This window comes from Pseudarthrobacter sp. TE9888, from assembly GCF_056279345.1.
Genome location: NZ_JBWBRD010000002.1, coordinates 3,854,444 through 4,300,705, shown reverse-complemented (window position 1 = coordinate 4,300,705; position 446,262 = coordinate 3,854,444). Strand labels below are relative to the sequence as shown.

Annotated in this window: 405 protein-coding genes, 12 tRNA genes, 2 other RNA genes, 5 pseudogenes and 3 riboswitches (1 of these 427 running past the window's edge); of the genes and pseudogenes, 245 read left to right on the top strand and 179 right to left on the bottom strand. The window is 66.1% G+C overall.

All coding sequences use genetic code 11. The annotated features are described in order from the left end of the window. From ACZ9J7_RS20480 to hemL, 3 genes and pseudogenes are all read left to right on the top strand, one after another. Nucleotides 1-336, top strand: a pseudogene (locus ACZ9J7_RS20480) (porphobilinogen synthase); the annotation flags it as partial. Beyond that, the gene (locus ACZ9J7_RS20475; RefSeq protein WP_476211782.1) at nucleotides 333-1,406 is read left to right on the top strand and encodes an LLM class flavin-dependent oxidoreductase; all 1,074 of its coding nucleotides are present in this window, start codon (nucleotides 333-335) and stop codon (nucleotides 1,404-1,406) included. The pseudogene ACZ9J7_RS20480 and the gene ACZ9J7_RS20475, both read left to right, overlap by 4 nt. A gap of 61 nt (nucleotides 1,407-1,467) precedes the next feature. Beyond that, on the top strand, nucleotides 1,468-2,799 hold the full coding sequence (gene hemL / locus ACZ9J7_RS20470) for a glutamate-1-semialdehyde 2,1-aminomutase (RefSeq protein WP_476211781.1): 1,332 nt from the start codon (nucleotides 1,468-1,470) through the stop codon (nucleotides 2,797-2,799). 74 nt (nucleotides 2,800-2,873) lie between these two features. Here hemL and ACZ9J7_RS20465 read toward each other — a convergent pair whose 3' ends face one another. The 4 genes from ACZ9J7_RS20465 to ACZ9J7_RS20450 all read right to left on the bottom strand — a co-directional run bounded on the left by ACZ9J7_RS20465 (nucleotide 2,874) and on the right by ACZ9J7_RS20450 (nucleotide 6,374). Beyond that, a complete protein-coding gene (locus ACZ9J7_RS20465; protein WP_476211780.1) occupies nucleotides 2,874-3,611 on the bottom strand; it encodes an amino acid ABC transporter ATP-binding protein in 738 nt (245 codons plus the stop codon). Then, a complete protein-coding gene (locus ACZ9J7_RS20460; RefSeq protein WP_141159927.1) occupies nucleotides 3,608-4,372 on the bottom strand; it encodes an amino acid ABC transporter permease in 765 nt (254 codons plus the stop codon). Before ACZ9J7_RS20460 ends, ACZ9J7_RS20465 begins: the two co-directional genes overlap by 4 nt. Before the next feature lie 12 nt (nucleotides 4,373-4,384). After that, complete coding sequence (locus ACZ9J7_RS20455; RefSeq protein WP_476211779.1) at nucleotides 4,385-5,335, bottom strand: ABC transporter substrate-binding protein; 951 nt, start codon at nucleotides 5,333-5,335, stop codon at nucleotides 4,385-4,387. Nucleotides 5,336-5,663: 328 nt separating this feature from the next. Continuing rightward, nucleotides 5,664-6,374: an exonuclease domain-containing protein gene (locus tag ACZ9J7_RS20450; RefSeq protein WP_476211778.1), complete on the bottom strand. Its 711-nt coding sequence runs from the start codon at nucleotides 6,372-6,374 to the stop codon at nucleotides 5,664-5,666. 63 nt (nucleotides 6,375-6,437) lie between these two features. Here ACZ9J7_RS20450 and ACZ9J7_RS20445 point away from each other — a divergent pair, with 63 nt between their 5' ends. Genes ACZ9J7_RS20445 through ACZ9J7_RS20435 form a run of 3 tightly spaced genes read left to right on the top strand, consistent with a single transcriptional unit; the run spans nucleotide 6,438 to nucleotide 13,677 of the window. Beyond that, nucleotides 6,438-6,854, top strand: a complete 417-nt coding sequence (locus tag ACZ9J7_RS20445; RefSeq protein ID WP_476211777.1) for an MGMT family protein — start codon at nucleotides 6,438-6,440, stop codon at nucleotides 6,852-6,854. Further along, nucleotides 6,851-10,177, top strand: coding sequence for an ATP-dependent helicase (locus ACZ9J7_RS20440; protein WP_476211776.1), 3,327 nt, complete (start codon nucleotides 6,851-6,853; stop codon nucleotides 10,175-10,177). Before ACZ9J7_RS20445 ends, ACZ9J7_RS20440 begins: the two co-directional genes overlap by 4 nt. Beyond that, nucleotides 10,174-13,677: a UvrD-helicase domain-containing protein gene (locus tag ACZ9J7_RS20435; protein ID WP_476211775.1), complete on the top strand. Its 3,504-nt coding sequence runs from the start codon at nucleotides 10,174-10,176 to the stop codon at nucleotides 13,675-13,677. The genes ACZ9J7_RS20440 and ACZ9J7_RS20435 overlap by 4 nt, the downstream gene beginning before the upstream one ends. 50 nt (nucleotides 13,678-13,727) lie before the next feature. On the opposite strand, the gene ACZ9J7_RS20430 is transcribed toward ACZ9J7_RS20435, so the two are convergent. After that, the gene (locus ACZ9J7_RS20430; protein ID WP_476211774.1) at nucleotides 13,728-14,999 is read right to left on the bottom strand and encodes a macrolide 2'-phosphotransferase; all 1,272 of its coding nucleotides are present in this window, start codon (nucleotides 14,997-14,999) and stop codon (nucleotides 13,728-13,730) included. Nucleotides 15,000-15,142: 143 nt separating this feature from the next. Between ACZ9J7_RS20430 and nudC the strand changes: the two genes are divergently transcribed. The 3 genes from nudC to ACZ9J7_RS20415 are packed head-to-tail and all read left to right on the top strand — an operon-like array spanning nucleotide 15,143 to nucleotide 18,967. Further along, nucleotides 15,143-16,165, top strand: a complete 1,023-nt coding sequence (nudC, locus tag ACZ9J7_RS20425; RefSeq protein ID WP_476211773.1) for an NAD(+) diphosphatase — start codon at nucleotides 15,143-15,145, stop codon at nucleotides 16,163-16,165. Between the two features lie 55 nt (nucleotides 16,166-16,220). Next, the gene (locus ACZ9J7_RS20420; RefSeq protein ID WP_476211772.1) at nucleotides 16,221-18,356 is read left to right on the top strand and encodes an ATP-dependent helicase; all 2,136 of its coding nucleotides are present in this window, start codon (nucleotides 16,221-16,223) and stop codon (nucleotides 18,354-18,356) included. Beyond that, a complete protein-coding gene (locus ACZ9J7_RS20415) occupies nucleotides 18,353-18,967 on the top strand; it encodes a M48 metallopeptidase family protein (RefSeq protein ID WP_476211771.1) in 615 nt (204 codons plus the stop codon). The genes ACZ9J7_RS20420 and ACZ9J7_RS20415 overlap by 4 nt, the downstream gene beginning before the upstream one ends. 80 nt (nucleotides 18,968-19,047) lie before the next feature. On the opposite strand, the gene ACZ9J7_RS20410 is transcribed toward ACZ9J7_RS20415, so the two are convergent. Beyond that, on the bottom strand, nucleotides 19,048-20,529 hold the full coding sequence (locus ACZ9J7_RS20410) for a zinc-dependent metalloprotease (RefSeq protein WP_476211770.1): 1,482 nt from the start codon (nucleotides 20,527-20,529) through the stop codon (nucleotides 19,048-19,050). A 136-nt stretch (nucleotides 20,530-20,665) separates the two neighbouring features. On the opposite strand from ACZ9J7_RS20410, the gene ACZ9J7_RS20405 reads away from it, so the two are divergent. The 5 genes from ACZ9J7_RS20405 (at nucleotide 20,666) to ACZ9J7_RS20385 (ending at nucleotide 26,481) form a co-directional block, all read left to right on the top strand. After that, nucleotides 20,666-21,832, top strand: a complete 1,167-nt coding sequence (locus ACZ9J7_RS20405; protein ID WP_476211769.1) for a YlbL family protein — start codon at nucleotides 20,666-20,668, stop codon at nucleotides 21,830-21,832. A 162-nt stretch (nucleotides 21,833-21,994) separates the two neighbouring features. Beyond that, nucleotides 21,995-24,994, top strand: coding sequence for a UPF0182 family membrane protein (locus ACZ9J7_RS20400; protein WP_476211768.1), 3,000 nt, complete (start codon nucleotides 21,995-21,997; stop codon nucleotides 24,992-24,994). A 118-nt stretch (nucleotides 24,995-25,112) separates the two neighbouring features. After that, a tRNA-Met gene (locus ACZ9J7_RS20395) sits at nucleotides 25,113-25,186 on the top strand. 148 nt (nucleotides 25,187-25,334) lie between these two features. Continuing rightward, a tRNA-Met gene (locus tag ACZ9J7_RS20390) sits at nucleotides 25,335-25,408 on the top strand. A 140-nt stretch (nucleotides 25,409-25,548) separates the two neighbouring features. Continuing rightward, a complete protein-coding gene (locus ACZ9J7_RS20385; protein ID WP_476211767.1) occupies nucleotides 25,549-26,481 on the top strand; it encodes a cytochrome b/b6 domain-containing protein in 933 nt (310 codons plus the stop codon). Nucleotides 26,482-26,505: 24 nt separating this feature from the next. Here the strand turns inward: ACZ9J7_RS20385 and ACZ9J7_RS20380 are convergent, their stop codons facing one another. The 3 genes from ACZ9J7_RS20380 to ACZ9J7_RS20370 all read right to left on the bottom strand — a co-directional run bounded on the left by ACZ9J7_RS20380 (nucleotide 26,506) and on the right by ACZ9J7_RS20370 (nucleotide 30,975). Next, the gene (locus tag ACZ9J7_RS20380; protein ID WP_476211766.1) at nucleotides 26,506-27,933 is read right to left on the bottom strand and encodes a cryptochrome/photolyase family protein; all 1,428 of its coding nucleotides are present in this window, start codon (nucleotides 27,931-27,933) and stop codon (nucleotides 26,506-26,508) included. Nucleotides 27,934-28,021: 88 nt separating this feature from the next. Continuing rightward, the gene (locus ACZ9J7_RS20375) at nucleotides 28,022-28,810 is read right to left on the bottom strand and encodes a PspA/IM30 family protein (protein WP_476211765.1); all 789 of its coding nucleotides are present in this window, start codon (nucleotides 28,808-28,810) and stop codon (nucleotides 28,022-28,024) included. A 107-nt stretch (nucleotides 28,811-28,917) separates the two neighbouring features. Continuing rightward, entirely contained in the window at nucleotides 28,918-30,975 is a 2,058-nt protein-coding gene (locus ACZ9J7_RS20370) for a TPM domain-containing protein (RefSeq protein WP_476211764.1), read from the bottom strand. A 271-nt stretch (nucleotides 30,976-31,246) separates the two neighbouring features. On the opposite strand from ACZ9J7_RS20370, the gene ACZ9J7_RS20365 reads away from it, so the two are divergent. The 4 genes from ACZ9J7_RS20365 to ACZ9J7_RS20350 all read left to right on the top strand — a co-directional run bounded on the left by ACZ9J7_RS20365 (nucleotide 31,247) and on the right by ACZ9J7_RS20350 (nucleotide 35,685). Continuing rightward, nucleotides 31,247-32,911, top strand: coding sequence for a S1C family serine protease (locus tag ACZ9J7_RS20365; RefSeq protein WP_476211763.1), 1,665 nt, complete (start codon nucleotides 31,247-31,249; stop codon nucleotides 32,909-32,911). Nucleotides 32,912-33,148: 237 nt separating this feature from the next. Next, on the top strand, nucleotides 33,149-33,940 hold the full coding sequence (locus ACZ9J7_RS20360) for an electron transfer flavoprotein subunit beta/FixA family protein (RefSeq protein WP_476211762.1): 792 nt from the start codon (nucleotides 33,149-33,151) through the stop codon (nucleotides 33,938-33,940). Between the two features lie 13 nt (nucleotides 33,941-33,953). Beyond that, complete coding sequence (locus ACZ9J7_RS20355; protein ID WP_476211761.1) at nucleotides 33,954-34,901, top strand: electron transfer flavoprotein subunit alpha/FixB family protein; 948 nt, start codon at nucleotides 33,954-33,956, stop codon at nucleotides 34,899-34,901. Between the two features lie 4 nt (nucleotides 34,902-34,905). Then, nucleotides 34,906-35,685 (top strand): PIG-L deacetylase family protein, encoded by a 780-nt coding sequence (locus tag ACZ9J7_RS20350; protein WP_476211760.1) that lies wholly within the window; start codon nucleotides 34,906-34,908, stop codon nucleotides 35,683-35,685. Between the two features lie 66 nt (nucleotides 35,686-35,751). On the opposite strand, the gene ACZ9J7_RS20345 is transcribed toward ACZ9J7_RS20350, so the two are convergent. From ACZ9J7_RS20345 to ACZ9J7_RS20330, 4 genes are all read right to left on the bottom strand, one after another. Beyond that, complete coding sequence (locus ACZ9J7_RS20345; protein ID WP_476211759.1) at nucleotides 35,752-36,612, bottom strand: anti-sigma factor; 861 nt, start codon at nucleotides 36,610-36,612, stop codon at nucleotides 35,752-35,754. A gap of 10 nt (nucleotides 36,613-36,622) precedes the next feature. Beyond that, complete coding sequence (locus tag ACZ9J7_RS20340) at nucleotides 36,623-37,231, bottom strand: sigma-70 family RNA polymerase sigma factor (RefSeq protein WP_347887263.1); 609 nt, start codon at nucleotides 37,229-37,231, stop codon at nucleotides 36,623-36,625. Nucleotides 37,232-37,448: 217 nt separating this feature from the next. Further along, nucleotides 37,449-37,916 (bottom strand): tRNA (cytidine(34)-2'-O)-methyltransferase, encoded by a 468-nt coding sequence (locus ACZ9J7_RS20335; protein WP_476211758.1) that lies wholly within the window; start codon nucleotides 37,914-37,916, stop codon nucleotides 37,449-37,451. Nucleotides 37,917-37,939: 23 nt separating this feature from the next. Then, on the bottom strand, nucleotides 37,940-38,881 hold the full coding sequence (locus ACZ9J7_RS20330; protein ID WP_476211757.1) for a J domain-containing protein: 942 nt from the start codon (nucleotides 38,879-38,881) through the stop codon (nucleotides 37,940-37,942). 196 nt (nucleotides 38,882-39,077) lie between these two features. On the opposite strand from ACZ9J7_RS20330, the gene ACZ9J7_RS20325 reads away from it, so the two are divergent. After that, the gene (locus ACZ9J7_RS20325) at nucleotides 39,078-39,773 is read left to right on the top strand and encodes a hypothetical protein (RefSeq protein WP_476211756.1); all 696 of its coding nucleotides are present in this window, start codon (nucleotides 39,078-39,080) and stop codon (nucleotides 39,771-39,773) included. A gap of 107 nt (nucleotides 39,774-39,880) precedes the next feature. Here the strand turns inward: ACZ9J7_RS20325 and ACZ9J7_RS20320 are convergent, their stop codons facing one another. Then, a complete protein-coding gene (locus ACZ9J7_RS20320) occupies nucleotides 39,881-40,303 on the bottom strand; it encodes a hypothetical protein (protein WP_476211755.1) in 423 nt (140 codons plus the stop codon). A gap of 88 nt (nucleotides 40,304-40,391) precedes the next feature. Between ACZ9J7_RS20320 and ACZ9J7_RS20315 the strand changes: the two genes are divergently transcribed. The 9 genes from ACZ9J7_RS20315 to ACZ9J7_RS20275 all read left to right on the top strand — a co-directional run bounded on the left by ACZ9J7_RS20315 (nucleotide 40,392) and on the right by ACZ9J7_RS20275 (nucleotide 51,031). After that, on the top strand, nucleotides 40,392-41,051 hold the full coding sequence (locus ACZ9J7_RS20315; RefSeq protein WP_476211754.1) for a helix-turn-helix transcriptional regulator: 660 nt from the start codon (nucleotides 40,392-40,394) through the stop codon (nucleotides 41,049-41,051). A gap of 47 nt (nucleotides 41,052-41,098) precedes the next feature. After that, on the top strand, nucleotides 41,099-42,328 hold the full coding sequence (locus ACZ9J7_RS20310; RefSeq protein WP_476211753.1) for a cysteine desulfurase family protein: 1,230 nt from the start codon (nucleotides 41,099-41,101) through the stop codon (nucleotides 42,326-42,328). A gap of 132 nt (nucleotides 42,329-42,460) precedes the next feature. After that, entirely contained in the window at nucleotides 42,461-43,594 is a 1,134-nt protein-coding gene (gene mnmA, locus ACZ9J7_RS20305) for a tRNA 2-thiouridine(34) synthase MnmA (protein ID WP_476211752.1), read from the top strand. Between the two features lie 253 nt (nucleotides 43,595-43,847). Continuing rightward, the gene (locus ACZ9J7_RS20300; protein WP_476211751.1) at nucleotides 43,848-45,488 is read left to right on the top strand and encodes an ABC transporter substrate-binding protein; all 1,641 of its coding nucleotides are present in this window, start codon (nucleotides 43,848-43,850) and stop codon (nucleotides 45,486-45,488) included. Nucleotides 45,489-45,616: 128 nt separating this feature from the next. Continuing rightward, nucleotides 45,617-46,708 carry an ABC transporter permease gene (locus tag ACZ9J7_RS20295; protein WP_476211750.1) on the top strand — a complete coding sequence of 364 codons (1,092 nt, stop codon included), beginning with the start codon at nucleotides 45,617-45,619 and terminating at the stop codon, nucleotides 46,706-46,708. 2 nt (nucleotides 46,709-46,710) lie between these two features. Beyond that, nucleotides 46,711-47,730: an ABC transporter permease gene (locus ACZ9J7_RS20290; protein WP_476211749.1), complete on the top strand. Its 1,020-nt coding sequence runs from the start codon at nucleotides 46,711-46,713 to the stop codon at nucleotides 47,728-47,730. After that, entirely contained in the window at nucleotides 47,727-49,442 is a 1,716-nt protein-coding gene (locus ACZ9J7_RS20285; protein ID WP_476211748.1) for an ABC transporter ATP-binding protein, read from the top strand. Before ACZ9J7_RS20290 ends, ACZ9J7_RS20285 begins: the two co-directional genes overlap by 4 nt. Before the next feature lie 99 nt (nucleotides 49,443-49,541). Then, the gene (locus tag ACZ9J7_RS20280; RefSeq protein ID WP_476211747.1) at nucleotides 49,542-49,949 is read left to right on the top strand and encodes a chorismate mutase; all 408 of its coding nucleotides are present in this window, start codon (nucleotides 49,542-49,544) and stop codon (nucleotides 49,947-49,949) included. Between the two features lie 89 nt (nucleotides 49,950-50,038). After that, nucleotides 50,039-51,031 (top strand): uroporphyrinogen decarboxylase/cobalamine-independent methonine synthase family protein, encoded by a 993-nt coding sequence (locus ACZ9J7_RS20275; protein ID WP_476211912.1) that lies wholly within the window; start codon nucleotides 50,039-50,041, stop codon nucleotides 51,029-51,031. On the opposite strand, the gene ACZ9J7_RS20270 is transcribed toward ACZ9J7_RS20275, so the two are convergent. The 6 genes from ACZ9J7_RS20270 to ACZ9J7_RS20245 are packed head-to-tail and all read right to left on the bottom strand — an operon-like array spanning nucleotide 51,032 to nucleotide 56,955. Beyond that, a complete protein-coding gene (locus ACZ9J7_RS20270) occupies nucleotides 51,032-51,745 on the bottom strand; it encodes a DUF4166 domain-containing protein (RefSeq protein ID WP_476211746.1) in 714 nt (237 codons plus the stop codon). 46 nt (nucleotides 51,746-51,791) lie between these two features. Next, nucleotides 51,792-53,084, bottom strand: coding sequence for a DUF58 domain-containing protein (locus ACZ9J7_RS20265; protein ID WP_476211745.1), 1,293 nt, complete (start codon nucleotides 53,082-53,084; stop codon nucleotides 51,792-51,794). After that, nucleotides 53,084-54,097, bottom strand: a complete 1,014-nt coding sequence (locus tag ACZ9J7_RS20260) for an AAA family ATPase (RefSeq protein ID WP_476211744.1) — start codon at nucleotides 54,095-54,097, stop codon at nucleotides 53,084-53,086. Before ACZ9J7_RS20260 ends, ACZ9J7_RS20265 begins: the two co-directional genes overlap by 1 nt. After that, on the bottom strand, nucleotides 54,094-55,314 hold the full coding sequence (locus ACZ9J7_RS20255) for a DUF4350 domain-containing protein (RefSeq protein ID WP_476211743.1): 1,221 nt from the start codon (nucleotides 55,312-55,314) through the stop codon (nucleotides 54,094-54,096). The genes ACZ9J7_RS20260 and ACZ9J7_RS20255 overlap by 4 nt, the downstream gene beginning before the upstream one ends. Beyond that, complete coding sequence (locus tag ACZ9J7_RS20250) at nucleotides 55,311-55,943, bottom strand: DUF4129 domain-containing protein (protein ID WP_476211742.1); 633 nt, start codon at nucleotides 55,941-55,943, stop codon at nucleotides 55,311-55,313. The genes ACZ9J7_RS20255 and ACZ9J7_RS20250 overlap by 4 nt, the downstream gene beginning before the upstream one ends. Continuing rightward, nucleotides 55,933-56,955: a DUF7847 domain-containing protein gene (locus tag ACZ9J7_RS20245; protein WP_476211741.1), complete on the bottom strand. Its 1,023-nt coding sequence runs from the start codon at nucleotides 56,953-56,955 to the stop codon at nucleotides 55,933-55,935. Before ACZ9J7_RS20245 ends, ACZ9J7_RS20250 begins: the two co-directional genes overlap by 11 nt. 631 nt (nucleotides 56,956-57,586) lie before the next feature. Between ACZ9J7_RS20245 and mtrA the strand changes: the two genes are divergently transcribed. The 7 genes from mtrA to secA all read left to right on the top strand — a co-directional run bounded on the left by mtrA (nucleotide 57,587) and on the right by secA (nucleotide 67,854). Further along, nucleotides 57,587-58,261: an MtrAB system response regulator MtrA gene (gene mtrA / locus ACZ9J7_RS20240; RefSeq protein ID WP_476211740.1), complete on the top strand. Its 675-nt coding sequence runs from the start codon at nucleotides 57,587-57,589 to the stop codon at nucleotides 58,259-58,261. Further along, nucleotides 58,233-60,122 (top strand): MtrAB system histidine kinase MtrB, encoded by a 1,890-nt coding sequence (mtrB, locus tag ACZ9J7_RS20235; protein WP_476211739.1) that lies wholly within the window; start codon nucleotides 58,233-58,235, stop codon nucleotides 60,120-60,122. The genes mtrA and mtrB overlap by 29 nt, the downstream gene beginning before the upstream one ends. Then, on the top strand, nucleotides 60,119-61,834 hold the full coding sequence (locus tag ACZ9J7_RS20230) for an LpqB family beta-propeller domain-containing protein (protein ID WP_476211738.1): 1,716 nt from the start codon (nucleotides 60,119-60,121) through the stop codon (nucleotides 61,832-61,834). The genes mtrB and ACZ9J7_RS20230 overlap by 4 nt, the downstream gene beginning before the upstream one ends. Before the next feature lie 183 nt (nucleotides 61,835-62,017). After that, the gene (locus tag ACZ9J7_RS20225) at nucleotides 62,018-62,902 is read left to right on the top strand and encodes a ComF family protein (protein WP_476211737.1); all 885 of its coding nucleotides are present in this window, start codon (nucleotides 62,018-62,020) and stop codon (nucleotides 62,900-62,902) included. 144 nt (nucleotides 62,903-63,046) lie between these two features. After that, entirely contained in the window at nucleotides 63,047-63,772 is a 726-nt protein-coding gene (gene hpf / locus ACZ9J7_RS20220; protein ID WP_387556967.1) for a ribosome hibernation-promoting factor, HPF/YfiA family, read from the top strand. A 29-nt stretch (nucleotides 63,773-63,801) separates the two neighbouring features. Then, on the top strand, nucleotides 63,802-65,013 hold the full coding sequence (locus ACZ9J7_RS20215; RefSeq protein WP_476211736.1) for a winged helix-turn-helix domain-containing protein: 1,212 nt from the start codon (nucleotides 63,802-63,804) through the stop codon (nucleotides 65,011-65,013). A gap of 99 nt (nucleotides 65,014-65,112) precedes the next feature. Next, nucleotides 65,113-67,854, top strand: a complete 2,742-nt coding sequence (gene secA / locus ACZ9J7_RS20210) for a preprotein translocase subunit SecA (RefSeq protein WP_476211735.1) — start codon at nucleotides 65,113-65,115, stop codon at nucleotides 67,852-67,854. A gap of 114 nt (nucleotides 67,855-67,968) precedes the next feature. Here the strand turns inward: secA and ACZ9J7_RS20205 are convergent, their stop codons facing one another. Beyond that, complete coding sequence (locus ACZ9J7_RS20205; RefSeq protein ID WP_476211734.1) at nucleotides 67,969-68,475, bottom strand: Rv3235 family protein; 507 nt, start codon at nucleotides 68,473-68,475, stop codon at nucleotides 67,969-67,971. Between the two features lie 154 nt (nucleotides 68,476-68,629). Further along, nucleotides 68,630-69,514 carry a LysM peptidoglycan-binding domain-containing protein gene (locus ACZ9J7_RS20200; protein WP_476211733.1) on the bottom strand — a complete coding sequence of 295 codons (885 nt, stop codon included), beginning with the start codon at nucleotides 69,512-69,514 and terminating at the stop codon, nucleotides 68,630-68,632. A 138-nt stretch (nucleotides 69,515-69,652) separates the two neighbouring features. Here ACZ9J7_RS20200 and ACZ9J7_RS20195 point away from each other — a divergent pair, with 138 nt between their 5' ends. Next, nucleotides 69,653-70,216, top strand: coding sequence for a hypothetical protein (locus ACZ9J7_RS20195; RefSeq protein WP_476211732.1), 564 nt, complete (start codon nucleotides 69,653-69,655; stop codon nucleotides 70,214-70,216). A 5-nt stretch (nucleotides 70,217-70,221) separates the two neighbouring features. Here ACZ9J7_RS20195 and ACZ9J7_RS20190 read toward each other — a convergent pair whose 3' ends face one another. Continuing rightward, complete coding sequence (locus ACZ9J7_RS20190) at nucleotides 70,222-70,437, bottom strand: helix-turn-helix domain-containing protein (RefSeq protein ID WP_018768505.1); 216 nt, start codon at nucleotides 70,435-70,437, stop codon at nucleotides 70,222-70,224. A 151-nt stretch (nucleotides 70,438-70,588) separates the two neighbouring features. Here ACZ9J7_RS20190 and ACZ9J7_RS20185 point away from each other — a divergent pair, with 151 nt between their 5' ends. Genes ACZ9J7_RS20185 through ACZ9J7_RS20170 form a run of 4 tightly spaced genes read left to right on the top strand, consistent with a single transcriptional unit; the run spans nucleotide 70,589 to nucleotide 78,934 of the window. Then, the gene (locus tag ACZ9J7_RS20185; RefSeq protein ID WP_476211731.1) at nucleotides 70,589-71,230 is read left to right on the top strand and encodes a hypothetical protein; all 642 of its coding nucleotides are present in this window, start codon (nucleotides 70,589-70,591) and stop codon (nucleotides 71,228-71,230) included. Beyond that, nucleotides 71,227-72,531 carry a CpaE/TadZ family protein gene (locus ACZ9J7_RS20180; RefSeq protein WP_476211730.1) on the top strand — a complete coding sequence of 435 codons (1,305 nt, stop codon included), beginning with the start codon at nucleotides 71,227-71,229 and terminating at the stop codon, nucleotides 72,529-72,531. The genes ACZ9J7_RS20185 and ACZ9J7_RS20180 overlap by 4 nt, the downstream gene beginning before the upstream one ends. A gap of 55 nt (nucleotides 72,532-72,586) precedes the next feature. After that, the gene (locus tag ACZ9J7_RS20175) at nucleotides 72,587-77,440 is read left to right on the top strand and encodes an NAD-glutamate dehydrogenase (RefSeq protein ID WP_476211729.1); all 4,854 of its coding nucleotides are present in this window, start codon (nucleotides 72,587-72,589) and stop codon (nucleotides 77,438-77,440) included. A 27-nt stretch (nucleotides 77,441-77,467) separates the two neighbouring features. Beyond that, nucleotides 77,468-78,934, top strand: a complete 1,467-nt coding sequence (locus tag ACZ9J7_RS20170) for a sensor histidine kinase (protein ID WP_476211728.1) — start codon at nucleotides 77,468-77,470, stop codon at nucleotides 78,932-78,934. 144 nt (nucleotides 78,935-79,078) lie between these two features. On the opposite strand, the gene ACZ9J7_RS20165 is transcribed toward ACZ9J7_RS20170, so the two are convergent. Beyond that, nucleotides 79,079-79,327: a WhiB family transcriptional regulator gene (locus tag ACZ9J7_RS20165; RefSeq protein ID WP_003804966.1), complete on the bottom strand. Its 249-nt coding sequence runs from the start codon at nucleotides 79,325-79,327 to the stop codon at nucleotides 79,079-79,081. Between the two features lie 229 nt (nucleotides 79,328-79,556). On the opposite strand from ACZ9J7_RS20165, the gene ACZ9J7_RS20160 reads away from it, so the two are divergent. Then, nucleotides 79,557-80,039, top strand: coding sequence for a hypothetical protein (locus ACZ9J7_RS20160; protein WP_476211727.1), 483 nt, complete (start codon nucleotides 79,557-79,559; stop codon nucleotides 80,037-80,039). Between the two features lie 61 nt (nucleotides 80,040-80,100). On the opposite strand, the gene ACZ9J7_RS20155 is transcribed toward ACZ9J7_RS20160, so the two are convergent. Continuing rightward, complete coding sequence (locus ACZ9J7_RS20155; protein ID WP_476211726.1) at nucleotides 80,101-84,195, bottom strand: FtsK/SpoIIIE domain-containing protein; 4,095 nt, start codon at nucleotides 84,193-84,195, stop codon at nucleotides 80,101-80,103. Nucleotides 84,196-84,353: 158 nt separating this feature from the next. Between ACZ9J7_RS20155 and ACZ9J7_RS20150 the strand changes: the two genes are divergently transcribed. The 7 genes from ACZ9J7_RS20150 (at nucleotide 84,354) to ACZ9J7_RS20120 (ending at nucleotide 93,709) form a co-directional block, all read left to right on the top strand. Then, the gene (locus ACZ9J7_RS20150; protein WP_476211725.1) at nucleotides 84,354-84,938 is read left to right on the top strand and encodes an acyltransferase; all 585 of its coding nucleotides are present in this window, start codon (nucleotides 84,354-84,356) and stop codon (nucleotides 84,936-84,938) included. 123 nt (nucleotides 84,939-85,061) lie between these two features. Continuing rightward, nucleotides 85,062-86,249 (top strand): UDP-galactopyranose mutase, encoded by a 1,188-nt coding sequence (glf, locus tag ACZ9J7_RS20145; RefSeq protein WP_476211724.1) that lies wholly within the window; start codon nucleotides 85,062-85,064, stop codon nucleotides 86,247-86,249. Further along, the gene (locus tag ACZ9J7_RS20140; RefSeq protein ID WP_476211723.1) at nucleotides 86,246-88,270 is read left to right on the top strand and encodes a glycosyltransferase; all 2,025 of its coding nucleotides are present in this window, start codon (nucleotides 86,246-86,248) and stop codon (nucleotides 88,268-88,270) included. The genes glf and ACZ9J7_RS20140 overlap by 4 nt, the downstream gene beginning before the upstream one ends. Then, nucleotides 88,267-89,148, top strand: a complete 882-nt coding sequence (locus tag ACZ9J7_RS20135; RefSeq protein ID WP_476211722.1) for an ABC transporter permease — start codon at nucleotides 88,267-88,269, stop codon at nucleotides 89,146-89,148. Before ACZ9J7_RS20140 ends, ACZ9J7_RS20135 begins: the two co-directional genes overlap by 4 nt. Next, nucleotides 89,149-89,874 carry an ABC transporter ATP-binding protein gene (locus ACZ9J7_RS20130; RefSeq protein ID WP_476211721.1) on the top strand — a complete coding sequence of 242 codons (726 nt, stop codon included), beginning with the start codon at nucleotides 89,149-89,151 and terminating at the stop codon, nucleotides 89,872-89,874. 112 nt (nucleotides 89,875-89,986) lie between these two features. Continuing rightward, entirely contained in the window at nucleotides 89,987-92,005 is a 2,019-nt protein-coding gene (locus tag ACZ9J7_RS20125) for a DUF6541 family protein (RefSeq protein ID WP_476211720.1), read from the top strand. A gap of 369 nt (nucleotides 92,006-92,374) precedes the next feature. After that, nucleotides 92,375-93,709, top strand: a complete 1,335-nt coding sequence (locus tag ACZ9J7_RS20120; RefSeq protein WP_476211719.1) for a hypothetical protein — start codon at nucleotides 92,375-92,377, stop codon at nucleotides 93,707-93,709. Nucleotides 93,710-93,820: 111 nt separating this feature from the next. Here the strand turns inward: ACZ9J7_RS20120 and ACZ9J7_RS20115 are convergent, their stop codons facing one another. Continuing rightward, nucleotides 93,821-95,053 carry a lipopolysaccharide biosynthesis protein gene (locus ACZ9J7_RS20115; RefSeq protein ID WP_476211718.1) on the bottom strand — a complete coding sequence of 411 codons (1,233 nt, stop codon included), beginning with the start codon at nucleotides 95,051-95,053 and terminating at the stop codon, nucleotides 93,821-93,823. A 152-nt stretch (nucleotides 95,054-95,205) separates the two neighbouring features. On the opposite strand from ACZ9J7_RS20115, the pseudogene ACZ9J7_RS20110 reads away from it, so the two are divergent. Beyond that, nucleotides 95,206-95,526 (top strand): annotated as a pseudogene (locus ACZ9J7_RS20110) (glycosyltransferase); the annotation flags it as partial. A 98-nt stretch (nucleotides 95,527-95,624) separates the two neighbouring features. Here the strand turns inward: ACZ9J7_RS20110 and ACZ9J7_RS20105 are convergent. Continuing rightward, nucleotides 95,625-95,870: a glycosyltransferase gene (locus ACZ9J7_RS20105; protein ID WP_476211911.1), complete on the bottom strand. Its 246-nt coding sequence runs from the start codon at nucleotides 95,868-95,870 to the stop codon at nucleotides 95,625-95,627. 12 nt (nucleotides 95,871-95,882) lie between these two features. On the opposite strand from ACZ9J7_RS20105, the pseudogene ACZ9J7_RS20100 reads away from it, so the two are divergent. Further along, a pseudogene (locus ACZ9J7_RS20100) lies at nucleotides 95,883-96,755 on the top strand (glycosyltransferase); the annotation flags it as partial. Here ACZ9J7_RS20100 and ACZ9J7_RS20095 read toward each other — a convergent pair. The 3 genes from ACZ9J7_RS20095 to ACZ9J7_RS20085 are packed head-to-tail and all read right to left on the bottom strand — an operon-like array spanning nucleotide 96,752 to nucleotide 99,434. After that, on the bottom strand, nucleotides 96,752-97,795 hold the full coding sequence (locus tag ACZ9J7_RS20095) for a glycosyltransferase (RefSeq protein WP_476211717.1): 1,044 nt from the start codon (nucleotides 97,793-97,795) through the stop codon (nucleotides 96,752-96,754). The pseudogene ACZ9J7_RS20100 and the gene ACZ9J7_RS20095 overlap by 4 nt on opposite strands. Then, nucleotides 97,792-98,535: a glycosyltransferase gene (locus ACZ9J7_RS20090; protein ID WP_476211716.1), complete on the bottom strand. Its 744-nt coding sequence runs from the start codon at nucleotides 98,533-98,535 to the stop codon at nucleotides 97,792-97,794. The genes ACZ9J7_RS20095 and ACZ9J7_RS20090 overlap by 4 nt, the downstream gene beginning before the upstream one ends. Beyond that, a complete protein-coding gene (locus tag ACZ9J7_RS20085; protein WP_476211910.1) occupies nucleotides 98,532-99,434 on the bottom strand; it encodes a glycosyltransferase in 903 nt (300 codons plus the stop codon). Before ACZ9J7_RS20085 ends, ACZ9J7_RS20090 begins: the two co-directional genes overlap by 4 nt. 264 nt (nucleotides 99,435-99,698) lie before the next feature. Between ACZ9J7_RS20085 and ACZ9J7_RS20080 the strand changes: the two genes are divergently transcribed. Next, the gene (locus tag ACZ9J7_RS20080; RefSeq protein WP_476211715.1) at nucleotides 99,699-100,580 is read left to right on the top strand and encodes a glycosyltransferase family 2 protein; all 882 of its coding nucleotides are present in this window, start codon (nucleotides 99,699-99,701) and stop codon (nucleotides 100,578-100,580) included. A 57-nt stretch (nucleotides 100,581-100,637) separates the two neighbouring features. Here ACZ9J7_RS20080 and ACZ9J7_RS20075 read toward each other — a convergent pair whose 3' ends face one another. The 4 genes from ACZ9J7_RS20075 to rfbB are packed head-to-tail and all read right to left on the bottom strand — an operon-like array spanning nucleotide 100,638 to nucleotide 104,211. Continuing rightward, entirely contained in the window at nucleotides 100,638-101,048 is a 411-nt protein-coding gene (locus tag ACZ9J7_RS20075; protein ID WP_476211714.1) for a DUF2304 domain-containing protein, read from the bottom strand. A gap of 8 nt (nucleotides 101,049-101,056) precedes the next feature. Beyond that, nucleotides 101,057-101,788 carry a glycosyltransferase family 2 protein gene (locus ACZ9J7_RS20070; RefSeq protein WP_476211713.1) on the bottom strand — a complete coding sequence of 244 codons (732 nt, stop codon included), beginning with the start codon at nucleotides 101,786-101,788 and terminating at the stop codon, nucleotides 101,057-101,059. Then, nucleotides 101,785-103,209 (bottom strand): sugar nucleotide-binding protein, encoded by a 1,425-nt coding sequence (locus ACZ9J7_RS20065; protein ID WP_476211712.1) that lies wholly within the window; start codon nucleotides 103,207-103,209, stop codon nucleotides 101,785-101,787. The genes ACZ9J7_RS20070 and ACZ9J7_RS20065 overlap by 4 nt, the downstream gene beginning before the upstream one ends. Before the next feature lie 3 nt (nucleotides 103,210-103,212). Continuing rightward, nucleotides 103,213-104,211: a dTDP-glucose 4,6-dehydratase gene (rfbB, locus tag ACZ9J7_RS20060; RefSeq protein ID WP_476211711.1), complete on the bottom strand. Its 999-nt coding sequence runs from the start codon at nucleotides 104,209-104,211 to the stop codon at nucleotides 103,213-103,215. Nucleotides 104,212-104,266: 55 nt separating this feature from the next. Here rfbB and rfbA point away from each other — a divergent pair. Continuing rightward, nucleotides 104,267-105,134 (top strand): annotated as a pseudogene (gene rfbA / locus ACZ9J7_RS20055) (glucose-1-phosphate thymidylyltransferase RfbA). Between the two features lie 60 nt (nucleotides 105,135-105,194). Here the strand turns inward: rfbA and ACZ9J7_RS20050 are convergent. Further along, nucleotides 105,195-107,345, bottom strand: coding sequence for a lysozyme (locus tag ACZ9J7_RS20050; RefSeq protein ID WP_476211710.1), 2,151 nt, complete (start codon nucleotides 107,343-107,345; stop codon nucleotides 105,195-105,197). On the opposite strand from ACZ9J7_RS20050, the gene ACZ9J7_RS20045 reads away from it, so the two are divergent. The 9 genes from ACZ9J7_RS20045 to prfB all read left to right on the top strand — a co-directional run bounded on the left by ACZ9J7_RS20045 (nucleotide 107,266) and on the right by prfB (nucleotide 113,979). Continuing rightward, nucleotides 107,266-107,637, top strand: coding sequence for a hypothetical protein (locus ACZ9J7_RS20045; protein ID WP_476211917.1), 372 nt, complete (start codon nucleotides 107,266-107,268; stop codon nucleotides 107,635-107,637). The genes ACZ9J7_RS20050 and ACZ9J7_RS20045 overlap by 80 nt on opposite strands. 347 nt (nucleotides 107,638-107,984) lie before the next feature. Further along, on the top strand, nucleotides 107,985-109,208 hold the full coding sequence (locus tag ACZ9J7_RS20040) for a CpaF family protein (RefSeq protein WP_476211709.1): 1,224 nt from the start codon (nucleotides 107,985-107,987) through the stop codon (nucleotides 109,206-109,208). Continuing rightward, on the top strand, nucleotides 109,205-110,062 hold the full coding sequence (locus ACZ9J7_RS20035; protein ID WP_476211708.1) for a type II secretion system F family protein: 858 nt from the start codon (nucleotides 109,205-109,207) through the stop codon (nucleotides 110,060-110,062). The genes ACZ9J7_RS20040 and ACZ9J7_RS20035 overlap by 4 nt, the downstream gene beginning before the upstream one ends. A 23-nt stretch (nucleotides 110,063-110,085) precedes the next feature. Then, a complete protein-coding gene (locus ACZ9J7_RS20030) occupies nucleotides 110,086-111,000 on the top strand; it encodes a type II secretion system F family protein (RefSeq protein ID WP_476211909.1) in 915 nt (304 codons plus the stop codon). Nucleotides 111,001-111,076: 76 nt separating this feature from the next. Beyond that, nucleotides 111,077-111,373 (top strand): hypothetical protein, encoded by a 297-nt coding sequence (locus ACZ9J7_RS20025; protein WP_476211707.1) that lies wholly within the window; start codon nucleotides 111,077-111,079, stop codon nucleotides 111,371-111,373. A gap of 3 nt (nucleotides 111,374-111,376) precedes the next feature. Further along, on the top strand, nucleotides 111,377-111,793 hold the full coding sequence (locus tag ACZ9J7_RS20020) for a TadE family protein (RefSeq protein ID WP_476211706.1): 417 nt from the start codon (nucleotides 111,377-111,379) through the stop codon (nucleotides 111,791-111,793). 100 nt (nucleotides 111,794-111,893) lie between these two features. Further along, complete coding sequence (locus ACZ9J7_RS20015) at nucleotides 111,894-112,367, top strand: hypothetical protein (protein ID WP_476211705.1); 474 nt, start codon at nucleotides 111,894-111,896, stop codon at nucleotides 112,365-112,367. Further along, the gene (locus ACZ9J7_RS20010; RefSeq protein ID WP_476211704.1) at nucleotides 112,364-112,810 is read left to right on the top strand and encodes a Tad domain-containing protein; all 447 of its coding nucleotides are present in this window, start codon (nucleotides 112,364-112,366) and stop codon (nucleotides 112,808-112,810) included. The genes ACZ9J7_RS20015 and ACZ9J7_RS20010 overlap by 4 nt, the downstream gene beginning before the upstream one ends. Before the next feature lie 47 nt (nucleotides 112,811-112,857). Beyond that, the gene (gene prfB / locus ACZ9J7_RS20005) at nucleotides 112,858-113,979 is read left to right on the top strand and encodes a peptide chain release factor 2 (protein WP_476211703.1); all 1,122 of its coding nucleotides are present in this window, start codon (nucleotides 112,858-112,860) and stop codon (nucleotides 113,977-113,979) included. A 110-nt stretch (nucleotides 113,980-114,089) separates the two neighbouring features. Here prfB and ACZ9J7_RS20000 read toward each other — a convergent pair whose 3' ends face one another. Then, complete coding sequence (locus tag ACZ9J7_RS20000) at nucleotides 114,090-114,833, bottom strand: polyprenol monophosphomannose synthase (protein WP_476211702.1); 744 nt, start codon at nucleotides 114,831-114,833, stop codon at nucleotides 114,090-114,092. A 290-nt stretch (nucleotides 114,834-115,123) separates the two neighbouring features. Here ACZ9J7_RS20000 and ftsE point away from each other — a divergent pair, with 290 nt between their 5' ends. From ftsE to ssrA, 5 genes are all read left to right on the top strand, one after another. Next, complete coding sequence (gene ftsE, locus ACZ9J7_RS19995) at nucleotides 115,124-115,912, top strand: cell division ATP-binding protein FtsE (protein WP_476211701.1); 789 nt, start codon at nucleotides 115,124-115,126, stop codon at nucleotides 115,910-115,912. Next, nucleotides 115,909-116,823, top strand: a complete 915-nt coding sequence (gene ftsX, locus ACZ9J7_RS19990; RefSeq protein WP_476211700.1) for a permease-like cell division protein FtsX — start codon at nucleotides 115,909-115,911, stop codon at nucleotides 116,821-116,823. The genes ftsE and ftsX overlap by 4 nt, the downstream gene beginning before the upstream one ends. Nucleotides 116,824-116,850: 27 nt before the next feature. Further along, on the top strand, nucleotides 116,851-118,281 hold the full coding sequence (locus tag ACZ9J7_RS19985) for a peptidoglycan DD-metalloendopeptidase family protein (RefSeq protein ID WP_476211699.1): 1,431 nt from the start codon (nucleotides 116,851-116,853) through the stop codon (nucleotides 118,279-118,281). Nucleotides 118,282-118,363: 82 nt separating this feature from the next. After that, a complete protein-coding gene (gene smpB, locus ACZ9J7_RS19980; protein ID WP_141160006.1) occupies nucleotides 118,364-118,837 on the top strand; it encodes an SsrA-binding protein SmpB in 474 nt (157 codons plus the stop codon). Between the two features lie 73 nt (nucleotides 118,838-118,910). Further along, nucleotides 118,911-119,279, top strand: a transfer-messenger RNA (tmRNA) gene (gene ssrA, locus ACZ9J7_RS19975). Between the two features lie 113 nt (nucleotides 119,280-119,392). Here the strand turns inward: ssrA and ACZ9J7_RS19970 are convergent. Continuing rightward, nucleotides 119,393-121,537 carry an acyltransferase family protein gene (locus tag ACZ9J7_RS19970; protein WP_476211698.1) on the bottom strand — a complete coding sequence of 715 codons (2,145 nt, stop codon included), beginning with the start codon at nucleotides 121,535-121,537 and terminating at the stop codon, nucleotides 119,393-119,395. 259 nt (nucleotides 121,538-121,796) lie between these two features. On the opposite strand from ACZ9J7_RS19970, the gene ACZ9J7_RS19965 reads away from it, so the two are divergent. Genes ACZ9J7_RS19965 through ACZ9J7_RS19955 form a run of 3 tightly spaced genes read left to right on the top strand, consistent with a single transcriptional unit; the run spans nucleotide 121,797 to nucleotide 126,528 of the window. Then, nucleotides 121,797-122,261, top strand: a complete 465-nt coding sequence (locus tag ACZ9J7_RS19965; RefSeq protein WP_476211697.1) for a pyridoxamine 5'-phosphate oxidase family protein — start codon at nucleotides 121,797-121,799, stop codon at nucleotides 122,259-122,261. 56 nt (nucleotides 122,262-122,317) lie between these two features. Beyond that, the gene (locus ACZ9J7_RS19960; protein ID WP_476211696.1) at nucleotides 122,318-125,506 is read left to right on the top strand and encodes an HAD-IA family hydrolase; all 3,189 of its coding nucleotides are present in this window, start codon (nucleotides 122,318-122,320) and stop codon (nucleotides 125,504-125,506) included. Continuing rightward, nucleotides 125,503-126,528, top strand: a complete 1,026-nt coding sequence (locus tag ACZ9J7_RS19955) for an ATP-dependent 6-phosphofructokinase (protein ID WP_476211695.1) — start codon at nucleotides 125,503-125,505, stop codon at nucleotides 126,526-126,528. The genes ACZ9J7_RS19960 and ACZ9J7_RS19955 overlap by 4 nt, the downstream gene beginning before the upstream one ends. Here the strand turns inward: ACZ9J7_RS19955 and ACZ9J7_RS19950 are convergent. The 3 genes from ACZ9J7_RS19950 to ACZ9J7_RS19940 all read right to left on the bottom strand — a co-directional run bounded on the left by ACZ9J7_RS19950 (nucleotide 126,525) and on the right by ACZ9J7_RS19940 (nucleotide 128,603). Next, complete coding sequence (locus ACZ9J7_RS19950) at nucleotides 126,525-127,541, bottom strand: zinc-dependent alcohol dehydrogenase family protein (protein ID WP_476211908.1); 1,017 nt, start codon at nucleotides 127,539-127,541, stop codon at nucleotides 126,525-126,527. The two genes, ACZ9J7_RS19955 and ACZ9J7_RS19950, sit on opposite strands and share 4 nt — an antisense overlap. A gap of 47 nt (nucleotides 127,542-127,588) precedes the next feature. Continuing rightward, nucleotides 127,589-128,059 (bottom strand): pyridoxamine 5'-phosphate oxidase family protein, encoded by a 471-nt coding sequence (locus ACZ9J7_RS19945; protein ID WP_476211694.1) that lies wholly within the window; start codon nucleotides 128,057-128,059, stop codon nucleotides 127,589-127,591. A 79-nt stretch (nucleotides 128,060-128,138) separates the two neighbouring features. After that, entirely contained in the window at nucleotides 128,139-128,603 is a 465-nt protein-coding gene (locus ACZ9J7_RS19940; protein ID WP_476211693.1) for a pyridoxamine 5'-phosphate oxidase family protein, read from the bottom strand. Between the two features lie 162 nt (nucleotides 128,604-128,765). On the opposite strand from ACZ9J7_RS19940, the gene ACZ9J7_RS19935 reads away from it, so the two are divergent. Beyond that, the gene (locus ACZ9J7_RS19935) at nucleotides 128,766-129,749 is read left to right on the top strand and encodes a S1C family serine protease (RefSeq protein ID WP_476211692.1); all 984 of its coding nucleotides are present in this window, start codon (nucleotides 128,766-128,768) and stop codon (nucleotides 129,747-129,749) included. A 44-nt stretch (nucleotides 129,750-129,793) separates the two neighbouring features. Here the strand turns inward: ACZ9J7_RS19935 and ACZ9J7_RS19930 are convergent, their stop codons facing one another. The 8 genes from ACZ9J7_RS19930 to ACZ9J7_RS19895 all read right to left on the bottom strand — a co-directional run bounded on the left by ACZ9J7_RS19930 (nucleotide 129,794) and on the right by ACZ9J7_RS19895 (nucleotide 137,440). After that, the gene (locus ACZ9J7_RS19930; RefSeq protein WP_476211691.1) at nucleotides 129,794-130,171 is read right to left on the bottom strand and encodes a hypothetical protein; all 378 of its coding nucleotides are present in this window, start codon (nucleotides 130,169-130,171) and stop codon (nucleotides 129,794-129,796) included. 47 nt (nucleotides 130,172-130,218) lie between these two features. Next, complete coding sequence (locus ACZ9J7_RS19925; protein ID WP_476211690.1) at nucleotides 130,219-130,929, bottom strand: metal-dependent transcriptional regulator; 711 nt, start codon at nucleotides 130,927-130,929, stop codon at nucleotides 130,219-130,221. A 49-nt stretch (nucleotides 130,930-130,978) separates the two neighbouring features. Beyond that, complete coding sequence (locus tag ACZ9J7_RS19920; RefSeq protein ID WP_476211689.1) at nucleotides 130,979-131,737, bottom strand: class I SAM-dependent methyltransferase; 759 nt, start codon at nucleotides 131,735-131,737, stop codon at nucleotides 130,979-130,981. Between the two features lie 85 nt (nucleotides 131,738-131,822). Then, nucleotides 131,823-133,241 (bottom strand): aminotransferase class V-fold PLP-dependent enzyme, encoded by a 1,419-nt coding sequence (locus ACZ9J7_RS19915; protein WP_476211688.1) that lies wholly within the window; start codon nucleotides 133,239-133,241, stop codon nucleotides 131,823-131,825. A gap of 36 nt (nucleotides 133,242-133,277) precedes the next feature. Beyond that, a riboswitch (SAM riboswitch) is annotated at nucleotides 133,278-133,391 on the bottom strand. 152 nt (nucleotides 133,392-133,543) lie between these two features. Continuing rightward, nucleotides 133,544-134,356, bottom strand: a complete 813-nt coding sequence (hisN, locus tag ACZ9J7_RS19910) for a histidinol-phosphatase (RefSeq protein WP_476211687.1) — start codon at nucleotides 134,354-134,356, stop codon at nucleotides 133,544-133,546. Between the two features lie 44 nt (nucleotides 134,357-134,400). Further along, entirely contained in the window at nucleotides 134,401-135,516 is a 1,116-nt protein-coding gene (gene rsgA, locus ACZ9J7_RS19905; protein WP_476211686.1) for a ribosome small subunit-dependent GTPase A, read from the bottom strand. After that, complete coding sequence (aroA, locus tag ACZ9J7_RS19900) at nucleotides 135,500-136,885, bottom strand: 3-phosphoshikimate 1-carboxyvinyltransferase (RefSeq protein ID WP_476211685.1); 1,386 nt, start codon at nucleotides 136,883-136,885, stop codon at nucleotides 135,500-135,502. The genes rsgA and aroA overlap by 17 nt, the downstream gene beginning before the upstream one ends. A 6-nt stretch (nucleotides 136,886-136,891) precedes the next feature. Then, a complete protein-coding gene (locus tag ACZ9J7_RS19895) occupies nucleotides 136,892-137,440 on the bottom strand; it encodes a DoxX family protein (RefSeq protein WP_476211684.1) in 549 nt (182 codons plus the stop codon). A 237-nt stretch (nucleotides 137,441-137,677) separates the two neighbouring features. On the opposite strand from ACZ9J7_RS19895, the gene ACZ9J7_RS19890 reads away from it, so the two are divergent. Then, a complete protein-coding gene (locus tag ACZ9J7_RS19890) occupies nucleotides 137,678-138,490 on the top strand; it encodes a sigma-70 family RNA polymerase sigma factor (protein WP_476211907.1) in 813 nt (270 codons plus the stop codon). Beyond that, nucleotides 138,487-138,747, top strand: coding sequence for a mycothiol system anti-sigma-R factor (gene rsrA / locus ACZ9J7_RS19885; RefSeq protein WP_141160023.1), 261 nt, complete (start codon nucleotides 138,487-138,489; stop codon nucleotides 138,745-138,747). The genes ACZ9J7_RS19890 and rsrA overlap by 4 nt, the downstream gene beginning before the upstream one ends. 100 nt (nucleotides 138,748-138,847) lie before the next feature. Here rsrA and ACZ9J7_RS19880 read toward each other — a convergent pair whose 3' ends face one another. The 4 genes from ACZ9J7_RS19880 to ACZ9J7_RS19865 form a co-directional block, all read right to left on the bottom strand. Further along, on the bottom strand, nucleotides 138,848-138,922 hold the full coding sequence (locus ACZ9J7_RS19880) for a 50S ribosomal protein bL37 (protein ID WP_369299106.1): 75 nt from the start codon (nucleotides 138,920-138,922) through the stop codon (nucleotides 138,848-138,850). A gap of 162 nt (nucleotides 138,923-139,084) precedes the next feature. After that, nucleotides 139,085-139,918 (bottom strand): DUF4097 family beta strand repeat-containing protein, encoded by an 834-nt coding sequence (locus tag ACZ9J7_RS19875; RefSeq protein ID WP_476211683.1) that lies wholly within the window; start codon nucleotides 139,916-139,918, stop codon nucleotides 139,085-139,087. Between the two features lie 85 nt (nucleotides 139,919-140,003). Further along, complete coding sequence (locus ACZ9J7_RS19870; RefSeq protein WP_141160025.1) at nucleotides 140,004-140,603, bottom strand: GDSL-type esterase/lipase family protein; 600 nt, start codon at nucleotides 140,601-140,603, stop codon at nucleotides 140,004-140,006. 154 nt (nucleotides 140,604-140,757) lie between these two features. Then, nucleotides 140,758-144,573 carry a multifunctional oxoglutarate decarboxylase/oxoglutarate dehydrogenase thiamine pyrophosphate-binding subunit/dihydrolipoyllysine-residue succinyltransferase subunit gene (locus ACZ9J7_RS19865; RefSeq protein ID WP_476211682.1) on the bottom strand — a complete coding sequence of 1,272 codons (3,816 nt, stop codon included), beginning with the start codon at nucleotides 144,571-144,573 and terminating at the stop codon, nucleotides 140,758-140,760. A gap of 545 nt (nucleotides 144,574-145,118) precedes the next feature. Between ACZ9J7_RS19865 and ACZ9J7_RS19860 the strand changes: the two genes are divergently transcribed. The 5 genes from ACZ9J7_RS19860 (at nucleotide 145,119) to ACZ9J7_RS19840 (ending at nucleotide 150,351) form a co-directional block, all read left to right on the top strand. Then, nucleotides 145,119-146,453 (top strand): hemolysin family protein, encoded by a 1,335-nt coding sequence (locus tag ACZ9J7_RS19860; protein ID WP_476211681.1) that lies wholly within the window; start codon nucleotides 145,119-145,121, stop codon nucleotides 146,451-146,453. Then, nucleotides 146,450-147,520, top strand: a complete 1,071-nt coding sequence (locus tag ACZ9J7_RS19855; RefSeq protein WP_476211680.1) for a hemolysin family protein — start codon at nucleotides 146,450-146,452, stop codon at nucleotides 147,518-147,520. The genes ACZ9J7_RS19860 and ACZ9J7_RS19855 overlap by 4 nt, the downstream gene beginning before the upstream one ends. Before the next feature lie 145 nt (nucleotides 147,521-147,665). Continuing rightward, nucleotides 147,666-148,652, top strand: a complete 987-nt coding sequence (locus ACZ9J7_RS19850; RefSeq protein ID WP_476211679.1) for a metal ABC transporter solute-binding protein, Zn/Mn family — start codon at nucleotides 147,666-147,668, stop codon at nucleotides 148,650-148,652. Further along, nucleotides 148,649-149,467 carry a metal ABC transporter ATP-binding protein gene (locus tag ACZ9J7_RS19845; RefSeq protein ID WP_476211678.1) on the top strand — a complete coding sequence of 273 codons (819 nt, stop codon included), beginning with the start codon at nucleotides 148,649-148,651 and terminating at the stop codon, nucleotides 149,465-149,467. The genes ACZ9J7_RS19850 and ACZ9J7_RS19845 overlap by 4 nt, the downstream gene beginning before the upstream one ends. Then, complete coding sequence (locus ACZ9J7_RS19840) at nucleotides 149,467-150,351, top strand: metal ABC transporter permease (RefSeq protein WP_476211677.1); 885 nt, start codon at nucleotides 149,467-149,469, stop codon at nucleotides 150,349-150,351. Before ACZ9J7_RS19845 ends, ACZ9J7_RS19840 begins: the two co-directional genes overlap by 1 nt. Here ACZ9J7_RS19840 and ACZ9J7_RS19835 read toward each other — a convergent pair. Next, complete coding sequence (locus ACZ9J7_RS19835; protein ID WP_476211676.1) at nucleotides 150,329-150,790, bottom strand: Fur family transcriptional regulator; 462 nt, start codon at nucleotides 150,788-150,790, stop codon at nucleotides 150,329-150,331. The genes ACZ9J7_RS19840 and ACZ9J7_RS19835 overlap by 23 nt on opposite strands. A 90-nt stretch (nucleotides 150,791-150,880) precedes the next feature. Between ACZ9J7_RS19835 and ACZ9J7_RS19830 the strand changes: the two genes are divergently transcribed. Further along, nucleotides 150,881-151,537, top strand: a complete 657-nt coding sequence (locus ACZ9J7_RS19830; RefSeq protein WP_476211675.1) for an MBL fold metallo-hydrolase — start codon at nucleotides 150,881-150,883, stop codon at nucleotides 151,535-151,537. Here the strand turns inward: ACZ9J7_RS19830 and ACZ9J7_RS19825 are convergent. Continuing rightward, the gene (locus ACZ9J7_RS19825; protein ID WP_476211674.1) at nucleotides 151,534-152,637 is read right to left on the bottom strand and encodes a PLP-dependent cysteine synthase family protein; all 1,104 of its coding nucleotides are present in this window, start codon (nucleotides 152,635-152,637) and stop codon (nucleotides 151,534-151,536) included. The genes ACZ9J7_RS19830 and ACZ9J7_RS19825 overlap by 4 nt on opposite strands. 93 nt (nucleotides 152,638-152,730) lie before the next feature. On the opposite strand from ACZ9J7_RS19825, the gene ACZ9J7_RS19820 reads away from it, so the two are divergent. Genes ACZ9J7_RS19820 through ACZ9J7_RS19810 form a run of 3 tightly spaced genes read left to right on the top strand, consistent with a single transcriptional unit; the run spans nucleotide 152,731 to nucleotide 155,194 of the window. Next, a complete protein-coding gene (locus tag ACZ9J7_RS19820) occupies nucleotides 152,731-153,624 on the top strand; it encodes a sulfurtransferase (RefSeq protein WP_476211673.1) in 894 nt (297 codons plus the stop codon). Next, complete coding sequence (locus ACZ9J7_RS19815) at nucleotides 153,621-154,769, top strand: NAD(P)-dependent alcohol dehydrogenase (protein ID WP_476211672.1); 1,149 nt, start codon at nucleotides 153,621-153,623, stop codon at nucleotides 154,767-154,769. Before ACZ9J7_RS19820 ends, ACZ9J7_RS19815 begins: the two co-directional genes overlap by 4 nt. Continuing rightward, nucleotides 154,766-155,194 (top strand): HIT family protein, encoded by a 429-nt coding sequence (locus ACZ9J7_RS19810; RefSeq protein ID WP_476211671.1) that lies wholly within the window; start codon nucleotides 154,766-154,768, stop codon nucleotides 155,192-155,194. Before ACZ9J7_RS19815 ends, ACZ9J7_RS19810 begins: the two co-directional genes overlap by 4 nt. Nucleotides 155,195-155,265: 71 nt before the next feature. Here the strand turns inward: ACZ9J7_RS19810 and hrpA are convergent, their stop codons facing one another. From hrpA to ACZ9J7_RS19795, 3 genes are all read right to left on the bottom strand, one after another. After that, nucleotides 155,266-159,246: an ATP-dependent RNA helicase HrpA gene (gene hrpA, locus ACZ9J7_RS19805; RefSeq protein WP_476211670.1), complete on the bottom strand. Its 3,981-nt coding sequence runs from the start codon at nucleotides 159,244-159,246 to the stop codon at nucleotides 155,266-155,268. 62 nt (nucleotides 159,247-159,308) lie between these two features. Beyond that, complete coding sequence (locus ACZ9J7_RS19800; RefSeq protein WP_476211669.1) at nucleotides 159,309-159,644, bottom strand: protealysin inhibitor emfourin; 336 nt, start codon at nucleotides 159,642-159,644, stop codon at nucleotides 159,309-159,311. A 61-nt stretch (nucleotides 159,645-159,705) separates the two neighbouring features. After that, nucleotides 159,706-160,758 carry a M4 family metallopeptidase gene (locus ACZ9J7_RS19795; protein ID WP_476211668.1) on the bottom strand — a complete coding sequence of 351 codons (1,053 nt, stop codon included), beginning with the start codon at nucleotides 160,756-160,758 and terminating at the stop codon, nucleotides 159,706-159,708. A 127-nt stretch (nucleotides 160,759-160,885) separates the two neighbouring features. Here ACZ9J7_RS19795 and ACZ9J7_RS19790 point away from each other — a divergent pair, with 127 nt between their 5' ends. After that, entirely contained in the window at nucleotides 160,886-161,836 is a 951-nt protein-coding gene (locus tag ACZ9J7_RS19790) for a cation diffusion facilitator family transporter (protein WP_476211667.1), read from the top strand. A gap of 90 nt (nucleotides 161,837-161,926) precedes the next feature. On the opposite strand, the gene ACZ9J7_RS19785 is transcribed toward ACZ9J7_RS19790, so the two are convergent. The 4 genes from ACZ9J7_RS19785 to ACZ9J7_RS19770 all read right to left on the bottom strand — a co-directional run bounded on the left by ACZ9J7_RS19785 (nucleotide 161,927) and on the right by ACZ9J7_RS19770 (nucleotide 164,994). Continuing rightward, nucleotides 161,927-161,999 (bottom strand) — tRNA-Arg (locus ACZ9J7_RS19785). Between the two features lie 113 nt (nucleotides 162,000-162,112). Beyond that, the gene (locus tag ACZ9J7_RS19780; RefSeq protein ID WP_476211666.1) at nucleotides 162,113-163,669 is read right to left on the bottom strand and encodes a ferredoxin--NADP reductase; all 1,557 of its coding nucleotides are present in this window, start codon (nucleotides 163,667-163,669) and stop codon (nucleotides 162,113-162,115) included. Then, on the bottom strand, nucleotides 163,666-164,538 hold the full coding sequence (locus ACZ9J7_RS19775) for an FAD:protein FMN transferase (RefSeq protein WP_476211665.1): 873 nt from the start codon (nucleotides 164,536-164,538) through the stop codon (nucleotides 163,666-163,668). Before ACZ9J7_RS19775 ends, ACZ9J7_RS19780 begins: the two co-directional genes overlap by 4 nt. A gap of 3 nt (nucleotides 164,539-164,541) precedes the next feature. After that, nucleotides 164,542-164,994 (bottom strand): FMN-binding protein, encoded by a 453-nt coding sequence (locus ACZ9J7_RS19770; RefSeq protein ID WP_476211664.1) that lies wholly within the window; start codon nucleotides 164,992-164,994, stop codon nucleotides 164,542-164,544. A gap of 276 nt (nucleotides 164,995-165,270) precedes the next feature. Between ACZ9J7_RS19770 and argS the strand changes: the two genes are divergently transcribed. The 10 genes from argS to ACZ9J7_RS19720 all read left to right on the top strand — a co-directional run bounded on the left by argS (nucleotide 165,271) and on the right by ACZ9J7_RS19720 (nucleotide 178,021). Next, nucleotides 165,271-166,935, top strand: a complete 1,665-nt coding sequence (argS, locus tag ACZ9J7_RS19765; RefSeq protein ID WP_476211663.1) for an arginine--tRNA ligase — start codon at nucleotides 165,271-165,273, stop codon at nucleotides 166,933-166,935. Nucleotides 166,936-166,940: 5 nt separating this feature from the next. Beyond that, nucleotides 166,941-168,419 carry a diaminopimelate decarboxylase gene (gene lysA / locus ACZ9J7_RS19760; protein ID WP_476211662.1) on the top strand — a complete coding sequence of 493 codons (1,479 nt, stop codon included), beginning with the start codon at nucleotides 166,941-166,943 and terminating at the stop codon, nucleotides 168,417-168,419. After that, nucleotides 168,420-169,736, top strand: coding sequence for a homoserine dehydrogenase (locus ACZ9J7_RS19755; RefSeq protein ID WP_476211661.1), 1,317 nt, complete (start codon nucleotides 168,420-168,422; stop codon nucleotides 169,734-169,736). Further along, nucleotides 169,737-170,843, top strand: a complete 1,107-nt coding sequence (gene thrC / locus ACZ9J7_RS19750; protein ID WP_224026471.1) for a threonine synthase — start codon at nucleotides 169,737-169,739, stop codon at nucleotides 170,841-170,843. A gap of 2 nt (nucleotides 170,844-170,845) precedes the next feature. Continuing rightward, nucleotides 170,846-171,820, top strand: coding sequence for a homoserine kinase (gene thrB, locus ACZ9J7_RS19745; protein ID WP_476211660.1), 975 nt, complete (start codon nucleotides 170,846-170,848; stop codon nucleotides 171,818-171,820). Between the two features lie 293 nt (nucleotides 171,821-172,113). Then, the gene (gene rho / locus ACZ9J7_RS19740; RefSeq protein ID WP_476211659.1) at nucleotides 172,114-174,252 is read left to right on the top strand and encodes a transcription termination factor Rho; all 2,139 of its coding nucleotides are present in this window, start codon (nucleotides 172,114-172,116) and stop codon (nucleotides 174,250-174,252) included. A 233-nt stretch (nucleotides 174,253-174,485) separates the two neighbouring features. Further along, nucleotides 174,486-175,559: a peptide chain release factor 1 gene (gene prfA / locus ACZ9J7_RS19735; protein ID WP_159631638.1), complete on the top strand. Its 1,074-nt coding sequence runs from the start codon at nucleotides 174,486-174,488 to the stop codon at nucleotides 175,557-175,559. A 10-nt stretch (nucleotides 175,560-175,569) separates the two neighbouring features. Next, complete coding sequence (gene prmC, locus ACZ9J7_RS19730; protein WP_476211658.1) at nucleotides 175,570-176,451, top strand: peptide chain release factor N(5)-glutamine methyltransferase; 882 nt, start codon at nucleotides 175,570-175,572, stop codon at nucleotides 176,449-176,451. Then, nucleotides 176,448-177,254: an L-threonylcarbamoyladenylate synthase gene (locus ACZ9J7_RS19725; protein WP_476211657.1), complete on the top strand. Its 807-nt coding sequence runs from the start codon at nucleotides 176,448-176,450 to the stop codon at nucleotides 177,252-177,254. The genes prmC and ACZ9J7_RS19725 overlap by 4 nt, the downstream gene beginning before the upstream one ends. Next, complete coding sequence (locus ACZ9J7_RS19720; RefSeq protein ID WP_476211656.1) at nucleotides 177,254-178,021, top strand: WecB/TagA/CpsF family glycosyltransferase; 768 nt, start codon at nucleotides 177,254-177,256, stop codon at nucleotides 178,019-178,021. Before ACZ9J7_RS19725 ends, ACZ9J7_RS19720 begins: the two co-directional genes overlap by 1 nt. 33 nt (nucleotides 178,022-178,054) lie before the next feature. Here the strand turns inward: ACZ9J7_RS19720 and ACZ9J7_RS19715 are convergent, their stop codons facing one another. Further along, on the bottom strand, nucleotides 178,055-178,951 hold the full coding sequence (locus tag ACZ9J7_RS19715) for a glycosyltransferase (RefSeq protein WP_476211655.1): 897 nt from the start codon (nucleotides 178,949-178,951) through the stop codon (nucleotides 178,055-178,057). A 289-nt stretch (nucleotides 178,952-179,240) separates the two neighbouring features. Here ACZ9J7_RS19715 and ACZ9J7_RS19710 point away from each other — a divergent pair, with 289 nt between their 5' ends. The 14 genes from ACZ9J7_RS19710 (at nucleotide 179,241) to ACZ9J7_RS19645 (ending at nucleotide 192,797) form a co-directional block, all read left to right on the top strand. Then, a complete protein-coding gene (locus ACZ9J7_RS19710) occupies nucleotides 179,241-180,353 on the top strand; it encodes an MraY family glycosyltransferase (RefSeq protein ID WP_476211654.1) in 1,113 nt (370 codons plus the stop codon). Between the two features lie 111 nt (nucleotides 180,354-180,464). After that, on the top strand, nucleotides 180,465-180,947 hold the full coding sequence (locus tag ACZ9J7_RS19705) for a hypothetical protein (protein WP_476211653.1): 483 nt from the start codon (nucleotides 180,465-180,467) through the stop codon (nucleotides 180,945-180,947). After that, nucleotides 180,940-181,278: an AtpZ/AtpI family protein gene (locus ACZ9J7_RS19700; protein ID WP_476211652.1), complete on the top strand. Its 339-nt coding sequence runs from the start codon at nucleotides 180,940-180,942 to the stop codon at nucleotides 181,276-181,278. Before ACZ9J7_RS19705 ends, ACZ9J7_RS19700 begins: the two co-directional genes overlap by 8 nt. Before the next feature lie 81 nt (nucleotides 181,279-181,359). Further along, on the top strand, nucleotides 181,360-182,160 hold the full coding sequence (gene atpB / locus ACZ9J7_RS19695) for a F0F1 ATP synthase subunit A (RefSeq protein WP_141160056.1): 801 nt from the start codon (nucleotides 181,360-181,362) through the stop codon (nucleotides 182,158-182,160). 110 nt (nucleotides 182,161-182,270) lie between these two features. Next, a complete protein-coding gene (gene atpE, locus ACZ9J7_RS19690) occupies nucleotides 182,271-182,489 on the top strand; it encodes an ATP synthase F0 subunit C (protein ID WP_003804776.1) in 219 nt (72 codons plus the stop codon). Nucleotides 182,490-182,543: 54 nt separating this feature from the next. Next, nucleotides 182,544-183,095, top strand: coding sequence for a F0F1 ATP synthase subunit B (locus ACZ9J7_RS19685; RefSeq protein WP_141160057.1), 552 nt, complete (start codon nucleotides 182,544-182,546; stop codon nucleotides 183,093-183,095). Beyond that, on the top strand, nucleotides 183,095-183,922 hold the full coding sequence (locus ACZ9J7_RS19680; protein ID WP_476211651.1) for a F0F1 ATP synthase subunit delta: 828 nt from the start codon (nucleotides 183,095-183,097) through the stop codon (nucleotides 183,920-183,922). The genes ACZ9J7_RS19685 and ACZ9J7_RS19680 overlap by 1 nt, the downstream gene beginning before the upstream one ends. Before the next feature lie 78 nt (nucleotides 183,923-184,000). After that, a complete protein-coding gene (gene atpA / locus ACZ9J7_RS19675) occupies nucleotides 184,001-185,638 on the top strand; it encodes a F0F1 ATP synthase subunit alpha (protein ID WP_476211650.1) in 1,638 nt (545 codons plus the stop codon). A 72-nt stretch (nucleotides 185,639-185,710) separates the two neighbouring features. After that, entirely contained in the window at nucleotides 185,711-186,601 is an 891-nt protein-coding gene (locus tag ACZ9J7_RS19670; RefSeq protein WP_159631649.1) for a F0F1 ATP synthase subunit gamma, read from the top strand. An 82-nt stretch (nucleotides 186,602-186,683) separates the two neighbouring features. After that, nucleotides 186,684-188,138, top strand: coding sequence for a F0F1 ATP synthase subunit beta (atpD, locus tag ACZ9J7_RS19665; RefSeq protein WP_476211649.1), 1,455 nt, complete (start codon nucleotides 186,684-186,686; stop codon nucleotides 188,136-188,138). 1 nt (nucleotide 188,139) lies between these two features. Beyond that, complete coding sequence (locus ACZ9J7_RS19660) at nucleotides 188,140-188,424, top strand: F0F1 ATP synthase subunit epsilon (RefSeq protein WP_018760117.1); 285 nt, start codon at nucleotides 188,140-188,142, stop codon at nucleotides 188,422-188,424. 10 nt (nucleotides 188,425-188,434) lie between these two features. Further along, nucleotides 188,435-188,866 (top strand): DUF2550 domain-containing protein, encoded by a 432-nt coding sequence (locus ACZ9J7_RS19655; RefSeq protein WP_141160061.1) that lies wholly within the window; start codon nucleotides 188,435-188,437, stop codon nucleotides 188,864-188,866. A gap of 5 nt (nucleotides 188,867-188,871) precedes the next feature. Next, the gene (locus ACZ9J7_RS19650) at nucleotides 188,872-190,200 is read left to right on the top strand and encodes an alpha/beta hydrolase (protein WP_476211648.1); all 1,329 of its coding nucleotides are present in this window, start codon (nucleotides 188,872-188,874) and stop codon (nucleotides 190,198-190,200) included. A gap of 23 nt (nucleotides 190,201-190,223) precedes the next feature. Beyond that, nucleotides 190,224-192,797 carry a bifunctional lysylphosphatidylglycerol flippase/synthetase MprF gene (locus ACZ9J7_RS19645; protein ID WP_476211906.1) on the top strand — a complete coding sequence of 858 codons (2,574 nt, stop codon included), beginning with the start codon at nucleotides 190,224-190,226 and terminating at the stop codon, nucleotides 192,795-192,797. Between the two features lie 148 nt (nucleotides 192,798-192,945). On the opposite strand, the gene ACZ9J7_RS19640 is transcribed toward ACZ9J7_RS19645, so the two are convergent. Together ACZ9J7_RS19640 and nucS are read right to left on the bottom strand one after the other, a co-directional pair. Continuing rightward, nucleotides 192,946-193,149: a cold-shock protein gene (locus ACZ9J7_RS19640; protein ID WP_011692441.1), complete on the bottom strand. Its 204-nt coding sequence runs from the start codon at nucleotides 193,147-193,149 to the stop codon at nucleotides 192,946-192,948. A gap of 306 nt (nucleotides 193,150-193,455) precedes the next feature. Beyond that, on the bottom strand, nucleotides 193,456-194,151 hold the full coding sequence (gene nucS / locus ACZ9J7_RS19635; RefSeq protein WP_476211647.1) for an endonuclease NucS: 696 nt from the start codon (nucleotides 194,149-194,151) through the stop codon (nucleotides 193,456-193,458). 116 nt (nucleotides 194,152-194,267) lie between these two features. Between nucS and ACZ9J7_RS19630 the strand changes: the two genes are divergently transcribed. Beyond that, a complete protein-coding gene (locus ACZ9J7_RS19630; protein ID WP_141181823.1) occupies nucleotides 194,268-194,621 on the top strand; it encodes an ATP/GTP-binding protein in 354 nt (117 codons plus the stop codon). Between the two features lie 45 nt (nucleotides 194,622-194,666). Next, complete coding sequence (locus tag ACZ9J7_RS19625; protein WP_476211646.1) at nucleotides 194,667-195,464, top strand: alpha/beta hydrolase; 798 nt, start codon at nucleotides 194,667-194,669, stop codon at nucleotides 195,462-195,464. A gap of 10 nt (nucleotides 195,465-195,474) precedes the next feature. On the opposite strand, the gene ACZ9J7_RS19620 is transcribed toward ACZ9J7_RS19625, so the two are convergent. After that, entirely contained in the window at nucleotides 195,475-196,788 is a 1,314-nt protein-coding gene (locus ACZ9J7_RS19620; RefSeq protein WP_476211645.1) for an AI-2E family transporter, read from the bottom strand. Nucleotides 196,789-197,022: 234 nt separating this feature from the next. Here ACZ9J7_RS19620 and ACZ9J7_RS19615 point away from each other — a divergent pair, with 234 nt between their 5' ends. Genes ACZ9J7_RS19615 through ACZ9J7_RS19600 form a run of 4 tightly spaced genes read left to right on the top strand, consistent with a single transcriptional unit; the run spans nucleotide 197,023 to nucleotide 201,154 of the window. Next, complete coding sequence (locus ACZ9J7_RS19615) at nucleotides 197,023-198,693, top strand: DUF8094 domain-containing protein (RefSeq protein ID WP_476211905.1); 1,671 nt, start codon at nucleotides 197,023-197,025, stop codon at nucleotides 198,691-198,693. Nucleotides 198,694-198,744: 51 nt separating this feature from the next. After that, entirely contained in the window at nucleotides 198,745-199,749 is a 1,005-nt protein-coding gene (locus tag ACZ9J7_RS19610; protein ID WP_476211644.1) for a co-chaperone YbbN, read from the top strand. After that, nucleotides 199,749-200,846, top strand: a complete 1,098-nt coding sequence (locus tag ACZ9J7_RS19605) for an NADH:flavin oxidoreductase/NADH oxidase (RefSeq protein WP_476211643.1) — start codon at nucleotides 199,749-199,751, stop codon at nucleotides 200,844-200,846. Before ACZ9J7_RS19610 ends, ACZ9J7_RS19605 begins: the two co-directional genes overlap by 1 nt. A 29-nt stretch (nucleotides 200,847-200,875) precedes the next feature. Continuing rightward, nucleotides 200,876-201,154: a DUF3253 domain-containing protein gene (locus ACZ9J7_RS19600; RefSeq protein WP_476211642.1), complete on the top strand. Its 279-nt coding sequence runs from the start codon at nucleotides 200,876-200,878 to the stop codon at nucleotides 201,152-201,154. A 10-nt stretch (nucleotides 201,155-201,164) separates the two neighbouring features. Here the strand turns inward: ACZ9J7_RS19600 and ACZ9J7_RS19595 are convergent, their stop codons facing one another. Beyond that, complete coding sequence (locus ACZ9J7_RS19595) at nucleotides 201,165-203,042, bottom strand: Na+/H+ antiporter (protein ID WP_476211641.1); 1,878 nt, start codon at nucleotides 203,040-203,042, stop codon at nucleotides 201,165-201,167. Between the two features lie 51 nt (nucleotides 203,043-203,093). Here ACZ9J7_RS19595 and ACZ9J7_RS19590 point away from each other — a divergent pair, with 51 nt between their 5' ends. The 5 genes from ACZ9J7_RS19590 (at nucleotide 203,094) to ACZ9J7_RS19570 (ending at nucleotide 208,470) form a co-directional block, all read left to right on the top strand. Continuing rightward, entirely contained in the window at nucleotides 203,094-203,888 is a 795-nt protein-coding gene (locus ACZ9J7_RS19590) for an ABC transporter ATP-binding protein (RefSeq protein ID WP_476211640.1), read from the top strand. Continuing rightward, nucleotides 203,870-205,441 (top strand): transporter, encoded by a 1,572-nt coding sequence (locus ACZ9J7_RS19585; protein WP_476211639.1) that lies wholly within the window; start codon nucleotides 203,870-203,872, stop codon nucleotides 205,439-205,441. Before ACZ9J7_RS19590 ends, ACZ9J7_RS19585 begins: the two co-directional genes overlap by 19 nt. Before the next feature lie 21 nt (nucleotides 205,442-205,462). Continuing rightward, nucleotides 205,463-206,242, top strand: a complete 780-nt coding sequence (gene nagB / locus ACZ9J7_RS19580) for a glucosamine-6-phosphate deaminase (protein ID WP_476211638.1) — start codon at nucleotides 205,463-205,465, stop codon at nucleotides 206,240-206,242. A gap of 108 nt (nucleotides 206,243-206,350) precedes the next feature. Then, nucleotides 206,351-206,689: a DUF3039 domain-containing protein gene (locus ACZ9J7_RS19575; protein ID WP_476211637.1), complete on the top strand. Its 339-nt coding sequence runs from the start codon at nucleotides 206,351-206,353 to the stop codon at nucleotides 206,687-206,689. Then, the gene (locus ACZ9J7_RS19570) at nucleotides 206,689-208,470 is read left to right on the top strand and encodes a DEAD/DEAH box helicase (protein ID WP_476211636.1); all 1,782 of its coding nucleotides are present in this window, start codon (nucleotides 206,689-206,691) and stop codon (nucleotides 208,468-208,470) included. The genes ACZ9J7_RS19575 and ACZ9J7_RS19570 overlap by 1 nt, the downstream gene beginning before the upstream one ends. 4 nt (nucleotides 208,471-208,474) lie before the next feature. Here ACZ9J7_RS19570 and ACZ9J7_RS19565 read toward each other — a convergent pair whose 3' ends face one another. Continuing rightward, nucleotides 208,475-209,107, bottom strand: coding sequence for an isochorismatase family protein (locus tag ACZ9J7_RS19565; protein WP_476211635.1), 633 nt, complete (start codon nucleotides 209,105-209,107; stop codon nucleotides 208,475-208,477). After that, a complete protein-coding gene (locus ACZ9J7_RS19560) occupies nucleotides 209,107-210,435 on the bottom strand; it encodes a nicotinate phosphoribosyltransferase (RefSeq protein WP_476211634.1) in 1,329 nt (442 codons plus the stop codon). The genes ACZ9J7_RS19565 and ACZ9J7_RS19560 overlap by 1 nt, the downstream gene beginning before the upstream one ends. Before the next feature lie 38 nt (nucleotides 210,436-210,473). On the opposite strand from ACZ9J7_RS19560, the gene clpS reads away from it, so the two are divergent. The 6 genes from clpS (at nucleotide 210,474) to rdgB (ending at nucleotide 214,815) form a co-directional block, all read left to right on the top strand. Further along, nucleotides 210,474-210,857, top strand: a complete 384-nt coding sequence (gene clpS / locus ACZ9J7_RS19555; RefSeq protein ID WP_476211633.1) for an ATP-dependent Clp protease adapter ClpS — start codon at nucleotides 210,474-210,476, stop codon at nucleotides 210,855-210,857. After that, nucleotides 210,850-211,416: a DUF2017 domain-containing protein gene (locus ACZ9J7_RS19550; RefSeq protein WP_476211632.1), complete on the top strand. Its 567-nt coding sequence runs from the start codon at nucleotides 210,850-210,852 to the stop codon at nucleotides 211,414-211,416. The genes clpS and ACZ9J7_RS19550 overlap by 8 nt, the downstream gene beginning before the upstream one ends. Nucleotides 211,417-211,520: 104 nt before the next feature. Next, on the top strand, nucleotides 211,521-212,549 hold the full coding sequence (gene murI / locus ACZ9J7_RS19545; RefSeq protein WP_476211631.1) for a glutamate racemase: 1,029 nt from the start codon (nucleotides 211,521-211,523) through the stop codon (nucleotides 212,547-212,549). Continuing rightward, entirely contained in the window at nucleotides 212,546-213,343 is a 798-nt protein-coding gene (locus ACZ9J7_RS19540; protein ID WP_476211630.1) for an MBL fold metallo-hydrolase, read from the top strand. The genes murI and ACZ9J7_RS19540 overlap by 4 nt, the downstream gene beginning before the upstream one ends. 69 nt (nucleotides 213,344-213,412) lie before the next feature. Next, nucleotides 213,413-214,171: a ribonuclease PH gene (gene rph / locus ACZ9J7_RS19535; RefSeq protein ID WP_141181812.1), complete on the top strand. Its 759-nt coding sequence runs from the start codon at nucleotides 213,413-213,415 to the stop codon at nucleotides 214,169-214,171. Further along, nucleotides 214,168-214,815: an RdgB/HAM1 family non-canonical purine NTP pyrophosphatase gene (gene rdgB, locus ACZ9J7_RS19530; protein ID WP_476211629.1), complete on the top strand. Its 648-nt coding sequence runs from the start codon at nucleotides 214,168-214,170 to the stop codon at nucleotides 214,813-214,815. Before rph ends, rdgB begins: the two co-directional genes overlap by 4 nt. 83 nt (nucleotides 214,816-214,898) lie before the next feature. Here rdgB and ACZ9J7_RS19525 read toward each other — a convergent pair whose 3' ends face one another. Continuing rightward, nucleotides 214,899-215,693 carry a VTT domain-containing protein gene (locus tag ACZ9J7_RS19525; RefSeq protein WP_476211628.1) on the bottom strand — a complete coding sequence of 265 codons (795 nt, stop codon included), beginning with the start codon at nucleotides 215,691-215,693 and terminating at the stop codon, nucleotides 214,899-214,901. An 82-nt stretch (nucleotides 215,694-215,775) separates the two neighbouring features. On the opposite strand from ACZ9J7_RS19525, the gene ACZ9J7_RS19520 reads away from it, so the two are divergent. Then, nucleotides 215,776-216,825: a 3'-5' exonuclease gene (locus ACZ9J7_RS19520; protein WP_476211627.1), complete on the top strand. Its 1,050-nt coding sequence runs from the start codon at nucleotides 215,776-215,778 to the stop codon at nucleotides 216,823-216,825. A 79-nt stretch (nucleotides 216,826-216,904) separates the two neighbouring features. After that, entirely contained in the window at nucleotides 216,905-217,384 is a 480-nt protein-coding gene (locus ACZ9J7_RS19515; RefSeq protein ID WP_476211626.1) for a DUF4395 domain-containing protein, read from the top strand. On the opposite strand, the gene ACZ9J7_RS19510 is transcribed toward ACZ9J7_RS19515, so the two are convergent. After that, the gene (locus ACZ9J7_RS19510; RefSeq protein ID WP_476211625.1) at nucleotides 217,365-218,450 is read right to left on the bottom strand and encodes an ADP-ribosylglycohydrolase family protein; all 1,086 of its coding nucleotides are present in this window, start codon (nucleotides 218,448-218,450) and stop codon (nucleotides 217,365-217,367) included. The two genes, ACZ9J7_RS19515 and ACZ9J7_RS19510, sit on opposite strands and share 20 nt — an antisense overlap. Nucleotides 218,451-218,651: 201 nt before the next feature. Between ACZ9J7_RS19510 and ACZ9J7_RS19505 the strand changes: the two genes are divergently transcribed. The 4 genes from ACZ9J7_RS19505 (at nucleotide 218,652) to ACZ9J7_RS19490 (ending at nucleotide 225,313) form a co-directional block, all read left to right on the top strand. Continuing rightward, a complete protein-coding gene (locus tag ACZ9J7_RS19505; RefSeq protein WP_476211624.1) occupies nucleotides 218,652-219,575 on the top strand; it encodes an MIP/aquaporin family protein in 924 nt (307 codons plus the stop codon). A 56-nt stretch (nucleotides 219,576-219,631) separates the two neighbouring features. Then, nucleotides 219,632-220,810: an exonuclease SbcCD subunit D gene (locus ACZ9J7_RS19500; RefSeq protein ID WP_476211623.1), complete on the top strand. Its 1,179-nt coding sequence runs from the start codon at nucleotides 219,632-219,634 to the stop codon at nucleotides 220,808-220,810. Continuing rightward, nucleotides 220,807-223,893 carry an AAA family ATPase gene (locus tag ACZ9J7_RS19495; protein WP_476211622.1) on the top strand — a complete coding sequence of 1,029 codons (3,087 nt, stop codon included), beginning with the start codon at nucleotides 220,807-220,809 and terminating at the stop codon, nucleotides 223,891-223,893. The genes ACZ9J7_RS19500 and ACZ9J7_RS19495 overlap by 4 nt, the downstream gene beginning before the upstream one ends. Nucleotides 223,894-223,987: 94 nt before the next feature. Beyond that, on the top strand, nucleotides 223,988-225,313 hold the full coding sequence (locus ACZ9J7_RS19490) for an MFS transporter (RefSeq protein ID WP_476211621.1): 1,326 nt from the start codon (nucleotides 223,988-223,990) through the stop codon (nucleotides 225,311-225,313). Nucleotides 225,314-225,341: 28 nt separating this feature from the next. Here the strand turns inward: ACZ9J7_RS19490 and ACZ9J7_RS19485 are convergent, their stop codons facing one another. Beyond that, nucleotides 225,342-226,076 (bottom strand): IclR family transcriptional regulator, encoded by a 735-nt coding sequence (locus ACZ9J7_RS19485; protein ID WP_476211620.1) that lies wholly within the window; start codon nucleotides 226,074-226,076, stop codon nucleotides 225,342-225,344. Between the two features lie 221 nt (nucleotides 226,077-226,297). On the opposite strand from ACZ9J7_RS19485, the gene ACZ9J7_RS19480 reads away from it, so the two are divergent. Then, nucleotides 226,298-227,632, top strand: a complete 1,335-nt coding sequence (locus tag ACZ9J7_RS19480; protein ID WP_476211619.1) for an MFS transporter — start codon at nucleotides 226,298-226,300, stop codon at nucleotides 227,630-227,632. A 343-nt stretch (nucleotides 227,633-227,975) separates the two neighbouring features. Further along, nucleotides 227,976-228,449: a hypothetical protein gene (locus ACZ9J7_RS19475; RefSeq protein ID WP_476211618.1), complete on the top strand. Its 474-nt coding sequence runs from the start codon at nucleotides 227,976-227,978 to the stop codon at nucleotides 228,447-228,449. 38 nt (nucleotides 228,450-228,487) lie between these two features. Here ACZ9J7_RS19475 and ACZ9J7_RS19470 read toward each other — a convergent pair whose 3' ends face one another. After that, nucleotides 228,488-229,315 carry an alpha/beta fold hydrolase gene (locus ACZ9J7_RS19470; protein ID WP_476211617.1) on the bottom strand — a complete coding sequence of 276 codons (828 nt, stop codon included), beginning with the start codon at nucleotides 229,313-229,315 and terminating at the stop codon, nucleotides 228,488-228,490. Nucleotides 229,316-229,396: 81 nt separating this feature from the next. Continuing rightward, entirely contained in the window at nucleotides 229,397-230,794 is a 1,398-nt protein-coding gene (locus tag ACZ9J7_RS19465; protein WP_476211616.1) for an amino acid permease, read from the bottom strand. 297 nt (nucleotides 230,795-231,091) lie between these two features. Between ACZ9J7_RS19465 and ACZ9J7_RS19460 the strand changes: the two genes are divergently transcribed. Genes ACZ9J7_RS19460 through ACZ9J7_RS19440 form a run of 5 tightly spaced genes read left to right on the top strand, consistent with a single transcriptional unit; the run spans nucleotide 231,092 to nucleotide 237,016 of the window. Continuing rightward, nucleotides 231,092-231,802 (top strand): NUDIX hydrolase, encoded by a 711-nt coding sequence (locus tag ACZ9J7_RS19460; RefSeq protein WP_476211615.1) that lies wholly within the window; start codon nucleotides 231,092-231,094, stop codon nucleotides 231,800-231,802. Then, on the top strand, nucleotides 231,799-233,103 hold the full coding sequence (nadA, locus tag ACZ9J7_RS19455; protein WP_476211614.1) for a quinolinate synthase NadA: 1,305 nt from the start codon (nucleotides 231,799-231,801) through the stop codon (nucleotides 233,101-233,103). The genes ACZ9J7_RS19460 and nadA overlap by 4 nt, the downstream gene beginning before the upstream one ends. After that, the gene (locus tag ACZ9J7_RS19450; RefSeq protein ID WP_476211613.1) at nucleotides 233,103-234,932 is read left to right on the top strand and encodes an L-aspartate oxidase; all 1,830 of its coding nucleotides are present in this window, start codon (nucleotides 233,103-233,105) and stop codon (nucleotides 234,930-234,932) included. The genes nadA and ACZ9J7_RS19450 overlap by 1 nt, the downstream gene beginning before the upstream one ends. After that, on the top strand, nucleotides 234,925-235,842 hold the full coding sequence (gene nadC / locus ACZ9J7_RS19445; RefSeq protein ID WP_476211612.1) for a carboxylating nicotinate-nucleotide diphosphorylase: 918 nt from the start codon (nucleotides 234,925-234,927) through the stop codon (nucleotides 235,840-235,842). Before ACZ9J7_RS19450 ends, nadC begins: the two co-directional genes overlap by 8 nt. Before the next feature lie 7 nt (nucleotides 235,843-235,849). Next, complete coding sequence (locus ACZ9J7_RS19440; RefSeq protein ID WP_476211611.1) at nucleotides 235,850-237,016, top strand: cysteine desulfurase family protein; 1,167 nt, start codon at nucleotides 235,850-235,852, stop codon at nucleotides 237,014-237,016. A 35-nt stretch (nucleotides 237,017-237,051) separates the two neighbouring features. Here the strand turns inward: ACZ9J7_RS19440 and ACZ9J7_RS19435 are convergent, their stop codons facing one another. Together ACZ9J7_RS19435 and ACZ9J7_RS19430 are read right to left on the bottom strand one after the other, a co-directional pair. After that, nucleotides 237,052-237,540, bottom strand: a complete 489-nt coding sequence (locus tag ACZ9J7_RS19435) for a GtrA family protein (RefSeq protein ID WP_476211610.1) — start codon at nucleotides 237,538-237,540, stop codon at nucleotides 237,052-237,054. Between the two features lie 25 nt (nucleotides 237,541-237,565). Further along, nucleotides 237,566-238,228 (bottom strand): DUF1684 domain-containing protein, encoded by a 663-nt coding sequence (locus ACZ9J7_RS19430; protein WP_476211609.1) that lies wholly within the window; start codon nucleotides 238,226-238,228, stop codon nucleotides 237,566-237,568. Between the two features lie 171 nt (nucleotides 238,229-238,399). Between ACZ9J7_RS19430 and ACZ9J7_RS19425 the strand changes: the two genes are divergently transcribed. Together ACZ9J7_RS19425 and ACZ9J7_RS19420 are read left to right on the top strand one after the other, a co-directional pair. Beyond that, complete coding sequence (locus tag ACZ9J7_RS19425) at nucleotides 238,400-239,206, top strand: hypothetical protein (RefSeq protein ID WP_476211608.1); 807 nt, start codon at nucleotides 238,400-238,402, stop codon at nucleotides 239,204-239,206. A 72-nt stretch (nucleotides 239,207-239,278) separates the two neighbouring features. Further along, nucleotides 239,279-240,085 carry a transglutaminase-like domain-containing protein gene (locus ACZ9J7_RS19420; RefSeq protein ID WP_476211607.1) on the top strand — a complete coding sequence of 269 codons (807 nt, stop codon included), beginning with the start codon at nucleotides 239,279-239,281 and terminating at the stop codon, nucleotides 240,083-240,085. Here the strand turns inward: ACZ9J7_RS19420 and ACZ9J7_RS19415 are convergent. The 8 genes from ACZ9J7_RS19415 to bcp form a co-directional block, all read right to left on the bottom strand. Next, nucleotides 240,082-240,543 carry a MarR family winged helix-turn-helix transcriptional regulator gene (locus tag ACZ9J7_RS19415; protein ID WP_476211606.1) on the bottom strand — a complete coding sequence of 154 codons (462 nt, stop codon included), beginning with the start codon at nucleotides 240,541-240,543 and terminating at the stop codon, nucleotides 240,082-240,084. The two genes, ACZ9J7_RS19420 and ACZ9J7_RS19415, sit on opposite strands and share 4 nt — an antisense overlap. Continuing rightward, nucleotides 240,543-241,652 (bottom strand): LLM class flavin-dependent oxidoreductase, encoded by a 1,110-nt coding sequence (locus ACZ9J7_RS19410; protein WP_476211605.1) that lies wholly within the window; start codon nucleotides 241,650-241,652, stop codon nucleotides 240,543-240,545. Before ACZ9J7_RS19410 ends, ACZ9J7_RS19415 begins: the two co-directional genes overlap by 1 nt. Nucleotides 241,653-241,833: 181 nt before the next feature. Further along, nucleotides 241,834-245,067 (bottom strand): efflux RND transporter permease subunit, encoded by a 3,234-nt coding sequence (locus tag ACZ9J7_RS19405; protein WP_476211604.1) that lies wholly within the window; start codon nucleotides 245,065-245,067, stop codon nucleotides 241,834-241,836. A 69-nt stretch (nucleotides 245,068-245,136) separates the two neighbouring features. Beyond that, nucleotides 245,137-246,639, bottom strand: coding sequence for a malate:quinone oxidoreductase (locus ACZ9J7_RS19400; protein ID WP_476211603.1), 1,503 nt, complete (start codon nucleotides 246,637-246,639; stop codon nucleotides 245,137-245,139). Nucleotides 246,640-246,718: 79 nt separating this feature from the next. Then, a complete protein-coding gene (locus ACZ9J7_RS19395) occupies nucleotides 246,719-248,386 on the bottom strand; it encodes an ABC transporter substrate-binding protein (protein WP_476211602.1) in 1,668 nt (555 codons plus the stop codon). A 163-nt stretch (nucleotides 248,387-248,549) separates the two neighbouring features. Further along, nucleotides 248,550-249,254 (bottom strand): fasciclin domain-containing protein, encoded by a 705-nt coding sequence (locus tag ACZ9J7_RS19390; protein WP_476211601.1) that lies wholly within the window; start codon nucleotides 249,252-249,254, stop codon nucleotides 248,550-248,552. A 233-nt stretch (nucleotides 249,255-249,487) separates the two neighbouring features. Next, nucleotides 249,488-249,569, bottom strand: a tRNA-Leu gene (locus ACZ9J7_RS19385). Between the two features lie 97 nt (nucleotides 249,570-249,666). Further along, entirely contained in the window at nucleotides 249,667-250,140 is a 474-nt protein-coding gene (gene bcp, locus ACZ9J7_RS19380) for a thioredoxin-dependent thiol peroxidase (RefSeq protein WP_476211600.1), read from the bottom strand. Nucleotides 250,141-250,236: 96 nt separating this feature from the next. Between bcp and ACZ9J7_RS19375 the strand changes: the two genes are divergently transcribed. Next, entirely contained in the window at nucleotides 250,237-250,695 is a 459-nt protein-coding gene (locus ACZ9J7_RS19375; protein WP_476211904.1) for a MarR family winged helix-turn-helix transcriptional regulator, read from the top strand. A 221-nt stretch (nucleotides 250,696-250,916) separates the two neighbouring features. Here the strand turns inward: ACZ9J7_RS19375 and ACZ9J7_RS19370 are convergent. The 3 genes from ACZ9J7_RS19370 to ACZ9J7_RS19360 all read right to left on the bottom strand — a co-directional run bounded on the left by ACZ9J7_RS19370 (nucleotide 250,917) and on the right by ACZ9J7_RS19360 (nucleotide 253,369). Next, nucleotides 250,917-250,992 (bottom strand) — tRNA-Lys (locus tag ACZ9J7_RS19370). Between the two features lie 114 nt (nucleotides 250,993-251,106). Continuing rightward, nucleotides 251,107-252,219 (bottom strand): PQQ-dependent sugar dehydrogenase, encoded by a 1,113-nt coding sequence (locus ACZ9J7_RS19365; RefSeq protein ID WP_476211903.1) that lies wholly within the window; start codon nucleotides 252,217-252,219, stop codon nucleotides 251,107-251,109. Between the two features lie 40 nt (nucleotides 252,220-252,259). Further along, the gene (locus tag ACZ9J7_RS19360) at nucleotides 252,260-253,369 is read right to left on the bottom strand and encodes a sunset domain-containing protein (protein ID WP_476211599.1); all 1,110 of its coding nucleotides are present in this window, start codon (nucleotides 253,367-253,369) and stop codon (nucleotides 252,260-252,262) included. Between the two features lie 260 nt (nucleotides 253,370-253,629). Between ACZ9J7_RS19360 and ilvD the strand changes: the two genes are divergently transcribed. The 10 genes from ilvD to ACZ9J7_RS19310 all read left to right on the top strand — a co-directional run bounded on the left by ilvD (nucleotide 253,630) and on the right by ACZ9J7_RS19310 (nucleotide 268,688). Continuing rightward, nucleotides 253,630-255,348: a dihydroxy-acid dehydratase gene (ilvD, locus tag ACZ9J7_RS19355; RefSeq protein ID WP_476211598.1), complete on the top strand. Its 1,719-nt coding sequence runs from the start codon at nucleotides 253,630-253,632 to the stop codon at nucleotides 255,346-255,348. A gap of 372 nt (nucleotides 255,349-255,720) precedes the next feature. Beyond that, nucleotides 255,721-257,628: an acetolactate synthase large subunit gene (locus tag ACZ9J7_RS19350; RefSeq protein WP_476211597.1), complete on the top strand. Its 1,908-nt coding sequence runs from the start codon at nucleotides 255,721-255,723 to the stop codon at nucleotides 257,626-257,628. Nucleotides 257,629-257,630: 2 nt separating this feature from the next. Further along, the gene (gene ilvN / locus ACZ9J7_RS19345; protein WP_141160110.1) at nucleotides 257,631-258,143 is read left to right on the top strand and encodes an acetolactate synthase small subunit; all 513 of its coding nucleotides are present in this window, start codon (nucleotides 257,631-257,633) and stop codon (nucleotides 258,141-258,143) included. A gap of 84 nt (nucleotides 258,144-258,227) precedes the next feature. Beyond that, nucleotides 258,228-259,253, top strand: a complete 1,026-nt coding sequence (ilvC, locus tag ACZ9J7_RS19340) for a ketol-acid reductoisomerase (RefSeq protein ID WP_141160111.1) — start codon at nucleotides 258,228-258,230, stop codon at nucleotides 259,251-259,253. Nucleotides 259,254-259,377: 124 nt separating this feature from the next. Then, a complete protein-coding gene (serA, locus tag ACZ9J7_RS19335) occupies nucleotides 259,378-260,967 on the top strand; it encodes a phosphoglycerate dehydrogenase (protein ID WP_476211596.1) in 1,590 nt (529 codons plus the stop codon). A 216-nt stretch (nucleotides 260,968-261,183) separates the two neighbouring features. After that, on the top strand, nucleotides 261,184-263,982 hold the full coding sequence (locus ACZ9J7_RS19330) for an ABC transporter permease (protein WP_476211595.1): 2,799 nt from the start codon (nucleotides 261,184-261,186) through the stop codon (nucleotides 263,980-263,982). Continuing rightward, complete coding sequence (locus ACZ9J7_RS19325) at nucleotides 263,979-264,734, top strand: ABC transporter ATP-binding protein (protein WP_141160114.1); 756 nt, start codon at nucleotides 263,979-263,981, stop codon at nucleotides 264,732-264,734. The genes ACZ9J7_RS19330 and ACZ9J7_RS19325 overlap by 4 nt, the downstream gene beginning before the upstream one ends. A 36-nt stretch (nucleotides 264,735-264,770) precedes the next feature. Continuing rightward, nucleotides 264,771-266,327 (top strand): methionine--tRNA ligase, encoded by a 1,557-nt coding sequence (gene metG, locus ACZ9J7_RS19320; protein ID WP_476211594.1) that lies wholly within the window; start codon nucleotides 264,771-264,773, stop codon nucleotides 266,325-266,327. A gap of 92 nt (nucleotides 266,328-266,419) precedes the next feature. Continuing rightward, nucleotides 266,420-267,472, top strand: a complete 1,053-nt coding sequence (locus ACZ9J7_RS19315) for a 3-isopropylmalate dehydrogenase (RefSeq protein ID WP_476211593.1) — start codon at nucleotides 266,420-266,422, stop codon at nucleotides 267,470-267,472. Nucleotides 267,473-267,575: 103 nt separating this feature from the next. Beyond that, nucleotides 267,576-268,688, top strand: a complete 1,113-nt coding sequence (locus ACZ9J7_RS19310; protein WP_476211592.1) for a branched-chain amino acid aminotransferase — start codon at nucleotides 267,576-267,578, stop codon at nucleotides 268,686-268,688. An 82-nt stretch (nucleotides 268,689-268,770) separates the two neighbouring features. Here ACZ9J7_RS19310 and ACZ9J7_RS19305 read toward each other — a convergent pair whose 3' ends face one another. After that, nucleotides 268,771-269,364: a hypothetical protein gene (locus tag ACZ9J7_RS19305; RefSeq protein ID WP_476211591.1), complete on the bottom strand. Its 594-nt coding sequence runs from the start codon at nucleotides 269,362-269,364 to the stop codon at nucleotides 268,771-268,773. Nucleotides 269,365-269,498: 134 nt separating this feature from the next. Here ACZ9J7_RS19305 and ACZ9J7_RS19300 point away from each other — a divergent pair, with 134 nt between their 5' ends. From ACZ9J7_RS19300 to ACZ9J7_RS19285, 4 genes are read left to right on the top strand one after another with little or no spacing between them, the layout of a single operon-like run. Further along, nucleotides 269,499-270,326 carry an MBL fold metallo-hydrolase gene (locus ACZ9J7_RS19300; RefSeq protein WP_476211590.1) on the top strand — a complete coding sequence of 276 codons (828 nt, stop codon included), beginning with the start codon at nucleotides 269,499-269,501 and terminating at the stop codon, nucleotides 270,324-270,326. Between the two features lie 5 nt (nucleotides 270,327-270,331). Further along, nucleotides 270,332-271,108 (top strand): fumarylacetoacetate hydrolase family protein, encoded by a 777-nt coding sequence (locus tag ACZ9J7_RS19295; RefSeq protein WP_056335278.1) that lies wholly within the window; start codon nucleotides 270,332-270,334, stop codon nucleotides 271,106-271,108. Nucleotides 271,109-271,165: 57 nt separating this feature from the next. Beyond that, entirely contained in the window at nucleotides 271,166-272,680 is a 1,515-nt protein-coding gene (gene gltX, locus ACZ9J7_RS19290; protein ID WP_476211589.1) for a glutamate--tRNA ligase, read from the top strand. After that, a complete protein-coding gene (locus ACZ9J7_RS19285; protein ID WP_476211588.1) occupies nucleotides 272,680-273,417 on the top strand; it encodes an HAD family hydrolase in 738 nt (245 codons plus the stop codon). Before gltX ends, ACZ9J7_RS19285 begins: the two co-directional genes overlap by 1 nt. A gap of 67 nt (nucleotides 273,418-273,484) precedes the next feature. Here the strand turns inward: ACZ9J7_RS19285 and ACZ9J7_RS19280 are convergent, their stop codons facing one another. Beyond that, nucleotides 273,485-275,050: a hypothetical protein gene (locus tag ACZ9J7_RS19280; protein WP_476211587.1), complete on the bottom strand. Its 1,566-nt coding sequence runs from the start codon at nucleotides 275,048-275,050 to the stop codon at nucleotides 273,485-273,487. Nucleotides 275,051-275,352: 302 nt separating this feature from the next. Between ACZ9J7_RS19280 and ACZ9J7_RS19275 the strand changes: the two genes are divergently transcribed. The 4 genes and pseudogenes from ACZ9J7_RS19275 to ACZ9J7_RS19260 all read left to right on the top strand — a co-directional run bounded on the left by ACZ9J7_RS19275 (nucleotide 275,353) and on the right by ACZ9J7_RS19260 (nucleotide 279,264). Further along, a tRNA-Gln gene (locus ACZ9J7_RS19275) sits at nucleotides 275,353-275,424 on the top strand. 128 nt (nucleotides 275,425-275,552) lie between these two features. Further along, nucleotides 275,553-275,628 (top strand) — tRNA-Glu (locus tag ACZ9J7_RS19270). A gap of 252 nt (nucleotides 275,629-275,880) precedes the next feature. Further along, nucleotides 275,881-277,651: pseudogene (locus ACZ9J7_RS19265) on the top strand (dynamin family protein). Beyond that, nucleotides 277,648-279,264, top strand: a complete 1,617-nt coding sequence (locus ACZ9J7_RS19260; protein ID WP_476211586.1) for a GTPase — start codon at nucleotides 277,648-277,650, stop codon at nucleotides 279,262-279,264. Before ACZ9J7_RS19265 ends, ACZ9J7_RS19260 begins: the two are co-directional and overlap by 4 nt. Before the next feature lie 16 nt (nucleotides 279,265-279,280). On the opposite strand, the gene ACZ9J7_RS19255 is transcribed toward ACZ9J7_RS19260, so the two are convergent. Then, complete coding sequence (locus ACZ9J7_RS19255) at nucleotides 279,281-279,826, bottom strand: DUF1697 domain-containing protein (protein WP_476211585.1); 546 nt, start codon at nucleotides 279,824-279,826, stop codon at nucleotides 279,281-279,283. Between the two features lie 43 nt (nucleotides 279,827-279,869). After that, nucleotides 279,870-280,589, bottom strand: a complete 720-nt coding sequence (locus ACZ9J7_RS19250) for an IclR family transcriptional regulator (RefSeq protein ID WP_009356552.1) — start codon at nucleotides 280,587-280,589, stop codon at nucleotides 279,870-279,872. Between the two features lie 113 nt (nucleotides 280,590-280,702). Between ACZ9J7_RS19250 and leuC the strand changes: the two genes are divergently transcribed. The 6 genes from leuC to ACZ9J7_RS19220 all read left to right on the top strand — a co-directional run bounded on the left by leuC (nucleotide 280,703) and on the right by ACZ9J7_RS19220 (nucleotide 287,216). Further along, nucleotides 280,703-282,157: a 3-isopropylmalate dehydratase large subunit gene (gene leuC, locus ACZ9J7_RS19245; protein ID WP_476211584.1), complete on the top strand. Its 1,455-nt coding sequence runs from the start codon at nucleotides 280,703-280,705 to the stop codon at nucleotides 282,155-282,157. 9 nt (nucleotides 282,158-282,166) lie between these two features. Further along, nucleotides 282,167-282,769 (top strand): 3-isopropylmalate dehydratase small subunit, encoded by a 603-nt coding sequence (gene leuD, locus ACZ9J7_RS19240; protein ID WP_387556543.1) that lies wholly within the window; start codon nucleotides 282,167-282,169, stop codon nucleotides 282,767-282,769. Nucleotides 282,770-282,916: 147 nt separating this feature from the next. Further along, nucleotides 282,917-284,242: a UDP-N-acetylglucosamine 1-carboxyvinyltransferase gene (gene murA / locus ACZ9J7_RS19235; protein ID WP_026265620.1), complete on the top strand. Its 1,326-nt coding sequence runs from the start codon at nucleotides 282,917-282,919 to the stop codon at nucleotides 284,240-284,242. A gap of 9 nt (nucleotides 284,243-284,251) precedes the next feature. Further along, nucleotides 284,252-285,022 carry a lysophospholipid acyltransferase family protein gene (locus tag ACZ9J7_RS19230; RefSeq protein WP_476211583.1) on the top strand — a complete coding sequence of 257 codons (771 nt, stop codon included), beginning with the start codon at nucleotides 284,252-284,254 and terminating at the stop codon, nucleotides 285,020-285,022. Continuing rightward, entirely contained in the window at nucleotides 285,019-286,068 is a 1,050-nt protein-coding gene (locus ACZ9J7_RS19225) for an NAD(P)H-dependent glycerol-3-phosphate dehydrogenase (RefSeq protein ID WP_476211582.1), read from the top strand. The genes ACZ9J7_RS19230 and ACZ9J7_RS19225 overlap by 4 nt, the downstream gene beginning before the upstream one ends. A 2-nt stretch (nucleotides 286,069-286,070) precedes the next feature. Continuing rightward, nucleotides 286,071-287,216, top strand: a complete 1,146-nt coding sequence (locus tag ACZ9J7_RS19220) for a D-alanine--D-alanine ligase family protein (RefSeq protein ID WP_141160133.1) — start codon at nucleotides 286,071-286,073, stop codon at nucleotides 287,214-287,216. A 235-nt stretch (nucleotides 287,217-287,451) separates the two neighbouring features. Here the strand turns inward: ACZ9J7_RS19220 and ACZ9J7_RS19215 are convergent, their stop codons facing one another. Then, a complete protein-coding gene (locus ACZ9J7_RS19215; RefSeq protein ID WP_476211581.1) occupies nucleotides 287,452-287,955 on the bottom strand; it encodes a DUF3515 domain-containing protein in 504 nt (167 codons plus the stop codon). Between the two features lie 66 nt (nucleotides 287,956-288,021). On the opposite strand from ACZ9J7_RS19215, the gene thiL reads away from it, so the two are divergent. From thiL to rsmD, 4 genes are read left to right on the top strand one after another with little or no spacing between them, the layout of a single operon-like run. Then, complete coding sequence (thiL, locus tag ACZ9J7_RS19210) at nucleotides 288,022-289,068, top strand: thiamine-phosphate kinase (protein WP_476211580.1); 1,047 nt, start codon at nucleotides 288,022-288,024, stop codon at nucleotides 289,066-289,068. A 22-nt stretch (nucleotides 289,069-289,090) separates the two neighbouring features. Continuing rightward, nucleotides 289,091-290,077: a DAK2 domain-containing protein gene (locus ACZ9J7_RS19205; RefSeq protein ID WP_476211902.1), complete on the top strand. Its 987-nt coding sequence runs from the start codon at nucleotides 289,091-289,093 to the stop codon at nucleotides 290,075-290,077. Then, nucleotides 290,067-292,337: an ATP-dependent DNA helicase RecG gene (locus ACZ9J7_RS19200; protein WP_476211579.1), complete on the top strand. Its 2,271-nt coding sequence runs from the start codon at nucleotides 290,067-290,069 to the stop codon at nucleotides 292,335-292,337. The genes ACZ9J7_RS19205 and ACZ9J7_RS19200 overlap by 11 nt, the downstream gene beginning before the upstream one ends. Before the next feature lie 39 nt (nucleotides 292,338-292,376). Continuing rightward, on the top strand, nucleotides 292,377-293,021 hold the full coding sequence (gene rsmD, locus ACZ9J7_RS19195; RefSeq protein ID WP_476211578.1) for a 16S rRNA (guanine(966)-N(2))-methyltransferase RsmD: 645 nt from the start codon (nucleotides 292,377-292,379) through the stop codon (nucleotides 293,019-293,021). Here rsmD and ACZ9J7_RS19190 read toward each other — a convergent pair. Both ACZ9J7_RS19190 and ACZ9J7_RS19185 read right to left on the bottom strand, forming a co-directional pair. Beyond that, nucleotides 293,018-293,812, bottom strand: coding sequence for a spermidine synthase (locus tag ACZ9J7_RS19190; RefSeq protein WP_476211577.1), 795 nt, complete (start codon nucleotides 293,810-293,812; stop codon nucleotides 293,018-293,020). The genes rsmD and ACZ9J7_RS19190 overlap by 4 nt on opposite strands. Further along, nucleotides 293,812-295,041 carry an aminotransferase class I/II-fold pyridoxal phosphate-dependent enzyme gene (locus ACZ9J7_RS19185; RefSeq protein WP_476211576.1) on the bottom strand — a complete coding sequence of 410 codons (1,230 nt, stop codon included), beginning with the start codon at nucleotides 295,039-295,041 and terminating at the stop codon, nucleotides 293,812-293,814. Before ACZ9J7_RS19185 ends, ACZ9J7_RS19190 begins: the two co-directional genes overlap by 1 nt. A gap of 43 nt (nucleotides 295,042-295,084) precedes the next feature. Here ACZ9J7_RS19185 and coaD point away from each other — a divergent pair, with 43 nt between their 5' ends. The 5 genes from coaD to mutM all read left to right on the top strand — a co-directional run bounded on the left by coaD (nucleotide 295,085) and on the right by mutM (nucleotide 298,193). Further along, a complete protein-coding gene (gene coaD, locus ACZ9J7_RS19180) occupies nucleotides 295,085-295,585 on the top strand; it encodes a pantetheine-phosphate adenylyltransferase (RefSeq protein WP_476211575.1) in 501 nt (166 codons plus the stop codon). A gap of 122 nt (nucleotides 295,586-295,707) precedes the next feature. Continuing rightward, nucleotides 295,708-296,232, top strand: a complete 525-nt coding sequence (locus ACZ9J7_RS19175) for a YceD family protein (RefSeq protein WP_476211901.1) — start codon at nucleotides 295,708-295,710, stop codon at nucleotides 296,230-296,232. Nucleotides 296,233-296,268: 36 nt separating this feature from the next. Further along, the gene (gene rpmF / locus ACZ9J7_RS19170; RefSeq protein ID WP_009356569.1) at nucleotides 296,269-296,472 is read left to right on the top strand and encodes a 50S ribosomal protein L32; all 204 of its coding nucleotides are present in this window, start codon (nucleotides 296,269-296,271) and stop codon (nucleotides 296,470-296,472) included. A gap of 20 nt (nucleotides 296,473-296,492) precedes the next feature. After that, on the top strand, nucleotides 296,493-297,221 hold the full coding sequence (gene rnc / locus ACZ9J7_RS19165) for a ribonuclease III (protein ID WP_476211574.1): 729 nt from the start codon (nucleotides 296,493-296,495) through the stop codon (nucleotides 297,219-297,221). Between the two features lie 6 nt (nucleotides 297,222-297,227). After that, nucleotides 297,228-298,193, top strand: a complete 966-nt coding sequence (gene mutM / locus ACZ9J7_RS19160) for a bifunctional DNA-formamidopyrimidine glycosylase/DNA-(apurinic or apyrimidinic site) lyase (RefSeq protein ID WP_476211573.1) — start codon at nucleotides 297,228-297,230, stop codon at nucleotides 298,191-298,193. A gap of 33 nt (nucleotides 298,194-298,226) precedes the next feature. Here the strand turns inward: mutM and ACZ9J7_RS19155 are convergent, their stop codons facing one another. Genes ACZ9J7_RS19155 through ACZ9J7_RS19145 form a run of 3 tightly spaced genes read right to left on the bottom strand, consistent with a single transcriptional unit; the run spans nucleotide 298,227 to nucleotide 302,907 of the window. Then, nucleotides 298,227-299,198, bottom strand: coding sequence for an NAD-dependent epimerase/dehydratase family protein (locus tag ACZ9J7_RS19155; RefSeq protein WP_476211572.1), 972 nt, complete (start codon nucleotides 299,196-299,198; stop codon nucleotides 298,227-298,229). Then, nucleotides 299,195-301,861, bottom strand: coding sequence for an alpha/beta fold hydrolase (locus tag ACZ9J7_RS19150; RefSeq protein WP_476211571.1), 2,667 nt, complete (start codon nucleotides 301,859-301,861; stop codon nucleotides 299,195-299,197). Before ACZ9J7_RS19150 ends, ACZ9J7_RS19155 begins: the two co-directional genes overlap by 4 nt. Continuing rightward, nucleotides 301,855-302,907: a 3-oxoacyl-ACP synthase III gene (locus tag ACZ9J7_RS19145; RefSeq protein ID WP_476211900.1), complete on the bottom strand. Its 1,053-nt coding sequence runs from the start codon at nucleotides 302,905-302,907 to the stop codon at nucleotides 301,855-301,857. Before ACZ9J7_RS19145 ends, ACZ9J7_RS19150 begins: the two co-directional genes overlap by 7 nt. Nucleotides 302,908-303,106: 199 nt before the next feature. Here ACZ9J7_RS19145 and smc point away from each other — a divergent pair, with 199 nt between their 5' ends. Continuing rightward, nucleotides 303,107-306,694, top strand: coding sequence for a chromosome segregation protein SMC (gene smc / locus ACZ9J7_RS19140; RefSeq protein ID WP_476211570.1), 3,588 nt, complete (start codon nucleotides 303,107-303,109; stop codon nucleotides 306,692-306,694). A gap of 62 nt (nucleotides 306,695-306,756) precedes the next feature. Beyond that, nucleotides 306,757-307,962 (top strand): signal recognition particle-docking protein FtsY, encoded by a 1,206-nt coding sequence (gene ftsY, locus ACZ9J7_RS19135; RefSeq protein ID WP_476211569.1) that lies wholly within the window; start codon nucleotides 306,757-306,759, stop codon nucleotides 307,960-307,962. A gap of 9 nt (nucleotides 307,963-307,971) precedes the next feature. Here ftsY and ACZ9J7_RS19130 read toward each other — a convergent pair whose 3' ends face one another. Then, nucleotides 307,972-309,213, bottom strand: a complete 1,242-nt coding sequence (locus ACZ9J7_RS19130; protein ID WP_476211568.1) for an MFS transporter — start codon at nucleotides 309,211-309,213, stop codon at nucleotides 307,972-307,974. A 226-nt stretch (nucleotides 309,214-309,439) separates the two neighbouring features. Between ACZ9J7_RS19130 and ACZ9J7_RS19125 the strand changes: the two genes are divergently transcribed. Both ACZ9J7_RS19125 and ACZ9J7_RS19120 read left to right on the top strand, forming a co-directional pair. Beyond that, a complete protein-coding gene (locus ACZ9J7_RS19125) occupies nucleotides 309,440-310,792 on the top strand; it encodes an ammonium transporter (RefSeq protein WP_476211567.1) in 1,353 nt (450 codons plus the stop codon). After that, entirely contained in the window at nucleotides 310,789-311,127 is a 339-nt protein-coding gene (locus ACZ9J7_RS19120; RefSeq protein WP_159631736.1) for a P-II family nitrogen regulator, read from the top strand. The genes ACZ9J7_RS19125 and ACZ9J7_RS19120 overlap by 4 nt, the downstream gene beginning before the upstream one ends. A gap of 94 nt (nucleotides 311,128-311,221) precedes the next feature. Here ACZ9J7_RS19120 and ACZ9J7_RS19115 read toward each other — a convergent pair whose 3' ends face one another. Further along, nucleotides 311,222-312,622, bottom strand: coding sequence for a glucose-6-phosphate dehydrogenase (locus tag ACZ9J7_RS19115; protein WP_476211566.1), 1,401 nt, complete (start codon nucleotides 312,620-312,622; stop codon nucleotides 311,222-311,224). Between the two features lie 84 nt (nucleotides 312,623-312,706). Between ACZ9J7_RS19115 and ffh the strand changes: the two genes are divergently transcribed. Beyond that, the gene (gene ffh, locus ACZ9J7_RS19110) at nucleotides 312,707-314,290 is read left to right on the top strand and encodes a signal recognition particle protein (RefSeq protein ID WP_476211565.1); all 1,584 of its coding nucleotides are present in this window, start codon (nucleotides 312,707-312,709) and stop codon (nucleotides 314,288-314,290) included. Nucleotides 314,291-314,393: 103 nt separating this feature from the next. Continuing rightward, nucleotides 314,394-315,128 carry an alpha/beta hydrolase gene (locus ACZ9J7_RS19105; RefSeq protein WP_476211564.1) on the top strand — a complete coding sequence of 245 codons (735 nt, stop codon included), beginning with the start codon at nucleotides 314,394-314,396 and terminating at the stop codon, nucleotides 315,126-315,128. Here the strand turns inward: ACZ9J7_RS19105 and thiC are convergent. Continuing rightward, the gene (gene thiC / locus ACZ9J7_RS19100; protein ID WP_476211563.1) at nucleotides 315,125-316,951 is read right to left on the bottom strand and encodes a phosphomethylpyrimidine synthase ThiC; all 1,827 of its coding nucleotides are present in this window, start codon (nucleotides 316,949-316,951) and stop codon (nucleotides 315,125-315,127) included. The two genes, ACZ9J7_RS19105 and thiC, sit on opposite strands and share 4 nt — an antisense overlap. Next, nucleotides 316,947-317,054: riboswitch (TPP riboswitch) on the bottom strand. Its footprint overlaps the gene before it by 5 nt. Nucleotides 317,055-317,131: 77 nt before the next feature. Between thiC and ACZ9J7_RS19095 the strand changes: the two genes are divergently transcribed. From ACZ9J7_RS19095 to ACZ9J7_RS19015, 17 genes are all read left to right on the top strand, one after another. Continuing rightward, nucleotides 317,132-318,214, top strand: coding sequence for an amidohydrolase family protein (locus tag ACZ9J7_RS19095; RefSeq protein ID WP_476211562.1), 1,083 nt, complete (start codon nucleotides 317,132-317,134; stop codon nucleotides 318,212-318,214). A gap of 98 nt (nucleotides 318,215-318,312) precedes the next feature. Further along, complete coding sequence (locus ACZ9J7_RS19090; RefSeq protein ID WP_476211561.1) at nucleotides 318,313-319,188, top strand: VOC family protein; 876 nt, start codon at nucleotides 318,313-318,315, stop codon at nucleotides 319,186-319,188. 141 nt (nucleotides 319,189-319,329) lie between these two features. Continuing rightward, on the top strand, nucleotides 319,330-319,776 hold the full coding sequence (locus ACZ9J7_RS19085; RefSeq protein WP_476211560.1) for a hypothetical protein: 447 nt from the start codon (nucleotides 319,330-319,332) through the stop codon (nucleotides 319,774-319,776). Between the two features lie 218 nt (nucleotides 319,777-319,994). Then, on the top strand, nucleotides 319,995-320,417 hold the full coding sequence (rpsP, locus tag ACZ9J7_RS19080; protein WP_018768286.1) for a 30S ribosomal protein S16: 423 nt from the start codon (nucleotides 319,995-319,997) through the stop codon (nucleotides 320,415-320,417). 1 nt (nucleotide 320,418) lies between these two features. Beyond that, on the top strand, nucleotides 320,419-320,661 hold the full coding sequence (locus ACZ9J7_RS19075; protein ID WP_013601399.1) for an RNA-binding protein: 243 nt from the start codon (nucleotides 320,419-320,421) through the stop codon (nucleotides 320,659-320,661). A gap of 115 nt (nucleotides 320,662-320,776) precedes the next feature. Beyond that, nucleotides 320,777-321,322, top strand: coding sequence for a ribosome maturation factor RimM (gene rimM / locus ACZ9J7_RS19070; protein WP_476211559.1), 546 nt, complete (start codon nucleotides 320,777-320,779; stop codon nucleotides 321,320-321,322). After that, the gene (gene trmD / locus ACZ9J7_RS19065; RefSeq protein ID WP_476211558.1) at nucleotides 321,323-322,135 is read left to right on the top strand and encodes a tRNA (guanosine(37)-N1)-methyltransferase TrmD; all 813 of its coding nucleotides are present in this window, start codon (nucleotides 321,323-321,325) and stop codon (nucleotides 322,133-322,135) included. It begins immediately after the preceding gene. Nucleotides 322,136-322,369: 234 nt separating this feature from the next. Then, the gene (gene rplS, locus ACZ9J7_RS19060) at nucleotides 322,370-322,729 is read left to right on the top strand and encodes a 50S ribosomal protein L19 (protein WP_476211557.1); all 360 of its coding nucleotides are present in this window, start codon (nucleotides 322,370-322,372) and stop codon (nucleotides 322,727-322,729) included. An 82-nt stretch (nucleotides 322,730-322,811) separates the two neighbouring features. Next, on the top strand, nucleotides 322,812-323,489 hold the full coding sequence (gene lepB / locus ACZ9J7_RS19055) for a signal peptidase I (RefSeq protein ID WP_476211556.1): 678 nt from the start codon (nucleotides 322,812-322,814) through the stop codon (nucleotides 323,487-323,489). Further along, nucleotides 323,490-324,320 carry a signal peptidase I gene (gene lepB / locus ACZ9J7_RS19050; protein ID WP_476211555.1) on the top strand — a complete coding sequence of 277 codons (831 nt, stop codon included), beginning with the start codon at nucleotides 323,490-323,492 and terminating at the stop codon, nucleotides 324,318-324,320. 2 nt (nucleotides 324,321-324,322) lie between these two features. Next, nucleotides 324,323-325,108: a ribonuclease HII gene (locus tag ACZ9J7_RS19045; RefSeq protein ID WP_476211554.1), complete on the top strand. Its 786-nt coding sequence runs from the start codon at nucleotides 324,323-324,325 to the stop codon at nucleotides 325,106-325,108. A 47-nt stretch (nucleotides 325,109-325,155) separates the two neighbouring features. Next, nucleotides 325,156-325,482, top strand: coding sequence for a DUF2469 domain-containing protein (locus tag ACZ9J7_RS19040; RefSeq protein WP_056335405.1), 327 nt, complete (start codon nucleotides 325,156-325,158; stop codon nucleotides 325,480-325,482). 108 nt (nucleotides 325,483-325,590) lie between these two features. Further along, entirely contained in the window at nucleotides 325,591-325,947 is a 357-nt protein-coding gene (locus ACZ9J7_RS19035; protein ID WP_476211553.1) for a YraN family protein, read from the top strand. Further along, the gene (locus ACZ9J7_RS19030) at nucleotides 325,947-327,491 is read left to right on the top strand and encodes a YifB family Mg chelatase-like AAA ATPase (RefSeq protein ID WP_476211552.1); all 1,545 of its coding nucleotides are present in this window, start codon (nucleotides 325,947-325,949) and stop codon (nucleotides 327,489-327,491) included. The genes ACZ9J7_RS19035 and ACZ9J7_RS19030 overlap by 1 nt, the downstream gene beginning before the upstream one ends. 74 nt (nucleotides 327,492-327,565) lie before the next feature. Continuing rightward, nucleotides 327,566-328,744, top strand: coding sequence for a DNA-processing protein DprA (dprA, locus tag ACZ9J7_RS19025; RefSeq protein WP_476211899.1), 1,179 nt, complete (start codon nucleotides 327,566-327,568; stop codon nucleotides 328,742-328,744). A 46-nt stretch (nucleotides 328,745-328,790) separates the two neighbouring features. Then, complete coding sequence (locus ACZ9J7_RS19020) at nucleotides 328,791-329,717, top strand: tyrosine recombinase XerC (RefSeq protein ID WP_476211551.1); 927 nt, start codon at nucleotides 328,791-328,793, stop codon at nucleotides 329,715-329,717. Nucleotides 329,718-329,957: 240 nt separating this feature from the next. Next, on the top strand, nucleotides 329,958-330,461 hold the full coding sequence (locus tag ACZ9J7_RS19015; protein WP_159631751.1) for a DUF3145 domain-containing protein: 504 nt from the start codon (nucleotides 329,958-329,960) through the stop codon (nucleotides 330,459-330,461). A 119-nt stretch (nucleotides 330,462-330,580) separates the two neighbouring features. Here ACZ9J7_RS19015 and fabF read toward each other — a convergent pair whose 3' ends face one another. The 6 genes from fabF to aceE form a co-directional block, all read right to left on the bottom strand. After that, a complete protein-coding gene (gene fabF / locus ACZ9J7_RS19010; RefSeq protein ID WP_476211550.1) occupies nucleotides 330,581-331,816 on the bottom strand; it encodes a beta-ketoacyl-ACP synthase II in 1,236 nt (411 codons plus the stop codon). 175 nt (nucleotides 331,817-331,991) lie between these two features. Further along, the gene (locus ACZ9J7_RS19005) at nucleotides 331,992-332,237 is read right to left on the bottom strand and encodes an acyl carrier protein (RefSeq protein ID WP_009359314.1); all 246 of its coding nucleotides are present in this window, start codon (nucleotides 332,235-332,237) and stop codon (nucleotides 331,992-331,994) included. A gap of 77 nt (nucleotides 332,238-332,314) precedes the next feature. Then, nucleotides 332,315-333,376, bottom strand: coding sequence for a beta-ketoacyl-ACP synthase III (locus ACZ9J7_RS19000; protein WP_476211549.1), 1,062 nt, complete (start codon nucleotides 333,374-333,376; stop codon nucleotides 332,315-332,317). Beyond that, nucleotides 333,373-334,302 carry an ACP S-malonyltransferase gene (locus ACZ9J7_RS18995; RefSeq protein ID WP_476211548.1) on the bottom strand — a complete coding sequence of 310 codons (930 nt, stop codon included), beginning with the start codon at nucleotides 334,300-334,302 and terminating at the stop codon, nucleotides 333,373-333,375. The genes ACZ9J7_RS19000 and ACZ9J7_RS18995 overlap by 4 nt, the downstream gene beginning before the upstream one ends. A gap of 88 nt (nucleotides 334,303-334,390) precedes the next feature. Further along, complete coding sequence (locus ACZ9J7_RS18990; RefSeq protein ID WP_224026387.1) at nucleotides 334,391-335,635, bottom strand: PucR family transcriptional regulator; 1,245 nt, start codon at nucleotides 335,633-335,635, stop codon at nucleotides 334,391-334,393. 185 nt (nucleotides 335,636-335,820) lie between these two features. Continuing rightward, complete coding sequence (gene aceE, locus ACZ9J7_RS18985) at nucleotides 335,821-338,562, bottom strand: pyruvate dehydrogenase (acetyl-transferring), homodimeric type (RefSeq protein WP_476211547.1); 2,742 nt, start codon at nucleotides 338,560-338,562, stop codon at nucleotides 335,821-335,823. Between the two features lie 426 nt (nucleotides 338,563-338,988). Here aceE and ACZ9J7_RS18980 point away from each other — a divergent pair, with 426 nt between their 5' ends. From ACZ9J7_RS18980 to ACZ9J7_RS18960, 5 genes are all read left to right on the top strand, one after another. Next, on the top strand, nucleotides 338,989-339,408 hold the full coding sequence (locus tag ACZ9J7_RS18980; RefSeq protein WP_141160169.1) for a DUF3052 domain-containing protein: 420 nt from the start codon (nucleotides 338,989-338,991) through the stop codon (nucleotides 339,406-339,408). Continuing rightward, nucleotides 339,405-339,899 carry a peroxiredoxin gene (locus tag ACZ9J7_RS18975; protein ID WP_476211546.1) on the top strand — a complete coding sequence of 165 codons (495 nt, stop codon included), beginning with the start codon at nucleotides 339,405-339,407 and terminating at the stop codon, nucleotides 339,897-339,899. Before ACZ9J7_RS18980 ends, ACZ9J7_RS18975 begins: the two co-directional genes overlap by 4 nt. Before the next feature lie 6 nt (nucleotides 339,900-339,905). Continuing rightward, the gene (locus tag ACZ9J7_RS18970; RefSeq protein ID WP_476211545.1) at nucleotides 339,906-340,826 is read left to right on the top strand and encodes an NAD-dependent protein deacetylase; all 921 of its coding nucleotides are present in this window, start codon (nucleotides 339,906-339,908) and stop codon (nucleotides 340,824-340,826) included. Between the two features lie 97 nt (nucleotides 340,827-340,923). Next, nucleotides 340,924-340,999, top strand: a tRNA-Val gene (locus ACZ9J7_RS18965). A 100-nt stretch (nucleotides 341,000-341,099) separates the two neighbouring features. After that, nucleotides 341,100-341,390 carry a hypothetical protein gene (locus tag ACZ9J7_RS18960; protein WP_476211544.1) on the top strand — a complete coding sequence of 97 codons (291 nt, stop codon included), beginning with the start codon at nucleotides 341,100-341,102 and terminating at the stop codon, nucleotides 341,388-341,390. Between the two features lie 156 nt (nucleotides 341,391-341,546). Here the strand turns inward: ACZ9J7_RS18960 and ACZ9J7_RS18955 are convergent, their stop codons facing one another. Continuing rightward, complete coding sequence (locus ACZ9J7_RS18955; RefSeq protein ID WP_476211543.1) at nucleotides 341,547-342,272, bottom strand: FadR/GntR family transcriptional regulator; 726 nt, start codon at nucleotides 342,270-342,272, stop codon at nucleotides 341,547-341,549. A 198-nt stretch (nucleotides 342,273-342,470) separates the two neighbouring features. Between ACZ9J7_RS18955 and gndA the strand changes: the two genes are divergently transcribed. Further along, nucleotides 342,471-343,907, top strand: coding sequence for an NADP-dependent phosphogluconate dehydrogenase (gene gndA / locus ACZ9J7_RS18950; RefSeq protein ID WP_175317561.1), 1,437 nt, complete (start codon nucleotides 342,471-342,473; stop codon nucleotides 343,905-343,907). Between the two features lie 137 nt (nucleotides 343,908-344,044). Next, entirely contained in the window at nucleotides 344,045-344,878 is an 834-nt protein-coding gene (locus tag ACZ9J7_RS18945) for an oxidoreductase (protein ID WP_476211542.1), read from the top strand. 31 nt (nucleotides 344,879-344,909) lie between these two features. On the opposite strand, the gene epsC is transcribed toward ACZ9J7_RS18945, so the two are convergent. The 3 genes from epsC to msrA form a co-directional block, all read right to left on the bottom strand. Next, entirely contained in the window at nucleotides 344,910-345,494 is a 585-nt protein-coding gene (gene epsC / locus ACZ9J7_RS18940) for a serine O-acetyltransferase EpsC (RefSeq protein WP_387564935.1), read from the bottom strand. Nucleotides 345,495-345,533: 39 nt separating this feature from the next. Next, a complete protein-coding gene (cysK, locus tag ACZ9J7_RS18935; RefSeq protein WP_476211541.1) occupies nucleotides 345,534-346,469 on the bottom strand; it encodes a cysteine synthase A in 936 nt (311 codons plus the stop codon). A 65-nt stretch (nucleotides 346,470-346,534) separates the two neighbouring features. Beyond that, entirely contained in the window at nucleotides 346,535-347,059 is a 525-nt protein-coding gene (msrA, locus tag ACZ9J7_RS18930) for a peptide-methionine (S)-S-oxide reductase MsrA (RefSeq protein ID WP_476211540.1), read from the bottom strand. A gap of 98 nt (nucleotides 347,060-347,157) precedes the next feature. On the opposite strand from msrA, the gene ACZ9J7_RS18925 reads away from it, so the two are divergent. Continuing rightward, nucleotides 347,158-348,081 (top strand): Nif3-like dinuclear metal center hexameric protein, encoded by a 924-nt coding sequence (locus ACZ9J7_RS18925; protein ID WP_476211539.1) that lies wholly within the window; start codon nucleotides 347,158-347,160, stop codon nucleotides 348,079-348,081. 60 nt (nucleotides 348,082-348,141) lie between these two features. Next, nucleotides 348,142-348,879, top strand: coding sequence for a zinc ribbon domain-containing protein (locus ACZ9J7_RS18920; RefSeq protein WP_476211538.1), 738 nt, complete (start codon nucleotides 348,142-348,144; stop codon nucleotides 348,877-348,879). Between the two features lie 27 nt (nucleotides 348,880-348,906). On the opposite strand, the gene ACZ9J7_RS18915 is transcribed toward ACZ9J7_RS18920, so the two are convergent. Next, nucleotides 348,907-349,671 carry a YaaA family protein gene (locus ACZ9J7_RS18915; RefSeq protein WP_476211537.1) on the bottom strand — a complete coding sequence of 255 codons (765 nt, stop codon included), beginning with the start codon at nucleotides 349,669-349,671 and terminating at the stop codon, nucleotides 348,907-348,909. Nucleotides 349,672-349,728: 57 nt separating this feature from the next. Between ACZ9J7_RS18915 and rnpB the strand changes: the two genes are divergently transcribed. The 5 genes from rnpB to ACZ9J7_RS18890 all read left to right on the top strand — a co-directional run bounded on the left by rnpB (nucleotide 349,729) and on the right by ACZ9J7_RS18890 (nucleotide 353,635). Further along, nucleotides 349,729-350,116: RNase P RNA component class A (rnpB, locus tag ACZ9J7_RS18910), an RNA gene on the top strand. Nucleotides 350,117-350,160: 44 nt separating this feature from the next. Further along, on the top strand, nucleotides 350,161-350,583 hold the full coding sequence (locus tag ACZ9J7_RS18905; protein ID WP_476211536.1) for a TspO/MBR family protein: 423 nt from the start codon (nucleotides 350,161-350,163) through the stop codon (nucleotides 350,581-350,583). Between the two features lie 376 nt (nucleotides 350,584-350,959). Further along, complete coding sequence (locus ACZ9J7_RS18900; protein WP_476211535.1) at nucleotides 350,960-352,438, top strand: glyceraldehyde-3-phosphate dehydrogenase; 1,479 nt, start codon at nucleotides 350,960-350,962, stop codon at nucleotides 352,436-352,438. Nucleotides 352,439-352,503: 65 nt separating this feature from the next. After that, nucleotides 352,504-352,713: a hypothetical protein gene (locus ACZ9J7_RS18895; RefSeq protein ID WP_476211534.1), complete on the top strand. Its 210-nt coding sequence runs from the start codon at nucleotides 352,504-352,506 to the stop codon at nucleotides 352,711-352,713. 124 nt (nucleotides 352,714-352,837) lie between these two features. After that, complete coding sequence (locus ACZ9J7_RS18890; protein WP_476211533.1) at nucleotides 352,838-353,635, top strand: HNH endonuclease family protein; 798 nt, start codon at nucleotides 352,838-352,840, stop codon at nucleotides 353,633-353,635. A gap of 21 nt (nucleotides 353,636-353,656) precedes the next feature. Here ACZ9J7_RS18890 and def read toward each other — a convergent pair whose 3' ends face one another. The 3 genes from def to orn form a co-directional block, all read right to left on the bottom strand. Beyond that, on the bottom strand, nucleotides 353,657-354,229 hold the full coding sequence (gene def / locus ACZ9J7_RS18885; RefSeq protein ID WP_476211532.1) for a peptide deformylase: 573 nt from the start codon (nucleotides 354,227-354,229) through the stop codon (nucleotides 353,657-353,659). Between the two features lie 130 nt (nucleotides 354,230-354,359). Next, nucleotides 354,360-354,432: transfer RNA gene (locus ACZ9J7_RS18880), tRNA-His, on the bottom strand. Between the two features lie 129 nt (nucleotides 354,433-354,561). Continuing rightward, complete coding sequence (gene orn, locus ACZ9J7_RS18875) at nucleotides 354,562-355,191, bottom strand: oligoribonuclease (protein WP_476211531.1); 630 nt, start codon at nucleotides 355,189-355,191, stop codon at nucleotides 354,562-354,564. Nucleotides 355,192-355,345: 154 nt separating this feature from the next. Here orn and mptB point away from each other — a divergent pair, with 154 nt between their 5' ends. Next, the gene (mptB, locus tag ACZ9J7_RS18870; RefSeq protein WP_476211530.1) at nucleotides 355,346-356,902 is read left to right on the top strand and encodes a polyprenol phosphomannose-dependent alpha 1,6 mannosyltransferase MptB; all 1,557 of its coding nucleotides are present in this window, start codon (nucleotides 355,346-355,348) and stop codon (nucleotides 356,900-356,902) included. Nucleotides 356,903-356,908: 6 nt separating this feature from the next. Here mptB and ACZ9J7_RS18865 read toward each other — a convergent pair whose 3' ends face one another. Then, complete coding sequence (locus tag ACZ9J7_RS18865) at nucleotides 356,909-357,616, bottom strand: DNA alkylation repair protein (protein WP_476211529.1); 708 nt, start codon at nucleotides 357,614-357,616, stop codon at nucleotides 356,909-356,911. Between the two features lie 79 nt (nucleotides 357,617-357,695). Between ACZ9J7_RS18865 and ACZ9J7_RS18860 the strand changes: the two genes are divergently transcribed. Next, nucleotides 357,696-358,598 (top strand): aldose 1-epimerase family protein, encoded by a 903-nt coding sequence (locus ACZ9J7_RS18860; RefSeq protein WP_476211528.1) that lies wholly within the window; start codon nucleotides 357,696-357,698, stop codon nucleotides 358,596-358,598. On the opposite strand, the gene ACZ9J7_RS18855 is transcribed toward ACZ9J7_RS18860, so the two are convergent. Next, a complete protein-coding gene (locus tag ACZ9J7_RS18855) occupies nucleotides 358,595-359,362 on the bottom strand; it encodes an alpha/beta hydrolase (RefSeq protein WP_476211527.1) in 768 nt (255 codons plus the stop codon). The two genes, ACZ9J7_RS18860 and ACZ9J7_RS18855, sit on opposite strands and share 4 nt — an antisense overlap. Next, nucleotides 359,362-360,444 (bottom strand): LacI family DNA-binding transcriptional regulator, encoded by a 1,083-nt coding sequence (locus ACZ9J7_RS18850; RefSeq protein WP_476211526.1) that lies wholly within the window; start codon nucleotides 360,442-360,444, stop codon nucleotides 359,362-359,364. The genes ACZ9J7_RS18855 and ACZ9J7_RS18850 overlap by 1 nt, the downstream gene beginning before the upstream one ends. A 167-nt stretch (nucleotides 360,445-360,611) precedes the next feature. Between ACZ9J7_RS18850 and ACZ9J7_RS18845 the strand changes: the two genes are divergently transcribed. Genes ACZ9J7_RS18845 through ACZ9J7_RS18835 form a run of 3 tightly spaced genes read left to right on the top strand, consistent with a single transcriptional unit; the run spans nucleotide 360,612 to nucleotide 363,831 of the window. Next, nucleotides 360,612-361,781, top strand: a complete 1,170-nt coding sequence (locus ACZ9J7_RS18845) for a Gfo/Idh/MocA family protein (RefSeq protein ID WP_476211525.1) — start codon at nucleotides 360,612-360,614, stop codon at nucleotides 361,779-361,781. Continuing rightward, entirely contained in the window at nucleotides 361,781-362,995 is a 1,215-nt protein-coding gene (locus ACZ9J7_RS18840) for a dihydrodipicolinate synthase family protein (RefSeq protein WP_476211524.1), read from the top strand. Before ACZ9J7_RS18845 ends, ACZ9J7_RS18840 begins: the two co-directional genes overlap by 1 nt. Further along, nucleotides 362,992-363,831: a sugar phosphate isomerase/epimerase family protein gene (locus ACZ9J7_RS18835; protein ID WP_476211523.1), complete on the top strand. Its 840-nt coding sequence runs from the start codon at nucleotides 362,992-362,994 to the stop codon at nucleotides 363,829-363,831. Before ACZ9J7_RS18840 ends, ACZ9J7_RS18835 begins: the two co-directional genes overlap by 4 nt. A 102-nt stretch (nucleotides 363,832-363,933) precedes the next feature. Here ACZ9J7_RS18835 and xylB read toward each other — a convergent pair whose 3' ends face one another. Together xylB and xylA are read right to left on the bottom strand one after the other, a co-directional pair. Then, nucleotides 363,934-365,352, bottom strand: a complete 1,419-nt coding sequence (gene xylB, locus ACZ9J7_RS18830) for a xylulokinase (RefSeq protein ID WP_476211522.1) — start codon at nucleotides 365,350-365,352, stop codon at nucleotides 363,934-363,936. A 3-nt stretch (nucleotides 365,353-365,355) separates the two neighbouring features. Then, entirely contained in the window at nucleotides 365,356-366,543 is a 1,188-nt protein-coding gene (gene xylA / locus ACZ9J7_RS18825) for a xylose isomerase (RefSeq protein WP_476211521.1), read from the bottom strand. Nucleotides 366,544-366,689: 146 nt separating this feature from the next. On the opposite strand from xylA, the gene ACZ9J7_RS18820 reads away from it, so the two are divergent. The 3 genes from ACZ9J7_RS18820 (at nucleotide 366,690) to ACZ9J7_RS18810 (ending at nucleotide 370,060) form a co-directional block, all read left to right on the top strand. Further along, nucleotides 366,690-367,916 carry an ROK family protein gene (locus ACZ9J7_RS18820; RefSeq protein WP_476211520.1) on the top strand — a complete coding sequence of 409 codons (1,227 nt, stop codon included), beginning with the start codon at nucleotides 366,690-366,692 and terminating at the stop codon, nucleotides 367,914-367,916. A 182-nt stretch (nucleotides 367,917-368,098) separates the two neighbouring features. Then, nucleotides 368,099-368,407, top strand: coding sequence for a hypothetical protein (locus tag ACZ9J7_RS18815; protein ID WP_476211519.1), 309 nt, complete (start codon nucleotides 368,099-368,101; stop codon nucleotides 368,405-368,407). Nucleotides 368,408-369,169: 762 nt separating this feature from the next. Beyond that, a complete protein-coding gene (locus ACZ9J7_RS18810; RefSeq protein WP_476211518.1) occupies nucleotides 369,170-370,060 on the top strand; it encodes a tyrosine-type recombinase/integrase in 891 nt (296 codons plus the stop codon). Nucleotides 370,061-370,110: 50 nt separating this feature from the next. Here the strand turns inward: ACZ9J7_RS18810 and ACZ9J7_RS18805 are convergent. Then, nucleotides 370,111-370,183, bottom strand: a tRNA-Arg gene (locus tag ACZ9J7_RS18805). Nucleotides 370,184-370,287: 104 nt separating this feature from the next. Between ACZ9J7_RS18805 and ACZ9J7_RS18800 the strand changes: the two genes are divergently transcribed. After that, nucleotides 370,288-370,584 carry a hypothetical protein gene (locus ACZ9J7_RS18800; RefSeq protein WP_476211517.1) on the top strand — a complete coding sequence of 99 codons (297 nt, stop codon included), beginning with the start codon at nucleotides 370,288-370,290 and terminating at the stop codon, nucleotides 370,582-370,584. A gap of 55 nt (nucleotides 370,585-370,639) precedes the next feature. Here ACZ9J7_RS18800 and ACZ9J7_RS18795 read toward each other — a convergent pair whose 3' ends face one another. After that, nucleotides 370,640-371,560, bottom strand: coding sequence for a tyrosine-type recombinase/integrase (locus ACZ9J7_RS18795; protein ID WP_476211516.1), 921 nt, complete (start codon nucleotides 371,558-371,560; stop codon nucleotides 370,640-370,642). A gap of 280 nt (nucleotides 371,561-371,840) precedes the next feature. Between ACZ9J7_RS18795 and ACZ9J7_RS18790 the strand changes: the two genes are divergently transcribed. Then, nucleotides 371,841-372,068, top strand: coding sequence for a hypothetical protein (locus ACZ9J7_RS18790; RefSeq protein WP_476211515.1), 228 nt, complete (start codon nucleotides 371,841-371,843; stop codon nucleotides 372,066-372,068). On the opposite strand, the gene ACZ9J7_RS18785 is transcribed toward ACZ9J7_RS18790, so the two are convergent. The 49 genes from ACZ9J7_RS18785 to ACZ9J7_RS18545 all read right to left on the bottom strand — a co-directional run bounded on the left by ACZ9J7_RS18785 (nucleotide 372,055) and on the right by ACZ9J7_RS18545 (nucleotide 406,223). Continuing rightward, nucleotides 372,055-373,398, bottom strand: a complete 1,344-nt coding sequence (locus ACZ9J7_RS18785; protein ID WP_476211514.1) for an O-antigen polymerase — start codon at nucleotides 373,396-373,398, stop codon at nucleotides 372,055-372,057. The genes ACZ9J7_RS18790 and ACZ9J7_RS18785 overlap by 14 nt on opposite strands. Nucleotides 373,399-373,465: 67 nt before the next feature. Further along, the gene (locus ACZ9J7_RS18780; RefSeq protein WP_476211513.1) at nucleotides 373,466-374,728 is read right to left on the bottom strand and encodes a hypothetical protein; all 1,263 of its coding nucleotides are present in this window, start codon (nucleotides 374,726-374,728) and stop codon (nucleotides 373,466-373,468) included. An 8-nt stretch (nucleotides 374,729-374,736) separates the two neighbouring features. Further along, nucleotides 374,737-375,096: a hypothetical protein gene (locus ACZ9J7_RS18775; protein ID WP_476211512.1), complete on the bottom strand. Its 360-nt coding sequence runs from the start codon at nucleotides 375,094-375,096 to the stop codon at nucleotides 374,737-374,739. Nucleotides 375,097-375,100: 4 nt separating this feature from the next. Next, the gene (locus tag ACZ9J7_RS18770; protein ID WP_476211511.1) at nucleotides 375,101-376,090 is read right to left on the bottom strand and encodes a hypothetical protein; all 990 of its coding nucleotides are present in this window, start codon (nucleotides 376,088-376,090) and stop codon (nucleotides 375,101-375,103) included. Then, the gene (locus ACZ9J7_RS18765; protein ID WP_476211510.1) at nucleotides 376,091-377,188 is read right to left on the bottom strand and encodes a hypothetical protein; all 1,098 of its coding nucleotides are present in this window, start codon (nucleotides 377,186-377,188) and stop codon (nucleotides 376,091-376,093) included. Between the two features lie 9 nt (nucleotides 377,189-377,197). Then, nucleotides 377,198-377,626, bottom strand: coding sequence for a hypothetical protein (locus ACZ9J7_RS18760; RefSeq protein ID WP_476211509.1), 429 nt, complete (start codon nucleotides 377,624-377,626; stop codon nucleotides 377,198-377,200). After that, complete coding sequence (locus ACZ9J7_RS18755; protein ID WP_476211508.1) at nucleotides 377,623-378,591, bottom strand: hypothetical protein; 969 nt, start codon at nucleotides 378,589-378,591, stop codon at nucleotides 377,623-377,625. Before ACZ9J7_RS18755 ends, ACZ9J7_RS18760 begins: the two co-directional genes overlap by 4 nt. Continuing rightward, a complete protein-coding gene (locus tag ACZ9J7_RS18750) occupies nucleotides 378,584-378,967 on the bottom strand; it encodes a putative phage holin (protein WP_476211507.1) in 384 nt (127 codons plus the stop codon). Before ACZ9J7_RS18750 ends, ACZ9J7_RS18755 begins: the two co-directional genes overlap by 8 nt. Further along, nucleotides 378,964-379,179, bottom strand: coding sequence for a DUF7620 family protein (locus ACZ9J7_RS18745; RefSeq protein ID WP_476211506.1), 216 nt, complete (start codon nucleotides 379,177-379,179; stop codon nucleotides 378,964-378,966). Before ACZ9J7_RS18745 ends, ACZ9J7_RS18750 begins: the two co-directional genes overlap by 4 nt. Then, nucleotides 379,176-379,469 (bottom strand): hypothetical protein, encoded by a 294-nt coding sequence (locus ACZ9J7_RS18740; protein WP_476211505.1) that lies wholly within the window; start codon nucleotides 379,467-379,469, stop codon nucleotides 379,176-379,178. The genes ACZ9J7_RS18745 and ACZ9J7_RS18740 overlap by 4 nt, the downstream gene beginning before the upstream one ends. Beyond that, complete coding sequence (locus tag ACZ9J7_RS18735; RefSeq protein WP_476211504.1) at nucleotides 379,469-380,509, bottom strand: hypothetical protein; 1,041 nt, start codon at nucleotides 380,507-380,509, stop codon at nucleotides 379,469-379,471. Before ACZ9J7_RS18735 ends, ACZ9J7_RS18740 begins: the two co-directional genes overlap by 1 nt. A gap of 9 nt (nucleotides 380,510-380,518) precedes the next feature. Continuing rightward, nucleotides 380,519-381,421 carry a phage distal tail protein gene (locus tag ACZ9J7_RS18730; protein ID WP_476211503.1) on the bottom strand — a complete coding sequence of 301 codons (903 nt, stop codon included), beginning with the start codon at nucleotides 381,419-381,421 and terminating at the stop codon, nucleotides 380,519-380,521. A 9-nt stretch (nucleotides 381,422-381,430) separates the two neighbouring features. Beyond that, a complete protein-coding gene (locus ACZ9J7_RS18725; protein WP_476211502.1) occupies nucleotides 381,431-384,547 on the bottom strand; it encodes a tape measure protein in 3,117 nt (1,038 codons plus the stop codon). 9 nt (nucleotides 384,548-384,556) lie between these two features. Beyond that, nucleotides 384,557-384,823: a hypothetical protein gene (locus tag ACZ9J7_RS18720; protein ID WP_476211501.1), complete on the bottom strand. Its 267-nt coding sequence runs from the start codon at nucleotides 384,821-384,823 to the stop codon at nucleotides 384,557-384,559. Between the two features lie 122 nt (nucleotides 384,824-384,945). After that, nucleotides 384,946-385,239 carry a hypothetical protein gene (locus tag ACZ9J7_RS18715; protein WP_476211500.1) on the bottom strand — a complete coding sequence of 98 codons (294 nt, stop codon included), beginning with the start codon at nucleotides 385,237-385,239 and terminating at the stop codon, nucleotides 384,946-384,948. Nucleotides 385,240-385,340: 101 nt separating this feature from the next. Next, on the bottom strand, nucleotides 385,341-385,919 hold the full coding sequence (locus ACZ9J7_RS18710; RefSeq protein ID WP_476211499.1) for a phage tail tube protein: 579 nt from the start codon (nucleotides 385,917-385,919) through the stop codon (nucleotides 385,341-385,343). A 48-nt stretch (nucleotides 385,920-385,967) separates the two neighbouring features. Then, nucleotides 385,968-386,348 carry a hypothetical protein gene (locus tag ACZ9J7_RS18705; RefSeq protein WP_476211498.1) on the bottom strand — a complete coding sequence of 127 codons (381 nt, stop codon included), beginning with the start codon at nucleotides 386,346-386,348 and terminating at the stop codon, nucleotides 385,968-385,970. Continuing rightward, nucleotides 386,341-386,592, bottom strand: coding sequence for a hypothetical protein (locus ACZ9J7_RS18700; protein WP_476211497.1), 252 nt, complete (start codon nucleotides 386,590-386,592; stop codon nucleotides 386,341-386,343). The genes ACZ9J7_RS18705 and ACZ9J7_RS18700 overlap by 8 nt, the downstream gene beginning before the upstream one ends. After that, nucleotides 386,564-386,749, bottom strand: coding sequence for a hypothetical protein (locus tag ACZ9J7_RS18695; protein ID WP_476211496.1), 186 nt, complete (start codon nucleotides 386,747-386,749; stop codon nucleotides 386,564-386,566). The genes ACZ9J7_RS18700 and ACZ9J7_RS18695 overlap by 29 nt, the downstream gene beginning before the upstream one ends. Next, nucleotides 386,749-387,096, bottom strand: coding sequence for a hypothetical protein (locus ACZ9J7_RS18690; RefSeq protein WP_476211495.1), 348 nt, complete (start codon nucleotides 387,094-387,096; stop codon nucleotides 386,749-386,751). Before ACZ9J7_RS18690 ends, ACZ9J7_RS18695 begins: the two co-directional genes overlap by 1 nt. Beyond that, a complete protein-coding gene (locus tag ACZ9J7_RS18685; RefSeq protein WP_476211494.1) occupies nucleotides 387,096-387,701 on the bottom strand; it encodes a hypothetical protein in 606 nt (201 codons plus the stop codon). Before ACZ9J7_RS18685 ends, ACZ9J7_RS18690 begins: the two co-directional genes overlap by 1 nt. 5 nt (nucleotides 387,702-387,706) lie before the next feature. Then, on the bottom strand, nucleotides 387,707-388,051 hold the full coding sequence (locus ACZ9J7_RS18680; RefSeq protein WP_476211493.1) for a hypothetical protein: 345 nt from the start codon (nucleotides 388,049-388,051) through the stop codon (nucleotides 387,707-387,709). A 93-nt stretch (nucleotides 388,052-388,144) separates the two neighbouring features. Continuing rightward, a complete protein-coding gene (locus ACZ9J7_RS18675; protein WP_476211492.1) occupies nucleotides 388,145-389,377 on the bottom strand; it encodes a phage major capsid protein in 1,233 nt (410 codons plus the stop codon). A 17-nt stretch (nucleotides 389,378-389,394) separates the two neighbouring features. Beyond that, nucleotides 389,395-390,399 (bottom strand): hypothetical protein, encoded by a 1,005-nt coding sequence (locus tag ACZ9J7_RS18670; RefSeq protein WP_476211491.1) that lies wholly within the window; start codon nucleotides 390,397-390,399, stop codon nucleotides 389,395-389,397. Beyond that, a complete protein-coding gene (locus ACZ9J7_RS18665; RefSeq protein ID WP_476211490.1) occupies nucleotides 390,396-392,336 on the bottom strand; it encodes a phage portal protein in 1,941 nt (646 codons plus the stop codon). Before ACZ9J7_RS18665 ends, ACZ9J7_RS18670 begins: the two co-directional genes overlap by 4 nt. Nucleotides 392,337-392,347: 11 nt before the next feature. Beyond that, on the bottom strand, nucleotides 392,348-392,572 hold the full coding sequence (locus ACZ9J7_RS18660; protein ID WP_168223150.1) for a hypothetical protein: 225 nt from the start codon (nucleotides 392,570-392,572) through the stop codon (nucleotides 392,348-392,350). Nucleotides 392,573-392,587: 15 nt separating this feature from the next. Continuing rightward, nucleotides 392,588-394,186: a hypothetical protein gene (locus ACZ9J7_RS18655; RefSeq protein ID WP_476211489.1), complete on the bottom strand. Its 1,599-nt coding sequence runs from the start codon at nucleotides 394,184-394,186 to the stop codon at nucleotides 392,588-392,590. A 3-nt stretch (nucleotides 394,187-394,189) separates the two neighbouring features. Then, entirely contained in the window at nucleotides 394,190-394,711 is a 522-nt protein-coding gene (locus tag ACZ9J7_RS18650; RefSeq protein WP_476211488.1) for a transposase, read from the bottom strand. A 13-nt stretch (nucleotides 394,712-394,724) separates the two neighbouring features. Beyond that, a complete protein-coding gene (locus ACZ9J7_RS18645; protein WP_476211487.1) occupies nucleotides 394,725-395,063 on the bottom strand; it encodes a hypothetical protein in 339 nt (112 codons plus the stop codon). A 3-nt stretch (nucleotides 395,064-395,066) separates the two neighbouring features. Then, complete coding sequence (locus ACZ9J7_RS18640; protein ID WP_476211486.1) at nucleotides 395,067-395,441, bottom strand: hypothetical protein; 375 nt, start codon at nucleotides 395,439-395,441, stop codon at nucleotides 395,067-395,069. A 59-nt stretch (nucleotides 395,442-395,500) separates the two neighbouring features. Beyond that, nucleotides 395,501-395,863: a type II toxin-antitoxin system VapB family antitoxin gene (locus ACZ9J7_RS18635; RefSeq protein WP_476211485.1), complete on the bottom strand. Its 363-nt coding sequence runs from the start codon at nucleotides 395,861-395,863 to the stop codon at nucleotides 395,501-395,503. Nucleotides 395,864-395,867: 4 nt separating this feature from the next. Continuing rightward, nucleotides 395,868-396,149, bottom strand: a complete 282-nt coding sequence (locus ACZ9J7_RS18630) for an HNH endonuclease (RefSeq protein WP_476211484.1) — start codon at nucleotides 396,147-396,149, stop codon at nucleotides 395,868-395,870. A gap of 113 nt (nucleotides 396,150-396,262) precedes the next feature. Beyond that, a complete protein-coding gene (locus ACZ9J7_RS18625) occupies nucleotides 396,263-396,592 on the bottom strand; it encodes a hypothetical protein (protein WP_476211483.1) in 330 nt (109 codons plus the stop codon). Next, nucleotides 396,589-396,864 (bottom strand): hypothetical protein, encoded by a 276-nt coding sequence (locus tag ACZ9J7_RS18620; RefSeq protein ID WP_476211482.1) that lies wholly within the window; start codon nucleotides 396,862-396,864, stop codon nucleotides 396,589-396,591. The genes ACZ9J7_RS18625 and ACZ9J7_RS18620 overlap by 4 nt, the downstream gene beginning before the upstream one ends. Then, complete coding sequence (locus ACZ9J7_RS18615; RefSeq protein WP_476211481.1) at nucleotides 396,864-397,676, bottom strand: hypothetical protein; 813 nt, start codon at nucleotides 397,674-397,676, stop codon at nucleotides 396,864-396,866. The genes ACZ9J7_RS18620 and ACZ9J7_RS18615 overlap by 1 nt, the downstream gene beginning before the upstream one ends. After that, nucleotides 397,673-397,972 carry a VRR-NUC domain-containing protein gene (locus ACZ9J7_RS18610; protein WP_476211480.1) on the bottom strand — a complete coding sequence of 100 codons (300 nt, stop codon included), beginning with the start codon at nucleotides 397,970-397,972 and terminating at the stop codon, nucleotides 397,673-397,675. The genes ACZ9J7_RS18615 and ACZ9J7_RS18610 overlap by 4 nt, the downstream gene beginning before the upstream one ends. 35 nt (nucleotides 397,973-398,007) lie before the next feature. After that, nucleotides 398,008-399,009: an HNH endonuclease gene (locus tag ACZ9J7_RS18605; RefSeq protein WP_476211479.1), complete on the bottom strand. Its 1,002-nt coding sequence runs from the start codon at nucleotides 399,007-399,009 to the stop codon at nucleotides 398,008-398,010. Beyond that, entirely contained in the window at nucleotides 399,010-399,297 is a 288-nt protein-coding gene (locus ACZ9J7_RS18600) for a DUF4326 domain-containing protein (RefSeq protein ID WP_476211898.1), read from the bottom strand. A gap of 138 nt (nucleotides 399,298-399,435) precedes the next feature. Next, the gene (locus tag ACZ9J7_RS18595) at nucleotides 399,436-400,194 is read right to left on the bottom strand and encodes a hypothetical protein (RefSeq protein WP_476211478.1); all 759 of its coding nucleotides are present in this window, start codon (nucleotides 400,192-400,194) and stop codon (nucleotides 399,436-399,438) included. After that, a complete protein-coding gene (locus ACZ9J7_RS18590; RefSeq protein ID WP_476211477.1) occupies nucleotides 400,191-401,060 on the bottom strand; it encodes a hypothetical protein in 870 nt (289 codons plus the stop codon). The genes ACZ9J7_RS18595 and ACZ9J7_RS18590 overlap by 4 nt, the downstream gene beginning before the upstream one ends. A gap of 109 nt (nucleotides 401,061-401,169) precedes the next feature. Continuing rightward, the gene (locus ACZ9J7_RS18585) at nucleotides 401,170-401,589 is read right to left on the bottom strand and encodes a beta-sandwich lipoprotein (protein WP_476211476.1); all 420 of its coding nucleotides are present in this window, start codon (nucleotides 401,587-401,589) and stop codon (nucleotides 401,170-401,172) included. A 153-nt stretch (nucleotides 401,590-401,742) separates the two neighbouring features. After that, nucleotides 401,743-402,579, bottom strand: coding sequence for a hypothetical protein (locus ACZ9J7_RS18580; RefSeq protein ID WP_476211475.1), 837 nt, complete (start codon nucleotides 402,577-402,579; stop codon nucleotides 401,743-401,745). Nucleotides 402,580-402,712: 133 nt separating this feature from the next. Beyond that, on the bottom strand, nucleotides 402,713-403,102 hold the full coding sequence (locus tag ACZ9J7_RS18575; RefSeq protein WP_476211474.1) for a hypothetical protein: 390 nt from the start codon (nucleotides 403,100-403,102) through the stop codon (nucleotides 402,713-402,715). Further along, on the bottom strand, nucleotides 403,095-404,456 hold the full coding sequence (locus ACZ9J7_RS18570; protein WP_476211473.1) for a ParB/RepB/Spo0J family partition protein: 1,362 nt from the start codon (nucleotides 404,454-404,456) through the stop codon (nucleotides 403,095-403,097). The genes ACZ9J7_RS18575 and ACZ9J7_RS18570 overlap by 8 nt, the downstream gene beginning before the upstream one ends. Continuing rightward, nucleotides 404,453-404,839, bottom strand: coding sequence for a hypothetical protein (locus ACZ9J7_RS18565; protein WP_476211472.1), 387 nt, complete (start codon nucleotides 404,837-404,839; stop codon nucleotides 404,453-404,455). The genes ACZ9J7_RS18570 and ACZ9J7_RS18565 overlap by 4 nt, the downstream gene beginning before the upstream one ends. After that, the gene (locus ACZ9J7_RS18560) at nucleotides 404,836-405,039 is read right to left on the bottom strand and encodes a hypothetical protein (RefSeq protein WP_476211471.1); all 204 of its coding nucleotides are present in this window, start codon (nucleotides 405,037-405,039) and stop codon (nucleotides 404,836-404,838) included. The genes ACZ9J7_RS18565 and ACZ9J7_RS18560 overlap by 4 nt, the downstream gene beginning before the upstream one ends. Next, the gene (locus ACZ9J7_RS18555) at nucleotides 405,036-405,320 is read right to left on the bottom strand and encodes a hypothetical protein (RefSeq protein WP_476211470.1); all 285 of its coding nucleotides are present in this window, start codon (nucleotides 405,318-405,320) and stop codon (nucleotides 405,036-405,038) included. The genes ACZ9J7_RS18560 and ACZ9J7_RS18555 overlap by 4 nt, the downstream gene beginning before the upstream one ends. Continuing rightward, on the bottom strand, nucleotides 405,317-405,880 hold the full coding sequence (locus tag ACZ9J7_RS18550) for a hypothetical protein (protein WP_476211469.1): 564 nt from the start codon (nucleotides 405,878-405,880) through the stop codon (nucleotides 405,317-405,319). Before ACZ9J7_RS18550 ends, ACZ9J7_RS18555 begins: the two co-directional genes overlap by 4 nt. Nucleotides 405,881-406,007: 127 nt before the next feature. Next, a complete protein-coding gene (locus ACZ9J7_RS18545) occupies nucleotides 406,008-406,223 on the bottom strand; it encodes a MerR family DNA-binding transcriptional regulator (RefSeq protein WP_476211468.1) in 216 nt (71 codons plus the stop codon). A gap of 109 nt (nucleotides 406,224-406,332) precedes the next feature. Here ACZ9J7_RS18545 and ACZ9J7_RS18540 point away from each other — a divergent pair, with 109 nt between their 5' ends. The 4 genes from ACZ9J7_RS18540 to ettA all read left to right on the top strand — a co-directional run bounded on the left by ACZ9J7_RS18540 (nucleotide 406,333) and on the right by ettA (nucleotide 409,942). Continuing rightward, nucleotides 406,333-406,656 carry a helix-turn-helix domain-containing protein gene (locus tag ACZ9J7_RS18540; protein ID WP_476211467.1) on the top strand — a complete coding sequence of 108 codons (324 nt, stop codon included), beginning with the start codon at nucleotides 406,333-406,335 and terminating at the stop codon, nucleotides 406,654-406,656. Between the two features lie 242 nt (nucleotides 406,657-406,898). Beyond that, entirely contained in the window at nucleotides 406,899-407,450 is a 552-nt protein-coding gene (locus ACZ9J7_RS18535) for a single-stranded DNA-binding protein (RefSeq protein ID WP_476211466.1), read from the top strand. A 406-nt stretch (nucleotides 407,451-407,856) separates the two neighbouring features. Continuing rightward, nucleotides 407,857-408,198, top strand: coding sequence for a DUF6993 domain-containing protein (locus tag ACZ9J7_RS18530; protein ID WP_476211465.1), 342 nt, complete (start codon nucleotides 407,857-407,859; stop codon nucleotides 408,196-408,198). A gap of 61 nt (nucleotides 408,199-408,259) precedes the next feature. Next, nucleotides 408,260-409,942, top strand: coding sequence for an energy-dependent translational throttle protein EttA (gene ettA, locus ACZ9J7_RS18525; RefSeq protein WP_141181731.1), 1,683 nt, complete (start codon nucleotides 408,260-408,262; stop codon nucleotides 409,940-409,942). Nucleotides 409,943-410,068: 126 nt separating this feature from the next. Here ettA and ACZ9J7_RS18520 read toward each other — a convergent pair whose 3' ends face one another. Further along, nucleotides 410,069-410,989, bottom strand: a complete 921-nt coding sequence (locus tag ACZ9J7_RS18520; protein WP_476211463.1) for an acyl-CoA thioesterase — start codon at nucleotides 410,987-410,989, stop codon at nucleotides 410,069-410,071. A 64-nt stretch (nucleotides 410,990-411,053) separates the two neighbouring features. Here ACZ9J7_RS18520 and ACZ9J7_RS18515 point away from each other — a divergent pair, with 64 nt between their 5' ends. Beyond that, a complete protein-coding gene (locus ACZ9J7_RS18515; RefSeq protein ID WP_476211461.1) occupies nucleotides 411,054-411,713 on the top strand; it encodes a DUF8185 domain-containing protein in 660 nt (219 codons plus the stop codon). 60 nt (nucleotides 411,714-411,773) lie between these two features. On the opposite strand, the gene ACZ9J7_RS18510 is transcribed toward ACZ9J7_RS18515, so the two are convergent. Together ACZ9J7_RS18510 and ACZ9J7_RS18505 are read right to left on the bottom strand one after the other, a co-directional pair. After that, nucleotides 411,774-412,232, bottom strand: a complete 459-nt coding sequence (locus ACZ9J7_RS18510) for a globin (protein WP_387564988.1) — start codon at nucleotides 412,230-412,232, stop codon at nucleotides 411,774-411,776. Between the two features lies 1 nt (nucleotide 412,233). After that, nucleotides 412,234-412,917 carry a mechanosensitive ion channel family protein gene (locus ACZ9J7_RS18505; protein ID WP_476211458.1) on the bottom strand — a complete coding sequence of 228 codons (684 nt, stop codon included), beginning with the start codon at nucleotides 412,915-412,917 and terminating at the stop codon, nucleotides 412,234-412,236. A gap of 66 nt (nucleotides 412,918-412,983) precedes the next feature. Here ACZ9J7_RS18505 and ACZ9J7_RS18500 point away from each other — a divergent pair, with 66 nt between their 5' ends. After that, a complete protein-coding gene (locus tag ACZ9J7_RS18500; protein WP_476211456.1) occupies nucleotides 412,984-413,979 on the top strand; it encodes an NAD-dependent epimerase/dehydratase family protein in 996 nt (331 codons plus the stop codon). Here ACZ9J7_RS18500 and ACZ9J7_RS18495 read toward each other — a convergent pair. Then, nucleotides 413,976-414,449: an OsmC family protein gene (locus tag ACZ9J7_RS18495; RefSeq protein WP_476211454.1), complete on the bottom strand. Its 474-nt coding sequence runs from the start codon at nucleotides 414,447-414,449 to the stop codon at nucleotides 413,976-413,978. The two genes, ACZ9J7_RS18500 and ACZ9J7_RS18495, sit on opposite strands and share 4 nt — an antisense overlap. Further along, nucleotides 414,446-417,019 carry an aminopeptidase N gene (gene pepN / locus ACZ9J7_RS18490; protein ID WP_476211452.1) on the bottom strand — a complete coding sequence of 858 codons (2,574 nt, stop codon included), beginning with the start codon at nucleotides 417,017-417,019 and terminating at the stop codon, nucleotides 414,446-414,448. The genes ACZ9J7_RS18495 and pepN overlap by 4 nt, the downstream gene beginning before the upstream one ends. A gap of 162 nt (nucleotides 417,020-417,181) precedes the next feature. Between pepN and ACZ9J7_RS18485 the strand changes: the two genes are divergently transcribed. The 3 genes from ACZ9J7_RS18485 (at nucleotide 417,182) to ACZ9J7_RS18475 (ending at nucleotide 419,732) form a co-directional block, all read left to right on the top strand. Continuing rightward, entirely contained in the window at nucleotides 417,182-418,195 is a 1,014-nt protein-coding gene (locus ACZ9J7_RS18485) for a hypothetical protein (protein ID WP_476211450.1), read from the top strand. 83 nt (nucleotides 418,196-418,278) lie between these two features. After that, the gene (locus ACZ9J7_RS18480; protein WP_476211449.1) at nucleotides 418,279-418,773 is read left to right on the top strand and encodes a ribose-5-phosphate isomerase; all 495 of its coding nucleotides are present in this window, start codon (nucleotides 418,279-418,281) and stop codon (nucleotides 418,771-418,773) included. After that, nucleotides 418,773-419,732 carry an Fpg/Nei family DNA glycosylase gene (locus tag ACZ9J7_RS18475; RefSeq protein ID WP_476211447.1) on the top strand — a complete coding sequence of 320 codons (960 nt, stop codon included), beginning with the start codon at nucleotides 418,773-418,775 and terminating at the stop codon, nucleotides 419,730-419,732. Before ACZ9J7_RS18480 ends, ACZ9J7_RS18475 begins: the two co-directional genes overlap by 1 nt. Before the next feature lie 44 nt (nucleotides 419,733-419,776). Here the strand turns inward: ACZ9J7_RS18475 and ACZ9J7_RS18470 are convergent. Then, nucleotides 419,777-419,850 (bottom strand) — tRNA-Gly (locus tag ACZ9J7_RS18470). 131 nt (nucleotides 419,851-419,981) lie between these two features. Here ACZ9J7_RS18470 and ACZ9J7_RS18465 point away from each other — a divergent pair. From ACZ9J7_RS18465 to ACZ9J7_RS18440, 6 genes are all read left to right on the top strand, one after another. Continuing rightward, nucleotides 419,982-420,056, top strand: a tRNA-Pro gene (locus tag ACZ9J7_RS18465). A 78-nt stretch (nucleotides 420,057-420,134) separates the two neighbouring features. Beyond that, nucleotides 420,135-421,526, top strand: coding sequence for a trigger factor (tig, locus tag ACZ9J7_RS18460; RefSeq protein ID WP_476211446.1), 1,392 nt, complete (start codon nucleotides 420,135-420,137; stop codon nucleotides 421,524-421,526). A gap of 233 nt (nucleotides 421,527-421,759) precedes the next feature. Then, nucleotides 421,760-422,383, top strand: a complete 624-nt coding sequence (locus ACZ9J7_RS18455; protein ID WP_018761581.1) for an ATP-dependent Clp protease proteolytic subunit — start codon at nucleotides 421,760-421,762, stop codon at nucleotides 422,381-422,383. Between the two features lie 38 nt (nucleotides 422,384-422,421). After that, nucleotides 422,422-423,081 (top strand): ATP-dependent Clp protease proteolytic subunit, encoded by a 660-nt coding sequence (locus ACZ9J7_RS18450; protein ID WP_307426312.1) that lies wholly within the window; start codon nucleotides 422,422-422,424, stop codon nucleotides 423,079-423,081. Nucleotides 423,082-423,256: 175 nt separating this feature from the next. Beyond that, a complete protein-coding gene (gene clpX / locus ACZ9J7_RS18445; RefSeq protein WP_224026309.1) occupies nucleotides 423,257-424,537 on the top strand; it encodes an ATP-dependent Clp protease ATP-binding subunit ClpX in 1,281 nt (426 codons plus the stop codon). Between the two features lie 14 nt (nucleotides 424,538-424,551). Beyond that, a complete protein-coding gene (locus tag ACZ9J7_RS18440) occupies nucleotides 424,552-425,166 on the top strand; it encodes a mycothiol-dependent nitroreductase Rv2466c family protein (RefSeq protein WP_476211443.1) in 615 nt (204 codons plus the stop codon). Nucleotides 425,167-425,511: 345 nt separating this feature from the next. On the opposite strand, the gene valS is transcribed toward ACZ9J7_RS18440, so the two are convergent. Then, nucleotides 425,512-428,133, bottom strand: coding sequence for a valine--tRNA ligase (gene valS / locus ACZ9J7_RS18435; RefSeq protein WP_476211442.1), 2,622 nt, complete (start codon nucleotides 428,131-428,133; stop codon nucleotides 425,512-425,514). 80 nt (nucleotides 428,134-428,213) lie between these two features. Between valS and ACZ9J7_RS18430 the strand changes: the two genes are divergently transcribed. Both ACZ9J7_RS18430 and ACZ9J7_RS18425 read left to right on the top strand, forming a co-directional pair. Further along, nucleotides 428,214-428,585, top strand: coding sequence for a DUF488 domain-containing protein (locus ACZ9J7_RS18430; protein WP_476211440.1), 372 nt, complete (start codon nucleotides 428,214-428,216; stop codon nucleotides 428,583-428,585). Between the two features lie 18 nt (nucleotides 428,586-428,603). Next, on the top strand, nucleotides 428,604-429,362 hold the full coding sequence (locus tag ACZ9J7_RS18425) for an SDR family oxidoreductase (RefSeq protein WP_476211438.1): 759 nt from the start codon (nucleotides 428,604-428,606) through the stop codon (nucleotides 429,360-429,362). On the opposite strand, the gene ACZ9J7_RS18420 is transcribed toward ACZ9J7_RS18425, so the two are convergent. Next, nucleotides 429,359-430,366, bottom strand: coding sequence for an endonuclease/exonuclease/phosphatase family protein (locus ACZ9J7_RS18420; protein WP_476211437.1), 1,008 nt, complete (start codon nucleotides 430,364-430,366; stop codon nucleotides 429,359-429,361). The two genes, ACZ9J7_RS18425 and ACZ9J7_RS18420, sit on opposite strands and share 4 nt — an antisense overlap. Before the next feature lie 66 nt (nucleotides 430,367-430,432). Then, the gene (locus ACZ9J7_RS18415) at nucleotides 430,433-431,512 is read right to left on the bottom strand and encodes an endonuclease/exonuclease/phosphatase family protein (RefSeq protein ID WP_476211435.1); all 1,080 of its coding nucleotides are present in this window, start codon (nucleotides 431,510-431,512) and stop codon (nucleotides 430,433-430,435) included. A gap of 468 nt (nucleotides 431,513-431,980) precedes the next feature. On the opposite strand from ACZ9J7_RS18415, the gene ileS reads away from it, so the two are divergent. The 4 genes from ileS to ndk are packed head-to-tail and all read left to right on the top strand — an operon-like array spanning nucleotide 431,981 to nucleotide 437,595. Continuing rightward, on the top strand, nucleotides 431,981-435,298 hold the full coding sequence (gene ileS / locus ACZ9J7_RS18410; RefSeq protein WP_476211433.1) for an isoleucine--tRNA ligase: 3,318 nt from the start codon (nucleotides 431,981-431,983) through the stop codon (nucleotides 435,296-435,298). Between the two features lie 3 nt (nucleotides 435,299-435,301). Further along, the gene (locus tag ACZ9J7_RS18405; RefSeq protein WP_476211431.1) at nucleotides 435,302-436,660 is read left to right on the top strand and encodes a bifunctional folylpolyglutamate synthase/dihydrofolate synthase; all 1,359 of its coding nucleotides are present in this window, start codon (nucleotides 435,302-435,304) and stop codon (nucleotides 436,658-436,660) included. Nucleotides 436,661-436,662: 2 nt separating this feature from the next. Continuing rightward, complete coding sequence (locus ACZ9J7_RS18400) at nucleotides 436,663-437,127, top strand: DUF4233 domain-containing protein (RefSeq protein ID WP_476211429.1); 465 nt, start codon at nucleotides 436,663-436,665, stop codon at nucleotides 437,125-437,127. 51 nt (nucleotides 437,128-437,178) lie between these two features. Further along, nucleotides 437,179-437,595 (top strand): nucleoside-diphosphate kinase, encoded by a 417-nt coding sequence (gene ndk, locus ACZ9J7_RS18395; RefSeq protein ID WP_387565024.1) that lies wholly within the window; start codon nucleotides 437,179-437,181, stop codon nucleotides 437,593-437,595. Between the two features lie 98 nt (nucleotides 437,596-437,693). On the opposite strand, the gene ACZ9J7_RS18390 is transcribed toward ndk, so the two are convergent. After that, entirely contained in the window at nucleotides 437,694-438,362 is a 669-nt protein-coding gene (locus ACZ9J7_RS18390; RefSeq protein WP_476211426.1) for a vitamin K epoxide reductase family protein, read from the bottom strand. Nucleotides 438,363-438,800: 438 nt separating this feature from the next. Here ACZ9J7_RS18390 and ACZ9J7_RS18385 point away from each other — a divergent pair, with 438 nt between their 5' ends. From ACZ9J7_RS18385 to obgE, 5 genes are all read left to right on the top strand, one after another. Beyond that, nucleotides 438,801-442,226 carry an Rne/Rng family ribonuclease gene (locus ACZ9J7_RS18385; protein ID WP_476211425.1) on the top strand — a complete coding sequence of 1,142 codons (3,426 nt, stop codon included), beginning with the start codon at nucleotides 438,801-438,803 and terminating at the stop codon, nucleotides 442,224-442,226. A gap of 159 nt (nucleotides 442,227-442,385) precedes the next feature. Further along, a riboswitch (TPP riboswitch) is annotated at nucleotides 442,386-442,483 on the top strand. Between the two features lie 7 nt (nucleotides 442,484-442,490). After that, a complete protein-coding gene (gene thiD / locus ACZ9J7_RS18380) occupies nucleotides 442,491-444,011 on the top strand; it encodes a bifunctional hydroxymethylpyrimidine kinase/phosphomethylpyrimidine kinase (RefSeq protein ID WP_476211897.1) in 1,521 nt (506 codons plus the stop codon). 262 nt (nucleotides 444,012-444,273) lie between these two features. After that, nucleotides 444,274-444,582, top strand: a complete 309-nt coding sequence (gene rplU, locus ACZ9J7_RS18375; RefSeq protein ID WP_003803420.1) for a 50S ribosomal protein L21 — start codon at nucleotides 444,274-444,276, stop codon at nucleotides 444,580-444,582. A 61-nt stretch (nucleotides 444,583-444,643) separates the two neighbouring features. After that, nucleotides 444,644-444,907: a 50S ribosomal protein L27 gene (gene rpmA / locus ACZ9J7_RS18370; RefSeq protein WP_009372867.1), complete on the top strand. Its 264-nt coding sequence runs from the start codon at nucleotides 444,644-444,646 to the stop codon at nucleotides 444,905-444,907. Nucleotides 444,908-445,024: 117 nt separating this feature from the next. After that, a protein-coding gene (gene obgE, locus ACZ9J7_RS18365; protein WP_476211416.1) for a GTPase ObgE crosses the window boundary here: on the top strand, nucleotides 445,025-446,262 show its 5' portion. It continues 352 nt past the right edge of the window; the window shows 1,238 of its 1,590 coding nt (coding positions 1-1,238); it begins with the start codon at nucleotides 445,025-445,027; the stop codon falls past the right edge of the window.

The window sequence follows — 446,262 nt, the reverse complement described above, 5'->3', positions numbered from 1 at the left end:
GACCGGCGAACCTACCAGATGGATGCCGGGAACCGCACCGAAGCGCTGCGCGAGGTGGAGCTGGACCTGGACGAGGGCGCCGACATCATCATGGTCAAGCCGGCCATGAGCTACCTGGACATCGTGGCCGATGTTGCCGCCATGAGCCCGGTGCCCGTGTCCGCCTACCAGATTTCCGGCGAGTACGCGATGATCGAGGCCGCCGCTGCCAACGGGTGGATCGATCGCCGTGCCGCCATCACCGAATCCGTACTGGGCATCCGGCGCGCAGGAGCCCACACCGTGCTCACATACTGGGCCACCGAACTTGCCGGCTGGCTGAAGGAAACCCGGTGACCGACCTGTCCGCCGCTCCCACCGCGCCCGTGGGGGAGGACCGCATCCTCCTTGGCCTGAACACCTTCGGCGACATCGGCGCGGACCCGGCCGGCAATCCGCAGCCGCATGCCCAGGTCCTGCGCCAGCTGCTGGAACAGGCGGAACTGGCGGACGCCGTCGGCCTCCATGCCTTCGGCGTGGGGGAGCACCACCGCAAGGACTACGCCGTGTCCGCGCCGGAGGTCTTCCTGGCCGCCGCTGCGGCGCGCACGTCCCGCATCCGGCTGGGTTCCGCGGTGACGGTGCTGAGCTCGGACGATCCCATCAGGGTGTTCCAGCGCTTTGCCACCGTGGACGCCATCTCCAACGGCCGGGCCGAAGTGATGCTCGGGCGCGGATCGTTCATCGAGTCCTTCCCGCTGTTCGGGCTGGACCTGGCGGATTATGAAGTCCTGTTCGAGGAGAAACTCGAGCTGTTCGACAAAGTCCGGGCGCAGCAGCCCGTGCACTGGGAGGGCCGGACGCGTCCCGCCCTGCATGGACTGAGCGTCTACCCGCCCCTGGAGCACCACCTGCTGCCCACCTGGATCGGTGTGGGCGGTACCCCGGAATCAGTCCTCCGGTGTGCCCAATACGGGTATCCCATCATCTTCGCGATCATCGGCGGCCAGCCGCGGGGCTTCCGGCCACTGGCCGACCTCTACCGCGAGGCGATGGGCAAGTACGGGCACCCGATGCAGCAGATGGCCACCCACTCGCCCGGCCATGTTGCCGACACGGACGAACAGGCCCGGGAAGAGCTCTATCCCCACTGGCTGGCACTGCGGAACAGGCTCGGTGCCGAGCGCGGCTGGGGTCCGGCCGGCCGCGGTGAGTTTGATGCACTCTGTTCCACAGAAGGCGCGCTCTATGTCGGATCACCGGAGACGGTGGCCCAAAAAATCGTCCGGCTGAAGCGGAACCTGGGGGTTGACCGCTTTGACCTCAAATACAGCAACGGCCCGCTGCCGCACGCAGCCATGATGCGCTCGATCGAACTGATGGGCACGGCGGTGGCGCCCCGCGTGGCAGAGCTGCTCGCCGGCTGACCTGCCAACCCGGCCCCTGCGGCTTACTTGAGCTTTCCGGCTTACTGAGAGAATAGGAACCATGACTTCCAGCAATCCTCGCAATGAGGCACTCTTCGACCGCGCCCGCCAGCTGATGCCGGGCGGCGTCAACTCGCCGGTGCGGGCCTTTGGCTCCGTGGGCGGGACCCCGCGCTTCATGGTCTCCGCCAAGGGACCGTACCTGACGGATGCCGACGGCAAGGAATACGTGGACCTGGTCTGCTCCTGGGGACCTGCCCTGCTCGGACACGCCCACCCGGCCGTGCTGGACGCCGTACATGCGGCCGTTGACCGGGGACTCTCCTTTGGCGCCTCCACGCCGGACGAGGCAAACCTGGCGGAGATCGTCCAGGAGCGCGTCCCCGCCGTCGAACGCCTCCGCATGGTGTCCACCGGAACCGAAGCCACCATGACCGCTGTCCGGCTGGCCCGCGGGTTCACCGGCCGCAACCTGATCATCAAGTTCGCCGGCTGCTACCACGGCCACCTCGACGGGCTCCTGGCCGCGGCGGGCTCCGGGCTGGCAACCCTTGCCCTGCCCGGTTCCGCCGGTGTCACGGAAGCAACCGCGGCGGAGACGCTGGTGCTGCCCTACAACGACCTCGCCGCCGTCCAGGAAGCCTTCGCCCTCCACGGCCCCAACATCGCCGCCGTCATCACCGAAGCGGCGCCGGCGAACATGGGCGTCGTGACCCCCGGCGAGGGATTCAACCGCGGACTTTCGCAGATCACGCGGGAACACGGCGCGCTCCTCATCGTCGATGAGGTCCTGACCGGATTCCGCACCGGCTACTCCGGCTACTGGGGCCTTACCGGCGGTGCGCCGGATGCCGAGGATCCATGGACTCCTGACCTGCTCACCTTTGGCAAGGTCATCGGCGGCGGGATGCCGACGGCGGCCCTCGGCGGACGTGCCGACGTCATGGACTACCTGGCGCCCACCGGCCCCGTGTACCAAGCCGGCACGCTGTCCGGGAACCCGGTGGCTATGGCTGCCGGCGTGGCGACCCTGACCCACGCGACCCGCGACGTCTACTCCTTCATTGACGTCCGGTCCCTGGAACTGTCCTCCGCCCTCTCCAACGCGCTGGACGGCGCAGGGGTGGACCACTCCATCCAGTTCGCCGGGAACCTCTTCTCGGTGGCCTTCGGAACCTCGGCCAACGGCGTCCACAACTACGCCGACGCGCAGGCGCAGGAAGCCTTCCGCTATGCGCCGTTCTTCCACTCCATGCTGGAGTCCGGGGTCTACCTGCCGCCGTCGGTCTTCGAGGCCTGGTTCCTGTCCGCCGCGCACGACGACGACGCCATGAACCGGATCTACGACGCACTGCCTGCCGCGGCGAAGGCAGCCGCGGCCGCCCAGGGCTAGCGCCGCCGTCGTCCCTTAACAAAGAAATCCCCGGCCGCAGCCTGCAGCCGGGGATTTCTTTGTTGCCATGGGCGTTACAGGACGTCCGAGAGGAAGCCCTTGAGCCGGTCGGTCCGTGGTTCGGTGAACAGCTGCTCGGGCGGCCCGGACTCCACGACAACGCCGGCGTCCATGAACGTCACCACGTCCGAGACGTTGCGGGAGAAACCCATCTCGTGGGTGACCACCACCATGGTCATCCCGCCCTTGGCGAGGTCCGTCATCAGTGCAAGCACGCCCTTGACCAGTTCAGGGTCCAGCGCGGACGTGGCCTCGTCGAAGAACATCACCTCGGGTTTCATGGCCAGCGCACGGGCGATTGCCACCCGCTGCTGCTGGCCGCCGGAGAGGTTGGCCGGGCGGGACTCCGCCTTGTGCTTCAGGCCCACCAGGTCCAGTTGCTCCAAGGCTTCGGCGCGGGCCTGGTCCTTGGGCAGCTTGCGCAGCTTCTGCAGGGCCAGCGAGACGTTTTCCACCACGGTCTTGTGCGGGAACAGGTTGAACTGTTGGAACACCATGCCGATCCGCCGGCGGAGCTCATCGGGATTGTCCTTCAGCACTGAACGGCCGTCCAGCAGGATGTCCCCCTGGTCGGGTTCGATCAGCCGGTTCATGACCCGCAGCAGGGTGGACTTGCCTGAACCTGACGGACCAATGACCGACGCCGTGGTGCCCTGGGGAACGTGCAGGTCGATGCCCCGCAGGACGTGGTTGCTGCCGAAGGAAAGGTGGATGTTCTTGGCGCTCAGTGTTCCGGATGCGAACTCGCTCATGCCTGGGCTCCCTTTCCGACGACGGCTGCGGCCTCGTCCGGTTCTTTCTTTTCGGGCCGGCCGGTGCGCAGGCGCCGGTCGATCCAGTTCACGAAGTGGGTCAGCGGAACGGTCAAGGCGAGGTAGAACACCGCTGCAGCGACGTAGGGCGACAAGTTGCCGCTGGTGGACGCCGCGTCCTTGCCGATCTGGAAGATCTCGCGTTCGCTGGCCAGCAGCCCGAGCATGAAGACCAGGGAGGACTCCTTGATCAGGGCGATGAACTGGTTGACCAAGGCCGGAAGCACCCGCCGGACGCCCTGGGGTACGACTACCAGGCGCATGGCCGGGCCGTAACCGAAGCCCAGGGCACGGGTGGCCTCGAGTTGGCCCTTGTCCACGCTCTGGATGCCGGAGCGGAAGATCTCGCCGATGTAGGCGGCCGACATCAGGGACAGCGCGGCAATTGCCATGGGGTACGGGCTGGTGGATCCGGTCCACTGCCGGACAATCGGCCCGAACCCGAGTCCAATCACCAGGATGGTGAGGATAGGCGGCAGACCGCGGAGCACATCGGTGTAGATGCGGGCGACCCAGCGGGCCCCGGCGTTCCGGGAGATCCCCATCAGGGCAAGCAGCATGCCAAGTACTGTTCCGATGACGCCGGACGAAACAGCCAAAACGAGCGTATTCGGAAGCCCGACGGCGAACATTTTGGGCAGGACGGCGCCGATTGCCTTCCAGTCAAGGAACGTATCGGAGAGCAGTTTGAGGATATCCATGGAACGTCCGGGTTACTTCGCGGGAACCTGGACGGCTTTGCTGCCCGGCTTCCAGCCCTGCGGGGTCTGCTCCTTGGCGGTGGGCCGGTCCGTGTACCACTGGGCGGTGAGCTTGGTCCAGGTACCGTCAGCAATAACGGCATCCAGGCCCGCGTTCAGGGCATCAATCAGCGGCTTGTTGTCCTTGTTCACTGCATACGCGGTGAAGTTCTGGGTGTTCACAACCTTTTCGGCGATCTTGGTGTTGTCGCCGTCCTTGACCTGGCCGGTGGCCTGCTGGGAGGGTGCCACCCAAGCGTCCACCTGGCCGGACTTCACGTTGGCGTACACCGTGTTGTAATCCGGGAACCGGACCGGCTCGAGGCCGAGGGTGTTGGTGACGTAGTCGTCCTGCACGGTGCCCTGGACCACGCCGATGCGCACGCCGTCCTTGAGGTCGGCGAAGCCGTTGACCTTGGAATCGGTCTTGGTGACGACGGCCATGTAGCCGAAGTCGTAGCCGTTGGTGAAACCTACCGTCTCACGGCGCTTGTCCGTGGTGGAGATGGAGGAGGACCCGACGTCGAACTGCTTGTTGGCCACCTGGGAGAGCAGGGCGGAGAAGTCGGTGGAGGCGAACTCAACCTTGAGGCCCAGCTTGTCGCCGATGGCGCGCAGCAGTTCGTTGTCGTAGCCGGTGAACTTGCCGGAGGGATCGATGAAGATGTTGGGCGGGGCATCGGAGAGGGTGCCCACGCGCAGGGTGCCTTCGGTGATGAGGCCCAGCTTGGTCTTGTCGATCTTGTCGATCGGCGTGACGTCTGCCGTGGTGTACTTGTCCAGCGTCTGCTGGTCGCTGCCCTTCAGGGCGTCGGTGGGGGTGCCGCTGGGCTGGGAAGATCCGCCACCGCAGGCTGCGAGGGAAACCGCGAGGGCCAGTGCAACGGGAGCGGTAGTGAGCCACTTCATCGCTTTGATTTTCATCAGGTTGTCACTTTCATATGAGGCATACGTCGACCGGGCCGCAAGGCAGCGCTGTGGCGCCTGGCACCTGCCCGGCGCTGGTCCAGCAGTCCGGGGCAGGGGTGACCGCAAAACTTTATTGTCTCACCTGGGTGAATACCGCAAGTTGGATGAAGAACGCGGGGCATTTAGCCAGCTTTTCCGAAGATGATTCCGCGCAAGGAGCGCAGTGGCAACCAGCTGGAGGGTACTTCGGGTCCGTGGGCGAAGGATGCCCCTGCAGTGTCCCCGCGTTTGTTAACCCGCCGTGACTGTGACATGCCTCCCAAAAAAGAGCACGGGTGTCAGTCTAGAAGCCACCCGTGATGGCGTCCTGCGGAGGAAGCACCGGCCAGTCCCCCTCAATGACGGCGGCCGGCTTCGTCTTGCGGAGGTACTCCTGGAAGTCGGCCGCCTGGCTCACCGCCCAATCCACCTGCAGCTGGTGCAGCTGGCTGGCCGGCATCATCAGCTTGGGGAACTTGCCCGCCATCGCGTCCAGCACCCTGAGGGTAGCCAGGGCATCGGCCGCGGAGGTGTGGGCATTGTCCAGGACCACACCGTACTCCTCGCACAATGCCGTCAATGTCCGCTTGCCCTTCCGGTAGCGGTCAACCTGCTTGTTCATGATGTACGGATCCAGGACCGGGAAGCGGGACAGCTGGGGGATCCCGTACCGTGCGGACTCGGCAGCAAGGACCGTGAAGTCGTAGCTGGCGTTGAAAGCGATGACCGGAGTCCCGGAGTCGAACAGCTCCTGCAGCACTGCAGCGACCTCCCGTGTGACCTCATGGGCGGGGCGCCCTTCACGCCTGGCCTGTTCGGTGGTGATCCCATGGACGTCACTTGCCTCTGCCGGAATCTCTACCCCCGGATCGGCCAGCCACTCATGCTCCTTGATGACCTCGCCCTGGTGGTCCACCACGGTGATCGATGCCGTGACGATTCTCGCTGCGCGGGAATTACGGCCCGTGGTTTCCAGATCGAAGGCTGCGCGGGGGAGGTTGTTCCAGGAACTCATGCTTCAACGCTAAGGGGGCCCACCGACAATTCCGTGGAGCGCCACTGCGGCTAGATTGGATCAATGCGGAATGAGTACGTCCAAGCTGTCCTGGCCGTCGTGAGGCTGGTGCCGGCAGGGGCGGCCGTATCCTACGGTGACGTTGCCGAGCTCCTGGGCTCGGGCGGACCGCGCCAGGTCGGGTCCGTGATGAGCCATCACGGCGGTGGTGCCCCGTGGTGGCGGGTCCTGAAGGCCAGCGGCCACGCGCCCCCGGGGCACGAAGCCGAGGCCTTGCTCCTCTACCTCGAAGAAGGCACTCCACTGGTGGGCGACCATGATTCCTTCCTCCGAACCGGCGAGGGGCGGTGGCGGGTGGACCTGGCCGCCGCCCGCTGGGCACCGACCGACAGTGATTTTGACAATATCGATGCAGTTGCAGAGGACCTGGAGCGTCGGCTCCACAGGTTGTCGGTACCTGATGATGGAATGGTTTTGTGACCGTAACAATCCCTTTGACCGGACCCTGGGACCCGCACCGGCAGGAGCCGGAGGCAGGCCGGGAGCCTGGGTTCCCCGCTCCTGGAAGCACCGACGGAGGGGCCCTGCCGGCCTCTCCCGCGCTTCGGCTTCTGCCGCCACGGCGGATGCAGTCCGGGTTGCTTCGGCTTACACCGGACCAGCAGGCAGCGGTCGACGTTACCCAGGGATCCGGACCGGTCCTGGTTCCGGGCGCGCCGGGCACGGGTAAGACCACCGTGCTCGTTGAAGCCGCTGTACAGCGGGTCTTCCGCGACGGGGTCGACCCCGAACGCATGCTGATCCTGGCGCCCACCCGCCTTGCTGCCGATTTCCTGCGGGACAGTTTCACTGCCCGGCTGGACCGGAGCCTGAGCACCACGCCGGCCCGGACCTGGGCCTCGTACGCATTCGACCTGATCCGCCGTGCCAAGGCTGAAGGCGTCATACCCCTGCCCAGGCCGCCCCGCCTGCTGTCAGGTCCGGAGCAGGACCTCATCATCAAGGAACTCCTCGAGGGCCACCGGCTGCCGGGCCTGGAACTGCCGTGGCCCAGCGATCTTGACGGTGCCCTTGATACCAGGGGCTTCCGCCAAGAGGTGCGGCAACTCTTTGACCGCATTATCGAGTCTGGCCGCACGGCTGAAGACCTTGCTCAGTTGGCGGATGCCTGCGGCCGGCCGGACTGGAAAGCCGCGGCCGCACTTTATGCCGAATACCGGGACGTTCTTGACCTGCGGATGCCGGAGGCCTTCGACCCCGCCGGAATCATCACAGCAGCCCGGCAGATCTTCCAGGACGCGCCGGAATTCCTGGCTGCCGAACGCGCCAGGCTGCAGGTGGTCCTGGTGGACGATGTCCAGGAAGCAAACCCCGCCATCTTCGAGTTGCTGGCCGATATTGCGGCAGGCAAGGACTGCTACGTGACGGCGTCGCCGGACACGGTGGTCCAGGGATTCAGGGGAGCCCGGCCGGATCTTGTGGCTGAACTGCCCCGGCTGCTGGCCACGCAGGACACCATCCTTGAGCGTCCGCTGGGGTACGCGCACGGACTTTCGCCCGCGGTGGCGGAGGCCTGGCGCAGCGTCGCCGGCCGCATTTCGCAGCGGGCCGGGGGCCAGCTGGCGCGCCGGCTCACGCAGCCCGCACCGGCCGGCCACCCCGGCAGCGTGGAAGCCCACCTGGTTCCTACACCGGTGCACGAGCTGCGGTACGTCGCCCAGCGGATCCTGGACCAGCACATAAACCGCAACCGTGACCTGGCAGACATGGCTGTCATTGTGCGCAATGGCGGCCAGGTCAGCGAACTGCAGCGCTACCTGTCCGGCCAGGGGATTCCCGTCCGGGTGCCCGTGGCGGAATCCGCGGTCCGCGACGAAGTAGCCGTACGCCCGCTCCTGGACGCCTTTGCCATTGCGCTGGACCCGGAGCTCCTGACACCCGAAGCGGCAGTAGCCCTGCTTACATCACGGATCGGCGGCGCAACCTCCATCGAACTGCGCAGGCTCCGGCAATCACTGCGGCGCGAGGAACTGCTGGGCGGCGGGGGCCGCGCCAGTGATGCGCTGCTGGTCCAGGCCCTGCTTGAGCCGGGCGCGCTGGGCGCGTTGGGAATCGAAGGGCGCGCTGCACGGCGCACGGCGCGGATGATCCACGCGGGGCGGGAGGCGGCCGGACTGCCGGGTGCCAACGCCGAGTCGGTACTGTGGGCTCTTTGGGACTCGACCGGGCTTTCGGCTGCCTGGACACAGACGGCCTTGTCGGGTGGTCCGCACGGGGCACGGGCTGACCGCGACCTCGACGCCATGATGGCTCTTTTCCATACGGCCGAACGCTACGTGGACCAGATGCCCGGCGCCGGCCCCGAACAGTTCCTCGAGTACCTCCTGAACCAGGAGCTTCCCATGGATACCCTCGCCGCCCGCGCGCAGCTTGAGGACGCTGTGGAGCTGATGACGCCGGCCAGTGCGGCGGGCCGGGAATGGCCCGTGGTGATCATTGCGGGCCTGCAGGAAGGGGTGTGGCCCAACACGAGGCTCCGCGGTGAGCTGCTCGGCAGCACACTGTATGCGGATGCTGTTGAGCACAGCCCGGAGTATGCCCTTCAGCGTGACCCCCTGAGCCGTTTGCGGGATATCCGCTATGACGAGTTGCGCAGTTTTTCCACGGCCGTGTCCAGGGCACGCGAACTGCTGGTCTGCACCGCGGTCTCGTCAGAGGACCACCAGCCGTCGTCATTCCTGGACTTTGTTGCACCGCTGGGACCGGACGAAGGCGGCCGGGCTTTCACCCAAGTGGAACGGCCCATGACGCTGCGGGCCCTGGTTGCCGAGCTCCGGCAGCATGCCCAGCTCGACGCCGGGACGCCGCAGGCCGCGGAAGCGGCGAGGGTCCTGGCCCAGCTCGCCGCGGCTGAACCCCCCGTGGCCGGAGCGCACCCCGACAGCTGGTGGGGCCTCGCCCCGCTGACCTCCGCGGAGGCGGTGGTCCCGCCCGGGGGAACAGTGTCCGTATCCCCGTCAAAGGTTGAGACGGTGCAGAAGTCGCCGTTGGACTGGTTCGTCCAGGCAGCCGGAGGGGAGGCTGCCACCGACTTCGCCCGGAGCCTGGGGACCCTGGTGCACGCAATCGCCCAGGACATGCCGGACGCCGCCGGATCCGAGTACGTCGCTGAACTGGTGCGGCGGTGGCCGGCGCTCGGCATGAAGGACAACTGGGAGGGGCGCCTGGACTTCCAGCGCGCCGAAGCCATGGTGCGGAAGTTGGCCCACTATGTGCTCTCCATGAGGGGCGAGGGCCGCAGCCTGCTGGGCGTCGAACAGGACTTTGAAGTGGCCCTGGGCGCCGTGGCGGTGGATGACGCTGCACCGCGGGAAGCGGTACTGCGGGGCCAGGTGGACCGGTTGGAAATCGATGGCGAAGGACGGCTGGTGGTGGTTGACCTCAAGACCGGAAAAAGGCAGCCCGGCAAGGACGAACTGTCCCACCACCCGCAGCTGGGCGCCTACCAGGCAGCTGTCCTTGCCGGCGGGTTCGCTGCCTCCGGGGGCGGGCAGGGACTGTCCGGCGGCGCCGTGCTGGCGCAGCTTGGGACCGGGGCGAAGAACCCCGCCATCCAGCAGCAGGAACCACTCAACCCTGAGGAGAACTGGGCCATGGACGTGGTCAAGGAGGCCGCCGCCGTCATGGGCGGAAGTGAATTCATCGCGCGCCACGACCCCGCCAAAGGCAGTCACGGCGGCCACGGCTGCCGGCTCCCCGAGGTTTGCCCGCTGTGCGTGCGGGGACGGCAGGTGACCGAATGAGCGGGGGGGCGGCTGCCGCGCTCGCCGCTCCGGCCGTGCGCTTCAGCCCCGAGGAACTCTCCTCGCTGCTGGGTGAGAAGAACACCCCCACGCCTGAGCAATCCGCCATCATTTCGTCCCCCTTGGCGCCGCGGCTGGTCATTGCCGGCGCCGGCTCCGGGAAAACCGCCACCATGGCGGACCGGGTGGTGTGGCTTGTGGCCAACGGCTGGGTCACCCCCGAGGAAGTCCTGGGCGTGACCTTCACCCGCAAGGCAGCCGGGGAACTCGCCAGCCGGATCCGGTCAAAGCTCCTGGCGCTGCAACGCATTGCTGCCAGGGACAGCGCCCATGAAATCTTTCCGGCGGGCCTGCTCAGCAGCGAGGCCCTGGAGCCAAAGGTGTCCACCTACCACTCCTTTGCCAGCGGCGTCGTGTCCGACTACGGGCTGCGGCTTGGCGTCGAGCGGGACGTTGTGCTGCTCGGCGGTGCGCAGGCCTGGCAGCTGGCCAGCGAAGTGGTTGAAGCGTACGACGGCGAATACCAGCACTTCCGGGCCGCTAAATCCACCCTGGTGAAGGCCGTGATCCAGCTGGCCGGGGAATGCGCAGAGCACCTCCAGGAACCCGAAAATGTGGAGGCGTGGCTGATGGCACGCCTGTCCGAGTTCGAATCCCTGCCCTACCTGGCCGATAAGAAGAAGAACACGCCAAAGGCAGCACTCGACCTTGGCGGAATGCTGCGGACCAGGGCAAGCGTTGCCGACATGGTGGGCCGATACGCTGCGGCCAAACGGGCGCGCGGGGCGCTCGATTTCGGCGACCTGGTGGCACTTGCCGCCAAGGTGGCGCAGGATGTGCCGCTGGCGGCCCAGATGGAGCGTCAACGGTACAAGGTGGTTCTCCTCGACGAGTTCCAGGACACGTCGTATGCCCAGCTGGTGCTCTTTTCCCGGCTGTTCGGCGGTGGCCACGCCGTGACGGCGGTCGGAGACCCCAACCAGTCCATTTACGGGTTTCGGGGTGCCTCGGCAGGGCAGTTGTTCCACTTCGTTCGCGAGTTCCCGATGCGCACCGGAGCGGCGGAGGAAGAAGGCGGCTGGGCGCCCGCCCCAACTTCATACCTGACCACGGCCTGGCGTAATGGCCGTTCCATCCTTGCAGCAGCCAACGTCATGTCCCAGTCATTGGGCCGGGCGGCGGCCTCCAGCGGACCGGCCGGGAGCAGGACACCCGCTGCCGAAGTTCCTCCACTGCGTCCGAGTCCCCATGCAGTGGACGGAACTGTGGTGCTGGGGCGTTTCGCCAGCGATGTTGAAGAAGCTGCTGCGCTGGCGGACGACGTCCTGAGGTACCGGCGGACTGACTTCGAGCTGAATCCCGATGGCACGGCCGAACCCCCGGCGCTTGCCGTGCTGTGCCGCAGGCGCGCCCAGATGGAGCCGGTCCGGCGCCAGTTCGAAGCCAGGGGGATCCCCTACGAAATCGTGGGCCTCGGGGGGCTCCTGGACACCCCGGAGATCGTGGACCTGGTCGCCACCCTGCGCGTCCTTGCCGATCCCGGCCGCTCCGATGCCCTCATGCGGCTGATAGCAGGAGCCCGGTGGCGCATCGGCCCGGCCGACCTCATGGCCTTGCGCGACTGGTCGAGCCAGCACGCACGGAGCCGGGGAAGGGCCCCGGGGTTCGAGGCCGATGGCCAGGACGCCGGCGCCGACGACGCGGATGCCCCGGTCCTCGAAGGGGACCTGACCGACGCCGCCAGCCTGGTGGAGGCACTTGATTTCCTGCCGCGGGAAGGGTGGACCTCATCGAATGGCCGCACCCTCAGCACGGGGGCCCGCAGCAGGCTGGCGAAATTGTCGCTCGAGTTGAGGCAACTCCGCGGCTACCTTGGGGACGACCTCACGACGCTCCTGGGGGAGGTGGAACGGGCCATGCTGCTGGATATCGAAGTGGCGGCGCGGCCCGGAATCAGCATCCACCAGGCGCGCCGCAACCTCGATGCTTTCCAGGATGCGGCCGCCGGCTTCCTCCGCACCTCCCAGCGGGTGGACATCCTGGCCTTCCTGTCCTGGCTCGAGGCGGCGTCGGCGGAAGAAAACGGGCTGGAGGCACCGGCCAGCGACGTAAACCGCGAAGCGGTCCAGTTGCTGACGGTGCACGCTTCCAAAGGTCTTGAGTGGGACGTTGTGTTTGTCCCGGGCATGAACGCGGGGGCGTTTCCCAGCGACCGGGACTCGCGCTGGAGCAGCGGATCTGCTGCGCTGCCGTGGCCCCTCCGCGGCGACCGAGCGGACCTGCCGCAGTGGGACCTCGACCAGCCGGACCAGAAAGGCTGGCTGGATGCCGAGAAGGAGTACAAGGCCGGCGTCCAGGCCCACGGGGAATCGGAGGAACGCCGGCTGGCTTACGTTGCCTACACCAGGGCCAAGCATGTCCTGTGGGTGTCCAGTGCCGCATGGGTCGGATCGCGGGCCGGACGCGCCGAAATGTCTCCGTTCCTCGCGGAGCTGGAAGCCCTGGCACAACCGGCTGATGGCGGCCCATCAAGCGCAGTGGTCCACAAGCTGTCGCTCGACGAGGCCGCTTTGCCGCTCCAGAGCCCGCTGACGCTGGAAACTGAAGAAGCCAGCTGGCCCTACGATCCCCTGGAGGGACCCGTGGACCCACGGACCGGTGAGCGCCTGCGGTTGGCCCGCGGGCGCAGGACAGCCATGGAATCGGCGGCCCAGCGGGTGCTCGGAATACTCGGCACCGATGATATTCCGGCCGACCCGAGCGGGGGGACAGCACGGGGAAACAGTCCAGGGACGGACGGCAGTCCAATGCCCGGACTTACCGGGGCAGCGGCGGGTTGGGCCCGCGAAGCTGCGCTGCTGCTGGAGCGCAGGGCAAGGAGGTCGCGCGGCCATGACGTGCACTTGCCCACCCACATCTCAGCTTCCACACTGGTTGACCTCGGAGACGACCCCCAGGCGGTCCTGGGCAGGCTGCGCCGTCCGGTACCACGCGAACCCGGCATGTCGGCCCGGAAGGGCACGGCTTTCCACGCCTGGGTAGAGGAATACTTCGGCCTGGCCGGGATGCTGGACCTCGGTGAAGCGCCGGGCTCGGACGACCACATCGACGCTGCCTACGACCTCGACCAGATGGTGGCCACCTTCAAGGCTTCCCCCTGGGCTGACCGGGCACCGGCCTTCGTGGAGGTCCCCGTGGAAACCAGGGTGGGGGAAGTGGTGGTGCGCGGCCGGGTTGACGCCGTGTTCCAGGACGCTGACGGGTGCTGGGACCTGGTGGACTGGAAGACCGGACGCCGGCCGTCCGCAGCGCAGCTGAAAATCCGGTCGGTACAGCTGGCGGTCTACCGGCTCGCGTGGGCACGCCTCAAGGATGTCCCGCTGGAAGAAGTGCGGGCCGCATTCTTCTACGTCGCCGACAACGCCGTGGTGCGCCCGCACGACCTTGGGACGGCGGCCGAGCTGGAAGGAATCGTCGCCGCTGCGCTTGCCAAACCGTGAGGCCGGCCGCGCGGGCACCCTGGTGGTGCCGGCGTGGCCGGCCGCTCCGGTCAGCGCCGGTTGGCGTTGATGACCGAGATGGCGGCCGTGGACGTGTCGTCCGGATCCTTGATTTCGCCTGGCCGGGATTCCTCGCCGCCGACCGCCGCCGGGGGTGGCTCCACGGGGATGGGGGTCACGAGCACGGCGGGCTGTGCCACCATGGCAGGCGGCGTCTGCGGACCGGGTTTGTCCTTTGATGCAGGTTCGGCGGGTACCGCGGCGACGGTCACCGCAGGGCTGACAGCAGAGCTGCCGCCGGGGGATGCGGGGGCGGTTGCCCCGGTTCCTGGCTGCGCCGGTGCGGGCACGGCGCTCCCGGCGGGGATGTCCTTGGCGGGGAGCGGTTCGACGCTGATCGGCTGGCCGCCGAATTCGGCGATGTCGCCGGCAAGGCTCTCCAGCATATCTTCGGCTTCGCGGACCATGTCCTGGTCCCCGGCGGCCAGGCCCTTGACCAAGTACTGTGCCAGGGCAAACTCGGCGGACAGGGCGGCCCGGCGCAGCAGATGCTGGTCGGGGACGTCGCGGCGGCTGGACGTGTAGGACTTCAGGACAGCGTCAACGAAGTCCTGTTCGTTGGAGGCCACCAGCCACGCGAAGTCGTCTGCCGGGTCGCCGATGCGAAGGTCGGTCCAGCCGGTTACTGCGGTAACCCGTCCCGACTCGACCAGCAGGTTGTCTTCGTGCAGGTCGCCGTGGACCACGCACGGGTTGAACCGCCACAGGGACACGTCTTCCATGGCATGTTCCCAGCGGCGCAGCAGTGCGGCCGGGATCTTGCCCGTGGTTGCTGCCTGGTCCAGTTCGTTCAGCCTCCGTTGGCGGAACTCGTTGGGGGTGTAGCTGGGCAGGTCGGCGTTGCTGACCAGGGACCGGGGGAGGTCGTGGACCGCAGCCAGCGCGGAACCGATTTCGCGGGCGAGGCCGGCCGGTCCGGACGTCAGTTCCTCGACGCTTCGTGTGCTCCCGGACAGGTGTGAGTATACGAAGGTGGTGAGGCTTCCCAGCCGGACGCTGCCAGCCACGGTGGGCATCAGGAACGGCAGTTCCGCCCGGACGGCGGGGGCGAAGGCGCGGAGCACCAGGAACTCCGTTTCCAGCCGTGCGCTGGCTTCGGCATGCCGCGGTGACCGGACCCGCCAGCGCTTGCCTTCCGAATCAAGGAGCAGGGCCGAGTCGAAGTCCGCGGGGTCATCCGGCGCGGAGCTAACAGCTGTCGGGGTCAGTCCAGGGACTGCCGCGGTTGCAATCGCCGCCAGTTCAATCGGTTTTCTTCTCACCGTTCCACGGTAGATTGCGCGCCGTCCCAGACGGCGGTCCGGCCGCGGCGAGTCTCCAGATAGCTGGAATTAGGGGGGACCCGCAGTTCGAAGGCGCCCCGCCCTGAATGTGAAATGTCGGTGGCAGTCAGTACGGTGGAAGCATGAGCCACACGGAGTCCGCCCTACCCGTCCACCAGGCTGTGCCGGCACCGCTGCCGGCGAACCACCTCGTGGACACCCTGCTCCCGGTGAGGCCGGCACTGGTGGACCGTGGGTCTGCCGCACGCATCAGGCCCGGGATGATCGATGACCTGCTGGCGGGGACGGACGCGGTGGCAGCAGTACTTTCAGGGCGCCAGGGATTGGTGCGTGGCAGCAACCTGGTCCTGGTCAAGGCCAGGGAACTCCTCGACCGGCTCCAGGAGGCAGGATCAGCGCCGGAACTGGTGGTCTACCTCGGATCCGCCCTGCCTGCCGCGGACATCCCGGCCGGGACCGAACTGCTGCTGTTCGTCCTGCCTGCACCTCCGGAGCCCGGCACCGCCGGCATTCCCGCGGATGCCTCCTGGGCAGGATTCAGGGAGGTCGCCGGGGGGCTGACCACCACTTCCACAGCCTTGTTCGTCGAAGCCAGCGCCATTGCCAACTGGCACGCAGCCCATACGCATTGTCCCCGCTGCGGTACGCCCACGGATGTTGAAGCCGGCGGCTGGGTACGCCGGTGCCCGGCGGATAATTCTGAACACTATCCCCGCACTGATCCCGCCATCATCGTCACCGTCGTCGGCCCGGACGGCAGGCTGCTGCTTGGCGGCGGCGGGCCCGTGGATGCAAGGAACTACTCCACGCTGGCCGGGTTCGTGGAGCCGGGGGAGTCCCTGGAGGAAGCCGTGGTCCGCGAGATCCAGGAAGAGGTAGGCGTCCGGGTCACGGGCTGCCAGTATCTTGGCTCCCAGTCGTGGCCGTTCCCGGCCTCCCTTATGCTTGGATTTACCGCCGTCACCGAGGACGCCCAGGCAACGCCCGACGGCGTGGAGGTCACCAGGGCCCGCTGGTTCAGCCGCGAGGAGCTTCAGGAAGCGGTGCTTAGTGGCGAGATCACGATTTCCAGCAGGCTTTCCATTGCCCGCTCGCTGATTGAGCACTGGTACGGCGGCCGGATCCAGGACCTGGCCGGCGCCTAAGTTATTCCATCCACCAGACTCCAGCACGCGGTAGTCGAGAAATAAAGCAGCAGAAGTGACTACAGAACATTTTGACGGAGCAGCCTCCCTGGAGGACCGGATCCTTGGCGGGCTTGATGCGGAACAGCGTGAGGTGGCCAGTACGCTGAGCGGCCCGTTGTGCGTGCTGGCCGGCGCGGGGACCGGAAAGACCCGTGCCATCACCCACCGCATTGCCTATGGCGTGCATTCCGGCGTCTACAGCCCGCAGCGCCTGCTCGCAGTGACGTTCACCGCCCGGGCGGCGGCGGAGATGCGCAGCCGCCTGCGCGATCTCGGTGCCGGAAACGTGCAGGCCCGCACCTTCCACGCCGCGGCGCTGCGGCAGCTGCAGTTCTTCTGGCCCCAGGCCGTCGGCGGCACCCTGCCGAACTTGCTGGACCACAAAGCCCAGCTGCTTGCCGAGGCCGCCCGGCGGCTCCGGCTCAGCACGGACCGGGCTTCAATCCGGGATCTTGCCTCCGAGATCGAATGGGCCAAAGTCTCCATGTTGACCCCGGCCAATTACCTCGAAAACGCCCAGGGGAGGGGCGCACCCGGAGGATTCGACCTCACCGCCGTGGCCCGCGTTTTCCAGTCGTATGAGGACGTCAAGACGGACCGCAACGTGATCGACTTCGAGGACGTCCTGCTGATCACGGTGGGCATTCTGCAGGAGGACGAGAAGGTCGCCGCCACGGTCCGGGAACAGTACCGCCACTTCGTGGTGGATGAGTACCAGGACGTTTCCCCGCTCCAGCAGCGGCTCCTGGAGCTCTGGCTGGGCGGCCGTGACGAACTATGCGTGGTGGGTGATGCGAGCCAGACCATCTACTCCTTCACCGGCGCATCGCCCAGGCACCTACTGGACTTCAAAGCACGTTATCCGCAGGCCAACGTGGTCAAGCTCGTCCGGGACTACCGTTCCACCCCGCAGGTGGTGAAACTGGCCAACGACCTGCTGGCCGGACGGCGCAGTGGCGGGCCCACCGCCGACGCCGCCTGGGCAGCCCCCCTTCAGCTCGTGGCGCAGCGCCCGGCCGGCCCGGTGCCCCAGTTCACCGAATGCACGGATGACGAGGCAGAGGCCGCCACGGTGGCCCAGAAGATCAAGGCACTGCTCGACGCCGGGACACCGGCGAGCGAGGTAGCTGTCCTTTTCCGCACCAACGGACAGTCCGAGGCCTACGAACAGGCGCTGGCAGCGGCAGGAATCGGCTACCAGCTCCGGGGCGGCGAACGCTTTTTCGCCCGCAAGGAGGTCCGGGATGCCATCCTCCAGCTCCGGGCAGCCACCCGGGCTGTTTCTGAAACCGACGCGCCGGAACCCCTGGGCCAGCTGGTCCGGGACATCGTCTCTTCCCTGGGCTACACGGATTCCGCTCCGCACAGCGGCGGGGCCCTGCGCGAGCGGTGGGAATCCCTCGCGGCCCTGGTGGCGCTCGCCGACGAACTCGTCCAAAACCGCGGGCCCCAGTTCGGCCTGGCGGACTTCGTCAACGAACTCCAGGAACGCTCCCTGGCCCAGCACGCGCCGACAGTCCAGGGCGTTACCCTTGCCTCCCTCCACGCAGCCAAGGGCCTGGAATGGGACGCGGTCTTCCTGGTGGGGCTCAGCGAAGGCCTGATGCCGATTTCCTTTGCCGATTCACCCGAATCCGTGGATGAGGAACGGCGCCTGCTCTATGTCGGCATCACCCGCGCCCGGGAGCACCTCTACCTCTCCTGGAGCACGGCAAGGACTCCCGGCGGCCGCGCCAACCGGAAGCCGTCCCGGTTCCTGGACGGACTGCGGCCTGACTCGGTGGCCAGTTCAAGCGTCCGCGGAAAAGGTGCCCCGCCCCGCCGGAAGGCTGCCGCACCCGCTGTGTGCCGGGTATGCGGCACCATGCTCGCCACCGGGGCCGAGCGCAAGGTGGGCCGCTGCAATGCGTGTCCGCCCAGCTATGAAGAACAGACGTTCGACGCCCTGCGGAACTGGCGCCGCGACGTCGCCCAATCCGCAGACGTCCCCGCGTTCGTCGTCTTCACCGATGCCACCCTCACGGCGATTGCCGAGGCCCGGCCAGCTTCCCTGGAGGAACTGGCCGGCCTGGCAGGCGTCGGGCCGTCCAAGCTGGAAAAGTACGGGGAAGACGTCCTCCGGGTCCTCGCCGAAAGTTCTGTCCTGTGAGTGCTGCCGCCGGTCCCGGAACACGCCACGGTACCCCGCTGACCACCTCCGACGGTTCCCCCGTCGAGGTACGGCGCTCCGCCAGGCGGACGCGGACCGTTGCAGCCTTTTGGGAGGACGGAACTGCGGTAGTCGCCATCCCGGCCCGCTTCACAGCTGCCCAGGAGCGGGAGTGGGTGCAGCGCATGCTCGCGAAGCTGCACAGGCAGGGGGTGCGGCGCGCTGCTGCCGGGCGCCGCCGGCCCGCGGGCGATGACGCTCTTGCCGCCCACGCCGCACGGCTGTCGGCACAGTACCTCGGCGGCCGGCCGGTTCCCACCTCCGTGCGCTGGGTCAGCAACCAGAACTCCCGGTGGGGCTCCGCCACGCCGGCTGACGGAACCATCCGGCTGTCGGACAAACTGCGGCCCATGCCACAGTGGGTCATCGACTACGTGCTGCTGCACGAACTGGCGCACCTCCTGGTGGCCTCCCACAATGCCGCATTCTGGAAGCTGCTGGAGGCATACCCCGAAACCGGCCGGGCCAAAGCGTTCCTGGAGGGTGTTTCGTTTGCCACGGCCCTGGGCCTGGACAAGGACGGGACAGCCGGCAGCGGGGACGCCGACTAGCCTCCATCCCGGTCAACACCGGACGTGGAAACGCCCCGGCGGGCCAGGACATCCTGGCCCGCCGGGGCGCTCATCTGCTGTTACGTATCAGCTTTGGGGTGGCCGGGTTCGCCGTCGTCGTCCGTCCCGCCGGCATCCCCGGCATCCTTGGCAGCATCCCCGGCATCCTTGGCAGCGTCCCCGGTGTCCGGGCCGCCCCCTTCTTCAGCGGAGGTACCGTCAAACCCGCCACTGAGCAGTTTCTGCAGGGCGTCGTCGACTTCGCTGTCGCTGGCTTCGGCGAGCTTGCGGCGTGAGCTGAAGCCCTTGGGGTCGTCAAGGTCCTCGGCGGTGGGCAGCAGGTCGGGGTGGTGCCAGATGGCGTCCCGGCCCTCGATGCCGCGTTCATCCTTCAGCGTGGCCCACAAGGTGGCGGCATCGCGCAGCCTCCTTGGCCGCAGCTCCAGCCCCACCAGGGAAGCGAAGGCGTGCTCCGCCGGGCCACCGGTTGCCCGGCGGCGCCGCACGGTTTCGCGCAGCGCACCGGCCGACGGCAGCACCTTTTCGGTGGCCGCCGCAGTCAGTTCGTCCACCCAGCCCTCCACCAGGGCCAGCGCTGTCTCAAGTTTCTCCAGCGCCTGTTCCTGCGCGGGTGTCCGCTGGGGCATGAAGACACCCTGGGAGAGGGCTTCCTGGATGCCCTCGGGGTTGCTTGGATCAAGATCGCGGGCCAGCTCCTCGATGCGCGAGGTGTCGATGTGGATGCCGCGGGCGTACGCCTCGATGGCGCCCAGCAGGTGTCCGCGCAGCCAGGGCACCTGCACGAAGAGCCGGGCGTGGGCCGCTTCCCGGACAGCCAGGAACAGCCGGATGTCGTTCTCCGGCAGGGACAGTCCCTCCCCGAAGGCCGCAACGTTTGCCGGCAGCAGCGCCATCTCCAGGTCCGCCAGCGGGACGCCGATATCGGTGGAGCTGACCACGTCCTTGGACAGGGCGCCAATGGCCTGGCCCAGCTGCATGCCGAAGATCGCGCCGCCCATGTTCTGCAGCATCGAGGAGGCGCCGCCCATCATGGACTTCATCTCCTCCGGCATCTGCTCCGTCATGGCGGAGGAGAGGGCGTTGGCGATGCTGTTGGCCACGGGTTCGGTCAGCCGTTTCCAGGTGCCAAGGGTGGCCTCCACCCACTCCGCGCGCGACCAGGCTTTGCCGATCAGGCCGGTGGCGGGCAGGTCGGTGACCGGGTCCAGCCACAGTTCGGCAAGGCGCAGGGCCTCGTCCACCTCCCGGGACTGCTGCGCCGAAACCGACGGATCGGAGCTCCCGGCCGCCACGCGCCGGGCGTTGTCGTGGGCCAGCGTCCAGTTCACGGGGCCCTCTGACGGGGCGCTCATCATGGCCTGCACCTGGGAGAACATCTGGGCCAGCAGGTTGGGGTCGTCCGGCAGGCCGGCAGCCTTGGCCAGCTCGGAGGGGTCGAAATTTTCCATCCCCTTGCCGCCCATCAGGTTCTGCAGCATTTCGGTCAACGGATCCTGGGGGGTGTCGTCGCCGTTGGACGGATTGAGTGGGTTGGAGGTCATGGTCCCGCCGATCGATGGTGTGACTGTTGATCAACCTTCACGGTACCCCGGTGGGGGTCCGCTGTCTGCCGCCCGCCGCCGTCGTTCGCTCTAGGCAAAGCACCCCCGGCGTGCCTTCACCGCGTACTGTTGGTGGGTGACTACAACCCGTGGCGGCCACCCCTCCGAGGACCACGTTCCAGACCTTTCCCCGTTCTCCAGCGCCGGCCCAGCAGGTGCAGGGCACAGCCCCGGGGAGGACGACGGCGGCCGGCCCCGCAGGCGGCTGTCCACCATGATGGTTGCCGGGCTGGCTGCGTTGGGGCTGGGAATAGCGGTGGGCACGCTTCCGGTGCCGTACGTCATCGAATCGCCCGGGCCCACCTACAACACGCTGGGGCAAAGCCAGGGGCACCCCGTGATCAACATCAGCGGCCACGAAACGTATCCCGCAGCCGGGAACCTGGACCTGACAACGGTGTATGTCGATGGTGGCCCCACCGGCTCGGTAAACATCCTCAACGCTTTTTCCGCATGGCTGGACAGTTCCAAAGCCGTCTACCCGGTGGAACTGATCTATCCCACGGGAACCACCAAGGAGGAGGCACAGGAGCAGAGCGCCGTGGCCATGGCCACGTCCCAGGAGAACGCCGTGGCCTCCGCCCTGAACGAACTCAAGATTCCGTTCGGCCAGCAGCTGCAGGCCGCCGGGCTGTCCAAGGACTCCGCATCAGCGGGAAAGATCCAGCAAGGGGACATCCTCAAGTCCATCAACGGCAAGGACATCACCTCCCTCGCCGTCATCCAGGATGAACTGGCTGCGGGCAAGGGAGCCCCGGCCGCGGTGACGGTGGAACGCGCCGGCCAGCCTGTCGCCCTCGAGGTGACGCCCAAGGACAACGGCCAGGGCCGCTTCATTCTCGGCGTCATGCTGAAGTACTTGTTCAGCTTCCCGTTCCAGGTGCAGATCTCGCTGGACAAGGTGGGAGGCCCCAGCGCCGGCATGATGTTCTCGCTGGGGATCATCGATACGGTTACGCCGGGCGACCTCACCGGCGGGAAGCACATCGCCGGCACCGGCACCATCTCGCCGGACGGAACGGTAGGCCCCATTGGCGGCATCGGGCAAAAGATGCGGGGTGCGCGGTCCTCCGGTGCCACCCTGTTCCTGGCGCCCGCCAGCAACTGCGATGAGGTCGCCGGCCACATCCCGGCCGGCCTCCAGGTGGTGCGCGTGGAGAACCTCGGGGAGGCGCGGCACGCCGTGGAAGTGGCCGCGAGCGGGCAGGACACATCCGCCCTCCCGGCATGCACGGGCAAATAGGCCGCCTGCGCCATGCATAGACTGGGCCCAAACAGTTTCGACAGGAACTAAGCTTTACCGCCACTCGTGGCACTGATGACGGACGAAACCAGCCGTTTGACCGGTACCGTACGTCGCTCGCACGCTTCGAATGTCTCGACGACCAGCTATGAGGTACCCAGTTTGTCCCGTCCCGCCAACACCACGTCCACAGGAAGGCCCCCATCGCGACGGGGAGCCCTGACGCCCACCCTGATCGTCGTCGCCCTGGTGGTAGTGGGCTTCATTTTCTTCGCCAACGTCTGGACCGACGTCCTCTGGTACCGGCAACTGGGCTTCATCCAGGTTTTCATCACCGAAAACCTCGCCAAGATCGCCGCCTTTGTGGCCGGCTTCGCCATCATGTTCGCCGCGGTGTTCTTCTCCATCCGCATCGCCTACAACGCCCGGCCCGTCTACGCCCCGGACTCTGAGGTCCGGGACAACCTCAACCGGTACCAGGCCCAGCTGGAGCCGGTCCGCAGGATCGTAATGGTGGGCCTGCCGGTCCTCTTCGGACTCTTTGCGGGCAGCGCAGCCGCCAGCCAATGGCAGAAGGTCCTGCTCTTCTTCAACCAGGTCGGCTTCGGCCAGACCGATCCGCAGTTCAAAATGGACATCAGCTTCTACCTGATGACCCTGCCCTTCCTCGGCTTCGTCACCGGGTTCCTGATCAGCGTGGTGGTGATCGCAGGCATCGCCGGAATCCTCACGCACTACCTCTACGGCAGCATCCGGCTGATGGAGCGCGGCGTGTTCACCAGCCGCGCGGCCCAGATCCACATCGCTGTTACCGGTGCCGCGTTCCTGGTGCTCCTCGGCGTCAACTTCTGGCTGGACCGCTATTCTTCCGTGCAGAGCAACGGCGGCCGCTGGGCCGGCGCCCTCTACACCGATGTCAACGCCGTCATCCCCACCAAGGCCATCCTCGCCGTCGCGGCCGCCCTGGTAGCCATCCTCTTCATCGTTGCCGCCGTCATCGGCCGCTGGCGCCTGCCGGTGATCGGTACGGCCATGCTGATCATCACCTCTATCCTGGCCGGCGGTGTCTATCCGTGGGTCATCCAGCAGTTCCAGGTCCGGCCATCAGAGCAGACGCTGGAAAGCCAGTACATCCAGCGCAACATCGACAACACCCGCAAGGCCTACGGCCTGGACAGCATCCAGGAAACCCGGTACGACGCCACCAACACCGCCAACACCGGTGCGCTCGCGCCGGACGCGCAGACCACGGCCAACATCCGGCTCCTGGACCCGAACCTGATTTCCGACGCGTTCGCGCAGCTGGAACAGTACCGCCCGTACTACCAGTTCCCCAAGGCCCTGAACGTGGACCGCTACGAGGTGGACGGGAAGATCCAGGACACCGTGATCGCGGTGCGGGAACTGAACCCCACGAACGTGGCCACCAACCAGCAGGGCTGGCTGAACCAGCACGTGGTCTACACCCACGGGTACGGGGTAGTGGCGGCCAAGGGCAACAAGTTCACCGTTGACGGCAAACCCGAATTCCTCCAGTCCGGCATTCCCTCCACGGGCGTGCTGGGCAACGACACCACCTATGAACCGCGGATCTACTTCGGCGAGTCGTCTCCCGAGTATTCAATCGTGGGCGCGCCCGACGGCGCCACGCCGCGCGAGCAGGACCGCCCCTCCGGCAAGGAAGGGGAGGGCGAGACCCAGTACACGTTCAAGGGCAACGGCGGCCCGAACGTTGGCTCGTTCTTCAACAAGATCCTTTACGCCATCAAGTTCCAGTCTTCGGACCTGCTGCTCTCCGATGGCGTGAACGCGGATTCGCAGATCCTCTACGACCGGAGCCCGCGGGAGCGGGTCCAGAAGGTGGCCCCGTACCTGACAGTTGACGGCGGCGCCTACCCGGCGCTGGTGGACGGCCGCGTGAAGTGGATCGTCGACGGCTACACCACCAGCCAGTACTTCCCCTACTCGCAGCAGAAGCAGTTGTCGGATGCCACCGCCGATTCGCAGACCAGCTCCGGCCGCGCCGTGGCCCTGCCCAACAGCACGGTGAACTACATCCGCAACTCGGTCAAGGCCACTGTGGACGCCTACGACGGCTCGGTCACCCTCTACGCCTGGGACGACACGGACCCGGTCCTCAAGGCATGGCAGAAGGTCTTCCCGTCGTCGCTGAAGCCGTACTCGGAGATGTCCGGCGCGCTGATGAGCCACGTCCGTTACCCGGAGGACCTGTTCAAGGTCCAGCGGGAGCTGCTGGGGCAGTACCACGTCACGGATCCCACCAGCTTCTACAAGAACAACGACGTCTGGAGCACGCCGGCTGACCCCACCGTGTCCACCGACGTCAAGCAGCCGCCGTTCTACATGTCGCTGCAGATGCCGGACCAGCAAAAGCCGGCGTTCCAGCTGACGTCGTCCTTCATCCCGCAGATCGTGAACGGTAATGCCCGCAACGTCCTGTACGGGTTCCTCGCCGCGGATTCGGATGCAGGCAACCAGGCCGGTGTGAAGGCTGACGGCTATGGAAAGCTGCGGCTGCTCCAGATCCCGCCGGAAACACAGGTGCCCGGCCCGGGACAGGCACAAAACAAGTTCAACTCCGACCCCACCGTTTCCCAGGCCCTTAACCTGCTGCGGCAGGGTGCGTCCGACGTGCTGAACGGCAACCTGCTCACCCTGCCGGTGGGCGGCGGCATCCTCTACGTCCAGCCGGTCTACCTCAAGTCGACCGGTGAGACGTCATACCCCACCCTGCAGCGCGTGCTGGTGGCCTTCGGTGACAAGGTGGGCTTTGCGCCGACCCTCGACGCGGCCCTCAAGCAGCTCTTCGGCGGTGATTCGGGAGCAGCCGCGGGAGACTCCGCCAACAACGGGCAAACACCGGCCGGCCCGTCAGCCCCTGCAACCCCTGCGGAGGCGGATGCCAAGGCCCAGCTGAAGGCGGCGCTGGACGAGGCGAACTCCGCTATCCAGGCAGGCCAGACGGCACTGGCCGCGGGTGACTTCGCCGCATACGGCGACGCGCAGAAGAAGGTTTCCGCTGCGCTGAAGAAGGCCATGGATGCCGAGGCCAAGATCCCGGCCACCGCTCCGGAGGCCAGCCCGGCTCCCTCGCCTTCCGGGTCGCCTTCTGCTTCGCCGTCCCCGTCGGCAGGGCAGTAGTACGACGACGGCCCCACGGCACCCGGTCCGGCAGGACCGGGTGCCGTGTTGGCGTGTTGGACGTCACGCCGCCACGATTTGGCCTGCGGTTCACCTCCCGGTAAAGTAGATTCTGCGACGCGGGGTGGAGCAGTTCGGTAGCTCGCTGGGCTCATAACCCAGAGGTCACAGGTTCAAATCCTGTCCCCGCAACTGAGGAAAGGCCCGGACATTGGAAACAATGTCCGGGCCTTTTGCTTTCCCGCTGCAGGGGTGTTCCCCTGACTGCGGTCGGCGGGGCTGTGGTTTGCGGGACTGTGGTCGGAGCCGCCGCCAAAGTAGGGTAGTGTTGATCAAGCGACGCGGGGTGGAGCAGTTCGGTAGCTCGCTGGGCTCATAACCCAGAGGTCACAGGTTCAAATCCTGTCCCCGCAACTTATGAAGGCCCCAGCCGGCAGTTACGCCGGCCGGGGCCTTTCCTTTTCCTTGGAAACGGCCAGTTCCTAGTATTCTCTTTCGAAGGGTCCCGCGATCTGCGGGCAGCCCCCAGTCATTCCTGAGAGGTATGTTGTTCGATGGCCACACCCACGAAGAAGCCCGGCTCCGCGACGGGTAAGCGGTCCCGGCTTTACTGGATGGTTCCCGCCGTCCTCGTGGCGCTGGTCCTGGTGGTCCTGGCCGCCAGGCTGATCGTGGGGCTGCCGGCGGTGGCATCCTTCCTCGCCGACTACCCGGGCCAATCCCAGCTGCCGGACAACGCGCCCGTAGGCTTCCCGGCCTGGCTGGCGTGGCAGCACTTCCTCAACGCGTTCTTCCTGCTCCTGATCATCCGTACCGGGTGGCAGGTGCGGACCACCACACGCCCCAGCGGTCACTGGACCCGGAACAACAAGGGCCTGATCCGCACCAGGAACGCTCCGACCAAGATCACCTTGGAGCTGTGGTTCCACCTCACCCTGGATGCGCTCTGGATCCTTAACGGACTCGTGTTCGCCGTCCTGCTGTTCGCCAGCGGCCAGTGGATGCGCATCGTCCCCACCAGCTGGGATGTCTTCCCCAACGCTTTGTCAGCCGCGCTGCAGTACGCGTCGCTGGACTGGCCCACCGAGGACGGCTGGATCAATTACAACGCGCTGCAGCTGCTCGCCTACTTCGTGACCGTCTTCATCGCGGCGCCGCTGGCGTTCATCACGGGACTGCGGATGTCCGGAGCGTGGCCTAAAAAGGCAGCCGGGCTCAACAAGGCATTCCCCATCGAATGGGCCCGCGCCGTCCACCTCCCGGTGATGATCTACTTCGTGGCGTTCATCGTGGTGCACGTCTTCCTGGTGCTGACCACCGGTGCGCTGCGGAACCTGAACCACATGTACGGGGGAAGCGACGACGGCGGCTGGTTCGGTTTCTGGGTCTTTGCCGCCTCCGTGGCGGTCATGGTCGCGGCCTGGTTCCTGGCCCGGCCAATCTTCCTGCGGCCCATCGCCTCCCTGATGGGCAAAGTCAGCCGCTGACGCGGATCCGCGCCAGCGGCCCGGTCAGGCGTTCTTGATCTTCTGGTAGGCGTCCAGGGCCCGTTCCCGGGATTCCGGCAGGTCCACCAGCGGCTGGGGGTAGCCGTGGGTGTCTGCTGTCCACGGTTCGTGGATTTCCTTGCCTTTGAGTTCCCGGAGTTCGGGGATGAAGGCCCGCAGGTACCGGCCGTCGGCGTCGAACTTCTTGCTTTGGGTCACCGGGTTGAAGATCCGGTAGTACGGTGAGGCGTCCGCGCCCGAGCCCGCCACCCACTGCCAGTTGGCGGGGTTGTTCGCGGCGTCGGCGTCCACTAGGGTGTCCCAGAACCATTCCTCCCCGACCCTCCAATCGGTCAGGAGGTTTTTGACCAGAAAGGATGCGGCAGCCATTCGCACCCGGTTGTGCATCCAGCCTGTCTGCCACAGTTGCCGCATGCCGGCGTCCACCAGCGGGTAGCCGGTGTTTCCCTGCTGCCACGCGGCGAGCTCCTGCCGGTTGGGGGAGGCCCACTGGAAGTTGTCGAAGGCAGGCCGGAAGTTCCGGGTTGCCAGGTCGGGGTTGTGGTACAGCAGGTGCCAGTTGAATTCCCGCCAGCCCAGTTCGGCCCGGTAAGTACCGACGTCGGTGGGGACCTTGTGTGGATGCCGGCGGCGGATCTCCCGCCACACGCGGAACGGGCTCACCTCACCGAAGCGCAGGTGTGGTGACAGCCGGCTGGTGCCCTCGGTTCCGGGCAGGTTCCGGCCTGTGCCGTATTCCTCGATGGGACCGTCAAGGAAGTCCTCAAGCCGCTCCAGGGCCCCTTTTTCGCCGGGTAGCCAGGTGGCGGCCAGCCCGGCGCTCCAATCGGGTTTGGCGGGCAGGAGCTGCCAGCTGCTGAGCGTGTCACTGCCGGGCAGGCCCTTCCCGGAGGGCGCGGGACCGGGCAGCCCGTCGGGTTCGTCGTGGGGGTCACGGATGTCCTGGGATGCCAGGCACGCCCGCCAGAAGGGCGAATAGACCTTGTACGGCCCGCCTGCCCCCGTCTTCACTGTCCAGGGCTCGAAGAGGAGGTTCGCCTGGTAGCTGGCGGCCTCGATCCCGTTCCCGGCCGCCCAGTCCTTGAGCCCGGCGTCGACAGTCCGTTCGGGTTGTCCGTAACGGCGGTTCCAGAAGAGGTGGCTTGCCTTCGTCCGGACGGCGAGGTCCTTGACGACGTCCGCGGCCGGACCACGTCGGAGGACCAGCCGGGATCCCTTGCTTTCCAGGTCGGCGGCCAGTGCGGCCAGGGAGTGGTGCAGCCACCAGCGGGCAGCCCCGCCAAGGGGCCGCACGCCGTCGGATTCCTCGTCAAGGATGTAGGCCACCGTCAGCGGTGCACCCCGGCGGGCGGCCTCTGCCAGGGCCGGGTTGTCGTCCAGCCGCAGGTCGTCGCGCAGCCAGACCAGGGATGTGCGATCGGAAGAAGTCATGGCACCACGCTACACACCGCGGACGCACCAATGGCCGGGACCACGTCCCGGCCATTGGTGCTATCCAGCCGCAGCCCTGCTCCGATCCTTAAAGCTTGTCGAAGTCGGCTTCGTCGACGGTGGATTCGGACGAGGCGGGGCTCCCGGCGCCAAGGGCTCCCTTGGAGTTTCCGGCCTTAAGGGCCGCCAGCCGGGCTTCGATTTCCGTCTGCTCGCCCAGGTCCTCAAGCTGGTTGAACTGGGCGTCCAGGCTGGAGGCTGCCAGCTCCTGCTGCCCGCGGACCTTGGCTTCCTCGCGGCGGATCTTTTCTTCGAAGCGGCCAACCTCGCTGGTGGGATCCATGATGTCGATGCTCTTAATGGCGTCATGGACCTGGGACTGCGCCGCTGCAGTCTTGGACCTGGCAACGAGCTCGTTGCGCTTGCTGGTCAGCTGGTTGAGCTTGTTCTTCATCTGCTCAAGGCCGGTCTTCAGCTTGTCCACCACCTCCCGCTGGGAGGCGATGCTGGGCTCGGCACCCTTGGCTTCGCTTTCGGCCGCCATCTGGCGCTGCAGCGCAACCTTGGCCAGGTTGTCGAACTTCTCGGCGTCGGCGACGTCGCCGGCCGCACGGAATTCGTCTGCCTTGCGCGAGGCGGCAAGCGCCTTGTTTCCCCAGTCGTGGGCGTTCTTGACGTCCTCGTTGTAGTCGTCTTCCAGCATCCGGAGGTTGCCGATGGTCTGCGCCACGGCGGACTCGGCTTCCGCGATGTTGTTGGTGTAGTCGCGGACCATCTGGTCCAGCATCTTCTGCGGATCTTCGGCGTTGTCCAGCAAGGAGTTGATGTTCGCCTTTGCCAGCTGCGCGATCCGGCCGAAAATGGACTGCTTAACCATGGTGTTTGCCTTTCGTCCTGCTCTGTGTTGACCACTGGAACCGGTGCACAGTGGTGTCCTGCGTCTGTCCGCCCGCCGGGATCTTCCGGCGTGACCGGCGGAAGTCTCTAGAAACTGCCGGAGTCGCCGCCGCCGAAGTCGCCGCCGCCGAATCCACCGGAGTCTCCGCCCCAGCCGCCACCGCCGCCGCCGTCACCCCAGCCGCCGCCTCCGCCGCCGCCCCAGCCTCCGTGGCCCCCGTTGAGGATGGAGTTGATCAGGATGCCGCCCAGGATGGCGCCTCCCAGTCCGCCCCCGCCTCCGCCGCCGAACATGCCGCCGCGGCCGAAGCCCTGATTGGCGTACCCGTCGAAGTGGTCCACATCGGCCTGCGCCAGCTGTGCGGCCTGCGCTGCCAGGGCATGCGCCTGCTGCGCGTAGGTGAGTGCGGTCACCGGATCGGTGCGGGAGATGGACAGCGCATAGTCGAGGTTCCGCTGGGACTCGGCCAGCCGGGTGCGCGCCTCGGTGCCCACGCCGCCGCGCCGGGCGGTGATGTAGTCGGAGGTGGCGCTGATCTGGGCCTGTGCCGACATGATGGTCTGCTGAAGGGATGCCTGCGCACGCCGCGCCTGGTCCTGCTGGTCGCGGATCCCCGTAAGGGCCTGGTCCAGGGACTGGTGGGCGGTTTCGACCCGCTGCAGGGTTGCGATGGGGTCGATCCGTCCGCCCTGGATCTCGGTCTTCACCTGGGCCAGTGCGGCCTCCACCGCGGCTACCGGACCCGCCAGCTCCGGATGGGCTCCGGACTGGATGATGGCCTTTGCCTGGGCCAGGTCCTGGGACGTGTCCACGACGGCCGCTTCGATTCCGTTCCTTGCTTCATCAAGGTTGGCGGCCACTTTGGAGATCGCTTCCACCAGGACGTTGGTTTGGTGCAGGCTTTCCTCGGCCGCGCGGACGGCCACTGCGGCCAGGCTTCCTTCGCCTTCACCGAGCTTCTGCTGGGCCGTTTCGGAAGCGTTCTGCACGAAGGCCAGCCGTTCCTTGGCCTGCACGATGTTGTCCGAAACCTGAGCCAGCGCGCTGTCGGCATACTTGGCGCGCATTTCCTGCAGGGAGTTCTCGGCGCTGGAGATCCTGCCGTCGGCCTCACGGGCCCCGGCGTTGACGGCTGCAAGTGCCTGGGGCGCGTTCTTCTCCAGCTCGCGCAGGGAATCGAAGTCGGCCTTCTGCTCCTGCAGGGATTCGAGGGCGGCCTCGGAGCGGCGGATGATCTCGCCCAGCCAGGTCCGTTGCTGCTCCTCCGTATCCGGAATGTGGTCATCGAGCTGCTGCTGCAGCTTGAAGGACTCCGTCATGTGGGCTTTGGCTTCGTCCAACGCCTTGGTGAAGTTTCCGACGGCGGAATCCCCGTACTGCGCCTGGGCAAAGCCGAGTTCCTGCTCGCTGGACTTGATGGCGTCATCCGCTTCGATCAGCAGGGAACCGCTCTTGCGGCGCAGCTCCTCGACGCTGAGCGATGCCAGCGGGTCCAGCTCGGCGCCCTGCGGGCCGTAGCTTCCGCTGGATGCCGCCTGGGCTGCGGCCTTCTTCCGGCGGTTGCGGTAGTACAGGTAGGCGCCGCCACCGGCGACCACCACGCCTGCACCCACCAGGATGCCGGCGCCGGCACCACTGCCCGAGGAGACACTGCCGCTGCCCCCGCCGGCGGCGTCGCCAACGGCGGAAGCGGTGTCAATGGCAGCCTGGGCGAAGTCCCTCTTGCCTCCGGCGAGGTTGGCCACCACTGCATTCTGGGTGATATTGCTGCGCTTGGAGTAGATGGCGCTGGCGGAGTTGGGGGAGAAATAGTACTTGCCCTGGTCGGTCGCGATGGCAAGGATGACGTCCGCCTTGCCCATGCCCTTGGCAGTGGCCACAGCCTGGCTCCAGGCCGTGGGGTCAGAAGGGTTCTCGAACGACTTCACCGTGACAACGTAAAGGTTGTACTTGTGGTCCTTCAGCAGCTTCTGGATGGCATCCTGGACCTCACCCTTCCGGCTGCCGAGCACATTGGCATTGTCAACGATGTTGGTTCCGGAAGGAATGGTTACCGGGTCTTCGGCCCAGGCAGCACCGGCGGGAACCGCCAGCAGCCCGGCAAGGCCGATCACGGCAAGGAAACGTTTGAACTTTGACCGCATGTGCAACCCTTCAGCACGCCTGACACCGATTCGGGACGAATCAGTCGTCGAATCCAGCAGCGCCCCCACGCTTGGTGTGAAGCCGCAGGTCGCTGTGGCAATTCATCTTGATTCTATGGTGCACCCCACAGCCCGTCCATGCGGCCGAATATGCCGCCAGCGAAACGGTGCGCGGGTCCGCCCGGCGTTCAGGAAGCTCTCAGCAAACATCCGAGCTTGTTCCAGCGGGACGGGTCATAGTTAATGGCAGACGAGGATGAAAGGAAGTCCCATGACTGAGAATCAAACCCCAGGACCGGTCCCGGAGGACAACCAGGGGAACAGCCGGGCCCCTTGGCAGCAGCAGGTCCCGCAGCAGCCCGGAAACCGCCCGGCCAACACTCAGTATGGGAGCAACGGCGCTGCCGGCGACGGCCAGGACCGCGGCTACGGCGCCGGTGACCAGCAGTACGGCCAGGCGGCCGGGCCTAACGGCGCGGCACTCCGGAACAACGCCGCACCCCAGGACAACACGGAACGGCTCGACCGTCCGGAGGCGCACGGCAACCATACCCAGGAGCTGCCCGGAGCCCCACGGCCCGTCTACCCGCAGCGGCAGCCTTTCTACGGCCAGTCCGGACAGTACGGCCAGCAGCAGCACCAGAACGGCCAGCCGATGCATGCGGCGGGCCATGGCACGCAGAACGGAAGTGTCGGCCTGGCGCCCAACCCCCAGGATGCGCCGCGCCGGAAGGCCAGCTTTGGCGTAGGTACCCTCGTGGCAAGCATCCTCGCAGCGGGCCTCGTGGGTGGCGGCGTGGCAACGGTGGGCTCCGGTGAACTGTTCGGACACACCGGCTCCAGCGCCTCAACCGTGGGCAGCAGCAACCAGCCCGGTACGGTCATCGTCAACAACAAGGACGACGTGAACGCCATTACGGCAGCTGCCGTGAAGGCCTCACCCAGCGTCGTCACCATCAGCGCCACGAGCGGCAGCTCAGGGGGCACCGGTTCGGGCATTGTCCTGGACGACCAGGGGCACATCCTGACCAACACGCACGTGGTGACCCTCGACGGCCAGACCGCGAACGCCACCCTGGAAATCCGTACCAGCGACGGGAAGGTCCTGCCCGCGAAGCTGGTGGGCACCGACCCGCTGTCCGACCTCGCCGTGATCAAGGTGGACGACACCTCAGGCCTCACCCCAGCCACCCTGGGTGACTCCTCCAAGCTCAACGTGGGTGATACGGCCATCGCCATCGGGTCCCCGCTGGGCCTGACAGGTACGGTCACGGACGGCATCGTCTCCACCCTGAACCGCACCATCAGCGTCGCTTCGTCGGCGGCCCCGCAGGGCGGCGACAACAGCCAGGGCGGTGACCAGGGCTTCCAGTTTGCCCCTCCGGGCGGCGGCCAGAGCCAGCAAAGCTCCGGCCAGGGATCCATCGCCATCAACGTGATCCAGACTGATGCGGCCATCAACCCCGGTAACTCCGGCGGCGCGCTGGTGAACAGCAAGGGCGAGATCATCGGCGTGAACGTGGCCATCGCCTCCGCAGGGTCCGGCACGTCAACGTCCCAAAGCGGCAATATCGGCGTCGGGTTCAGCATCCCCATCAACAACGCCAAGCGGGTGGCCCAGGAAATCATTGACACGGGCAAGGCCTCCCACGGCCAGCTGGGCGTCAGCGTCAAGGCCAAGTCGTCCTCCGGCGCAAACTCCGAGTTCTCGGTGGGGGCCGACGTCGCCACAGTGGACGGCAGCTCACCGGCCGGGAAGGCCGGCATCAAAGCCGGTGACGTGATCACCAAGTTCAACGACCTCACCATCGGCGAGCCCAACCAGCTGACCGCGGCCGTCCGCGAACAGCCGGCGGGATCCAAGGTGAAGATCACCGTGCAGCGCGGCGGAAGCGAGCAGACCTTCGATGTCACGCTGGGTGCGGCCGCCAGCTAAGGCAGGTCAACACCAACGCAAGCCATGACGACGGCGGCGTCCCCACCAAAGGGGGCGCCGCCGTCGTTCCTGCACCCATGCAGAATGCCTGACACAGGCGTTAACGGAAGGGGGCGCGGGAAGCCGCCGATATGGTTAGCTAGGGTTTACCCGCCTGCCGGGCATATCGCGGCCAAGTCCCACCCGGCTGGCTGTCCACAAGCATGGAAGGCTGCTGCAGAAACAGTGGAAGAGACATTGAAGATCGTAGTCCTGGTCAAACATGTACCGGACGCCCAGTTCGACCGCCACCTCAACGGGGAGGGGAACACCGCGGACCGCGACGAAAGCATTCTTTCCGAGCTTGACGAGTACGCGCTCGAGGCCGCACTCCAGCTCACCGAAGCGCGGGGCGGAAGCAAGGCGGGCAACCAGGTCATCGCCCTCAGCATGGGCCCTGCCGGAGCTGTCAACGCGGTCAAGAAGTCCCTGCAGATGGGTGCCACCGAGGGCGTGCACCTCACGGACGATGCCCTGGCCGGCTCGGATGCCGCAGCCACCTCGCTGGCGCTCGCCGCCGCCGTCCGCCACCTGGGCGGGGTGGACCTGGTCCTCACCGGCATGGCCTCCACCGACGGGGAGACCTCGCTGGTGCCGGCGCAGCTGGCCGAGCGGCTGGGGCTTCCGCAGGTGACGTTCGCTTCCACGCTGGAGGTCGACGGCGGCCGGCTGGTTGCCCGCCGCGATGCAGACACCACATCGGAAACGGTGGAGGCGCCGCTGCCCGCCGTCGTATCCGTCACGGACCAGATCAACGAACCCCGGTACCCCAACTTCAAGGGCATTATCGCCGCCAAGCGCAAGAGCATCAGCACGCTGTCCCTGGCCGACATCGGCGTGGACCCCGCCCAGGTGGGTTTCGCCGGTTCCTGGACCACCGTGGCCAGCGCGGAACAGCGGCCGCCCAGGACCGCGGGCACCATCATCACCGACGAAGGCGACGCCGGCATCAAGCTGGTTGACTTCCTGGCCGCCCAGAAGCTGCTCTAAGAGGGACAACGACATGGCAAATGTACTTGTATTCATCGACCACCCCGGCGCCTCGCTCAAGAAGAGCAGCCTCGAACTGCTGACCCTGGCTCGTTCCCTGGGCGGGAGCACCGTGGCGCTCAACGGAGACCTGTCCGAGGGCGCCGCCGCCACGTTCGCCGAGTACGGGGTGGAGGCTATCCTGCGCCCGGCAACGGACAACCTGGACGACTTCCTGGTGGCGCCCAAAGCCGCCTACCTGGCCGCCGCGGCCGAAAGCACCGGCGCCGGCATTGTGCTGCTTGACAACTCACCGGAAGGCAAGGAGATTGCGGCACGGCTGGGCATCCGCCTGAACGCCGGCGTCATCACCGACGTCGTCGCCGTGGACCCGGACGGCACCGCACACAAGTCGGTCCTGGCCGGCTCCTACACCACCGCCTGCAAGGCCACGACGCCCGTGTCCGTGCTGACCCTCAAAGCCAACAACGTCACCCCGGAACCGGCTCCCGCAGCCACCAGCCCGGAAACCGCAACCGTGGAGGTCCCGGCAGTAGCCGCTGCCGCCCGCATCACCGCCCGCGAGCAGAAAGTGGCCAGCGGCCGTCCCGACCTCACCGATGCCCGCATCGTGGTGGCCGGCGGGCGCGGCATGGACGGCGACTTCGGTCCCGTCGAGGAACTGGCTGATGCCTTGGGAGCTGCGGTGGGTGCATCGCGTGCGGCCACGGATGCCGGCTGGATCAGCCACGACGCCCAGGTGGGACAGACCGGCAAGACCGTCTCCCCGCAGCTGTACATCTCGGCAGGCATCTCCGGTGCCATCCAGCAGAAGGCCGGCATGCAGACCTCCAAGGTCATCGTTGCGATCAACAAGGATGCCGAATCCCCGGTCTTCGAGATCGCCGATTTCGGGATCATCGGCGACGTGTTCGATGTCCTCCCGCAGGCCACCGCCGAGATCAAGAAGCGAAAAGGCTGACTCGTTGACTGCCTCCTCCAAGCAGGCACAGAGCCCGTTCAACCCGGATATCCACCGGGTTGGGCGGGTGCTCTGTTTTGCGGCCCACCCTGACGACATCGACTTCGGCGCTGCGGGTACCGTCGCCGCGTGGACGGCGGCCGGCGTGCAGGTGAGCTACTGCATCATGACCGACGGCGACGCCGGCGGCTTCGATCCGGCCCACCGCGCGGACATCATCGCCATGCGCGATGCCGAGCAGCGTCGGGCCGCGGAACTGGTGGGCGTCACCGACATCCACTACCTCCACCAGCGGGACGGGTACCTCGAACCGTCGCACGAGGTGATGAAAGGAGTGGTGCAGCTGATCCGCGAAATCCGTCCCGACGTCGTCCTTGCCATGCACCCGGAACGGAACTGGGAACGGATCCAAAAAAGCCATCCTGACCACCTGGCCGTGGGGGAGGCGGTAACCCGCGCGGTGTACCCTGCCCTCGAAAACCCCTTTGCCTACCCTGAACTGGCAGAAGCAGGCCTGGAAGCGTACAAGCTGCCGTGGCTGTGGCTCTACGCCGGCCCCGGGGAACGGGAAAACCACTTCGTCGACGTCACCGGCCAGGTGGAAGCCAAGCTCGCCGCCATCCACGTCCATGTCAGCCAGCACCCGGACGTGGAGGCCATGGAGGCCACCGTCCGCAGGGGCATGCACCTGAACGCCGCGAGGGCCGGCTTTCCAGAAGGGCGCAGCGCGGAGGCGTTCCATGTGGTGGCAATCAACGGGCCCGGCACCATCGCGGGCTTCTAAACCACACGAAAAGTGCCCCGCTCCTTTGATGAAAAGGAGCGGGGCACTTTTGCGTTGATGAAGGTGCTACGCGCCCAGCGGGGCCGCCGCCACCGTGGGCAGTGTGGGTGCCTTGGATCCGCCTGCAGGCTCGACAGTGATGCCCAGTGATGCCGCCGAGTGGATGCCCTGGACCACGGCAGGCTTGGACAGCGCCTGCTCGTCCATCAGGCCCTGCGACACCGGAGCGGAGCCGTCCTTGGGTATCAGCCACATCTGGTAGACCTTGCCGGCAGGAGGAGCGGGTACACCGCTCATCTTCACCACTGCTGCGTCTTCGGACGCTGAGATCAGGAGGGTTGCCTTGCCGCCGCCCACCACGTTCACGGAGGCCTCCCGCAGGTCGTTGGCCCTGGCCACCTGGTTGACGGGATCGTTCTGGTCGGCCATGTACGCGCCCACGCCTACGCCGCCCAGGGCGATGGCTGCGGCCGCTGCCACGCCCACCAGCCACCGGCGCGTGCCGGACCCGCCCCGGCGCTGCTCCCGGCGCTTCCGGGCCTGCGCCAGCTCATCGAGCGGCCGCTGCTGCGGAGCCGGGGCGGCGCCTGCGGCCGGCGCCTGCGCGTCTCCGCCGGAGAGTCCGTCCTGGCCCGGCAATTGGGCCGGGAGCTGGGCGATGATCCGCTGGAAAAGGTCCGACGGCGGGTCCTCCTCCGCACGGAAAGTGCGGACCAGTGCCTCACGGGACTGCCGGACACGCTCAAGGAAGTCCCGGCGTTCGGTCTCCGGGGCGGTGGCGATATAGCTGTCTATGGCCTGGCGTTCCTGCTCCGTCACCGCATCGAGGGCATAGAGCTCAGCGAGGTCCACTGTGCGCCCGGACGCAAGATCCATGGCCACGGTGTCACCGAAGGCACGCGAACGGCCATCACGGGTTTCATCCATTCCACTCAACTCAACTCACCCCCAGACAGGTCTTCAAACGGATCAGTCCATCGCGGATGCGGGACTTGATGGTGGGAACTGCGGCATTGAGCCGTTCGGCGACTTCCCGGTAGGTGAGGCCGCCGTAGTACGCCAGGCGCACCGACTCCTGCTGTGTTTCGGTCAGCGTTCCCAGGCAGCGGACCACGGCCTCGGCCTCCAGCCGGCTGCCCACTTCGTCGGACACGGTGTCGTGGTCGATTTCCTGCGTGCTGGCACCGTACCTGGCTTCCCTGTCCGTGGCGGACTGCGACGACCTGACCTTGTCCACGGCCCGGCGGTGGGCGATGGTCATCAGCCAGGACAGGGGGCTCCCCGCCTGGGGATCGAACTTCGCAGCGTTTTGCCAGACCTGCAGGAATACCTCCTGGGTGGTGTCTTCACTGAGCTCAGGATCGATCAGGACGCGGCGCGCCATGCCGAAGACCCTGCGGGACGTGAGCTGGTAGAACTCGGCGAAAGCCGCCTGGTCCCCGCGGGCAATCCCTGCCAAAAGGGCCGAGAGGCGTTGGCTGAGGTCTGCCGGTGGGTCGGTCACCGCGGCGGAGCCTTCGGAGTTCGGCGCGTTGGGAGTTTCCATTACGTCCAAGCATAAGTCTCCGGGCGACGGATCATCAGCAGTGCCGTGCCGGATACGGTTGTTCGGCCTGGAACGTGCCTCCAGTAGGGTCACCTGCCGCTCCTTGGTCCGCTGGAATGTCTTCAAAAGTCATTCGGCGCCGCATGGAGGGTGGATGGGGCGGCCGGTAAGTTTTTCATTCCAGCCCGGCCGTGGGACTCCGGCCCCGAACGGAGTCCTAGATTTTGGCGCCCGCGAAGCCCTGCTGGCGCCAGGCCTCGTAGACCGCAATCGACGCGGCATTGGCGAGGTTGAGGGAGCGGAGGGCCGGCAGCATGGGCAGTCGCACCGTGGCGGTTACGTGCGGATCCGTTTTCAGCTCCGCCGGCAGGCCCACCGATTCGCGCCCGAACATCAGGACGTCTCCCGGACGGTAGGCAATTTCCGTGTAGCTGGTGGTGCCGTCCGACGTGAACGCGTAGACGCGTTCGGGCTGCAGGTGCTGCCACGCGTCCTCGATGCCCTTGTGGACGGTGACGACGGCGAGGTCATGGTAGTCGAGGCCGGCCCGGCGCAGCTTGGCGTCGGAGAAGTCAAAACCCAAGGGTTCCACCAGGTGCAGTTCGGCGCCGGTAATGGCGCCCAGACGGATGGCGTTGCCAGTATTGCCGGGGATTTCTGGTTCATGGAAAAGGATGCGGAACACCTCCCTATCCTAGCCACCCGGCCTCAGTGCATGCCGCGCAGCAGCCTGGCCAGAACCGGGATGTTTACGGTATTGGGGGCCGGCCCGGACGCCAGGAATTCCTTCAGGCCGCGCACCATGCCTGCCGCGTTGACGATCTGGACGGTCTCCAGCGCTCCGCCGGGGCGGCGGTGATGGTCGATAACCGGTTCGTGGAGGTTGCCGTCGGGGCTGTGCACCACCGTCCAGCCAGTGACGTTGAGCTCGGGAAAAATGTCCTGCATGGCCCAGACCACCCGGGCAAGCTGCGGGGGTGCGACCGCGCGGCCACCGTGGTTGAGGGTCCGGCCGTCCCAGGCGTAGGCGCCCCTGGGCAGGAGCATCGAGTTCACCAGGGCCAGCCGGTAGCCGGCAAGGATGGCATGGTCGATGTGGCTGTTGTCCGCCGGTGACTGCAGCCCGTTGATCAGCCGTGCCGCAGGGATGGCCGGAAGCACCTGCCGTGTCAGCAGCTGCACGGTGCGCATTTCCCTCTGGATACGGGCCTCCGCGCCGAAGATGCCCCGCTTCCGGGGCATCCCGTGCACCTGCTGCCGCGCTTGGGCCAGGGGGATGAGTGGAACGTCGCTTCCTTCGTAGGGCGGAACGTAGACGGGCGGGTCTCCCGCCGTATTCCGGCCATTGTCCGGCCTGCGGACCGTGGCGGACGCCCGGCTGCCGGCCGCCGGCGCATCAAAGTGGGCGCCGGCATCGGACGAGCCCTCGCGCGCCGTGCCCGCGCCATAGGAACGGTCGTAGGCCTTCCTGCGCTGCGGGTCGATCAGGGTCTCATAGGCAGCGGTTACACGGCGGAAGGTTGCGGCATCACCCCCGTGGTCCGGGTGCGCCGTCCTGGCCGCGCGCCGGTAGGCCACCTTGATCTCCTTCTCGGTGGCGGTGACGGCCACCCGAAGGACCTGGTAGTGGGAGCTGCTGCTCTCAGTCAAGCAATCTTCCTTCTCTTGGTGCCCGGCTTTCCGGTTCCCGGCCGGAAAGCGGAGTGCCCGCCCAGTCTAGCCAGCGTGGACGGTGCGCCTGCGGTGACAACGAACAGGCCGGGCGTGCGGGTTCCCGGGAGGGCTGAGTCTAGACTCGTGCCTGCGCGGTGCGAACACGGGCCGCAGGGGATGTAACGGAGTGGAGATGGACATGCCGACGACGGCGGAGCGGGCCGGCAGGGGATGGCGTGGGGGAGTGCCCCTTGCCATTGGCTGCGTGGGGGCCTTGCTTCTGGGCGGGTGCAGCGTGGATGTCCGGGATCCCTCCGTCATCCCAGCTCCGGCCAGTACCCCCGTCCTGGCCACTCCCACCATCACACCGGGCCATGATGCCGCCGCGGTGGCAGCGCGCGACATGCCTTTCGCTGCCGGCGGCGACCTGGCACCCGGGACGGCCGTGGGGATTTCCGATGACCTCAAAGGCGCACCCGGGTGGAGGATGGTGAAGGACAACGTGGCCGGCGGCAGCCAATACGCCAAGGCCGATGGCTGCATGGTTGCCGCCCGGACCAGCACAGGCCAGGCCGCGCTGGTGCGTGGAGATGACAGGGAGTCCACAGTGGCCCTGTTCCAGTACCTCGATGCGGGCATCCAGCCTTCCTACCTCAAGACGTCAACCTTGAAGTGGGGCGGCACGCCGGAGGCTCCCGGCCGGAGCGTGGAAGTACTGGCGCTGGAGCAGGCCGTTCCCGGTGGACGCTCCACGGAGGTGCTGGCACGCCTATTTGGTACTGCCGGTTCATCGGCCTACTTATCCGTATCCTGTCCGGACGCGGCAACCCTCGACGCTGCCCGCCAGGACGTCGTCCGCTACCTGCCGTTGGTTCCTCCGGCCGCGTGAGCCGCGCCAGGTCCTGAAACAGAAAACCGCCGGCGGCTGGAGGGCTCAGCTGCCGGCGGCGGTTCCATGGGGCTGCGGTGTCCGCTCGCCTGGCGATGCTGCCGGAATCACGCGGCGGTCCGGACCGCCCCCACTGACAGCCGGTTCAAAGCCAGGGCGCCGACCAGCAAGCCGAAATCACGCAGGGCAACGTCGTAGAAACTTCCCAGCAGGAGCAGGTTGACGATGATTCCTGCCAGCCATGCGGCCACGATCAACGAGCCGTACTTGGGGCGCACCGCCACTGCCACGCCTGCGATGACTTCCACTACTCCCACGATGTACATGAAGGCCTGCGGCTGCAGCGGAACGATGGCCGTGGCCTGGGGTGCCAGGTACATGGTCCAGTGCGTGAGGATGTTGGTGAATTTGTCCAGGCCGAAGAGGATCGGCGCGACGGTGAACACGGTTCGCAGCAGCAGGAACGCCTGCCGTGCCGGCGGCATTGTCGCTGGCGCATGCTGGGCCCGCATTGCGGATGCTGATTTCATGGTGCTCTCCTTCTAAAAGTAGGTATGCCAATTTTAGAAACTCTCAGGTCTATAATCAAGAGATCTTGACTTTGGAATTGGAGGTGCCATGTACCGGCTTCCCTGGGCAGACAGGATTGCGGCCGTTGCGTCGCTGACCGATGCCAAGAGGCTGCAGCTTTTCGAGCTGGTCGCCGCTTCGCCGCGTCCTGTGGGGCGCGACGAAGTGGCTGAAGCTGCGGGCATGGCGCGCAGCACCGTCTCCTTCCATCTGGACAGGCTGGTCCAGGACGGCCTGTTGGCCGTGGAATTCCACAAGCCCGCGGGCAGGACGGGACCGGGTTCGGGACGTCCCGCCAAGATGTACCGGCCGGTTGGAAGTGAAGTGGGAGCCTCTGTGCCGGACCGGAACTACGACCTTGCCGGGGAGTTGATGGCTGCAGCCATTGAGGGTGCGCAGGCACAAGGCCTGGCGGTGGGGGAGTCGTTGCGCGCCGTCGCGTTCCGAAAAGGCCGGGAACTGGCAGAAGGTTCCACCGGCCTGGAGGAGTTCCTGGCGGAAGCGGGCTACCAGCCCGAGCCGGACGGGGAGGGAGGATACCTGCTGCCGAACTGCCCCTTCCATCGGCTCTCACGGGCCCACGCGGCAGTGGTATGCGACATGAACGGCGCCTTCCTGCGCGGTGCGGCGGTGGGCTGCGGGGGTACCGAGGAGCGTGTTGTCCCAGTGGCAGGGCACTGCTGCGCGCGGATCACCGGCGCGGGCTGACCGCTCCACGCCGGAGGAACCCCAATCGGCCGCGATAGAATCGGAGGATGCCCGCCTACCTCGACCACGCCGCAACCACGCCCCTTTCGGCGGCCGCGCTCGCCGCTTTGACGCGTGAGCTGGCGCGGACCGGCAACCCGTCGTCGCTGCACGGCTCCGGACGCCGGGCGCGCCGTGCCGTCGAGGACGCCAGAGAGGCCATCGCGGCCGCGGCCGGCGCCCATCCCTCGGAGGTCATCTTCACTTCCGGAGGCACCGAGGCGGACAACCTCGCCGTGAAGGGCATGTACTGGTCCCGGGTGGCAGAAGAGCCAGGGCGACGCCGCATCCTCTGCTCCGCCGTCGAACATCACGCAGTCCTGGACACAGTGGAATGGCTCGAGCGCCACGAAGGCGCCGAAGTGGCATGGCTGCCGGTGGACAGCGAGGGCGTTGTGGACCTCGAGGTCCTCGAGAAGGAACTCTCCCGCGACCCCGGCACCGTGGCGCTGGTGACCGTCATGTGGGCCAACAACGAGGTGGGCACCATCCAGCCGATCGGGCGCATCGTGGAACTGGCGCACGCCGCCGGCGTGCCGGTTCATTCCGATGCGGTCCAGGCGTTCGGTTCGGTGCCGCTGCACTTCAGGGATTCGGGCCTGGATGCCATGTCCATTTCCGGGCACAAGATCGGCGGTCCGGTGGGGGTCGGCGCGCTCCTGCTGGGGCGGGCCGTCGAACTGACACCGGTGCAGCACGGCGGCGGCCAGGAGCGCGACGTCCGCTCCGGCACGCTCGACACCGCTTCCATCGCCGCTTTCGCTGCCGCCGCGGAGGCCGTCGGAGCCGCGTTGCCCGCTGAAGCGACGCGGATCGCCGCCCTGCGTGACCGGCTGGTCGACGGTGTCCGCGAACAGGTCCCGGAGGCGGTTCTTCGCGGGGCCTCCGGCGACCATCGGCTTCCGGGCAATGCGCACTTCACCTTCCCGGGCTGCGAAGGGGACTCGCTGCTGTTCCTCCTCGACCTGGCCGGCATCGAATCGTCCACGGGCTCGGCCTGCACGGCCGGGGTGCCCCGCCCGTCGCATGTGCTGCTGGCCATGGGCCTGGACGAGGAGACGGCCCGCGGTGCCCAGCGGTTCAGCCTCGGTCACGCTTCCACGGAGGCCGACGTCGACGCCCTCCTTGCAGCGCTCCCGGAAGCATACGCACGGGCACGCCAGGCCGGTATGGCCGGGCATGAATCCTCGATCCAGACCGCGGGAACCCAGGCGCGGCAGGCCCTCCGCGGCGCCTGAAGGCCCGTGGCTGCGAACGCCGCCACCAGCTGATTTGCCTGCCGCCGTAGAATGGATAGGCGAAGATCGTTTCCGCCGCCGATGCGTCCAGCACGGCCCCGGACAGCAAGCATCCCCCGACAGAAAGCCAGCATGCGAGTACTAGCAGCCATGAGCGGCGGAGTGGACTCCGCTGTTGCCGCCGCCCGCGCGGTGGAAGCCGGGCACGACGTCGTCGGCGTCCACCTGGCCCTTTCGCGAATGCCGGGCACCCTGCGCACGGGCAGCCGCGGCTGCTGCACCATCGAGGACTCCCGGGATGCCTGGCGGGCCTGCGATGTGCTGGGCATTCCCTACTACGTATGGGACTTCTCCGAGCGCTTCAAGGAAGACGTCGTCCAGGACTTCATTGACGAATACGCCGCCGGCCGGACCCCGAACCCCTGCATGCGCTGCAATGAACGGATTAAGTTCGCCGCCCTGCTGGAGAAGGCCATTGCCCTGGGGTTCGACGCCGTCTGCACCGGCCACTACGCCAAGGTCATCGAGGACGCCCAGGGCAACCGGGAACTGCACCGTGCGGCCGACTGGGCCAAGGACCAGAGTTATGTCCTGGGAGTACTGACGCACGAACAGCTCAAGCACTCCATGTTCCCGCTGGCGGACACCCCGTCAAAGGCCGAGGTGCGGGCAGAGGCGGAGCGGCGGGGCCTCTCCGTTGCCAACAAGCCGGACAGCCACGATATCTGTTTCATTCCCGACGGCGACACCGCCGGCTGGCTTGCCGAAAAGATCGAGATGACCACCGGCGACATTGTGGATGAGACCGGCGCCAAGGTGGGGGAGCACCCCGGGGCCAACGCCTTCACTGTCGGCCAGCGGCGCGGGCTCAAGCTCGGAACCCCGGCTGCAGACGGCAAGCCCCGCTTCGTCCTGGAAATCCGGCCGAAGGAAAACAAAGTGGTGGTGGGTCCGGAGGCGTTGCTGGCCATCGATGAGATCCGCGGCATCAAGGTTTCCTGGGCCGGGCTTCCCATCGCCGAGGTGGAGTCCGGAGCCGAATTCGATTGCTACGCGCAGGTGCGGGCGCATGGGGATCCGGTCCCGGCCACGGCTTGGATGGAACCCAATGCGGCCGGCGAGGCCGGCACCGGGCTGGTTGTCCGGTTGGTGACCCCGCTGCGCGGCGTGGCGCCGGGCCAGACGGTAGTGCTGTACCAGGGCAGCCGTGTGCTGGGCCAGGCCACCATCGACGTCGCCCGGTCCCTGCAGCGGGCAACGCCCTAACCCAACCCTTTTCAGCACCACCCCGAGCCGACCGGGGTGGTGCTTTTGTCATGCCCGGGTTTCCTGCCTCGTCGGGGTCTGTTGCACCCTGCCGGGTAACTTTTAAGAAAATTTTGTGTTGGAACTCACAGAAACGGCAGTCCTGAGGGCTGACTCTCTGATTCAATCTAGGAATCAGCACTGCACGCCGGCGTCTGGGGCTACCAACCTGTGACCGCGGGCGTGCGCGTACTCATCGGAAAGAAGTTCACAGATGATCAAGAGCACAACGGCCCTGCACCGCGCCATCGCGCTGGCAGGCATCTCCGCCCTGGCCCTGACAGCCTGCACCGGGCCATCGGGCGGCGGCGGCGGTGGCACGGCCAGCGGCGGCAGCGGCGGCGGTGCCATCACCTTCGGAACGACGGACAAGGTCGTCACCCTCGACCCCGCCGGTTCCTACGACGCAGGCTCCTTCCTGGTCATGAACCAGGTCTACCCGTTCCTGATGAACTCCAAGCCCGGTTCTGCCGAGGTCAGCCCGGACATTGCGGAGTCGGCGTCCTTCACCGCGCCCACCGAATTTACGGTGAAGCTCAAGCCCAACCTGAAGTTTGCCAACGGCCACGCGCTGACCGCCTCGGACGTGAAGTTCTCCTACGACCGGGTACTCAAGATCAATGATCCCAACGGGCCCGCGTCACTGCTCTCCAACCTCAAGTCTGTTGACGCCAAGGATGACACCACGGTGGTCTTCAACCTCAAGGCGGGCAACGACCAGGTGTTCCCGAGCGTCCTGGGCACCAACACCGGGCCCATCATCGACGAGGAAGTCTTCCCGGCCGACAAGGTGATGAGCGACGAGGACATCGTTGCTGCCAAGCCCTTCGCCGGGCCCTACACCATTGATTCGTACAAGAAGAACGAACTGGTCAGCCTCAAGGCGAACGCGGATTACAGCGGATTGCTGGGCAAGCCGGCCAATGACAGTGCGGTCATCAAGTACTACGCCGACTCCAACAACCTCAAGCTGGATGTCCAGGGCGGCAACATCGACGTTGCCGGCCGCAGCCTGACGGCAACGGACGCGGCAGACCTGGACAAGGATTCCAAGGTCAAGGTCTACAAGGGCCCGGGCGGCGAATTGCGCTACATCGTCTTCAACTTCGACACCATGCCTTTCGGAGCCAAGACTCCCGAAGCCAACCCGGCGAAGGCACTCGCCGTCCGCCAGGCCATGGCTGACATTGTGGACCGCCAGGCCATCTCCGACCAGGTCTACAAGGGCACCTATGTCCCGGCGTACTCCGTTGTCCCCGATGGCCTGCCCGGCGCAACCCAGCCGATGAAGGACCTGTACGGCGACGGCAGCGGCAAGCCCAGCCTGGACAAGGCCAAGAAGGCCCTGTCCGATGCCGGTGTTACCGGCCCGGTGAACATCAAGCTGCAGTACAACCCGGACCACTACGGCAAGTCCTCCGGTGACGAGTACGCCATGGTCAAGGAACAGCTGGAGAAATCGGGCCTGTTCACGGTCGACCTGCAGTCCACCGAATGGGTGACCTACTCCAAGGCCCGGACCGCTGACGCCTACCCCGTATACCAGCTGGGCTGGTTCCCGGACTACTCGGATGCGGACAACTACCTCACGCCGTTCTTCATCCCGGGCAACTTCCTGAAGAACCACTACGAGAACCCCACTGTCACGGACCTCGTGCAGAAGCAGCTCACCACCCCGGACAAGACTGAACGGCAGAAGCTGATTGGTGACGTCCAGACGGCTGTTGCCAAGGACCTCTCGACGTTGCCGCTGCTCCAGGGCTCGCAGCTGCTGGTGGCAGGGAAGGACGTCAAGGGTGTCGAGAAGACGCTTGATCCGTCCTTCAAGACCCGCCTTGGCGTCCTGTCCAAGTAAGCACTCCACCCCCCATCGGGCTCTGACGGCCCAGAGGCGGGACGCCGCAACGGCGTCCCGCCTTTCGCCCGTCACCAGCCAGCACCGAGGGGAATGCTGGCTCCCGGTCACCACGAATCCAGGTACCGATGACAACTTTGATTGACGCGCCACCCAGTGACGCCGACGCTCTCCTTCCATCCAAGAAAAAGCAGTCAGGCGGTGGACTGGGCCAGTACATCCTGGTCCGCTTCCTGCTGATCTTCCCCACCATCCTCATTCTCGTCACCATGGTGTTCTTCCTCATGCGGATCACCGGAGACCCCATCACGGCCGCCATGGGCGGCCGGCTCCCTCCGGACCAACTGCAGGAACGCATCCATGCCGCCGGCTACGACCGGCCCCTGCTGGTGCAGTACTTTGAGTACCTGGGCCAACTGGTCACCGGGAACTTCGGCACCACCCTCTCGGACAACCGCAAAGTGACCGAGATGCTGACCACCTACGGCTCGGCAACTCTTGAGCTGGCCATCAACGCCCTCATCGTCGCGCTGGTCGTTGGGATTCCGCTGGGCATGGTTGCGGCCCACCTCCGTGACAAATTGCCGGACGCGGTGCTCCGGATCCTGGCCATCCTGTTCTACGCCACCCCCGTCTTCTTCGCCGGCATGCTGCTCAAGCTCGTGTTTTCCGTATGGCTGGGCTGGCTTCCGGTCGCCGGCCGCGCCGGCACCAGGACCGAGCTGTCCCTCACCGCGCTCGGGGCCCCCACCGGGATCTACTGGCTGGACGCCCTCCGCAGCGGCAACATGGCCGCGTTCGGCGACGTCATGTCCCACGCGGTCCTCCCGGCCGTAGCGCTGGGATTCCTGACCGCCGGCGTCTTCCTGCGCCTGGTCCGGACCAACGTCATCGGCACGCTCGGAAAGGACTACGTGGAAGCCGGCCGCTCACGCGGCGTCAGCGAGTTCCGGCTGGTCACCAAGCACGCCTACAAGCCCGCCCTCATCCCGATCATCACGGTCATGGGCCTGCAGATCGCTGTCCTCCTCGGCGGAGCAGTGCTGACGGAGACCACCTTCGAATGGAAAGGCCTTGGTTTCCAGCTGGCCAACTACCTCACGGCGCGCGACTTTGTCGCCGTCCAGGGCATTGTGGTGCTGCTGGCCGTCATCGTTGCCGTCACCAACTTCATCGTGGACATCATCGCCGCGCTGATCGACCCCCGCGTGAGGTACTAGGAATGTCCACCAACACAACTCTCGAACCGGTCACCAACCCGCGGGCGAGCCTGTTCCGGCGGCTGCCGGTTGTTTCGCACTTCAACAAAAGCGTCGGGCTGCAACGCTTCATGCTGGTGGTGGGCCTCGTCCTCACCGGCATCTTCCTGGTTACCGCGCTGGCCGCGCCCCTGCTGGCACCCTACGGATTCGCGCAGCTGTCGGACGCCGACGGCAGCTTCCCCACCCAACAGGCTCCCGGCGGCAAGCACCTCCTGGGTACCACGGTCGGCGGCTACGACGTCCTCTCCCGGGTCATCTGGGGAACCCAGACGGCTCTCCTGGTCATCATCGTGGCTGTTGTGCTCTCCATTTTCGCCGGTGTCATCCTTGGCCTGGTGAGCGGTTACATCGGGGGATGGCTTGACCGCGTCCTGGTGGTCGTGGCGGACGCCATCTATGCCTTCCCGTCACTGCTGGTTGCCATCGTCATGGCCATCGTGATCAGCGGCGGGCAGTCCAGCCTGTTCGGCGGCATCCTGGCTGCCGCCATCTCCATCACCGTGGTGTTCATCCCGCAGTACTTCAGGGTGATCCGCGCCGAGACCATCCGGCTCAAGGCTGAACCCTTCGTCGAATCCGCCAAGGTGGTGGGCGCATCGAATATCCGCATCATGACGCGCCACATCTACCGCAACGCCACCCGTACGCTGCCGCTGATCTTCACCCTCAACGCCTCCGAAGCCATCCTGACCCTGGCCGGGCTGGGCTTCCTGGGCTTCGGCATCGAACCCAGCTCGGCAGCGGAATGGGGCTTCGACCTGAACAAGGCGCTCGCCGACACTACGTCCGGCATCTGGTGGACAGGGCTGTTCCCGGGCCTGGCCATCGTCTGGACAGTCCTCGGGCTGACACTGGTGGGCGAAAGCATCAACGACCTCAACGATCCGCGGCTCCGCGGCCGCAAGCGGTCAGGCCGCAAGGATGACGGTGGTCCCTCCGCTGCGCAGGCGGCAATTGAACTGGAAGTGAGAGCACAATGACCGTCAACAGTGATCCCTTGCCGGGCCGGCAGGACCCGGAACGGAAGACAGTCCTCGATATCGATCACCTGAAGGTCACGTTCGCTACCGACGGCGGCGATGTATACGCCGTCAAGGATGTCAGCCTCGACGTCAAAGCGGGCGAGGTCGTTGCCATCGTGGGGGAATCCGGTTCCGGAAAGACCGTCACCGCCAAGACCATCCTGGGCCTGCTTCCGGAAACGGCGGTGAGCTCCGGCGCCGTGCTGATCAACGGCGCCAACGTCATCAGCCTCAGCCCCGGCCGGCTGCGCCAGATCCGCGGCCGGGACGTAGCCATGGTGTTCCAGGAACCATCCACCGCCCTGAACCCCGTGTTCACCGTGGGATGGCAGATCGCCGAGGGCATCCGCGCCCACGCCAACGCCAACGGCGGGGGACGGGTATCGGCGAAGGAAGCCAAGGCCCGTGCCATTGAGGCGTTGGGCAAAGTCGGTATCCCGGACCCCGGGCACCGCGTCAATTACTACCCGCACCAGTTTTCCGGTGGCCAGAAGCAGCGCGTGGTGATCGCCGCAGCCCTGGCTTTGAACCCGGGACTCATTGTGGCCGATGAACCCACCACCGCCCTGGATGTCACCGTGCAGGCGGAAATCCTGGAACTCCTCCGGGACCTGCGGGACAAGTACGGCACATCCATCGTGCTGATCACGCACAACATGGGCGTGGTGGCGGACCTGGCGGACCGCGTGGTGGTGATGTACCAGGGCGACATCGTGGAGGAAGCCACCGCGAAGACGCTTTTTGCTGAACCAAAGCAGGACTACACCCGGAACCTCCTTGCCGCAGTGCCGCACCTGGGCCGGAATTCGGCGTCGGAAGGCCTCACCGAGCGGCGCTACCAGGATGAGGAAGTGTTGGTTGCTGCCGACAACCTGGTGATCGAGTATCCCGGGCGGCTCGGGACGCCGGCCTTCAAAGCCGTGGACGGCGTCAGCTTCACCCTGTCCAGGGGTGAGGTCTTTGGCTTGGTCGGGGAATCGGGGTCCGGGAAGACGACGATCGGCCGTGCCATCGCCGGGCTCAACCGGACCACCGGTGGAAGCCTCAAGGTGCTCGGCTACGAGATGCTGAACCTCCGGGAGCGCACGTTCAAGCCGCTGCGCAAGGATATCGGTTTCGTATTCCAGGACCCGGCGGCTTCCTTCAACCCCCAACTGACCATCGGGGACTGCATCGCTGAGCCCATGCTCATCCACACCAGGCCTAGCGAGGCCCAGGCGCGCAAGCGCGTCGGTGAGTTGCTGGAATCTGTCCAGTTGCCGGCGTCGTACGCGGGACGCTACCCCCACGAACTCTCCGGCGGCCAGCGGCAGCGGGCATCGCTGGCGCGTGCCCTGAGCCTGAACCCGCGCCTGCTGATCGCTGATGAGCCGACGTCGGCCCTGGACGTATCGGTCCAGGCGAAGGTCCTGGAGCTGTTCCGGGACATCCAGGAGGAGTTTGGCTTTGGCTGCCTGTTCATCAGCCACGACCTGGCAGTGGTGGACATCCTGTCATCCTGGGTCGGCGTCCTGTACAAGGGCAAGCTGGTGGAACAGGGGATCGGCAGCCAGGTCATGGGCAACCCGCAACATGACTACACGCGGCGGCTGATCGCCTCCCTGCCCGTGCCTGACCCGGCTGAACAGGCCAAACGGCGCGAGGAACACCGGGCACTCCTGGGCATCTGACCCCGGGTTTGCCACAGCATGAAGCGCCGGTACCGGCTGACGGCCGGCACCGGCGCTTCACACCCGCGGCGGCTCCCTCCACTCCCATAGACTGGAGCCATGACGCAGCACACCCCCAGCTCTCCTGGCGCCGACGATTTTGATCCCTCCGCCAGCTCGCTTGCAGGCCACGTGGACGAATCGGTGATGGCTGAACTGCTGTCCATCCGCTCCAGCATTGACAACATTGATGCCACCTTGGTCTACCTTCTCGCGGAGCGCTTCAAGGCCACGCAAAAGGTGGGCTTCCTGAAAGCGACCCACCGGCTCCCCGCCGGTGACCCCGGACGTGAAGCGGCCCAGATTGCCCGGTTGCGCCGGCTTGCCGAGGACGCCCACCTTGACCCGGCGTTCGCGGAGAAGTTCCTCAACTTCATCATCGGTGAGGTGATCCGCCACCACGAGGCGATCGCAGAGGACCATCAGGCCTCGTCCGGCCAGCGGCCGCAGACCTCCGCGCTGGCGTGAGCCGGGAACAGCACGAACCAGGGGGCAGCCGGGGTCCGGCCGCGCCCCTTCAGGAAGAAGCTACTGCCAGGGAAGTCACCGCCACCGGCCTGGGCCCGTGGCCGGGTGACGACCCGCTCGAAGCCGCCCGCATCATCCGCGGTGAGCTTGGCAGCCCGCACCTTCCCTTCCTGGCCGAACTGCCGGACCGCGGTGTCGGGTCCGACGCCCTGGGCCGCACAGCCTCCCTCCTGGAAGAACTCGCTGTGGATGTCCAGCCGCACGGCTGGCGGCTCGTGGACCGCCCGGGCAAGGACATGCGCCGGGCAGCATCGGCATTGTCCACCGACCTGAACGTCCTGGCCGACGTCGCCGGCGCCGAAGACGTATCGCCAGCTGAACTAAAGGTTCAGCTGGTGGGGCCGCTGAGCCTTGCCGCCGGCCTGTACCTGCACAACGGCGAACGCGCACTGCTGGACTACGGCGCCCGCCGGGATCTGGCAGCGTCGCTGGCAGCCGGAGTCGGCAGTTACCTTACCCGTGTGGCAGCGGCCGTTCCCGGCGCCCGGCTGGTGGTGCAGGTGGACGAACCTGCCATTGCCGCCGTGCTGGCCGGCACAATCCCCACGGCCAGCGGTTACCGTACCCTCCGGGCAGTTGCAGCATCGGAAGTACGTGAGTCATGGCGCCTTGTCCTGGACGCGCTGCGCGCGGCAGGCGCCACTGGAGTTGTGGTGTCGTTCCCTGAAATCGAAGCTCCGATCGAGCTGGCGCTCACATCCGGGGCCGACGGCGTCGCGTTGCCGCTGAAGGCCCTGACTAACCGCCAGTGGGAACAGGTGGCAGGAGCGGTTGAAGCCGGCAAGCAATTCTGGGCCGGCGCCCTGGATGTGGCCGCTGTCGGGGCGCTGCCCAAGGTTGGCGATGTCGTGGAGGCCATCTGGCGACCGTGGCGGCAGCTGGGACTGCCACCGTCACTGCTGGCCGCAGTCCGGGTAACGCCTTCGGCAGGGCTGGCCGCAAAGACACCTGCACAAGCCACTGCCGTCCTGGGCAGGCTCACCCAGGTGGCGGACGGCCTGAACCAGCGGGCGCTGGGGTAGCTAGATCCTGTTCTCCCAGCGGTCCGGCTGGGCGTAGCGGGGGAGGAAGCTTTGGGCGGAGCTGCCGCCGGCATAGGGTCGCAGACGGTAGTCGAAGGCCCCGGCGTACACCAGGACCAAGCCGATCTGCGGCTGGATGACCTTGACCTGGATGCGGTGCCGCCCGTTACTGCCCTCGGCCGGATCCCACCACTGCTCGGCGTAGGCCTTGGCGTCCAGCGCAGCCGGAAGCGGCACCCGAAGCGGGCCTGCGAACAACCTCGACGCCTCCGAGACGCCACGCAGTCTGCCTCCGGCCGTGACGCTCAGGTTCAGGTCCGTAACCAGCCGCCGGTAGCGTCCCACGTAGTCCACCAGCTGGGGGCTGCCGCCCCGGTTGGTGACGCTTGTCGTGTCATGGAAAAGCCTGGTGCGACCCGGAAACCGGATTTCGCGGCGCGCTGTGAGGCTGGGCCGGCCGAACGGATCCTGGTGGGCGTGGTTTTCGATCCGGAACGGGATGTTCTCACCATATTCAGGGAAAAAGGCTTCCTCGCCCCCAGCCAGCCCCAGCAAAGGGCGCAGCCACCGCTGGCGGCACCCCACGACGTCGAACGTTCCTTCCCCTACCCCGTACTGCCCGGAACCCGGGGCCAGCGAGAAGTACTCCTGCAGCTCGGGCTGCAGCCGGGAAAACTCCGGACCCAGGGCCTGCCGGTAAATGGGGACGCTCATGACGTGGACCTCCTGTTGCATCCGGTGGCGCTGTCTGCCTCCGGTTTCACAATCTACCGGCAGCCTTGAGCCGGATGTACATGTCCGCAAGCCGGGACGGCAGGTCATGGGGCTCCGCATCCACCACCTCGACGCCGTAGCGGCGCAGTTCCGCGGTAACCGCCGCGCGCTGCAGGAGTGCGCGCTCGGCGGCAGCCGCCCGGAACACACCGGTGGCGTCGCTGCGTTCCCGGAGCATGGTCCCCAGCTGGGGGTCGCGGACGGCAGCCACCACCACTGCGTGCCGCCCCGCCAGCCGCTCCGCCACAGGCAGCAGCCCTTCTTCGGGTGCTCCGCTGTCCAGCGAGGTCAGCAGTACCACCAGGGACCGGTGCGCGGAGACGGCGCGGACCTGCGCCGGCACCGCCGGCCAGTCCATCTCGATCAACTCGGCTTCCAGGGGCGCCATGGCCTGGACCAGCCGGCCCAGGATGTTGCCCTGGCCCGCAGAACCTGCACGCGCCCGGGTCCTGCGGTCAAAGGCCAGGAAATCCACCCGGTCGCCGCCACGTTCGGCAAGGACGCCCAGGAGGAGCGCAGCCTCGATCCCGGTGTCCAGCCGCGTTTCGTCGGCGATCCTCGCCGCGGACGTGCGGGAGGTATCCAGGACCATAACCACCCGCCGGTCCCGTTCCGGACGCCACGTGCGGACCACCACGGAGGAACGCCGTGCCGTGGCCCGCCAGTCGATGGACCGCACGTCATCGCCACGGACGTAGTCGCGCAGGGAGTCGAACTCGGTGCCGGCTCCTCGGATCTGGACGGCGGCCTTTCCATCGAGTTCGCGCAGCTTCCGCAGCTTCGAGGGCAGGTGCCGGCGCGAATGGAAGGGCGGCAGTACCCGCACCGAGCCGGGGCAGTCGATGGTCCGCTGTCGGGCTGCCAGGCCGAGCGGACCATAGGACCGTATTGTCACGTGTGGTGCCTTGAGGTCTCCGCGCCGGGCCGGGCGGAGCCTGACAGCGAACCGCCTGCTTTCGCCGGCCGGGACGTCGATGTCCTGGACCGGGTCCTGCGCCCCGGCGGAAGGTTGCCACCCGTCCTTTAACGAGCCCCGGAGCCGGCGGGTACCTCCGTTGTGGAGCGTGAGGGATGCCTCCACCGCGTTGTTGAGGGTGACGTTCTGCGGCTCCGCACGTACCGCAGCCATCCGCCTGGGGGACCCGGCAAACAGCAGGTCGGTACCCAGCATGGCAACGAGCACGCCGGTCGTGGTGAGAATGGCCGGCCATCCCGGGAACAGCAGCACCGGCACCAGGCCCAGCAGCACCACCGCCACGAAGCGCCCCGAGACGGCCATCAGCGGGGAACGGGGACGGAGGCCAGGATGCTGCCCAGGACGTCGTCCACCCTGACTCCGTCCATCTGGGCTTCGGGCTGTAAGGCCACCCGGTGCCGCAGGCAGGGCAGGGCCAGTGCCTTGACGTCGTCCGGGGTGACGAACGGACGGCCCGAGAGCCAGGCCCAGGACCTGGAGGTGTTGAGCAGGGCAGTGGCGCCGCGCGGTGAGACCCCAAGCTGGAAGGAGGGGGCGGCCCTGGTGGCACGCACCAGGTCCACGATGTAGCCGATGATTTCCGGCTCCACCGCTACCCGGGCCACTGCATCCCGTGCCCGGTCCAGGTCTTCCACGCCCGCCACCGCCCGGACGCCGGCTGCTGCCAGGTCCCGGGGATCGAATCCGGCGGCATGGCGTCGGATTACCTCGATCTCCTCACCGCGCCCGGGCAGGGGCATGGTGAGTTTCAGCAGGAACCGGTCCAGCTGTGCCTCGGGGAGGGGATAGGTGCCCTCGTATTCCACCGGGTTCTGTGTGGCTGCCACCAGGAACGGTGCCGGCAGCCGCCTGGACAGCCCGTCCACGGAGACCTGCCGCTCTTCCATGGCTTCCAGGAGCGAAGCCTGGGTCTTCGGCGGTGTCCTGTTGATCTCGTCCGCCAGCAGGAGGTTGGTGAAGACCGGTCCTTCCCGGAAGCTGAAGTCGGACGTGCGGGAGTCGTAAACCAGCGAGCCGGTGACGTCGCCCGGCATGAGGTCGGGAGTGAATTGCACCCGCTTGGTATCCAGGCTCAAGGCGGAGGAAAGGGCCCGGACCAGCAGGGTCTTGGCTACACCCGGTACCCCCTCAAGCAGCACGTGGCCCTGCGAAAGCAGGGCAATCAGCAGGCCAGTGACGGTGGCATCCTGTCCCACCACTGCCTTTGCCACCTCGCGCCGGACAGCAAGCAACGCCTGCCGGGCGCCGTCGTCGTCCGCAGGGCTGTTGGGGCCCACGGGGTTGAGGATTCCCGGGCCACTGCTTTGTTCACTCATCGGGTCATGACCTCTTTCTCCAGTTTGTCCAGGGCCTGGGACCAGGCCACCAGCCGGGCTTCAGTTGTGGGGTGTTCGTTAATCAACGTGCGGACGCCGGCGGGATCCGTGCCAAGCAGCCGGGCCGCCGCCGCAATCGTTTCCTCGGCCGTGGCGCCCGGGCCAAGGCGCAGTTTCCCGGCGAGCCGCACCAGCAGGCCGGCCCGCAGGTTGTCCCGGGCCTGCCCGACCGCACGCGAGTCCTGGTAGAGCCGTGCCCGTCCCTCTGCCGTCTCAACAGCCTTGACCACCACCGGCAACGGCTCGAACACCAGCGGACCATGCCGGCGTCCCCGCCACATGATGGCGGCGAGCGCCACCACCAGCAGCCAGGGTCCCAGGAAACGGGCCCAGCCCGGTGCGAGGTCGTCGAGGGTTTTCCCGGCTCCGTCCGCCGTTGCGTCTTCGATCGACGGCAGGTACCAGACGAGGTCCCGCGAGGCGCCGAGTGTCCGGACCGCCAGAGCGGCGTTTCCCAGCTCGTCCAGTTTGTCGTTCCCCAGGACAGCCGTGCTGCCCAGGACGGCCAACCGTCCATCCGCGCTGACGGCAAGCATCCCGGCGGTGCCCGCCGCGCGGTAACAGGTGGTGCCGCCGTCGTAGACAAATCCTCCCCGGCCTGTCACCTGTCCCGCTGCCTCGGCGTCAGGCTGGGCGCAGCCAGGGTCGAGGACTGGAGAGGCGTCGGGGACGACGCCGGCCTGGTGGATGCCGCTGTCGAGGGCGGAAAGGGTTTCCAGCCTGGGGGCCACCACCACCACGCGGCCGGCAGCGGCCACCAGGCTGGCCAGCTGCTGTGCGTCCAGGACGCCATACCGGTCGTAAAGGAGGAGGGTGGCGGAGGAACTGGAGCGCAGGTCATCCAGCGCGGCGTCGAACCGGGCGGGGGTATCGACCGAGACTCCGTGCCGTCCCAGGATTTCGCCCAGTGCTCTGGCGCCTTCCGGCCCTGCGTTGTGGACGGAGAGGCGGAGCGTGTCACCCTTGGGGGCGAGCTGCGTGCCGATGACCAGGGCGAGCGCAATTGCCACAACGGCCGCGGCTGCGGCGATGGCCCGGTGCCGCCGTAGCCAGGCCGGGAACCTTCCGGCGCGGAGGCTTCCACCCCCCGTGCGAGCGTCGGGGGACTGCCGTGTTTCCTGCGCCGGCCCGGCTCCGGTGGTCGTCGGCCCGCTCACTGCCGCGGCACCATGCCCGCGGCGGGCTTCGCGGCGTCCAGGGCGGCATCGAGGGTCACCATGTCCTGGTAGTCGGCGCTGTCCGCTGTGCGGCTCCCGTAACGGATGCCATCGAAAGTAGCCGCCGCCCGGGCAAGGCGCCCGGCTTCACCGGCGAACGGCACTGACAAGGCGTTCGCGGCCTCATCGGCGGTCCTGCCAGGCTGCGGATCAAGAATGGTCCGGTTCTCGGCGCTGCGCACCACCGCCCGGAAACGGTCGACGACGGCGTCCCCCCACCGTCCGGCTGCGGCTGCGGTTTCAGCGCGGTTCCGGTAGTCCGCGGCGGTCAAAACGGTTTCCCTTTCGAAGACGTCCCTGGCCTGCCGGACCCGGGCGTTCAACCGGGGACGGGCAAGGATGACCGCAGCTGCAATAATCGCGGCAATGACGAGGGCAATGACCGGGCTGGGTACCGGAGCAGCGTCGCCCGGGGAGCCGTCCAGGGACTGCAGCCAGTCCAGGAAGTTCCGCCAGAGGCTGTCCAGCCAGGACGGGGCAGCCTCACGGTATTCAGGTTTGGCCAATTCTTCTGCCGCCCACCGCCGTGCCTCGTCGGCACCGGGCAGCACCGGCGGTTCAGCGGCCATAAGGCCATGCTCCCGGCGCCGTTCCGTATCCGGGGTAGGGGTAGGGGTCCGCGGCGACGGCCTTCCGGCCCGGGATGCCGTCAGGATCGGCGCCGGTCTCCATGTCCCGCAGCAGCGCGATATCCAACCCGTCCTTGCGCATGCGCAGGTCCATGTAGAGCAATGCCATCACGGACGTCTGGAACGCATAACCCACCGCGCCCACCAACGCACCGACCACCGCGGTAATGATGCTGACGGCTACGGTCAGCGTTGCGTCCTGTCCGCTGCCGCCATGGGGCGAGACCACGCCGGACAGCACGGTGGGCAGCAGGCTTGCCGGGATCAGCACCACCTGGGTGATGACAGCAACCAGGATGCCCACCACCAGGGTGATGCCCAGGATGCGCCACCAGTTTGCCCGGGTGAGGGCCCACGAGCGCCTAAGACCGTCAAGGGCCCCGATTTCTTCGATGACGACGGCGGCAGGGGCCACCATGAGCTTGATCGCCACCCAGAGGAACACCGCGCCGAAACCGAACATCAGCGGGATGACCAGCAGGGCCGCCGCACCCCGGACGTTCGAGAACAGGAGAACGATGATGGCGAAGAACAGCGCCGTGGCAGCCAGCGCCGCCGCCACCAGGACCGCCGCGAGCCTGGCCAATGCTCCAATCCGCGGACGCACCAGCGACAGCATGCGCCGGAAGCCGGTGGGACGGTTCAGGACGGACCGGGCCACAGGGACCACCATGGCACCCTGGAGGACCACTGACATGAACACGGAAAGGATGGACAGCACGGCAAAGGTCACCATCAGCCCAATCCCCAACGACGCGACGTCGCGGCTGCTGGCCGTTTCCGCCCAGGCCTCAATGGACCCGGACGACGTTGCGAGCAGTCCAGTGAGCACCGCGGCGAGGATGGCTGACAGGGATTGTGCCAGGAGGCCCGCGCCGAGCATCGCCTTGGCGTTGCGCCGGAGTGACTGGAACGAGCCGTCCAGGATTTCCCCGAACATCAGCGGGCGCAAGGGAATGATGCCCGGTTTAGGCGGGGCCGCATACCGCGGTTGCCCGTAAGGGCCGGCTCCAAAAGGGCCGGCCGGGCCGGGCGGCTGGTTATACGGGGAGCCCGTGTAGGGCTGGCCACCGTAGGAAGGTCCGCTGTAGGGCTGCCCGGCATAGGGCGCTCCGGGATAGGTCCCTGCCGGACGTGAGGGTTCCCCGTTCGGGTACTGCGCGCTCTGCGGCCACTGCGCCGGCTGCGTCGGCTGCTGCCACGTTCCATTCCCGTCCCACCCGGGTGCCGGCAAGCCTTGCCGCTGGGGATTGCCTGGCTGTCCTGCCGGAGGCGCCCACGGCTGCTCCCAGGCAGGCCGCCCAGGACTGCCGGCGCCTGCACCGGAGGGGCCGCCGTCGCCATCGCTGTGGTCCTTGCCCGGCTCTTCCGGCGGGTTCCCGTGACCCGGCTCGTGTGGTGACACTGATTTCCTCCCCCATATCAGTCCGCCTGCCCCACGGGCCGCGCACCGGAAAAGCGCGCACCCGCCGTGCTGGGCATGACCCCAAGACTATAGTTCCGGCGTCGGGCGGCCTAGTGTCCCGCCATGCCGGGAGGCCGCTCAACACGACAAACCCATCCCGATAAGGGAATATATAGCTATGAAGGCACGCATTCTGGTGGTAGATGATGACGAAGCGCTGGCCGAGATGATTGGAATTGTCCTCCGTAATGACGGCTTCGAGCCGGTCTTTTGCGCCGACGGCGCCCAGGCACTCGACGTTTTCCGCTCATCGCGGCCCGACCTTGTCCTGCTCGACCTCATGCTTCCCGGCATGGACGGTATCGAGGTATGCCGGCAGATTCGCGGCGAGTCAGACGTCCCCATCGTCATGCTGACCGCCAAGTCCGATACCTCCGACGTCGTTCGCGGACTGGAATCCGGTGCCGATGACTACGTGCCCAAGCCGTTCAAGCCCGCCGAACTGGTGGCACGCGTGCGCGCCCGCCTCCGCCCCGGCGACCAGAAGGCCCCCGAAACGCTGAAGATCGCGGACATCACCATCGACGTCGCCGGCCACACCGTCAGCAGGGGCAGCGAGCGCATTTCCCTGACCCCCCTGGAGTTCGACCTGCTGGTGGCGCTCGCCCGCAAGCCGTGGCAGGTCTTCACCCGGGAACTGCTGCTGGAGCAGGTCTGGGGCTACCGCCACGCCGCCGATACCCGCCTGGTCAACGTCCATGTCCAGCGCCTGCGGTCCAAGGTCGAACAGGACCCGGAGGCCCCGGAAGTTGTATTGACGGTGCGTGGTGTCGGCTACAAAGCAGGGGTCTGACCCCGCCGCCCAGGACGGGACTTCCCCGGCCGGCGAACCGCACGACGCGCCTGGGCCCGGCAGCACACCGGCACCGGGTCTTCGGCATGTGGTGTTCCGTGCCCGGATCTGGCAGCGCCGCGCGCTCATCGTGGCGCTGCGCGTGGCACGGCTGGTCGGCACCGGTGTCCGCAGGTTCCTTCCGGGGCTGAGGTACCTCGGCCGGGCGCTGCAGCAGCGCTGGCGCCGGTCCCTGCAGTTCCGAACCGTCCTCACCACCCTGATGCTGGCCGTCACATCGTTTGCCGTCGTCGGGGCATACCTGTCCAACCAGATCGCCAACAACCTCTTCCAGGAGCGGCTGACGCAGGCCGAATCCGAGACACGCTACAACGTCAAGCAGGTGCAGGAAACGTTCGACGGCGCCCAGGTCACCGACCAGTCCAGCGTCATCACCCTGGTTTCCGACACCCTCAGCGCCGTGGAAGGGCGCGGTTCGGTCATCCAGCGGCGCTATGTCTTCGAAGCGATGCCCAACCAGACAAAACCCCGTAACCGCTGGGTCGAGTCCCGCGCGTCCGACCAACTAACGGTCAGCGTCATCCCTCCGGAGCTGCGCAAGGCTGTCCAGGAATCGGGCAAGGACCAGTACTGGGCGTCCACCGTCATCCCGGTGGGGACCGAAGACCGGCCGGGCATCGCCGTCGGAAACAAGGTCACCTTCAACGGCACCGTCTACGAGCTGTACCTTATCTACGACCTCAACACCGCGCAGCAAACACTGAATGAGATCCAAAGCGTCCTCTGGGCCGGCGGTGCGGTACTGGTCCTCCTGATCGGCGCCGTGGCCTGGTATGTCACGCGCAACGTGGTCAGCCCGGTAAGCCACGCTGCCATGGTTTCCGAAAAGCTCGCCGCCGGCCAACTGCAGGAGCGCATGGTGGTAAAGGGCGAGGACGAAGTGGCCCGCCTTGGGGCCTCCTTCAACCACATGGCGGCCAGCCTGCAGGAGCAAATCACCCAGCTGGCCACGCTCTCGCAGATGCAGCAGCGCTTTGTATCGGACGTTTCGCACGAGCTGAGGACGCCCCTGACCACGGTCCGGATGGCTGCGGAAGTGCTCTATGACGCCCGTGACGATTTCGATCCGATCAACAAACGGTCCGCCGAGCTGCTTTACAACCAAGTGGAGCGGTTCCAGTCGCTCCTTTCGGACCTGCTCGAAATCAGCCGGTTCGATGCAGGCGTAGCAGTCCTCGATGCCGAACCTGAGGACCTCCTCCAGGTCATTGCCCACGTCATCGAAGGGGCCGCCCCGGTGGCTGCGGAATACGGCTCGGAAATCCTCTTTACGGCACCCAAAGACGCCGTCATCGTGGAAATGGACGCCCGCCGGATCGACCGCATCCTGCGCAACCTCATCTTGAACGCCGTGGAGCACGGCGAGGGCAGGCCGGTGACCGTCACCGTTGCGGTGAATGAAACGGCTGTAGGGGTTGCCGTCAGGGACCACGGCATCGGGATGGACCAGGCCCAGGCCGCCCGCGTCTTCGACAGGTTCTGGCGCGCCGATCCTGCCCGCGCCCGCACCACGGGAGGCAGCGGGCTGGGGCTCTCCATCGCCATGGAGGACACCAAGCTGCACCACGGCTGGCTGCAGGCGTGGGGGAGGAAGGGCGACGGCGCCAACTTCCGGCTGACCCTGCCGTTGCGCCAGGACGGTGCGATTACCGAGTCGCCTGTCCAGCTGGAACCGAAGGACGCCACCATACCCGGGGCGCCGGGAACCATCCCTGCGGAACAGGACTACAAGAACATGCTGCTGCTGCAGACAGGTGCGGCCGCGCCTGCTCCGGTCCAGCCCCCGGAGGAGACACCATGAGGGCCGGCATCCGCCATACCAGGTACCCGGCGGCACTGCTCGCGCTGCTGATGGTCCTCCTGGCGGGTTGCGCACGGATTCCCACCTCGGGGCCGGTGGGAAAGAGCAGCGAAAGCAGCGCCGGCAACGTCAGTGCCCCCGTCTTCCTGCCCGCAGCTCCGCAGCCCGGCGCGTCACCCGAGACCATCATCGACTACTTCTACCGGGCCGGCAGCGGCTACGAGGACGACTACGCGGTGGCGCGGCAGTACCTGACACAGGCATCGGCCGTGTCCTGGAAACCGGACAAACGCGCACTCGTCTACCGCGAGGCGCGCGTTGTCCCCACGGACACCGAGAACGTCTTCAACTATGAGCTCGATGTCTCCTACACCGTGGACGCTGACGGCATCGCCACCCAATCGCCGCCGGGCACCGTGGAACGTATTCCCGTGACCGTGACCCAGGTGGACGGCGAGTGGCGCATCTCTGCAATTCCTGACGGGACCGCCATCGCCGAGGAAACGTTCAAAGTCATCTACGGGGCGTATCCCATCTACTTCTACGACCCCACCTTTACCTACGCCATCCCGGACGTCCGCTGGTTCTTGAAAAACAAGACCGTCAAAGCGATGACCAGCGCGCTGCTGTCCGGTCCGGCGCCCTACCTGCGCGGCGCCGTCGCCAGCGCGTTCCCTTCTGGCATCAAGCTGGCCCGTGAATCCGTTCCGGTGGTCTCCGGGGCCGCGCAGGTGGACCTGACCGCCAAGGAGCTGACGGAATCCTCGGCGGAGGACCGGCTGCGCATGCAGATGCAGCTGACCTTGACCTTCCGCAGCCAGCCGGATGTGGTCAATGTTGAACTGCGCGCCAACCAGGACCTGGTGCGCGTGGAGGACAACGGATCGGTCCTTCCTCCGGTGCTGGACAGGACCGTGCCGTCGCGCCAGATCGCCATCAGTGGCAACGAGCTGGTGCGTTATGAGAACAACCGGGTTTCACCGTTGCCCGACATGCAGCCGGTCTCGGCCCTCAACCCGCGCTATCCGGCAGAATCTCCGGTGTCGCAGACGGCAGCCTTCCTCAACGACGGCCGCACCACGCTTTACAGCATTAGCCCGGGGCAACCTGCGCGTGCCCTGACCACACGCGCGACCCTCAGCAGGCCGTCCTTCAGCGTCAGCGACTGGGTGTGGACGGCGGGCCCCGGGGGTTCCGGCGCCACCGAAGTCGTGGCGTTCCACCCCACCGGCGTGGCCGAAGGGGCGCCTGTCCCGTCGGTGACGCTGGCGCCGTCGTGGCTTGCCGGCCGGACGGTGAAGGAATTCCGCATCTCGCGCGACGGCGTGCGCGCCCTGGTCATCTCTGAACAGAACGGGAAATCCAAGGTGCAGGTGACGGGTGTGATCCGCGCCGGTGACGGCACGCCGCGCGAACTGACGGCTCCGATCACCCTGGCCAGCGCCGGCGATCCCGACCAGGGGGTTTGGGTGAATGGCACCACTGTTGTCGTCATGAAGGGGGCAGCCGGGGCCAACGTCACGCCGGAACTTCTCTCGCTCGCCTCCGGGCAGCCGCAGCAGCTTGCTCCCTGGCCCGGGCTGGTTGCCATCAGCGCCGGGAACGGTGCGGACGATATCTATGTCCAGTCCGGAGAGGGGATCTTCCAGCGGCTGGGCAACGGTTGGTCGCCGCAGATCAAGGGCCCAATCGATCCCGCTTTTCCGGGCTGAGGCCGGCTTCCAAGCCCTTGCTTTCCACGCCGTACCCGTTCCGGCGTGCCGGCGCTGGCGGACTTGTCCACATAGCTGCGCAGGGGCCAGGACCGCCGGGCGTACCTGATGCATGGTGGAAGAGTGAACGGCAAATCAGGCGGAGGCGGCACAACGGGGCCAGGCCCCCGGGATACCCGGAGGATGGACCCGGACCTTCATCCGCCACCTCCGTTCCCGGCCCTGCACCGGGACGAGCACGCGGCCGTCCTCCTGCGCCTTGCGGACTGGCTGTCCGGCGCAGCAGCGGATCTCCTGGCCTTGGGGGTGCCGGTTGACTGTGTTTGCTGCGGTGCGGAGGACCGCACGCTCTGCGCATCCTGCGGCAGCCGCATCCGCCGGCTGGCCCGGAGCCCCTTCCGGGCTGAAAGCGGGGCACCCGCTTTGATGGACGTCGACGGGACCATCATGCTGCCGGTGGTTGCCGCGGGTGTGTACCGGGACGAACTGGCCCAGGGCCTGCTGTCTTTCAAACGGCACGGCCAGCACCAGCTTCGCAGGAGTCTGGGCAGGGCACTTGCGGCGGCGGTCAGCGCTGCAGCCCGGGGCCGCAGCGGGATCCTGCTGGTTCCGGTCCCCACCGGCACCGCCGCCTACCTCAACCGGGGCTTCAGTCCGGTCCACCTGCTCCTGAAAGAAGCGGCACGGCAGTTGCCGGGGCTCGAAATTGCGGATGTCCTGGCCAGGAAGCCAGGACCCGGCCTCCTGTTCCCCGGCCGTATGGGCGGCCAAAAAGGACTGGGCAGGGGAGCCCGCGCGCAACGGGTCAGAGGTTCCATGCGGGTCCCTCCGGGAAGCCGCCAAAGGGTCCAGGGGCGTCCCTGCATCATCATCGATGACGTCCTGACAACCGGCGCCACCATCGGCGAAGCAGCCCGTGCCCTGCATGTCGCCGGCGCCCAGGTGAGGGGCGCCGTCGTGCTTGCGGCGACACGCCCGACCGATGCCTCCGGCCCCGCCGCTCCGGCCCCCGCACCGCACGGGAGGAGCCATGACTTAGAAAAAAATAAACCGGGAAAGGATGAATAACAGGTGGCTATGAACTAACGTCGGTGGTGGGTACCAAGAACAGAATGTACCTTTCGATGGCGGCTCGGAGAGGGGCTCGACTGTCAGACAGCCCGGCCCAAGGAAGCGCCGCCGTCGTGTCACCGAAGTCATTTGGAGGGCACCATGGAGTTTATGATCAGCGGACGAAATCTGACCGTTTCAGACCGGTTCCGCGAGTACGCCGGGGAAAAGATCGCGAAGATCGAATCGCTTGGCGACAAGATCCAGCGGGTCGATACGAAAGTCTCCAAGGAGACCAATGCCCGGCAGACCGGCGACCAGTTGACCGTCGAGGTGACAGTCCTGGGCCGGGGCCCTGTAATCCGCGCCGAAGCGAGCGCCGCAGACAAATTTGCCGCCTTTGACCTCGCCTACAACAAATTGCTTGAACGGCTCCGCCGCGCAAAGGACCGCAAAAAGGTCCACCATGGCCGCCACACCCCCAAGGCTGTCCGTGAAGCCACCGCTTCCCTCGAACCCGCCAGCGCACACGAGCCGCTGTACCTTGAGGCCAACCGCTGGAGCGAATCCGCGCAGGCAGCCGAGGAAAAGTCCCCCTACGATGTCGAGAACGACATCCCGGCCGGGAATTCGCCGGTGCTGATCCGGCGCAAGGTCTTTCCCGCTGCATCCATGACGCTTGACGACGCCGTGGACAACATGGAGCTTGTGGGCCACGACTTCTATCTCTTCGTCGATAAGGCCACCAACACGCCGTCGGTCGTGTACCGCCGCCGCGGCTGGACCTACGGCGTCATCACCCTGGACCACGAATGCGAACCAGGGGACACAGTGGTCGAAGAAAAGGTCCTTGCCTACCGCTCGGACGACGCCCCCGCCAACGCTTAAGGTGGCATCAACCACCAGAGAGGACTGAATTGCCGGCATCGCTGAGCCTGGACCAGGCACGGCGGATCGCACTGGCAGCGCAGGGACTCCACAGAGGACGGCCCACCGGCCCCGTGACAGCACGGACGGTGGGCCGCACCTTTGCCCGTCTCCAGCTCGTCCAGATCGATTCCGTCAACGTCCTGGTCCGCAGCCACTTCCTGCCCTTCTATTCACGCCTTGGCAACTACGACCGGGACATCCTGCAACGCATGTCCGGCAGCCAACCGCGGCGGATGCTTGAGTATTGGGCCCACGAAGCAAGCTTCATCCGGCCCGAGCACTACGGGGACCTCCTTCTATGGCAGAAACGCGCTTGGGTAGGCGCCTCCCGCATGGACCCCGTGCTCCGCGACGACGTGGCGGCCAGGATTCTGGCGGTGCTCGCCCGGTCCCGGCCCATGACGGCGTCGGAACTGACGTCACGGATCGGGCATGTCGAGGATAGGCAGGCAGAGAACTGGGGATGGAACTGGAACGCCGTGAAGCGTGTCCTCGAGCACCTCTTCGAAGAAGGACTGGTGTCCGCCGCTTCCAGGACCGCCCAGTTCGAACGCCGGTACACGCTGACCTCCAAGGTGCTTCCACACCAGGCGTCCTCGGCATCGGAGGGTGACCCCGTGGCCGCACTCCGCCGCCTGACCGAGGCGGCAGCCCAGGCCCAAGGGATCGGCAGCATTCGCTGCTTCGCCGATTACTTCCGGACCCCGGTCAAGGCAACGGCCCTGGCCGTTGAGCATCTTGTGGAGCGCGGCAGGCTCGAACCCGTTACTGTGGCCGGCTGGCGACGGACGGTGTTCCGGCACGTGGATTCGGTGCTGCCGCGGCAGGCCACCGGGCGTGCGCTGCTGAGCCCGTTCGATTCCCTGGTCTTTGAGCGGCGGCGCCTGTTCGAACTTTTTGGATTCCATTACCGGATCGAGATCTACACCCCGAAGCCCAAACGGCGCTACGGCTACTACGTGCTCCCTTTCCTGCTGCGCGACCGGATGGTGGCACGGGTGGATCTCAAAGCGGAGCGGGCCACAGGGCGGCTTCTGGTGAGGTCCGCCTTCGCCGAGCCGGACGCACCCCCGGACACCGCCGTCGAACTCGCGGCTGAGCTGGCCCTCATGGCCCAATGGCTTGGCCTGCCCCACGCCGAAGTGGAGCCGGTTGGGGACCTGTCCGCCGCCCTGGCCCATGAGGTGGCACGGCTGTAGGGAGGATCCGCTCTCAGGGAAAAGGGGCACCGGCCGCGTGTCTCTCCCGTAGACTGAACACGCCAGAATTCGGCGGCATCAGACTGGGAGCATCTTCACGTGGCATCACTTATCGAAAAAATTCTCCGCACGGGTGACAAGAAAACACTCCGGCAGCTGAGGAACTATGCCGATTCCATCAACGCCCTCGAAGACTCGTTCAAGACCTTTACCGACGCGGAACTGCGGGAAGAAACGGACCGCCTCCGTGCACGCCACCAGGACGGCGAAAAGCTCGACGACCTGCTTCCGGAAGCGTTCGCCGCTGTCCGTGAAGCGTCATCCCGCACCCTGGGCATGCGCCACTTCGACGTCCAGCTGATGGGTGGCGCCGCCCTGCACCTCGGCAATATCGCCGAAATGAAGACCGGTGAAGGCAAGACCCTGGTGGCGACCGCTCCCGCCTACCTGAATGCCCTCACCGGCAAGGGCGTCCACGTGGTCACAGTCAACGACTACCTCGCCGAATACCAGTCCGAGCTCATGGGCCGCGTCTACCGCTTCCTTGGCCTGACCAGCGGCGTTATTCTCGCCAACCAGGACCCGGCTGTCCGCCGCCAGCAGTACGCAGCCGACATCACTTACGGAACCAACAATGAGTTCGGGTTCGACTACCTGCGCGACAATATGGCCTGGGACCGGACCGAGCTTGTCCAGCGCGGCCACAACTTTGCCATCGTGGACGAAGTCGACTCCATCCTCATCGACGAGGCACGTACGCCGTTGATCATCTCCGGCCCGGCGCAGGGGGACACCAACCGCTGGTACAGCGAATTCGCCAAGGTCGTGCTCCGGCTGCAGGCGGACAAGGACTACGAGGTCGACGAAAAGAAGCGCACGGTGGGCGTGCTGGAAACCGGCATCGAGAAGGTCGAAGACTACCTCGGCATCTCCAACCTGTACGAGTCGGCAAACACGCCCCTGATTGGGTTCCTGAACAACGCCATCAAGGCCAAGGAACTGTTCAAGCGCGATAAGGACTACGTCATCCTGGACGGCGAAGTGCTGATCGTTGACGAGCACACCGGCCGCATCCTGGCAGGCCGGCGCTACAACGAAGGCATGCACCAGGCGATCGAGGCCAAGGAAGGCGTCGAGATCAAGGCGGAGAACCAGACCCTCGCCACCGTGACGCTGCAGAACTACTTCCGCATGTACGGCAAGCTTTCCGGCATGACCGGTACCGCCGAGACTGAGGCGGCCGAGTTCATGAGCACCTACAAGCTCGGCGTCGTAGCCATTCCCACCAACAGGGACATGCAGCGGATCGACCAGCCGGACCTCGTCTTCAAGAACGAAGTTGTGAAGTTCGACGCCGTGGTGCGCGATATCGCCGAACGCCACGAACAGGGCCAGCCCGTCCTCGTGGGCACCACCAGCGTGGAGAAGAGCGAGTACCTGTCCAAGCTGCTCGCCAAGGAAGGCATCCGCCACGAGGTCCTGAACGCCAAGAACCATGCCCGTGAAGCTGCCATCGTCGCCCAGGCGGGACGCAAGGGCGCTGTTACCGTGGCCACCAACATGGCAGGCCGCGGTACCGACATCATGCTGGGCGGCAACGCCGAATTCACAGCCGTCGCCGAACTTGCCAAGCGCGGGCTTGATCCGGAGGAGAACTCAGAAGAGTACGAGGCCGCGTGGCCCGCCGCGCTCGAAGCAGCCAAGCAGTCCGTCAAAGACGAACACGAGGAAGTCCTGGACCTCGGGGGACTCTACGTCCTGGGCACCGAGCGCCACGAATCACGCCGCATCGACAACCAGCTCCGCGGCCGCTCCGGACGCCAGGGCGACCCCGGCGAGTCCCGCTTCTACCTGTCGCTGACCGATGACCTCATGCGGCTCTTCAACTCCGGCGCCGCGGAACGGCTGATGAACAGCTCCGTGCCGGACGACGTTGCGCTCGAATCGAAGCTCGTATCGCGGGCCATCGCCTCCGCCCAGGGACAAGTGGAGGGGCGGAACGCCGAGCAGCGCAAGAACGTCCTGAAATACGACGACGTCCTCAACCGCCAGCGCGAAGCCATCTACAGCGACCGCCGCCGCATCCTTGAGGGCGATGACCTGCACGAGAAGGTTCAGTTCTTTATCGAGGACACCATCACGGCCCTGATCGACGCCGCCACCGCAGAAGGGAACGGGGACGACTGGGACTTCCACCAGCTGTGGACCAACCTCAAAACGCTCTACCCTGTCAGCGTTACCGCTGAAGACATCATCGAAGAAGCCGGCGGCAAGTCCAGGGTCACGGTGGAACTGCTGAAGGAGGAGATCCTCTCCGACGCGCGGCTGGTGTACCAGTCCCGCGAGGAGGTCATCGGCCCGGAAAGCATGCGCGAGCTCGAACGCCGTGTGGTCCTGTCCGTCATTGGCCGCAAATGGCAGGAACACCTCTACGAGATGGATTACCTCAAGGAGGGCATCGGCCTGCGCGCCATGGCGCAGCGTGATCCCCTGGTGGAGTACCAGCGCGAGGGTTTCGCCATGTTCCAAAGCATGATGGAAGCCATTCGGGAGGAAAGCGTGGGCTTCCTGTACAACCTTGAGGTGGAAGTGACGCCGGCACAGGATGTTGTGGTTCCGGACGCCGCCGGTGGCCACACAGAGCACGTGGACCCGCAGGTTCACGCGGCCGGCCTCGAGGCCCCCGAAAAGCCGGCGCAGCTTCAGTACACGGCTCCGAGTGAGAGCGGCGGCACGCAGACCCGGGTGGAAACCCGCGCGGGAAGCGGACGCTCCGGCAACCCTGCCAAAGCGGCTGCACAGGACGCAGCCAAGCGCCCCGCGAAGAAAAAGAAGAAGTAGCGGCACCGTCGCAAAACCGCCGACGGCGTTGGTAAACAGGGCAGGGGCCGCAGGGCCCCTGCCCTGTTTGCTTGTCGGACAGCGCCTATATTTCGCGCTGCCTTTTCCGAAGTGTCATCCGATAACGAGTTCAACGACCCGCCAAACCTGCTTGCTGCGCTCAAGGCGGACGGCAACGGCGCGCGCCCGGACGTCATCCACCACGACGGCACTTGCCTCGTAAATCCCCTCGGCGACCTCGCAAACCCGTACTGACCGGACAGTGGAATTCCGGTGGAGACGGGCCAGCGCGGGATTTCCCGTCCTCGTAAGTTCCCTCCTGATCAGTGCGGCCCGGTGCTGCAGCGATGCGAGGCACCGTGGATCGAGGCGCCGCGCCAACTGGTGGATAGGGCGGACCCCGGCCAGGACTTCCATGGACGCCTGGATCGTCCCCCTGGTGATGGCTCTGACTTCCGCCGCCTCGCTGACGGGCCGCAATGAGGGAGAGTTCGCACCGTGGGGCGGCCCCGCGGGCGCTGCCGCGCCTGTCCCCGACGCGGGTTTAACCAGGCCCGATCCTCCGTTGACGGTGTTGGCGGCCATCTCCTGGACGGCCCGTACCGGTGTCACTGCGGTCATTTGATTTCCCCTTGCTTCAATTAGCTGATGGTTTGAGCGGCAGTACTGGCGTTGGCCGGCTCGGCCGGCCAGGCAGGTACGACTTGAGGGCAGAGTGCTGGGACTTCCCGGGTCCTGCCGGAGGCGGGGCGGGCGCGAACGGGGCCGGTGGAGGCTAGGGGGCTGCGGGCGCCTGAAGGATCTGGCCCGGAAGCAGGACATCCGGGCTGCCGCCAATCAAGGCCCGGTTTGCTGCATACCACCGCGGCCACTCAAGTGCTATGTCCACATCCGATGCCCCGGGACCCAACTGGGCTGCCACGATGGACCACAGGGTGTCCCCGGCGAGCACCGTAACTCCGTCCGGCGGGGTGTTCGTTCCATAGCCCTCCGGCTCCGGCCCCGCCACCGTCCTGCTTGGGGGTGTGGCGAGCAGGCCAGGTTCCACGACAGGGGAAGCGGGCTGCCACCCCGGGGTAAGCGTGGCGGGTGGCATCCCGGCAGTTGGCTGCCATTGTGGCGAGGCGCTTTCCATAACGGTCCTTGGGCTCTCCGTGCTGGCCTGTTGGGACGGGGGCGACGTCCCGGGCCGGCCGTTCCGGCCCGGCGCCGGAACACCTTGGTCGGGTGCAGGGGTGGAGGCAGCCGCGGAGGATTGCCCGTATGTTGGTGTCCACTCCGGCCCCGGCCCAGGGGTGGCCGCCTGTGCTGCGGCCCCTGCCATCAGTTGTATCGAGAGGGCTGCTACCAGTGCCCTCCGCATGAAGGCGGGAGAGAACTTCCGGGCGGCGGCTGCGGCCCTATGCCGCCCCAACCGTTCCAGCAGGAGGGAGGTTCCGGCACACGCCATCGAGAATGCCCACCACAGCAAGAGCCCAATGCCGGCAACGGCCGCGGCCGCAGCCAGGAGGAATTCAACGGATGCCTCCTGCGCGCTGCCTGTCGAAACCCGCCATTGTGCCAGCAGCCCTGCCCCCAGGACGCTGAGCAGGAAGCCGAGCATCAGCAGGGCCACCACCATGGCGGCGTCCTGCGGCCACGTCCAGTTAGATCGACCCATTTCTCCACCTTTAAAGTTATTTGATGTACTTTGATGCTGTTTGGTCCAGTTTGGCCCTTCTGGGAAGTGTTTGTCCAGACGTTGGAATGAAAAGAATGCGCGTTGACTGGCGGCGGCGGAGCATCCTACGCTGACGGGATGCGCTGGGATGCCCTCTTCAATGACATGGAAAGCCAGCTCGCGGAGGCTGACCGGCTGGCGCTGGACGGTGAGGTCAGCGAGCGGACACGGGCCGAGATGGTTGGCCTGCGGCTCGAAGACAGGCTGCGGGCGGTTATTGGCTGCAGGGTCGGGGTCCATCTGCTCTCCGGCGAGTCTGCGGTGGGCGAACTGACCCATGTCGGGGCGGATGCCCTGGTCCTGGATGAAGACCGGCATCAGGTGCTGGTTCCCTACGCCGCTGCAGCGCGTTACGTGGGTCTCGGCAGGCATATCCGCCCGGAGAACTCAGCCGTCCGCCGGGCGATTGGACTGGCGCATTCCCTGCGGGCGCTGGCACGCGACCGGGCAGAGGTAACTGTGACACTTGACGGTGGGGCCGGACGGCTGACTGGAGTTATCGACCGGGTTGGCGGGGACTACATCGACCTGGCCGTGGTCAGCCCGGGGGAGGCCCGGAGGACCCACAGCGTGGTGCAGGTGTCAGCCATACCTTTCACGGCCCTGGCGATGATCAGGTCACCTAAAGCTGGCTCCGTGTAGCGGAGTCACACCGACTTCGAGCGTGACTCCTGGATCATCCGGCTGGCCTCGGCATACCGTTCCTCGATGTACTGCTCCAGCATCTTTTCTTCGACGCGCCACTGTCCGCGGCCGCCCACCTGGATGGCCTTCAACTCACCGCTGCGGACCAACGCGTAAGCGGCGGGGGAGTTGATCTGGAGCTGCTCAGCGACATCCGCGAGCGTGAGGAACCTGGGCATGGATCCATTTTGCCATCATCTGGCATCATTTGTGCCTGTTTTCCACAGATGGTCATTATTTAGGTAAATGACTTTTGTTCCCCGGCCCTGGCGGTAACAATGAGGAGTCCGGCCAGAGCGGGCAGGTCCATATACCTAGGGGGAGAGCGGTATGGTTCCAGATTCAAGCGCCACTGCACCACGGTTGAAGCGCCCATCCTGGAAGGATCCCCGGCTGCTGGTGGGCGTTCTTCTGGTCCTGGTGTCCATCGCAGGCGTTACCTTCCTGGTGGGGAGTGCCGACCGCACCACCGAGGTCTTCGCTGCACGGGACGGCATTGCTGTGGGCGAGCGACTGACGCTGGAGAACGTGATCCGCGCCAAGGTGCGCCTGGGCGATACCGAACAGCACTACATCACCGCAGCCGACGGCCTGCCACAGGATGTTGTCGCCGTGCAGCGGATCGGCAAGGACCAGTTGGTCCCCAAGGCAAGCGTCGGCAGTGCGGACAGGCTGGACCGAAAGCCCGTTGCCCTCAACATCACGCAGACTTTGCCGTCGCAGGCAACTGCCGGTGCCAGGGTTGACGTCTGGGTGGCGCAACCTGATGCCAAGAACGGATTCAGCGAGCCGAAGCTCATCCTTCCCGGAGCCGAAATTGCTGAGGTTACCACTGGTTCAACTGCCCTCGGCTCGTCCAAGACGACGGTGCTGATGGTCCTGGTGGAGGATAAGCAAATGCCGGCACTCCTGGGTGCCCAGGCCAATGACGCGAAGATATCCGTTGTGTGGAATCCGGGCGGCGCCCGATGAGCATCCCGGTGGTCACCGTTGGCCAGCGCCAGGAAAATCTGGTGGGCGGCCTCGAAAGGCTCCACGGACCCGTCACGGTGGTTCGGAGGTGTACGGAACTTCCCGAGCTTCTTGCCGCCTGCCAAAGCGGACTGGCACGGGCTGCCGTGGTTGCCGAGGGGTCCGAAGGCCTGACAGCTTCCCTCGTCGACCGCCTTGGTGCTGTCGGAGTGGCGGTCATTGCGCTGACGGACGATGCCGACGAGGCAGCCCGGCTCCGGAAGATTGGCGTGGCATCGACGCTGACAGGCGTGGAGGCCGCGGAGCTTTCGGACCGGATCGCCGACGCCGTCGCCCAGCTGACCGGTATGGCCCGGCCCGCCAATGTGAGTGGGGCCGCTGACACCGGGGCGGCCCTGGCTACGGACCCGGTGCAGCCCGATGCCGAGGCGGAGGCCCACCCCTCCGGCGAGCTGATCGTTGTATGGGGTCCTGCCGGGTCACCCGGCCGCACTACGATCGCAGTGAATATTGCCGGGGAGATGGCCGCCGATGGCCGGGACGTGCTGCTGGTCGACGCCGATACCTACGGGGCCAGCATCGCGGCGGTACTGGGCCTCCTGGATGAGTCAGCCGGACTTGCCCAGGCGTGCCGGCTTGCAGACCAAGGCCTGCTGGACTCAGACGCCCTGCGGAAGGTGGCCGCCACCGTTTCCACGGCGTCCGGAACGTTCCGGGTGCTGACGGGCATCACCCGGGCCGATCGTTGGACGGAACTGAGGGCCACTGCCCTGGCGCTCGTCCTTGAACGGGCCCGGCAGATCGCGGAAGTTGTGGTGGTCGACACCGGCTTTTGCCTTGAGGCCGATGAAGAACTTAGCTTCGACACCATGGCGCCGCGGCGGAATGCGGCCACCCTGTGCCCGCTGGAACTGGCTGACTGCGTATACGCGATCGGCGCTGCTGATCCCGTAGGCGTACCACGGATGGTGCGTGCCCTCGCGGAACTGGAGGGCGCCGTGCCGCAGGCGTCGCCGACTGTCGTGATGAACAAGGTGCGGTCCTCCTCCGTGGGGAGGGCGCCGGAGCGCCAGTTGCGGGAAGCCTGGGAACGCTACGGCCCGGCTTCGGAGCTCAAGGCTTTCCTGCCCCACGATCCCGCCGCCGCCGACGCCGCGCTCCTTGCGGGGTCCCTGCTGCTGGAGGCCTCTCCGGACTCGGCGCTGCGGCGTGCAATCCGCGAGCTCGTTTGTGCACCCGACCAGCGAAAATCGAGATCCTCTGTATTTTCTTCCACACCACGGCGCAGGGCAAAGGACTAGGCTCGCCATAAGAGCTGCAAGGGTGCAGCGAATATCTCTAATGGAGGCGTTGTCGATGTCGTCTGGATCCAGTGTGGAGGACCAGCCCCTGTCCATTGAAGGCTTTGAAGGCTTCATGGGGGACTACTACCAGCACCTGGCTGAGGAAGATGCCCGAAGCTACCCCCAGAATGTCCTGGAGGCGCGTGCCGCCGAGCACCGACGGGCGGCATCCGTCCGGCAGCCCGGGCAGGCAAATGTATCGATCATCGACGAGGAAGACAGCAGCGTTATCTTTGTCGTCACCGATGACATGCCGTTCCTTGTTGACTCCGTCAACGCCGAGCTTGTCCGCCAGCATGCCGCCATCAGGCTGGTAGTCCACCCGCTCTTCGTGGCCACGAGGAACCGGGAAAGCGGCGAACTGGTCAAGGTCAACAGGGTTCCCGCGCACTTGGGGATTTCAAGTGGTGACACAGCGGCCATGCCTAACCTCTCCCATCTCATCGCGCAGGGCGAAAATGCCTCCCACATGGAGTCATGGATCGCCGTCGAAATCCACCGCGTCTCCGACGAAGCCAAGGCCGCACTGCTCGCAGGCTTGACCCGCGTCCTGAACGACGTCAGGGCGGCCGTCGAGGACTGGCCCAGGATGCGCCAGAAAGCGCTGGAAATCGCCGAAAGCCTGGACCGGGTTGCCAACTCCGCCCAGATTGCCGAACTCCGGCAGGCCAAGGACCTGCTGCGGTGGCTCGACGACGGGAACTTCACGTTCCTTGGCTACCGCGAATACGACCTGCTCAACGTTGACGGCGAAGATGTCCTCGAACTGCGCGAGGACAGCGGCCTCGGCCTGCTCCGGGCATCCGCGGATTCGCCCCACATCCAGCACCTCACCGACACCGGCCGCAAAAAGGCCCGGGAGAAGCGCGCCCTCGTCATCACCAAGGCCAACTCGCGGTCCACCGTTCACCGGTCCGCCTACCTTGATTACATTGGCATCAAGAGCTTCGACGCCGCGGGCAACGTGAACGGTGAACGCCGCTTCATCGGGCTCTTCGCCACCAGTGCCTACGCGGGTTCCGTCCGCGACATTCCCATCGTCAGGGAAAAGGTGGACGCGGTGCTGCAGAACGCAGGGTTCCCCCCGGACTCGCATTCCGGCAAGGACCTCCTGGGAATCCTGGAAACGTACCCGCGCGACGAACTCTTCCAGATCGAAATCCCCGATCTCGCCGCGACCGCCTTTGGAATCCAGAAACTGCAGGAACGCCGGCGCACCCGGCTGTTCCTGAGGCCCGATATCTACGGCCGTTTCATGTCTGCCGTGGTCTACCTGCCCCGGGACAGGTACACCACCAACGTCAGGCTCCGCATCGAACAGGAACTGCGGGAGACCTTCCAGGCAGTCTCGATCGACTATGAAGCCCGCATGACCGAATCGGCACTCGCGCGGCTGTTCTTCCGGATCCGGCTGCCCAAGGATGCCGACGTAAGCCACGTCAACAGCGACGAGCTGGAGAAGCGGCTGGTCCGGGCAGCGAGGTCGTGGAGTGAAGGCATCGCGGAGGTCCTGCGCGAGGGCCGCGACGCGGCAGAGGCCAAGGAACTCGCGGCGACCTGGGCGGAGGCGTTCCCGGCCAGCTACCGGGTTGACTATGAAGTTGAGGATGCCCTCGAAGACATCGCGCGGTTCGAAAAGTACGGGGCCGCTGCAGAGCGCAGCGCCGGCGCGCGGCAGGACCGTCCCGGCGTGCACGTGTACCTTCCCGAAGGTGCAGGGGCAACACTGGAGGAGGACGCGAGGGTCAAGCTCTACATGTTGGAGCCCAAGAGCCTGAGCCAGATCCTGCCGTTCTTCCACAACCTCGGCCTCGAGGTCCTGGACGAGCGCCCCTTTGAAATCGAAACAGCAGACCATCGGGACTTCTTCCTCTACGACCTGGGCCTGAAGTACCCGGCGGGAGTCGATCCGCTGACTACTGGCGGCTTTCTTGCCGACTCCTTCGGCGCGGCTGTCACCGGTGCTGCGGAATCGGACAACTTCGACCGCCTGGTGCTGCGGGAAGGGCTGCATTGGCGGCAGATCACGGTCCTGCGGGCCTACGCGCGCTACATGCGCCAAATGGGCAACAGCAGCTCTTTCGGTTTCATGGCGGACACGCTCCTTGCCAATCCCGATGTCACAAGGGGGCTGACCGCGCTCTTCGCCGCCCGCTTCGACCCCTCCATCGGTGAGAGCGAACGCGCTGAGGCGCAGGCATCCGTACGGCAGGAACTGGCAGCGTCCATCGAAAAGGTGGCCACCCTTGATGCCGACCGCGTGCTGCGCACCTTCGTGAACCTCATCGAGGCAACCCTGAGGACCAATTTCTACCAGGACAAGCCGCACCTGAGCTTCAAGCTGGATCCGGCCCGGATCGAAGGCCTGCCGTTCCCCCGGCCCATGTTCGAAATCTGGGTTTACGCACCTCGGGTCGAGGGTGTGCACCTTCGCTTCGGCAAGGTGGCCCGCGGCGGGCTCCGTTGGTCCGACCGGCGGGAGGACTTCCGCACCGAGGTCCTGGGCCTGGTCAAGGCACAGACTGTCAAGAACGCCGTCATCGTACCGACAGGGGCCAAGGGCGGCTTCTTCGCCAAGCAGCTCCCGGATCCTTCCACGGACAGGGCGGCGTGGATGGCGGAAGGCGTTGAAAGTTACAAGACATTCATCCGCGGGCTGCTCGACCTCACCGACAACCTCCTCACTGAAGGCGACGGCGAGCGGCTTGTGCCGCCGTCGAACGTTGTCCGCCATGACGACGACGACTCCTACCTGGTGGTGGCGGCAGACAAGGGAACGGCTACGTTCTCTGACATCGCCAACGGGCTGTCCGCAGAATACGGCTTCTGGCTGGGGGATGCGTTCGCCTCTGGCGGTTCCGTGGGATACGACCACAAGGCCATGGGCATCACCGCCCGCGGTGCTTGGGAATCGGTCAAGCGCCACTTCAGCGAGCTGGACCTGGACACCCAGACCGAACCCTTCACCGTGGTTGGTGTGGGGGACATGTCCGGCGACGTGTTCGGCAACGGGATGCTGCTGTCCCGGCACATCCGCCTGCTGGCGGCCTTTGACCACCGCCACATCTTCCTGGACCCCAACCCCGACGAGGAATCCTCGTTTGCGGAGCGGCAGAGGCTGTTCGACCTGCCCAGGTCCTCCTGGGACGACTACGACAAGTCGCTGATCAGTGAAGGCGGCGGTGTCTTCGCCCGCCAGGCCAAGTCCATTCCCGTGTCGCCGCAGGTCCGGGCCGCACTGGGGCTGCCAGCGGAAACCGCTGAGCTCAGCCCGCCCGAGCTGCTGCGTGCCATCCTGCTGGCGCCGGCCGATCTGCTCTACAACGGCGGGATCGGGACCTATGTCAAGGCGTCGGCCGAGTCCAACGCCTCCGTGGGCGACAAAGCCAACGATGCCATCCGGGTCAACGGCCGCGACCTGCGGGTCAAGGTAGTGGGCGAAGGCGGGAACCTGGGTATGACCCAGCGCGGCCGGATTGAGGCAGCCCTCCAGGGCGTCATCCTTAATACCGACGCCATCGACAACTCCGCTGGCGTGGACTGCTCCGACCATGAGGTCAACATCAAGATCTTCGTTGACCGGATGGTCGCCGCCGGCAAGCTGCCGGCCGGGGAACGCGCAGAGTTCCTCGCTGCCATGACCGATGAAGTGGGACGCCTGGTCCTCGAAGACAACATCGACCAGAACATCCTGCTCCTGAACGACCGGACCCGCGTGGCGGAATGGAGCCCGAGCTACGAGCGGCTCATGGACTGGCTGGAGAAAAGTGCCGACCTGAAGCGCGATTTGGAGGCGCTGCCCAGCACGGAGACCCTGCGGGAACGGCTGCAGCAGGGCCAGGGGCTGACCTCTCCGGAGCTGTCGGTGCTGGCCGCCTACGCGAAGATCGAGTTGGCATCGGCCCTGAGGGAGAGCGACCTTGCCGAGGACCCCTGGTTCCGGGATACCCTGCGTTCCTACTTCCCGCACCAGCTCCGTGAGCGTTTCGACGCCGAGCTGGATACCCATCCGCTGCGGCGCGAAATCATCGCCACGGTGGTGGCCAACGACATGATCAACCTCGGCGGCATCACCTTCGCATTCCGGGTCATGGAGGAAACGTCCGCCAGCGAAGTAGCCGTTGCCAAGGCATTCGTGGCGCTTCGTGAGGTGTACGAGCTCGATGCCATGGTGGCGGAACTTAACAGCCTGCCGGCGTCCTTCCCAACGGAGCACTGGAGCACTGTGCACCTGGACATCCGCCGGCTCCTTGACCGGGCAGTCCGCTGGCTCCTGAGCCAGGAAAGTGTCTCGCGGCCCATTGCCGAGGTTGTGGCGGAGTTCAAGCCGCTGATGGATCCCATGCGCGCCCGGCTCCTGGACTACCTCCGAGGGGACGACCGCGATCGGGTTGCGGCATGGCTGGCCAAGGGCCGCGAGTGGGAACTCCCGGAAGGCCTTGCGCTGCGCTGGGCCGAGCTGTTCGAGAGCTTTGTGCTGTTGGACATCGCCAAGATCGCCCGCTCCCGGAAGGACCGGGTTGAGGACATTGCGGCGGTGTACTACACCGTATTCAACCGGTTCCATGCGGACTCACTCCTTGAACGGATCAGCAGCCTCCCCCGGCAGGACCGGTGGCAGGCGCTGGCGCGGGCAGCCTTGCGCGATGACCTGTACTCGACGGTGTCGGATATGACGACGGCGGTGCTGGACGCCACGTCCACGGCCGAGTCGCCGGACGCGCGGCTCAAGGACTGGGAGGCACAAAACTCCGAGCAGTTGGGCCGGGCAAAGAGCATGTTCGACGAGGTGAACGCGCTCGAGGCCGACGACATGGCCTCGCTGTCGGTAGCATTGAGGCTCTTGAGGTCAATCGTCCGGCGCTAGGAATTCGGCGCCGCAACTGGAGGTGCAGTGGCAATCTTTACGGACCCCATCAGGGAACACGCTGATTTCGGGCCTGGCGATGCCGAGTGGCTGCACCTCCTGGTGGGGGACTGGCAGATGGTCGCGGACCTTGCGTTCGCCGACCTGGCGCTCTGGTTCCCCCACCCGGAGCTTGGCTACATTGCCCTGGCACATGTGCGTCCTTCCACCACCCACACGGCATTCCACAGCGACTTCGTGGGTGAGGGCATCCGCTCCGACCTGCAGCCGCTCGTGGACAAGGCCTGGAACAGCAGGGCCATCGAGCGTTCCAGCGAGACAAACTGGAACAGTGAGATGGCCCTGCGGGTCGAGGCCGTGCCCATGGTGCGCAACGGCAGGACGCTCGCCGTGGTGACCACCCACATGGACCTCTCCAGTTCACGGATGCCGTCGAGGCTGGAACTGACCTACCGGCAGTGCGCCTACGATCTCCTGCGGATGGGCACGCTGGGTCTGTGGCCCGACTTTGCCTCGCCCACAGGATCCCGCCGCGGCGCCCCCCGGGTGGGGGACGGGCTGATCAGGCTGGATGCCGACGGCGTGGTGCAGTATGCGAGTCCGAACGGCGTTTCAGCCTTCCGGCGGTTGGGTGACGGGGAGTCCCTGGAAGGTCGTTCGCTCGCGGAAGTCACCGCTGGCCTGCTCAAGGACCGCCGCCTGGTCGATGAGACCCTGCCGCTGGTCGTTACCGGCCGCATGCCCTGGCGCAGCGAGATTGAGTCGAGGGGAGTAAGCCTGTCCCTGCGGGCCATTCCGCTCCGCGACGAGCAGCAGCGGTTCGGCGCTCTGGTCCTCTGCCGCGATGTCTCCGAGCTGCGCCGCCGTGAAATGGAACTGGTGACCAAGGACGCCACCATCCGCGAAATCCACCATCGGGTCAAGAACAACCTGCAGACCGTGGCCGCGCTGCTGCGGATGCAGTCCCGGCGCATGGTGAGCGACGAAGCGAAACAAGGCCTGGAGCAGGCGATGCGCCGGGTGGCCACCATTGCGCTGGTCCATGAGACCCTGTCCCAGGGGCTGACGCAGAGCGTCGATTTCGACGAACTGATCGGACGCCAGTTCCGGCTGTCCGCTGAGGTGGCCTCCCCCTCTCAGCAGGTCAGGACGGAACGCTCCGGCAGCTTCGGGGAACTCCCCAGCGACCTTGCTACTCCCCTTGCCCTGGTCATCAACGAACTGGTGACCAATGCTGTGGAGCACGGCCTGGAAGGGAGGGCCGGCACAGTATGGCTCGTAGCCGACCGATCCGAAGGGGAAGACGGTGAGGAGCTGACTGTGACCATTGCCGACGACGGCGTGGGGCTCCCGCAGACCCCGCACGTGGAGGGCCTGGGCCTGCAGATCGTCCGGACCCTCGTCACCAGTGAGCTGGGCGGCACGATTGCGTGGGAGCGCCGTGAGGGCGGCGGCACCGAGGTCAAGATCCGGCTGAGCCTGGCCGGCAATTAGGAGCCCAAAGTCCGGCCGGCTTGGCCGCGGCGGGGGAGTGAAATTGACGGAGGCCCCGGGACGATCCATCTCTGGATTGTCCCGGGGCCTCTGTGCGTCGGTTACATTCTCCCGCCGGACGACGCGATGCCGGTGTTGGGGCTTCTAGGAGGCGCGGCGTGCGCGGGCAGCGCGGCGCTTGAGGGCGCGGCGCTCATCTTCGCTCATGCCGCCCCAGACGCCGGCGTCCTGACCGGACTCGAGGGCCCACTGGAGGCAGGTGTCGACTACGGGGCACCGGCGGCAGACGCTTTTGGCTTCCTCGATCTGCAGCAGGGCCGGTCCTGTGTTCCCTACGGGAAAGAACAATTCCGGGTCCTTGTCGAGGCACGCTGCGCGGTTACGCCAATCCATGCTGATCAGTAGCTCCATTTCTGGGAAGTGCCTTTGTGAAATTATTCACTAGTGGCTACAAAGGAAAAGGGCCCTCTGGGCCCCCTTGGTCATCTGCATCAAGCCTGTCATGTTAACGCTGTGTAAACAAGGGGTAATAACGCCTGATATCCCTTGAAACCTGAGCGATGCATCACAGTGGCGGCTCCGGCCCTCACCAGTGTCCGACTATGTCCGGTAGGGTGCCAGTGTGTCAAGACCCCCGGTAAACCCAGCAGGTACTCCGTCCCCCTCCAGCGATCCGGGCAGCCCCGGCGGGGCTGGTTGGCGGCGCGGTCGAGTCCCGGGCGCTGCGACGGTGGTGGCGGCCATTGCTGGTGCTGAGGCGACGGCTCTTCTTGTGGCGGCGGGCTGGTATGCCTATGAACTTTTCAGTGGAAGCCCGGTGCTGTCCTTTTGGGGAGCTGTCTTTACCCTGGGCCTCCTGCTCGCTTTCTCGGCCTGGCTTTACGCGGTTGCAGTGTTCCTCTACCGCGGGTACCGGTGGACCAGGGCGGCCGCGCTGGTGGCCCAGTTGTTCGTCCTCACTATTGGCGTGCCCACGGTGACCAGCGGTCTGGTCCTGGCCGGGATGGCGATGCTGGTTCCCGCCGCCATTGCCATCGTCCTCCTGTTCACCAATAAGGTTGTCAGCCACGCGTCCCGCACAGGCAGTGCGCCACCAACGCCCTGATCCCGGGCACGCCGTCGTCGCTGCAGCAACGGGCCTCGTCGAGGCCAACGCACGAACGAGATCACTCGTCGGTTCCGGCCCAGGCCACCTGGAACGGGACTGCGCGGCCGCCGGAGATCAAGACGGCCCGCCCCGGCGGGGCATTGGATTCGACATCGAACCGGACGCCGAAGAGGTCGCCATCGGCCATGGAACGCGGGCCAAGCAACAGGCCGACGCCGGAAGCCCGGGCGGTCATCATCAGCGGGACGCGCTGGCAAAGCATGGGACTGTAGGCGGCAGACACCACCAGGGAATGGCCCAAGGAATGCAGGTGATCCAGATCCCTTAGCGCCGGAGGCGGAAGTTGGTCGGCATCGTCAACCAGCAGTGTTGTTTCCCGCAGCAAGGACCCATCTTCGGCCTGCCGGAGGATCCCGGCCCAAAACTCTTCTGCGGAGTGCGGTGGCCCTTGATGCGCGCACCACGGTTGGGATGGGTTAAGCGCCTGCAGTGCGCGCAGTGTGTTGCTCTTACCGCTTCCCGGGCTGCCAAGGACCGCCACTACCGCGTTGCCCGGGACCCGGAAGAACGCGGCGGCGACCTCGTCGCCGGCCACCCCCAGCAACTTATCGCGCTGCACCGCATGTATTGGAGTGTTACCCCTCCCGCGGTCGCTGGCGGAGGGTGACCGACCTGCCGGGATCTGATCTGATGGCGGCTGCGCCACCGCCGGTAGTGCCATCGCTCCGACCTGCCGGACCGTGATGAGCGCAGGGAGAGGCTCAACCCGGAGGGGAGGTACCCGGGAAGCCGGATACTCCGGGCCACCGTCGTCCCGCCGCCCCGGGGCAGCACTCCGATAGAACTGGCAGATTGCCGGACCGCCGCCTGAGACCGGCCCGAAGGCAACAGCCCGTCCCTCGGCTGAGGGCAACGAGGACATCCGGGGCCACATGGCGCGGCCCTCCTCGGTGGAACCGGCTGGGAAGTAGAAGCGGTTAGGTACGGCGCCGAAGAATCTGGACGTGACAAGTTCCCGCTCCCCGGAGAGCAGAACCGTGAGTCCTGCCTTGGCGCCGTCGCGGACAAGATCGTGCACCAAGTCTTCAGCCCAGGCCAGCGGCCCAGAACGGAAAGCCGACACCCAGGATCCCCAGCTCGAAACGACCAGGACAATACGCACCTGCCCGGGAGCTGGATGGCTCCTCCGCCGGCCCAGCTCCCCGGCCAACCGCTCAAGAATCCGCACCCCTCGCCGCAGGTCATCCAGTCCGGCCCGGGCGCCCATCCGTCCTGCGCCCGCCAGCTCGAGGAAACTTCCTGCAGCGTCCAGGACGTAGAAGTGGGCTTCCTCGGCTCTGGTGATCAGCTTGTGGACGGCGAGTTCCTGTGCTGCCTGCGAGCCGGACACGGGGCTGCCGACAAAAGCTGCGTGGCCGTGGTGGGCGGGATCCCACACCAGGGGTTCTACCCGTTGCTTCTCCGGCCTGTCCGTCAGGCCGAGGCAAACCCCGGCGGCGCCGTCCACGGGTTCCGGGGCCCCCAGGCCGGGGACACCAGGGCTTGCTGACGGGTGGGAAGCAGGTTCTTCCAGATCCTCCGGCAGGGCAGGGGCAACAAACCTCCTCGGGGGCGCCTTGCCCTCCTGGCTGCAGAGGTTCCGCACCATTGCCACCAGGGGTTCCACTGCCTGCGCCGGAGTGGGCGCAGTAGCTGGTGTGTTGGCTGTCCCGGCCACTTGGCAGGCCAGGAAGTCCGTTGTCCTGTGCACGGAAATGACACCCGGACCTTGGACCGGTGCCGCTGGGGCCAGGGATGCCCCCTGGAACTCCTCGGCGGCCTCCGTTCCACGGACAAGGAAAGCCCGGCCGGGAGCGTCAACACTGATCCCGGCCGCACTCCCGCAATTGACGATATCCACCGACTCCATCTCGGATTGCACGCGAAGAGCGATGCTTGTGGTCACGTTCGCGCGGATATCCGCTGTTAGCGCGCCCTGCGGCCGCTGGGTTGCCATGATCAAATGGATGCCCAGGGAGCGCCCAATGGACGCTATCCTCAACAACTCACGGAGTACCTCCGGCAGGTCATCAACCAGCACCCTGAACTCGTCGATGACGATGACCAGGTGCGGGAGGGCAAAATCCTCCGCCGTGCTGGTGGATCGGTACGTGGTTATGTCCGCGACGTTGGCATCCGCAAGGCACTTCTCCCGGAGGCGCAGCTCGGCGCGCAACGAGGTCAGCGTTCGTTCCATGTCGGAGCCGGCCAGGTCGGTCTGGAGGCCCACGCAGTGGAAGAGGCCACTGAGCGGACCGAGTCCTGAACCGCCCTTGAAATCGATGAAGAAGAAGTTGACCCGCTCGGGCGGATAGCTCAGAGCGAGTGCCAGGGTGAGGCTCCGGAGCAGCTCCGACTTCCCAGAGCCAGTGGTGCCCGCCACCAAGAGGTGGGGCCCGTCGTACTGCAAATCAACGGTCCTGGTTCCGGATGCGCAGATGCCCAGCGGTATGGCCAGTCCATCCTTGTGCAGGCTTGACTGCCAGCGGTCAGCGGTGGCAGTGGGCGTCAAGGGCAGCACTTCGCCAAGGCCGCAGGCAGCGGGAACGGACCCCGGCCGGTCGTTGTCCTGCCTCCATGCGACCGCCAAGCGCCGGCAAAAATCAGTGAAGACAGCCTCCGGGACCAGATCGGGAACAAAGGTGGTCTCGCGGAGATCCTGGGCCAGGACAGAGTTGCGTTCGGAGAGGACGACGTCCGAAGTTGAGGACGTCCCGTCCAGGGCCTGGAACTGCAGCACTTGCCATCCCCGCCGGACCGCGGCGTCCCGTACTGACAGGTCAGCGGCTCCGGCCGGGCATTCCCCCTGGATAAGCAGGACACCGCGCTCGCAGCCGTGGGGATGCCCTTTGTTTACGACACCGAGGGCTGCGTGTGGCGTTGCGGCCAGGGTCACCCGGGGCAGGTAGCGGGCGGAGAGGGGAAGGCTTTCCGGCTTCCCGTGGACGAGAACGTGCGTCCCCGCTGCACGCGGATACCCCGCCAGTTGCATCAGGACGGACCGCATTGCGCCGTCGGTGGCGGACCGCGGACCGCTCACGGCGGTGAACTGGCAGTCCGGGTCTAGGACGACCGGAACCATGCCCGCCTTCGGCGCAACCCAGCCGGCACCTTGCCCTTCAACCCTGACATTGGCTGCCTGGTCGGCCTGTCCCAGCCGCAACCACACGCCGCCGGCCCCCGGGCCGGACGTCCCATCAGCCGGCTGTGCGGCCAAGGCGACGAGGGAAAGGGGAGGGGCGCTCCGCAGCCGGCGTTCCCTGTCTTCCGTAACGGCGGCCTTCGTGGCAGCGGAAAGCTCCCTTTTCTCCCGCCTGCCGGTGACAGCAGGAACCAGGACAGACACTACGGACGCCGCGGAAAAGGCGAGGAACATCCACATTCCAGTAAACACGGCCAGCAGCACCCCGATGGCCAGGGGGAGGACCGCAGCCAGGACCAGGGCTGTCCGATTGCCGGCGTATGCACGGCCATGTACGACGATGGGCTCTGTCACAGACGATCCGGCGTCAGCCAGAGCCCGGCCAGGCGGTTCTGCAAATACGAGCGAAAGGTTTGACTGCCCGCACCTGATGCTTGACTCCGTGGATATGACCCTGGTCCGGATCCTTTCACCATCGACATAGGTGCCGTTGGCACTGTCCAGGTCCATCAACAGGATGTCGGTGTCTGTGACCACGACCCGTGCGTGCTCACGCGACAGTTCCGGGTCCGGGATGGCTATCCGCGTTCCGCTTCTGCCGATACTGTAGCTGCCGCGCCGTAATGGAACGACCGTGCCCGCTGCTGGTCCGCTGTCGACGGCAAGCACCAGGGGAGGCGCCGTCCCGGGAGCCGGCCGGCGGGTCCGCCCATCCGGAACGGAAGTGCCGCCGTCGACAAGGACCGCTGCCTCTACAAGGGGTGCCACTCCGAGGACCAGGGAACGCAGGTCCTGTCCCTGCACGGTTACGATGCCCGCATGGAATTTCCGGACCAATTGTTCGTGAATTACGGAGCCTGCCGTGCCGGCCGGAGCGCTGATTGAGAGTTCCGCAGGTGCCTGGCCCCGCGATGATCCGGGGCCGTCCACCAGTGTGCAGTTGAGCATCATGGGCTGGGATCCTTCGTACATGTACCCACACGCTAGACATGGGATGCAGTCACCGTCAGAAGCTTTAATGCTTATGTGGATAAACGTGCGGTTTCGGTGGTCCGCTGACCGGGACCGGCCGGTTAGGATCACTACACCCTGGACCTTGCTTGCGGTCCGGCAGCAGCGAAGGAGTCCCTTTGAACACGATTGCTGACAGCGCGGACATCGATGACGGTGCCCACATAGGCCGCGGCAGCAAGGTGTGGCATCTTGCCCAGATCAGGGAAGCGGCGCGGCTGGGGGAGAACTGCGTTATAGGCCGCGGCGCCTACATAGGCCCGGGAGTGATCCTGGGGGAGAACTGCAAGGTGCAAAATTATGCGTTGGTGTACGAGCCTGCAGTCTTGGAAGCCGGGGTTTTCATTGGCCCGGCAGTAGTGCTGACCAATGATGTCTTTCCCCGCGCGGTGACCCCGGAGGGGGCCCTGAAGACGGAGAATGACTGGGACAAAGTGGGCGTGACCATCAGGCGGGGAGCCGCGATCGGCGCCCGGGCCGTCTGTGTAGCACCCCTGACCATTGGCGCGTGGGCGATGGTGGCGGCGGGCGCCGTCGTCACCAAAGACGTGCCGGACTTTGCCCTCGTAGCGGGTGTTCCCGCACGCCGGATTGGATGGGTGGGAAAGGCAGGCCAACCGCTCCAACGCGAGGATGACCGGTGGGTTTGCCCGGCAACGGGGGACGCATTCTTCGAGAGCGGGGGAGTGCTGCGGGCCGCGTGATGCGGCTTGTGTGCCGGGTCACAGCGCGCGCACTGATTCGACGGGCCCTCCAGTCCCTCGGGTAGGCTAGAGCAGCAGACAATGCGCACCCTTGCGCTGCCCGCATTCGAACCAGGAGATTTTGTGACTGCTGACCTCGTCATCGTAGGGTCCGGCTTTTTTGGCCTGACAATCGCAGAACAGGCCGCCACTGAGCTCGGCCTGAAGGTCGTCGTCATCGACCGCCGCCACCACATCGGCGGCAACGCGTACAGCGAAAAGGAAGAGCAGACCGGGATTGAGATCCACCGGTACGGCGCCCACCTGTTCCACACCTCCAACGAACGTGTGTGGGAGTACGTCAACAGGTTCACTACCTTCACTGACTACGTGCACAAGGTCTACGGCGTGCACAAGGGCGAGGTCTATTCCCTGCCCATTAACCTCGCCACCATCAACCAGTTCTTCCGGGCCAACCTCACGCCCGGGCAGGCCAGGGACCTCATCCAGGAGCAGGCCGGCGAACTGGCGGGAACCGACCCCCAGAACCTGAACGACAAGGGCATCCAGTTGATCGGCCGCCCGCTGTACGAGGCGTTCATCAAGCACTACACCGGCAAGCAGTGGCAGACGGATCCCAAGGACCTGCCGGCTGGCATCATCTCCCGGCTTCCCGTGCGATACAACTACGACAACAGGTACTTCAACGACAAGTACGAGGGCCTGCCCACCAACGGTTACACCGCCTGGATCGAAAAGATGGCTGAGCACCCCAACATCGAGGTGCGGCTCAATACCGACTTCTTCGATGAGTCGCATGAGTACAGCAAGAACAAGGTCGTCGGCGACATTCCCGTTGTCTACACGGGTCCGGTTGACCGGTACTTCGACTACGCCGAGGGTGACCTGTCCTGGCGAACCATCGACTTCGAGGAAGAAGTCCTTGAGGTGGGGGACTTCCAGGGTACTTCGGTGGTGAACTACAACGACGACGACGTCTCCTACACGCGCATTATCGAACCGCGCCATTTCCACCCCGAGCGCGATTACCAGACGGACAAGACAGTCATCATGCGCGAGTTCTCGCGGTTCGCGGAAAAGGGCGACGAGCCCTATTACCCCGTGAACACCTCCGCTGACAGGGAGCGCCTGCTCAAGTACCGCGATCTTGCGGCAGCCGAGAAGGACGTCCTCTTCGGCGGCCGGCTGGGCACCTACAAGTACCTGGACATGCACATGGCCATCGGAGCCGCGCTGAGCATGTTCGACAACAAAATCAGGCCGCACTTCGAAAGCGGCGTACAGCTTGAAAGCGGGGGAGTCGACGCATGAGCGTCCCTACCGACAACAAGACCAAGAATTCCGTGAAGACGGATTCTGCGCAGGGCCGGCAAGCATGGCAAACGCTTCAGCGCGTGATCCTGCCGAGCGCCACCCAGATGGATACCGTGCCCCTCTACATGGACATGGGAACTGCCACCGGCATCCAGCTGCCCACTGCAGGCGACCGGGACGGGAAAGCGACCAAAGCCCGGACCATCAGCAGCCCCACCAAGGAAGCCCACGTGGAAGATTTCCTTTCACGTCATTCCACGTCTGTCCGTTCGGGTGAAAGGGTGTCCTTCGGCACCTACTTCAATGCTTTCCCGGCAAGCTACTGGCGGCGGTGGACCACCGTAGACAAAGTCCGGCTGCAGGTTCGCACCCAGGGCACCGGCTCGGTCATCGTGTACAAGTCGAACGCACGAGGGTCCCTCCAGCGGGTAGACACCCGCCGGGTCGAGGGCACCGCCGAGAGCACCTTCGAACTTTCGCTCGCCCCCTTCGGCGACGGCGGGTGGTATTGGTTTGATTTGCTCGCGGGCACAGAGCCGCTGATCATGCTCGACGCCGAATGGCAGGGTGCCGCAGTTGAGGCGCAGCCGGGTTCGGTCACGCTGCAGATCACCACCCTGAACAAAACGGACTTTTGCCTGAACAACCTGCGGCTGCTCGCAGAAAGCGAGGACGCCCTCGCACACGTTCAGGAGATCCTGATAGTGGATCAGGGCACGCAGAAACTTGCCGACGCGGACGGCTTCGAAGAAGTCAAGCGGTCCCTCAGCGGCAAGCTGCGCATCATCAACCAGTCCAACCTCGGCGGGTCCGGCGGCTTTGCCCGCGGTATGTTCGAAGCTGTTGAGAACGGGAGCGATTACGCCTTGCTCATGGACGATGACGTGGTTGTCGAACCGGAGAGCATTATCCGCCTGCTGACTTTCGCGGACCGGTGCAAGACTCCCACGCTCGTGGGCGGCCACATGTTCGACCTTTACAACCGTACTGTCCTGCACACCTTCGGTGAAGTCGTGAACCCCTACAGGTTCCAGCCGTCCCTGCCCAGCGAAGACATGATCCTGGGCCACGACTTCTTGTCCTCCAACCTGCGCCAGACGCCCTGGCTGCACCGGCGTTGCGATGTCGATTACAACGGCTGGTGGATGTGCCTAATCCCCACTCAAGTGATCCGTGAGATCGGGTTGTCACTTCCCCTGTTCATCAAGTGGGACGACTCGGAATACGGGCTGCGGGCCAAAGCCGCAGGTTACCCGACCGTGTCCTTGCCCGGCTCAGCTGTCTGGCACGTTTCGTGGATCGACAAGGACGACCTTGTGGGCTGGCAGGCCTACTTCCACGCCCGGAACAGGGTCGTGGCTGCGCTCCTGCACAGCCCCTACGAGTTCGGCGGCCGGGTCATCAAAGAGTCGCAGTACGCCGACGTTAAGCACCTGGTCTCGATGCAGTACGCCACGGCCCAGGGCCGGCAGTGGGCTTTGGAGGATGTGCTGAAGGGACCGGATGCCCTGCCCGGGCTTCTGTCGGCCAAACTGCCCCAGATCCGCGAGATGATGGCCGCGCACTCCGACGCGGTCTTCCGGCCGGACCCCGAGGACTTCCCCGCGCCGAAGATGGACAAACCGCCGCGCCGTGGACACGGCCCGTCGCAGCCCGGAAAGCTCTCACTCCTTCCATGGGCCGCGAAGACCGTTGTCCGGCAGTTGGCAAGCCCTGTTAAGGGCACCAGCGCAGAACGGCCACAGACGACGATCGCGCACCAGGACAACCGGTGGTGGCGGATGGCCCAGTACGACAGTGCCGTGGTGTCCAACGCCGAAGGCACTGGGGCCTCCTGGTACCGCCGTGATCCCAAGCAGCTGAGGAAGATGCTGGCCGACAGCGCCAAGCTCCACTCGGCCCTGCTAAAGGAGTGGCCTGCCCTCAGCAAGCAATACAAAGCCGCCGTTTCAGACCTGACTTCCATGGAGTCGTGGAGGAAGACGTTCGAGCAGCACACCCAGAACGAGATCAAGTGAGCGCTGTTGCATCCGGTGAACTAACTACTCCCGGGCTGGGAGGCGGGCTGCGGGACATCAGGCAGTCCGGCTTCCTGCTCAAGCTGTTGGTCAGGAAAGAGCTCAAGGTTCGTTACCGGGGCTCCGTGCTGGGCCTTCTCTGGTCTTACGTGAAGCCTGGCGTGCAGTTCATAGTCTTCTATGTGGCCCTGGGGGTCTTCCTCGGCCTGGAGCGGAGCGCGCGGAACCCGGAAGGCTTGGCGAACTACGCGGTCTACCTGTTTTCCGGCATCGTCCTGATCAACTTTTTCACGGAGGCGCTGGGCAACGCGGCACGGTCGATCGTGAACAACGGAAATCTCATCAAGAAGATCTATCTTCCGCGCGAGCTCTTTCCCGTTGCGTCCGTCTGGGTATCGGCCGTGCACTTCTTTCCCCAGCTGGTGGTCCTGGTCATCGGGTGCGTGCTCGCCGGGTGGCATCCCAACCTTGTCCAACTGCTGGCTTCAGTTGCGGGATTTGTCATCGTTGCCCTGCTCGCTACCGGTCTAGGCCTCCTTTTCGGGGCGGCCAACGTCTACTTCCGGGACTCCGAGAACCTGGTGGACATGCTCCTCATGATTGCAACGTGGGCATCCCCGGTTATGTACGCATGGTCAATGGTCCAGGAGAAGCTTGGCGCAGGGTGGTTCGCCATCTACCAGGCCAACCCGATCACCATCGGGGTGGAACTCTTCCACTATGCGTTCTGGTTTCCCACAACAGACGGATCCGTCGCCATGCCCCCGAATCTCTTCAGTCTTTGGCTGTTTGTTGGGCTGGGCGTGGCCTTGGCCGTTCTCGTACTCGGTCAATTCACTTTCCGGCGGCTCGAGGGCCGTTTCGCGCAGGAGCTCTAAGTGGTCAAGGCAATCGAAGTCACTGACATCAGCAAGCAGTTTGTCCTTCGCCACACGCGGTCCATCAAGGAGGCCGTTGTCTGGCTCGTAAAGGGGCGCAAGGGTGACCTGTCCGAGAAGTTCCACGCCCTGAAAAACGTTTCCGTTGACATCGAGGCAGGGGAAACTGTTGCCCTCCTGGGCCTGAACGGTTCCGGCAAGTCCACCCTGCTCAAGCACATTTCCGGAGTCATGCTCCCCGACACCGGATCGGTGAAAACAAGGGGCCGGGTCGCCGGGCTCATCGAAGTAGGCGCAGGCTTCCACCCAGACCTGTCGGGCCGCGACAACGTGTTCCTCAACGGTGCCATCCTGGGAATGACGGAGCAGCAGATCAAGGACAGATTCGACGATATTGTCGAATTCTCCGAGATAGGCCAGTTCATCGATACGGAAGTGAAGTTCTACTCGTCCGGGATGTACCTCCGGCTGGCGTTTTCGGTGGCCGTGCATACGGACCCCGAAGTCTTCCTGATCGATGAAATCCTTGCGGTAGGCGATGAGCCTTTCCAGCGGAAATGTATCGACAAGATCCAGGATTTGGCGCGGGACGGCAAAACCCTCGTGGTGGTGAGCCACGACCTTGACCTTGTCTCCAGGATCTGCAGGCGCGGTGTTCTCCTTAAGCATGGAGAGCTGATCTTCGACGGACCGATCCACGAGGCCGTCGGCCTGTTGCGCAAGTAGCCCAAGTAACTTTCTTTCACGGACACCCGGCTGGGCCGTCTGTGATGTTTTCAGCAGTCAGGTGCAGGCTCGTGCACTGCACCTGCGCTCACGGTAGCCGTATGGAGGACTTTTGTCTTGGTTTGATGCAACACCTCAACTTCTCCTCGCGGTGGCCCTGATCTTCATTCCGGGACTTGTCGTCGGCCTTGCAGCGCGGCTTGGCTTGCCCCGGGCGGTTGCGGTGGCGCCGGGGATAAGTGTCTCGGTCATCGCCGTGGCCGCCATTGCCTCACCTTTCGCCGGTGTCGCCTGGTCACTGCTGCCGGTCGTTGCGGTAACCATCGGAATGGCCGTGGTGGCTCTTGCTGCGTCCGTTTTGCTCTCCAGGCGGAAGGGGACGGCAGTAACGGACCACGGGGCCGAACCGCGCCAGTGGATGGCGGCCTCCCTGGCGGCAACACTCTTGGCGGCCGTCCTGGTCGGGCGCCGGCTCGTGAACGCCATCGGATCGCCCGAGTCGTTCTCGCAGACCTTCGACAACGTTTTCCACCTCAACGCTGTCCGGTTCATTCTCGACACTGGTTCCGGCTCGTCCCTCACACTCAACGCCATGACAGGTGCGGGCTCCTATCCTGCCGCATGGCACGACCTCGTGTCACTACTTGTCAGTGTCGGTGGTGGGGAAATCACGTCCTCCGTCAATGCCGTCAATATCGCAGTTGCCGCCTTGGTGTGGCCAATAGGGTGCATCTACCTTGCTCAAACACTATGGGGACGCCGTCCGGCGGTGAGCATCACCGCAGGCATCTTGTCAGCTGCCTTTGGTGCTTTCCCCATTTCACTCCTCGATTTCGGAGTTCTCTACCCGAACTTCCTGGCCCTGGCACTCCTGCCACTGGTTGTGGCAGTGGGGCTGGACGCACTTGGCCTGTCCGCCGTCTCACACGGTTCCAGGATCATTAGCCTGCTTGTGTTGCTCGCGGTCCTTCCTGGGATGGCCCTTGCCCACCCCAGCGCTGCCATGGCCTGGCTGGCCCTGATGCTGCCTCCCGCCATTTACGTGTATATCCGCGTTTGCGCGGACACGATCAGGTCCAGGACAGGACGGAGACGCGTTGTAGCTTCGGCCACCCTCGGACTGGCCTTCATTGCCGCCGTCGTACTGATCCGCCTTTTATGGGACCTGGTACGTCCGCCGGCCGAGGCCGCCTTCTGGCCGCCAGTGGAGACGACGGGGCAGGCTATCGGCGAACTGATTGGCAGTTCGGGGATCGGACGTCCCGTTGCGTGGGCGGTCATGGCACTGACGCTCCTTGGCACCTATGTGATCATCCGTTCCAAGCGACAACTGTGGTTACTGGGAATGTACTTGGTCGCAGGGGCACTCTTCGTTGTGGTCAGTTCTTTCCCCGCTGACGACTTCCGGCTGTCTCTCACCGGTATCTGGTATAACGATCCGCCGCGCCTCGCGGCACTCCTGCCCTTGGTGACAATTCCGCTTGCCTGCAGGGGCGCCGTCGAAGTATGGACATGGGTCTCCTCCGCTCTCGTGGCGGGTGCCGCCCACCTGAACAGTGGGAAGCCCTCCCGGCCGGCCGAGCGGGCTTCTAGGAGCCCAATGCTTGGGCCTGCGGGTCTCGTTGCGGCGGCGGGGATCATCATGATCGTCGCCATGACAGCAGCCACTCAACGCGGAAACGTAGCCCAGGCGCAGGCATCCATGGCAGGGTCTTACCGGTTGGCAGAGAATTCTCCGCTGATATCGAGTGACGAGATAGCCCTTATCAAGCGACTGCCCGGAGAAGTGCCCAAGGACGCCCTAATGGTTGGCAATCCCTGGAACGGCAGCTCCCTCGCCTATGCCTTTGCTGACCGCAAGCTGGTCCAACTGCATATCCTGAGCGCTGTTCCCCAGGGTGCGGTCCCGTTGCTCAATGGTCCTCTTCCCGCCAAGGACGACCCGACAGTCTGCCCGGCCGTAGAGAACCTCAAAATCGAGTACATCCTCGACTTCGGGCATCGCGAGGTGCACGGCCGGGACAGCGGTTACAAAGGACTGGATGCGCTCATAGCCGCAGGTATGGCAACGCTGGAAGATTCTCAGGGGGAAGCGAAGCTCTACAGGCTCGATCTGTGTCCCGCTCCGTAAGCCTTCCGGCCGACGATCAGGAATCTTGGGAGATATCTCAGCCTAAACTGCTGTCGACTTTCAGACGGAAGTTGGTAATCGAAGAGTGTGTCTGCTTGTAACTAGCGGTGCGGATACTATCTCTTAGAGGTGGGCCCCCACTCCGCCAGGATCCACGTGTCGGTGACGGCCCAGGCAGGCCTGACAATGAAGACCTCCAGCTCCGATTTGTATGCAGAAAGCAAGGGGTCGGCCGCAGACCCGTTCGCCGAAATAATTTTGGTACGCAGCTTAAAGTCTTGAGTAACCGCGGGCCGGGAGTCCGAGAGGTTGTGGGCGCACTATTGGGGATAATGAGAAAGGTTGGCGCGCAAGTTGACAGGAACCGCAATGCGTGGGCAGATCTATGAAGCGCACGATCCGCTCGAAGGTAAAGGCCGTTGGCGCCGCCCCGCTGGCTGGGCACTGCAGATACTGATTGTCTTTATGGGTGCACTAATTGCCTTTGTTAGGCTGCCGCGGGAGGCGCAGCGAAGTATCTGGGCCGAGGATGGTGGGATATTCATAAATGATGCCATAAATGGCGGCGGTTGGGCTGGAATATTTTCACCATATGAGGGCTACTTGCATATTATCCCCCGCCTGGCTGCAAACTTGGTTGTCAGTTCTGTTTCCGTCGATGACTACGCTCTTGCGATGAATTTTGCCAGCTGCCTGGCCGTGTCTCTTGTGGCATTGCTTGTCTTTTATCTATCTGAACAATTTACCGCGAGTAAGTTAGTGAGGCTTTCCTGGGCAACTATTGCCATTTTGGTTGCACCCGGTCCCCTGGAGACCCTGGCAAATTTTGCAAATTTCCACTGGTATCTTCTTTGGCTTGCACCGTGGTTGCTCTTGAGGTCTGCAACGAATCGCGCGGAAGGAATATTCTTATTTATTGTTTCACTTCTTGTCTCCCTCACTGAGATACTGTCGCTCATGTTTGTTCCGCTCTTCCTTTATGGATTCCGGAATAAATCAAAGTGGTTTGCAAGGGCTGGTCTTCTCCTGGGTCTCATATGTCAGGCCTATACGGCCCTTACTTTCCCGCGTTCCCCTTCCTCAGGATACCCGGTCAATTTGCTCTCGATTCTGGAGGGATGGTTTCTCAACAGCAGTAGTGCGCTTGTATATGGCGATTCTGCCAGTATTGCGAATCATATTCGCGCATATGGTGCCCTCCCGAGTGTTTTCGCGGCCATACCATTTTTCTTGATATTCGTCTTTATCATCTGGAAAGGGACGTCGGCGCATCGGGTCTTGGCGATCGTCCTGGTGGCGGCGTCAGTGGGCACGTGGACTGCTACGCAGGCGGTAAACCCCCAGCCGTTTTTTGACTATGCCGCGTTCACTGGCGCTGACTGGGATAGGTTCTTCCTGTCCCGCTACAGCACTGCGCCCTCCATGTTCTTGCTGGCCCTCCTGCCCTTGGCCGCTGCGGTTACACCGGCCTTTTCAAAGGCAGCGTCTGCACTTCTCGGAGGTTTTCTAGTCTTACAGTTGCTCTTTTTCTATCCGACAGTTGTTTCCCGGACGGACGGGCCCGTGTGGAGCGAAGGGGTTAAGGCCGGACGGGATGCTTGCCGATCAGATTCGGACCTCGACGCGTTCGGCGTTCAGATCGCTCCGAAGGGTTGGCTGGCAGACAAGGTGTATGTCAACTGCAGGGCACTCCGAGGAAAGTAGTTCGAGCATTCGAGGGTCGTAACATTCGAGGCTACCGGGGTCTTGCGGAATGGTCCGCTGGACACGGGATTAGGAGATGCCGGTCCTGGTTCTGGGACGATAATTCCAGTTTTACGCTCGGCGGCTCACGGTAACCGCGGGGGAGCGAAGGTGACGGCGTAGTACTCGGGCCTGGAAGGCAGCCACGGCCGCCTCGGAAACAGCCATACCCCAAACGACGCCCGTTACACCCAGATACACTGCCCCCAAGATGATCATGGGGACGCCAAGCAGAGCTCCAACCAGTGTTGAGTTAGCCAACTCCCGGGCCTTCCCAATAGGCACCAAGCAGGCCAGTCCGATAACCTGGGAGACTGCCACGGCGGCAAAACTAACACCCACAGGAATACTCAGGTTGTAGCCGAAGTTATTCGGACCCGGAACAAGGAGCTGGGCAGCCCACGGCCCCGCCACCGCGAGAAGTGAACCGCCAATAATCCCCAGAACTGGTGCCAGTTGTGAGGCCCGCTTGATTCTGTGGAGTGTGGAAACGGGCCCTCCGTCTGGAATCCAGCCTTGGACGAACTGTAAAACAGGGGAGAATGCCGTGACTGCAAAGCGAAAGAGCCGATCGGCTATTGCATAGCTCGCCAACTGTGCGGGAATCAGGGCATTCACTACCAGCATGGGTAGATTGACGTAGAAGCTACCTGTGGCAGCTGTTATCACCCCATGCCTTTGCTGCGCCATTTGGTTGATTGAATTGCGGAGGGAAAAGTTGGGCTCGAGATTCCCAGCGCCCCCGCGAAGTACGACAGTTGCACTGATAACTACGGCGAAGAGGTTGAAGACTAATTGCGTGATAACCAGCGAAGTCAGGTCTGTAGTCACGGTCAGAATCCCCACGCCCACCACTGTGCCGAGCAACTGGGGGAGGGCATCGAAGAGGAATAGCCTCATTGGTCTGCCCTCGCCGACAAAATACCAGGAAGCCCCAACAAATGGCATCAGGTAGGCGGCCGAAGCGACAGAGACAAAGAGGGCTTCACGTGGCCTAAGTACGGCCAGGACAATCATCATGAGCGGAGCTGCCACCAAGAGCAGGTACGACCGGGTGATCAGAGAATCCAGGAAGAGTTGTGGCCGGTCCTTGCCGCTCAAAGAGGCGACCAACCCCGGACCGATCGTTCCCCAGCCGAAGGCGACAATTACGCCGAACAGCGTTGCGAGTGTTTGCACAAGAACTTGGACAGCCCAGGCGTCCGCGCCGACCACTCTCGTGATGACAGGGATAGCGAGGAGCCCAACAACGGTTCCTGCGCCTACCGTGAGGGCAAATGTGCCCACGCGAAACAGGGCAGCCATAATAGCCTTCACGAAGTCCAGCCCAACCTTTCATCCCGGCTTATGAGCGCCAAAGCCTCAAGCTTAGAGCAGGAATCTGGCTATGGCTCAGCGGCCCCACACAGTTCCACTAAGCTGGATGGGTAACTTTCACCGCATAGTCAGGATCGTTCATGTCCGTAGCAGCCGTAGTCGTGTCCTACAACAGACTGGACTACCTAAAAAGGTGCTTATCGGCCTTGGAACAGCAGACTCGTCCGCTGGACGAGATCATCGTTGTTGAGAATGGATCCAGCGACGGCAGCGCTGACTACGTACGCAGCAACCACCCTGGCATCACACTTTTTGAGACGGGCGCCAACCTTGGTGGGGCAGGGGGGTTCGCTTGGGGGATAGAGCTGGCATTGGACCACGGGCATAGCCTCGCTTGGTTGATGGATGACGACGCCGAGCCCCACAGGGACGCATTGGCTCCGTTGGTCCGGGCAATGGAAAGCGACCCGCGTCCAAGCTTTGCCGCGCCGCTGGTGGAAGACACCAATGGGGCAATAGTTGTGGGAAACTTGCCCACCATATCTACGGATGCAGCCGCTCAGGTCGCTGCCCAGAAACTCGGGGGCATCGCCCTTGCCCATACGACGTTTGTTGGCGTTTTGGTGGACCTGGAACTATCGGCCGCGATGCCACTTCCGTATGCCGACTTTTTCATATGGTTCGACGAGTCAGCGCTGCCGTCGCTGGATCCATTCTCAACAACGATGATCTCGTCCAGCGGACGAGTCTGCTGTTCCAAGGCCGATAAGCACCTTTTTAGGTAGTCCAGTCTGTTGTAGGACACGACTACCTAAAAAGGTGCTTATCGGCCTTGGAACAGCAGACTCGTCCGCTGGACGAGATCATCGTTGTTGAGAATGGATCCAGCGACGGCAGCGCTGACTACGTACGCAGCAACCACCCTGGCATCACACTTTTTGAGACGGGCGCCAACCTTGGTGGGGCAGGGGGGTTCGCTTGGGGGATAGAGCTGGCATTGGACCACGGGCATAGCCTCGCTTGGTTGATGGATGACGACGCCGAGCCCCACAGGGACGCATTGGCTCCGTTGGTCCGGGCAATGGAAAGCGACCCGCGTCCAAGCTTTGCCGCGCCGCTGGTGGAAGACACCAATGGGGCAATAGTTGTGGGAAACTTGCCCACCATATCTACGGATGCAGCCGCTCAGGTCGCTGCCCAGAAACTCGGGGGCATCGCCCTTGCCCATACGACGTTTGTTGGCGTTTTGGTGGACCTGGAACTATCGGCCGCGATGCCACTTCCGTATGCCGACTTTTTCATATGGTTCGACGACGTCGAATATACCAAGCGGCTAGCCCAGTCTTCGTTCGGCGTCCATATTGTCGACGCTCGTATGAAGCACCCCAACAACGCGGGCGTAAAGGATATGGGCTGGCGGCTCTATTACTATCTTCGTAATCAGTTGTGGCTGACACGACTCAACCCGCGGCCATGGTCTCTGACAGCAAGGCCGGTCTTCAGGCTTGCAGAACTGGTTTTGTTGGCCCTTCAGCAGTTTCGGGTGGCCAAAAACAAGCGCATGTGGGCTTCAAACACGGTCAGGGGCCTGGTCGAAGGAATGTTCCGACTTCCTGCCGTGGTGCAGCCAGGGGAGTTGCTTAGCACCCTGACACCCGAAAAGCGCGAGCAGCTCAGGATCAGGCGCTAAGGTGCCGCTTTCTTCAACACCACGCCCAACAGGATCTCCAGCGCTCTGATGGGGGAAACGTTACCGTTTCGCACGCCGGCAGCTACGAGGCTGACAAGGGGGACGGATTTAGGGCGGGCATAAACACCGAGGCTTCTTTCCAGGTCCGCATTCATTTTGACGCCTGGTCCCGCTGCATCCATTCGTGCAAGCAGCGTCCGCGCCATGAGCGTCCGCCAGCCGAGCCCGGTCTTGTAGATAATGCTGCAGATACTTCTTGGTGAGGTGCTTCCTTCGTAGCGTTTCACAAAGCGAAGGGTGTTGCGGATAGATGTGGGAAGGCTTTGCTGCGATTCACCCACCACGTTGCTGCCGTGCTGGATGTAATCCTGCAGCACCACGTCCTGGATGCTGACGCCCCCGAAGGCGAGTGCGCAGAGTCCGATCCAATGGTCGTGGTACTGGGAGGGCGCAGCGAGCGACGGAAAGGGAAGGGCCACCTCAAGGAGTTCCCGGCGGAACACGCATAAGGACCCGGTGACCTGGTTGTTGGCAATGAAGTCAGCAGCCCCAACATTTCGTCTGCCGGTGACGGTACCGCCTATGGAGCTATGGCCGGCAGCGGAGGCCTCCGGTGTCACAACGCGCGCCTGGCCGGTAACCAGCGCGGCCTGATCCAGATGCGGGAGCAGGGTTTCAAGCTTTTCCGGGTACCAGAAATCGTCCTGATCGCTCAAGGCAACCCATTGGGCTGCTTCCGGGACCGCTTGGAGGGCGCGCTCGAAATTGTGGTGGAAACCAAGCCGGCTTTCGTATCCGAGGACATGGAACCGGGCATCATCCCCGCAGGCACGCCGCACCATGGCCTCAACCGCTGCGTAGTCGCCGTCCACGGAGATGAGACAGACAAAGTCCTTGTGAGTCTGCTCCTGGATGGACTTGAGCTGACGGGCGAACATCGGTTCGTCCGGCTGGTAGGCGGCCAGTGCCACTGCCCCGAAGGTGCCCTCGTGGCGGTCCGGAGACATGGCGGCCGCACCTGGCTGCTGTGCGGAGGTCACGTGCTGCGTATCCTTCTGCCCAGGGCGACAAGGAAGGCCCGAAGGAGCATGAGCCGCGCCCGAAGGATGACTGCGGTGGGCCGCCTGGACTTGGGCGTCGTGTTCTCGTCGTGTAGGCGCCGGGCAACTGTGGGCGCTTCAACGTGCACCATGTCCCGGCCCAAGTTGGCGACGATGGCGATCCACTGATCATGGGTCTCGGTCAGGAACGCCGGAAAAGGGAGTAACTGCTTCTTTGCGGCAGCCCGAAAGGCCATGGTGCAGCCGTAATACGGCCGCACTCCGATCCAGGTGGTGATGAGGTTCGTCAGCCACCGGCCGCTGTCCGATTCCTTGAGCTGAATCTTGTGGTACCTGTTGGCTGGGCCGCCAAAGACCGTAAAGTTGCTCGCTGCATAGTTCTTGGCCTGAAGCGCGGAGACGAGGGTTTCCACGCGTTCGGGGAGCCATACGTCGTCTTGGTCGGACAGCATGATGTACTCGCCCCTGCTTGCTGCTATCGCCTCCTCGAAGCTGGCGACGTAGCCCTTGTTCTCACGGCGGGGCATCAGGACGATGCGGGGGTCGTCCATGTGGCGGAGCACATCGACCGTGCCGTCGGTGGATGCGTCGTCAACGACGATAAGTTCGTCCCCGGGAGACAGCTGCGCCAGAATGGATCCCACTTGTTCCGCCACATAGTCTTGACCGTTGTAGGTCGCCATGCAGACCGAAACCCTGACTGGTGCGGGGGCGTTCATGCGCTGATCTTCCGCTGAAACGCAGCGTCGATCTTGCCCAGCCGTCCGAGCCATCCGTCCCTGCATCCGCGGAGGAATGCCCGGTATTGTCCTTTGCGGTTTTCCCCGTAAATCAGCCTGAAGACGTCGCTTTCCACTTGGAAGCGGAGCCTGCGGAGCAACCATACAGGGAACCTTGCACCGTACTGCCGCCAGAGGTAGATACTGTTCCTCGTCATGTAGTAAACGCGAAATGGGGCGTGCGAGTGCACGTGGCGCTTGATGCCCAGCAGCGTGACGTGCCAGCCGAACAGCATCATGGGTTGCGCCTGTCCCAAGGCGTGCGTCATATTGCAGCCCTTGCCGACCAACGTGGCCAAGCCGTGCGACCTGACCCGGAGATTGAACTCCGAATCCACGCAATCGATAAATAGTCTCTCGTCAAGCATCCCGACTGTCTTGAAAGTGGAAACAGGTATGACGGCACCGGACTGGAGGGGATCGAACGCTTCGGGAAACCGTGCGCTCTTAGCGAGTAACGGTACGTTGAGGCCGTTATGGGACCGTGCACTGACCAACCCCGCGTGGATGCCGTTGGACTCGGCTTCCGCATGAGTGGCGAGGGCCGCTGCCACATATCCGGTATCCAGAGCTGAATCCTGGTCAAGGGTCACGATGAAGTCGGGGGACCACGCCTCAAAGGCAGCTTCGATCCCGGCGTTCAGTGCTGCTGCAATTCCGACATTCCCGGGCATCCGCAGAACAGTACAACCGAGGTCTTCCAACTCCCGCAGCACACTGTCATTCCGGTCAAGGTCGGATCCGTCATCGACCACGACTGTATGGAGGACTTGCTCATTGAGGTCCTTCACCCTGCCGGGAAGGTCCTGGGGAGGGTGGAAGGCTGAAATAACAGCCACCACACGCGGGTCACTCCGCTGCGTCACGTCTTATCGTTCCTTTTCGCTCAACCAATAGACCGTTCCTATGAGTTAGGGAACTGTCAGACAGCAGGCTCCAGTCTATCGCCGGTGCGGAGAGGCCTCCATTAGCTGGCTTTGGCCAGCTGAACGTATCGCCGAAAGTAGCGCTACAGGGGGACACGGTAGCATTGTCGAGGTGCTCATCTCCGGGCAGACAGTTCGAAACGCTCTGTATCTTCAAGAAAAGGACCTACCTGGCACATGGCCATTGATGTATTGCTTCCCTATTACGGCGACGTCGACCTGATGAAACTTGCGGCACAGAGCGTCATGAGCCAGCAGTTCGAGGATTGGCGTCTCATCGTGGTCGACGACGGGTACCCGAGCCCGGAACCCCAGCGCTGGTTCGAATCCCTGACGGACCCCAGAGTTTCGTACCAGAAGAACGAACAAAACCTCGGCGCCAATGGCAATTACCGGAAAGCACTTGAACTTGCCGAGGCCCCCATTGTGGTCGTCATGGGTGCCGACGACATCATGCTGCCCAACTATCTCGACGTCGTCCGCCGGGCGTTCGAGGCCTACCCCGAAGCAAACGTCGTGCAGCCGGGAGTGCAGGTCATAGATGAACAAGGGCGCGCCTGCTCACCGCTGGTGGACATCGTCAAGAAGGTCTACGCGCCGTCGACCAAGGAGACGCTGCTGCTGCAGGGCGAAAGGATGGCCACGAGCCTGGTCCGCGCGGATTGGGCCTACTTCCCGTCCCTGGCGTGGCGTACCGACGTCATCCGCCGCATCGGGTTCACCGAAGGCCTGCACGTTGTGCAGGACCTTGCCCTGCTGCTCGACATCGCAGCCGAGGGCGGTTCCATGGTGGTGGATCCGACCCTGTCCTTCCTCTACCGCCGGCACTCGGCGTCCGACTCATCCGTGAAAGCCCTTGACGGACGCCGGTTCGACGAAGAGCGTGCATTCTTTGAGGGCCAAGCCCGGCGCTTCCGGGAACTTGGATGGACTGCGGCCGCCCGCGCCGCTGCATTCCACACCACCTCGCGGCTGAACGCAGCTACGTTGGTGGCCCGCTCACTGGCTATCGGAAAAACGGACTCGCTGCCGCGGCTGCTGAAGCACGTCGTTTCCTAGCAGGCTACAACAACACCAAGGGGGCTTCCGGCCTAAGCCGGAAGCCCCCTTGGTGTTTTAAAGATTCGTTTCGGGCGGTTTCCCCGCGCCGCGAACATCGCTGCCGTGTCCTGGTTCGTCCCCCGTCCCGCGCGTCTCCAGTTCCTGCACCTTGAGGCGGAGAATCCCCACTTCCTCAGCGAGGACTCGAATTTCGTCTTCTGCTTGGGACTGCTCGAAGGACAGATGGAGGCAGACCAGGACGAGCAGCAGAAGCGCCATGGCAAATAGCAGGTTGGAAGGTACCCGTACGCCGAGTACTCCACTGGCCCAGAACAGCAACTGCGGGAAGGCAACGAGGACCAGCACTCCGATGCCAATGATGATCCACAGCACGGCATACTTTTCCCGCAGGTGGCGCCGGCGAAGCATCTCGAAGATGATCAGCAAGATGGCCAGCACAAAAATGAAGCCAACGAGGGTGGCCATAAGAACTCCTAGTTGGACGACGGTTCAATTCGCTTGCGCGTCAAGGCGAAGAGGAGGGCGAATGCTGATCGACCAAGGTAGATGGCGGCCTTGACCGGGTCGTGGCTTGGAGTGCCTCCTTGGCGTTCGCGCATCGAGACACCCACCTGCCGCACGGTGCATCCCGAACGGATGGCGACGACCAATGAGTCAATCGTGTCACCCAAGTACTCTGCGGGGTAATGATCCACGTACTGCCGGATTGCCTTGGAATTGGCTGCCCGAAAACCGGATGTCACGTCGGTGAGCCGGGTACCGGCAATCCGGGAGATGGTCCACGCCAGCACGTTCATGGCCCACTTGCGAGGCCCCCGGACCGTGTAGTTGCCTTTGTCCGCAAAGCGGGCACCAATGACGATGTCGGCGTCCCGCAAACCGTCAAGGACAGCTTTAATATCACGTGGATCGTGCTGGCCATCGGAATCAACCTGGATGACCTGCGTGTAGCCGTGGGTCTTGGCATACTTAAATCCGGTCCGCATGGCCCCGCCCACCCCCATGTTGAAAGGGAGCTGTACAACCAGCGCTCCTGCGTCCCGGGCCATCTGTGCCGTATTGTCGCGTGAGCCGTCATCCACCACCAGGACGTCACAGGCGGGTCCGAATTCGAACACTTCCCGGATGGTGTTGCCGATGGCCTCTGATTCGTTCCATGCCGGCATGATCACCAAGGTGCGGTGCGCTTGGTCTGCGGAAGTCATGCTTTATCGATTTCCGCCTTCAGGTATGTTGCCAGCCGCTCGCCGGCGTCCGCTACGTCGAAGCCCGTTGCGCGTGCCTTAGCCAGATTAAGGGTGCTCAGAAGCGGCCGGGGAGCGGCTGCTTTGCCCTTGAAGTACTCGGCGGTCGTGATGCCTGTGACATCACCGCGGGCTGCTCCCGAATGCTCGTAGACGTCTGCGGCAATATCCGCCCAACTCTTCGCGGGCCCGTCATTGCTGAAGTTGTACGTTCCGTAGTCGGCGCGCCCCTCAAGCAGGTGCCTGATGAAGGCTGCAATGTCTTCGGTGAAACTCAGTCTGCCCATTTGGTCGTTAACGACCGAGGGCTTGACGCCGTTGCGGGCCAGTTTGGCCATGGTGCGGACAAAGTTGTTGCCTTCACCGATAACCCAGCTGGTCCGGACGATGTAATGGCGCGGAACAACACTGACCACCGCGTCCCCGGCTGCCTTGGTTTGACCATAGACGCCCAGGGGAGTGAGTGGTTCGTCCTCGTCGTGGTCTTCGCGGCTTCCGTCGAAGACATAGTCCGAGGAGACGTGCACCAAGGTGAGGTCATGCTCGGCGGCGGTGCGGGCCAGGTTGGCTACCGCGGTGACGTTGATGGCCCACGCCGCAGCCCGGCCTTCCTCGGATTCGGCAGCGTCCACGGCGGTGTATGCAGCGGCGTTGACGATGGTGGAGTAGTTCTTCCAGTTCCGGTTCGCGAAGGTGTCCGCGTTGGTGAGGTCAAACTCACCGCGCCCGGCGAACTCAACGGTAGTGTCGCCGTCGTACTGTGCGCGCAGTGCCTTGCCCAACTGCCCATCCGCGCCGACCACCAGAATCTTCTTCGCCGGCATCGGCGCGACGTCGGCCATCCGGGGGTGGGCCCTGTCCTTGTCGGAAAGTTCGGCCCGGTCGAGCGGGATCGGCCACTTGATGGCAGCTGTCTCGTCGGCAAGGTTCAGGAAGGTGTATTGTCCCTGGGCATCGGCGGACCAGTGGTCGTTCACGAGGTAGGTGTACGCCGTGTTGTCTTCCAGGGTTTGGAAGGCGTTGCCGACGCCGCGCGGGATGAAAATGGCCTGGCTGGCGTCAAGTTCAGCCGTGAACACGGCGCCAAACGAGGGCCCTTCACGAAGATCGACCCAGGCTCCAAAGATGCGGCCCGTGGCCACCGAGATGAACTTGTCCCACGGCTCGGCGTGGATACCGCGGGTGGTTCCCGCCTTCTCGTTGTAGGAAATGTTGTTCTGGACGGGCCGGAAATCCGGCAGCCCGAGGGCCACCATTTTTTCCCGCTGCCAGTTCTCCTTGAACCAGCCCCGGTTGTCGCCGTGGACCGGAAGGTCATAGAGGACGACGCCGGGAATGGGAGTTTCGTGGCCGGCAAGCTTTTTTGAGAACTCCAGAGACATGGACTACTGGCCCTGTTCCTTGTACTTGGCTTCAGTGGCAGCTTTTTGTGGGCGCCACCATTGTTCGTTGTTTCGGTACCAGGCGATGGTGTCTTCGATGCCGGCGTCGAAGTTGGAGAACTGTGGCTCCCAGCCGAGTTCGTTGCGGAGCTTGGTGGAGTCGATGGCGTACCGGAGGTCGTGGCCTGGACGGTCCACCACATGGTCGTACGCGTCGGGGGACTGGCCCATGTGCTTGAGGATCAATTCGACGACGTCTTTGTTGTTCTTCTCGCCGTCGGCACCGATCAGGTAGGTCTCACCGATGGTTCCCTTGGCGATGATGGCCAGGACTGCGGAGGAGTGGTCGTTGGCGTGGATCCAGTCGCGGACGTTCTCGCCCTTGCCGTACAGCTTGGGTCGGATTCCGTCGATCACGTTGGTGATCTGCCGGGGAATGAACTTTTCCACGTGCTGGTACGGCCCGTAGTTGTTCGAGCAGTTGCTGATGGTGGCCTGCAGCCCGAATGAGCGCACCCAGGCACGGACCAGCAGGTCGGAGCCAGCTTTCGTGGAGGAGTACGGGCTGGAGGGGTTGTAGGGGGTCTGCTCGGTGAACCGCTCGGGATCGTCCAGTTCCAGGTCGCCGTAGACCTCGTCGGTGGAGATGTGGTGGAAGCGCTTGTTGTGCTTGCGTGCAGCCTCGATCAGCGTGTAAGTGCCGATAATGTTGGTGTCCAGGAAGGGGCGGGGGTCATGCAGCGAGTTGTCGTTGTGCGACTCGGCAGCGTAGTGGACAACGACGTCGGCGTCGGCGACCAGCCCGTCCACGATGCCGGCATCGGCAATGTCGCCCTGAACGAAGCTGAAGCGGTCCTCCGGAAGGCTGCGCAGCGACTCGAGGTTCCCCGCGTAGGTCAGCTTGTCCAGAACAGTGACATGATCTTCAGTGTTTTCGATAACGTAGTGGACAAAGTTTGAGCCGATAAAGCCGGCTCCGCCGGTCACGAGAAGTCGCTGCATAATTCCCTAGACTACCGGATTTGCTGCTGCCCTTAGCGAAGGGAAAGATGGGGGCATGCGCGGAATAATACTTGCCGGCGGAACCGGCTCCAGGCTTCATCCCATCACACTGGGTGTCAGCAAGCAGTTGGTACCGGTTTACGACAAGCCAATGATCTACTACCCGCTTTCGACGTTGATCCTTGCGGGTATCCGGGACATCCTCATCATCACCACGCCTCACGACGCGGAGCAGTTTGAACGCCTGCTGGGAGACGGTTCCCGTTTTGGCGTCTCCATCACCTACAAGCAGCAGCCTTCGCCGGATGGGTTGGCCCAGGCGTTCGTACTCGGTGCCGACCACATTGGCGACGACAGCGTTGCATTGGTGCTGGGCGACAATATCTTCTACGGGCAGGGCATGGGAACCCAGTTGCGCCGGTTCAAGACCATCGACGGCGGCGCTGTCTTTGGGTACTGGGTCAAGGATCCTTCCGCCTACGGTGTGGTTGAGTTCGACGACAACGGCAAAGCGCTCTCACTGGAGGAGAAGCCGGCGGCTCCTAAGAGTCATTACGCCGTTTCCCGGGCTCTATTTCTATGACAATGATGTAGTTGATATTGCCAAGAATTTGAAGCCTTCTGCCCGCGGGGAGCTGGAAATCACCGACGTCAACCGGGTTTACCTTGAGGCTGAAAAGCTCCAGGTGGAGATACTGCCGCGCGGAACTGCTTGGCTTGATACCGGCACTTTCAATGACCTGAACGACGCATCAAATTTCATTCGGACCGTCGAGAACCGGCAGGGCCTGAAGATCGGTGCCCCGGAAGAGATCTCCTGGCGCCTCGGTTTCCTGACCGACGACGAGCTCCGGGAACGGGCCGAGCCCTTGGTCAAGAGCGGCTATGGGGCCTACCTTCTGGAGCTCCTCGCTGAAAAGTAGTCTCAGGGCCTGGGCACGAATAAGGGGGTGAAGCCAGTGTCTTCACCCCCTTACTCGTGCCTAATAAGTCAAGGTGCGGCATCCCAGCTGGGCGTTGTAAGAGGCGAAAATTGAGACCGCCACGCCGTACGAGCAGACGCGGTATTGTCCTCGGGCCGTGACGGGAACCGATGTGGCATACCCGTGGTCTCCGGAAGTCTGCAGCGCACTATTGACGTCCGGGCGTTTCAGATTCGCCGTGAATGGATAACCCTTTGTGCTGCCGTCCGGAAACGTTATGTACACGTGGACAGGATTTGAAACGGCTGGCAGAGCCGGGTCCAAGGTCCATCCCTGGGTGACGACGGCAGCCTGCCCATTGGTGATCTGGACACTGGCGCTGTCCAAAAAGCCTATGGTCGCAGGAGTGGAAGTAACCGAGATGTTTTTGCAGCCCAACAGGGAAGGACCAGCGGCTACCGGCGCCACACCATTGGCTCGTACGCAGACAGAGTAGTTGCCGGTGGAAGTGATGGCTAGTGCAGCTTGAAAACCGTGGTCACCAACGGTGCCCAAAGCGGCGTTGACGTCAGGCCTCTTGGCATTGGCTGTAATGGTCACCGGCGCTGGGTTTGTTACTGCCACCCCGTCCTTGGCAGAAATGTAGACGCTCACGGGAATGCTCGTCGCAGGCACAGTAGGGTCCAGGGCCCAGCCAGAGACCTGCAGCGCGGCGCCAGTCGGTGCCAAACTGAGCGTCAGTGAATCGTAATTGCCCATAGGGGCAGGGTTCGCTCCAATATCTACTTTTTGGCACCCCAACGGAACATTTGCGTTCTGCCCAATTGCGTAGGTACAAGCAGTGTAGGTGCCGGATGCTGTTACAGGGATCTGATAATCAAAACCGTGGTTCGAGCCCAACCCGGTGGCCGCCTGAACGTCCGGACGCGACGTATTCGCGGTCATGCGATATCCAGTAGTTGTTCCGTTCGGGGCGGTTACATAGGTGTCGGCAAAAGAAGAAGCTCCTGGATTCGCTTGATCCACCGCCCAACCCCGTAGCTGCAGGCTGACGTTGTCGACACTGCGTACTTGCCCAATGCTGTCAAAGCTGCCCGTAGGCGTCCCGATTCCAGTGGCAGTTACGCTTTTGCACCCTAGGGGCGTGTTGCCATAGGTTCCGATGGAGTAGGCGCAGGCTGTGTAAGTTCCCGACCGGGTAATTGGGATGGTGCCGTCGAAGCCATGGGACGAACCGTAGCCGAGGGCTTGGTTCACATCAGGCCGGGATGAATTTGCCACCCAAGGGTAGCCCGTGACTGTGCCGTCAGGCGCTGTCACATAGACGTGTGTCTGGTTGGCAACAGCAGTATGCGCAAGGTCGACAGACCATCCGCGGGCACGGAGGGCGTATTGGGTACCACTGCCGCCGACGGACAGGTCATCAAAGCTGCCCGTTGGGAGTGCCGCTCCCGCGAAGCGCTGGAGCGATGCGTAGTCGCCGTTCCACACGTTTGAGTCACCAGCAAGGGGACCGGTACTGCTGTACTGCCAGATGCTGTAGGTGCTCCAGCTTGCGGGCACCGCGCCGGCGTTATCGCTGGGCGAGCCGGGGTACGCGGCTACCCACAACGGATAGTCGCCAAAGTCAGTCGGCGTGCCGAGGCACTGGTTCCACCAGCTCGTATTGGTGTAAATAACCGGCAGGCGGCCCGTGAGGGACAACATGGTGTTGCCAAAGTCCCGAACCCAGGAAGCCAGTTGGCTTCCGGACATGTCGTAGCAGGTATTGCCGAAGTAGAAACCGTTGATGGTTTTGCCTGCATAGGGATTGAACTCGAAATCCAGGACAGGCGGCATGGTGTAGCCGTCTGCTGACCAACCGCCTCCGTTACTAACGAAATAGCGTGCCTGGTCCGCGCCTGAGGACCAATTGGGAATGGCGAAGTGGTACGCGCCCCGGATCATGCCTACGTTTCGTGCGCCCTGGTACTGGGAGCCGAACAGATCATTGGTGAAGTAGTTGCCTTCCGAAGCCTTCACGTAGGCGAATCTGGCGCCCATGTTCCATTGCTGCTGCCAGTCCACGTTCGTCTGGTGTCCGCTGACGTCAAGTCCCTGAACGCCAAACGACGGCGTCCATGTGCCTTGGGTGGACAGCGATTCAGCGCTGAGCTTCCTGGTGGGGTCTGAACTGTTCGATGCCGTGACCCTCGCCGAGCGCTGGCCCATCTCCGCTCCACCGGGACCGATCGCCTGGGCCATGGTCTGCGGCGAGGGAGTGGGCGCCGGTGAGGTTGCAGGAAGCGGTGACGTTGCAGGCAGCGGGGCGGACGCCGCGGAAGTGGCCGGCGCCGGCGCCGGTGTTGCCGACACGCTTGGAACTGGAGTCGAGGTAGTCGAAGGCGTTGGTGCCGGGCTGACTTCCGCTGCGGTGGCCGGGCCCGCCATGCCGGGCCCGGCGAGCAACGAGACGGCCAATAGTACGGTCCCGAGGGACTTCATGACTGGGCGACGGGACTGAGACAGGTTCCGCTTCATATAGGCTCCGGAGACAATGCGGCGCTCCCCCAAGCGCCTCTTTGGATACTGCTCAGGTGATTTCCCCCAGGAAGGCACCTGATAGTGCTATTTCGATAAATAACGCGCTCACCATAGCACCCGTGTTACAGGCGTAACCAGTGATTCTGGTGTTACTTATGTGAATCCTGTGGTCACCTGGATGGAATCCTGAGCCGTTCCGGCGACAATCTTGAGGTACCTCAGATATCCACATGCGCGCATAATGACTTGTTGCCGCCGGGGAAGCTCCTTAGGCTGTAGCCCAGTTGCACTGCCTCCACCGGGGGCGGCAGTTGTATGGGGGAACATATGGACGCGCTGGGAATTGTCGAGGACGAAGTCCGCGAACTTATCCGCCGCCGCGGGCTGGACCCGCTAAGGCAGGCCAACGAGGTCCGGCGGTTGGTTGAAGCAGCGGTAACGGACTATGACGAACGGGCCCTGATGGGGCCTTTGCCGCCCATTGGCCCTCTCGATGCAGCCCGCCGGTTTCTCTTCGATGCTGTTGCAGGTTTTGGTGTGCTTCAACCACTGCTGGATGACATTTCGATCGAGGAAATCTGGCTCAACGCGCCCAACGAAATCTATGTTGCGCGCAATGGCGAGTCTGAGCTGACGTCGCTGAGTCTCACGGAGCAGCAGGTGCGCGACCTTGTGGAACGTATGCTCAAGAGCTCCGGCAGGAGGCTCGACATGTCCTCTCCGTTCGTCGATGCCGCGCTGCCGGACGGTTCGAGGCTGCACGTGGTTATCCCCGATGTCACCCGCCGCCACTGGGCAGTGAACATCCGCAAGTTCGTAGTGAAAGCCAGCCGCCTGGAACATCTCGTGGAGTTGGGGACGCTGACGCCGCAGGCAGCACGCTTTCTCGGCGCGGCGGTGTCCAGCGGCCTCAACATCCTGGTGTCGGGGGCAACCCAGGCCGGCAAAACCACCATGCTGAATTGTTTGGCCGCCAGCATCGGAAGCCGCGAACGTGTCATCACCGTCGAGGAAATCTTCGAACTGCAGTTTCCCCTCCGGGACGTGGTGGGGCTCCAGTGCCGTCAACCGAACCTCGAGGGTGAGGGAGAAATTCCGCTCCGCCGCCTGGTGAAGGAAGCACTTCGGATGCGTCCGGACCGGTTGGTTGTGGGGGAGGTGCGCGAAGCGGAGAGCCTGGACATGCTTATCGCCCTGAACTCCGGCCTTCCGGGAATGTGTACGGTGCACGCGAATTCGGCTCATGACGCAGTTACCAAGATCTGCACCCTTCCGCTGTTGGCGGGAGAGAACATCTCAAGTGCGTTCGTTGTGCCAACAGTCGCTTCGTGCATCGATCTGGTAGTTCACTGCAGCAGGAGCGCTGACGGACGCCGGCAAGTTACCCAGATCCTGTCGTTGGGCCGCCGGGTGGAGAACGGCATCATCGAGTCGTCCTTGGTGTTTGGTTTGGAAAATGGCGTTCTGCAGCCACGTGCCAATGCCATGCCTTCGGCGGAGAAATTCTCAAGGGCGGGCTACGACGTCGCCGCACTGCTGGACCCGCGATGATCTCGGCGTTGGTGGGAACCGTGGCCGGGGTTGGGCTCTTCCTGATCTGGTGGTCCTGCTGGGAAATGCCGGACCGCGGAAACAGGCAGCGGAACCCGGGACGCCTGGCTGACCTCCTGGCTGCCGCTGGGGTAGATAAAGTGTCCGTGCGCAGTCTGGCCGGGACTTGTCTCGGGCTTGGAATTTTCGTCGCCCTTGTCTTTTACGCGGTCAGCCGTTCCTGGCCGATCGCCGGATGCTTTGGACTCTTCGGCATGTGGCTGCCCATCACCATCCTGCGATGGCGCGCAAGGAAGAGGACAGCGATGCTCCGTCAACTGTGGCCCGACGTCGTCGATCACCTCCGTTCCGCGATCCGCGCAGGGCTGCCCTTGCCCGAGGCCCTGATCCAGCTGGGAGAGAAGGGGCCAGAGGAGTTGCGGCCCATCTTCCGCGAATTTGGTGCCGACTACCGCGCCGGCGGCCAGTTTGATGGGTCCCTGAGCAAGCTGAAAAAGCGGCTGGCCGACCCCGTGGCTGACCGTATTATCGAAGCGCTGCGGCTCACACGGGAAGTGGGCGGCTCCGACCTGGGAAAGCTCTTGGGAACACTGGCCGAGTTCCTGCGGGAAAGCGCCCGGACCCGCAGTGAGCTCGAGGCGCGGCAATCCTGGACGATTTACGCTGCCCGGCTCGCGGTCGCCGCACCGTGGATCGTGATGATCCTGCTCGCCACCAGACCGGAAGCCATCCAGGCCTACAACACGCCGACGGGGGCCGCAGTGCTGGTCGGGGGCCTGGTGGTCTCGCTGGTTTGCTACACAGCCATGTTGAGGATCGGCGCCTTGCCGCGGGATGAAAGGGTGCTCCGGTGATCTTCCTTTCCCCCGCGGCTGTGATGTGCGGAATGGGGCTCGGCCTCGGATTATGGTTGGTGATCTTTCGGTCACCTCCGATGCGCCCCATGACGCTGTCTGACCGGATTGAATCCCAGCTGAAGTCACAGAACCTGGAGTCGCGACTTCTCCGCGCCGGCGAGCAGAACCTGACACCGTTTGGACCGCTTGAACGCATCCTCCGTCCCGTATTCCGGGATTGGTTATCCGCGCTCGGAAGGCTCAACCCTTCGCCAGGCGCCACAGCCCGGCGCCTGGCGCAGGCGGGAATCAATAAAGCACCCATCGACTTCCGCGCGGAGCAGTTGCTATGGGCGGCCGCCGGCTTCGTTTTGTCCCTGACTATCATCATCGTTGGTGCCGCAGCGGGCAGGTTCAGCCCCCTCCTCGCGGCTGTCGTGATCATCGGCAGCGCCGGAGCGGGGTTTGTGCTGCGGGACTACTGGCTCGGCGTCCAGGTCCGCAGGCGGGAAACACGAATGATGGCAGAATTTCCCAGCTTGGCGGAACTGATGGCCCTGGCGGTGGGAGCAGGGGAGAGCGCGGCCGGCGCTTTGGACCGGGTCTGCAGGAGTGCCAAGGGTGAACTGTCCAAGGAATTCTCGAAAATCCTTGCTGAGACAAGGGCCGGCAAACCCCTCGTCCTGGCGTTGCAGGAGTTCTCAGCGCAAACCGACTTGGCGCCGCTGGTCAGGTTCGTCGAGGGAATCGTCGTGGCGGTGGAACGAGGGACACCCCTCGCGGACGTGCTCCGCGCCCAAGCGCAGGACGTACGAGATTCAGCGAAGCGCGACCTCATGGAAGCTGCAGGTAAGAAGGAGATTGCCATGATGGTCCCGCTTGTATTCGGGGTACTTCCCTTGACCGTGGTATTTGCCGTTTTCCCCGGTCTCGCAGCGATCAACCTCGGATTCTGATGAAGCGGAAAAGCTCCTCGACCGCACCCAGCAACAGCTGCACGCCCCATCAACGAAACAGGAATAGGACGCAACGATGAAAACCATGGGAATCCGCTTCGGGATGCTGCTTCTTGGCCTCGCGGCTATGCTGCAACTTCAGATGATCCGGACGGTAAGTCCGCATCGGCTACAGGCCGGAAAGTTCGACGGCGGACGGCTTGGCCCCCAGGAACCCCCGGCAAGCCTTGGCGACAGCACTGAACGCGGGGACGTACCAGGCTGGGTAATGATCACCCTTATGTCCGCGGTGCTGGTGGCAGCCCTTCTGGCGCTCGCGGGTCCCGCCCTGGAAGCCATGTTCAACCAGGCGATGGACAAGGTAGGAAACTGAACCATGGGGAGGTCCGCTCCCCGGCCGCAGGAGCAGCACGGTCTTGCCCGGGCAGCCGAGCAGGGTTCAGCCGTTGTGGACTTTGTCCTGGTGGGTGGGCTGCTGACGATGTTCTTCCTGGCGATACTCCAACTGACCCTGGTCCTGCACGTCAGAAACACACTCATCGACGCCGCCGCATCCGGGGCGAGATACGGGACCCTCGCAGACCGCAACGGCAAGGATGCTGAAGAACGTACACGCGGGCTCATCAGCATGGCCCTCAACCAGGGCTTCGCGGAGCAGGTCAGTACCAAGGAAGTGAATTTCCAAGGGATGCGCACCCTGGAGGTCACAGTCCGGGCTCCAATGCCTGTCATTGGTCTTATCGGACCCAGGGACGTGCTGGAGGTGAAGGGGCATGCTGCTGTCCAGCCCTGAACCACCCGGCTTCAACAGAACGCTCCGTTCAAACCCGGTACCGCACTCCGCGCCGCGGCCCCGTTTACGGAGCCGCCTTGCCGAAGCACTTTGCCGGGATATGCCGGAGGACATCATCCAGGGCCCGGATCCTGCGCGCAGTGCGGAACGACCTCAGCATGGCCCGGACCGTGAGCAGGGAAGCGCGGTGGTCGAGTTTACGTTCCTTGCATTCCTGCTGATGGTCCCGCTGGTGTATTTCGTCATAACCGTCGGGCAGATCCAGGGAGGATCCTTCGCCGTCGTGGGCGCCGCGGACCAGGCAGCCAAGGTCTACGTAGCCCAACCCGATGCCGGCAGTGCCCAGGCTGCTGCGGAGCAGGCGGTGGCACTGGCACTCTCCGATTTCGGCCACCAGGCGGGGCGGGCAACTATGAGCACCCTCTGCAGCCCGGCCGACTGCCAGGCCGCGGGCAGCACTGTAACGGTGACCGTCAACCTCAGCGTGCCCCTGCCTTTCATGCCTTTTGCCGACGGGTTGTCCGCCACCGAGGTGCAGGCTTCTTCTTCCCAGCTCGTGGGGCGATACCGATGAACCGCCCGGAGCCAGGCCAGGATGGCCAGTTGATGGTCATGATCCTCGGCTACGTGCTCCTCGCGCTTCTGGTGGCGACGGTGGTCATCGGCATTTCCTCCGTTTATCTGGAGCACAAACGCCTGCTGTCCCTGGCGGACGGGGCCTCGCTTGCCGCTGCCGACAGCTACAACCTCGGCGAAGTCTCAACGCAGGGCGGCAGCCCCTCTGCTGTCCTCAACCCGTCACGCGTCCGGAACGTGGCAGCAGACTTTGTTGCAAGGAGCCCCGCTTCGCAGCGTTTCTCCAGCCTTGCGGTCACCGGGGCGACGGGAACGCCGGACGGGTCCACCGCCGTCGTTGTCCTCACGGCCGCCGTCCACCCGCCAGTGGTGAACTTCCTCATTCCTGACGGGATTCCCATTGAGGCAACGTCAACGGCCCGCTCGAGGTTGACCCGGTAGGACGCCGGGACAGGCAGGATTCGGCAATAGCGTAGGCTTAAACCACCATGGCCAATATTGATTTTTCCGCTGAAATCCGTGCGCTGCGCGCCACCTACGAGTCCATCGAACGCGTCACCGACGTGGAGGCGCTAAAGGAAGACATCGCCGAACTCAGCGAGCGGGCAGGGGAGCCGGACCTGTGGGACGACCCCGCAGCGGCGCAGAAGATCACCTCCCGTCTCTCCCACCGACAGTCCGAGCTGGAACGCCTCACCAACCTGGCCTCGCGTATCGACGATCTCGAAGTCCTGGTGGAACTGGGCCAGGACGAGGACGACGCCGCCTCGATGGGGGAGGCCGCGGCCGAACTTGAGTCCATCAAAAAGGCACTCAAGGACCTGGAAGTGGTCACCCTGCTGTCCGGCGAGTACGACGAACGCGAAGCCGTGGTTTCCATCCGGGCCGGCGCAGGCGGTGTGGATGCCGCAGACTTTGCCGAAATGCTCATGCGGATGTACCTGCGTTGGGCTGAGCGGCACGGGTACCCCACCACTGTCATGGACACCTCCTACGCCGAGGAAGCCGGACTGAAGTCGGCCACTTTCGAGGTTAAGGCTCCGTATGCCTACGGCACGCTCAGCGTGGAAGCCGGCACCCACCGCCTTGTCAGGATCAGCCCGTTCGACAACCAGGGTCGCCGGCAGACGTCATTCGCGGCCGTTGAAGTCATCCCGCTGATTGAGCAGACGGATTCCATCGAGATCCCGGACAACGAAATCCGCGTGGATGTCTTCCGTTCATCCGGTCCTGGCGGCCAGTCGGTCAACACCACTGACTCGGCGGTCCGCCTCACCCACATCCCCACCGGCACCGTGGTCTCCATGCAGAACGAGAAATCGCAGCTGCAGAACCGCGCAGCTGCCATGCGCGTGCTGCAGTCCCGCCTCCTGCTGCTGAAGAAGGAACAGGAGGACGCAGAAAAGAAGGCGCTGGCCGGCGACGTCAAGGCCTCTTGGGGCGACCAGATGCGCTCCTATGTCCTGAACCCGTACCAAATGGTGAAGGACCTGCGCACCGAACACGAGGTGGGCAACACGTCAGCGGTGTTCGACGGCGAGATTGACGATTTCATCGACGCGGGCATCCGCTGGCGCACGGATAACCGTAACGCCGGCAGCAATAACTGATTACGCTCGCGCTCATGAAAACAAAGCGCCCGAGCCCGAAGAGAACCGCCCCGGCATCGAGATGCCGGGGCGGTTCTCTTCAGCCACCTGAAGATTACAGTCGCAGGACCCTATTTCCTGTCCGAGGAGCCACGCCGCAGTAAGGTGTTCCAGCGTGCTGCGAGTCCCCATTTGGTGACGTTGATCATGGCCTCGACCACGATGTTGCCGCTCATCTTGGATGCGCCCAGTTCCCGTTCAACGAAGGTGATGGGGCGTTCCTCGATGCGGAGGCCAAGTTTGGCGACGCGCCAGGCCAGGTCCACCTGGAAGCCGTAGCCCACAGAGTCCACCTGGTCCAGGTTGAGCTTTTCCAGGGTGGTCCTGCGGAACGCGCGGTATCCGCCGGTCACATCCCGGATCGGCAGAGCCAGCATCAACCGGGCATAAGTGCTGCCTACCCGGGAGATTGCCTGGCGGTACAGCGGCCAGTTGACCACGCTGCCGCCGGGAACCCAGCGCGACCCCATGGCCAGGTCTGCGCCCTGTTCCACGGCCTCAAGGAGCTGGGGAAGCTGTTCGGGCTGGTGGGAGCCGTCTGCGTCCATTTCCACCAGGACGTCGTAGCCGGCATCCAGGCCCCACTTGAAACCGGCGATGTACGCGGCGCCCAGGCCTTCCTTGCCCTTGCGGTGCAGGACGTGGACCTGGGAGTCTTCGGCAGCGAAGCCGTCGGCGAGCTGGCCGGTGCCGTCAGGGCTGTTGTCATCGACCACCAGGACGTCCGACGCCGGGACGGCCTTCCGCAGGCGCTGGAGCGTCTTGGGCAGCGATTCCAGTTCGTTGTAGGTGGGAATGATCGTAAGGACGCGCACAGAGGGCCTTTCCTGCAGGGGATAATGAGTGCACCTCGAGCAAACTGACTGCGTGCGGGCACACCAATCCATTGTAGAGAGCGATTACGAGTCGCCGATCGCGCCACCCTTCCTTGAGGGCCGTCGGGTGATGCGGCGACACGCCCCCGAAAGCCCGCCCAACCGCCGCTGATTCTGCGTATAGTCAAGGGGCCGGGGCCCTACTTTCCCCAAACGAAAAACCCGTGCACCGGCTGCAGAACTGGGCTGCATCAGACGGATGAGCCATGCCCTGCAGGGTACTTAGGGCCATGATCCGATTCGAAAATGTCACCAAGGTTTACGACCAGAAAGCCCGACCGGCACTGGATTCCATTGACCTTGAGATCGACCGCGGCGAATTCGCCTTCCTCGTTGGCGCCTCAGGGTCCGGCAAATCCACTTTCCTCCGGCTGGTGTTGAAGGAAGACCGCGCCACCTCCGGTGCGGTGTACGTCGCCGGCCAAAACGTCGCCAAAATTTCCAGCTGGCGGGTTCCGCGCCTCCGCCGCGGCATCGGCGTCGTCTTCCAGGACTTCCGCCTCCTGCCGCAGAAGAACGTGTTCGCCAACGTCGCGTTCGCCATGCAGGTCATCGGCAAGAGCCGCAGCGTGATCCGCGATACAGTCCCCGAGGTCCTTAAGACAGTCGGGCTCGAAGGCAAGGAACACCGCATGCCGCACGAGCTGTCCGGCGGCGAGCAGCAGCGCGTTGCCATTGCGCGCGCCGTGGTCAACCGGCCCGGCATCCTCCTCGCAGACGAGCCGACGGGAAACCTCGATCCCACCACCTCCATGGGAATCATGGGCGTTCTGGACAAGATCAACCAGAATGGAACCACCGTGGTGATGGCCACCCACGACGACGACATCGTCAACGAAATGCGCAAGCGCGTGGTGGAACTCAAGAACGGCGTGGTGATCCGCGACGAAGCCAAGGCCCTTTACACCTCGATGATTCCCGTCGTCGGCCAGTCCCGGCGCCTGAAGGACGCCAGCGGCAGGGAAGCTCCCGACGGCGGCCTGCCGGGCAACGGCGCTGAAGGCGAGGCCCAGCGGTGAGGCTCGCATTCATTCTTTCCGAGATTGGCAGCGGCCTGCGCCGGAACCTTTCCATGGTGGTATCGGTCATCCTGGTGACCTTCGTGTCCCTCACGTTCGTGGGTGCGGCGGGCATGCTGCAAATGCAGATCAACCAGATGAAGGGCTACTGGTACGACAAGGTCCAGGTGGCCATCTTCCTCTGCAGCGACGGGTCCACTGCGCCTGGCTGCGCTTCCGGGCCTGTGACCCCCGAACAGCAGCAGGGCCTGAACGCACTCCTGGAATCCCCGGCTGTGGCGCAGTACATCAACGACTTCCAGTTCGAGTCCAAGGATGAGGCCTACAAACACTTCAAGGACCAGTTCTCCAATTCGCCCATCGTGGATTCCGTGACCCCGGACCAGCTGCCGGCTTCGTTCCGGATCAACATGAAGGACCCGGAGAAGTACCAAATCATCAGCGAGACGTTCTCCTCACAGCCCGGCGTGGAGACGGTCATCGACCAGAGACAGCTGCTGGAACGTCTGTTCTCGGTGATGAACGGGGCATCCCTGGTGGCAGTGGGCATCGCCGGAGTCATGATCGTCTGCGCGATCCTGCTTATCGCCACCACGATCAGGCTCTCCGCCTTCAGCAGGCGGCGGGAGACCGGCATCATGCGGCTTGTGGGTGCATCCAAGACTGTAATCCAGCTGCCGTTCATCCTCGAAGGCGTCATTGCGGCGGTTATCGGCGCGGCCCTGGCTTCGGGCACCCTGTGGGCCGTAGCGCAGTTCTTCCTGGGCGACTACATGTCCCGCCAATACCCGGATACGGCCTTCATTTCGTCCGGCCAGACCCTCATCCTCGCACCGGCGCTGCTGGTCCTTGGCGCATCCTTGGCAGGAATTTCGTCCCTCTTGACCCTTCGTAGATATTTGCGCGTTTAGGCTGTGCACACCGACCAAGGAATGCCCATGAACGATACTGATCAAACCGCGCCCATGGCCCGGCGAAGCCGGGGACGGTCCGCTGCCCGCCGTTTGGGGCTCGTCAGCGGCGTGCTCACCGTCATCCTTTCCGCAGGCATAGCCGTGGCCACCCCCGTGGCGTTCGCAGACGACCTCGAAGACCGGAAGGCCGCGCTCGAAGCCGAAGCAGCCCGCGTCCAGGCGTCCCTTGAGTTTGTCGATTCCCGAATCGCAAAGGCCGCCGGCGACCTGGTGATCTACCAGGGCCAGCTCCCGGGGGCACAGCAAGCACTGCTTGACGCCCAGGGCCGAGTGGCCAGCGCAGTCAAAGAATCGGAAGCACTCGCTGCACGCGTCGACATGGCGCAGCAAAACAAAGCCAAGATCACCCAGCAGCTGGAAACCGACAAACAGAAGATTGCGGATACCAAGAAGCTGATCGGCCAGATCGCGACCCAAGCCTACAAATCCGGCGGCGTCCCCTCCAACCTGTCGCTCTTTTTCGGGTCGAACGGCGGGGGCAGCCTCACCGACACCATGGACTTGGCGGACCAGGCCATGCGCAGCCAGAACGCCGCCATGGACAAGCTGAGCCAGCAGAACGCGACCAACGTGAACTCGGAGGCCCGGCTTCAAGCTGTGGAAGCGGAAATCAAGGACCTCAAGGCCAAAGCTGACGCCGCGCTTGAACGGGAGAAGGCTGCACGCGACGAGGCAGCCGCCAAAAAGGCCCAGGTAGACCAGCTGATTGCCGACACCACCCGCCTCGACGCTGAACTCCAGGCCGCCAAACCCGGAATCCAGGCGCAACTGGCGGGCGTCCAGGCCAACCAGAACCAAGTGGCCAACGAAATTGCCGAACGCGACCGCAAGGCCCGCGAGGCATGGGAAGCGGAACAGCGCCGGCAGGCAGCCGCCGCTGCTGCCGCCGCTGCCGCCGCAGCGGCGGCAGCGAACCGCCCGGCCCCGCCCGTCCAACCGTACGTCCCGCCGGCAGCCGGTTCGCCATCGGCCTTCGGACTTCGCCATCCCTTCGACGGCAGCATCCCCATCACCTCCGGCTTTGGATACCGGACCACTCCGCCGGGAACAATCGACTTCTACGGCACGGGCGGGTACATGCACACCGGCATCGACTTCGGCGCAGCCTGCGGCACGCCCGTGTACGCGGCGGCCGCCGGGGAAGTCTTCAGCTCAGGGTGGAACTCCGCCGACGGCGGTGGGTGGCGTGTCAAGATCGATCACGGCATGGTGCAGGGCAACACCCTCACCACCATCTACTACCACAACTCCAGCATCGTGGTCTCGAACGGCCAAAGGGTCTCGCAGGGGCAGCTCATCGCCTACTCGGGCAGTACCGGTAACTCCACGGGCTGCCACGCCCACTTCGAGACGTGGCTCAACGGCCAGGCCGTCGACCCCATGGGGCTGCTGTAGGCGGCAACCGCCTGCCGTAGACTGGTATAGCTCCCGGCGCCATTGGCCCGGACCGTCCAACCTGAACCTGAGGAGTTTTCCCGTGCCGAAAGAAAGTGGCCGCAAGGTGGTGGCCACCAACCGCAAGGCCCGGCATGACTATCACGTGCTGGACACCTACGAGGCCGGCATCGCGCTGATGGGCACCGAAGTGAAGTCCCTGCGCGAGGGGCACGCCTCCATGGTGGACGGATTCTGCACCTTTTATAACGACGAACTGTGGATGGAAGCGATCCACATCCCCGAATATAACCAGGGCAGCTGGACCAACCATGCCGCCCGGCGGCGCCGCAAGCTGCTGCTGCACCGCGAGGAACTTATCAAGATCTCCCGCAAAGTCCAGGAGGCCGGGTACACGGTGGTTCCGCTGCAGCTCTACTTCGTCGACGGCCGGGCCAAGGTGGAAATCGCCGTCGCCCGGGGCAAGCGGGAGTACGACAAGCGGCAGACCCTGCGCGAGCAGCAGGACAACCGTGAGGCGCAGCGCGAGATGCGGGAGCGCAACCGGCGCCGCTAGGAATTATTCCGGGCGGGTATGCGTTAGTATGGGTAGTCCGGCAGGCTTGCCAGCCGGTTTGGTAACAAAATACGGGGATGATCGGTTTCGACGATGTTAGTCGCGACAGGTGAAGCGGGCCGAGGATGCAGATTTATCTCGTAAACGCTGTCTGCAAACCAATAAGTGCCAATTCTAAGCGCACTGACTTCGCTCTTGCTGCCTAAGCAGTAAGACAGTCCGTCAGCCCGAGGTTGCTATCGCCCCGGATCCTGGCGTCATTTAGATAGCCACTGCTGTTTGCTCCCGTCATCGGAGCAAACGGGACTTTTAGGTGACTGGGCCCGGATCAGCCAGCTGTTTGCAGCATGGCTGGGGCCGAGAAATTCCGACGCAAACTGCGCCCGGAGAAGCCCTGACAACACGACATCGGACGGGGGTTCAATTCCCCCCATCTCCACCCCTGTGGTGACTTGAGACATCCTTCACGGATGGGCCGAGTCATCGAAAAACACCCCGGTCCTCGGACCGGGGTGTTTTTTATTTCCTGCCGTGTGGCCGGGACGAGGGGGAGGACTATTGTGTGGCCTCGTTGAATCTTTGTGCCAGGACGGGCACCAAGGACCGGATGTAGCTCCTCGCAGCATGATCGTAGTCGTAATAGATTTGGAGGCCGCCTACCACGGCATAGCAGGTCCGGTCGTCGCAGAACTGGTCAGAAAGATCAAGCACCTTTACATTCGGCTTGTTCATGCCCTTGCCTGCGGCGGCAATGGGATCGTGCGCAAGTGCTTCTGCCCGCGTATTCGCGCAATTCACAGGCTGTTGCTGGTTGAGTGCAACGCAGTCGGGGCTGCTGCGGTGCAGTGTCAGTGGAGGATCCCGGAAAATGTAGACCCGGGCGCCCGCCGCCGTCCACTCCAGCAATCGTTTGGACACGGCGTCGTTGTATTGATTCACCTGCGGCCGGCCGGTTCCGTCGTCGATCGTTTCAGCTGCCCCGAAGGACGACGCGAAAACCATGTCAGGCTTTTCACTGGCGATCCGTTCCGTGACCTGTCGGCTCCACTCCAAACACCGTTGCTGCGAGGCCTGATCCGCGGCTGTCCCCATGAATGCGGTCCGCTTCACATCGACGAACGGACAACCGCCCAACAGTGATTCCTTCAGCTTCCACTTATGCAGCCGGGCAAGCTCGTACAGGGCGGTCTTCCATTGCTCTGCATGCGAGTCGCCAACAAGCCAGACAGTAGCTTCTGCCTGGGACCCTCCGGTGAAGTCGCAATTGGTCAGTGTCTGTCTGTCCCCCACGACGATAGGGTTCGCAGGTTGCTGGCATTCCGGTGCGTTGAACCATGGTGCTTCGTTTGGCCCCACATTGGCGACTTGGGCAGCGCCGAAGGGGTCTGGGCAATTACTGCGTGGATCAAGGCTCCTTGCCCCGTAGCAGGGGCCGCCGGAAAGTTCCTGAAGCTTCGCTGCTTCGGCTTCCTGTGCCTTGCCGAAGCCAAGCAAGAGACCACCGCACAATGCCCAGACGACTGCCATCGCCACAGCCGTGTAGCCAATCACGCGGAGCGGTTTGGCCGAGGAGAGGAGTTTGGTGCGGCCCGGGTCCTCAACTAGCTTCTTTGATCCGTATGCCAGCCCGATTGCCATTACCAGGACGACGAGCTTGTTCGCCGTCCACAGCGAGTGCCCCAGGACACCCGGAACCAACACGATCAAAGGCCAGTGCCACAGGTAAAGAGAATAAGAAACGTCGCCCAGCAACTGCACGGGCCTGACCGAAAGTATCTGGTTTGGGGACCAAAGGGGACTGTTGGGTCCCGCCGCGATCACCAGCAGAGTCCCCGTGACTGGAATGATCGCAGCAAAGCCCGGAAAGAAGGTCTGCTCGTTGAAAGAGAGGGCGGCCAAGGCTATCAAGCCGTAACCGAGCCACTGTGCGGCGCCTGAGAAAGCCAAGTGCAGGCTCGGCAGTTTCAGCCGCAGGACGCCCAACGCGTGGGCACCACCGATTGCCACCAAAGCCCCTGCCCCGAACTCCCATACGCGTGCAGGCGTTACGAAATATGCCGCGCTCTTGTTGGTGTAGGTAATCCAGACACAGAAAGACAAAGCCAGGGCGCTGATGACGGCGACACCCAGTGCGAGGAATGCCTGGCGACGAAGCCGTAAGCGTCCTGCGGCCAGGAACAGCCCGACCAACAGCAGCGGCCAGAGCAGATAGAACTGCTCCTCAACGGACAGGGACCAGTAGTGTTGCACCGTTGAAGCGAGCTCGTTGTGTGCGGAGTAGTCCACGGACTTTGCAGCCAGAACCCAGTTTTCAAAATAGGAAACGGATGCGGCGGTTTCGTGGGCTATGGAGACCCAGCGCGAGAAAGGCAGCAGAGCCCATGCAGCCAGCAGCGAGACGACGGCCACTAGGGTTGCGGCCGGCAGCAACCTCTTGATCCGCCGCGAATAGAACTTCCCAAGTTCTATCCGGTTCGTTCGCTCGAGTTCCCCGAGCAGGTGCTTGGTGATGAGGTACCCCGAGATCACGAAGAAGACATCAACTCCGACGTAGCCGCCGGGAAGTCTCAATGGCCACAGGTGATTGAGCACGACGAGTCCAACGGCCAGCGCACGCAGCGCCTGAATGTCCTTACGGGTGGCGTTGACCGCAGCTGTCCGCCGCAGGTCCGCCCGGGATAGCAAGACCTGTCCAGCCACTCGTACTCCTCATGAATCTTCAATTTACGAACAGACCGCCGTCGTGATGGCCTTCCCGGCTTCCGGGGGCTGTGCTTTTCCGACTCAGGTTGTGGCGCCGCGTGGGAAAACTACCGCGATAACCCGGAAATTACACCGTTGCACTTTATCACCGGCCCATGTCCGCGGATGATTCGTGAGCGGTGCCGCGCGCTCCACGAATGCCGGCCGGGCCTAAGTACTCTAGCGGGGCGGGCGGTTCCGGCTTTATCGTCATGGCATGCACAACGACCCGGCGCAACTGCCCACTGAAGTCCTGGACGCCGCAACGTGCTGGGACCTCCTCCACGGTGTGTCCGTCGGCCACCTGGCGGTGCTGGTGGACGGATACCCGGAAGTTTTCCCCATCAACTACAAAGTGGACCAGGAGTCAGTTGTCTTCCGCACCGGGGAAGGAACCAAGCTGCGGGCCGCCGGGGGACCACTCGCCGTCGCGCTCGAAGCAGACGGCCACGACGACTCCAAAGCCTGGAGCGTGCTGGTCAAAGGCAAGGCAGTCATCCTGGAGCCCACCCAGGAGCTCCTGCGGGGAGCCGCCCTTACGCTGTTTCCCTGGCAGGCCGGTGAAAAGGACCATTTGGTCCGCATTGTCCCCACCTCCGTCAGTGGCCGGCGCTTCGCCATCACGCCGCCACTGACATGGTGGAACCATGTCGGAGACGCCGCAGCCAAGGACACAGCGTAAGCGCCGGGGCCCATCGGCCCTTTCCTGAACGCCTGGTTGCTGGTAGCACTTGACCTATGATTGCGTCGCCCACCGCCGCTGCTGCTGCCAAGCCACCCTTTGACGCCGTCATTTTCGATCTGGACGGGGTGGTCACCAACACGGCGTTGGTCCACCAGGCGGCGTGGAAGGACGCGTTCGCCCGGATCCTGGAGGACCCGAGGATTCCGCCGGGCGCGGACCGTGCGCCGCTCAGCAGGGCCGACTACCTCACCTATATCGACGGCATGCCGCGTGAGGAAGGAGTGGTGCGGTTCCTGGCTGCCAGGGGAGTGCCCCTGGAGAAGGGGGAGGAAACAGATGACGCTGGAGCCTGGACCGGATTCGGCCTGGGCCGGTGGAAAAATGAGCTGTTCCTGGAACACCTCCGGCGCGACGGCGTCCAAAGCTACCCCGGAACCCTGCAACTGCTGCACCGGCTCACCGAGGCTGCGGTGCCCATGGCCGTGGTTACCTCAAGCCGGAACGCGGCATTGGTCCTGGAAACAGCGGGCATCCAGGATCTCTTCACCGTCGTCATGGACGGGACGACGGCGGCCGGGCTGGGGCTGCAGGGTAAGCCGGCCCCTGATGTTTTCCTGGCTGCCGCAGCTGGGCTTGGCGTCACTCCGCCACACGCGGTGGTGATTGAGGATTCCGCCGCCGGTGTCGAGGCCGGCCGGCGTGGCGGTTTTGGGCTGGTGGTGGGAATAGACCGGGCCGGGAACCGCCGGCAGCTTGAAGCCGCGGGCGCGGACACTGTCCTCAACGACGTGGGGGAGCTTGACCTGGGCCAGGTGATCGGCAATGCGTGGCACCTGGTGTTCGAGGGTTTTGACGCCTGGCACGAGGGACACCGGGAAGCCTTGACCACGCTTGGCAACGGGTACCTGGGCATCCGTGGAGCGGCCCCCGAGGGCGGCCCGTACAGCTACGCAGGCATGTACCTCGCCGGTATCTACAACCGGGTCAGGGCGAAGTCCGCCGACGAGATGCTGTTGGAAGAACACATGGTCAACGCGCCCAACTGCCTTCCGCTCGACCTGCGCCTGGCCGGGCAGGAATGGTGGTCTGCGGGCGGGCTGTCCGTCGTGCGCGAGCGCAGGGTCCTTGACCTCAAAAGGGCGGTGCTGGAGCGAAGGCTGTTGCTGGAGGGCGCTGACGGGCGGCGCCTGGAGGTGGTGCAGACCCGGTTCGCATCCATGGCGGAGCCCCACCTGCTGGTCCTGCAGACGGCGATCACCGCATTGGGCTGGAGCGGCTTGGTGGAGGTCCGCAGCGGAATCGACGCCGGAGTCCGCAACGCGAACCTCCCTGAACGTGCCCAAGGCTCCGACGTCCACTTGGCCGACAAGACGGCCCCGCAGGATCCGGACCGTGCCGTGCCCCCTGACGGAACCTCCGTCGTCGAGGTTGAAACCACCCAAAGCCTCATCCGCATCGCGGCGGCCTACCGGACGCAGGTGTCCCCGGCAGCCCACGGAATTACCGAAGGCGTGAGCGGCGCCTTCCATTTCCAAAACCTGGCGGTCCCCCTCGAAGCCGGCACTACGGCGCGGATCACTAAATCAGTGGCGGTGGTGACGTCCCGCGACCGCGCCATCTCCTCGCCCGAGACTGGGGCCCGTGCGGTGCTCGAGCGCGCGGCCGGGGATTTCGATGCGCTGCTCGCCGCCCACGAGGAAGCCTGGCGGCGCGAGCTCCGTCCGTTCCTGGTGGAAATTGACGCCCCGGTGCCTGTGCGCATGGTCCTCAACCTGCATATCTTCCATCTGCTGCAGACGTTGACCCACCACACGGCCGAATTGGATGCCGGCGTGACTGCACGCGGACTCCATGGCGAGGGCTACCGCGGCCACGTCTTTTGGGATGAGCTGTTTGTCCTCCCGGTACTCACCTCACGGACTCCGGATATTGCCCGCTCGGCACTCGACTACCGGTGGCGCAGGCTGCCCGCGGCCCGGCAGGCCGCATCAGCTAAGGGGCTGGCAGGGGCAGAGTTCCCTTGGCAAAGCGGCAGCGACGGGACCGAGGAAACCCCCAAATGGCTGTTCAACGACCGGTCCGGCAGGTGGGTGAAGGACCATTCGCACCTCCAGGTCCACTCCGGCCTGGCCGTCGCCTTCAACGCATGGCAGTACTGCCAGGCCACCGGGGACAAGATCTGGCTCCTGCAGAAGGGTGCTGAGCTGGTGATCGAAGTGGCCCGCTTCTTCCGCTCCCTGGCGGAGTACGACGAGAAGGGCGGCAGGTACCACGTGCGGGGTGTAGTGGGACCGGATGAATACCACACGGGCTACCCGGGCCGCGACAAACCGGGCCTGGACGACAACGCCTACACGAACGTCATGGCCGCCTGGGTTTGCTCGCAGGCAGCATGCATCCTCTCATTCCTGCACGGCAGCGAGCGTGCCGGACTCATGGAACGCCTTGGTGTCTCCGACGACGAAGCAGCCGGGTGGGCGCACATGGGGACCGCGATGTACGTTCCTTTCCACAGCGACGGCGTCATCAGCCAGTTTGCCGGCTACGGGGAGTTGCAGGAACTCGACTGGGAACATTACCGGGACACGTACGGCGACATTGAACGGTTGGACCTGATCCTTGAGGCCGAAGATGACGCCACCAACCGCTATAAGCTGGCGAAGCAGGCGGATGTCCTGATGCTCCCGTACCTCCTGGGACATGAGGGGCTGATCGCCGCACTCCGGCGGCTGCAGTACGGCTTCACCCAGGAGCAGCTCAACCAGACCATCGAGTATTACCTGGCCCGGACGGCCCACGGCTCCACGCTGAGCCGGGTCGCGCACGCATCTGTCCTGGCGGGCCTGGACGCGGACCGGGCATGGGACAGCTTCCGGGAAGCGCTCGACGCCGACCTCGACGATACGCAGCACGGCACCACGCGCACGGGCATCCATTTGGGCGCCATGGGCGGCACGATCGACGTGGTGCAGCGCAGCTTCGCCGGGTTGCGGTTCAGCGGGGACACTATCCTGTTCGCTCCCAACCTGCCGACGGGACTTCGCGCCGTTGCCTTTGAGGTCCTGTACCGTGGGCACCGTCTTCGGGTCAACCTCAAGGACGGGCACATGAGCATCGCCTCCGCGTCCGGTGATGCCGGTCCCATCACGGTGCGCGTTTCCGGCACGGACGTGGTCCTTCCGCCCGGCCAGACCCGGTACTTTCCCCTGCCCCAACGGAGTCCGGGGGTGGCGGCATCATGAAGCGGCTGGGAATCCTCACCAGCGGAGGAGACTGCCCCGGCGTCAACGCGGTCATCCGGGGAGCCGTGCTGGGCGGAGACGTGGCGCACGGGTACGAATTCCTGGGGTTCCGCGACGGGTGGCGTGGTGTCCTGGAGCAGGACGCCGTACCTTTGCCCCGAACCAGCGTCCGCGGTATCTCCCGCCTCGGCGGCACCATCCTGGGCACCTCCAGGACCAACCCGCTGGTGGGGAAGGGGATCGACGGTGTCCGTGCCTCCTTCCGCCGGAACGGCCTTGACGGCCTGATCGCCATCGGGGGAGAGGGGACCCTCGCGGCAGCCCGGGAATTGTGCGGGCAAGGCATCAACGTGGTGGGTGTGCCAAAGACCATCGACAACGATCTCGGCGCCACGGATTACACATTCGGTTTTGATTCGGCGGTCCAGACCGCCACCGAGGCCATAGACCGCCTGCGGACCACCGGGGAGTCGCACCACCGGTGCATGGTCGCCGAAGTCATGGGCCGCAATGCGGGGTGGATTGCGCTCCATGCGGGGATGGCTTCCGGCGCGCACGCCATCCTGGTCCCCGAGCATCCTGTGTCGCTGGACCAGGTCTGTTCGTGGGTAGTCTCGGCCCGCGACCGTGGGAGGGCCCCCCTTGTGGTGGTGGCGGAGGCCTTCGCGCCCGAGGGACATCCGGCCCCCTACGCTCCCCGCGGACTGGACACCTTCGGGCGGCCACGCCTGGGCGGCATCGGTCTGCTGCTCGAGGGGGAACTGCAGCTGAGGACCGGCATCGAAACCCGGGCCACGGTCCTGGGCCACATCCAGCGCGGTGGTGAACCCACAGCTTTCGACCGGGTCCTCGCCACCAGGCTGGGCCTTGCCGCCGTCGAGTCCGCAGCGGCAGGAAGGTGGGGCACCATGGTGTCGCTCCGCGGCACCGAGATTGTCAACGTTGGCCTGGATGAAGCGCTGGGGACGCTGAAAGTAGTGCCGGAGTCACGGTACCAGGAGGCCGCGGTCTTGTTCGGTTAGCTGTCGTCCTCCGGCCGGATCCGCAGGACGGCCGAACCAGTGATCCGGTCGGCGGCCAGGTCTTCCAGTGCCTTGTCAGCGGCCTCGAACGGGTAGGCGGTGGTGGTGAGGGCCAGTGAGAGCTTTGCTGCCAGGCTGAGGAATTCACGCCCGTCAGCCCTGGTGTTGGCGGTGACGCTGCGCACCTGGCGTTCGTAGAAGAGTTCCCTGCCGTAATCCAGGGCCGGGATTTCGCTCAGGTGGATCCCCGCAATGGCCAAAGTCCCGCCACGGTCCAGCGCACGCAGCGCGACCGGGACCAGGCTGCCCACCGGGGCAAATAGGATGGCGGAGTCGAGTGGTACCGGCGGCGTATCGTCGGCGTCCCCTGCGTACACAGCTCCCAGCTCCAGTGCGAGCGCCCGTGCGCCATCGGACCGCGTCATCACGAACACGGAGGCACCCTGTTTGACGGCAAGCTGGGCGGTGATGTGCGCGGAGCTGCCAAAACCATAGATGCCCAGGCGGCCGCCAACGGGCAGGGCCGCGCGCTTCAGGGCCCGGTATCCGATGATTCCCGAGCACAGCAGCGGCGCGGCCTGTTCGTCGGTGAAGACAGCCGGCACCGGGTAGGCGAAATCCTCCGCGACAACCAGTTGTTCGGCATAGCCTCCATCCCTGTCCCAGCCCGTGAACACCGGTGACGTGCACAGATTCTCGTCGCCGCGGCGGCAGTAGCCACAGCTGCCACAAACTCCGCCCAGCCAGGCAACGCCAACCCTGTCGCCTGCCGTGAAACGGGAACAGTCCGGTCCGGTTTCGACGACGGTTCCGACAGCTTCGTGCCCCGGGACCACGTGGGGGCGCCGCGGGGAGAGGTCACCTTCGGCGAGATGGAGGTCAGTGCGGCACACACCGCAAACGGTCACGTCCACCAGTATCTCGTGGGCCGCCGGCCTGGGAGCTGCACGGATCCCCTGGACCAAGGGGCGGCTGGACATGGGGCCCGGCTCGCCTACCCACCATGCCCGCACTGAATCCTCCGCCTGGAACCTGGGCTCCTGCACCGGCCGCTCAGGGCCTACTCGAGCCCCGCCCGGGTTGCCTCGTCCAGCGGTGCCTGCCACAGCAGCGGGGCGTTCATCGTGAAGCGCCTGCCGGTCACCGACTCCGGTGTGATGCGGATGAAGTGCTCCTGGCCCACGCCCTGCCAGGGAAACAAGGCGCGCCGGATGTCATCCAGGTCGGGTCCGGTGGGCGTTGTCTCGGCAGCCTTGCCCTTAACGACGACGCTCCAGGCAAGCCCGAACTGGGAGCTGACGGCGTCTGCTTCCAGGGCCACCGTGGCATCCGACTGGATGGCCTGCTGCTTGGTACCGGCCCCGGTGCGGAAAACCAGCGTGTCACCATCAACCTTGAAGTTGACGGGAAACACATCGGGGTGGCCGTCGGCGATGACGGCGAGCCGTCCCACCCCGGTTTGGCCCAGGAGGTCCCAGCACTCTTCAGGATCGAGGATTTCCGGCACGGGTACGTTAGATTTGTCAGTCATAGGGCACAGCGTAGGCAACTCTTCGGCATCGGAAAAGGGCACAAAGGCCCGCCAGGAACGGGAGGGGACTCCGCCTGGCCTAGAGCCAGTCCGCGGAGAAGTCCACCGGCGGCCACCACCGTGTCCGGGACCTGACAGCGAAACGGCGTCCGGTGAGGTCCGTGGGGGTCAGTGCCACCAGGTGGTCCTTGATCCCGGGCTCCCACGGCTCGCGGTCGGCATCGGCGTCCGGGAGCGTCATCCGGGTCTCATCGAATGCTTCCGGCCTGCCCTTGGCCACCACGCTCCAGACTTCCGTGGCGTAAGGGTTCAGTCCGTCCACCTCGAGTGCCGCGACTGCTCCGCTGAGCAGTGCCCGCAGCTTGGTGCCGGGGGCGGTACGAAACACCAGCGACTCTCCGGCAACGGAAAAGTTGACCGGAAAGATCTCGGGAACATCGCCATTGATGACTGCCAGCCGGCCGATGTATGAGGACCGAAGGTACCGCCAGCATTCATCGGGATTCAGCAGTTCTGTTCGAGACCCACCAGCGGAATCAGTCATGCTACCGATCCTAGGGCCTGGAGTGCGGGTGTGCACGGATGGGGCGTTCACCCAAGGCGTAGCCGGGACGGGACTGGAACCACGCCGCCCACCGTTGATTCCCGTAAGGGCCCCAGAGGGCACGGAACAGCCGGAAGCGGCACTCAAAGCCGGAGGTGCGTCATGGACCAGGCGCAGGTACCAATGCCAGCGGACAACGACGATGTGCTGGACTCATACTCACAGACAGTGATGCGGGTGGCAGCCGCCGTGACGCCCCACGTGGCAGCAATCGAGATGACGGCGCAGCGCCGCAATGGCCGGGCCCGGGTGGGCGCCGGTTCCGCCGTCCTCTTTACGGAGGACGGTTACCTCCTCACCAATTCACACGTGGTGGCGGGCACCCGGCACGGCTTTGCGGTCTTCGGTGACGGCAGCAGGATGGAGCTGGAACTCGTTGGCGCGGACCCCTTGTCCGACCTTGCGGTGGTGCACGGTTCGCGGCCGCGGATCCGGCCCGCGGAGTTCGGCGCGGCGGAATCCCTGCGGGTTGGCCAGCTGGTGGTCGCCGTGGGCAACCCGCTGGGCCTGGCCGGCTCGGTGACCGCGGGCGTGGTCAGCGGGCTGGGCAGGGCCATTCCGGTCTGGTCGGGTGGTAACCGGCGGGTCATCGAGGATGTCATCCAGACCGACGCGGCACTGAACCCCGGAAACTCCGGCGGTGCCTTGGCGGACACCCACGCCAGGATCGTGGGCATCAACACGGCCGTGGCGGGAGCCGGCCTGGGACTGGCAATACCGATCAACGCGACCACGCGCAGGATCATCTCGGCGCTTTTGTCAGACGGAAGGGTGCGCCGCGCGTACCTGGGCCTGGTGAGCACGCCGATGCAGCTCGGATCCAGCGCCGTGATCCGCACCGGACTGCGCGAAGGTCTCCGCGTCGTTGAGGTGCTGCCCGGTTCGCCCGCAGACAAGGCAGGCCTGTCGGCAGGGGACGTCATCGTCACAGCCGGCGGCCGCCCGGTCAGCAACGCCGAAAGCCTGCAGCGTCTGCTGTTCGCCGATGCCATCGGCCAGCCGCTCGACCTGGCCGTGCTGCGTGATGGCACAGAACGCCACCTGACGGCGGTGCCGGAGGAAATGACGGCCAACGGCGCTGGATAAGGGTCGACGGCGGCCCGGCACCGTAGGCGGGCACGTCCGGATGGCTAGGGGCTGACCTGAGGTGCTTCCACGTCGGCGATGCCTACGAAACGCGTCCCCACGCCGTCGTACTCGCTGCGAACGCAGCCCGGACGCACGGCGGGAACCTCGGACGGCGCGTGGTGCCCGCACACCACGTAGGTGAAGTCCGGCCACCACTTCTTGGGCCGGGCCGCCTCCTCGTACCCGCACACGGCGCACTCCAGGTGCACCCAAACAGGCCGTTTGCCGGTGCGGTTGGCCCGTGACTGCACCAGCCAGGGCGGGGGATTGTCCAGGAGGTTACGGAGCTCGGCCTCGGACATCCACTTCGGCAGGCCATGGCGCTGCGCCATCTCAAGGGGAACATCCAGGGTTATTGCTGCGTCGCGTCTGCTGATCATCACCTTCCACGATACGGGAGGCGGCCAAATCGACGGTGAGGGGTGGCCTAGCTTCCCAGGATGCAGCCCGGGTGCGGTGTTTCGGCGGAGACCCACAACGCGGAGGCGATCTCATCTGCAAGGTCGAAGTCGCGGGTGCCGCCGGGACCGGCGATGCGCACCATCAATGCACCACCGAACGGGCGCCGTCCCAAAACCTCGACCTCGGCGTCGAGATCGATGTCCTGCGCAGCGAGATACCGCAGGAGCTCCGGATTGTCATCGCTGATGCGGGTGATTTTGCCGCTGTGCCCCTGATCCAGCCCGGCAAGGAGGTGGGCGCTGGGCATCAGCACCTGGCCGTCCGCGGTGGGAATGGGATCGCCGTGCGGGTCCCGTTCCGGGTTTCCGAGCTTGGCGGCGACGCGTTCGATGAACGTGTCCGAGACCGCGTGCTCCAGCTGTTCGGCTTCATCGTGGACCTCGTCCCAGCTGTAGCCAAGACGCTGGACGAGGTAGGTCTCGATGAGCCGGTGGCGCCGGACCATGGACAGGGCCAGGCGCAGGCCGGACTCGGTCAGGGTGACGGCACTGTAGGGCTTGTGGTCCACCAGCCCCTGGTCCTTCAGTTTGCGGACCATCTCCGACACGGAGGAGTTCGCCACGCCCAGCCGCTGTGCGAGCTGGGAGGAAGTGATGGGCTTGTCCTGCCATTCGGTGAATGAATAGATGACCTTGACGTAGTCCTCGATCGAGGAGGAGGGCGCGCTGGTCTTCACAGGTCCAAGCCTACCGGTTTGGCTGGTCGGGCAGGGTGCGTTGACCGGGTCAGGCCTTGGTGGCGCGCCAGGCCAGTGTCAGGTAGGGGAGGTCGAGTTCCTGCCCCGGAGCGTGGGCCAGGTGTTCGTGCAGGTACCAGTCCAGGTTGGCAAGAACCTTCACCCGCGTCGCTTCACCGGCCCGCAGGTAGTAGCTGCGCGATTTGGTGAGCTCCATCAAGTCACCGGTGGTCACCCTGTCCTGCCAGTGGGTGACGTGACCTTCGAGCCCGTGGAATTCGGGCCCGACGACGGGCTTGTGGCCGGGCCGGTAGACATCGCCGGCGTGCATGATCCGGGAGAGCCGGTGCACCCAGGGGACGGAGGTGTCCAGCTGGTTCCAGATCAGGCCCAGGCTTCCGTGCGGGCGCAGGACGCGCGCCAGCTCGGTGCTCGCTGCTAGGGGATCGCACCAGTGCCACGCCTGGGCAACGGTGACGACGTCGAAGGCAGCGTCGGGAAGGCCTGTCGCCTCGGCCGTCCCCGGTGCAGCCGTGGCGGCGGGGCAGTGGGCCGTCAGCTGGGCGAGCATGTCCGCGGAAGGGTCGACGGCGGTGACGTCCAGTCCCATGGCCAGCAGCAGCGCGGTGAACTTTCCGGTACCCGCGCCGACGTCCAGGGCGTCATGGGCTCCGGCCGGTACCAGCCACCGCGCGGATTCGGCCGGATAGCCGGGCCGGACGCGCTGGTAGTGGCGGCCGCCGTCCTGGAAGCTCTGCCCGAGCTCCGTGCGCCGGCCGTGATCAAGCCTGGGGCCACCCCGAACCACGCGTGGCCTCCTTCTGGTGCTGCCTGCGGATGTCCTTCGAATTTACCGCATGACCGGCATCAGCAGGCAGTCGCTGCCCCGCGGCCTAGTCGTCGAGGCAGGGGGCTGCGCCGGCCGTCCCGGGGGTATTGGGTGCCCAGTGCGGGTAGGTGCGGAAGTCGTTGGCGGGCACCCAGCGGCCAGCATCCACCACGTAGTCCCATCCCAGTCCCTTGCTGCGCAAAGCCCGGATACCGGCAAGGAGGCGTTCGGCATCCTCCAGCCGCGAGCCCACGCCGAAACTCGCCCGGAGGGAGCCGGAAGGCAGGCCCAGGCGCTTCAGCAGGGGATGGGCGCAGAAGCGTCCGTCGCGCAGGCCCACCCCGTGCTCTGCGGAAAGGTAAGCGGCCACCAGTCCTGCGTCGTAGCCCTCCACCGAGAAGTTGACCACGCCGATGGTGTCCGTTTCCGGGTTGGTGTCCTTGAAGATCTGGTGGACGGTGACGCCGTCGATGTCCTGCAGGCCCTCCACCAGGAAGGAACGGATGGCGGATTCGTGGGCGTGCCACCGGTCCTGGTCGAGTTCGGCGATGACCTGGGTGGCGCGGGCCAGGGTGGCGGCGCCGAGGACGTTCGGCGAGCCCCCCTCGTGGCGGGCCGGGCCAGTGGCCCAGCTGACGCCGTCGAGCCGTGCTTCCTTGACGGCGCCGCCGCCGGCGAGGTGGGGGACGCCGCTGTCCAGCCAGTCGGGACGGCCCACCAGGACACCCGCGCCGAACGGCGCGTACAGCTTGTGGCCGGAAAAGGCGAGGTAGTCGACGTCGTCCGCGCTGATATCCACCCGGCGGTGCGGCGCGAGCTGGGCCGCGTCCACCACGATCCGGGCGCCGTGCTGGTGGGCCAGCGCGGCCAGGGCCCGGATGGGAAGAATCTCGCCGGTGACGTTGGAGGCGCCGGTGACGGCCAGCAGGCTGACGCCGCCCTGCTCCAGTTCGGTCCGGACGGCGTCAAGGGTGCCGGTGATGGTGTCGGCGGCAACGATGCTGCGGTGCGGAACGCCCTGCCACGGCAGGAGGTTGGCATGGTGTTCGATGTCCAGGTAGAGGACCTCGCCGTCATGCCGGCCGTCGGTGGCAGGAAGGCAGCCGGCCAGGAGGTTCAGTGAGTCGGTGGTGTTGCGGGTGAAAATGACCGAATCATCCGGCCGGCCGCCCACGAAGTCCCGGACAATGCTGCGGGCGTTCTCGTAAACGGACGTGCTGATTTGGGACGCGTAGCCGGCCCCGCGGTGGACACTGGCGTAGTAGGGCAGGATCTCGTTCAGGTAGGCGGAGACCACGGAGAGCGCCGGAGCCGACGCGCCGTAGTCAAGGTTCGCGTACCGGATGTGGCCCCCGGAAATCAGCGGTGCCTGGATTTCGGCGCCGGTGACGGCAGCGAGGGGACGGCCGGCAACGGCGTGGCGATCGCCGGGAGTGCGGGATTCGGCAATGGCGGGCTGGGGGGAGACGGTGGCAGTTGTCACAGAGACCTCACTTGATTACAGGACTCCGGCATAGGGAATCCGCGCTTGCCGCATCCACTCCGGACCGGCCTGGTCGTCACCCGGGGCACCCCGCCGCGAATGGAGGGTTGCCGGCCAGCAAACCGGGGTTTTGCGCTGGCACTCGTGACCTGCATAAAAGCGTAGGACATGGGGCGGCCAGGATTGAAGCCGCGGCAATTGTTAAGGGCTTTGTTACGCAAGATCGAATAAACGACGCCGGACACCCCCGTCTGGAGGTGTCCGGCGTCGCAATATTCGCTTAAGGGGCAGAACCGTGCCAGTTACAACAGATCGTCCAGATACGGGTTGAGGCGGTGCAGCACCTCGGAGTGCAGGATCGAGTTGGTGGCCAGCGCGTTCCCTCCGAACGGTCCGTCTTCGCCTTCCAGGGAGGTGAACCGGCCGCCCGCCTCAACCACGATCGGCACCAGCGCAGCCATGTCGTAGAGGTTGAGCTCCGGTTCGCAGGCGATGTCCACGGAGCCCTCTGCCACCATGCAGTAGGACCAGAAGTCGCCATAGGCCCGGGTCCGCCAGACGTCCTCGGTCAGCCCGAGGAACTCGTTGAGGTTTCCGCGTTCCTTCCAGCCGCTGAGGCTTGAGTAGGAGAGGGAAGCGTCGGAGAGGGTCGAGACGTTGGACACGCGGAGGCGGGTGGCAGCTGCCAGGGACCTGCCCATGTACGCGCCCATGCCCTTTGCCGCCCACCAGCGCTTGCCGAGCGCCGGTGCGCTGACCACGCCCACCACGGGTTCGCCTTCGTCCACCAGAGCGATCAGCGTGGCCCAGACCGGCACCCCGCGGACAAAGTTCTTGGTCCCGTCGATGGGATCGATGATCCAGCGCCGCGAACCGTGCCCGGTGCTGCCGAATTCCTCGCCGAGGACGGCGTCGCGGGGCCGGGAACGGGAGAGCTGGCCCCGGATGGCTTCCTCGGCTGCCTTGTCGGCGTCGGTGACGGGCGTCAGGTCCGGCTTGGTCTCAACGTGGAGGTCAAGGGCCTTGAAGCGGCTCATGGTCTGGTCATCCACGGAGTCGGCCAGGACATGGGCCAGGCGCAGGTCATCGTTGTAGCTCGAAGCGGGTTGGATCATGGTTACAAACTACCGTCTGCGGACGCATCTGCCGGGAGAACGCGTCAGTTGACGCTGCCAAGCTCCTTGGTTTCCTGCGCTTCCATGCGCGGATCAGCCCCAAGCAGGCGCCGGAGCGATGCGAGGCGTGCCGGGCCCGTGGGACCTGCGTGGCCGCCCGCCACCCAGTCGTCGAGCCCGCAGTCCACCGCCGTTGCAGTGTGCTTGCAGCCGCGTTCACAGTTTTCGATCCCGGGGGAGAGGTCCGGGAATGAGCGCAGGATCCGGTCCGGGTCCACGTGCGCCAGTCCGAAGGATCGGATACCGGGGGTGTCGATGATCCAGCTGCCGGCCGGCGCGTCAGCCAGGCGCAGGGCCAGGGCTGACGACGACGTGTGGCGGCCACGCCCCGTGACCGCATTCACTCCGCCCGTCGCCCGCTCGGCGCCGGTCAGGGCGTTCACCATGGTGGACTTTCCCACACCCGAGTGCCCGAGCATCACGGTGACCTTGCCGTCGAGGTGGGCGCGAAGGGCTGCCACCGCCGCGCTGTCCAGCCGGGCGGAGAGGCCGTCGTCGGACCGTGCATCGATTCCGGACGCCTGCGCGTCCGCTGTCCGGCTGATGATTACCGGGAATTCCAAGTGCGTGTAATTGGACAGCAACCCGGCCGGGTCCTTGACGTCGGCCTTGGTGACCAGCAGGATCGGTTCGATCCCGGCGTCGTAGGCTGCCACGAGGGCGCGGTCGATGAACCCGGTGCGGGGCTCCGGGTTGGCGGCCGCCACCACGATTACCAGCTGGTCTGCGTTGGCCACCACGGCCCGCTCGATGGGGTCGGTGTCGTCGGCGCTACGGCGCAGGAGGGTGTGGCGGTCCTGGATTTTCACCAGGCGGGCAAGCGTGTCCGGCGCGCCGGACACGTCGCCCACAAGCGAGACGAAGTCACCGGCGACCACCGGTGACCGGCGGAGTTCGCGGGCACGCGCTGCGATGACGATGCGCTCGTTGTCCGTGTCCTCGCCCACCACTGCCGTGTACCGGCCACGGTCAACCGTGATGATCCGCCCGGTCTCGGCGTCGTCGTGGCTGGGCCGGTCTTTGGTGCGCGGGCGGGAACCTTTCTTGCTGGGGCGGATCCGGACGTCGGATTCGTCCCAGGAGTCAGTGCTCCGCGCCACTGCCACGCCCTTCCGGCCGCGGTGCCCCGGGAGCGGACTGGGCCAGCATGCCGGCCCACAGTTGCGGGAAGTCGGGCATGGTCTTGGCGGTAGTGGCGATGTCCTCCACCTGGACGCCGCTTACCGAGAGACCCAGGATTGCCCCGGCGGTGGCCATGCGGTGGTCGGCGTAGCTGTGGACGACGCCGGCGTGCAGCGGCGCGGGCCGGATGACCAGGCCGTCGCTGGTTTCCTCGGCGTCGCCGCCGAGCCGGTTGATTTCCGCGACCAGGGCCGCGAGCCGGTCAGTCTCATGCCCGCGAAGGTGGGCGATCCCGCTGAGCCGGGAAGGCCCCGTGGCAAGGGCGCAGAGTGCCGCGACCGTAGGAGCCAGCTCGCTGGTGTCGGCAAAGTCGCCGCCCTTGATTTCGGGGCCGCCGGTGACGGTCAGGATTCCGTCCTCAAGGGTGACCGTGGCTCCCATCCGGGCGAGGATCCCGCGCCAGAGGTCGCCCACCTGCTGCGTTTCCGTGGGCCAGTTGGGGATGCGGACCGTGCCCTGCGAGGCCAGGGCCGCTGCCAGGAAGGGCCCGGCGTTGGAGAGGTCCTGTTCGATTCTTTGGTCGAAGGCCTGGATGGGTCCGGGCGCCACCACCCAGTGGTTGGGGACCGAATCGTCCACGGACACGCCGGCGCCGCGGAGGACGGCCACCGTCATGTTGATGTGGTCCAGGCTTGGCACCGGCTTCCCGACGTGCTCAAGGTGCAGGCCGTCGTCGAACCTTGCTCCCACCAGCAGGAGGGCGGAGACAAACTGCGAGGAGGCGCTGGCATCAATCACCAGGTGGCCGCCCCGGACTGCGCCGGTCCCTTCCACCACGAATGGAAGGGACGACGGCGTGGCCCCGTCCTCGGCGGAAACCGCGACGCCCAAGGCTTTGAGGGCCTCGATGATGGTCCCCATCGGACGCTTCCGGGCGTGCGGGTCGCCGTCGAAGACGCTGGCGCCGCTGCGGAGCGCCGCAAGCGGTGGGACGAACCGCATGACGGTGCCGGCCAGCCCGCAGTCGATCCTGGGGGTGGATGGAACCGCTGACGCCGGGATCGGAACAACCTCCAGGTCAGGCCCAAAGTCGCCGTCGCCGGGCACTTCGGTGATGGTGGCGCCGAGCTGCCTCAGCGCATCGATCATCAGCGCGGAGTCCCTGGAGTGCAGGGGCGCCCGAAGACGCGATGGTCCGTCCGCGAGGGCGGCCAGGACCAGGTACCTGTTGGTCAGGGACTTCGATCCGGGGACCGTCACGGTTGCATTGACGGGCCGGGACGCAAAAGGCGCGGCCCAGTACTGGACAGGTGTTCCGGATTCCCGGGTGGCAGCTGCTGCGGTCATTCGTGCCTAGGCTCCCGCGGCGTTTTCGACGGCGCGGCGTACAGCCTTGTCCGCCTTGTTCAGCTTCTTGGTGGTGGTCCTGCGGGCGTCGGCGGCCAGGTGCGAGGCGTTCCGTCGCGCGTCGGCGGCAAGGTGCTCGGCGCGCCAGGCCAGCCCGGGCTTGCCGGCCGTATCCACGGAGGCGAGCAGGGCACCCCCGCTCAGGGAAAGGTTCTTGAGCAGCTGGTTCCTGCGGTTTTCGCGCCCCTCCTTGCTGCTGATGTCCGCGCTGCGCCATTCCACAAAGGTGTTCAGGAGGGAGACGACGGTGAGCAGGCCGGCGGAGAGCCGGGAAAACTTGCCAAGGCCGAACAGGACACCGGCGCCCACCTGGGTACCGCCGATGACGCGGGCCAGGGTCTTCTCGCTCGTCTGGAAGGGAAGCGAGGCTGCAGCCTTGCGCAGAAGCGGCGAGAGCTGCTGGGCGGTGTCATCGGAGTTCTTGAGCTTGTCCAGTCCGGCAAGAACAAAACTGGAGGCGAGCATAGGCCTGGCGAGCGTGCGGACAAAGGACATGGATTTCCTCCTGGATGGACGAGCCGCGGCGAGCGGCGGAGTCGGTCCTAGTCTTGCACTTTTGGGGAATATTTGCCCGCGGGAGGCGGTTATGTCGACTGGGTCCGCGAGGCGGGCCCTGGCGATCATTCACCCGATACAGAGCGGAGTTGGGCCTTGCGGAAGGTGTTGGACGGAACCAGGCAGGCGGGACCGGTGGAAGTGGACAAGCTTGCCGCCGAGCCGCCGGAGTACGGCATGCCCCCGGCGGCCCGCCTGACAGTAGACTTGAAGGCAATGAGTACCCTGGATCCGGCCGTCGCGGCCATGTATGAGGCGTCCCCCGGCGAAGTGAACGGCAGGGCAGGCGCAGCGCCGCTTCCCGCCGGCCAGGCAGCGGCCGAATCACCGGCCCCGGCGGGGGATGCTGAGGACAGCACCCTGGACGTTTCCGCAGAGACGGTGGAACAGCGTCGCCTGCGCTTTGAGCGTGACGCCATGCAGTACGTAGACCAGCTCTACTCCGCTGCGATGCGGATGGCGCGTAACCCGTCCGACGCGGAGGACCTCGTCCAGGAGGCCTACACCAAGGCTTTTTCGGCCTTCCACCAATACAAGCCGGGCACGAACCTCAAAGCGTGGCTCTACCGGATCCTGACGAATACGTACATCAACCTGTACCGCAAGCGGCAGCGCGAGCCGCTGCAGTCGAATTCGGACACCATCGAGGACTGGCAATTGGCCCGGGCCGAGTCGCACACGTCGAGCGGACTGCGTTCGGCCGAGGCAGAAGCACTGGACCACCTTCCGGATTCGGACGTCAAGCGGGCGCTCCAGGACATCCCGGAAGAGTTCCGGCTGGCGGTCTACTTCGCTGATGTGGAGGGCTTCGCCTACAAGGAAATCTCAGACATCATGAATACGCCCATCGGCACTGTGATGTCCCGGCTCCACCGCGGCCGGCGAATGTTGCGGGACATGCTCGCGGAGTACGCCGCCGAGCGAGGATTCAAAACGGCCGCTGATGCGTCGGATGCGGCAGGAAGCAAAACACAGGAGAACAGGAAATGAGCGACTGCCAGGGATTGGGCGACTGCGACGATACCCGGATGCAACGCATCTATGAGTACCTCGACGGGGCACTGACCCGCGAGGATATTACCGAAATCAAGAACCATCTCGATGACTGCCCTGAATGCACGGAGCAGTACGACCTCGAATGCGTCATCCGCAACATGGTCAAGCGTTCCTGCAAGGAGTCCGCCCCGGACAACCTGAAGAACGCAATCCTGGACCGGATCCACGCCATCCGTCCCGTCGAGGCGTAGTACCGACGCCCCTGCCCGCCAGGGCCGCAAACAGCAAAGGACCCCGGAAGCCGATTGGCTTGCGGGGTCCTTCGCTTGAACCGTAGTTCCTGGCATGTGCCTAGGTGTTGGGGCGCTTCCCGTGGTTCGCGCCGCCACGCTTACGGTCACGACGCTTGCGTGCACGCTTGCTCATAGCTGGCCTCCTTAATGTTGTACTCAAAAGAGCTGCCCTCAAGTCTCCCACATGATCCGGCGCCCCGCGAACCGGGAAACATCGGATGACCTGCGGCAGGGCCGCCCGAGCGCTTTCATCGACCCTGCCGGGGCACGGGTAGGATGTGCGGCCCGCGGGGCCTCAGCGTTCCGCGTCCCCCTCGGTGCCAACGGGGCCCGGAGCGTGCATGATGGTGGTCTTGCCGGACAGCGAATTGGTCCGGACGAGCATCAACTGCATGTCAGGGCCCGCAATGGTTTCCACCTTGCCGTTGGTGGGGAGGCACTGGCTGCCGTCCAGGATGACCGCACCGCCCGCGGACTTCGCCACGATGTCAACGCCAACGTCCGCAGGCAGGGTTATGGCCAGGTCTCCGGACACGGAATTGGAGCCGAAATCCTGGGTGTAACCGAGCAGGTTGAATACCAGGTGCCCGCTGACGGTATTGGTGCGCACGTGCGTGAAATGGCCGGAGGCGGTGACCTCGCCGGAGATGCTTTTGGCAGTCAGGACGCCCTGGTGGTTCCTGACTGACACCTGGCCACTGACGGTATTGACCTGCAGCTCTCCCGAGGTGTTCTCCGCCGTGACCGCACCGGAGACGGTGTTGAGCCGGACGAGGGCAGAAATGCCGGACGCCAGGCCCTCGCCGCTCACCGTCCCGGCTTCCACTTCCACTCCACGGGGAATTGCCACCGTGACCGCCACGGAATTGTCGCTGTTGTGGTTGACCGTCTCCATGAGGTTCTTGAACCAGCCCTGGGCGCCGTGAAGTTGGTGCCGCACTTCCAGCCGGCCACCGTTCAGGGACACCGCCACGGGGTCACCATGGACCTCGGAGAACTGGAGCCGGACCGAGGGGTCGTCGTGTTCGGTGATGGTGAAGCTGCCCCTGACCAGGCCCAGCTTCAGCGATGTCACGGCGTCGACGTCAATGCTCTGCGGGCCTGTGACGGTCCAGTTGCCTCCGGGCATGGTCCCCTCCAAAAAGCGACATATCGCGTTGATCCTCCAACGTAGCGCCGCCGGGCGGAAGGGTCAAAAACAGGTCCAGAAAGGGCTACTGGGGGGCGTCCATGCCCAGCCACTGGAACCAGCCGCGGTGCAGTACCAGCCAGGCCATGAGGCCGTACCCTGCCTGCCCGGGCGTGCCTCCGTTTGCCGCCAGGTCCTGGCGCCACTGCTCGTGGTTGAGCAGGGGGGAGAAGGTGTCGACGTAGAGGTGCTTGCGGCGCGTGGTCACATCCGCGAAGGCCGTGTTCAGTTCGTCCAGCCGGCGGTTCTGCGCGGGGTCGAGCGTTGGGGGAGGACCCACAACGAACACCTCGATACGGTTCTGGGAAGCCGAGTCCAGGATGTTGGCCAGGTTCAGGCGGCTCCTCGCAGTGGACAGGCCGAACTCGATGTCACGCCCCGATAGGCCGATCACCAGCCGGTTCTCCGCCTGCGGGCTGAAGCGCCTCCCGGCCTCGTCCAGCCACCGTGCAGCCAAACCTTCAGTACCTTCCTGCGGGCAGGGGAGGGCGTAGCTTTCCAGCAGCATGCCGTCCTGGGGAGTGCGGGCCAGGACGCGGCCCAGCCAGCCAAGGGCCCGGGGATCGCCCAGTCCGGCCAGCAGTTCGTCTCCTACAGCTGCGATCCGCAGCTTCCTGTCTTCCACGCGTTCCTCTTTACTTCGGTACGGGTTACTTCGATGTGGCCGCGGCCATCGTCGCCGCCGCTGTGCGGTGGCTCGGGGAGGCGCTGTCAGTCCATTAAACAGAACTGCCCGGCCGGAGTCTGGTATTTCGACTCCGGCCGGGCAGCCTTACTGCTTACTTCCGGGCAAATGCCTGCTTCAGGAGGACATCCTGCTCGGCGGCGTGGCGCTTCATGGAACCGGCTGCCGTGGAGGCCGAGGCCGGCCGCGATACCAGGCGAACGCGGCGGTCGAGCGCTTCGGGCAGGTGCAGGCCCATGAACGGCCAGGGTCCCTGGTTGGCGGGCTCATCCTGGGCCCAGACCACTTCGGCGTTGGGGTACTTGGCAAGCTCCGCTTCGATCTCGGCGTGCGGCAGCGGGTAAAGCTGCTCCACGCGGACGATCGCAGTGGTCTTGTCGCCGGTCTTCTGCCGCGTGGACAGGAGATCGTAGTACAGGCGGCCGGAGACCAGAAGTACGCGTTCGACGGCGGTGGCCGGCAACTGCTCGTGGTCACCGATGACAGGGCGGAACGTGCCGTTGGTGAAGTCCTCGACGGAGGAAGCGGCCGCCTTCAGGCGCAGGAGCTGCTTGGGCGTGAAGATGATCAGCGGCTTGCGCGGACGGCTGTACGCCTGGCGGCGCAGCAGGTGGAAGTGCGAGGCCGCCGTGGTCGGGTTGGCCACGATCATGTTGTCCTCTGCACACAGCTGCAGGAACCGCTCGATCCTCGCAGAGGAGTGGTCCGGGCCCTGCCCTTCGTAGCCGTGGGGGAGCATCAGGACCAGCGAGGAGCGCTGTCCCCACTTCTGCTCGGCCGAGGAGATGAATTCGTCGATGATGGTCTGCGCACCGTTGACGAAGTCACCGAACTGGGCTTCCCAGAGGACCAGGGCGTCCGGGCGTTCCACGGAGTAGCCGTATTCGAAGCCCATGGCGGCGTATTCGGACAGCAGCGAGTCGTAGATCCACAGCTTGGCCTGGTCGTCCGAAAGGTTGCCCAGGGGCAGCCATTCCTTGCCGTTGGCGCGGTCGTGGAAGACGGCGTGGCGCTGCACGAAGGTGCCGCGCCGCGAGTCCTGGCCGGCGAGGCGCACGGGGACGCCTTCCATGATCAGCGAACCAAAGGCCGCGATCTCGCCGAAGCCCCAGTCGATGCCGCCTTCGCGGGACATCTGTTCGCGCTTGTCCAGCAGCTGCTTGAGCTTGGGGTGGACCGTGAAGCCCTCGGGGATCTCGACGTGCGCCTTGCCGATGCGGGCCAGGGTCTCGGCGCTGATGGCCGTTGAGGCCGGAGCGCTGACGCTGGAATCGGACTGCTGGGCCTTGGGCCGTTCGATATCGGACACGGCGGCGGAGTCCGCGGTGACGATCGGGATGGGTGACGTCTGCGCAGCGTGCGTCTCGGCAAAGACCCGCTCCAGCCGTTCCTGGTAGTCGCGGAGCAGCTGCTCGGCTTCTTCCTCGGTGATGTCGCCACGGCCAATGAGGGACTCGGTGTACAGCTTGCGGACGGAGCGCTTGGCTTCGATCAGGTTGTACATCAGCGGCTGGGTCATCGAGGGGTCGTCGCCCTCGTTGTGGCCGCGGCGGCGGTAGCACACCATGTCGATGACAACGTCCTTGTGGAAGCGCTGCCGGAACTCGTAGGCCAGCTGCCCGATGCGGACAACAGCCTCGGGGTCGTCGCCGTTCACATGGAACACCGGCGCCTGGATCATCTTGGCCACGTCCGTGGAGTACGTGGAGGACCGCGACGATGACGGGGCGGTGGTGAAGCCCACCTGGTTGTTGACCACGATGTGGATGGTTCCACCCGTGCGGTAGCCGCGTAGCTGGGAAAGGTTGAGGGTTTCAGCCACAACGCCCTGGCCGGCGAAGGCGGCGTCGCCGTGGACCATGATGGGCAGGACGGGGAACGATTCGCCCTGGTCCAGCCGGTCCTGCTTGGCGCGGACGATGCCTTCGAGGACGGAGTCCACTGCTTCAAGGTGCGACGGGTTGGCGGCGAGGTAGACCTTGGTCTCCTTGCCGTTGTCCGACGTGAAGGTGCCTTCGGTGCCCAGGTGGTACTTGACGTCGCCCGAGCCCTGGACGGAGCGCGGATCCTGGGTGCCCTCGAATTCGCGGAACACCTGGGCGTAGGTCTTGCCGGCGATGTTCGTCAGGACGTTGAGGCGGCCGCGGTGGGCCATGCCGATTGCGACCTCGTCCAGGCCGTCGTCGGCGGCGTCGGACATGATGGCGTCCAGCAGCGGGATCAGCGATTCCCCGCCCTCGAGGGAGAAGCGCTTCTGGCCCACGAACTTGGTCTGCAGGAAGGTCTCGAAGGCCTCCGCCGCGTTCAGCTTGGAGACGATCCGTAGCTGTTCCTCGCGGCTGGGCTTGGAGTAGGCGTGCTCCAGCTGGTCCTGGAACCACTTGCGCTCGGCAGGCTCCTGGATGTGCATGTACTCGATGCCCGTGGTGCGGCAGTAGGCATCACGCAGGACGCCAAGGATGTCGCGGAACTTCAGCATCGGCTTGCCGCCGAACCCGCCGGTGGGCCATTCACGGTCCAGGTCCCAGAGGGTCAGGCCGTAGGTGAGGACGTCGAGGTCGGGGTGCTTGCGCTGGACGTACTCCAGCGGGTCGGTGTCCGCCATGAGGTGGCCGCGCACGCGGAACGAGTGGATCAGCTGCTGGATCCGGGCCACCTTGTTGATCTCGTCGGCCGGATCCACCTGCAGGTCGGGGCTCCAGCGGACAGGCTCGTAGGGGATCCGGAGAGCTTCGAAGATCTCGTCGTAGAAGTTCTGCGCGCCCAGCAGCAGCTGGTGGACCAGCTTGAGGAACTCGCCGCTGCCCGCACCCTGGATGACGCGGTGGTCGTAGGTCGAGGTGAGGGTCAGGACCTTGCTGATGGCGTTCTGGGCGATGATCTTTTCGCTGGCGCCCTGGAATTCTGCGGGGTAGTCAAGGGCGCCGACGCCGATGATCGCAGCCTGGCCCTTGGAAAGGCGCGGTACCGAGTGCACGGTGCCGATGCCGCCCGGGTTGGTCAGGGACACTGTGGTGCCCTGGTGGTCCTCGGCGGTGAGCTTGCCGTTGCGCGCCCGCTTGATCAGGTCCTCGTAGGTGTGCCAGAACTCGGCGAAGTTGAGGGTCTCGGCCTTCTTGATGTTCGGGACCATGAGCAGCCGGGTGCCGTCGGGCTTGGGCATGTCGATGGCGATGCCGAAGTTGACGTGGGCGGGCTGGACCGCGACGGGCTTGCCGTCCACCTCGTCGTAGTACACGTTCATGGACGGGAACTGGGACAGGGCCCGGATCACGGCGTAGCCGATGAGGTGCGTGAAGGAAACCTTGCCGCCGCGGGCACGGGCGAGGTTGGAGTTGATGACCACCCGGTTGTCGATGAGGAGCTTGGCGGGGATAGCCCGGACGCTGGTGGCGGTGGGCACCTGCAGGCTGGTGACCATGTTGGTGGCGATGGCCTTTGCCGGTCCACGAAGGACGGAGACGACGTCTTCCTCGGGCGCGGTGGGCGCCTTGACGTTCTTGGGCAGCTGGGCCGGAATGGGCTGCGAACCGGTGCCGGCCTCAGTCTTCTTGCCGCCGTCGCGCGCTTCCGTGGCGGGGGCCTTCTTGACAGGGGCGGGGGCTGCTGCCGGTGCGGCAGGCGCCGGGGCAGCGGCGGCGGCCGGCGCAGCGGGGGCCGGGGCCGGCGACGATGCCGGCGCGGCGGGAGCCTGCTTTACGACGGGGAGTTCCCGGGTGGGAGGGTTGGCGACATGCGCGGAATTTCCATTGGAAGAAGAACCGTTGCCCGAGTCGAAGGATTCAAACAGCGGCCACCACTTGGCATCCACGGCGTTCTTGTCCTGCTGGTACTGCTCGTACAGTTCGTCCACGAGCCACTCGTTTCCGCCAAATTCCTCTGGTAGACGGTGGCTTGGCTGCTCTGGCACTTGAAATACGCCTCTTCCATGAGTTTGATTTCTCTTTGGCCCCCCGGTGCTTCAGCACTACGTTCGAACCAGTCTCTGTCCGCTGAACCCGGACCTCTGCAAGTCTAGTGAGCATTCCGTGTTAACTGCCAATAAGGGTGACTCAAATCATGAAGTGACGAACCAAGGCCCAAATGTGGCGGCCGGCGGGGCGTGCAGGACAGGCGTCGGAGGGGTCTTCGGGGCAGGCGGAATGGGCGCTTCCGGCCCTTTTCGCGGCGCCCGGCCGGGGGCCGCTCCTGTAGACTGAAACTCTTATGGACAGTAAATCTAGGTGCCGGCCTGGGCGCTGTCAGCGGAGCTCGAAGAGCAGCGCCGCGCAGTCCGCCCCCAGAGCCGGCAAACCCCGACAACGCGCCCATCACCAGCCCACGGCCCAGCTTGCCGCAACCCGCACGGACCAGGCGTCGGTATCCGCCGATCATCCTCCGCCGGGACGAAACAGTCTTTCCACCCCAAGGCCGGCCACGTTTCCGGCGACCTCCCCGCCCCAGGCGGGATGCTGAATGGAGTGGCTCCTTCTTGCAGCAGGCCTGCTGCTGATCGCCGGCACCGGATTCTTCGTGGCCGTCGAGTTCTCCCTCATCGCCCTGGACCAGGCCACTGTCCAGCGCGCCATTGACGACGGCGACACGGGCGCGGTGCCTTTGCTCACCTGCCTCAAGTCCCTGTCAACCCAGCTGTCCAGCTGCCAGCTTGGCATCACGCTGACCACTCTGCTCACCGGCTATGTCATGGAACCCTCGGTGGGCCGGCTCCTTCGGGCGCCGCTGGGCGCCGTCGGGCTTCCCGACGTCGCCGTGGAATCCGTGTCCCTGATCCTGGCCATGGTGGTGGCAACGCTGCTGTCCATGCTCCTGGGCGAGCTGGTGCCGAAAAACATGGCCATCGCCCTCGCGTTTCCCGTAGGCCGGGCGCTGGCCGGCCCCCAGCTTGTTTTCACCACCATCTTCAAGCCGGCCATCCTGGTGCTCAACGGATTCTCCAACAAGGTGCTGCACGTCTTCGGGCTGGAAGCCAAAGAGGAGATTTCCGGGGCACGGACGCCGGCGGAGCTGGCCTCGCTGGTCCGCAGGTCCGCCGCCATGGGAACGCTCGACGCGGGGACGGCGAACTTCATTGCCCGCACCCTGAATTTCTCCACCCGGACGGCTGCGGACGTCATGACGCCCCGGATCAGGCTGGAGACGATCGACGCCGACCAGCCCGTCTCCGACATCGTGGATGCTGCCCGCAGGACCGGCTACTCGCGCTTCCCCGTCATCGGCGAGTCGGCTGATGACATCCGCGGCCTGGTCCACGTCAAGAAGGCGGTGGCCGTTCCCTGGGACCGCCGGCAGAACCTTGAAGCGGGCGCCATCATGACAGAGGTGCTCCGCGTGCCCGAAACCATCCATCTGGACGCACTGCTGGCTGAGCTGCGGGAGGGAAACCTGCAGCTTGCCGTCGTGCTGGACGAATACGGGGGAACCGCCGGCATCGCCACCCTGGAGGACCTGGTGGAGGAAATTGTCGGCGAAGTGGCGGACGAACACGACAAAGTCCGCCCGGGGCTCCTGCAAAGCGCCTCCGGAGACTGGTACTTCCCGGGGCTCCTGCGTCCCGATGAATTGTCCGAACAGATTCCCGGCCTCAGCGTTCCCGACGAAGCCGCCTATGAAACCGTGGGCGGCTACGTCATGAGCAAGCTCGGCAGGATCGGGGCCGTGGGCGACACTGTCCCGGTGAACGGCGGCACGCTCAGCGTTACCAGGATGGACGGCCGCAGGATCGACCGCATCTGTTTCCATCCCGCCGGCGAACCCGCTGCGCAGGACACCGACGCCGGGAGCAAGCCATGAGCGACTGGGCGGGAATACTGTGGCTGGGCGTCCTTCTGCTGGGCAACGCCTTCTTCGTGGCGGCCGAGTTCGCCATCATGTCCGCGCGGCGCAGCCAGATCGAACCCCTGGCCGATACCGGCTCGAAGCGCGCCCAGACCACCCTGCGCGCCATGGAAAACGTGTCCCTGATGCTGGCCTGTGCACAGCTGGGCATCACGGTCTGTTCGCTGCTGATCCTGCTGGTGGCCGAGCCTGCCATCCACCACCTGCTGGCCGTCCCCATCGAAACGGTGGGCCTGCCCGCGGAAGCGGCTGATGTTGCAGCCTTCGCCGTGGCCCTGATGCTGGTGACCTTCCTGCACGTCACCTTCGGCGAAATGGTCCCCAAGAACATCTCGGTGTCCGTGGCGGACAAGGCAGCACTCTTCCTCGCGCCACCGCTGCTGTTCATCTCACGGCTGGTGCATCCCGTGATCTCGGTCCTGAACTGGTCAGCCAACCACATCCTCAAACTGATGCGGATCGAACCCAAGGACGAAGTCACCTCCTCCTTCACCCTCGAGGAGGTCCAGTCGATCGTCCAGGAATCCACCCGCCACGGGCTGGTGGACGACGACGCGGGCCTCATTACCGGAGCGCTCGAGTTCTCGGAGCACACCGCGGAGGACATCATGGTCCCGATCGGAAACCTGGTCATGCTGGGCGCCTCCACCACGCCCGTGGAGTTCGAGAAGGCCGTGAGCCGTACGGGTTTCTCCCGGTTCCCCATGCTGGATGATGAGGACATGCTGTACGGCTACCTCCATGTCAAGGACGTGCTGTCCATCCCGGAGTCCGCCTACGAGCTGCCCATCGCGGAGAGCCGCGTCCGGTCGCTGGCAAACCTCGCGCTGGGCGACGAGATCGAAAACGCCATGTCCGTCATGCAGCGAACGGGTTCCCACCTGGCGCGCGTGATTGGGCCGGACGGCACGACCCGCGGGGTCCTGTTCCTCGAGGACGTGATCGAGCAACTGGTCGGCGAAATCCGGGATGCAACGCAGGCCACCGGCATCCGCCGGCTGGGACAGCCGAACGGCAACTGAGGTTCGGGGCATCCCTGCCGTCAGGCAAGGGGTGCCCCGACTCGGGCCGGGCAGAAGCGGTCATTGAACCTAAATAGGAATCATTCGCATTTAGGTATAGGCTGGCAGTGTTGTCCTCCCCATCCTGCGTGAACTGAGGTTTTCCGTGCGCCGTCCAGCCGCTGCCAGCTCTTTCGTTGCCGCCCTCGCGGGTTTAGGCCTCCTGCTCAGTGCCTGCAGCCCCCAGCCCCCGCAAACCGCTGACCCGGCACAGGGGATCGCTGTGGTGGCGTCGACCAACGTCTACGGTGACATCGCCCGGACCATCGGCGGGGACAAGGTCAAGGTGACCGCCATCATCAACAATGCAGGCCAGGATCCGCACTCCTACGAGGCAACCGCCCAGGACCGGCTGGCGGTGTCCAAAGCCAGGCTTGTCATTGAAAACGGCGGGGGATACGACGACTTCATCCACACCCTGGTGGAGGCCAGCAAGCTCGACACCGCCTCGGTGCTGACCGCCGTCGACGTTTCCGGCCTTGCCCATCCCGACGACACCGCCACGTCAGCGCAGCCGGCCGCTACGGCCGCCACCGGCGCGCACGATGGCCACGACCACGGTGACCTCAACGAGCACGTCTGGTACAGCCTTCCTGCGATGGAGCGGCTGGCAGACGGCATCGCCGGCAAGCTTGCCGCCCTGGACCCCGGCTCTGCCGCAACCTTCACCGCCAACGCGGACGCCTTCAAGTCTTCCCTGTCTGCCCTGCACGGCCAGCTCGATGCCATGAAGGCCTCCCGCGGCGGGGGCAAGGTGGCTGTCACCGAGCCGGTACCGCTGTACCTGCTGGCGGACGCCGGGCTGGACAACGCGACGCCTGCGCAGTACACGGCGGCCATTGAGGAGGGCGCCGATGTTCCTCCCGCCATCCTGAAGGAAGCCACGGACCTGGTGGGATCCAAGGCAGTCCGCCTGCTGGCCTACAACGCCCAGACGGAGGGTCCCCAGACCGAAGCGCTGAAGAAAGCAGCAGAGAACGCCGGAGTCCCCGTCGTGGACTTCACCGAGACGCTGCCCGAAGGCAAGACCTACCTGCAGTGGATGACGGACAATGTGAACAACATCGGCAAGGTTCTGGAGACAAACAGGTGAAATCCGTCGTCAGCCTCAAAGGGGCGTGCCTCAAGTTCGGCCAGCGCACGCTCTGGGAGGACCTCGACCTCGACATCAGGCCCGGCGAGTTCTTCGCCGTGCTGGGCCCCAACGGCAGTGGCAAGACCAGCTTCCTGAAGGTCCTGCTGGGCCTGCAGAAGCTGCACGCGGGCGAAGCGGCACTGGGCGGACGCCCCGTGGAGCGCGGCAGCAGCCTGATCGGCTACATACCCCAGCAGAAAGCCTTTGCCCCCGACACGCCCATGCGGGCCCGGGACCTGGTGGCACTCGGAGTGGACGGCCACCGCTGGGGTATCCGGCTCTCGTCGGCCAAGACCAACCGGCAGGTGGACCAGCTCCTTGAGCTTGTGGGAGCCTCCGACTACGCCAACGTCCCGGTAGGACAGCTTTCCGGCGGCGAGCAGCAGCGGCTTCGCGTGGCGCAGGCCCTGGCCACCGATCCCCAGGTTTTGCTCTGCGACGAGCCGCTGCTGTCCCTGGACCTGCACCACCAGCAGGCAGTGAGCGCCCTGATCAGCAAGCAAAGCCGGGAACACAACAGCGCCGTCGTTTTCGTTACCCACGAAATCAATCCGATCATCGAATATGTGGACCGGGTTCTCTACCTGGCGGGGGGACGGTTCCGCGTCGGGGCGCCCGACGAGGTCATGACCACCGAAGTCCTCTCCGACCTCTATGGCAGCCACGTGGAGGTGATCCGCGCCAATGGCCGGATTGTCGTGGTCGGCCTGCCCGATGCCACCACCCACCACCACCACGCGGAGGCGGACACGATGGCAGGGGAGGTGGCGTAATGGACGCCGACAGCATCCTGGGGGCCATCTTCAATTTCGACAACTACGGCGAACTGCTGGTCCTGGTCCAGAACTCCATCTGGGCGGGGGCCATCCTGGGGCTCCTTGGCGGGCTGGTGGGCACTTTCGTGATGAAGCGTGACCTTGCCTTCGCCGTCCACGGCATCTCCGAGCTCTCCTTCGCGGGAGCTGCGTTCGCCCTGCTGGTCGGGGCGGACGTGGTCTTCGGCTCGCTGGTGGGGTCCGTGGCGGCCGCGCTGCTGCTGGGGCTGATGGGGGTCCGGGCACGGGACAAGAACTCGATCATCGGGGTCATCATGCCGTTCGGGCTGGGCCTGGGAATCCTGTTCCTGTCCCTGTACCAGGGCCGCGCCGCGAACAAGTTCGGCCTGCTGACCGGGCAAATCGTCTCCGTGGACACAGTCCAGCTGCAGGCACTCGCCGGGACGGCCGTCGTCGTCATGCTTGTGCTGGTGGCCATCTGGCGTCCGCTGAACTTCGCCAGCGTGGATCCCGAACTCGCCGAGGCCCGGGGAGTGCCCGTCCGCAGCCTGGCGATCGTGTTCATGATCATCCTGGGCGTCAGCGTGGCCCTGTCCATCCAGGTGGTGGGCGCCCTGCTGGTGCTCGCCCTGCTCATCACTCCTGCGGCCGCTGCGCTCCGGGTCACTTCCTCCCCGGCGGTGGCGGTGGTCCTCAGCGTGGTCTTCGCCGTGTCCGCGACGGTGGGTGGAATCCTGCTGGCCCTTGGCGGCCGGATTCCCATCAGCCCCTATGTCACCACGTTGTCGTTCCTGATCTATGTGGTGTGCCGCACCATCGGATCCCTGCGCGAGGCCCGTGGCCTCAACGGGCGTGTGCTTACAGCTTCCCGGCAGCCTTAAGGACGGTGCAGTCCGGGCACAGCCCAAAAATTTCCACGGTGTGGTCCACTTCAGTAAATCCGTGCTCGGCAGCGGTGCGCACAGCCCACGTCTCTACGGCAGGGGCTTCGACTTCAACCGCTTTTCCGCAGTTCCTGCACAGCAGGTGGTGGTGGTGTGCGGTCACCGCACAGCGACGGTAGACAGCCTCGCCGTCTCCGTTGCGCAGCACGTCGACAAGGCCCTCATCCGCGAGGGACTGCAGGATCCGGTATGCAGTGGCGAGTGAAACGGACACGCCCTGGTTCTGCAGGATCCGGTAGAGCTCCTGCGTGCTGACAAAGTCATCCAGGCGGTCCAGGGCAGCACTGACGGCTTTGCGCTGCTTGGTGACTCGCTGTTCCTTGCCGCCTCCCGCCGGGGACGGGGCGGCGGAATCAGCCTTGACGCCGTTCGGCATGGACGAACTCGCTTCCTTGGGGGCAAACATCAAGATTACCAGCCTGGACTTCGTGGACAGCGTTCCGGGACGGACCCTAGGCTGGCGTCTATGAAGCTGACCAAATACACCCACGCCTGTGTCCGGCTCGAGAAGGAGGGCGGGGTCCTGGTCCTCGATCCAGGCACCTTTTCCGAGACCGCAGAGGCGCTGTCCGGAGCGCAGGCTGTCCTGGTAACCCACGAACACGCCGACCATCTGGACACTAAGGCCGTGGTGGAAGCCCTTCACGGCAACCCGGACCTTGAGCTCCACGCTCCCGCGGGTGTGGCACAGCAATTGCGCCAGGATGCTCCCGGCGCCGCGGACCGCATCCACGCGGTTGATCCGGGATCCTCGTTCCAAGCGGCCGGCTTCGACATCCGCAGCTTTGGCGGCCAGCATGCCCTGATCCACCCGCAAATTCCCATGGTGGCCAACATTGGTTTCCTGGTGGACCAGAATGTCTACCACCCGGGTGATTCCTTCGTCATCCCGGACGGCATCACGGTCCAGACCCTCCTGGTGCCGCTGCATGCGCCGTGGAGCAAGTCCGCCGAAGTCGTGGACTTCGTGATCGGGGTACGGGCGCCGCTGGCTTTCCAGATCCACGACGGGCTGCTCAACGACAACGGCCTGGGAATCGTTGAAGGACACGTCAAGCGGATCGGGGCCAAGTACGGCACGGAGTACCGGCACCTGGCACCACGCGAGTCGGTGGAGGTCTAGCCGGTCCACTCCCCGGTCTCCAGGAAGCGGTCGATTACTGCTTCATGTGGCGCCGGATCCAGCCCCTGGGAAGCCAGCCAGTCCTGGTTCCAGTAGTTGCCCGCATAGCGTTCGCCGCCGTCGCACATCAACGACACGATGCTTCCCCGCCGGCCTTCCGACAGCATGCCGGATATTGTCTGCCACACACCCCACAGGTTGGTGCCGGTGGACGGCCCGGCGTGCAGTCCGGCATAGGAACGCAGGTGCCGCATCGCGGCTACCGACGCCGCATCCGGTACCTGGACCATCCTGTCGATGACGGTGGGAATGAAACTGGGCTCCATCCGTGCCCGGCCGATGCCTTCGATCCGGGACGGCAGGCCGGTGGGCTTTCCGGCTGATTCCCCCAGCCAACCGGGGTAGAACGCGGAGTTTTCCGGGTCCACCACCAGCAGCCTGGTGGGATGGCTGTGGTAACGCAGGTACCTGCCGATCGTGGCACTCGTTCCGCCTGTGCCGGCCCCCACCACGATCCACTCGGGGACCGGGTGCGGCTCCAGGCCCAGCTGGCCGAAGATCGATTCAGCGATGTTGTTGTTGCCGCGCCAGTCCGTCGCCCGCTCGGCGTAGGTGAACTGATCCATGTAATGCCCGTTGCAGGTGGCCGCCACGTCTTCGGCCGCCGCGTATACGTCGGAGGCGTTTTCCACGAGCAAACACGAGCCGCCGAACTGTTCGATAAGTGCGATCTTCTCCGGGCTGGTGGTGCGCGCCATGACGGCGATGAACGGGAGCCCCAGCAGCTGGGCGAAGTACGCCTCCGATACGGCGGTACTTCCGCTGGAGGCTTCCACGATGGTGGTGTCCGCCCTGATCCAGCCGTTGACCAGGCCGAACAGGAACAGCGACCTGGCCAGCCGGTGCTTGAGGCTGCCGGACCGGTGCGTGGACTCGTCCTTGAGGTACAGCTGGATGCCCCAATGCTCCGGCAGCGCCACCGAGTAGAGATGGGTGTCCGCGGAACGGTTGTTCTCCGCCGTGATGGTGCGGATGGCCCGGTCCGCCCAGTCCCGGTCCGTTCCGCCGCTGCCCGTGCCGGTGCTGCCCTCGATCTTCACCGCACCAGCCTACCCGCGCAGCCGGACTGCCCGTCTAGAGTTGGACCGTTGCCTGCGCCGGCAGGTGGCCCCGGATCCCGCAGAAGGAGCTCCATGAATCCGCTGATTGACGTCCCCGGCCTCGAAGCCAGGCTCGCCGCCGGGCACCGGACGGTGCTGCTGGATGTGCGCTGGGCGCTGGGCGACCCGTATGGGCACGACCACTATCTCGCGGAGCACCTGCCGGGCGCCGTGTTCGTTGACCTGGCCACAGAGCTTTCGGATCCGGCCGTGCCGGACCGGGGGCGGCACCCGCTTCCGTCCCGCGACCGTTTCCAGGAGTCGGCCCGCCGGTGGGGCCTGCGGAACGGTGACGTCGTGGTTGCCTACGATGACAGCGGCAACATGGCGGCGGCCAGGGCCTGGTGGATGCTGCGCGACGCCGGACTGGCGGAGGTCTACCTGCTCGACGGCGGCCTGGGCGCCTGGCGTGCCGCAGGCTTGCCGTTCGAGGAGGGACCGGTCCATCCTGTTCCCGGCGACGTGGAATTGGGCAGCGGGCAGATGCCCGTAATCGACGGCGGTGCTGCCGCCACCTGGCCGCAGGGCGGCCTGTTGCTCGACGCGAGGGCGGGGGAGCGGTACCGGGGCGAGGTAGAACCTGTCGACCCCCGTGCCGGCCACATCCCCGGGGCCCTCAGCGCTCCGACCGCCGCGAACGTTGATGCTTCCGGGCGGTTCCTTCCGCCGGCGGAGCTGCGGAAGAGATTCGAATCCCTGGGGGTCCAGGACAGCCGGCCGGCAGCTGTCTACTGCGGCTCCGGCGTCACGGCCGCGCACGAGGTGGCCGCGCTGGAACTGGCCGGGTTCTCCGCTGCCCTCTACCCGGGCTCCTTCTCGGAGTGGTCCAACCGCCCGGAACTTCCGGTGGCCACGGGTCCGGAACCGGGGGACGGCCCGGACCCGGGTGGAAACTCCGGTGGCGCCGGGGGTAGCGTCGCACTATGACACCAGGACGTCCCGTACCACCGCCCCTTGCCAATCCCATCCCACCCGCACCCGCAGAAGGCGAAGCCGGAACGCGCGCTGCCGCCTACGGCGCGGTGTCCGGCGACAGCGGGCTGGTGCCGCTGACAGTCGCACGGCGCGCCCCCAAGCCGGACGACGTGGAGATCGCCATCGAGTTCTGCGGGCTTTGCCACTCGGACGTGCACGCCACCCGTGGAGAGTGGGGCGGCCAGGCTTACCCGTTGGTCCCCGGCCACGAAATCGTGGGAACGGTCAGCAGGACCGGTTCGAACGTCACCGACTTCGCCGTGGGCGACCGCGTCGGCGTTGGCTGCATGGTGGACTCCTGCAGGGAATGTGAGAGTTGCCTGGACGGCCTTGAGCAGTACTGCGAAAACGGCATGACGGGCACCTACGGTGCAAAGGACCGGCGGAACGGCGACGCCACCACCCAGGGCGGCTATTCGTCGTCCATCGTCGTGGACCGCCGCTACGTCCTCCGTGTCCCGGACTCGCTGGACCCTGCCGCCGTCGCGCCCCTGCTGTGCGCCGGCGTCACCACCTTCTCGCCGCTGCGGCATTTCGACGTAGAAGAAGGCGACGTGGTCGGCGTCGTGGGGCTGGGCGGGCTGGGCCACATGGCCGTCAAGCTGGCAAAGGCCATGGGTGCCAAGGTGGTCGTGTTCACCACCTCCGATTCGAAGGTTGCGGCCGCCCTGGAACTTGGGGCCGACGATGTTGTCCTGTCCCGGGACGAGGCAGCCATGGCCGCCGCGAACCGCAGCATCGACCTCATTATCGACACCGTGGCGGCCCCCCACGACCTGAACCCCTTCTTCCGCACCCTCCGCGTGGACGGAGCCCTCTTCCAGCTGGGGCTGCCCTCCGACGCCATGCCGCCGGTCAACCCGGGTGCATTGATCCGGCGCCGCATCGCCTACGCGGGATCACTGATTGGCGGCATCGCCGAAACCCAGGAAATGCTCGACTTCTGCGCTGAGCACGGCGTGGTTGCCGACATCGAGATGGTGGCCGCCGGCCAGCTGAATGAGGCCTACGACCGGATGGTCGCCGGGGACGTCAAGTACCGTTTCGTGCTGGACACCAGCACGCTGCAGGCAGCAGCCGGGGAGGCAGACGCATGAGCACGCTGTTCACCAAGATCCTTAAGGGAGAAATTCCCGGCCGGTTCGTCTGGCGCGAGGACGACGTCGCGGCCTTCCTGACCACCGGCCCGCTCGCCGACGGCCACACCCTGGTGGTCCCCACCGAAGAAGTGGACCGCTGGACCGACGCCTCGCCGGAAACCCTTGCCAGGGTCATGGAAGTGGCGCGGCGGATCGGCGCGGTCCAAGTGGAGACGTTCGGCGCCAGGCGTGCCGGCCTGATCGTGGCGGGCTACGAAGTCAACCACCTGCATGTACACGTGTGGCCATCGCAAAGCATGGCCGATTTCGACTTCGGCTCGGCGGACCAGAACCCGGACCCCGCCGTGCTGGACGCCAACGCCGAAAAGCTGCGCGACGGGCTCCGTGCCGCCGGCTACGGCGAATCCGTTCCGGCAGCCTGACGGCGGGTTGCTGCGGCGTGCCCGGCTCCAGCGGGCCGGGCACGCAGGACGCGCTGAGCAGCAGAAGGTGTTCAGGCCGGGGCGAGGGCCTTGTTGAGCACGGTCCGGATGCGCTTCTCGGATACGGAGTAGGCCGTTCCGAGTTCGACGGCGAAGAGGCTGACACGGAGCTCCTCGAGCATCCAGCGCACCTGGGTTAACTCCCGTCCGGCACGCCGGCCGGGCAGCAGCGCGGACACCGCATCGTCGTAATCGTCCTCGAGCCGCTGCACCACCGCCATATTCAGGGCATCGCGCTGGACGTTTCCGGGCAGGCGCTCCAGCCGCTTCTCAATGGCTGCAAGATACCGCGGCAGCTGGCTGAGCTGGGCGTAGCCCGTGCGTGCCACAAAACCTGGGTAGACGAGCTGCTCCAACTGGCTCTTGACGTCGTTGAGCGCACTGATCAGGGCGAGGCTTGTGCTGCCCTTGAGCTGCTTTTCGATCCGCCGGGTACTGGCCAGGATGCGCTCGACGACGGCGGTGACAGAGAAGACCGTATCGATCAGTTCCGCGCGCACCACCTCATACAGCGCATCGAAGGACTTGCGGTCCCAGGGGAGTTCCGCGGGCGTGAGCTTGTCGATGGCCGCCAACGCACAGTCGGCGATCAGGGCCGTCACCGAGCCATGCGGGTTCTGGCTGAACGTGAGTTTCTCGGTATTGCTCAGGTGCTCCAGGACGTAACGGTCCGGCGCCGGAACACGCAGTGCCAACAGCCTGATTACACCGCCGCGCATGGCGTCGAGCTGTTCCCCGGCCGTCTGGAATACGCGCAGGGACACCGACGTGCCCTGGTCTACCAGCGCCGGATATCCGGTGACGGTATGGCCCTTGACCAGGCTGCTCACCTGGCGCTCAACAGTACCCACGGTCCATTCGGTCAAGCCGTCACGCTCCACGAATCCCGCGCTGCCCGGCACCCCGGTGCCCTGCTGGCCGGCCGGTGATCCAGCGTCGGACGCTTTGCCGTTGCGGCGCTGCCCGTTAGGGGCGGCAGCGGGCGCAGTGGAGGCCGGGGTGGCGCCAAGCGATTCGGCGATGGCACGCCGGGTGGCGGGGGCGAGCTGCTCCTGGAGGCCGACGAGGTCCTTGCCTTCGCCCAGGACCTTGCCCGTGCTGTCCACCACCTTGAAACTGACACGCAGGTGCGGGGGAACGGCCTCCCAGTTCCAGGAGCCGGGTGGAATGACCGCCCCGCGGATCCGGCGCAACGCCAGTTCCAGCGACGGTTCGAGTTCGTCCGTGGCGGGATCGAAATCCGACTCGAGCACGGCAACGGCCTGCCGGGCAACATCGGGCGCGGGAACGAAGTTCTTCCGGACCTGCTTGGGCAGCGACTTGATCAGGGCGGTCACCAGCTCCACCCGCTGGCCGGGGATCAGCCACCGGAACGGGGCGTCGTCGAGCTGGTTGAGGAACAGGACCGGCACTTCGGCAGTGACGCCGTCGGACGGATCCGGTGCGGACCCCGGCGCCACGGGATGGAACTCATAGGTCAGCGGAAGCTCGAAGCCTTTGTGCAGCCAGGTCTTCGGATAGGCCGAATCATCGAGGTCGTCCGCGTCGTCGCTCAGGAGCAGCGACTTGTCGTAATCCAGGAGGTCCGGGTTCTCCCGGCGGGCGTCCTTCCACCACTTGTCGAAGTGCCGTTCGGAGACAACATCGGGGCCGATCCTGGCGTCGTAGAACTCGAACAGGGTTTCGTCATCCACCAGCAGGTCCCGCCGGCGCATGCGGGCCTCGAGTTCCTCCACCTCGTGCAGGAGCGCCCGGTTGCGGTGGAAGAACTTGTGGTGGGTGCGCCAGTCGCCTTCCACCAGGGCATGCCTGATGAACAGCTCACGGGCAACCACCGGATCCACCCGGCCGTAATTGATCCGCCGCTGGGCGATGATCGGAACGCCGTAGAGGGTGACCTTTTCGTAGGCCATGACTGCACCCTGCTTGGTGGACCAATGCGGTTCGCTGTAAGTGCGCTTGACCAGGTCCGGGGCCACCTGTTCAGCCCAGACCGGGTCGAATTTGGCGGCCACCCTGGCCCACAGCCGGCTGGTCTCCACCAGCTCGGCTGCCATGACAAACGTGGGGGACTTCTTGAACAGCGCCGATCCGGGGAAGATCGCGAAGCGGCTGCCGCGGGCGCCGGCGTATTCGCGCTTGCGCTCGTCCAGGATGCCGATGTGGCTCAGGAGCCCGGAGAGCAGGCTGATGTGGATGCCGTCGTTGTTGCCCACGGGATCCGCCAGGCGCTTGTTGTCCAGCGTGATCCCCAGCGGCCGTGCGAGCTGGCGCAGCTGCGTGAACAGGTCCTGCCATTCCCGCACCCGCAGGTAGTTGATGAACTCGGCGCGGCACAGCCGGCGGAAAGCCGAGGACGAGAGTTCCTGCTGTTTCTCCTGCAGGTAGTTCCAGAGATTGAGGTAACCGGTGAAGTCCGAGTTTTCGTCCCGGAAGCGGTTGTGCTTTTCCGCAGCCAGTTGCTGCTTGTCGCTGGGCCGTTCCCGCGGGTCCTGGATGGTGAGCGCTGCGGCCAGCACCATGACTTCGCGGACGCAGCCGCGTTTTCCCGCTTCCACGATCATGCGGCCCAGGCGGGGATCCACGGGGAGCTGGGCAAGTTTCTGTCCGACGGCGGTCAGACCGCCGCCCGTCGACGCGCCCCGGCCGCCGGCTGCATCAGCCTTGGCGCCGGTGCCGTGGGCGCGTGGGGGAGCCAGGGCGCCAAGCTCGCGGAGGAGGGTGACGCCGTCGTTGATGGCGCGGGTTTCCGGCGGCTCGACGAAGGGGAAGTCCTCAACGTCCTTGGGCCCCCTGGCCACGCCCATGGCGGTCATCTGGAGGATGACGGCGGCGAGGTTGGTCCGCAGGATCTCCGGGTCGGTGAACCGGGGCCGGGACTCGAAGTCTTCCTCGGAGTAGAGGCGGATGGCGATGCCGTCGGAAACACGGCCGCAGCGGCCCGAACGCTGGTTGGCCGATGCCTGCGAGACCCGCTCGATGGGCAGGCGCTGGACCTTGGTGCGGTGTGAGTACCGGGAAATGCGGGCGGTTCCGGTATCGATGACGTACTTGATGCCCGGAACCGTCAGCGACGTTTCCGCCACGTTGGTGGCCAGCACGATCCGGCGCTTGCTGCCGGGATGGAACACCTTGTGCTGCTCCTGCAGGCTCAGGCGCGCAAAGAGGGGAAGGATCTCGGTGTTTGCCAGCCTGCGGTTGGACTGGATGCGGGCCTGCAATGCTTCCGCGGCGTCCCGAATTTCGCGCTCGCCGGAGAAGAACACCAGAATGTCGCCCGGCGCTTCGGCGGCAAGCTCGTCAACGGCATCGCAGACGGCGTCCAGCGGATCCCGGTCCTCCTCAAGTTCATCGTCCGAGGCGTCTTCTTCGTCCTCTCTCGGCTGCGAGAGGGGGCGGTAGCGGATTTCCACCGGGTAGGTCCGGCCGGACACCTCAACAATGGGGGCCGGGTCCTCCGGGGTGCCGAAGTGCTTGGCGAACCGCTCGGGATCAATGGTGGCCGAGGTGATGATGACCTTCAGGTCGGGCCGCTGGGGGAGGATCCGCTTGAGGTAGCCGAGGATGAAGTCGATGTTGAGGCTGCGTTCATGGGCCTCGTCGATGATGATGGTGCTGTATTTCCGCAGCAGCTTGTCCCGCTGGATCTCGGCGAGCAGGATGCCGTCGGTCATCAGTTTGACCTTGGTCGCCTTGCTGACCTCGCCCGTGAAACGGACCTGGAAGCCTACTTCCTGGCCGATCTCGACGCCGAGCTCCTCCGCGATGCGCTCGGCTACCGTCCGCGCCGCCAGCCGGCGCGGCTGGGTGTGCCCGATGAGGCCCTTCTCGCCCAGCCCCAGTTCCAGGCACATCTTGGGGATCTGGGTGGTTTTTCCGGAGCCGGTCTCGCCGGCGATGATGGTCACCTGGTTGGCGGCAATGGCGGCCATCAGGTCCTCGCGGCGCTCGGAAACCGGCAGCTCGGCAGGATAGGAGATATGAAAAGTCATGGCTGCAGACAGTCTACTGCCGTGAGGAACCGCCCCATTCGGTTCCGGGACGCCGGCCGCCCTTAGGCAGCGCCACCAGGGTCCGCGCCGGGAAGCGGTCCGCCGGCTTCCTCCGCGGCGGCCCGCGCGGTGTCAACCAGGATGCGCCAGGGGCCGGTGAGGGCTTGTTCGGGCAGGGCAGCCCTGCGCTGCCCCGCAGTGATGGAGTAGATGAAGCGGTCCGGCTGGGGTGCCTCGAAGGCCGCCGCGGCTGCCCGTGGGGTGCTGGGAACCGCGTCCCACGGGCAAGCCTCGACGATGGGCTGCCACTGGCTGAGGTCACTGTCCGTCCGTGCGTCCACTGTCCATACGCGCGTGATCGCCGCGATCCCGCCCGTGCGCTCCACCTTGATCTTCATGGCCTGGCCCCTGGGCTTCCTTCCGGACCCGGAGCCAATGGAAGGGGCGCCGGGGCAACGGTTAAACCTTGACCTTTACAGTTTCCCACGCTGCGCCGACGGCGTCATGCTCCGGGGACCCGGAACCGAAGAGGTCCGTGGCGGCGCGCACCGTGGCACGGGCGAAAACGCCGAAGGTCGCCGCCTGTGGCAGGGAACCGCTGGTCAGGGTCTCGTACCAGATGCGGCCCGGTGCCTCCCACGCGTAACCCCCCAGCGCGTCCGCCACCAGGTAGAAGGCGCGGTTGGGGATGCCTGAGTTAATGTGGACCCCGCCGTTGTCTGCGCTGGTCCGAACGTAGGAGTCCATGGAGTCAGGCTGCGGGTCTTTGCCCAGAACGTCGTCGTCGTATGCGGTACCCGGCGCTTTCATGGACCGCAGCGCCTGTCCCTGGACCTTCGGCGTGAAGAGGCCTTCCCCGATCAGCCAGCTGGCCTGCGCTGCCGGCTGGTTCTTCACGTACTGCTCAACGAGCGCGCCAAAGACGTCGGACATGGATTCGTTGAGCGCGCCGGCCTGGTTCCGGTAGGCAAGCCCGGCTGAGTACTGGGTGACGCCGTGGGCCAGTTCGTGCCCTATGACGCTCAGGGACTTGGTGAACCGTTCGAAGACATCTCCGTCGCCGTCACCAAAGACCATCTGGCTGCCGTTCCAGAAGGCATTGTCGTACAGCCTGCCGAAGTGGACCGTCGCGTCGAGCTTCAGTCCGCGGCCGTCCACTGAATCACGGCCGAAGGCGTTGGCGTAGAGCCGGTGCGTGGATCCGAGCCCGTCATAGGCTTCGTCGGTTGCGGCGTCCCCCGTGGCGTGTTCGCCTTCCTTGCGGACAAGGTTGCCCGGGAGGGTTTCCCCGCCGCCGGCATCGTAGATCGCCCGCTTGACCGGCCCGGGCTTCTCCTGGAGCAGCCCGGGCGGAAGGGCCGGAACAGCGTGTGAACGGGCCGCCTGGAACGATTCGACGTGGATCAGTGCTTTCCTGGCGGCGCTGGCCGCTGAAGTGAACTCCGGCGCATCCTGCCGCGCCAGCCGGCGCAGCATGTAGGGCGGAACGATTGAACAGAACGGAACGTGCATGGCATAACCCCCCTCGTCTAGGTGAAACCAGCCTAAGAGCGGGCACCGACATTGTTAGTGACGCCACCGCCCGGAATTCAGCAGCCTGCAGCGGGCTGCAGCGGGCTGCGCTGGGTACGGTAGGCGCATGGCTGAAACCGAAAAGCGATCCAAGTCCAGTTCCACCCTGCTGACGGTCATCATCGCCTTCGTGGCAAATGTGCTGGTGGCCGCGGCAAAGTCGGTGGCAGCCGTCCTCTCCGGCTCGGCTTCGATGGCGGCGGAGGCGGCGCACTCCTGGGCGGACACGGGTAACCAGGTGTTCCTGTTTTTTGCGGAACGGAGGTCCGCCCGGCCCCGGGACAAGAGCCACCCCATGGGATACGGCCGCGAAGCCTACGTCTGGTCCATGTTCGCCGCGTTCGGTCTTTTTACCGCCGGGGCGGTGGTGTCCATCATGCACGGCATCCAGGAAATCATTTCCCCGGAGCCGGCAGCCGATTTCATGGTGGCCTACATCGTCCTGGCGGTGGCTTTCGTCTTCGAGGGAGTGTCCTTCATCCAGGCGTTCCGCCAAACCAGGAAAGCGGCCCACGAACTGGAACGGCACACCCTCGAACAAGTCCTCATCAGCTCCGATCCCACCCTGCGCGCCGTCTTCGCCGAGGATGCCGCCGCACTGATCGGCCTCGTGGTGGCGTTCGTTGGCGTGTTCCTGCACCAGGTCACCGGCTCGCCGCTGCCCGACGCGATAGGTTCGATCGTCGTCGGCGTGTTGCTCGCCGTCGTCGCCGTGGTCCTGATCGACCGGAACCGGCGCTTCCTGGTGGGCCAGGGCGTCACTCCCGATATTGAGCGTTCCATGGCGCGGCGGGTGCTGGAGCACCGGGACATCGCCCGGCTGACGTACCTGCACCTGGAGTTCGTTGGCCCGCGCAAGTTGTACCTCGTGGCGGCAGTGGACCTGGAGGGGGACCATCCGGAGCATGAGGTGGCGGTGGCCCTGCGCAGGATCGAGCGGGAGCTGGAGGACCACGCAACGGTTGAAGAAGCCGTGCTGACCCTGGCGACCCTTGATGAGCCGGCACTGAAATTCTGACCCGGTTTCCCGGGGAGAACCGGCGCAGGGCGGGGGATCCCGGGAAACGAAAAACCCCCGCCGCTTCAAGAAGCGGCGGGGGTTTCGTTGTGCCCTCGATAGGATTCGAACCTACGACCTTCTGCTCCGGAGGCAGACGCTCTATCCCCTGAGCTACGAGGGCAATTTTCGGGATATCCTGCCGTTCCCGGCGGGACGTCCTAGAGCTTAGCAGGAAGGTGGCCCGCAAGGGAAAACAGGCGCAGGGGCATGTCCGCGAAGGCTGCTGGAATGGCCTCAGTAGCCGGCGAAAGAGTCGCTTCTTACCCTGCGCGCGCCGGCGCGCCGGGCCGCCCGGCGGAGGGATGCGACGCTTGCCGGGGAGCCCGAGACGTAAACCTCCCGGCGGCCAATGTCCGGGACCAGCGCCGCAAGCGCCTTTCCATCCACCCGGCCGGGCGCGCCGTGCACCCCCGTTGAAGCGGAGGCCAGGCCCGACGGCGGTTGGGAGCCGTCCGCAAGTAACACCATTACCCGAAGGCCGGAGGCCCGGAGTTCGTCCGCATACGGCACCTCGTCCGCACTCCTGGCCAGGAGCAGCAGGACGGCATCCCGCTCCCGCAAGGCGCCGGAGGACAGGTGGGACACGAATGGCGTGATGCCGATGCCTGCGGCGATGAGCAGCACCGGCCGGCGGGGATCCCGTGGCAGGACGAAATCGCCGCCCACCGCCGTGGCCGTCAGCTGGTCACCAGGCCGCAGCCCCAGGAGCGCCTCCTTGGCCGCAGACACCGGACCGGCTGTGCGGACGCCAAAAGACACCTGGCGCGCGCCAGGGGAACCGGTCAGGCTGAACACGCGGCGCCGGCCTTTCCCATCCGGTCTGGCGTGCGGGAGGTCCAGCTCCATGTACTGTCCGGGGAGGAAATGCACCGGCCTGGCGGGCTCGAACGAGAACTCGGCCGTGGTGGGCGTCAGCGGGCGGCTTCCGGCGAACCGGAGCTTCACGGCCCCGCGCTGGCCGGCCAGGAAGGCCAGCAGGTTGCCCGCCAGCAGCGCCGCCTCGGGGGAGTTCGCCACTGTACCCAGGTTCCACGGGACCGCGAAGAGTACTCCCACCACAACGGCAAGGACCAGCTGTTGGCGCCGCCGCGGCGGCAATGTGAGGGGTTCGGTCAGCATGAAGCCCACGAAGAAGAGCACTGGACGCTGCGCGAGGGCCTGCCAGAGGCCCATCCCGGCCGTCATGCCGGCGCGAAGCAGTTCAACGTTGATGATCGCGGTCGCAACGACAGTGAACACGGCTGCCATCAACAGCTTGCGCGTCCGGTGCAGGACCAGCAGCACGCCCGGCACCAGCAGCCAGAGCATGGCCGGTGTCGCTGCCCACCACGTCGCAATGTTCAGCCCGGTCAGGCCGGTGGCGAAGGCGCCGGCCGCGGCGGGATTGAAGATGTGCCGTCCGCGCCAAGCCAATGCGTACTTCGACGCCGAGGCCAGGACGCACGCCAGCGCCACCCCCGCCAGGTCCATCGGCTGCAGGGAGGGCCAGAACAGGAAATACAGCAGCAGTCCGGTGATCAGGGAGGACTCCGTGTGGGGATTCACCCTGAAGAGGGCCGCCAGCGCCCGGTTGGTGGCCCAGGTCAGCCCCAGGCACAGTGCCAGGTGTGCCAGCATCTCCGCGACGCCGAACGTCAGCCAGCCCAGGACGTTGAGCAGCAGGCTGTAGGTGGCAAGCGCTGCAAGGACCAGGAGGATCAGCCGGTACATGGTGAACCTGCCCACGGCGGTGCCTATCCGTCCCGTCAGGGAGGGAGCCGGGCCGGTTTGAGGTGTGTCCACGGGGCTCATGAGAACAGCTTCCCTTCGAATTCGGCCGAGTAGGTTGCGCTGCCGTCGGAAAAGACTGTCAGCCAGGAAAAATCGAACGCCTCTCCGAGCACGGGGCCCGGAACGAAGAAGAGGGCCGTGGCGAGGGCGTCGGCAACCATGGCTGTCTCCGCCAGCGCCCAGGTGGCGACGGCGGTCCGCACCGGCTGCCCGGTGGTTCCGTCCAGCACGTGGTGCAGTCCGTCGCCCCAGGCACGCCGGTTGGCGGCCGACGCGCACAGCGCCCGGTCCTGCAGGTCCACCACGCCGATGGCCTGTGCCGGGTTGTAGGGGTGTTCAAGCCCTACACTGACGGGTCCGCCGCCTCTTGCCAGCAGGTCGCCGCCGGCATCGACGACGAACGCGCCAATCCCTGCAGCCTCCAGTTCCCGGGCCAGCAGGTCCACCAGCAGGCCCTTGCCGGCCGCACCGATGTCGAGCACCACAGGGGCGCTGGCGTCCAGCACCGTTCCGGCCCAGCTGAGCACCAATTCCCAGGGCGGAGCCGGGAGCGGCGGCCCTGCTGCCCGGAGGGAGTACGCCGCGTCATACCCCAGTCGCTCCAGGCTCCCGCCTATGAGGGGTGTCATGGCGCCATTCGTCAGGTTGTAAAGCTGCCGGTACAGCCCACCCAGTGGCGCGGCCTCCTCCGGGAAGGAGTAGCGTCCGGGCCGCCGGGCCATGGCTGCAACGCGGGAGTCAGCGCGGAAACGGGACCACTCGCCGTCGAACTTTTCCACCCTGCCCAGGACCCGTGTCCGCACGGCTGTGGGCAAGGGGAGGGGAGTGGTGATGTGCCAGTCAGTACCGATCCCCTGGAACGAAAAGTCTTCCCGGCCTGTCGCGGGCACCGCCTAGTGCGCCTCCGCCTTGATCTTTGCCAGGGCCTGGTTGAACCCTCCGCTGGTCAATGAGGAACCGGAAACCTTGGAAACGTTCAGTTCGTCGATGTTTTTGCCCACCACCTGGGCTGCGATGCCGCCGGCGAACTGCCCCTGGAATTTGCGGGTGTTGGGGTTGGACGGGTGCTGGGTGATCTGCACGTCAGTGACTTTTCCCGCAGCAAGCGTCACCTGCACCCCCACCGTCTCGGTGCCGTTGGGCGAGACGTAGTTGCCGTCCGCACTGTAGGTGCCGTCCTTGTAGTCGCCGCCGCTGCCGGCCAGGGCTGAGGGTCCTGCGGAGGGTGCACCCGTTGCTGCAGGGGTGCTGTCGGCTGTGGACGGCGCGCAGCCCGCCACGGTTGCTGCCAGGGACAGGCCTGCCATGCCGGCGGCGAAGCCCTTACGCAGGACAGCTCCCGGCATGGAAGCGCCACTGGGGGCAACGGCACTCCCGGTAGTGATTGGGCTTTTAGGGAAGGAGGGTCTCATGAAGGCTCTCGTTTCAGTTTTGGGCTGTTCATTTCCGGGGGCTGCACCCTTTTGCGGGGCGGCGGCGTGCTCCAGTGGTTACGGTTTAGTCAACGCAGGATCCGGCCGAATGGTTCACGGTGCCGCCGGAAAGCGGAATTTTACCCACGCCGCCCGGCAGGGACGGGCGTCAAATTCTTTGCTGTCACTGGCCCCCGGTAGGCTAGGGGGGTGACTCCCGAAGAACTTTCCCTCGCCATATCCGCCTGCCTCAAGGACGCCGTCGCCGCCGGTGATATTGCCCTTGCAGCATCAGCCATTCCGGCTGAGGTGCGCGTGGAGCGGCCCAAGAACCGGGACCACGGCGACTGGGCCACCAACATCGCCCTCCAACTGGCCAAGAAGGCCGGCACCAACCCGCGCGAATTCGCCGCCGTCCTCAGCAGCCGGCTCAAGTCCATCGACGGTGTCTCCGCCGTGGATATTGCGGGCCCGGGGTTCCTGAACATTACGGTGGACGCCGCTGCCGCCGGCGCCCTGGCCAAGGTCATCGTTGAAGCCGGCAAAGACTACGGCACCAATACTGCGCTCGCCGGCCGCACGGTCAACATGGAGTTCGTATCCGCCAATCCCACCGGGCCGCTGCACATCGGCCACACCCGCTGGGCCGCCCTGGGCGATTCGATTGCCCGCGTGCTGCGCGCCTCCGGCGCCGACGTCACGGCCGAGTACTACATCAACGACGCCGGCTCGCAGATGAACACCTTCGCGAACTCCGTCTACTCCCGCCTGCACGGGCTTCCGGTGCCGGACGGCGGCTACCCGGGGCAGTACATCGCCGACCTGGGCCACGAAGTCCTCACCGCTCACCCGGACATCCGCGAGCTCACCGAAGTTGCGGCGCTGCCGGTCATCCGGGCGGCCGCCTACGAGGCCCAGATGAAGGACATCAAGGCCACCCTGGCGGAGTTCGGCGTCGAGTTCGACGTCTTCTTCTCCGAGCAGGAACTGCACGACGCCGGCGCGATCGAAAGTGCCGTGGCGCGGCTTCGCGAGCAGGGCCACGTGTTCGACGACGGCGGTGCGGTCTGGCTGCGGACCACGGACTTTGGCGACGACAAGGACCGCGTGATGATCCGCGCCAATGGCGAGCCCACGTACTTCGCTGCGGACGCCGCCTACTACCTGTCCAAGAAGGACCGCGGCTTCACGGAAAAGATCTACCTCCTGGGCGCCGACCACCACGGCTACATTAACCGGCTCAAGGCCATCGCCGCCGCGGCCGGGGATGATCCGGAGGTCAACATCGAGGTGCTGATTGGCCAGCTGGTTTCTGTTAATGGAGCCAAGCTGTCCAAGCGCGCGGGCAACATCATCGAGCTCAAGGACCTGATTGAGTGGCTGGGCAAGGACGCCGTCCGCTACTCCCTGGCCCGGTTCCCCGCCGACTCGCCGCTGACGCTTGATCCGGAGCTGCTGAAGAAGCACAGCAACGAGAACCCCGTGTTCTACGTCCAGTACGCCCACGCCCGTTCCCGCGGCGCGGCGCGCAACGCCGTAGCGGCCGGCGTCGAACGCCGGGTGGACGGCCAGGACAGCTTCGACGCATCGCTCCTGGACCACGCCACGGAGAACGAGCTGCTCTCCTACCTGGGCAGCTACCCGTCGATTGTGGCCAAGGCCGCGGAACTGCGTGAACCGCACCGCGTGGCGCGCCACCTCGAGGCCATCGCGGGTGCCTACCACCGCTGGTACGACGCCTGCCGCATCGCCCCCATGGGCGAAGAACCCGTCACCGACCTCAACCGCACCCGGCTCTGGCTCAATGACGCCACCAGCCAGGTGCTGGCCAACGGACTTGACCTGCTGGGCGTTTCCGCGCCGGAACGGATGTAGGACCCATGACGCACACAGCAGCACAGGGCTCTCCGCTTGCCCCGGAGTGGCTTGCCGTTCCGGATGACCTCAATGCCCTCCACGAACCGATGTGGGCCGGCGACGCAGCGCGCAACGCCGACGGTGAACTCGCCATTGGCGGCATCCCCGTCAGCGAGTTGCAGCGGCAATACGGGACCCCGCTTTTCGTGATGAGCGAGAACGACTTCCGTGCCCGGGCCAGGGCATTCAGCGACGCGTTCAACAACGCCTTCGCGGATATCTGCGGGGGAGTGGATGTCTACTACGCCGGCAAGTCGTTCCTCTGCACCGCGGTGGTCCGCTGGGTGGAGGAAGAAGGGCTGCGGCTGGACACGGCCTCGGGCGGGGAACTTGCCGTCGCCTACCGGGCCGGCATTCCCGGGGCGGACGTCGCCCTGCACGGCAACAACAAGTCCGACGGCGAGATCCACAGGGCGCTGGACATGGGCCTGGGGCGGATCGTGGTGGACAGCCTCGATGAGCTGGTGCGTGTCGGTGCGATCGCACAGGGGCGCGGGGAGGAGGCGAAGGTCATGCTGCGGCTTACCCCCGGCGTGCATGCCCACACGCACGAATTCATCGCCACCGCCCACGAGGACCAGAAGTTCGGCCTCTCCATGGCTGCCGACACCACCGATGAAGCCGGCATCTCCGCTGCCGAGGAAGCGGTGGCCGCGGCATCAGCGCATCCCGGCATCGAGCTGCTGGGCCTGCACTGCCACATCGGATCCCAGATCTTCGAGCCGGACGGCTTTGCGCTGGCCGCCTCCAAGCTGCTGCGCTTCCTGGCCGCCATGCAGGAAAAGTACTCCATCACCCTGCCGGAACTGGACCTTGGCGGCGGCTACGGGATCGCCTACACGCCCGTGGACACCCCGCGCCCTGCCGCTGAGATCGCCAACGCGATGGCCGCCGTCGTGCGTTCCACCTGCGCCGAGCTGGGCATTGACGCGCCGCGCATCTCTATCGAACCGGGACGCGCCATCGTTGGCAGCACCACCTTCACCCTGTACGAAGTGGGGACGTTGAAGACGGTCCGCGTTGACGCGCCCGGCACCTCCGGCGGCGGTGACGGTGACGCGGGCAACAACGTTACGTATCCCCGCCGGTATGTTTCGGTGGACGGCGGCATGAGCGACAACGCCCGCCCGGTGCTGTACGACGCGGATTATTCGGCCGTCCTGGCCTCCCGCACCTCCAGCGCCGCCCCGCAACTGTCCCGCGTAGTGGGCAAACATTGCGAGAGCGGCGACATAGTTGTTAGAGATGTATATCTGCCCGAGGACGTGGCAGCCGGTGATCTGCTTGCCGTACCGGGAACCGGCGCCTACTGCTGGGCCCTCTCGAGCAACTACAACTATCTGGCCCGGCCGGGCGTTGTCGCGGTGCGCGACGGATCTTCCCGGCTGATTGTCCGCGGGGAAACCGAAGAAGATCTGTTGAACCGCGACATGGGAGCCTGAATGACGGAAATGCGAACGCTGAAAGTAGCCCTGCTGGGCTGTGGCAACGTCGGAGCCCAGGTTGCGCGGATCCTCATTGAGGACGCCGACGCCCTCGCTGCCCGCACCGGGGCCCGCCTGCAGCTCAGCGGCATCGCCGTGCGCAACGTCAACGCCCCCCGCGACGTGGACCTGCCGCAGGAGCTCTTCACCACCGACGCCGAAACTCTGGTCAAGGACGCCGACCTGGTGATCGAACTGATGGGCGGCATCGAGCCCGCCCGCACGTTGATCCTCTCCGCGCTGCGCAACGGCGCCTGCGTGGTCACCGGCAACAAGGCACTCCTGGCACAGGACGGCCCCACCCTCTACGAAGAGGCGGACAAGGCGGGCGTCCAGCTGTCCTACGAGGCCGCCGTGGCCGGCGCCATCCCGATCCTGCGCCCCATCCGCGACAGCCTCTCGGGCGACCGCATCACCCGGGTGCTGGGCATCGTCAACGGCACCACCAACTTCATCCTCGACCAGATGGACACCACCGGCGCCCAGTTCGCCGACGCCCTCGCCGAAGCCCAGCGCCTTGGCTACGCGGAAGCGGACCCCACGGCCGACGTCGAAGGCCACGACGCCGCCGCCAAGGCCGCCATCCTCGCGTCGCTGTCCTTCCACACCCGCTTCGCACTCGACGATGTCCACTGCGAAGGCATCACGTCCGTCAGCGCTTCGGACATCGCAGCCGCGAAAGACGCCGGCTTCGTCATCAAGCTGCTGGCCATCGCAGAGAAACTGACCGACGCCGACGGCAAGGAAGGCGTGTCCGTCCGCGTGCACCCCACCCTCCTGCCCCGCGAACACCCGCTGGCCGCCGTCCGGGGCGCATTCAACGCGGTGTTCATCGAAGCCGAAAACGCCGGAGAGCTGATGTTCTACGGCCAGGGCGCCGGCGGCACCCCGACCGCATCCGCTGTCCTGGGCGACCTCGTGTCAGCAGCCAGGCGCCTGGTCCTGGGCGGTCCGGGCCGCACCGAAACCACCACGGGCCACGTCCCCGCGCTGCCCATCGACGCGGCCACCACGAGTTACTACATTGGCCTGGACGTCGCCGACCAGCCCGGCGTCCTGGCAAAGATCGCCCAGCTCTTCGCCGAGCACGGCGTCTCCATCGAAATCATGCGGCAGACCATCCACCGCGATTCAGCTTCCAATGTGGAGTCGGCCGAACTGCGGATCGTCACCCACCGTGCGTCAGAGGCTGCCCTTGCAGCCACCGTCGAGGCCGTGAAGGGCCTGGACGTCATCAATTCAGTTACATCCGTTTTGCGGGTAGAAGGAGTCTAAGTGGCTCACCAATGGCGCGGTGTCATCCGCGAATACGCTGACCGTCTGCCCGTGACGGAGTCCACCAGGGTCATCACCCTGGGCGAGGGCGGCACCCCGCTGGTGCACGCGCAGAAGCTTTCCGAGCTCACCGGGTCCGAGGTCTACCTCAAGGTGGAGGGCATGAACCCCACCGGCTCCTTCAAGGACCGCGGCATGACCATGGCCATGACGGCAGCCGTTGCCTCCGGCGCGAAGGCTGTGGTGTGCGCTTCCACCGGCAACACGTCCGCGTCCGCCGCTGCCTACGCGACGGCCGCAGGCCTCAAGTGCGCGGTCCTTGTGCCCGAAGGCAAGATCTCCATGGGCAAGCTCAGCCAGGCGATCGCCCACGGGGCTACCCTGCTCCAGGTGGACGGCAACTTCGACAACTGCCTGGACATCGCCCGCAAGCTGGGGGAGTCCTACCCCGTCTTCCTGGTGAACTCGGTCAACCCTGCCCGCATCCAGGGGCAGAAGACCGGCGCCTTCGAAGTGGTCGATTCCCTGGGCGACGCACCGGACATCCACGTTCTGCCCGTGGGCAACGCCGGCAACATTACGGCCTACTGGAAGGGCTACAAGGAGTACTCCGCTCCCTTCGAATCGGAGACGGCCGGCACGCTTCCCGCCGTATCCACCAGGACGCCCGCGATGTGGGGTTTCCAGGCTGCCGGGGCCGCCCCCTTCGTCGCAGGCCACCCCATCACTGAACCAGACACCATTGCCACCGCCATCCGCATTGGAAACCCGGCGTCCTGGGACGGTGCCGTCGGCGCCCGTGACGAATCCGGCGGGCTGATCGAGGCCGTCACCGATGAGGAGATCCTGAACGCCCACCGCTGGCTGTCGTCCAAGGAAGGCGTCTTCGTGGAGCCCGGTTCCGCCGCCGGCGTGGCCGGACTGCTCAAGAAGCACGCCGCCGGCGAGGTACCCAGCGGAAAAACCATCGTCATTACCGTCACCGGCCACGGCCTCAAGGATCCCCAGTGGGCCCTGCGCACCGAGGACGGCAGCGACGTCCAGCCGGTCAAGGTTCCCAACGACGTCGTCACCGTAGCCGCTGAGCTGGGACTGGAAGAAAAATAACCTTGGACACCACCTCGCAGGCCGCCGTCGGACTGCAACTGATTGAGCCGGGCCAGCGCGTCACCGTCCGCGTCCCCGCCACCACGGCCAACCTTGGTCCCGGCTACGACAGCCTGGGGCTTGCCCTGGCCCTGCACGACACCTTGACCGTGGAAAGCCTGGACACGGACGAACTCGTTTTCGAGCTCAGCGGCGAGGGCGCAGATACCCTTCCGCGTGATGCCAGCCACCTGGTGATCCGGGCCATGGATGCGGCTTTTGAACGGCTGGGATTCCGCCACGGCGGCCTGAAGGTGACTGCCGAAAACGTCAACCCGCACGGCCGTGGGCTGGGCTCCTCCGCATCAGCCGTGGTGGCGGCTGTGTCTGCTGCCAATGCCATGGTTCCAGCGGAAAACCAGCGCGGCCGCGACTGGATCCTGCAGCTCACCAGCGAGATGGAAGGCCACCCGGACAACGTCGCACCCGCGATTTTCGGCGGACTGGCGCTGTCGTGGCAGGACAGTGAGCAGTACAGCAGCACCAGTGCCACAGTTACCGGATCCGTGATCCCTGTTGTGGCGGTCCCGGACTTCGAACTCTCCACCGAAGCTGCCCGCGCCCTGCTGCCCGCATCAGTGGGACACCATGCGGCTGCCATGAATTCGGGCCGTTCGGCGCTGCTGATCCACGCCCTTACACAAAAGCCCGAATTCCTGCTGCCGGGCACCGAGGACTACCTGCACCAGAGCTACCGCGCCGAGGCCATGCGGCCCAGTGCCGCACTGATAGGCGCCCTCCGGAAGGCAGGCCATGCCGCAGTGGTTTCCGGTGCCGGGCCAACGGTCCTGGTGCTGGCCAACGGAGAGGCACAGGCCGCGGACGCTGTGGCCTTCATCGAAGCCTTCACGGCGGAGAACACGCCGGATATCGGTTGGCGCGTGCTGAAGCTCGCAGTGGACGTTGAAGGTGCTAAGGTGGACGTGCACCGGCGGTAATTCTGCCTATCTGATCTGCTCCTGCATTCAGTTGCTGTTTGATCTACCACTGTGAATGTATTCCGGTGCCACCTGCTTGGTCTGTCGCAGGAATCTGCAGCATTCAACTGCCCCTGAAAGCGTCAGTCAGGCGCTGCGCCGTGGGCGCAGCGCAAGGTGAATCAGTATCCGGCCCTGCTGGCCGAAATCCAACCGGCAAGGCTGAAATCCGGCTGCAGATCTGAACTGCAGCCCAGATCAAATCATCGCGTCCAGCTCCCAGTCTGGACGCCGTCGAGGGGGAAGGATCCTTCGTGACCGAAACCACTGAGCTGTCTCCAGCTGTGGAACACACAACTTCTGCTGCCGAATCATCGGCCGCACCCGCCAAGAGCAGCGGCCTCGCCGGCCTTAAGCTCGCCCAGCTGCAGGCCCTCGCCAGCCAGCTCGGCATCTCCGGCGGCTCCCGCATGCGCAAGGGGGACCTGGTCTCGGCCATCTCCGCCCACCGCGCAGGCACCCTGACCGTCAAGACGCCCGCCAAGGCAGCGGACAAGGCTCCGGAAACCACCGCGGCTCCGGCTGCAGCCGCTCCGGAAGCAGCCGCCACCGAAGCTCCCGCTGCTGAAGGCACCCGTGCCCGCGGACGCGGCCGCAGCCGCCGCGCCGTCAGCGACGGCGTAGTAGCTCCCGCAGCCGAAGCTCCCGCCGTGGAAACCGCTGCGGCGCCTGCCGCCGCAGCCGTGGAGGCGCCGTCGGCCGCCCCCGCGGAAACCACCGAGGCATCCGAAGGCGCCCCCGAGCGGCGCCAGCCCCGCACCCGCAACCGCCGCCGCAGCGAAGCCGCTGCCGCCTCCATCCAGGAAGCTCCGGTGGAAACCCCGGCAGAGCAGCCGGCCACGGAACAGCGTGCAGGCGAGCAGCGTGCAGGTGAACAGCGCACCGAAGCTCCCGCTGAAGCAGGGGACGGCGGGCAGCGCACCGAACGCCGCGAAGGCGGCCGGACCCGCGGCCGCGACAACACCCGCGATTCCGACGGCGGCCGGGACAACAGCGGCAGCCGCGAAGCCGGCCAGCGCGACGGCGGCCGGGACAACCGCGACAACGACGACTCCGACGGCGGAAGCCGCCGCAACCGCCGCAACCGCCGCGACCGGAATGACCGCAACGACCGCTCCGGCGGCCAGGATCGGGACAACTCCCGCAACGACCGCTTCCGCGACCGCAACGACCGCCGCCGCGGCCGCAACCAGGGCCCGGACGTGGACGACGTCGAGGTTACCGATGACGACGTCCTGCTGCCGGTTGCCGGCATCCTCGACGTCCTGGAAAACTACGCGTTCATCCGCACCTCCGGCTACCTGCCCGGCCCCAACGACGTTTACGTCTCCCTGGCCCAGGTAAAGAAGTACAACCTGCGCAAGGGCGACGCCGTGGTGGGCGCCATCCGTGCACCCCGCGAAGGCGAAGACCGCAACCAGCAGTCCAACCGCCAGAAGTTCAACGCCCTGGTCCGCGTCACGTCCGTCAACGGCAAGACGCCCGAAGAACTCAAGGACCGCGTCGAGTTCGCCAAGCTGGTTCCGCTCTACCCGTCGGAGCGCCTGCGCCTCGAGACCGACCCCAAGAAGATCGGTCCCCGCGTCATCGACCTCGTGGCCCCGATCGGCAAGGGCCAGCGTGGCCTGATCGTCTCCCCGCCCAAGGCCGGCAAGACGCTCATCCTGCAGTCCATCGCCAACGCCATCACCACCAATAACCCTGAGGTCCACCTCATGATGGTGCTGGTCGACGAACGGCCCGAAGAAGTCACGGACATGCAGCGCACCGTCAAGGGTGAGGTCATCGCCTCCACCTTCGACCGTCCCGCAGACGACCACACCACTGTGGCCGAACTCTCCATCGAACGCGCCAAGCGCCTCGTGGAAATGGGCATGGACGTGGTGGTCCTGCTGGACTCCATGACCCGCCTGGGCCGCGCCTACAACCTGGCAGCACCGGCCTCCGGCCGCATCCTGTCCGGTGGTGTGGACTCCGCCGCCCTCTACCCGCCCAAGCGCTTCTTCGGTGCGGCCCGCAACATCGAAAACGGCGGCTCGCTCACCATCCTGGCCACCGCCCTCGTTGAGACCGGCTCCAAGATGGACGAGGTTATCTTCGAAGAGTTCAAGGGCACCGGCAACATGGAACTGCGCCTGTCCCGCCAGCTGGCAGACAAGCGCATCTTCCCGGCCGTGGATGTCAACGCATCCGGTACCCGCCGCGAAGAGAACCTGCTCTCGCCCGAAGAAGTCAAGATCATGTGGAAGCTGCGCCGCGTCCTCTCCGGACTCGAAACCCAGCAGAGCCTTGAACTGCTCACCAACAAGATCCGGGAAACCCAGAGCAACGTCGAGTTCCTCATGCAGGTCCAGAAGACGACGCTTGGTGCGAAGTCGGATAACGACAAGTAGCTGAGTTAGGGGCGGGCGCCGGTGCGTTCGTGCGGTGGGTGCCGCGCGGATGTTCCGCCCCCGCCCCTTCGCGTTGCAGCTGACGTACTTCGTACGTCAGCTGCAACGCTCCGACAGGCCCGATGCCACTCCCGGGGCGGAACATCCGCGCGGCAGTTGCGGGGCTCGCTCACCGTGGCGCGCCGCTTCCTGTGCCTGATTTAAGATGGGCACAGAACGAAAGGTTTTGAAAAATGTTTGAGTCCGTACAGGGCCTGCTTGATGAGCATGATTCCATCCAGGCGCAGCTGGGGGATCCTGCTGTTTATGCTGACCAGCGGCTGGCCCGGAAGCTGGGGCGGCGGTCGGCTCAGCTCAATGGCATTGTTGAGGCGTACCACAAGTGGGAAGGCATCCGGGATGACCTTGCCGCGGCCAAGGAGATGGCTGCCGAGGATCCCGAGTTTGCTGCCGAGGTGCCTGAACTTGAGGCTGCGCTGGAGACTGCTGCGGCCAAGCTGCGGCGCCTGCTGATTCCCCGCGATCCCGACGACGCACGCAATGTGATCCTCGAAGTCAAGGGCGGTGAAGGCGGCGACGAGGCTGCCCTGTTCGCCGGCGACCTGCTGCGCATGTACACCCGGTACGCGGAGTCCCGCGGCTGGAAGACTGAAATCATCTCCGCCACGGAGTCGGACCTGGGCGGCTACAAGGACGTCCAGGTGGCCGTCAAGGGCAACTCCAACGACCCCGCCGAAGGCGTGTACGCCCGGCTCAAGTTCGAAGGCGGCGTGCACCGCGTCCAGCGCGTGCCCGTGACCGAGTCCCAGGGCCGCATCCACACCTCCGCAGCCGGCGTGCTGGTCCTGCCCGAAGTGGACGAGCCCGAAGAGCTCGAAATCAACCAGAACGACCTCAAAATCGACGTGTACCGGTCCTCGGGCCCTGGTGGCCAGTCCGTGAACACCACGGACTCCGCCGTCCGCATCACGCACCTTCCCACCGGCATCGTAGTGGCCATGCAGAACGAGAAATCGCAGCTGCAGAACCGCGAAGCCGGCATGCGCGTCCTGCGCGCACGCATCCTTGCGCACCAGCAGGAGCAGATCGACGCCGCCAACTCCGAGCAGCGCAAGTCCCAGATCCGCACCATGGACCGCTCCGAACGGATCCGCACCTACAACTATCCGGAGAACCGGATCGCGGACCACCGCACCGGCTACAAGGCGTACAACCTGGACCAGGTCATGAACGGCGACCTGGAACCGGTCATCCAGTCCGCCATCGAGATGGACGAACAGGCACGCCTGGACGCCATCGGCGACTAGTCCTCCCGGTATGAACGCGGGCCAGACCCTCGCCGACGCCGTCAGCGCGGCAACCGCCGTCCTCCGCGAGGCCGGCGTGCCCAGCCCCACGGTGGACGCCGAACTCCTGGCCGACCACCTGCTCAACGTGGGCCTTGGCCGGCTCCGCGCCCTGATGCTGGGCGACACCCCGGCCCCCGACGGCTACACGGAGCTTGTGGCCGAACGGGCCGGGCGGGTGCCGCTTCAGCACATCACCGGAGTGGCACACTTCCGGTACCTCGAGCTGGCCGTGGGACCTGGCGTGTTCATCCCGCGTCCGGAGACCGAATCGGTGGTCCAACTGGCCATCGACCACGTCAAGGGGATGCAGCATCCCCGGTTCGTGGACCTCGGCACGGGCTCGGGCGCCATTGCCGGTTCGCTCGCCTCGGAGGTTCCCGGTGCCGAGGTGCACGCGGTCGAATTCAGCCCCTTCGCGCACGCCTGGGCGGCGAAGAACCTGCTGCCGCTCGGTGTGGACCTTGTCCTCGGGGACCTGCGCGACGCCTTTGCGGAACTTAACGGAAGCGTCGACGTCGTGGTTTCCAACCCGCCGTACATCCCGGCGGAAGCGATCCCCAACGAACCCGAAGTAGCCCTGCACGATCCGCCGGAGGCTTTGTACGGCGGGGGAGCGGACGGCATGGAACTTCCGACGGCGGCGGCAAAGTCCGCTGCCAGGCTGCTGCGGCCCGGGGGGTACTTCGTCATGGAACACGCCGAGGTGCAGGCCGGCTGGATTGCCGCCATGCTTGCCAGGACCGGACCCTGGACGGACATCACGACGCACCTGGACCTCAACGGCAAGGAACGCGCCACCAGCGCCGTCCTCGCGGACCAGGACACACGGAATGAAAGAATGGGCCAGTGACCACAACTTATGACTGCACCATTGAAGACGAGCGAGCCCGCGGCCTCGAGGACGCCCAGCGCGCCATCGGCGAAAAGAAGTGCGTCGTGCTCCCCACGGACACCGTGTACGGGATCGGCGCGGACGCGTTCTCGCCTCAGGCCGTGACCATGCTGCTGGTATCCAAAGGGCGCAGCCGCACCATGCCGCCACCGGTCCTGATCCCGCGCATCAACGCGCTGGACGGCCTGGCCACTGAGGTGTCCGCGGAGGCGCGCAAGCTGGCCGAGGCCTTCTGGCCCGGTGGCCTGACACTGATCCTCCACGCTCAGCCCTCCCTCGACTGGGACCTGGGCGAGACCAAGGGGACCGTGGCACTGCGGATGCCCGCCGATGACGTTGCCCTCGAACTGCTGACCTTGACCGGCCCCCTCGCCGTGTCTTCAGCCAACCGCACCGGCCACGCCCCGGCCCAGACCGCCGCCGCTGCCCGCGAGCAGCTGGCCGATTCGGTGGAGGTGTACCTGGAAGGTGGCCCGCGCCCCTTGGAAGGCGACCCCGGCGTGCCGTCCACCATCGTGGACGCGACCGGACCCGTCCTGCGCGTGGTGCGCGATGGAGCGGTGAGCCTGGACCAGCTTCGCGAGCATGTCCCCGGGGTGCTGGGCCTGGGGGAGGACCCCACTGCCGACGCTGATGCAGGCACCGCACATGCAGGGGACGTACAGGACGACGGCGGCGCTCCGGCTTCGGCGTCCGGCTCGTCCGCCGTGACGGCACCGGACGCCGAATCCACCGCCCCCACCGGGGACCAGCAGCCTTGATGACGCTGGAGCGCCAGCAGATCCCGGTCCTGGGCGTGCACGCCACTCCGTTGCGGGTCCCTGAGCTGGTGGCGGAACTGAGCATCTTCGTAGCGGAGGGATCCACCCGCACGGTCCTGGGCCATAACCTGCACAGCGTCACCCTCACCCTGTCCGACGACGGATTCCGGCGGCTTTACGAGGCCAGCGACGTGGTGCTCCTGGACGGGGCGCCGGTGCTGTGGCTGTGGGGGAGGACCGGCAACGCCGACGGACCCGTCATGGATTACCGCCTGGGTTCCACGGACTGGCTGCCGGCACTTGACCAGGTGGCCGGCCTTGAACGGATTGCGGTGATCGGCGCCGGCGCCGAGGCGAACGCGGGGGCAGTCAGCAGGCTGAAGGACATTGTTCCCGGCGCACGCGTGTCCGGTTTTCCCGGCGAAGGATGGGGCCCTGACCTTGAAGACGCGGCCGTTGCATGGCTGCACCGTGAACAGCCGCAGTTGGTCCTGCTGGGACTGGGCATGCCGCTCCAGGAAGACGTGATGCAGCGGCGGCTCGCTGACATGCCCCCTGCTGTGTACTGCGCCGTGGGCGGTGCCATCGAGCAGTTGGCGGGGGTCCAGAAGCTGGCCCCCCGGTGGCTGGGCAGGATGGGGCTGGAGTGGGCGTGGCGCCTGCTCCTGCATCCGCGCCGCGTCGCGTACCGCGTGCTGGGGGAGCCCTGGGTCCTGCTGTGGCTCCTGGTTGCCCGCAGGCTCAGGAAGTCCGGGCCGGACAAGTAAGCAGGGCCCGGACGCAGCGCCGGCGGCGTTCTCCTAGAACTTCTGGTCTTCGAGCGGGGCGAAGCCCTTGCCGCGCAGGCCGGTGGTAAACGCCCGCGCCCACCCCAGGAAGCCCGGAAGGTCCCGGCGCTGCAGGAAGTAGCCCAGGTAGCCGCCTACGTCGGCCACGAAGGAACGCACCCTGAAGTAGCGGCGGATCAGGTAGCCGCGGTTCCGGTAGTAGTAGAAGCGCTTGAAGGCGGAGTCCGGGACGATCACGTGCCAGCGTGCGCCGTAGACATGCTGTGTTTCCCCGAAGGCGTGCGGGTGCGTGATGGCAGTGGTCGTGACGGTGCCGAACCGGATCCCGGCCTTTCGCAGCCGGATGGTGAAATCAACTTCATCGCCGCGGATGAACAAGCGCATGTCCGGCAGGCCCACCTTGAAGAACACGTCCGAGCGGATCAGTGCACCGTTGAAGAAGTGGCCGTCATCCGGCAGGAATCCGAGTTTCTCCACCTCGGCCCGGTCGTGCGTAACCTTGCCGTCCAGGCGGAAGAAGAAGGACAACCGGTCAGGATGGCCGGGCGCCGTGACCAACGGGACCACGGCCTCCAGGTCGCGTGCCTCAGCCTCCCGAAGCAGCGTGGCGAGGCATTCGGGATCAACCGGCTCGGCGTCGTCGTCCATCATCCAGATCCAGCGGGCCCCGCTGGCCACAGCCTTGAGCGCGGCCAGCGCGAACCCGCCGGCGCCTCCAAGGTTGGCTTCGGAGCGGACATAGTCCACGTTGGGATGGGCCGCAGCCACGTCCGCGGCCGGGGTGGTGCCACTGTCAACCAGGCAGATCGTGTCGACCTGGCGGCTCTGGGCGTTGATCGCAGCCAGCAGGACGGACAGTTCCTTGGGCCGGTCGAACGTCACGGCGGCAACCGCAATGCGGGGGGTCATGGGGGTCCTTTCAGCATGGCTGCCAGGGAGTTCCCCGCCGGTAGTGCGCCCGTGTGGCGCGGAGCCATGGTGCCGGTGGCACTAGTATCTTTGACTAGAGTCCACTGTAATACAGCCCTGTAAGGCGCTGCGCGTATGTCCATGCGCATTGCCTGCTGCGCGCTCGGCGACGGAGAAGTTTCATTTATCGACGAACAGATTCCCGGCCCGTGAGCCCACCCACCCCCAACCCGCTGCCGCCGCAGCTGAGCGGTTTCGGCACCACCATTCCCGGAGCGGTAGCCGTCCCATGATCATGTACCTGCTCATGGGGCTCACCGCCGCCATCGTCTCCTATGCGGCCACGTGGGGCGCCCGCGTCGTGGGGCACCGGCTCGAGCTGCACCTGCCCATCCGCAGCCGGGACATGCATTCCACCCCGGTGTCCAGGCTGGGCGGGGTGGCAATCTTCCTGGGCGTCATGGTGGCGCTGGTTGTTGCCAGCCAGTCCTTCTTCGTCAAGGACATCTACAGGAACAACTTTTCGCCGTGGGGCGTGCTGGCAGGGGCGGCCGTGATCGTCCTGGTCGGTGTGCTGGACGACCTGCTGGACATCCGCTGGTGGGTAAAGCTGATCGGCCAAAGCGCTGCCGGCCTCACAGTGGCCATCTGGGGCGTCCAGATGACCATCGTGCCCTGGGTTCCGGAGCCCATCTACCTCCAGGACGGAACGCTGCGGATAGCGCTGACCGCCGGGCTGATCGTCACCACCATGAACGCCTTCAACTTCATTGACGGACTGGACGGCCTGGCCGCGGGCGTTGCCGTCATCGGTGGCACGGCGTTCTTCATTACCGCCTACTGGGTCCACCGCAACGCGGTTCTGCTGGATTATTCGGACCTGGCAACCCTCATAACCGCGGTCCTCGTGGGCGGATGCCTGGGCTTCCTGCCGCACAACTTCTTTCCCTCGAAGATCTTCATGGGCGACTCCGGTGCAATGCTGATCGGGCTCCTCATGGCGTCGGCCGGCGTTGTCTCCACGGGACAGATCACGTCCGGGCTCTACGACCGTGCCAACGGTATTTCCACCATCATTCCGATCCTCCTTCCCTTCGCCGTCCTGTTCCTCCCGCTGCTGGACCTGGGACTGGCCGTCGTGCGCCGAACGGCCCGCGGCCGGTCGCCCTGGTCCGCAGACCGCGGACACCTGCACCACAAACTGCTGGACATCGGTTATTCGCACCGCACCGCTGTGATCCTGATGTACCTCTGGACCACCGTGCTCTCGTTCGGCGGCCTGGCGTTCGCCGTCTTCCCCTGGCATATCGTGCTCGCCGTGGACATCTTTGCCACGCTGGTCATGGGACTGGTGACCGCCTGGCCCTACCTGTCCCGCGGCAGCAGCGAAACCATGGCGTAACGGCGGTTCTGAATTATTTCTATCTCGTGTAGAATTTAGGGGCAGCCCAAAGCTGCCACTCCACCCCCTGCCTCCTGGCGATCCGCCATGTGGTGCCGACGATGGGATCGCATGACCTCCAACGCCGAGTCCGGACCTGCCTCCGGCAATGGACCCGTTGGTACGTCCGGTCCCACCCGTTCGCTCTGGCTGAACCTGCTCAAACGCAGCTCGATTGCCGCCACGGCCGGGCTTGTGCTCTGCGCAATTCCTGCCGGCATCCTCAACGGGGCAACCGGGGCGGTGTCCAGTTTCCTTGGTGGCCTGCTGGTGATGATCTTCTTTGGCATCAGCCTGCTGGTGGGACACTTCGTGGGACGCCGAAACCCCTCCGGTGCGATCGGGATGTTCGTAGCCACCTACTTCATCAAGGTCGTCGGGTTTGCCGTCGTCCTGTTCGTCATAGGTGCTCCGGAGTGGCTCCATGGCCGGTGGTTCATCATCGGCGCCGTTGTGGCTGTCGTCCTGTGGCAGGCCGCGGAGATCCATGGCTTCAGCAGGGCACGCCTCCAGATCTACAACGATCCAGAAGACAAGGGAGCATCCGATGCGTGATCCGAAAAAAACCGCAGGTGCCGCACATGGCAAACGCGGCCGACACGGCTCCGCAGAGGCTTCTTCCGACGCGTCCACCGATGGCGGCTACAACGCCGGAATGGCTGTATTCAGCTACATCATTGGCGGAATCATCGTCTGGAGTTTGATAGGGTGGGGACTGGATTATCTGTGGGGAACGCGCTGGATTGTGCTCGCAGGCGCTCTGCTTGGAGCCGTCGGAGGTTTCTACCTTTCCCACATGCACGGCCTCACCAGTTCCCGCAAAAATGCTGATGGGCGCCATGCTCCCAGCGCACCGTCCCAGGACGGAGAAGATAATGCCAAATAATTTCACAGGGGGAACAGCAGGCTGTCAGGCTGCCGGACCCCGCCCAACGCCCAATGATGGACACTGCAGAGAGGAAACGCGTTGATCGCGCTTGCGCTCCCGGCCCAAGATTCAGGAGAGTTCACTCCTCCTGGTATTAACGAAATGCATTTGCCGGCAATCCTGCCGTGGGGTGCCGCAGAAGGATTCTCCAAGCAGATGCTGCTGGTCCTCCTCTCTGTCGTCTTTATCGCCGTCTTCTTCGTGCTCGCAGCACGCAAGCAGCAGCTGGTACCCGGCAAGCTCCAGTTCGCCGGCGAAGCCGCCTACGGCTTTGTCCGCAACGGCATCGCCAAGGACATCATCGGCGGCCGGGACTTCATCAAATACGTCCCCCTGCTGTTCAGCCTGTTCTTCTTCATCCTGGTCAACAACATCTACGGCGCCATTCCGGTGTTCCAGCTCCCCACGTTCTCGCACGTGGGTGGAGCGTACGTGCTGGCCGGCCTGGTGTACATCACCTGGATCGCCATCGGCGTCAAGAAGAACGGCATCCGCTACTTCAAGCTGGCCACCGTTCCCTCGGGCGTGCCGTGGTACATCCTGCCGATCGTTATCCCGATCGAAATCATCTCCAACTTCGTTGTCCGGCCCGTCACGCACAGCCTCCGTCTGTTTGCGACCATGCTCGCCGGCCACCTGATCGTGATGATCGCCGGTTCCGGCATCGAGTACCTGATCATGCAGGAGAACTTCCTGCTGAAGGGAACCTCGGTCCTGGTCCTCGCCGGTGCCATCGCCATGTACATGCTTGAAGCCCTGATCATGGTCCTGCAGGCCTACGTCTTTACCCTGCTGACCGCGATCTACATCGAAGGCGCACTGCACGCCGACAGCCACTAGGCACGCTGCCGGGGCAGCACGCTCCGGCCGCACACCACAGTCTTCCCCTTGCGGGGATGAAGCAACCCAAACAACCTGCCACACAAAGTGGCATCTTGAAAGGAAAAAAAATGGAAGGCTCCATCAACGGCTCCCTCAACCTCATCGGCTATGGCCTCTCGGCTATCGGCGGTGGTATCGGTGTGGGTCTCGTGTTCGCTGCCTACATCAATGGCGTTGCACGCCAGCCGGAAGCCCAGCGCGTCCTGCAGCCGATCGCATTCCTTGGCCTGGCCCTGACCGAAGCCCTCGCCATCCTGGGCCTGGTCTTCGCTTTCGTTCTCAAGTAAACCTTCAGAACTTCAGCGAACATTCAGAACCGAGTAGATAAGGACGGGTGAAATATGCATCAGCTGATCATCTCAGCCGCCGCTGAAGGCGACGTCAACCCCCTTGTTCCCAATGGCTGGGAAATGCTGGTTGTCTTCGTGGGCTTTGCCATCCTCTTCTTCATCGTGGTCAAGTATGTTGTCCCGATGTTCGAGAAGACCTTTGCAGAGCGTGCCGAGGCCATCGAAGGCGGTATCGCCAAGGCTGAAAAGGCCCAGGCTGAGGCGTCTGCTGCACTCGAAGAGTACAAGCAGCAGCTGACCGACGCCCGCACCGAAGCCAACCGCATCCGTGAGGAAGCCCGCGCCGAAGGTGCCCAGATCCTCGCGGATCTCAAGGAGAAGGCAGCAGCAGAGTCTGCCCGCATCACCGCGCAGGCCCACGCACAGATCGAATCCGAGCGCCAGGCGGCCGTTGTGTCACTGCGCTCCGAGGTAGGCACCCTGGCCACCACCCTTGCCGGCCGCATCGTGGGCGAGTCCCTCGACGACGACGCACGCGCAGCACGGGTCGTGGACCGCTTCCTGGCAGATCTGGAGTCCCAGAACGCAGGTGCAGCTAAGTAATGGCAGGCGTATCGAGCGAATCGCTGGCAACAGCCCTTGCCGCGTTGGAAGCGAAGCTTCCCACGGCGTCGCTGCAGCTGGCAAAGGAACTCTTCGGAATTCTGGGAATGGTGGACAGCTCGGCTGGCTTGCGCCGTGCCCTGACTGACCCCTCCCGCAGCGGTGACGAAAAGTCGGCGCTGGTGCGGCAGTTGGTTGGCGGAAAAGTCTCCGCTGATGCTGCTGAGATCGCGGGCGGGCTGGCCAGTTCACGCTGGGCATCGGCGCGTGACATCGGCGATGCACTCGAGACTCTTGCCGCAACGGTGGTCATTTCCGTTGCTGAAAACAAGTCGGCCGTTTCTGCCTCCGGAATCACTGGCCTGGAAGAGTTGGAAAACGACCTGTTTTCCTTCAACCAGGCTGTTGCCTCCAACCACGAGGTACAACGTGCTCTGTCCGAACCGCAGGCATCGCGCGCAGCCAAGGCTGGCCTTGCCGAGAAGCTGGTACCAGGCGTCAGTGAGGAAGCCAAAGTCCTCATCACGCAGGCTGTCAGCGAGCCACGCGGGATCAAGCCGACCCGGCTTGTGGAACGGTTCGCCGAACTGGCGGCCAAGCGGCAGCAGCGCTGGATTGCAACGGTCAGCGTAACCCGGCCCTTGTCGCAGACGCAGCTGGCACGCCTCCAGGCGGGCCTGAATGCGCTGTACGGGCGGGAACTGAAGGTCAACATCAACGTTGACCCCTCGCTTATTGGCGGAATCCGCGTCCAGGTGGGTGACGAAGTGCTTGATGCTTCGGTTCTCTCCCGGCTGGGCGAACTGCAACGCCAGCTGGCCGGCTAACCGGACAAGCACAACCAAACTGATAGAAACCCCGGTCACCGTTTGCGGTGATCACAAACAGGAGAGCAGGGACTGCAGATGGCCGAATTGACCATCAACGCCGACGACGTCCGTAATGCGTTGAACGAGTTCGCGGCGTCCTACGAACCCGGAAACGCAGAGCGCGTAGAGGTTGGCCGTGTAACGACCGCAGGTGACGGCATCGCCCGTGTTGAGGGCCTTCCCTCGGTCATGGCGAACGAGCTTCTTCGCTTCGAAGACGGCACGCTGGGCCTGGCCCAGAACCTTGACGTCCGCGAGATCGGTGTCATTATCCTCGGTGACTTCCAGGGCATCGAGGAAGGCCAGGAAGTGCACCGCACCGGGCAGGTTTTGTCCGTTCCGGTTGGCGACGCCTTCCTCGGCCGCGTGGTTGACCCCTTGGGCCAGCCCATGGACGACCTGGGCGAGATCAAGGCTGAGACCACCCGTGCCCTGGAACTCCAGGCGCCCGGCGTGACCCAGCGCAAGTCGGTCCACGAACCGATGCAGACCGGCCTGAAGGCCATCGACGCGATGATCCCGATCGGCCGCGGCCAGCGCCAGCTGATCATCGGCGACCGCCAGACCGGCAAGTCCGCCATCGCGATCGACACCATCATCAACCAGAAGGCCAACTGGGCTTCGGGCGATGTCAGCAAGCAGGTCCGCTGCATCTACGTCGCCATTGGGCAGAAGGCGTCCACCATTGCCGCCATCCGCCAGACCCTCGAGGACAACGGCGCGCTGGAGTACACCACCATCGTGGCCTCTCCCGCGTCCGACCCCGCAGGCTTCAAGTACCTCGCACCGTACGCGGGCTCGGCCATCGGCCAGCACTGGATGTACGGCGGCAAGCACGTCCTGATCGTGTTTGATGACCTGTCCAAGCAGGCCGAGGCATACCGCGCCGTGTCGCTGCTGCTCCGCCGCCCGCCGGGACGCGAAGCCTACCCGGGCGACGTTTTCTACCTGCACTCCCGCCTGCTGGAGCGTTGTGCCAAGCTCTCCGACGAGCTCGGTGCCGGCTCCATGACGGGCCTGCCGCTGATCGAGACCAAGGCGAACGACGTGTCCGCCTACATCCCGACCAACGTCATCTCCATCACCGACGGCCAGATCTTCCTGCAGTCGGACCTCTTCAACGCCAACCAGCGCCCCGCAGTTGACGTGGGTGTCTCGGTGTCCCGCGTTGGCGGTGCCGCCCAGGTGAAGTCCATGAAGAAGGTCTCCGGTACCTTGAAGCTGGACCTCGCCCAGTACCGCGACATGCAGGCGTTCGCGATGTTCGCATCCGACCTGGACGCAGCATCCCGCCAGCAGCTGACCCGTGGCGCCCGCCTGATGGAACTGCTCAAGCAGGGCCAGTACTCGCCGTTCCCGGTCGAGGACCAGGTTGTCTCCATCTGGGCCGGTACCAATGGCTACCTGGATGACGTTCCCGTCGAGGACATCAGCCGCTTTGAGGCCGAGTTCCTGGAGCACCTGCGCCACAAGTCCTCGATCCTGACCACGCTGGCCCAGACCAACGTGCTGGACGATGACACCGTTGCCGCTCTGAAGTCCTCGATTGTGGACTTCAAGAAGGGCTTCTTCGGCGAGGGTGACAACCACCTGGTAGGCGCCGGCCACGAGGAGCATGACGCTATCTCCGAGGGCGAAGTCGACCAGGAAAAGATCGTCAAGCAGAAGCGCTAGTTCCGCATCGCCGGGTGTGCCGGGCCCCAGGGTCCGGCACACCCGGCTACGGAATGTTAGGAAAGGATAAGTATGGGAGCCCAGATCCGGGTCTACCGCCAGAAGATCAGCTCGACCACGTCGATGCGCAAGATCTTCAAGGCGATGGAACTGATCGCTACCTCGCGCATCGGGAAGGCCCGTGCGCGCGTAGCAGCTTCACTGCCTTACGCGAACGCGATTACGCGCGCCGTTTCTGCTGTCGCCAGCCAAAGCGAAATCGACCACCCGCTGACCACTGAGCCGGAGCAGATCCGCCGTGCCGCCGTCCTGGTAATCACCTCGGACCGCGGCCTGGCCGGATCCTACTCGGCCAGCGTGCTCAAGCAGGCGGAAGGTCTCTTCGAGCTGCTCCACGACGAAGGCAAGGAAGTCAAGACCTACCTCGTGGGCCGCAAGGCCCAGGCGTACTTCGAATTCCGGAACCGCGAGTACACGCGGGTCTGGACCGGAGGAACCGACGCTCCAGAGTTCGGCACCGCCCGTGAAATCGGCGAAGCGCTGCTGGCAGATTTCGCCACTGACTTCGAAGAGGGCGGCGTGGACGAAATCCACGTTGTCTACACCCGCTTCAAGTCCATGGTTACCCAGGAGCCGACGGTCATCCGCCTGCTCCCGCTGGAAGTAGTGGAAGAACAGGCTGCTTCCGAGTCGGAGCTCCTGCCGCTGTACGAGTTCGAGCCGGAAACCGAGCGTGTCCTTGACGCCCTGCTGCCGCGCTACATCGAATCGCGGATCTTCGCAGCCATGCTTCAGGCAGCAGCTTCCGAGCTTGCGGCCCGCCAGCGGGCGATGAAGTCCGCAGGCGACAACGCAACGGACCTGATCAAGAAGTACACGCGCCTGCGCAACACGGCCCGCCAGGCCGAAATCACGCAGGAGCTCTCCGAGATTGTCGCAGGTGCCGACGCTCTCGCGTCGTAGCCTCCCGACCCTCGGTTCCGCGGAACCAGCACCACCACAGATAGACTTAACCCCACGCCATCTACTGAATGAAGTGAGAGAGATGACTGCCACTGCTACCGAACACGTAGCCGCAACGTCCGGTGCAACCGGCCGTATTGCGCGCGTAATCGGCCCGGTTGTCGACGTCGAATTCCCGGCTGACGCAATCCCGTCGATCTATAACGCCCTCACCACCGAGATCACTCTCAACGGTGAGACCAAGACCATCACCTTCGAAGTTGCGCTGCACCTCGGCGACAACCTCATCCGCGCCATCTCGCTGCAGGCAACTGACGGCCTGGTCCGCGGCACTGGCGTCGTTGACACCGGTGCCCCGATCTCCGTCCCCGTTGGCGACGGCGTCAAGGGCCACATCTTCAACGTGCTGGGCCAGCCCCTGGACGTTGCTGAGTCGGAACTGGAAGTCAGCGAACGCTGGCCCATCCACCGCAAGGCCCCCAGCTTCGCTTCGCTCGAAGGCTCCACCGAGATGCTCGAGACCGGCATCAAGGTCATCGACCTCCTCACCCCCTACATCAAGGGTGGAAAGATCGGCCTCTTCGGCGGCGCCGGCGTGGGCAAGACCGTTCTGATCCAGGAAATGATCACCCGTGTTGCCCGCAACTTCGGTGGTACTTCCGTGTTCGCCGGTGTTGGCGAGCGTACCCGTGAGGGCAACGACCTCTGGGTGGAAATGGAAGAGGCAGGCGTCCTGAAGGACACCGCCCTTGTCTTCGGCCAGATGGATGAGCCGCCGGGAACGCGCCTCCGCGTGGCCCTGTCCGCGCTGACCATGGCGGAGTACTTCCGCGATGTGCAGAACCAGGACGTGCTGCTCTTCATCGACAACATCTTCCGCTTCACCCAGGCGGGTTCCGAGGTTTCGACCCTGCTGGGCCGCATGCCTTCGGCCGTGGGCTACCAGCCCAACCTGGCCGACGAGATGGGCCTCCTGCAGGAGCGCATCACCTCCACCAAGGGCCACTCCATCACCTCGATGCAGGCCATCTACGTTCCCGCAGATGACTACACCGACCCGGCCCCGGCCACCACGTTCGCGCACCTGGATGCGACCACGGAACTTTCCCGTGAAATCGCCTCCCGTGGCCTGTACCCGGCCGTGGACCCGCTGACGTCCACGTCCCGCATCCTGGATCCCCAGTACATCGGCAAGGACCACTACAACACGGCTGTCCGTGTGAAGCAGATCCTGCAGAAGAACAAGGAACTCCAGGACATCATCGCCATCCTCGGTGTCGATGAACTCTCCGAAGAGGACAAGATCGTCGTGTCGCGTGCACGCCGCATCCAGCAGTTCCTGTCGCAGAACACCTACACCGCCAAGCAGTTCACCGGTGTCGAGGGCTCCACCGTTTCCATCAAGGACACCGTCGAAGGCTTCGCAGCCATCTGCGACGGCGAGCTGGACCACATCGCGGAGCAGGCGTTCTTCAACGTCGGCGGCCTCGATGACGTTGAGCGCCAGTGGGCCAAGATCCAGGAACAGACCAAGTAATATGGCTGAGCTTGAGGTTGAGATTGTCGCAGCGGACCACTTCGTGTGGTCCGGAGCGGCCAAGATGGTCAAGGCCCGCACCAGCGATGGTGAAATCGGAATCCTGCCCGGCCACTCGCCCCTGCTGGCGATCCTGGCCGAAGGTGAACTGGCAATCCAGCCGGTATCCGGAGACCGTATCGCCGTGGATGTGGACGGTGGATTCTTCTCCGTCGACAACAACCGTGTGGTGATCGTTGCTGACAACGCCCAGCTGGGCGGCTCGGCTACCGCTGGGATCCGCTAGCACGACCTTGATGGACGCACCGGGTATTTCGTTCATCGCACTGGCGATCGTTTTCGGATTGCTGATATTTGCACTGTGCCTTTCGGGGGTGCGCCGCTTCAACCTGCGGCGTGCCCTCGGCACGGTGGACGCCTCCATTTGCGTAGCTGGGAACAGCTGGCAGATGGGGGTTTGTCGTTATCAGGACAATGACCTTGAGTGGTTCAGGCTCATCTCCCTGAGCGTCCGGCCCAAATACACGTTCAAGCGCAGTTCCCTTGAGCTGCTGGGACGCCGGAAACCGACCGAAGCCGAGGCCGTCAAAGTCCAGCCGGACGTGGTGATCGTCGAACTCCGCTACGAGGGGCAGGACCTGCACTTCGCCATGAAGTTCGATGCCTACACGGGTCTCTCATCCTGGCTGGAAGCAGGCCCGGTCATCGGCGTGGGGACCTGGCGCTAGCCAACGTGGACTGGTTTTCAGACATCCGGCTTACGGACGGTCCACTCTATGGAACCGTCCTGGTATTGGGAGTTGGCGGCGCAGCCTACCTCCTGGTGCCGCCCTGGCGCGCCTCCGAAGACGCCGCCCTGCGCTTCAGGGCCTGGGCGATCCGTGTCTTTAGCGCAGTAGCCGCAGCGTTCGTGCTGGTGGCGACCATCCACTGGGTCATGATCAATGTGCTCACGGTCTTCCCGGAGGACATCCCTGACCCCGTCCTCCTTTGGTTCGTGCCAGGTGTTTCCGCTCTCATCCTGGGCATCCTGAGAGTGCCGCGGACCAGCTGGGTCCATTACGGAACCGGTTTCCTGGCTGCAATCCTGGTGGTGCTGCTCTCAACAATCCAGATCAACGCCTATTTTGGCCTGAACAGGACGGTCAGTGACCTGATGGGTACGGCACTGGCCCGCATCCCGGTACTTGAGCAGGATTTGATGCGGCACGCCGGGGAACCAGACGGCGCCCCGCTTCAAGGCTGGAAGCCGGAGGGGGAGTTGCCGGCCGGCGGTGAGCTGCGGAAGACCGCAATCCCCGGTCCGGCCTCCGGGATGACAACGCGCGATGCTTTTATCTACCTTCCGCCGGCATACTTTGCCGCCAACCGGCCGGCGCTTCCGGTACTGGTCCTGGTGGCCGGGCAGCCCGGCGGGCCGGCCGACTGGCTTACGGGCGGTGCAATCCGCGGCCACATGGATTCCTTCGCAGCCGCACACGGGGGAGTGGCCCCGGTGGTGGTCATCCCGGACCCCAACGGATCGCAGTCCGCCAACACCATGTGCATGGACAGCCGGATCGCCAACGCGGACACGTACCTGTCACAGGACGTCCCACGCTGGATCAGTTCCACCCTCGCAGTGGACACCAACCACCGCCACTGGGCCGTGGGCGGGTTCTCCTTCGGCGGCACGTGCGCCGTGCAGATGGGGACGCGGCATCCTGATATCTACGCCGACGTGCTGGCCTTTTCCAGTGAAGCCGAACCCGCCATCGCCAAGGAACGGCAGAAGACCATCGACGCAGCCTTCCCCGGAAACCCTGACGAATTCATCAAGCAGACTCCGCTGGAGATCATGAAACACCAACGCTTCGAGTCCAGCGGCATGTACCTCACTGCAGGCCAAAACGATCCGGAGTTCGTGGGGAACCTCCACACCCTGGCCGCAGCGGCCGAGAACGCAGGCTTCACCGTGCAGGCCCACGAAGTGGAACATACCGGCCACTCCTGGGACACCTCGTCCAAGCGCTTCGCTGACGCACTGCAGTTCCTCGGCAGCCAGTGGGGCCTGCAGTGGTGAGCACCCGGAAACCGGACCGCACGATGGTGCTGATGTGGGCCGCCGTCGGCCGTCCGGCAGCCCGGCAGGTTCTTGGCACGCTGAAAGCCATGCCCTTCACGCTGGGCGTGGTGGTGGCCTTCCTGGCAGCCGCCGCCTTGACCGGGAGCTTCCTGGACGGGCCGCCGGAGCGGCTGCTGGGGCTCGCCTCAGTCAGCGGGCCCGGCCTGCGCGACGGCAAATGGTGGTCACTGTTCACCAGCCTCTTCTTCGCCACGAATCCGCTGGCCTACCTCAGCGCGTCACTGATGATCGTGCTGCTGCTCGGACTCGCCGAGCGCAAGCTGGGCCGCCGCGCCGCCGTCGGACTCTTCTTTGGCGGCCAGTTTGTCGCCGTGACCATGTTCCTCCTGGTGACGCAGCTGGCCGTGTACGTTGGCGACGGCTGGCTGGACAAGATGGTGAATGACAGCCTGATCGGACCCTACGCCCCGGTGCTGACGGCGGGCCTGGCCGCCAGTGCCCGGATCACGCTGCTGTGGCAGCGCCGGCTCCGCACCGCGGTGCTGTCCATCTCGATCCTGCTGGTCCTCTACGTCGGGCACGCCGAAACGGTGATAGGCCTTATTGGTGCCCTCCTGGGCCTCCTGGCGGGCTGGTGGATCCAGGGTGACCAGGGCCGGCTGCACCGCCACCGGTCCACTGGCCGCGAGACCAGGAACCTGCTGGCCCTCACGGTTGCGGTCTTCGCCGTGGGCCCCATCCTGACAGGAATCACGCGCGCGCCCACCGGACCATTGGCCCTGCTGCGGGATGTTGTGCTCAGTCCGATGCCCACGCTCAGCCAACTGGTCTTCAACTGCGGTGCCACCGTTGACGCCTCGTGCCTGGAGACGGGAAGGGCAGGGTTTGCCGGGCCGTTCGGACTCGCCCTGGCCGTGGTGCCGGTGATCCTGTTGTTGATCTGCGCGGACGGCATGCGCAGGGGCCGGCGGCTGGCGCTCAGCATAGCCCTGGCCATCCAGCTGGCGGTCACGGCCCTGGCGGCCGTCTACCTTGCCCTGTTCGCCCTCGTCCCCTCACGGCTCCAGGGGACGCATGCGACCCCGCTGGCTTCGGCCTTTGCCCATGTGCTTCCCCTGGTGATTGTGCCCTTGCTGCTGGCCGTGGTCCTGTGGCTGAACCGCCGCCAGTTCCGCGTGCAGACGCGCCCGGGCGCCCGGCGCGCCCTCGGGGCCGTGGTCTGTGGAACGTGGCTCGTCCTGGCGGGCTCCTACACCGTGGCCTGGTTCTGGTCCGGCGGCCTGGCCCGCGACGGCGGCCTGCTGGGCCTCTTCGCAGAGCTGGCCCGGCAATACGTCCCGGTGCCCATCCCGCAGCACTTCCGCAGGGCGTTTCCGGAGCGGGACAGCGCCGAAGCCATCCTGTTTGCCTACTCGGGTCCCGTGTTCTGGCTGGTGGCGCTGGTGGCAGTGTGGTGGGTGCTCGTGGGCCGGCACCACGGGCTGAACTTCGGCCGGCAGGACAAGGACCGTGCCCGCCAACTGCTGCACAAGGGCGGCGGACCCCTGTCCTGGATGGCGTTGTGGGAGCCAAACACGTACTGGTTCAGCCCGGACGGTGCCGGGGCCGTTGCCTTCCAGCAGCACGGGACGGTGGCCCTGACCCTGGGCGGCGCGTTTGGTGAACGCAAGGCGGAGCAGAGGGTCACGGAGGGGTTCCTGGATTACTGCCGCGGCCAGGCTCTGATCCCGGCCCTGTATTCCTGCGATGACACGCTGTGGCCGGCACTCAAGGAACGGGGCTTCTCCCGCGTGGCGGTGGCCCAGGAGACCCGGCTGGCGCTGAACGAACTGGAGTTCAAGGGCAAGGAGTGGCAGAACGTCAGGACGGCCCTGAACCGTGCCACCAAACTGGGGGTGCACGCGGTGTGGGGCTCCTACCATTCCCTGCCCGCGGCACTGAGGTCGCGGCTGAACGAAGTGTCGGAAGAATGGGCGGCCGGCAAGTCCGTACCGGAAATGGGGTTCACCCTCGGGGGAGTGGACGAGCTCGATGACGAGGAAGTGCTCTGCTGCCTGGCTGTGGACGGCAACGGTGCGGTCCACGGGGTGACCAGTTGGCTTCCGGTGTACGACGGCGGCCGGCTGGTCAGCAGGACGCTGGACGTCATGCGCCGGGGCAGCGAAGGCTTCCCTGGAGTGATGGAATTCCTGATCGCCTCCGCAGTCCTGGAGCTGCGCGATTCCGTGGACATGATTTCGCTGTCCGGCTCGCCCCTGGCCAGCCGTCCGGAGGCACAGCCCGACCGGGGCGAGGAGCCGGAGCCCGGGGGGACCGGGGATGACGCCGGAGCGGAGGACGGGACCGCCACCGACGAAGGCGCGCAGAACCTGGTACGGATCCTGGACCTCGTGGGCCACGCGCTGGAGCCGGTCTACGGCTTCCGTTCCCTGGCAGCGTTCAAGTCCAGGTTCAAGCCGGAGTACCGGGCACTGTACCTGTACTACCAGGACCCGCTGCACCTGCCGGCGATTGGGCGGGCTCTGACCCGTGCCTACCTGCCGGGGCTTTCCCTGGCGCAGGGCGCCCGGCTGGTCCGGAAGCTGGTTACCTGAACGGTCCCGCCCGAGCGAATTTCCTGATGGCGCACATCGATTAATTTGCATTTCCTGTGCAAATTAATGATTAAACAAATGATCCCCGGCCAAATTTGCCGGGGATCATTTGATGAAGCTGTCAGCCGCAATGTGCGGCCGGCTGCAGCTAGACCAGCGTCACGCCGGTTGCCTGGGGACCCTTGGCGCCCTGGCCGATTTCGAACTGAACGCGCTGGTTCTCGTCGAGGGTCTTGAAGCCGCCGGTCTGGATCTCGGAGTAGTGAACGAAGACATCGCCATCGGAGTCGTCCGGGGTGATGAAGCCGAAGCCCTTTTCAGCGTTGAACCACTTGACGGTTCCCTGTGCCATTTATTTCTCCTCATTGTGGAACTTTTTAAGACCGGCACACCGCGTGCCAGCCTTGGTCACTCCGCGAGAAGAATCCTGGTTTGCCTGTTCCGGTAAGGGCCGGCGCTGCAGGAGCTTCGCGCTCGCAACATGTCTTGCGAGCATGAAAAACACCTACACAAAGACTGAGACAAGAATTTCATGCCCGTTCCCGCAGGTCAACGGCCCGGGCAGTAAAAAGGAGAAAATTTGGGTAAAAAACAGGTGACACGGAAGATACCTTCATAAAAGGCCCTATTAGGTGCCCAAAGCAACAAAGATGAATTCCTAGAAGAGCCTGGAATCGCTGTCGTCCACCCCGCGCATGGCGTCATAGTCCAGGGTCACGCAGTCGATCCCGCGGTCGTTGGCCAGGACCTTTGCCTGCGGCTTGATCTGCTGCGCGGCAAAGATTCCGCGGACAGGTGCCAGCAGGGGGTCGCGGTTGAGCAGTTCCAGGTACCGGGTCAGCTGCTCCACGCCGTCGATGTCGCCGCGGCGCTTGAGTTCGATGGCCACGGTGGCGCCGTCCGCGTCTCGCGCAAGGATGTCCACGGGGCCGATCGCCGTGAAGTATTCGCGCCTGATCAGGGAATAGCCCTGTCCCAGCGTTTCAATCTGGTCGGCCAGCAGCCGCTGCAGGTCCGCTTCCACGCCGTCCTTGATCAGCCCCGGGTCCACGCCGAGGTCGTGCGAGGACTCGCTGACCTTCTCGTGGATGTTGATGATGAGCCGGTCATCGGTCTTGGCCGACTGCACGGTCCACTGCTCCACCACGCCCAGTTCGAGGTCCACCTCGTCCGGGGACGAGACGCGCAGCGTTGCCGGCGGGCTCATCCAGTTCAGCGGCTTGTAGGAGCCGCCGTCGGAATGCACCAGCACGGAACCGTCCGCCTTCACCAGCAGGAGCCGGGTGGCCAGGGGGAGGTGGGCCTTAAGCCGGCCAACGTAATCAACGGAGCAATGGGCTATGACGAGTCGCACGCCCTACAGACTATCGCGTGGACCACGCAGGCGCGCCCGGCGGCGCACGTCCGGGCGGGCGGCGGGGCACCTGCGGCGCGGCGTGGGCGGGGGATCCGCTGGGGCAGAATGGATACATGCCGCGTTCCAACCGTCCCCGCCGTCCCGCTTCCGGCAAGGGCCCCGTTTCCGGCCGCGGTGCAGGGCGGAAGGGGAATGCGGACGTTCCCGAGCTGGACCTTGAACGCGCACGCGCGGGCATCGCCCGCCGGGAAAGCGCCCCCGACGGCGAGTGGATGGTCCGGACAATGACCGCCAAGAACGCCGAGAAGACCTACATTTGCCCGGAATGCTCCACTGCCGTCCTGCCCGGTGTTGCACACCTGGTGGTATGGAAGGACGACCACCTCTTTGGAGCGGCTGCGGGCCTGGCGGAGCGGCGGCACTGGCACACCAACTGCTGGATGACGCGAAGCTACCGCTACCGCTGACCCGCGCGGGGCGGGACGGCCTCCGCTGTCGCTAAGCTGGCAGGCATGACTTTTGATCCGGCGTCGTACCAGTTCACCCAAACCCAGGGGCCCGCACCCATTCGCGCCTCCACCGTCCTGCCTGCCCGGCGCGAGAACATCGAACTGCAGACCGAGGATGGCCACACCCTTGTGGGGGAGCTGGCGCTGCCGGAATCGGGCCCGGTCAAGGCCACGCTGATCACGCTCCACCCCTTGCCCACCCACGGCGGCTTCATGGATTCCCACGTGTACCGCAAGGCCTCCTACCGGCTGCCGGCGCTGGCGGGCATCGCTGTGCTGCGCTTCAACACCAGGGGCACCGCGTCGCCCCGCGGCACCAGCACCGGCACCTTCGAGGAAGGGGTGGGGGAGAGCTACGACGTGGAGGCCGCCGTCCGCTTCGCGGTCGAACGGGGCCTGCCCAACCGCTGGCTGGTGGGTTGGTCCTTCGGCACTGAACTGGCCCTGATGTACGGAGCAGTGGAGCCGGTAGCCGGCCAGATCGAAGGCGCCGTCCTGCTCTCGCCCCCGCTGCACCGCGCCACGGACAAGCACCTGCAGCTCTGGGCGGAGTCCGGCAAGCCCCTCACCGTGCTGGTCCCCGAGCATGACGACTTCCTCCAGCCGGAGGAAGCCGCCGAACGCTTCCGCCTGGTGCCGCAGGCACGCGTGGAGGGTGTGGCCGGGGCCAAGCACCTTTGGGTGGGGGAGAAGTACGCGGCCCGGGTCCTGAACGACATCGTGGCCCAGGTGGTGCCGGGCCAGGCCGGATCAGGACTGCCCCACGAATGGGACGGACCGGTGGCGACCGCCGGCGCGTGAGGCCGCGGGCCTAGTGCTGGTCCTGCCGGACGATGTAGATCTCGCGGACCAGCAGCAGCACGGCGGCCGCGGTGGGGATGGCGATCAGGGCGCCGAGCACGCCCAGCAGGCTGCCGCCGGCAATCACGGAAATGACCGCCACGGCACCGGGGACCGCCACAGCCTTCTGCATGATGCGCGGTGAGATGAAGTACGCCTCGAACTGCAGGTAGGCGAAGTAGCAGACAGCGTAAATGGCCGCCACCTGCCAGCCCTCGGTGAGGGACACGAGGGTCACCACGATGCCCGCGATCATCCCGCCCACCAGGGGGATGAAAGCCAGCAGGACCACCACGAAAGCCAGGAGCAGGGCGAACGGAATGCCCACGATGGACATCACCACGAAGGCGAAGGTGGCATTGAGCAGGGCAACGCAGGCCTGGCCGATCACGTAGTTTCCCACCGACCGGGTGATCTCCTCGGACAGGGCGGCCACCCGCTTCCGCCGGGAGCGCGGGGCCAGGCGGTAGCCCCACTTCTTCATGGCCGGCAGCGCTGCCAGGAAGTAAAGGCTCAGTACCAGGACGATCAGGGCGCCGAAGAGGCTGTTGGCGACGGTGGATCCAAAGCCCAGCACCCCGCCGAAAATGCCACCCATCGCTGCGGGGTCGTTGACGAACTTGTTCAGTTCCTCGGTGATGCGGTCGCGCACGCCGAACTGGTCATCAAGGCTGCGGAAGAGGTCGGAATCCATGAAGTTGCGCACCCAGTCCGGCGCCTGCCGCACAATCTCGGAGACCTGTTCCACGATGGTGGGGATGAGGGTGGCGAAGAAACCGACGACGGCGCCCATCAGGACCGCCACGGAGACCAGGATTCCGGCAGGCCGGGGGATTTTCCGGCCTTCGAGCCAGCCCACCACCGGCTCCAGTCCCAGTGCTATGAACAGCGCAGCCACGATCCACAGCAGCAACTGCGTCGTGTGGGAACCGATCCAGTAAACCAACAGCGCCAGCCCCACGCCCACGGTGCCCATGAACCCCATGTACAGCGGGTGCTGCGGTGACATCCGGGGTCCGGGATGGCCGAACTGCGGCTCGTCCTCGCCGTCGTGGTCCGCCTCCGGAACCTGTCCGGTATATTCCGGCGGCATTTCGAAGCGGAGCCGGGGCTGGGCGCCGGGCAGCGGCTGCCGGAGCCGGCGGACCACTTGGCCAAGGGCTGCAGCGGCTGAGCCCCCACGGCGTGCGGCCATGCCCAGCGGAGGAACGGCGGCAGGGACAGGGCCCCTGGGATCCCCTGGATTTCCGGCTGCAGCCGAGGACGGGTCCGTCTTGTCAGTCAATGGTTTTGGGGGCCTGTTCCGTGCGTGGCACCGCCTGCGCGGGCCGGTGTGATGATCATCGCAAACACTATCAGCAGGCTTGCCACCGCGAGCCGAAGGCGCCTCCCGGGCGCCGGCGGTGCCGGGCGGACGAACGCTTAAAAGGGCTCCCTGGTAACAAAAAGGTTACTATTGAAGGTAAACCCCCGCTGATGATAGGTGTTTCCCTTGCGTTTAAAGACTGCAGCCGCACTTGTGCTGCTCGGCCTCCTGACACTTTTGGCCGGTATCGGCCAGAGAACCATCTGGGCTCCCTCCGAGACGTTTACGGCTTCCGCGCCGGCCGGCGCCACCGCGGCGCCGCTGACAGTGATCGACCAGAAGCTGCGCACCCTGCACGGCGGCACGGTCAAGATCAACATCCAGGGCGATGGAAACTTCCTGCTGGCCTCCGGCCGGCCGGACGACGTCAACGCCTGGGTGGGCAAGACAGCCCACAACACCATTAACGGGGTATCCGAGGACGAGAAGTCCCTCTCGGTTGAGCACGCCGACGGCGAGGGCACTGCCCCCAACCCCGCGGGCTCGGACCTTTGGGTATCGAGCGAGAACGCCAGCGGCGAGCTTGAGTACACCTGGACACCGCCCGCGGACGGCGACTGGAGCCTCCTCCTGGCCGCCGACGGCACCAAACCCGCGCCGGCCAACATCTCCATGACCTTCCCCAATGACACCTCCACCCCGTGGGCTGTTCCGCTGATGGTCATCGGCAGCATCCTGATCCTGGGCGGAATCGTCCTGGCGCTCCTGTCTGCCCGCCGGAAGGATGGCGAAGGCGGCGGCGACTCCGCTTTCGCCCGCCGTGCCCGGGCCCGGAAGGCGCAGGGCCAGGCCCCGTCGTCGTCCTCTTCCTCCAAGGTCACCATGGTGGCCGCCGGTGTGGCGGCAGCCGTGCTGGCAGGATCCGGCACCGCCGCCCAGGCGGCCAGCCCCAGCCCGCAGCCTTCGGGCAGTGCCTCATCGCCGGCCAAGGAGGCAGCCGGCTCGCCGGTCCTGCTGGACGCCCAGTTCCGCCGGATCCTGGAGCAGGTCTCCAGCGCCACCGACGCCGGTGACGCCGCCAAGGACGCCGCCAAGCTCACGGACCGGGTTGCCGGCCCCGAACTGGAAATCCGCACCCAGAACTACAAGATCCGCTCCCAGGTGGGTTCCTATGAGCCCCGCATGCCCGTCCGGTCCACCAAGCTTCTGACCACGGTGGTCACCAGCGGCCGTGACTGGCCGCGTTCGGTGTTGGCAGTGACCCAGGGCGACGGCAATGTTGTGCCGCAGATCCTGACGCTGGTCCAGCAGTCTCCGCGCGAGAACTACAAGCTCATGGAAACCACGCCCCTTCAGCCGGGCACCACGTTCCCCAGCATCAGCCGCGGGGGCACCGAAACCCTGGCCGCCTCGGACAAGTCCGGACTGCTTTACAGCGGCGAGGAAGCCATGTCGGGCCTCGCCGACAGGCTCACGTCGGCGGACTCGCCGTTCAAGGACAAGCTCACCGAGGGCGAATCCTCCCCGTACATCGCTGACACGCTGTCCTACCAGGCGGAGGTGGTCAAGGCCGGCGAGAACGGCAACTTCTCCTTCACCCACAAGGTGGTCCCCGAGAGCACCGTGGTCTTCCGGACGTCCGACGGCGGGGCCCTGGTCCTGGGCCGGATCAACTTCGGCTTCGAAGGCACCCCGAAGGCTGCCGGCGACAAACTCAGCATCGGTGACGACGCCGCAGCCCTGGCCGGCGGCAAGGAAACCACTACCGGCATGGTGTTGAACTTTGCCGAATCGATGGCCGTGTACGTTCCCCCGGCGGGATCGACCGACCCGATGAAGCTCGTTGCCGCCACCCGCGGCCTGGTCGGCGCCAGCTTCAAGTAGCGCCCGGCTGCAGTACCCCCGGCAGCGGCCGGAGTGGCTAGAGTGGGAAACATGAGTTCGCCAGCTTCCCGCCCAGTCCCTCCTGCCGCTGCCAACCTGCTTAACCTGCGCGGCGCCGTCGACCTTTCCGCGCTGAAGCGCCCCGCTGCCCCTGCCGGCCCTCCTGCCCAGGGAAACGCCCCGTCAGTGCCTGCCGCCCCGGCCCAAGGCGGCCAGCCGGGCGAACCGGCAGGCGGACCCGACCTCAAGGTCGACGTCACTGAAGCCAATTTCCAGCAGCTGGTGGAACTTTCCGCGCAGGTTCCGGTGGTCTTCGCCCTGTGGGCTCCCTACTCGCCGGAGTCCAGCAGGATGGTGGACACCCTCGACCGCGTCGTGGCCAGCTACGGCGGCAGCCTGGTCCTGGGTGCGGCCGACATCGAAGCCTTCCCGCAGCTTGCCCAGGCCTTCCAGGTGCAGGCCGTCCCCACCGCCGTCGCCGTCCTCAAAGGGCAGCCCGTTCCGCTTTTCCAGGGTGCAGCCGAGGAGCAGCAGGTGCGCAGCCTCTTTGACGAACTCCTCAAGGTGGCTGCCGCCAACGGGGTCACCGGGAGCCTCGACGCCGGCGGACCCGCGGAACAGGAACCTGCACCCCTGCCGCCGCTGCACCAGGCCGCCTACGACGCCATCGAGGCCGGCAACTATGCCGCCGCCGCCGAAGCCTACCGCCAGGCGCTCAAGGAAATGCCCTCGGACCACGACGCCAAGGCCGGCCTGGCCCAGGTGGAGCTGATGGACCGGCTGCAGTCCGTGTCGGCCCAGGACAGTGAAGCGCTGCGTACGCTGGCTGCGGACGAGCCGGACAACCTGGAAGCCCAGCTTGGCGTGGCAGACCTGGACGTGGCCGGCGGCCATGTGGAGGACGCGCTGAACCGGCTGGTGGCCTTCATCGGCCGGAACTTCGGCCCGGAGCGTGAAACTGCACGCGTCCGGCTGCTGGAACTGTTCGAGGTGGTGGGCGCCGGCGACGGACGCGTCGCCAAGGCTCGCCAGGCGCTGGCCCGGGTACTGTTCTAGTGCCGGCCCTGTTCCAGCCACTGGCGCTGAGGTCCCTGGAGCTGCAGCACCGGGGCTGGGTGTCGCCCATGTGCCAATACAGCTGCGATCCCGACGACGCCCCGGGGGTTCCCAACGACTGGCACCTGGTGCACCTGGGCGGCTTCGCCGTGGGCGGCGCCGCGATGATCCTCACGGAGGCCGCGGCGGTGAACGCCGAGGGCAGGATCAGCCCCCGCGACGCGGGCCTGTACAACGATGAGCAGGCGGCTGCCTGGCAGCGGATCATCTCCTTCGTCCACCGGAACGGTACCGCCGATACCAAAATCGGTGTCCAGTTGGCGCACGCCGGCCGGAAGGCGTCCACGTACTGGCCGTTTTCCGGCAAGCACGGCAGCGTCCCGGCCTCCGATGGCGGGTGGGACACGGTAGGCCCATCCACCACATCCTTCGAGGGGTACGCTGCTCCCGCCGCCATGACCGTGGAGCAGATCCACGGTGTCATCGCCGATTTTGCCGCCGCCGCGGAACGGGCCGTGGCCGCCGGCTTTGACACCATGGAGATCCACGGGGCGCACGGGTACCTCCTGCACCAGTTCCAGAGCCCCCTGATCAACCAGCGCGACGATGAATGGGGCGGGGACGAGGCCGGCCGCAACCGGCTGATGCTGGCCGTTGTTGACGCGGTCCGCGCCGCGATTCCCGATTCCATGCCGCTCCTGCTCCGGATCTCGGCCACCGATTGGGCGCCGGGCGGGGTGGACCCGGAAGCCTCGGTCAGGCTGGCACGCGAGGCGGCCGCGCACGGGGTGGACCTGGTGGATGTTTCCAGCGGCGGGGCGGTTGCCCACCAACAGATCAAGCCGGGCCTGGGCTACCAGACCGGATTCTCCGCCGCCATCCGCGGGGAGGCAGGAATCGCCACCGGCACCGTTGGCCTGGTGACCACTCCCGGACAGGCGGAGCATGCCGTTGCCACCGGGCAGGCCGATGGCGTCTTCATTGCCCGGGCCGCGCTGCGCGACCCCCATTGGTGGCTCCGGGCCGCGTTCGAACTGGGGCACGACATGGCCTGGCCGCCCCAGTACGAGCGTGCCATCCCGCGGCGCAGCTTCTGAGCCGCATCTTCTGATAACGGAGCCCATGCATGGCGCACGCCGGCGGGAACGACCCGCACAAACCGGTTGACCGGCAGTTGGAAGCGAAGATCCTGGAACTGCTGGCCGCCCGGGCGGCCACGTCCACCATCTGCCCGTCCGATGCTGCCAGGGCCGTGGGCGGCGAGGACTGGCGGCAGCTCATGGAACCGGCCAGGGAAGCTGCGCGGCGCCTCGTCGACGCCGGCCAGGTCCACATCACCCAGGGCGGGTCCGTGGTGGATCCTGCCACCGCAAAGGGGCCGATCCGGATCCGCAAGGCGCCGTGAAGCCGGGCTGTCAGCCCAGCAGGTCATCGACGTAGCACCAGCGCCATTCTTCGCCGGGTTCGATGCTGCGCATGACGGGGTGGCCGGTTTCCTTGAAGTGGCGGCTGGCGTGCCGGCCCGCGGAGGAATCGCAGCAGCCGACGTGGCCGCAGGCAAGGCACATCCGCAGGTGCACCGGTGTGGTGCCTTCCCGTTCGCAGCCTGCACAGGCCGGGTTGTCGGGCAGTGGTGCGGGCATGGCCGCCGTCAGGTGGTCGCAGACGCCGCCCGGCTGGGACAGCCCCTCGCCGCCCCCGCCGGCGGCGGCTGAGTCCAGTTCATTGAGGGAAGCATCGAGCATGGACTCCTCAACGTCCAGCCGTTCCAGGACTTCGCTGAGGACTTCGTGGGCAAAGTCCCCGCCGCGCCGGAGTTCCAGGACCTTGTCCCGTTCCGCTTCCAGCATGGCCATCCGCAGCTGGGCGTAGCGCTGGCTGGGGGTAGCCGCCTCTGCCGCCGGCCGGCCCAGGCGCTCCCAGGCGGCCAGTCCCCGCTCCTGGGTCCGCCGCCGCAGCATGTCCATCACTTCGGGCGGATCGGTGTCGCGCCGGAGTTGCTCCAGCCGCTCCATTCCCGCAGCGGTGGCCAGCTGCATGAGGGACGCCTGGTTAAGCGCATCCTCGCGCCTGTCCGGCCCCGGCACGCCCAGGGCCCGCACCAGGGGCGGCAGCGTAAAGCCCTGGAGCACCAGGGTGCCGCCGACGACCACCATGGCGGCCAGCACCAGCACATTCCGGTGCTCCAGGTCACCGGGCAGCGTCAGGACGGCGGCAAGGGTAACCACCCCGCGCATGCCGGCCCAGGACACGATGGCCGGAAACTGCCAGGGCGGCGCGGGGTCCTTGCGCTGCACCGACGGAACCAGGCGCGGGAGGTACGTCGAGGGAAAGACCCAGAGCGGGCGCAGCACCAGCACGGCCAGCAGGATCACCGCGCAGCCAAGCCACACCCGGCCCGCCCCCAGCGAGTCGTCCTGGACGCTCTCGATGATGGTCCGCACCTGCAGCCCGATCAACAGGAATACGGCGTTCTCGAGCAGGAACTGGACGGTGTCCCAGTTGCTGCGGGCGCTTTGCCGCGCCGCGCCGTTGGGCATTGACGGCGCCTTGGTGCCCATCACCAGGCCGGTGACGACGACGGCGAGCACGCCCGATGCGTGGATGGCCTCGGCGGGGAGGAAGGCAACGAAGGGGGCCATCAGCGATGTTGAGGTGTTGATGGCTACGTTGCTGATCCGTTTCCGGATTTCGGTCAGGATGTAGGCGGCAGCAAGGCCCACCACCAGCCCGCCGCCGGCCGCCAGCACGAAGCCGCCGGCCACGTCCAGCGCGGACACGGAACCTGCGATGGCGGCCACGGCAGCCCGCAGGCACACCAGCGCCGTTGCGTCGTTGACCAGCGATTCGCCCTCGAGGATGTTGACGATCCTGCGGGGCATGCCGACCCGCCGCGCGATCGCGGTGGCTGCCACGGCGTCCGGGGGAGCCACCACCGCACCCAGCGCGATGGCGGCGGGCAGCGGGATTTCCGGGAACAGCCACCACACCACCGCCCCGACCCCCAGGGTGCCGAAGATGACGTAGCCCACGGACAGGAGCCCGATGGAGCGCCGGTTCGACGTGAAGTCAAAGAGCGATGTCCGGAACGCGGCGGCATAGAGCAGCGGAGGGAGCAGGCCCACCAGCACCAGTTCGGGGTTAAGCTCAACCGGCGGAATGAACGGCAGGAACGAACCTGCCACTCCGGCCAGGACCAAAAGCAGGGGAACGGGGAGATTGAGCTTCCGTCCCACCGCGCTGCCGGCACACACCACCGCAACGATCACCAGCAGGCCCAACGCGATGTCCATGACGCTAGTCTCCCACCCCCGCAGTGTCGGTCCGCGGACTAGGCTGGCACCATGACTGCTCCGATCCCTGAACAGCCGCCGGCTTCCGGCCCCGTACCGGCCCTTTCCATCCGCGGGCTGGCCAAGCGGTTTGGCGGGAAGATCGCGGTGGACGGGATCAGCCTGGACGTCCCGGCCGGTTCGTTCTTCGGCATCGTAGGCCCCAACGGTGCGGGCAAGACGACCACGCTGTCCATGGCCACCGGCCTGCTGCGGCCGGACTTCGGCACTGCAGTGGTGCACGGCGTCGACGTCTGGCAGCACCCCCTTGAAGCCAAACGGCTCATGGGAATCCTCCCCGACGGCGTCCGGCTCTTCGACCGGCTGACCGGCGAGCAGCTGATTACGTACGCCGGCCTGCTGCGCGGCATGGACAAGGCTGTGGTGGCAGCGCGGGTGGGGGAGCTGCTGGCCGCCATGGACCTCAGCCAGGACGCGGGCACGCTGGTGGTGAACTACTCGGCCGGTATGACCAAGAAAATTGCCCTGGCCTCCGCACTGATCCACGCCCCGCGGCTGCTGGTCCTGGACGAGCCCTTCGAAGCGGTCGACCCCGTGTCTGCGGCGAACATCCGTTCCATCCTGGACCGGTACGTGGACTCCGGCGGGACGGTTATCGTGTCCAGCCACGTGATGGACCTGGTCCAGCGGATGTGCGACCACGTCGCGGTGGTGGCCAAAGGCCGGCTGCTGGCAGCGGGCACCGTGGATGAGGTGCGTGCCGGCGCCTCGCTTGAGGACCGCTTCGTACAGCTGGTCGGCGGCCACAGCCACACGGAAGGGCTGGAATGGTTGCGCACCTTCTAAGGCTTAAGCTCACGCTGCTCCGGAACGGACTGCGCCGCAGCCCCTGGCAGCTGGTGGGCATGGCCATTGCCGGGCTCTATGCACTGGGAGTGGTGGCGACGCTGGTCATGGCCCTGGTCCTGCTGCGCACCGCGGGGCCGGTGACCGCACACACCGCGGTGGTCCTGGGCGGCTCCGCGGCAGTCCTGGGCTGGGCAGTAGTCCCGGTGGTGGCATCGGCCACGGACATGACCCTCGATCCGGCCCGCTTCACGACCTTTGCCATCCCCATGAAGCAGATGCTCGCCGGGCTGGCCCTCGGCGGCCTGATTGGCATCCCCGGCCTGGCCACCACGCTGGTGTCACTGGCCACCGTGGTGACCTGGTCCCGCGGCGCGCTTCCGGCGCTCGCAGCCCTCGCCGGCGCTTGCCTGGGCGTCATGACGTGCGTCGTGCTTGCCAAGGTGGTCACCACGGCAACAGCGAGCCTGGCCGCATCCAGGCGCTTCAAGGACATCAGCGCCCTCGCGTTCATGGTGCCGGTGGTCCTGTTGGGTCCCATCGTGGCGGGGGTCGGCCGCGGCATCTCCGGGTCCACCGGGTTCCTGCCGGACTTCGCCCGGGCCCTGTCCTGGACGCCGCTCGGGGCACCATGGTCGCTGGCCGGAGATATCGCGTCGGGCCGGGCCGCCGAGGCCGCGGTGAAGCTGGTGATGGCGGTGGCTGTCCTCGGTGCGCTGGCCTGGTGCTGGAAGCTGCTGCTTGGGCGGGCACTGGTCACCCCGCCCCACGCGGGCGCCGGGAAGCGGCGGGGCGGCAGGCTGGGTCTGTTCGGCGTGCTGCCGGCCACGCCCGCCGGCGCCGTCATGGCAAGGTCGCTGACCTACTGGTTCCGGGACCCCCGGTACTCGGGCTCGCTGGTGGTCATCCCACTTCTTCCGGTGGTGCTGGCGTTCCAGGGGGCACAGACCGGCAGCTACGGCAGCCTGGCGTTCCTTGCCCCGGTGTCCGCGTTCATCCTGGCCTGGTCCATCTCCGCGGATGTTTCCTATGACAACACCGCCTTCGCGCTGCACCTGGCCACCGGCGTCCGGGGGGTGGCGGACCGGCTGGGCCGGGCACTGGCGTGCATGACCTTCGCGCTGCCCGTGGTGCTGGTGTTCTCGGTGGGGTATGCCGCCTTTGCCCGCAACTGGACGGGGCTGCCCGGCCAGCTGGGCTTCAGCCTGGGGATCCTCTTTACCGGCCTGGGGCTGTCCTCGGTGGTGTCGGCCCGGTACACGGTCACCGTTCCGTTGCCGGGGGACAGCCCTTTCAAGAAGCCCCCGGGCAATGTCGGGCAGACTTTGGCCGTGCAGTTCGTGGGGATGCTGGTCCTGATGGTCCTCGTCCTGCCGGAGGCGGCGCTGCTGGTGGCACAGGCGGCCACGGGCAATGTCCTGTTCGGCTGGCTCAACCTGGCGGTGGGAACCGTGGTGGGCCTGGTCCTTTTCCTGTCCGGCGTCCGGCTTGGCGGCAGGTGGCTCGATGCCCGCGGGCCCGAGCTCCTGGCGCAGGTCACCGTAAACCGCTGACAGTTCCAGGAAGGGAACAGCATGGAAGTCGTGATCCTCGGCGGCAGCCGGCACCTTGGAAGGCTCGCAGCCGACGCCGTCGAACAGCTCGTCCGCCGCAAGCCGGACGCGGTCCTTGGCCTGGCCACAGGTTCCTCGCCGCTGCCGGTGTACGAAGAACTGGCGGCCCGGCACGGGCAGGGCCTGGATCTCAGCCGGGCCTCGGCGTTCGCGCTGGATGAATATGTCGGCCTCCCCGCCGGCCATCCGGCGTCCTACAGCGAGGTGATCCGCCGGGAGTTCACCAGCCGGATGAACATCGCCCCGGAGAACGTCCACGTGCCGGACGGGACTGCCGCAGACATCCCTGCTGCCTGCACCGCCTACGAAGAGGCCATCGCGGCTGCCGGGGGCATTGACCTGCAGTTGCTGGGCGTGGGCACCGACGGCCATATCGGGTTCAACGAACCGTGCTCGTCCTTCGCATCACGGACCCGGATCAAGAGCCTGATCGAACAGACACGCCGGGACAACGCCAGGTTCTTCGACAACCTCGGTGGTGTGCCGCACCACGTCATCACCCAGGGACTGGGCACCATCATGGCGGCGCGCCACGTGATCCTCCTCGCCACGGGCGCGCAGAAGGCCCAGGCCGTCCGCGATCTGGTGGAGGGGCCGGTGGCCGCCATCTGTCCCGCCTCGGTGCTGCAATTCCACCCGCACGCCACCATCCTGCTGGACGAGGCGGCAGCCTCGGCCCTGAAACTCGCAGATTTCTACCGCCATACGTATGAGAACAAGCCGGCCTGGCAGGGGCTGTAGCGCGGCCTGGGGTACACCGGCAGGCTGCAAAAAAGTACGACGACGGCCGGTTCCGGACCCCGGCGCGGGCGTGCCGCCGTCGAACGCCCGGCCGGCGGAAAGGCTAAGATGGATGGCATGACTAGCATGACGGACCCTCTCGAAAACGACCCGATGCGCGAGCTTTCCGGGGCTGGAACGTCCACGGCCACCATTGAGCGCGAGGAACTGCGCCAGGAAATGGAGCCGGGCGACCGGGAGCGCTTTGCCCACTACGTGCGCAAGGAAAAGATCATGGAGTCCGCGATGACCGGGGAACCCGTCATCGCCCTGTGCGGGAAGGTCTGGACGCCGGGCCGGGACCCGCAGAAGTTCCCGGTCTGCCCGGAGTGCAAGGAAGTCTATGAGGGCCTCCGGCCGGGCAACGACGGCGGGAAGGGTCCGGGGGACTCGGGCAACAACAAGTAGTGACGGAGACGCTCTTTGGCGGCCCCACCCTGCCTCCGGCTTATCCGGAACGTGCAGCCTGGGGAACCGCCCCGAAACTCCGTGCCTGGCAGCAGGAAGCCCTTGACCTCTACCTGAAGAGCAGCCCCCGAGACTTCCTCGCCGTGGCGACCCCGGGTGCAGGCAAGACCACATTCGCGCTGCGGATCGCCTCCACCCTGATCGATTCCGGTGCCGTCAACCGGGTGACCATCGTTGCCCCCACGGACCACCTGAAGCGCCAGTGGGCGGATGCGGCAGCCAAGGTGGGGATCGCCATCGATCCCAACTTCAAGAATTCCGACGGACAGCACGGCCGCGGCTTCATCGGCGTTGCCGTCACTTATGCACAGGTGGCCAGCAAACCCCTGCTGCACCGCGCCAAGACCGAGGCTGCCCGGACCCTGGTGATCCTGGATGAGATCCACCACGGCGGCGAGGCGCTGTCCTGGGGCGATGGGCTGCGCGAGGCGTTCGACCCTGCGGTGCGCCGGCTGTCCCTGACCGGTACGCCGTTCCGCTCTGACACCTCGCCCATCCCGTTCGTGGAATACGCCGAGGACCGTGACGGCATCCGGCGCTCCAAGGCCGACTACACCTACGGCTACGGCAACGCCCTCCGGGACCACGTGGTGCGGCCCGTGATGTTCATGGCCTACTCCGGCCAGATGCGCTGGCGCACCAGTGCCGGCGAGGAAATGGCGGCCTCCCTGGGTGAGGCCGCCGTGACCAAGGACATCACCAGCCACGCGTGGCGGACCGCTTTGAACCCGGCGGGGGAGTGGATTCCCGCTGTCCTGGCCGGTGCGGACAAGCGGCTCAGCGAAGTCCGGCGTACCGTGCCGGACGCAGGTGGCCTGGTCATCGCCACGGACCACGAGGACGCCCGGGCCTACGCCGGGCAACTGAAGAGGATCACCGGCGAATCGCCCACCGTCATCCTGTCCGACGACGCCAAGGCGTCCAGCAAGATCGAGGACTTCTCGGCCGGCGACAAGCGCTGGATGGTGGCGGTCCGCATGGTGTCCGAAGGCGTTGACGTGCCCCGGCTGTCCGTGGGCGTCTATGCCACCTCAACATCCACACCGCTGTTCTTCGCCCAGGCCGTGGGGCGCTTCGTGCGTGCCCGCAAGAGGGGCGAAACGGCATCGGTCTTCCTGCCGTCCGTGCCGCAGCTGATGGCGCTGGCCAACTCCATGGAGATGGAACGGGACCACGCGCTGGACCGGCCCGAGAAGGAAGACGGCGACGGCCTCTTCAACCCTGAAGACTCGCTGATGGACGAGGCCAACCGCGAGGAAAAGGCTTCTGACAGCCTCACCAAGGGCAAGTTCGAGGCCCTGGACTCCCAGGCGTCCTTCGACCGCGTGTTGTTCGACGGCGGCGAGTTCGGCACCGGCGGTGAAGTGGGGTCCGACGACGAGCTGGACTTCCTGGGCATCCCGGGCCTCCTGGACGCCGAGCAGGTGGGGACGCTGCTGCGCCAGCGCCAGCATGAGCAGCTGAACCGGAAGAACCGGAAGGGGCCGGCAGCAGCGGAAACCGTAATACCCGCAGTACCGGACCACCGGATGCTGATGGACCTGCGCAACGAACTGGCCAAGAATGTGGCCGCCTGGTCTGCCCGGACCGGGACCCCGCACGGGGTGGTGCACACCAAGCTGCGTACTGTCTGCGGCGGACCTCCGGTGGCCCAGGCCAACGAGGAGCAGCTGAAGTCCCGGCTGCGCAAGCTCCAGGACTGGTTCGTGGGCCGCAAGTAGCGGCCTAGGCGATGTCCGCCCCGCCGAGCTCCATTTCTGCGACGGCGTCTTCCAGGTCCTCGGCGATGCCGGCGGTCAGCGACCGCACCACGGTGACGCCGTAGCCGGCCTGGACGGCGTCGAGCACTGTGGCCTTCACGCAGTAGTCGGTGGCGATGCCCACCACCACCACGTCCTCCACGTCGTGGCTTTGCAGCCAGTCATCGAGGCCGATGGCGTCGTCGTCAGTTTCCAGCGCTGCCGCGGCGCCGGGCAGGCCGCCTGCCTGGCGTTCGCCGGTAGGAACGGCGTCTTCCGGAGCCAGCAGGCCCTCGAAGCCCGAGTAGGCAGCGGCGAACTGGCCTTTCCGGAAATAGGCGTCCACGTATTCGGTGTCCAGGTCCGGGTGGAGGTCGGCGCCGCGGGTGCCTGCCACGCAGTGCCGGGGCCAGCTGTCCCGGTAGTCGGGCGTATCGGAAAAGTGACTGCCCGGATCGATGTGCCAGTCCTGGGTGGCCACCACATGGTCGAATTCGGTGTGATGGGCGTCCAGGTACTCGCTGATCGCACCGGCAACCGCGGCACCGCCGGGGACGGCGAGTGAGCCGCCCTCGCAGAAATCGTTCTGGACATCCACGATGATCAGCGCGCGGGACATCAGTGCTCCTCGTAAATGGTGGGAATCGCGGCCTCGCCGCGCTGCAGGCGGTTGACCACCGGGGGCAGCTCCGCCATGGTGTCTGCGTGCCGCTGCCGTGCGCGCAGGACGCCTTCGTGGCCGGTCCAGCCCGGGAGCAGTTCGCCGTTCTTCATGAACTGCTGCAGGAGCGGACGGTCGTTGCCGTCATCCTCCGGCCGGTGGCCCACGCCCACTACCTCGGCGGTGGCACGGCCACGTTCGTCCAGTTTCCGGAGGGCATATTTGCGGCCGCCGACGCTGGCCTTGTTCTTGGCCGCCTTGGCCACGGAGACAAAGTTGCCCTCGTCGTCGGCGCGGCTGACCAGCTTGTAGACCATGCTGGCGGTGGGGGCGCCGGAGCCGGTGACCAGCGAGGTGCCCACGCCGTAGGAGTCCACGGGAGCCGACTGCAGGGCTGCGATGGCGTATTCGTCCAGGTCCGAGGTCACCACGATCTTGGTGTGCTCGTTGCCGAGGTCGTCCAGGAGCCGGCGCACCCACTGGGCCTGGGCCACCAGGTCGCCTGAGTCCAGCCGGACGCCGCCAAGGCCGGGCCCAGCCAGCTCGACGGCCGTGCGGACTGCCTTCTCGACCTCGTACGTATCCACCAGGAGGGACGTGCCGGCACCCAATGAGGCCAGCTGGGCTTCGAACGCCTCCCGTTCGGTATCGTGCAGCAGCGTGAAGGAATGTGCGGCGGTGCCCACCGTCTTCACGCCGTAGCGGATTCCCGCCTCCAGGTTCGACGTGCTGTCAAAGCCGGCAATGATCGCCGCGCGCGCTGAGGCGGTGGCCGCTTCCTCATGCGTGCGCCGGGAGCCCATCTCGATGCAGGGCCGGCCGCCCGCGGCGGTGACCATCCGGGAGGCGGCGGAGGCGATGGCGGTGTCGTGGTTGAGCACTGACAGCAGGTAGGTCTCCAGCATGCAGGCCTCGGCGAACGAGGCCTCCACCACGAGGATGGGGGAGTTGGGGAAGTACGCGTCGCCCTCGGCGTAGCCCCAGATGTCGCCGGCAAACCTGTAGTTGGCCAGGTACTCCAGGGTCTCCCGGTTGACCACGTTGGTCCGTTCCAGGAACTCCAGCTCCGCCTCGCCGAAACGGAAATTCGCGATGCCTTCAAGCAGGCGTCCGGTGCCGGCCACGATGCCGTAGCGCCGGCCGTCTGGCAGGCGCCGCGCGAACGCCTCGAACACGGACCTGCGGTGGGCCGCCCCGGAATGGAGCGACGCCTGCAGCATGGTCAGCTCGTAGTGGTCGGTATAGAAGGACGTGCGGGGATGGTCCCAGCCGGCTGAGGTGCTCACAAAAATCACTCTAGTGGCCAGCCACATAGAATGGACAGATGACCATAAGCGTTGCGCCCGGCCCTGATACACAGGAGGGCATCCGGACCGGCACAGCAGAGTCCACCGACTCCCTGACCGCGCCGGACATCCCCTGGAACCTGGTGATCTGGAACGATCCCGTCAATCTGATGAGCTACGTCAGCTACGTCTTCCAAAGCTACTTTGGCTATTCGGAAAGCAAATCCAACAAGCTCATGATGGAGGTCCACAAGAAGGGCCGGTCCATCGTTGCCTCCGGCAGCAAGGAACAGGTGGAGCGCCACGCCGTGGCCATGCACGGGTTTGGGCTTTGGGCAACGGTGGAAAAAGCCAGCGGCGGAACCGGTGGCAAGTCCGGCAGGTCCGGCGGTCCGGGCCAGGGTAAGGGGAAACGTGGCTAAGGCATTCAAATACGGGCTCAAGGGCATCACGGGGTTCCTGGAACCTGCCGAACGGGACCTGCTGCGCAGCCTCATCGATGACGTCATCTCCATGCTCCAGCCGGAGGACCGTTCCGGGCAGGACCCGCTGGCAGCCCTCATTGGCCTGGACATGGACGTTGCCGAGCCCACCGACCGCGCCGTCAGGCGGCTGCTGCCGAACGTGGCGAAGGACGACGGCGCCGCGTCCCTCGAGTTCCGCCAGCTCACCGAGCGTTCACTGCGGGAAACAAAGATCGGTGCGCTGCGCGCGGCGGCGCTGGACCTGGACAAAGACGAGATCGTGCTGACGCCCGAAGGGGCAAGGCACTGGTCCATGGCGTTGAACGACGTCCGCCTCGTGCTGGCGGAGCGGCTGGACATCAGGGATGAGGCCGACGCCGAGCACGTCCACCGCATGCAGGACTGGTCCCAGGCCGAGGACGTGGAGAGCTACCTGGCACTGGTCTACAACTTCACCACCTGGCTGCAGGAATCCCTGGTCCAGGCCATGCTGCAGTCCATGGAATCCCACCGGTGAGCCACGGCGGCCAGGGGGAGGCCGTCCCTGTGACACAGCAGACACGAGTCGCTGGACACAAGATGATGACTGACGCTTCCGGGACCACCTATCCTCGAATAACCATGACAACAGCCTCGAGCGCGGAACCGTCGGCGGAAATACAGCCCGCGGCCGCAAGCGACGTGCCGGCCGCCGCCCCGGAAGCCCGGCCCATCGGTGTCTTCGACTCCGGTGTTGGCGGACTCACCGTGGCCCGCTCCATCATCGACCAGCTTCCCAACGAATCAATCCTCTACGTGGGCGACACCGCCCACGGACCCTATGGGCCCCTGCCCATCGCCGAGGTGCGCGCTAACGCCCTGGGCGTGATGGACGAACTCGTGGACTCGGGAGTCAAGCTGCTCACCATCGCCTGCAACTCGGCGTCGGCCGCTGTCCTGCGGGACGCCCGCGAACGGTACACGGCCAAGTACGGCATCCCGGTCATCGAGGTGATCCAGCCCGCGGTCCGCCGCGCCGTCGCCGCCACCCGCACGGGAAGGGTGGGCGTGATCGGCACGTCCGCAACCATCGGGTCTCGCGCCTACGAGGACACCTTCGCGGCAGCGCCCGACCTGGACATCACGTCCGTGGCGTGCCCGGAGTTCGTCAGCTACGTGGAAGCCGGCATCACCACAGGCCCGGCCCTGCTCGCCGTTGCCGAAGAATACCTGGCGCCGCTGAAGTCCGCCGGGGTGGACACCGTGGTGCTGGGCTGCACCCACTACCCGCTGCTGACGGGCGTCATTTCCTACGTTATGGGCGCCGACGTCACCCTGGTCTCCAGCGCCGAGGAGACCGCCAAGGACGTCTACCGTGCCCTTGCCACCCACAACCTGCAGCGCACCTCGGAGGCGCCGCCCGAGCACCACTTCGTAGCCACCGGTGACGCCGGACAGTTCGAGGCGCTCGCCCGCCGGTTCCTGGGCCCGGAAGTCCTCTCGGTCCGGCACGTGGACCACGTGGCCGCGCAGTACCCCACGGGGAGCCTGGCGCGCATTACCCCTGAGATGATCGCCGCCGCGCAGGGCGCACGCAACCGCCCCAGGATCTCCAACTTCGTGGGCGGCGGGTTCGCCGGGGCGCGCCGCGGTGGAGGTTCCGCCCAGTGAAGCTGACCATCGTGGGATGCACGGGATCATTCCCCGGACCCGGCTCCCCGGCGTCGTGCTACCTCCTGACCGCCACCGACGGTGAGCGGACGTGGAAGGTGGTGATGGACCTCGGCAGCGGAGCCCTGGGAGCCATCCAGCGCTATACCGACCTGGAGGACATCGACGCGATCTTCCTCACCCACCTGCACCCTGACCACTGTATGGACCTGTGCGGGCTGCATGTTGCCATCCGCTGGAAGCCCGGTGGCTGGGGCCGCGGCCGGATCCCCGTCTGGGGCCCCGCCGCCACGGCAGACCGGATGGCCACCGCCTACGGCCTGCCCCTGGATCCCGGCATGCACGAAGAGTTCGACTTCACCAACTGGACGGAACGCGAACCGGTGACCGTGGGGCCGTTCACCATCACCCCGTTCGCCGTGAACCACCCCATCGAAGAGGCCTACGCCCTCCGCGTGGAAGTGGTGGAGCCCGGCAAGGACGGCGTTCCGGTGTCCCGCGTCCTGACCTATTCCGGGGATACTGATTCCTGTGCCGGACTCGAGGAAGCTGCCAAGGACGCTGACCTGTTCCTGTGCGAGGCGGCCTTTGAAGAGGGCCGCGACGACGGCATCAACGACGTCCACCTCACGGGCAAGCGTGCTGGCGAGGCGGCGGCGGCCGCCGGTGCGCGGCGCCTCCTGCTGACCCACATCCCGGTGTGGACGTCACAGACCACCGTGATGGCCGAAGCCCGCCCGGTGTTTCCCGGCGATGTTGCGGTTGCGGTGGCGGGCGTCCACTACACCATCTAGCGGCGCCCGATCCCAGGCCCTTGTTCCGCGGCGCCTGCCTGCCGCGCGGGCACTCGATAAGCTAAAGGCATGACATCTGAAGCAACAGCAGTGCCCGTAGTGCGCGCCGACGGCCGTGCCCCCGACCAGCTCCGGCCCATCAGCATCACCCGCGGATGGTCCAACCAGGCTGAGGGATCGGCGCTGATCGAATTCGGCAACACCAGGGTGCTGTGCACGGCATCGCTGACAGCCGGTGTGCCGCGCTGGCTCAAGGGGGAGGGCCGCGGCTGGGTCACGGCCGAATACGCCATGCTGCCGCGCGCCACCAACACCCGTTCGGACCGGGAATCCGTGAAGGGAAAGATTGGCGGCCGCACGCACGAGATCTCACGCCTGATCGGGCGGTCCCTGCGCTCCATCATCGACACCAAGGCCTTGGGCGAGAACACCATCGTCCTGGACTGTGACGTCCTCCAGGCCGACGGCGGCACCCGTACTGCAGCCATCACCGGCGCCTACGTAGCGCTTGCCGACGCCATCCGGTTCGCCCGCGACACCAAGCTCATCGCCAAGAACGCCCAGCCGCTCATCGACACGATTGCAGCAGTATCCGTGGGCATCATCGACGGCGTTCCCATGCTGGACCTGCCCTACGTGGAGGACGTCCGGGCCGAGACCGACATGAACGTGGTGGTCACCGGCTCGGGCAAGTTCGTTGAAGTGCAGGGAACGGCTGAGGGTGCCCCGTTCGACCGGGACGAGCTGAACCAGCTCCTGGACCTGGCCCTCCTGGGCACGGCCCAGCTGGCGGCCATCCAGCGCGAAACCCTGGCGGACACCCTGTGACCGGTGCGGCTCCCCGGCTGGTGCTGGCAACGCACAACAAAGGCAAACTTCGCGAACTCCGTGAACTGCTGCGCGGACAGGTACCGGGGCTCGACGTCGACACCCAGGTGGTGGACGCCGCCGCGGCGGGTGCCCCGGACGTCGTCGAGACCGGCGTGACGTTCGCCGAGAACTCCCTGCTGAAGGCGCGCGCGGTGGCCGGCGCCACCGGACTCGTGGCCATCGCCGACGACTCCGGGCTGGCCGTGGACGTCATGGGCGGGGCCCCCGGCATCTTCTCCGCACGCTGGGCAGGACGCCACGGTGACGACGCCGCCAACCTCGAACTGCTGCTGAAGCAGCTGTCCGACGTTCCCGACGAACACCGCGGTGCCGCGTTCGTGTGCGCCGCCGCCCTGGCCATGCCCGCGGACACGGAGGGCCCCGGGCGCGAGGTGGTGGAATACGGACAACTGGAGGGCATCCTGCTCCGTGAACCGCGGGGCGCCGGCGGCTTTGGCTACGACCCCGTCCTGCAGCCGGCGGGCCATGACCGCAGCTGCGCCGAGCTGTCCGCCGAGGAGAAGAACGCCATCAGCCACCGCGGCAAGGCCTTCCGGGCGCTGCTGCCGTCCATTGTGGCCGCACTCGAAGCGGCCGGCTAAAAGCCTGGGGCCGGACGGTTCCGCAAAAAGGTGCGCACCCTTCCGGGTGCGCACCTTTTTGCAGTGGTGGAAGTGGAGGGCCGCTACTCCGGCCGCTGGCCGTGGATGTTGCGGGGCGTCTTCTGCTCCGCTTCCGGCTCGTGTTCCTCGATGTACTCGTCGACGGTGTCGGTGCCGTAAGCCGCCGCCTGGCGGCGCGCGGACAGCCCGCGGAGGAGCTCGATGCCGATGGGAATCACCGAGGCCAGCACGATGGCGATGAAGATAATGTCAAGGTTGTCGCGGACCCACGGCACCGTATCGCCCAGCAGGTAGCCGAGGAGCGTGACGCCAGCGCCCCACAGCGCCGCGCCGATGACGTTGTAAATGAAGAACTTTCGCTTGCTCATTTGCGCCACGCCGACGATCACGGGCACGAAGGTGCGGATGATGGGCACGAAACGGGCCAGGATCAGGGCCTTGCCGCCGTGCTTTTCGAAGAATGCGTGGGCGCTCTCGACATTTTCGCGCTTGAACAGCTTGGAGTTGGGCCTGTTGAAGATGGCGGGGCCGGCCTTGGATCCGATCAGGTAGCCGGCCTGGTTGCCAATGATCGCGGACACCACGATCAACGCGGCGAACGCGAAGATGTTGAACTTGATGGTGCCCGTGGCCACCAGCAGGCCCGCCGTGAACAGCATGGAATCGCCCGGCAGGAAGAAGCCCACCAGCAGGCCGGTCTCGGCGAAGATGATGCCGCACACCAGCAGGACCACCCAGGGGGCCAGCGCGGGATCGGCCAGGAAGACCTGGGGGTTCAGCCAATCGGGCAGGAAGGACGCCATTTTCGGCTGGACCGGTCCCGCACCGCCCAGCATGGACACAGCGAGCTCATTCATCACAGGGAAGTTCACCTTTCAAGGGTACTTGAAGGGCATGGGCTCCCCGGGGCTGGAGGCCCGCAGCGGTAAGGTAGGGGCCGTGGGTTTGGACTTTACGGCGATCGACTTCGAAACGGCCAACGGCTTCCGGGGCTCCCCGTGCTCCGTGGGACTGACGAAGGTGAGGGGCGGCAGGATCGTCGGGGAAGCCTCCTGGCTGATGCGCCCGCCTGCGGGATACGACACCTTCGACCACCACAACGTCAGGATCCACGGCATCACCCCGGCTGATGTCGCCGGTTCGCCGCGCTTTGGCGAGCTGTTTCCCGAAATAGGGGTGTTCATCGGCGACGACGTTCTCGTCGCGCACAACGCTGCCTTCGACCTCGGCGTGATCCGCTCGGCGCTGGAAGTCTCCGGCCTGCCGGGCCCGGCCTACGACTACGTCTGCACCGTCATGCTGTCCCGGCGCTGCTACTCGCTCGTGTCCAACTCCCTCCCGTTTGCCGCCGAGGAAGCGGGTGTTCCGCTGGTCAACCACCACGACGCCGCGGAAGATGCCCGTGCCTGCGCCGGGATCCTCATCGACATCGCCGCCCGCAACGGTGCCAACAGCATCGCCGAACTCTACCTGTCCCTGGGGCTGGCCATGCCGCGGCAGGAGGCCTTCGACCCCGCCACCGGTGACCTCTCAAAGGCCAGCCTCACGGCGCTGGCAGGCAACTCCGGCAACGGTGCTGCCCTGGTCCGCCGGTTCCAGTCCGGCTGGCCGGAAGAAGGACTAAACCCCGAGCCCAACCTGGACGCCGAGCCCGGGCATCCGCTGTACGCCCAGACGGTGGTGTTCACCGGGCAGCTCTCCATCAACCGTCCGGACGCTAAACTTCGCTCGGCCAGGTGCGGCGCGCTGACCGAGAGCCGGGTCACCGCGCGGACCACTGTCCTGGTGGTGGGTGACGGGTTCGTGGCCTCGGACCTGCGCTCGGGCCGGCTCACGGGAAAGGCCCGCCGTGTCCTGGAGCTCCACGAGCGCGGGCAGGCCATCGAAGTGCTGTCCGAAGGCGAGTTCCTGCAGATGGTGGGCGGTGCCGAGGACGCCCAGGAAGTCCCTGTTGGCGCCTGGGCCGGCGCGCAGGCCGCCGGCGCCTGACCCATCCTGCGGCGGGGCCCGCGGTCATGCGGCGCAACAAAGCTTGGCTGCTCCGGCGGCTGCCTCCTACCCTTGCCGGATGGCCTCCTTGTTCGAATTCCCCAACCCCGTCAATGAGTACGCCGCCCGCACCACGGCAGCGCTCGTGGTGCTGCTCGCCGTCGTCACCGCTGTGGCGAATTCAGGCTGGGGGCTGGCAGCGATCGCCGCCGGATTCTGGCTGCGGCTGCTTTTTGGCCCGAGGATTTCACCCCTGGCGCTGCTTTCGGTCAAGGTGATCACGCCCCGGCTGGGAAAGGTGAAGCTGGTTTCCGGGCCGCCCAAGCGTTTCGCCCAGGGAATCGGCGCGGCAGTGTCCACCGGTGCCCTGCTCCTCTTCGCTGCCGGCGCGGCGCCGGCAGCCTGGACGCTCCTGGGCATCCTGGTGATAGCTGCCTCGCTGGAAGCCTTCGCGGGGTTCTGCCTGGGGTGCACCATTTTCGGGTTCCTGCAGCGCCGCGGCGTGATCCCGGAGGACGTTTGCGAGGCCTGCAACAACATCAGCCTTCGGCGGTCGTAACCTTCACCAACCGATCGGCCATTCCGCGGATGACCTCCGCCGCTTCCAGGGCTTCAAGCCAGGGGTCGGGCAGGCAGGCCTCCCCGTAAAGGGCTCCCAGGATGTTTCCGGCAAGCGCCCCCGTGGTGTCGCTGGCGCCGCCGTGGTTTACGGCCACCAACATGGCGTCGCGGAAGTGCGCGGCGGGCTGCGCCTCCGCATCACCGGCCGGCGCGGTAGCGATGACGGCATAAAGCGCGACGGCGAGGGCTTCTTCCCCTGTCCGGCCGCCGCCAAGCTCCTGTTGCAGTTCCTCGGGGCCGGCAACCGCTTTTTCCGCGAGCCGGAGGGCGGCCCCCAGGCGTTCCGGCAGTTCCGGGACCACACCCGGGAGGGCGGCCGCGTGCGTGGTGATCCCGGCAACGGCGTCCCGCAGTGCTTCCCCGGATACCAACCGGTGGATCAGGAGGCTGAAGATGCCGGCACTCTGCCGTGCCGCTGGGTGTCCGTGCGTCAGGGCGGCGGCGTCGGCACTGAGCTTATAGACGGCGTCGGGCGTGATGTGCGGTACCAGCCCGAACGGTGCCGACCGCATCACTGTGCCGGTGCCTTTGGCGTCGGGGTTCACCGGACGCATGGCGGTTCCCATCTCACCAGTGGCCAGACCGCTGAGGCAATCCTTGTCGGGACGCCTGCGCTGCCTGAGCACCTCGTTGCTGTCGATCCAGCGCGGCTGGGGTGCCGGTGCGGACGGTCCTGCATCCCCGCCCTGGGCGGCAAGCCAGCGCAGGTAGGCAAGCCACAGGCACGCGTTCACGTCTGCGCCGACGCCCGAGTTGGCCCACTCGAGCGCCTCCACCAGCCCATCCACCGTGTACAGGGTCAGCTGCGTGTCATCAGAGAAATGGCCAGGCCCCGCCAGGTCCTCGAACCCGGTGAGGCCCTGCGCCCCGAACCGCTCCCGGATCCCGGCAATGGAATCGGACTGCACGGCGTAGCCCAGGGCATCGCCCAGGCCCCCGCCCAGCAGGGAACCGTGGATGCGGGACGGAAGGGCAGGGGCGGGCATACCGTGGTCAAAGCTCATGGGGTAAATTTACCGTCCCGGCCACGTGGTCCGGCGTTCCATGCGGGGCCGCTGCCCACCGCGGACAGCTGCTGTCCAGCAAACGCACAGCCTCGGCTGGGATACTGCTCGGGTTGCCCGGTGCCGGCACGGATGGCCGGCAGCAGCACCGGCCCCACAAAACAGCCGGAATTCCCGCCCCCCACAAGCAAAGGTCCCACCATGAGCACCCCCGTCCCAGCCCGCGACGCACTGCAGCCCGGCGGCACGGCTGCCGGACCGGCCGGCCTGCTGCCCCGCCTGGCGGCCGAGGCGTTTGGCAGCCTCTTCCTGGCGGTGGCCGGCCTGGGCGTGCCCCTGTTCAGCATTCCGCAGTCCAGCCCGGTCCCGTCCGCCCTGGCAGCCGGTCTTGCCATCACCGCGGCCATGCTGGCCTTCGGGCATATCTCCGGCGGCCACTTCAACCCCGCGATCACCCTGGGGCACCTCGTGGCCGGACGGATCCGCGCCGGGGCAGCCGCCGCCTACGCGGCCGCCCAGCTCGTCGGGGCGCTGGTGGGCGCCCTGGCCCTCTTCGGGATCCTGCGCACGCTGCCCAGCATCCCGGACAGCCGCACTGCATTCGATACCGTGGCCGCGGGCTTCGGTGAGCACTCCATCATCCAGGCGCCCCTCGCCGCCGTCGTCCTCCTCGAGCTGCTGGGTGCCGCCATCATCGTGGCTGTCTTCCTGGGAGCCACCGGCCGTGAAGGAGGCGCCCGCTCGGTGGCGCCCGTCGCCGTCGGCCTGTCGTTTGCCGCCCTGCTGCAGGTGGGCCAGTCGGTGGGCAACCTGCCGTTCAACCCCGCACGTGCCGTTGCTTCCGCCGTCTTCAGCTCCGGCTGGGCAGTGGAGCAGCTGTGGGTCTTCCTGGTGGCGCCGCTGGCCGGCGCTGCCATCGCGGGGCTGGTGTTCCGGATCGGCGCAGTGGCCCAGTCCCCGGCTCCCGCTGAGGAGGCAGGGGCTCCCGGCAACGACGACGACGTGGATGCCGACGCCGACGCCGAGGCTGCCCCTGTGAATGAGGGACTACCCGCCGAGGCGGCCCGCCACGGAAAGCCCGGCGTCAGCGAGGCCCAGGAGTTCTTCGACGGAAAAAGGTCCTGAGCCTCCTTTGCCGCGGCGTTTTCTTCACTGTCAGTGGCTGCCGATAACTTAGGATCATGCGGTTACTTCACACCTCGGACTGGCACCTGGGCCGTTCCTTCCACGGCGTTGGCATGCTCGACGCCCAGCGCTCCTTCGTGGACCAGTTGGTGGCGGCGGTGCAGCGGGAAAGCGTGGACATCGTCCTGATCGCAGGCGACGTCTACGACCGCGCACTTCCCGGCGTGGACGTTGTGCACCTCCTCGATGACGCACTGGTCCGGCTCACCGCCGCAGGCGCACAGGCAGTCCTCACCAGCGGCAACCACGATTCCGCCATCCGCCTGGGGTTCGCGTCCCGCCTGCTGGAACGCGGGGGAGTGCACCTTCGCACCAGGGTGGAGGACCTCGACCAGCCCCTGCTGATCCCGCTGGGAACGGACGCTGCGGGAAAAGACGCCACTTTGGCGCTGTACGGCATCCCATGGCTCGAACCCAGGATGGTCGCCGACCAGCTGGGCGTGGACACGGCAAGCCACTTCGAGGTTACCCGCGCCGCAACAGGCCTGGTCCGGGCGGACATTGCCCGGCGCGCCGCGTCCGCCACCGTCCATTCGGTGGTCCTGGCGCATACCTTCGCCAGCGGCGGCATCAGTTCGGACAGCGAGCGTGACCTCAGCATCGGCGGCGTGGGAGCGGTTCCCCTGGACCTCTTCGACGGTTTCAGCTACACCGCGCTGGGCCATCTGCACGGCCGGCAGAAGCTGTCCGAATCCGTCAGGTACTCCGGATCGCCACTGGCTTATTCCTTCTCCGAGGCCGCGCACCAAAAGGGTGCCTGGCTGGTGGATGTTGGTCCGGAAGGCGTGGAGTCGGTGGCGGAAGTCCTCTGGGAGGCGCCGCGTCCACTCGCCGTACTCCGCGGACCGCTGGAGGAGCTGCTGGCGGATCCGGGCCATGCGTGGGCGGAAGCCGCCTACTGCCAGGTCACCCTGACCGATGCCCAGCGTCCCGCCCGCGCCATGGAAAGGCTGCGCGCCAGGTTCCCGGAGACCCTGGTCCTGGCCTTCGACCCGCAGGGCGCCGCTGCCCCTGCCGAGGCAAGCTACAGCAGCAGGCTCGCCGGCGCACCGGATGACCTGGCTGTCTGCTGCGGGTTCCTGGACCACGTGCGGGGACGGGGCGCCGACCCCGCCGAAACGGCTGCGCTCGCGGCCGCGCTGGAAAACGTCAGGCTTTCGGAGGTATCGCGGTGAGGATCCACAAGCTGCGGATTTCCGCGTTCGGGCCCTTCGCCGGGACCGAGGACATCGACTTTGACCGCCTGAGCGCGCACGGACTGTTCCTGCTGAACGGTCCCACCGGTGCCGGCAAGACCAGCGTGCTGGATGCCATCTGCTTTGCGCTGTACGGCTCCGTCCCCGGTGCCCGGCAGGACGGGAAGCGGTTGCGCAGCGACCACGCGGAGCCGGGACAGGAACCCGCCGTCACGTGTGAGTTTTCCGCGCAGGGCCGCCGCTTCGAGGTGACCCGGTCCCCGGCGTGGGAGAAGCCGAGCGCCCGCGGGAAGAACGGCTTCACGGTCCAGCAGGCCAAGACGCTGCTTCGGGAGCGGGTGGGCGGTGCCTGGGTGGAGAAGTCCGCCCGCAACGATGAGGCGGGCGCGGAAATCATGGCCCTGCTGGGCATGGACCGTGAACAGTTCACCCGGGTGGTGATGCTGCCGCAGGGTGATTTCGCTGCCTTCCTGCGCTCAAAGGCTGCTGACCGGCTGGACCTGCTGCAGAAGCTCTTCGGCACGCAGAGGTTTGAAGCCCTGGAACAGGAACTGTCCCGGCAGGCTGCCGCCGCCAGGGAGGACGTGGCGGTCCTGTCCGGGCAACTCGACGTCCTTGCCTCGCGCGCCGAAACCGAGGCCGCCCCGCTGCACCTTCCCGAAGAGGGAGCGCCGCCAACCGACGAGATTCCCCGCCGCCTTGCCTGGCTGCAGGCCGCCGCCGCCCTGCGCCACGACGAGCTCGCGGGACAGGCCGCCGCCGCTGAGGAAGCCAGCCAGGGCCGCCGCGCGGAAGCTGAAACGGAGGCTGCCCGCCACGAACGGCACCGGAAACTCGCCGCAGCTGCCGCCCGGAAGAAGGCCCTCGAGGAGGGGGCAACATTGCAGGAGGAGCGTTCTTCCCGGCTGGCCAGGCACCGGCAGGCAGAGGTTCTCCAGGGGCAGCTGCAGGCGGTCGACGCTGCTGCCGGGAAGGTCCGTGGCGCCGCCGCGGCCGCCGAATCGGCCGTGACGCTGCTGCGCCTCGCCGCCGGGGACGGCGGTGAGTTGGCCCAGCTCGACGCCGGAACATCAGGGGGTCCGCAGTCCAATCCGGGTTCCCCGCAGGATGGCCCGGACAGCTTGCCCGGGGCGGTGGAGGAACTGGGCCGCCTGCGTTCGCTGCTGGCCGTCGTCGAGGCACGGTTGCCTGACGAAGAAAGGCTCAAGGAGCTGCGGGAGCGGCGCCACGGCTTAACGGGCCGACTGGATGGCCTGGAGCTCGCCGCGGAGACGCTGGGCCAGCGCACCGCGCAGCTGGTGGCGGAACGGGAACAGCTCTTGGCGGGCCTGGACCAGCTGGAGGCGCGCGCTGCGGAGGCTTCGTTGCGGCGCAAGGAGGCGGCCGCTGCGGCGGAGCTGCTGGACGTGGTCAGGCGGTACGGGGACGCAGCCAAGCGCAGGGATCTCGCCAAGAGCCGCCATAATGATTCCCGGGAGAACCTCCTGGAGGCGAAGCGCCGCTGGCTGGACCTGCGGGAAGAGCGGCTGGCGAACGCGGCATCCGAACTGGCTGCCGGGCTGGTTGCCGGGGAACCGTGCCCTGTCTGCGGAAGTGGAGAACATCCCGGCCCGGCAGATGAGGGAACCGGAGGGCCGTCCTTGGCCCAGGACGAGGAACAGGCCCACGGCGTGTACGAGGCCGCGGAGGCTTCACATGCCGGGGTTGCTGTTGATCTGGCCGAGAGCGAGCAGGCAGTGGCTGTCCTCGCGGGACAGGGCGGGACCACGCCGGTGGACGATGCGCGCTCGGGTGCAGCTGATGCACTCGCGGCGGCAGTGGATGCCGAGCAGGCGGCGGAGCAGCTGCAGGACAGGCGGCAGCGGCTGGAGGCTCTGGATGACAGCCTCAGCCAGGCCCGGGCCACACTGTCCGAAACGGAAGCCGGGATGTCCCAGGCCACCGCGGGCCTTGCCGATCTGGCGGAACAGGTTGCAGCGCTGGACGCTGCGCTTTCAGGCCTGCGGGGGAGCCACCGCAGCCTGGCCAGCCGGTTGAGGGAACTTGAGGATGCGGTGGCGGTCCTGGACAAGGCGGTCGAAGCGCAGGTGCGCCTGGATAATGCGCGGCTGCACGCCGCCGAAGCGCAGGACGCCCTGGAACAGGCGCTGCCCGGTTCCGGATTTGCCACTGCTGACGAGGTCCGCAGCCAGCTCCTTGGTGCCGCTGACCTCGCCGGCCTTGAAGCCGCCATCCGTGCCGCCCAGGATGAAGCTGCCCGCGTAGCCGGGCTGTTCGAGTCAGACGACATCATGCTCGCACAGGAGGAAGCGGCAGGCGGCTTTATCGCGGACGAGGAACGGCTGGCCTCGCTGCGCAGGGACGCTTCGGCTGCCCAAAACCAGGCTCGGGAGGCCGATCTCGCTGCCGGCCTGGCCGGCCGCTGCGTGGAATCGTTGAAGGCGATCGCCGCGGACTATGAAGCGCTGGCCGGGTCCTCACGCGAGCCGGCGGAGCGGGCCCGGATGCTTGCCGGGTTGGCCGACGCCGCAGCCGGCCGGGGCGAGAACACGTACCGCATGAGCCTGAACAGTTACGTCCTGGCCGCGCGGCTGGAGCAGGTGGCCCTCGCCGCATCCGAACGCCTGGTGGCCATGAGCGACGGCCGGTACCTGCTCCAGCACACAGATGCCAAGGCCGCCCGCGGGGCAAAGTCGGGGCTGGGCCTGGAAGTGGTGGACCAGTGGACGGGCTTCCGCCGGGACACCTCCACGCTGTCCGGAGGCGAGTCCTTCATGGCCTCGCTCTCGCTGGCCCTGGGCCTTGCAGACGTGGTCCAGCAGGAATCCGGAGGCGTGGAAATCGAAACCCTGTTCGTGGACGAGGGCTTCGGCAGCCTGGACGACCAATCGCTGGAGCAGGTGATGGATGCGCTTGAAGGACTTCGCGACGGCGGGAGGGTGGTGGGACTGGTCAGCCACGTTGCCGAGATGAAGCAACGGATCAGCACCCAGCTTCAGGTGGTCAAGAACCGGAATGGCTCCACGCTGCGGATCTCCGAAAGCCTGGACGCAGTTCTCTGACCGTCCCCTGACCGGGGCCGATATACTTGTCGGTGTTACCGGGTTGCGCGCATCGGGAGGAGGGACGATGCGCACGTACTGAACGAGCCCAGAAGTGACACCACACGCCAACCCTTCACCCGCCGGTACCGTCCCCGTCCAGGCCTCCCCATGCCAGGAAAGCCCGGAAGCCCCGGAGACGCCAAAGCGCGGACGCTTTTCGCGCCTCCCGCACCTCGCCGGCGCAGGTTTCCTGCCCCTCGGCCTCTTTGCCCGGCTCCCTCTGGCCATGCTGGCCATGGGTACCCTCACCCTGGTCACTTCCTCCAGCGGCTCCTTTGCGGCCGGGGGCACGGCTGCAGGCGCCGTGGGCATCGGCTCCGCCCTGGGGGCACCGCTCTTGGGATCCCTTGCCGACCGGAAGGGACAGCGGCCGGTCCTTTTGCTGGCGGCAGTGCTCAATACAGTGGCCGTGCTTGCCCTGGTCCTTGCCGCCGGTACCGCTGCGGTCCTGGACGGGTTCGAGCCACAAGTGCTCGCAGCCGCCTTCGCGGCCGGTGCCACCTGCCCCCAGGTGGGACCCCTGGCCCGGGTCCGCTGGATGGCGCTCACTGCCACTGCGGGAGGTCCAACAGCACCGCCGCATGCTGCCGCCCGCGACCTCGACACGGCGCTGTCCTACGAGAGCACCGCGGACGAGGTGACTTTTGTCCTTGGACCGGCGCTGGTGGGAATCCTGGCCAGCTTCGTGGCGCCCTGGCTTCCGCTGGTCCTGGCGGCGGCCATGACCATCACGCTGGTGCCCGCCTTCGCCGTGCATCCCACGCACCGGTCCGTGCCGGCCCGCCGGGGCCCGGCAGGCGGCAAGCACGTGCCTGCCGGGAAGCTGCCGTGGGCTGTGGCCCTGCCCGTCCTCGCCATGGCCTGCATGGGCACCTTCTTCGGTTCCACCCAGGCCGCATTGAGCGCCTTCTCCGCCGGTCTTGCCGGACCGGAAATCGCGGGCCTGCTGTACGCCGTCATGGGCCTCAGTTCCGCGGCGGCCGCCCTGTCGGTTGCCTACTGGCCGCACCGGGCAGGCCTGGGGCTGCGCTGGGTGTCCTGCGCCGTCCTGATGGCGGGACTGGCGGTCCTGCTGCTGGTACCGTCGTCGCTGCCCATGATGGCGGTGGTCCTGTTGGTCCTTGGCCTCCCGGTGGGACCGGTCATGGTCACCGTCTTTGCCGTGGGCGGGAAGGTGGCGCCGGCCGGCAGGCTTGGCACGGTCATGACCGCCCTGGCCAGCGGCATCGTTGCCGGGACCGCCGTTGGCTCCTCCATAGGGGGACAACTGGCCCAACTCCACGGGGCTGCCGGCGCATTCCTTGTCCCGCTGTGCGCGGCGGTGGCGCTGGCGCTGCTTGGCGCGGGAACCGCCGTCGTGCTTCGCCGACGGACCTGACCCGTTGCCCCCGGCGCCTTCCGCGGCCTTACGCCAGCTGGCGCTCGATCCTGGCCGCACTCTCCGCGATGGCTGCGCCCACGGTTTCGGGATCGTGCGCGGACCGGATATAGACCACCGCCAGTGCGGCCGGACGACCCCCGGGCACGCGGATGGGTGCTGCCAGCGATGAGACGCCGGCGATCACTTCGTCATGGCTGGCCGAGTAGCCCTTCCGCCGTGCTGCCGCCGCTTCCGGACGGTAGGGCGTACCTGTCGCAAGCCTGTCCCACTCATCCTCCGAAAGGGCGGACTGGATGGCAATGCCGGGCGCGCCGGCGTTGATGGGGTGGCGGGTGCCGGGGTGCTGGGCGACGGTTGCCCCAGAGTGCCTGGGCTCGACCGTGACGAGGGTGATGCAGTCGTGGTGGTCCCAGACCGCAATGAACGCTGTCATGTCCAGTGAGTTTGCCAGCTGGGTGAGCTCCGGCAAGGCGGCGCTCTGCAGGTTGCGTGAGACTCCCCGGGCCAGGACGGCCAGGCCGGGCCCGGGCTGGACCCGCCCGGCGTCGTCGCGCACCAGCAGCGAATGGTCTTCAAGGGTCCGAAGGATCCGGTACGCCACCGAACGGTGCACGCCCATGGCGTCGGCCAGTTCCGCGATGGTCATCGGGCCGGGCGCGGCCGCCAGGATCTCAAGGGCGCGAATGCCGCGCGACAGAGTCTGGGAGGGCGAAGCCTGGGTGGCCGGCCCTGCCGGGGCTGCGGCTGCGGCGGGAGTCATGGAGTCCATCCTAGGTGCGTGGACAGGTCTGTTGTGTCCTTTATGGGAACTTCCAGTTCAAATATAGAACTCAATGGACAATTTGCCGTTCACCGCAAAAATCGACCACACCGTGTCGCGTATCACAGTTTCCGTAGTACCCTACTAACTAACTGACCGTTCTGTCGGTAATTCTGAAGGCGTACGGGCAGCCCCGCTGCCCGATAAACAATGGAGTTTCAATGACCACACCTTCCAAGGTGGATACATTCGCCGGTCCCAGCACCCGGCGTGAGGAACGCAAGGTCCTCGCCGGAACCCTCGTCGGCACCACCATCGAATGGTACGACTTCTTCATCTTTGCCCAGCTGACCGCAACGCTGCTGTCACCGCTGTTCCTGGCACCGCTGAACGAGTCCAACCCGGGCCTGGCGCAGATCCTCTCCTTTGCCCTCATCGGCATCAGCTTCCTGTTCCGCCCCCTCGGCGCAGTGATTGCTGGACACCTCGGCGACCGCCTGGGGCGGAAGGCGATGCTGGTCTTCACCCTGGTAATGATGGGCGCGGCCACCGCACTCATCGGCATGCTGCCCACCTACGCGCAAATCGGAGCCTGGGCCCCGGTGCTGCTGATCCTGCTGCGGGTCATCCAGGGCTTCTCGGCCGGCGGTGAATGGGGCGGCGCTGCCCTGATGGCCGTCGAGCACGCACCGGTCAACCGGCGCGGACTCTTCGGCGCCTACCCGCAGATCGGCGTGCCCGTGGGCATGATCCTTGCCACCGGCCTCCTGTTCTTCCTCAACACCGGCATGTCCAAGGAAGACTTCGCGGCCTGGGGCTGGCGTGTGCCGTTCCTGCTGTCCATCGTCCTGATCGTGGTGGGGTACCTCATCCGCCGCGCCGTTGCCGAAAGCCCGGTCTTCCAGGAGATGGCCCAGCGGAAGGAGGAGAGCAAGGCACCCCTGGGTGAGCTGGTCAGGAACCACAAGCTCCCGGTCCTGTACTCCACGCTGATCTTTATCGGCAACAACGCGGCAGGTTACCTGCTGATTGCGTTCTTCATCTCCTACGCCACCAAGACCCTGAAGATGCCCACGCCGCAGATCCTCCTGGCCACCACGCTGGCGTCCTTTGGCTGGCTGATCTTCACCCTGGTGGGCGGCTGGCTGTCCGACCGCATTGGCCGCGTCAAGACGTTCCTGATCGGCTACGCCATAGTCTTCGCCTGGATGATCCCGATGTTTGCCCTGATCGATACCAAGGACATCATGCTCTACGGCGTCGCCCTGTTCGTCCTCACGATCGGCCTGGGCCTGTCCTACGGCCCCATGTCCGCCATGTACGCAGAGATGTTCCCTGCGCATGTCCGGTACTCCGGCATCTCCATCGGGTACGCCTTCGGCGCCATCCTGGGCGGTGCCTTCGCGGCGACCATCGCAGAATCCCTGCTCCAGTCCACTAAGTGGACCGGTTCGATCGGCATCTACATCATGGTCCTTTGCGTGATTTCCGCCGTCGGCGTGGTGCTGGCCAAGGAGACGAAGGGCCGCCCGCTCGGCGTCAGCAGCCACCACTGATCCCACCGGCACCCGCCAGGGTCAGAAAAGCTGGGGCAGGTCCCACCCGCCCCACCGTGGCCTCCACCAGTCGCGGAACCGCACCACCAGCAGCCCGGACCGCTCGGTCCGGGCTGCTGGTGCGTGCGGGGCAGTTCTGCCCATCGCCGTGATTGGCCGGTCCCCGGTAGCGTTGCCCCGGGGGCCGAACGCTGCGTGCCACACCGTGGGGCAGGATCAAACATGTGGGGGCAAGGTGGCGGGAGAAGCCAGCGGTTCAAAAACGCGGCGTGGACGCCGTCCATCCCGTTGGCGGCGTGCATGCACCCTCATGCCCGCCACGCTCGCCCGTAAGGTGGCGCCCGTGGTTGCGACCAGCCTTCTGGCGGCACTGGCGGCATGTGCGCCCGTGGACTCCCCGGCTGCGGGCCTGGATCTTGCTTCCGCGAAACAGTCCCTACTCAGTCAGCAGGACGAGCTGAAGTCGGTAGTGCCGCCGGACGAAGTGTCCACGTCTACGCGGACCGAAAAGTCCCGTGCGTTGTTTGAATGCGGGAACGGTGGCTACTACTGGCCGGGAACGATGGATGTGGTCCTTACCCCGGATGCCGACACCGCGTCCCTGCTGCCGAAGATTGAAGCCGAGTGGTCCGCGAAGCCTGGTTGGACGGTCCAGTCCGGGACGGGCATCAACGGAATCCCCGAACTGATAGTTTTCAGCGGGGAAGGGTACCGGCATTCAATCCAGTACGACCCGCAGCGGAACTCACTTTATGTGCTGTCCTCGTCCGCGTGCTTTCGGATGGAGGGAAGACCAGACCCGGGGGTTGACTACTGACGGACGGGAATGGAATCGATCCGCGCTGCCCAGGCGGCTCAGACGGCCAGGAACGAAATGGCGGCCTGTTTGAAGGCCCGGCTGGTAATGGCATTGGTGTGGTTCCGGCCGGGCAGCACCAGCTGCTCCGCCATGGACCCGGCGCTGCGGGCCAGTTCGGCAAGCCTGGGCAGGGTGTGGGCCCGCTCGTCCTTGTCGCCCACCACCAGCAGCATCGGAACGTGGGGGACCGCTTCGGCGGGGTCGTACGGTTCAGCCTTGATGGCCTCCACCAGCGACAGCAGCGCGAAGATGTTGTTGCTCGGCAGGAGCAGGGCCATCTTGAGCAGTTGGGCGGTGGATTCGTCACTGATGGGCGTACCGTCCGCCAGGTAGTCCTGGGCGGCCCGGAGGTCGAACGCGGCGAGCGGATCCGAATCGTTGGGTCCACCGAGCACCAGCCGGTGCACCAGCTCAGGCTGCGTGGCGGCAAACTCCCAGGCGAGCCGGGAGCCCAGCGAATAACCCACCACGTCGAGCCCGCTGGAAGGATCACCGTCGTGCAGGGGCCGCGCACCGGCGTCGAAAACTGCCTGGAGCAGGTCCGCCCTGATTTTGCTGGGGGAGTAGGAATCGCGGTCCTCCGGCGCGCCGCTGCGGCCGTGGCCCGGCAAATCGACGGTGATGATCCTCCGGCCGGCGTCAAGCAGGGCCGACACCCAGCCGGTGTCCTCCCAGTTGAGCTTGGAAGATGAGGAAAAGCCGTGGAGCAGCAGGACCGGCCGCAGTCCGGCGTCGGAGGCGGGTTCATGGACCGCGACGTACAGCTGCGGGTCGGTCCCTTCGACGGTATGCCCCTGCTGCTGTCCGGTGTGCCTGCCGCTCATGGTGTCAGTTCCCCAATCAGGTAGTGCGCCTGGGCGGGCCCGGCGCGTCGGTGCGTCTTCCTTTGAAAGGTACCCGCCCCTCTACCTGTTGGCCAACCGGTTACGGCCGGCCACGCGGGCCCCGGCGGCGCACGCCAGCGCAATGCCGGCGATCAGGGCGAAAGTGCTGAAGAGCTGGACGCGGCTGCCCTCGGCGCTGAAGCCGACCGCGAAAATGAGGCCCAGCAGGACCAGGCCCAGGATGGTCAGTCCGGGGAAGCCCTTCATCCGCAGGGGCAGGGGGGAGCCGTCCCGGTCTGCCCGCCGGCGCAGGATCAGCTGGGAGACCAGCGCGCTGCCCCACACCACCAGGCACGTGGATCCCACCAGCTGGAAGAGGGCAGGCAGGATCCGTTCCGGGAACAGCAGCTCCAGGACCGTGGCGATGAAGCCGAACGCCACGGAAACCGCTACGGCGAGCAGCGGCACGCCGGCACCGTTGAGCCGCGTGAGGACCCGGGGCGCCTCTCCCCGCTGCGAGAGCGAATACACCATGCGGGATGCGCCGTAGAGGTTCGCGTTCAGCGCCGAGAGGAGTGCGACGACGGCCACGAGGGTAATGGCGGTGGAGGCGCCCGGGATCCTGGCAGCGTCCAACACACCGGCGAAGGGCGAGGCGAGGCCCTTGGACGTGGCCGGCAGGACGGCGGCAATGACGAAGACGGAGCCGATGTAGAACACCAGGATGCGCCACACCACGGTCCGGATGGCTTTGCCGACGCTGCGCTCGGGGTCTTCGGTTTCGGCTGCGGCGACCGAGACGATTTCCGTGCCGCCGAAGGCGAAGATGACCACAAACAGGGCTGCGGCGACACCGCCCAGGCCTTGCGGGGCAAAATTTCCCGTGAGGTTTGCCGCGCCGGGGGAGTCGACGCCGGGCAGCAGGCCCAGGAGCAGGGCGGCGCCGATGGCGAGGAACAGGACAATGACGGCCACCTTGAGGATGGCGAACCAGAACTCGAACTCACCGAAATTCCTGACGCCGGCCAGGTTGATGCCGGTAAAGACCACCATGAAGAGCAGAGCCAGCGCCCAGACCGGCACCACGGGCCAGACGGAGAACAGCAGTCCGGCGGCGCCCAGGGCCTCGGCGGCGATAACCACCACCAGCTGCAGCCACCAGAGCCATCCGATGGTGGCACCGGCCGTCCGGCCGAGCGCCTTTTCCGCGTATACCGAGAAAGCTCCGCTGGTCGGGTTGGCAGCGGCCATCTCGCCCAGCGCCCACATCACCAGGATGATCAGTGTGCCGGCTACGAGGTAGGAGAGCAGCACCGCAGGTCCAGCTGCCTGGACGCCGGCGCCTGACCCCAGGAACAGCCCCGCGCCGATGGCGCTGCCCAGCCCCATCATGGTGAGCTGGCGCGGCTTCATGCTGTGGCCGGCTGTGGCGTTGGTGGGGATGGCGGCGGACGTGGTCCGGCCAGACTTCGTCGTCATGGGGGCAATGCACCTTCTGGGGCTGGTGGGTGGGGCGGCCCGCTGGGGGTCCGGGTCCTCGTGGGACCTTTTGAATTTACCGCCTCCGGAACGTGCCCGGAAACGCGGCAGGAAGGAGGGGAACGGATCGCAGGCAAAACCGCTTCATGGCCTGCCGCCCGCGGTGCCGGGCGGAGGCGGCAGAAATATTTCCATTTCGGGTGTGCCCGGCCGTAGAATTAGTTTTGGTCAAGATGACCATAACTAAGGATCGACCGCCCGAAGGTTGTCGAACGGGGACGGAAGGCGGTGAAGCGGGTGTACTACAGTTCGGCAAACGTTTCCGAGCGCCAGGCCGCCCCGCCGTCGCTGGCCATCTCCACGGTGATCTTCGCACTCCGGCCCAGCGAGTCCTCAGGCCGGCCCACGTTGTGGCTTCCCCTGGTGCGCCGCATCCGGGAGCCCTTCAAGGGACTGTGGGCCCTGCCGGGCGGACCCCTCAGCCACGACGAGTCCCTCCAAAGCGCCGCGGCCAGGAACCTGCAGGAGACCACCGGCCTCGCGCCCCGCTACCTGGAACAGCTGTATGCCTTCGGCGGCCTGCACCGCTCACCCACCCAGCGGGTGGTGTCCATTGTCTACTGGGCGCTGGTCCAGCCCACGGAAGCTGCGCTCGCCGATGAATCCGAAAATGTGAGGTGGTTCCGGGCCGACCGCCTGGGCGGGCTCGCCTTCGACCACAACGCCATTGTGGACTACGCCCTGGGACGGCTCCGGAACAAGCTGGCCTACGGCTCGGTGGCCTACCACCTGCTGGGCGAGTACTTCACGCTCGCCCAGGTCCGCGAAGTCTACGAAGCCGTCCTGGACCGCCAACTGGACCCGGCCAACTTCCGCCGGCAGCTCAAATCGACCCCGGAAATCGAAGAGACCGGGGAATACCTCCAGGGCGGCAAGCACCGCCCGCCACGCCTCTACCGCTACACCGGCCGGCCCGGCCTTGACCCAGACAACAGGAGCACACCATGAGCAGCGTCAACACGGCAATCCAGCTGATCACGCGCGAACAGGCCGAGAAGGGCGCCGCCGCCAAAGGCAGCACCTGCAGCCCGGCTCTGGCCAAGGGCCCGTGGGACTACGACCTGGCCGAGGCACTGGCCGGCGTTCCCGCCTACGGCCCGGGCGCCTCCAGTGCGGACCCGGCCCCTGCCGGCACCCCGCGCCAGGGCCAGTTGCCCGACGAGTACAAGCAGGCCAGTGACGCCGAACTCGGCGAACGGATCAGGGCAGCCAAGGCCACACTGGGGGAGCGTGCCGTCATCCTCGGCCACTTCTACCAGCGCGATGAGGTCATCCAGTACGCCGACTTCGTGGGTGACTCCTTCCAGCTCGCCAACGCCGCGCTGACGCGGCCGGACGCAGAGGCCATCATCTTCTGCGGCGTCCACTTCATGGCGGAGACGGCAGACATCCTCTCCACGCCGGAACAGGCAGTCATCCTGCCCAACCTGGCCGCCGGCTGCTCCATGGCCGACATGGCGGACGCGGATTCCGTGGAGGAGTGCTGGGAACAGCTCGAGGAGATCTTCGGCACCGAGCCCGACGCCGAGGGCCGGGTCCCGGTCATACCCGTCACCTACATGAACTCCTCCGCAGCACTGAAGGCGTTCTGCGGTGAACACGGCGGCATCGTCTGCACCTCCTCGAATGCAAAGACGGTCCTGGAGTGGGCATTCCAGCGGGGCCAGCGGGTCCTGTTCTTCCCCGACCAGCACCTGGGACGCAACACGGCCAAGGCCCTGGGTGTTCCCCTGGACCAGATGCCCATGTGGAACCCGCGCAAGGACCTGGGCGGCAACGACGAACAGGCGCTCCTGGACTCCCGCGTGATCCTCTGGCACGGGTTCTGCTCCGTCCACAAGCGCTTCAGCGTCGCCCAGATTGAAAAGGCCCGGGCGGACTTCCCCGGCGTGCAGGTCATCGTGCACCCCGAATGCCCCATGGAGGTGGTGGACGCCGCGGATTCCGCCGGCTCCACGGACTTCATCAAGAAGGCCATCGCCGCCGCCACCGAGCCCACCACATTCGCCATCGGCACCGAAATCAACATGGTCAACCGGCTTGCCGCCGAGTACCCGCAGCACACCATCTTCTGCCTGGACCCGGTGATTTGTCCTTGCTCCACCATGTACCGGATCCACCCCGGCTACCTCGCCTGGGTACTGGAGGAACTGGTGGCCGGCCGCGTGGTCAACCGCATCACGGTGGACCACAACGTGCAGGCCAACGCCAGGACGGCGCTCGAGCGCATGCTCGCCGCGAGGCCGTGATGACGCGCCGCCTGGCCGTCGTCGGAAGCGGTATCGCAGGGCTCTACGCCGCACTGCTTGCCACCGATGCCGGTGCGGACGTGGTGCTGCTGACCAAGGGCGCGCTGGACCAGAGCAACACCTGGTACGCGCAGGGCGGGATCTCCGCCGTCCTCACCGAACCTGCCCCGGGAGACACCGTCGACGCGCACATCGCCGACACCCTGCGCGCCGGGGGCGGGCACTGCAACGAGGCCGCAGTCCGGCTGATGTGCACTGAGGCGCGGCGGGATATCACCGGCCTGCAGCGCTACGGTGTCGCCTTCGATGCGGGCCACGCCGGGGCGGGAACGGCAGGGACCACGCACGACGTCGGCCCGGCCCTTGGGCTCGAAGCAGCCCACAGTGCCCCGCGGATCCTGCATGCAGGAGGAGACGCCACAGGTGCCCGCGTGGCCGGAGCGCTGATCCAGGCCGTCCTCTCCCGCAGGGACGGGGGACAGCTCACCATCATCACGCACGCCCTGGCCACCGCTTTGGTGACCCGGGACGGGAAGGTGACAGGCGTCGGATACCTTAAGGACGGCCGGCCAGCGCAGCTGGACGCGGATGCCGTCCTGCTCGCCACCGGGGGAGCAGGCCAGCTCTTTTCGCAAACCACCAACCCCGCCGTTGCCACCGCCGACGGACTGGCGCTCGCCGTCCGCGCCGGAGCGGCAGTGGCGGACCTTGAGTTCTTCCAGTTCCACCCCACCTGCCTGGTCAGCTCCGCCGCGGCCCGCCCGGACCGGCTGGACGGGCCACTGCTGATCTCCGAAGCCGTCCGCGGCGAAGGGGCCATCCTGCTGGACTCCGGCGGACGCCGCTTCATGCGGGCCTACCACCCCGACGCCGAACTGGCGCCCCGCGACGTCGTCTCCCGCAGCATCGCCCTCCACCTGGCCAAGCTGGGCGATCCCAACGGCCACGTCTACCTTGACGCCCGCGGTATCGAGCAGGCCAAGGGCGCGGGCTTCCTCGGGCAAAGGTTCCCCACCCTCACCCGCAAAACCCTTGACGCCGGCATCGACTGGACCTGCGAACTGGTACCCGTCGCCCCCGCTGCGCACTACTGGATGGGTGGGGTACGCACCGACCTCTCCGCACGCACCACCGTTCCGGGCCTCTACGCCGCCGGCGAAGTTGCCTGCACGGGTGTCCAAGGGGCAAACCGGCTGGCCAGCAACTCCCTCCTCGAGGGACTCGTTTTCGGCCGCCGCGCTGTTGAACACTTTCTGGCGGGCAGCTCCGCAGGTCCCTCGGCGCCTGCGCTCGCGCCTCGCACCGGCGAACGCCTCGCCAGCTCGGCGGCCGATGCGGACGCTCACGCGACAACGGCGCTTTCGGGACCTCCGGAACTGCCGCACGCTTCCGCACCCCTGCCGCGAAACGCGAGTGCGCGCGTCACCGTCCCTGCTGCTTTAGAAGGCGCGGCGGATCGCTCAGGTGCGCCGACAGGGAGCGGGCCGTCCAGCTCCGGTGGGGGAGAAGGGGCCGGCGAGCCGTTTTCCCGGGAGGCTCTACGCCGCCTCATGACCTCGCACGCCGGGGTGCTGCGCTCCGGGAAATTGTTGGCTGAGGCCGGCCGGACGCTCGAGTCCTGGGCCGCCGTCGTCCGTCCTGATGCCGTTGAGTCCGTTGCTGACCCTGTTGCCTGCGAGGACCGGAACCTCCTGCTGGCCGCACAGCTGCTGGTCAGCGCCGCCCTCCAGCGCGGTGAATCGCTGGGGGCGCATTATCGCAGCGATGAACCTGTCGAAACTGCCAACCTGACTTCACTCCGCCCGAAAGCGAGCCTGCTCCATGACTGAACCCGCCGTGATCGACCAGGCAGTGTCCCCGCGCCCCCTGCTGGACCTGACCCTCCCGCCCGCCCCCGTCAGGGACATCCTGGCGCGGTCCTTCGCCGAGGACGCCCCCTCCGGGGACATCACCTCCCAACTGCTCATTCCCGCCGGCGCCACCGCCACCGCCGTCCTCAACGCCAGGGTCCCCGGCGTCTTCAGCGGGGCCACCGTGTTCCGGGACGCAATGCAGCTGGTCGACCCCGCCACCCGGGTTGAGCTGCTCGTGGCGGACGGGGAAACGTTCGACGCCGGCACGCACCTCGCCCGGGTCAGTGGCAGCGCGCGCTCGGTGCTGCTGGCAGAACGCGTGGCGCTCAACCTGGTCCAGCGGATGTCCGCCATCGCCACGAAGACCGCCGAATTCGTGCGGCTCGCCGAAGGTACCCGGGCCCGCATCACTGATACGCGCAAGACCACCCCCGGCCTGCGCATCCTGGAACGGTTCGCGGTCCGTTGCGGCGGCGGTGCAAACCACCGGTACAGCCTCTCCGACGCCGTGCTGGCCAAGGACAACCACCTTGCCGTGATGACCGGCGGGGACCCGGCCAAGCTCACGGCCCTCCTCCTGGCCGCCAAGGCACAGCTGGGACATACCACCCACTTCGAAGTCGAAGTGGACCGCATGGACCAAATCGAACCCGTGCTGGCAGCGGGCGTGGACACCATCATGCTGGACAACTTCAGCATCGACGAGCTCAAGGCAGGGGTGGCCCTCGTGGCCGGCCGGGCCCGGGTGGAAGCCAGCGGAAACGTCAATACCGGCACGGTCGCGGCCATCGCGGCCACCGGGGTGGACGTCATCTCCGTGGGCGCCCTCACCCACTCCGTGGCCGCGCTGGATCTGGGCCTCGACGTCGAACTGGCCGCCGGGTGACCCTGCCATGATCTTCCTTGACGCCGCCGCCACCACCCCCGTCCGCCGTGAAGTACTGGACGCCATGTGGCCCTACCTCACCGGCGGCTTCGGTAACCCCTCCAGCCACCACACCCTCGGGGAAGCGGCGGCCGCGGCACTCGCGGGGGCGCGGAGGGCGGTGGCGGATGTCCTTGCCTGCCGGGCCGGCGACGTGGTGTTCACCTCCGGCGGCACCGAAGCGGACAACCTCGCCGTCAAAGGCATCGCCCTGGCCCGGCAGGCGGCAAACCCGCTGCTGGACCGGGTGGTGATCAGCGCCGTCGAACATCCCGCGGTGGAGGAATCCGCCCGGTACCTGGAACGCTTCCATGGCTTCGCTGTCGACGTGGTGCCCGTGGATTCAACCGGCCGCGTCACGCCCGACGCGCTCGCCGGGGCGCTGCGCCCGGAAACCGCGCTGGTGAGCATCATGTACGCCAACAACGAGGTGGGCACGAGCCAGCCCATCGCCGCGCTGGCGGACCTTGCCCACGCCCAGGGCATCCCGTTCCACACCGACGCCGTCCAGGCCGCCGGCTGGCTGCCGCTGGACACCCGCACGCTGGGCGTGGATGCGATGAGCATCTCGGGGCACAAGCTGGGCGCACCCAAAGGCTGCGGACTGCTGTTTGTCCGGAGCCGTACGCGCCTGGAACCGGTCATCCACGGCGGCGGCCAGGAGCGGGGCCGCCGGTCCGGAACGGAAAACGTTGCGGGCGCGGTGGGGCTGGCCACGGCCCTCACGCTTGCCCGGGACCGCCAGGCGGGGGAGCAGGCGAGGGTAGCCGGGCTGCGTGACCGTTTCATTGCCGACGTTTTGGCCGGAGTGCCGGACGCCGTCCCCACCGGACACCCGTCGGAACGGCTGCCGTCAGTGGCGTCGTTTTGCTTCCCCGGTACCAGCGGCGAGTCGGTGCTCCTGGAGCTGGAACGGCGCGGTGTGGTCTGTTCCAGCGGCTCAGCGTGCGCTGCCGGCTCGGACGCGCCGTCGGCCGTGCTCACCGCCATGGGTATTCCGGCAGAGGTGGCCCAAACGGCGGTCCGTTTCAGTTTCGACGCGGCGGTGACGCAGGAGGACCTCGACGCCGCCGCGGCTGCCGTCCAGGCGGCTGTCGCCGGCGTCAGGAACCTGGGGGCGGGCCAGGGCCGGTAGCCGAACCTCCATCCGGAGCCACCTGGTCCGGTGCCCTAGCGGTGGCGCGCCCGGCGGAAGATCCAGTGCCGCAGCATGCTGAACCGCACCGCGGTGGCCAGGAAGCCGGAGAGCGTGGTGGCCACCAGTTCGTCACCCACGGTGGCGTCGGGATTAAGCCAGTGCAGCACTCCGAGGCTGCTGCCGGTGATCACCAAGGCCACGGCGATCACCACCAGGCCGTTCAGGTGGTCACGGTAACGGCGCTGCCCGCCGGCGATCTTGAACGTCAGCCGGCGGTTCAGGGCCGTGTTCAGCAGCGACGTGAGGACCAGCGCCACGGCGTTGGCCAGCTGGGCGCCGAGCCACGGCCGCATCAGCGCGTAGAGCCCCAGGGACGCCGCGGTGCAAATGACCCCGACGCCGGAAAAGCGCAGCAGCTGCCGGATGACCGGAAAGCGAAGCACGCCACGGTAGTGCTTGGTGGCGGGAAAGGGCCGGGGCGCTGTTTCCGTGACGGCGGGTGCGGACAGGCCTTCGCTCACGCGGTCTTACCGGTAACGGTCCGCATCAGTACAGCTCGCCGACGGGGATGTCCACTGCGAGCCGGTTGGATGGCCCGGGCAGCGGGCAGGCCCACGCCTCGTTGTAGGCGCAGGAGGGGTTGTAGGCGAAATTGAAGTCCAGGACGAACATGGCATCCGGCCCGGACCCCTGGACCCCGTGGTAGGCACCCTTGATGGTGTCCAGCAGGTAGCGTCCGGCGCCATAGCTGCCTCCCGGCTGCCCCGCCGTGGCATCGCGGAACGGAACGAAGATACCGCCGCCGTATCCGTGGATCTTCCACACCCCCAGCTGGCCCATTTCGGGGAGGTCGAAGGTGCCCAGCCGTACGAAGTTCACCACCCCGTCGGTTCCCGTGTCAACGCTCAGCTCCCGGCCCGCGCCTTCCTTGGTGAGCGGGACATGGAACCGGTAGATGGGGTCGTAGTCTGCGGTCTTCAGGCCGGAAAAGCGGGCCTTGTCCGCTGCCGTCAGCGCCGAAGCCGGATGCGTGGCGAACATCAGGTCCCGCTGGTGGCGCCAGTAAGAGTGGGCCTCGGACGGGCTCTCGGCGGATATCCGGCGGACGTTGTCGTAGAGCGCAAAGGTCCGCAGCCGCCAGTCGGCGATGTCCAGGGCCGAAATGTCCGCGGGGTTCTCTTCGGCTGCGCCGTGCTGCTCTTGCGACATAGCCTCCAGCCTAGTCCCAGCCCGGGGTGGTAAATGTCCGACGGCGACACGGCCGGCCCGTGCCTCGGCCGGCGGCGGGCGGGCGGACCGGCCGGGGGATGGCGCCGGGGAGGCAGGAAACACCGCCACGGCAGGCGGGAGAGGGGGACGGACCCCGTTAGGCTGGGCCCCATGACAGGCGCGCCACTGAAGGCTGTTCTTTCCGGTATCTCCCTCATGGCTGCCGCGGTTCTGCTGGCAGCGTGTTCCGGGCCGCAGGCAGCAAGCCCGGGATGGACGGCCCAGCCGGGCCCTTCGGCGCCGGCAGCATCCGGAACAGCCACGGCCGGAACGGCACCGCCGGCTGCCGGCGCCACGGCATCGGCCCCGGCAACCTCCGGCGAGCCGCAGGCGGTGCCCACCGCAACGTCATGGAAGACCTTCTCCGACCCCGCGAAAACCGTCAGCTTCGACCTCCCGGCGGACTGGATTGCCCAGTCCGTGGCAACGGAGGAGGGCATCCTTCCGGGCGGACTGAAGGTCGACGTGAAGAAGCCCGACGGAACCTTCATGGCTTCGCTCCGGACGGGACTGCCGCCGTCGTCCGTTGACTGCCCGGACAGCGCGCAGCATCCGTACACGGTGATCAGCAGCGTGCCCTTCGACCTGGCCACGCCGGGCGGGGAGGGAACCATCCCGCCGCGCATGGTTTACCGGGTGATCCAGGGCTACCGCTATTTCGGTTCCTACGGCATCACCAATTTGGTTGGTGGAACCGACGGGAAGGCGTGCGAGCTGCGCAACGTGGTGCGTGGGCCGGCCGGGAAGGGCGACTACTCATTTGGGGACCTCGTCGCCCTCAAAGCCTTCGCCCCGGACGAGAAGGTGGCCCCGGCAAAGGCGTTCGACACCCTGGGCCAGGCGGCCCAATACGTCAACGAGAGCCCTGACTTTGCCAACGTGCAGCGGATGCTAATGTCGCTGAAGGTCAAAAACTAGTCCCGCTGCCCGCGCCCACCAGGTGCCTGGGCGCCGGACTTGCCTTCCACCCCCCAACACCCCCGGAGATTCATGGAACGCTCTGTTTCCGCACGCCTGGCCTTCAGGACCATCGCCAACACCAAGGTAGCCATGGCCGTCGCCGTGGCCAGGAACAGCGGTTACTCATCCTTTGTGGAATCCCTGTCCGTGACGGCCGGGGGAGCGGAGGTACCGCTCACGGAAATTTCGGACCACCACGGGGGCCGGTTCCACTACATGGAGTTCGCCGAACCCGCCGAAGTCACGGTGGAATATTCGGCCACGGTGGCCGGCCGCGCCGTGCCCGAAGAGGCGGACCTGGCCGACCGCATCCGCTATGTTCGTCCCAGCCGCTATGCCGAGTCCGACCGGCTGCTGCCGACGGCGTACGCGGAATTCGGTGGAGTCCACGGGGCCGACCTGGTGCATGCGGTCCGCGACTGGGTCAACGGCGAACTGCGGTACATCAGCGGCTCCTCCCGTGGCACGGATGGCGCGGTGGAGACGCTCCTGAGCAGGCGGGGCGTCTGCCGGGACTTCGCGCACCTGGCCATCGCCCTGCTGCGGTCCAAGGACATCCCGGCCCGCCTCGCGGCTGTCTACGCCCCCGGGCTGAATCCCATGGACTTCCACGCCGTGGCGGAAGCCTATGTGGAGGGCGCCTGGCACGTCATCGACCCCACGGGGCTTGCCCCGCGGGAGTCGATGCTGCGCATCACTGCCGGCCGTGACTCGTCGGACACGGCTTTCCTTTCCACAGTGGGCGGAAGCCTGGTCCTGAACCAACTGCGCGTGACCGCGGTGGTGGACGGGGACCTGCCGGCAGAGGACCCCGCCCGGCTCGTGCAGCTGGGCTAGCGCTTCCCCAGGGAACTGCGCAGCTTGTCGGTAAGCCGCCTGAGTTCCTTCTGCTCGGCGGCCGTCAGTGCCGGTCCCACCAGGGCTGAGATGTCGCGGACATGCTCGCGGCCGATTTCCTTCTGCAGTTCGCGGCCCTCGTCCGTCAGCTTGAGCAGCACGCCGCGGCCGTCCTCCGGCGCCGGCATCCGGGCCACGAGGCCGCGCTTCTCAAGCCGCTCCACCAGCCGGCTCAGGCTGGACTGGCTCAACAGAACGTTGTCGTTGAGCTCGTTGAGCCGAAGCCAGCCGGACGGGCAGCGGGAAAGCGTGAACAGGACGTCGTACTCGTTCACCGCAAGCTTCCGGAACGCGGGCCCGGACTGCAGCTTCCGCATCACGGCTACCTGCGCCCGGAACAGCGATTCCCAGGTCTCTGCCGCCAGCCGCACCGGAGATTCCGATCCTCCCGTGGCCATTACGCCACCGGGGTGGCGTTGCCGGCATCCTGCGACGCCAGCAGCGCGGCCACGCGGCCTGCGTGCGTGGGCGGTTCCGGAACGTGCGCGGGCTTCAGTGCTGCGTACTCCTTCCGGAGGACCGGCAGCACCTCCTCGCCGAACAGGTCCAGCTGCTCCAGGACGGTCTTCAGCGGCAGTCCCGCGTGGTCGATCAGGAACAGCTGCCGCTGGTAGTCACCGAAGTACTCGCGGAAAGTCAGGGTCTTCTCGATGACTTCCTGCGGGCTGCCCACGGTCAGCGGGGTCTGCGAGGTGAAGTCCTCCAGCGACGGGCCGTGGCCGTAGACCGGGGCGTTGTCGAAGTAGGGGCGGAATTCCTTCACCGCGTCCTGGGAGTTCCTGCGCATGAAGAACTGCCCGCCGAGTCCCACAATCGCCTGGTCGGCCTTGCCGTGGCCGTAGTGCTCGTACCGCTCCCGGTAGAGGCCGATCAGCTGCTGGTAGTGCTCCTTGGGCCAGAAAATGTTGTTGGCGAAGAAACCGTCACCAAAGTAGGCGGCCACCTCGGCGATCTGCGGCGTGCGGATGGAACCGTGCCACACGAAGGGAGCCACGCCGTCCAGCGGGCGGGGGGTGGAGGTGAAGTTCTGCAGCGGCGTGCGGAACTTGCCGGACCAGTTCACGGTGTCCTCGTCCCACAGCTTGCGCAGGAGGCTGTAATTCTCGATGGCCAGCTCCACGCCGTCCTGGATGTTCTTGCCGAACCACGGGTAGACCGGCGCGGTGTTGCCGCGGCCCAGGACCAGGTCGACGCGTCCGTCGGCCAGGTGCTGGAGCATGGCGAAGTCCTCGGCGATCTTCACCGGGTCATTGGTGGTGATCAGCGTGGTGGCCGTGGAGAGGATGATGCGTTCGGTCTGCGCGGCGATGTAGGCCAGCGTGGTGGTGGGGGAGGAGGAAAAGAAAGGCCGGTTGTGGTGCTCGCCGATGGCGTAGACATCCATGCCGATTTCCTCGACTTTTTTGGCGATCGCCACCGAGGCCTTGATGCGCTCGTGTTCGGAGGGGGTACGGCCTGTGGTGGGGTCCGTGGTGATGTCGCTGACGCTGAAAACACCGATCTGCATGACGTGCCTTTCCGTTCCTGGGCTTGCTGGGCTTGGTTCCAGTGTAAACTAATTTAGATGCATTTGCATCTATCGCCTTCTGTAACACCGCGCCGCGCCGATTATTCCCCGGCAGGGAACACACCCCGGACACAGCGATGCCCGCACCACAGGGTGGTGCGGGCATCGCGGGAACCGGGCTTTACTCGGCGCCGCCGGGGGCAGCCCGGCGGCCGCTGACCTTGGGGACCTGGCCTGTGGTCCAGTCCATGAACTCGGCGTCGATGTCCGAACCGGGTCCGGCCTCCGGGCGGGCCTGCAGGTCGCGCAGCAGCGCCTTCTTCTCGCGCCGGCCTTCCACCAGCCGGTAGAGCACCGGGACCAGGACCAGCGTCAGGGCCGTGGAGGACACCAGGCCGCCAATCACCACCACCGCCAACGGCTGGGAAATGAACCCGCCGCCGCCCGTGAGGCCCAGTGCCATGGGGGTCAGGGCGAAGACCGTGGCGAGTGCCGTCATCAGGATGGGCCGGAGCCGCTGCCGGGCGCCGTTGGTGATCGCATCCGCCACAGTCATGCCGGGCCGGCCGTCGCGGGGCTGCCGGTACTGGTTGATCAGGTCTATCAGCACGATCGCGTTGGTCACCACGATGCCCACCAGCATCAGCATGCCGATCAGCGAGGGCAGTCCCAGCGGAACTCCGGTGAGCAGCAGCAGGGCCACGGCGCCGGTGGCGGCGAACGGAACCGAGACCAGCAGGATCAACGGCTGCACGAGGGACTTGAAGGTGGCCACCATGATCACGTACACGATGGCGATGGCCGCCAGCAGGGCCAGGCCAAGTTGCCGGAAGGATTCGGCCTGCTGGGTGGTGGCGCCCCCGATGGTGGCAGTGACCCCCGGCGGAAGCTGGACGTCAGCCAGGCGCTTTTGGACTTCGGTGTTCACTGCGCCGAGGTTGGAGCCCGACGGCGTGATGGACACCTTGGCGGTACGCTCGCCGTTGCTGGCGGTGATGGAGACGGGGACGTCCACCTGCTCCACGGCAGCGATGGTTCCCAGCGTGACCGGCCGTCCGGCCGCCGGAAGCGGGATGTTCCGGACGGCATCGATGCTGGTGAACTTGGTGCCCTGGCCAATGCGGACGGGGAAGTCATTGGTGTCGATCCGGACCGTGCCGGCCGGGATGGGGCTGATCGTGGAGGCCAGCACGCCGGCCACCTGCTCCTCGTTCAGGCCGGCTGCCGCGGCCTTGGCCCGGTCCACCTTGACCTGCACCACGGGGTTGCTGGCGGCAAGGTTGCTGGCCACTTCGCTCGTTCCGGGCACCCCGGTCATGGCAGCAACCATGGTGTCGCTGGCCGACTGCAGGTCGGCGCTGGTGGCAGCCTTCAGCGTGATGTCAACGGTGGACGAGGTGCCGAAGCCGCCCTGCTGGGTTCCCACGGAGATCTTTCCGGCGTCGGGGACCTTCGCCAGCTCCGAGCGAACGGTGTCCTGGAGCCGTTCCTGGTCGGCCTTTTCGTCAGTCACCACGGTGAATGTCGAGTTGGACGATCCGGTGGAGGTCAGTGCCGCGAAGCCGGCCTGGGCGTTGCCGGATGTCACCTGGACGTCCTTGATGCCGTCGATGCCGCGCAGCACCCCTTCGAGGCGGATGGCCGCCGCGCTGGTGTCGGCCAGGCTGGTCCCCGCCGGGAGCACCTGGCGCACTGTCAGGCTGTTTTGCCCCGAGTTCCCCAGGAGGTTGGTGGCCAGCAGCGGCGTCATGGCAGCGGTGGCACCGAGCACCAGGACAGCTGCCACCAGGGTGATGACCGGGTGTTTCTGCGTGGACCGGAGGATGGGAAGGTAGCCGCGCTGCAGCCGGCTGCGCTGTTCTGCGTCGTGGGCCCTCGCCTTGGCCTCGTCGGCGATGCGCCGCGCCTCCGGGGTGCCCGGAGCTGCGCCTCCGGCAACGCCCTTGGGATTCCGGAGGAACCAGTAAGCCAGCACCGGGACGATGGTGAGGGAGACCAGCAAGGACGCCAGCAGCGCCATGGTGACCGTCAGGGCGAAGGGCCGGAAAAGTTCGCCGGCCAGTTCGCCGACAAAAGCGATGGGCAGGAACACCGCCACCGTGGTCAGGGTCGAGGCGGTGATGGCCCCGGCAACTTCCTTGATGGCGGTGAGGATCGCCGTCGACTTTTCCTCGCCGTAACTGAGGTGCCGTTTGATGTTCTCAATGACCACGATCGAGTCGTCCACCACCCGCCCGATCGCGATGGTGAGGGCGCCCAGCGTCAGGATGTTCAGCGAGTAGCCGGTGGCTGACAGGCCGATGAAGGTGATGAGGAGGGACAACGGGATGGAAATGGCCGTGACCAGCGTGGACCGTGCCGACATCAGGAAGAGCAGGATGATGGCGACGGCGAACCCCAGTCCCAGGAGGCCTTCGGTGGTGAGGTCCTTGATGGACTTTTCGATGAACGGGGCCTGGTCGAACACGGGCGTGAACTTTGCGTTCGACCCCAGCTCGGCCTCCAGGTCGTTCAGCGAGTCCCGCACGGCGTGCGAGATCCCTACGGTGTCGCCCTCAGGTTTCTTGGTCACGGACACGGCGAGAGTCTCGGCGCCGTTGGTACGGGTGATGGAGGTTCGCTCGTCGTCCTTGAGGGAAACATCGGCAACGGAACCGATAGTCGCCCCGTTTTTGGCTCCGGCCAGCGGCAGGGCCTTGATGGCGTCGAGGGAATCCACTGGGCTGCCGATCTGCAGCGAGAGGGTCTTGCCCTGGTCCTGGAGTGTTCCGGCCGGAACCAGCGCGCCGTTGTTGGACAGGGCGTCGCGGATGGCGGTGACGCCTGCCCCCGCCGTCGCCATGGCGTCGGTGCGCGGGAGGATCTCGATGTGCTGGGAGGCGCCGCCCGTGACGTCGGCACTGCGGACGCCGTCGATCTTCTGCAGCCTGGGCACGCTGAGGCGCTGCAGGTCCGCGTTCAGTTCACTGAGCGGCTTGTCCGACGAGACGGCCAGGAAAACAATGGGAAAGTCGCTGATGCTGCCGGCGATGGCCTGCGGCTGGACGTCGCTGGGCAGCGTCCGTTTGGCGTTGGAGATGGCCCGGTCGATCTGGTTGCGCGCCCGGTCCAGGTTCGAACCGTAGGTGAACACCATGGTGATCTGGGAGACGCCGGTCCGCGATGTGGAGGAGGTGGATTCCAGCCCCTCCACGCCGTTCAGCGCCTTCTCCAGCGGGCCGCTGACCTGCTTGTCCACCACTTCGGGGGACGCCCCCGGCATGGAGCTGAGCACCGTGATCTGCGGAAACTCAATCGAAGGGATGAGCTCCTGCTTCAGCGACGACATGGTGATCACGCCGAACACCGAGGCGAAAACGGTGATCAACGCGATCAGGGCCCGGTTCGCCAGGGAAAGGTGCGCCAACCGGAACATGGGTGGTCTCCTGGGGGTCTAAGTGACTGGTACAAGCCCTGGGGGTGCCAGCCGCTGGCCCCGGCAGGGTCAGCGGCTGGCGGAAACGCTCTCCAGCTGGAGGGACTTGGCCGTTGCCCGTTCCAGCTCCGCGGCGAGGTCCGGACTCTCGTCCAGCTTCACCCCGTAGCCGGGCATCATGTCCTTGAGCTTGGACTGCCAGCCCTTGAAGTTCTTGGGGAACGTCTTCTGGAGCAGCTCGATCATGATGGGGACAGCGGTGGACGCCCCCGGCGAAGCGCCCAGGAGCGCACCGATGGAGCCGTCGCGGCCGGCAATCACTTCAGTGCCGAACTGGAGGATGCCGCCCTTTTGCGGGTCTTTCTTGATGATCTGTACACGCTGGCCGGCGGTGATGAGTTCCCAGTCGCTGCCCTTTGCCTCCGGGTAGTACTCCCGCAGTGCCTCCACCTTCTGGTCGTGGCGCTTGACCACTTCCTTGACCAGGTAGGCGGTGAGGTCCATGTTGTCCTTGGCAACGGCGAGCATCGGAATGATGTTGCCGGGACGGATGGACAGGGGCAGGTCCAGGTACGAGCCGTTCTTCAGGAAGTTGGTGGAGAAGCCGGCGTACGGGCCGAACAGGAGCGAACGCTTGCCGTTGACGTAGCGGCTGTCCAGGTGCGGGACCGACATGGGAGGCGCGCCCACGGACGCTTGGCCGTAGACCTTGGCGCTGTGCTGGGCGGCGATGGTTTCGTCCGTGCAGCGGAAGAACTGGCCGGAAACCGGGAATCCGCCGTAGCCCTTGCTTTCCGGGATGCCGGAGGCCTGGAGCAGGTGCAGGGCACCGCCGCCGGCGCCCACGAAGACGAACTTGGCGTGGATCTTGCCGTGTTCCCCTGACCGGGGGTGCTTCAGCGTCAGGTCCCAGCCGCCGTCGGACGCGCGGGAGATCCCCGTGACGTCGTGGCCGTAGTTGATCTCGACGCCGTTGTTCCCCAGGTAGGAGGTCAGCTCGCGGGTCAAGGCGCCAAAGTCGACGTCGGTGCCCTCGGCGGCGCGGGTGGCAGCAATGCGCTGCTTGGGGTCGCGGCCCTTGACGATCAGCGGAGCCCACTTGGCGATCTGGGCGTGGTCTTCGGAGTATTCCATGCTGCGGAACAGGGTGTGCGGCTTCAGTGCCTCATACCGGGTCTTCAGGAACCGTGCGTGATCCTCGCCGATCACGAAGCTCATGTGCGGCACGGTGTTGATGAAGCCCTTGGGGGATCCAATGAGGTTGTTGTCCACCAGGTGGGACCAGAACTGGCGGGACAGCTGGAACTGTTCGTTGATGAGCAGTGCCTTGTTCGGACTGACGGAGCCGTCCTTGGCTGCGGGGGAGTAGTTCAGTTCGCAGAGGGCGGCGTGGCCCGTTCCTGCGTTGTTCCACGGGTCCGAGCTTTCCAGGCCAGGCTGGTCCAGCCGCTCGAACAGGGAAATGGTCCAGTTCGGCTCCAACTGCTTGAGGAATGCCCCCAGCGTGGCGCTCATGATGCCGCCGCCTATCAGGACAACGTCGGCGTGTGGGGTCTTGGAAATGAAGGTCACGATCAGTCTCCGATTGCAGCGGCTCTGGCTGTCACAGAATATCCCCGCCCGGCCCTCTTACTGAAATTGGCCCGGGCCGTCAAGGCTTTAGCTGCACCTTCGTGAAAACTTCATTTAAGACAGGCGACGCCGGGTAGCTGAGCACGCGGTCCGAGAGGGCAAGTGCGGAGATGGGGAAGGCGATGGGAACAGCCGGCACCGTTGCGGCAATCTGGGTGTTGATGGTGTGATAAAGGTCATCCCGCTCCTTCCCGTCAGGAAGCCCGCGTGCCCGGTTGATCTTCGAGAAGACCTGCGGATCCTGGTACCCGAACTCGCCGTTCTTCTCCCCGAAGAGTGGCCCGACGAAGTTGTCCGCGTCCGAATAGGAGCCGTTCCAGCCAAGGATGTGGAGGGCATGGTCGCCCGCGGACTGGACCTTCTGGAGGTAGCCGTCGGACCAGTCAACGGGAACGGGCCGGATGTTGAAGCCGACGGCGGTGAGCTGCCGGCTGAGTTCGGCGTATACCTTTTCGGGTGTGGGCAGGTACGGGCGGGTGACGTTGAGGGGGTAATAGAACTTCAGTTCCTCGCCGGCGTAGCCGGCCTCCTTCAGGTAATCCTTTGCCTTGGCAGGATCGTGCCCGAGTTCCGGCGCGTCGTTGTTGAATCCGCTGATCTTGGGCGGAACAAACTGTGTGGCCTTGGCGGTGTTGTCGATGAAGAATTTCCGGATCAACGTCTCCTTGTCGATCGCCAGCTCCACCGCCTGCCGGATCTTTTGGTTCTGGAGGATCGGGACGTCCTGGTTCATCCCCACGTACATCACCGAGAACGGGTCGCGCTGCACAATCTGCTTGCCGCGCTTGACCAGCTGGTCGAAGTTACCGACGGTCACGGCGTCGTAGCCATCAATCTTGCTGTCCAGCAGTGCCTGGAGGCGGGTCTGGGGGTGGTTGTAGGCCAGGAAGTTGATGGTGGCGATCTGGCCGCGGTCACCCCAGTAGGCCGGGTTGCTGGCCAGGGTGACGTTGTCGGTGCCCCAGGCAGCAAGGGAGAAGGGGCCGGTGCCAACGGGATTCGTGGCGAAGGCGGACATGGCCTGGCCGCCCCGGTTCTGGTCCAGGACGTCCGCCTTGCCGGAGGCGAGGGCTGCCGGGGAAGCAATGGCAAAGGCCGGAAGGGTCAGTGCCTGCAGGAAGGCGGTGAACCGCTGGGTGAGGTCGATCTGGACCGTGTCGGGGGCCAGCGCGGTGCAGCTCTTGAAGATCGACAGCCCGGGCTCGTCGGAGTGTGCCTTGAAAACGCCCTTGAAGGAGCTGCCCGGTGCCTGCTTCCGCAGCTCGGCAGGGAAGGCGAACCAACGGTTGAAGTTGCTGCAGACCGCGTCGGCGTTGAAGGGGGTGCCGTCCTGGAAGGTGACTCCGGTGCGGAGCTTGAAGGTGTAGGTGCGGCCCTCGTTGGATTCGTTCCATTCCGTTGCCAGCAGCGGAGTGGGCTTACCGGTGGTCTGGTCAACCCCCACCAGGCCTTCGAGGATCTGCCGGGTGATGCGCTGGGACTCCACATCGTTGGACAGTGCCGGGTCCAGCCCCAGGGGCTGGGCCGCGGTGCCGAAATTGAAGGTGGCCTGGGGCTCCGCCGGCGGGGAACTGGGCGTGCCTGAGGTGGGGGAGGGGGACGGCAGCCCGGTGCACGACGTTACGCCCAGCGCCATGAGGACGGCGCCGGCCTTGATGACCGTCCGCCGCGATGTACTGCTGGGCACTCGTTTATCACCTCTGGATGCTGCCGGCTCCGCCGCATGCGGGCCGGAATCCAGTCTAGGGGACGGTGCTCGTGGCCGGCCCCAGGCAGGCCTGTGACGCGCCAGGGCCGGGCCCGCCGGTTGAGTGGCGGGCCCGGCCCTGTGCTGGGGGGCCTGGTGGGGCTTACTTGGGCATGAGGACCGAGTCGACCAGGTAGACGGTTGCATTCTTGGTCTTGACGCCGCCGCAGATCACGTTGGCGTTGTCCACCTTGAGGTTGTCGCCGCTGCCGGTGACCGTGACGGAGCCGCCCTCGACCGTGGCGTGCGTGCCGGCGATCTTGTCAGGGGTGATCTGGCCGGGAACCACGTGGTAGGTGAGGATCTTGCTCAGCAGGGCATCGTCAGTCTTCAGGGTTTCAATGGTGGCCGGGTCGATCTTCTTGAAGGCGTCGTCCACCGGTGCGAAGACGGTGAATTCGCCGCCGTTGAGCGTGTCGACCAGGTTTACCTTGGGGTTCAGCTTCCCGGACACCGCGGCGGTGAGCGTGGTGAGGATGGGGTTGTTGGAGGCGGCGACGGCCACCGGATCCAGCGCCATTCCTTCCACCGAACCTGCGCCGGTGGGTACCTGCTTGGCGTAGGCGGCGCAGCCGGGGCCAACCAGGTTTGCGGCCGGGTCCATGGCGCCCATCGAGGAGCCTGCGGACGGGGAGGCCATGCTGGAGCTGGACGGGGACGCCATGCTGGAGCTGGGGGCGGACGACATCGGCGCCGCGGACGCCGAAGACCCGGAGGTGCTGCCGGATCCGCCGCAGGCGGTGAGGCTGAGCAGAGCGGCCGCTGCAATGCCTGCGACGGTGAATGTGGTGCGCTTGAAGGTCTGCATTGGGGTTCTCCTTGGATCGTTGGCCTGCCGCCATCGGACGGCGTGTCCGTGGCCTGCAGCCTGCTTCGGGGTGGGCACCTGCCCTTGGCTGGTGTCTCAATGGCTATTCGCCGGGTGGGCCGCGGCGGATGGGTGGATCCTTGGATTTTTTCTATTCGTGGCAGGAAAGGGAGGCAGCCAACGTCCGTCCTTAACGCAGGAATCCCCCGGCCGGAGCCGGGGGATTCCCAGTGTGCGCAAGGGGGGACTTGAACCCCCACGCCCGAAGGCACAGGAACCTAAATCCTGCGTGTCTGCCAATTTCACCACTCGCGCGCGGCTTTCCGGCGTGAACGCCAAGCGTTCGACGGCGGATGCCAGAGTCCATTGTAGCGTTGCGCCGGGCAGGTCCCCCCGGCAGGCCGCGGCCGGGTCAGCCGTCCAGGCTGAGGTCCCTCCTGAGCTTGGCCACGTGGCCGGTGGCCCGGACGTTGTATTGGGCCAGCGCCACGTTTCCGTCCGGGTCCACCACAATGGTGGAGCGGATGAGGCCTTCGTAGGTCTTGCCGTAGTTCTTCTTTTCGCCCCAGGCGCCGTAGGCCTCAGCCACGGCGTGGTCGGCGTCGGAGAGCAGCGGGAAGGTCAACGACTCATTAGCGGCGAACTTTGCCAGTTTTTCGACGGGGTCGGGGGAGATGCCCAGGACGTCGTAGCCGGCGGCCTGCAGGGAAGACAGGTTGTCCCGGAAATCGCAGGCCTCCTTGGTGCAGCCCGGGGTGGAGGCCGCCGGGTAGAAATAGACGATGGTGGAGCGGCCGGGGCGGGGAGCCAGGCTGACGTCCTTGCCGGTGGAATCCTGCAGGGTGAAAGCGGGGGCCTTGTCGCCGGTAACGAGTCTTTCAGCCATTGTTTTTCTCCTTGTTGCGGGCGGGACACAACAGCCTAGTAAGCAGGTGGAGCGAGTGCTAATCGGCATTTGGCTATACTTGCTGCTATGCCTGATATGGATCACTGGCCCACAGGGCGCCTTCTGTCCACTGCTGCGCGACTCGTTGAGCACTCCTGGAACGAAAAACTCGGCGCCATCGGCCTCACCCATGCCGGTGTTATCGCCATCGAGGTCCTTGCCGCGCAAGGGCCCATGACCCAGGCCCAGCTTGCCCAGTACGTCCGCGTACAGGCCCAGACCATGGGCAAGACCCTCAGCCGGCTTGAGTCCCACGGCCACATCGCCCGGGTGCGCAGCACCTCGGACCGCAGGAGCCATGTGGTATCGCTGACCGAGCAGGGCAAGGAGGCCGTTGCCCAGGCTGTGGAAATGGAGCGCTCCGTCCTCGCGTCTTCCTCGATTGACCCTGATCTGCTTCGCCAGGAACTCAAGGCAGTAGTCCGGGAACTGGCCAGCCAGTTCTCTACCACTCCCAGCAACGCCGCCGCCCTGGTGGACAACGCCGCCAAGTAGTCGTTCCTGCGGCAGCCCGCTAAAGAAAAGCGCGCGCGCCGGCTTCCCGAAAGCCGGTGCCGCGCTTTTTTGTGCCCCGCGCGCGCCACCGTGACCATCGATTGCTCCGTAGTTGTCCTTTTGAGCCCTGAAAACGGCGGGTACGGAGCAATCGATGATGGGGGCGTAAAACAAAACAGCCCCCGGTCTGTGTTTCCACAAACCGGAGGCTATTTTCCCAGTGGTGCACCCCCCGGGACTTGAACCCGGAACCCATTGATTAAGAGTCAATTGCTCTGCCAATTGAGCTAGAGGTGCATCTTTTTTGCTTCCATCCCCGGGCTTTTTCTTTCCCGTTGATCTCCGCAACGACATGAAACTCTACACGAACTTTCGGTGCAAGTGAAATCGGCCCTCCCGAAGGTTCCTGGCTTACCGCGGGGGCCGCAAAACCAGCGCAAAATCAGGGTTTTCGCCGTTCGTGAGCAGCCACAAGCTCCCGCCGGGCGCCAGGATGACGTCCCGGATCCTGCCGTACTCTCCTGTGAAATAGGCCACAGGATTGCCGGCTTCAGTTCCCTTGAGTGGCACGGTCCAGAGTCGTTCGCCCCGGAGCGCACCCAAGTAGGCAATACCGCCGGCTATCTCCAGGCCGCTGGGCGAGGAATCGCGCGTGGAAGGCCAGACGACTTTCGCGTCCTGGAACCCGGCGCGGTGCGGGGCTCCGGTGACTTCCGGCCAACCGTAGTTGGCCCCCGGAAGGATCAGGTTGAGCTCGTCGTCCACGTCCGGGCCGAACTCGCTGGCCCACAACCTGCCCGCTTCGTCCCACGCGAGGCCCTGGACGTTCCGGTGGCCCAGGCTGTAAACCGCGTTTCCGAACGGGTTGCCGGGCGCAGGGCTGCCGTCCGCGCGGAGCCGGAGGATCTTGCCGCCAAGGGCCATGGGGTCCTGGGCCTGCTCGCGTCGCTGGGCATCTCCGGTGCCCACGTAGAGGAAACCGTCCGGGCCGAACCGGATCCTTCCCCCGTTGTGGGTGCCGGCCTTTGGAATCCCGGAAAACACGGTTTGGGGTTGCCCCAGTGACAGGGAACCGCCGGCGGCGGCGTCGACGGTGAGCCGGACCACCCGGTTGTCATCCTGCGTTGTCAGGTAGGCATAGAGGTAGTGGTCGGCGTCGAACTGCGGCGACAGCGCAAGCCCCAGCAGTCCTCCCTCGCCTGCCGGCGCCACGCCAGGCACCTTCCCGAGGGTCGTGGCCCGGCCATCGCGGACAGCCTTCAGGAGGGCGGTCCCGCGCTCGGAAATGACGGCGGTGCCGTCCGGAAGGAACACCGCCGCCCAGGGCGTATCCAACTGCAGTTCCAGCCGTTCCTGGACCCTGGGTGCAGCGGGGGCAGGAGTTGTTGCGGCGGATTGCGTGGACGGGGGAGCAGGGCCGGCGACGGCGGCTCCCGGGGTACTCGCGGCGGTCTCAGGCCCCGTGCCCGGTGCGGACGGCCCCGGCGCGCCCGTGCAGCCGGCCAGCACCAGGCACGCGGACAGACAGGAAAGGCCCGCCGCTGTGCGGCAGGCCTTCACCCTGTCAGAGCCGTCTGCGCCGTGGAGCGCGGAAGCCAGCGGCCTCCGCGTGCGCGGCGGATTCGAACCAGACTTCCGCCCGGGTCTGCTCATAGTCCGGATGTCCTTCTTCGTAATACACCATTGCCGCGGCGTCACCCTTGACCGTGTAGTCCGCAGGCCCACTTCCGTCGGGGCCCGGTGCGGCTGATCCTTCCCCGTAAGGCTCATCGGCCGCCAGGTGTCCGGCAGGCTCGGCGGCTGCTGCGCCCTGTTCCTGGGCGAAGTCCTGTCCCGGCCCGGAAGGTTGGTGGTGGTCCGCCCCGGTTTCCACCAGCGCAGAGGACTGGGCCCGTTCCAGGGTTTCGGCCTCGCCAACATTCCCGGGGCCGCCGGCAGGTGCCTGCGCCGCATGCTCGTGCCGGGTTTCCGGGGCAAGGTCGTCCGCCTCCTGCTGGGGCGCCTGGCCGCCCAAGGCCGTGCCGGCGTCGTCCACGGCCTCCACGGCCGCCGTTTCTGCGCCGGGAAGCGTGGGGGCGTGTGCGGCCGTGTACTCGTCATGGTGGACGGGGCGGGCACCTTCCGCTGCCTGTCCGGACACCGCTTCGGTGCCGGCGCCCGCCGTCGACGGTTCTACCTGGTCAGCGGCCGCTGCACCGGAAAGTGACGTTCCGGACCGGGATGCGCCGGGGCCGGCTTCGGACCACTGGGTTTCCCATTCAGCCTGGTCTGCGGGCTGGTCCCCCTCCCGGCGGTCAGCAGGTGCACCGGTGCCGGCCGAGGCGTCTGCGTGGGCATCTCCGGAAGCCTCCGCCGCGCCGGACGACACGTCCTGCGTGGGGGCGGCAACCGGAGCCGCGGCTGCGGAGGATTCCGCGGGTTCTTCCGCCGTAACGGGTGCTGCCGGTTCTGCGGCTCTCCCGAACCCGGCCGCTGTCGGGATGCCGGTAGTCCCCGCAGCAGCGGCCGAGGCTGCGGCGCTGCCCCCTTCCAGGGCTCCGTCGGCACGGGTACCGTCAGTCCTTGCGCCGGCTGCCGAACCTCCTGGAGCGCTGGAGGATTTGTTGCGTCTAAGCAGCCACCAAACGACGGCGACGATGACGACAATCAGGATGATCCAGAAAACAATGTCCATGGCAGGCCCTTCGATGCAGGTGGATGGGTGTCCTTTCCCCGACGCTACGTGGGGTGGCCACCGCTGTCCAGAGATGCCCCGGCGTGTGGGGGAGGGCCCGTTGTAAACGGGACGGGGGAGGCAGCCGCGCGCCATGGGACAGCTGTAAACCCCTTGCTGGGGATGCCTGTCCAGTATTTGGCGGTAATTTCAGGAGTTTTGCGAATCCCGGGGCGCCGGAGGGTCGTTCCAGCCACCAGTCGGGTCCTAGACTTTCCCCTATGACTGACGCCCAGACCACAGCCGGGAACAAACCGGACATCAAGCCCCGCAGCCGCGTCGTCACCGATGGCATCCACGCGGCCCCCGCCCGCGGCATGTTCCGGGCCGTCGGGATGGGTGATGACGACTTCGTGAAACCGCAGGTGGGAGTGGCCAGTTCCTGGAACGAAATCACCCCCTGCAACCTCTCCCTGAACCGGTTGGCCCAGGGTGCCAAGGAGGGTGTCCATGCGGGCGGCGGCTTCCCGATGCAGTTCGGCACCATTTCGGTGTCTGACGGGATCTCCATGGGCCACGAGGGCATGCACTTCTCCCTGGTCTCCCGCGAAGTCATCGCCGACTCCGTCGAGACCGTCATGCAGGCCGAGCGGATCGACGGCTCCGTCCTGCTGGCCGGCTGCGACAAGTCCCTGCCCGGCATGCTCATGGCAGCAGCCCGGCTGGACCTTGCCAGTGTGTTCCTCTACGCCGGGTCCATCATGCCCGGCTGGGTCAAGCTGGAGGACGGCTCGGAAAAGGAAGTCACCCTCATTGACGCTTTCGAGGCGGTGGGTGCCTGCGCCGCCGGCAAGATGAGCATGGAGGACCTCACCCGCATCGAAAAGGCCATCTGCCCCGGCGAAGGCGCCTGCGGCGGAATGTACACCGCCAACACCATGGCCTGCATCGGGGAGGCCCTGGGCATGTCCCTCCCCGGCTCCGCTGCACCGCCCTCGGCAGACCGCCGTCGTGACGAGTTCGCCCGCAAGTCCGGCGAAGCGGTGGTCAACCTGCTGCGGCTGGGCATCACGGCCCGGGACATCATGACCCGGGAGGCCTTCGAGAACGCCATCGCCGTCACCATGGCCTTTGGCGGCTCCACCAACGCCGTCCTGCACCTGCTGGCCATTGCCCGTGAGGCAGAGGTGGAACTGACCCTGGACGACTTCAACCGCATCGGCGACAGGATCCCGCACCTGGGCGACCTCAAGCCCTTCGGCCGCTACGTGATGACCGACGTCGACCGGATCGGCGGCGTGCCGGTGATCATGAAAGCACTGCTCGACGCCGGCCTGCTGCACGGGGACTGCCTCACCGTCACGGGCAAGACCGTGGCGGAGAACCTTGCGGCGATCAACCCGCCCGACGTCGACGGCAAGATCCTGCGCGCCCTGGACAACCCGATCCACAAGACCGGCGGCATCACCATCCTGCACGGCTCCATGGCCCCGGAAGGAGCCGTCGTGAAGAGTGCCGGCTTCGACGCCGACGTCTTTGAGGGCACCGCCCGCGTCTTCGAACGGGAGCAGGGCGCCCTGGATGCCCTCGATAACGGCGGGATCAAGGCCGGAGACGTCGTCGTCATCCGCTACGAAGGTCCCAAGGGCGGGCCCGGCATGCGCGAAATGCTCGCCATCACCGGCGCCATCAAGGGCGCGGGACTCGGCAAGGACGTCCTGCTCCTCACCGACGGGCGGTTCTCCGGCGGCACCACCGGCCTGTGCATCGGCCACGTGGCACCGGAAGCGGTCGACGGCGGCCCCATCGCCTTCGTGCAGGACGGCGACAGGATCCGGGTGGACATTGCCGCGCGCACCTTCGACCTGCTGGTGGAGGAGGCCGAGCTCGAGGCCCGCAAGGTGGGCTGGGAGCCGCTGCCCGCCCGGTACACCAAGGGCGTGCTCGCCAAGTACGCCAAGCTTGTGCACAGCGCCAGCCAAGGCGCCTACACCGGCTGATATGAGTTCCATTGGTGCCTCCCGGGACGTGGCTGCGGGAGGCGGCAGGGCTTAATAAGGGGTGACCCGAGGGGCCCCAGGCTGACGGCGCTCGCGCCGGAAGTTTGGGGTAGGGTCATTCCGTGGACAATGAAGTCCACATGGTGAGATAGGGTTGTTGCTCGTTGACACCCATCTGGCCAAGAGGGAAAACTAAACGCATGACTTTCGTTACCGGCATTGTCGTCGTCCTTACCAAGCGCGTGGCACATTAGCCCCTGGTAACGAACAGTCACGCGCAAACCCCTCACAAAGCCGCCAGGCCGAGGGGTTTTTTTATTCCCACCGTTCCAAAGCAATTCCAGAACCAGAAGATCCACAAGGAAGAGTCCGATGAGCAAAGGATCGCCCATCAGCCCCTCGCTGATGGCCACCAAGTCCGCTGGAGCCCCCAAGGCTCCGGAACGCGCCGACCGGACGGCTGACCATGCCGCCGTCGTCGCCGACCTTGCTGCCGTCTCTCCTGTCCTTGGGCCGAACAACGTCGTACCCCCGACGGTGATGACCGGCTCGCAAGCAATCGTCCGCTCGCTCGAAGAACTCGGCGTCGACGACATTTTCGGTTTGCCTGGTGGCGCGATCCTGCCCACCTACGACCCCCTGATGGCCTCCACCATGAACCACGTGCTGGTCCGTCACGAACAGGGAGCCGGCCACGCCGCGCAAGGCTACGCCATGGTCACCGGGCGGGTGGGCGTCTGCATCGCCACCTCGGGCCCCGGGGCCACCAACCTCGTTACCGCCATCATGGATGCCCACATGGACTCCGTGCCCCTGGTGGCCATCACCGGCCAGGTTTCCAGCGGCGTGATCGGCACCGACGCCTTCCAGGAAGCCGACATCGTGGGTATCACGATGCCCATCACCAAGCACTCCTTCCTGGTGACGGACCCCAACGACATCCCGCACGTCATGGCCGAGGCCTTCCACCTGGCCTCCACCGGCCGTCCCGGCCCCGTGCTGGTGGACGTCGCCAAGGATGCCCAGGTGGGCCAGATGACCTTCTCCTGGCCGCCGAAAATCGACCTGCCGGGCTACCGGCCGGTGACCCGCGGGCACAACAAGCAGGTCCGCGAAGCGGCCAAACTCATTGCCGCGTCCACCAAGCCTGTCCTGTACGTGGGCGGCGGCGTGGTCAAGGCGCACGCCTCGGCCGAGCTGCTCGCCCTCGCCGAAGCCACCGGCGCGCCGGTGGTGACCACCCTCATGGCCAAGGGCGCGTTCCCGGACTCCCACCCGCAGCACGTCGGCATGCCCGGCATGCACGGCACCGTCTCCGCTGTCACTGCCCTGCAGCAGTCCGACCTGCTGATCACGCTCGGTGCCCGCTTCGATGAACGCGTCACCGGCGTGCTGAAGACCTTCGCGCCCAACGCCAAGGTCATCCACGCCGATATCGATCCTGCGGAGATTTCCAAGAACCGCGCCGCCGACGTTCCCATCGTTGGCTCCGTCAAGGAGATCATCCCGGAACTGACCGAGGCCGTGCGCGGCCAGTTCGATGCTTCCGGAACCCCGGACCTCACCACCTGGTGGGCCTTCCTGAACAACCTCAAGGAAACCTACCCGCTGGGCTGGACGGAACCGGACGACGGACTGATCGCACCGCAGAAGGTCATCAAGCGGATCGGTGAGCTGACCGGCCCCGACGGCGTGTATGTGGCAGGCGTGGGCCAGCACCAGATGTGGGCCGCCCAGTTCATCAAGTACGAACGCCCCCACGCCTGGCTGAACTCCGGCGGCGCCGGCACCATGGGATACGCCGTCCCGGCAGCCATGGGCGCCAAGGTAGGCAACCCGGACCGCGTCGTCTGGGCGATCGATGGCGACGGCTGCTTCCAGATGACCAACCAGGAACTGGCCACCTGCGCCATCAACAAGATCCCCATCAAGGTGGCTGTCATCAACAACTCCTCGCTGGGCATGGTGCGGCAGTGGCAGACCCTCTTCTACGAGGGCCGCTACTCGAACACCGACCTCAACACCGGCCACGACACGGTCCGCATCCCGGACTTCGTCAAGCTGGGGGAGGCCTATGGCTGCGCGTCGTTCCGTGTTGAACGCGAAGAAGACATCGATGCCACCATCCAGAAGGCGCTCGAAATCAACGACCGCCCCGTGGTCATCGACTTCGTGGTGAGCCCCAACTCCATGGTGTGGCCAATGGTGCCCGCCGGCGTGAGCAACGACCAGATCCAGGTTGCCCGCAACATGACCCCGGAATGGGAAGAGGAAGACTGAGCATGACCCGCCACACACTTTCCGTCCTGGTTGAGGACAAGCCCGGCGTCCTGACCCGCGTGGCCAGCCTCTTTGCCCGCCGCGCCTTCAACATCAACTCCCTGGCCGTTGGCCCGACCGAAGTGCCGGGCGTATCCCGCATGACGGTGGTGGTCGACGCCGACGGCGACCTCATCGAACAGGTCACCAAGCAGCTCAACAAGCTGGTGAACGTCATCAAGATCGTTGAGCTCACCCCCGAATCTTCCGTACAGCGCGACCACATCCTGGTCAAGGTACGTGCGGATGCCGCAACACGCCTGCAGGTAACCCAGGCCGCAGACCTGTTCCGTGCCTCAGTGGTCGACGTGTCCACCGACTCCGTCGTCATCGAGGCCACCGGCCACCCCGAAAAGCTCACAGCCCTGCTCTCAGTGCTGGAGCCCTTCGGCATCCGCGAAATTGTGCAGTCCGGCACCCTGGCCGTTGGACGGGGATCCCGCTCCATGAGTGACCGGGCGCTCCGCTCCGCCTAGGCATTGCCTCCAGGCGGCACCACGCGCCCGTAACCGCAGCACCGCAAGACCACTATCTACAACCACTCAAGAGGAGTTACGCAAGTGACTGAAATGTTCTACGACGATGACGCCGACCTGTCGATCATCCAGGGCCGCAAAGTTGCCATCGTTGGCTACGGTTCCCAGGGCCACGCCCACGCGCTCAACCTGCGGGATTCCGGCGTCGAGGTTGTCATCGCGCTGAAGGACGGCTCCAAGTCGACCGCCAAGGCCGAGGACGCAGGCTTCACGGTCAAGAACGTTGCCGACGCTGCCGAATGGGCCGACGTCATCATGATCCTGGCACCGGACCAGCACCAGCGCGCCATCTACAACGACTCCATCAAGGACAAGCTGACCCCCGGCAAGGCCCTCGCCTTCGCCCACGGCTTCAACATCCGCTTCGGCTACATCCAGGCTCCGGAGGGCGTCGACGTCATCCTGATCGCCCCGAAGGCTCCCGGCCACACCGTGCGCCGCGAGTTCGAAGCCGGCCGTGGCATCCCGGACATCATCGCCGTGGAACAGGACGCGTCCGGCAACGCCTGGGAGCTGGCCAAGTCCTACGCCAAGGCCATCGGCGGCACCCGCGCCGGCGTCATCAAGACCACCTTCACCGAAGAGACCGAAACGGACCTCTTCGGCGAGCAGGCCGTACTGTGCGGCGGTGTTTCCCAGCTGGTCCAGTACGGCTTCGAAACCCTCACCGAAGCCGGCTACCAGCCGCAGATCGCCTACTTCGAGGTGCTGCACGAGCTCAAGCTCATCGTCGACCTCATGTGGGAAGGCGGCATCGCCAAGCAGCGCTGGAGCGTCTCCGACACCGCAGAATACGGCGACTACGTCTCCGGCCCGCGCGTCATCACCCCCGAGGTGAAGGAAAACATGAAGGCCGTCCTGGCCGACATCCAGTCCGGTGCGTTTGCCAAGCGCTTCATCGAGGACCAGGACAACGGCGCCGTCGAGTTCAAGGAACTGCGCGCCAAGGCCGAGCAGCACCCCATCGAGGCCGTCGGCCGCGAGCTGCGCTCCCTGTTCTCCTGGCAGCAGCAGGACGTGGACTACGTGGAAGGCTCCGCGGCCCGCTAAGGCTGCTGCGCCACCGCTTATACCCCAATGGTGAGGCCGGGTTCACACTTAACAATGTGAGCCCGGCCTTTCCGTCCGCCTAGACTTGTTTCCATCCCCAGGACTGCAACGCAGAGGATCAGCCGTGTCAAAACCCGTAGTACTGCTCGCCGAAGAACTTTCCCCCGCCACCGTCGAGGCCCTTGGCCCGGACTTTGAAATCCGACAGACCGACGGCGCAGACCGTTCCCAGCTGCTCTCGGCGATCAGCGACGTAGACGCCATCCTGGTCCGCTCCGCCACCCAGGTGGACGCCGAAGCGATCGCCGCGGCCAAGAACCTGAAGGTCATCGCCCGCGCCGGCGTGGGCCTGGACAACGTGGACATCAAGGCCGCAACCCAGGCAGGCGTGATGGTGGTCAACGCCCCCACGTCCAACATCGTGTCCGCCGCCGAACTCACCGTAGGCCATATCCTCAGCCTGGCCCGCCACATCCCGCAGGCCAGCGCCGCCCTTAAGGACGGCGAGTGGAAGCGCTCCAAGTACACCGGCATCGAGCTGTTCGAAAAGAAGATCGGCATCATCGGCCTGGGCCGCATCGGCGCCCTCGTGGCAGCCCGCCTCAAGGGCTTCGACACCAAGATCCTTGCCTACGATCCCTACATCACCTCCGCCCGCGCCGCACAGCTCGGCGTGCAGCTGGCTACCCTGGACGAACTCCTGGCGCAGTCCGACTTCATCACCATCCACATGCCCAAGACCCCCGAGACCGTGGGCATGCTGGGCGCAGATGCGTTCAAGAAGATGAAGTCGACCGCCTACGTGGTCAACGTGGCCCGTGGCGGCCTCGTTGACGAGGAAGCGCTCTTCACGGCCCTGCAGGACGGCGAAATCGCCGGCGCCGGCGTGGACGTCTTCGCCAAGGAACCCAGCACGGACCTGCCGTTCTTCAAGCTCGACAACGTCGTGGTCACCCCCCACCTGGGCGCCTCCACGGACGAAGCGCAGGAAAAAGCCGGCGTCTCCGTTGCCAAGTCCGTACGCCTGGCCCTCGCGGGCGAGCTTGTGCCGGACGCCGTCAACGTCGCCGGTGGCGTCATCGCCCCCGACGTCCGCCCGGGCATCCCGCTGATCGAGAAGCTGGGCCGCATCTTCACCGCGCTGACCCACGCCTCCCTGACCCAGTTCGACGTCGAAGTGGCCGGCGAAATCTCCTCGCTGGATGTCAAGGTGCTTGAACTCGCCGCGCTGAAGGGCATCTTCGCCGACGTCGTGACCGAGCAGGTCTCGTACGTCAACGCGCCCGTCATCGCCGAGCAGCGCGGCATCAACGTCCGCCTCATCACCACCCCCGACACCGAGTCCTACCGCAACGTCCTGACCCTGCGCGGCGCCCTCAGCGACGGCAGCCAGATCTCCGTGGCCGGCACCCTGACCGGCCCCAAGCAGATCGAGAAGCTGGTGGGCATCAACGGGTTCGAGGTGGAAATCCCCATCAGCGAGCACCTCGTGGTGGTTGCCTACACCGACCGCCCCGGCGTGATCGGAACCATCGGCCACATCCTGGGCATGAACAACATCAACATCGCCGGCATGCAGGTTGCGCGCTCCGACGAGGGCGGCAAGGTCCTCGCCCTGCTGACCATCGACAGCTCCGTTCCGCAGCAGGTACTGGACGCCATCAAGGCCGGCATCGGCGCCGAGATGGTCCGGGAAGTGGACCTGGAAGACTAACGCGACACACCGGCCGAAACGCCGTAGCCGCTCCTCCGACGGGGTACCTCCCGGCGGATCCACGTATGATTGGCCGGTCTGCTTACAATGGCTGGGTCCTTATTCAGGACCGTAGCCGGCAGGCCGGCCAATACCTTTTGCACATCCGTCCGTCATTGCCCACGCCTGCCCGGGGGACGGAAGTGCGCGCACGCAATCCAGGTTTCAGGGAGTTCCATGAACGCCGTCCAGAGGTTCATCAGAAGCAGGGTGCTGCTGTTGACCGCGGCCATCTTGATCGCAGCCATGTGCTTGTCGGTCGTCGTCCAAAGCCAGTCACAGGCTGCGCTCAACCGGACGGTCGATGAAAACTCGAGGGGGCTCTACGACATCCTGGTCCAGGCCAAGGCTCCCTCCGGCGCCCTTCTGCAGCCCGAAATCGCCAACGGCGCGGGCGGCATCGGCTTCGACCAGCTGGACTCCATCCGGAAGCTGTCCGGCACATCCGTGGCCGCCCCCATCAGCCTGGTCTCGCGCGTCACCCAGAACCTGGAGACGCCCCGCCTCGACGCCATGGATTACCTGGGCTACAACGCCGGACTGGCCGGCAGCGCCACGGCGGACCAGGCTGCCGGCGCCACCGCCCCGGACAAGTGGCCGGCCGCGGAATCCGTCCTGACCGATGCCGCCAAGAAGTACCGCCTCACCGCCAGCGCCGTGAGCTCCGACGGGAACTCCGAACAAACCCTGTTCAAGACCACGGCCGAGGGCACCCTGGGCAAGGCGAAGCTCGTGGAGGAGAAGGCCGCCGGCGGCAGCAGCATCCGCATCGCCGCGCCGGCAGGGGAGACGGGCATTAAGTTCCCCGCGCCCGCCGGCGGCTCCGAACACAACCTCTTCAACCTCTCCGTGGCACTCCCCATGGCCCCTGAGGTCACCGAATCCGTCGTGGCAGTCGACCCTGCCGCCGAACGGGCACTCCTCGGCTCCGCCGGTGACTTCCTGGCCCCGCTCGAGAAGGCGCCGCCGGCTGATGCCCGCGACGCCGGCGCCGTGGGCCGCTACCTTGAAGGTCTCTTCACCAGCGGCATCAGCATGGACCAGCTCAAGGAAGGACCCGACTTCCTCGGCGTCAAGCTCAAGTACTGGGCGCCCCTGATGACCCAGTACCAGCAGGCCAAGCGCAACGGCCAGCTGACCACCGGTTCGCAGGCGGTACCGCTGATCGTGCGCTCCGGCACGTCGCTGGACCTGAAGTACAACGTCAAGATCGAAGAAATCGACGACGCCGGCAAGGTCGTCAAGGACGTCGGAACCGTCTCGAAATCCCTGGGCAAGGATTACCTGCCGTTCGTTTCCAAGGACCCGTTCGTGTTGTCCTGGCCGGGTTCGACGGACCACTCCTCACTGCTGGGCGCGTCCGGCAACTTCAACCCGGGCCTGTACACCCCGGCCAAGTGGAGCACCAATTTCGCAGGCGCCCCCAAGTACACGGACGGCGACACCGCCTCCAATGGTGCCGTGGACAAGACGGCCGTGCCCGGGGATTGGGTCACCGTCAACCGGCTTCCCGACAAGGCGTCCAACGGCGCGCCGGTCGACCAGACCCAGCGTGACCCGGTTGACGAACGGTCCTACCGCGACAACCTGCCTACCGGCCAGCAGCAGTCTGCGCAGCCGCTGCCCATGGTCTACGGTACGTTCGACCCCGCCGCTGTGGAGGCAGCCTCCGGCGACGTCAACAAGCTGCCGCTGGGCGGGTACGACCCCACGCCGTTCACCCTGGCCAAGGACGCTTCCGGCAAGGACGTTCCGGCCGCGGAGCTGAAGCCGTCGCTCAGCGCCACGGGACTGGCCAGCCAGTCCGCCGGTGCCATCACGGACTTCTACGGACTCGCTGCCGCGCGGGGCTACAAGCAGAACGCCGCCGTCATCGACGCCGTCCGCGTCCGCGCCAAGGCGCCGGGCAGCTGGAAGGACGCCCAGCCCGAGGTGGAGAAGCTCGCCGCCGAGATCCGGGACATGGGCCTGGATGCCACCGTGGTGGCGGGTTCCGCCCGTGAGGACACCAGCATCTTCGTTCCCGGCTACTCCAAGGACGGCGCCGGAAAGGAATCAGCACTCGGCACCGTCAAGCAGTCCTGGGTCCGCCAGAACGCCGCAGAGGCCGTGGCAGGAGCGCTTTCCGGAACCAACATCACACTCCTTTTCCTGACGCTGTGCGGGGCGGCCCTCCTCACCGGTGCCTCGACAGTGAGCTACATCCGCAAACGCCGCAGCGAGGCCGGAACCCTGCGGGCCATGGGCTGGACCCAGCGCCGGATCCGAAGCTGGGTGCTCGAGGAATTCGGCGTCGGGGCCGTGCTGCTCGCTGCTGCTGGCATCGTGCTGAGCCTGCTGAGCTGGAGCCTGGCCACCGCACTGGTGTGCGCGGCCGTCCTGGTGCTCTACTGCGCTGCAGCGCTGTTCGCCGCCCGGCAGCTGCGCCACCGCGACGTGATCGACCAGGAACCGCAGCACGACGAACGCCTCATCCCCGTCGATTCACCGCTCACCTTCGCCAACCGGCAGCTGAGCACCAACAAGTTCAACACCTTGTCGCTCGCCGTTGCCGTTGGTGTCTTCGGCGCGGCAGTCGGCGGCCTGATTGCCCTGTTGATCGACATTCCCCGCGCCGCCGGTGCAAGCGCATTGAGCGGCCTGGCCGCCGCCAGCGTGACGCTCCCCAGCATCCTGCTGGCACTTGCCGGCGTCGCCGTGGGGCTGGTCCTGACCCTGGTGACCGGCCGGTTCGAGCTCAACGCCAAGCGCCAATACCTGGGCATCCTCCAGGCCATGGGCTGGAACCCGGACATGCTGCGCCAGGTGCGGTTGTTCGAGAACGCGCTGGTGGGAACCGTGGCCCTGCCGCTGGGCGTGCTGGGCGCCCTGGGCATCGGCCTGCTGCTGGCCCCCTACGCAGCCATCTGGGCTGCCGCAGCCGGGCTGGTGGCTGTAATTTGCTGGATACCGATTGCAACGAAAGTGGTCCAATGACAAACCCGACGAACGTCCAGCGCAGCCGCAGGAGCGGCTCCAACGAGGTCCCCCTGCAGACCCGGGCCAACACCATCGTCAAGTCGGCTGACCACGCCACCCCGCTGGAGATGCGCGACATCACCATCCGCTACGGCGGCGGCAAGGGCGGCGCCGAGGCCGTCAGCGTGGTGGAAGGTTTCGACCTGACCCTGCACGCCGGCGAGATGCACTGCGTTGCCGGCCGAAGCGGCTCCGGCAAGACCAGCATCCTGACCGTCGGCGCGGGCCTTACCCTGCCGACGTCTGGCCGCGTCTTCTGGGAAGGCGATTCCCTCGAAAGCATGGGCGACGATGAAATCGCCGACCGTCGTCGTGCCCTGATCGGTTACGTCGACCAGGGCGGTGCCCTGATCGACGGCATGAGCGCCCTGGAAAACGTCCTCCTGCCCGCCGTTCCCGACGGCGAGGTGGACCAGCGCCGCGACATGGCCAAGGACCTGCTGGACCTGGTGGGCCTGGGCCGCCGCATGCGGCACCGTCCCGCCCAGCTCTCCGGCGGTGAACGGCAGCGCGTAGCCATTGCCCGTGCCCTGATCCTCGGCACCAGGGTCCTGGTGGTGGACGAGCCCACCGCCTCCCTGGACCGTGCCTCCGCCAACCGCATCATCAGCATCCTGAAGGACACCACCTCCGACGGCATCGCCGTCCTGGTGGCCTCGCACGACCATGAACTGGTCCGCCTGAGCGATACCCTGACAGAACTGATCTAGTCCGCCCACCCCGCACCGAAGGTAACCGTCCGCACCGTGACTGCTCCAGAGAAAACGCCGTTCTACATCACCACGGCCATCACCTACCCCAACGGCGTACCGCACATCGGGCACGCCTACGAGTACATTGCCACCGACGCCATGGCGCGCTTCAAGCGGCTGGACGGCTATGACGTGATGTTCCTGACCGGCACGGACGAGCACGGCATGAAGATTGCCCAGACCGCGGAGAAGGAAGGCATCACGCCCAAGGAACTGGTGGACCGGAACGCAGAGGTCTACAAGGCTGCGCACTCCGCCCTGGGCATCAGCTACGACCGCTTCATCCGCACCACCGACGAGGACCACTACGCGGCCTCGCAGGCCATCTGGAAGAAGATGGAAGCCAATGGGGACATCTACCTCGACAAGTACGAGGGCTGGTACTCCGTCCGGGACGAGGCCTTCTACGCCGAGGATGAGACGGTGTTGAAGGACGACGGCGTGCGCTACTCGAAAGAGACGGACACCGAAGTGACGTGGACGGCGGAGGAGAGCTACTTCTTCCGGCTCTCCGCCTACCAGGACAAGCTGCTGGCCCTCTATGAGTCCCACCCCGGGTTCGGTGCCCCGCAGTACCGGTTCAACGAGGTCATCAGCTTCGTCAAGCGCGGCCTGGAGGACCTGTCCATCAGCCGGACCACCTTCGACTGGGGCGTACCCGTCCCGGGAAACGACAAGCACGTCATGTACGTCTGGGTGGACGCACTGACCAACTACCTCACCGGCGTCGGCTACCCGGACGTGGACTCGGAGAAGTTCCGGAAGTACTGGCCCGCCGACGTCCACATCATCGGCAAGGACATCTCCCGGTTCCACGCCATCTACTGGCCCGCCTTCCTGATGAGCGCCGGGCTGGATTTGCCCAAGCGCGTGATGATCCACGGCTTCCTGCACAACAACGGGGTCAAGATGTCCAAGTCCCTGGGCAACGTGGTGGCGCCGGCGGACTTCGTGGCCCGCTACGGCCTGGACCAGGTGCGGTTCTTCTTCCTGCGCGAAGTTCCCTTCGGCGCGGACGGCAGCTACAACCACGAGGCCATCGTGGGCCGGATGAACGCGGACCTCGCGAACAACTTCGGCAACCTGGCCCAGCGCTCCCTGTCCATGGTGGCGAAGAACTGTGACGCCGCGGTACCCACCCCCGGGGCCTTCACGGCCGAAGACGACGCCATCCTCGCCCAGGCGAACGGTTTGCTGGAGACCGCCCGCGCCGCCTTCGACAAGCAGGAGTTCAGCCGCGCCCTCGAGGCCATCTGGGGCGTGCTGCACCACACCAACGCCTACTTCGCCGAGCAGGCGCCCTGGGTGTTGCGGAAGACCGACGTCGAACGCATGAACACCGTCCTCTACGTGACGCTCGAGGTCCTGCGGATCGTGGCCATCCTGGCCCAGCCTGTCATGCCCGGCGCGTCGGCCAAGCTCCTGGACGCGCTCGGCCAGCCCGAGGGCGACGCCCGGCAGTTCGCCGCGACCGCGACGCCGATCGTGCCGGCCACCGCACTGCCCGCGCCCACTCCTGTTTTCCCCAAGTTCGAGGAACCCGCGGAGTAGCGCCGCCGGCCGCCCTTGATGCGCGGATGCGCTTGTGTCCAAAAGCTGAGACATTTTGACCACCATATGGATATCTTGGCTACCCTGAAAACATGAGCGCATCCTCCATCAACCTCGCAGTAATCCCCGGTGACGGCATTGGCCCCGAAGTCATTGCCGAGGCAGTCAAAGTCCTGGAAAAGGCTGTGGCGGCAGAAGGCGTGGAGCTCAATCAGACCCATTACAAGCTCGGTGCGGAGCACTGGCTTGCCACGGGCGAGACCCTGCCGGACGAGGTCCTCGCAGACCTGCGGACACGTGATGCCATCCTGTTCGGCGCTGTGGGTGCAGCTCCCGGCGACACCCGCATCCCGTCCGGCATCATCGAACGAGAGATGCTCCTTAAGCTCCGCTTCAGCCTGGACCACTACGTCAACCTGCGGCCCTCCCGGCTCTACGGAACCGTCGGCAGCCCGCTGGCCAACCCCGGCCCCATCGACTTCATCGTGGTCCGCGAAGGAACCGAAGGCCCGTACGTGGGCAACGGCGGCACGCTGCGGGCGGGAACCCCGCATGAGGTCGCCACCGAAGTCTCCCTGAACACCGCCCACGGCGTGGAGCGCGTGGTCCGGGACGCGTTCCGCCGCGCCAGCCTGCGGGAGCGCAAGCACGTGACGCTGGTCCACAAACACAACGTCCTGGTCTATGCCGGGCACCTGTGGAAGCGCACCGTCGAAGCCGTGGCCCAGGAATTCCCCGAAGTCACCCATGACTATCTGCACGTGGACGCCGCCACCATTTTCATGGTCACCGACCCGTCCCGTTTCGACGTCATCGTCACCGACAACCTGTTCGGCGACATCCTTACCGACCTCGCCGCGGCCATTACCGGCGGCATCGGCCTGGCAGCCTCCGGCAACATCAACATGGACCGCACCGCGCCGTCCATGTTTGAGCCGGTCCACGGGTCCGCGCCGGACATTGCAGGCCAGGGCAAGGCAGACCCCACCGCGGCCATCCTTTCCGCATCCCTCCTGCTGGACCACCTGGGCTACACCGAAGCCGCCCGCAGGATCGAAGCCGCAGTGGTTGCCGACGTCGAAAAGCGCGACGGCACAGCACGCAGCACGAGCGCCGTGGGCGACGCCATCGCCGCCGGCCTGTAGCCCGCGCCGGGGCCGCCGGCATCGGGCGTAAGCTTTACTCGAATCACCAAATGCCGCCTTCCCGTTCAGCGCTGAACCCCGGGCGGCCGATCGTGGAGGAACCATGACTCAGACCGCCCATGGCGTCGAATTCACCCGGCAGCCCTCGGAGAACCCGAAGTCTGCCGAGGAGCGTGCAGCCATCCTGGCAAACCCGGGATTCGGCAACTACTTCACCGACCACACCGCCATCGTCGACTACAGCGTGGACGCGGACGGCAACGGCGGCTGGCACGACGCCCGGATCGAACCGTACGGTCCGATCGTGCTTGATCCCTCGGCTGCCGTGTTCCACTACGGCCAGGAGATCTTCGAAGGACTCAAGGCCTACCGGCACGCCGACGGCTCCGTCTGGACCTTCCGTCCCGAGGCCAACGCTGCGCGCCTGAACAAGTCGGCCCGCCGGCTTGCCCTGCCTGAACTGCCGGCCGAATACTTCCTCGGCGCCATCCGGGAACTGGTGTCCGTGGACAAGGAATGGGTGCCCGCCGGTGACGGCGAAGCCCTGTACCTGCGGCCCTTCATGATCGCCACCGAGGCCTTCCTGGGTGTCCGGGCCGCCCGTGAAGTGTCGTTCCGGGTGATCGCCTCGCCAGCCGGCAACTACTTCGGCGGCGAGCTCAAGCCGGTGTCCATCTGGATCTCGCGCCAGTACGCCCGTGCCGGCCGCGGCGGAACCGGCGACGCCAAGTGCGGCGGCAACTACGCGGCCTCGCTGATCGCCCAGCAGGAGGCGGAGGCCAACGGCTGCAAGCAGGTCCTGTTCCTGGACCAGGCCAACGACAACGCCGTGGAAGAGCTGGGCGGCATGAATGTGTTCTTCGTCATGAAGGACGGCTCGCTGGCCACGCCCGCCCTCACCGGCACCATCCTCGAAGGCGTCACCCGGATGTCAGTGATCCAGGTGGCCAAGGACATGGGCCGCGAGGTGGCTGAGCGTAAGATCACCCTGGACGAATGGCGCGACGGCGTGGCCTCCGGGGACATCACCGAGGTCTTCGCCTGCGGCACCGCGGCCGTGATCACCCCCATCGGGGTCCTGAAGGACGCCACCGAGTTCATCGGGTCCGAGGACGCCAAAGCCGGCGAGGTCACCATGGCCATCCGCGGGAAGCTCCTGGGCATCCAGACCGGCGCCGAGCCGGATACCCACGGCTGGCTCACCCGCCTGGCATAGTTCCAGGCTTCAACGCACGACGGCGCCTGCCGGGCTTTGGTCCGGCAGGCGCCGTTCTGCGTTCCGGCAGGCAGCAGGTTGGTCAGCGGCGGGCTGCCTTGCGCGCAGCGTTTTTCATGGCTTTGCGCGAGACCGGCTTGAGGGCCTTCCGGGCCGCCTCTTCCGCCAATGCCCTGTTGCGCCGGGCGTCGATGAGGTCGTTCCAGAGCGTGGTGGCGAAGACGCCGCCCTCCTGGGCATAGACGTCATAGGGATAGCCGGCGTACACGGAGGGCGTGCTGCCGCCGGTGAACAGGTCCCTCCCGTTGGCCTTGGCGACGGCGTCGCCAACGGCCCAGGTGCGCGTCAGGTGGCTGGTGAGGTTCTCCTGCACGAAGACGTTCGTATCGCTTGACCGGGAGGCCGCTTCCAGCAGCGTCTCCAGATCCGCCGCCAGCAGCGCCGAGCCGGCCTGGTCCGCGGGAGCGGAGGCATCGGCCAGTTCCGCGGCGATGCTGCTGAGGGCATCGGTCCAGTCCTGGGTTTCACGGAACTTTTTCCAGGTGGGGAACCAGACGATGCCACCCGTGGCATGGTTGTGGACGTGCAGCAGCCCCGTGGCCTTTTCGGTGGCCGAATGGTCGTGGCCGTCGGTGTCCGCCTGGGCGAGAAGGTCTGCGAGTGATGCTGTGCTCATGGGTGGTATCCGGCTTCCTGCTGAAGATCGTGGTGCTGTCTTTGGTGCCAACCCGTGGCCCGTGCCGTTCTATTCCGCTGCCGCGGATGTGCGTGGGCTGGGGGAGGGCCGGCCGGTGATGCAAGGATGGGTCCGTGACTATCGATCCGGGCCCGGTCCTGCAGCGGAGCAGCGCGCTCACGCAATTCTTCCTTGCGCCCAATCCGGGACCCATGAGTTTGGACGGCACCAACTCCTACGTCCTGCGGGGGGCGCCGGACGCCTCCGCGGTGGTGGTGGATCCCGGACCGGAGGATGAAGCGCACCTTGCCGCACTGGCAGGCGCCGGCCCCGTGGAACTGATCCTGGTGACCCACCGGCATGCGGACCACACTGCCGGGTCCGCCCGCCTGCACGGGCTCACCGGCGCACCTGTCCGCGCCCTGGACCCCCGACATTGCCACGGCGGGGGAGGGCCCCTGGCGTCCGGGGAAGTGATCCGGGCCGCAGGGCTGGAGATATTGGTGGTGGCCACGCCGGGGCACACCTCCGACTCCGCCTGCTTCCACTTGCCGGCGGATGGGCGGCACGGGTCGGTGCTCACGGGGGACACCATCCTCGGCCGGGGGACCACCGTGCTGGACTATCCCGACGGGATGTTGGGCGATTACCTCGCGTCCCTGGACCTGCTCGAGGCCCTGGGACCCGCCACGGTACTGCCCGCGCACGGCCCGGTGCTGCCGTCCCTGGAGTCTGCGGCCCGTGACTACCGGACGCACCGGGAGGAACGGCTGGCGCAGATCCGTGCCGTGCTTGACCGGCTGGGCCGGGACGCGTCCGTAGGGGAGGTGGCTGACGCCGTCTATGCCGACGTCGGCCCTTCCGTCCGGCATGCGGCCGAACTGTCCGTGGCCGCGCAGCTTTCCTACCTGCGCGGCGGCGGAAGCGGAGGGCGGGCGGCGCCTGCGGGGACGGTAGGGTAGGAGCCATGCGTATTGCCAGGTTTGTCGTCGATTCCGATCCCCTGTACGGCGTTGTGGAAGGTGAGCCAGGCAGTGAGGAAATCACTGTTATCCACGGCGACCCCTTCTTCAACGGTGTGGAGCGCACGTCCGTGCGCCACAAGCTGGAGGACGTCCGGCTGCTTGCACCCATCATTCCGCGCAGCAAGGTGATCGGCGTGGGCCGGAACTTCGTGGAGCACGCCCATGAGCTCGGCAACGAGGTCCCCGCCCAGCCGCTCCTGTTCCTGAAGCCCAACACCGCCGTCGTGGGTCCGAATGACCCCGTCGTGTTGCCGGAGTTCTCCGAGGAAGTCTCCTTCGAAGCTGAGCTGTGTGTGGTGATCGGCCGCATCTGCAAGGACGTGCCGGAAGACCGTGTGGACGATGTCATCTTTGGCTACACCTGCGGCAACGACCTCACTGCCCGCGACGTGCAGAAAACCGACCTGCAGTGGACCCGCGCCAAGGGCTTTGACACCTCCGCCCCGCTGGGTCCCTGGATCGAGACCGACCTGGACACCGAGGACCTGCAGATCCAGGGCCGGCTTAACGGTGAGGTGCGCCAGGACGGCAGCACCAGCCAGATGATCCGCGGCGTGCGGGAACTGGTCTCCGTGGTGTCGCAGGCGTTCACCCTGCTGCCCGGCGACGTGATCATGACCGGCACCCCGGCCGGCGTGGGGCTGGTCAAGGAGGGCGACCGCTTCGAGGTGGAAATCGAAGGCATCGGCCGGCTGTCCAACCCCATCGTCCGCCGCTAGCGCTCCACCCGAGGGCGGGAAGCCGCGCCCTTCGGGGCGGGTAAAGTTGAAGCCACTATGAGTATCGCTTCTTCGTCACCTGCCGCCTCCATCCCGCCCGTCACCGCCGAAACGCCCGTCCGGGTCCGTTTCTGCCCGTCACCGACAGGCACCCCGCACGTGGGACTGGTCCGGACGGCCCTGTTCAACTGGGCCTACGCGCGCCACACCAAGGGCACGCTGGTTTTCCGGATCGAGGATACGGACGCGGCACGGGACAGCGAGGAAAGCTACCACCAGCTGCTCGACGCGCTGAAGTGGCTGGGCATCGACTGGGACGAGGGCGTGGAGGTGGGCGGCCCGCATGAGCCGTACCGGCAGTCCCAGCGTGGCGACATCTACCAGGACGTCATCAAACGGCTGCACGAGGGCGGATTCATCTACGAGTCCTTCTCCACGCCGGAGGAGATCGAGGCCCGCCACCGCGCGGCCGGCAGGGACCCCAAGCTTGGCTATGACGGCTTCGACCGGCACCTGACGGAGGAACAGCTGGCCCAGTACCGGGCGGAGGGCCGGCAGGCTGTGCTGCGCCTGCGCATGCCGGACGAGGACATTACGTTCACCGACCTGGTCCGCGGCGACATCACCTTCAAGGCAGGATCCGTCCCCGACTTCGCCGTCGTACGGGCCAACGGCGCACCGCTGTACACGCTGGTGAACCCGGTGGATGATGCGCTGATGGGCATCACGCACGTGCTCCGCGGCGAGGATCTGCTCAGCTCCACGCCGCGCCAGGTCGCCCTCTACCGCGCCCTCTACGCCATCGGCGTTGCCGAGTACATGCCGGAGTTCGGCCACCTGCCTTACGTCATGGGCCAGGGAAACAAGAAGCTCTCCAAGCGCGACCCTGAGTCCAGCCTGTTCCTGCACCGCGAGCGTGGCTTTATTCCGGAGGGGCTGCTGAACTACCTGTCCCTGCTGGGCTGGTCCCTCAGCGCAGACGAGGACATCTTCACCGTGGAGCAGCTCGTTGAGCATTTCGACATCCATGACGTCCTGGGCAATCCTGCCCGCTTTGACCTGAAGAAGGCCGAAGCCATCAACGGGACCCACGTCCGGATGCTGGAACCCAAGGACTTCCGCGACCGCGTGGCACACTACCTGCGCGAAGCCGGCCTGGTGGGGGAGATCCTCACCGACCGGGAGGAAGAGATCCTCACCGAAGCGGCACCCTTGGTCCAGGAGCGCATCACGCTGCTGGGGGAAGCGCCCGAGATGCTGGCCTTCCTGTTCAAGGCGGACGACGCCGTCGACGTTGCCGACGACGCGCGCAAGGGCCTGCCCGCGAACCTTTCCGAGGTGCTCGATGCTGCCCTCGCCGCGCTGGAACCGCTGGCGGAGTGGACGGCGGAGAACATCCAGACCGCACTCAAGCAGGCCCTCGTGGAGGACATGGGCATTAAGCCGCGCCTCGCGTTCGGCCCGGTCCGCACCGCGGTCTCCGGCCGCCGCGTCTCGCCGCCGCTGTTCGAGTCCATGGGGATCCTGGGCAAGGAGTCATCCTTGCGCCGGCTCCGCGCCTTCCGCGGCTGATGGCCGCCCTCAGCCAGGCCCGCACCGGCGTGCTGCAGACGCCCTTCGGCGCTGTCCGCGGCGTCCTGTTCGACATCGACGACACCCTGGTGGACCTCGAATATTCGATGACCACCGCCTTGCGCGAGGTCAGTGAACACCTCCTTCCCGGCCTGGACCAGGCGGGGTGGGAGCGGTTCGGCCGCATCTTCACCCACGAAACCACCCATTACTACGACCGGTACCTGGCAGGTGAGCTGACGTTCAACGAACAGCGCCTGCTGCGCGGCCGGGCGGCGCTGGGGCACTTCGGTGTGGAACTGGCCGACGGCGAGGAATCCCACCGGTGGCTCAGCGCCTACGTGGAGAAGCAACCCGCGTACGTCAAGCCGTTTCCCGACGTGCTGCCCCTGCTGGATGTCCTGGACAGTGCGGGCATCCCCTACGGGGCAGTGAGCAACAACGTCCACGATTACCAGCGGGCCAAACTGGACGGCGCCGGGCTGGAACGGATCATCCACCTGGTTGGCACGGACACCCTTGGGGTGGCCAAACCACACCCGGCAATGTACCTGGAAGGGGTCAGGCTGCTGGGCACGCCCGCTGCCGAGACACTGTACGTGGGTGATAACCGGCTGCTGGATGCCGAAGGCTCGACGGCGGCCGGCCTGGTGGGCGTATGGCTCAACCGCGGGGGCGAAGTCGTCGACGATTTCGACGGCGGCATCGTCGCCTCCCTCGCCCAGCTGCTGCAATAACCGCCGCACGCAACAACCGCGGCCCTGTCCCGGGACCGCGGTTGTTGCCCCGGCAGTGCGTCCGCCGTCAGGCCGCCGGGGCTGGCCGCAGGGAACGCCTGCGCAGGAGCAGGTAGGCCCCGACGGCGGCGGCCACCAGAAGTGCCACCAGCAGCAGCGCGATCACAGGACTGTCCAGCCACGACGACGGCGAGACAGCGGCCACTTTGGAATGCAGCTCCTGCGTGCCGGCCGCGATCCTGGAATTGCCGTCGGCCAGTTTGCCCGCACCGTCGGCCAGTTTGCCCGAGCCGTCATCAAGCTTGCCGTTGCCGTCGGCCAGCTGCCCGGTTCCGTCAGCGAGCCGGGCTGATCCCGCCTGCAGCTGCCCTGTACCGCGGCTCAGCGCCACGGTACCGTCCGAGAGCGCCTCGGTTCCGGCCAGCAGGCCCGGGTTCTCCGGGTCGCCGCCGCCGTTGATCCCCGCGCTGAGTTTGGTGGTGCCGTCCTGCAGGTTGTTCGCCGCGTAAATCAGGCCCGGGCTGTCCGGGTTCCCGGGGACGCCGTCCATTCCCACCCTGATCTTCGCCGTACCTTCCGCCAGCATGGACGTGCCCAGCACCACGCCGGGGTTCTGCGGGTCCGTGGCATTGAGCTTTTCCGCCAAGGTGGCGAAGCCCGCCTTCAACCGGCCCGCACCGTCGTTCAACTGGCCCGCCCCGGCGGCCAGGGTGCCGGTTCCGGCCTTGAGCTGCCCGGCGCCGTCATTAAGCTTTGCTGCCCCCGCATCCAGCTGGCCCGCTCCCGCATACGCACGGCGGCCGCCGTCGGCCAGCTTTGCGATCTGGTCCTTGATCACCGCCAGGGGCACCAGGCCCTGGGGACCGTTCGCGGCCGCTTCAAGCTGGTCCAGGCCCTGGCTGAGCGCGGCGAGTCCGTCGCCCTTGGTGGGGTCGTTGCCCGCACCCGGGTAGCCCTTCAGCTGGGCTGTGCCGTTCTTCAGCGCCGCAGTCCCCGCGCTCAAGCTCGTGGCACCGGCGTCGAGCTGGCCGGCGCCGCCCGCGAGCTGGCCCGTGCCCGCTGCCAGCTGCCCCGCGCCGTCGGCCAGGTTGTTCGGCGCGTTTCCAGCGGCTGTGGGAGTCAGCGCCGCTGAGAGGGCCACGGCGCCTGCCTGGAGCTTTCGGGCGCCGTCATCCACCTGGTACACGCCCGGAACAAGTTTGTTCAGGACATCGTTCTGCAGCTTCGTGGTGCCGGCATGCAGCTTATCCACCCCAGGCGCGAGCTGGTCGCGGACTCCGGAGAAGATCTTTCCCGCTCCCGCCTGCAGGGCGGCGGCCCCGGTGTTCAGTTCAGCGCTGCCGTCCTTGACTTTGACGGAACCGTCTTTCACCTGGACAGCGCCTTTATTCGCTGCCCCGGCCCCTGCGGCCAGCTGGCCTGAACCGTCCTTGAGCTGCGACGCTCCCGCGGCGGCCTGCTCGGCGCCGTCCATCAGCTGGGCGGCGCCGTTGGAGATCTGTCCGGTGAGATAGGTGTAGAACGCAAGGAACAGGACGAGCAACAGGGACAACGCGATGATCGCGATGGACTGTGACCGGGGTCTGGGTTTTGCTGCGGCAATGGTTGCTGTGCGGGTTGTCAACGCTGACACTTCCTAACTTTCCGCCGGACGACGCTGCCCGGGGGCGAAACCGTGGCTGGTAGGGCGTTCCCGTTTTCCTCGTGGGTGACCCAACATGCGGGGCAGGGAGATTGTTACCGATGGGTAACTTACTCGAGGGTAACCATAGGACCGGAGGCTGGGCAAGGGTTTGTTCCAATCGGTCCACGCAGTGGTCCGGGGGCACCGCGGCTCCCGATTTGTGCGAGCCGAAAGTCTCGGGTAAAGTAATTTCTCGTGCTGAGGCGCACGGAGCAGGGAAAAAGCCCTGAAAACCGGCCCGAAAGTGCCATTGGGATATGGTGTAATTGGCAACACTACGGTTTCTGGTACCGTCATTCTAGGTTCGAGTCCTGGTATCCCAGCTCTGGTTTAGTGGCTGATTTCAGCCGCAGGACAGGCGGTTTCCACTCGGTTTTCCGATTTGAAACCACGGCAAGGTGTGTGAAATACTCACTGAGCTTGAGCAGCGGAAACGCTGTCAAAAGTACACGGCCCCATCGTATAGCGGCCTAGTACGCCGCCCTCTCACGGCGGTAACGCGGGTTCGAATCCCGCTGGGGTCACCATCGGAAATGGTCCCGGGCAACAGCCCGGGACCATTTTTGTATCCCGACAACAGAGGCTGCCGGCCCAGACGCCGCATCACGTCCTGCCGTGTTTTTGGGAACGCCCCATCACGTCCTGCCGTGTTTTTGGGAACGCCCCATCACTTCCAGTCATGGGTGCGGAAAGCTTCATGCCTGCCGCCGGGGTAGGTCCCGGCTTACCGACGCGCCGCGGCCGCTCTCCCCAAACGCCCCAACTGGCATGATGTTGCTGTGACCTCCCATGACGAGCACGGCCGCCCCTCCCAGCCATCACCGCACGCCATGGCCGCGGTGATGCTCCTGGAGGAAATCCGCGCCGGGCTGGACGGTGTCACGCTTCCGCTGGCCCTTCCGGGCGCCGACCAGGCCCGCCGCGACACCATTGCCGCGAGGGCCCAGTTGGACGACTACATCCTTCCGCGGTACCGCAGCCTGGATGCACCACTGCTTGCCGTCGTCGGCGGTTCCACGGGGGCGGGCAAATCCACGCTGGTGAATGGACTCGCAGGGCACCCCGTTACCCGCGCAGGCGCCATCCGCCCCACCACCCGCCAGCCCATCCTGCTGCACAACCCCGCTGAAGCAGCCTGGTTTGAAGGCCAGCGCGTCCTGCCGGGGCTGGCCCGCATCCGGGGAACGCTGGCGGCCGGTCCGTCACCTTCAAGCCGGCCCGGGGACCAGTCCGGGGCCGCAGACTCGCTGGTGCTGGTGGCCGATCCAGCAGTGCCCGCCGGCATCGCCCTCCTCGACGCTCCCGACGTCGACTCCATTTCGGACCACAACCGCCTGCTCGCGGGACAGCTGCTGGCAGCCGCGGACCTCTGGGTCTTCGTCACCACCGCCAACCGGTACGCCGACGCTGTCCCGTGGAAGCTCCTCCTGGATGCCGCTTCGAGGGACATTACGGTGGCCGTGGTGCTGGACCGGGTGCCGCAGGGCGCCGAAGCGGAGGTGAGCCAGGACCTCCGGGGCCTGCTGGACCGCGAAGGCCTGGCCGGAAGCCGCCTGTTCATCATCGCCGAAACAGTCCTGGATACTCAGGGGATGCTGCCTGCCGGTGCCGTGGTTGAGTTGCAGGAATGGCTGGAGTCGCTGGCCTCCGATGCCGCGGGCCGCGCCGACGTGGCCCGCCGCACCCTGAACGGGACGGTCCGCGCACTGGCCCAGCGGATCACGGACCTCGCAGGGGCCGTGCGTGAACAGGAGCGCGCGGCCGCGCGGCTCGAAGCCGACGCCGTGGCGGCGTATGAAAATGCGGCCGCCCGGATCCTGGAGGCAACCCGGGACGGAGCACTGCTGCGCGGCGAAGTCCTGGCACGCTGGCAGGACTTCGTGGGCACCGGCGAGTTCTTCCGGACCCTTGAGCAGAACGTGGGCCGGTTCAGGGACCGCCTCGGAGCGTTCTTCCGTGGCGAACCCGCGCCGGCGGTGCGGGTGGAAACGGCCATTGAGACCGGCCTGCAGGCGGTTATCGTCGACGAGGCTGCCAACGCTGCCGAGGACACCGACCGGCGGTGGCGCTCGGACCCGGCCGGCCGGCAACTGCTGGCCGCGGATGACCTGTCCGGGACTGCGCCCGGGTTCGCAGACCGGGCGGCCGCGGAGATCCGGGCCTGGCAGGAAAGCATTGATGGAGCTGATCCGCACCGAGGGCCAGGGCAGACGCACGCAGGCGCGCTGGCTGTCGTTCGGCATCAACGGCCTTGGTGCCGCACTGATGATCGTGGTGTTTTCGATGACAGCGGGACTGACCGGTCTCGAGATCGGCGTGGCCGGCGGTACCGCCGTCGTAGGCCAGCGCCTGCTGGAAGCCGTTTTCGGCGAGGACGCCGTGCGGCGGATGGCGGACAAGGCCCGCGAGGACCTGGCCGCGCGCTGCGAGGGGCTGTTGCAGGACGAGCAGCAGAAATTCCTGCAGCGGCTGCCGGCCGGCCACCCGTCCCTGGCGCAGACGCTGGATGCCCAGGCCGGAGAGCTTGCGCGGTTGGCGGAGCGCGCGTGAGCCGGCACGGCGCGGCACGGGAGTCCTCGCGGCTGGACGGCCGGCTCCAGGGCCTCCAGGACGCCCGCGAACTGGGGGAGGGCGTGCTGCCGGACCAGGTGCTGCAGGAGGCGTTCGATGTCCTGGAGCGGGCAAGTTCGCGCCGCTCCCTCTCCGGTGACCACACCGTGGTTGGTTTCTTCGGCGCCACGGGAAGCGGCAAGTCGTCGCTCTTCAACGCCGTGAGCGGCGCGGAAATCGCGACGGCGGCCGCCCGCCGTCCCACCACGTCGGAACCGTTGGCAGGGGTCTGGGGAGCAACGGGCAGCGAAGCCCTCCTCGACTGGCTGGAGGTGGGCCACCGGCACCACGCCGCGCCCGTGGAGGGCTTCGCGGACGAACGGACCGGGCTGATCCTGCTGGACCTCCCCGACTTCGACTCCACCCGCGCCGCCAACCGCGAAATCGTGCAGCGCATGGTGGGCATGGTGGACGTCCTGGTCTGGGTGCTCGATCCGCAGAAGTATGCCGACGCGGCCGTCCACAACGGGTTCCTTGCACCCCTTGCGTCCCATGGGGCCGTCACGCTTGTGGTCCTGAACCAGGTGGACCGGCTGCCGGAGCACGATGTGCAGCCGGTCCTTGACTCGCTGCACGCGATCCTTGCCGGCGAAGGGCTGGGACAGGTCCGGGTGCTCCCTGCGTCCGCCGTGACCGGGGCCGGAATCGGTGAGGTGCGCGCAGCGATCCATAAGGTGGCAGTCCAGCGGCAGGCCCAGTCCCGGCGGCTGGAAGCGGACATCAGTAAAGCTGCGGAGGATCTTCGGCTGGCTTCCGGTGACGGTGACGCTGCAGGGACCCGCTCCGCGGCCAAGGCAAGGCTCGCTGACGAACTGGCCATTGCGGCCAACGTGCCTGCCGTCGTCCGGGCCGTGGGGCAGTCGTACCGCCTGGAGTCCGTGCGCCGTACCGGCTGGCCGGTAACCCGTTGGCTTTCCCGGTTCCGGGTTGACCCGCTGCGGCGGCTCAACCTGCGCAGCAGTGCTCCTGCCGGCCTGAACCGGACATCATTGCCGCCGGCCGGTGCGCCGGAGCGGGCACGCACCGACGCAGCGGTCAGGGAGTTCGCGGACGCGGCCAGCGCTGGAGCACCCGGCCCGTGGCGGGCAGCGATCCGGGGGGCTGCCAGGAACGGGCGGGAGCGCCTGCCCGATGCGCTGGACCAAGCCATTGCCGGAACGGATCTCGGTGCCAACCGCAAAGCGTGGTGGTGGGGCGCGTTCAACGTGGTGCAGTGGCTGGCGCTGCTGATCCTGCTGGGCGGGCTGGGCTGGCTGGGCGTCCTGGCCGGGCTCGGCTACCTTCAGCTGCCGGTGCCGGAGGTGCCCCGCGTGGAGGGATGGCCGGTGCCCACCCTGATGATTGCCTTCGGCTTGGTGTTGGGAATCGTCCTGGCGATATCAGGGCGGTTCATTACGGCCGGGGCCGCCCGGGCCAGGGCTGCCAGGGCACGACGACGGCTCAACAGTGCCGTGGCAGCGGCGGCGCAGGAGCTGGTGGTGGAACCGGTGGAGGCGGAGGTTGCCCGGCTTGCGGCCTTCACCAAAGCGCTGAAGAAAGCCGGCCGGCCCTAGGGGACTGCCGGCTGGCCTAGCCGGGCGCGAGGGCCTGTGCGGCGTCGCGGACCTTGACCAGGGTGCGCAGGTTCCGGGTGGTGGTCGCGGCCTTGAATTTTGCCCTGGAGCTGATCTTGCTGAACGGGCTGTCCAGTGTTCCGCCCACGGGTGCCAGCCAGGCGAGGGCGGCAGGAGCCAACCGCTGCTGGTCATGGCCTTCCAGTCCTGAACCCGCCGCCTCCAGTTCGTCGAGGACGGCAGGGTCAGAGGAGAGGGTGATGTAGGCGTGGGTGGACTTGTCGTCCTCCGGATAGGGGCAGGCTTCCACGAGGTGGCCCACCCGCGCGGCGTCAAGCACCACTACCCATGCTTCGTAGCCGAAAGCTGCACGGAGGCATTTTTCGCACTCCCGCTTTACCGCTGCGGCGTCCAGGCTGCTGGACAGCACCACGTTGCCGCTCGCCAGCAGGGTCTTCGCGTCCTCGAAACCACAGGTCTTCAACGCGTCCCTGAGGTCCGCCATTTTGATATTGATTCCGCCAACATTGATGCCACGGAGGAATACTGCATAGCTGCCCATGGGCACAGCCTAGCGGCGCGGGCGGCCGGGGGAAGGAAAGGTCCTAGTCGTTGTTCTTCCGCAGCGCCTCGGTCAGGATGCGGCCGGCATTGCAGACAACTTCCGCGTGGAGGCGTCCCGGCTGCCGGGTCAGCCGCTCGATGGGGCCGGAAATGGAGACGGCGGCAATCACCCGGCCGGACGGGCCCCGCACCGGTGCCGAGACGGAGGCGACCCCCGGCTCGCGTTCGCCAAGGCTCTGTCCCCAGCCCCGCCGTCGTACTCCTGCCAGGACAGTGGGGGTGAAGCGCGCCGACTGCAAACCCTCCAGGAGCCGGTCGTGGTCTTCCCACGCCAGCAGGACCTGGGCGGCCGAACCGGCTTTCATGGACAGCTGGGTGCCGACCGGAATGGTGTCGCGCAGGCCGATGGGGCGCTCGGCGGAGGCGACGCAGACGCGCCAGTCACCCTGCCGGCGGAAGATCTGTGCGCTTTCGCCGGTGGCGTCACGCAACTGCATGAGCACGGGGCCGGCCGATGCGATCAGGCGGTCCTCGCCGGCGGCGGACGCGAGCTCGACCAGCCTGCTGCCGAGCACGAACCGGCCCTGGATGTCGCGGCTCACCAGCCGGTGGTGCACCAGCGCCAGGGCGAGGCGGTGGACGGTGGGCCGGGCCAGGCCGGTGGCGGCCACGAGCTGCGCCAGCGTGGTGGGGCCTGCCTCGAGGGCATCAAGCACCTGGGCCGCTTTATCAATGACACCGACTCCACTAGAATTGTCCATGTAATGATATTGCCGTCTCATTATCTGAGATGCAAATCTTTCGGGTGGCGCGGCGCGGAGGCCTCCTGATTCAGTTGGACTATTCAGCCAAACAGCAGTGAAGGGAGATGGCCATGGGAAAGACATTGGCCGAGAAAGTCTGGGACGCACACGTGGTGCGCAAAGGTGACGGCGATGGTGCCAACGCCCAGCCCGACCTTCTCTTCATCGACCTCCACCTGGTCCATGAAGTCACGTCCCCGCAGGCCTTTGAAGGCCTGCGCCTGGCCGGCCGCAAGCTGCGCCGGCCGGACCTGACCATCGCCACTGAAGACCACAACACCCCCACCCTGGATATCGACAAGCCCATTGCCGATCTCACCAGCCGCACCCAGATCCAGACCCTGCGCAACAACTGCGCGGAGTTCGGTGTCCGGCTGCACAGCCTGGGCGACGCCGAACAGGGCATCGTCCACGTGGTGGGTCCCCAGCTGGGCCTTACCCAGCCGGGCATGACCGTGGTCTGCGGCGACTCGCACACCTCCACCCACGGCGCGTTCGGTGCGCTGGCCATGGGCATTGGAACCTCCGAGGTGGAGCACGTCATGGCCACCCAGACGCTCTCGCTCAAGCCGTTCAAGACCATGGCCATCAACGTGGAGGGCACCCTGCGTCCCGGCGTGACCGCCAAGGACATTATCCTCGCCGTGATCGCGAAGATCGGCACCGGCGGCGGCCAGGGCTACGTGCTGGAATACCGCGGCTCCGCCATCCGGGCGCTGTCCATGGAAGCGCGGATGACCATCTGCAACATGTCCATCGAGGCCGGCGCCAGGGCCGGCATGGTGGCGCCGGACCAGACCACCTACGACTACATGATGGGCCGCCCGCACGCGCCGGAAGGCGCGGACTGGGACGCCGCCGTCGAGTACTGGAACACCCTGAAGACCGACGACGACGCCACCTTCGACGTCGAGGTGGACCTGGACGCGGACACGCTGGAGCCGTTCGTCACCTGGGGCACCAACCCGGGCCAGGGCGTGTCCCTGTCTCAGGCCGTTCCGTCCCCCGGGGACTTCGGCGACGAGAACGCCAAGGCCGCCGCCGAGCGTGCCCTGCAGTACATGGGCCTGGAAGCCGGCACGCCGATGAAGGACATCCGTGTCGACACCGTCTTCCTCGGATCCTGCACCAACTCACGGATCGAGGACCTGCGCGCCGCCGCGGACATCATCCGCGGCCGCGCAAAGGACCCGCAGGTCCGCATGCTGGTGGTGCCCGGCTCCGCCCGCGTCCGGCTCGAAGCCGAGGCGGAGGGCCTGGACAAGGTCTTCAAGGACTTCGGTGCCGAATGGCGCTTCGCCGGCTGCTCCATGTGCCTGGGCATGAACCCGGACCAGCTGGAGCCGGGGGAGCGGTGCGCCTCCACATCCAACCGCAACTTCGAAGGGCGCCAGGGCAAGGGCGGCCGCACCCACCTGGTGTCCCCAGTGGTGGCAGCGGCAACGGCCGTGCGCGGCACGCTCAGCTCGCCGTCGGACCTTGAACCGGCCCCCGAACCCGCAGCCATCCGCATCGACGCAGCCTAGGACAACACCATGGAAAAGTTCACCAAGCACACCGGCATTGGCGTCCCGCTGCGCCAGAGCAACGTCGACACCGACCAGATCATCCCCGCGGTGTACCTCAAGCGCATCACCCGGACCGGCTTCGAGGACGCCCTGTTCTCGGCGTGGCGGAAGGACTCCTCCTTCATCCTGAACCAGGAGCCGTACAGCGCGGGCTCGGTCCTGGTGGCCGGCCCGGACTTCGGAACCGGTTCCTCCCGCGAGCACGCCGTCTGGGCCCTGAAGGACTACGGCTTCAAGGCTGTGCTGTCGTCCCGCTTCGCCGATATCTTCCGCGGCAACTCGGGCAAGCAGGGGCTGCTCGCCGCCCAGGTGGCCCAGGACGACATCGAGCTGATCTGGAAGGAACTCGAGAACGCCCCCGGGACCGAGGTCACGGTGGACCTGGAGTCCAAGACCGTGGTGTGCGGCAACATCGTGGCACCCTTCGAGATTGACGACTACACCCGCTGGCGGCTCCTGGAAGGCCTGGACGACATCGGGCTGACCCTCCAGCACGAGGCCGACATCACCGCGTACGAGGCAACCCGCCCGGCCTTCAAGCCCAAGACCCTGCCGGCAAAGCTTTCCTAGCCACGGCAGCCATCCGGCGGCGGGGCTCCGGCCCCGCCACGCCCCGCCGCCGGCGCCCCCTTATTTCGGTTCGGTAACGCGACCTCCTATGCTTGGTTGGAGCCTTTGCAAGGTTTTGGGGGCTAGTGATCGTGAGGAAACCGGTATATGAGTAGTGTTCTGACAATCCGCGGCGGTGTCCCGCTTACAGGCCGCGTCAGCGTCCGTGGGGCAAAGAACCTTGTCCCCAAGGCAATGGTGGCGGCGCTGCTGGGCAACGAACCCTCGGTGTTGCGGAACGTGCCGGAAATCAAGGACGTGGAGGTTGTTACCTCCCTCCTGCAGCTGCATGGCGTGACGGTGGAGAAAGACCCCGTCAACGGCGACCTGACCCTTGACCCCAAGGCTGCCAAGACCGCGCCGAGCACCGCCATCGACGCCCACGCCGGCGACTCCCGGATTCCCATCCTCCTCTGCGGACCGTTGATCCATGCGATCGGCGAGGCCTTCATCCCGGACCTGGGCGGCTGCAAGATCGGCGACCGGCCCATCGACTACCACCTGGACGTCCTGCGGCAGTTCGGCGCCGTCGTGGAGAAGCGCCCGGGCGGCATCCACATTTCGGCCCCCAAAGGCCTGCACGGAGCCAAGATCTCCCTCCCGTACCCGTCCGTGGGTGCCACGGAACAGGTCCTGCTGAGCGCCACCCGCGCCGAGGGCATCACCGAACTCTCCGGTGCCGCCACCGAACCGGAAATCATCGACCTCATCGCCGTGCTCCAGAAGATGGGCGCCATCATCAGCGTCCAGACCGACCGCACCATCCGCATCGAGGGCGTCCGCGACCTGGGCGGGTACAACCACCGGGCACTCTCGGACCGCAACGAGTCGGCATCCTGGGCGTCCGCTGCGCTGGTGACCCGCGGCGACATCTTCGTCGAGGGCGCCTCCCAGCGCGACATGATGACCTTCCTGAACACCTACCGCAAGGTGGGCGGCGGAATGGACATCGGCGAGGACGGCATCCGCTTCTACCACAAGGGCGGAAAGCTGAACCCGCTGGTCCTCGAAACGGACGTCCACCCCGGCTTCATGACCGACTGGCAGCAGCCGCTGGTGGTGGCCCTGACCCAGGCCGAAGGCGTATCGATCGTCCACGAGACCGTGTACGAAAACCGCTTCGGCTTCACCGACGCCCTCATCCGCATGGGCGCCAGCATCCAGGTGCACCGGGAATGCCTGGGCAGCGTTCCATGCCGGTTCGGCCAGCGGAACTTCCTCCACTCGGCCGTCATCTCCGGACCTACCCAGCTCAAGGGAACCGACATCGACGTCCCCGACCTCCGCGGCGGCTTCAGCCACCTGATCGCAGCCCTGGCCGCCACGGGAACTTCGCGGGTCACCGGCATCGACATCATCAACCGCGGCTATGAGCGCTTTACCGAGAAGCTTGCCGGCCTCGGCGCCGATTTCGACATCACCACCACGAAGTAGAGCGGGACCGTGAAGGAATCTGCCAAGAGCAGGGCCACATTTGTGTTCATCGCCGGCGTCGTCCGGCCCCTGATGAACCTCATGATGTCCAAAACGTGGGAAGGCACGGAAAAACTTCCCGCCGGCGGCTTCATCGCCGCACCCAACCACTGCACCGAAATCGACCCCCTGGTGGTGGGGCACATGCTCTACAACCAGAAACGGGCCCCCCACTTCCTGGCCAAGGCAGCACTGTTCAAGGTTCCCGGCCTGGGCCCGCTCCTGCGCGCCACCAAGCAGGTGCCGGTGGAGCGTTCGACGGCGGGCGCGAACCGGTCGCTGCAGGTGGCCCAGGAGATCGTGGCTGAGGGCGGCGCCATCATCATCTACCCCGAAGGCACGCTGACGCGCGATCCCGGGCTGTGGCCAATGAAGGGCCACACCGGTGCGGCGCGGCTGGCCCTCGAAGGGGGCATCCCCGTGGTGCCCATCGCCCACTGGGGGGCGCACGAGGTCTTCCCCCGGTACGGCAAGCGGTTCCACCTGTTCCCCCGGAAGCGTTCCCGGGTGGTCGTGGGCGATCCGGTGGACCTCAGCGCCTTCAAAGGCCGTCCGCTGGACAAGGCCACACTGGGCGAAGCCACCGAGCTGATCATGGACGCCATCACCGACCTCCTCGCCGGCCTGCGCGGAGAACAACCGCCGGCCGAGCGCTGGGACCCTGCCAAGCAGCAGCAGTCCAAGCACGGGCGGTTCGTTGACCGTGGGCAGCAGCCGGGCGCGGAAACGGAAGCCCAGTGACCGGTGACGGCAAGCCGGGAGCGGCCCGGACAGTGGCCGTCCTCGGCGCAGGATCCTGGGGGACGACGTTCGCGAAAGTCCTTGCCGACGCCGCCATTGCCACGGGCACCCCGCGTGCCATCAGGCTGTGGGGCAGGCGCGCCGAAGTAGTGGACGAGATCAACACCAGCCACCGCAACAGCGACTACCTCAAGGACATCGTCCTGCCGGAAAGCATCACCGCTTCCACCGAGGTCCGCGAGGTCCTGTCCGGGGCTGAACTCGTGGTGGTCGCCGTTCCGGCCCAGTCGCTCCGTCCGCAGCTGCGGGAATGGAAGGACATGATCGCCCCCGGAGCCGTCGTCGTCTCGCTCATGAAGGGCCTGGAGCTGGGGACTGACTCCCGAATGAGCGAAGTCATCAGCCAGGAACTCGGACTGCCACCGGAACGCATCGGCGTGGTCTCCGGCCCCAACCTGGCCATGGAAATTGCCCGCGAGGAGCCCACCGCGTCAGTGGTGGCGTGCTCGGATTCAGCGACGGCGGGCTGGCTGGCCAGGACCTGCACGGCCCCATACTTCCGGCCCTACACCACGGCGGACGTCGTCGGCGTTGAAATTGGCGGCATCGTCAAGAACGTCATTGCCCTGGCCGTGGGCATCTGCGAGGGAAAGCAGATGGGGGACAACACCAAAGCCTCCGTCATTACCCGCGGCCTGGCCGAAACATCCCGCCTGGCCCTGGCACTGGGCGGCGAAGCCAAGACCATGGCCGGGCTTGCCGGACTCGGCGACCTCGTGGCGACGTGCTCCTCCGCGCTGTCCCGCAACCACACCGCAGGGCGGCTGCTGGGCCAGGGCCTGACGCTCGAGGAGGTGGGCCGAAAGATGACCCAGACCGCCGAAGGCATCAAATCCGGCCAGGCCGTCCATGAACTTGCCGGCAAGCTCGGCGTCGAAATGCCCATCACTGCCGCCGTCGTGGCGGTACTGGCAGGCAAGCTGTCCGTTGACCAACTCGGGCCGGTGCTGCTGTCCCGGGAACTGAAACCTGAAGGCGATTACTGACCATGTCCCAAGACACACCCACCACGGGTCAAACAGCCACCAGGAAACCACGCGTCGCCGTGCTCTTCGGCGGCCGGTCCAGCGAGCACGCCGTCAGTTGCGTCACGGCCGCAGGCGTCCTGGGGGCCATCAACAAGGACAAGTACGAGGTCATTCCCATCGGAATCGCCAAGACTGGCCAATGGGTTCTCGCCCCCGCTGAAACCGCAGAATGGTCCCTCGCGGCCTCGTCGCTTCCTGAGGTCGTTCCGTCGCCGGAAACCGTCACCCTGGCCGAGATCGGCGGGGAGCACCAGCTGATCGTGGCCTCGCCCAACCAGGTCCCGCAGGAACTGGGCGCCGTTGACGTGGTCTTCCCGCTACTGCATGGCCCCTTTGGCGAGGATGGCACCATCCAGGGACTCCTTGAACTGTCCGACACCCGCTACGTCGGAGCCGGCGTGCTGGCGTCCGCCGTCGGCATGGACAAGCACTACATGAAGGTGGTCTTCGAAGCCGCCGGGCTGCACGTCGGGCCGTACGTGGCCGTGACGGACAGGCAGTGGCGCAAGGACCCCGAAGCCGTGCGGAAGCAGGTCGACCGGCTGGGCTTCCCCGTCTTCGTCAAACCGGCCCGCGCCGGTTCCTCGATGGGAATCTCCAAAGTCGACTCCCTCGAAGAGCTGGACGCGGCCATCGAGGAAGCCCGGCGGCACGACCTCAAGCTGGTGATCGAAGCCGGCATCGTGGGACGCGAAATCGAGTGCGCGGTCCTGGAAGGCCGGGGCACTGATGCGCCGCGGACATCGATGCCCGGCGAAATCTCCGTGGCCGGAGGTACGCACGAGTTCTATGACTTCAATGCCAAGTACGTCGAAGATGATGCAGCATCCCTCAGCTGCCCGGCCGACATGCCCGCGGAGGCCATCGCCCGCGTCCGCGAGCTGGCCGCTGCTGCGTTTGATGCCGTAGGCGCCGAAGGCCTCAGCCGCGTGGACTTCTTCTACACCCCGGACGGCGAGTTGATCATCAACGAGATCAACACCATGCCCGGCTTCACGCCCAAGAGCATGTACCCGCAGATGTGGGCAGCTTCCGGCCTGGGCTACGCCGACCTCATTGACGAACTGATCTACCTGGCACTGCACCGCAACACCGGCCTCCGCTGATCCCCACCGGCACCCTAACCTCGCTTCGCTTCGGCCAAGGAACCCTGCCGGCGTGGGCCCACCACCGGCGGCCTAGCCTCGCTTCGCTTCGGCCAGGCCTCGCTTCGCTTCGGCCAGGGAACCCTGCCGGCGTGGGCCCACCACCGGCGGCCTAACCTCGCTTCGCTTCGGCCAGGGAACCCTGCCGGCGTGGGCCCACCACCGGCGGCTGTCCGGAGCTTGAGCCTGCCGAAACCTACTGGCTCTTGGGCAGGTTCTGCAGGTCCTCCTGGCCCACGCAGTTCCGCGTTGACGGAATCTTGCCGGCAGCCGCCGCAAGGTCCGCGAGCACTGTCGCGGAGCTGATCTTGTCCGGATCCATCACGATTTCCGTGGCCGGTTCCCTGCCGTAGGTGGTCAGCGTCCACGCCGGATCACCTTCCTTGATCACCCAGTCAACCCCGTTAACGGTGACGCAGCGGTCGGTCGTCGGCCCCGGCACGTTGACGCCGCAGCGGAGGATGACCAGCGAGGGATCGCCCCAGGCCGCGGTGGCCTGGCTGTTGGTCTTCCGCAGCTTCGAATCGCCAATGGCATCGGGCAGGGCCACCATCATGGGCGCGCACGCCGGGTTGGCGGCGTCCTTCGCGGCGGTGACATCCACTGCGGCGGAGCAGGATGCCAGGGAAAGGACGGCAATTGCACCGACCACCGCCATCCTGGCGGCGCGGGCGGACAGGGGGAGCTGGGGATGGTGCATGGTTCCAGCCTATCGCCGCCGCCCCCGTCCGGACACGATGTCGGCCGGGCGCGGTAGCGTAGTGGCGTGCCTGAAGACCTTCGAAACCGCGTAGACCACCAGCCCACCGTGGCCGGGCTTTCCGAAGCCGACCTGCTGGCCCGGATCTTTCCGCGCCTCCGGATGGAGGCCGGGCACAATGCGAGCACGCTGCTTGGGCCCGGGGACGACGCCGCCATTGTCGCGGCACCGGACGGGCGAACTGTAATCAGCATCGACACCCAGGTCCAGGACCAGGATTTCCGTCTGCTGTGGCCCAGCGGCTACCGCACCACCGGGTTCGACGTCGGCTGGAAAGCAGCGGCGCAGAACCTTAGCGACATCAATGCGATGGGTGCCCGGGCCACCTCCATGGTGGTCAGCCTCACGCTCCCCGTCGACACGCCGGTCGCCTGGGTGGAGGACCTGGCGGACGGGCTGGCAGCCGGAATCCGGGAACTCGGGGCAGTCCACTGTTCCGTGACGGGCGGCGACCTCGGCCGTGGCCGGGAAATTTCCGTGACCGCCGCTGTCCTCGGAACCCTCGACGACGCCCGGCCGGTGCTCCGCTCCGGTGCCCGGCCGGGGGACATCCTGGCGCTCGCGGGAACGGTTGGCCATGCGGCAGCGGGCCTTGCCCTCCTCGAATCGGGAATCGCAGTGGATACCCTGACGGCCGCGGAGCAGGCCTTCGTCGACCTGCAGTGCCGTCCGCGGCCGCCGTTGGAAGCCGGACCTGCAGCCCGGGAGGCGGGAGCCACAGCCATGCTGGATGTATCGGACGGACTCCTGCGCGACGGAAAGCGGCTCGCCGCCGCGAGCGGTGTCGCCGTTACCCTCGATCCGGTACGACTGACCCGGTTGGCGGAACTCCTGGGACCCGCCGCGGCGCGGCTGGGAGCGGATGCGGCGCCATGGGTGCTGGGCGGCGGTGAGGACCACGGGCTGCTGGCCACATTCCCTGCCGATGTTCAGCTGCCACCCGGATTCACTGCGATAGGCTCGATACATGCACTCGGCACCGACGAAGGCCCGGGTGTCCTGATAGCTGGCCGGGCCGCGGACACCGGGGGATGGGATCACTTTGCACACTAAGGTTGCCGCCAACGCGCTGGCCATGAAGAGGTGGCTGGGCAAGGCTGAAACTGCCCTGGGAAACCACAGCGACCGGCTCAACGCCATCAATATCTTTCCCGTGGCTGACGGGGATACCGGCACCAACCTCTACCTCACGGTCCGTGCTGCGGCGCGTTCGCTGGTGCTCGACCCTGACCAGCCTGCCCCGGTGGACGTCGGGGAAGTCCTCTCCATGGCCGGCCAGGCCGCGATGGAGGAGGCGCGGGGAAATTCCGGAACCTTGTTCTCGGTGTTCCTCTGTGCGGCAGCTGAGCCGCTGGCCGGTCATACCCGGTTGACGTCCACCCTGCTCTCGGCGGCCCTGAACCGCGCGCAGATCCGGGCGTGGTCTGCCCTGAGCGATCCCGTTCCCGGAACCATGCTTTCAGTCATGGAAGCGGCGGCACGTGCGGCCGCCGCCGTAGACGCCGCCCAGGACGGCGATGACAGCAACCACGCCCTGGGCCTCGCCCTGGACGCGGCGGTGGAGGGGGCGCTGGCCGCCGTGATCCACACCGAAGAACAGCTCGATGCGCTCCAGTCGGCCCATGTGGTGGATGCAGGCGGTGTGGGAATGCTGCTGATCCTTGACTGCCTCCGCTCCGCCGTCATGGGGGAGGAACTGCAGGGGGAGCTTCTCGACGGCCTCCATGGCTACGACGTCTCCGATCCCCACATCCACACGTCCATGCCGGCCGACGACGGCGTGGAAGTCATGTGCACCATCAGCTTGTCGCCGCTGAATGCCGCCACCCTGCGGCAGCGGCTCGACGAAATCGGCGAGTCAGTCATCATGAGCCAGGTGGGCAACGGGCCGGACGCCGATGGCAACTACCGGTGGCGGGTGCACGTGCACGTGCCGGACGCCGCCCCGGCCGTAGGGATTATCCGGTCCCTGGGCGAACCCTCCCAGATCAGCATCAGCGAACTGGCCCTGCCGCGGGATCCGGGTGCGGACGCGGTGAACACCGGCGGGCATGAACGCTGAACTGGAGCTGGCCCTGGAGCGGCGAATCGGGAAGCGGTCAGCGGCCGTCATTGAGAAACACCTCGTCATCACCACGGTTGAGGGCCTCCTGAACTACTACCCCCGCCGCTACATGAGCCGCGGGGAGTTGACCCCCATCGCGGAGCTTCCGCTGGATGAGGACGTGACCCTCATAGCCAGGGTCCTCTCCAGCAGCACCCGGCAGATGCAGGCACGGCGCGGGACCATCACCGACGTCATCGTCTCAGACGACGACGGGAAGCAGGGACTGCGCCTGGTCGGCGGGCGGGATTACACCGGCAAAGTTCCGGGCACCCTGAAAATCAGCTTCTTCAACGGGTTCAAGGCGAAAAACGAGCTCCTGCAGGGACGCCGCGCCTTGTTTTCGGGCCGGGTAACCAGTTTCAAGGGGAAGCTGGGCCTTACCAACCCCGACTTCCAGCTCCTGGACGAATCTCCGTTCAGCGACGCCGGCAAAGACCCGGAGAAACTTGCCGCCATGCCGATACCGGTCTATCCGGCCACGGCCAAGCTGCCCAGCTGGAAGATCCAGAAAGTGATCGCCACGCTGCTCGAAACTTCCGACCTTGGCTCGCTGCCGGACCCGGTCCCGCCGGAGGTCGCAGCCAGGGAAGGCTTCCTCCCCGTCGCGGACGCCTACCGCCTCATCCACGTTCCCGAAACTGCCGGCGACTGGAAACGTGCCCGCGACCGGTTCCGTTACCAGGAAGCACTGGTGCTGCAGTCAGCCCTGGCCCGGCGCCGGGCCCAGCTTGCCGCGGAGGAAGCCACCGCCCGGCGTCCTGTGGGCGACGGGATCCTGGCCGCTTTCGACCATACGCTGCCGTTTGCGCTCACGGCCGGCCAGGCTGCCGTCGGCAAGACCCTCGCGGCGGAACTGGCGCAGGATACGCCCATGAACCGGCTCCTGCAGGGCGAAGTGGGCTCCGGGAAGACCGTCGTGGCGTTGCGTGCCATGCTCCAGGTGGTGGACGCCGGCGGCCAGGCCGCGCTGCTTGCCCCCACCGAAGTGCTCGCTGCCCAGCACTTCGACTCCATCCGCCGCACCCTGGGTCCGCTCTCCAGCGACGGCCTCCTGGGCGGCCTGGCCGGCGGCAACGGGCCTTCCGTCCAGGTCACGCTGCTCACCGGGTCCATGCCAACGGCGGCACGGAAGCAGGCCATGCTCGACGCCGCCGCCGGGACCGCAGGCATCGTCATCGGCACCCACGCGCTGCTCAGCGACAACGTCTCCTTCTATGACCTCGGCCTGATCGTGGTGGACGAACAGCACCGTTTCGGCGTGGAACAGCGCGATGCCCTGCGGGCCAAAGCCAGGAAGCCGCCGCACCTGCTGGTCATGACCGCCACGCCCATTCCCCGCACCGTGGCAATGACCGTCTTCGGCGACCTTGAAACCTCCACCCTGGATGAACTGCCCAAGGGACGGGCACCGATCAGCACCCACCTCGTGGGCCTTGCCGAGAATCCGGCGTGGGCGGCGCGGATCTGGGCACGCGCCCGGGAGGAAATTGACGCCGGCCACCAGGTGTACGTGGTCTGTCCCAAGATCGGGACGGACGACGACGGCGACTTCAGCCCCGGCGAGGCCGCACCGCCGGGCGTGGAGGCGGAGGAGGCCCGGGAACTTGCATCCGTCACCGCCGTCGTGGACCACCTGCTGGGCGAGCCCGCGCTGGCCGGGGTTCCGCTGGCTCCCCTCCACGGGCGCCAGGACCCGGAGCTGAAGACGGACACCATGGCCGGATTCACTGCCAACCGCATCAAGCTGCTCGTCTCCACCACCGTGATCGAAGTGGGGGTGGACGTGCACAACGCCACGCTGATGGTCATCCTGGACGCTGACAGGTTCGGAATTTCCCAGTTGCACCAGCTTCGCGGCCGTGTGGGCCGCGGCGGCCTGCCCGGGACCTGCCTGTTGGTAACCGCCCTTGAACCGGGCCACCCCAGCAGGCGCCGGCTGGACGCTGTGGCTGCCACCACGGACGGGTTCGTCCTGTCGCAGGAGGACCTCAAGCTGCGGCGCGAGGGCGATATCCTTGGTGCTTCCCAGTCCGGCGGCCGCTCCACGCTGAAGCTGCTTCGGGTCCTCGAGCATGAGGACGTGATAGCCCGGGCCAGGGACGACGCGCAGGCAATCGTCGGCGGGGACCCGCTGCTGTCCGGCCACCCCGAGCTCGCCGGGGCCATCGAGAAGTACCTCAACCCCGAGAAGGAGGCGTTCCTTGAACGCGGTTAGCAACGACGGAGCAGGCGCGGCCGAACCGCGGTGGTTGCCGTGACGCGGATCATCGCCGGCGCGGCCGGCGGCACACCGCTGGCGGCCGTCCCGGGATCGTTGACCCGGCCCACGACCGACCGGGTCAAGGAAGCGCTGTTTTCCCGGCTGGATGCCTTTGACGTGATTGCCGGCGCCCGGGTGCTGGATCTCTACGCCGGCTCCGGTGCCCTGGGGGTGGAAAGCGGCAGCCGGGGTGCACAGTCGGTGGACCTCGTCGAGTCTGACGCCAAGGCCAGTGCCGTGTGCCAGCGCAACGCAGACCTCATCAATGGGGTGCTGGGCGGTAAAACCGTAACGGTCCACCGCTCCAAGGTGGAGCCGTTCCTTGACCGCGCCGCGGCGGCGGCCGCCTGGGACCTCGTGTTCCTGGACCCGCCGTATCCGCTGGAGGACGCCACGCTCGCCGCCGTGCTGCAGAAGCTCGCCGGCCATTTGGGGTCCGGGGCCGTGGTGGTGGTGGAACGCTCGTCACGCTCCCCTGAACCGGGGTGGCCGGACGGGATGACGCGCTTCGCCGAAAAGAAGTACGGGGAAACCAGGCTGTGGTTCGCGGAGCCGTTCGTTCCCGATGCGATCACCCCTGACGACCTTGCTGACGCCGCCAAGTCCACGGCCGGCCAACCTGCTTCCCCTGACGCTTAGGGCGGTCCCTGGGCGCAGAACGGATCCAGGTCCACTCCCGCCAGGACCCGGGCAGGGTGCGGGCCGCGCGCTTCCAGCTCGGCTGTCCACGATTCCGGCCAGGGGCCCTGGGTTCCGGCAAGGATAATGTTGCCCGGGTACCTTCCCTGGAACATGCCGGCCTCGGCAAAAGCGGCCACGTCCGCTATGGCACTGCGCATTGCAGCCACCTGGCTCCTGACAAGCGTGAGCGCCGGTTCGTCCCCGACATTGACGATCAGGAGCCCGTCCGGGCGGAGGCGGTCCCTGGCTTCACGGTAGAAACCGCTCGTGGCGATGTGGGCCGGCGCCTCCGGTCCGGAGAAGATGTCCAGGATCACGACGTCGAACGCCAGGCCGGGGTCCAGCGCACCGAGCGCTTCGCGGGCATCGCCGATGATGGTGGTCAGGTTCGTTCCTTCGGGCATGGGAAGGTGCCGCAGGACGAAGTCGAGCAGTTCGCGCTCCAGCTCAACCGCGTACTGCACTGACCCCGGACGGGTTGCCTGGATATACCGCGCCAGGGTCAACGCGCCCGCACCCAGGTGGAGCGCCGAGATGGGTTGTCCGGGCGGGGCCGCCAAATCCACGAGGTGCCCGATCCTGCGGAGGTATTCGTAGAAGATGTCTTCCGGCCGGTCGAGGTTGACGTGCGATTGTTCGGCTCCGCCGATGCTGAGCACGTAGCCGCCGTCGGTAAAGGCATCGGGCTCGATGGTGGCGTGCTGGCCGGTGGTGCGCAGGAAACGGCTGGCGGCCCCGTGGCTGGGCATCAGAGCCTGCCGCGCAGGGTAGCCAACCGCGCGGCAGCTTCCTCCAGGACGTCGTTCTTCTTGCAGAAGGCAAAGCGGAGCAGGCTGCGCGTCTGCTCGGCACCTTCCGGATGGCAGAAAACCGGAACGGGAATGGCTGCGACCCCCACCAGTTCCGGCAGTCGGCGGGCGAGGTCCAGGGCATCGGTGATGCCCAGCGGCGCCGTGTCCACGTTGACGAAGTAGGTGCCCTGCGGGCTGAAGACGTCAAAGCCGGCGGCCCGGAGCCCGGCGCTGAGAATGTCCCGTTTCTGCTCCAGGGCAGAAGCGATGCCCCTATAGAAATCATCGGGGAGGGCCAATCCCTTGGCGATCGCTGCCTGGAACGGCGTGCCCGAACTGTAGGTCAGGAACTGCTTTACCGTGCGGACGGCGGCCACCAGTTCCTCCGGCCCGCTCAGCCAGCCGATCTTCCAGCCGGTGAGGGAAAACGTCTTGCCGGCCGAGGAGAGGGTGATGGTCCGCCCAGCCGCGCCAGGAAGGGTGGCCACCGGTGTATGGACTACGCCGAAGGTCAGGTGCTCATACACTTCATCGGTGATGATGGTGCTGCCGTGCCGGCGTGCCAGGTCCACCACCCGCTGCAGGACCGCGGGCGGAAACACGGCGCCGGTGGGATTATGCGGGTTGTTCAGCAGCACCACCTTGGTCCGCTCGCTGAAGGCCGCCTCCAAGGCCGCCACGTCCGGCATGAAGTCCGGGGCAGCCAGGGGAACGGTCGTGTGGGTGGCCCCGGAAAGTCCGATGACCGCACCGTAGGAGTCGTAGAACGGCTCGAACGTCAGGACCTCGTCGCCCGGTCCGGCAAATGCCAGAAGGGCAGCGGCGATGCCTTCAGTGGCCCCGGTGGTGATGATGACTTCCGTCGCCGGATCCGGAGCCAGGCCGTAGAAGCGTTCCTGGTGCGCTGCTACCGCCTCGCGGAGCTCGGGGAGGCCCTTGCCCGGTGCGTACTGGTTGGCGCCGGACGCAATGGCCGCCCGGGCCGCTTCCCTGATTTCAACCGGACCGTCCTCGTCGGGGAAGCCTTGTCCCAGGTTGATGGCGCCTGTCCTGACGGCCAGGGTGGTCATCTCTTCGAAGATGGTCACTCCCAGGCCGCCGTCCGCCGCCAGGAGGTTTGCCCCGAGCGCGGTGCGCTGCCAGGGAGCAGGTGCCAGGGGTGTGGAAAGTTCCCGTGCTGGATGCATCCAGTCATGGTATCCCGGCCTTTCCATGGGGTAGGTTCGGAGCATGAGACGCGCTGTGTGCCCCGGATCCTTCGACCCCATCCACAACGGCCATCTCGAAGTGATCGCGCGGGCTGCCGGCCTGTTTGATGAGGTCATTGTGGCCATTTCCACCAACTACGCCAAGAAGTACAGGTTCACCCTGGATGAGCGGCTGGAAATGGCGCGCGAAACCCTGGCGTCGCTCAAGGGCATCGTGGTGGAACCCGTGGGGGAGGGGCTCCTGGCCGAGTACTGCCGCCAGCGGGGCGTTTCCGCCATCGTCAAGGGGCTCCGGTCGTCGTCGGACTTCGACTACGAGCTCCCCATGGCCACCATGAACCGGCAGTTGAGCGGCGTGGAAACGGTCTTCCTCCCGGCCGAGGCCAGCTACCTGCATTTGTCCTCCACCCTGATCAAAGAGGTGGCGTCCCTGGGCGGAAGCGTCTCGGACTACGTTCCCAGGTCAGTGCACCGGCGCATGGTGGCCGGCGAGCCTTCGCCGGATCAGCAGCAGAGGCGGTAGGCTGGATCGGTACTTCGGCGCTGCCTGCTGCCGGTTTGAGTCACCATGGCTCTTCAGGCTAAGATGGTACGTCGGTCATATGTTCAACAGGAGTTCTCATTAACAGAGATGCTGGTTCGCCCCTGGCGTTCGACGTCAAGGACCTCGGGCGCAGCCCGGGAAGCATGCGGACACTGAAGGAACATGTACCCGCACCGGGTGATCTTGGTGTGGCGCTCATTGGTGTTCAGGAAGGCTCGGATGTCGAGCTCGACCTGAGGCTGGAGGCCGTACACGAAGGAATTCTGGTATCTGGAACCGTCCTCGCCGAAGTAACCGGCGAGTGCGGCCGATGCCTGGATCCCCTTGCGTATGACCTTGAGGTCAATGTGCAAGAACTTTTCTTCTATGAGGGCACTGAGCTCTCGGACGGAGAAGAAGATGAAGAGCAACGTCGAGTCGAGCACGATGTAATCGATCTTGAACCGGTGTTGCGGGACGCGGTTGTCACCAATCTGCCGTTCCAGCCGGTGTGCCGGGAAGACTGCCAGGGCCTTTGCTCCGAATGCGGAGTTCGCCTGGAAGACGAGCCGGGGCACCACCACGAGGTCCTGGATCCTCGCTGGGCTGCCCTAGCTGATATGGCTAAGCCTGACCGGCAAAATTGATTTGTACGTGTTTGTCTAGAGAGAAATGAGTTAGCCGTGGCTGTTCCCAAGCGGAAAATGTCTCGCTCGAATACCCGCGCCCGCCGCTCGCAGTGGAAGGCGACCGCCCCCCACCTGGTGAAGACCGTTGAGAACGGTCAGGTCACCTACAGCCTGCCGCACCAGGCAAAGGTCGTTACCGACTCTGCTGGCACCGCGCTGTTCCTTGAGTACAAGGGCCGCAAGGTCGCTGACGTCTAATCGGCCCAACAGGCTGACTGATGTCTTCAACTGAAGAGCTTCTGAAGCGTCTCGGTGTCACTATTGACGCCGGGACGCTTCGTCTTGCGCTTACCCACCGCTCGTACGCTTACGAGAACGGCGGCATCCCCACCAACGAGCGGCTCGAATTCCTGGGCGACTCCATCCTGGGGTTCTCCGTGACCGATGCCCTGTACCGGGACAACCCGGACCTGCCCGAAGGCGAACTCGCCAAGCGCCGGTCCGCCGTCGTCAGCACCCGCGCCTTGGCCGGCATCGGCCGCACCCTGGGCATCGGCGAGTACATCTACCTGGGGCAGGGCGAGAAGCTCACCCATGGGAAAAACAAGGCGTCCATCCTCGCGGACACCATGGAGGCCCTGATCGGGGCCACCTACGTCTCCAACGACATCGAGACCGCGCGCCAACTCGTCATGCGGCTGATCGGTCCGCTGCTGAAGGACGCCGCTGTCCTGGGTGCCGGCACCGACTGGAAGACCAGCATCCAGGAGCTCGCGGCCAGCCGGCAGCTTGGCAGCATCCACTACGCAGTGGACGGGACCGGACCGGACCACGCCCGCACTTTCACCGCTGTCCTGAACATCGGCGGAAACGCCTACGGCAAGGGTTCCGGGCATTCCAAGAAGGAAGCGGAGCAGGAAGCGGCCGCGGACGCCTGGCGGGTGCTTTCCGGCGCCGAAACCCGGAATGCTGCCGGCACTTCCGCTGGTTCCGTCACCGCCAAGTAGCGTTCCGTGCCTGAACTGCCCGAAGTCGAAGTGGTGCGCCGCGGCCTGGTGAACTGGGTCCGCGGCAGGACCATCAGCGCTGTCGATGTCCTCGATCCCCGCTCCATCCGCCGCCATGCCCTGGGCGCCGGGGACTTCATCGGCAACCTCGAGGGCGCAACCGTCACTGACGTCGTGCGCCGCGGCAAATTCCTGTGGATGCCGCTGAGCGACACCGCGGCTGAACCGGGCAACCCGGAAACGGCGCCGGCGCCGGAAGTGGCACTCATGGCACACCTGGGGATGAGCGGCCAGCTCCTGATGCAGGACCCGGACGTCCCTGACGAAAAGCACCTCAAGGTCAGGCTTCGCCTCAGTCCCCGGGACGGGATGCCGGCCCAGCTGCGGTTCGTCGACCAGCGGATCTTCGGGGGCCTCTTCGTCACCGCTTTGGTCCCCACCGACGACGGCGGACCCGGCGGCCTCGCCGAATCACCCCTTCCGCTCATCGCCGCGGAAGCCGCCCATATTGCGCGGGACCCCCTGGACCCCGCCTTTTCGTTCGACCTCTTCTACCAGCGCCTCCGCAAGCGCAGGACGGGCCTGAAACGGGCGTTGCTGGACCAGGGCCTGGTGTCGGGCATCGGCAACATCTACGCCGACGAAGCCCTCTGGCGGGCCCGCCTGCATTTCGCCCGGGCCACCGACACCCTTCGCAGGAGCGAGGCCCAACGCGTCCTGGAGAGTGCCCGCGAAGTCATGCTCGATGCCCTGGCCGCCGGCGGAACCAGTTTCGACTCCCTCTACGTCAACGTCAACGGCGCGTCAGGCTACTTTGACCGGTCCCTGAACGCCTACGGACGCCAGGGTGAGCCTTGCAGGCGGTGCGCCGCAGCGGGCATCAGTTCCACCATCCGCCGGGACCAGTTCATGAACCGTTCGTCCCATACCTGCCCCGTGTGCCAGCCGCGGCCCCGCAACGGCCGCTGGTAGCATTCGCGCAGAACACCAGTCTTGGCCGGCAGGTCAGCGGGAACCGTAGTACTCTGCCAACCGTGCCAGGCCCTCGTCAATCGAGACAGCCGGCGTCCAGCCAAGGAGTTTTTGGGTCTCCCGCTGGTCGAACCAGTGGGCGGTGGACAGCTGTTCGGCAAGGAACCTGGTCATCGGGGGCTCGTCCTGCTTACCCAACCGGAGCCACGCCCTTTCCACCGCTGTTCCCGCGATCCGGGCAAACTTCCCTGGCACTGACCATGACGGCGCAGGTACGTCGCCGGCGGCGCAGATCCCGGCAATGAGTTCGCCCACCGGCCGGGGCTCGCCGTTGGTGACGACCAGGGCCCTCCCGTGGATGTGGCTGATGCGGTCCAGCGCGGCAACGATTGCTGCCGCCGCGTTGTCCACGTACGTGGTATCGATCAGCGCGGCACCCGCATCCAGCAGCGGCAACCGCTTCCGGGCAGCCCGGGCCAGGACCCGTTCCACCAGTTGGGTGTCGCCCGGCCCCCAGACGACGTGAGGCCGCACCGCGGCAACCCGGAAGTCCGGTGCGTCGGCGGCCAGGGCCAGCAGTTCAGCCTGCGCCTTGGTCCGCGAATAGTCGCCGTGGGCATGCACCGGGTCGGCCGGCTCCGCGCCAAGACCTGCGATGGCGGCGCCCGAATTGGCCACCGAAGGCGAAGAAACGAAGACCACGTCCCCGACCCCGGCTTCGCGGGCTGCCAGGAGCAGGCGCCGTGTCCCCCCTACGTTCACCTGGTCAAACTCGTCGGCGCGGCCGGTGAAGGAGACTTTGGCGGCAAGGTGGATGACGGCGTCCGCGCCCCGGACTGCGGCCGTGACGGCTGCATCATCGGTGAGGGAACCGCACCGGTCCGCCGCGCCGTCGACCCCCGAAGGACGCCGCTGGAAGGTGGTGACTTCGTGGCCCCTGCGTACCAGCAGGCCTGCCACCTCGCGCCCCAGCAGGCCGCTCGCGCCCGTGACCAGGACTTTCATGGCTTCCCCGGGCGGCCGCCGGCCAGGACGGTTGAAGCCCAGCGGGACAACCGCGACCTGTCGATCTTCGCGTTGTGGCGGATGTCGGTGGGCTGTGCAGGGACAACCAGGACTGCAGCCACGGAAACGCCTGCGGCAAGGGCCGCGCCGCGTACCTGCGCTGCCAGTCCAGGGGCGGCCGGGCCCGCTTTACGGGCCGGCGGCGAGGTTTCGACGACGGCGGCGATGGCCTGCGTGCCGGCCGGACCCACCCCGACCACGGCTGCCATGCTGACGCAGTCCAGGTTTTCGATGGCCTGCTCGGCCCCTACCGGCGTGACCACCGCGCCGGGCGCCGTGATGATGTGCGCCAGGCGGCCCTCCACCCAAAGGCGGCCGTCGGCGTCGAAATGGCCCACATCGCCGGTGCGGTGCCAGCCGGCCGGCCCCGCACTCGCCCGGTCAGTCAGCCAAAGCCGGTCATAGCCGCCCTTGACGTGCGGCGCGCTGACCAGGATTTCCCCGGTGACACCCGCTTCCGTGACCGGGTCTGGTCCCGGGACGGTACCGTCCCCCGCCAGTGGGATTACGGCTACGCGGGCGCCCTGGACCGGGCGCCCCACGCAGACGCCGTTGCCTGCCCCCGGCGTCGTCCCGGAGCCCGCGTCGGCCGTGGCGGCCTTGATCTGTTCAAGGCTGATGTCGGTGACGGGAAGGGCCTCGGTCATGCCGTAGGGGGTATGCAGCGAGGCGGCAGGCAGCAGGTGCTGCACCTCGTCAAGGAGCGGTCCGGGAACCGGAGCGCCGGCGGAGAGCAGCAGGTCGACCCGCTTGAGCGCGGCCGCGCCCTCCGGGGTGAGCCCTGCCTGCGTTGCGACGACATTGCGCAGGGCGGCGGGAGAGGCGAAGACCACCGTGGCGTCGATGGCCGCTGCCGCAGCAGCGAGCGCATGCGCGGTCAGGGTGCGTGGCGCGGTGACATCCATGGCCGGCGTCACGGACACGGTTCCCAGCGCGGGTCCCAGCAGCGCGAACGGTGCGAAGCCGGCCACGAGCCTGTCACCGGGCTCGATGCCGAAAGTTCCGGCTACGGTGTCCCGCATGGCGGCAAGCTGCCCGTGGGTGTACTGGACGCCCTTGGCGGGCCCGGTGGATCCGGACGTGAAAAGCACGGCTGCGGGGGAGTCCATCGCCGGGCTGAAGGCAGGAGCGGCGCCGGCGCCGGCTTGCCCCGCGCTTGTCCTGGCCAGGGCGGCCAGCGAGGTCTCCACGCCGAGCACCCGCCGCTGTACGGCCGGCAGGTCCCGTACGCTGATACGCCTGGCCGCCCATCCCAGTGCACGCGCAGCGGCCAGGGCCTTGTCGATCCCGATCAGGACATCAGGCGTCGCTCCCTTCACCGCCCGGCTCAGCCCCCTGGTACCCAGGCCGGCGTCAGCCACTACCACCACGGCGCCCAGCCGAAGGCAGGCATACAGGGCAACGGTCAGGTCCACGCCGGGCGGAACCATCAGGCTTACCCGGGTGCCCGGCCCGACACCCACCCCCTGCAGCCCGGCGGCGAGGCGCCCCACGCTTTCCTCAAGCTGCCGCCAGGTGAGCGAACGTGCCTCCGTGCCGTCCGGAGCCATTTCGACGACGGCCCTCGCCCCGGCGGCTGGTCCGGCGGCGTGTTCCCCAAGGAGCCCCCACAGGGGCGTGAAGCCATCACCGGCAGCCGGGGAGTCAACAGCAGCGGCGCTGTCCCCGCCCTGCGCGAGGCGGCCGGCCAGCCAGTCGAAGACGGGGGTGGCGATGTCCCGGTCCTCTGCCACCAGGTGTCCCGCACCCTCATACCGGTGCACGTCGGCGTGCGGAAGGCGGGTGAGCAGATCCTTCAGGTAGCGGTCGGAGAAGATCGGATCCCGCGGGCCCCACAGCATCAGGGCCGGCACGTCAAGGCCGCGCAGGCCTTCCGCCACGCCGGTGAGGGCAGCGAAGCTCGGGTGCGACCCGTCGACGGGTATGTCAGCGACGAAGTTGCCGACCCCTGCGCGGCGCGCGGGCCCCCGGTAGGGGGCCATGAAGGCATCCCGCACGTCGGCGGGCAGCGGCGGGTGTGCCAGCGAATGGGTCACCCGCAGGAAAGCGTCGGAGGTGGTGGTTCCCCACCGGTGCACTGCCGGGTGCAGGGCAAGGCGCAGCGCCGGCGGGATGGGTGAGCCCGCGGGCTGGTGCACGGCGGTGTTGGTCAGGACGACGCCCGCCAACTGGTCGGTATGGGCAAGCGCCCAGCCGAGGCTGGCCGCCCCGCCCCAGTCGTGGCCCACGGTGACCACCGGGCCTGCCAGGGACAGGGCTTCGGTCAGGTCGCCCAGGTCGTTGATGCGGTCCGCCAGGCGCCGGAAGGTACCCGTCCGCTCCGAAAAGCCCATGTCCAGCTGGTCCACGGCCACCACGCGCCACGGATGCGCGGGGTCGGACCCGGCAGCCAGCAGGCTCCGCCACAGATAGGACCAGGTGGGGTTGCCGTGCACGCACAGCAGCGTCCCCAGCGGAGCCAGGCCGCGGCGGGACAGTTCAGCCCCGTTGTCCAGCAGGTGCCAGCGCCGCACCGTGCCGGGTGCATCAATGCTTGACGTGGAGGGGACATCGATCTCGCGGGACCACTCGGCGTTGACGCCCGGCCAGGCCGCGATCACCAAACGATTTCCAGCATTGCGGTGTTCAGGCCGGAGCCGACGCCCATGCACAACACCCGGTCGCCGGTTCCGAGCGACTGCGCTTCGGCGGCAAGCGTCATGGGAAGCGACGCCGGTCCAACGTTGCCCCAGTGCGGGAACGTGATGGGCACCTTGTCCGGGTCCAGGTCGATGGCATCGATGATGGCGTGGGTGTAGGCGTTGCTGACCTGGTGGGTGACGTAGCGGTCCATGGCCGCCCAGTCCCATTCCGGCTGCGCTTCCTGCCATGCGTCAACCACCAGCTGGAGGCCGCCGTCGAGCAGGCCCTTGGTGTCGGTGTGCATGCCGTCGATGCCGCCCACGCACAGTTCGTGGTGCTCGGTACCGGCACGCATCACCCCGCCCACCACACGGTGCGCGCCGGGGTGCTGGTCCGCGGGGCCCAGGACGGCTGCGGCAGCGCCTGACCCCAGGGTCAGCGTCGCGAACTCCCGGTTGAAGTCATCCCGCGTGGTTTCGGGCCGCTGCAGTCGTGCCAGGGTTGCCTCCTGCGTCAGCTGGGCGTCCTCGCCGTTGACGATGACGGCGTATTTGATCTGGCCGGAGTCGATCATGTTGGCTGCCAGGGTCAGGGCATTGACGAATCCCAGGCAGGCGTTGGCAAGGTCAAAGTTCATGGCCGACGACGGCAGGCTGAGGCTGTGGTGGATCTTCACCGCCACGGAGGGCTCCAGGTTGCGCCGTGTCACCGACGTGTTAATCAGCAGGCCTACGTCGGACGCTGCGATGCCGGCCTCGGCCAGGGCTTTGGCGCCGGCTTCCACGGCAGCATCGTCGAACGATGTTCCGGCAGCCCACCAGCGCCGGTGCGTGATTCCCGCCACCCGCTCCAGGAGCCGCGGCGGAAACTTCAGGCGCTGCAGGGTCGATGCCAGCCGGCGGTCAAAGTCCGTGGAGCTCACAATCCTGGGCGCTTCGACGCTGCTGACCGAAAGCAGCGCGGTGTTGCTGTGGCGGAAGGTTGCATTACCTGCCAATTCAAGCCCCTCTTCGTTTTCGTCCCGCATTCCTGCGGTGACTGTACCCACATCCATGCAGGCTCAAGAGCTTAACTATGCCTTTGCACCGCCGGATCATGCATATCCACCCGTCGCGCCTGCGCCGGGTCCCCGGTGCTGCTGCGGGGAATTGTCTGTCCTGCGCAGTAGATTGTAGTGAGCCGGATCCAGCAAAGTGCCCTACCCGCTCCAGGAGACCAGAAAAGCCTTGCACCTCAAAAGCCTCACCGTCCGGGGGTTCAAGTCGTTTGCGTCTGCCACCACCTTCGACTTCGAACCCGGCGTCACCGCCGTCGTGGGTCCCAATGGATCCGGCAAGTCCAACGTGGTGGACGCCCTGGCCTGGGTCATGGGCGAACAAGGGGCCAAGACGCTGCGCGGCGGCAAGATGGAGGACGTCATCTTCGCCGGGACCTCCGGGCGGCCGCCGCTGGGGCGTGCCCACGTTTCACTGACCATCGACAACACTGATGGCGCACTCCCCATCGAGTACAGCGAAGTGACCATTTCCCGGACACTGTTCCGGACGGGCGGGTCCGAATACGCCATCAACGGCGCCGGTTGCCGGCTGCTGGACATCCAGGAACTGCTTTCGGACTCCGGGCTGGGCCGGGAAATGCACGTCATTGTGGGCCAGGGCCAGCTGGACCGCGTCCTGCACGCCACTCCCGAGGACCGCCGCGGCTTCATTGAGGAGGCGGCCGGGATCCTCAAGCACCGCCGGCGCAAGGAACGCACCGTCCGGAAGCTGGAGGCCATGCAGGCCAACCTGCAGCGCCTGACCGACCTGACCGGCGAAATCCGCCGGCAGCTCACCCCCCTGGGGAAACAGGCCGAGGTAGCCCGCCGCGCCCAGCGGGTCCAGTTCGACGTCCGGGATGCCCGCGCCCGCCTGCTCGCCGATGACCTGGTCCAGCTGCAGCAGGCACTCGATCAGGACGTGGCGGACGAAGCCCAACTCAAGGCGCGCCGGACCGCCGTCGAACAGGAACTCGACGCGGGGCGCAGGCAGCAGGCGGCGCTGGAGCAGCTGGCAGCCGAGGCCACGCCCCGGCTCAATGCCGCCCGGGACACCTGGTACCGGCTCTCCACCGCGCGGGAACGGCTGCGGTCGCTGGGCTCGTTGGCCGCCGAACGGAGCCGCCTGCTGGGTTCCGACGAGGCTCCGCCGACTTCCGGCCGGGACCCGGAACAGCTGGAGCGCCAGGCGGCAAGGGTCCGGCAGGAGCTGGCCGAACTCGAACAGGACATCCAGGGCAGGCGGAGCGCCCTTGACGCGGCCAGTGCCGCGAAGGCGGAGGCGGAGCGGGCCGCGCAGGCAGAAGACCAGCGGCTCACCGCCGAGCTCCGCGCCGCAGCCGACCGGCGGGAAGGCCTGGCGCGGCTGGCCGGGCAGGTTGCCGCCGCCAGGTCCCGGGTGGAGTCCGCCCAGGCGGAACTGGGACGCCTGCGCGAGTCCCTCGCGGCCGGAACGGAACGCCGCGCCAGCGCCCAGGCGGAGTTCACGGCGCTGGAGAACCAGGTGGCCGGCGTGGAGCAGGGGGAAGAATCCCTCGACGCCGATTATGAGGCCGCCAGCGATGTCCTGGACACCGTCCTCCAGGAGATCGCAGACCTCAAAGCCGCCGTCAACGAGGGCGTGCGCAAGCGGGACGCCCTCGCCGCGCGCCTCGACGCCCTGAAGCTGGGCCTTAACCGCAAGGACGGCGCCAGGCACGTGCTGGAGTCCGGGCTTCCCGGAGTCCAGGAAAGCCTCGCCGCCGCGATCACGGTCCAGGCCGGGTTCGAGCCGGCCATCGCCGCTGCCCTGGGGGAAGCGTCCGAGGCAGTGCTCGTCCGGGACAGGGAAGCGGCAGGAGCCGTGCTGAAGCGGCTCAAGGACGACGACGCCGGGCGGGCGTCCCTGCTCCTTGCCACGGCTGCGGCACTCCAGGGGGATGGCGCCGGGGACCTGGCCCTGCCCGACGGGGCGCGGTGGGCCGCTGACCTCGTAGACGGACCTGCGGAGCACGTTGCCCTGGTCCGGCACCTGCTGTTCCGGACCGCCGTCGTCACCGGCATTGACGCCGCGGCTGCCCTGGTTGCTTCTTCTCCGGCGCTGACGGCCGTCACCCGGGAGGGGGACGTCTTCACGGCAGTCTCCGCCACGGGCGGGTCTGCCAAGGCGCCGTCCCTCCTTGAGGTCCAGGCGGCAGTGGACGACGCCGGCCGCGGACTGGCGGCGGTCACCGCGGACCTTGAACGGAACAGGTTCGCCCTGGCCGCCGCAGAGGCCCGGCGCAAGGGGGCGCAGGAGGAAGCCGACGCTGCCCTGGACAAGCTGCACGAATCCGACGCCCGCCTCGCCGCCGTGGCCGAACGGCTGGGCCACTTGAACTCTGTTCTGCGCAGTGCCGTTGGCGAGAGTGAACGGTTGGCGGCATCCCTGTCCAGGGCCGAAGCCAACGTCGCGGCGGAGGAAGAGTCGCTCGCCGCCGTCGCTGCCCGCTTGGCCGCGGCGCAGGAAGCGCCGGTGGAAGAAGAACCCTCCACGGAGCAGCGCGACGCCTTGGCCCGCGCCGCCTCCGCCGCCCGCGCAGCCGAAGTGGAGGCGCGGTTGTCCCTGCGCAGCGCCGAAGAACAGCTGGTGGCCACCCGCGGCCGCGTGGCGTCCCTGGAACGCGCCGCAGCCACCGAACGCCGCGCCCGCGAGGAAGCGGCCGAGCGCGCCCGGCGCCGCCGCCTCCAGGCCCGGCGCGCAGCGGCCGTATCCGCCGGCGTGGAACGGGCACTCGCGTACGTGGACGTCTCCGTCGACCTGGCCCGGCACGAACGGGACCTGGCCGAGGAGAACCGCGAGCTGCGCGACCGCGGCCTGCGGGACATCCGGGAAGCGAACGAGGCCCTGGCCCGTGAACTGGCCCAGCTCACCGACACCGTCCATCGGGACGAACTTGCCCGGACGCAGCAGCGTGCCCGGATCGAGGCGGTGGAAACCCGCTCCGTGGACGAGCTCGGCATCACCCCCGAAGCGCTCGTCAACGAGTTCGGGCCGCAGGTGCCGGTGCCCGTTCCGGCGGAGGAATCCAAAGACAAGTGGGCAGCCCTGCGGGCCCCGGTTGATGCTGACGGGGAGGAAATCAGGGAAGGCAAGCCGTATGTCCGGCAGGAGCAGGAGAAGCGGCTGCGGAAGGCTGAGCGGGACCTGGCAAGCCTGGGCAAGGTCAACCCCCTCGCGCTTGAGGAATTCGCGGCACTTGAGGAGCGTCACCAGTTCCTGAGCACCCAGCTCGAGGACCTGAAGGCAAGCCGGCGCGACCTGCTGGACATCATCAAGGAAGTGGACGACAGGGTCCAGCGGGTTTTCACCGAAGCATTCGAAGATACACAGGCCCAGTTCATCAGGGTTTTCGAGCGGCTCTTCCCGGGCGGCGAAGGCCGCCTGGTGCTGACCGACCCCGCCGACATGCTCACCACCGGCATCGAGGTGGAGGCCCGGCCTGCGGGCAAGAAGATCAAGCGCCTGTCCCTGCTCTCCGGCGGCGAACGTTCCCTGACTGCGGTGGCGCTGCTGGTGGCCATCTTCAAGGCCCGTCCTTCGCCGTTCTACGTCATGGACGAGGTGGAGGCGGCACTGGATGACACCAACCTGGGCCGGCTCATCACCATCTTCGAAGAACTCCGGGAATCCAGCCAGCTCATCGTCATCACGCACCAGAAGCGGACCATGGAAGTGGCGGACGCGCTGTACGGCGTCACCATGAGGGGCGACGGCGTCTCCACCGTCATCAGCCAGCGGCTCGGGGCCGAGGTATAGAGGCAGGTCAGGGGCGTGGAAGGGGCCGGAACCGGGCAGGGCGTTTGTGAGAAGCTAGGGGAGTGAATGACATCCTTCCCATTGTCCTGTCCATCCTTGCTGCGCTGGTGGTCATCGGCGGCCTGATTCCGGTCCTGCTCAAGACCCGGAGGAACATCACCCGCTACCCGGGCACCAGGGATGCCAACGACCCCGAAATCCGCTCCGGTGGAAGCACTGCGGTGGCGGACCGCGACGGAACAATCGGGGCGACGGCGCCGGAGGGCACGGACCTTGAAGGGCTGGACACCACCACCGTTCCGGACAATGCGGCCGGGCTGGAAACCATTCCCGTCGAAACCCCGCTGCCCGTCGCCGGCCGCCTGGCCCGCCTGCGGGAGCGGCTGGCCCGCTCCAACAACGTCATGGGCAAGGGCCTGCTGGCGCTGCTGTCCAGCGACCGGATCGACGAGAGCGTCTGGGATGAAGTGGAGGAGACCCTCCTGCTCGCGGACCTGGGAACCGAACCCACCATGCAGTTGGTGGATGCCCTGCGGGAGCGCGTCAAGGTCCTGGGCACCCGTACTCCGGAACACGTCAAGACCATGCTCCGGGAAGAACTCATCAAGCTGGTGGACCCCACCATGGACCGCAGCCTCAACGTCCAGCGGCATGCGGACAAGCCCGCCGTGATGATGGTGGTGGGCGTGAACGGCGTGGGCAAAACCACCACCGTGGGCAAGCTGGCCCGCGTGCTGGTCGCCGAGGACAAGGACGTCCTGCTCGGCGCCGCCGACACCTTCCGGGCCGCCGCCGCTGAGCAGCTGGCCACCTGGGGCCAGCGCGTGGGTGTGCCCACCGTGAAGTCCGACATTGACGGCGCGGACCCCGCCTCGGTTGCCTACGAAGCAGTCAAGGCCGGCATCGAGCAGGAAGTCGACGTGGTCATGATCGACACCGCCGGCCGCCTGCAGAACAAGGTGGGCCTGATGGACGAACTTGGCAAGGTCAAGCGCGTCGTTGAAAAGCTCGCCGAGGTGGATGAGGTCCTGCTGGTGCTCGATGCCACCACGGGCCAGAACGGGCTGAACCAGGCGCGGGTCTTCTCGGAGGTGGTCAACATCACCGGCATCGTCCTGACCAAGCTGGACGGAACCGCCAAGGGCGGCATCGTCGTCGCCATCCAGAAGACCCTGGGCGTTCCCGTCAAGCTCATCGGGCTTGGCGAAGGTGCCGACGACCTTGCCCCGTTCGACACCGAAGGCTTCGTCGACGCGCTGCTGAACTGACAGGGGCGCTTAGGACCCGGCCGCGCGCAGCGTCTCGCGGGTGGGCAGCCAGCCGGCTGCAGCCAGGAGCATGATCCCCCCGGTCACGCCGAAAGCCCAGCCGAAGCCCAGCCCGTCCGCGAGCATGCCCGCCACCAGCGGACCCACAATTGCCCCGACGTCGGACGTCATCTGGTATACGGCCAGCACCTTGCCGCCGGAGCGCGCGTTGCCGATGACGTCGGCGACGGCGGCCTGCTGGGCGGGACCGAAAAGTCCTGACCCGACGCCGGCGAGCGTCGACGCCGCCAGGAACCAAGGCAGGTCCGAGGTGATGCCGATGGCTGCCGTGGACAGGGCTGCCACCAGGAGGCCGGAGATCATCATCGGCTTGCGTCCCACCGAGTCCGCCAGCCGTCCGGAGAACACCAGGGCGGCGGCGTTGCCGGCAGCAAACACCGCCAGTGCCAGGCCGGCGGCCTGAGGACCCGCCCCGAAGGCGGCGGCGGCGAACAACGGCACCGTTGCCATCCGCACGCCGAACGTGGCCCAGCCGTTCGCGAAGCTGGAGATAAGGGCGGACCGGTAGGTTCCGGCAGCCAGGGCCTCGCCAAACCGCATGTCAGGAGCACGGTGTTGTGGTTCGCCGCCTCCCCGGCGCTGGTGGCTCAACTGGGTCTGGACCACGAATGCGGCCACCAGCAGCGCGGCGGCGTAGGCAAGGAACGGAACCCGCAGGCCCAGCCCCGCCAGCAGCCCGCCCACGATCGGGCCGCACACGTTGCCGATCAGGAAGGCCGAGGCGTAGGCTCCGGACACCCTGCCCCGGCTCTGGGGCGGCGCCAGCCGGACCACCAGGGCCATTGATGCCACGGTGAACATCACGGATCCGGCCCCGCCGAGCCCGCGGAACAGCAGCAACTGCCAGTAGTCCTGGGCAAAGGCGCACGCCGCGGTGGACAGCGCCACGATCAGCAGCCCGGCAACATAGATGGGCCGTTCACCGCGTTTGCCGATCAGGGCACCGCCGGCAGGAGCGAAGGCCAGCCGCATGAAGGCGAAGATCGCCACAATGACCGCGGCTTCGGTGTTCCCCACCCCGAAGGTTGTTGCGAACTGCGGCAATACGGGCGCAACAAGACCGAAGCCGAGCGCGATAAGGAACGCCGCAGCCAGCATCACCTTGATGTCGCGGGGGAGTTTCTCCCGCTGCGGCCGCAGCCGGGCCAAAAACCTCGAAGTGGCGCCGCTTGCGCGGGATGGTGCCGTCATGGTGCGGGAGTCCTAGCTTGAACGGGAACCGGGTGGCTCTGCGGGTGCGGAAACATAACCGTAACAAGGCGGATATGCACCATTTACTTCCTAGAGGTTGATGTAACAGGCCGGCAATCTAAATCCTCCGCGGTCGAAACACGCCGCCCACAAACTCATTACAGGACGCAAAAAGGCGTTGGCAGGCGGAGTACTCCGCAAGATTCGATGAGAGAGGACGTGCACCATGGAACTTACCGCAGGTCACGTTTGGGTCATGGTAGCGGCAGCCCTGGTGCTGTTCATGACACCCGGTCTGGCATTTTTCTACGGCGGCATGACCCGCGCCAAGGCAGCCCTGAACATGATGATGATGAGCTTCATCTCCATCGGCATGGTGGGCGTCGTCTGGGTGCTCTGGGGCGCCTCCATGAGCTCCGGGGAAGGGTTCATGGAAATCGTGGGCAACCCGTTCGCCACGTTCGGCCTTGAGGGAATCAACACCCCTGACGGCCTGATCAAGGTCGGCTACGCGGCCACCTTCGCCATCATCACCGTGGCACTGATCAGCGGCGCCATCGCCGACCGCGCCAAGTTCGGCGCCTGGTCGGTCTTCGTTCCCGTGTGGGTCACGCTGGTGTACTGCCCCCTTGCCTACATGGTGTGGGGCGGCGGCCTGTTTGGTCCCGAAGGCGCGATCGGCAAGGCCCTGGGGCCCGCCATCGACTTCGCCGGCGGCACCGTGGTCCACATCAACGCAGGTGTGGCGGCACTGATCCTGGTCCTGATCATCGGCAACCGCAGGGGCTTCGGCAAGGACCCCAACCACCGCCCGCACAACATCCCGTTCGTCATGCTCGGCGCGGCCATCCTGTGGTTCGGCTGGTTCGGTTTCAACGGCGGTGCGGCAACCACCGCCGAACAGGGCGGCCTGATCTGGATCAACACCCTCGCAGCCCCGGCAGCAGCCATGCTCGGCTGGCTGGTGACCGAGCGCATCCGCGACGGACACCCCACCTCCCTCGGTGCCGCTTCCGGCGTCGTGGCAGGCCTCGTGGCCATCACCCCCGCCTGCGCCAACGTCAGCCCCGTCGGTGCCCTCGGCCTCGGCGTGGTCGCCGGTGTGGCTTCCGCCCTTGCCGTCGGCCTGAAGTTCCGCTGGGGCTTCGATGACTCGCTGGACGTCGTCGGCGTCCACCTTGTCTCCGGCATCATCGGCACCGTGTCCCTGGGCTTCATCGCACTGCCCACCGACGGTGTCGGCGGCGGCCTCTTCTACGGCGGCGGACTCACCCAGCTGTGGGCGCAGCTCGCGGCAGCCGGCATCGCCATTGCCTACTCGGCGGTCCTGACGTCGATCATTGCGCTGGCCATCCACAAGACCATGGGCTTCCGGGTTTCGCAGGAACAGGAAACGGTGGGTGTGGACCTCAGCCTGCACGCCGAAACCGCCTACGAGTTCGGCCTCAGCGGCCACGGTGGAAGCTTCCAGCCGCTGCACGACATGATCACCGGCAAGGGCCAGGGCGAGACGGTCCAGGCAGCACCGGGTGCGCAAAAGGCACAGCCGGCAACAGGTAAGGAAAGCGTGGGGGCATGAAACTAATTACTGCAATCGTCAGGCCGGAAAAGCTCGAAGCCATCCGGGAAGGGCTGGAAGCCTATGGGGTCCAGGGCCTGACCGTCAGCGCAGCTAGTGGGTACGGCCGGCAGCGCGGCTACACCGAGGTCTACCGCGGAGCGGAATACAACGTGGACCTTCTGCCCAAGATCCGGGTGGAAGTCCTGGCCACCGACGAGCAGGCCGATGACATCCTGGACGTGATCATTGCCAGTTCGAACACCGGCCGTGCCGGGGACGGCAAGGTCTGGACCATGGACGTCCACGAGGCAGTGCGGGTCCGGACCGGGGAACGCGGAGTGGCTGCCATCTAAGGCAGCACACCACGGTTCCCGCGGGTACAACTGAAGACTGATGCAGGACGGGTGGGAACCGAAAGGTTCCCACCCGTCCTGCCTTCGTTGGGACTCAGCCCTTTTGCCGGTTGGTGGGCCAGGACGCCGGGCCGGCCGACCCGGCGTCGTACTCCTCCAACGGGACGTTGTTTTGTTCCCACGCCCTCAGCACCGGCTCAACAATCCGCCAGCAGTCCTCGGCAGTGTCGCTCCGGACCGACAGCAGCGGGTCACCGGCCAGGACACCCTCCAGCACTTCACCGTAGGGCAGGAGGTCGGACGCGCTCAGTTCCGCTTCCAGGGTGACCCGCCCGAGGCTGAAGATGTTTCCTGGGCCGTTGACGTCGACGTCGAACTCCAGCGTGTCCGGGCCAAATCCGATCCGCAGCTGGTTGGGGGAGTCCACACCGGTAAAGCCCTGCGGGAGGTGGGGCACCGGGAGGAAAGTGACCACCGCTTCCTTCCGTTTGTCGCCCAGGGCCTTGCCGGAGCGCAGGATGAAGGGGACGCCCCGCCAGCGCCAGTTGTCGATTCCCACCTGGATCTCGGCCAGCGTTTCAGTTCTCCGCGCGGCATCCACCCCGTCCTCCCCGGCGTAATCGGGCACCTGCTTCCCGGCCACCGAACCAGCCGTGTAGCGGGCCCGCCGGGAGTCAGTGACGGGATCCTTGACGCTGCTGGCGCGGAGGACGGCGGAAACCGCATCGCGCAGATCGCGCTCGCCGATGGTGGCCGGAGGTTCGATCGCCATGATGGCCATGACCTGCAGGAGGTGGCTCTGGATCATGTCGCGGAGGGCGCCGGCACCGTCGTAGTAGCGCGCCCGGCCTTCCAGGGCCAGGTCTTCGTCGAAGAAAATCTCCACCTTTTCCACGTGCTGCCGGTTCCACACAGGTTCCAGGAAGTTGTTGGCGAACCGCAGGCCCAGGATGTTCAGGACCGTGGCTTTGCCCAGGAAATGGTCCACCCGGTGGATGTGGTCCTCCGGTACCAGGCGGGCCAGGGTCCGGTTCAGGGAACGTGCCGACTCCTCGCTGGAACCGAACGGCTTCTCCATGACCAGCCGCGTGCCTTCGGGAACCTCCCGGGGCTGGAGTGTCTCGCAGGCCAGCTGGCTGATCCGGGGCGGAAGGGCGAAGTAGACCGCCACCGGCCCCTGCAACCCGGCGAGCAGGGCGGCAAGGGCACCCTTCTCCGTCACATCCACCTGGTGGTACGCCGTCTCCTTCCGCATCGACTCCAGGGCCTCCTTCCCTGCATTACCTGCCGCACCGGCAGCAGCGGCGAAGGATGCCTCCACCCGCTCCTGCCACTGTTCCGGTGTCCACGAATCCGAGCCGGCACCCACCAGGGCCAGGCCTTCCGCACGGCCGGCCGCAACAAGGCGGGCCAGGCCAGGGAGGAGGAGCCTGCCGGTGAGGTCGCCCGAGGCGCCGAGGATGAGCAAGGTCTTCACAGTCGTTTGGCTCGTCATTTGGCCAGCATGCCATCTACCGTGCCTGACTTGATACCCTAGATAGTCGAGTCCCGATCATCTCCTGAAAGAAGTTCACGGCGCGTGTTCAATTCACTGTCTGACCGGTTGACAGCAACCTTCAAGAATCTCCGCGGCAAGGGCCGCCTGACGGAGGCCGATGTCGATGCCACCGTCCGGGAGATCCGCCGTGCCCTCCTGGACGCTGACGTCGCCGTTCCGGTGGTCCGCGAGTTCACCGGGCGCGTCCGCGAACGCGCACTGGGAGCTGAAGTCTCCGGCGCGCTGAACCCCAGCCAGCAGATCGTTAAGATCGTCAATGAGGAACTCGTGGAGATCCTCGGCGGTGAAACCCGGCGCATCCGGCTGGCAAAGAACGGCCCCACCGTCATCATGCTTGCGGGCCTCCAGGGCGCGGGCAAGACCACCCTGGCCGGCAAGCTGTCCAAGTGGCTGAAGGCCCAGGGCCACAGCCCCATGCTGGTGGCCTGCGACCTCCAGCGCCCCAACGCCGTCACCCAGCTCCAGGTGGTGGGCCAGCGCGCCAACGTGCCGGTCTTCGCCCCGCACCCGGGAGCCACCTCCACGGAGCTGGACCAGCCCGCCGGTGACCCGGTCGCCGTCGCCCGCGCCGGTGTGGAGGAAGCACGCCAGAAGCTGCACGACGTCGTGATCGTCGACACCGCCGGCCGCCTTGGCGTGGACGCCGGCATGATGGAGCAGGCCCGCCAGATCCGCCGCGCCATCGTCCCCAACGAAGTGCTGTTCGTGATCGACTCGATGATCGGCCAGGACGCCGTCAACACGGCGCTCGCGTTCGATGAAGGCGTGAACTTCACCGGCATCGTGCTGTCCAAGCTCGACGGCGATGCCCGCGGTGGTGCCGCACTGTCCGTTGCGTCGGTCACCGGCAAGCCGGTCATGTTCGCCTCCACCGGCGAAGGCCTGGACGACTTCGAGCTCTTCCACCCGGACCGGATGGCCTCGCGCATCCTGGACATGGGCGACATCCTCACGCTCATCGAGCAGGCCGAAAAGGCCTGGGACAAGGACGAAGCTGCCCGGATGGCGAAGAAATTCGCCGACCAGGAAGACTTCACCCTCGAAGACTTCCTGGCCCAGATGCAGCAGATCCGCAACATGGGCTCCATGAAGAAGATGCTCATGATGATGCCGGGCGCGCAGAACATCCGGCAGCAGCTGGAACAGTTCGACGAGCGGGAAATCGACCGCGTAGAAGCGATCGTCCGGTCCATGACCCCGCACGAGCGCCTGGCGCCCAAGATCATCAACGGCTCGCGCCGGGCACGTATTGCCCGTGGCTCCGGTGTCCACGTGTCCGAGGTCAACGGCCTGCTGGAGCGCTTCGCCCAGGCCCAGAAGATGATGAAGAAGATGGCCCAGGGCGGCATGCCGGGGATGCCCGGAATGCCCGGCATGCCCGGAGCCGGGGGCGGCGCGCGGAAGAACGCAAAGAACGCACCGAAGAAGAAGGCAAAATCCGGCAACCCCGCCAAGGCGGCACAGGAGCGCAAGGAGGCGGAAGCCCGCCGTGCCAACGCCGCCAAGGCGCTCCCCACCGGTGCTGCGTTCGGCCAGCAGGGCGGCGACTTCGACCCGTCCTCGCTGAACCTTCCCAAGGGCTTCGACAAGTTCCTGGGCAAATAGGAGTTCCCCGGCATCAGGAAGCGCCAGGTGCCGTCTTGACCGCTCAAGACGACACCTGGCGCTTTTTCGTTGGGATGTCGGCGGCGTGGAATAGGGTTGGGACATGTTCAAGCAGAGGGTAGTTTTCGTGCACGGCGCCGGAAGTTTCGGTGCCGCCGCGTGGCCCCGCCAGCACGGCATGGCACTGTCCTATGACGCCCTGTTCCTCCGCCGGCACGGCTACGATGCCGTCGCGGAGCCGGTGGAATCTTCGTTCGCGGAAGACACCGCGATCATCCTGCGGTCCCTGGGGGACGACGGCCGTGGCGCCGCCGGCGGACACGTGGTGGCACACGCCCAGGGTGCCATCGCGGCCATGATGGCCGCCGTTGAACGCCCCGACCTGGTCTTTTCCCTGACCCTGGTGGAGCCCGCCTGCCTGTCCCTGACCGCGGAACTGCCGGCCACGGCCGCCCACATCGGCCTGATGCAGCCACTGTTCGACGTCCGCCACCAACTCAGCGATGACGACTTCCAGCGCGAGTTCGTGCGCAGGATCTACGCCACCGACCTCCAGCAGCCTGCCACCGCCGAGGAGAGACGGTCCGCGCGGCGGCTGCGGCTGCAGGAGCCTTCGTGGGAAGCGCCGCTGCACATTGTTCCGGGCGTCCCCACCCTGGTGCTCACCGGAGGGTGGGAGCCGCTTTATGAGGAAATTGCCGGGTACCTCCGGGAGACCGGTGCCCTGCACCGCGTTGCCGCGGGAGGGCACCGGCCCCAGGACTCCCTGGATGGGGACCGGGCCATCCGCCAGTTCATCAGTGGGGTCAGCAGGAGCCAGCCCGCCCGGGCGTCCTAGCCTTCGGCGGGGACCCGCAGCTCCGGCAGGTACACCTTGCCGCCGGCTGCCAGGAACTCCTCGCTCTTCTCCCGCATGCCGGAGGCCATGTCCGCCAGCGCAGCCTGCGCCTCCGCGGACCCGTATTCGTCCCGGATGTCCTGGCTGATCCGCATGGAGCAGAACTTCGGACCACACATGGAACAAAAGTGCGCCGTCTTGGCCGGTTCGGCCGGCAGCGTCTCATCGTGGAACGACTCCGCGGTCACGGGGTCCAAAGACAGCGCGAACTGGTCCCGCCAGCGGAACTCGAACCTTGCCTTGGACAGGGCATCATCGCGCTCATGCGCCCCGGGGTGGCCCTTGGCCAGGTCTGCGGCGTGCGCTGCGATCTTGTAGGTGATCACCCCCGTTTTCACGTCGTCCTTGTTGGGCAGGCCCAGGTGTTCCTTCGGCGTGACGTAGCAAAGCATGGCAGTGCCGTACCGGGCGATCTCGGTGGCGCCAATGGCCGAGGTGATGTGGTCATACCCCGGCGCCACATCCGTCACCAGGGGCCCCAGGGTATAGAAGGGCGCACCCTTGCAGAGTTCCTGCTGCCGCTCCACGTTCTCGCGGACCAGGTGGAAGGGAACGTGGCCGGGCCCTTCCACCATCACCTGCACGTCGTATTCCCACGCCCGCTGCGTCAGTTCGGCGAGGGTGTCCAGCTCGGCGAACTGGGCGGCGTCGTTGGCGTCCGCCGTGGAGCCGGGGCGGAGGCCGTCGCCCAGCGAGAAGGCGACGTCGTATTTGGCGAAGATTTCGCAGAGCTCATAGAAGTGCGTGTACAGGAAGTTCTCCTGGTGGTGGGCCAGGCACCAGCCGGCCATGATGGAGCCGCCGCGCGAGACGATGCCGGTCACCCGGTTGGCCGTCAGCGGGATATACCGCAGCAGCACGCCGGCGTGGATGGTCATGTAGTCCACGCCCTGCTCGCACTGTTCGATCACGGTGTCGCGGAAGATCTCCCAGGTCAGGGCGTTGGCCTCGCCGTTGACCTTCTCCAGCGCCTGGTAGATGGGGACGGTTCCAATGGGCACGGGGGAGTTGCGGAGGATCCACTCGCGCGTGGTGTGGATGTCGTCGCCGGTGGAGAGGTCCATGACGGTGTCGGCACCCCACTGGGTGGCCCACTGCAGCTTGTCCACTTCCTCGGCGATTGAACTCGTCACGGCCGAGTTGCCGATGTTCGCGTTGATCTTCACCAGGAAGGCCTTGCCGATGATCATGGGCTCGGATTCCGGATGGTTGATGTTGTTGGGAATGATGGCGCGGCCGGCAGCCACTTCGCTGCGCACCAACTCCACATCGCAGTTTTCGCGCAGCGCCACGAACCGCATTTCCTGCGTGACGATTCCCTGCCGGGCATAGTGCATCTGCGTCACCGTCCGGCCGTCGACGGCGCGGCGGGGCACCGGCTGCGCACCCTTCCACTCCGCGGAGGCGGCGCCGCGGCGCACGGCCGAGCGGCCGTCGTCGAGCAGGTTGCGCTCCCGGCCGCCGTAAGGCTCGGTGTCAGCCCGTGCCGCGATCCACTCGGAGCGGAAGGGCTGCAGGCCGCGGACGGGGTCGCTGCCGGGTCCGGCGGTCCTGTAGGTCCGAAAGGGTGCGTTCGGCTGGCCGTTGGGGGACGGCTCAAGGGCAATTTCGGTCACCGGTACACGGATACCGCACGCCTCATCCGCAACGTACGCGAGCGAATGCGACTTCAGCGACTGGGTTACCGGCGGCACGGAAACGCCGCCGGGCTCCCCGTCGGACGGTTGGAGGGCAGGGTTCAACTGGGTGTTTTGCGTACTCAAGGGAATACTCACTTCCTTCGCCGGCATTACCCGGACAGGTTCAACGGTCGCAGGCTGCGTCAGCCCGATCTCAGCCCCTGCAAGGGCACCCGTGTGGTCAGGAACGAAGCTATCACAGGCACCTGGAGCGCCCTTGTCATAATTCCGGTGCTAGCCTGACCGGGCATCGAAAGGAGCCCCATGGCAGACATCATCCACTTCCGAGGCCCCGTCCTCACTGCACCGGACAGGGTGCGGCACGGGCTCTGGTCCGTGGACGGCAGGCTTACGTTCAGCAGGCCGGCGGCTGCTCCGGACCGGATTTTGGACGGCTGGGTGCTCCCGGGCTTCGTGGACGCCCACTGCCACATTGGGCTGGGTGCCGCTGGTCCGGTCGAACCCGCGGCCGCCAGGGACCAGGCACGCGCGGACCTCAACGCCGGAACCTTGCTGGTCCGGGATGCGGGCTCGCCGGCAGATACCCGCTGGATGCAGGGCGGCAGGGACTTCCCGGTGTTGATCCGGGCGGGGCGCCATATCGCCCGGACGCGCCGCTACCTGCGGGGGTTCGCCGAGGAAGTGGAGCCCGGGGGCCTCGTGGAGGCCGTCCGCAAGCAGGCGCGCGACGGCGACGGCTGGGTCAAGCTCGTGGGGGACTGGATTGACCGCGGCGCAGGCGACTTGTCGCCGTCGTTTCCTGCCGACGTCGTACGCGATGCCGTCCGGGCCGCACACGACGAAGGGGCCCGGGTGACAGCGCACTGCTTCGCCGAAGACACCCTGGACCAGGTGCTGGACGCAGGCATTGACTGCGTCGAGCACGCTACCGGACTGCTGCCCCGCCACGTGCCCCGGTTCGCGGAGCAAGGTGTACCGATCGTGCCCACGCTCATCAATATCGCCACCTTCCCCGACATTGCTGCGCAGGCGGAGCCCAAGTTCCCGCGGTATGCCGCCCACATGCGCGCCCTCTGGGAACGCAGGATGGAGCGGGTAGCGGAAGCCCATGCCGCAGGGGTCCGCATTTTTGCCGGTACGGATGCGGGCAGCGTTATCCGGCACGGCAGGATCACGGACGAAATCCTTGCCCTGCATGGTGCAGGCCTGCCTATGGAGGCGGCCCTGGACGCCGCCTGCTGGGCAGCCCGTGCGTGGCTGGGAGCGGACGGGCTGGAGGAGGGCGCCCGCGCCGACGTCGTCGTGTGCCGGGAAGACCCGCGGGCGGCGCCGGAGACCATTACGGCCCTGGAGCACGTGGTGTTGGGCGGGCGGATCATTCGCTGACAAACGGCTCACCGGGACTTGGAATAAATTGAAGCTTCAAGTAATTTTAATGTGTGACAGGCCGCCAACGGGACGGCCGCCAATGCAAGGAGCCTTCAATGACCGCATCAGCCAGCAGCCAGGATCTTCTTCCTGCCGACCTCGCCATGGGCACCGTGATGCTCAAGGTGGGCGACATGAAGGTCATGACCGACTACTACCAGCGCGCACTGGGCCTTGAGGTGGTAGCCGAGCAGGATGGCGGGCTCTACCTTGGCCGCATCGGCAGGCCGCTGGTCCACCTCGCGCCGGCTCCCGGACTGCACCTTCCCGGCAGGGGAGAGGCAGGCCTGTTCCACACCGCGCTGCTCTTCGAGGACCAGGCTTCCCTCGCCGCCACCGTCGCCACGGCAGCCCAGTACGAGCCGCGGGCCTTCACCGGCAGTGCCGACCATCTGGTCAGCGAAGCCTTCTACTTCACCGACCCCGAGGGCAACGGCATCGAACTGTACTGGGACCGTCCCCGCAGCAACTGGTCCTGGAACGGGACCGACGTGGTCATGGACAGCCTGGCGCTCCCGCCGCAGCGCTACCTCGAGCAGTACCTTACCGAGGAGTCCCTGGAGGGGCAGCGGCAAACGGCCGCCGGCGTGGGCCACGTCCACCTCCAGGTTGGCGATGTGCAGACCGCCCGGGACTTCTACGTGGGGACCCTCGGGTTCGAAAAGACCGCGGGCTGGCACGGGCAGGCACTGTTCGTTTCCGCGGGCCGCTACCACCACCACATGGCCATGAACGTCTGGAACAGCCGCGGCGCAGGTCCGCGCAAGGACACCCTTGGGCTGGGTGAGGTGCTGATCGAGGTTCCGTCGGGGGACGACGTCGGCGCCCTGACTGACCGCCTTAAGGTTGCCGGGGTGCCGGCTCACCACACGGGCTCGGAGCTTCGGTTCGAAGATCCGTGGCGCAACCGGATCCGCGTCGCCGTCCGCTGACCGCTGGGCCTCCCGCGCCACTTCGCGGGAGGCCGGTCCGGCGTGCAAGGGCGCCCCTGCAGCTACTAGGCTGATTCCGTACGGCCGGGCGGCAGGAAGTGTCCGGCGGGCAGCTCCGTCAACGGAAGAAGGACACCAGCCATGGGCTTCACCGAGATCTTTGTCGCCACCCATGACGCCGCGCTGAAACATGCCGGCCTCCTTGATGAAGGCCGCAGCGCCTCCGCGGCGGACACTGCTGCGGTGCGGATCGAGGGAATCACCGATTTTGAACTGGAACAGCTCGGCGATCTTGCCGGGACGGCCGTCCATGCCGGCGGAGCCGACTACGAGCTGACCATGGTGGACGTCGCAAGCGACTCCCTCCTCGCCGTCCCGCCGGCCATGGTCCGCGCCCTGGCGGACCTCCTCACCTACGAAACCGAAGGCGAGGGAAACGTCCTCGACGATGTTGCCGAGCAGTGGGCCGGCCAGGAGGACATGCCGTTCGCTGCCGCCCAGGCGCGGACCTACGTGCAGCAGCTCGCGGCGCTTGCCGCCGGAATCAACGATTCCGAGCGGACTGGACTCTACGTTTGGTCCGCCTGACCCTCCCGGCCGCGCCCGGGAAACCTTCGCGCAGTGTCACCGGCGCCCGCGCCAAGTCGAAATAACGGCGTTCATCTGGCACAATAAACAGGTACTCGATCTGCGTGGCCCCTCTCTCCGCGTCCGGATCCTGTCCTTCGAGCCCGCAAGTACGGCCCGCCCCACGGGTGCAGAAAGCCGGGTTCACCCCTTTTTCTGAAACAGGAGTGACCACAAAAGTGGCCGTAAAGATTCGCCTTAAGCGCTTCGGCAAGATGCGCGCCCCGTACTACCGCATCGTCGTCGCGGACTCACGCACCAAGCGTGATGGCCGCGCCATCGAGGAGATCGGCAAGTACCACCCCACCGAAGAGCCCTCGTTCATCGAGGTCAACTCCGAGCGTGCCCAGTACTGGCTCTCCGTCGGCGCCCAGCCGTCCGAGCAGGTTGCCGCGATCCTGAAGATCACCGGTGACTGGCAGAAGTTCAAGGGCCTGCCGGGCCAGGAAGGCACCCTCAAGACCAAGGTCGCGAAGGAAGCTTTCGTTGCTCCGGAGAAGGGCTCGGTCATCATCCCGGAAGCCATCACCAAGAAGGCCTCCAAGTCTGACGCTGCCGAGGCCCCGGCCGACGCCGAAGCTGAGACCACCGAGGCTGAGTAAATTGCTGGCAGAAGCGCTGGAGCACCTGGTCCGCGGAATCGTTGATTCCCCGGACGACGTCAAGGTCAGTTCAAAGAGCAACCGCCGCGGGGACACCCTCGAGGTGCGCGTTCACCAGGACGACCTCGGACGGGTGATCGGCCGCCAGGGCCGCACGGCACGCGCACTGCGCACCGTGGTGGCAGCACTGGCCGGCGGCGAACCGGTAAGGGTCGACGTCGTCGACACCGACCGCCGCCGCTGAGCGCTCGGCAATATTCAGTTTTGTTCCGGCCCCTCCACCACCAGGTGGAGGGGCCGGAGTTCTTTCCAAGCACATAGCTTCACTAGCACCACCACAACCCGGAACAGAGGAACAGATGCAGCTTCAGGTGGCACGGATTGGCAAGCCGCACGGCATTCGCGGGGAAGTCACCGTCCAGGTGCTGACCGACGCCCCGGAGGACAGGTTTGTCCCCGGAACGGAATTCGTGGTGGAGCCCGCAGCGTCCGGTCCGCTGACCTTGAGCAGCGCGCGCTGGAACAAGGACATCCTGCTGCTTGGCTTCGAGGAAGTGGCAGACCGCAACAGGGCCGAAACCCTTCGCGGTGCCAAGCTCTTCATCGAGACCGAAGAGCTGGAGGAAGACGACGACGAAGGCTGGTACGAGCACGAACTGGTCGGCCTGGAGGCCCGGGTGGGCCCGCAGGTGGTGGGCAAGGTGACAGCGCTGAACACCATGCCGGTCCAGGACCTCCTGGTGGTCACCACCCCGGCCGGCGAAGAGGTCCTCATCCCGTTCGTGGAGCAGATCGTCCCGGAAGTAAACCCCGGCGAAGGCTTCATTCTCCTTACCCCGCCGGACGGCCTCTTCGAACTGAACTCGGACGAAGCCGCCGCCCCGGAAACGGAAGGCCGGGACTAGATGCGGATCGACGTCGTCAGCATCTTCCCCGAATACCTTGCCCCGCTTGAACTCTCGCTGATTGGCAAGGCCCGCCAGGACGGCATCCTGGACCTGCATGTCCACGACCTGCGCAGCTTCACCACGGACAAGCACCGTTCCGTCGACGACACCCCGTACGGCGGGGGCGCCGGTATGGTCATGAAGCCCGAGCCCTGGGCGCAGGCTCTTGCCGCGGTGGCCGAAGGGCGCCCGGAAAAGGATCGCAAGCCCGTGTTGATTGTTCCGTCGCCCGCGGGGGAGCGGTTCACCCAGGCCCTCGCCTACGAGCTTGCCGAGGAACAGCACCTGGCATTTGCGTGCGGGCGGTACGAGGGCATCGATGAGAGGGTCATCGAATGGGCGCAGGAGCACTTCACCGTCCGGCCCGTGAGCCTGGGCGACTACGTGCTCAACGGCGGCGAAGTGGCCGTCCTGGCCATGGTGGAGGCCATCGGCCGCCTGCTGCCGGGCGTGGTGGGCAATCCCGAATCGCTGGTGGAGGAATCCCACTCCGACGGGCTCCTCGAGTATCCGGTCTACACCAAGCCCTCCGTGTGGCGGGACCGGGAGGTGCCCCCGGTGCTCCTCAGCGGCAACCACGGAAAGATCGCTCAGTGGCGCCGGCACGAACAATACCGCCGGACGGCGGAGCGCCGGCCGGACCTCCTTGAAGGGTTCGACGCCGGGAGCCTCCCACGCGCGGACCGCACCGAACTGAACAACCTGGGCTACGACGTCGTGGGCGGCAGGCTTGCCCGCCGCCCGGCCGAGCCGGCTGAACGCCGGGACTAACGCCGGCCGAATTGGCGTAACCCTGCCGCTGTGGCAAAATTAACCCTTGTGTCTGCTGGGTCCGCACCTGCCACAGGGGGTAGCGCGGCCAACAGCCTGACAACCGGCTCCCTCAACCCTTGAAGCGGCCGGGACTTTACTTCGGCGGTGAGCCCCCGGCCTGCTTTACAGCAGCCGGACTTGCCTGCCGTGACCTAAAGTGAATGACCTGTGGCGTTCACCAGGAGTGCAATCATGCATATTCTCGATTCCCTCGACGCAGCCTCGCTGCGCAACGATGTTCCCCAGTTCCGCGCGGGCGACACCCTCAAGGTGCACGTGAACATCATCGAAGGCAAGAACACCCGTGTCCAGGTCTTCCAGGGCTTCGTCCTGGGCCGCCAGGGTGACGGCGTTCGCGAAACCTTCACGGTCCGCAAGGTTTCCTTCGGTGTCGGCGTGGAGCGTACCTTCCCGGTGCACTCCCCGATCATCGAAAAGATCGAGGTTGTCACCAAGGGTGACGTCCGCCGCGCCAAGCTGTACTACATGCGTGCGCTGCGTGGCAAGGCCGCCAAGATCAAGGAAAAGCGCGACTTCAGCTCCGCAAAGTAGGTCCTTTCGGACTTACCGCCGACTGGAGCGCGGCCGTACCCGGCAAGCGCCGGAGCAATGCACCAGCGCCAGGATACGGACCATGCACCAGACAAAACGCCAGCCCCGCAAAATGGGCTGGCGTTTTGTCTTTCTGGCACTGCTCCTCGCCGTCGCCATCAGCGGCCTGGTCAGGTCCCTCTGGCTCGATGTCTACTTCATTCCCTCGGAGTCCATGGAGCCGCTCCTGGAAGGCGGCGACCGGATCCTTGTCTCGCGCACAGACTTCCAAACTGAACCCATCCGCCATGGCGACGTTGTCGTTTTCGACGGGCGCGGCAGCTTTGCGCCCCTGAACAGCGGCAAAGGCCCGCTGGTGGACGCCGCCGCCTCCGCCATGCAATGGCTTGGGCTGGCCGGCAGCGACACCACCTACGTCAAGCGAGTGATCGGCCTCCCCGGTGACACCGTGGTCTGCTGTGATGCCGGAGGGAAAGTCACGGTCAACGGGACGGCGCTGGATGAGCCTTATGTCTTCCCCGGGGATGCGCCGAGTACGCAGAAGTTCAACACGGTGGTTCCCGAGGGCAGGCTGTGGCTGATGGGGGACCACCGGTCCGTGTCCGCCGATTCACGCAGCCTGCTCGGTGCTCCCGGCGGTGGACTCGTTCCACTCGACCGGGTGATCGGCAGGCCGGTCCAGATCCTCTGGCCGCTTGATAGATTTGCCCCAGTAGCACGGCCGCCCGCACCGGGGCCCACAACAGAGAACGGACGGTAAATGCCCGAGAACCACGCGCGGAACCCTGAACCGCGCCATGACGGCGCTTCCGGGGAACCGGACGTTCCAGCCTCTTCTTCCGTGCCCGGCGAAGGCCCTGAGCCGGAAGCTCCCGCCAGCAGGCGCAACCGGTTGGGGTCCAAAGCCGCCGGCAAGCCCGCCGGGAATCCCTTCCTGGGCTGGCTGAAGGAAATTGCCACCGTGGTTGTCATCGCCGTGGTGCTGTCCTTCCTCATCAAGACCTTCCTTTTCCGCGCCTTCTTCATCCCGTCCGAATCCATGGTGAACACCCTGGACGTCGACGACAGGATCTTCGTCAACCTCCTGGTTCCCGAGCCCTTTGCCCTGAGCCGTGGCGACGTCGTCGTCTTCCGTGACACCAAAGGCTGGTTGCCGCCGGCCCCGGCCAAGTCCCAGGGCCCCTTCACCTGGGTCCAGGACGGCCTGACGTTCGTTGGGCTCCTGCCGGACAACTCTGAGCAGCACCTCGTCAAGCGGGTCATCGGACTGCCGGGGGACCACGTGGTCTGCTGCGACGCCGGCGGTAAACTGACCATTAACGGCACTGCCATCGACGAGACGTACATCAACCCCGCCGAAGTCCCGCAGGTCCGCAACTTCGATGTCACCGTCCCGGAGGGCAAGGTGTGGGTGATGGGTGATAACCGGAACCACTCCGCCGACTCCCGCGCGCACATGGAGACCGACGGCGGATTCGTCGACCTCAAGGACCTCGAGGGCAAGGCTGCCGTGATTGCATGGCCGCTGAACAGGATCAAGACCCTGGACAACTACCCTGACGTCTTCAAGAGCGTTCCGGCGGCCCACTGACCATGTCCTCCGCGGTACAGGCCTCCCCAGCCGCCTCAGGGCGCCCCGCCCGCAAGCCTGCCGCCAGGGGAACCAAGGCGCCAACGCTGCGGCATGAGCGCACCTTCAAAGCCCAGGGAATCCGGTTCCTGGCCGGCGTAGACGAGGTGGGCCGGGGAGCGCTTGCAGGACCTGTGAGCGTCGGAATCGCCGTCGTGGATCTTGAGCGCCAAAAGCCGCTGGCCGGTGTGCGCGACAGCAAGCTGCTGAGCCCGTCCGAGCGGGAACGGCTCGATCCCCTGGTGCGGCGCTGGAGCGTGGCCTCCGCGGTGGGACACGCCACCGCCGGAGAGATCGATTCGCTCGGCATCATCGCCGCCCTGAGGCTGGCCGGAACCCGTGCCTGGGGCAGCATCCTGGACGCGGGCGTTGTCCCGGAAGCTGTACTGCTGGATGGAAGCCACAACTGGCTCTCACCCGCAGAGCAACTGTCCCTGTTCGACCAGCCCGTCCTGGAGGCCGCCTGCGAGGCCCCGGTGCATACCAAGGTCAAGGCCGACATGCAGTGCCTCAGCGTGGCTGCCGCAAGCGTCATCGCCAAGGTGGAGCGGGACCGGATGATGCGCCACCTGCACACCGAATACCCGGAGTACGGCTGGGACATCAACAAGGGCTACGCCACAGCCGCGCACCGGTCAGTCCTCCGCGAAGCCGGGCCGACACCTTACCACCGGGTCAGCTGGCGGCTCCTGGGTGGGGAACTCCAGGAGGCCGCGGGTTCCGGCGCGGACGCACCGGACGGGGACTGACACCATGTCCGGCGCCGGGGGCGCCGGACATGGTGCAAGATGGAAGCATGAGTGCCGAAGATCTTGAGAACTATGAAACCGACATGGAGCTTCAGCTCTACCGTGAGTACCGCGACGTCGTCGGCCTGTTCAGCTACGTTGTCGAGACCGAGCGGCGCTTCTACCTGGCCAACCATGTTGACCTCCAGGCCCGCAGCGCCGACGGCGAGGTCTACTTCGACCTGACCCTCCAGGACGCCTGGGTCTGGGATGTCTACCGTTCCGCCCGGTTCGTCAAGAGCGTCAGGGTCCTGACCTTCAAGGACGTCAACGTCGAGGAACTGCCCCGCAACGAGGAGCTCGCACTGCCCAAGGACGTCGACCTGGGAAACTAGGCACAGGCTAAAGCCCGACTTTCCCTCCACACCGGCCCCTGTCCACATAGGACGGGGGTCTTCTGTTTTCCGCCTGCGTCCGCCGCCAGGCTGGTTGTGGAGGTGGACATGAGATCCAAAGACCTGTTGGGCCGGCGCGGCGAAGACCTCGCTGTGGGCTATCTTGAAGCGCTGGGCATGTTGGTGGTGGAGCGGAACTGGCGGTGCCCCGGGGGTGAGATCGACATCGTTGCCCTGGACGGTGATGCTCTGGTCATAGCCGAAGTCAAAACGCGCCGCTCCCTGGACTACGGCCACCCGTTCGAGGCGGTGGGCCCGGAAAAACTTGCACGGCTGCACCGGTTGGGTGCCGCATGGTGCCGTGACCGCGAGCTGCGGATGCCGCTGCGCCGCGTGGACGTTGTCGCGGTGCTGGACGACGGCGGCGGGGAACCCCTGGTGGAGCACCTCAAGGGGGTGGGGTGATGGCGCTGGGCCGCACCTATTCGGTGGCGCTCGTGGGCCTGAACGGCTACATGGTTGAAGTTGAGGCGGACATCGGCCAGACACTCCCGGCATTTGTCATCCTGGGATTGCCGGATGCGTCGCTCAATGAAGCGAAGGAGCGCATCCGGTCAGCGGCAAAGAACTCCGGGATCCCGCTCAGCCGCCGGAAGATCACCGCCAACCTCATTCCGGCCTCGCTGCCCAAACGCGGATCCGGGTTCGACCTCGCCGTCACGATGGCCGTCCTGCGGGCCGCGAACGACATCAAGCCCACCGGGCACACCGTCTTCATCGCCGAGCTGGGGCTGGACGGCAGGCTCCGGCCGGTCAGGGGAATCCTGCCGGCCGTCATGGCCGCCGTGCAGGCCGGCTACCCCGAGGTCGTGGTGGCCCGCGCCAACCTGGCCGAAGCCTCCCTGGTCCCGGGCGCGACGGTACGCGGCTACCGCACGCTTGCCCGGCTCGCCCTCGACTTTGGCGCCGATCCGCAGGAACTTGCCCTGGACTTCGAACCTGACGATTGTGAGGAATCCAGCGACGGCACAGCCCTTCCCGGCCCGTGTCCGGACATGGCGGACGTCTCCGGCCAGGGCGACGCCCGCCGGGCCCTGGAGGTCGCGGCCGCGGGCGCCCACCACCTGCTGCTCACCGGGCCACCGGGCGCCGGAAAGACGATGCTGGCCGAACGGCTGCCAGGCCTGTTGCCCGACCTCGGCGACCATGAGTCCATGGAGGTCACCGCCATCCATTCGCTCTGCGGCCTGCCCTCCTCCACTGTGCAGCTCCTGAGAAGGCCGCCCTTCGAGAACCCGCACCACTCCGCAACCGCTGCAGCCATCATCGGCGGCGGTTCAGGTCTGCCCCGGCCCGGCGCGGCATCGCGTGCGCACCGTGGAGTGCTCTTCCTGGACGAGGCGCCGGAATACGAGCGGCGGGTCCTGGATGCCCTGCGCCAGCCCCTGGAAAGCGGGGAACTGGTAATTCACCGCTCTGCCGGTACCGCGGCGTACCCGGCCCGCTTCCAGCTCGTGCTTGCAGCCAATCCGTGTCCGTGCGGCAAGGCCTCGGGCAAAGGGCTGGACTGTACCTGCACTCCCGTGATGCGCCGCCGTTACCTTGCCAGGATGTCCGGGCCCCTGCTGGACCGGGTGGACATCCAGCTCCAGGTGGAGCGGGTTTCGCTGGCTGATTTCGGTCAATCCGGCGCCGAAGAGGACACCGCGTCCGTGGCGGGCCGGGTACGGGAGGCCCGGGCCCGGCAGGCGGAACGCCTCCAGCGCTTTGGCCTCGAGACGAATTCGCAGGTGCCCGGACGGATCCTGCGCGGGGACCTGCGGCTCGCTCCGGCAGCAACCCGGATCCTGGACCAGTCGCTGGAGCGCGGAGTACTGACTGCCCGTGGGTACGACCGTGTTCTTCGGCTCGCCTGGACCCTGGCGGACCTGGGGCGCCGCGACGTGCCTGACATCAACGACATCGGGCAGGCGCTGGGCCTCCGGCAGGCCACGGCGGCCGCGGCATGACAGCCGGCCAGGAACGGAACGGACTAATGGAACTGCGGGTGGAAAAGGAACAGGCTGTGGAAAAGACGCGGGGCATGGAAACGGAACGGCTGGCGCGGGCCGCCCTCTCACGGCTGATGGAACCGCAGGATGCGGCGGGCCTTGCCCTGGTGCAGCTTGCAGGGGCGATGGACGCACTGCGGATCGCCACCGGCCAGGTGGCGGCCGGCCCTGGCCTCGAGCGCGACATCACCGCACTCCTGGCAGACAGCGGAGCGGGCGGTAGTTGGGCCGGGCTGGCAGCAGCGTTGAAGCGTTGGCAGCCACGGCTCCCCGACCTCGCCCCCGAACGCGACCTGGCCACCATGGCCAGGCTGGGCGGACGCGTCATCATTCCCGGCGATGAGCTGTGGCCTGGCCAGCTTGCGGACCTGGGTATCCAGGAACCCATCTGCCTCTGGTGGCGCGGACAGGAGCAGCCGCTGCCTGCACTGGAGAAGTCCATCGCCCTCGTGGGGTCCCGGGACAGCACCAGCTATGGGGCGTCGGTCACCGGAGACCTCGCGTACTCCCTGGCGCAACGCGGCTACACGATTTTTTCGGGCGGCGCCTACGGAATTGACGCCCATGCGCACCGGGCTGCCCTTGCCGGCGGATCCGCAGCCATGCCTACCATCGCCGTCATGGCAGGGGGAGTGGACAGGTTCTATCCGTCCGGAAATGAAGACCTGCTGCGTGCTGTCGCCAACCAGGGCGCAGTCCTGGCGGAGGTACCGCCGGGGTCCGCCCCGACCCGCTACCGCTTCCTGCAGCGGAACCGGCTGATTGCTGCCCTGTCCGCGGTAACAGTAGTGGTGGAGGCGCGCTGGCGCTCGGGCGCCCTCAACACGGCCCACCACGCTGAGGCCCTGGGCCGTGCCGTCGGCGCTGTCCCCGGGTCTGTCCACAGCGCCAACTCGGCCGGGTGCCACCGCCTCCTCCGGGACGGAGGGGCAGTCTGCGTCACCGATGCGGCGGAGGTGGCCGAACTTGCCTCGCCCAGCGGAACGGGACTGCCTGAACAACGGACGGCAGACGCGGCAGTCCAGGACGGGCTGACCCTGGAGGACCTGATCCTGCTGGATGCACTGCCGCTGCGCTCCACAACGTCGGTGGAAAAACTCTCGGCCGTGGCCGGCCTCGGCCAGGAGTCGGTCCGGGCAGGACTTGGCCGGCTGGGGTTGCTGGGATTGGCCGTGGCGGAGCGGGGTGGCTGGAAACGCGGCAAAGGGTAACCGTGTCAGCACCCCGAGGGGCCCGCGCAACTGGGAAAGTAGAGGAGTGGAACATGAACAACTGCCCGCTGAACTCGGGAAGGCGCTGGACGCGTTCGCCGGCTATCTGTCGGGGGAGAAGGCGGTGTCGGAGCACACCAGGCGGGCCTACCTGGGCGACCTGCACAGCCTCCTCGCCCATGCGGCATCGGAAGGCGTGGCAGGACTGCAGGACCTCGAACTGGGCACCTTCCGCCGCTGGCTTGGGACCCAGAGCTCAGCCGGCGCGTCCCGGGCCACCCTGGCGCGCCGGTCCGCCACGGCCCGGGTGTTCACGGCCTGGGCACTCAGGGAAGAATTCATCGACGTCGACCCAGCCCTTCGCCTGAAGGCACCCAAACGGGAAGGATCCCTGCCGGGCGTGCTCCAGGCCTCCCAGCTCACCCGCATCCTGGAGGGACTCGAGACGCAGGCCGCGGACGGTGAACCGCTTGCCGTAAGGAACCGGGCCATGGTGGAACTCCTGTACGCCACGGGTATCCGCGTGGGGGAACTTGCCGGTCTCGACGTCGACGACCTTGACCCGGACCGCCGGACGCTCCGGGTGATCGGCAAGGGCAACAAGGAACGCACAGTGCCCTACGGGGTCCCCGCCGCCGTGGCCGTTGACGACTGGCTCCGGCGGGGGCGCCCCCTACTCGCAAAGGACGGCAGCGGGGCCGCCCTTTTCCTCGGGGCGCGCGGTGGACGTGTCGACCAACGCCAGGTCCGCACCCTGGTCAACGACCTCTTCGAGGCGCTCGGGGACACCGCCGCGTCAGGGCCCCACGCGCTGCGGCACTCGGCCGCGACGCATCTGTTGGACGGGGGCGCCGATCTTCGGGCGGTGCAGGAGATTCTGGGCCACAGCAGCCTGGCCACCACCCAGATCTACACCCACGTCTCGGTGGACCGCCTTCGGAAGAGCTATCAGCAGGCGCATCCCCGGGCCTGAGCAGTGTGGCTAATCGCACTGGCGTATTTCTGCGGGGTGCGGCACAATAAGAGTCACGTCCGGCAACTTTCAAGTGTCGCTTGAAGCTCCCTGAGCTTTGCGCTGCACGGCAAGTCCGGACGCGGCTTTATACGATATATCTGAATACGCACAAGGAACCACCACCGCAGAGCAGTGCACGGCAGTTTCATCCAGGCAGAGGTCGTTGGGGAAGACGTACCTATAGCTATGGAGGATGGAATGTCTGTTGCAATGACCCGCGGTGTGCTGTTCGTTCACTCGGCCCCTACGGCGCTGTGCCCCCACGTTGAGTGGGCGGTTGGCGCCGTCGTGGACAAGCGGACGGACCTTGAGTGGACCCCGCAGCCTGCCGCGCCCGGAATGTTCCGGGCCGAGTTGTCCTGGACCGGAACCCCCGGCACGGGAGCCAAACTGGCGTCCTGCCTCCGAGGCTGGGCGCACCTTCGCTATGAGGTCACGGAGGAGCCAAGCCAGGGCGTGGACGGCGGCCGCTGGTCGCACACCCCCGAACTGGGGATCTTCCATGCCGTCACCGACGTGCACGGCAACATCATGGTGTCCGAGGACAGGATCCGCTACGCGTACGAATCCGGCGCCGGAGACCCGGCCGCCGTCTACCACGAACTCTCCCTCGCCCTCGGCGAGGCCTGGGACGAAGAACTCGAACCGTTCCGCCACGCTGCCGAGGGCGCCCCGGTGCGCTGGCTCCACCAGGTGGGCTGACCGCCGTCGTCCGTCCCCGCGGTTGCCCGGCCACCGCAACACTTCCATAGCAACAAAAGGGAGGCCCCGCCTGTTGGCGGGGCCTCCCTTTGGCTTCCGGGCGGATTGCCCGGACACGGCTAGACGCTGCGGATGGCCACCACGGCGTTGTGTCCGCCGAAACCGAACGAGTTGCTCAGCGCCACGATGTTGCCGGCAGGCAGGTCACGGGCGGAGGTGACCACGTCGAGCGGGATCTCAGGATCCTGGTTCTCGAGGTTGATGGTTACCGGAGCCTTGCGCTCGTGGACGGCCAGCACGGTCAGGACCGCCTCGACCGCGCCGGAAGCACCCAGGAGGTGGCCCATCTGCGACTTGGTGGCAGAGACGGCCACGTTGTCCACGTGGGCGCCCAGCGCCGCGCGCAGTGCCGTGTACTCGGGCTTGTCACCAACGGGCGTGGAGGTGGCATGCGCGTTGACGTGCACCACGTCTTCGGCCTGGATGCGGCCGTCAAACATGGCAGCCTTGAGTGCACGGGTGGCACCGAGACCTTCGGGGTCAGGGGCGGTGATGTGGTAGGCATCGGCGGTCACGGACGTGCCGGCCAGTTCGGCGTAGATGCGTGCGCCGCGGGCCAGGGCATGCTCTTCGGCCTCCAGGACGAGGGCACCGGCGCCTTCGCCCATGACGAAGCCGTCACGGGCGGTGTCGTAGGGGCGGGAGGCGCGCTGGGGGTCATCGTTCCGGCGGGAAAGTGCCTGCATCGACGCGAAGGCCGCCAGCGGCATGGGGTGGATGGCTGCCTCTGCACCGCCGCACATCACCACGTCGGCCTTGCCGGAACGGATGAGTTCCAGGCCAAGGTGCATGGCTTCCGTACCGGAAGCGCAGGCAGAGACGGGGGTGTGGGCACCGGCGCGGGCACCGAGGTCCAGGCTGACGGCCGCGGCAACACCGTTGGGCATCAGCATGGGAACAGTCATGGGCAGGACCCGGCGCGGGCCCTTTTCCTTCAGCGTGTCCCAGGCATCGAGCAGGGTCCAGACGCCACCAATGCCGGTGGCGAAGGCGACGGCCAGGCGGTCCTGGTCGATCTCCGTGATGCCGGAATCGGCCCACGCTTCGCGGGCGGCGATGACGCCGAACTGGGTGGACGGGTCCATCCGCTTGGCTTCGACACGGCTGAGAACGTCCAGCGCAGGGGTGCTGCAGCGCGCGGCGAAGTGGACGGGGAGCTCGTACTTGGCTACCCAGTCGTCCTCAAGGGTGCGGGCACCGGAGACCCCTTTGAGGGCGTTGTTCCACATCGTGGGTACATCGCCGCCGATGGGCGTGGTGGCACCCAGACCGGTAATGACTACTTTGCGCGTCATGGGATCACTCTTTCGTCGGTGGGGAATCCGCCTGCGCCTGTCGCAGGGTCCCGCACATGTTGATGATCGGCCAGTCCCGGTCGGGGTTCTGCGCCGGATAAAAACGGCGGGCTGCCGGTCCGGTCAGTCCGGACCGGCAGCCCTGCCAAGCCGTGAGACGGCTAAAAGCCTAATGTTAGGCCTGTGCTCCGGCGATGAAGCTGACGGCGTCGCCGACGGTCTTGAGGTTCTTGACCTCTTCGTCGGGGATGCGCACGCCGAACTTTTCCTCGGCGTTGACCACGATGGTCATCATGGAGATGGAGTCGATGTCCAGGTCCTCGGTGAAGGACTTGTCCAGCTCGACGGCCTCCGGGGCCAGGCCGGTTTCTTCGTTGACGATTTCAGCCAAGCCGGCCAGGATCTCTTCGTTGCTAGCCATTGGTGGCTCCTTTTCTTGTATTGCCGGCAGGGTCTGCCGGAAACGGTCCGGGCCGCGGATGCGACCCTTGGGCGTATCTAGGGAAGGACAATTACCTGTGCGCCGAAGACCAGTCCGGCACCGAAACCGATCTGCAGGGCCAGCCCGCCGCTCAGTCCGGGGTTCTCCTGAAGGAGCCGGTGGGTTGCCAGCGGGATGGAGGCAGCGGACGTGTTGCCGGCCTCGGCGATGTCCCGTGCCACTGTAACCGTCTCGGGCAGCTTCAGCTTCTTCACCATCTCGTCGATGATGCGCATGTTGGCCTGGTGCGGGATAAAGGCAACCAGGTCTTCCGCCTGGATACCGGCGGCATCGAGTGCCTGCTGGGCCACCTTGGCCATTTCCCACACGGCCCAGCGGAACACGGTCTGTCCGTCCTGGCGGAGGGTGGGGTACAGCTCCTGGGCTTCTTCCAGCAGTGCGAGATCGCCCGTGGAGTCGGACTGGCGGGCTGCCAGGCCGAGGTCGCGGACGTCCAGCAGTGAGCGGGTCATGCCGATGGCATCCCACCTGCTGCCATCGGAGCCCCACACGGACGGGGCGATGCCGGGGGTGTCGGAAGGGCCTACGACGACGGCGCCCGCGCCGTCGCCGAGGAGGAAGGAGATGGTGCGTTCCCGGTTGTCGATGACGTCGGAGAGCTTCTCCGCACCGACCACGAGGACGTACTTCGCGGTGCCGGACCGGACCAGGGCGTCGGCCTGGGCAATGCCGTAGCAGTACCCGGCGCAGGCGGCGGAAATATCGAAGGCAGGGGCCGGAGTGGCACCTATGCGGTCGGCCAGGCTGGCCGCGGCGGAGGGAGTGGCGTACGGGTGGGTCACGGTGGAAACAATGACTGCCCCGAGTTCCGAGGCTTCAATGCCTGCCTTCGCCATGGCCTCGCGGGCTGCGCCTTCGGCCATGTCGATCACACTGACGTCGGCTGCGGCGCGGTGGCGTGTCACGATGCCGGTGCGCTGGCGGATCCATTCGTCCGAGGAATCGATCCACTGGCACACGTCCTCGTTGGTGACGATGACGTCCGGCCGGTATGCGCCGAGGCCGAGGATGCGGGTGTGCTCCTGGATGGGAGCCTGTTTCAGCGTGGGAACGCTCATGCGTTGCCCTCCAGTTCTGCGAAGAGCGCCAGGGCGGCGGACAGGTCATCGGGGGTTTTGACAGCAACGGTCTTGACGCCGGGCATGCCGCGCTTGGCAAGGCCTGCCAGCGTACCGGCGGGCGCCAGCTCGATCACGCCGGTGACGCCCCGCTTCACCATGGTTTCCATGCACAGGTCCCAGCGGACGGGGCGGGAAACCTGGGCGATCAGGCTTGCGACGGCGGCACCACCGTCGGTGACTTCGCCGCCGTCGTAGTTCGACAGGAGGGGCACCTTGGGGGCCACCGGGTTCAAGCTGGGTTCCAGTGCCTTGAGCGCATCGACGGCGGGCGACATGTGGCTGGTATGGAACGCGCCGGCCACCTTGAGGGGGATGACGCGGGCCTTGGCCGGCGGGTTGTCGGCAAGGGCCTTCAGCTGTTCGAAGGTTCCTGCCGCCACCGTCTGGCCGGCACCGTTGACGTTGGCAGGGGCAGCACCGGCGGCTTCAATGGCGGCCAGCACCTCGGCGGGGTCTCCGCCGACGACGGCGCTCATGCCGGTGGGGGTGACGGCTGCCGCAGCGGCCATGCTGTTGGCCCGCTCACGGACGAACGTCATGGCTTCCTGTTCGGTCAGCACGCCGGCGAGGGCTGCTGCGGTGATCTCGCCTACCGAGTGGCCGGCAAGGATGACAGGAAGGGAATTGAGCTCCACGTCGAAGAGGGAGGCCGCGGCGACAAGCCCGGCAGCAACGATCAGGGGCTGCGCCACGGCAGTGTCCTTGATGGTTTCCTCATCGGAGGTGGTGCCATGGGCTATCAGGTCGATGCCTGCGATGTCACTCAGGGAGGCCAGCTGGCCTGCCACCGAGGGAAGTTCCAGCCAGGGGGCAAGAAAACCCGGGGTCTGTGAGCCCTGTCCAGGGCAGACTATTGCAAGCACGTAACCAGCTTTCCAAATTACTGTGTGATCCAGCGGTGTTTCTCCGCACCAAGCTCACGGGGTCAGATTGTAGGAAGTCTACAATGCCTCAGGCCTGGTTCCGGGACGCCTGGCGCTCCGTGGCGGCCTTGGGCGGGGCAGAAAGCCGGCCCACCACCAGCGCTGCCTGCAGCACGAAGGCCTCCCTCGGCAGGAGCGGGTCCCACCCCGTGACATCGCAGACCCGCTTCAACCGGTAGCGCACCGTGTTGGCGTGGACAAAGAGTTCCCGGGCGGTGGCCTCCAGCGAATGGCCCAGCTCCAGGTAGGTGCCCAGGGTTTCGACCAGGCCGTTGGAGGCAGCCAGGAGCGGCCGGTAGATGTTCTTCACCAGGGAGCGCCGGGCGGCGTCATCCCCGGAAATCACCCGCTCGGGCAGCAGGTCGTCCGCGGCCACCGGACGCGGGGCAGACGGCCATGCCCGGGCTGCCGTCAATCCCGCGAAGGCTGATTGGGCGGAGCCGCTGGCCTCCAGCAGTGAACTGGCCTCGGGTCCGTAGACCACCGGTCCGGGGGCGAACATGTCGCTCAACTTCACATAGGCGGTTTCGCGGTCCTGCACCCCGCCAAGGATGAGGATCAGCCGGTCGCCCTGGATTCCCACCAGGGCGTCCTCGGCGTAGCGGCCTGCCATCCGCCGCAGTTCGCTGACATAGCTGGCGCTGGGTTCGGACGGCGAATTGCCCACCATCACCGTGAAGCGCTCCTGTGCTTTCCAGCCCAGGGCCGCAATGCGGGAGCGCAGGGCATCGGTATTCTCGCCGCGCAGGATGGCATCCACAATCAGAGCTTCCAGCCGGGTGTCCCAGGAGCCGCGGGACTCGGCGGCTCGGGCGTAAACGTCCGCGGCAGCGAATGCGACTTCCCGCGAATAGCGCAGCACGGCCTCCCGCAGGGACGGCTGGTCGGCCTCGGGGGCAATGACGGGAACCTGGTCCTCCACCACCTCCACCACGATCCTGATCAGCTGCAACGCTTTCTGCAGGCTGATGGAACGGGTCAGCTCCGTAGGTGCCGTCCCGAAAACGTCGGTCAGGATCCACGACGGTGAGCTGGGCCGTTCGTACCAGGTGACGAAGGCTGCAATACCGTTCTGCGCCACCATGCCGAGTGCGGAACGCTCGTCCGCACTGAGCCGGCTGTACCAGGGGAGGGACTGCTCGAGCTTGCGCATGGTGGTGGTGGACAGCTGGCCCACGTTGGCGCGGAGCTGCTTGAGGGTTTCGGACTTCTCCGGCGTGACCTTCGGCGGCGAGGGTTTCCGCTTCGAGGACTGGCTGGCTGGTGCTGGCATTCTCTGAGCATACGGCCACCGCCGCGCAAGCTCCATTTGTGCGAAGGCTACAACGCGCCTTGCGCTGCGTCACAGCGCAGGCCGCCCCGCGGACTGGTCCGCCCGGGAGGGAACGACGGCGGCCCTCACCTTGTGGGGTGAGGGCCGCCGTCGTTGTTTACTGCTGGATCCGTCCAGCCGGAAGGCTAAGCTTCGCCTCCGGCGTTGCCGGTGGTGCCGGCGTTGACGTTGAGCAGCTTGTACTTCTCAATCGCCTTCACCGGGGCGTCAACATCCACCTCACCGCGGCGTGCCAGCATTTCAAGGGCACGGACCACGATGGAGTGGGTGTCGTTCTTGAAGAAGCGGCGTGCTGCTGCGCGGGTGTCGGAGAAGCCGAAGCCGTCGGCGCCGAGGGTGGCGTATTCGTTGGGGATGAATTGGCGGATTTGGTCCGGGACGGCTTTCATGTAGTCCGAGACGGCGACGATGGGGCCGGTGGCGCCTTCGAGTTGCTGGGTGACGAAGGGGACGCGGGCGGGCTGGCCGGGGTTGAGGAAGGCTTCCTCTTCGGCGGCGAGGCCGTCGCGGCGCAGTTCGTTCCAGGAGGTTACGGACCAGACGTCGGCGGAGACGTTCCAGTCATCGGCCAGCACGCGCTGGGCTTCGATGGCCCAGGGCACGGAGACGCCGGAGGCGAGGATTTGGGTGCGGGGACCGTCGATCTTGGCCGGGGCGAGGAGGTAGATGCCCTTGATGACGCCTTCGATGTCGAGGTTCTCCGGTTCTGCGGGCTGGATGATGGGTTCGTTGTACACGGTGAGGTAGTACATGACGTTCTGGTCCGTGGAGTCCGTGCCGTACATCCGTTCCAGGCCGGAGCGGACGATGTGTCCGATTTCGTAGCCGTAGGCGGGGTCGTAGGTGAGGACGGCGGGGTTGGTGGAGGCCAGGAGGGGGGAGTGGCCGTCGGCGTGCTGGAGGCCTTCGCCGGTGAGGGTGGTCCGTCCTGCGGTGGCGCCGATGATGAAGCCGCGGGTCATTTGGTCTCCGGCGGCCCAGAAGGCGTCGCCGGTGCGTTGGAAGCCGAACATGGAGTAGAACACGTAGACCGGGACCAGGGGGACGCCGTGGGTGGCGTAGGAGGTTCCGGCGGCGGTGAAGGCTGCCACGGCGCCGGCTTCGTTGATGCCGGGGTGGATCAGCTGGCCGGCGGGGGATTCCTTGTAGGCCAGGACCAGGTCCCGGTCCACCGACAGGTAGTTCTGCCCCTTGGGGTTGTAAATCTTCGCCGTCGGGAAGAACGCATCCATGCCGAAGGTGCGGGCCTCGTCCGGGATGATCGGGGCGATGTGCTTGCCGAAGTTCTTATCCCGCATCAGGTCCTTGAGGAGCCTGACGAACGCCATGGTGGTTGCGGCCTGCTGTTTGCCCGAACCGCGCTTGGCCACCTCGTAGGACTTCGCGTCCGGCAGGGTGATCTCGGCGTGGGTGTCGCGGCGCTCCGGAACGGATCCGCCCAGCGCAGCACGGCGCTCCATCATGTACTTGATTTCCGGGGCGTCGTTACCGGGGTGGTAATACGGCGGCCGGTACGAGTCCTTCTCCAGCTGCTCGTCGCTGACCGGGATCCGCAGGTGGTCGCGGAACTTCTTCAGGTCATCGAGGGTGAGCTTCTTCATCTGGTGGGTCGCGTTGCGGCCCTCGAAGTGCGGGCCCAGGCCGTAGCCCTTGACGGTGTGGGCGAGGATGACGGTGGGTTTGCCCTTGAATTCGGTGGCGGCCTTGTAGGCGGCGTAGACCTTGCGGTAGTCGTGGCCGCCGCGTTTGAGGTTCCAGATCTGGTCGTCGGTGAGGTCCGCGACGAGGTCCTTGGTCTGCGGGGTCTTGCCGAAGAAGTGTTCGCGGACGAACCCGCCGGACTCGGCCTTGTAGGTCTGGTAGTCCCCGTCGACGGTTTCGTTCATGATTTTCACGAGCGAGCCGTCGGTGTCGCGGGTGAGCAGGTCATCCCATTCCCGGCCCCAGACGACCTTGATCACGTTCCAGCCCGCGCCGCGGAAGAACGCTTCGAGTTCCTGCATGATCTTGCCGTTGCCGCGCACCGGCCCGTCCAGGCGCTGGAGGTTGCAGTTGATCACGAAGTTCAGGTTGTCCAGGTTCTCGTTCGCTGCCAGCTGCAGCAGGCCCCGGGACTCGGGCTCGTCCATTTCACCATCGCCCAGGAACGCCCAGACCTGCTGGTCCGAGGTGTCTTTCAGGCCCCGGTTGTGCAGGTACCGGTTGTTCTGCGCCTGGTAGATCGCGTTCATCGGCCCGATGCCCATGGACACCGTGGGAAACTCCCAGAACTGGGGCATCAGGCGGGGGTGCGGGTAGGAGGACAGGGCGTGGCCCTGCCGGGACTTTTCCTGCCGGAACCCGTCCAGGTCCTCCTCGGACAGGCGGCCTTCCATGAACGCCCGGGCGTACATGCCCGGGGAAGCGTGGCCCTGGAAGAAGACCTGGTCCCCGCCGCCGGGGTGGTCCTTGCCGCGGAAGAAGTGGTTGAACCCGACCTCGTACAGGGTCGCGGCCCCGGCGTAGGTGGAGATGTGCCCGCCAACCCCGATATCGGGACGCTGCGCCCGGTGCACCATGACCGCGGCGTTCCACCGCATGTAGGCCCGGTACCGGCGCTCGAACTCTTCATTGCCCGGGAACGCCGCTTCCTGGTCCACCGGGATCGTGTTCACGTAATCGGTGGTGGTCACCATCGGCACACCCACGCTCTGCGCGCCCGCGCGCTGCAGCAGGCTCCGCATGATGTATTGGGCACGCTCGGTGCCCTGTTCCCTGATCAACGCATCCAGGGACTCAACCCACTCGGCAGTCTCTTCCGGATCACGATCAGGCAGCTGGTTAGTCAACCCGCTGAGGATATGGGAGGTCTCTTCTCCTGCAGCCACGTCCAACCTCTCTTTGCGCGCATGAATCGGCGCACTCAGGCCAGGCAGGATGACTGCCCGGCGTACATACGCCGTGTGCGACGTATCGGTTACAACAGCCCGGTCATGTGTGCCGGGCAGCTTCCTAGCGCTCCTATGTCTGCCCGGAGTCACAAGGTAGTCATCCCGCAGGCATAGTTGTCACCAGCCACTCTAGCCCTGACACGAACACGATGCGTAGCCGCGGCCCGGTGCTGCAGTTGTATTTCGTTCGTCATACTGGTTGTGTGACGAAAAGCCCCTGCGACGGGGATGGCGCGGCCGGATGTGACGCAGAATATGCGCAGTCCCGGGGGCGGCAGCTTGAAGCGCAGGCACAAAGGGTGTTGGCTTGGGAGTAATGGAAATCACTATGCACACCGCATATATGAGGTATTGGAGGAACACGTGAGCGAGGCCGACGCCGCCACTTCGGTAAATGTGGCGGAAAAATTGGGTTTCAAAAACGGGGATCTGATTCAGGAGTTCGGTTACGACGACGACGTCGATTTCGACTTGCGTGACGATATTGAGGACCTCACCGGTTCCGAGATGCTCGACGAGGACGACCACGAGGTGGCGGACGCCGTTATCCTCTGGTGGCGCGACGGCGACGGAGACCTGGTGGACAGCCTGATGGATTCCCTCACCACCCTGAGCGAAAACGGCGTTGTCTGGGTTCTTACCCCCAAGTCAGGCCGGGACGGCTACGTTTCGCCGGCGGAGATCCAGGAAGCTGCCCCCACGGCCGGCCTCCACGTCACCACCTCCGCCGGAGTCTCAAAAGACTGGAGCGCCGTCCGCCTGGTCAGCAGGAAGAACAAGTGACGGCAGCGGTCCAGGCCGTCACCGCAGCGGTACCGTCGCTGGGCGCCGCGGCTCCCGACTTCGAGCTGGCCAACCAATACGGTGAGCCGGTAAAGCTGTCCTCTTTTCGGGGGCAGAACGTTGCCGTGGTCTTCTACCCCTTTGCCTTCTCCGGTATCTGCACCGGTGAGCTGTGCGAAATACGGGACAACCTGGGCATGTTCGAGGATTCGAACACTGTTGTCCTGGGTGTGTCCGTAGACAGCAAGTTCAGCCTCCGCGCCTACGCGGCGCAGGAGGGCTACAGTTTCGATCTCCTGGCCGATTTCTGGCCGCACGGGGCCGTGGCCAGCGCCTATGGTGTGTTCGACGCCGCCAGCGGCATGGCACAAAGGGCCACCTTCATCATCGACGGCGACGGCAGGATCCGCTACAGCGTGGTGAACCCCCGCGGCCAGGCCAGGGACTTTAGCGAATACCGCTCCGCCCTCGCGGACCTGAAGCGGGACTAGGAAGCCATGGCCGGGCAGCGGCGGGGGACGGGACTCACCGGGTTCGCCAGCATGCCGCCGGTGGCCCCGGCCCCGCCGTCGGGAAATGACCTCGACGTCCTGGCCCGCATCCGCGACCTCCTCGCCGGCGCCCCCTTCGCCCTGCTGACGGGCGCCGGACTGAGCACCGATTCCGGCATACCGGATTACCGCGGCCCGGAGTCGCCGCCGCGTTCGCCCATGACCTACCAGGAGTTCGTCCGGGACCCAGCCAACCGGCAACGGTACTGGGCCAGGAACCATATCGGCTGGTCCCACATGCGGCACGCCGACCCAAACCAGGGCCACTACTCCGCCGCTGAGCTGGAACGCCGGGGCTACCTCACCGGCCTGATCACTCAGAACGTCGACCGTCTGCATCAGGACGCCGGCAGTGCCAACGTCGTCGACCTCCACGGCAGGTATGACCAGGTGGTCTGCCTGGACTGCGGGCGCACGTACTCCCGGCGCCTGCTGGCTGGTGTCTTCGAGGAACTGAACCCGGGCTTCCTGGAACGGGCAGCGGCCGGCGGCCTGGTGGAAATGGCGCCGGACGCGGACGCCACCGTAGAGGACCAGGCGCTGATCAACAGCTTTGTGGTGGCAGTTTGTCCCGCCTGCGGGGGCACCCTGAAGTCGGACTTCGTCTACTTCGGGGAAAACGTGCCCAAGGATCGGGTGGAACGCTCCTACGCCATGGTGGACCAGGCCGCAGCCTTGCTGGTGGCCGGCTCATCGCTGACAGTCATGAGCGGCCTGCGGTTCGTCAGGCACGCTGCCAAGGAATCCAAGCCCGTGGTCATCATCAACCGGGGCGCCACCCGCGGCGATGACAAGGCGACCATCAAGCTTGAAGCCGGGGTGAGCCAGGCGCTGGATTACCTCGCCGCCGAACTCCCGCCCCTGTAGGCCGTCCATTTCTTCCATGGATTCGCGTTTCCGGTCCCCGGTCGGGTAGAGTCTATGTTCGTTGGTTACGGCGGAACGGCCGGAAACAGCGCAATTCGGGTCTTTAGCTCAGCTGGTAGAGCGCCACGTTTACACCGTGGATGTCATCGGTTCGATCCCGGTAGGACCCACCAAGGAAAACCCCGTTGCCCCGCCTGATGGCGGAGGCTGCGGGGTTTTTTGCTGTCCCTCCCGCCCGGCGTGATTGTCGGTGCCTTGCCATAGCTTGCAGGAATGGAACACGTCATAGTGCATACGGACAGCGACGGGATGCCCACTGCGGTGCTGAGCCGGGGGAGAGAATGGGCAGTAGGCGCCGAGCCGGTGAGATGGTTTGAGCGCATCAACTGGTGGGAAACAAGCCGGAGGATGCCAAAGGGCGCCGGGGGAGTGGATGTCGAAGTCCTGCAGGTCCAGGTCCGGCTGGGGCACAATGACAGGTCGGCACTGACCACCATGTATCTCCAGCGGGATGGGCTGGGCGGTGGCTGGCGGCTGAGGGAGCCGGTGGCCGGGGCAGCCTAGGGGGCGGAGCCCAGTCCCCGGGCATTGGAAAACCCTCCACCGCGACTATTGGGGGATGCCGCGGTGGAGGGCCTGCGATGAATATACCGTGAACTTCCGGAAACAAAAAGTCATGCGTCGTCATATTTCCGGAGCTTCGCGGCTGCCGGCCCGTGCTTACTGCCGGACGGGGATAAACACCCGTGGCTGTTCGGTCCAGGTATCGGCCATCTGGGACATGGTGCGCCGCATGATCCGGTCTGACGCATCACGAGCTGATGCGGCGTCACCCCGGGCGATCGCTTCCGCAACATCCTCATGCCATTGCAGGGCTGCCTGGTGCGGGTGGTCGGGCATCAGGCCGTGGACCGTACGGCCTGTCAGGGTTTCTGCCACCTGGCCCATGAGGTTGGCGAACATCTCGTTACCGGAGCCTGAGAGCAGCAGTGAATGGAAGCGGATGTCCAGCTCGAGGAACCGCGCCACCTCGCCGTTGTTGCCGGCTTCGCGCATGGCGCGGGCAACGTCCACGAGTTCCATCCGCAGGGCCGCCGGAGCATTTTGCGCTGCCAACTCAGCAGCGGCAGGCTCCACGGCCGCACGCAGCTCAGCCAGTGAGCGCAGCTGGGCGCCGCGTGCGTCGCTGGCCAGGCGCCACCGGATGACCTGCGGATCGAAGGGATTCCAGCGGCTGGACGGCATTACCCGGATCCCCACCCTCTTGGTGGTCTCCACCAGGCCCAGGGACTGCAGGACCCGCACAGCTTCCCGGATCACGGACCGGGACACCTTCAGTTCATCCTCCAGCTGCTCCGCGAGCATGACATGGCCTGCGGGGAGTTCCCCCGAGACGATCCGGGTGCCCAGATTCTCGATGGCACGGTGGTGGAGGCTGCTGGTCATGCTGTAAGCCTAGTTGTTGGCAACCATCTGGCCGGCAGTGCACCCGGACTGCCACCGACACAATCGGTCCCGCTTCGTGGCTGCCACTTTCGCACCACTCCAAGAATATATATGCTTTATTCCGACCCCCTGATCTGCCCCGGTGACTTCCGCCTGCGGAAGCCGGCCGCCGAGGCGAACAATGAATTGGAGTTATTGATGTCTGCACACATCGGTGTCACCGGCCTCGCCGTCATGGGCGCCAACCTCGCACGCAACCTGGCCCGCAACGGGTTCACGGTTGCGCTGCACAACAGGTCCGTGGAGAAAACGGACGCGCTGCTGGAGAAGCACGGCTCGGAAGGTGACTTCATCCGGACCGAAACCCTGCAGGAACTGGTTGACTCCCTGGAGAAGCCGCGCCGGGTGCTCATCATGGTCAAGGCCGGCAAGCCCGTGGACTCGGTCATTGAACAGCTGGAGCCGCTGCTGGAGCCGGGCGACATCATCATCGACGCCGGCAACTCTCACTATGAGGACACGCGCCGCCGTGAAGCGGCCCTGGCCAAGAAGGACCTGCACTTCGTGGGCGTCGGCGTGTCCGGCGGCGAGGAGGGCGCGCTGAACGGCCCGTCCATCATGCCCGGCGGTTCCAAGGAGTCCTACAAGGCCCTTGGCCCGCTGCTGGAGAAGATCTCCGCAAAGGTCGACGGCGAGCCCTGCTGTGCCTGGATCGGCACCGACGGCGCGGGCCACTTCGTCAAGATGGTCCACAACGGCATCGAATACGCCGACATGCAGGTCATCGGCGAGGCCTTCGACTTGCTCCGCTCCGGTGCAGGCATCGAGCCGGCCGAGCAGGCAAAGATCTTTTCCGAGTGGAACAAGGGTGATCTTTCGTCGTTCCTGATCGAGATCTCCGCCGAGGTCCTGGGCCACGTTGACGCCAAGACCGGCAAGCCGTTCGTCGACGTCGTCGTTGACGCTGCCGGCCAGAAGGGCACCGGCCGCTGGACGGTCATCTCCGCCCTGGAACTGGGCTCACCGGTCTCGGGCATCGCCGAGTCCGTTTTTGCCCGCGCACTCTCCTCCCAGGCCGCACAGCGCAAGCTTGGCCAGGAACTGCTGGCCGGTAACGAGGCCACGGTGGAAATCCCCGAGACGTTCGTCGAGGACGTCCGCCAGGCGCTCTACGCCTCCAAGCTGGTCTCCTACGCCCAGGGACTGGACATGCTCACCTCCGCAGCCAAGGAATACGGCTGGGACCTGAAGCTTGACGAGATCGCCTCCCTGTGGCGCGCAGGCTGCATCATCCGCGCCGAGCTCCTCAAGGACATCACCAAGGCCTACGCCGCGGACGAAAAGCCGGCCAACCTGCTCTTCGCTCCGGCGTTCACCAAGGCCATCGCAGACGCCCTGCCCGCCTGGCGCCGCGTTGTTGCCACCGCCGTACAGCTCGGTATCCCCGTGCCGGTGTTCTCGTCCTCGCTGGCGTACTACGACGGACTGCGCCGCAAGCGCGTGGCCGCCGCCCTGATCCAGGGCCAGCGCGACCTGTTCGGCGCCCACACCTACGGCCGCGTCGACACCGAAGGGACCTTCCACACCCTCTGGGGCGAGGACAAGTCCGAGGTTGAAGCGGTGGACACGCACTAGTCCACGCACCGTTTCCGGCCCAGCGGCCGGCGCTACCCGATACTCTGGGGGCGCCGGCCGCTGGTGTTTCCGGCCGGACCGTCCGTCGATCCGCGCTGACTGTTCGTCCCGCCGCACCGTCCCAAGGAGTCCCGCCCATGAGCCAGCCCGTCGTTTTTGTCACCGGTGCGTCCACGGGAATCGGCTTTGAAGCCGCAAGGAAGCTCGCGGCCCACGGGTTCGCGGTTTACGCCGGGGCCCGCCGGGTGGAGAAAATGGAGCCGCTCAAGGCTGACGGCGTCCGGATCCTGCCGCTGGATGTGACCGACGAGGCCTCAATGCGTGCGGCCGTGGGGGAGGTCCTCGCAGCCCACGGCACGATCGACGTGCTGGTCAACAACGCCGGGTACGGGTCCTATGGGTCGCTGGAGGAAGTGGAACTGGCCGAAGGCCGGCGGCAGTTTGAGGTCAATCTTTTCGGGCTGGCCCGGATGACGCAGCTCGTGCTCCCGGCAATGCGCGCCGCCGGAAGGGGCCGGATCATCAATATCTCATCGATCGGCGGAAAGATGTACGAGCCGCTGGGTGCCTGGTACCACGCCACGAAGTTCGCTGTGGAGGGCCTCAGCGATTCGCTCCGGGTGGAGCTCAAGCCCCACGGAATCGACGTGTCCATTATCGAACCGGGCGGTACACAGTCTGAATGGGGCGCCATCTCCGCCGAGGGCCTGTTGGCCAATTCGGGCTCGGGACCCTATGCGGCGCAGGCCAAGGTCGTGGCAGCCGCGCTGGCTTCCACCGACGGTTCGGCAATGTCCTCGCATCCAGAAGTTATCGCGGAGGCGATCGTCCATGCCGCCACTTCGCCGCGGCCCAGGACCCGGTATCCGGTGGGCAAGGGCGCGCGGGCCATCCTGCTGCTGCGCCGGCTGCTCCCGGACCGTGCCTTCGATGCCGTTCTCTGGGCCATCTACAGGCGTTTCCCCGGGTAGCAGCGCAGCAGGCAGGCCCGAACTGCGTCCGCTAGATCCGGTACTCGATGTCGTATTCGGCCGGGTCCACCGCGGGCTTGGTTTCCCGCTGCGCATCCCGGTGCCGCCATTTGGCGGGAACTCCGGTGATGATCGACTCCGGCGGGGCGTCCTTGACCACGACGGCGTTGGCACCGACGGCGCTGTCCCGTCCGATGGTGATGGGCCCCAGGATCTTGGCGCCGGCGCCGATGGTCACGCGGTCGCCGATGGTGGGGTGCCGCTTGATCCGGGCCAGGGAGCGCCCGCCAAGGGTCACACCGTGGTAGATCATCACGTCCTCGCCGATCTCTGCAGTCTCACCGATCACCACGCCCATGCCGTGGTCGATGAAGAAGCGGCGGCCGATCGTGGCACCCGGGTGGATCTCGATACCGGTCCAGGACCTGCCCAGCTGCGACAGGAGGCGGGCCGGGAAGCGCAGTTCCGGGTTCTGCCACATGCGGTGCGTCAGCCGGTGGATCCAGATGGCATGGAGGCCGGAATAGGCGAAAAAGTTCTCAAAAGAACCTCGAGCCGCCGGGTCGTGGGACCGGGCGGCGTCGAGGTCTTCCTTCAGTCTTGCGAAAAAGCCCACAAAGTTCTTTCTACAGGAAACGGGCGGACAGCGGACTGATCAGCCGCGGATGTCGTCATAGAGCACGGTGGAGATGTAACGCTCACCGAAGTCGCACACTACGGCAACAATCAGCTTGCCCGCGTTTTCCGGCCGCTTGGCCAGCTCCAGGGCGGCCCAGACAATCGCGCCGGAGGAGATGCCGCCGAGGATGCCTTCCTTGATGCCCAGATCGCGGGCTACCCGGACCGAATCCTCAAGGGTGGCGTCGATGACCTCGTCGTAGATGTTGGTGTCGAGCAGTTCGGGGATGAAGTTGGCGCCCAGGCCCTGGATCTTGTGGGGGCCGGGGGCACCGCCGTTCAGGATGGGGGAGTCCTTGGGTTCCACGGCGACGATCTGGACGCCGGGCTTGCGCTCCTTCAGTACCTGTCCGACGCCGGTGATGGTTCCACCGGTGCCGATGCCCGCCACAAAGATGTCCACCGCGCCGTCAGTGTCGGCCCAGACCTCCTCGGCGGTGGTCCTGCGGTGCACCTCCGGGTTGGCCTCGTTGGCGAACTGCTGCGCCCAGATGGAGTTCTCGGTGTTGGCAACGATTTCCTGGGCCTTTTCCACGGCGCCGCGCATGCCCTCCGAACCGGGGGTCAGTACAATCTCGGCTCCGAATGCGCGCAGCATGACCCGGCGCTCCGTGGACATGGTCTCTGGCATGGTGAGGATGACCTTGTACCCGCGGGCAGCACCAACCATGGCCAGGGCGATGCCCGTGTTGCCGGAAGTACCTTCGACGATGGTGCCGCCGGGCTTCAGGGCACCGGACTTTTCCGCGGCGTCGATGATGGCCACACCGATGCGGTCTTTGACGCTGTTGGCCGGGTTGTAGAACTCCAGCTTTACGGCAACGGTGGCGTCCAGTCCCTCGCTGAGCCGGTTCAACCGAACCAGCGGGGTCCCGCCGACCAGCTGCGTTACATCGTCATAGATCCGTGCCATGTACATACGCCTATCTCTAAGGGGTGGATACTGAGGTCAGCCTAACGAGGCCGCGTAACGGTGGGCTAAGCGTTAAGCCATGCAGAGTAATATTTCCGGGCCTTGGCCAGCTTAGGGTTGATGATCACCTGGCAGTAACCCTGCTCCGGGTGCTTGGCGTAGTAATTCTGGTGGAATTCCTCCGCCACATGGAACCGCGGCAGCCGGCTGACCTCCGTGACAATGGGATGCGGCCATAATGCCTGGTTGCGGTCGATCGCCTCTTCGAAGAGGATCTTCTCCTCTGTGGTCTCGTAGAACATCGAGGAACGGTACTGGGTGCCGACGTCGTATCCCTGGCGGTTCAGCGTGGTGGGATCATGCAGGGCGAAGAACATGTCCAGGACCACCTCCGCGGGGATGATGTCTTCATCGAAGGTCACGGCCACAACTTCGGCGTGGCCGGTGGTCCCACTGCAGACAGAGTAGTAATCCGGGTGCGGATCGTGGCCGCCGGTGTAGCCGGACACCACGGAGGTGACGCCCTTGGTCCTCTGGTAGACGGCGTCCAGGCACCAGAAGCACCCTCCGCCCAGAACAAAAGTTTTCATGACCTCTTCAATGGTTGACGGCGCCGGAAGATTCCCGGCACCCCGGCCGGGTGCCGCAAACTGCGGCGCCGCGATGCCAATGGGGTAAAACTAAGACTATGGAACCTGTGGACACCGACGTTACCGGCCAGGCAGATCACGACGGCGACGCCTCTTCCGACACGCCGGCTGCGGCCGGTTCCGCGGACGCCCCCACATTGGCCGAACTGCTCCTTGCGGTTGAGGAACTGTGGCCGGAATCCCTGGCGGAGAACTGGGACGAGGTGGGGCTCGTGGCAGGCCACCCGTCCGCCCCGGTCACGAAGGTGATGTTCGCCGTCGATCCCACCCTGGAAGTCATTGAGGAAGCGGTTGAGTGGGGCGCGGAACTGCTCATCACCCACCACCCCCTGCTGTTGAAGGGCGTCACGTCCGTGGCCGCCACGTCGGCAAAAGGCAGGGCAGTCCACCGTCTTATCGAGTCGGGAACGGCACTGCTGACCGTGCACACCAACGGGGACTCCGCCGTCGGTGGTGTCTCCGACGTCCTGGCCGATGCCCTGGGTCTCCAGGACGTCGCCCCCCTGACCGTGGCGGCCAACGGGCTTCCGGAGGAGGGCATTGGGCGGGTGGGGGACCTCGCGGACGCCATGAGCCTGGGCGACTTCGCGGCCCGGGTCTTCGGAATCCTGCCCTCAGTGGCTGGCGGCGTGCGTGTTTCCGGCGACAAGGACGGGCTGGTCCGGCGCATCGCGGTCTGCGGTGGTGCCGGGGATTCGCTGTTCAACGAGGTACGTGCCAGCAACGCAGACGTCTACGTCACCGCTGACCTCCGCCACCACCCGGCGTCGGAAGCGCGGGAGGCCGCCGCCAACGGACGGCCGTACCTGGTGGACGTGTCGCACTTTGCGAGCGAATGGCTCTGGCTGCCTGCCGCGGCCGCGGCCCTGGGCAACGTCCTGGCCGACCAAGGCCATGACGTGGAGATCCTGGTCAGTACCACCAACAGCGATCCGTGGGACTTCATCCTCACTCCCGGCTAGAGTCTAGGAAGCGCCGGTTCGGTGCCCGGCCCAGGCCGGAAGGATCTAGCGGAGGTAAACGTGGCCAAGGCAGCACCGGCGGAACAGTTGAAGTTGCTCGAACTGCAGGGCCTTGACGCCAGGTTGAAGGGCCTCACCAACCGCCGCCGCACGCTCGAAAACGATCCCCGCATCAAGGACCTCGAGGCCGCCCTGTCCGTCGCCAACGGTGAACTGGGCGCGGCCAAGGTGGCCGTCCACGACGCCGAGGCTGCGCTGAAGCGGGCCGAGGCCGACGTCGAACAGGTTGCCTCCCGGATCCAGCGTGATGAAGCACGGCTCAACAGCGGCACCGGCCTGTCCAAGGACCTGGTGGCTCTGCAAAAGGACATTGCGTCGCTGAACAAGCGGCGCTCCGACCTTGAAGACGTGGAGCTGGAAGTCATGGAGCGGCTGGACTCGGTGCGGGAACGGCAGGCGGCGCAGCAGCAGATCGTCGATGACATCCAGGGGTCCTTTGGAACCATCAGGGCCGAACTCGATGCGGCCCTCGCCGACGTGGAAACCGAAGCGGCGGGGCTTCGTGCCCAGCGCGGCGACTTTGCCCAGGGCCTGGACGCGGGCCTGCTGGCAGTTTACGAAAAAACGCTCGCGAAGCGCGGGGTGGGTGCCGCGCGGCTCTTCCACGGCACCTCGGAAGCCTCTGGCATGAAGCTCAGCCCGGGCGACCTCGCCGAGATCAAGGCAGCTGCTGCCGACGACATCGTTTTCTGCCCCGACTCCGGGGCCATCCTGGTCCGTTCGGACGAGTGGTCCTAAACAGCCCACAGGCATCCTGCCGGGCCGTCAGCCCGGCAGGATGATGTTCAGGGCGTGCGGCTTGCGGGCGGTGCCCGGCACCAGCTCCGCCTCCCACCGTTCGCGGGCTGCCTTTAGAAGGTCCGACGGCGCCCCGGGGGCCTTTCCACGGCGCACCAGCAGGTGCCGCGCCAGTTCACCGCGGGTGTGCTTGGCGAAGTGGCTCACCACTTTCCGGACTCCTCTACTTTCGGTGAAGACGTTGACCGTGACGGTCTGCTCCGTCGGCGGGGCCCACGCCGCCGCATAGGTGCTGGACCGGCAATCCACCAGTAAGTGCCCCCGGGCTGCGGCGCCCAGGGTATCGCCAAGCTGTTCCTTCCAGAACGGAGCCAGCCGCCCGACGTCGGGCAGGGACGTGCCCATTGACAACCGGTAGGCCGGAACGCTGTCGCCAAAGCGCAGGGCCCCCCACAACGCCGAGATCACCAGGACGGACTCATCGGCCTTCCGGCGCTGCACCGGCGTCAGGGTGCGGTAGCCCAAGGCGTCGTACAGGACACCCGAGTAGATGCTGTGGGCAGGGGCCGCCGGCTCGGCGTGCAGCCGGGTATTGCGCTCGACGTCGTCCCGCAGCGATGCCCCTACGCCCAGCAGGGCGAGGGCATCCTGGTGTGCACTGATGGTGCCAAGGGCCTCGAGGACCTTGGCGCGGTACGGGTTGAGCTCCGGGAAGCCCAGGGCGGTCCAGTCGACGGCGGGACCGTGGAGCGCGGGCGTCTTGCCTTCGGAAGGGGGAAGCAGAATCAGCACCGTCCGATCCTACCGGCGACAAAAGCGGCCGGCGGCGCCGGTAGACTGGGACCCGGATGGGACAGCCAGACGGCCGCGCGCCACGCAAGTGGCTCGAGGAACGTCCGGGCTCCGCAGGGCAGGGTGGTGGGTAACGCCCACTCGGGGTAACCCGCAGGCCAGTGCCACAGAAAACAGACCGCCTGCATTTCCGGCCCCGGCCGGGAAGGGCAGGTAAGGGTGAAACGGTGGTGTAAGAGACCACCAGCTTCCCGGGCGACCGGGAAGGCTAGGTAAACCCCACCCGGAGCAAGGCCAGACAGGACACGTTCGAGGGCTGCCCGCCCGAGTGTCCGGGTAGGCCGCTGGAGGGTGCCGGCAACGGTACTCGTAGATGGATGGCCGTCGCTCCCTCGCCGGCAACGGCAGGGGAGAACAGAACCCGGCGTATCGGCTGTCCCATCCTTAAATCGCGTTTGACCACGGGCAATGCGTCGGGGATCCTGAACCGTGCCCGTAAATCCTGAAACTCGTCCCGCACCGGCTGCGGGCATTCCCGGCATCCGTGCCCAGGGCCTGGCGCTCGCCGGATTCCTGGCCCTCTCGGCGCTGGCCTGGCTGCTCTCCTCAGTCCCGATCGTCCTCAACTCGGGCGGGTGGTATGCAGGCTCAGCGAAAGCGCCGTGGATGCCGCCGTCGTGGATGTTCCGCAGCACGTGGATGCTGCTGTACGCAGGCGTGGCCACCGCGGCGTGGCTGGTCTGGCGCAAAGGCCGCCTCGCCGGCGGCACCCGCTCCGGCTACGTAGTCCAGTTGCTGCTCAACGCCGCCTGGCCCGTGACCTTCTTCGCCCTGTACCCCATGCTCGGGACCGTGGCACTGTGGGCGGCCTTCGCCGTCATCTGCGCCCTGACCGCCCACTCGCGTTCCTGATCCTGCGGTTCGGCCCGGTGGACGCCGCCGCCGGCTGCCTGGTGCTGCCGTATTTCTCCTGGCTGGTCTATTGCGCAAGCCTGAACCTGTACTCCGCCATCCACAACTGATTGCCCGCTACTGCATCCTTCCGGGCCGCCCCATGTGAGTGATTTCACGCAGCCCGAGCGTGTTCCGCGGACCGCGCCAAATTAGAATGGATCCCGGACGCAGGAGTTCTACCGCCGAAAGTTGCGTCCGCAACCGGCGGTTTTTCTTTGCACGCGATCCAGGTGCCTGGGGACCATCCCTGCAGGTGCCGGTGCCCCTGGACATCATCAGGTGGCCTACATCCGTGTACGAAGACGTACACGGCTGAACCGAGGAAGGTATTTCTGTGAGCCAGACGTCTGATTCTTGTCTTGATACGTGGATGGGCCGGGAGGCCCTCGCCGAGGCCATGATCCCGGTCATCGGCAGGCTGTACCGCGAAAACAACGTGGTGACCAGCATCCACGGCCGGAGCCTGATCAACAAGTCCACCATGAACATCCTCAAGGCGCACCGTTTTGCGCGCCGGATGAGCAAGGACGAACTGCTCCTGGAGGACACGGCCCCCCTGCTGAACACGCTGGCCGGACTCGAACTCGGCGCCGCTGCGATCGACATCGCCCGGCTGAACCAAAAATTCAAGGAAGAGGGCAACGGCGCCACCCTTGAGGAGTTCCTCCGTGCAGAACTCGCCGAGATCGTGGGCAAGCGGGGCGGCGATGACCGCACCAGCACCGACGTCGTACTCTACGGCTTTGGCCGGATCGGGCGCCTCCTGGCACGCCTCCTCATCGAAAAGGCCGGCGGTGGCCACGGCCTGCGCCTGCGCGCCATCGTGGTGCGCCGCGGTTCGGACAATGACCTCTCCAAGCGTGCCAGCCTGCTGCGCCGCGACTCCGTCCACGGCTCCTTCGAGGGCACCATCCGCGTGGATGAGGCCGCCAACACCATCACGGCCAACGGCGTCCAGATCCAGGTCATCTACTCGAACGACCCCGCTACGATCGACTACACCGCCTACGGGATCAGCAACGCCCTGGTAGTGGACAACACCGGCCGCTGGCGCGACGCCGAAGGCCTGTCCCAGCACCTGCAGAGCAAGGGCGTGGCCCGCGTCCTGCTGACCGCACCGGGCAAGGGCGAGCTGAAGAACATCGTCCACGGCATCAACCACCGCGACATCACGGACTCCGACAAGATCGTGTCCGCGGCATCCTGCACCACCAATGCCATCACCCCGGTCCTGAAGGCCATCAACGACAAGTTCGGCGTGGTCCACGGCCACGTGGAAACCGTCCACTCCTTCACCAACGACCAGAACCTGATCGACAACTTCCACAAGGGCGACCGCCGCGGCCGTTCGGCAGCGCTGAATATGGTGATCACCGAAACCGGTGCCGCCAAGGCCGTGGCCAAGGCCCTGCCCGAACTCCTGGGCAAGCTCACCGGCAGCTCCATCCGCGTCCCCACCCCGGACGTTTCGCTGGCCATCCTGAACCTCACCCTCGAAAACGGCACCACCAAGGACGAGGTCAACAACTACCTGCGCGAAATGTCGCTGCACTCGGACCTGCGCAAGCAGATCGACTACATCGATTCGCCCGAGGTTGTCTCCACCGACTTCGTGGGCTCGCGCCGCGCCGGCATCGTGGACGGCCTGGCCACGGTGTCCACGGACAAGAACCTGGTCCTCTACGTCTGGTACGACAACGAGTTCGGCTACAGCTGCCAGGTGGTCCGCGTCATGGAAGAGATGGCAGGCGTGAACCCGCCGTCCTTCCCCGCCAAGGAAAGCGCTGCCGCCCTGGCAGCCATCGCAGTCTAGTAACGGTCAGGTCTTTCCCGGCTGGTTCACTGGAATCAGCCGGGAAAGCGGACCACACTGGTGGCATGGACAACGAATCGACACTTCAGCACGAAACCACCCTCGAGCACGCACTGGACGTGGCCAAGGCCAACCATAAGGAAGCCGTGCGCCTGCTGGAACGGGCCAGGGAGGCCCACAAAACCGGTGACGTCACCGATGACCGGGTGCGCCAGCTCGAGAGCCTGCTGGCCGTGGCGGAAGAAGACCTTCGACGCGTCACCAGGGAACAGTAACCCGGGGGAGTCCCCGGCGCTGTGACCCATCACTCCTCCTCAACAGTGTGGATATCAGCGGCCGGGCGCGCCCTTTGTCCTAGGCTCTTGGGGTGCCCGACTTTCCCTTCCCGGCGTCAGCCCCGTGACCATCAGCTGGTCTGCCTACCGCCGCGCACGCCGCCGTTCCCGGCAGGCCTGGGCGCTTCTCGCCACCGCCGCCGCAGCAATTCTCGTGGCCCTGGCCTGGTTCTTCACCACCGGCCAGTTCGCGGCAGCCGGACCCGCGGCAGAGGGGCCCACTGAGGCGCCGGTCTTCGACGCCGCCTGGATGAAACCGGTCCAGGAGCCCAACCCGGTGCCCCCGGGCAGCGCCGTCGCAGCCCTTGATGGCCTGGCCGTGAAAGGCAGGGCGCCCAACACCGGCTACAGCCGCGAGGCCTTCGGCCAGGCTTGGCTTGATGTCGACCGGAACGGCTGCGACACCCGCAACGACATCCTTCGCAGGGACCTGGCCGGCGTTGTGTTCTCCGAGGGGTCCGCCTGCAAAGTCACGGCCGGGCATTTCCGGGAACCCTACACGGGCCAGGACGTGGACTTCCAGCGCGGATCCGAGAGCAGCCGCGCCGTCCAGATCGACCATGTGGTGGCCCTGGGCGACGCCTGGCAAAAGGGAGCCCAGCGCCTCACGGCCAAGGACCGCCAGAGCCTGGCCAATGATCCGCTGAACCTCGTCGCAGCGGACGGCGCCGCCAACCAGCAAAAAAGCGCGGGTGACGCCGCTACCTGGCTGCCGAAGAACACGGCAATCCGCTGCCATTACGTTGCCCGGCAGATCTCCGTCAAGGCCGCCTACGGGCTGTGGGTGACGGCGGCAGAGAAAGACGCCATGCGGCGCGTCCTTGCCTCCTGCCCCCAGCAGCAGACCATTACCGCACCCTGAGCGGACGCCGCCCGGACAGGGTCAGTGGCCAAAGGGGTCAGGGTCCACCCCGGGCATCCAGGTCAGCCCCGGCACGCCCCAGCCGTTCTTCTTTGCCTGCTTCATGGCTTTGCGTGAATACCGGTCCATCAGCCGGTTGACATACAGCTTGCCGTCGAGGTGGTCGTATTCATGCTGGATGACCCTGGCGAACCAGCCCGTGGCCTCGAAGCGAACAGGTTCACCGAACCCGTCGAAGCCTTCCACGCGGGCCCATTCTGCCCGTTTGAGCGGATACTGTTCACCCGGGAAGGAAAGGCAGCCCTCTTCCTCCTCGTCGGGGTCGGGAGCAGCACCGGAGACCTTGGACAGTGTCAGGACGGGATTCACCAGGACGCCGGTCGGGGGAGCGTCGTCGTCGTTCGCATACTTGTAGACGAAGATCCGCTTGCCGACGCCGATCTGCGGGGCGGCGAGGCCCACTCCGTTGGCGGCGTCGTTGGTTTCGAACATGTCGGCAATCAGGGTGCGCAGTTCGTCGTCGAAAACCTCCACCTCGGCGGCGCGGCGGTGCAGCACAGGCTCGCCCCAGATGGTGATTGGCAGAACAGTCATATCAGTAGTCCTTCGGCTTCGCGGTGTCCCCGGCTGCAATGCATGTACCCGGTGGGGCACGAAAAAGGAGGCCGCACCGGATATCCGGTGCGGCCTCCTCTGTCGACGGCTGCATGTGCCGCCCCGTGAGGGTGAGCGACGGGGGTTGAACCCGCGACCTCCTGGACCACAACCAGGCGCTCTGCCAACTGAGCTACGCCCACCATGTGCCTCAAGGGAAATCCACCGGAGCGGCTCCCTGGAAACGCAACTCAAATAGCTTACCTGCTCGGAAGGGGTGCTTTGTCCACTTTCTGCGTTTTGGGGCAAAATTTCACGAAACGTGGCGCAGATTACTCTCCGGAGCCGCTTCCGGCGTCGGCGTTGGCGATTCCCCTGGCGATCTTCTGGGCGGTGGCGCTGTCGGGCCCGGGGGTGGGGACGAACACGGCTTCACGGTAGTACCGGAGCTCATCGATGGAATCCTTGATGTCTCCCAGTGCGCGGTGGCCGCCCTTTTTCGCCGGGGACTGGAAGTAGGCCCGGGCGTACCAGCGGCGCGAAAGTTCTTTGATGGTGCTGACGTCGATGACCCGGTAGTGGAGGTGCTCCACCACGGCGGGCATGTCGCGGGACAGGAACACGCGGTCGGTTCCTACCGAGTTCCCGCCCAGGGGTGCTTTGCGCGGGTCCGGTACCCAGGCGGAAATGTACTCCATGACCGCGGCCTCTGCTTCCGCCATCGTCTTGCCGTGCGGCAGTTCCGCCAGCAGCCCGGACCTGGTGTGCATGTCCCGGACGAAGTCGGACATCTGGGCCACGGCGGCATCGTCGGGTTTGATGACGACGTCAACGCCGTCGCCAAGGATGTTGAGCTCCGAGTCTGTGACCAGTGCTGCCACCTCGATCAGGGCGTCGTTCTTGATGTCCAGGCCGGTCATTTCGCAGTCGATCCAGACGATTCGTTCGTTAGATATAGGCACCGGACCAGCCTACCGTTACACTTCCGGGCACCCTGCCGATGCTAGGATTTCGGGTACGCGGCGGGTCGCCCTTCCGCCCTGAATCCTGTTCCGGCTGGCCTGCGCGGCCGCCGGGTGAACCGCGGAAAACGCATGAAGATTGGACGATCCTGAGATGACGGCGCCTGTGCCCGCAGCGGGGGAGATGGCGGCGGACGGCATTGCCGGAGCGGGCAGTGCCGAGGTGGACAATCCACGCTCACCCCTGCTTGCCGGTTTCCTGGGCTCCCTGTCCATGATGATCGGCTCGATTGGCGTGGGCTGGCTGGCTCCTGTCTCGGAGCTGCGCCGCATGCCTGTGTTCATCTGGATGCGGACCGAAGCCCCTGGAGTAGCGCTGTCCATTGTCCTGGTGGCCGTGGGCGGCATGCTCCTGGTGCGGGCCTGGCTGCGGCTGGGACAGAAAGTCCGCGTGTGGGGCGAACAGGCCCGGCGGGCAACCCTGGCCGCGGTGGTGGCGTGGGGACTTCCCATGATGTTCAGCGTGCCGCTGTTCAGCCGTGACGTGTATGCCTACATTGGCCAGGGGCGGCTGATGGTGGAGGGCTTCAACCCGTACGAAAACGGCATCTCCGCCCTGTCCAACTACTTCCAGCTGGGCGCGGACAAGATGTGGACCGAGGCCCCGGTTCCCTACGGCCAGCTGTTCCTGTGGATCGAGCAGTTCGTGGTGTGGGTTACCAACGTCCAGCCGGAGGCCTGCGTCATGCTTTTCCGGCTGGTGGCATTGGCGGGCGTGCTGCTCTGCGTCATCTATGTGCCCCGGCTCGCCGAACTGCACGGCGTGAACCCGCACCGGGCCCTCTGGCTCACGGCGGCCAACCCGCTTTTCCTGACAAACTTCATCGCCAGTGTCCACAACGACTCCCTGATGATCGGACTGGCGCTGGCGGGCCTGTACTACTCCGCGACCCGGCGCCAGGTCCGCGGCATCGTCCTGGTGACCCTGTCCATCGCGGTGAAGCCCATCACGATTGTCTTCCTGCCGTTCATTGGACTCCTCTGGGCAGGACGGAATGCGGGCTGGCTGCGGAAAGTGGCGTTTTGGGCGGCGACAGCGGGCCTGAGCCTGGCCCTGCTGACGGCAATGAGCATGGTCAACGGGTTCGGCTTCGGCTGGATCAACGGGCTTTCCGCGCCCGGCAGCATCTCCATCTGGTATGCTCCGGTGGGCCTGATCGGCATGGTGGTCGGGTCGCTGGCCGGCGCCTTCGGTTTTGATGGATCCGTTCCCGCAGGCTGGGTGTTCGACGCCGGGAAGCTGCTCGCCGTGGGCATCGCCGCCTGGCAGATCTTCCGGGGCGACTACGACCGCCTCATGCGCCGGCTCACCCTTGCCCTGGCCGCCGTGGTCCTGCTGGCCCCCATCATCCAGGCCTGGTACGTCGTCTGGCTCATCCCGCTCTTCGCTGTTACCGGTATCAGGAACGACTGGCAGGTCAAGGCCCTGTACTTCGTGGTGTCCTTCTTCATGATCTACGCCATTTCGGACCAGTTGGACGTTTTCCCGTACCTCCAGACCCAGGACCTCGGCTTCGCCCTCGCCCTGGCCCGCGTTGCCGCGGCGCTGACCGCCCTGCTCTTTGCCCTGTACCTGATCTTCTGGGACCCTGGCACCCGCAGGCTGTTCCGCAAGTCGCACGAGCCCGTCGTCGAACGTCCTGTGATCTAGCGGCCGCTACCGCTTCGGGGCCGCGGAACTGATCCTGCGCAGGGCCTCCCGGCGTGACAGCGGACTCATGGCATCCCGGTGCCTGGCGGCAAACGCCTCAACCCAGGCCGGCGCCCTCTTGGCGTACTCCCGGAGTGCCCAGCCGATGGCTTTCCGGATAAAAAACTCCGGATCCGCAAGGTTCGGCTCAATGACGGCGGCGAGCAGCTGGGTGTCCGTGGCTGTTCCCGCGCGAAGCTGCGACGTGATGGCAGCCCTCCGGATCCAGAGGTCCGGGTCCCGGCTCCACTGCCGAAGGAGGGTGGCCATTTCTTCAGGGTGCGCCTGCAGCAGGGCGCAGATCCGGCCGGACACGCCATCGGCAAAATCCCACCACGCACCCGTCCGGATCATCTCCTCATACACAGGAAGCATGTCCAGGTCGGCGGTCAGCAGCCGGTGTGCTGTCAGGTCGATGGCCGCGTACTTTTCCTCGCGGAACGTCGCGGTCCGCCACAGGTCCAGCACCGTGGCGCGGAGCTGCGCCGCGGAGGCAGGGGGATGCGTCCGCGCGGCGTCCGCGGTGATCCGCCGCACCTCGGGAACCCGGACTCCGAGTGAAGGGAGCCGAGACTTCATGTACGCCTGGGCTCCCGCGGCCCGTACGGGATCGGCCATTGCCCGGAGCGCGTCCCTGACGGAGTCGATGAGGTCCTGGTCGGCGGCCGTATCCATGGGGCAACTTTAGCCAGTGTGCAGGCACCTCGGTGCGGTAGGCTCGTGAGCGCTAACATACTACGACGCAGAGGGAACCATGCCCGGAACTGAAGTCCACCTCGCCCACGGACGCTACTCCGCCGTCGTCACCCTGCGCGGCGGGGCGCTTCGGGAACTGCGCCACGGGGACAGGGGCTTGGTGGTGGGCTTTGGCCCCGACGGACCCGTACCCGACTACCGCGGCGTCATCTGCGCGCCCTGGCCCAACCGCCTGGCGGACGGCACCTACTCCTATGCAGGCAAGTCCTATGCCGCTGCCGTTAACGAACCGGAACGCGGCGCTGCCCTGCACGGCCTGGCCATCCACAGGCCCTGGGAAGTGTTGGAAACGGCCGCGGACCGGGCGGTCCTGGGGTGCCGCATTCCGGCCGGCCCCGATTACCCCGCGGACCTGGAACTGGCAGTCACCTACTCCCTGTCCGAGGACGGACTCCGCGGCGAGGTGCGGGCGGTCAACGCCGGCACCGTGGCCGCGCCTTACGGGGCATGCCCCCATCCCTACCTGGTGGCTGGCCCGTCCCCGCTGGATGACTGGTCGCTGGAACTTCCGGCCGGCGCCTACCTGGAGGTGACCCCTGACCGGTTGCTGCCTGTGGGCATGCGGCAGGTGGCCGGGGACGCCTTTGACTTCCGGTCATCGCGGCGGCTGGGACCGGTGAAGATCGACCATGCGTTCACGGACATCGCGCGGGACGCAAGGGGCCTCGCCCGGGTGCGGGTACTGGACCCGTCAGGGACAGGCGTGGAACTGGAGTGGGGCACCGAATGGCCCTGGGTCCAGGTGCACACCGGCGACAAGCCCGTCGGGCCGGACCGGCTGGGCCTGGCCGTTGAACCCATGACCTGCCCGCCGGATGCCCTGCGTTCAGGGACGGACCTGGTGCATCTGCAGCCGGGCCAGGCCCATTCGGCAAGCTGGACCATTCGGGCAGTGGACTAGCTTTGGCGGGGCGCGGCGGCTGCGGCGGGGGAGTCCGTCCACCCGGCACGCTGCAGCCAGGCCGCGCACAGCCCGGTCCACTGACCGGGGCCTGGCTGGTCTGCGGCAAGCCCCAGCCCGTGCCGTCCCTCCGGGAAGACATGCAGCTCCGCCGGGACGCCGGCGGCAAGGAGCGCCCGGGCGTAGTTCAGGCTGTTGCTCACCGGGACGGCATTGTCGTCGGCCGTATGCCAGAGGAATGCCGGCGGTGCCAGGGGCGTGACGTTCAGCTCCGGCGAGAGTGCCCTGAGAAGGTCCGACGGCGGCGCGTCGCCAAGGAGGTTCGCCACCGATCCCTGGTGGGCTTCGTGGGTCAGTGAAGCAACGGGGTAGCAAAGCACCGAAAGGTCGGGGACGGCTGCGCGCACGTCCAGTTCCGGGTTTCCAGTGGCAGCTGCCGTGCTCAGGGTGGCTGCCAGGTGGCCGCCGGCTGAGAAACCCAGGACGCCGATGCGCTCCGGGTCGACAGCCAGCCCATGCTGTCCATTCCTGATGTGGAGCATGGCTTCCTTTGCGTCTTCCAAGGGTGCCGGGTGCCGGTCAGGGGCAACCCTGTAGCGGAGCACGAACGCGTGGATGCCCAGCGATGCCAGCCATCCCGCCACGGGCTCCGCTTCGTGGTCGGCCTGCCGGGCATAACCTCCTCCGGGCAGGACCAGGATGGCGGGGCGGGAGCCGGCACCCTCCGGACGGGCCGGAACTGCGGTCAGCCCCCGCACCTCCATCAGGCGGCAGCTTCGGTGCTGCGCCGCAGCGTGACCTCGCCCGTGATGTCACCGGGTGAGGCGTCTTCCCCGGCGTCGCCGGCGGACCTCGGTCCGGTGGCCAGGGTGGCAAGCCGGCCGATGTCCTCCAGCGGCAGGCGGACCGTGGACAGGGCGGGCCGGAAGTCGCGGAGGGTTTCAATGTCGTCGAAACCGGCGATGGCTGCGTCACGGGGGATGCGGAGCCCTTCAGACCGCAGGGCCGCTGCCGCGCCGATGGCCATGACATCGTTGACGGCGAAAATACAGAGTTTTGCGGCTGTGTGCCCGTCCCCGGACCCGGCTGCCTTGATCCGCGCCGCAAGTTCAAGGCCCGCGTCATATCCTCCGGACCGGTTGAACGCGCTGCGGAGCACTTCTGCCGGACGGCGTCCGGCCTGGTCCAGTCCCTCCTGGAAACCACGGACGCGGTCATCGGAGGTCAGGAGGCCCTCCGGGCCGCCGACGATGACGAAGTCCCCGTCCCAGCTGCCCGCAAGCTCGGCGGCGAGCCGGCCGGCGAGCTCCCGGTTGGGGACTTTCACCACGTGGTACCCCTCCGGAGCCGTTGCGCCCACCACGGGGTGGCCCACCACCGCCACCTGGCCGCCGTTGCGGCAGTACCGGTCGAGTTCGGCCGCCAGCTCGGCGTTGCCGTCCTTGTCCTCGTCCCGGCACGAGCGGGAACCTGCGATCACAATCGAGTCCGCCCGGCGGGCAGCGAAGGCTGCCACTGCTTCCCTTTCTTCCGCGGGCCCGGCGCCGGTGGTGGCCAGCAGCACCATCCGGTGCTGCTCCCGCGCGGCTGCCTGCACGCCCCGGGCCACGGCCGCGAAGTAGGGGTCGGCGATGTCGTGGACAATCAGGCCGATGAGGCCGGAGCTGGACTTCGCCAGGCCCTGGGCCTGGGCGTTGGGGACGTAACCCAGCGACTCCGCCGCCTGCCTGACCCGTTCGGCGATGTCCTGGCCCGGCTTCCGGGCGGAACCGTTAAGCACGCGGGAGGCCGTGGCGGGGGAAACGCCGGCAAGGCGGGCCACCTCGGTAAGGGTACTTGCAGCCACAGCATCTCCTGGTCTAGGTACGGGCTCGAAGGCTAAGCACATTATGGCAGTTCAAACTACTTCCGGAAAGCGCTTGCCAACAGAAAAGGCGCGGTGCATCATGGAAGCAGTGGGAATGCGCTTTCCCAGTTGGCTTGAGTACATTGCTCACTCACCGTGGAGGACACATGGGCTTCGAAACAAAGACGATCCGCATCGCCATGAACGGCATCACCGGCCGGATGGGTTACCGCCAGCACCTGCTGCGTTCCATCCTGCCCATCCGCGACGCCGGCGGATTCACCCTCGAGGACGGCACCCGCGTCCAGGTTGAACCGATCCTCGTGGGGCGCAATGAGGCGAAAATCCGCGAGTTGGCAGAGAAGCACAAGGTGTCCGAGTGGACCACCGACCTGGACGCGGTGATCAACGACCCCACAGTGGACGTTGTCTTCGATGCCTCCATGACCAGCCTCCGCGCCGCCACCCTCAAGAAGGCCATGCTGGCCGGCAAGGACATCTTCACCGAGAAGCCCACGGCCGAAACCCTTGAAGAGGCCATCGAGCTTGCCCGCATCGGCAAGCAGGCAGGGGTGACGGCCGGTGTTGTCCACGACAAGCTCTACCTGCCCGGCCTGGTCAAGCTGCGGCGCCTGGTGGACGAGGGCTTCTTCGGCCGCATCCTTTCCATCCGCGGTGAGTTCGGCTATTGGGTCTTCGAGGGCGATATCCAGGCCGCCCAGCGCCCGTCCTGGAACTACCGCAAGGAAGACGGCGGCGGGATGACCACTGACATGTTCTGCCACTGGAACTACGTCCTGGAGGGAATCATCGGCAAGGTCAAGAGCGTCAATGCCAAAACCGCCACCCACATCCCCGCGCGGTGGGACGAGGCGGGCAAGGAATACAAGGCCACCGCCGATGACGCGTCCTACGGCATCTTCGAACTTGAGACGCCGGGCGGCGACGAAGTCGTCGGCCAGATCAACTCCTCCTGGGCGGTGCGCGTCTACCGCGACGAACTGGTGGAATTCCAGGTGGACGGAACCCACGGTTCCGCTGTGGCCGGCCTGAACAAGTGCGTCGCCCAGCAGCGGGCGCACACGCCCAAGCCCGTGTGGAACCCGGACCTGCCCGTCACCGAATCCTTCCGCGACCAGTGGCAGGAGGTTCCGGCCAATGCCGAGCTGGACAACGGCTTCAAGCTGCAGTGGGAGGAGTTCCTCCGCGACGTCGTGGCCGGCCGCGAACACCGCTTCGGCCTGCTCTCCGCCGCCCGCGGCGTGCAGCTCGCCGAGCTGGGCCTGCAGTCCAACGACGAACGCCGCACCATCGACATCCCGGAGATCACCGTCTAATGACTTCCCTCATCCTTCCCTCCTCCGACGGCGGCACCAGGGAGTACCGCCTGCAGGGCGGTGCCACCTGGGCCCGCCCCAGCGCACCACTGACAGCTCGGCGGGCTTACGCCGCGGCCCACGTCATTCCCGAAGTCCTGGCCGACAATACCCCCGGGGCCCCTGCCCGCCTCGACTGGGACGCCACCCTGGGTTACCGCCACGAGCTCTGGTCCTATGGCCTCGGCGTGGCCGATGCCATGGACACGGCCCAGCGGGGGATGGGCCTTGACTGGGCCGCCACCCAGCAGCTCATCAAGCGCACCGGCGTCGAAGCAGCCTCGGTGGTCGCCGCAAACAATCCGGCCACTGCCGGCAAGTCCGTCCGTGACCTGGTGTCCTGCGGTGCCGGCACGGACCAGCTGGACACTGACTCGCTTCCCACGGGGGAGGCGGGGGTCCGGGCCGTCCTTGAGGCCTACCGCGAGCAAATCGCCGTCGTCAGTGAGGCCGGACCCAAGGTGATCATCATGGCCTCCCGGGCGCTGGCCAAGGTGGCACGCGGACCGGAGGATTATCTGCAGGTTTACTCCACCCTGCTGCAGGAGGTGGATCAGCCCGTCATCCTGCACTGGTTGGGCACCATGTTCGATCCCGCCCTCGCCGGCTACTGGGGTTCGGACGATGTGCCCGCCGCCACCGAAACCTTCCTGGGCCTGATCAGGGACAACGCGGACAAGGTGGACGGCGTCAAGGTCTCGCTGCTGGACGCATCCCATGAGGTGGCCCTCCGTGCCGCCCTGCCCGATGGCGTGCGGCTCTATACCGGGGACGACTTCAACTACCCGGAACTCATTGACGGCGACGGCGGCCACCACTCCGACGCCCTGCTGGGGATCTTCGCTGCCATCTACCCCGCCGCCTCGGTGGCTCTGCAGAACTACGAGGCCGGCAACAATGCCAAGGCCCGGGAAATTCTGGACTCCACGCGCGAACTGGGCAAGCACATCTTCAGCGCCCCCACGTTCTACTACAAGACAGGAATCGCGTTCCTGTCCTGGCTCAACGGCAAGCAGCCGGGCTTCCAGATGGTGGGCGGCCTGCACTCGGGCCGCTCCGTATGCCACCTGTCCAGGACCTTCGAGCTGGCGGACCGGGCCGGCCTGCTGAAGGATCCGGCGCTGGCTGCCTTCCGGATGTCAGACTACCTGCGGATCAACGGGGTGGGAGTATGAGCGACTTCTCCCGGCTCTCCATCAACAGCGCCACCACCAAGAAGTGGACACTTGCCCAGGTGGTCGAAGGCTGCGTCAATGCAGGCATCCCCGCCATCGGCCCCTGGCGCGACCGCGTCGAGGAAGCCGGCCTGGACAAGGCGGCCCGCCTGGTCAAGGATGCGGGACTGCGCGTGTCCTCCCTGTGCCGCGGCGGATTCCTGACAGCCGCCGACGCCGGGGGCCAGGCCGCCGCGCTCGCCGACAACCGTGCCGCCATCCTCGAAGCCGTGGCCCTGGACACCAGGGAGCTGTTCCTGGTGGTGGGCGGCCTGGCACCGGGGGAGAAGGACATCGTGGGCGCCCGGCAGCGCGTGGCTGACCGGCTCGCGGACCTGGTCCCGTTTGCGCGGGAGAACGGCGTCCGCCTGGTGCTGGAACCGCTGCACCCGATGTACGCCGCGGACCGCGCACTCATCTCCACCCTGGGGCAGGCCCTGGACCTCGCCGCGCCCTTCGACGCATCAGCAGTTGGCGTCGCCGTTGACACCTTCCACGTCTGGTGGGACCCGGAACTGAAGGCGCAGATCGATCGCGCCGGCCGGGAAAACCGCATTGCCTCCTACCAGGTGTGTGATTTCAACATGCCCATCGCTGCCGATCCGCTGCTCTCCCGCGGGTACATGGGCGACGGCGTCGTGGACTTCGCCACGATCGGCACCTGGGTGCGGGACGCCGGATACACCGGCGACATCGAGGTGGAAATTTTCAATCAGGAGATCTGGGACACGGACGGCACCGCCGTCCTGGCCACGGTCAAGGAGCGGTACGCGGAGCTTGTCCTGCCGTACGCCTGACCTGATCCAAGACCGCGGGCTCCTGCTGCGTCACGGCAGGAGCCTGCGCCCCACGCGCAGAAGACCCGGACCGGCGGTCCGGGTCTTCTGCGTATTGCTGCCTCAGGCGTAAAGCGAGGCGAACCGGCGGTACCTCGCCAGTACGCCGTCGTCGTCCTTTCCCACAGGAAGGTCGACGGCGTCTGCCGCCCACTCGGGGAAGCATCCGGTGAGTGCCGCCGCAGCCTGGCGGGCGGCGCCGTCGGCCACGTACTCGCCCGGCCGCGGCACCGCGACGCCCGCTCCCAGCAGGCTGGCAGCCACTTCCTGCACGGCTGCTGACTGGGCGCCCCCGCCCACCAGGAGGATCCGTCCGGCGGACACCCCCTGCTCCTGCAGGGCCGCCAGGCCGTCCGCCAGTGAACAGACAACACCCTCGACGGCGGCGCGCGCCAGGTTGGCGGCGGTGTAGTTCGCCCGGGTGATGCCGTGCAGGGAGCCGGTGGCGTCCGGCAGGTTGGGGGTCCTTTCCCCATCGAAGTAGGGGACCAGGGTAAGGCCGCCGGCACCGGGCGCGGCGGACAGCGCCAGCCGGTTGAACTCCGCCAGGTCCACGTCCAGCAGGGCGGCGGTGGCATCGAAGATGCGGGTGGCGTTCAAGGTGCACACCAGCGGCAGGTAATGCCCGGCGGCGTCGGCGAACCCGGCCACCAGCCCCGAGTCATCTGCCGCCGGCGAATCGGAAACCGCAAACACGGTTCCGGACGTGCCCAGCGACATCACAACGTCGCCCAGGCGGGCACCTGCTCCCAGGGCGGCTGCCGCATTGTCCCCGGCGCCTGCGGACAGCAGGGCACCTGCCGGCGTTTTTCCGGCCGCCTCCAGTGGGCCCAGGACCCGCGGAAGGACCGGGACGTGGCCCAGTGCGGCGGAAAGGACATCGGGAAGGTAGCGGTCCTCCGCCGTCGAGTAATACCCGGTGCCGGACGCGTCCGAACGGTCGGTGGCCAGTGCCGCCAGTCCTTCCCTGCCACTGCCCGGCCCGTGGCCCGCGAGCCGCCAGGTGAGCCAGTCATGCGGCAGGCACACTGCAGCCACCTTGGCGGCATTCTCCGGCTCGTTCTCCGCGAGCCAGCGCAGCTTGGTCACCGTCAGGGACGCGACGGGAACGGTCCCCGTCGCGCGGGCCCAATACGCGGCGCCGGCGGCAGGGTCCCCGCCGCCGGCATCTGCGATGAGTTCCGTGGCTGCGCCGGCGCTGCGGGTATCGTTCCACAGCAGTGCGGGCCGGACCACCGTCCCGTCCGCGTCCAGGCAGACCATCCCGTGCTGCTGGCCGCCGACGGAGATGGCGGCCACGTCATTCAGGCCACCGGCATCCGCGGCGGCCTTGAGCAGCGCTGTCCACCAGTGGTCGGGGTGGACCTCGGTGCCCTCCGGGTGCGGGGCACGGCCCTCGCGGACCAATGCCCCGGTATCCGCATCGCGGATGACCACCTTGCATGACTGGGTGGAGCTGTCGATGCCTGCGACAAGCACCATGGCCTAGCGGGCGCCCAGGAGGTGTTCGATGGCGAGCTGGTTGAGGCGGACGAAGGCGAAGGAGCGCTCGGCGGCCTTGTCGGCGTCGAAGTCCTCGAAGGCTGCGGCGTCTGCCAGCAGGTCGGCGGTCGTTTCGCCGGCACTGAGGGTGGGCTCGCCGAGTTCGAAGACGCCGGAGGTCTTGAGTGCTTCCTGGACCTGCGGGTCAGCGCGGAACGCCAGTGCCCGTTCCTTCAGCAGCAGGTACATGGCCATGTTCGCCTTCGCGGACTCCCACACGCCGTCGTAGCCGTCGGTGCGGGAGGGCTTGTAGTCGAAGTGGCGCGGGCCGTCGTACTTCGGGCCGCCGCCCGGGAAGCCGTTCTCCAGCAGGTCGACCGTGAAGAAGGCACTCGTGAGGTCGCCGTGGCCGAAGACGAGGTCCTGGTCGTACTTGATACCGCGCTGGCCGTTCAGGTCGATGTGGAAGAGCTTGCCTGCCCAGAGGGCCTGCGCAATGCCGTGGGTGAAGTTCAGCCCAGCCATCTGCTCGTGCCCGGTCTCGGGGTTCAGCCCAACAATGTCGCCGTGTTCCAGCTGGGCAATGAAGGCCAGGCCATGGCCGACCGTGGGCAGGAAGATGTCGCCGCGCGGCTCGTTCGGCTTGGGCTCGAGGGCGATCCGCAGGTTGTAGCCCTTCTCCTTGATGTAGCCGGCAGCCGTGTCAACGCCTTCCTTCATGCGGTCCAGGGCGGCTGCCAGGTCCTTGGAGCCGTCGTACTCGCTGCCTTCCCGGCCACCCCACATGACGAACGTTTCGGCGCCGAGCTCTGCGGCGAGGTCGATGTTGCGCAGGACCTTGGAGAGGGCAAAGCGGCGGATGGAACGGTCGTTGGAGGTGAAGCCGCCGTCCTTGAAGACCGGGTGGCTGAACAGGTTGGTGGTCACCATCGGGACCTTCAGCCCGGTCTCTGCCAGGGCCGCCCGGAAGTTCTTCAGGATCAGCTCCCGCTCCGAAGCGGAGGCATCGAACGGGACCAGGTCGTTGTCGTGGAACGTAAGGCCATAGGCGCCCAGTTCGGCCAGGCGGTGTACGGCCTCCACCGGATCCAGGGCGGACCGGGTGGCCACGCCGAACGGGTCGGCGCCGGTCCAGCCGACGGTCCAGAGACCGAAGGTGAACTTGTCTGCGGGGGTGGGGGTAAGCGTCATGATGCGTCCTTGCGATCGGGTGCCTGCGGGATTGCGAGGCTTTAGTTCATTGCCTGAACTATATTGACGGACGTATGGTGGGGTCAATAGTCCGGCAGGCATGCCGCCGGAAATTTGGCGGAAGCGCCCGACCGAGGAGCTGTGTGATGGTGATGCCGGCGCCGGCAGTGCCCGGACCCGCAGGGGCGGCCCCCGGAAACGTGGGGGATGTGCGCCGCAGCAACCTGGCGCTGGTCCTGGGGGCGATTGCCGAGTTCCCGACCGGCACCCATCCCAGCCGCGCGCAGGTGGCCGGTGCCACCGGATTGACCAAGGCATCTGTGTCGAGCCTGGTGCTGGACCTCCTGGATGCCGGGATCATCCGTGAAATCGGCCTGAACCCGCAGGGCCGGGGGCGGCCGGGGGTTGGGCTGGAACTCAGCCCTGCCTGTGCGGTCATAGGAATGGAGGTCAACGTGGACTACATTTCTGCAGCCGTGGTGGGCCTTGCCGGAACGGTGCTGCTCCGCGAGGTACAGGAACGTGACAACCGGAACAGCCCGGACAAGCCGGTCCTCGCCGCGCTCGCCGTCCTCGCCGCAAGGTTGCGGAGTGCCGCCGGAGAACGGGGAGTCGAGGTCCTGGGAGGTGGGCTGGCGGTGCCTGGACTGGTGGACCCGGCCGCCGCGCGGGTGCTGGCCGCTCCCAACCTGGGCTGGATCGATGTGGACCTCGATCTCGACGCCCTGTTGCCCGAAGCCGCACTGGGAGTTGCTTTGTTCAACGAGGCCGATGCCGCAGCCCTGGCTGAACTGCGGCACCGCCCGGACGGGGCATCAAACTTCCTCTTCGTCTCCGGCGAGGTGGGCGTGGGCGGCGGGATCGTCATTGGTTCTGAGCTGTTTACCGGGCCTGGCGGCCACGCCGGCGAAGTGGGGCACATCGTGGTGGACCCGGACGGCGGCCGCTGTTCGTGCGGAGGCACCGGTTGCCTTGAGACGGCAGCGGGACAGGACGCCATTCTCTCCGCTGCCGGCCTGGCAGCTGAGGGGGGCTCCCGCTCGGCCGCCACGGCCGCACTCCTGCAGGCGCTGGAGGCCGGGGAGCCCGGGGCGGTAGCCGCCGTTGAACATGCCGGCCGTTGCCTGGGCATCGCACTCGCATCGACAGCCCGGGTGGTCGACATCGATTCGGTGGTCCTCGGTGGCCACTTTGCGGTCCTGGAACCCTGGCTGCGGGAACCCTTGCTGAAGAGTGTCCAGACATACGCGCCGGGCAAGTATGCGCCGGAGGACATCACGATGTCCGCAGTGGGGGAGTCTGGCGCCCTGCTCGGCGCCGCCGGCAGTGTGATCCGGAACCTTGTGGAAGCCCCGCACCGGCTGAGCGCCTAGCAGCAGATGCACGATGCCCCGGTCCGAAGACCGGGGCATCAGCCACCAAGGTGCCCCAGGAGGGAATCGAACCCCCGACCGGCGGATTACAAGGTTGGCGATTCGGCTGAAGAAGAATCGAACGTTATCGAAGGCCCGTTCCGCCGGCAGCGCTTCGCCGACAGTCCCCTGGAGATCGCAGCGTGAGCGCCGCAACGGCGCGGCCTCACATAGACGCCCTCCTTACCACTGTTGAGCAACTCGACGCCCTCCCACCCTTCGCCGTGCTCCTGGCAGACCCTGAGGGTCGCAGCCAGTATGAGCGCGACCGACACCTAGCCATCCAGAAGCGCCCCGATGAAGGGTCGATGAATGGGGACTGGTGGTATCCCGCCTGGGACTCCGACATCTTCAACGCCCTGGCAACGACCGAGGTCGTCCACCGCTTCCACCTCGGCCCGTTCAAGGTCCTCTGGCTCCCGGAAGCACCGGCGGCCGAGGCCGCCGCATGAGCCGCCAAGAGCGCCTCCAGGCCCTTTTGGAGCTGTACGCCGAGATCCTGCACCGCAAGCAGGGCAACACCACAACTTAAAAGTAAAGGCCGGCTGGATGTACCACCATCCGCCGGCCATGCAATCAGTCCCCGGCTACGGACCCTGATCGCTGCACCAGTCTAACCACTGCACCCAGCACCAGTCCATAGCCCGTGACGCCCTCATATCGAGGCGGTACGGCTACCCCGCCTGGTGCTTTCGTGCACCCAAAAACACGCTAAGCCTTCACATACGGGCTGCTTACTGGGTCAGAGCCAGTTCCAATGTCGCGTGTGCAGGCAGGGTGTTCACCCGGAAGAGCAATCCCGTGGAATCGAAGAAGTGCCAGCACCTACAGTGGGCCCAGCCGGGCCGCCAGATCTGCACACACACCGCCCGGCAGCCCTGCGCTGCCGGATGCCGCCACTGCCCAGAAGTAATGCCCTGGGCCAGATGCGATACGACCGACGACCGACGTGACCGACGCGGTGTCCAAGTAGCTTCTGTCTTTCAGTCCGTAATCCCACCAGCACAGCCCTGTGCTTTTGGACCGGACCAGAAGGCAGAAGTCTCCCCTCCCAACTTCCCTCTACTCCCTCTGCGGTGACTGGAAAAGCAAAAGACAAAGGCCCTGCAAAGCAGGGCCTGAACAGGCAAAACTTCCAGAATATCGGCCAGAAATCAAGGCCAAATCAGTGTAGAAAATACACCGGAAACACACACTAGAGCAGGGGGCTACCAATGGAGACCAACGACACGCTGAACTACTGGACCGCATGCATGAAAGCAGCAGACCTCACCGAAAAGACCATCCGCGAGCGCCTGATCTTCATCAAGCAGCTGGCCCGGGACGTGGATCTGGAGACGGTGACCCGGAAGCAGCTCATCATCTGGATGGCGGGACAGAACTGGTCCAATTCGACCAGGGTGCATCGTAGGTCGGGGCTCCATACGTTCTTCGCGTGGATGCAGGATGAAGGTTTGAGGTTGGACAATCCCGCCTACCGGCTGCCAAGGGTGGCGACCAGGAAGCGCGAGCCCAACCCCTTCACGGTCGATGAGATCAACCAGCTGCTCAACGGCGGGATCTACCGGAAGACGCGCGTCATGGTCGCCCTGCACTATTACCTCGGGTTACGGGTCTCCGAGATCGCGGCCGTCAACGGCTCTGACATCGACTGGAACGCCCGGACCCTGTCCACGGTAGGCAAGGGGCGCAAGGCGGCCACCCTGCCCGTCCCAGCGGCGCTGTGGCCGCTGCTGCTGGAGATGCCCAGGACCGGCTACTGGTTCCCGAACCGGACCCGTAACCGGATGTTCGCTGCGGGGGAAGGTCACATCACCGGCAATTCCGTGTCGGGCCTGATCGGGGAAGCGATCAAGCGCTGCGGCCTGAACCACCGCCCGCACGATCTCCGGGCCGCCCTGGCTACGGAGATGCACGACGCCGGCGTCAGTGACTTCGTCGTCCAGCGCAGCATGCGGCACTCCAACATGGACACCACCACGCTCTATCTCAAGCTCCGGCCCGAGGGCATACGCCATGGATTCGACAGCCTGCCCACCATCGACATCCCGCGGCGCTCCGGCCGGCGCCGCACAGCGGCGGGGGACGCGCCGCTGGCAGCCTGAGGACGACAAAAGGGCCGGCCATCATGACGATGACCGGCCCTTCCCCAACGTGCCCCAGGAGGGAATCGAACCCCCGACCCGAAGATTAGAAGGCTTCTGCTCTATCCCCTGAGCTACTGGGGCGCGGCGCAATCCAGTGTAGCCCACCCGAAACACCGATATTTGATGTCCAGGGCACGTGTGGGGCTGATATGTTCTGAGCATCATCTACCAACCTGGGGGTCTCCATGTCCGATAAACCGCTTCACTCCTTCACGTCCCACATCGCGGGCAAGAACGCCAAGGTCTCCATCTACCCGGACAGGGTCGAATGGGCCCGCTCCGGCAGCCTCATTCCCGGGCTGAGGAGTAAAGGCACCGAGATGGTGCCTGTGCGGTCCATCACCAGCATCACGTCCAAGAAGGGACTGACCAACACCACCGTCAGTCTCATCGTTCCCGGCAACACCGTGGACTTCCGCATCTCCCACGGTGAAGCCAAGAAGGTCAAGGAGACGCTCCAGCGGCTCATGCTGGCCGTCTGACGAGGCGGCCTGGAGAGCGTCCCCACCCAACGGTCTGGGTGGGGACGCTCTTTCTTTATGCGGCGCCGGCGAGGAAGGCCGCAACCACGTGGCTGGCGTGCCGATCGTGGTTGTGCCTGGCGCGGTCGTACCGGGCGGTGATGCGCGGATCTGAGTGCCGGGCAGCCACCTGAACATCACGCAGCGGCACACCGGCGTCCAGGCAGGCTGTGACGAAAGAGTGCCGGAGCCCGTGCGGGGTGACGTTCTTCTTGATGCCGGCCTTCCTGCACAGCCTGGTAACCGTGAGCGCGGCCGACTTCCGGTTTACCGGCAGCCCTGACTTCCGGCGCAGCAGCAGATGCCCGGAAGCCCGGTCTCCAGCTGCCGCATCCAGGGCGCGCAAGACGGGCACTGGTAAGGGAATGGTTGCTGGCTTGCCGCCCTTACCAACCAGCCGGAGTACCCGGTGGCCGCGCTCCATGTCCTGGTAGTCCTCGATCTTGACGTTGCAGGCCTCGGAGACCCGAAGCCCCAGCATGCCCATCAGGGTGATCAACGCAGCGTCCGATGGGCAGGACGCCCTGGCCGTCTGGATTAGGCTGCCCAGCTCCATCCGGTCCAATCCCATGGTCCGGGACTCGTCCTGGAACACCCGGGGCATGCGGATGTGGGCTGCGGGGGAGCGGTCAATGTAGCCGTCGATCTCCGCGAAGCTGTAGAAGCCCCGGATGATGGAGAGGTGGTGGGCGACAGTGGCCGGCGAGTTGTGCCGCTCGTCCTCAAGGTACCGGGCGAAGAGCTCCAGCACCGGCCGCCGCATGCCCTCCAAGGGATCGACGCCGAGGCCGGCGCACCAGTTGAAGAGCAGCTTCAGGGACACCTTGTAAGTTTCCCGGGTCCCGCCCCGGTACCGGGCAAGGTAACCGGCAGCAGCGAGCTCCGCCGGTGTGGTGATACGTGTTGTGGGTACGCCAATGAGCGTAGTGTTCTCCATGTCGTCTCCATGATCTTTTAGCGGTGAATGGATGGCGGCATAGGCCCTGTCAGTGCTCCAACACTGGCGGGGCCGCCGTCGTTTTGTGGGAGAGGACTACCACCTTACGCCGAAAAAGCCCCGCCCTCCAGAGAGGGCGGGGCTTCGTGATCGTGCTGTGACAGTTGGGGAACTTAACCGGTCTTATTGGCCCCTATGCTGCAGGAGTACGCGTGCTCGGAATTCTGCATGGAAGAGGCCGAGTGGCTCAACGGCATTCGGTGAGCCCTAGACTTGGCGCATGGGGAATCTTCTGAATGACCGCCGCCCGCCCAAAACAAGTGAGCGCCTACTTCAGGCCATTGGGTTGTTCGTGCTTGGCTGCGTCTTCTATTACATCGGGGGGCGGTGGTCTGTCGATGCCGGCGGGCTCTCGCCAGATAACCGCCTCATCGCCGTTCAGGGGGTATTGTCCTTCGCTGGAGCGGGCCTGATGATCGCCGCGTACTTCTGGTTCAAACGGAAGTAGACGTCGGCTTCTTGATCAGTTGGCTTGAGTACGGGCGATGCCGCGGCGCCTTTGGTTCCCTGACTTCCGTGGCCCACCCGACGAATGCCACGATGGGAAGCGCCACCAAGGCGATCTGAAGGCTAATCAGCCCACCTTGGGCGCCAGTCCTAAGGCCGACCAAAACGGCGTTGACCGCAGTGAACACCGCCCAGGCGGCGACGGGGGTGAGGGCTGTTGACCGCATGGTGTACCTGTGCGCCAGACCAACGAACAGGCCGAATATGAGGGCCAGGACGATGGCGCCGAACCATCCGCCTAGGATAATTCCCTCTCCGAGTAGCCCTGCGGGAAGTCCGGACAAATCGGAGTATTTGAGGGTTTCCCCGAGAACCTGAGGGAGAAACTCGGGCTTGTCGGGCCAGATTGAGCGCGGGACAAGGACGCTGAATGCGTTGAAGATCGAGGACTCTGGGCCTGGTCCGTAGAGTCCCGCGTACTCCATGCCAACGCGGGTGTGGTCAAAGAGCGGGATGGATTCGCTGGAGATAGCAAGAGAGTCGCCTAGGTTCTTCTGCACTTCAGCGAGGAAGGGGCGGCCGGACTGGCTGCTGGAGCGGAATGCCAATCCGAGAACTGACGTTGCGAGGGCAAAGACGGCGAGCCCCAGCAGCGCGACAGGTCGGGGCTTTTTCCTAAACGCCAGGAAGGACGCTAGGGCCAATGCCCACACGGCGACGATGACTGTTGCCCGGCCGTTGACGATCATGATCCACGGGAGCGATGCGATAAACGCCAGCACGCTAAGCAACCAGATTCCACGCTTGCCGTTTCGTTTGGCGAGGACTAGGGCCGCCAGTAGCAGCGGCATGGCGATGGGTGTGATGGCGGCTGCGACGGCGAAGGATTCTCCCACGAAAGTCCTTCGGGAGAGCGCCGTGATGGCCATGCTGAGGCTTCCGAAGCTTCGAGTTAGAAGGTACGCCTGCACGGCAAACGCGACGAGCGCCGCGGCCAACAGCAGCGTCGGGCGATACTGCTTAGGTGTTTGTGTGGCCAAGTCAACCGGAGATTCGGCCTTCTTGAGCGGATTGGCGCCGAAGAAGATGCCGGCGCACATCACAGCGAAGGCGATCAGGCCGTAGCCGGCCATGTCACTGTACTGCTCGTCCTGCATGTAGAACGCGTCGAACAGGAGGTTCTGCCCGGTGGTTTGGAGGATCACGAGCCGGACTGAGTAGCCGACAGCGAAGAGAATGACGGCAAGAGACGGGAGCGACCAGATGCCTGTTCTCCGGGAGATGGCGACTGTTGCCGCGCACACCACTATGGCCGTGAGTATTTCAAACATGGAGTCCCCCAGAAAGTGCGCGGCTGAAGGGCCAGAATATCAGCCGCGCACTTTCACTTAGCCCTTGCTAAGCAGCCGTGCCGGTAGCGTCACGCCATAAGGTGCCGTCGCTCCAGATTGGTTTGCTCAGGGTGGAGTCGTAGATCATCGTCCCGGCGCCCATGGATGCCGCTGTCGGGCGCGAGGCGGTGGCGATTACGCCGGGCCGGAGGCCGTTGTCAGCAGCCGTCGCGAGTACCTTAGTGACGGGGCTGTTGAACCGGGTGTTCGCGTCACGGAAGGAAACGCCTGGGCCGCCTGACAATGCCCCAACGATGACCTGATTGGTGGCGTGCCCGTCGTTGACATAGAAGCCGGTGGCCTTTGTTCGGAGCGTGGATGTACCCGAAAGGTAAAGGTCGACCAGTTCGTTCCAAATGACGGCCGGGAGGTTGCCGCTCAGCGACCGACCGACACGCATCTGCTGGGCGAGTCCCTTACGAGCAACAAGGTCGATGCCGGCGATTGCCGGGTTATCTCCGGTCAGTTTGGCCAGAGCCCGCGCCCATCCCGACCTGCCCGCCTTGTTCTTTGCGCCAGCCGGGAGTGTCGCGGAAGCTGCGCCGAACGCCCAGGCTTCGAGGATCTGGGTTTCGTCGCCGCCCGCTGATTGCTTGGTCGGTTCGATGAAGGCGTAGTTACCGAGCCGTGAGGTGATGGCCGGGTCGTTGCACGAGTCCAGGAAACCGCCGTCGAGCAGGTAGGTCACTGTGCCGTCGTCCTCCAGGACAACCTCCCACAGGTACTCCTGCCCGTTGACCAGAGGCGTGGCGAAGAACCCGTCCCGCACGGTGGTGGTGGTATTGGCCGCCCGGTACTGGAAGCTCCACTTGTCCCGCTGGACGATGAAGTGCCCGGAGTCAGCAATCAGCGCAGTGCTGCTGGACCCGGCCCCGACCACGATCGCGACTGGGGTGGTTACCCCTCCGGTGGTTAGCACCTTGAACTTGACGGCGAAGCGGCGACCGGAGGCGATCGGGAAGCCCGCGTAACCGGAACCAACTGCGGTGCAGACGAGTGAACCGCCAACGAGCTGTGGCAGCCCGGCTCCGGTGACGTCGTACACCTGCCCTGACGGGGCTGTCCCCGGTGCCCCATTTGCCCGTTCGAAGTCGTCCCAGTAGATCAGCTTTTCGCCTATCTGCTCCACGATGGCCGTTTTCAGGGGCGCGGATGCTGCCACGGCGGCAGGGCCATAAGTGGCAGAAAGTAGACCATTCGCCGGGCTCGCCGGGTCGGACAGTTCCCGCTTCAGAACGTCCCTCGGGGACAGGTCAAGGAATCCGGACATGATGCTCCTTAGGCGATCGTACGGGCGGGCTGGTTGCTGATCCGGCCGGCAGCGTCACGCGTGACGGCAGGCTGGGTAATGGTCAAGGTGGGGCTGCCGGCATAGGTCACCGTGTAGGCATCCACCGAACCCGGAAACGTGGTGGACGGGGTCCCCGAATACACCCCGGCGGTACCGTCCGGCCAGACCAGGGACGCCGACGTGGCAACGCCGTTCGCGTCCCGGGTCACCGCCCCGGAGAACAACAGGGACGGGTCAGCGGCGAGCGCGAGGAGCGCGGCGCCGAGGTCGGCTTCCAGGGCGTTGAGGTTGACGTCGTTGAGCGGTGTGCCGCCCAGGATGCCGTTCTTCCATGTGCGTTTGCGCATCGGGTTACTCCTGAATCGTGTAGGGCAGCGGGTCGGGCAGGACGGCGGGAGCGCCGGGTGCCTGGATGTTGGGCTGGATGGCCGGCCAGGTGAGCAGCTCGCGTCCCTCCAGGGCACGGAGCCTGTTTTCGTGGTTGCGCAGCAGGTCCTGGTGGGCGACGACCAGCAGTTCGTAGCGCAGGCCGTCTACTTTGCCGTCGAACCAGGTCAGCAGCTCCGGGATGTGCTCCGCGACCTGCTGGGCGATGAAGCCGTATTCGTTCTTCCGGCCCGGGACCTGCTGGGCCGGGCCTTCGGCGGGCTGCCCGTCAGGGGTGCGGACCGGCAGGTAGGTGGGCTTCCTGTCGTACAGCACTGGTTGCGGGCCCAGCACCTGTTCCGGGTCGATGGAGTGTGCCCGGACGTTCTCCTTGTACTCGATGGAGGATGTGTTCCTACCGAAGTGGAAACCTCCGTCGTTGCCAACCCAGAGGGCGTAGAACTCGGTACCGGCCACCGTGTTGGTCCAGCCCCGTTGCGAGCCGTCCGCTTGGCCGGCATGCGTGGCCTCCTGGGCGTTGACTGCGTTGGTGGCGTTCGCTACCGGCGAGGTCACCAGCGGTGCGAAGTCCGTGGGTTTGCCGGAGACAGTGTCCCAGGTGGTGGCCTGCGCACCGACCTGCACCCAGGTGGGTCCGACGAGGACTTCCACGCCGAACGCGCCGGGGTTGGTCTCGATGAGCGCGCCGAACCGTGCCACCGCCGAGGTGCCGGCGGAGTCGTAGGCGACGAACGTTCCGGTGGTCGGGTCCACGCTGACGCCCAGCGTGCCGTCCTCGCGCTTGAACTGCATCTGGCCGTTGACCAGGATTCCGTTCGGGATGACGCCGATACCTGCGGTGGCGAGGACGTTCGCGGCGCTGAACTGCTGGACGGCGCGCTCCAGGTCCTGCACCCGGCGCTGGAGCGCGTCCTCGCCCGGGAATTGTGACCCGGGAAGCCCTGGCTGGTCCATCTAGTCGATCCCCTCAATGTTGGACACGTCGATCAGCGGCGTGATCGTGGTGTTGGTGATTTCGGCGCCGACAACACGGGCGGTTCCGGTCAGCCCGTCCGGCCACGCCGGCGCGGTCAGGTCAAAGCCGATGTCATCGCCGAGGAACCAGTCAGTGCCCAGACGTGGCGCTAGTTCCCGGTTGGCCGTGATGGCGAGCGCCAGCGTGCCGTTCTTCATCGCTGCCAGTGCACGCTGCGCGTGGGCGGTCAGTGTCGCGGGGTCGGTGATGGACGTTGACGGGGTCCAGCGGTATTCGAACCGCGGGCTGAGGTCTGTGGCGTCCACCTGGTGCGGTGATTGGGGGCGGGCGCCGTCCACGCCGGAGGAAACGGCCATGACGTCGTTGGCGCCCTCGGAGGAGCTGTACCCTTCGGTGAGCTCCGCGGACGTCACCGACCCCGGCAGGTGGAACTGGGCTGCCGGGTTGAGGTCTTCCGGGGGTGGGGATCCTAGACGGTCACCGACGTGGGCGACCAGGCCCAGGGTCTGGGCGTCCACCCATTCCCAGGCCACCGTCCATTCCGGGCCGCCGACGACGCCGGAGAGGTCGCGGAGGATGCTGTAGAGCGTCTTGTCCGCGGCGTCCGTGTAGTTCCTGGTCCGTGGCGTCCCGTCCCCGCCGTGGATCTCCACCCGGATCGGAATGCCGCGCTTGGCGCCGGTCGCGGCGTACTTTTCGATCAGGTCCTTCACGATCAGGTTCTGCGGGACGTTGGTATAGGTCTCGTCCCCGACGTAGACCCGGTCAAAATAGCCCTCTCCCGTGACCAGGGAGAGTTCGACATCCGGGCCGGCGCTGGTGACCCGTTTGGTCACCATGCCGCCCCAGACGGGAACCTCTGTGCCGTCCTTGAGGATGTCCAGGGCGACGAGGAACACCGAGCGCTTCCGCGTCGCCTGCCGCCAGTTCGTGGGCGCGCTGTCCAGGGGCAGCTTGGCCGTCTGGGACTCGAACCGCATCAGGGTCTGCTTCAATGCCCCGTCCACCCGCAAGTCCGTGAGGTCAGTGATGACGCTCCCGTTGTTCGCGTTGACCGAGATCCACGAGAGCGTCACCGTTGCCTCCTAGGGAGCTAGTTGGTCCAGTTCCTGTGCGACCCGTTGTTCGGTTGCCTGCGGATCCGGGGTCCCGTGGATAGTGATGTTGTTGATCATGGGAGCGGGGCCGGCAGTCGAATGCTTGGGCGCGTCCTGCCCTGGCGATGTGGCCGATTCGATCGCAGGGCTGATGCCGGTGGGCTTCCAGAGCGTCTTATAGCTGGTGCCGGCGGCGAGGAAGATCAGCAGCGCCAGCCGGAGCACGTCCGGGGTGTTGAACAGCCCGGCGACGTACGCGGTCACCGCGGCCACCGCGAGGTAGAAGGCGAAGGCCACCAGGGACTGGGTCCGGGCGGTCCAGCGGGACTGCTGGATGACGCTGATGACCGGCGGGCTGAAGAAGCCCACGGCGAGCGCCCACAGAGCTGCGTTGTCCAGTGCAAGGAAGTCCGTCACTTGGTGATCCCCTGCACGCTGACATCCACCTGTACTACGCCGTTTGCCAGGGCCTGCTTCACGGCGTCAATGATCTGGTCCGGGCTGGCACCGGAGGCGGCGGCCTGGGAATTGATCGCAGCAGCCAGCCCCAGGACGGCCGAGTCGAACCAGCCCACGATGGCGCCAAGGTTCGTCTCTGCACCAAGGCCGGCGCCGGCGCCGCCACGGGCAACGGGCGTATTCAGGACCTTGCCGGCGGCGCTGGAGGCCACCTGATCGATATGGTTCGTCGTCAGAACCTTCGCCTTGGGATCGTCCACGACGTAGTTGATTCTGTCGGCTGCGGCGAGGATGCGCCGCTGTTCTTCCTCGGTGAGTGCCATGAAAATGTCCTCCAGTGTGATGGTCGTGCTTTGGGGGGTAATGGTGCCCGTCCCGGTGATGTTGGGCATCGGTCCGGGGTCGGTGTGCGTGTTGTCCGGGACGTTGCAGTGCCCGTAATGGCCGCCCCTGCTGTTCCAGACGTCGGGGTCGCGGCTGTTGCCCTGCCACTGCGGGGAGCCAAGCGGCCAGACCCGGGGGATCCCCAACCCGTCCAGCCAGTCCAGGATGGTGCCCAGGCCTTTACAGGGCGTGTCGGCCACGGTGTTGTACTTCACGCCGTCCACGACACAGCCCGGGGTGAAGAACACCTCGATCTGGATGCAGGCGGCCCCGTCTCCGTTCCATGCGGCGAGCGCGCGGGCTGACTGGCTTGCCGGGTAGTACTGCTCGATGTACCCGGTGAAGGGGTTCCACATCAGGTGCGGGCAGTACCCCTGGTTCTTCAGGTAGTTCGCCACGGCGGAGTACTGCGGCTGGGAGCCGTCAGGCTTCAGGGCGTCCCAGGTGATGTGCCAGACGGCGCGGGCAGGCAGGGACCGGTCAAGTCCGCCGCCATTATCCTGGTCGACGTGGACAGCGCCGGGGCAATACTCACTCAAGGGGTGCCTCCTCGTTTTGGGACGCGACTATGACGTTCACGGGCCCGGTGTGGGTGGGGTGCTTCTGGCGCAGTTTGGCTTTGCCGCGGCGCATTTCCTTGCGGACGGTCAGGCCAATCCAGATGATCGCGCCCACGAACAGGGCGTAGAGCATGATGCCGATCACCGCCCGGCCGGGGTACTGGCCGAGGAAACGGTTGATCACGCCGAAGCCGAAGCCCACTGTGATGATGGCCAGCAACCCCATCAGTGACTGCCCGGCTGGCCAGTCCCGCCAGGTCCCTTTGGTGGCCCGGTGCCAGTAGATAGCCACGGTCCCCGCGACGAGCGAGATGATGCCGAGGAGCCCGGCGGATATGTAGTCCTGCATGGTCATGCTGTCCTCCCCTGAAAGGCGTGAGTCAGGGACTCCGAGTAGTGGTTGCGGTGATCGGCGCTGCTGAGGCGGCGGGCCTGTTCGGTGACCCGCCGGTCCATCTCCAGCGCGTTCTCGTGATCCACATCGGCCTGCTGCATGACCTTCTGGGTGGATTCGGTGGCTGCGGTATTCGCTTCCCGCAGCTCGGCGAGGCGCTTCAGGAATTTCATGGGGTACCTCCGGCGTTCTCACGCGCGTCTTGGATGGCCCCCATGACCCGGATAACTGTGTCGCCGACTGCGGTGTTCTTCAGGATGGTGTCCGCCTGTACCCCGTTCGTTTCGGTGACCTTGGCGAGCGCTGTCTCGGCAGCGATCGCTCGCTGGAGCAGCGTGTCGTAGTGCGGTTTGGGGATGATCCATCCCCTGAAGACGCCGTAGAAGATGAACGCGACGACGCCGACCAGGAGACCCCATGGGCCCACCTCGGCTAAACCTGTGGGGATGATCCAGTGCTCCATTAGGCGGTCCTGTAGGTGAGGGTCGCGTGCACTTCCGTGGTTGGGCCGTAGCCGAAGCCGGCCGCCCCAGGTGCTTGGGCGATTGCTGTTCCGCTGGGGTTCGTGTAGATCGCGGCCATGTTGTTGGACTCGGGGTTGGAGAGCATGATCTTCTGCAGGCCGCCGTTGGGGCCGCCAGGGAGCCACTGCCCTTCGCCGTTGGTCGCTTGCCCGGCAGCTGAGGTAAACGGAAGGGTCACTGCGATGTTTCCGCCGCCCAGGGCAGCGTTGGTGGCGCCGGCCTTCAGCTTCATCCGCACCATGCAGAGTTTGGGCCCGATCATCATGTAGGAGCCGCTGGACTGGTAGCCGTCGCCGAGGTTCACCCATCCGCCCCAGGCCGGGGTGTAAGCCGTCCAGGCCTGGCCGTTCCAGCTGGCGCCGTCGTAGACGAAGTCCGGGCGGCCGGGGAGGTCCATCCTGGCTACCCTGAGTCCGTCGTACTTCGTCAGCGCATCCAGCTCTGTCTGGGAATAGATGGGCAGGATCCCGCCCGCTGCCACGTACTTGGCCGTGTTCAGCACTACGGACGGGGAGCCGCCACCAGCCTTTGGCACATTGATGGTTCCCACCAGGAATGACCTTGGCGGCAACGCCGGTGGGTTGTTTGTTCCGTCCGCCGGTCCCGCGGCGTACTGGGGGGTGTAGCTGAGGGCCCCAGTGCCGTCGCCAGCCGTGGGGTCATTGATTTGGATGTAGACGATGTCCTTACGGTCATAGGTCGCATCCGCTGCGGTCATGGGGCCGCTTACGTTGGAATCGTTTGCCCACCCGTACATTCCCTGAGCTGTGGAAGCTCCCGGATCAATTTCGGCAGTGCATGCGCCCAGAGTCCATGTTGTTGAGGTCGCCGTCAAGACATTAGCCGGGGTGTCCACGCGGAAGCCCGAGCGGCCACCGAGTGGCCGCCCGGCGCCGCCGCCATGCCTGACAGCGTTTGCCTGCCGTTCCTGCTGCGCGGTGACCGCGAGACCGTCCGGGGCCAGCAAGGTGATTGTCATGAGGGCCTCCTAAGACCAGGTGGGTTTCGTAGAGACGGTGAGCAGCGCCGTCGCCGAATAGTTCTGGGCTGTAAATGCGATTTCATTGACGCCCGGGTCCAAGTTGAACCAGCCACGGGACGTTACGTATCCGGACCGGGCAGCCTGCCCTTGGGCGAGAACTTCCCGGCGTTCGTTGTCCACGGTGACGAACTCACCCGCGGCGAGCGCGAGTGACGTGGCGAAGCTGAGGGTCTGTTTCTTGCCGATGTGGGTTGCCGCCCAGCCGCCGGCGGGGACTGGCCCGTCGATGCGCATCCAGACCGGGGAAGGGAAGTTCCCTTCGTTGGTGATCGTGATCTTCCCGGAGTTAGTGATACCGGACCAGGTGCGGGGCCATGTTGATGGGCGGACCAGGCCGCCGGTGGAGGAGGGGAGGACCGTTGAGGCAGAGATGAGGTTGCCGTACTTGAGCGGGTCCTTGGCGACGACCTGGAAGCTGTAGGCAGCCTCGTAGGCGTTCAGTTTGGTGATGATGACGTCGTCCTGCCGCTGCACCATGACGGTGCGCAGCTGGCCCGGTTCAGCCACGGTGAGGGGGAACTGGTCCAGGGTGACGGCGGCGATTAGTTGATCAATCGCCGCCGTCAGCACTGCCGGGTCCGTGGTAATGATCGCCCCGGTCCCCACGAGTGTCCGGGGCTTGAGGTAAGCCTCGGACATCGTCCCGCCGTGCCCGCGGGAACGCTGCGTGGCTTGGGCGGTGGATCCTGGGGAGCCCCAGCCTTCCAGCTCCTCAAGGACCCACTGAACCCCCGTTGCGTCCTCGGTGTTCATCACCACGTCACCGACAGCGACCGGCGGGAACGCCGAGAGCAGCGACCCGGGGGACAGCAGCCCGTCCGGGTACGTGAGCGGGCTCGGGTAAGGCATGCGGTCCTCCTAGACTGCCAAGGCGTTTTGCCGCCGGGCGATTGCGTGCGCCGTCCCTACCGGGTCGTCCACCTGGTTGATGGTCCAGTTGTTCGTCACCCCGGCCGCCCCTGCCCTGCCAGCCGCCACGGGCATGCTGTAGGGGCTCAGCGCGGCAGCGGAGGGGACGTCGACCAGATTGTTCATCGTGGACGTGATGTCTGACTTCATGTCCCCGGCGCCGAGGATCACGCCTTCGCCGATGTTCCGACCGAAGCCGCGGAACAGTTTCGACGGCGACGCGATGCCCAGGGCAGCCTTGAACGGCCCGACGATCCAGCCCGGGATCAGGCTCAGGAAGAAGTTCCCGATCGTGCCGGCCAGGGACTTGATACCGTCCATCAGGCCTTCCACGATGTTCTTGCCGATCCCGAACAGCCAGTTGCCGGCGCCGGCGAGCGCGCCCATGATCGCCCCGCCGAGGCCTGAGAGGGTCCCGACGACGTTGCCGATCATCCCGGAGACCCCGGAGACGATGTTGTTCCAGATCCCGCCGAGGAAACCGGCGACCTGCCCGAACACGGAGCTGATGAAGCCCCACGCAGCGCCGAAGCCGGAACTGATGACACCCCACACGGCACCCACCGCGCCGCCGATCACCCCGACGATCGAGTTCCAGATCCCGGCGAGGAAGCCGAAGACCGTGGTGAAGATCGAGGAGATGAAGCCCCAGATGAAGGTGAAGTTGGCGACGATGTTGCCCACGACCATGCCGATGAAACCGCCCACGACGGCGACGATGGTGTTCCAGATCCCGGCGATGAAACCGGCGATCATGTTGAAGATGCTGACCACGGTGTTCCAGATCGCGGTGAGCTGGGCGCCGTGGGTCTGCCAGAACGCGATCAGGATGTTCGTCACCAGGGAGACGATCCAGTTCCATACGCCGGCGATGAAGCCACCGACAGCAGTGAAGATGGCGACGATGAAATCCCATGCCGCCGTCACGCCGGCCACGATCGGGGCCAGCAGCATGGCCACCCCGGCCGAGACGACCCCTGCGATGGTGTTCCACACCCCGGCCAGGAAGCCGACGATGTTGTTCCATGTGTCGGTGAAGAACTGGCCGATTGCGGCCAGCCCCGGGGCGAAGAACCCGGCGATCATGCCGAGTCCGGTGGCGACGACGGTTCCGAGTACCTGGAAGGCCCCGCCGACCGCGGCGGTGATGGTGTTCCAGATGCCGCCGAAGATGTTGCCGAGGCCTTCCCAGACCTGGGCCCAGTTCCCGGACAGCACACCCGTGACCGTCTGGACGATCCCCAGGACAACCTGCATCGCGCCCTCGATGATGTTCGCGATGACACCGAACACCGTCGTGACCACGGGCAGGAGGAATTGGATGGTTGGGATCAGCATGCCGGCGACCAGTTGGACGACGGGGACAACCGCGCCCATGATCGCCGTCAAGGCCGTGACGACCATGGGCAGGACCGCGGACACCAGCTGCATGAAGATCGGTGCCAGCTGCCCCACCAGGGTGGCTGCCAGCTCGGCAACCTGGACGATGATCGGGACCAGCACCGGGATGAGCTGGGCCAGCGTCGCCCCGAGGGTCATGGCCAGCTGGGCGATCAGAGGCAGGGCCATGGACAGGGTGTCCATGAAGACGCCGACAAAGACCTGCTGGAGTGACTGCAGCGCCGGGGTAACCCCGAGGATCGCGGAGACCAGCGAGTACCCGACCACGCTCAGCAGCGAGCCCAGAATGGACAGCAGCGGCTGAATGCTGGGACCGAGCGCCTGGAAGATCGTTCCCAGCGGGGACACCGAGGACCAGAGTTCCAGCATGGAAGGGATGAGCGGACCGACCGCTTGACGCAGCATCCCGAAGACATCGATCACCGTTCCGCGCATACTGAGCAGGGAGGCCACGACAGGGTTGTCTTCTTCCACCCCGAAGGCATCCCGCATGGCGCCGGTGAAATCGCCTTTGAGGATCAGATCGCGGAGCGCCGGCAGGCCGGATGCGAGGATGCCGTGGGTCCGCAGCAGCCACCCGACGGCGGGGGAGTCCTCCTCCAGCCCGAAGGCTTCCCGCAGCGCCCCGGTGAAGTTGCCGTGGACGATGATGTCCCGCAGCCCGGGGATCGCAGCCGCGAGGAAGTCATGGGTGGACAGCAGCCACCCCACCACCGGGGAATCCTCCTGCATTCCGAAAGCCTTCGTCAGGGCTCCCGTGAAGTCCCCGTCGCGGATGATCGAGGTCAGGCCGGTGACAGCGTTGCCAATCCAGGAGAACAGTCCACCGATCCCGGCGGCAAGGCCGGTGATGGCCCCTGTCGCGGCCGGCTTGATCGCATCCAGCGCTGACATCAGGCCGCCGTTGATGGTCGCCTGCAGGTTCCCGATGGCGCCCTCGAAGGTCTTCGTGGAGCGTGCCGCCTCCACTGCCACCGGATCGGTGCCGAGCTTCATCAGGGCTGCGTTGAATTCGTCCGACGTGATCTGCCCGGCAGCCATCGCGTCCCGGAAGTTCCCCGTGTAGGCACCGGCTTCCTTCAGGGCATTCATCAGGGGACCCGCTGCACCAGGGATGGCATCGGCCATCTGGTTCCAGTTCTCCGTGGTCAGCTTCCCGGCACCCGCGGTCTGGGTCATCACCATGGCCACTGACTTGAACGTGTCAGCGTTGCCGCCGGCCACGGCGTTGAGGTTACCCGCGGCCTGGGTCAGCCCGGTGTAGTCCTTCACCCCGTTGGAAGCGAGCTGGGCCGTCATGTTCTGGATCGTCGGCAGGTCATAGACCGTCTGGTCCGCGTAGGCCTTCGCCGCGTCCTTCGCGGCCGTGATCGCCGATGTATCCATGCCGGCGAAGCTCATCGTCGCCTTGAACTTGTCCGTCGCGTCACTGGCCGCCGCGGCGTCCTTGATGAAACCAGCGAACATGCCCGACCCGAGCACGGCGAGCGCCGGGACGACGAGGGCCTTCATGGAGCCGACGAGGCCGCCGCCGATCTTGGAGCCCATCTCATTGCCGATGCCCTTGGTATCGACCCCTGCGAGGTCCGCAGCGATGGCACCCTTAGCGCCTTTCAGGCTGGGGACCAGGGAAATGTAGGCGGTAGCAAGCTCAACGGCGGCCACGGGCGTCCTCTATTCTTTTGTCCAGCCCAGAAGGGCATCCATTTGCTCGATCGGGACCGGTTTGCCGCGGGCCATGGTTTCGCCGTCCGTCTGCCGTGAGGCACCGGGGCGGGGGATGGGTGTTGGCTTTTTGGCCTGCGGGTCGCCCCCGCGCTGCCAGTTGCCGGCTGCCAGCAGGTCAGCGACGACGGCCAGGAGGTGCGACTGGAGGTCCCAGCGGGAGTCGTCGCCGTGGATGGCGCGGTGCAGAGCCGATCCGTGGGGCGACTGCCGCACTACGGCCAGCAGGTCGCCCCACGTCAGGTGCTCGGTCCCGAGCCAGCGAAGCCGCAGCCCGAGGGCTATGAGGTCGAACTCAAGGGGCTCCTGATACTCATCGATCAGGTCCAGGAGCCCATTTATTCCCCCCGCTGTGCTCCCAGGTGCTTGTAGAAGTCGCGGTTCAGCTGTCCGAACTCTGCGCTGCTCATCGCGTCGATGACGGCCAGCTGGTCGTCGTCGGCCAGTTCTTCCAGGATGGTGAAGAACGCATCGAGGTCATCGAGCTTGCGGTTCTTCCGCAGGAAGCCGGGGGTGATGTGGTCGATGGTGCGCTTGAGGGTGTAGGTCTCGCCGTCGTGCTCGAAGGTGAAGCACTCGCTCACGTCTTCGGTCTTGGGCTTGCGGTCCTGGGGCTTTTTGGGGGTAGGCATGTCTTGCGGACTCCTTTGATGTGGTGTGCGGACCAGCAGATGGTGAGGGTGGGCCGGGGCGGGGTCCGCACGACAACCCCGACCCACCCGGCATTGAGGGACTAGGCCGTCTTCTGGCCGTCGTCCGTGTAGACGTAGAAGTAAGCGCCCGTGGCGTCCGGGAAGGCCTGGACAGTCACGTCCGCCGCCGCAATGGCGTCGTCCTTGAACGTGGTGTCACCGACGTCCATCACGCGGGCGTCCGGCAGGACCACGCGGACGTGGGCGATGTCGGAGAGCACCTCGATGACCCACGAGTTGCGCGGGGTGGACTGGGACGTACCGACGACCTTGAGCAGGTTGCCCTTGGTCGCGGTGGCGGCGGTGGTGGTGACGTTGGAGGTGCCGTACACCAGCCCCTGGACGGCGGCATTGAGGAACTCGGCCAGGGACAGCTTGATGGTGACGTCCATGCCCTTCTTGGTGGCGGCGATGGTGTCACCGCCCCACGCGGCGATGGTGCCGGTGTTGCGCTTCTCGGACTTGACCACGCCGTTATCGGTGACGTAGCCGAGCGCCTTGAACGCTGCGTCAAGGGCGGTCGTCGCGTCGGTGGGGAGAGTGGAGCCGCGAGGGGCCACCAGAACACCGCCAGTGACGAGGGGCTTACCGACCACAACGTTGTTTACAGAGTTAGCCATGATGGCCTCTTTCCAAGGTGGATTTGCGGACCCCTCGGATTTGGTTGGTTACACGGTTAGAGCGGCGCCGTGCGCGCGGATTTGAAAGCTCATCGTGTAGCGGGTCTGAGCTGTCGTTGGGTCGGGTAGGTTGGCTGGTCCGGACATTTCCACGACACCGAACAGGGCGCCCTCGGAACGGTTCAGGATGGCCCGGGCACGGTTCAGCAGGAACAGCGCCCGCTGCTTGGACCCTGCCCAGGCCTCAACGGTGATCTGGGCCGCCTCGGTGGCCAGGGTTTCGCGAGGGCCGCCGGTGCGGAGCACACGGACGAACTCCGGTGGCCTGGTCTGCGGGACGTCCACGACGACCTGGACCCCGACCGCCGGCACGCGGAGCGCTGCGCAGACGGCCAGTTCGACGTCGGGGAACTCGACTGCCTCAGCCACGGCCAGCATCCAGGGCCTTGGTCAGCGACCGGTTGGTCGCCTCGGCCTTCCGTGCGGTGTAGTCGCCGGTGCCGATGGAGACGCGGGAACGGGTCGGAGTGTGGGACGGGGTAACGTCCCACTTTCCCGGCCCAGCTGCCGAGGCGATCCGGCGTGCCCGCTTCATCAGCTCCGCCATGACGGGGCCCGACTTCAGCAGGTCAACAAACGCCGCGTCATTGATCTCGATCCGGTCCTGGGCCATCCTCACCACCCGCCGGTTCCAGCGTGGCCGCCGTGTAGGCGTACTCGCCGGCGGCGTCGGTCCAGACAGCAGCTTCCGTGACCATGAAGGTCCCGCCGTCCAGCTCAAGGCGGTCACCGACACTCAGCCGGTCTTTGGACTCAATGCGTGTGGGCATCAGCCCCTCCAATCCTGCAGAACAATTTCCACATAATCGAGGCGGCCGCTGGGGGAATCCCAGACCGCCGGATGGCCGTACACGGTGTAGACCTCGCCGTTGTACCGGACCCGGTTGTAAGCGGTGACCTGCGTGCCAGGGGGCGCGAACACTGTCCACGCCACCAGCACCTGGTCACGGTTCAGCAGGTACTCCTGCGTCGTGCCCGGTTCGACCTCACAGCCCCGGACGTCCACCTCTGAGGCGGGCGGCAGCGACCAGTCGTCCGTCTGCTCCTGGGAGTAGGGGTCGGTGGACTTCTGTGCCGTGAGGACCGTGATGGTCTTGCGTCCCAGCGAGCGGCCCATCAGGCAAGCTTCCCGACACGGAACGGAGTCAGCGCGATCGACTCCAGAGGACTGAATCCGTCCGCCTCAATCGCATACTTCACCTGCCGCTGACCGATCCGCTCCATGTCCACCGCCACAGGGGTGGAGTAGTAGCGGGCAGCGAGGCCGCAGCAGACGCCGATGATCTCCGGCGGCACCGACTCGAACCCGTGGGTGTAGGTCACCCGCCATGACTCTTCGTCACTCGGCCAGCGGACCGAGCTGCCCCACTTGGTGCTGATGGTGCCCCGACGCCGTGACACGGTGTAGGCAGTCGCAGGGACCGGCGTCCAGCTGGTCCCGCCGTCGTTGGTGACCTCCACGAGGGAGACCGACGTGACCGGTAGCTGCTCGAGCGCGGCGAAGGACCCGTCTACCGGGTCCACGTACTCCACATCATCAATGACCTGGCTGACTGTCTGGCCAAGGTAGGCCCGGATCATGCCCGAGGCCACCAGCAGCAGGAACCCCGCCGTGGGATCATCCGCGGCGATGCTCTGCTGCATGTAATTGCCCAGGTCATCGACCGTTGCCAGTGGACCGGGGGAGCCTGCGGGGAACACGTCACCTCCGGGATATGGCATGGTGCCTACTTCTCAGTGGCGGGGGTCTCGGGCTCCGGGCCGGCGTCCTTGACCTCGGCCGTGGTGGTGGCTTCGGCTGGTTCCGGTTCCGGGGGTGTCACGACCTTGGTCTGCACCCCGGGCAGGCCGGCCACTGTGAAGGTAACCGGGCCGGGAGTTTCAGCACGGACAACGACGTCCTCCGTGTAGTGGCTGACCTCGGTGGTACCCGGCGCTTCGTACTCGACATTCCCGGTGCTCTGGTTCTCGGCCGGCTGCTCCACGGTGACCGGGGCGCCGTCAAACTCGACGTTGCCCGTGGACTCCACGAGGGACAGGTCCTGATCCTGCTGCCTGCTTCTGCGTGCCATGATGACCTTCTTTCAAGGGGTGTTCAGGGGCTGTGCTGCTGCCCCGTGCGCGGTGGAAGTCACGCACGGGGCAGCAGGGACTGGCAGGCCTGCTTACAGGCCGGTGACCTGGCCGAAAGCGCCCGGCCGGTACACGGCGAGAGCGAGGCGTTCCTCGGCGCGGATGGCGGTGAGGTTCTTCTGGAAGAAGTCGGCGTGGGAGTTGGAGGCTTCCACGGTGATGCCGCCCTTGCGGAAGATCTGGCCGCCCTGCTGGAAGGCTCCGACCAGGGCGCTGTTCGCGGCCAGCGCCGGGGTGGCGACGACCTGCTTGCCCCAGAGCGTCTGGCTCTGTTCGCTGACGAACGGGCCGGAGGCGTAGTAGGCGCCCTGGCTGTTCTTGGACAGCACCTGGGTCTGCCAGCCGACCGGGTCAATGACGATCGCGTCCGGCTCCAGGAATGAGGTGGTGCGGATCGCGGTGATCTGCCGGTAGATCGCGTCCATGCCGTTGTCGCCGGCGATCGAGGGGGCGGTGCCCTTCACGATCGGGGTGGCGAGGCCGGGGCGGTTGAGCAGGCCGACGAGGTTCGCGCCGGTGCCGTCGCCGTTCAGCAGCTGGGCCTCTTCGGCGAGCTTGATGAACAGGATCAGGCGGGCGTCGATGTAGGACTGCGCCTGTGCCCAGTCCTCGAGCATTTCGTCCGAGATCGGCAGGAAGGTCGCGATCTTGTGGAGGACTTCGTCCACCTTGGTGAACGCGAGCGCGGACTCGGGCTTCAGGCCGCCTTCCGCGACCGCTGCGGCGGCGTTGGTGACGGCGGACTCCACGAGGTAGCGGATCAGCGGGGTGCTGGTCGTGCCGCCCGGGAAGAGGTCCGAGATGGTCAGCTTCCGGAACTTGATGTCCACGACGCCGGGCAGGACGGTGGGGTTCTGGATGTTGGCGTAGCCGCCGCCGGGGCTGCCCGCGGTGCCCTCGGTGAGCGTGGTCTTGACCTCCACGTCGCCGGTGGACCACTGGCCGCCCTTGAGGCCGCGCTCGACCAGGCCCTTGTAGCCCGCGGACTGGACGAACTGGGCGCCGATGGACTTGGCCCCCGTGGCCTCGGGCTGGGCCGGGTTTTCGTCGCCGGAGTCGGTGCCGGCCGCGGCGAGGAAGCTCTTGCGCTTCTCCTCCACGAACTCGATGGACTTGATTTCTTCCATCCACTTCTTGATGTCGGCCTCGATGGGATCGAGGGCGGCCTTCTGTTCGGCGAAGGTCATGGTGGTCGATTCGGCGACCTCCAGGCCCTTCTTGGACAGCTCGCGGACCTTGTTCTTTGCTTCAAGCAGAGTAGGCATGATGATTCCTTTCCGGATCAGACTTCAAATGAGGTGTTCAGCAGCCGGAGCCGGGCGGCTCGGGCGCTTATTTCGGCTGAAGGCCCATCGTCAACGGGGGCAGACTTCGCGCCGGCTGCGGGGGCCACGGGGGCGCCGGCTGCGGGGGCTGGGTCTGTGCCGGAAGCATCAGAAGCATCTTCATCGGGGTCGGTCGTGACTGTTTCCATCACGTCCACCGGCACCGCATCACCCGTGAGGGTGACGACGCTGCCGTCGTCTTGGTAAGACTGCTTGTAGGTCTCGCAGTCGTAGGTTTCGCGGTTCTCCAGTTCGAAGACCACGTATCCGCCGCCGTTGCCGTCCGGGACGGTTCCACGGAGCCAGCACCAGGCGCCGGGGTTGGCGTCCCGGAGGGCGTCCCGGACCCGGTCCTGGGTGGCTTCCAGTGAACCGACGAGGCTCTTGGCTACCGGCCGCTGGCTTCGGAGGAAGGACTTGGTCGCGGAGCATTCAGCGCCCAGCGTTGCGGCGTGGTCGTGGATGCCCTGGATCATCTCGGCATCGGCGGCGCTGTTGCGGGCGCCGGCCTTGATGCCCTTGGAGGACAGGACGACCGCTTCCCGGTTGGAGGGGATGGCCACGAACGCGCCGTTGAGCAGCTCGCGCTTGGTGACGGTCGCCCCGTCTTTTTGGGTCTTCTCGGTCATGAACGCCACCGACGTCCGGTCGATGTGGCCTTCCTTGACCAGCGTCCTGACTTCCTGGGCCCGGGGCAGGGACGAGAACGTTCCGGAGACGATCAGGTTGCCGGTCTTCTCATCGATGGTCGGCGTTCCGGAGCCCACGGTGGTGGCCACGCTCATGCCATGGTCAGAGTCGAACGTGATCTTCTCCGGCAGCGGCAGCTTCCAGTCATCAGGAAGCAGCGTGTCCCCGTCCCGGTCTTTCGTGGGAGCGGAGAGCACTACCTCGAACGTTCCGGGGAACTCGTCGTCACTGCCCGTGGGGGTGATCGTGGCGTCCTTGCGAACAATGGTCATGGCTTGCCTTCCTTACTGAATTCGAGGTCGCACGTGCAGCCGGCCACCTCATCGGCGCCACCGGTGATGTCGCCTGGACCGTTCATGCCGTTGGAGAAGGTCTCGCCGAGCTTGACCGTTTCGCCGGCCATGGCCGCGTGCGAGGGGCGCGGGTTCTTGGAGTTCACAACCCAGGTCTTCGTGGCCGCATCGTTCTGCTCCGCGGAGACCTGGCTGGCGAGGCCGCCAATGAACGCGACCCTGGACAGAGCGATCTGCCCAGCCCGGGCCAGCAGAACCGCGCCCAGGACCGTCAGGTCCGAGGCGGCCTCCACCTGATCGGCGGTTGTCTGGTTGATGCTGACTGCGGACTCCGCGGCCTCCGTGGCCAGGTAGTCCCCGATCCGGTCCGGGTCATACTCACCGCCAAGCACATCAGCGACGTCGGCGCCGATGGCCTGGGCGGTGGCCTGGGAGAGCGGCAGCAGGATGTCCGTCAGCTGCTGGTCCCAGTCCGCTGGGTTGAAGGCCTTCAGGGATGCGACCTGGCTGTCAAAGAACTTGGACAGCTCCTGCTGGTGCATCTCCACGAGCTTTTCCCGGATCGCCGGCTTATTGCCTTTGACCCGTGCGAGTTTTCCCATCACGGTGCGAACCGTGACCGCCTTCCCAGCCTGCGGCGCGGGCAGCGGCATCGGCAGGGGACTGCCATCCGTCGCCACGGCCGGCGGGCCCGCTGCGTTGGACCCGAGGGGGACCAGCGCAGCGTTGCCGTAAAGCTTGTCCGCCTCCGGCCCGGCCGGGGCGAGGTTGAACATCGGCCGGCCCTCAGCAGGCTTCAGGACGCCCACCTGGATCAGCTTGTTCACCGACTCGGCACGGACCTCAAAGTCGCCGCGGAGGACCTCGTCCATGTTGAACCTGGTGAAGACCTCGCCCGGGGCGTAGAAGTCGGGCACCAGCTGGTGGTTGATCACCGATTCAAAGTCCACGAACCGGGGAGCCATCGTGTCCCTGTACAGCGAGCGGAGCTGCTCGGTGACGTTGGAGAACGTGGCGTGGTCCAGGATGTGCACCGCCGGGGGCGGCACGTCGTACGCTGCGCACACCTCTTCCCGGTTGAGCTTCCGGGACTCGATGTACTGCATCTCCTCCATGTTCAGCTGGATGACGGTAGGGGAGATGCCTTCCTCAAAGACCGCCGTGCCGCCCATGTTGTCCGCGCCACCGTGCGCCGCGTTGAACTGGGCCTTCAGCCGGTCGATCGCGCCCTGGCTCAGCGTCGCGTCCGTGGACAAGACCACCGAGGGGCGGGCTCCCTTGTCCCAGAAGCTGGCCGTGGCCCGCCGTGAGGCGTCCTCGTTCAGCAGCGTCATCCGCAGGCTCTCCAGATTGGAGAGGCCACGGTTCAGGGTGTCCGGGTTATAGGTGGTGAAGGCAACGACGTCGGACTCCGGGATCGGCGGCAGCTGGGACACATCCCGGACGCCGGCGGAGTAGATGTAGCCCAGCGACCCGTCAGGCATCCTCCGGACCACCACATTCGTGGGATGCATCGGATGCAGCTCGCGGACCTTCCCCTTGTCGTCGCGGAGCTTCAGCCAGAAAGCCTCGCCGTAGATATCCCTGGTGGAGGACGTCCACTGCCAGAGCTTGAATCCGCTCATCCGCGGGTTCGGCCGCAGCATGAGATCCGTCAGCGGTCCAGCCTCGGGGGTCTGCTCGTTGCCGACGCCGGCGCGCTTGATGTCGAACGGCATCCGGGCCGTTGCCATCGCAAGCTTCCGGACCAGGGTGCCAACCCACATCTGCGACTTGTAGAGCGCCCCGTAGGCCGCCCACAGGCCGGAGAGCTGCATTGAGCCGGAGCTGTAGTAGCTGGCGTCCGCGAACATCGGTGTGCGGTCACCGATCGTGTCAACCTGGTTGGGGACCACGGCTCCATCAGAAAGGAACACTTGACCTCCTCTTAGGTTGTGACTGCCTGCATGTACTTGATCCGCTGCCGGGGGAGCCACTGGTAACCGTCCAGCTTCAGCCGGTCCCCGGTAACGCCCACGGAGTAGGCGGCGGCCAGGACAACGTGCTCGTCGTCCCATTCCACGAGGACGCCCTCGAAGGCTTCCTCGGTGTCGATGGTGATCAGGAACTTGCCGCGCTCGGCATCCCGGAGCAGCCTGTCTTTACGAGCCATTCCGGACCCCTTTCGTCAAAGGACCAGCAGGTCCTGCGTTTCGTACTTGCTGACCTTCTCGGGGACCGTGCCATGGACCAGGAAGCAGCCGGCCGCGCCGGTCACTGCGACCAACGGGGCGACGTCGTTCGGGGACTTGCCCCGATCCCAGAAGAAGGCGTCCCCGGAGGGCTTCGCCAAAGCGGTAGCGGCGGCCACGTTCAGGATCGGCTGGCCCGGGTGACTGATGTCCGGTTCGACGTCTTCCGGCTTGATCGGCTCGCCGTCCTCGTCCATCTCCTGGCCACGGACCCGGTCGTAGAACATGCCCGTCCAGCGGGACAGGTCAGCACCCTCCCACGGGATGACATTCAGGCCGTCGATGGCCTCCAGCTCAGGGAGCAGCGAGGACACCGGGGCGCCGTTCTTCTGCAGCGTCACCCCGACCAGATCCGGGTTGCTCTTACGCGGCACGCTCTGCCCCTCAGGAGGCGAATCGAACCACGGGCCCACCCACGCCGTGCCGGAGCGCGAGGCGACCACCTGGACGCGGAGAACGCCGTCTGCGTTGAAGCCCGCGACCCCGATATGGGCTGTGGTGCGGTCCCAGGAGACATCGACGCAGAAAGCGAACTTCCCGACGATCATGTCTTCCCGATCGGCGCCCTTCTCCCACCGGCCAGGAGGGAACGGACCGTCCGCCGTCGTATCCAGCCACTGGCAGAACACCTCCGTCCGGACAAGGCCCTCGGGCTCACCCTTCACAGCCGCGGCGATCGCCTTCTCAAGGCTCGGCACGTGGCCCATGGAGGGATTCGACTGCGCCCAGCCGTGACGATCCCACATCGACATCCCCGGAGCCATCGACCACTCAAACAGCCCGGTCGAGTCGGCGTCGGCCTCGTCGCCCTCATCCAGATCCGGCATGACGACGTCTTCCAGGCCGTCCGGATTCCCCAAGGACATGTGAGCCATGTTCCGCAGGAACCGCAGCACGATCGATGAAGCGTCACCGGCGTTGGAGACCGCCCAGACCTGCGCAAAGAAACGGGCCATCGTCGTCTTGGAGATCGCGGCCCAGGCATCCCAGCTGGAATGCTCGCGCAGCTCGTCCAAAACGACCAGGTCAGCGGACAGGCCACGGCCGCCACGGCGATTCGCCGCCTGCACCTTGTACCGTTCGCCGCTGGCCAGCTCCAGCGCCTTCTTGCCGTTGGTCTTATCGATCCGCTCAATCTCGTCCTTGAGCTCCGGGACACCCTCAGCGAGTTCTACGGCGCCCCGCCAGACTTCCTCAGCAATGTCCAGGTTCTGGGCCGTGCCGATAGTCAGCTTCGCGGCGTCCATGTACATCCGCCACAGCGTGAGGACCTGCATCAGGGTGGACTTGCCGTTCTGCCGGGCGACCAGCAGCACGACGGTCCGGAAGCGGAAGGACCCATCCTCGTTTAGTTCAAGGGCATGGATCAGCAGCCACTTCTGCCAGGGGAACAGCGGGATATCCAGGACCTGTTCAGCGAAGTCGATGCACTCAAAGCCCTTGGACGTCTCCCGGGTCAATTCCCGGCGTTCGGGTGTGTAGATCCGTGGTGTCTCGCAGCCGTACAGCTTTGGCTTGCCGGCTGCGTTCGCCATGAATTACCCCGTCTCCCGTCCTCCGCGCAGAAGCTCCAGTCGGCTCTTTTGCTTTGCAGCCGGTTTGCCGAGGCCGGCGCGCTGCATGGGCGTGCCGCCGAGTTCCTTGAGCATGTTGAAAAGGTGAGGACCGAGGTACATCACCGAGACCGCATCACGGCCGCCGGCCTTCGCCACTTCCTCGATCATGTGCGCGTACCGTTCGGCGAGCGCGATCAAGCCTTTGTCCTGGTCCAGGGTTTCCATCTTTGAGATGGCTTCCCGAATCTCCTCCAGGAGCGACGGCCCGTCGAAGGCGGCGAAGGCCACCGGGTCCGGTGGCAGGGGCGTCTTGAAGTTCACCTGGCGCGGGGCCCGGGGATCCTCGCCGGCGGCCTCGCGGGCATCGAACACCCACCGGCCAAGCGTCTGCTCCGGGATGTCCAGCTCACGGCCTACATCGGCGATCGGACGGCCAGAGTTCAGGACCAGCTGGGCTGCCTGTGCCTTGTACTCGGCGGTGTAGCTGCGGCGCTTACGTGCCACGGTTACCTCCCGGTCAGTAGTAGGCAGGGAAAGCTGACTCACGGCTCGTGGCGAGCGCAGGAATGATGGCGGCTAGGACATCTTCGGAGGTTCCCTTGGGGACGAAGGCCCGGTCCAATGACATTCCGCGAGCGCTCTGGTTGACCGAGATGAAGCGGATACTGCCGCCCCCGTGGAAGTGCAGGGCGCGGCGGCCATTGGCACGGAATATCTTCTCCACGATCTCGCTCGGCGTCAGTTCCTCGAAATCTTTGGCCATGCCTTCGGCCCGCTGGAGGTTCTCCGTAAAGATTGCGACCCTGCCGCCTTGGGTTGCCGATTCGATCGCCGCATCCTTCTGCAAGTGGTGCATGCTTCAGCCCTCCTTCGATACGGGGCAGTCGCCCTGGTAGTTGCCAAGCCCCCGCGTCCCCAAAGGATTCCGGGGTTTGTTGTGGATGGCGTTCGCCTCTGTTGCCCGCTGAAATTGGAAGTCGATGGGCAGCCCTGTGAGGGACGCAAGGTACTGGCCGATCGAAAGCCCCAGGAACCAAATGGCCGGCATTCCCGATGCGTCTGCCAGTTTGTCGTAGGCCTCGTCCTCCATGATCAGGCGAACGTCCACATCGCGGTATGGGCCGCGCTCAGACGCCGTGCCCACGAGATAGGGGCCGTAGGAAGGGAAAGCTTCCCGCAACGGGCCGCAGGCCTGATCAAGCAGGAACATCTGCCTCGGTGATAGTGCGCTCATGCTTCCTCGGGGTCGGGTTTTCGCTTAGGGGGGTGGGGGGTACGGGGAGGGGGAGGACACTACCCGGCGAAGCCTCCCCGGTCGTCTAGACCCAGAGATTTTTCGGCCCCTACCCTCAGGACCCGGGCCGTCAGCGTCTGTTCGCCGTCGATCAAAGCGCGTAAAGCACGATGGTGTCCGTCTTCGAGGTAGAGCGTGCCACCCCACTCGATCACGTGGGGATGTGCGTCACCACCAACGGGATGGCTGCCGTTGACCAGGGCATGGAGCAGGACGGCGGGCTGGGTAGCGACCAGGTCAGCGATGCACACCGTCATCGTCGGAATGCCCAGCCACTTGGCCGATGTCATCCCGGTCTGTCCCCACGGTTCGCCGTCGTCGCGGGAGATGGTGCCACGGAACAACGCCGGCCAACCTCCCATTCAGTCACCAGGACTGGGCAGCGTGCCCGAGGCCCGGCTTCTCATCGCGGTCACCACGTGACTTGTTGCAGCGAAGGTGCGTGCTGCGCAGGTTCGTTGGCTCCTCGGCGAGATGAGGGTGCGTCTTGCGATGCTTGATGTGGTCAACGCTGAAGCTGTCCTCGTCGGGATACTTCAGCCGGTAATCGATCGGCTGCTGGCAGATAGCACAGTCCAACCGCTTTGCCCGCTGGTTAGCGACCAGGGATCGCCACTTCCCGCCGGCCCGCCCAGCGCGTTTGCTCACTGAACCGGACCTCCCGTCAGACATGGGAAGAGCCCCGCCGGCTAACCGGTCGAGGCTCTGATTTTGTGGCTGGGTGCGAAACACCAGCTCACCCCATAATTTAGAGGACTAAGTCAAGCACCCTCGGTATTACCCAAATGTCGGCGTGGCGCGAGGTCATAGTTTGGCAAGAGCATCGCTCGTGCATGGTCGGGAGTGACGATGCCCCAGGCAAGTCCTATTTCGCGGAAGGCATCGCCCACTGGTTTGAATGCGGCGGACAATCCTTCAACCATGTCGCCCACTGGTTTGAATGCGGCGGACAATCCTTCAACCATGTGGTTCATGCTGCGAAGGTGATGCTGCTGCCGCTCGATGGCACGGAACTGGTCTGGCTCGGTCCATGTCTTACGGCACAGCTTGCAGGTGTAGGTCCATCGGGCCTTGCCCTCTTTGCTGATCATGCTTTCCTGCCTGTCTCCGGTACGTGTTTCGTAGCGACGTGGCGGACGCCGGCGAGTGGATCTGCAAACGTTGGCTTGCTGAGGTACTCATCGATGAGGGCCAGCCTTTGACGGAAGCCCCGAACACCGCCGGCCCGTCGGGGATGCAGCACCGTGGGCTGCCGGGACTGGCCGGAAAGGTATCGGTCCAACACCGCCTGCTGCCACGGCTCCAGCTCGATGCCGAGGTTCTCCGCCAACTTAGCCGCGTCAATACCATTCTTGATCCCCATCACGCTTTCCTTCCGGTCAGGTACTTCTTCTTGAGGGTGTTGATTGCCCGGGCCGGGCGGGCTGCCCGACGTCGGGCAGCGGCGAACCACTGGTCGGCCGGCACGCGGTGGGTGATGTCCAAGCTGCACCGGATAACCACCCGGCCATCTCCTTGGGTCCAGCCCGAGACCCTGCCAGTGCATGGGACTCGTTCTCCCTGGGCGTTGGTTATGAGCTGGTGGCAGTCCCCGTCGATGTCCACTTCCACGGGCGGCGCTTGGTAGGCGGCGTCCTTCATCTGTCGGGCTACCTTGGCGAGATCCCAGCCCACAGCTTCCACATGCTCGGCCGATGGGTGAGTGGCAATGTAGTCCACATGCCAGCGGGCCAGCCAGTCAGCAAGGACACCAGTGCCATGGTCCAGGGGCAGGCGCTGCTCCGGACGGTCCTGAATCAGCTTCCCAACTGCCAGCCAGATGGCACGGCGGGCAGCGCGCATGATGTCCGAGACTTCGCCGTTGATCGGCAGCGGCGGGTACAGGTCACCGGTTCCGCCCACACGTTCCGCTGAAGCTGCGCGGCCACCAGCTGGTGCAAGCGCGTCCTCCAGATCGGGCCAGTATCTGGCGACGTCGGTGAGGGCTGACCGGAGCCATTCGATGCAGGCCGGGCATAGGTGAGCACCGGGCGCTGCTTTGGCCGGCTCTTCATCGTGGAAGATGCAGAGGTCGGGGTACACGGTGGCACGCTTGGCATGGGTGTAGGGAAGGAGGGCAAGTCGTCCTCTGACCTCCACGTAGTACTTCTCTTCCAGCTCCAGGGGCGTGGTCATGCCTTGCCTCTCAGGTCGTTGAGGATGTGGCCGTTCGTCAGATCCTCGGGGCGCCAGACGCCGGCGTTGAGCTTGGCCAGCTGCATGGAGCTGATCCAGTCGAACTGGGCAGGGGACAGGCGGCCCTTGCTGGTCTTCAGCTCACGGAACAGTGCACGCTGCCGATGCTCACTGACCAGGACGAGATCCGGGAAGCCAGCAACAGACCGGCGGGAATCACGGGTGTGGTAGACCAGCCGGTAGCCGTTGAGCTTGGCCAGCTCGATAACGGCAGTCTGGAACTGATCTTCAGACATCGGGTTGGGCGATGAAAGTCGTTGGGCAGGCATGTCTAGTTCCGTCCTCTGGATCGGGGGCGTCTGCGTCTGGTGTTCTTCGATGGCCGGCTTGGCATAGAAGGTGGTTGGCTTCCCTTCCCTTCCCTGCCCGACCCATGACCCGTCCCATGTCCCGACCCGACAGATCTAGATCCGTCGGGAAGGTGACCTGCCGGATCTGGCTGATCCGTGGTCGGAAGTGTGCGCGGGGTGCTGTCTGCGCTGCTGTCCGGGCCGGGTGCTGCTTCCGTTGCCTGGGTACTTCCCGGAGCTGCCGTGGGCTGCTCTACGGGGCGCTGCGCTGACTGCTGGCCGTTGGCCTTCTTGGGTTTCTTGAGCGCCGGGTGCTTGGCGCTGGGGGTCACGTGGTGGCCGTGCTTGGCCAGCCATGCTGCTGTTGATGCGGAGTAGAACGGCTCGCTGGGTGCGGGCTGAAGTTCCAGGGCGTCGTCGTTGTCCTTCTTCTTGGAGTTGCACTCACCGCACGCGACGACCAGCGTGTCGATGGTGGCGGCCTCACCGCTGATGGTGTGGTCGAATGTACCGGCCCGGGTGTAGGTGCCGGCGCGGGCCGACTTGCGGTCTGCGCCGAAGTACACGATCTTCAGGCAGTAGCGGCAGGCGTCGCCGTCACGCAGGCGGACCGCGGATGTCAGCTTCGTGTCCCTGGAGTCCCGCTTCTGCTGGTTCATCCATTCCTGCTCAGCCTTTGTGATCAGGTGGATGAAATCCGGGTCCTCGATTATCTTCCAGGACGGGGCGCCGTCCGTTTCGACCTGCTCCATGAGGCCGGCCTGCTCAGCTACCTCAAGCAGCCGCTCATAGTTCGGGCCTCCCATCATCATTGCCACGCCGTACTCGATTACATAGTCAGTCCGGTGCGCCGCGGACTCGTACGCGCACCGGTGGATAAAGCCGAACATCTCGTTGACGCTGATCTCGCCCTTGCTGAAATGGGGGACGTTCAGTGCCTTCGGGAAAGTTGCTGCCTTATCGCTGCCTTTTAGCCAGGACACTTAGCTCTGCCCTGCCTCGTTGGCCAATTCCAGCAGCACGTCCGCGTGGCAGGGTCGGTCTAGTGGGCACCAGCAAGCCAAATCCTTGCCGGCCAGCTCAGCGCGCACTCCCGCGGCCAACGGCTGCCGTCCCCAGGGCCTTGCGTTCAAGTGCTCGCGGTACAGGACGATGGACAACTCTGCGTTCAGAACCACCCAGCTGTCCCCTTCGGAGGTCTGAATAGAGCCAATGGGGTAAGGATTTCCCCACTTTGAGCCGCGGCCAACGTAGACGGCGCCCTCGGGCATCCGCCAGCCCTTGGTCCGCTTCCGCTGGACTCGCTGTGGTTTCACTGTGGGGGCTCCGTTTCGGTTCGGGATCGGCGAGCGCTGGGTGATCTAGTTCGTCAGGGAGGTAGATGTCCCTGGTCGTGGTTGGCACGACGGTCATTGCTCGCCTCGGTCTATTGCCTCGATCCACTGGACGGCCACGGCGGCCACTTGGATCAGTTCGGCCCGGAGCAACGCAGGGTCTGACTCGGCAAAGGCTTCCGCAACTTCTTCAAGCAGAATGTCCGCGAACGTGACGCACGCTTCTGTGCTGAGTCGTTTACATTCCGATTTGGCAGTCTCTGCCACGTAGGCAGCGGGACCTGTGTAGGACCAGACCAGGTCAGGGCCCGTCCCGTTGGGGTGGTTCTGTTGGCCCCACTTAACGTCCTGACGTTCGCGCTCTTCGGCTACTTCGTCCAGCACGTCGGCCGGTCCAGCCTCGTCTTCCAAGACAACGTTCCGGATGTCCTCTCCGCGCTCGATAAGCTCCAGGAGACCGTCTCGCTGTGCATGTGCTGCGTGCTTTGACTCCGTCTTACTGACCGTGCGCCACTCACCGGACCATGGGTCCCTCATCTCCCAGGTCAGCGTCCAGCTTTCGTTGTCTACTTCTACGAACTCGGCTCCGCACATGCAGTAGGCGTCGCGTAGCGAGTTCAATTCGGGACGGCTGCTGCGGTCTCCGGTCCAGACGCTGCTGTGGCCGAGGCCGCCACCGGTGGGGCAGACGTAGTTGGTGAAGGGCTTGAGGTTGTCGACCACACTGTGGTCTCCCTGGTCGTAGGTCTCGTTGCAGTCTCCGCAGAGCCTCTTTCCTGCTTGCCAGTTGGTGGAGAACTTGAAGTAGTGGCCGGTTACGGCGGTCTCGCTCATAGGTGGGGCTCCACAATATCTACTACTCGATTGAATACGGCGTCGGTGATGTCCGTGACCTTGTTGCCGGATGAGACGGTCACGGAACCGTGGAAGCCTCGGCCGTCGCGAAGGAAGTTGGTGTCGCCGGGCTTCGGGTCTTCCGGCTGCCTGCCGCCGCCGGCGTGGGCCAGCTCGGGGAGTCGGTTCATCCAGCCTTCGCGGAAGGCGTTTAGCTCGTTGGCTACGGTGGAGCCGTCTTCGGAGCGGATAGGCATCAGGAGGCCAAGGAAGGACTCGCCGCAGCTGATCAGGATGCGCTTGGCGTCCTCGGTGGGTTCGATAACCAAGGGCTCACCGTAGGCCTGGGAGGCGGTGGCGAAGAGCCGCACGAGTCGGCCGGCGGCGACGAGTCGTTCGGGCATGACGCGGTCGGACAGGACTGCCTGGATCAGGAGGCGGCCGAACGCCAGCGGGAACTCTCCGTTGTCCTCTTCCCGCGGGATCTTGAACTCCTTGCCAGGGAACAGGCCGGAGACGTCCATGAACGTGATGTCCTTGTCCCGGACCGTGATGCGGAGCGTGTCCCCGATCTCGTCCTCGGGCTGCTTACCTTTGGCTTTGAAGATTGTCAGCAGCTCCTTGGCGACATCGGCCGGCAGGTTGAACGCGTCCGTGTTGATTTCGCCGGTCAGGCCCTCGGACTCCCATACCGAGGCAACGGCGTGCCCGAGGGTCACGGTGTTGCAAGCGGTGACGTGCAGCATGCCGTCCGTGGCCGTGAAGTGGACTACGGCGAGCGCCTGGCTAAGCTTCGGGTCTCCTGTGTGGGGCGTGACGGCCATGAGTGCTTGGCGGAGATCCAGGGTGTTGACGGTGAGAATCATGCGGCTCTCGCTTCGTGGCAGTTACAGGGGCAGGGTGCTGGCTGGTCGGTCTGGGTGTCCCAGCCGTCGCCGCTGCAGGAGGCGTGCTTTCCATCTCGGCAGTCGGGGTTCACTGTTTGCCGCCCTGGAGGTCGATGTCTGGGACAAGGCCCTCGGGCTTCAGGATGACCCGGGTGTGGTAGACGGAAACGTCGATGGGTTCCAACTGTGTGGCGACATAGAACGTGTTGTCGGACAGCCCTACGTAGTGCTTGCGGTAGTCGTTCGGTCCCTGCCTGCACGTCACCATTAGCTTGCGGTCCTGGGGGTCGATGGAGCAGCGTCCCTCAACGAAGAACTCATACTTTCCGGTTATGCCGTTGACGCCGACAATCCGCCGCTGGACCTCGAACTGGTCCGCCGCCTTGGACAGGTTGTCAGAAGCCGTCTTGGCGTCGGAATCGCAGGCGCCGGCCGTTGCCAGGATTGAGATGGTCAGTGCCGCTGCGATGGCGAGCGGCTTCTTGCGGGACTTCTTCGATTCAGTCATTTCGGGTCTCCATGGGTTGGGCATTCAGGGTTGGTCGGTCTTGGGTGTGCCGGGTGGTACCGCCATGGTGGGCAGGTGCATCCGGGAGTGGGCTGCCTGCGGGTACTGGAGCCCATGGCGCACAACTCCGGGCGCTCCTTGCTACTCACTGGGTCACGATGCCCTGGCGTAGGCGAGACGTTCAGCCATGGTCTTGGCCCTGGTGATCAGGTCGCCGCGGCCGGCTCGGTGTAGCAGCCTGTCCAGCGTCTCCGGGTTCACGCCCAACCGTGCCGTGATGGTCTCCCAGCTGCACCCTTCCCCGACAAGGAACTCCACGTCCTCTGTGAGTGCGTCTGACCGCCGGATTGTGCCCTCGGTCGGCCTTCCCCGTCCCTCGGCTACAGCTGCACCAAGGTCCGGTGTGGCGTTGGGATCATCAATCGTCTCGTCGTCCCATGCAAGGGGCGGGGCATACCCCGCCTTGGCAATCCTGCTGATACTGACCTTGGAAGCGGGGCCGCGCTGGTTCCAGAGCAGGTCGTACAGCTCCTTGATGGCGTCGTGCTTCTGCTTGGTGAACCACTGGCCCTCTTGATGCACAATGTTGCCGGTATTGATGCCAAGCATTGGTGTCAGATCCTGATGCCTCCAGCCCATGGTCATCAGTGCCTGGATTCGGCGCCGCCCGCCCACGTTCGGAACAAAGCCTTCCGGGTTCGCCCGCGCAAGCACGCTCTTGATAGTGACCGCGAGAATGGCGGCTTCGGTCTCGCGGTACAGCAGCTTTTTCAGTCCGCGGTTCAAGTCGCTCACGATGAAGGCGCTAACGCCAGCCGCTTCCGCGATCCCGCGGATGCTAAGAGCCTTAGCGGCAACGAGCTCCTGCACATGGGTCTGTGCCCGGTCCGCGCTCACCATTCGCTTGACACCGCGGGCTCGCTCAACCCGCCACTTCTTCTGCCAGGCGCGGGAGTCGGAAGGCCTTTGCTTCGTCGTTGTGTCAGTCATCGATCTCTTCCTTTCCTTTAGCAGCGGCAGTTGCCGTTGTGCGGGTCGAGCGGCTTCTTGCAGCTGTCACACTTGACGACCTTTGGCATGACGGTGACAAGCTGCGAGGGAGGGGCCGGGTTCTTCTGGTCGGTCATACGGTGGCCCATCCGTTCAGGTTGGTGCCGGCTTGCCGGCAGGCTCCGATGGTCATCCAGCCGTAGTCGAAAGCGTCCTCACGCCTGGGGAAGGCTGGCTCGTCAATGTGGTGCTGGATGCCCATGCCGTCCCAGAGGGTCAGGAGCCATTGGCCGTCCGCGGTGCGGCGGACGCCGGCACGCGGGAACTCGGCGCGGTCTACCAGGAACGGGTCCGAGGGCGTGGGAGCGGGGGAGTCGCTGAGGGCCTTCACGTGGTCCAGGACTACTTGCCGGGCCATCCACTGCTTGCCGATCGGGGCGAGGTCGTCCAGGACTTCAGGTCGGTAGCCGCAGCCGCAGACGTGCTCGTTGTCCGGGTTCTCGGTGAGGAAGTGGTTACTCATCGTCGGCGTCCTCGTCTTCCTGGTCTTCGTCGGGTTCGGACATCAGACTGGCCATGCGTTCGTCATATGCCTGCTGGAAGTGGTCCAGTACTTCCTGCTCGACCGCAGACAGCTCGTAGTGGTAGACGCTGCCCAGATCCTCGATCCAGCCCTTGGTGGTCCACTTGTAGCTGAAGTCGCCGGCGTCCCACCCTGCGAGCTTGCGCAGCTCGTCCTCACGGGACTTGTCGGCCAGGTGCAGCAGGAGGGCCATCTGCTCTGCGGTCATGTCCTGGAGCGCTGCCTTGATGGCGGAGTGGTCGTCATCCCTGTTCGGTGCCCGGCCGGTGATCTCCGCGAAGAGGTCAATGCGGCGGTGCAGCTGGTCCAGCAGCAGCCGGTACAGGGCTTCCTCTGCGGCGCCCTCCGGCGGGGACTTGATGACCTGCTTGAAGTGCTCCGCCCGGACTGCGTGTGCGATGTCAAGGGCGGCAGTCAGTTCAGCATCGCGGCGCTTTGCGGCCTTCTCTTCCTCGGTCAGCTCCACCTTGACCTTGGCTGCCTTCGCGGGCTTCTCGAACCACTCGATTTCACCCCAGGTAGTGACCAGTGCCCGGTGGCTGGCGGCTACGTGGTCTTCGATGCTCAGCGCATCGTCGCCAGCCTCATAGAGGCGGTTCCACCCTCCGGTGTAGCGGTCGGCCTCGGGCAGCCGTATTGCACCGGCTGCATCCAAGGCGGCGTTAGCGTTCGCGCTCTTCACGGGGGCATCCCGCCGCCTAGTCTCCAGGGCGACCGTATAGTTCCAGTTCCTTCCCTCGGCGGCTGCCTCGAGGAGCTTGGCCGTGGCCTCTTCGTCGTCGGCAAAGTCGACAAGCACCAGCGCTTGGTCAACGTTCAGGGTCTGGTCTTCCAGCTTGCCCTTGGCGTCCTCGTTGAGCTTGGTCAGCAGCAGGCGCTTCCGGACGTGGCTCTGGGATCGGCCCGTGGCCTTGGCTACGGTCTTGACGTTGAAGCCGTCCCCGAAGTCCAGGATGGTCTGGTAGGCAGTGGCCTCTTCCACCGGGGTCAGGTCCGCGCGCTGGGTGTTCTCCACAAGCATGGCCACCAGCTGCTTCGGCTCGGTGTCCAGGTCTTCGCGGATGACGCAGGGCAGGGAATCGACGTTGGCGAGCTTGGCCGCCGCGTGCCGGCGGTGCCCGGCAATGATGGTGTACCCATCACCGGCGAGCGCGGGGGCGACGACCAGGGGCTGGAGGATGCCTTGCTCGGTGATGCTGTTGGCCAGGTCGGTGACGATACCTACGTCTTTGCGGACGTTCTTGGCGTGGATGACCAGCTGGTCGATATGGAGTTCCTGGAAGGTCGCGTTCACAGTCCGGTGTCCTTCCTGGTGAAGGCCACCAGTGCTTCGTTGGCCGCGTAGACCTCTTCGGCTGCCTGGTTCTCGACGTCCAGGGCGAGCTTGAGCGATTCCTCTGCCTTTACGGATTCGGCCTTGGCGATGGCCAGCTTCCGGTTGGCGGCCGCGCTCTTACGTGCCAGTGCGGTCAGCTCGACATTGTCCACCGGCGTCCATGCCGGGCGGCGAAGGTGAGCGTTGGGGATGTGGTGCTGCATGACCCGGTCGAACGCCTGCTTCTGATGGTCCGACAAGGGCTCGCCCAAAAAGCTTTTGATGATGCCGTCTTGCAGATTGCGCTGGTGTGTTTCGTTGCCGAGGAACTGCTGTTCGGTCTCGACGGGCTGTTCGGTCATTTCGTGTGTCCTGTCTCAAGGATGAATCCGGCGGCGCCGGCCAGTAGGAGGGTGACGCCTGCGAGGTAGGCGGAGTTGATGACGGGGGCGGCCTCGGTGGAAGCGAGGAACAGCAGCGCCCCGAGGACCAGGAACGGGAGGTAGAGGAAGATGCGGCGGCGATTCCGGCCGACCCGCACTGAAGGTGACTTCGTGCTCATGCTTCGATTCCTAACTCTTCGGTGGTGAATCCGGCGGCGCGGCCGGCGGCTTCCCTGGATTCGTGGAGCGAGTAGTTGGCCCGGTGAACGCCGTTGATCAAGACGTGAGCGGCGTGAGTGTCCACCTGGATCTTCTGCGGCATCGGCCACTTGCTCCGGCAGTACGTGATGAGCTGGTCTGCCAGCTCCCTGTTGTCCCTGAAGGTCAATTCCGGGCGGTCCCTGAACGGCTTCCTGCCGACAGGGTGGACGACGGCGAAGCGCCGGATGCGGGCCTTCACGGGCCGACCGAGTAAGCGACGCGCCGGTCCAATGCCCGTTCCAGATTCCGCTGGACCTGGACAACATCGGCGGGGCTAGGGTAAGCGTGGGCGGCAGCCGCAGGAGCCTGGGGGGTTAGCTCTGCGGCTGCCGCGTTGGGGCCTGCTGCCACCGTTGGGGGTTCGGTGGCAGCAGGGGCATTGAGGGCGGCAAGCGCAGCGGCTTCGTCGCGGGTGTTGAGGTGGTCCAACTCGTCGCCGTAGCGGTCAACGGACTTCTCTACCTCAGCGGTGAGGTTGTGGACGTGCTTGTCCAGGTCTTCCAGTGAGGCGTTCAGGTGGTCCAGTACCTGGTCGGCGTTGCCGGTCCGGTCGAACTTCCGCATTGTCCGGATGGCGTCAGCTACCTGGATGGCCGAGTCGATGACGCGCTGGGCCAGCTGCTGCCGGCGGCGCTGCTCGGTGTACAGGTACTTGTCCGTCAAGCCGGCGGGTCCTCCCAGCTTCCTGTCTTCAACACCGAAGAACAGGTTCCGGGGTGGCTCCACTTCAAGGTTTTCCTGTTTGGCTGAGAGCACCATTGATAGACTCGATTCTGATTCGAGAGTCGGCAAACGCCGGCAATTGGATTGGGTTACTGGCGGTCCGGTGGTTCTTTGGCGAGATGAACCGGACCGCCTTTTTACTGCCCGAAAGGTGGGCTGAGCTTTATGCCGGCTTCTGAGAAGCCTGCGCGTCGCCATTCTTGATGGCGGCGATATCAGAGGCGAGGAATCGCCGGTGACCGGTAGGTGTACGAATCGCGGCAATCTTTCCCGCTTTATCCCAGCGACGAATGGTGTCGCCGTGGACCCTCAGCTCGGCAGCCGCCTCGCCTACGGTAAGTAGTTCCCCGTCGCCTACTTGTGTGTACCTACTTTGCATGGGGTAAGTGTACGCATACCTACTTAGAGGATGTCAATTAGTACTTGCAGTGGATAATCACAAAAAATCGCTCTTGCACAACTTTGCGTATGCGTGCAATAGTTTTGCCATGACAACGGAAGCAGTTCTGAACCAAGGATTTATCCCTGAGTGGACATTCGCTGACCGGCTGCGCAAGGCGCGGCTGGCGTCAGGGCTTACGCAAGAAGAATTCGCTGAGCAGCTCGGAGCAAAGCCGGGCGCTTACTCGCACTGGGAAGCCGGCCGCAATACGCCGCGGAATCTGGTTGCACTGGCGCAGCGGATTGAAATGCTCGTCGGCATCCCCGCCGCATGGACGTTGGGCCTCATGGGGGACGTCCCGGACAATGGAGGGCCAGGTACTCGTTCCCCAAAACTTAAGCCGGTCTCAGAGCGCAAGCCTTTGGATTAGAAGGCCGCTGCTCTATCCCCTGAGCTACTGAGGCATCAGCTTCCGGCCTGCAGGCCGGCGCCTCAAAAAGTTTACATTGCCCCGGATGCCGGCGGCGTCATCCGGCCTTCACTGTTCCTCCCCACGTGGCGGGTTTGGGCCAGTTGTCCACATACGGGAACCCGCGCCTCCTGCCCTACGGCGTCCCGGGGCGATGCTGGTGATGCCTGCTTCAGGCGCCACCATCCAGACAGGACGTAGACATGAGCGAAACGATTACCATCCGGGGCTTCGTAGCCACCGAGATCACGAGTTCCACCACGCCGGGGGGAGTGGCAACAGCCTCCTTCCGGCTTGGTTCCACCGTGCGCCGCTTTGACCGGGAATCCAAAACCTGGGGCGACGGGCACACCAACTGGTTCACCGTGCAGGGCTACCGCAACCTGGCCGGGACCCTCGGCTGCAGTATCCGGAAGGGCCAGCCGGTCATCGTCGTGGGCAAGCTGAAGATCCACACCTGGGAAAAGGAAGGCCGGGTGTACCACTCCACCATCATCGATGCCGACGCCGTGGGGCATGACCTTGCCTTCGGTTCGGCAAACTTCATCCGGACCTCTTCCAGGCCTGCGCTTTCCCTCGTGGAGCAGCCCCAGTCCCCGGAGGATGCCCCTGCGGTGGACCCGGACCTTGACGAACCGGAGGACCGCGAGGACGCGCATCCCGAAGAGCACGGCCCCGCGGCGGTGGTCATCGAGGACAACGACGGCGGACTCTCTTCCCTTGACCTGGAAACCGGGGAACTCGCCGAAGTCTAGGAACACGCATCAGCGATCAACCAGGCCCGTTCAGTCCCGGGCGGACGGATTGGCAGCACCCCCGGCCGCCGTCCGTCCGCCCGCCAACACATGCTGCCCCGGCCTTTACCGTTGGATGCCTGCGGCCGGTCGCGGCGGCCGCAGGCATCGTCGTCATGGAACAATGACAGCATGCGTCCCACCCCTTACCGCCGGCAGATTAACCGGGCCGGTGCAGCGCTGACTTGCGCCGCCCTGGCCGCTCTCTTGTCAGGGTGTGCCGCAGGTCCCGCCGCAAACACCCCTTTGGTTGGCGGCAACGGCGAGGGATCATCGACGCCCGGCGGCGGCAGCACCCGCCGCCGGGGGAGCGTCGGCCCAGCCGTCGGGTTCAGCCCGTCAGGGCAGTTCCCCCGACGGGGAAGCGATGGCGAATACCTCCGGCGGTGCATCGTCCGCCGCAGCTGCAGCAGCCGCTGCAGCCACCGAAAACGTCAAGCGGACAGTCACCGATACCTTGGCGAAACTCGCAACAGGGACGCCAAAACCGGCGACGGCCCAGGTGAGCGACGCGTTGACCGGGGCGGGCATCGCGCCGACAGTGCTTCAGGTCTCGCAGAGCCGGACGCCCACCGGACTGGAGGCGGATGCCATCGAGGCTGCGGTGCTGCAGGGCAAGGACTGCGTCATCGGCCAGGTGCGCGAAGGTGCCGTGACCGTTACGGTCCTCCCGGTCCTGGCCAGTGGCAAGTGCTTCGTGGGCTCCTGATCCCGCTGCAATTCAGGCCGCAAATGTGAGATCTGCCCGCCAACCCACTAGATTTGAGACCATGGCGGAATTTATCTACACAATGACCAAGGCCCGCAAGGCCGTTGGCGAAAAACTCATTCTTGATGACGTAAGCATGTCCTTCTTCCCGGGCGCCAAGATTGGTGTTGTGGGCCCAAACGGTGCCGGTAAGTCCACCATCCTCAAGATCATGGCCGGGCTGGACACGCCCTCCAACGGTGAGGCCAGGCTCAGCCCCGGCTACAGCGTCGGAATCCTGCTCCAGGAACCACCCCTCAACGAGGAAAAGACCGTCCTGGGCAACGTCCAGGAGGGTGTGGGCGAAATCTACGGCAAGATCCAGCGCTTCAACGAGATCTCCGAGGAAATGGCCAGCCCCGACGCTGACTACGACACCCTCCTCGAGGAAATGGGCAAGCTGCAGGAAGCCATCGACGCCGCCGACGCCTGGGACCTCGATTCCCAGCTGGAGCAGGCCATGGACGCCCTCCGCTGCCCGCCGGCCGACGCCGATGTCACCAACCTTTCCGGTGGTGAACGCCGCCGCGTGGCACTTTGCAAGCTCCTCCTGCAGAAGCCGGACCTGCTGCTTCTCGACGAGCCCACCAACCACCTGGACGCCGAGAGTGTCCTGTGGCTCGAGCAGCACCTGTCCAGCTACCCCGGCGCCGTCCTCGCCGTCACCCACGACCGGTACTTCCTGGACCACGTGGCGGAATGGATCGCCGAAGTGGACCGCGGCCACCTGTACCCGTACGAAGGCAACTACTCCACCTACCTGGAGAAGAAGCGTGCCCGCCTCGAGATCCAGGGCAAGAAGGATGCCAAGCAGGCCAAGCGCCTCGCCGAGGAACTCGAGTGGGTCCGCTCCAACGCCAAGGGCCGGCAGACCAAGTCGAAGGCCCGCCTGGCCCGCTACGAGGAAATGGCCGCGGAAGCGGACCGCACCCGCAAGCTTGACTTCGAGGAAATCCAGATCCCGCCGGGACCGCGCCTTGGCGGGCTTGTTCTGGAGGCAAAGAACCTCCAGAAGGGCTTCGAGGACCGCGTACTGATCGACGGGCTGTCCTTCAGCCTGCCGCGCAACGGCATCGTCGGCGTCATCGGTCCCAACGGTGTGGGCAAGTCCACCCTCTTCAAGACCATCGTGGGCCTGGAACCGCTCGACGGCGGCGAGCTGAAGATCGGTGACTCCGTCAAGATCTCCTACGCCGACCAGAGCCGCGGCGGCATCGACCCCAACAAGACCCTGTGGGAGGTCGTTTCCGACGGACTCGACTTCATCCAGGTAGGCAACGTGGAGATGCCGTCCCGCGCCTACGTGGCCGCCTTCGGGTTCAAGGGCCCGGACCAGCAGAAGAAGGCAGGTGTGCTCTCCGGCGGTGAGCGCAACCGCCTGAACCTGGCCCTGACCCTCAAGCAGGGCGGAAACCTGCTGCTCCTCGACGAACCCACCAACGACCTCGACGTCGAAACCCTCAGCAGCCTGGAAAACGCGCTGCTTGAGTTCCCCGGCTGCGCCGTGGTGGTCTCGCACGACCGGTGGTTCCTGGACCGGGTGGCCACCCACATCCTGGCCTACGAGGGTGACGACGAGAACCCCTCCAAGTGGTACTGGTTCGAAGGAAACTTCGAGTCCTACGAGGAGAACAAGGTGGAGCGCCTGGGCCCTGACGCTGCCAAGCCGCACCGCGTCACCCACCGGCGCCTGACCCGCGACTAACAGTGCGGAGCCCGGCCCGGATCCGGCGCAGCACAACGAAGGCCGGCACCCGAAGGAATTCGAGGGTGCCGGCCTTCTGCGTGCCTGGTTTCTGGGCGTGCTTGGTACTTTATGGTGCCTGGGACGTCAGGCGCCCGCGGGATCGGTGGGAATGCGCACCATCCCCTCCTGCGCCACCGTGGCGACGTGCTGGCCCCCGCGGTTGAAGATCTTGCCCGTTGCCAGGCCGCGTGCCCCGTGGGCGCTGGGGGATTCCTGGACGTAGAGCAGCCACTCATCAACCCGTGCCGGCCGGTGCCACCACATGGCGTGGTCCAGGCTGGCGACATTCATTCCCGGCGTGATCCAGCTCAGTCCGTGCCGCCGGAGGATGGATTCGAGCAGCGTGTAGTCGCTGGCGTACGCCAGGGCGGCGCGGTGCAGGTTGGCGTCATCAGGCATCGGCCCGAACGTCTTCATCCACACGGCGTTGCTGGCCTCCCGCGGACCGGACGCCGAAACATAGAGGGCAGGGTTGACGTGCCGGATGTCGAAGGGCCGCTCGTACGCCCAGTGGCGTGCCACCGGATGGTCGAACCGGCCCAACAGGTCCGCCGTGCTGGGCAGGGATTCGGGGTCCGGGATTCCGGCCGGCATTTCCGAGGAGTGTTCGATGCCTTCGTCGTCGCCCTGGAAGGAGGCAATCATGGACAGGATGGGCACGCCGTCCTGGTAGGCGTGGACGCGCCGGGCGGAAAACGACCGGCCGTCGCGCAGCCGCTGCACCCCGAAGGTAATGGGTTTGTTGGCGTCGCCGGGCCGCAGGAAGTAGCCGTGCATGGAATGGACGAACCGTTCGGGGTCAACTGTCCGGATTGAGGCCACGAGTGACTGCGCCAGCACCTGGCCGCCGAACACCCTGTGGTGGGGCTGCTGCTGTGACGGGCCAAGGAAAATATCCTCATCCGTCCGGGCGCCCTCAAGCTCACCAAGGTCCAGCAGTTCGATCAGCGATGAGGTGGGGTCGCCGCTGGGCGGGGCCAGCAGTCCGGCTTCGGCTTCAGTCATGGTCCGACTCTAGACGGCGCCCCGCAAACCACTCAACCGGAGTGCAGCCGGTAGTGTTCTAGGTGTGTCTGAACTACTCACTTCGTCCTTCCGTTTCGCCGACCCACGCGATCTGGCCGACCTGAAGACCTTCGCCACCCGGGCCAAAGCCATAGACGACGGCGCCATCCGCCTGCAGGCCGCCGGCTCCGTCCTGGCCGCCTACGTGTGCGTCCTGCGGCCCCGGCTCCTGGGCGAAGCGACCCCCACCATCCTGGGCCTGCGCACCATGGCACTGGCGGAACCCTCCGGAACGGATGTCACCGTTGCGTTGTCCTCCGTCCTGGACCGGCTGGCACGGGCAGGAGAGGGCGACGTCGAATTGCCGGTTCCGCCTACCACCGTCACCGAGTCCTGGACCGGGGTAGGCGCCCCCCGGGGCGGTTGGGAGCTGTTGGGGTCCGTCAGCGACGCCAGGCTGCGTGCGGCAGCCGAGGCGGGGATCGCCGAGGTAGCGGGCATCGTGCCGGACAAGCCGGGTGCGCTGATCGTCAATAACGCCCGGGCCGCGGTTTGGGGACGGGAACTGGACGACGCAGGGCTGCCCGCAGGGGCGGCTTTCGCCGCCTTTGCGCTGGGGTTCCTGGGGGACGGGGACCAGAAGCTTTACCGGGCCGGCCGCTGGTTCCGGCTTACCGGACCCCGCGGCCACGTCCTGGCGCGGACCGGCAGCGGCCTGCTCTAGGCGCGGACCGCAGGGCGGCTGCCGGACAGAGCCTGCCGGACAGAGCCTGCTGGATTGGGCTCAGGAACCGGAAGGGCTGTTCACCATGGTCAGCGCCGCCCGCTCCATGTAGTCCCACAGCGTCCCCTCGTAAAGCGGCGGAAGCTCCAGCGCATCCACGGCGGTGCGCATATGGAACAGCCACCGGTCCTTTGCCTCCGGCGTGACCTTGAAAGGCATGTGCCGCATGCGCAGGCGCGGGTGGCCGCGCTCCTCGCCGTACGTTGTGGGACCGCCCCAGTACTGCTCGAGGAACATCAGGAACCGGCGTTTCGCCGGGGCCAGGTCCTCTTCCGGATACATGGGCCGCAGCAGCGGATCGGTGGCCACTCCGTCGTAAAAGACGTCAATGAGCTTCACGAAGGTGTCGTGGCCGCCCACGGCGTCATAGAAACTGTCGGTGTAGTCCGGCTTACTGAACGGATCGTTCTGCATCAACTGGGGCCGCTGCCCCGGGCCCGGCTCAATGGGAAGCGACATGCTAGTCCCCGGCTTTCTGGTCAGTCTTCTTGGTCTCAACGTGCGCCGAGCCCTGGTCGGTGGTGCCGTCGTCGGACTCGTGCAGCGGAACGTAGCGTCCCTGGGACCTGTTGCCCACGCGCAGGATCTCGCCGTTGCGCAGATACCAGATCGCGCCGTCGTCAGAGCGGACCCGGGTGATCCGCAGCCCCATGGACTCCACGACCCCCACCACTTCGCTGGTTTCGATGACGTCGCCGATTCCGTACTGGTCCTCAATGGTAATGAAGATCCCCGCCAGGAAGTCGCGGATCAGCTGCTGGGCGCCGAAGCCGATGGCCACACCGAGGATACCCACGCTGGTCAGCAGCGGGGCAATGTTGATGTCCAGGTTCTGCAGCACGTACATGCCGGTAATGATCACCACCAGCACGCCCACCACGCTGTTGAGCAGCGAGCCGATGGTTTCGGCACGCTGGACGCGGCGTTCGTGATCGAGTGCCCGGAAGGCCGGGGCCGCCCACCTGAACGTTGGCTTCTTGAAGAAATTGCTGCCCGACGCCACCCGCTTGGTGATGCGGGAAATGATGAACGTGGCCACGAGCCAGACGGCAACGCCGACGCCGAGGCTGATCACGATGCCGGGCAGGCTCACGCCGCTCGGCTGGGTGGGTGCTGGGGGAATGATGGACAACATGCTGACCATGGGTGGAAATAGCTCCTTGGGATATTGCTCTGTTCTCTTTCAACCCTAGCGCCGTAGCGTGGACCAATGCGCATCCTCATCCTTGGCGGAACTGCCTTCCTCTCCAGGACAATCGCGGCCCAGGCAGTGGCCGCCGGCCACGCTGCCACCTGCCTGGCGCGGGGTACTGCGGCGGAGCCCCCTCGGGGCGCCGCCTGGGTCAAAGCCGACCGTTCAAGCGGTGCCGGTGCCTACGCCGGGCTGACGGGCGAATGGGACGCGGTGGTCGAGGTCGCGCGGGATCCCAAACCTGCGCGGGAGGCCCTCGCATCCCTGGCCGGCAGGGCCCGGCACTGGACCTTTGTTTCGAGCACCTCAGCCTACGCAGAGCACTCCACACCGGGCGCGGCGGAGGACGCACCGCTGCTGCCGCCCTTGCCCGCAGGGGCTCCCTTCAGTCCGGAAAACTACGGCGAGTCCAAGGCAGCCATCGAGGAGACCACCCTGGAGGCCACGAACGGCGCGGCCCACCTGTGCCGCGCCGGCCTGGTCAGCGGCCCCGGGGACCCCACCGACCGGTACGGCTACTGGCCGGGCCGTTTCGACCGGAACCCGGTACCGGTGCTGCTCCCGGACATCGGGCACCAGCCCACCCAGGTCATCGATGTCCGGGACCTGGCGGCCTGGATCCTGCGCGCAGCAGAACAGGGAACCACCGGCCCGCTGAACGCAGTGGGTGAGCCGGTGTCCTTTGCCGACCTCCTGGCTGCCTGCCGCGACGGGTCAGCGGCCAACGCCACCACCATCACTGCCAAGGAAGACTGGCTGGTGGAGCAGGGCGTCAACTATTGGTCCGGGCCTGATTCCCTTCCGCTCTGGCTGCCGCCCGGCCATGAGGGCTTCATGGCCCGCAGCAACCAGGCAGCCAAAGCGGCGGGGATGGTGCTGCGGCCCTGGCAGGAAACCCTGGCCGGCACCCTGGCCGATGAACGCGCCAGGGGACTGGACCGGCCCCGGCAAGCCGGCCTGCAACCCGGCACGGAGCAACGGCTCGTCAAGCTGCTCCAGGGCGGGAAAGGCTAGGCGGCCACCGTCACCGGCTGGTGCTCCACGGGGAAGTTCACGCTCCGGGCAATAAAGCAGACCTGGTTGGCCTCGTGGTGCAGCGAGGCCGCCAGATCCGCCTGCGCCGCGTCGGCCACTGTCACGTGCGGGTTCAGGACCACCCGCTCGAACTGTCCGCTGCCATCCCGGTTCAGCCGCATCAGCCCGGTGGCCTCGTCCCGGTAGTGAGTGACCACCACGCCGTGCTTCACCGCCACGTGCAGGTAGGACAGCATGTGGCACTGCGCCAGCGCAGCCAGGAGGAGTTGTTCGGGGTTGTAGCGTTCGCGGTCGCCGTGGAAGGTGGGGTCCGCCGAGCCCTTCAGGACCGGCAAGCCGGGGATGGCGACGTCGTGGTCGCGGGAGTAACCCCGGTAGGACGAGGTGCCCACCCCCAGGTTGCCGGTCCACTGGACCGTCAGCTCGTACCGGTGTTCGTGGACGTTCATTCCGGACCGCCAGCCGGCAGGACATCGGCGGCACGGGCGCGCAGGGCGCGGGCGACGCCGTCACGGTTTTCCAGCATCATCCGCCGCAGCGCCGCGCTTTCCGCCGGCAATGACGCCAGGAAACTGTCCGTCCGGTCAATGGTGGCCTGCGTGGTGAGCAGGGCCGGGTAGAGCCCGACGACGATTTGCTGGGCGAGTGCGTGGGTGCGGGTTGCCACGATGCCCGGCACGGCCGCGAAATACTTTTCGGAGTACGGCTCCAGGAGGGATCGGTCCAGCACCCGCATGAAACCGGCCACCGCGGAGCCCTGCAGCGCGTTGGACAGCTCTCCCTTGACCACAATGGCTTCCCAGGCCGCAGCCTTGGCTTCGGGGGTGGGGATGGCTGCCTTGGCCAGGGCGGCTGCGTTCTGGCCGCTGGAGGTGTTGTCCCGCTCCAGCTCGGTGTCGATGCCGTCCTGCCCCATCCGGCCACCGGCCACCAGCGAAGCCACCAGCTCCCAGCGGAGGTCCTGGTCCACGGCAAGGCCGTCGAGGACCACGGACCCGTCCAGCAGGCCGGACACCCTGTCCAGCTGGGACGCGCTGCGGGCCAGCAGCGCGAAGGACTTGATGAACTGCAACTGGCCGTCGGAGCCGCCGGGGACGGCCGAAGCCAAATCCCACAACCGGTCCACGGCCGCAATGGTGGTGGCTTCGCGGTGTTCCTCGGCCACATAGAAGTTAAGCGTGGTGGCCAGCTGCCGGAGCTGGACCAGGATCACCGAGGAATCAGTTTCCGCGGCCACGTTGGCCAGGATCAGCTCCACGTACTTCCGGGCAGGCGTCTCGCCGTCCCGGGCAGCATCCCACGCGGAGTTCCAGACAAGGGTCCGCGGCAGGCTTTCGGCGAAGTCCTTCAGGTGTGCCGTGGCGGTGGCCAGGGACGCCGGATCCAGGCGCACCTTGGCGTAGGCCAGGTCGTCGTCGTTTATGAGGATCAGGTCCGGCCGGGCCAGGCCGGCCAGCGCCGGGACCTCGGTACGTTCGCCGTCGACATCAAGCTCCTCGCGGTGCACCCGGGTGAGCTTGCCGGCGTCGTCCAGGTTGTAGAAGCCCACGGCGAGCCGGTGCGGGCGGATGGTGGGCCACTCCGGAACCGCGGACTGCAGGATGGCAAAAGACCGCAGCTTTCCGGCGGAGTCGACGTCCAGCTCGGGAGCCAGCGTGTTAACGCCGGCGGTCTCCAGCCACTGCCGGCCCCAGTGGTCCAGGTCGCGGCCGCTTGCCTTCTCCAGCTCAACCAGCAGGTCCTGCAGCTCGGTGTTGTGCCAGGAGTGCTTGGCGAAGTACTCCCGGACGCCGGCCATGAACTGTTCGGGTCCAACCCAGGCCACCAGCTGCCGCAGCACCGAGGCGCCCTTGGCGTAGGTGATGCCGTCGAAGTTGACCTCCACGTCCTGGAGGTCGTTGATCTCGGCAAAGATCGGGTGTGTGGTGGGCAGCTGGTCCTGGCGGTACGCCCAGGACTTTTCCACGGAGGCGAACGTGGTCCAGGCGCTGGTGAAGGACGTGGCCTCCACCGCTGCCAGGTGGGACATGTACTCGGCGAAGGACTCGTTGAGCCACAGGTCGTTCCACCAGCGCATGGTCACCAGGTCGCCGAACCACATGTGTGCCAGTTCGTGGAGGACGGTGATGGCGCGCCGCTCGATCTGCGCCCCGGTGACCTTGCTGCGGAAGACGTAGCCCTCCAGGATGGTCACCGCCCCGGCGTTCTCCATGGCGCCGGCGTTGAACTCCGGCACGAACAGCTGGTCGTACTTTTCGAACGGGTAGGGGCAGCCGAACTGTGCCTCGAAGAACCCGAAGCCCTGCCGCGTGAGCTCGAAGATGTTGTCCGCGTCCAGGTACTGCATCAGCGACTTCCGTGCGAAGACCCCGAGCGGGATCACGCGGCCGTCCGCGCTGGTGACCTCGCTGCGGACAGACTGGTACGGGCCGGCGATCAGGGCAGTGACGTAGGACGACAGCCGCGGCGTGGGGGCAAACGTCCAGACGGACCGGGCGGCACCGTCTTCGGCGGCCTGTGCCTGCGCCGGTTCCGGGGTGGGGGAGTTGGAAACAACATCCCAGTGGGACGGAGCCGTAACGGTGAAGGCGAACGTTGCCTTCAGGTCCGGCTGTTCGAAGACGGTGAACATCCTGCGGGAATCCGGAACCTCGAACTGGGTGTAGAGGTAGACCTCGTTGTCCACAGGGTCTACGAACCGGTGCAGACCTTCGCCGGTGTTCATGTAGGGCATGTCCGCCACGACGGTCAGCTCGTTGTGCTCCGCAAGGTCCGGCAGTTGGATCCGCACGCCGTCGGCCACGGTGTCCGGATCAAGGGTCCGGCCGTTGAGGGTCACGCTGTGTACCGTGCGGGTGACGGCGTCAATGAAACTGGACGTTCCGGGCACCGCCGTGAATTTGACGGTGGTGGTGCTGCCAAAGACTTCTCCGCCGCGGGTCAGGTCAAGGCTGACATCGTAGGACTGGACGGAAATCAGTTCGGCGCGCTCACGGGCTTCGGCGCGCGTCAGGTTCATGCCTGGCAAAGGAGGTCCTCCAAAGAATTTTCGGCTGCCGGCCGGTGGTTCCGGTGCCGGCACTGTGATGCATTCTTCCACCCCTGCCTCCCATGGCAAGTTGCGCAGCTCACAGCAGGGCCGGGCGGCGGGCCGTGGCTCCGCAGGGGTAGCGTTGGATGCATGGGAAAGCTGCTGGATTCGGTGGATGCCAGGGCCCTGCGTTTCGCCGTCGGGTTCCCTGTCGTCCTGGCTGCCGCCTTTGTCTACTGCGCGTTCCTGCTGCGTCCGGATCTGCCGGAGCCGCTTGCGGTCCAGTGGACGGACAGCGGCGGTGCGGCCTTCGCGCCCTTCGGCGCCTACGTTGGGGCCGGAGCCGCAGGAATCATCGTGTCCGGGTGGCTGGTCCTGCTCCAGGCCGCGCCGCTGAGCCGGCCCGTACTGATGCGCAGGATCATGATGGGTGCCGGGCTCTTCCTCAGCCTGTTCATCACCTCAGCGCTCGCTGCAGGGCTGATCGGCCAAACGGGGCTGGCTGACGCCCGGCAGTCGCACGTTGACATGACGGTTCTCGCCCTGGGAAGCGGTGCGGCGGTTTCCCTCGGCGTGACCATGGCCATGGTGTACAAGGCCGACCGGCAGTGGTCCCCGGGTGACGACCGCGCGCTCCAGGTCGCAATCGCCAGGGAGCTGGACCCGGACCTTGCCCGGGACAGCATCAGGCTCTGGGTGCATGCCCGCAGTTCGGTCTTCGTCATGATCGCCATCGCCTCCCTGTTCCCGGCGGCCCTCATCGCGGTCGTGGTGCCCTGGCTGGGGATCCTCCTGGTGATCCTGGCCCTCGTCGGTGCCGCGTTCCTTTTCGCCCGCGTCCGCGCGGACCGGCGTGGACTGAAGGTCCTGCTCGCCGGCGTGGTACCGGTGATGGATGTACCCGCCGGCGCCATCTCCGATGCCAGCGCGGCCGAAGTGAGGGCCGCAGATTACGGCGGGTGGGGCTACCGGCACCACCGCGGGACCGCGGCCATGCTCGTCGGCAGCGGGCCCGCCGTCGTCGTCAGCAAGACCGACGGCCAGCGCCTTGCCGTCAGCGGCGGCAGCCAGGCCTCAGCCGCGCGGCTTGCCGAAGTGCTCACCCGGGTGGCCGCCAGGGCACGCCGCGGCGGGGGTCCGCCGCCGGATGACCGGAACCCCTGACCCCACCGCCGCCCTAGTATCCTTATCGGTGTCGTTCCGGCCTCCACCGGCGGCCTGCCAGCCCCAACGAACGGACTTAGCACGTGACCACTACCCCTGCCTTCCCGCGGGTCCACATTGCCACCGACCACGCAGGCATGGAGCTCAGCGCCCACCTGGTGTCCCACCTGACCGGGAAGGGATACGAGGTGGTGGACCATGGGCCCAAGGCCTACGACGCCCAGGACGACTACCCCTCGTTCTGCATCAACGCCGCCCTCGCCGTGGTCGCAGACCAGCAGGCAGGCATACACGCACTGGGCATCGTGCTGGGCGGGTCCGGCAACGGCGAGCAGATAGCCGCAAACAAGGTCAAGGGCGTGCGTGCCGCACTGGCCTGGAACCTCTCCACCGCCACCCTGGCCCGCGAGCACAATGACGCGAACGTCGTGGCGGTCGGCGGACGCCAGCATTCGGTGGAAGAGGCCACCGAACTGATCGAGGCGTTCCTGGCCGAACCGTTCAGCAATGACGAACGGCACGTGCGCCGGATCGGCAAGATCGCGGCCTACGAAGCGACCGGCGAGGTCATCGAGTAGTGCCCGAGGGCCATTCCGTCCGCAGGCTCGCCCACCAGTTCGGGGACGTCTTCACCGGCGAGGCGCTCGCTGTCTCCAGTCCCCAGGGCAGGTTCAGCGGGGGAGCGGCGCTGCTGGACGGCCACACGATGGTCGCCGCCGAGGCGCATGGCAAGCACCTGTTCCTGCACTTCGACAACACGCTGGTCCTGCATGTCCACCTCGGCCTCTACGGGGCGTGGAGCTTCGGCGGTGACAGCACCTTCGCCGGCGCGTCAAGCATCGGTGCGCCACGGCGGGTAGGAGAGCGGGAGGCCTTCGCCGACGGGGACGACGACGGCGGCGCGCCCTACGCGGGTCCGCCGGCGCCCGTCGGGGCCGTCCGGGTCCGGCTCGCCGGAAGGCATGGCTGGGCGGACCTTCGCGGTGCCACCACCTGCGAAGCCATCACCGCAGCGGAGGCCGACGCGGTCCTGGAGCGGCTTGGGCCCGATCCGTTGCGGAACCTCCGCGGCGACGCCGGACGTTTCGCCGCGAATGTGCTGGCCCGGAAGACCCCGCTGGCGGCCCTGCTCATGGACCAGAAGGTGATTGCCGGCGTCGGGAACGTCTACCGCGCCGAAGTCCTGTTCCGCCGCCGCCTCGATCCGTTGCTGCCCGGAACCGCCTTGGCTGAGGCCGACGCCCGCAGGCTGTGGCGCGACGTCGTTGCCGTCATGAATGACGGTGTGGCGGACGGGCGGATCATCACCACCCCGCCGAAATACTGGACGCTCAACGGCACCACGGCAGCCAAGGTTGCCGCGGCAGGGGAACCGGTGCCGGCCAGGAGCGCCCACTTCCCGCACCGCGACGACGTCCATTTCGTCTACAAGCGGCACGGGCTGCCCTGCCGGGTATGCCGCACCATCGTGCTCATGGCCGACCTCGCCGGGCGGAACCTCTACTGGTGCCCCTACTGCCAGCAGCCGCAGGGCTAGGGGCAAACGCAAAAGGACCCCTCAACTGAGGGGTCCTTTTGTCATGGAGGGGACGACGGGAATCGAACCCGCGTAATCAGTTTGGAAGACTGAGGCTTTACCATTAAGCTACGTCCCCGGAGGAAGATCCGTTTTTCGCGGAAACTCCGGGCTGGCTGTCCAAGCCGGATACAACTAAACCTAATCCATGGCCTACGTGTCAAATGTGCATTCGCGACGCGTATCACCGTAGACTTGCCTGTGCACTTACGGGGTGTAGCTCAGCTTGGCTAGAGCGCCTGCTTTGGGAGCAGGAAGTCGCAGGTTCAAATCCTGTCACCCCGACTCTGCGGCCAGGACCAGCCGGCCTGGACACACATTGCGTTGCAGAAACTCATCCCACAACCCAGGAGTACTTAGACCGTGAAGAGCGCTGTCGAGAACCTCACCCCCACGCGGGTCAAGCTCAATGTTGAGGTCCCCTTTGAGGAACTGAAGCCCAGCATCGACTCGGCCTACAAGACCGTCGCGTCGCAGATCCAGGTTCCCGGGTTCCGCAAGGGCAAGGTTCCCGCCAAGCTCATCGACCAGCGCGTCGGCCGTGGCTACGTCCTGGAGACCGCCATCAATGACGGCCTCAACGGCTGGTACCAGGCTGCCGTGCAGGAATCCGGCATCCGCCCGCTGAGCCGTCCCGAGGTGGAAATCACCGAGGTTCCGGACCCCTCCGCCACCGACGGCGGCCTGAAGTTCGCCGCCGAGGTCGACGTCCGCCCCGAAATCGAACTCCCGGACTACGCAGGCCTCGAGGTCCAGGTCGCCGCTGCGGAATCCTCCGACGCCGACGTGGACAAGGCCCTGGACGAACTGCGTGGCCGCTTCGGCACCCTGAAGTCCGTTGACCGCCCCGCTGCCGACGGCGACTTCCTCACCATCGACATCACCGCCACGATCGACGGCGAAGAGGTCGACTCCGCTGCCGGCCTGTCCTACCAGGTAGGCGCCGGCACCATGCTTGAGGGCATGGACGAAGCCGTGACCGGCCTCAGCGCCGACGAAGACGCCATCTTCGACACCACCCTGGTGGGCGGCGACCACGCCGGCGAAGCCGCCCAGGTCAAGGTAGTGGTCAAGGCCGTCAAGGAACGCGAACTGCCCGAGGCGAACGACGACTTCGCACAGCTGGCCTCCGAGTTCGACACCCTCGCCGAACTGCGCGAAGACCTGGCCAAGCAGGCCGCCGAGTCCAAGATCGTCGAGCAGGGTGTTGAAGCCCGCGACAAGGTCCTGGACAAGCTGGTGGAACTCGTGGAGGTTCCGGTTCCGGACTCCGTCGTCGAAGAGCAGCTCGAAGCCCACTTCCAGGAGGGCAACGGCCACGGTGACGGCGAGCACGACACCGAAGAGCACCGCGAAGAGGTCCGCGCCAACACGGCCCGCGCCTTCCAGAACGAAATCATCCTCGACGCCATCGCGGAGAAGGAAGAAGTCAACGTCAGCCAGAGCGAGCTGATCGACTACATCGTCACCACCGCCAGCCAGTACGGCATGGACCCCAACCAGTTCGCCCAGATCATCGATCAGAGCGGCCAGGTCCCCATGATGGTTTCCGAGGTGCGCCGCCGCAAGGCACTGGCCGTCGTCCTGGGCCAGGCCACGGTGACCGACACGGAGGGCAAGGCTGTTGACCTGAGCGACTTCGTGCGCCCCGCCGGCGAAGAGGCTCCCGCGGCCGACGCCGAGGTTGCTGAGACCGAAGCCGCCGAGGCAGAGGTTGTCGAAGCCGAGGACACCACGGCTGACGCCAAGGCATAGTCCTTCCTGAACCGCAGCAACGGCCCCCGGATCCCTTCGATCCGGGGGCCGTTCGCGTTCTGCGGGAAGCAGCCCGCTGCCGGTTCGGTGATCGTGCGCCGTCAGCGAACAGCCGTCGGTGCGCGAACAAAACACCCGTGAAACCGGTTAGTGTCCAAGTAGTGATTTTCAGTGATGTCACCGTCACCAGTGAGAGGTAAGTAAACATGTCACAGCACTCAGAGGCCCCCCGGATGGCGACCGTCGATCCTGCAGCCCAGGACAACTACATTTACAACCGCCTCCTCAAGGAGCGGATCATCTGGCTGGGCTCGGAGGTGCGTGATGACAACGCCAACGCGATCTGCTCGCAGCTGCTCCTGCTCTCGGCCGAAAACCCGGAGAAGGACATCTACCTTTACATCAACTCTCCCGGCGGCTCCGTCACGGCAGGCATGGCCATCTACGACACCATGCAGTTCATTCCGAACGACGTTGTGACCGTCGCCACCGGCCTGGCCGCATCCATGGGACAGTTCCTGCTCTCCTCCGGCACCAAGGGCAAGCGCTACGCCACCCCCAACGCCCGCGTGCTGATGCACCAGCCGTCCGGCGGCATCGGCGGCACCGCTTCCGATATCAAGATCCAGGCCGAGCTCATACTGCACATGAAGAAGGTCATGGCGGAACTCACCGCCGAGCAGACCGGCCAGACCGTTGAAACCATCCTCAAGGACAACGACCGCGACAAGTGGTTCACAGCCACCGAAGCACTCGAATACGGTTTCTTCGACAAGATCGCCGCGCACGCCGGCTCCGTCTCAGGCGGCGGCGGAACGTCCAACGGTTCCTCCGGCGAATCAGCCTCCCAGAACTAACCGGCATCCAGAACCCCTTTCGATCAGGAGCAAACACAATGAACTACAACTTCGGGTGGTCAGCCGGGAATCTTCCGTCCAGCCGCTACGTCCTGCCGCAGTTCGAGGAACGCACCCCCTACGGCTTCAAGCGCCAGGACCCCTACACCAAGCTCTTCGAGGACCGCATCATCTTCCTCGGCGTGCAGGTGGATGACGCTTCCGCCGATGACATCATGGCCCAGCTGCTGGTCCTGGAGTCCACGGACCCGGACCGCGACATCACGCTGTACATCAACTCGCCCGGCGGCTCCTTCACGGCCATGACGGCGATCTACGACACCATGCAGTACATCCGCCCCGAGATCCAGACGGTCTGCCTGGGCCAGGCCGCCAGCGCGGCCGCGGTCCTGCTGGCTGCGGGCACGCCCGGCAAGCGCCTGGCGCTGCCCAACGCCCGCGTCCTCATCCACCAGCCGGCTTTGTCCGGCGGCCAGGGCGGTCAGGCCTCGGACCTGGAGATCCAGGCCGCAGAGGTCATGCGCATGCGCTCCTGGCTGGAGGACACCCTGGCCCAGCACTCCGGACGCACGTCGGAGCAGGTCAACAACGACATCGAGCGCGACAAGATCCTCACCGCCGAAGAAGCCCAGGCATACGGCCTCATCGACCAGGTTCTTGACTCCCGCAAGATCAAGCCCCAGGCAATCACGAGGTAGCAGTACCGAAAGCCGGTGCGGTCCAGTTCATTTGGCCGCACCGGCCTTTTCATTCCACCCTTGGGACCGAATGTGACCTAGAGTGGATGTTGTCACAAACCGGGCCGTGCCGGCCGGTAAAGATTTCAGCAATGGTGCAGGGCTGCCAGGCAGCAGGATACTAAGGGGTTCATATATGGCTCGGATTGGCGAGAGCACGGATCTGCTGAAGTGCTCTTTCTGCGGAAAGAGCCAGAAGCAGGTGCGCAAGCTGATTGCCGGCCCCGGTGTCTACATCTGCGATGAATGCATCGAGTTGTGCAACGAAATCATTGAGGAAGAGCTCGCGGAAGTCGCCGACCTCGGCAGCTTCGAGTTGCCCAAGCCGCGCGAAATCTTCGACTTCCTGCAGGAATACGTCATCGGACAGGAGCCCGCCAAGCGCTCCCTCGCCGTCGCGGTCTACAACCACTACAAGCGCATCCAGGCAGGCCACGCGCCCAAGTCCGGAAACCTCGGGGACGGCGGGCACCACGACGACGTCGAGATCGCCAAGTCGAACATCCTCCTCATTGGCCCCACCGGCTGCGGCAAGACCTACCTGGCGCAGACCCTCGCCCGCCGCCTGAACGTGCCGTTCGCCGTGGCCGACGCCACCGCCCTCACCGAGGCGGGGTATGTGGGCGAAGACGTGGAGAACATCCTCCTCAAGCTCATCCAGGCCGCTGACTACGACGTCAAGAAGGCCGAACAGGGCATCATCTACATCGACGAGATCGACAAGATCTCCCGAAAGAGCGAAAACCCGTCCATCACCCGCGACGTGTCCGGCGAGGGCGTGCAGCAGGCCCTCCTGAAGATCCTCGAAGGGACCGTAGCCTCGGTACCGCCGCAGGGCGGACGGAAGCACCCGCACCAGGAATTCATCCAGATCGACACCACCAACGTCCTGTTCATCGTGGCCGGCGCGTTTGCCGGCCTGGAAGAGATCATCGGTTCCCGCTCCGGACGGAAGGGCATCGGTTTCGGTGCTCCACTGAACGAGGCCAGCAAGAAGGTTGACTCCTATGGTGAGGTCATGCCGGAGGACCTGCTCAAGTTCGGCCTGATCCCCGAGTTCATCGGCAGGCTCCCGGTCATCACCACCGTGTCCAACCTGGACCGCGATGCCCTGATCCAAATCCTTTCCACTCCCAAGAACGCGCTGGTGAAGCAGTACCAGAAGATGTTCCAGATCGACGGCGTGGAGCTCGTGTTTGACGACACCGCCCTGGAAGCCATTGCCGACCAGGCCCTGGAACGGGGTACCGGCGCCCGCGGCCTGCGCGCGATCCTGGAGGAAGTCCTGCTCCCCGTGATGTTCGATCTTCCCAGCCGCGAGGACGTGGCCAGCGTAGTGATCACCGAAGACGTGGTCCTGCGGGGCGCCGAACCCACCATGATTCCGCACGTGGCCAAGCGCCGTAAGTCTGCCTGACCGAGAGGACCTCCGTGACTGCACCCGCAAAGAACAAAGCCGACTTCTGGTTCGACCCCCTCTGCCCCTTCGCCTGGGTCACTTCCCGCTGGATCGGGGAAGTGGAAGCCGTGCGGGACATCGAGACCGAATGGCACGTCATGAGCCTGGCAGTCCTGAACGAGGGACGGGACCTGGACCCCGGCTACCGTGAATCCATGGACAACGCATGGGGCATGGTCCGTGTGATCATCGCCGCCCGGGAAGAGCATGGGCCGCAGGTCATCAAGCCGCTCTACGATGCCATGGGCACGCTGATCCACAACCAGGGCGAAAAAGACCGTACCGAGGTCATCACCAAGGCCCTCGCTGATTGCGGGCTCCCCGCCTCCCTGGCCGATGCGGCCACCTCCGATGCGTACGACCAGAAGCTGCGGGCCAGCCATGAGGAAGGAATCTCGCTGGTGGGCCAGGACGTCGGCACCCCTGTGGTGGCCTTCAACGGCACCGCGTTCTTCGGCCCGGTGCTGACCCGCATCCCCCGCGGTGAGGAAGCCGGCAGGATCTGGGACGCCACCACGGCCATCGCTGCCTATCCGCACTTCTTCGAGTTGAAGCGCAGCCGCACCGAGAGCCCGGAATTCGACTGAACGCCGGACACTGAAGCGCTGCAAGGGCCCCGGGATAACTACCTGAATGTAGTTATCCCGGGGCCCTTGCACGTGGTGCGGCGCAGGAGAACAATAGTTCCTACCACTTCGAAAGAAGGGGACGCAGGAACCAAAGATTCAGTGATTTGTCAGTTGACGCAGCCATCGGCAAAGTTGAATGCAAGCTACCAGTGACGGGGTAGTAAGACCTGAAGATCAGAGGATCCTGCCAGACCATCAGAGCACGTCACCGGATGGCCGAAAAGTCGAAGCCCCACCAACGGCAAAACGCTGATGGGGCTTCCCCTTTGCCTGTAAACAGGCCGACGTGGCTATGGTCCGGCGTCAGGCCTTGGCGGGCTCGTCGCTCGGTGCCAGGGCAACATCTGAGACCGTGAGGTCGCCCTCACCCACCACCAGTGTGATCTCCCGGGCGTTGGACGCAGCCTTCAAATCGGCCAGCCCGGCCTGCAGCTGGGCTGTCAGCGCTTCAGGCGCCGTGATGGTGGCGGACAACACCTCGGTGCGCTGCTTGACCTTGGCCTCGGACTTGGCCTTGCGGACACCGCTGAGTGCCACGCCCACCGTTGCCAGCATGGTGGTGTCGCCGTCCGGGATCTCCAGCGCGGCCGGCCATTCGGCCCGGTGCACGGACCCGTTGCGCCACCAGCTCCATACTTCCTCCGTGGCGAACGGCAGGAACGGGGCGAACAGCCGCAGGAGGGTGTCCAGGGTGGTGGCCAGCGCGGCCAGCACGGAAGCCTGCTCCGCTTCGCCTGCGGCCCCGTAGGCCCGGTCCTTGATCAGTTCCACATAGTCATCGGTGAACTGCCAGAAGAACGACTCCGTGAGCTGCAGGGCCCGGGCGTAGTCGTAATTGTCGAATGCCTTGGTGGACTGCGCCACGACGTCGGCCAGCTGGGCAAGGAGTGCACGGTCCAGGGGATTCGTCAGCACGGCAAGATCGCCCGAGAGCACGGAGTTCTCGGTGGCGCCCAGGTTCAGGACGAACTTGGAGGCGTTCAGGAGCTTGATGGCCAGGCGGCGGCCGATCTTCATCTGCGCGATCTCGTAGGCGGTGTCGGCGCCCAGCCGTGCAGAGGCGGCCCAATAACGGACGGCGTCTGAACCGTACTCGTTCAGCACGTCCGTGGGCACCACCACGTTGCCCTTGGACTTGGACATCTTCTTGCGGTCCGGGTCCAGGATCCAGCCGGAGATGGCCGCGTGCTTCCATGGTGCGCAATCCTGCAGTGCGTCGGCGCGGACCACCGAGGAGAACAGCCAGGTGCGGATGATGTCGTGGCCCTGGGGGCGCAGGTCGAACGGGTAGACCTTGGCGAACAGGTCCTCGTCCCGGCTCCAGCCGCCCACGATCTGCGGGGTCAGGGAGGACGTGGCCCAGGTGTCCAGGACGTCGGCGTCGCCGGTGAAGCCGTTGGGCTGGTCGCGCTGTGCCTCCTCGAAGCCCGGGGCGGCATCCGCCGCAGGATCCACCGGGAGCATGCCGTCGGACGGCAGGACGGGGTTGTCGTAGTCCGGGTTTCCCTGCGCGTCGAGCGGGTACCAGACGGGAATGGGCACGCCGAAGAACCGCTGGCGGGAGACCAGCCAGTCACCGTTCAGGCCGGCAATCCAGTTCTCGTAACGGGAACGCATGAAGGACGGGTGGAAGTCGATGTCCTTGCCCCGGCCAATGAGGCGTTCACGGCGGTCCTCGTCGCGGCCGCCGTTGCGGATGTACCACTGGCGGGACGTGACCACTTCGAGGGGCTTGTCGCCCTTTTCGAAGAAGTTCACCGGGTGCGTGATCTTCTTGGGTTCACCGTCGAGCAGGCCGGCTTCCTTGAGGAGTTCCACCACGGCTTCCTTGGCGGAAAAAGCAGTCTTCCCGGCGATGGCGGCGTACGCCTCCTTGCCCGCCTCAGTGGTGATCCACTCGGGGGTTTCGGCGATGATGCGGCCGTCGCGGCCCATGATGGCGCGGGTGGGCAGCTGCAGTTCGCGCCACCAGGTGACGTCGGTCAGGTCACCGAAGGTGCAGACCATGGCGATGCCGGAGCCCTTGTCCGCCTTGGCCAGCGGGTGGGCCTTGACCTCGAGTTCAACATCGAACAGCGGGGACTTCACGGTCTTGCCGAACAGCGGCTGGTACCGCTCGTCGTCGGGGTTCGCCACCAGTGCGGCACACGCGGCCAGCAGCTCCGGACGGGTGGTCTCGATGAATACCTTGTCCCCGTCTTCGGTGAAGAAGGGGTAGCGGTAGTAGGCCCCGGCAACTTCGCGGTCCTCAAGCTCGGCCTGTGCCACGGCCGTGCGGAAGGTGACGTCCCACAGCGTGGGAGCCTCGGCCATGTAGGCGTCCCCGGCGGCCAGGTTGGCCAGGAAGGCGCGCTGGGACACCGCGCGGGAAGTGTCATCGATGGTGCGGTAGGTCAGGTCCCAGTCAACGGACAGGCCCAGGGTCTGGAACAGGTTTTCGAAGACCTTCTCGTCCTCAACGGCCAGTTCCTCACACAGTTCGATGAAGTTCTGCCGGGACACAACGTCAAAATCACGCTGGTTCTTGGCCGGCTGCGCGGGCGGCCGGTAGTCGGCGTTGTACGGGATGGCCGGATCGCAGCGGACGCCGTAGTAGTTCTGGACCCTGCGTTCGGTGGGCAGGCCGTTGTCGTCCCAGCCCATGGGGTAGAAGACGTTCCTGCCGGTCATGCGCATGTAGCGTGCCTGGACGTCCGTCTGGGTGAAGGAGAACATGTGCCCCACATGAAGGGATCCCGACGCTGTGGGCGGGGGAGTGTCGATCGAGTAGACCTGCTCCCGGGTGGTGTCGGGGTTGAACTTGTAGGTTCCTTCGGACAGCCAGCGCCGAGTGAGCGCGGCTTCGAGGCCTTCGAGGGCCGGTTTGTCCGGAACGTTAATGGGGGCGGTGGTGGGCGTGTCTGTACCCTGCGTGTCTTCAGCCATTGGGCAATTCTTTCATGCTGGCTCCATCCCACCCAACCCGTCTTGCCCGGGCGGACGCGGACAGGGGTAGCATGCGGGCCATGGGAGAGTTCCGGGCAACCTTCGGCGTGAAGCGCATCTACGAGCCGCCGGCGGACGACGACGGCTTCCGGGTGCTGGTGGACAGGCTTTGGCCGCGGGGGATGGCCAAGGAAAACGCCGCCGTCGACCTTTGGCTCAAGGACGTGGCACCCTCCACGGAGCTGCGCAAGGAGTTCAACCACCGCCCCGAACAGTTCGCTGGTTTCAGCGAACGCTACCGGTCCGAACTGGACGCCAATCCGGCCGTTGGGGACCTGCTGGAACTGGCGGGGGAACATCCCAGGGTCACCCTGCTCTACGCCGCCCGCAATACGGACGCCAACCACGCGCGGGTCCTGCTTGATTACCTCCAGGGACGGCCCGGCGGCTGATCCCGCTAGGGTGGTGCCATGACTGAGGACTTGCAGAAAAAGGCAGCATTGGTGACCGGCGCGAGCAGTGGAATCGGAGAGGCAACGGTGCGTGCCCTGCGCGCCGACGGGTGGACGGTCTTCGCCGTGGCACGCCGGGCCGACAGGCTGGCGGCGCTGGAAGGGGAGACAGGCGCCGTCGCGATTCCCGCAGACATCGCAGAGGACGACGACGTGTCCCGGCTGCTCGCCCAGGTCACCGAAGCAGGCGGCATTGACACGCTGATCAACATCGCCGGCGGCGCCCGCGGTGCTGACAAGGTGGGTGATGCCAACACCGCCGACTGGGAATGGATGTACCGCGTCAACGTCCTGGGAACCCTCAAGCTCACCCGCGCGTTCCTTCCGATGCTGCGGGCCACCGGCGCGGGCACCGTCCTGAACCTCACCTCCACCGCGGGGCTGGACGCCTACGAAGGCGGGGGCGGCTACAACGCTGCCAAGTTCGGGCAGCACGCCATGACCAACGCCCTCCGGCTCGAAGAGGCTGAGCACAACGTGCGGGTCATCGAGGTGGCGCCGGGGCTGGTGCAGACCGAGGAGTTCGCCCTCAACCGGCTCGGGGATGCGCAGTCCGCAGAAAAGGTCTACCAGGGCGTGGAGAAGCCGCTGACCGCAGAGGATGTGGCCGACGTCGTCCGCTACGCCGTCAGCGCCCCACACCACGTGAACCTTGACCAGATCGTCGTCCGGCCGGTGGCGCAGGCAGCCACGCACAAGCTGATCCGGAAGGGCTAGGGGACCTCGATGTGCAGGGTGGCCACCACAGCGGCATGGTCCGTCCCGGCCAGTGGGTGGACTGAGTAGCCGGAGCCGGTGATGTCGCGGGTGGTCACCAGGTGGTCCAGGGCAATTCCCGGCAGGCGGTAGCCGCGCATGGGCCAGGTGGGCACCAGCCTGCTGCCCGCTGAAGCCGCCACGTCCACCAGGGTCCGGCCGCCCCCAGCCCCGGCCAGCAGCGAACGGAATTCCCGGTGGTCGTAGGTTGCGTTGAAGTCCCCGGCCAGCAGCAGGGGGCCGGAACCGGCGCCGGCCCCGGCCACCGTGGCCAGTTCCTTGCGCCACTGGTTCACGGCGCTGCCCGCCGGCGCCACGGTGTGCACGGCCACAACCCGAAGGGAGGATCCACTGCCATCGGCCAGGTCGAGCCGCACAACCGGCATGCTGAACCCGGTGTGCGGAAGCGTCCCGGAGTCCTCGAGCACGAACGACGAGTAGACCGCAGTTCCCCCGGCGCCATCCCTGGTGTGGGCAATCCGGTGCGGAAGCAGTCCGTCCAGTCCCGCCGCCGTCAGTTTCAGTGCTAGCTGCGGCGTGTACTCCTGCACTGCCAGCAGGCCAACATGACGTTCACGGACCAGGTCCACGATCCCCGCTGCGTCCGCGCCGCCCAGTTCCGCGTTGATGCTCATGGCCACCAGGGTGACCTCATGTCCGGCCGCCTCGGCAGCGGGCCCGCGGACATCCAGCGGAAACAGCCAGAACGCCTGGCACCCCACCAGCGATGCAGCCAGGACCTGCTGCCACCGGCTCCGCCCCAGGAATGCGAGGAGCAAGGCTGCCGCGGCAGGCACTGCCGCCCACGGCATGAACGCCACCAGCTGCACCCCCAGGACGGGCCACTCCACCGGTACGGCGCGTACGGCCGACACGGCTGCCACCGGCAACGCGACCGGTACGAACAGCCACCTGCCGACGGTGGCCGCCCGCGTCCGCCCGGGAGAGGGAACGGAAGCTGTCATGAGCCGAGTCTAGGGAATGCGCCGTGCCGGTGGCAGCCCTCCTCCGGCAGCGGACAGGGACGCGGTTCAGGGCAAGGCGTCCAGTGTGCCGACAACGGCGGCGTGGTCCGTCCCGGGGAATTCAACCGTGCTGAACCCCACCACCCTGATGCCATGGCTCACAAGGATGTGGTCGATGGCTGTAAAGGCGGGCACCGGCGCATTGATGGGCCAGGTGGGGACAAGGCCCATCCCCGCGGTCCCTGCGGCATCTGTAAGGCCGGCGGCGAGCAGGTTCCGGAATGCGGCGTGGTCGTGGCCGGCATTGAAGTCGCCCAGGAGGACGGAGCTCCTGTCCGCCGGGAGTCCCCGCTGCAGGCCTGCCAGCTGGTCGAGTTCCGCCCGCCAGGATGGCGTATGTCCAAGGCGGGGGGAATCAATGTGCACCGAGGTCAGCTGGATGCCACCACCGGTGCCCGGGACGTCGGCGATGGCCCGGGTCTGGTAGAAGGACGTACCGGGCACGCGTGGCATCGGCACGAGTGGATAGCGGGAGAAGATGGCGTTGCCGGTGCCGGCTCCGTCAACATCGATGACCCGGTAAGGAAAGTCCACGCCAATTCCTGCCGCTTCAAGGTTTGCCAGGCCTTCAAGGGCCAGTTCGGGAAGGGCGAGAATGTCGACGTCCCGTGCCCGGGCCTGCCCCAGCAGTGCGGCAGGATCCACGCCCGTGGAGCCTACGTTCAGTGCCATCACGGTCAGCGGGTGCACGCCGGCATGGTTTGCGGCCGCAACGGCGTGGGCCGGCCGCCCAAAGAGTGTCCCCCCGGCCGTGTACACGGGGACGATACGCGGCGCCACTATCAACATCTGGCCTACCAGGAGACCGGTGGCCAGCACGGCCAGCACAATTCGCGCCCCCCGGAGTTCCAGGGCCGCGGCGGCCAGCGCGACTGCCGCCGCGGCAACGGACGCGAACAAACTGGCGGGGAACAGGGACAGCAACTGGACCCACGGAGTACCGGACCCCCCGCCGGCGAAGCGCACGATGGTCAGCCCTGCTGCGGGCAGCCACAAGACGGCCGCGATTGACCAGCAGGCCCAGGAAGCCGCCCGGCGCAAAAGGCTGGGCCGCAGGCCCGGCACGGATGGCTGCACCGCTCGCATCTGTCCATTATTGGCGGCCCGGTCCTGGCCGGACAGCGGTCACTGCCCTCAACTGCCTCCCTAATTCCGCGCCCCTTCACCGCCAGTTCCCCGGGAGGCGCCGGGACAGGGAGTCCCGGGACCGGGAACGGGGTGCGGCGCGATGCTGCCGGAATGGCACAGGACGCCACGGCGATAGTAGACTCGGGGTTGGCGATGACCCGGCAATCACCGGCGAGCTTCCGGAAGAACACGCGGCCCAGGCAAAGAGTGGCCGCGCCAGTAGAACCGGACGGGTAAGCCCGTCACAGCAGTAATGAGAGGCCGGGGCAGCGCGTGTTCCTTGCGGAAGACACGCGGCGCCGGTAAGTGAGGTGGTACCGCGGTGGGCGTGAAGTCTTTCAAAGACGGCACGGAAGCCGTCCTCGCATCCTGAACGGAACATCCGGCCCTGCCGGGGTTCACCACGCTCAACCCAGGATGTCGAACATGACGTTTTACCCCAAGGCCTCGGCCTCCAGCACCGCTTCCAAGGGCAGCGCCGGCGTTTCCGCCTCCGTGAAGTTCCCGGAGATCGAAGAACGCATCCTGAAGTACTGGGACCAGGACGGCACCTTCCAGGCCAGCATCGACCAGCGCAGTGCCGACGCCCCCGGCGGCGAGCCCGGCAGCAACGAATTCGTGTTCTACGACGGCCCGCCCTTCGCCAACGGCCTGCCGCACTACGGACACCTCCTCACCGGCTACGCCAAAGACCTCGTCGGCCGCTACCAGACCCAGCGCGGCAAGCGCGTGGAGCGCCGCTTCGGCTGGGACACCCACGGCCTGCCCGCCGAGCTCGAGGCCATGAAGCAACTGGGCATGACGGACAAGACCCAGATCGAAGCCATGGGCATCGACAAGTTCAACGACGCCTGCCGCGCCTCCGTGATGAAGTACGCCGACGAATGGCGCAGCTACGTCACCCGCCAGGCCCGCTGGGTGGACTTCGACAACGACTACAAGACCCTCAACGTCGAGTACATGGAATCGGTCCTCTGGGCGTTCAAGCAGCTGCACGACAAGGGCCTGACCTACAACGGCTACCGCGTCCTCCCGTACTGCTGGAAAGATGAAACGCCGCTGTCCAACCACGAGCTGCGCATGGACGACGACGTCTACAAGAACCGCCAGGACCAGACCGTCACCGTCACGTTCCCCATCCTCGCGGGGGAGTCGGAGGTTTCCAAGGAGCTTGCCGGCGTGCAGGCCCTCGCCTGGACCACCACCCCCTGGACGCTGCCCACCAACGCCGCGCTCGCCGTCGGGCCTTCCATCACTTACGCCGTGCTGCCCGCCGGCCCCAACGGCATCAAGGCGGCCTCCACCGACGCCCCCGTCACCGGGAGCTTCCTGCTCGCAGCGGACCTGCTGGGCAGCTACGCCAAGGACCTGGGCTACGACAGCTTCGAGGAAGCGGAAGCCGCCGTCGTCTCCACCCACACCGGCGCCGAGCTGGAAGGGCTGGAATACCAGCGGCTGTGGGACGACTTCGCCGACAACGAGAAGTACGGCATGGAGAACGCCTGGCGCTTCGTGGTGGCCGACTACGTCACCACCACGGACGGCACCGGCGTCGTCCACCAGGCGCCCGCCTATGGTGAGGACGACCAGAAGGTCTGCGAGGAGGCAGGCATCCCCGTGGTGCTCTCCGTGGACGAGGGAGCAAAGTTCCTGCCCCTGTTCAAGCACGGCGACCTCCACGACATCGTGGGACTGCAGGTCTTCGAAGCCAACAAGCCCATCACCCAGGTGCTCCGCGCCCAGGGCCGCCTGGTCCGCCAGGCCAGCTACGAGCACAGCTACCCGCACTGCTGGCGCTGCCGCAACCCGCTGATCTACCGCGCGGTGTCCTCCTGGTACGTGGAGGTCACCAAGTTCAAGGACCGCATGTCCGAACTGAACCAGGAGATCAACTGGATCCCCGGCAACGTCAAGGACGGCCAGTTCGGAAAGTGGCTCGCCAACGCCCGCGACTGGTCCATCAGCCGTAACCGCTACTGGGGCAGCCCCATCCCGGTGTGGCAGTCCACGGACCCCGAATACCCCCGCACGGACGTTTACGGCTCCCTGGCGGAAATCGAAGCCGACTTCGGCCGGTTGCCGCTGAACAAGGACGGACAGGTGGACCTGCACCGTCCGTTCATCGACGAGCTCACCAGGCCCAACCCGGACGACCTCCGCACGCCCGAAGAAGGCCAGTCCGTCATGCGCCGCGTGGAGGACGTCCTGGACGTCTGGTTCGACTCCGGCTCCATGCCGTATGGCCAGGTGCATTACCCGTTCGAGAACGAGGCCTGGTTCAACACCCACAACCCGGCTGACTTCATCGTCGAATACATCGGGCAAACCCGCGGCTGGTTCTACATGCTGCACATCCTGTCCACGGCGCTGTTCGACCGGCCGGCGTTCCGCAACGTCATCAGCCACGGCATCGTCCTGGGTTCCGACGGCCAGAAGATGTCCAAGAGCCTGCGCAACTACCCGGACGTGTCCGAGGTCCTGGACCGCGACGGCTCCGACGCCATGCGCTGGTTCCTCATGTCCAGCCCCATCCTGCGCGGCGGCAACCTGATCGTCACCGAGCAGGGCATCCGCGACGGCGTCCGCCAGGTCATCCTGCCGCTGTGGAACGTGTACAGCTTCTTCACCCTGTACACCAACGCTGCTGCCGCAGGACAGGGCTACGATGCGAAGCTGCGCTACGACGGGTATGCGGACACCCTGGACCAGTACCTGCTGGCCAACACCGGCGACCTGGTGCGGAACATGACCGAGCAGCTGGACACCTATGACATCTCCGGCGCCTGCGACTCGCTGCGCAGCTACCTGGACATGCTCACCAACTGGTACGTCCGCCGCAGCCGGCAGCGGTTCTTCGACGAGGACCAGGACGCCTTCGACGCCCTGTTCACCGCGCTGGAGACCGTAACCCGTGCTGCTGCGTCGCTGCTGCCCCTGGTCTCCGAGGAGATCTGGCGCGGCCTGACCGGCGGCCGCTCCGTGCACCTGGCTGACTGGCCGGACGCTGACCTCTTCCCGGCCAACCCGGCCCTGGTGGAGGCAATGGACCGGGTCCAGCAGATTTGCTCCACCGGGTCCTCGCTCCGCAAGGGAGCCAACCTGCGCGTCCGCCTTCCCCTCCAGGAACTCACCGTCGTGGCACCCGGGGCGGATGCGCTGGAAGGCTTCGCCGCCGTCGTCGCCGATGAGCTCAACCTCCGCGCCGTCCGCCTGCTCGACGCAGCCACCGCTTCCCCTGAGGAATTCGGTATCCAGCAGAAGCTGGTGGTGAATGCCCGTGCTGCCGGCCCGCGCCTGGGCAAGAACGTCCAGGTGGCCATCAAGGGTTCCAAGTCCGGCGACTGGTCCGTGGACGACGCCGGTGTGGTCACCGCGGGTGGGCTGCAACTGGAGCCCCAGGAGTACACGCTGGAGACGGTGGTGGCAGAGTCCGAGGGCGGTTCTGCCGCTGTTGCCGTGCTGCCCGGCGGCGGCTTCGTGGTCCTGAACACCGAGGTCACCCCTGAACTGGAGGCCGAGGGCCTGGCACGCGACATGGTCCGCGCCATCCAGCAGGCCCGCAAGGACGCCGGACTCAACGTCAGCGACCGGATCCGGACCACCGTCACGGCGCAGCAGAACGTGGTGGATGCCCTGCTGGCCAATGCTGAACTGGTCAAGGGCGAAACCCTGACGGTGGAGCTGGCCGCCGGGCCGGGCGACGTGTCCGAACCTGCCGTCGCCGTCGAAAAAATGGAGGCCTAGGACATGACCGACGAATTCTCCGTGGAAAGCGTCTACGCCGAACTCCTGGGACGGGCGCCGGAAAACAAGATGGAGCCCCGCCTTGCGCCGCTGTTCCGCGCCATGGACGTGCTCGGCGAGCCCAACAAGGCGTATCCGATCATCCATGTCACCGGAACCAACGGCAAGACCTCCACCTCGCGGATGATCGAATCCGTGCTCCGCGCCCATGGCTTGAGCACGGGACGCTACACCAGCCCGCACCTGTCCAAGGTCACCGAACGGATCAGCATCGACGGCCACCCCGTATCCGATGAGACGTTCGTCAGGATCTGGGACGAAATCCGGCCCTACCTGCAGATCGTGGACGCCGAACTGGAAGCCGAAGGGCAGCCCCGGCTGACGTACTTCGAGTGCCTCACCATCCTGGGCTTCGCCATTTTCGCCGACCAGCCCGTCAACGTGGCCATCATCGAAGTGGGCCTTGGTGGCATCACCGACGCCACCAACGTGGGCGACGGCCAGGTATCGGTGGTGACACCGATTTCGCTGGACCACACGGACCTGCTGGGCGACACCACCGAGGACATCGCGTACGAAAAGGCCGGCATCATCAAGCCCGGCGGCTACCTCATCAGCGCAGCGCAGCCCCTTGACGCGGCCCAGGTGCTGCTGGAAAAGGCCAAGGAAGTGGGCGTGCCCTTCCGCTTCGAGGGCGTTGAGTTCGGCGTCGAGTCACGGACCGTGGCCGTGGGCGGGCAGATGGTCACCGTCCAGGGGATCGCCGGCCGCTACCCGGACCTGCTGGTACCGCTGCACGGCGCCCACCAGGCGCAGAACGCCGCCGTGGCCGTGGCAGCCCTGGAAGCATTTTTCGGCGGCGAAAAGGAACTCGACTTCGAGGTCCTGCAGGAAGGCTTCGCCGCAGTGACGTCACCCGGGCGCCTCGAAGTGGTGCGGACCGCGCCCACCATCATCGTGGACGCTGCCCACAACCCCGACGGCATCAAGGCCTCAGCTGCCGCCCTGCACGAAGCATTCACCTTCACCCGGTTGGTTCCAGTGGTAGGGGTGCTCAAGGAGAAGGACGCCGAAGAGATCCTCCGCCAGCTCAAGGAATCCCTGGGGGACGTGGCCGTGGAGTACTGCTTCACCCAGTCCAACTCACCGCGCGCCGTACCGGCAGCGGAGCTGGCAGAGCTTGCCATCGACCTCGGCTTCGGCGAGGACAACGTCCACATCGCCGAGAAACTGGATGACGCCCTGGAATGGGCCGTGGAGCGGGCTGAAGCCAATGATGACCTCTCCGGGGCCGTCCTGGTCACCGGATCGATCACCCTGGTGGCCGAGGCGCGGATCCTGCTCGGAAAAACGGAGGCATGACCATGGCCAGACTGACAAAAGCCCAGCGCGAGTGGCGGCCCGGCATGCCCAAGAAGCGGCGTTCCACCAAGGTCATGTTCGCCTCAACCGTGCTGCTGCTCGAGGCGTTTGTCATGTTCTTCGCCACCCTGGTGGTGTTCGGCCTGCGCCGCGGGGAGTTCCCGCCCGCCCTGATCCTCGGCGTCGGCATCGGCCTCAGCGTGGTCATGATCTTCGCCTGCGCAGTCCTCAACAAGCCCTGGGGCATCGGCCTGGGGTGGATCCTGCAGCTTGTCCTGATCCTCACCGGCATTTTCGAGCCGGCCATGTTCCTGGTGGGCGCCCTCTTTGCGCTGGCCTGGTGGTACGGAATCCGGACCGGCATCCGGCTGGACCGGGAAGCCGCCCAGCGCGCCCGCGAACAGGCCGAATGGGAAGCCACCCACCCGGACCAGGCCGCGGGTCCCGCCCAACCGCAGACCCCGTAAGCCTGTCCCCGTAGACTTGACCCGAAACCCCACCAACGCATTGGAGCAGTTGTGACCACTGAGCGCACCCTCGTCCTGATCAAGCCCGACGGCGTCGCCCGTAACCTGACCGGGGCCATCCTGGCCCGTATCGAAGCCAAGGGCTACAGCCTTGCCGAGCTGAAGAAGGTTGACGCCACCCGTGAGCTCCTCGAGCAGCACTACGAGGAGCACGTGGGCAAGCCGTTCTACGAGCCCCTGGTGGAATTCATGCTCAGCGGCCCCGTAGTGGCGGCTATTTTCGAAGGCCACCGCGTCATCGAAGGCTTCCGCTCCCTGGCGGGCACCACGGACCCCACCACGGCGGCTCCCGGCACCATCCGCGGCGACTTCGGCCGGGACTGGGGCCTGAAGGTGCAGCAGAACCTGGTGCACGGCTCCGACTCGACTGAGTCGGCGGACCGGGAGATCAAGATCTGGTTCCAGTAAGCCAGGTGAAATGACAGCTAAGGCCAATGTTCTTTTGAACATTGGCCTTAGCTGTCAGGTGGAGCAGGTGACGGCGGGGTTGCCGGGGGAGCAGCCTGCTAGAACCCGGAGGTCCCTGCGAACACCTGGATGAACGCGAAGAAGATGGTGGCGATGACGGCCACGTACAGCAGCGCCGTGATGATCCAGCCGGAATCGCCCAGGACGCGGGCCGCACCCGCCGGCATGGGGAGGACGCCGGCCGTGATGTTCCGGATGGTGGTCCACACGAAGAGCGGGATCATGGCAGCCCAGACGATCATGCAGAACGGGCACAGGATGTGGATGGAGTACAGGGCCTGGGACCACAGCCATACGACGAACGCGAAGCCGAGCGTGACTCCGGCCTGCAGCCCGAGCCAGTACCAGCGGGCAAAGGCCGCACCCGACAGCAGGGCCATGCCCACCGTGATGGTAATGGCGAAGGCCACGATTCCGATGAACATGTTGGGGAAGCCGAACAGGGAACTCTGCCAGGTCTGCATGACCTGGCCGCAGGAGATCCAGGGATTCACATCGCACACAGTGGTGTGGTTGGGGTCCTTGAGTACTTCGAGTTTTTCCAGGACCAGGGTTCCGGAGGCAAGCCAGCCGACGATGCCGGTGATGACCAGCAGCCAGCCGAAGGGCCGGTTCCGGGCCATCCGCGGAAGGCTTCCGGCGGCGCTGGTTTGCGGCTCGGCGGCCCGTTCCTGCTCGTGGGCGCTGACGGGGGAGATGCTGGGCATGGGTGTTGCGTCCTTTTCGTCCGGTGCTCCTGTGCCTGATTGTAACGCCGACGGCTGGAGCCACCACACAGGCAAAGGAACAGCAACGCCCGCTTCCGCGGCGATCCGGCGCGGGTGTGAGAGAATGGACGTGGCTGGAAGCCGATCCACATTCGGACTCCGGTCCGGTGGTTTGTTCCCAAGACCGCCAATGATGAGCAGGGCAGGCTTCGGATTCTTCCGGCAAACCCGCGACTCCATTGGGCGGCACCTGGTTGTAGCACGCAGAACAACGGGTTTTCAGAACATCCGCCGGCTCCCACGGGCTGCCGCACCCCAATGACGGTGCGAACCTGGGAGTATCCACTTGACTTCTGTCAATGCCTGCGGGTGTTGACAATATGTGCCCCAATGGGTGCCGGATGTGGCGGTACGTCAGGGGCAGGAGTGTTGCCACATATGGACAATGATCAGGAACTGGCCGTTAACGACGAAGCAGCGGCTGCTGCGCCCAAGAGGGCTCCGCGGACCCGCCGCAAAGCGGCAACAAAAACCGGGGAAGCTCCCGCGGATGCCATGACCAGCGGACCGGACGCCGCTTCGGCCCCCGGTGGAGACCCGGCCGGTCAAGAAGCCGCGGTCGAAGCAACCGCCGTGGAAGCAACCGCTGCCGAAGAAGCCGGCACCGCGCAGAAGGCCCCCGCCCGGCGAACCCGGGCCCGGAAGAAGGCCGACACCGCCGAACCGCTGCCTGCCTTCGCCGCTGACGTGGAGCCTGCTGCCGAAGTGGCGGCCGTTGACGCACCGGCCGCCATTCAGGACCCTGCCGCCGAAAGCCCTGCCGTTCCTGCCCAGGATGCAACGGCAGATCCCGAAACCAAGCCCGTCCGCCGCCGTCGGGTAGCCACCCGCAAGGCTGCCTCCCCGGTCGCCGCCCCCACAGGTGACTCCGCGGCAACGGCTGACGAAACACCTGCAGCCGCAGCCCCTGAAGCTGCCGCAGCCCCGGAAGCCGTGCTGCCGGAAGCCGCTGACCAAGTCGCGGAACAGAACGTGGAGCAGGCGAACGGATCCGCCGGGCAGGAAGCAGGTCCTGCGGTGGCAGGCGCCCCCGCACAGGAGCAGCCCACGGAAGCGCCGGCAGTGGAAGACGGCGAGGCCGCCGCTGCCGCCAGCCCCTTCGGTTCCCTCTTCCTGGAACCCGCTTCCCCCACGTCAGTACTCTTCCAGGCGCCGGACCTCAGCACTGTAGTCCGGCCCGCGGCGCCCGCAGCCGCGGAGCCCGAGGAAGAAGAATCCGAAGACGCCGAGGATTCCTCCGGCCGCCGCCGTCGCCGCAGCCGTGGCCGCAGGGGCCGCAGCCGTATCGGTGGTACGGCGGAGGAGGATAACGAGGACAGCAGTTCCGATGCTGAGGACGAGTCTGACGAAGACGCAGCCGGCCAGGTGGAAGACGGCGTGACGTCGCGCCGCCGCCGTCGCCGCCGCCGCGGGGACCAGGACCTTGAGCTCACGGGCGGCGGGGACGATGATCCGCCCAACACGGTCACCCGGGTCCGCGCGCCGCGTGCTGTCACTGAAGCGCCCGTGAGCAACCGCGTGACCAGCGTCAAGGGCTCCACCCGCCTGGAGGCCAAGAAGCAGCGCCGCCGCGAATCCCGCGACACGGGCCGGCGCCGGACTGTCATCACCGAGGCCGAGTTCCTGGCGCGCCGCGAGTCCGTGGACCGCCAGATGATCGTGCGCCAGCGCGATGACAGAATCCAGATCGGCGTCCTCGAAGACGGCGTCCTGGCCGAGCACTTCGTGTCCAAGACCCAGCAGGATTCGCTGATCGGCAACGTGTACCTCGGCAAGGTCCAGAACGTGCTGCCGTCCATGGAAGCGGCGTTCGTGGACATTGGACGCGGCCGCAACGCCGTCCTGTACGCGGGCGAGGTCAACTGGGAAGCAGTCAACCTCGAGGGCAAGCAGCGCCGCATCGAAAACGCACTGAAGTCCGGCGACACCGTGCTGGTGCAGGTCACCAAGGACCCCGTGGGCCACAAGGGTGCCCGCCTCACCAGCCAGATCTCCCTGCCCGGCCGCTACCTGGTGTACGTCCCCGGCGGTTCCATGACGGGCATCTCCCGCAAGCTGCCCGACGTCGAACGCAACCGGCTCAAGCGGATCCTCAAGGACCGGCTGCCCGAACACGCCGGCGTCATTGTCCGCACCGCTGCCGAGGGCGCTTCCGAGGAAGAGCTCACGCACGACATCAACCGGCTACGCGCCCAGTGGGAAGGCATCGAAAGCCAGTCCACGTCCACCAAGATCCTGGCCCCCGAGCTCCTCTACGGCGAACCCGACCTCACCATCAAGGTGGTCCGCGACGTCTTCAACGAAGACTTCTCCAAGCTCATCGTTTCCGGTGAGGAAGCCTGGGACACCATCGAGGCCTACGTCACCTACGTGGCGCCGGACCTCGTGGGCCGGCTTGAGAAGTGGACCAAGGACCAGGACATCTTCTCGGCCTGGCGTATCGACGAGCAGATCCACAAGGCCCTCGAACGGAAGGTCTTCCTGCCCTCCGGCGGCTCCCTGGTGATCGACCGCACCGAGGCCATGACCGTGGTGGACGTCAACACGGGCAAGTTCACCGGCAGCGGCGGCAACCTCGAGGAAACCGTCACCAAGAACAACCTCGAAGCGGCCGAGGAAGTGGTGCGCCAGCTCCGGCTTCGCGACATCGGCGGCATCATCGTGATCGACTTCATCGACATGGTGCTCGAATCCAACCGCGACCTGGTCCTGCGCCGACTGGTGGAGTGCCTGGGCCGGGACCGGACCAAGCACCAGGTTGCCGAAGTGACCTCACTCGGCCTGGTCCAGATGACCCGCAAGCGCATGGGCACCGGCCTGCTCGAAGTGTTCGGCGAGCAGTGCGAAGCCTGCGCAGGCCGGGGCGTCGTGACCCATGACGATCCCGTGGAGCACCGCCGGGCCAACATCGTGGCGGCCGAGCACCACGTCCAGCGCACCGACAACCGGCCTGAAGCCCGGGCGGAAACGCGCCCGGAAGCGCAGCGGAACGACAACGGCCAGCCCGGTGTCCGGACCGAACGCAAGCGGCGGCGCGGACGCGGCGGCCAGCAGCCCGAGGCTGCCCCGGCACCTGCCGTGCATGTCCACACCGTCCAGCCGGACCCGTCCGACGCCGAGCGGCACGCCAAGGCGGAGGCCACCAGGCTTGCCCTCGCGAACATCGCCGCTGCCGCCCATGCAGCCCACCTGCACGACGACGAGGTAGCGGCAGCCCGGCAGGTGCCGTCCGCGGAGCCGGCGCCGGTACCCGTTGAGGAGACGCACGACGCCGATGCCCCGGCACGTCCCGCAGCCGTCCTCACGTTCGGCGGCGAGGAAGTCCCTCTTCCGTTCGTGGAGCACGCCGGGGAACAGCATCCGAAGCCTGCCCTGACGCTGGACCGGCTTGCGGAAGCATTCGCCCACCTGGGCCAGCCGGCTTCCCCCGTGGAGAACGCCCCTGCCAGGCAGGCAGAGGCCGTGCAGGCAGCAGGAGAGGTCGCGCCGGAAGGGCAGGCCGACGGCGGGACGGCAGAAGGCCGCGCCGGTGCCGCTCCTGAGGCGTCGCCTGAAAAGGACTATTCGGACCACACGCTGGAGCAGTCCCGGCAACGCCGGCCCCGGCGCCACCGGGCCGCCAGCCGTGCCCAGGGTTCCGCCAACGAGACCGCTGTCCAGCACCATGAAAACGTCCAGGCTGATGCCGGTGGGCACTCGCACGCAGCCAAGGCCCCCGAACCGGCGAAGGACCAGCCGGAACCGCGCAAGGCGGCCGAGGAACCCATCATCCTCGGCGTCGGGGTGCCTGCCTCGGAACTCTAGCCACAGGAGCGTCCAGCCAGGAATCCCCGTCCTGCGCATCGGTCCACCGGGATTTCCGGGTGGACCGTGCGGGGCGGGGATTCCTGCTGTTGCGGGGCGGTCTATTCTGCGGCGGCCGTTGTCACCCTTTTCCCCGGCTGCGGCGCACGGGCTAGGGTAGGAACCGACACGGGGTGCCGCGCAGCAGGCCGGCTGAGATCCAGACCCGTTGAACCTGTCCGGCTAGTACCGGCGAAGGGATGTCTCTTGTCTTCGACCCTTTCCATGCCCCTGCCAGCTGCCTCCTCCGTCCGCACCGGGCTGCCCACCGGCCGGGACGTCCCGCGGGTCCTGTCCATCGCCGGCTCCGACCCGTCCGGGGGCGCAGGCATCCAGGCCGACCTGAAAAGCATTGCCGCGCACGGCGGATACGGCATGGCTGCCATTACCGCCCTGACGGCACAGAACACCCGCGGCGTGCAATCCGTCCACGTTCCTCCCGCGGCCTTCCTCGCCCAGCAGCTGGACGCGGTCAGCGATGACATCTCGATCGACGCCGTCAAGATCGGCATGCTGGGCGACGAGGCCGTGATCCGCACCGTCCGGCACTGGCTGGAGAAGGTCCGTCCCGCCGTCGTGGTCCTGGACCCGGTCATGGTGGCCACCAGCGGCGACAGGCTGCTGGAGGAGTCCGCCGAGGCCGCGCTCCGGGAGCTGCTGCCGCTGGCCAACCTCATCACTCCCAACCTGCCGGAGCTTGCCATGCTGGTGGGTGCGGACCCTGCCGACAGCTGGGCGGCCGCGCTGGAGCAGGGGCGGCACCTGGCGGACGCCACCGGCGCCACCATCCTGGTCAAGGGCGGCCACCTGGCGGGTGCGGACTGCCCGGATGCGCTGGTCAATACGGCTGGCCTCCTCGCACAGGAAGTGGTGGAGGTTCCGGGAAACCGCATCAACACCCGCAACAGCCACGGCACCGGCTGTTCCCTGTCCTCCGCGATGGCCACCGTCCAGGCGCGCCTGGGCGACTGGGAGGCATCCCTCCGGACGGTCAAGCCATGGCTGGCCGGCGCCCTTGAAAACTCGGAGCAGCTCGAGGTGGGCCAGGGAAACGGGCCGGTGCACCACTTCCACCATGTGCGGCCGGCCCCCGCGGAAGGCGGCTTCGCTGCCCGGCTGTGGGCGGAGGCCCAAAAGGACCTCGCGGACATCTACGCCCTGGACTTCATTCACGGCCTGGCCGCCGGGGACCTTCCCGAGAAGGACTTCGCCTACTACCTGGCCCAGGATGCCCTGTACCTGAACGGATACTCCCGGGTGTTGGCCCGCGCCAGCGCCCTGGCTCCCTCCGAAGCGGAACAGCTGTTCTGGGCCGGGTCCTCGCAGCAGTGCCTGGAGGTGGAGTCGGAACTGCACCGTTCCTGGCTCAGCACCCGGGCCGCCCAGGGCGGCCTCGGCCCCGTCACCAAAGCCTACGTGGATCACCTCACCGCAGCGTCGGCGTCGGGCAGCTACGCCGTCCTGGCCGCCGCCGTCCTTCCCTGCTTCTGGCTCTACGCCGAGGTGGGCGAAAAGCTGCACGGCCAGTTTGTTGCCTCCTTGGAGCCGGAGGGGCACGCCTACTCGGCCTGGCTGCGGACGTATGCCGACGAAGGATTTGCCGAAGCAACGCGCCGCGCCATCGCCATCGTGGACGCAGCTGGCCGGAAGGCCTCGGACGCCGAGCGGGAGGCCATGGTGACCGCGTTCAAGCAGTCCTGCCGCCTGGAAGTGGAATTCTTCGACGCGCCGAGGCTCCATTCCTGACTCCTGCGGGCAGCACCGCCGCTATGATGGAGTTCATGGTTGCGGTGCTGCCTGCCGGAGTGTGGTTACTACCACACCCGGGCCGCCGGAACCAGCCTCATTTGCGGCCGTAGATGGATTTAGCGTATTCTAGATCTTCGGTGCTTACGCCAACACTTGGGTTATGACCCCACGGCGTTGAGGCACAGCGGGAACCCTGACTTTTTTGAGTCGGTTCCGCACGCAAATTTTGTAATAAACGTCGAGAGAAGTGAGTTCCCAAGTGGTGTACGCGATTGTCCGCGCAGGCGGCCGCCAAGAGAAGGTTTCCGTTGGAGACTTCGTTACCCTGAACCGCGTCGCCGGTGGAGCCGGCAGCACCATCGAGCTGCCCGCACTGCTCCTGGTTGATGGTGACAAGGTCACCTCCGCCGCCGCTGACCTGGCCAAGGTAACTGTTACGGCTGAAATCCTCCAGGACCTGCGTGGTCCTAAGATTGTCATCCAGAAGTTCAAGAACAAGACCGGCTACAAGAAGCGCCAGGGTCACCGCCAGGAACTGACCAAGGTCAAGATCACCGGCATTAAGTAACCACCGGTTACTGTTCAGGTATTTCAACAGATTCCCCAGAATTTAGAGGCAGGCATTTCAGATGGCACATAAAAAGGGCGCGAGCTCCACTCGCAACGGTCGCGATTCCAACGCTCAGTACCTCGGCGTCAAGCGCTTCGGCGGCCAGGTCGTTTCCGCAGGCGAGATCATCGTCCGCCAGCGCGGCACCCACTTCCACCCCGGCGCCGGCGTTGGCCGTGGCGGTGACGACACCCTGTTCGCACTGACCCCGGGCGCCGTTGAATTCGGCACCCGCCGCGGTCGTCGCGTGGTCAACATCGTTGCTGCTGCAGCTGCAGAGTAACAACCAGTTCTGAAGCGGTGGAGCGGGCCTGAGGGTCCGCTCCACTGTTCTTTTAACAGCATTACAATCGATGTGGCGTCCCCGGGCGCCCCATAAACAGCATCTGAGGAGATCCACGTGGCCAGCTTTGTAGACCGGGTAGTACTGCATGTATCCGGCGGAACCGGCGGCCATGGTTGCGTCTCCGTCCACCGCGAGAAGTTCAAGCCCCTCGGCGGTCCCGACGGCGGGAACGGCGGCAACGGCGGCGATGTGATCCTTCGCGTGGACCACCAGACCACCACCCTCCTCGACTACCACCACGCACCGCACCGGCACGCGAGCAACGGCGGCCCCGGCATGGGCGACTGGCGCGGCGGCAAGAACGGCGAGACCCTGATCCTGCCCGTACCGGACGGCACGGTTGTCAAAACCAAGGACGGCGAAGTCCTCGCCGACCTCGTGGGAGAAGGCGCCGAGTTCGTGGCAGCCGCCGGCGGCCTGGGCGGACTCGGCAACGCTGCCCTGTCCTCACAGAAGCGCCGCGCCCCGGGCTTCGCGCTGCTCGGCATCGAAGGGGATTCCCGGGACGTCGTCCTGGAACTCAAGAGCATTGCCGACATCGCGCTGGTGGGCTTCCCGTCAGCCGGCAAGTCCAGCTTGATTGCAGCCATGTCCGCCGCCCGGCCCAAGATCGCCGACTACCCGTTCACCACCCTGGTTCCCAACCTGGGCGTGGTGCAGGCCGGCGACGTACGGTTCACCATCGCCGACGTCCCCGGCCTCATCGAGGGCGCCAGCGAGGGACGGGGCCTGGGCCACAACTTCCTCCGCCACGTCGAGCGCTGCGCCGCCCTGGTCCACGTGCTGGACTGCGGCACCCTTGAATCGGAGCGGGACCCGCTCACCGACCTCGCCATCATCGAGGGTGAGCTGGAGAAGTACGCCGTCGATATGAGCTATGCCGGCCAGGACGGGGAAGTGATTCCCCTGAACCACCGCCCGCGGCTGGTCGCGCTGAACAAGGTGGACCTGCCCGATGGCAAGGACATGGCTGAGTTCGTGCGTCCGGAACTCGAATCCCGCGGATACCGCGTCTTCGAAGTATCCGCCACGAGCCATGAAGGCCTGCGCCAGCTCGGCTTCGCCATGGCGGAGATCGTCAAGGCAGCCCGGGATGCCGTGGCTGCGGCCCCGCCCAAGGTGCAGCCGGCCGTGCTGCGGCCGCGTGCTGTCAACGAAACCGGGTTCAAGATCCGGCGCGAGGAAAAGAACCTGGAACCGCTGTTCCGCGTCCTGGGCGAAAAGCCCGTGCGCTGGGTCAAGCAAACCGACTTCACCAACGAAGAGGCCATCGGCTACCTGGCGGACCGGCT

Excerpts from the sequence above, each read along its gene's own strand:
- hemL (WP_476211781.1), top strand. The coding sequence starts at position 1,468 with ATGACTTCCAGCAATCCTCGCAATGAGGCACTCTTCGACCGCGCCCGC.
- ACZ9J7_RS20465 (WP_476211780.1), bottom strand. The coding sequence starts at position 3,611 with ATGAGCGAGTTCGCATCCGGAACACTGAGCGCCAAGAACATCCACCTT.
- ACZ9J7_RS20460 (WP_141159927.1), bottom strand. The coding sequence starts at position 4,372 with ATGGATATCCTCAAACTGCTCTCCGATACGTTCCTTGACTGGAAGGCA.
- ACZ9J7_RS20455 (WP_476211779.1), bottom strand. The coding sequence starts at position 5,335 with ATGAAAATCAAAGCGATGAAGTGGCTCACTACCGCTCCCGTTGCACTG.
- ACZ9J7_RS20450 (WP_476211778.1), bottom strand. The coding sequence starts at position 6,374 with ATGAGTTCCTGGAACAACCTCCCCCGCGCAGCCTTCGATCTGGAAACC.
- ACZ9J7_RS20445 (WP_476211777.1), top strand. The coding sequence starts at position 6,438 with ATGCGGAATGAGTACGTCCAAGCTGTCCTGGCCGTCGTGAGGCTGGTG.
- ACZ9J7_RS20435 (WP_476211775.1), top strand. The coding sequence starts at position 10,174 with ATGAGCGGGGGGGCGGCTGCCGCGCTCGCCGCTCCGGCCGTGCGCTTC.
- nudC (WP_476211773.1), top strand. The coding sequence starts at position 15,143 with ATGAGCCACACGGAGTCCGCCCTACCCGTCCACCAGGCTGTGCCGGCA.
- ACZ9J7_RS20410 (WP_476211770.1), bottom strand. The coding sequence starts at position 20,529 with ATGACCTCCAACCCACTCAATCCGTCCAACGGCGACGACACCCCCCAG.
- ACZ9J7_RS20385 (WP_476211767.1), top strand. The coding sequence starts at position 25,549 with ATGGCCACACCCACGAAGAAGCCCGGCTCCGCGACGGGTAAGCGGTCC.
- ACZ9J7_RS20380 (WP_476211766.1), bottom strand. The coding sequence starts at position 27,933 with ATGACTTCTTCCGATCGCACATCCCTGGTCTGGCTGCGCGACGACCTG.
- ACZ9J7_RS20375 (WP_476211765.1), bottom strand. The coding sequence starts at position 28,810 with ATGGTTAAGCAGTCCATTTTCGGCCGGATCGCGCAGCTGGCAAAGGCG.
- ACZ9J7_RS20370 (WP_476211764.1), bottom strand. The coding sequence starts at position 30,975 with ATGCGGTCAAAGTTCAAACGTTTCCTTGCCGTGATCGGCCTTGCCGGG.
- ACZ9J7_RS20365 (WP_476211763.1), top strand. The coding sequence starts at position 31,247 with ATGACTGAGAATCAAACCCCAGGACCGGTCCCGGAGGACAACCAGGGG.
- ACZ9J7_RS20355 (WP_476211761.1), top strand. The coding sequence starts at position 33,954 with ATGGCAAATGTACTTGTATTCATCGACCACCCCGGCGCCTCGCTCAAG.
- ACZ9J7_RS20345 (WP_476211759.1), bottom strand. The coding sequence starts at position 36,612 with ATGGATGAAACCCGTGATGGCCGTTCGCGTGCCTTCGGTGACACCGTG.
- ACZ9J7_RS20340 (WP_347887263.1), bottom strand. The coding sequence starts at position 37,231 with ATGGAAACTCCCAACGCGCCGAACTCCGAAGGCTCCGCCGCGGTGACC.
- ACZ9J7_RS20325 (WP_476211756.1), top strand. The coding sequence starts at position 39,078 with ATGGACATGCCGACGACGGCGGAGCGGGCCGGCAGGGGATGGCGTGGG.
- ACZ9J7_RS20320 (WP_476211755.1), bottom strand. The coding sequence starts at position 40,303 with ATGAAATCAGCATCCGCAATGCGGGCCCAGCATGCGCCAGCGACAATG.
- ACZ9J7_RS20315 (WP_476211754.1), top strand. The coding sequence starts at position 40,392 with ATGTACCGGCTTCCCTGGGCAGACAGGATTGCGGCCGTTGCGTCGCTG.
- ACZ9J7_RS20310 (WP_476211753.1), top strand. The coding sequence starts at position 41,099 with ATGCCCGCCTACCTCGACCACGCCGCAACCACGCCCCTTTCGGCGGCC.
- mnmA (WP_476211752.1), top strand. The coding sequence starts at position 42,461 with ATGCGAGTACTAGCAGCCATGAGCGGCGGAGTGGACTCCGCTGTTGCC.
- ACZ9J7_RS20300 (WP_476211751.1), top strand. The coding sequence starts at position 43,848 with ATGATCAAGAGCACAACGGCCCTGCACCGCGCCATCGCGCTGGCAGGC.
- ACZ9J7_RS20295 (WP_476211750.1), top strand. The coding sequence starts at position 45,617 with ATGACAACTTTGATTGACGCGCCACCCAGTGACGCCGACGCTCTCCTT.
- ACZ9J7_RS20290 (WP_476211749.1), top strand. The coding sequence starts at position 46,711 with ATGTCCACCAACACAACTCTCGAACCGGTCACCAACCCGCGGGCGAGC.
- ACZ9J7_RS20285 (WP_476211748.1), top strand. The coding sequence starts at position 47,727 with ATGACCGTCAACAGTGATCCCTTGCCGGGCCGGCAGGACCCGGAACGG.
- ACZ9J7_RS20280 (WP_476211747.1), top strand. The coding sequence starts at position 49,542 with ATGACGCAGCACACCCCCAGCTCTCCTGGCGCCGACGATTTTGATCCC.
- ACZ9J7_RS20270 (WP_476211746.1), bottom strand. The coding sequence starts at position 51,745 with ATGAGCGTCCCCATTTACCGGCAGGCCCTGGGTCCGGAGTTTTCCCGG.
- ACZ9J7_RS20265 (WP_476211745.1), bottom strand. The coding sequence starts at position 53,084 with ATGGCCGTCTCGGGGCGCTTCGTGGCGGTGGTGCTGCTGGGCCTGGTG.
- ACZ9J7_RS20260 (WP_476211744.1), bottom strand. The coding sequence starts at position 54,097 with ATGAGTGAACAAAGCAGTGGCCCGGGAATCCTCAACCCCGTGGGCCCC.
- ACZ9J7_RS20250 (WP_476211742.1), bottom strand. The coding sequence starts at position 55,943 with ATGGCCGCTGAACCGCCGGTGCTGCCCGGTGCCGACGAGGCACGGCGG.
- mtrA (WP_476211740.1), top strand. The coding sequence starts at position 57,587 with ATGAAGGCACGCATTCTGGTGGTAGATGATGACGAAGCGCTGGCCGAG.
- ACZ9J7_RS20230 (WP_476211738.1), top strand. The coding sequence starts at position 60,119 with ATGAGGGCCGGCATCCGCCATACCAGGTACCCGGCGGCACTGCTCGCG.
- ACZ9J7_RS20225 (WP_476211737.1), top strand. The coding sequence starts at position 62,018 with ATGGACCCGGACCTTCATCCGCCACCTCCGTTCCCGGCCCTGCACCGG.
- hpf (WP_387556967.1), top strand. The coding sequence starts at position 63,047 with ATGGAGTTTATGATCAGCGGACGAAATCTGACCGTTTCAGACCGGTTC.
- ACZ9J7_RS20205 (WP_476211734.1), bottom strand. The coding sequence starts at position 68,475 with ATGACCGCAGTGACACCGGTACGGGCCGTCCAGGAGATGGCCGCCAAC.
- ACZ9J7_RS20200 (WP_476211733.1), bottom strand. The coding sequence starts at position 69,514 with ATGGGTCGATCTAACTGGACGTGGCCGCAGGACGCCGCCATGGTGGTG.
- ACZ9J7_RS20195 (WP_476211732.1), top strand. The coding sequence starts at position 69,653 with ATGCGCTGGGATGCCCTCTTCAATGACATGGAAAGCCAGCTCGCGGAG.
- ACZ9J7_RS20190 (WP_018768505.1), bottom strand. The coding sequence starts at position 70,437 with ATGCCCAGGTTCCTCACGCTCGCGGATGTCGCTGAGCAGCTCCAGATC.
- ACZ9J7_RS20185 (WP_476211731.1), top strand. The coding sequence starts at position 70,589 with ATGGTTCCAGATTCAAGCGCCACTGCACCACGGTTGAAGCGCCCATCC.
- ACZ9J7_RS20180 (WP_476211730.1), top strand. The coding sequence starts at position 71,227 with ATGAGCATCCCGGTGGTCACCGTTGGCCAGCGCCAGGAAAATCTGGTG.
- ACZ9J7_RS20175 (WP_476211729.1), top strand. The coding sequence starts at position 72,587 with ATGTCGTCTGGATCCAGTGTGGAGGACCAGCCCCTGTCCATTGAAGGC.
- ACZ9J7_RS20165 (WP_003804966.1), bottom strand. The coding sequence starts at position 79,327 with ATGGATTGGCGTAACCGCGCAGCGTGCCTCGACAAGGACCCGGAATTG.
- ACZ9J7_RS20155 (WP_476211726.1), bottom strand. The coding sequence starts at position 84,195 with ATGTACGAAGGATCCCAGCCCATGATGCTCAACTGCACACTGGTGGAC.
- ACZ9J7_RS20140 (WP_476211723.1), top strand. The coding sequence starts at position 86,246 with ATGAGCGTCCCTACCGACAACAAGACCAAGAATTCCGTGAAGACGGAT.
- ACZ9J7_RS20120 (WP_476211719.1), top strand. The coding sequence starts at position 92,375 with ATGCGTGGGCAGATCTATGAAGCGCACGATCCGCTCGAAGGTAAAGGC.
- ACZ9J7_RS20115 (WP_476211718.1), bottom strand. The coding sequence starts at position 95,053 with ATGGCTGCCCTGTTTCGCGTGGGCACATTTGCCCTCACGGTAGGCGCA.
- ACZ9J7_RS20090 (WP_476211716.1), bottom strand. The coding sequence starts at position 98,535 with ATGAACGCCCCCGCACCAGTCAGGGTTTCGGTCTGCATGGCGACCTAC.
- ACZ9J7_RS20080 (WP_476211715.1), top strand. The coding sequence starts at position 99,699 with ATGGCCATTGATGTATTGCTTCCCTATTACGGCGACGTCGACCTGATG.
- ACZ9J7_RS20075 (WP_476211714.1), bottom strand. The coding sequence starts at position 101,048 with ATGGCCACCCTCGTTGGCTTCATTTTTGTGCTGGCCATCTTGCTGATC.
- ACZ9J7_RS20070 (WP_476211713.1), bottom strand. The coding sequence starts at position 101,788 with ATGACTTCCGCAGACCAAGCGCACCGCACCTTGGTGATCATGCCGGCA.
- ACZ9J7_RS20065 (WP_476211712.1), bottom strand. The coding sequence starts at position 103,209 with ATGTCTCTGGAGTTCTCAAAAAAGCTTGCCGGCCACGAAACTCCCATT.
- rfbB (WP_476211711.1), bottom strand. The coding sequence starts at position 104,211 with ATGCAGCGACTTCTCGTGACCGGCGGAGCCGGCTTTATCGGCTCAAAC.
- ACZ9J7_RS20050 (WP_476211710.1), bottom strand. The coding sequence starts at position 107,345 with ATGGGCCAGCGCTCGGCGAGGGTCACGGCATCGAACAGTTCAGACCCC.
- ACZ9J7_RS20040 (WP_476211709.1), top strand. The coding sequence starts at position 107,985 with ATGGACGCGCTGGGAATTGTCGAGGACGAAGTCCGCGAACTTATCCGC.
- ACZ9J7_RS20035 (WP_476211708.1), top strand. The coding sequence starts at position 109,205 with ATGATCTCGGCGTTGGTGGGAACCGTGGCCGGGGTTGGGCTCTTCCTG.
- ACZ9J7_RS20030 (WP_476211909.1), top strand. The coding sequence starts at position 110,086 with ATGTGCGGAATGGGGCTCGGCCTCGGATTATGGTTGGTGATCTTTCGG.
- ACZ9J7_RS20025 (WP_476211707.1), top strand. The coding sequence starts at position 111,077 with ATGAAAACCATGGGAATCCGCTTCGGGATGCTGCTTCTTGGCCTCGCG.
- ACZ9J7_RS20020 (WP_476211706.1), top strand. The coding sequence starts at position 111,377 with ATGGGGAGGTCCGCTCCCCGGCCGCAGGAGCAGCACGGTCTTGCCCGG.
- ACZ9J7_RS20015 (WP_476211705.1), top strand. The coding sequence starts at position 111,894 with ATGCCGGAGGACATCATCCAGGGCCCGGATCCTGCGCGCAGTGCGGAA.
- ACZ9J7_RS20010 (WP_476211704.1), top strand. The coding sequence starts at position 112,364 with ATGAACCGCCCGGAGCCAGGCCAGGATGGCCAGTTGATGGTCATGATC.
- prfB (WP_476211703.1), top strand. The coding sequence starts at position 112,858 with ATGGCCAATATTGATTTTTCCGCTGAAATCCGTGCGCTGCGCGCCACC.
- ftsE (WP_476211701.1), top strand. The coding sequence starts at position 115,124 with ATGATCCGATTCGAAAATGTCACCAAGGTTTACGACCAGAAAGCCCGA.
- ACZ9J7_RS19985 (WP_476211699.1), top strand. The coding sequence starts at position 116,851 with ATGAACGATACTGATCAAACCGCGCCCATGGCCCGGCGAAGCCGGGGA.
- ACZ9J7_RS19965 (WP_476211697.1), top strand. The coding sequence starts at position 121,797 with ATGCACAACGACCCGGCGCAACTGCCCACTGAAGTCCTGGACGCCGCA.
- ACZ9J7_RS19960 (WP_476211696.1), top strand. The coding sequence starts at position 122,318 with ATGATTGCGTCGCCCACCGCCGCTGCTGCTGCCAAGCCACCCTTTGAC.
- ACZ9J7_RS19955 (WP_476211695.1), top strand. The coding sequence starts at position 125,503 with ATGAAGCGGCTGGGAATCCTCACCAGCGGAGGAGACTGCCCCGGCGTC.
- ACZ9J7_RS19945 (WP_476211694.1), bottom strand. The coding sequence starts at position 128,059 with ATGACTGACAAATCTAACGTACCCGTGCCGGAAATCCTCGATCCTGAA.
- ACZ9J7_RS19940 (WP_476211693.1), bottom strand. The coding sequence starts at position 128,603 with ATGACTGATTCCGCTGGTGGGTCTCGAACAGAACTGCTGAATCCCGAT.
- ACZ9J7_RS19935 (WP_476211692.1), top strand. The coding sequence starts at position 128,766 with ATGGACCAGGCGCAGGTACCAATGCCAGCGGACAACGACGATGTGCTG.
- ACZ9J7_RS19930 (WP_476211691.1), bottom strand. The coding sequence starts at position 130,171 with ATGATCAGCAGACGCGACGCAGCAATAACCCTGGATGTTCCCCTTGAG.
- hisN (WP_476211687.1), bottom strand. The coding sequence starts at position 134,356 with ATGATCCAACCCGCTTCGAGCTACAACGATGACCTGCGCCTGGCCCAT.
- aroA (WP_476211685.1), bottom strand. The coding sequence starts at position 136,885 with ATGACCGCAGCAGCTGCCACCCGGGAATCCGGAACACCTGTCCAGTAC.
- ACZ9J7_RS19895 (WP_476211684.1), bottom strand. The coding sequence starts at position 137,440 with ATGTCCTTTGTCCGCACGCTCGCCAGGCCTATGCTCGCCTCCAGTTTT.
- ACZ9J7_RS19890 (WP_476211907.1), top strand. The coding sequence starts at position 137,678 with ATGCCCCCGGCGGCCCGCCTGACAGTAGACTTGAAGGCAATGAGTACC.
- rsrA (WP_141160023.1), top strand. The coding sequence starts at position 138,487 with ATGAGCGACTGCCAGGGATTGGGCGACTGCGACGATACCCGGATGCAA.
- ACZ9J7_RS19875 (WP_476211683.1), bottom strand. The coding sequence starts at position 139,918 with ATGCCCGGAGGCAACTGGACCGTCACAGGCCCGCAGAGCATTGACGTC.
- ACZ9J7_RS19860 (WP_476211681.1), top strand. The coding sequence starts at position 145,119 with ATGGAGTGGCTCCTTCTTGCAGCAGGCCTGCTGCTGATCGCCGGCACC.
- ACZ9J7_RS19855 (WP_476211680.1), top strand. The coding sequence starts at position 146,450 with ATGAGCGACTGGGCGGGAATACTGTGGCTGGGCGTCCTTCTGCTGGGC.
- ACZ9J7_RS19840 (WP_476211677.1), top strand. The coding sequence starts at position 149,467 with ATGGACGCCGACAGCATCCTGGGGGCCATCTTCAATTTCGACAACTAC.
- ACZ9J7_RS19835 (WP_476211676.1), bottom strand. The coding sequence starts at position 150,790 with ATGCCGAACGGCGTCAAGGCTGATTCCGCCGCCCCGTCCCCGGCGGGA.
- ACZ9J7_RS19830 (WP_476211675.1), top strand. The coding sequence starts at position 150,881 with ATGAAGCTGACCAAATACACCCACGCCTGTGTCCGGCTCGAGAAGGAG.
- ACZ9J7_RS19820 (WP_476211673.1), top strand. The coding sequence starts at position 152,731 with ATGAATCCGCTGATTGACGTCCCCGGCCTCGAAGCCAGGCTCGCCGCC.
- ACZ9J7_RS19815 (WP_476211672.1), top strand. The coding sequence starts at position 153,621 with ATGACACCAGGACGTCCCGTACCACCGCCCCTTGCCAATCCCATCCCA.
- ACZ9J7_RS19810 (WP_476211671.1), top strand. The coding sequence starts at position 154,766 with ATGAGCACGCTGTTCACCAAGATCCTTAAGGGAGAAATTCCCGGCCGG.
- hrpA (WP_476211670.1), bottom strand. The coding sequence starts at position 159,246 with ATGACTTTTCATATCTCCTATCCTGCCGAGCTGCCGGTTTCCGAGCGC.
- ACZ9J7_RS19800 (WP_476211669.1), bottom strand. The coding sequence starts at position 159,644 with ATGAAGATCAAGGTGGAGCGCACGGGCGGGATCGCGGCGATCACGCGC.
- ACZ9J7_RS19795 (WP_476211668.1), bottom strand. The coding sequence starts at position 160,758 with ATGCACGTTCCGTTCTGTTCAATCGTTCCGCCCTACATGCTGCGCCGG.
- ACZ9J7_RS19790 (WP_476211667.1), top strand. The coding sequence starts at position 160,886 with ATGGCTGAAACCGAAAAGCGATCCAAGTCCAGTTCCACCCTGCTGACG.
- ACZ9J7_RS19780 (WP_476211666.1), bottom strand. The coding sequence starts at position 163,669 with ATGAGCCCCGTGGACACACCTCAAACCGGCCCGGCTCCCTCCCTGACG.
- ACZ9J7_RS19770 (WP_476211664.1), bottom strand. The coding sequence starts at position 164,994 with ATGCCGGGAGCTGTCCTGCGTAAGGGCTTCGCCGCCGGCATGGCAGGC.
- lysA (WP_476211662.1), top strand. The coding sequence starts at position 166,941 with ATGACGCACACAGCAGCACAGGGCTCTCCGCTTGCCCCGGAGTGGCTT.
- ACZ9J7_RS19755 (WP_476211661.1), top strand. The coding sequence starts at position 168,420 with ATGACGGAAATGCGAACGCTGAAAGTAGCCCTGCTGGGCTGTGGCAAC.
- prfA (WP_159631638.1), top strand. The coding sequence starts at position 174,486 with ATGTTTGAGTCCGTACAGGGCCTGCTTGATGAGCATGATTCCATCCAG.
- prmC (WP_476211658.1), top strand. The coding sequence starts at position 175,570 with ATGAACGCGGGCCAGACCCTCGCCGACGCCGTCAGCGCGGCAACCGCC.
- ACZ9J7_RS19720 (WP_476211656.1), top strand. The coding sequence starts at position 177,254 with ATGACGCTGGAGCGCCAGCAGATCCCGGTCCTGGGCGTGCACGCCACT.
- ACZ9J7_RS19715 (WP_476211655.1), bottom strand. The coding sequence starts at position 178,951 with ATGACCCCCCGCATTGCGGTTGCCGCCGTGACGTTCGACCGGCCCAAG.
- ACZ9J7_RS19710 (WP_476211654.1), top strand. The coding sequence starts at position 179,241 with ATGATCATGTACCTGCTCATGGGGCTCACCGCCGCCATCGTCTCCTAT.
- ACZ9J7_RS19705 (WP_476211653.1), top strand. The coding sequence starts at position 180,465 with ATGACCTCCAACGCCGAGTCCGGACCTGCCTCCGGCAATGGACCCGTT.
- ACZ9J7_RS19700 (WP_476211652.1), top strand. The coding sequence starts at position 180,940 with ATGCGTGATCCGAAAAAAACCGCAGGTGCCGCACATGGCAAACGCGGC.
- atpE (WP_003804776.1), top strand. The coding sequence starts at position 182,271 with ATGGAAGGCTCCATCAACGGCTCCCTCAACCTCATCGGCTATGGCCTC.
- ACZ9J7_RS19685 (WP_141160057.1), top strand. The coding sequence starts at position 182,544 with ATGCATCAGCTGATCATCTCAGCCGCCGCTGAAGGCGACGTCAACCCC.
- ACZ9J7_RS19680 (WP_476211651.1), top strand. The coding sequence starts at position 183,095 with ATGGCAGGCGTATCGAGCGAATCGCTGGCAACAGCCCTTGCCGCGTTG.
- atpA (WP_476211650.1), top strand. The coding sequence starts at position 184,001 with ATGGCCGAATTGACCATCAACGCCGACGACGTCCGTAATGCGTTGAAC.
- ACZ9J7_RS19670 (WP_159631649.1), top strand. The coding sequence starts at position 185,711 with ATGGGAGCCCAGATCCGGGTCTACCGCCAGAAGATCAGCTCGACCACG.
- atpD (WP_476211649.1), top strand. The coding sequence starts at position 186,684 with ATGACTGCCACTGCTACCGAACACGTAGCCGCAACGTCCGGTGCAACC.
- ACZ9J7_RS19660 (WP_018760117.1), top strand. The coding sequence starts at position 188,140 with ATGGCTGAGCTTGAGGTTGAGATTGTCGCAGCGGACCACTTCGTGTGG.
- ACZ9J7_RS19655 (WP_141160061.1), top strand. The coding sequence starts at position 188,435 with ATGGACGCACCGGGTATTTCGTTCATCGCACTGGCGATCGTTTTCGGA.
- ACZ9J7_RS19645 (WP_476211906.1), top strand. The coding sequence starts at position 190,224 with ATGGTGCTGATGTGGGCCGCCGTCGGCCGTCCGGCAGCCCGGCAGGTT.
- ACZ9J7_RS19640 (WP_011692441.1), bottom strand. The coding sequence starts at position 193,149 with ATGGCACAGGGAACCGTCAAGTGGTTCAACGCTGAAAAGGGCTTCGGC.
- ACZ9J7_RS19630 (WP_141181823.1), top strand. The coding sequence starts at position 194,268 with ATGCCGCGTTCCAACCGTCCCCGCCGTCCCGCTTCCGGCAAGGGCCCC.
- ACZ9J7_RS19625 (WP_476211646.1), top strand. The coding sequence starts at position 194,667 with ATGACTTTTGATCCGGCGTCGTACCAGTTCACCCAAACCCAGGGGCCC.
- ACZ9J7_RS19610 (WP_476211644.1), top strand. The coding sequence starts at position 198,745 with ATGAGTTCGCCAGCTTCCCGCCCAGTCCCTCCTGCCGCTGCCAACCTG.
- ACZ9J7_RS19600 (WP_476211642.1), top strand. The coding sequence starts at position 200,876 with ATGGCGCACGCCGGCGGGAACGACCCGCACAAACCGGTTGACCGGCAG.
- ACZ9J7_RS19595 (WP_476211641.1), bottom strand. The coding sequence starts at position 203,042 with ATGGACATCGCGTTGGGCCTGCTGGTGATCGTTGCGGTGGTGTGTGCC.
- ACZ9J7_RS19590 (WP_476211640.1), top strand. The coding sequence starts at position 203,094 with ATGACTGCTCCGATCCCTGAACAGCCGCCGGCTTCCGGCCCCGTACCG.
- ACZ9J7_RS19585 (WP_476211639.1), top strand. The coding sequence starts at position 203,870 with ATGGTTGCGCACCTTCTAAGGCTTAAGCTCACGCTGCTCCGGAACGGA.
- nagB (WP_476211638.1), top strand. The coding sequence starts at position 205,463 with ATGGAAGTCGTGATCCTCGGCGGCAGCCGGCACCTTGGAAGGCTCGCA.
- ACZ9J7_RS19575 (WP_476211637.1), top strand. The coding sequence starts at position 206,351 with ATGGATGGCATGACTAGCATGACGGACCCTCTCGAAAACGACCCGATG.
- ACZ9J7_RS19565 (WP_476211635.1), bottom strand. The coding sequence starts at position 209,107 with ATGTCCCGCGCGCTGATCATCGTGGATGTCCAGAACGATTTCTGCGAG.
- clpS (WP_476211633.1), top strand. The coding sequence starts at position 210,474 with ATGACCATAAGCGTTGCGCCCGGCCCTGATACACAGGAGGGCATCCGG.
- murI (WP_476211631.1), top strand. The coding sequence starts at position 211,521 with ATGACAACAGCCTCGAGCGCGGAACCGTCGGCGGAAATACAGCCCGCG.
- rph (WP_141181812.1), top strand. The coding sequence starts at position 213,413 with ATGACATCTGAAGCAACAGCAGTGCCCGTAGTGCGCGCCGACGGCCGT.
- ACZ9J7_RS19525 (WP_476211628.1), bottom strand. The coding sequence starts at position 215,693 with ATGAATGAGCTCGCTGTGTCCATGCTGGGCGGTGCGGGACCGGTCCAG.
- ACZ9J7_RS19515 (WP_476211626.1), top strand. The coding sequence starts at position 216,905 with ATGGCCTCCTTGTTCGAATTCCCCAACCCCGTCAATGAGTACGCCGCC.
- ACZ9J7_RS19510 (WP_476211625.1), bottom strand. The coding sequence starts at position 218,450 with ATGAGCTTTGACCACGGTATGCCCGCCCCTGCCCTTCCGTCCCGCATC.
- ACZ9J7_RS19505 (WP_476211624.1), top strand. The coding sequence starts at position 218,652 with ATGAGCACCCCCGTCCCAGCCCGCGACGCACTGCAGCCCGGCGGCACG.
- ACZ9J7_RS19500 (WP_476211623.1), top strand. The coding sequence starts at position 219,632 with ATGCGGTTACTTCACACCTCGGACTGGCACCTGGGCCGTTCCTTCCAC.
- ACZ9J7_RS19485 (WP_476211620.1), bottom strand. The coding sequence starts at position 226,076 with ATGACTCCCGCCGCAGCCGCAGCCCCGGCAGGGCCGGCCACCCAGGCT.
- ACZ9J7_RS19480 (WP_476211619.1), top strand. The coding sequence starts at position 226,298 with ATGACCACACCTTCCAAGGTGGATACATTCGCCGGTCCCAGCACCCGG.
- ACZ9J7_RS19470 (WP_476211617.1), bottom strand. The coding sequence starts at position 229,315 with ATGAGCGGCAGGCACACCGGACAGCAGCAGGGGCATACCGTCGAAGGG.
- ACZ9J7_RS19465 (WP_476211616.1), bottom strand. The coding sequence starts at position 230,794 with ATGACGACGAAGTCTGGCCGGACCACGTCCGCCGCCATCCCCACCAAC.
- nadA (WP_476211614.1), top strand. The coding sequence starts at position 231,799 with ATGAGCAGCGTCAACACGGCAATCCAGCTGATCACGCGCGAACAGGCC.
- ACZ9J7_RS19450 (WP_476211613.1), top strand. The coding sequence starts at position 233,103 with ATGACGCGCCGCCTGGCCGTCGTCGGAAGCGGTATCGCAGGGCTCTAC.
- nadC (WP_476211612.1), top strand. The coding sequence starts at position 234,925 with ATGACTGAACCCGCCGTGATCGACCAGGCAGTGTCCCCGCGCCCCCTG.
- ACZ9J7_RS19440 (WP_476211611.1), top strand. The coding sequence starts at position 235,850 with ATGATCTTCCTTGACGCCGCCGCCACCACCCCCGTCCGCCGTGAAGTA.
- ACZ9J7_RS19430 (WP_476211609.1), bottom strand. The coding sequence starts at position 238,228 with ATGTCGCAAGAGCAGCACGGCGCAGCCGAAGAGAACCCCGCGGACATT.
- ACZ9J7_RS19425 (WP_476211608.1), top strand. The coding sequence starts at position 238,400 with ATGACAGGCGCGCCACTGAAGGCTGTTCTTTCCGGTATCTCCCTCATG.
- ACZ9J7_RS19420 (WP_476211607.1), top strand. The coding sequence starts at position 239,279 with ATGGAACGCTCTGTTTCCGCACGCCTGGCCTTCAGGACCATCGCCAAC.
- ACZ9J7_RS19415 (WP_476211606.1), bottom strand. The coding sequence starts at position 240,543 with ATGGCCACGGGAGGATCGGAATCTCCGGTGCGGCTGGCGGCAGAGACC.
- ACZ9J7_RS19410 (WP_476211605.1), bottom strand. The coding sequence starts at position 241,652 with ATGCAGATCGGTGTTTTCAGCGTCAGCGACATCACCACGGACCCCACC.
- ACZ9J7_RS19405 (WP_476211604.1), bottom strand. The coding sequence starts at position 245,067 with ATGTTCCGGTTGGCGCACCTTTCCCTGGCGAACCGGGCCCTGATCGCG.
- ACZ9J7_RS19390 (WP_476211601.1), bottom strand. The coding sequence starts at position 249,254 with ATGCAGACCTTCAAGCGCACCACATTCACCGTCGCAGGCATTGCAGCG.
- bcp (WP_476211600.1), bottom strand. The coding sequence starts at position 250,140 with ATGGCTGAAAGACTCGTTACCGGCGACAAGGCCCCCGCTTTCACCCTG.
- ACZ9J7_RS19375 (WP_476211904.1), top strand. The coding sequence starts at position 250,237 with ATGGATCACTGGCCCACAGGGCGCCTTCTGTCCACTGCTGCGCGACTC.
- ACZ9J7_RS19360 (WP_476211599.1), bottom strand. The coding sequence starts at position 253,369 with ATGGACATTGTTTTCTGGATCATCCTGATTGTCGTCATCGTCGCCGTC.
- ilvD (WP_476211598.1), top strand. The coding sequence starts at position 253,630 with ATGACTGACGCCCAGACCACAGCCGGGAACAAACCGGACATCAAGCCC.
- ACZ9J7_RS19350 (WP_476211597.1), top strand. The coding sequence starts at position 255,721 with ATGAGCAAAGGATCGCCCATCAGCCCCTCGCTGATGGCCACCAAGTCC.
- ilvN (WP_141160110.1), top strand. The coding sequence starts at position 257,631 with ATGACCCGCCACACACTTTCCGTCCTGGTTGAGGACAAGCCCGGCGTC.
- ACZ9J7_RS19330 (WP_476211595.1), top strand. The coding sequence starts at position 261,184 with ATGAACGCCGTCCAGAGGTTCATCAGAAGCAGGGTGCTGCTGTTGACC.
- ACZ9J7_RS19325 (WP_141160114.1), top strand. The coding sequence starts at position 263,979 with ATGACAAACCCGACGAACGTCCAGCGCAGCCGCAGGAGCGGCTCCAAC.
- ACZ9J7_RS19315 (WP_476211593.1), top strand. The coding sequence starts at position 266,420 with ATGAGCGCATCCTCCATCAACCTCGCAGTAATCCCCGGTGACGGCATT.
- ACZ9J7_RS19310 (WP_476211592.1), top strand. The coding sequence starts at position 267,576 with ATGACTCAGACCGCCCATGGCGTCGAATTCACCCGGCAGCCCTCGGAG.
- ACZ9J7_RS19305 (WP_476211591.1), bottom strand. The coding sequence starts at position 269,364 with ATGAGCACAGCATCACTCGCAGACCTTCTCGCCCAGGCGGACACCGAC.
- ACZ9J7_RS19295 (WP_056335278.1), top strand. The coding sequence starts at position 270,332 with ATGCGTATTGCCAGGTTTGTCGTCGATTCCGATCCCCTGTACGGCGTT.
- gltX (WP_476211589.1), top strand. The coding sequence starts at position 271,166 with ATGAGTATCGCTTCTTCGTCACCTGCCGCCTCCATCCCGCCCGTCACC.
- ACZ9J7_RS19285 (WP_476211588.1), top strand. The coding sequence starts at position 272,680 with ATGGCCGCCCTCAGCCAGGCCCGCACCGGCGTGCTGCAGACGCCCTTC.
- ACZ9J7_RS19255 (WP_476211585.1), bottom strand. The coding sequence starts at position 279,826 with ATGGGCAGCTATGCAGTATTCCTCCGTGGCATCAATGTTGGCGGAATC.
- ACZ9J7_RS19250 (WP_009356552.1), bottom strand. The coding sequence starts at position 280,589 with ATGGACAATTCTAGTGGAGTCGGTGTCATTGATAAAGCGGCCCAGGTG.
- leuC (WP_476211584.1), top strand. The coding sequence starts at position 280,703 with ATGGGAAAGACATTGGCCGAGAAAGTCTGGGACGCACACGTGGTGCGC.
- leuD (WP_387556543.1), top strand. The coding sequence starts at position 282,167 with ATGGAAAAGTTCACCAAGCACACCGGCATTGGCGTCCCGCTGCGCCAG.
- murA (WP_026265620.1), top strand. The coding sequence starts at position 282,917 with ATGAGTAGTGTTCTGACAATCCGCGGCGGTGTCCCGCTTACAGGCCGC.
- ACZ9J7_RS19220 (WP_141160133.1), top strand. The coding sequence starts at position 286,071 with ATGTCCCAAGACACACCCACCACGGGTCAAACAGCCACCAGGAAACCA.
- ACZ9J7_RS19215 (WP_476211581.1), bottom strand. The coding sequence starts at position 287,955 with ATGCACCATCCCCAGCTCCCCCTGTCCGCCCGCGCCGCCAGGATGGCG.
- ACZ9J7_RS19205 (WP_476211902.1), top strand. The coding sequence starts at position 289,091 with ATGAAGAGGTGGCTGGGCAAGGCTGAAACTGCCCTGGGAAACCACAGC.
- ACZ9J7_RS19200 (WP_476211579.1), top strand. The coding sequence starts at position 290,067 with ATGAACGCTGAACTGGAGCTGGCCCTGGAGCGGCGAATCGGGAAGCGG.
- ACZ9J7_RS19190 (WP_476211577.1), bottom strand. The coding sequence starts at position 293,812 with ATGCCCAGCCACGGGGCCGCCAGCCGTTTCCTGCGCACCACCGGCCAG.
- ACZ9J7_RS19185 (WP_476211576.1), bottom strand. The coding sequence starts at position 295,041 with ATGCATCCAGCACGGGAACTTTCCACACCCCTGGCACCTGCTCCCTGG.
- coaD (WP_476211575.1), top strand. The coding sequence starts at position 295,085 with ATGAGACGCGCTGTGTGCCCCGGATCCTTCGACCCCATCCACAACGGC.
- rnc (WP_476211574.1), top strand. The coding sequence starts at position 296,493 with ATGTCTTCAACTGAAGAGCTTCTGAAGCGTCTCGGTGTCACTATTGAC.
- ACZ9J7_RS19155 (WP_476211572.1), bottom strand. The coding sequence starts at position 299,198 with ATGAAAGTCCTGGTCACGGGCGCGAGCGGCCTGCTGGGGCGCGAGGTG.
- ACZ9J7_RS19145 (WP_476211900.1), bottom strand. The coding sequence starts at position 302,907 with ATGCGGGACGAAAACGAAGAGGGGCTTGAATTGGCAGGTAATGCAACC.
- ACZ9J7_RS19130 (WP_476211568.1), bottom strand. The coding sequence starts at position 309,213 with ATGACGGCACCATCCCGCGCAAGCGGCGCCACTTCGAGGTTTTTGGCC.
- ACZ9J7_RS19125 (WP_476211567.1), top strand. The coding sequence starts at position 309,440 with ATGGAACTTACCGCAGGTCACGTTTGGGTCATGGTAGCGGCAGCCCTG.
- ACZ9J7_RS19120 (WP_159631736.1), top strand. The coding sequence starts at position 310,789 with ATGAAACTAATTACTGCAATCGTCAGGCCGGAAAAGCTCGAAGCCATC.
- ACZ9J7_RS19115 (WP_476211566.1), bottom strand. The coding sequence starts at position 312,622 with ATGACGAGCCAAACGACTGTGAAGACCTTGCTCATCCTCGGCGCCTCG.
- ACZ9J7_RS19105 (WP_476211564.1), top strand. The coding sequence starts at position 314,394 with ATGTTCAAGCAGAGGGTAGTTTTCGTGCACGGCGCCGGAAGTTTCGGT.
- ACZ9J7_RS19095 (WP_476211562.1), top strand. The coding sequence starts at position 317,132 with ATGGCAGACATCATCCACTTCCGAGGCCCCGTCCTCACTGCACCGGAC.
- ACZ9J7_RS19090 (WP_476211561.1), top strand. The coding sequence starts at position 318,313 with ATGACCGCATCAGCCAGCAGCCAGGATCTTCTTCCTGCCGACCTCGCC.
- ACZ9J7_RS19085 (WP_476211560.1), top strand. The coding sequence starts at position 319,330 with ATGGGCTTCACCGAGATCTTTGTCGCCACCCATGACGCCGCGCTGAAA.
- rimM (WP_476211559.1), top strand. The coding sequence starts at position 320,777 with ATGCAGCTTCAGGTGGCACGGATTGGCAAGCCGCACGGCATTCGCGGG.
- trmD (WP_476211558.1), top strand. The coding sequence starts at position 321,323 with ATGCGGATCGACGTCGTCAGCATCTTCCCCGAATACCTTGCCCCGCTT.
- rplS (WP_476211557.1), top strand. The coding sequence starts at position 322,370 with ATGCATATTCTCGATTCCCTCGACGCAGCCTCGCTGCGCAACGATGTT.
- lepB (WP_476211556.1), top strand. The coding sequence starts at position 322,812 with ATGCACCAGACAAAACGCCAGCCCCGCAAAATGGGCTGGCGTTTTGTC.
- lepB (WP_476211555.1), top strand. The coding sequence starts at position 323,490 with ATGCCCGAGAACCACGCGCGGAACCCTGAACCGCGCCATGACGGCGCT.
- ACZ9J7_RS19045 (WP_476211554.1), top strand. The coding sequence starts at position 324,323 with ATGTCCTCCGCGGTACAGGCCTCCCCAGCCGCCTCAGGGCGCCCCGCC.
- ACZ9J7_RS19040 (WP_056335405.1), top strand. The coding sequence starts at position 325,156 with ATGAGTGCCGAAGATCTTGAGAACTATGAAACCGACATGGAGCTTCAG.
- ACZ9J7_RS19035 (WP_476211553.1), top strand. The coding sequence starts at position 325,591 with ATGAGATCCAAAGACCTGTTGGGCCGGCGCGGCGAAGACCTCGCTGTG.
- ACZ9J7_RS19030 (WP_476211552.1), top strand. The coding sequence starts at position 325,947 with ATGGCGCTGGGCCGCACCTATTCGGTGGCGCTCGTGGGCCTGAACGGC.
- dprA (WP_476211899.1), top strand. The coding sequence starts at position 327,566 with ATGGAAACGGAACGGCTGGCGCGGGCCGCCCTCTCACGGCTGATGGAA.
- ACZ9J7_RS19015 (WP_159631751.1), top strand. The coding sequence starts at position 329,958 with ATGTCTGTTGCAATGACCCGCGGTGTGCTGTTCGTTCACTCGGCCCCT.
- fabF (WP_476211550.1), bottom strand. The coding sequence starts at position 331,816 with ATGACGCGCAAAGTAGTCATTACCGGTCTGGGTGCCACCACGCCCATC.
- ACZ9J7_RS19005 (WP_009359314.1), bottom strand. The coding sequence starts at position 332,237 with ATGGCTAGCAACGAAGAGATCCTGGCCGGCTTGGCTGAAATCGTCAAC.
- ACZ9J7_RS19000 (WP_476211549.1), bottom strand. The coding sequence starts at position 333,376 with ATGAGCGTTCCCACGCTGAAACAGGCTCCCATCCAGGAGCACACCCGC.
- ACZ9J7_RS18990 (WP_224026387.1), bottom strand. The coding sequence starts at position 335,635 with ATGCCAGCACCAGCCAGCCAGTCCTCGAAGCGGAAACCCTCGCCGCCG.
- ACZ9J7_RS18970 (WP_476211545.1), top strand. The coding sequence starts at position 339,906 with ATGGCCGGGCAGCGGCGGGGGACGGGACTCACCGGGTTCGCCAGCATG.
- ACZ9J7_RS18960 (WP_476211544.1), top strand. The coding sequence starts at position 341,100 with ATGGAACACGTCATAGTGCATACGGACAGCGACGGGATGCCCACTGCG.
- ACZ9J7_RS18955 (WP_476211543.1), bottom strand. The coding sequence starts at position 342,272 with ATGACCAGCAGCCTCCACCACCGTGCCATCGAGAATCTGGGCACCCGG.
- gndA (WP_175317561.1), top strand. The coding sequence starts at position 342,471 with ATGTCTGCACACATCGGTGTCACCGGCCTCGCCGTCATGGGCGCCAAC.
- ACZ9J7_RS18945 (WP_476211542.1), top strand. The coding sequence starts at position 344,045 with ATGAGCCAGCCCGTCGTTTTTGTCACCGGTGCGTCCACGGGAATCGGC.
- cysK (WP_476211541.1), bottom strand. The coding sequence starts at position 346,469 with ATGGCACGGATCTATGACGATGTAACGCAGCTGGTCGGCGGGACCCCG.
- msrA (WP_476211540.1), bottom strand. The coding sequence starts at position 347,059 with ATGAAAACTTTTGTTCTGGGCGGAGGGTGCTTCTGGTGCCTGGACGCC.
- ACZ9J7_RS18925 (WP_476211539.1), top strand. The coding sequence starts at position 347,158 with ATGGAACCTGTGGACACCGACGTTACCGGCCAGGCAGATCACGACGGC.
- ACZ9J7_RS18895 (WP_476211534.1), top strand. The coding sequence starts at position 352,504 with ATGGACAACGAATCGACACTTCAGCACGAAACCACCCTCGAGCACGCA.
- def (WP_476211532.1), bottom strand. The coding sequence starts at position 354,229 with ATGACTGTTCTGCCAATCACCATCTGGGGCGAGCCTGTGCTGCACCGC.
- mptB (WP_476211530.1), top strand. The coding sequence starts at position 355,346 with ATGACGGCGCCTGTGCCCGCAGCGGGGGAGATGGCGGCGGACGGCATT.
- ACZ9J7_RS18865 (WP_476211529.1), bottom strand. The coding sequence starts at position 357,616 with ATGGATACGGCCGCCGACCAGGACCTCATCGACTCCGTCAGGGACGCG.
- ACZ9J7_RS18860 (WP_476211528.1), top strand. The coding sequence starts at position 357,696 with ATGCCCGGAACTGAAGTCCACCTCGCCCACGGACGCTACTCCGCCGTC.
- ACZ9J7_RS18855 (WP_476211527.1), bottom strand. The coding sequence starts at position 359,362 with ATGGAGGTGCGGGGGCTGACCGCAGTTCCGGCCCGTCCGGAGGGTGCC.
- ACZ9J7_RS18845 (WP_476211525.1), top strand. The coding sequence starts at position 360,612 with ATGGGCTTCGAAACAAAGACGATCCGCATCGCCATGAACGGCATCACC.
- ACZ9J7_RS18840 (WP_476211524.1), top strand. The coding sequence starts at position 361,781 with ATGACTTCCCTCATCCTTCCCTCCTCCGACGGCGGCACCAGGGAGTAC.
- ACZ9J7_RS18835 (WP_476211523.1), top strand. The coding sequence starts at position 362,992 with ATGAGCGACTTCTCCCGGCTCTCCATCAACAGCGCCACCACCAAGAAG.
- xylB (WP_476211522.1), bottom strand. The coding sequence starts at position 365,352 with ATGGTGCTTGTCGCAGGCATCGACAGCTCCACCCAGTCATGCAAGGTG.
- xylA (WP_476211521.1), bottom strand. The coding sequence starts at position 366,543 with ATGACGCTTACCCCCACCCCCGCAGACAAGTTCACCTTCGGTCTCTGG.
- ACZ9J7_RS18820 (WP_476211520.1), top strand. The coding sequence starts at position 366,690 with ATGGTGATGCCGGCGCCGGCAGTGCCCGGACCCGCAGGGGCGGCCCCC.
- ACZ9J7_RS18810 (WP_476211518.1), top strand. The coding sequence starts at position 369,170 with ATGGAGACCAACGACACGCTGAACTACTGGACCGCATGCATGAAAGCA.
- ACZ9J7_RS18800 (WP_476211517.1), top strand. The coding sequence starts at position 370,288 with ATGTCCGATAAACCGCTTCACTCCTTCACGTCCCACATCGCGGGCAAG.
- ACZ9J7_RS18795 (WP_476211516.1), bottom strand. The coding sequence starts at position 371,560 with ATGGAGAACACTACGCTCATTGGCGTACCCACAACACGTATCACCACA.
- ACZ9J7_RS18790 (WP_476211515.1), top strand. The coding sequence starts at position 371,841 with ATGGGGAATCTTCTGAATGACCGCCGCCCGCCCAAAACAAGTGAGCGC.
- ACZ9J7_RS18785 (WP_476211514.1), bottom strand. The coding sequence starts at position 373,398 with ATGTTTGAAATACTCACGGCCATAGTGGTGTGCGCGGCAACAGTCGCC.
- ACZ9J7_RS18780 (WP_476211513.1), bottom strand. The coding sequence starts at position 374,728 with ATGTCCGGATTCCTTGACCTGTCCCCGAGGGACGTTCTGAAGCGGGAA.
- ACZ9J7_RS18775 (WP_476211512.1), bottom strand. The coding sequence starts at position 375,096 with ATGCGCAAACGCACATGGAAGAACGGCATCCTGGGCGGCACACCGCTC.
- ACZ9J7_RS18770 (WP_476211511.1), bottom strand. The coding sequence starts at position 376,090 with ATGGACCAGCCAGGGCTTCCCGGGTCACAATTCCCGGGCGAGGACGCG.
- ACZ9J7_RS18750 (WP_476211507.1), bottom strand. The coding sequence starts at position 378,967 with ATGACCATGCAGGACTACATATCCGCCGGGCTCCTCGGCATCATCTCG.
- ACZ9J7_RS18745 (WP_476211506.1), bottom strand. The coding sequence starts at position 379,179 with ATGAAATTCCTGAAGCGCCTCGCCGAGCTGCGGGAAGCGAATACCGCA.
- ACZ9J7_RS18740 (WP_476211505.1), bottom strand. The coding sequence starts at position 379,469 with ATGGAGCACTGGATCATCCCCACAGGTTTAGCCGAGGTGGGCCCATGG.
- ACZ9J7_RS18735 (WP_476211504.1), bottom strand. The coding sequence starts at position 380,509 with ATGACAATCACCTTGCTGGCCCCGGACGGTCTCGCGGTCACCGCGCAG.
- ACZ9J7_RS18730 (WP_476211503.1), bottom strand. The coding sequence starts at position 381,421 with ATGCCTTACCCGAGCCCGCTCACGTACCCGGACGGGCTGCTGTCCCCC.
- ACZ9J7_RS18715 (WP_476211500.1), bottom strand. The coding sequence starts at position 385,239 with ATGCCTACCCCCAAAAAGCCCCAGGACCGCAAGCCCAAGACCGAAGAC.
- ACZ9J7_RS18710 (WP_476211499.1), bottom strand. The coding sequence starts at position 385,919 with ATGGCTAACTCTGTAAACAACGTTGTGGTCGGTAAGCCCCTCGTCACT.
- ACZ9J7_RS18700 (WP_476211497.1), bottom strand. The coding sequence starts at position 386,592 with ATGGCCCAGGACCGGATCGAGATCAATGACGCGGCGTTTGTTGACCTG.
- ACZ9J7_RS18695 (WP_476211496.1), bottom strand. The coding sequence starts at position 386,749 with ATGCCCACACGCATTGAGTCCAAAGACCGGCTGAGTGTCGGTGACCGC.
- ACZ9J7_RS18690 (WP_476211495.1), bottom strand. The coding sequence starts at position 387,096 with ATGGGCCGCTCGCTGGGACGCAAGACCATCACGGTCCTCACGGCACAG.
- ACZ9J7_RS18685 (WP_476211494.1), bottom strand. The coding sequence starts at position 387,701 with ATGCCATATCCCGGAGGTGACGTGTTCCCCGCAGGCTCCCCCGGTCCA.
- ACZ9J7_RS18680 (WP_476211493.1), bottom strand. The coding sequence starts at position 388,051 with ATGGCACGCAGAAGCAGGCAGCAGGATCAGGACCTGTCCCTCGTGGAG.
- ACZ9J7_RS18675 (WP_476211492.1), bottom strand. The coding sequence starts at position 389,377 with ATGCCTACTCTGCTTGAAGCAAAGAACAAGGTCCGCGAGCTGTCCAAG.
- ACZ9J7_RS18670 (WP_476211491.1), bottom strand. The coding sequence starts at position 390,399 with ATGACCATTGTTCGCAAGGACGCCACGATCACCCCCACGGGCAGTGAC.
- ACZ9J7_RS18660 (WP_168223150.1), bottom strand. The coding sequence starts at position 392,572 with ATGGCTCGTAAAGACAGGCTGCTCCGGGATGCCGAGCGCGGCAAGTTC.
- ACZ9J7_RS18655 (WP_476211489.1), bottom strand. The coding sequence starts at position 394,186 with ATGGCGAACGCAGCCGGCAAGCCAAAGCTGTACGGCTGCGAGACACCA.
- ACZ9J7_RS18645 (WP_476211487.1), bottom strand. The coding sequence starts at position 395,063 with ATGCACCACTTGCAGAAGGATGCGGCGATCGAATCGGCAACCCAAGGC.
- ACZ9J7_RS18640 (WP_476211486.1), bottom strand. The coding sequence starts at position 395,441 with ATGAGCGCACTATCACCGAGGCAGATGTTCCTGCTTGATCAGGCCTGC.
- ACZ9J7_RS18635 (WP_476211485.1), bottom strand. The coding sequence starts at position 395,863 with ATGGGAGGTTGGCCGGCGTTGTTCCGTGGCACCATCTCCCGCGACGAC.
- ACZ9J7_RS18625 (WP_476211483.1), bottom strand. The coding sequence starts at position 396,592 with ATGATCAGCAAAGAGGGCAAGGCCCGATGGACCTACACCTGCAAGCTG.
- ACZ9J7_RS18620 (WP_476211482.1), bottom strand. The coding sequence starts at position 396,864 with ATGGGGATCAAGAATGGTATTGACGCGGCTAAGTTGGCGGAGAACCTC.
- ACZ9J7_RS18615 (WP_476211481.1), bottom strand. The coding sequence starts at position 397,676 with ATGACCACGCCCCTGGAGCTGGAAGAGAAGTACTACGTGGAGGTCAGA.
- ACZ9J7_RS18610 (WP_476211480.1), bottom strand. The coding sequence starts at position 397,972 with ATGTCTGAAGATCAGTTCCAGACTGCCGTTATCGAGCTGGCCAAGCTC.
- ACZ9J7_RS18600 (WP_476211898.1), bottom strand. The coding sequence starts at position 399,297 with ATGCCCGAGGGCGCCGTCTACGTTGGCCGCGGCTCAAAGTGGGGAAAT.
- ACZ9J7_RS18595 (WP_476211478.1), bottom strand. The coding sequence starts at position 400,194 with ATGAGCGAGACCGCCGTAACCGGCCACTACTTCAAGTTCTCCACCAAC.
- ACZ9J7_RS18590 (WP_476211477.1), bottom strand. The coding sequence starts at position 401,060 with ATGATTCTCACCGTCAACACCCTGGATCTCCGCCAAGCACTCATGGCC.
- ACZ9J7_RS18585 (WP_476211476.1), bottom strand. The coding sequence starts at position 401,589 with ATGACTGAATCGAAGAAGTCCCGCAAGAAGCCGCTCGCCATCGCAGCG.
- ACZ9J7_RS18580 (WP_476211475.1), bottom strand. The coding sequence starts at position 402,579 with ATGACTGACACAACGACGAAGCAAAGGCCTTCCGACTCCCGCGCCTGG.
- ACZ9J7_RS18575 (WP_476211474.1), bottom strand. The coding sequence starts at position 403,102 with ATGAGTAACCACTTCCTCACCGAGAACCCGGACAACGAGCACGTCTGC.
- ACZ9J7_RS18565 (WP_476211472.1), bottom strand. The coding sequence starts at position 404,839 with ATGACCGAACAGCCCGTCGAGACCGAACAGCAGTTCCTCGGCAACGAA.
- ACZ9J7_RS18560 (WP_476211471.1), bottom strand. The coding sequence starts at position 405,039 with ATGAGCACGAAGTCACCTTCAGTGCGGGTCGGCCGGAATCGCCGCCGC.
- ACZ9J7_RS18550 (WP_476211469.1), bottom strand. The coding sequence starts at position 405,880 with ATGGTGCTCTCAGCCAAACAGGAAAACCTTGAAGTGGAGCCACCCCGG.
- ACZ9J7_RS18545 (WP_476211468.1), bottom strand. The coding sequence starts at position 406,223 with ATGCAAAGTAGGTACACACAAGTAGGCGACGGGGAACTACTTACCGTA.
- ACZ9J7_RS18540 (WP_476211467.1), top strand. The coding sequence starts at position 406,333 with ATGACAACGGAAGCAGTTCTGAACCAAGGATTTATCCCTGAGTGGACA.
- ACZ9J7_RS18535 (WP_476211466.1), top strand. The coding sequence starts at position 406,899 with ATGAGCGAAACGATTACCATCCGGGGCTTCGTAGCCACCGAGATCACG.
- ACZ9J7_RS18530 (WP_476211465.1), top strand. The coding sequence starts at position 407,857 with ATGGCGAATACCTCCGGCGGTGCATCGTCCGCCGCAGCTGCAGCAGCC.
- ettA (WP_141181731.1), top strand. The coding sequence starts at position 408,260 with ATGGCGGAATTTATCTACACAATGACCAAGGCCCGCAAGGCCGTTGGC.
- ACZ9J7_RS18520 (WP_476211463.1), bottom strand. The coding sequence starts at position 410,989 with ATGACTGAAGCCGAAGCCGGACTGCTGGCCCCGCCCAGCGGCGACCCC.
- ACZ9J7_RS18510 (WP_387564988.1), bottom strand. The coding sequence starts at position 412,232 with ATGTCGCTTCCCATTGAGCCGGGCCCGGGGCAGCGGCCCCAGTTGATG.
- ACZ9J7_RS18505 (WP_476211458.1), bottom strand. The coding sequence starts at position 412,917 with ATGGTCAGCATGTTGTCCATCATTCCCCCAGCACCCACCCAGCCGAGC.
- ACZ9J7_RS18500 (WP_476211456.1), top strand. The coding sequence starts at position 412,984 with ATGCGCATCCTCATCCTTGGCGGAACTGCCTTCCTCTCCAGGACAATC.
- ACZ9J7_RS18495 (WP_476211454.1), bottom strand. The coding sequence starts at position 414,449 with ATGAACGTCCACGAACACCGGTACGAGCTGACGGTCCAGTGGACCGGC.
- pepN (WP_476211452.1), bottom strand. The coding sequence starts at position 417,019 with ATGAACCTGACGCGCGCCGAAGCCCGTGAGCGCGCCGAACTGATTTCC.
- ACZ9J7_RS18485 (WP_476211450.1), top strand. The coding sequence starts at position 417,182 with ATGGGAAAGCTGCTGGATTCGGTGGATGCCAGGGCCCTGCGTTTCGCC.
- ACZ9J7_RS18455 (WP_018761581.1), top strand. The coding sequence starts at position 421,760 with ATGGCGACCGTCGATCCTGCAGCCCAGGACAACTACATTTACAACCGC.
- ACZ9J7_RS18450 (WP_307426312.1), top strand. The coding sequence starts at position 422,422 with ATGAACTACAACTTCGGGTGGTCAGCCGGGAATCTTCCGTCCAGCCGC.
- clpX (WP_224026309.1), top strand. The coding sequence starts at position 423,257 with ATGGCTCGGATTGGCGAGAGCACGGATCTGCTGAAGTGCTCTTTCTGC.
- valS (WP_476211442.1), bottom strand. The coding sequence starts at position 428,133 with ATGGCTGAAGACACGCAGGGTACAGACACGCCCACCACCGCCCCCATT.
- ACZ9J7_RS18430 (WP_476211440.1), top strand. The coding sequence starts at position 428,214 with ATGGGAGAGTTCCGGGCAACCTTCGGCGTGAAGCGCATCTACGAGCCG.
- ACZ9J7_RS18425 (WP_476211438.1), top strand. The coding sequence starts at position 428,604 with ATGACTGAGGACTTGCAGAAAAAGGCAGCATTGGTGACCGGCGCGAGC.
- ACZ9J7_RS18420 (WP_476211437.1), bottom strand. The coding sequence starts at position 430,366 with ATGACAGCTTCCGTTCCCTCTCCCGGGCGGACGCGGGCGGCCACCGTC.
- ACZ9J7_RS18415 (WP_476211435.1), bottom strand. The coding sequence starts at position 431,512 with ATGCGAGCGGTGCAGCCATCCGTGCCGGGCCTGCGGCCCAGCCTTTTG.
- ileS (WP_476211433.1), top strand. The coding sequence starts at position 431,981 with ATGACGTTTTACCCCAAGGCCTCGGCCTCCAGCACCGCTTCCAAGGGC.
- ACZ9J7_RS18405 (WP_476211431.1), top strand. The coding sequence starts at position 435,302 with ATGACCGACGAATTCTCCGTGGAAAGCGTCTACGCCGAACTCCTGGGA.
- ACZ9J7_RS18400 (WP_476211429.1), top strand. The coding sequence starts at position 436,663 with ATGGCCAGACTGACAAAAGCCCAGCGCGAGTGGCGGCCCGGCATGCCC.
- ACZ9J7_RS18390 (WP_476211426.1), bottom strand. The coding sequence starts at position 438,362 with ATGCCCAGCATCTCCCCCGTCAGCGCCCACGAGCAGGAACGGGCCGCC.
- ACZ9J7_RS18385 (WP_476211425.1), top strand. The coding sequence starts at position 438,801 with ATGGACAATGATCAGGAACTGGCCGTTAACGACGAAGCAGCGGCTGCT.
- thiD (WP_476211897.1), top strand. The coding sequence starts at position 442,491 with ATGCCCCTGCCAGCTGCCTCCTCCGTCCGCACCGGGCTGCCCACCGGC.
- rpmA (WP_009372867.1), top strand. The coding sequence starts at position 444,644 with ATGGCACATAAAAAGGGCGCGAGCTCCACTCGCAACGGTCGCGATTCC.